The sequence below is a fragment of the Arthrobacter sp. BC5 genome (assembly GCF_056680255.1).
In genome coordinates this window covers 568,636-1,018,278 of sequence record NZ_CM155273.1, presented here as the reverse complement: position 1 = coordinate 1,018,278, position 449,643 = coordinate 568,636, and the positions used below count along the sequence as shown (strand labels likewise).

General features: G+C 68.7%; 402 protein-coding genes, 11 tRNA genes, 6 rRNA genes, 1 other RNA gene, 2 pseudogenes and 4 riboswitches (1 of these 426 only partly in view). Of the genes and pseudogenes, 230 read left to right on the top strand and 192 right to left on the bottom strand.

Annotation, left to right across the window (positions count from 1 at the left end):
- A protein-coding gene (pta, locus tag AC1MFI_RS04540) for a phosphate acetyltransferase (protein ID WP_479819948.1) crosses the window boundary here: on the bottom strand, positions 1 to 1,363 show its 5' portion. It extends 719 nt beyond the left edge of the window; 1,363 of the gene's 2,082 nt are visible here — the first part of the coding sequence; the start codon lies at positions 1,361 to 1,363; its stop codon lies off the left edge, out of view.
- 151 nt (positions 1,364 to 1,514) lie between these two features.
- Positions 1,515 to 2,813, bottom strand: a complete 1,299-nt coding sequence (locus tag AC1MFI_RS04535; protein WP_479819947.1) for an MFS transporter — start codon at positions 2,811 to 2,813, stop codon at positions 1,515 to 1,517.
- A riboswitch (TPP riboswitch) is annotated at positions 2,808 to 2,915 on the bottom strand. It overlaps the preceding gene by 6 nt.
- Before the next feature lie 60 nt (positions 2,916 to 2,975).
- Here AC1MFI_RS04535 and AC1MFI_RS04530 point away from each other — a divergent pair.
- Both AC1MFI_RS04530 and AC1MFI_RS04525 read left to right on the top strand, forming a co-directional pair.
- Positions 2,976 to 3,323, top strand: a complete 348-nt coding sequence (locus tag AC1MFI_RS04530; RefSeq protein WP_479819946.1) for an ArsR/SmtB family transcription factor — start codon at positions 2,976 to 2,978, stop codon at positions 3,321 to 3,323.
- A 12-nt stretch (positions 3,324 to 3,335) separates the two neighbouring features.
- The gene (locus tag AC1MFI_RS04525; RefSeq protein WP_479819945.1) at positions 3,336 to 3,833 is read left to right on the top strand and encodes an SRPBCC family protein; all 498 of its coding nucleotides are present in this window, start codon (positions 3,336 to 3,338) and stop codon (positions 3,831 to 3,833) included.
- Between the two features lie 139 nt (positions 3,834 to 3,972).
- Here the strand turns inward: AC1MFI_RS04525 and AC1MFI_RS04520 are convergent, their stop codons facing one another.
- Together AC1MFI_RS04520 and AC1MFI_RS04515 are read right to left on the bottom strand one after the other, a co-directional pair.
- Positions 3,973 to 5,118, bottom strand: coding sequence for a fatty acid desaturase family protein (locus AC1MFI_RS04520; protein ID WP_479819944.1), 1,146 nt, complete (start codon positions 5,116 to 5,118; stop codon positions 3,973 to 3,975).
- 21 nt (positions 5,119 to 5,139) lie between these two features.
- Positions 5,140 to 6,252 (bottom strand): ferredoxin reductase, encoded by a 1,113-nt coding sequence (locus AC1MFI_RS04515; RefSeq protein ID WP_479819943.1) that lies wholly within the window; start codon positions 6,250 to 6,252, stop codon positions 5,140 to 5,142.
- A gap of 98 nt (positions 6,253 to 6,350) precedes the next feature.
- On the opposite strand from AC1MFI_RS04515, the gene AC1MFI_RS04510 reads away from it, so the two are divergent.
- Entirely contained in the window at positions 6,351 to 7,550 is a 1,200-nt protein-coding gene (locus AC1MFI_RS04510; protein WP_479819942.1) for a PucR family transcriptional regulator, read from the top strand.
- Between the two features lie 6 nt (positions 7,551 to 7,556).
- On the opposite strand, the gene AC1MFI_RS04505 is transcribed toward AC1MFI_RS04510, so the two are convergent.
- On the bottom strand, positions 7,557 to 8,420 hold the full coding sequence (locus AC1MFI_RS04505; protein ID WP_479819941.1) for a DNA-3-methyladenine glycosylase family protein: 864 nt from the start codon (positions 8,418 to 8,420) through the stop codon (positions 7,557 to 7,559).
- Positions 8,417 to 9,211 (bottom strand): SDR family NAD(P)-dependent oxidoreductase, encoded by a 795-nt coding sequence (locus AC1MFI_RS04500; protein ID WP_479820781.1) that lies wholly within the window; start codon positions 9,209 to 9,211, stop codon positions 8,417 to 8,419. Before AC1MFI_RS04500 ends, AC1MFI_RS04505 begins: the two co-directional genes overlap by 4 nt.
- A gap of 318 nt (positions 9,212 to 9,529) precedes the next feature.
- Between AC1MFI_RS04500 and AC1MFI_RS04495 the strand changes: the two genes are divergently transcribed.
- The 4 genes from AC1MFI_RS04495 to AC1MFI_RS04480 all read left to right on the top strand — a co-directional run bounded on the left by AC1MFI_RS04495 (position 9,530) and on the right by AC1MFI_RS04480 (position 12,456).
- Positions 9,530 to 9,835: a DUF4193 domain-containing protein gene (locus AC1MFI_RS04495; RefSeq protein ID WP_479819940.1), complete on the top strand. Its 306-nt coding sequence runs from the start codon at positions 9,530 to 9,532 to the stop codon at positions 9,833 to 9,835.
- 113 nt (positions 9,836 to 9,948) lie between these two features.
- The gene (locus AC1MFI_RS04490; RefSeq protein WP_479819939.1) at positions 9,949 to 10,590 is read left to right on the top strand and encodes an alpha/beta hydrolase; all 642 of its coding nucleotides are present in this window, start codon (positions 9,949 to 9,951) and stop codon (positions 10,588 to 10,590) included.
- Between the two features lie 31 nt (positions 10,591 to 10,621).
- The gene (locus AC1MFI_RS04485; protein ID WP_479819938.1) at positions 10,622 to 11,548 is read left to right on the top strand and encodes an AEC family transporter; all 927 of its coding nucleotides are present in this window, start codon (positions 10,622 to 10,624) and stop codon (positions 11,546 to 11,548) included.
- 98 nt (positions 11,549 to 11,646) lie between these two features.
- A complete protein-coding gene (locus AC1MFI_RS04480) occupies positions 11,647 to 12,456 on the top strand; it encodes a YsnF/AvaK domain-containing protein (protein ID WP_479819937.1) in 810 nt (269 codons plus the stop codon).
- A 3-nt stretch (positions 12,457 to 12,459) separates the two neighbouring features.
- On the opposite strand, the gene AC1MFI_RS04475 is transcribed toward AC1MFI_RS04480, so the two are convergent.
- Positions 12,460 to 12,858 carry a VOC family protein gene (locus AC1MFI_RS04475; RefSeq protein ID WP_479819936.1) on the bottom strand — a complete coding sequence of 133 codons (399 nt, stop codon included), beginning with the start codon at positions 12,856 to 12,858 and terminating at the stop codon, positions 12,460 to 12,462.
- Positions 12,859 to 13,087: 229 nt separating this feature from the next.
- Between AC1MFI_RS04475 and AC1MFI_RS04470 the strand changes: the two genes are divergently transcribed.
- Genes AC1MFI_RS04470 through AC1MFI_RS04455 form a run of 4 tightly spaced genes read left to right on the top strand, consistent with a single transcriptional unit; the run spans position 13,088 to position 17,014 of the window.
- Entirely contained in the window at positions 13,088 to 14,113 is a 1,026-nt protein-coding gene (locus AC1MFI_RS04470) for an iron-siderophore ABC transporter substrate-binding protein (protein WP_479819935.1), read from the top strand.
- Positions 14,113 to 15,156: a FecCD family ABC transporter permease gene (locus tag AC1MFI_RS04465; protein WP_479819934.1), complete on the top strand. Its 1,044-nt coding sequence runs from the start codon at positions 14,113 to 14,115 to the stop codon at positions 15,154 to 15,156. The genes AC1MFI_RS04470 and AC1MFI_RS04465 overlap by 1 nt, the downstream gene beginning before the upstream one ends.
- The gene (locus AC1MFI_RS04460; RefSeq protein ID WP_479819933.1) at positions 15,153 to 16,211 is read left to right on the top strand and encodes a FecCD family ABC transporter permease; all 1,059 of its coding nucleotides are present in this window, start codon (positions 15,153 to 15,155) and stop codon (positions 16,209 to 16,211) included. The genes AC1MFI_RS04465 and AC1MFI_RS04460 overlap by 4 nt, the downstream gene beginning before the upstream one ends.
- A complete protein-coding gene (locus tag AC1MFI_RS04455; RefSeq protein ID WP_479819932.1) occupies positions 16,208 to 17,014 on the top strand; it encodes an ABC transporter ATP-binding protein in 807 nt (268 codons plus the stop codon). The genes AC1MFI_RS04460 and AC1MFI_RS04455 overlap by 4 nt, the downstream gene beginning before the upstream one ends.
- A 199-nt stretch (positions 17,015 to 17,213) precedes the next feature.
- Here the strand turns inward: AC1MFI_RS04455 and atzF are convergent, their stop codons facing one another.
- From atzF to AC1MFI_RS04430, 5 genes are read right to left on the bottom strand one after another with little or no spacing between them, the layout of a single operon-like run.
- On the bottom strand, positions 17,214 to 19,094 hold the full coding sequence (gene atzF / locus AC1MFI_RS04450; RefSeq protein ID WP_479819931.1) for an allophanate hydrolase: 1,881 nt from the start codon (positions 19,092 to 19,094) through the stop codon (positions 17,214 to 17,216).
- Positions 19,091 to 22,816, bottom strand: coding sequence for an urea carboxylase (uca, locus tag AC1MFI_RS04445; RefSeq protein WP_479819930.1), 3,726 nt, complete (start codon positions 22,814 to 22,816; stop codon positions 19,091 to 19,093). Before uca ends, atzF begins: the two co-directional genes overlap by 4 nt.
- A complete protein-coding gene (locus AC1MFI_RS04440) occupies positions 22,813 to 23,478 on the bottom strand; it encodes an urea amidolyase associated protein UAAP2 (protein ID WP_479819929.1) in 666 nt (221 codons plus the stop codon). The genes uca and AC1MFI_RS04440 overlap by 4 nt, the downstream gene beginning before the upstream one ends.
- Positions 23,475 to 24,350 carry an urea amidolyase associated protein UAAP1 gene (locus AC1MFI_RS04435; RefSeq protein WP_479819928.1) on the bottom strand — a complete coding sequence of 292 codons (876 nt, stop codon included), beginning with the start codon at positions 24,348 to 24,350 and terminating at the stop codon, positions 23,475 to 23,477. The genes AC1MFI_RS04440 and AC1MFI_RS04435 overlap by 4 nt, the downstream gene beginning before the upstream one ends.
- A 34-nt stretch (positions 24,351 to 24,384) precedes the next feature.
- Entirely contained in the window at positions 24,385 to 25,881 is a 1,497-nt protein-coding gene (locus AC1MFI_RS04430) for an amino acid permease (RefSeq protein WP_479819927.1), read from the bottom strand.
- Positions 25,882 to 26,093: 212 nt separating this feature from the next.
- On the opposite strand from AC1MFI_RS04430, the gene AC1MFI_RS04425 reads away from it, so the two are divergent.
- Positions 26,094 to 26,816, top strand: coding sequence for a TetR/AcrR family transcriptional regulator (locus AC1MFI_RS04425; protein WP_479819926.1), 723 nt, complete (start codon positions 26,094 to 26,096; stop codon positions 26,814 to 26,816).
- A 20-nt stretch (positions 26,817 to 26,836) separates the two neighbouring features.
- On the opposite strand, the gene AC1MFI_RS04420 is transcribed toward AC1MFI_RS04425, so the two are convergent.
- The 8 genes from AC1MFI_RS04420 to AC1MFI_RS04385 all read right to left on the bottom strand — a co-directional run bounded on the left by AC1MFI_RS04420 (position 26,837) and on the right by AC1MFI_RS04385 (position 34,555).
- Positions 26,837 to 27,016, bottom strand: coding sequence for a hypothetical protein (locus AC1MFI_RS04420; RefSeq protein ID WP_479819925.1), 180 nt, complete (start codon positions 27,014 to 27,016; stop codon positions 26,837 to 26,839).
- Positions 26,971 to 28,383: a DUF6297 family protein gene (locus tag AC1MFI_RS04415; RefSeq protein ID WP_479819924.1), complete on the bottom strand. Its 1,413-nt coding sequence runs from the start codon at positions 28,381 to 28,383 to the stop codon at positions 26,971 to 26,973. Before AC1MFI_RS04415 ends, AC1MFI_RS04420 begins: the two co-directional genes overlap by 46 nt.
- A gap of 1 nt (position 28,384) precedes the next feature.
- Positions 28,385 to 29,071 carry an ABC transporter ATP-binding protein gene (locus tag AC1MFI_RS04410; RefSeq protein ID WP_479819923.1) on the bottom strand — a complete coding sequence of 229 codons (687 nt, stop codon included), beginning with the start codon at positions 29,069 to 29,071 and terminating at the stop codon, positions 28,385 to 28,387.
- 157 nt (positions 29,072 to 29,228) lie between these two features.
- On the bottom strand, positions 29,229 to 30,953 hold the full coding sequence (locus AC1MFI_RS04405; protein ID WP_479819922.1) for an alpha/beta fold hydrolase: 1,725 nt from the start codon (positions 30,951 to 30,953) through the stop codon (positions 29,229 to 29,231).
- A 29-nt stretch (positions 30,954 to 30,982) separates the two neighbouring features.
- Positions 30,983 to 31,873 (bottom strand): diacylglycerol/lipid kinase family protein, encoded by an 891-nt coding sequence (locus AC1MFI_RS04400; RefSeq protein WP_479819921.1) that lies wholly within the window; start codon positions 31,871 to 31,873, stop codon positions 30,983 to 30,985.
- A 105-nt stretch (positions 31,874 to 31,978) separates the two neighbouring features.
- Positions 31,979 to 32,437 (bottom strand): DUF4383 domain-containing protein, encoded by a 459-nt coding sequence (locus AC1MFI_RS04395; protein ID WP_479819920.1) that lies wholly within the window; start codon positions 32,435 to 32,437, stop codon positions 31,979 to 31,981.
- A 230-nt stretch (positions 32,438 to 32,667) separates the two neighbouring features.
- Positions 32,668 to 33,816: a GGDEF domain-containing protein gene (locus AC1MFI_RS04390; protein ID WP_479819919.1), complete on the bottom strand. Its 1,149-nt coding sequence runs from the start codon at positions 33,814 to 33,816 to the stop codon at positions 32,668 to 32,670.
- A gap of 127 nt (positions 33,817 to 33,943) precedes the next feature.
- Positions 33,944 to 34,555 (bottom strand): TetR/AcrR family transcriptional regulator, encoded by a 612-nt coding sequence (locus tag AC1MFI_RS04385; protein ID WP_479819918.1) that lies wholly within the window; start codon positions 34,553 to 34,555, stop codon positions 33,944 to 33,946.
- Between the two features lie 441 nt (positions 34,556 to 34,996).
- Here AC1MFI_RS04385 and AC1MFI_RS04380 point away from each other — a divergent pair, with 441 nt between their 5' ends.
- The 3 genes from AC1MFI_RS04380 to otsB (AC1MFI_RS04370) all read left to right on the top strand — a co-directional run bounded on the left by AC1MFI_RS04380 (position 34,997) and on the right by otsB (AC1MFI_RS04370) (position 36,809).
- Positions 34,997 to 35,329 carry an ArsR/SmtB family transcription factor gene (locus AC1MFI_RS04380; protein ID WP_479819917.1) on the top strand — a complete coding sequence of 111 codons (333 nt, stop codon included), beginning with the start codon at positions 34,997 to 34,999 and terminating at the stop codon, positions 35,327 to 35,329.
- A complete protein-coding gene (locus AC1MFI_RS04375) occupies positions 35,329 to 35,793 on the top strand; it encodes an SRPBCC domain-containing protein (protein ID WP_479819916.1) in 465 nt (154 codons plus the stop codon). Before AC1MFI_RS04380 ends, AC1MFI_RS04375 begins: the two co-directional genes overlap by 1 nt.
- A 239-nt stretch (positions 35,794 to 36,032) precedes the next feature.
- Positions 36,033 to 36,809: a trehalose-phosphatase gene (gene otsB, locus AC1MFI_RS04370; RefSeq protein ID WP_479819915.1), complete on the top strand. Its 777-nt coding sequence runs from the start codon at positions 36,033 to 36,035 to the stop codon at positions 36,807 to 36,809.
- On the opposite strand, the gene AC1MFI_RS04365 is transcribed toward otsB (AC1MFI_RS04370), so the two are convergent.
- The 6 genes from AC1MFI_RS04365 to AC1MFI_RS04340 form a co-directional block, all read right to left on the bottom strand.
- Positions 36,806 to 37,474, bottom strand: coding sequence for a phosphoribosyltransferase (locus AC1MFI_RS04365; protein ID WP_479819914.1), 669 nt, complete (start codon positions 37,472 to 37,474; stop codon positions 36,806 to 36,808). The two genes, otsB (AC1MFI_RS04370) and AC1MFI_RS04365, sit on opposite strands and share 4 nt — an antisense overlap.
- Before the next feature lie 357 nt (positions 37,475 to 37,831).
- Positions 37,832 to 41,017, bottom strand: coding sequence for an RICIN domain-containing protein (locus tag AC1MFI_RS04360; protein WP_479819913.1), 3,186 nt, complete (start codon positions 41,015 to 41,017; stop codon positions 37,832 to 37,834).
- Between the two features lie 36 nt (positions 41,018 to 41,053).
- Complete coding sequence (locus tag AC1MFI_RS04355; protein WP_479819912.1) at positions 41,054 to 43,108, bottom strand: beta-galactosidase; 2,055 nt, start codon at positions 43,106 to 43,108, stop codon at positions 41,054 to 41,056.
- A 197-nt stretch (positions 43,109 to 43,305) separates the two neighbouring features.
- Positions 43,306 to 44,655: an ABC transporter substrate-binding protein gene (locus tag AC1MFI_RS04350; protein ID WP_479819911.1), complete on the bottom strand. Its 1,350-nt coding sequence runs from the start codon at positions 44,653 to 44,655 to the stop codon at positions 43,306 to 43,308.
- 50 nt (positions 44,656 to 44,705) lie between these two features.
- Entirely contained in the window at positions 44,706 to 45,575 is an 870-nt protein-coding gene (locus tag AC1MFI_RS04345) for a carbohydrate ABC transporter permease (RefSeq protein WP_479820780.1), read from the bottom strand.
- A 65-nt stretch (positions 45,576 to 45,640) separates the two neighbouring features.
- Positions 45,641 to 46,579, bottom strand: coding sequence for a carbohydrate ABC transporter permease (locus AC1MFI_RS04340; RefSeq protein WP_479819910.1), 939 nt, complete (start codon positions 46,577 to 46,579; stop codon positions 45,641 to 45,643).
- A 94-nt stretch (positions 46,580 to 46,673) separates the two neighbouring features.
- Here AC1MFI_RS04340 and AC1MFI_RS04335 point away from each other — a divergent pair, with 94 nt between their 5' ends.
- Positions 46,674 to 47,705: a LacI family DNA-binding transcriptional regulator gene (locus tag AC1MFI_RS04335; protein WP_479819909.1), complete on the top strand. Its 1,032-nt coding sequence runs from the start codon at positions 46,674 to 46,676 to the stop codon at positions 47,703 to 47,705.
- Positions 47,706 to 47,829: 124 nt separating this feature from the next.
- On the opposite strand, the gene AC1MFI_RS04330 is transcribed toward AC1MFI_RS04335, so the two are convergent.
- Positions 47,830 to 48,513 (bottom strand): DUF2848 domain-containing protein, encoded by a 684-nt coding sequence (locus AC1MFI_RS04330; protein ID WP_479819908.1) that lies wholly within the window; start codon positions 48,511 to 48,513, stop codon positions 47,830 to 47,832.
- 132 nt (positions 48,514 to 48,645) lie between these two features.
- Between AC1MFI_RS04330 and AC1MFI_RS04325 the strand changes: the two genes are divergently transcribed.
- Positions 48,646 to 50,001, top strand: coding sequence for an MFS transporter (locus AC1MFI_RS04325; protein WP_479819907.1), 1,356 nt, complete (start codon positions 48,646 to 48,648; stop codon positions 49,999 to 50,001).
- Positions 50,002 to 50,042: 41 nt separating this feature from the next.
- Here AC1MFI_RS04325 and AC1MFI_RS04320 read toward each other — a convergent pair whose 3' ends face one another.
- A complete protein-coding gene (locus tag AC1MFI_RS04320; RefSeq protein WP_479819906.1) occupies positions 50,043 to 50,690 on the bottom strand; it encodes a GntR family transcriptional regulator in 648 nt (215 codons plus the stop codon).
- 31 nt (positions 50,691 to 50,721) lie between these two features.
- Between AC1MFI_RS04320 and AC1MFI_RS04315 the strand changes: the two genes are divergently transcribed.
- Both AC1MFI_RS04315 and AC1MFI_RS04310 read left to right on the top strand, forming a co-directional pair.
- Entirely contained in the window at positions 50,722 to 51,516 is a 795-nt protein-coding gene (locus AC1MFI_RS04315; RefSeq protein ID WP_479819905.1) for a carbon-nitrogen hydrolase family protein, read from the top strand.
- 97 nt (positions 51,517 to 51,613) lie between these two features.
- Positions 51,614 to 51,991 (top strand): DUF6221 family protein, encoded by a 378-nt coding sequence (locus AC1MFI_RS04310; protein WP_479819904.1) that lies wholly within the window; start codon positions 51,614 to 51,616, stop codon positions 51,989 to 51,991.
- 312 nt (positions 51,992 to 52,303) lie between these two features.
- Here the strand turns inward: AC1MFI_RS04310 and AC1MFI_RS04305 are convergent, their stop codons facing one another.
- Positions 52,304 to 52,744, bottom strand: a complete 441-nt coding sequence (locus AC1MFI_RS04305) for a hypothetical protein (RefSeq protein WP_479819903.1) — start codon at positions 52,742 to 52,744, stop codon at positions 52,304 to 52,306.
- A gap of 387 nt (positions 52,745 to 53,131) precedes the next feature.
- Here AC1MFI_RS04305 and AC1MFI_RS04300 point away from each other — a divergent pair, with 387 nt between their 5' ends.
- Positions 53,132 to 53,728 carry a recombinase family protein gene (locus tag AC1MFI_RS04300; RefSeq protein WP_479819902.1) on the top strand — a complete coding sequence of 199 codons (597 nt, stop codon included), beginning with the start codon at positions 53,132 to 53,134 and terminating at the stop codon, positions 53,726 to 53,728.
- 275 nt (positions 53,729 to 54,003) lie between these two features.
- Entirely contained in the window at positions 54,004 to 55,344 is a 1,341-nt protein-coding gene (gene gdhA, locus AC1MFI_RS04295) for an NADP-specific glutamate dehydrogenase (RefSeq protein WP_479819901.1), read from the top strand.
- 253 nt (positions 55,345 to 55,597) lie between these two features.
- On the opposite strand, the gene AC1MFI_RS04290 is transcribed toward gdhA, so the two are convergent.
- The 4 genes from AC1MFI_RS04290 to AC1MFI_RS04275 all read right to left on the bottom strand — a co-directional run bounded on the left by AC1MFI_RS04290 (position 55,598) and on the right by AC1MFI_RS04275 (position 58,626).
- Positions 55,598 to 56,074 (bottom strand): pullulanase X25 domain-containing protein, encoded by a 477-nt coding sequence (locus tag AC1MFI_RS04290; protein ID WP_479819900.1) that lies wholly within the window; start codon positions 56,072 to 56,074, stop codon positions 55,598 to 55,600.
- Positions 56,075 to 56,124: 50 nt separating this feature from the next.
- Complete coding sequence (locus tag AC1MFI_RS04285) at positions 56,125 to 56,445, bottom strand: hypothetical protein (protein ID WP_479819899.1); 321 nt, start codon at positions 56,443 to 56,445, stop codon at positions 56,125 to 56,127.
- A 384-nt stretch (positions 56,446 to 56,829) separates the two neighbouring features.
- A protein-coding gene (locus AC1MFI_RS04280; RefSeq protein WP_479817562.1) for an IS3 family transposase occupies positions 56,830 to 57,977 on the bottom strand; the annotation gives its coding sequence in 2 pieces (ribosomal slippage) (positions 56,830 to 57,704 and positions 57,704 to 57,977; 1,149 coding nt in all).
- A 220-nt stretch (positions 57,978 to 58,197) separates the two neighbouring features.
- The gene (locus tag AC1MFI_RS04275) at positions 58,198 to 58,626 is read right to left on the bottom strand and encodes a CBS domain-containing protein (RefSeq protein ID WP_479819898.1); all 429 of its coding nucleotides are present in this window, start codon (positions 58,624 to 58,626) and stop codon (positions 58,198 to 58,200) included.
- Between the two features lie 307 nt (positions 58,627 to 58,933).
- Between AC1MFI_RS04275 and AC1MFI_RS04270 the strand changes: the two genes are divergently transcribed.
- Positions 58,934 to 59,350 (top strand): hypothetical protein, encoded by a 417-nt coding sequence (locus tag AC1MFI_RS04270; RefSeq protein WP_479819897.1) that lies wholly within the window; start codon positions 58,934 to 58,936, stop codon positions 59,348 to 59,350.
- A 310-nt stretch (positions 59,351 to 59,660) separates the two neighbouring features.
- Here the strand turns inward: AC1MFI_RS04270 and AC1MFI_RS04265 are convergent, their stop codons facing one another.
- Complete coding sequence (locus tag AC1MFI_RS04265) at positions 59,661 to 60,407, bottom strand: GAF and ANTAR domain-containing protein (RefSeq protein ID WP_479819896.1); 747 nt, start codon at positions 60,405 to 60,407, stop codon at positions 59,661 to 59,663.
- Between the two features lie 325 nt (positions 60,408 to 60,732).
- Here AC1MFI_RS04265 and AC1MFI_RS04260 point away from each other — a divergent pair, with 325 nt between their 5' ends.
- Together AC1MFI_RS04260 and AC1MFI_RS04255 are read left to right on the top strand one after the other, a co-directional pair.
- Entirely contained in the window at positions 60,733 to 61,485 is a 753-nt protein-coding gene (locus AC1MFI_RS04260) for an ANTAR domain-containing protein (protein WP_479819895.1), read from the top strand.
- A 354-nt stretch (positions 61,486 to 61,839) separates the two neighbouring features.
- Positions 61,840 to 62,677: pseudogene (locus AC1MFI_RS04255) on the top strand (alpha/beta fold hydrolase).
- Positions 62,678 to 62,880: 203 nt separating this feature from the next.
- Here AC1MFI_RS04255 and AC1MFI_RS04250 read toward each other — a convergent pair.
- Together AC1MFI_RS04250 and AC1MFI_RS04245 are read right to left on the bottom strand one after the other, a co-directional pair.
- Positions 62,881 to 63,141, bottom strand: coding sequence for a hypothetical protein (locus AC1MFI_RS04250; protein WP_479819894.1), 261 nt, complete (start codon positions 63,139 to 63,141; stop codon positions 62,881 to 62,883).
- A gap of 36 nt (positions 63,142 to 63,177) precedes the next feature.
- On the bottom strand, positions 63,178 to 64,311 hold the full coding sequence (locus tag AC1MFI_RS04245) for a glutathione-independent formaldehyde dehydrogenase (RefSeq protein WP_479819893.1): 1,134 nt from the start codon (positions 64,309 to 64,311) through the stop codon (positions 63,178 to 63,180).
- Between the two features lie 547 nt (positions 64,312 to 64,858).
- Between AC1MFI_RS04245 and AC1MFI_RS04240 the strand changes: the two genes are divergently transcribed.
- Positions 64,859 to 65,737 (top strand): GAF and ANTAR domain-containing protein, encoded by an 879-nt coding sequence (locus AC1MFI_RS04240; RefSeq protein ID WP_479819892.1) that lies wholly within the window; start codon positions 64,859 to 64,861, stop codon positions 65,735 to 65,737.
- Here AC1MFI_RS04240 and AC1MFI_RS04235 read toward each other — a convergent pair.
- Together AC1MFI_RS04235 and AC1MFI_RS04230 are read right to left on the bottom strand one after the other, a co-directional pair.
- Entirely contained in the window at positions 65,734 to 66,126 is a 393-nt protein-coding gene (locus tag AC1MFI_RS04235; protein ID WP_479819891.1) for a four-helix bundle copper-binding protein, read from the bottom strand. The genes AC1MFI_RS04240 and AC1MFI_RS04235 overlap by 4 nt on opposite strands.
- Positions 66,127 to 66,250: 124 nt before the next feature.
- Positions 66,251 to 66,598: a DUF3040 domain-containing protein gene (locus tag AC1MFI_RS04230; RefSeq protein WP_479819890.1), complete on the bottom strand. Its 348-nt coding sequence runs from the start codon at positions 66,596 to 66,598 to the stop codon at positions 66,251 to 66,253.
- A 677-nt stretch (positions 66,599 to 67,275) separates the two neighbouring features.
- Between AC1MFI_RS04230 and AC1MFI_RS04225 the strand changes: the two genes are divergently transcribed.
- Entirely contained in the window at positions 67,276 to 67,971 is a 696-nt protein-coding gene (locus AC1MFI_RS04225; protein ID WP_479819889.1) for a DsbA family oxidoreductase, read from the top strand.
- Positions 67,972 to 68,288: 317 nt separating this feature from the next.
- On the opposite strand, the gene AC1MFI_RS04220 is transcribed toward AC1MFI_RS04225, so the two are convergent.
- On the bottom strand, positions 68,289 to 69,272 hold the full coding sequence (locus AC1MFI_RS04220) for a cation diffusion facilitator family transporter (RefSeq protein WP_479819888.1): 984 nt from the start codon (positions 69,270 to 69,272) through the stop codon (positions 68,289 to 68,291).
- Positions 69,269 to 69,751: a transporter substrate-binding domain-containing protein gene (locus AC1MFI_RS04215; protein ID WP_479819887.1), complete on the bottom strand. Its 483-nt coding sequence runs from the start codon at positions 69,749 to 69,751 to the stop codon at positions 69,269 to 69,271. The genes AC1MFI_RS04220 and AC1MFI_RS04215 overlap by 4 nt, the downstream gene beginning before the upstream one ends.
- A 712-nt stretch (positions 69,752 to 70,463) precedes the next feature.
- Between AC1MFI_RS04215 and AC1MFI_RS04210 the strand changes: the two genes are divergently transcribed.
- Complete coding sequence (locus tag AC1MFI_RS04210; RefSeq protein ID WP_479819886.1) at positions 70,464 to 71,543, top strand: TerC family protein; 1,080 nt, start codon at positions 70,464 to 70,466, stop codon at positions 71,541 to 71,543.
- A 121-nt stretch (positions 71,544 to 71,664) separates the two neighbouring features.
- On the opposite strand, the gene AC1MFI_RS04205 is transcribed toward AC1MFI_RS04210, so the two are convergent.
- Genes AC1MFI_RS04205 through AC1MFI_RS04195 form a run of 3 tightly spaced genes read right to left on the bottom strand, consistent with a single transcriptional unit; the run spans position 71,665 to position 73,703 of the window.
- Positions 71,665 to 72,432: an SCO1664 family protein gene (locus tag AC1MFI_RS04205; RefSeq protein ID WP_479819885.1), complete on the bottom strand. Its 768-nt coding sequence runs from the start codon at positions 72,430 to 72,432 to the stop codon at positions 71,665 to 71,667.
- Positions 72,432 to 72,986, bottom strand: a complete 555-nt coding sequence (locus AC1MFI_RS04200; protein WP_479819884.1) for a DUF3090 domain-containing protein — start codon at positions 72,984 to 72,986, stop codon at positions 72,432 to 72,434. Before AC1MFI_RS04200 ends, AC1MFI_RS04205 begins: the two co-directional genes overlap by 1 nt.
- Before the next feature lie 15 nt (positions 72,987 to 73,001).
- A complete protein-coding gene (locus AC1MFI_RS04195) occupies positions 73,002 to 73,703 on the bottom strand; it encodes a histidine phosphatase family protein (protein ID WP_479819883.1) in 702 nt (233 codons plus the stop codon).
- 205 nt (positions 73,704 to 73,908) lie between these two features.
- On the opposite strand from AC1MFI_RS04195, the gene AC1MFI_RS04190 reads away from it, so the two are divergent.
- Positions 73,909 to 74,838, top strand: coding sequence for a quinone oxidoreductase family protein (locus AC1MFI_RS04190; protein ID WP_479820779.1), 930 nt, complete (start codon positions 73,909 to 73,911; stop codon positions 74,836 to 74,838).
- An 83-nt stretch (positions 74,839 to 74,921) separates the two neighbouring features.
- Here the strand turns inward: AC1MFI_RS04190 and AC1MFI_RS04185 are convergent, their stop codons facing one another.
- The 3 genes from AC1MFI_RS04185 to AC1MFI_RS04175 form a co-directional block, all read right to left on the bottom strand.
- Entirely contained in the window at positions 74,922 to 75,107 is a 186-nt protein-coding gene (locus AC1MFI_RS04185; protein WP_479819882.1) for a hypothetical protein, read from the bottom strand.
- A 103-nt stretch (positions 75,108 to 75,210) separates the two neighbouring features.
- A complete protein-coding gene (locus AC1MFI_RS04180) occupies positions 75,211 to 76,185 on the bottom strand; it encodes a class I mannose-6-phosphate isomerase (protein ID WP_479819881.1) in 975 nt (324 codons plus the stop codon).
- A gap of 70 nt (positions 76,186 to 76,255) precedes the next feature.
- Positions 76,256 to 77,818 carry a chitinase gene (locus tag AC1MFI_RS04175; protein WP_479819880.1) on the bottom strand — a complete coding sequence of 521 codons (1,563 nt, stop codon included), beginning with the start codon at positions 77,816 to 77,818 and terminating at the stop codon, positions 76,256 to 76,258.
- Positions 77,819 to 78,153: 335 nt separating this feature from the next.
- On the opposite strand from AC1MFI_RS04175, the gene AC1MFI_RS04170 reads away from it, so the two are divergent.
- Positions 78,154 to 80,445 (top strand): glycosyltransferase family 2 protein, encoded by a 2,292-nt coding sequence (locus tag AC1MFI_RS04170; protein ID WP_479820777.1) that lies wholly within the window; start codon positions 78,154 to 78,156, stop codon positions 80,443 to 80,445.
- Positions 80,446 to 80,501: 56 nt separating this feature from the next.
- On the opposite strand, the gene AC1MFI_RS04165 is transcribed toward AC1MFI_RS04170, so the two are convergent.
- A complete protein-coding gene (locus tag AC1MFI_RS04165; protein ID WP_479819879.1) occupies positions 80,502 to 82,835 on the bottom strand; it encodes a coiled-coil domain-containing protein in 2,334 nt (777 codons plus the stop codon).
- Between the two features lie 162 nt (positions 82,836 to 82,997).
- On the bottom strand, positions 82,998 to 84,461 hold the full coding sequence (locus AC1MFI_RS04160) for a protein adenylyltransferase SelO (RefSeq protein ID WP_479819878.1): 1,464 nt from the start codon (positions 84,459 to 84,461) through the stop codon (positions 82,998 to 83,000).
- 130 nt (positions 84,462 to 84,591) lie between these two features.
- Between AC1MFI_RS04160 and AC1MFI_RS04155 the strand changes: the two genes are divergently transcribed.
- Positions 84,592 to 84,783 carry a hypothetical protein gene (locus AC1MFI_RS04155; protein WP_479819877.1) on the top strand — a complete coding sequence of 64 codons (192 nt, stop codon included), beginning with the start codon at positions 84,592 to 84,594 and terminating at the stop codon, positions 84,781 to 84,783.
- A gap of 64 nt (positions 84,784 to 84,847) precedes the next feature.
- A complete protein-coding gene (locus tag AC1MFI_RS04150) occupies positions 84,848 to 85,543 on the top strand; it encodes a DsbA family oxidoreductase (RefSeq protein WP_479819876.1) in 696 nt (231 codons plus the stop codon).
- Positions 85,544 to 85,582: 39 nt separating this feature from the next.
- Here the strand turns inward: AC1MFI_RS04150 and AC1MFI_RS04145 are convergent, their stop codons facing one another.
- Together AC1MFI_RS04145 and AC1MFI_RS04140 are read right to left on the bottom strand one after the other, a co-directional pair.
- Entirely contained in the window at positions 85,583 to 85,768 is a 186-nt protein-coding gene (locus tag AC1MFI_RS04145) for a hypothetical protein (protein WP_479819875.1), read from the bottom strand.
- A 74-nt stretch (positions 85,769 to 85,842) separates the two neighbouring features.
- Positions 85,843 to 86,688, bottom strand: a complete 846-nt coding sequence (locus AC1MFI_RS04140) for a metal-dependent hydrolase (protein WP_479819874.1) — start codon at positions 86,686 to 86,688, stop codon at positions 85,843 to 85,845.
- Between the two features lie 145 nt (positions 86,689 to 86,833).
- Between AC1MFI_RS04140 and AC1MFI_RS04135 the strand changes: the two genes are divergently transcribed.
- The 5 genes from AC1MFI_RS04135 (at position 86,834) to AC1MFI_RS04115 (ending at position 93,291) form a co-directional block, all read left to right on the top strand.
- Complete coding sequence (locus AC1MFI_RS04135; protein ID WP_479819873.1) at positions 86,834 to 87,811, top strand: MsnO8 family LLM class oxidoreductase; 978 nt, start codon at positions 86,834 to 86,836, stop codon at positions 87,809 to 87,811.
- Between the two features lie 141 nt (positions 87,812 to 87,952).
- Positions 87,953 to 88,966 carry a YsnF/AvaK domain-containing protein gene (locus tag AC1MFI_RS04130; RefSeq protein ID WP_479819872.1) on the top strand — a complete coding sequence of 338 codons (1,014 nt, stop codon included), beginning with the start codon at positions 87,953 to 87,955 and terminating at the stop codon, positions 88,964 to 88,966.
- A 156-nt stretch (positions 88,967 to 89,122) separates the two neighbouring features.
- The gene (locus tag AC1MFI_RS04125) at positions 89,123 to 90,097 is read left to right on the top strand and encodes a pyridoxal-phosphate dependent enzyme (protein ID WP_479819871.1); all 975 of its coding nucleotides are present in this window, start codon (positions 89,123 to 89,125) and stop codon (positions 90,095 to 90,097) included.
- A 9-nt stretch (positions 90,098 to 90,106) separates the two neighbouring features.
- Positions 90,107 to 91,234 (top strand): aminotransferase class V-fold PLP-dependent enzyme, encoded by a 1,128-nt coding sequence (locus AC1MFI_RS04120; RefSeq protein ID WP_479819870.1) that lies wholly within the window; start codon positions 90,107 to 90,109, stop codon positions 91,232 to 91,234.
- 224 nt (positions 91,235 to 91,458) lie between these two features.
- Entirely contained in the window at positions 91,459 to 93,291 is a 1,833-nt protein-coding gene (locus AC1MFI_RS04115) for an immune inhibitor A domain-containing protein (RefSeq protein ID WP_479819869.1), read from the top strand.
- Between the two features lie 67 nt (positions 93,292 to 93,358).
- Here AC1MFI_RS04115 and AC1MFI_RS04110 read toward each other — a convergent pair whose 3' ends face one another.
- The 6 genes from AC1MFI_RS04110 to AC1MFI_RS04085 form a co-directional block, all read right to left on the bottom strand.
- Positions 93,359 to 94,102: a hypothetical protein gene (locus AC1MFI_RS04110; RefSeq protein ID WP_479819868.1), complete on the bottom strand. Its 744-nt coding sequence runs from the start codon at positions 94,100 to 94,102 to the stop codon at positions 93,359 to 93,361.
- Between the two features lie 138 nt (positions 94,103 to 94,240).
- Positions 94,241 to 94,696 carry a GtrA family protein gene (locus AC1MFI_RS04105; RefSeq protein WP_479819867.1) on the bottom strand — a complete coding sequence of 152 codons (456 nt, stop codon included), beginning with the start codon at positions 94,694 to 94,696 and terminating at the stop codon, positions 94,241 to 94,243.
- A gap of 175 nt (positions 94,697 to 94,871) precedes the next feature.
- Positions 94,872 to 95,501 (bottom strand): superoxide dismutase, encoded by a 630-nt coding sequence (locus tag AC1MFI_RS04100; RefSeq protein WP_400484116.1) that lies wholly within the window; start codon positions 95,499 to 95,501, stop codon positions 94,872 to 94,874.
- Between the two features lie 27 nt (positions 95,502 to 95,528).
- Positions 95,529 to 96,050 carry a flavin reductase family protein gene (locus tag AC1MFI_RS04095; RefSeq protein WP_479819866.1) on the bottom strand — a complete coding sequence of 174 codons (522 nt, stop codon included), beginning with the start codon at positions 96,048 to 96,050 and terminating at the stop codon, positions 95,529 to 95,531.
- A 47-nt stretch (positions 96,051 to 96,097) separates the two neighbouring features.
- Positions 96,098 to 96,538, bottom strand: coding sequence for a redox-sensitive transcriptional activator SoxR (gene soxR, locus AC1MFI_RS04090; protein WP_479819865.1), 441 nt, complete (start codon positions 96,536 to 96,538; stop codon positions 96,098 to 96,100).
- Between the two features lie 113 nt (positions 96,539 to 96,651).
- Entirely contained in the window at positions 96,652 to 97,509 is an 858-nt protein-coding gene (locus AC1MFI_RS04085; RefSeq protein WP_479819864.1) for an SDR family oxidoreductase, read from the bottom strand.
- Positions 97,510 to 97,695: 186 nt separating this feature from the next.
- Here AC1MFI_RS04085 and AC1MFI_RS04080 point away from each other — a divergent pair, with 186 nt between their 5' ends.
- On the top strand, positions 97,696 to 98,799 hold the full coding sequence (locus tag AC1MFI_RS04080; protein ID WP_479819863.1) for a Gfo/Idh/MocA family protein: 1,104 nt from the start codon (positions 97,696 to 97,698) through the stop codon (positions 98,797 to 98,799).
- Positions 98,799 to 99,551 carry a ThuA domain-containing protein gene (locus tag AC1MFI_RS04075; RefSeq protein ID WP_479819862.1) on the top strand — a complete coding sequence of 251 codons (753 nt, stop codon included), beginning with the start codon at positions 98,799 to 98,801 and terminating at the stop codon, positions 99,549 to 99,551. The genes AC1MFI_RS04080 and AC1MFI_RS04075 overlap by 1 nt, the downstream gene beginning before the upstream one ends.
- Here AC1MFI_RS04075 and AC1MFI_RS04070 read toward each other — a convergent pair.
- Positions 99,548 to 100,192 carry a nucleoside/nucleotide kinase family protein gene (locus tag AC1MFI_RS04070; protein WP_479819861.1) on the bottom strand — a complete coding sequence of 215 codons (645 nt, stop codon included), beginning with the start codon at positions 100,190 to 100,192 and terminating at the stop codon, positions 99,548 to 99,550. The two genes, AC1MFI_RS04075 and AC1MFI_RS04070, sit on opposite strands and share 4 nt — an antisense overlap.
- A gap of 143 nt (positions 100,193 to 100,335) precedes the next feature.
- On the opposite strand from AC1MFI_RS04070, the gene AC1MFI_RS04065 reads away from it, so the two are divergent.
- The gene (locus tag AC1MFI_RS04065) at positions 100,336 to 100,974 is read left to right on the top strand and encodes an SGNH/GDSL hydrolase family protein (RefSeq protein ID WP_479819860.1); all 639 of its coding nucleotides are present in this window, start codon (positions 100,336 to 100,338) and stop codon (positions 100,972 to 100,974) included.
- On the opposite strand, the gene AC1MFI_RS04060 is transcribed toward AC1MFI_RS04065, so the two are convergent.
- Together AC1MFI_RS04060 and AC1MFI_RS04055 are read right to left on the bottom strand one after the other, a co-directional pair.
- On the bottom strand, positions 100,971 to 101,723 hold the full coding sequence (locus tag AC1MFI_RS04060; RefSeq protein ID WP_479819859.1) for a hypothetical protein: 753 nt from the start codon (positions 101,721 to 101,723) through the stop codon (positions 100,971 to 100,973). The genes AC1MFI_RS04065 and AC1MFI_RS04060 overlap by 4 nt on opposite strands.
- A gap of 220 nt (positions 101,724 to 101,943) precedes the next feature.
- Positions 101,944 to 102,786: a helix-turn-helix transcriptional regulator gene (locus AC1MFI_RS04055; RefSeq protein WP_479819858.1), complete on the bottom strand. Its 843-nt coding sequence runs from the start codon at positions 102,784 to 102,786 to the stop codon at positions 101,944 to 101,946.
- 49 nt (positions 102,787 to 102,835) lie between these two features.
- Here AC1MFI_RS04055 and AC1MFI_RS04050 point away from each other — a divergent pair, with 49 nt between their 5' ends.
- From AC1MFI_RS04050 to AC1MFI_RS04035, 4 genes are all read left to right on the top strand, one after another.
- Positions 102,836 to 103,084 (top strand): SDR family NAD(P)-dependent oxidoreductase, encoded by a 249-nt coding sequence (locus tag AC1MFI_RS04050; RefSeq protein WP_479819857.1) that lies wholly within the window; start codon positions 102,836 to 102,838, stop codon positions 103,082 to 103,084.
- The gene (locus AC1MFI_RS04045; protein ID WP_479819856.1) at positions 103,069 to 103,263 is read left to right on the top strand and encodes a hypothetical protein; all 195 of its coding nucleotides are present in this window, start codon (positions 103,069 to 103,071) and stop codon (positions 103,261 to 103,263) included. Before AC1MFI_RS04050 ends, AC1MFI_RS04045 begins: the two co-directional genes overlap by 16 nt.
- A 64-nt stretch (positions 103,264 to 103,327) precedes the next feature.
- Positions 103,328 to 104,581, top strand: a complete 1,254-nt coding sequence (locus AC1MFI_RS04040; protein ID WP_479819855.1) for an amidohydrolase — start codon at positions 103,328 to 103,330, stop codon at positions 104,579 to 104,581.
- 45 nt (positions 104,582 to 104,626) lie between these two features.
- Positions 104,627 to 104,941 carry an MmcQ/YjbR family DNA-binding protein gene (locus AC1MFI_RS04035; protein WP_479819854.1) on the top strand — a complete coding sequence of 105 codons (315 nt, stop codon included), beginning with the start codon at positions 104,627 to 104,629 and terminating at the stop codon, positions 104,939 to 104,941.
- A gap of 34 nt (positions 104,942 to 104,975) precedes the next feature.
- Here AC1MFI_RS04035 and AC1MFI_RS04030 read toward each other — a convergent pair whose 3' ends face one another.
- The 6 genes from AC1MFI_RS04030 to AC1MFI_RS04005 all read right to left on the bottom strand — a co-directional run bounded on the left by AC1MFI_RS04030 (position 104,976) and on the right by AC1MFI_RS04005 (position 111,817).
- Positions 104,976 to 105,971, bottom strand: coding sequence for an acyl-CoA thioesterase (locus AC1MFI_RS04030; RefSeq protein WP_479819853.1), 996 nt, complete (start codon positions 105,969 to 105,971; stop codon positions 104,976 to 104,978).
- 67 nt (positions 105,972 to 106,038) lie between these two features.
- Complete coding sequence (locus AC1MFI_RS04025) at positions 106,039 to 107,085, bottom strand: alcohol dehydrogenase catalytic domain-containing protein (protein ID WP_479819852.1); 1,047 nt, start codon at positions 107,083 to 107,085, stop codon at positions 106,039 to 106,041.
- A 48-nt stretch (positions 107,086 to 107,133) separates the two neighbouring features.
- Entirely contained in the window at positions 107,134 to 108,759 is a 1,626-nt protein-coding gene (locus tag AC1MFI_RS04020) for a BCCT family transporter (RefSeq protein ID WP_479819851.1), read from the bottom strand.
- A 329-nt stretch (positions 108,760 to 109,088) separates the two neighbouring features.
- The gene (locus AC1MFI_RS04015) at positions 109,089 to 110,312 is read right to left on the bottom strand and encodes an MFS transporter (RefSeq protein WP_479819850.1); all 1,224 of its coding nucleotides are present in this window, start codon (positions 110,310 to 110,312) and stop codon (positions 109,089 to 109,091) included.
- 152 nt (positions 110,313 to 110,464) lie between these two features.
- A complete protein-coding gene (locus AC1MFI_RS04010) occupies positions 110,465 to 110,782 on the bottom strand; it encodes a hypothetical protein (RefSeq protein ID WP_479819849.1) in 318 nt (105 codons plus the stop codon).
- Positions 110,783 to 110,896: 114 nt separating this feature from the next.
- Positions 110,897 to 111,817, bottom strand: coding sequence for an AEC family transporter (locus tag AC1MFI_RS04005; protein ID WP_479819848.1), 921 nt, complete (start codon positions 111,815 to 111,817; stop codon positions 110,897 to 110,899).
- Positions 111,818 to 112,082: 265 nt separating this feature from the next.
- Here AC1MFI_RS04005 and AC1MFI_RS04000 point away from each other — a divergent pair, with 265 nt between their 5' ends.
- From AC1MFI_RS04000 to AC1MFI_RS03980, 5 genes are all read left to right on the top strand, one after another.
- A complete protein-coding gene (locus AC1MFI_RS04000; protein ID WP_479819847.1) occupies positions 112,083 to 113,357 on the top strand; it encodes an Nramp family divalent metal transporter in 1,275 nt (424 codons plus the stop codon).
- Positions 113,358 to 113,389: 32 nt separating this feature from the next.
- On the top strand, positions 113,390 to 113,731 hold the full coding sequence (locus tag AC1MFI_RS03995; RefSeq protein WP_479819846.1) for a thiamine-binding protein: 342 nt from the start codon (positions 113,390 to 113,392) through the stop codon (positions 113,729 to 113,731).
- A gap of 45 nt (positions 113,732 to 113,776) precedes the next feature.
- Positions 113,777 to 114,313, top strand: coding sequence for an N-acetyltransferase family protein (locus AC1MFI_RS03990; protein ID WP_479819845.1), 537 nt, complete (start codon positions 113,777 to 113,779; stop codon positions 114,311 to 114,313).
- A 13-nt stretch (positions 114,314 to 114,326) separates the two neighbouring features.
- Positions 114,327 to 115,139: a spermidine synthase gene (locus tag AC1MFI_RS03985; protein WP_479819844.1), complete on the top strand. Its 813-nt coding sequence runs from the start codon at positions 114,327 to 114,329 to the stop codon at positions 115,137 to 115,139.
- 110 nt (positions 115,140 to 115,249) lie between these two features.
- Complete coding sequence (locus AC1MFI_RS03980) at positions 115,250 to 116,980, top strand: cation:proton antiporter (protein WP_479819843.1); 1,731 nt, start codon at positions 115,250 to 115,252, stop codon at positions 116,978 to 116,980.
- Positions 116,981 to 117,011: 31 nt separating this feature from the next.
- On the opposite strand, the gene AC1MFI_RS03975 is transcribed toward AC1MFI_RS03980, so the two are convergent.
- The gene (locus AC1MFI_RS03975; RefSeq protein WP_479819842.1) at positions 117,012 to 118,463 is read right to left on the bottom strand and encodes an NCS2 family permease; all 1,452 of its coding nucleotides are present in this window, start codon (positions 118,461 to 118,463) and stop codon (positions 117,012 to 117,014) included.
- Between the two features lie 151 nt (positions 118,464 to 118,614).
- Between AC1MFI_RS03975 and AC1MFI_RS03970 the strand changes: the two genes are divergently transcribed.
- The gene (locus AC1MFI_RS03970) at positions 118,615 to 119,232 is read left to right on the top strand and encodes a copper resistance CopC family protein (RefSeq protein WP_479819841.1); all 618 of its coding nucleotides are present in this window, start codon (positions 118,615 to 118,617) and stop codon (positions 119,230 to 119,232) included.
- A 13-nt stretch (positions 119,233 to 119,245) separates the two neighbouring features.
- Here the strand turns inward: AC1MFI_RS03970 and AC1MFI_RS03965 are convergent, their stop codons facing one another.
- Positions 119,246 to 119,899 (bottom strand): FAD-dependent monooxygenase, encoded by a 654-nt coding sequence (locus AC1MFI_RS03965; RefSeq protein WP_479819840.1) that lies wholly within the window; start codon positions 119,897 to 119,899, stop codon positions 119,246 to 119,248.
- Positions 119,900 to 120,161: 262 nt separating this feature from the next.
- On the opposite strand from AC1MFI_RS03965, the gene AC1MFI_RS03960 reads away from it, so the two are divergent.
- Positions 120,162 to 121,175, top strand: a complete 1,014-nt coding sequence (locus AC1MFI_RS03960) for a universal stress protein (protein WP_479819839.1) — start codon at positions 120,162 to 120,164, stop codon at positions 121,173 to 121,175.
- Positions 121,176 to 121,687: 512 nt separating this feature from the next.
- Here the strand turns inward: AC1MFI_RS03960 and AC1MFI_RS03955 are convergent.
- Positions 121,688 to 122,059 (bottom strand): metallopeptidase family protein, encoded by a 372-nt coding sequence (locus AC1MFI_RS03955; protein ID WP_479819838.1) that lies wholly within the window; start codon positions 122,057 to 122,059, stop codon positions 121,688 to 121,690.
- Positions 122,060 to 122,258: 199 nt separating this feature from the next.
- On the opposite strand from AC1MFI_RS03955, the gene AC1MFI_RS03950 reads away from it, so the two are divergent.
- The 13 genes from AC1MFI_RS03950 to AC1MFI_RS03890 all read left to right on the top strand — a co-directional run bounded on the left by AC1MFI_RS03950 (position 122,259) and on the right by AC1MFI_RS03890 (position 130,422).
- Positions 122,259 to 122,331, top strand: a tRNA-Glu gene (locus tag AC1MFI_RS03950).
- 85 nt (positions 122,332 to 122,416) lie between these two features.
- Positions 122,417 to 122,490: transfer RNA gene (locus AC1MFI_RS03945), tRNA-Asp, on the top strand.
- 72 nt (positions 122,491 to 122,562) lie between these two features.
- Positions 122,563 to 122,638: transfer RNA gene (locus AC1MFI_RS03940), tRNA-Phe, on the top strand.
- A gap of 236 nt (positions 122,639 to 122,874) precedes the next feature.
- Positions 122,875 to 123,378 carry a hypothetical protein gene (locus tag AC1MFI_RS03935; RefSeq protein WP_479819837.1) on the top strand — a complete coding sequence of 168 codons (504 nt, stop codon included), beginning with the start codon at positions 122,875 to 122,877 and terminating at the stop codon, positions 123,376 to 123,378.
- Between the two features lie 104 nt (positions 123,379 to 123,482).
- A complete protein-coding gene (locus tag AC1MFI_RS03930; RefSeq protein WP_479819836.1) occupies positions 123,483 to 123,947 on the top strand; it encodes an Asp23/Gls24 family envelope stress response protein in 465 nt (154 codons plus the stop codon).
- Positions 123,948 to 123,954: 7 nt separating this feature from the next.
- A complete protein-coding gene (locus AC1MFI_RS03925) occupies positions 123,955 to 124,146 on the top strand; it encodes a DUF2273 domain-containing protein (protein WP_479819835.1) in 192 nt (63 codons plus the stop codon).
- A gap of 35 nt (positions 124,147 to 124,181) precedes the next feature.
- A complete protein-coding gene (locus AC1MFI_RS03920; protein WP_479820775.1) occupies positions 124,182 to 124,562 on the top strand; it encodes a hypothetical protein in 381 nt (126 codons plus the stop codon).
- A complete protein-coding gene (locus AC1MFI_RS03915; RefSeq protein ID WP_479819834.1) occupies positions 124,559 to 125,161 on the top strand; it encodes a DUF6286 domain-containing protein in 603 nt (200 codons plus the stop codon). Before AC1MFI_RS03920 ends, AC1MFI_RS03915 begins: the two co-directional genes overlap by 4 nt.
- Positions 125,158 to 125,802: a hypothetical protein gene (locus tag AC1MFI_RS03910; protein ID WP_479819833.1), complete on the top strand. Its 645-nt coding sequence runs from the start codon at positions 125,158 to 125,160 to the stop codon at positions 125,800 to 125,802. The genes AC1MFI_RS03915 and AC1MFI_RS03910 overlap by 4 nt, the downstream gene beginning before the upstream one ends.
- A 183-nt stretch (positions 125,803 to 125,985) precedes the next feature.
- Positions 125,986 to 127,335, top strand: a complete 1,350-nt coding sequence (locus AC1MFI_RS03905; protein ID WP_479819832.1) for an ABC transporter substrate-binding protein — start codon at positions 125,986 to 125,988, stop codon at positions 127,333 to 127,335.
- A 145-nt stretch (positions 127,336 to 127,480) separates the two neighbouring features.
- Positions 127,481 to 128,446, top strand: a complete 966-nt coding sequence (locus tag AC1MFI_RS03900; RefSeq protein ID WP_479819831.1) for a carbohydrate ABC transporter permease — start codon at positions 127,481 to 127,483, stop codon at positions 128,444 to 128,446.
- On the top strand, positions 128,443 to 129,408 hold the full coding sequence (locus AC1MFI_RS03895; protein WP_479819829.1) for a carbohydrate ABC transporter permease: 966 nt from the start codon (positions 128,443 to 128,445) through the stop codon (positions 129,406 to 129,408). The genes AC1MFI_RS03900 and AC1MFI_RS03895 overlap by 4 nt, the downstream gene beginning before the upstream one ends.
- A gap of 3 nt (positions 129,409 to 129,411) precedes the next feature.
- Positions 129,412 to 130,422 (top strand): LacI family DNA-binding transcriptional regulator, encoded by a 1,011-nt coding sequence (locus tag AC1MFI_RS03890; RefSeq protein WP_479819828.1) that lies wholly within the window; start codon positions 129,412 to 129,414, stop codon positions 130,420 to 130,422.
- An 18-nt stretch (positions 130,423 to 130,440) separates the two neighbouring features.
- Here the strand turns inward: AC1MFI_RS03890 and AC1MFI_RS03885 are convergent, their stop codons facing one another.
- The 12 genes from AC1MFI_RS03885 to AC1MFI_RS03830 all read right to left on the bottom strand — a co-directional run bounded on the left by AC1MFI_RS03885 (position 130,441) and on the right by AC1MFI_RS03830 (position 143,731).
- Positions 130,441 to 131,280 (bottom strand): DUF8083 family protein, encoded by an 840-nt coding sequence (locus AC1MFI_RS03885; RefSeq protein ID WP_479819826.1) that lies wholly within the window; start codon positions 131,278 to 131,280, stop codon positions 130,441 to 130,443.
- 5 nt (positions 131,281 to 131,285) lie between these two features.
- Complete coding sequence (locus AC1MFI_RS03880) at positions 131,286 to 132,095, bottom strand: exodeoxyribonuclease III (protein WP_479819824.1); 810 nt, start codon at positions 132,093 to 132,095, stop codon at positions 131,286 to 131,288.
- A 26-nt stretch (positions 132,096 to 132,121) separates the two neighbouring features.
- On the bottom strand, positions 132,122 to 132,946 hold the full coding sequence (gene nadE / locus AC1MFI_RS03875; protein WP_479819822.1) for an ammonia-dependent NAD(+) synthetase: 825 nt from the start codon (positions 132,944 to 132,946) through the stop codon (positions 132,122 to 132,124).
- 39 nt (positions 132,947 to 132,985) lie between these two features.
- Positions 132,986 to 134,047, bottom strand: a complete 1,062-nt coding sequence (locus tag AC1MFI_RS03870; protein ID WP_479819820.1) for a Gfo/Idh/MocA family protein — start codon at positions 134,045 to 134,047, stop codon at positions 132,986 to 132,988.
- Between the two features lie 116 nt (positions 134,048 to 134,163).
- Positions 134,164 to 135,183 (bottom strand): LacI family DNA-binding transcriptional regulator, encoded by a 1,020-nt coding sequence (locus tag AC1MFI_RS03865; RefSeq protein WP_479820774.1) that lies wholly within the window; start codon positions 135,181 to 135,183, stop codon positions 134,164 to 134,166.
- Positions 135,184 to 135,223: 40 nt separating this feature from the next.
- Positions 135,224 to 136,684 carry a GH1 family beta-glucosidase gene (locus AC1MFI_RS03860; protein WP_479819818.1) on the bottom strand — a complete coding sequence of 487 codons (1,461 nt, stop codon included), beginning with the start codon at positions 136,682 to 136,684 and terminating at the stop codon, positions 135,224 to 135,226.
- Positions 136,684 to 137,583, bottom strand: coding sequence for a carbohydrate ABC transporter permease (locus tag AC1MFI_RS03855; RefSeq protein ID WP_479819816.1), 900 nt, complete (start codon positions 137,581 to 137,583; stop codon positions 136,684 to 136,686). The genes AC1MFI_RS03860 and AC1MFI_RS03855 overlap by 1 nt, the downstream gene beginning before the upstream one ends.
- Entirely contained in the window at positions 137,580 to 138,716 is a 1,137-nt protein-coding gene (locus AC1MFI_RS03850; protein WP_479819814.1) for a carbohydrate ABC transporter permease, read from the bottom strand. Before AC1MFI_RS03850 ends, AC1MFI_RS03855 begins: the two co-directional genes overlap by 4 nt.
- Positions 138,717 to 138,775: 59 nt before the next feature.
- Positions 138,776 to 140,095, bottom strand: a complete 1,320-nt coding sequence (locus AC1MFI_RS03845) for an ABC transporter substrate-binding protein (protein ID WP_479819812.1) — start codon at positions 140,093 to 140,095, stop codon at positions 138,776 to 138,778.
- A 266-nt stretch (positions 140,096 to 140,361) separates the two neighbouring features.
- Positions 140,362 to 141,360: a sugar phosphate isomerase/epimerase family protein gene (locus AC1MFI_RS03840; RefSeq protein ID WP_479819810.1), complete on the bottom strand. Its 999-nt coding sequence runs from the start codon at positions 141,358 to 141,360 to the stop codon at positions 140,362 to 140,364.
- A 78-nt stretch (positions 141,361 to 141,438) separates the two neighbouring features.
- Complete coding sequence (locus tag AC1MFI_RS03835) at positions 141,439 to 142,611, bottom strand: Gfo/Idh/MocA family protein (RefSeq protein WP_479819809.1); 1,173 nt, start codon at positions 142,609 to 142,611, stop codon at positions 141,439 to 141,441.
- Positions 142,612 to 142,687: 76 nt separating this feature from the next.
- Positions 142,688 to 143,731, bottom strand: coding sequence for a substrate-binding domain-containing protein (locus tag AC1MFI_RS03830; protein ID WP_479819808.1), 1,044 nt, complete (start codon positions 143,729 to 143,731; stop codon positions 142,688 to 142,690).
- A 152-nt stretch (positions 143,732 to 143,883) separates the two neighbouring features.
- On the opposite strand from AC1MFI_RS03830, the gene AC1MFI_RS03825 reads away from it, so the two are divergent.
- From AC1MFI_RS03825 to AC1MFI_RS03805, 5 genes are all read left to right on the top strand, one after another.
- Positions 143,884 to 145,404: a sugar ABC transporter ATP-binding protein gene (locus tag AC1MFI_RS03825; RefSeq protein WP_479819806.1), complete on the top strand. Its 1,521-nt coding sequence runs from the start codon at positions 143,884 to 143,886 to the stop codon at positions 145,402 to 145,404.
- Positions 145,401 to 146,468: an ABC transporter permease gene (locus AC1MFI_RS03820; RefSeq protein ID WP_479819805.1), complete on the top strand. Its 1,068-nt coding sequence runs from the start codon at positions 145,401 to 145,403 to the stop codon at positions 146,466 to 146,468. Before AC1MFI_RS03825 ends, AC1MFI_RS03820 begins: the two co-directional genes overlap by 4 nt.
- Positions 146,469 to 146,553: 85 nt before the next feature.
- A complete protein-coding gene (locus tag AC1MFI_RS03815; protein ID WP_479819803.1) occupies positions 146,554 to 147,762 on the top strand; it encodes an ROK family protein in 1,209 nt (402 codons plus the stop codon).
- A 55-nt stretch (positions 147,763 to 147,817) separates the two neighbouring features.
- A complete protein-coding gene (gene pyrE / locus AC1MFI_RS03810; RefSeq protein WP_479819801.1) occupies positions 147,818 to 148,393 on the top strand; it encodes an orotate phosphoribosyltransferase in 576 nt (191 codons plus the stop codon).
- A 38-nt stretch (positions 148,394 to 148,431) separates the two neighbouring features.
- Positions 148,432 to 149,433, top strand: a complete 1,002-nt coding sequence (locus AC1MFI_RS03805) for an alpha/beta fold hydrolase (RefSeq protein ID WP_479819799.1) — start codon at positions 148,432 to 148,434, stop codon at positions 149,431 to 149,433.
- On the opposite strand, the gene AC1MFI_RS03800 is transcribed toward AC1MFI_RS03805, so the two are convergent.
- Positions 149,430 to 150,209 carry an HAD-IIA family hydrolase gene (locus tag AC1MFI_RS03800; protein ID WP_479819797.1) on the bottom strand — a complete coding sequence of 260 codons (780 nt, stop codon included), beginning with the start codon at positions 150,207 to 150,209 and terminating at the stop codon, positions 149,430 to 149,432. The two genes, AC1MFI_RS03805 and AC1MFI_RS03800, sit on opposite strands and share 4 nt — an antisense overlap.
- A gap of 88 nt (positions 150,210 to 150,297) precedes the next feature.
- Between AC1MFI_RS03800 and AC1MFI_RS03795 the strand changes: the two genes are divergently transcribed.
- From AC1MFI_RS03795 to AC1MFI_RS03765, 7 genes are all read left to right on the top strand, one after another.
- Positions 150,298 to 150,957 carry a TrmH family RNA methyltransferase gene (locus AC1MFI_RS03795; protein WP_479820773.1) on the top strand — a complete coding sequence of 220 codons (660 nt, stop codon included), beginning with the start codon at positions 150,298 to 150,300 and terminating at the stop codon, positions 150,955 to 150,957.
- Between the two features lie 81 nt (positions 150,958 to 151,038).
- Entirely contained in the window at positions 151,039 to 152,058 is a 1,020-nt protein-coding gene (gene fbaA / locus AC1MFI_RS03790; protein WP_400484288.1) for a class II fructose-bisphosphate aldolase, read from the top strand.
- Positions 152,058 to 152,477: a DUF3151 domain-containing protein gene (locus AC1MFI_RS03785; RefSeq protein ID WP_479819795.1), complete on the top strand. Its 420-nt coding sequence runs from the start codon at positions 152,058 to 152,060 to the stop codon at positions 152,475 to 152,477. Before fbaA ends, AC1MFI_RS03785 begins: the two co-directional genes overlap by 1 nt.
- Positions 152,478 to 152,707: 230 nt before the next feature.
- Positions 152,708 to 152,911 (top strand): helix-turn-helix domain-containing protein, encoded by a 204-nt coding sequence (locus tag AC1MFI_RS03780; RefSeq protein ID WP_400484286.1) that lies wholly within the window; start codon positions 152,708 to 152,710, stop codon positions 152,909 to 152,911.
- A gap of 112 nt (positions 152,912 to 153,023) precedes the next feature.
- Positions 153,024 to 153,521 (top strand): DUF2975 domain-containing protein, encoded by a 498-nt coding sequence (locus tag AC1MFI_RS03775; RefSeq protein WP_479819793.1) that lies wholly within the window; start codon positions 153,024 to 153,026, stop codon positions 153,519 to 153,521.
- Entirely contained in the window at positions 153,521 to 153,778 is a 258-nt protein-coding gene (locus AC1MFI_RS03770) for a helix-turn-helix domain-containing protein (protein WP_479819791.1), read from the top strand. The genes AC1MFI_RS03775 and AC1MFI_RS03770 overlap by 1 nt, the downstream gene beginning before the upstream one ends.
- Positions 153,775 to 154,656: an oxygenase MpaB family protein gene (locus tag AC1MFI_RS03765; protein WP_479819790.1), complete on the top strand. Its 882-nt coding sequence runs from the start codon at positions 153,775 to 153,777 to the stop codon at positions 154,654 to 154,656. Before AC1MFI_RS03770 ends, AC1MFI_RS03765 begins: the two co-directional genes overlap by 4 nt.
- Positions 154,657 to 154,681: 25 nt before the next feature.
- Here the strand turns inward: AC1MFI_RS03765 and AC1MFI_RS03760 are convergent, their stop codons facing one another.
- Positions 154,682 to 155,284 (bottom strand): hypothetical protein, encoded by a 603-nt coding sequence (locus AC1MFI_RS03760; protein ID WP_479819788.1) that lies wholly within the window; start codon positions 155,282 to 155,284, stop codon positions 154,682 to 154,684.
- Positions 155,285 to 155,495: 211 nt separating this feature from the next.
- On the opposite strand from AC1MFI_RS03760, the gene AC1MFI_RS03755 reads away from it, so the two are divergent.
- Positions 155,496 to 156,785 (top strand): adenylosuccinate synthase, encoded by a 1,290-nt coding sequence (locus AC1MFI_RS03755; protein WP_479819786.1) that lies wholly within the window; start codon positions 155,496 to 155,498, stop codon positions 156,783 to 156,785.
- Between the two features lie 48 nt (positions 156,786 to 156,833).
- On the opposite strand, the gene AC1MFI_RS03750 is transcribed toward AC1MFI_RS03755, so the two are convergent.
- Entirely contained in the window at positions 156,834 to 157,340 is a 507-nt protein-coding gene (locus AC1MFI_RS03750; RefSeq protein WP_479819785.1) for a DUF427 domain-containing protein, read from the bottom strand.
- Positions 157,341 to 157,419: 79 nt separating this feature from the next.
- Here AC1MFI_RS03750 and AC1MFI_RS03745 point away from each other — a divergent pair, with 79 nt between their 5' ends.
- The 10 genes from AC1MFI_RS03745 to AC1MFI_RS03700 all read left to right on the top strand — a co-directional run bounded on the left by AC1MFI_RS03745 (position 157,420) and on the right by AC1MFI_RS03700 (position 169,417).
- On the top strand, positions 157,420 to 158,226 hold the full coding sequence (locus tag AC1MFI_RS03745; RefSeq protein WP_479819783.1) for a carbon-nitrogen hydrolase family protein: 807 nt from the start codon (positions 157,420 to 157,422) through the stop codon (positions 158,224 to 158,226).
- On the top strand, positions 158,210 to 159,304 hold the full coding sequence (locus AC1MFI_RS03740) for a LacI family DNA-binding transcriptional regulator (RefSeq protein WP_479819781.1): 1,095 nt from the start codon (positions 158,210 to 158,212) through the stop codon (positions 159,302 to 159,304). Before AC1MFI_RS03745 ends, AC1MFI_RS03740 begins: the two co-directional genes overlap by 17 nt.
- Positions 159,305 to 159,454: 150 nt before the next feature.
- Complete coding sequence (gene araB / locus AC1MFI_RS03735; RefSeq protein WP_479819779.1) at positions 159,455 to 161,146, top strand: ribulokinase; 1,692 nt, start codon at positions 159,455 to 159,457, stop codon at positions 161,144 to 161,146.
- On the top strand, positions 161,143 to 161,871 hold the full coding sequence (locus AC1MFI_RS03730; protein WP_479819777.1) for an L-ribulose-5-phosphate 4-epimerase: 729 nt from the start codon (positions 161,143 to 161,145) through the stop codon (positions 161,869 to 161,871). The genes araB and AC1MFI_RS03730 overlap by 4 nt, the downstream gene beginning before the upstream one ends.
- Positions 161,868 to 163,382: an L-arabinose isomerase gene (gene araA / locus AC1MFI_RS03725; RefSeq protein WP_479819775.1), complete on the top strand. Its 1,515-nt coding sequence runs from the start codon at positions 161,868 to 161,870 to the stop codon at positions 163,380 to 163,382. The genes AC1MFI_RS03730 and araA overlap by 4 nt, the downstream gene beginning before the upstream one ends.
- Before the next feature lie 58 nt (positions 163,383 to 163,440).
- Positions 163,441 to 164,559 (top strand): multiple monosaccharide ABC transporter substrate-binding protein, encoded by a 1,119-nt coding sequence (gene chvE / locus AC1MFI_RS03720; protein ID WP_479819773.1) that lies wholly within the window; start codon positions 163,441 to 163,443, stop codon positions 164,557 to 164,559.
- Between the two features lie 126 nt (positions 164,560 to 164,685).
- Entirely contained in the window at positions 164,686 to 166,215 is a 1,530-nt protein-coding gene (mmsA, locus tag AC1MFI_RS03715; RefSeq protein ID WP_479819771.1) for a multiple monosaccharide ABC transporter ATP-binding protein, read from the top strand.
- 4 nt (positions 166,216 to 166,219) lie between these two features.
- Entirely contained in the window at positions 166,220 to 167,455 is a 1,236-nt protein-coding gene (gene mmsB / locus AC1MFI_RS03710; RefSeq protein WP_400484272.1) for a multiple monosaccharide ABC transporter permease, read from the top strand.
- 232 nt (positions 167,456 to 167,687) lie between these two features.
- A complete protein-coding gene (locus AC1MFI_RS03705; RefSeq protein ID WP_479819770.1) occupies positions 167,688 to 168,242 on the top strand; it encodes an RNA polymerase sigma factor in 555 nt (184 codons plus the stop codon).
- A complete protein-coding gene (locus AC1MFI_RS03700) occupies positions 168,239 to 169,417 on the top strand; it encodes a hypothetical protein (protein ID WP_479819769.1) in 1,179 nt (392 codons plus the stop codon). The genes AC1MFI_RS03705 and AC1MFI_RS03700 overlap by 4 nt, the downstream gene beginning before the upstream one ends.
- Positions 169,418 to 169,499: 82 nt before the next feature.
- Here AC1MFI_RS03700 and AC1MFI_RS03695 read toward each other — a convergent pair whose 3' ends face one another.
- The 3 genes from AC1MFI_RS03695 to sfnG form a co-directional block, all read right to left on the bottom strand.
- A complete protein-coding gene (locus AC1MFI_RS03695; RefSeq protein WP_479819767.1) occupies positions 169,500 to 170,000 on the bottom strand; it encodes a CoA-binding protein in 501 nt (166 codons plus the stop codon).
- A complete protein-coding gene (locus AC1MFI_RS03690; protein ID WP_479819765.1) occupies positions 169,997 to 171,376 on the bottom strand; it encodes an O-acetylhomoserine aminocarboxypropyltransferase/cysteine synthase family protein in 1,380 nt (459 codons plus the stop codon). Before AC1MFI_RS03690 ends, AC1MFI_RS03695 begins: the two co-directional genes overlap by 4 nt.
- Positions 171,376 to 172,554 carry a dimethylsulfone monooxygenase SfnG gene (gene sfnG / locus AC1MFI_RS03685; protein WP_479819763.1) on the bottom strand — a complete coding sequence of 393 codons (1,179 nt, stop codon included), beginning with the start codon at positions 172,552 to 172,554 and terminating at the stop codon, positions 171,376 to 171,378. The genes AC1MFI_RS03690 and sfnG overlap by 1 nt, the downstream gene beginning before the upstream one ends.
- Positions 172,548 to 172,651: riboswitch (SAM riboswitch) on the bottom strand. It overlaps the preceding gene by 7 nt.
- 228 nt (positions 172,652 to 172,879) lie before the next feature.
- Here sfnG and AC1MFI_RS03680 point away from each other — a divergent pair.
- The 3 genes from AC1MFI_RS03680 (at position 172,880) to AC1MFI_RS03670 (ending at position 175,657) form a co-directional block, all read left to right on the top strand.
- Complete coding sequence (locus AC1MFI_RS03680; protein ID WP_479819762.1) at positions 172,880 to 174,139, top strand: glycoside hydrolase family 6 protein; 1,260 nt, start codon at positions 172,880 to 172,882, stop codon at positions 174,137 to 174,139.
- 62 nt (positions 174,140 to 174,201) lie between these two features.
- Complete coding sequence (locus tag AC1MFI_RS03675) at positions 174,202 to 174,438, top strand: hypothetical protein (protein WP_479819760.1); 237 nt, start codon at positions 174,202 to 174,204, stop codon at positions 174,436 to 174,438.
- A 113-nt stretch (positions 174,439 to 174,551) separates the two neighbouring features.
- Positions 174,552 to 174,733: riboswitch (cyclic di-AMP (ydaO/yuaA leader) on the top strand.
- 3 nt (positions 174,734 to 174,736) lie between these two features.
- Positions 174,737 to 175,657, top strand: coding sequence for a LysM peptidoglycan-binding domain-containing protein (locus AC1MFI_RS03670; RefSeq protein WP_479819758.1), 921 nt, complete (start codon positions 174,737 to 174,739; stop codon positions 175,655 to 175,657).
- A gap of 111 nt (positions 175,658 to 175,768) precedes the next feature.
- On the opposite strand, the gene acs is transcribed toward AC1MFI_RS03670, so the two are convergent.
- The 4 genes from acs to AC1MFI_RS03650 all read right to left on the bottom strand — a co-directional run bounded on the left by acs (position 175,769) and on the right by AC1MFI_RS03650 (position 180,500).
- A complete protein-coding gene (acs, locus tag AC1MFI_RS03665; RefSeq protein ID WP_479819756.1) occupies positions 175,769 to 177,706 on the bottom strand; it encodes an acetate--CoA ligase in 1,938 nt (645 codons plus the stop codon).
- Positions 177,697 to 178,560, bottom strand: a complete 864-nt coding sequence (locus AC1MFI_RS03660; RefSeq protein ID WP_479819754.1) for an ABC transporter permease — start codon at positions 178,558 to 178,560, stop codon at positions 177,697 to 177,699. The genes acs and AC1MFI_RS03660 overlap by 10 nt, the downstream gene beginning before the upstream one ends.
- Positions 178,557 to 179,597 (bottom strand): aliphatic sulfonate ABC transporter substrate-binding protein, encoded by a 1,041-nt coding sequence (locus tag AC1MFI_RS03655; protein ID WP_479819752.1) that lies wholly within the window; start codon positions 179,595 to 179,597, stop codon positions 178,557 to 178,559. The genes AC1MFI_RS03660 and AC1MFI_RS03655 overlap by 4 nt, the downstream gene beginning before the upstream one ends.
- A 90-nt stretch (positions 179,598 to 179,687) precedes the next feature.
- Entirely contained in the window at positions 179,688 to 180,500 is an 813-nt protein-coding gene (locus tag AC1MFI_RS03650; protein WP_479819751.1) for an ABC transporter ATP-binding protein, read from the bottom strand.
- A gap of 255 nt (positions 180,501 to 180,755) precedes the next feature.
- On the opposite strand from AC1MFI_RS03650, the gene AC1MFI_RS03645 reads away from it, so the two are divergent.
- On the top strand, positions 180,756 to 181,172 hold the full coding sequence (locus AC1MFI_RS03645) for a CoA-binding protein (protein WP_479819749.1): 417 nt from the start codon (positions 180,756 to 180,758) through the stop codon (positions 181,170 to 181,172).
- Here the strand turns inward: AC1MFI_RS03645 and AC1MFI_RS03640 are convergent, their stop codons facing one another.
- Positions 181,173 to 182,015: a DUF1206 domain-containing protein gene (locus AC1MFI_RS03640; RefSeq protein ID WP_479819747.1), complete on the bottom strand. Its 843-nt coding sequence runs from the start codon at positions 182,013 to 182,015 to the stop codon at positions 181,173 to 181,175.
- A 196-nt stretch (positions 182,016 to 182,211) separates the two neighbouring features.
- Here AC1MFI_RS03640 and AC1MFI_RS03635 point away from each other — a divergent pair, with 196 nt between their 5' ends.
- From AC1MFI_RS03635 to AC1MFI_RS03600, 8 genes are all read left to right on the top strand, one after another.
- Positions 182,212 to 182,778, top strand: coding sequence for a DUF1990 family protein (locus tag AC1MFI_RS03635; RefSeq protein WP_479819745.1), 567 nt, complete (start codon positions 182,212 to 182,214; stop codon positions 182,776 to 182,778).
- Positions 182,779 to 182,893: 115 nt separating this feature from the next.
- Complete coding sequence (locus AC1MFI_RS03630) at positions 182,894 to 183,073, top strand: hypothetical protein (RefSeq protein ID WP_479819744.1); 180 nt, start codon at positions 182,894 to 182,896, stop codon at positions 183,071 to 183,073.
- A complete protein-coding gene (gene kdpF / locus AC1MFI_RS03625; protein ID WP_479819742.1) occupies positions 183,070 to 183,159 on the top strand; it encodes a K(+)-transporting ATPase subunit F in 90 nt (29 codons plus the stop codon). Before AC1MFI_RS03630 ends, kdpF begins: the two co-directional genes overlap by 4 nt.
- Positions 183,159 to 184,832, top strand: a complete 1,674-nt coding sequence (kdpA, locus tag AC1MFI_RS03620; RefSeq protein ID WP_479819741.1) for a potassium-transporting ATPase subunit KdpA — start codon at positions 183,159 to 183,161, stop codon at positions 184,830 to 184,832. Before kdpF ends, kdpA begins: the two co-directional genes overlap by 1 nt.
- Positions 184,833 to 184,835: 3 nt before the next feature.
- Complete coding sequence (gene kdpB, locus AC1MFI_RS03615; protein ID WP_479819739.1) at positions 184,836 to 186,992, top strand: potassium-transporting ATPase subunit KdpB; 2,157 nt, start codon at positions 184,836 to 184,838, stop codon at positions 186,990 to 186,992.
- A gap of 27 nt (positions 186,993 to 187,019) precedes the next feature.
- Positions 187,020 to 187,628, top strand: a complete 609-nt coding sequence (gene kdpC, locus AC1MFI_RS03610; RefSeq protein WP_479819737.1) for a potassium-transporting ATPase subunit KdpC — start codon at positions 187,020 to 187,022, stop codon at positions 187,626 to 187,628.
- A gap of 3 nt (positions 187,629 to 187,631) precedes the next feature.
- The gene (locus tag AC1MFI_RS03605) at positions 187,632 to 190,187 is read left to right on the top strand and encodes a DUF4118 domain-containing protein (protein ID WP_479819735.1); all 2,556 of its coding nucleotides are present in this window, start codon (positions 187,632 to 187,634) and stop codon (positions 190,185 to 190,187) included.
- Positions 190,184 to 190,864, top strand: a complete 681-nt coding sequence (locus AC1MFI_RS03600; RefSeq protein ID WP_479819734.1) for a response regulator — start codon at positions 190,184 to 190,186, stop codon at positions 190,862 to 190,864. The genes AC1MFI_RS03605 and AC1MFI_RS03600 overlap by 4 nt, the downstream gene beginning before the upstream one ends.
- Positions 190,865 to 190,979: 115 nt before the next feature.
- Here AC1MFI_RS03600 and purL read toward each other — a convergent pair whose 3' ends face one another.
- The 5 genes from purL to AC1MFI_RS03575 form a co-directional block, all read right to left on the bottom strand.
- A complete protein-coding gene (gene purL, locus AC1MFI_RS03595; RefSeq protein WP_479819732.1) occupies positions 190,980 to 193,268 on the bottom strand; it encodes a phosphoribosylformylglycinamidine synthase subunit PurL in 2,289 nt (762 codons plus the stop codon).
- Complete coding sequence (gene purQ, locus AC1MFI_RS03590; protein ID WP_479819730.1) at positions 193,265 to 194,065, bottom strand: phosphoribosylformylglycinamidine synthase subunit PurQ; 801 nt, start codon at positions 194,063 to 194,065, stop codon at positions 193,265 to 193,267. Before purQ ends, purL begins: the two co-directional genes overlap by 4 nt.
- Positions 194,062 to 194,322, bottom strand: coding sequence for a phosphoribosylformylglycinamidine synthase subunit PurS (gene purS, locus AC1MFI_RS03585; protein WP_479819729.1), 261 nt, complete (start codon positions 194,320 to 194,322; stop codon positions 194,062 to 194,064). The genes purQ and purS overlap by 4 nt, the downstream gene beginning before the upstream one ends.
- A 159-nt stretch (positions 194,323 to 194,481) precedes the next feature.
- Positions 194,482 to 195,057, bottom strand: coding sequence for a serine protease inhibitor (locus tag AC1MFI_RS03580; RefSeq protein WP_479819727.1), 576 nt, complete (start codon positions 195,055 to 195,057; stop codon positions 194,482 to 194,484).
- Positions 195,058 to 195,161: 104 nt separating this feature from the next.
- Positions 195,162 to 196,046 carry a 3-methyladenine DNA glycosylase gene (locus tag AC1MFI_RS03575; protein WP_479819725.1) on the bottom strand — a complete coding sequence of 295 codons (885 nt, stop codon included), beginning with the start codon at positions 196,044 to 196,046 and terminating at the stop codon, positions 195,162 to 195,164.
- 216 nt (positions 196,047 to 196,262) lie between these two features.
- Between AC1MFI_RS03575 and AC1MFI_RS03570 the strand changes: the two genes are divergently transcribed.
- Complete coding sequence (locus tag AC1MFI_RS03570) at positions 196,263 to 199,400, top strand: S8 family serine peptidase (RefSeq protein ID WP_479819723.1); 3,138 nt, start codon at positions 196,263 to 196,265, stop codon at positions 199,398 to 199,400.
- 66 nt (positions 199,401 to 199,466) lie between these two features.
- Here the strand turns inward: AC1MFI_RS03570 and AC1MFI_RS03565 are convergent, their stop codons facing one another.
- Positions 199,467 to 200,756, bottom strand: a complete 1,290-nt coding sequence (locus AC1MFI_RS03565) for an aspartate kinase (protein ID WP_479819721.1) — start codon at positions 200,754 to 200,756, stop codon at positions 199,467 to 199,469.
- Between the two features lie 235 nt (positions 200,757 to 200,991).
- Here AC1MFI_RS03565 and AC1MFI_RS03560 point away from each other — a divergent pair, with 235 nt between their 5' ends.
- A complete protein-coding gene (locus AC1MFI_RS03560; RefSeq protein WP_479819719.1) occupies positions 200,992 to 201,924 on the top strand; it encodes an ABC transporter ATP-binding protein in 933 nt (310 codons plus the stop codon).
- The gene (locus AC1MFI_RS03555) at positions 201,921 to 203,066 is read left to right on the top strand and encodes an ABC transporter permease (protein ID WP_479819717.1); all 1,146 of its coding nucleotides are present in this window, start codon (positions 201,921 to 201,923) and stop codon (positions 203,064 to 203,066) included. The genes AC1MFI_RS03560 and AC1MFI_RS03555 overlap by 4 nt, the downstream gene beginning before the upstream one ends.
- Positions 203,067 to 203,069: 3 nt before the next feature.
- Here AC1MFI_RS03555 and recR read toward each other — a convergent pair whose 3' ends face one another.
- From recR to AC1MFI_RS03530, 5 genes are all read right to left on the bottom strand, one after another.
- Positions 203,070 to 203,666, bottom strand: coding sequence for a recombination mediator RecR (gene recR / locus AC1MFI_RS03550; protein ID WP_479819715.1), 597 nt, complete (start codon positions 203,664 to 203,666; stop codon positions 203,070 to 203,072).
- 190 nt (positions 203,667 to 203,856) lie between these two features.
- Positions 203,857 to 207,399: a DNA polymerase III subunit gamma and tau gene (locus AC1MFI_RS03545; protein ID WP_479819713.1), complete on the bottom strand. Its 3,543-nt coding sequence runs from the start codon at positions 207,397 to 207,399 to the stop codon at positions 203,857 to 203,859.
- On the bottom strand, positions 207,396 to 208,349 hold the full coding sequence (gluQRS, locus tag AC1MFI_RS03540) for a tRNA glutamyl-Q(34) synthetase GluQRS (RefSeq protein WP_479819711.1): 954 nt from the start codon (positions 208,347 to 208,349) through the stop codon (positions 207,396 to 207,398). The genes AC1MFI_RS03545 and gluQRS overlap by 4 nt, the downstream gene beginning before the upstream one ends.
- A gap of 29 nt (positions 208,350 to 208,378) precedes the next feature.
- An RNA gene (gene ffs, locus AC1MFI_RS03535) (signal recognition particle sRNA small type) lies at positions 208,379 to 208,474 on the bottom strand.
- A 17-nt stretch (positions 208,475 to 208,491) separates the two neighbouring features.
- Positions 208,492 to 209,997: a glycosyltransferase family 39 protein gene (locus tag AC1MFI_RS03530; RefSeq protein ID WP_479819710.1), complete on the bottom strand. Its 1,506-nt coding sequence runs from the start codon at positions 209,995 to 209,997 to the stop codon at positions 208,492 to 208,494.
- Between the two features lie 140 nt (positions 209,998 to 210,137).
- On the opposite strand from AC1MFI_RS03530, the gene AC1MFI_RS03525 reads away from it, so the two are divergent.
- Positions 210,138 to 210,222 (top strand) — tRNA-Ser (locus tag AC1MFI_RS03525).
- A 52-nt stretch (positions 210,223 to 210,274) separates the two neighbouring features.
- Here AC1MFI_RS03525 and AC1MFI_RS03520 read toward each other — a convergent pair.
- Complete coding sequence (locus tag AC1MFI_RS03520; protein ID WP_479819708.1) at positions 210,275 to 211,192, bottom strand: oxygenase MpaB family protein; 918 nt, start codon at positions 211,190 to 211,192, stop codon at positions 210,275 to 210,277.
- Positions 211,193 to 211,388: 196 nt separating this feature from the next.
- On the opposite strand from AC1MFI_RS03520, the gene AC1MFI_RS03515 reads away from it, so the two are divergent.
- Complete coding sequence (locus AC1MFI_RS03515; RefSeq protein WP_479819706.1) at positions 211,389 to 211,892, top strand: glutathione peroxidase; 504 nt, start codon at positions 211,389 to 211,391, stop codon at positions 211,890 to 211,892.
- Between the two features lie 27 nt (positions 211,893 to 211,919).
- Here the strand turns inward: AC1MFI_RS03515 and AC1MFI_RS03510 are convergent, their stop codons facing one another.
- Entirely contained in the window at positions 211,920 to 212,840 is a 921-nt protein-coding gene (locus AC1MFI_RS03510; RefSeq protein WP_479819704.1) for a hypothetical protein, read from the bottom strand.
- A gap of 77 nt (positions 212,841 to 212,917) precedes the next feature.
- On the opposite strand from AC1MFI_RS03510, the gene AC1MFI_RS03505 reads away from it, so the two are divergent.
- The 3 genes from AC1MFI_RS03505 (at position 212,918) to AC1MFI_RS03495 (ending at position 214,968) form a co-directional block, all read left to right on the top strand.
- A complete protein-coding gene (locus AC1MFI_RS03505) occupies positions 212,918 to 213,856 on the top strand; it encodes a ribokinase (protein ID WP_479819702.1) in 939 nt (312 codons plus the stop codon).
- Between the two features lie 121 nt (positions 213,857 to 213,977).
- Complete coding sequence (locus AC1MFI_RS03500) at positions 213,978 to 214,277, top strand: type II toxin-antitoxin system VapB family antitoxin (RefSeq protein WP_400484238.1); 300 nt, start codon at positions 213,978 to 213,980, stop codon at positions 214,275 to 214,277.
- Entirely contained in the window at positions 214,270 to 214,968 is a 699-nt protein-coding gene (locus AC1MFI_RS03495) for a LytR C-terminal domain-containing protein (RefSeq protein WP_479819700.1), read from the top strand. Before AC1MFI_RS03500 ends, AC1MFI_RS03495 begins: the two co-directional genes overlap by 8 nt.
- Positions 214,969 to 215,022: 54 nt before the next feature.
- Here the strand turns inward: AC1MFI_RS03495 and aceB are convergent, their stop codons facing one another.
- Entirely contained in the window at positions 215,023 to 216,651 is a 1,629-nt protein-coding gene (gene aceB / locus AC1MFI_RS03490) for a malate synthase A (RefSeq protein WP_479819698.1), read from the bottom strand.
- 104 nt (positions 216,652 to 216,755) lie between these two features.
- Positions 216,756 to 218,084 (bottom strand): isocitrate lyase, encoded by a 1,329-nt coding sequence (gene aceA, locus AC1MFI_RS03485; RefSeq protein WP_479819696.1) that lies wholly within the window; start codon positions 218,082 to 218,084, stop codon positions 216,756 to 216,758.
- A 123-nt stretch (positions 218,085 to 218,207) separates the two neighbouring features.
- Here aceA and AC1MFI_RS03480 point away from each other — a divergent pair, with 123 nt between their 5' ends.
- On the top strand, positions 218,208 to 219,692 hold the full coding sequence (locus AC1MFI_RS03480; protein ID WP_479819694.1) for a helix-turn-helix domain-containing protein: 1,485 nt from the start codon (positions 218,208 to 218,210) through the stop codon (positions 219,690 to 219,692).
- Positions 219,693 to 219,755: 63 nt separating this feature from the next.
- On the opposite strand, the gene AC1MFI_RS03475 is transcribed toward AC1MFI_RS03480, so the two are convergent.
- The 9 genes from AC1MFI_RS03475 to AC1MFI_RS03435 form a co-directional block, all read right to left on the bottom strand.
- A complete protein-coding gene (locus AC1MFI_RS03475; protein ID WP_479819692.1) occupies positions 219,756 to 220,286 on the bottom strand; it encodes a DUF6328 family protein in 531 nt (176 codons plus the stop codon).
- 13 nt (positions 220,287 to 220,299) lie between these two features.
- Positions 220,300 to 221,127 carry a bifunctional hydroxymethylpyrimidine kinase/phosphomethylpyrimidine kinase gene (gene thiD / locus AC1MFI_RS03470; RefSeq protein ID WP_479819690.1) on the bottom strand — a complete coding sequence of 276 codons (828 nt, stop codon included), beginning with the start codon at positions 221,125 to 221,127 and terminating at the stop codon, positions 220,300 to 220,302.
- A gap of 4 nt (positions 221,128 to 221,131) precedes the next feature.
- The gene (locus AC1MFI_RS03465; protein ID WP_479819688.1) at positions 221,132 to 222,067 is read right to left on the bottom strand and encodes a TIGR01777 family oxidoreductase; all 936 of its coding nucleotides are present in this window, start codon (positions 222,065 to 222,067) and stop codon (positions 221,132 to 221,134) included.
- The gene (locus AC1MFI_RS03460; RefSeq protein ID WP_479819686.1) at positions 222,064 to 222,390 is read right to left on the bottom strand and encodes a hypothetical protein; all 327 of its coding nucleotides are present in this window, start codon (positions 222,388 to 222,390) and stop codon (positions 222,064 to 222,066) included. Before AC1MFI_RS03460 ends, AC1MFI_RS03465 begins: the two co-directional genes overlap by 4 nt.
- Positions 222,387 to 223,166: a TetR/AcrR family transcriptional regulator gene (locus AC1MFI_RS03455; protein WP_479819684.1), complete on the bottom strand. Its 780-nt coding sequence runs from the start codon at positions 223,164 to 223,166 to the stop codon at positions 222,387 to 222,389. Before AC1MFI_RS03455 ends, AC1MFI_RS03460 begins: the two co-directional genes overlap by 4 nt.
- Positions 223,167 to 223,232: 66 nt before the next feature.
- Positions 223,233 to 224,492, bottom strand: coding sequence for a tRNA guanosine(34) transglycosylase Tgt (gene tgt, locus AC1MFI_RS03450; protein WP_479819683.1), 1,260 nt, complete (start codon positions 224,490 to 224,492; stop codon positions 223,233 to 223,235).
- 54 nt (positions 224,493 to 224,546) lie between these two features.
- A complete protein-coding gene (locus AC1MFI_RS03445) occupies positions 224,547 to 225,413 on the bottom strand; it encodes a DUF6707 family protein (protein ID WP_479819681.1) in 867 nt (288 codons plus the stop codon).
- A 108-nt stretch (positions 225,414 to 225,521) separates the two neighbouring features.
- Positions 225,522 to 226,061, bottom strand: a complete 540-nt coding sequence (locus AC1MFI_RS03440; RefSeq protein ID WP_479819679.1) for an NUDIX hydrolase family protein — start codon at positions 226,059 to 226,061, stop codon at positions 225,522 to 225,524.
- A 134-nt stretch (positions 226,062 to 226,195) separates the two neighbouring features.
- Positions 226,196 to 226,897 (bottom strand): VOC family protein, encoded by a 702-nt coding sequence (locus AC1MFI_RS03435; RefSeq protein ID WP_479819677.1) that lies wholly within the window; start codon positions 226,895 to 226,897, stop codon positions 226,196 to 226,198.
- Positions 226,898 to 227,097: 200 nt separating this feature from the next.
- Here AC1MFI_RS03435 and AC1MFI_RS03430 point away from each other — a divergent pair, with 200 nt between their 5' ends.
- The gene (locus AC1MFI_RS03430) at positions 227,098 to 227,694 is read left to right on the top strand and encodes a YdeI/OmpD-associated family protein (protein ID WP_479819675.1); all 597 of its coding nucleotides are present in this window, start codon (positions 227,098 to 227,100) and stop codon (positions 227,692 to 227,694) included.
- Here the strand turns inward: AC1MFI_RS03430 and AC1MFI_RS03425 are convergent.
- Positions 227,691 to 228,701 (bottom strand): glycoside hydrolase family 76 protein, encoded by a 1,011-nt coding sequence (locus AC1MFI_RS03425; RefSeq protein ID WP_479819673.1) that lies wholly within the window; start codon positions 228,699 to 228,701, stop codon positions 227,691 to 227,693. The genes AC1MFI_RS03430 and AC1MFI_RS03425 overlap by 4 nt on opposite strands.
- 141 nt (positions 228,702 to 228,842) lie before the next feature.
- Here AC1MFI_RS03425 and AC1MFI_RS03420 point away from each other — a divergent pair, with 141 nt between their 5' ends.
- The 4 genes from AC1MFI_RS03420 (at position 228,843) to AC1MFI_RS03405 (ending at position 235,040) form a co-directional block, all read left to right on the top strand.
- A complete protein-coding gene (locus AC1MFI_RS03420; RefSeq protein WP_479819671.1) occupies positions 228,843 to 229,628 on the top strand; it encodes an SDR family NAD(P)-dependent oxidoreductase in 786 nt (261 codons plus the stop codon).
- Positions 229,629 to 229,663: 35 nt separating this feature from the next.
- Positions 229,664 to 230,827 carry an acyl-CoA dehydrogenase family protein gene (locus AC1MFI_RS03415; RefSeq protein ID WP_479819669.1) on the top strand — a complete coding sequence of 388 codons (1,164 nt, stop codon included), beginning with the start codon at positions 229,664 to 229,666 and terminating at the stop codon, positions 230,825 to 230,827.
- A gap of 297 nt (positions 230,828 to 231,124) precedes the next feature.
- Complete coding sequence (gene ppc, locus AC1MFI_RS03410; protein WP_479820772.1) at positions 231,125 to 233,962, top strand: phosphoenolpyruvate carboxylase; 2,838 nt, start codon at positions 231,125 to 231,127, stop codon at positions 233,960 to 233,962.
- 142 nt (positions 233,963 to 234,104) lie between these two features.
- The gene (locus AC1MFI_RS03405) at positions 234,105 to 235,040 is read left to right on the top strand and encodes an NADP-dependent oxidoreductase (protein ID WP_479819668.1); all 936 of its coding nucleotides are present in this window, start codon (positions 234,105 to 234,107) and stop codon (positions 235,038 to 235,040) included.
- 125 nt (positions 235,041 to 235,165) lie between these two features.
- On the opposite strand, the gene AC1MFI_RS03400 is transcribed toward AC1MFI_RS03405, so the two are convergent.
- The 7 genes from AC1MFI_RS03400 to AC1MFI_RS03370 all read right to left on the bottom strand — a co-directional run bounded on the left by AC1MFI_RS03400 (position 235,166) and on the right by AC1MFI_RS03370 (position 245,284).
- Positions 235,166 to 236,545, bottom strand: coding sequence for a tryptophan-rich sensory protein (locus AC1MFI_RS03400; RefSeq protein ID WP_479819667.1), 1,380 nt, complete (start codon positions 236,543 to 236,545; stop codon positions 235,166 to 235,168).
- Complete coding sequence (locus AC1MFI_RS03395) at positions 236,508 to 237,143, bottom strand: DedA family protein (protein ID WP_479819666.1); 636 nt, start codon at positions 237,141 to 237,143, stop codon at positions 236,508 to 236,510. The genes AC1MFI_RS03400 and AC1MFI_RS03395 overlap by 38 nt, the downstream gene beginning before the upstream one ends.
- Positions 237,144 to 237,205: 62 nt before the next feature.
- On the bottom strand, positions 237,206 to 238,114 hold the full coding sequence (locus tag AC1MFI_RS03390; RefSeq protein ID WP_479820771.1) for a pseudouridine synthase: 909 nt from the start codon (positions 238,112 to 238,114) through the stop codon (positions 237,206 to 237,208).
- Between the two features lie 54 nt (positions 238,115 to 238,168).
- Positions 238,169 to 238,972 (bottom strand): DNA-formamidopyrimidine glycosylase family protein, encoded by an 804-nt coding sequence (locus AC1MFI_RS03385; protein WP_479819664.1) that lies wholly within the window; start codon positions 238,970 to 238,972, stop codon positions 238,169 to 238,171.
- On the bottom strand, positions 238,965 to 243,983 hold the full coding sequence (locus tag AC1MFI_RS03380) for an Lhr family helicase (protein WP_479819662.1): 5,019 nt from the start codon (positions 243,981 to 243,983) through the stop codon (positions 238,965 to 238,967). The genes AC1MFI_RS03385 and AC1MFI_RS03380 overlap by 8 nt, the downstream gene beginning before the upstream one ends.
- 66 nt (positions 243,984 to 244,049) lie before the next feature.
- Positions 244,050 to 244,751, bottom strand: a complete 702-nt coding sequence (locus tag AC1MFI_RS03375; RefSeq protein ID WP_479819661.1) for a DUF4232 domain-containing protein — start codon at positions 244,749 to 244,751, stop codon at positions 244,050 to 244,052.
- A 77-nt stretch (positions 244,752 to 244,828) separates the two neighbouring features.
- Entirely contained in the window at positions 244,829 to 245,284 is a 456-nt protein-coding gene (locus AC1MFI_RS03370; RefSeq protein WP_479819660.1) for a 23S rRNA (pseudouridine(1915)-N(3))-methyltransferase RlmH, read from the bottom strand.
- Between the two features lie 197 nt (positions 245,285 to 245,481).
- Here AC1MFI_RS03370 and AC1MFI_RS03365 point away from each other — a divergent pair, with 197 nt between their 5' ends.
- The 7 genes from AC1MFI_RS03365 (at position 245,482) to AC1MFI_RS03335 (ending at position 252,640) form a co-directional block, all read left to right on the top strand.
- Positions 245,482 to 246,945 (top strand): SDR family NAD(P)-dependent oxidoreductase, encoded by a 1,464-nt coding sequence (locus AC1MFI_RS03365; protein ID WP_479819659.1) that lies wholly within the window; start codon positions 245,482 to 245,484, stop codon positions 246,943 to 246,945.
- On the top strand, positions 246,942 to 248,480 hold the full coding sequence (locus tag AC1MFI_RS03360) for a methyltransferase domain-containing protein (protein ID WP_479819658.1): 1,539 nt from the start codon (positions 246,942 to 246,944) through the stop codon (positions 248,478 to 248,480). The genes AC1MFI_RS03365 and AC1MFI_RS03360 overlap by 4 nt, the downstream gene beginning before the upstream one ends.
- Before the next feature lie 26 nt (positions 248,481 to 248,506).
- Positions 248,507 to 248,749 carry a DUF6752 domain-containing protein gene (locus AC1MFI_RS03355; RefSeq protein WP_479819657.1) on the top strand — a complete coding sequence of 81 codons (243 nt, stop codon included), beginning with the start codon at positions 248,507 to 248,509 and terminating at the stop codon, positions 248,747 to 248,749.
- On the top strand, positions 248,746 to 250,077 hold the full coding sequence (locus AC1MFI_RS03350; protein WP_479819655.1) for a family 1 glycosylhydrolase: 1,332 nt from the start codon (positions 248,746 to 248,748) through the stop codon (positions 250,075 to 250,077). The genes AC1MFI_RS03355 and AC1MFI_RS03350 overlap by 4 nt, the downstream gene beginning before the upstream one ends.
- Complete coding sequence (locus AC1MFI_RS03345; protein ID WP_479819654.1) at positions 250,067 to 251,203, top strand: glycosyltransferase; 1,137 nt, start codon at positions 250,067 to 250,069, stop codon at positions 251,201 to 251,203. The genes AC1MFI_RS03350 and AC1MFI_RS03345 overlap by 11 nt, the downstream gene beginning before the upstream one ends.
- A gap of 5 nt (positions 251,204 to 251,208) precedes the next feature.
- The gene (locus AC1MFI_RS03340) at positions 251,209 to 252,129 is read left to right on the top strand and encodes a phosphodiesterase (RefSeq protein ID WP_479819653.1); all 921 of its coding nucleotides are present in this window, start codon (positions 251,209 to 251,211) and stop codon (positions 252,127 to 252,129) included.
- Between the two features lie 313 nt (positions 252,130 to 252,442).
- Positions 252,443 to 252,640 (top strand): hypothetical protein, encoded by a 198-nt coding sequence (locus tag AC1MFI_RS03335; RefSeq protein WP_479819652.1) that lies wholly within the window; start codon positions 252,443 to 252,445, stop codon positions 252,638 to 252,640.
- Between the two features lie 197 nt (positions 252,641 to 252,837).
- Here the strand turns inward: AC1MFI_RS03335 and AC1MFI_RS03330 are convergent.
- The 3 genes from AC1MFI_RS03330 to tadA form a co-directional block, all read right to left on the bottom strand.
- A tRNA-Ser gene (locus AC1MFI_RS03330) sits at positions 252,838 to 252,927 on the bottom strand.
- Between the two features lie 71 nt (positions 252,928 to 252,998).
- Positions 252,999 to 253,487, bottom strand: a complete 489-nt coding sequence (locus AC1MFI_RS03325; protein ID WP_479819651.1) for a pyridoxamine 5'-phosphate oxidase family protein — start codon at positions 253,485 to 253,487, stop codon at positions 252,999 to 253,001.
- 49 nt (positions 253,488 to 253,536) lie between these two features.
- Positions 253,537 to 254,031: a tRNA adenosine(34) deaminase TadA gene (gene tadA, locus AC1MFI_RS03320; RefSeq protein ID WP_479819650.1), complete on the bottom strand. Its 495-nt coding sequence runs from the start codon at positions 254,029 to 254,031 to the stop codon at positions 253,537 to 253,539.
- A gap of 23 nt (positions 254,032 to 254,054) precedes the next feature.
- Between tadA and upp the strand changes: the two genes are divergently transcribed.
- The 4 genes from upp to AC1MFI_RS03300 all read left to right on the top strand — a co-directional run bounded on the left by upp (position 254,055) and on the right by AC1MFI_RS03300 (position 257,897).
- Positions 254,055 to 254,690: a uracil phosphoribosyltransferase gene (gene upp, locus AC1MFI_RS03315; protein WP_479819648.1), complete on the top strand. Its 636-nt coding sequence runs from the start codon at positions 254,055 to 254,057 to the stop codon at positions 254,688 to 254,690.
- A 110-nt stretch (positions 254,691 to 254,800) separates the two neighbouring features.
- Positions 254,801 to 256,138, top strand: coding sequence for an APC family permease (locus AC1MFI_RS03310; RefSeq protein ID WP_479819646.1), 1,338 nt, complete (start codon positions 254,801 to 254,803; stop codon positions 256,136 to 256,138).
- Between the two features lie 366 nt (positions 256,139 to 256,504).
- On the top strand, positions 256,505 to 257,323 hold the full coding sequence (locus tag AC1MFI_RS03305) for a winged helix-turn-helix domain-containing protein (RefSeq protein ID WP_479819645.1): 819 nt from the start codon (positions 256,505 to 256,507) through the stop codon (positions 257,321 to 257,323).
- Between the two features lie 37 nt (positions 257,324 to 257,360).
- Positions 257,361 to 257,897: a SixA phosphatase family protein gene (locus tag AC1MFI_RS03300; RefSeq protein WP_479819643.1), complete on the top strand. Its 537-nt coding sequence runs from the start codon at positions 257,361 to 257,363 to the stop codon at positions 257,895 to 257,897.
- 17 nt (positions 257,898 to 257,914) lie between these two features.
- Here the strand turns inward: AC1MFI_RS03300 and AC1MFI_RS03295 are convergent, their stop codons facing one another.
- The gene (locus AC1MFI_RS03295; protein ID WP_479819641.1) at positions 257,915 to 259,333 is read right to left on the bottom strand and encodes a dihydrolipoyl dehydrogenase family protein; all 1,419 of its coding nucleotides are present in this window, start codon (positions 259,331 to 259,333) and stop codon (positions 257,915 to 257,917) included.
- A 91-nt stretch (positions 259,334 to 259,424) separates the two neighbouring features.
- Positions 259,425 to 259,500: transfer RNA gene (locus AC1MFI_RS03290), tRNA-Arg, on the bottom strand.
- Between the two features lie 293 nt (positions 259,501 to 259,793).
- Here AC1MFI_RS03290 and AC1MFI_RS03285 point away from each other — a divergent pair.
- Positions 259,794 to 261,647, top strand: a complete 1,854-nt coding sequence (locus tag AC1MFI_RS03285; RefSeq protein ID WP_479819639.1) for a phosphoenolpyruvate carboxykinase (GTP) — start codon at positions 259,794 to 259,796, stop codon at positions 261,645 to 261,647.
- Between the two features lie 71 nt (positions 261,648 to 261,718).
- On the opposite strand, the gene AC1MFI_RS03280 is transcribed toward AC1MFI_RS03285, so the two are convergent.
- A complete protein-coding gene (locus AC1MFI_RS03280) occupies positions 261,719 to 263,170 on the bottom strand; it encodes a phosphomannomutase/phosphoglucomutase (RefSeq protein ID WP_479819637.1) in 1,452 nt (483 codons plus the stop codon).
- Between the two features lie 49 nt (positions 263,171 to 263,219).
- Between AC1MFI_RS03280 and AC1MFI_RS03275 the strand changes: the two genes are divergently transcribed.
- Complete coding sequence (locus AC1MFI_RS03275) at positions 263,220 to 265,334, top strand: RecQ family ATP-dependent DNA helicase (RefSeq protein WP_479819636.1); 2,115 nt, start codon at positions 263,220 to 263,222, stop codon at positions 265,332 to 265,334.
- A 115-nt stretch (positions 265,335 to 265,449) separates the two neighbouring features.
- On the opposite strand, the gene AC1MFI_RS03270 is transcribed toward AC1MFI_RS03275, so the two are convergent.
- Both AC1MFI_RS03270 and AC1MFI_RS03265 read right to left on the bottom strand, forming a co-directional pair.
- Positions 265,450 to 265,537, bottom strand: a tRNA-Ser gene (locus AC1MFI_RS03270).
- A 105-nt stretch (positions 265,538 to 265,642) separates the two neighbouring features.
- On the bottom strand, positions 265,643 to 267,730 hold the full coding sequence (locus tag AC1MFI_RS03265; protein ID WP_479819634.1) for a prolyl oligopeptidase family serine peptidase: 2,088 nt from the start codon (positions 267,728 to 267,730) through the stop codon (positions 265,643 to 265,645).
- 92 nt (positions 267,731 to 267,822) lie between these two features.
- Between AC1MFI_RS03265 and AC1MFI_RS03260 the strand changes: the two genes are divergently transcribed.
- Entirely contained in the window at positions 267,823 to 269,781 is a 1,959-nt protein-coding gene (locus tag AC1MFI_RS03260) for an FAD/NAD(P)-binding protein (protein WP_479819632.1), read from the top strand.
- A 149-nt stretch (positions 269,782 to 269,930) separates the two neighbouring features.
- On the opposite strand, the gene AC1MFI_RS03255 is transcribed toward AC1MFI_RS03260, so the two are convergent.
- From AC1MFI_RS03255 to AC1MFI_RS03245, 3 genes are all read right to left on the bottom strand, one after another.
- On the bottom strand, positions 269,931 to 274,475 hold the full coding sequence (locus tag AC1MFI_RS03255; RefSeq protein ID WP_479819630.1) for an ExeM/NucH family extracellular endonuclease: 4,545 nt from the start codon (positions 274,473 to 274,475) through the stop codon (positions 269,931 to 269,933).
- Positions 274,476 to 274,656: 181 nt separating this feature from the next.
- Positions 274,657 to 275,169: a septum formation family protein gene (locus AC1MFI_RS03250; RefSeq protein ID WP_479819628.1), complete on the bottom strand. Its 513-nt coding sequence runs from the start codon at positions 275,167 to 275,169 to the stop codon at positions 274,657 to 274,659.
- Positions 275,170 to 275,316: 147 nt separating this feature from the next.
- Positions 275,317 to 275,404 (bottom strand) — tRNA-Ser (locus AC1MFI_RS03245).
- 60 nt (positions 275,405 to 275,464) lie between these two features.
- On the opposite strand from AC1MFI_RS03245, the gene AC1MFI_RS03240 reads away from it, so the two are divergent.
- Positions 275,465 to 276,439, top strand: a complete 975-nt coding sequence (locus tag AC1MFI_RS03240; RefSeq protein WP_479819626.1) for an NAD(P)H-quinone oxidoreductase — start codon at positions 275,465 to 275,467, stop codon at positions 276,437 to 276,439.
- Here the strand turns inward: AC1MFI_RS03240 and AC1MFI_RS03235 are convergent.
- The gene (locus AC1MFI_RS03235; RefSeq protein WP_479819624.1) at positions 276,436 to 277,467 is read right to left on the bottom strand and encodes an FUSC family protein; all 1,032 of its coding nucleotides are present in this window, start codon (positions 277,465 to 277,467) and stop codon (positions 276,436 to 276,438) included. The genes AC1MFI_RS03240 and AC1MFI_RS03235 overlap by 4 nt on opposite strands.
- A gap of 181 nt (positions 277,468 to 277,648) precedes the next feature.
- Between AC1MFI_RS03235 and AC1MFI_RS03230 the strand changes: the two genes are divergently transcribed.
- The 6 genes from AC1MFI_RS03230 (at position 277,649) to AC1MFI_RS03205 (ending at position 282,685) form a co-directional block, all read left to right on the top strand.
- Complete coding sequence (locus AC1MFI_RS03230) at positions 277,649 to 277,903, top strand: hypothetical protein (RefSeq protein ID WP_479819622.1); 255 nt, start codon at positions 277,649 to 277,651, stop codon at positions 277,901 to 277,903.
- Positions 277,904 to 278,045: 142 nt separating this feature from the next.
- Positions 278,046 to 280,322 (top strand): carbon starvation CstA family protein, encoded by a 2,277-nt coding sequence (locus tag AC1MFI_RS03225; RefSeq protein ID WP_479819621.1) that lies wholly within the window; start codon positions 278,046 to 278,048, stop codon positions 280,320 to 280,322.
- Entirely contained in the window at positions 280,322 to 280,531 is a 210-nt protein-coding gene (locus AC1MFI_RS03220) for a YbdD/YjiX family protein (protein ID WP_479819619.1), read from the top strand. The genes AC1MFI_RS03225 and AC1MFI_RS03220 overlap by 1 nt, the downstream gene beginning before the upstream one ends.
- A gap of 150 nt (positions 280,532 to 280,681) precedes the next feature.
- Positions 280,682 to 281,302, top strand: a complete 621-nt coding sequence (locus AC1MFI_RS03215) for a bacterial proteasome activator family protein (protein WP_479819617.1) — start codon at positions 280,682 to 280,684, stop codon at positions 281,300 to 281,302.
- Positions 281,303 to 281,309: 7 nt separating this feature from the next.
- Positions 281,310 to 281,765 carry a hypothetical protein gene (locus AC1MFI_RS03210; protein WP_479819615.1) on the top strand — a complete coding sequence of 152 codons (456 nt, stop codon included), beginning with the start codon at positions 281,310 to 281,312 and terminating at the stop codon, positions 281,763 to 281,765.
- Between the two features lie 80 nt (positions 281,766 to 281,845).
- A complete protein-coding gene (locus tag AC1MFI_RS03205; protein ID WP_479819613.1) occupies positions 281,846 to 282,685 on the top strand; it encodes an aldo/keto reductase in 840 nt (279 codons plus the stop codon).
- Positions 282,686 to 282,767: 82 nt separating this feature from the next.
- On the opposite strand, the gene AC1MFI_RS03200 is transcribed toward AC1MFI_RS03205, so the two are convergent.
- The 5 genes from AC1MFI_RS03200 to AC1MFI_RS03180 all read right to left on the bottom strand — a co-directional run bounded on the left by AC1MFI_RS03200 (position 282,768) and on the right by AC1MFI_RS03180 (position 288,266).
- Positions 282,768 to 283,139, bottom strand: coding sequence for a flagellar assembly protein FliW (locus tag AC1MFI_RS03200; RefSeq protein WP_479819611.1), 372 nt, complete (start codon positions 283,137 to 283,139; stop codon positions 282,768 to 282,770).
- Positions 283,136 to 284,011 (bottom strand): flagellin N-terminal helical domain-containing protein, encoded by an 876-nt coding sequence (locus AC1MFI_RS03195; protein ID WP_479819609.1) that lies wholly within the window; start codon positions 284,009 to 284,011, stop codon positions 283,136 to 283,138. Before AC1MFI_RS03195 ends, AC1MFI_RS03200 begins: the two co-directional genes overlap by 4 nt.
- A 12-nt stretch (positions 284,012 to 284,023) precedes the next feature.
- Positions 284,024 to 285,409 carry a flagellar hook-associated protein FlgK gene (flgK, locus tag AC1MFI_RS03190; RefSeq protein WP_479819607.1) on the bottom strand — a complete coding sequence of 462 codons (1,386 nt, stop codon included), beginning with the start codon at positions 285,407 to 285,409 and terminating at the stop codon, positions 284,024 to 284,026.
- A gap of 7 nt (positions 285,410 to 285,416) precedes the next feature.
- On the bottom strand, positions 285,417 to 285,902 hold the full coding sequence (locus AC1MFI_RS03185) for a flagellar protein FlgN (RefSeq protein WP_479819605.1): 486 nt from the start codon (positions 285,900 to 285,902) through the stop codon (positions 285,417 to 285,419).
- Between the two features lie 114 nt (positions 285,903 to 286,016).
- On the bottom strand, positions 286,017 to 288,266 hold the full coding sequence (locus tag AC1MFI_RS03180) for a putative bifunctional diguanylate cyclase/phosphodiesterase (RefSeq protein ID WP_479819603.1): 2,250 nt from the start codon (positions 288,264 to 288,266) through the stop codon (positions 286,017 to 286,019).
- A 274-nt stretch (positions 288,267 to 288,540) separates the two neighbouring features.
- Here AC1MFI_RS03180 and AC1MFI_RS03175 point away from each other — a divergent pair, with 274 nt between their 5' ends.
- The 30 genes from AC1MFI_RS03175 (at position 288,541) to AC1MFI_RS03030 (ending at position 313,330) form a co-directional block, all read left to right on the top strand.
- Complete coding sequence (locus tag AC1MFI_RS03175) at positions 288,541 to 289,398, top strand: flagellin N-terminal helical domain-containing protein (RefSeq protein WP_479819601.1); 858 nt, start codon at positions 288,541 to 288,543, stop codon at positions 289,396 to 289,398.
- A gap of 143 nt (positions 289,399 to 289,541) precedes the next feature.
- Positions 289,542 to 290,915 (top strand): flagellar filament capping protein FliD, encoded by a 1,374-nt coding sequence (fliD, locus tag AC1MFI_RS03170; RefSeq protein ID WP_479819600.1) that lies wholly within the window; start codon positions 289,542 to 289,544, stop codon positions 290,913 to 290,915.
- A gap of 5 nt (positions 290,916 to 290,920) precedes the next feature.
- The gene (fliS, locus tag AC1MFI_RS03165; protein WP_479819598.1) at positions 290,921 to 291,370 is read left to right on the top strand and encodes a flagellar export chaperone FliS; all 450 of its coding nucleotides are present in this window, start codon (positions 290,921 to 290,923) and stop codon (positions 291,368 to 291,370) included.
- The gene (locus AC1MFI_RS03160; protein WP_479819597.1) at positions 291,363 to 291,773 is read left to right on the top strand and encodes a hypothetical protein; all 411 of its coding nucleotides are present in this window, start codon (positions 291,363 to 291,365) and stop codon (positions 291,771 to 291,773) included. The genes fliS and AC1MFI_RS03160 overlap by 8 nt, the downstream gene beginning before the upstream one ends.
- A 126-nt stretch (positions 291,774 to 291,899) precedes the next feature.
- Complete coding sequence (locus AC1MFI_RS03155; protein ID WP_479819595.1) at positions 291,900 to 292,241, top strand: flagellar basal body rod protein FlgB; 342 nt, start codon at positions 291,900 to 291,902, stop codon at positions 292,239 to 292,241.
- Complete coding sequence (locus AC1MFI_RS03150; protein WP_400484765.1) at positions 292,241 to 292,633, top strand: flagellar basal body rod protein FlgC; 393 nt, start codon at positions 292,241 to 292,243, stop codon at positions 292,631 to 292,633. Before AC1MFI_RS03155 ends, AC1MFI_RS03150 begins: the two co-directional genes overlap by 1 nt.
- Entirely contained in the window at positions 292,633 to 292,944 is a 312-nt protein-coding gene (gene fliE, locus AC1MFI_RS03145) for a flagellar hook-basal body complex protein FliE (RefSeq protein WP_479819593.1), read from the top strand. Before AC1MFI_RS03150 ends, fliE begins: the two co-directional genes overlap by 1 nt.
- Positions 292,944 to 294,584, top strand: a complete 1,641-nt coding sequence (fliF, locus tag AC1MFI_RS03140; protein WP_479819591.1) for a flagellar basal-body MS-ring/collar protein FliF — start codon at positions 292,944 to 292,946, stop codon at positions 294,582 to 294,584. The genes fliE and fliF overlap by 1 nt, the downstream gene beginning before the upstream one ends.
- Before the next feature lie 5 nt (positions 294,585 to 294,589).
- Positions 294,590 to 295,603: a flagellar motor switch protein FliG gene (gene fliG / locus AC1MFI_RS03135; RefSeq protein ID WP_479819589.1), complete on the top strand. Its 1,014-nt coding sequence runs from the start codon at positions 294,590 to 294,592 to the stop codon at positions 295,601 to 295,603.
- Positions 295,593 to 296,216 (top strand): FliH/SctL family protein, encoded by a 624-nt coding sequence (locus AC1MFI_RS03130; protein WP_479819587.1) that lies wholly within the window; start codon positions 295,593 to 295,595, stop codon positions 296,214 to 296,216. The genes fliG and AC1MFI_RS03130 overlap by 11 nt, the downstream gene beginning before the upstream one ends.
- Positions 296,213 to 297,529 (top strand): FliI/YscN family ATPase, encoded by a 1,317-nt coding sequence (locus AC1MFI_RS03125; RefSeq protein ID WP_479819586.1) that lies wholly within the window; start codon positions 296,213 to 296,215, stop codon positions 297,527 to 297,529. The genes AC1MFI_RS03130 and AC1MFI_RS03125 overlap by 4 nt, the downstream gene beginning before the upstream one ends.
- Entirely contained in the window at positions 297,529 to 297,963 is a 435-nt protein-coding gene (locus AC1MFI_RS03120; RefSeq protein ID WP_479819584.1) for a flagellar export protein FliJ, read from the top strand. Before AC1MFI_RS03125 ends, AC1MFI_RS03120 begins: the two co-directional genes overlap by 1 nt.
- Entirely contained in the window at positions 297,960 to 298,721 is a 762-nt protein-coding gene (locus AC1MFI_RS03115; RefSeq protein ID WP_479819582.1) for a C40 family peptidase, read from the top strand. The genes AC1MFI_RS03120 and AC1MFI_RS03115 overlap by 4 nt, the downstream gene beginning before the upstream one ends.
- Entirely contained in the window at positions 298,718 to 300,229 is a 1,512-nt protein-coding gene (locus tag AC1MFI_RS03110) for a flagellar hook-length control protein FliK (RefSeq protein WP_479819580.1), read from the top strand. The genes AC1MFI_RS03115 and AC1MFI_RS03110 overlap by 4 nt, the downstream gene beginning before the upstream one ends.
- 15 nt (positions 300,230 to 300,244) lie before the next feature.
- The gene (locus tag AC1MFI_RS03105; protein WP_479819578.1) at positions 300,245 to 300,679 is read left to right on the top strand and encodes a flagellar hook assembly protein FlgD; all 435 of its coding nucleotides are present in this window, start codon (positions 300,245 to 300,247) and stop codon (positions 300,677 to 300,679) included.
- Positions 300,680 to 300,727: 48 nt separating this feature from the next.
- Positions 300,728 to 301,900 carry a flagellar hook protein FlgE gene (locus AC1MFI_RS03100; RefSeq protein ID WP_479819577.1) on the top strand — a complete coding sequence of 391 codons (1,173 nt, stop codon included), beginning with the start codon at positions 300,728 to 300,730 and terminating at the stop codon, positions 301,898 to 301,900.
- Between the two features lie 165 nt (positions 301,901 to 302,065).
- Entirely contained in the window at positions 302,066 to 302,422 is a 357-nt protein-coding gene (locus AC1MFI_RS03095) for a flagellar FlbD family protein (protein ID WP_479819575.1), read from the top strand.
- Complete coding sequence (locus tag AC1MFI_RS03090) at positions 302,423 to 303,268, top strand: motility protein A (RefSeq protein WP_479819573.1); 846 nt, start codon at positions 302,423 to 302,425, stop codon at positions 303,266 to 303,268.
- A complete protein-coding gene (locus AC1MFI_RS03085; RefSeq protein ID WP_479819571.1) occupies positions 303,265 to 304,191 on the top strand; it encodes an OmpA/MotB family protein in 927 nt (308 codons plus the stop codon). The genes AC1MFI_RS03090 and AC1MFI_RS03085 overlap by 4 nt, the downstream gene beginning before the upstream one ends.
- Before the next feature lie 51 nt (positions 304,192 to 304,242).
- Entirely contained in the window at positions 304,243 to 305,154 is a 912-nt protein-coding gene (locus AC1MFI_RS03080) for a flagellar motor switch protein FliM (protein ID WP_479819570.1), read from the top strand.
- Positions 305,151 to 305,855 carry a flagellar motor switch protein FliN gene (gene fliN / locus AC1MFI_RS03075; protein WP_479819568.1) on the top strand — a complete coding sequence of 235 codons (705 nt, stop codon included), beginning with the start codon at positions 305,151 to 305,153 and terminating at the stop codon, positions 305,853 to 305,855. The genes AC1MFI_RS03080 and fliN overlap by 4 nt, the downstream gene beginning before the upstream one ends.
- Positions 305,855 to 306,394 (top strand): FliO/MopB family protein, encoded by a 540-nt coding sequence (locus AC1MFI_RS03070; protein ID WP_479819567.1) that lies wholly within the window; start codon positions 305,855 to 305,857, stop codon positions 306,392 to 306,394. Before fliN ends, AC1MFI_RS03070 begins: the two co-directional genes overlap by 1 nt.
- Positions 306,395 to 306,453: 59 nt before the next feature.
- Complete coding sequence (gene fliP / locus AC1MFI_RS03065; protein ID WP_479820770.1) at positions 306,454 to 307,332, top strand: flagellar type III secretion system pore protein FliP; 879 nt, start codon at positions 306,454 to 306,456, stop codon at positions 307,330 to 307,332.
- Between the two features lies 1 nt (position 307,333).
- Positions 307,334 to 307,609, top strand: a complete 276-nt coding sequence (gene fliQ / locus AC1MFI_RS03060) for a flagellar biosynthesis protein FliQ (RefSeq protein ID WP_208739138.1) — start codon at positions 307,334 to 307,336, stop codon at positions 307,607 to 307,609.
- Between the two features lies 1 nt (position 307,610).
- The gene (locus AC1MFI_RS03055; protein ID WP_479819565.1) at positions 307,611 to 308,369 is read left to right on the top strand and encodes a flagellar biosynthetic protein FliR; all 759 of its coding nucleotides are present in this window, start codon (positions 307,611 to 307,613) and stop codon (positions 308,367 to 308,369) included.
- Between the two features lie 49 nt (positions 308,370 to 308,418).
- Entirely contained in the window at positions 308,419 to 309,471 is a 1,053-nt protein-coding gene (locus AC1MFI_RS03050; protein WP_479820769.1) for an EscU/YscU/HrcU family type III secretion system export apparatus switch protein, read from the top strand.
- A gap of 3 nt (positions 309,472 to 309,474) precedes the next feature.
- Positions 309,475 to 311,523 (top strand): flagellar biosynthesis protein FlhA, encoded by a 2,049-nt coding sequence (locus AC1MFI_RS03045; RefSeq protein ID WP_479819563.1) that lies wholly within the window; start codon positions 309,475 to 309,477, stop codon positions 311,521 to 311,523.
- On the top strand, positions 311,498 to 312,691 hold the full coding sequence (locus AC1MFI_RS03040; RefSeq protein ID WP_479819562.1) for a hypothetical protein: 1,194 nt from the start codon (positions 311,498 to 311,500) through the stop codon (positions 312,689 to 312,691). The genes AC1MFI_RS03045 and AC1MFI_RS03040 overlap by 26 nt, the downstream gene beginning before the upstream one ends.
- A 4-nt stretch (positions 312,692 to 312,695) precedes the next feature.
- Positions 312,696 to 312,974, top strand: a complete 279-nt coding sequence (csrA, locus tag AC1MFI_RS03035) for a carbon storage regulator CsrA (RefSeq protein ID WP_479819560.1) — start codon at positions 312,696 to 312,698, stop codon at positions 312,972 to 312,974.
- 113 nt (positions 312,975 to 313,087) lie between these two features.
- Positions 313,088 to 313,330 carry an acyl carrier protein gene (locus AC1MFI_RS03030; RefSeq protein ID WP_400484743.1) on the top strand — a complete coding sequence of 81 codons (243 nt, stop codon included), beginning with the start codon at positions 313,088 to 313,090 and terminating at the stop codon, positions 313,328 to 313,330.
- A 112-nt stretch (positions 313,331 to 313,442) separates the two neighbouring features.
- Here the strand turns inward: AC1MFI_RS03030 and AC1MFI_RS03025 are convergent.
- Positions 313,443 to 313,518, bottom strand: a tRNA-Thr gene (locus AC1MFI_RS03025).
- Between the two features lie 216 nt (positions 313,519 to 313,734).
- On the opposite strand from AC1MFI_RS03025, the gene AC1MFI_RS03020 reads away from it, so the two are divergent.
- Entirely contained in the window at positions 313,735 to 314,475 is a 741-nt protein-coding gene (locus AC1MFI_RS03020) for an HAD family hydrolase (protein ID WP_479819558.1), read from the top strand.
- On the opposite strand, the gene AC1MFI_RS03015 is transcribed toward AC1MFI_RS03020, so the two are convergent.
- The 3 genes from AC1MFI_RS03015 to tmk are packed head-to-tail and all read right to left on the bottom strand — an operon-like array spanning position 314,430 to position 317,865.
- Complete coding sequence (locus tag AC1MFI_RS03015) at positions 314,430 to 316,010, bottom strand: alpha/beta hydrolase (protein WP_479819556.1); 1,581 nt, start codon at positions 316,008 to 316,010, stop codon at positions 314,430 to 314,432. The genes AC1MFI_RS03020 and AC1MFI_RS03015 overlap by 46 nt on opposite strands.
- Complete coding sequence (locus tag AC1MFI_RS03010) at positions 316,007 to 317,191, bottom strand: DNA polymerase III subunit delta' (RefSeq protein WP_479819554.1); 1,185 nt, start codon at positions 317,189 to 317,191, stop codon at positions 316,007 to 316,009. Before AC1MFI_RS03010 ends, AC1MFI_RS03015 begins: the two co-directional genes overlap by 4 nt.
- Positions 317,188 to 317,865, bottom strand: a complete 678-nt coding sequence (gene tmk / locus AC1MFI_RS03005) for a dTMP kinase (protein WP_479819552.1) — start codon at positions 317,863 to 317,865, stop codon at positions 317,188 to 317,190. The genes AC1MFI_RS03010 and tmk overlap by 4 nt, the downstream gene beginning before the upstream one ends.
- Positions 317,866 to 318,019: 154 nt before the next feature.
- Between tmk and AC1MFI_RS03000 the strand changes: the two genes are divergently transcribed.
- From AC1MFI_RS03000 to AC1MFI_RS02990, 3 genes are all read left to right on the top strand, one after another.
- Positions 318,020 to 319,855, top strand: a complete 1,836-nt coding sequence (locus tag AC1MFI_RS03000; protein ID WP_479819551.1) for an HNH endonuclease signature motif containing protein — start codon at positions 318,020 to 318,022, stop codon at positions 319,853 to 319,855.
- Positions 319,856 to 319,947: 92 nt separating this feature from the next.
- Positions 319,948 to 321,147: a trans-sulfuration enzyme family protein gene (locus tag AC1MFI_RS02995; protein ID WP_479819549.1), complete on the top strand. Its 1,200-nt coding sequence runs from the start codon at positions 319,948 to 319,950 to the stop codon at positions 321,145 to 321,147.
- A gap of 111 nt (positions 321,148 to 321,258) precedes the next feature.
- Positions 321,259 to 321,588 (top strand): DUF2516 family protein, encoded by a 330-nt coding sequence (locus AC1MFI_RS02990; RefSeq protein WP_479819547.1) that lies wholly within the window; start codon positions 321,259 to 321,261, stop codon positions 321,586 to 321,588.
- Between the two features lie 6 nt (positions 321,589 to 321,594).
- On the opposite strand, the gene AC1MFI_RS02985 is transcribed toward AC1MFI_RS02990, so the two are convergent.
- Positions 321,595 to 322,395, bottom strand: a complete 801-nt coding sequence (locus AC1MFI_RS02985) for a class I SAM-dependent methyltransferase (protein WP_479819546.1) — start codon at positions 322,393 to 322,395, stop codon at positions 321,595 to 321,597.
- 87 nt (positions 322,396 to 322,482) lie between these two features.
- Here AC1MFI_RS02985 and AC1MFI_RS02980 point away from each other — a divergent pair, with 87 nt between their 5' ends.
- Positions 322,483 to 323,229 (top strand): phosphoglyceromutase, encoded by a 747-nt coding sequence (locus AC1MFI_RS02980; RefSeq protein WP_479819545.1) that lies wholly within the window; start codon positions 322,483 to 322,485, stop codon positions 323,227 to 323,229.
- Between the two features lie 92 nt (positions 323,230 to 323,321).
- Here the strand turns inward: AC1MFI_RS02980 and phoU are convergent, their stop codons facing one another.
- Entirely contained in the window at positions 323,322 to 323,981 is a 660-nt protein-coding gene (gene phoU / locus AC1MFI_RS02975) for a phosphate signaling complex protein PhoU (protein WP_479819543.1), read from the bottom strand.
- 170 nt (positions 323,982 to 324,151) lie between these two features.
- Here phoU and AC1MFI_RS02970 point away from each other — a divergent pair, with 170 nt between their 5' ends.
- Positions 324,152 to 325,405 (top strand): sensor histidine kinase, encoded by a 1,254-nt coding sequence (locus tag AC1MFI_RS02970; RefSeq protein WP_479819542.1) that lies wholly within the window; start codon positions 324,152 to 324,154, stop codon positions 325,403 to 325,405.
- Positions 325,402 to 326,082, top strand: a complete 681-nt coding sequence (locus AC1MFI_RS02965) for a response regulator transcription factor (protein ID WP_105032630.1) — start codon at positions 325,402 to 325,404, stop codon at positions 326,080 to 326,082. Before AC1MFI_RS02970 ends, AC1MFI_RS02965 begins: the two co-directional genes overlap by 4 nt.
- Before the next feature lie 74 nt (positions 326,083 to 326,156).
- Here AC1MFI_RS02965 and AC1MFI_RS02960 read toward each other — a convergent pair whose 3' ends face one another.
- Positions 326,157 to 326,690: a hypothetical protein gene (locus AC1MFI_RS02960; RefSeq protein WP_479819540.1), complete on the bottom strand. Its 534-nt coding sequence runs from the start codon at positions 326,688 to 326,690 to the stop codon at positions 326,157 to 326,159.
- A 256-nt stretch (positions 326,691 to 326,946) separates the two neighbouring features.
- Here AC1MFI_RS02960 and AC1MFI_RS02955 point away from each other — a divergent pair, with 256 nt between their 5' ends.
- The 6 genes from AC1MFI_RS02955 to glgX all read left to right on the top strand — a co-directional run bounded on the left by AC1MFI_RS02955 (position 326,947) and on the right by glgX (position 333,577).
- Positions 326,947 to 327,429, top strand: a complete 483-nt coding sequence (locus tag AC1MFI_RS02955) for a CarD family transcriptional regulator (RefSeq protein WP_028280415.1) — start codon at positions 326,947 to 326,949, stop codon at positions 327,427 to 327,429.
- 71 nt (positions 327,430 to 327,500) lie between these two features.
- Positions 327,501 to 328,280 carry a 2-C-methyl-D-erythritol 4-phosphate cytidylyltransferase gene (ispD, locus tag AC1MFI_RS02950; protein WP_479819538.1) on the top strand — a complete coding sequence of 260 codons (780 nt, stop codon included), beginning with the start codon at positions 327,501 to 327,503 and terminating at the stop codon, positions 328,278 to 328,280.
- Positions 328,281 to 328,338: 58 nt separating this feature from the next.
- Positions 328,339 to 328,872, top strand: coding sequence for a 2-C-methyl-D-erythritol 2,4-cyclodiphosphate synthase (gene ispF / locus AC1MFI_RS02945; RefSeq protein ID WP_479819536.1), 534 nt, complete (start codon positions 328,339 to 328,341; stop codon positions 328,870 to 328,872).
- 26 nt (positions 328,873 to 328,898) lie between these two features.
- Positions 328,899 to 330,362 (top strand): cysteine--tRNA ligase, encoded by a 1,464-nt coding sequence (cysS, locus tag AC1MFI_RS02940; RefSeq protein WP_479819534.1) that lies wholly within the window; start codon positions 328,899 to 328,901, stop codon positions 330,360 to 330,362.
- A gap of 123 nt (positions 330,363 to 330,485) precedes the next feature.
- Positions 330,486 to 331,466, top strand: a complete 981-nt coding sequence (rlmB, locus tag AC1MFI_RS02935; RefSeq protein WP_479819533.1) for a 23S rRNA (guanosine(2251)-2'-O)-methyltransferase RlmB — start codon at positions 330,486 to 330,488, stop codon at positions 331,464 to 331,466.
- Positions 331,467 to 331,474: 8 nt separating this feature from the next.
- Positions 331,475 to 333,577, top strand: a complete 2,103-nt coding sequence (gene glgX / locus AC1MFI_RS02930) for a glycogen debranching protein GlgX (protein WP_479819532.1) — start codon at positions 331,475 to 331,477, stop codon at positions 333,575 to 333,577.
- 78 nt (positions 333,578 to 333,655) lie between these two features.
- Here the strand turns inward: glgX and glgP are convergent, their stop codons facing one another.
- Positions 333,656 to 336,268, bottom strand: a complete 2,613-nt coding sequence (gene glgP / locus AC1MFI_RS02925; protein WP_479819530.1) for an alpha-glucan family phosphorylase — start codon at positions 336,266 to 336,268, stop codon at positions 333,656 to 333,658.
- Between the two features lie 133 nt (positions 336,269 to 336,401).
- On the opposite strand from glgP, the gene AC1MFI_RS02920 reads away from it, so the two are divergent.
- The 12 genes from AC1MFI_RS02920 (at position 336,402) to AC1MFI_RS02865 (ending at position 360,574) form a co-directional block, all read left to right on the top strand.
- Positions 336,402 to 338,441 (top strand): alpha-1,4-glucan--maltose-1-phosphate maltosyltransferase, encoded by a 2,040-nt coding sequence (locus AC1MFI_RS02920; protein ID WP_479819528.1) that lies wholly within the window; start codon positions 336,402 to 336,404, stop codon positions 338,439 to 338,441.
- On the top strand, positions 338,441 to 340,207 hold the full coding sequence (treS, locus tag AC1MFI_RS02915) for a maltose alpha-D-glucosyltransferase (protein ID WP_479819526.1): 1,767 nt from the start codon (positions 338,441 to 338,443) through the stop codon (positions 340,205 to 340,207). The genes AC1MFI_RS02920 and treS overlap by 1 nt, the downstream gene beginning before the upstream one ends.
- Complete coding sequence (gene glgB, locus AC1MFI_RS02910; RefSeq protein ID WP_479819525.1) at positions 340,207 to 344,025, top strand: 1,4-alpha-glucan branching protein GlgB; 3,819 nt, start codon at positions 340,207 to 340,209, stop codon at positions 344,023 to 344,025. Before treS ends, glgB begins: the two co-directional genes overlap by 1 nt.
- Before the next feature lie 458 nt (positions 344,026 to 344,483).
- Positions 344,484 to 346,017 (top strand): 16S ribosomal RNA (locus tag AC1MFI_RS02905).
- A gap of 557 nt (positions 346,018 to 346,574) precedes the next feature.
- Positions 346,575 to 349,731, top strand: a 23S ribosomal RNA gene (locus AC1MFI_RS02900).
- A 226-nt stretch (positions 349,732 to 349,957) separates the two neighbouring features.
- Positions 349,958 to 350,074: ribosomal RNA gene (rrf, locus tag AC1MFI_RS02895) — 5S ribosomal RNA — on the top strand.
- Together the 16S, 23S and 5S rRNA genes form the textbook arrangement of a ribosomal RNA operon.
- 2,206 nt (positions 350,075 to 352,280) lie before the next feature.
- Positions 352,281 to 353,814, top strand: a 16S ribosomal RNA gene (locus AC1MFI_RS02890).
- Positions 353,815 to 354,372: 558 nt separating this feature from the next.
- Positions 354,373 to 357,529, top strand: a 23S ribosomal RNA gene (locus AC1MFI_RS02885).
- 227 nt (positions 357,530 to 357,756) lie between these two features.
- Positions 357,757 to 357,873, top strand: a 5S ribosomal RNA gene (gene rrf, locus AC1MFI_RS02880).
- A gap of 180 nt (positions 357,874 to 358,053) precedes the next feature.
- Positions 358,054 to 358,584, top strand: coding sequence for an SRPBCC family protein (locus AC1MFI_RS02875; RefSeq protein WP_479819523.1), 531 nt, complete (start codon positions 358,054 to 358,056; stop codon positions 358,582 to 358,584).
- Positions 358,584 to 359,951, top strand: coding sequence for an FAD-binding oxidoreductase (locus tag AC1MFI_RS02870; RefSeq protein ID WP_479819522.1), 1,368 nt, complete (start codon positions 358,584 to 358,586; stop codon positions 359,949 to 359,951). The genes AC1MFI_RS02875 and AC1MFI_RS02870 overlap by 1 nt, the downstream gene beginning before the upstream one ends.
- 101 nt (positions 359,952 to 360,052) lie before the next feature.
- Complete coding sequence (locus tag AC1MFI_RS02865) at positions 360,053 to 360,574, top strand: DUF4190 domain-containing protein (RefSeq protein WP_479819520.1); 522 nt, start codon at positions 360,053 to 360,055, stop codon at positions 360,572 to 360,574.
- A gap of 60 nt (positions 360,575 to 360,634) precedes the next feature.
- Here the strand turns inward: AC1MFI_RS02865 and AC1MFI_RS02860 are convergent, their stop codons facing one another.
- From AC1MFI_RS02860 to AC1MFI_RS02845, 4 genes are all read right to left on the bottom strand, one after another.
- A complete protein-coding gene (locus AC1MFI_RS02860; protein WP_479819518.1) occupies positions 360,635 to 361,999 on the bottom strand; it encodes a DUF4032 domain-containing protein in 1,365 nt (454 codons plus the stop codon).
- Positions 362,000 to 362,147: 148 nt separating this feature from the next.
- Positions 362,148 to 363,236: an ABC transporter ATP-binding protein gene (locus AC1MFI_RS02855; RefSeq protein ID WP_479819517.1), complete on the bottom strand. Its 1,089-nt coding sequence runs from the start codon at positions 363,234 to 363,236 to the stop codon at positions 362,148 to 362,150.
- Between the two features lie 107 nt (positions 363,237 to 363,343).
- Complete coding sequence (otsB, locus tag AC1MFI_RS02850) at positions 363,344 to 364,150, bottom strand: trehalose-phosphatase (protein WP_479819515.1); 807 nt, start codon at positions 364,148 to 364,150, stop codon at positions 363,344 to 363,346.
- Positions 364,140 to 365,639, bottom strand: coding sequence for an alpha,alpha-trehalose-phosphate synthase (UDP-forming) (locus tag AC1MFI_RS02845; RefSeq protein WP_479819514.1), 1,500 nt, complete (start codon positions 365,637 to 365,639; stop codon positions 364,140 to 364,142). Before AC1MFI_RS02845 ends, otsB (AC1MFI_RS02850) begins: the two co-directional genes overlap by 11 nt.
- 124 nt (positions 365,640 to 365,763) lie before the next feature.
- Between AC1MFI_RS02845 and AC1MFI_RS02840 the strand changes: the two genes are divergently transcribed.
- Positions 365,764 to 366,624 carry a DsbA family protein gene (locus AC1MFI_RS02840; RefSeq protein WP_479819512.1) on the top strand — a complete coding sequence of 287 codons (861 nt, stop codon included), beginning with the start codon at positions 365,764 to 365,766 and terminating at the stop codon, positions 366,622 to 366,624.
- Between the two features lie 90 nt (positions 366,625 to 366,714).
- Positions 366,715 to 366,791: transfer RNA gene (locus tag AC1MFI_RS02835), tRNA-Thr, on the top strand.
- Between the two features lie 75 nt (positions 366,792 to 366,866).
- Here the strand turns inward: AC1MFI_RS02835 and rsgA are convergent.
- The 3 genes from rsgA to AC1MFI_RS02820 form a co-directional block, all read right to left on the bottom strand.
- Positions 366,867 to 367,913, bottom strand: a complete 1,047-nt coding sequence (gene rsgA, locus AC1MFI_RS02830) for a ribosome small subunit-dependent GTPase A (protein ID WP_479819510.1) — start codon at positions 367,911 to 367,913, stop codon at positions 366,867 to 366,869.
- Between the two features lie 301 nt (positions 367,914 to 368,214).
- Positions 368,215 to 369,543, bottom strand: coding sequence for a multidrug effflux MFS transporter (locus AC1MFI_RS02825; RefSeq protein WP_479819508.1), 1,329 nt, complete (start codon positions 369,541 to 369,543; stop codon positions 368,215 to 368,217).
- A gap of 92 nt (positions 369,544 to 369,635) precedes the next feature.
- On the bottom strand, positions 369,636 to 370,139 hold the full coding sequence (locus tag AC1MFI_RS02820; protein WP_479819506.1) for a metallophosphoesterase family protein: 504 nt from the start codon (positions 370,137 to 370,139) through the stop codon (positions 369,636 to 369,638).
- Between the two features lie 107 nt (positions 370,140 to 370,246).
- Here AC1MFI_RS02820 and AC1MFI_RS02815 point away from each other — a divergent pair, with 107 nt between their 5' ends.
- From AC1MFI_RS02815 to AC1MFI_RS02800, 4 genes are all read left to right on the top strand, one after another.
- Entirely contained in the window at positions 370,247 to 370,438 is a 192-nt protein-coding gene (locus AC1MFI_RS02815) for a hypothetical protein (protein ID WP_479819504.1), read from the top strand.
- Positions 370,439 to 370,493: 55 nt separating this feature from the next.
- The gene (locus AC1MFI_RS02810) at positions 370,494 to 370,874 is read left to right on the top strand and encodes a hypothetical protein (RefSeq protein WP_479819502.1); all 381 of its coding nucleotides are present in this window, start codon (positions 370,494 to 370,496) and stop codon (positions 370,872 to 370,874) included.
- A gap of 239 nt (positions 370,875 to 371,113) precedes the next feature.
- A complete protein-coding gene (locus AC1MFI_RS02805) occupies positions 371,114 to 372,028 on the top strand; it encodes an SDR family NAD(P)-dependent oxidoreductase (protein ID WP_479819501.1) in 915 nt (304 codons plus the stop codon).
- A gap of 97 nt (positions 372,029 to 372,125) precedes the next feature.
- Positions 372,126 to 372,398: a hypothetical protein gene (locus AC1MFI_RS02800; protein ID WP_400482813.1), complete on the top strand. Its 273-nt coding sequence runs from the start codon at positions 372,126 to 372,128 to the stop codon at positions 372,396 to 372,398.
- Positions 372,399 to 372,428: 30 nt separating this feature from the next.
- Here the strand turns inward: AC1MFI_RS02800 and AC1MFI_RS02795 are convergent, their stop codons facing one another.
- The 3 genes from AC1MFI_RS02795 to AC1MFI_RS02785 all read right to left on the bottom strand — a co-directional run bounded on the left by AC1MFI_RS02795 (position 372,429) and on the right by AC1MFI_RS02785 (position 377,185).
- Entirely contained in the window at positions 372,429 to 374,090 is a 1,662-nt protein-coding gene (locus tag AC1MFI_RS02795; RefSeq protein ID WP_479819499.1) for a catalase, read from the bottom strand.
- A 137-nt stretch (positions 374,091 to 374,227) separates the two neighbouring features.
- Positions 374,228 to 376,009, bottom strand: coding sequence for a thiamine pyrophosphate-requiring protein (locus AC1MFI_RS02790; protein WP_479819497.1), 1,782 nt, complete (start codon positions 376,007 to 376,009; stop codon positions 374,228 to 374,230).
- Positions 376,010 to 376,030: 21 nt separating this feature from the next.
- The gene (locus AC1MFI_RS02785; protein WP_479819496.1) at positions 376,031 to 377,185 is read right to left on the bottom strand and encodes a baeRF2 domain-containing protein; all 1,155 of its coding nucleotides are present in this window, start codon (positions 377,183 to 377,185) and stop codon (positions 376,031 to 376,033) included.
- 175 nt (positions 377,186 to 377,360) lie between these two features.
- Between AC1MFI_RS02785 and AC1MFI_RS02780 the strand changes: the two genes are divergently transcribed.
- Positions 377,361 to 377,570 (top strand): hypothetical protein, encoded by a 210-nt coding sequence (locus AC1MFI_RS02780; protein WP_479819494.1) that lies wholly within the window; start codon positions 377,361 to 377,363, stop codon positions 377,568 to 377,570.
- A 115-nt stretch (positions 377,571 to 377,685) separates the two neighbouring features.
- On the opposite strand, the gene AC1MFI_RS02775 is transcribed toward AC1MFI_RS02780, so the two are convergent.
- A complete protein-coding gene (locus AC1MFI_RS02775; RefSeq protein WP_479819493.1) occupies positions 377,686 to 377,835 on the bottom strand; it encodes a hypothetical protein in 150 nt (49 codons plus the stop codon).
- Positions 377,836 to 377,960: 125 nt separating this feature from the next.
- Here AC1MFI_RS02775 and AC1MFI_RS02770 point away from each other — a divergent pair, with 125 nt between their 5' ends.
- Positions 377,961 to 378,479: a hypothetical protein gene (locus AC1MFI_RS02770; RefSeq protein WP_479819492.1), complete on the top strand. Its 519-nt coding sequence runs from the start codon at positions 377,961 to 377,963 to the stop codon at positions 378,477 to 378,479.
- A gap of 38 nt (positions 378,480 to 378,517) precedes the next feature.
- On the opposite strand, the gene AC1MFI_RS02765 is transcribed toward AC1MFI_RS02770, so the two are convergent.
- The 5 genes from AC1MFI_RS02765 to AC1MFI_RS02745 form a co-directional block, all read right to left on the bottom strand.
- A complete protein-coding gene (locus AC1MFI_RS02765) occupies positions 378,518 to 379,609 on the bottom strand; it encodes an alkene reductase (protein ID WP_479819491.1) in 1,092 nt (363 codons plus the stop codon).
- 113 nt (positions 379,610 to 379,722) lie between these two features.
- A complete protein-coding gene (locus AC1MFI_RS02760) occupies positions 379,723 to 381,255 on the bottom strand; it encodes an LTA synthase family protein (RefSeq protein ID WP_479819489.1) in 1,533 nt (510 codons plus the stop codon).
- Positions 381,256 to 381,492: 237 nt separating this feature from the next.
- Positions 381,493 to 381,960 carry a hypothetical protein gene (locus AC1MFI_RS02755; protein WP_479819487.1) on the bottom strand — a complete coding sequence of 156 codons (468 nt, stop codon included), beginning with the start codon at positions 381,958 to 381,960 and terminating at the stop codon, positions 381,493 to 381,495.
- A gap of 103 nt (positions 381,961 to 382,063) precedes the next feature.
- Positions 382,064 to 382,909: an NAD-dependent epimerase/dehydratase family protein gene (locus AC1MFI_RS02750; RefSeq protein WP_479820768.1), complete on the bottom strand. Its 846-nt coding sequence runs from the start codon at positions 382,907 to 382,909 to the stop codon at positions 382,064 to 382,066.
- 17 nt (positions 382,910 to 382,926) lie between these two features.
- Positions 382,927 to 383,931 (bottom strand): aldo/keto reductase family protein, encoded by a 1,005-nt coding sequence (locus tag AC1MFI_RS02745; protein WP_479819485.1) that lies wholly within the window; start codon positions 383,929 to 383,931, stop codon positions 382,927 to 382,929.
- A 113-nt stretch (positions 383,932 to 384,044) separates the two neighbouring features.
- Between AC1MFI_RS02745 and AC1MFI_RS02740 the strand changes: the two genes are divergently transcribed.
- From AC1MFI_RS02740 to AC1MFI_RS02730, 3 genes are read left to right on the top strand one after another with little or no spacing between them, the layout of a single operon-like run.
- Positions 384,045 to 385,085: a lipid II:glycine glycyltransferase FemX gene (locus AC1MFI_RS02740; protein ID WP_479819483.1), complete on the top strand. Its 1,041-nt coding sequence runs from the start codon at positions 384,045 to 384,047 to the stop codon at positions 385,083 to 385,085.
- A 2-nt stretch (positions 385,086 to 385,087) separates the two neighbouring features.
- Entirely contained in the window at positions 385,088 to 386,161 is a 1,074-nt protein-coding gene (locus AC1MFI_RS02735; protein ID WP_479819481.1) for a lipid II:glycine glycyltransferase FemX, read from the top strand.
- 51 nt (positions 386,162 to 386,212) lie between these two features.
- Positions 386,213 to 387,925, top strand: a complete 1,713-nt coding sequence (locus tag AC1MFI_RS02730; RefSeq protein WP_479819479.1) for a threonine/serine exporter family protein — start codon at positions 386,213 to 386,215, stop codon at positions 387,923 to 387,925.
- A gap of 4 nt (positions 387,926 to 387,929) precedes the next feature.
- On the opposite strand, the gene AC1MFI_RS02725 is transcribed toward AC1MFI_RS02730, so the two are convergent.
- Positions 387,930 to 388,754: a uracil-DNA glycosylase gene (locus AC1MFI_RS02725; protein ID WP_479819478.1), complete on the bottom strand. Its 825-nt coding sequence runs from the start codon at positions 388,752 to 388,754 to the stop codon at positions 387,930 to 387,932.
- A 109-nt stretch (positions 388,755 to 388,863) separates the two neighbouring features.
- Between AC1MFI_RS02725 and AC1MFI_RS02720 the strand changes: the two genes are divergently transcribed.
- Positions 388,864 to 389,169 carry a DUF3263 domain-containing protein gene (locus AC1MFI_RS02720; RefSeq protein ID WP_479820767.1) on the top strand — a complete coding sequence of 102 codons (306 nt, stop codon included), beginning with the start codon at positions 388,864 to 388,866 and terminating at the stop codon, positions 389,167 to 389,169.
- Between the two features lie 42 nt (positions 389,170 to 389,211).
- Positions 389,212 to 389,844: a LytR C-terminal domain-containing protein gene (locus tag AC1MFI_RS02715; RefSeq protein ID WP_479819476.1), complete on the top strand. Its 633-nt coding sequence runs from the start codon at positions 389,212 to 389,214 to the stop codon at positions 389,842 to 389,844.
- 136 nt (positions 389,845 to 389,980) lie between these two features.
- On the opposite strand, the gene AC1MFI_RS02710 is transcribed toward AC1MFI_RS02715, so the two are convergent.
- Positions 389,981 to 390,793, bottom strand: coding sequence for a TM2 domain-containing protein (locus AC1MFI_RS02710; RefSeq protein WP_479819475.1), 813 nt, complete (start codon positions 390,791 to 390,793; stop codon positions 389,981 to 389,983).
- Positions 390,794 to 391,129: 336 nt separating this feature from the next.
- On the opposite strand from AC1MFI_RS02710, the gene groL reads away from it, so the two are divergent.
- The gene (groL, locus tag AC1MFI_RS02705) at positions 391,130 to 392,767 is read left to right on the top strand and encodes a chaperonin GroEL (RefSeq protein WP_400482831.1); all 1,638 of its coding nucleotides are present in this window, start codon (positions 391,130 to 391,132) and stop codon (positions 392,765 to 392,767) included.
- Between the two features lie 145 nt (positions 392,768 to 392,912).
- Here the strand turns inward: groL and AC1MFI_RS02700 are convergent, their stop codons facing one another.
- The 6 genes from AC1MFI_RS02700 to AC1MFI_RS02675 form a co-directional block, all read right to left on the bottom strand.
- Positions 392,913 to 393,203 (bottom strand): WXG100 family type VII secretion target, encoded by a 291-nt coding sequence (locus AC1MFI_RS02700; protein ID WP_479819473.1) that lies wholly within the window; start codon positions 393,201 to 393,203, stop codon positions 392,913 to 392,915.
- 63 nt (positions 393,204 to 393,266) lie between these two features.
- A complete protein-coding gene (locus tag AC1MFI_RS02695) occupies positions 393,267 to 394,850 on the bottom strand; it encodes a sensor histidine kinase (RefSeq protein WP_479819472.1) in 1,584 nt (527 codons plus the stop codon).
- 9 nt (positions 394,851 to 394,859) lie between these two features.
- Entirely contained in the window at positions 394,860 to 395,573 is a 714-nt protein-coding gene (locus AC1MFI_RS02690) for a response regulator transcription factor (RefSeq protein ID WP_400482834.1), read from the bottom strand.
- A 59-nt stretch (positions 395,574 to 395,632) separates the two neighbouring features.
- Complete coding sequence (locus AC1MFI_RS02685; protein WP_479819471.1) at positions 395,633 to 397,288, bottom strand: DNA repair helicase XPB; 1,656 nt, start codon at positions 397,286 to 397,288, stop codon at positions 395,633 to 395,635.
- Positions 397,281 to 399,716 carry a helicase-associated domain-containing protein gene (locus AC1MFI_RS02680; protein ID WP_479819470.1) on the bottom strand — a complete coding sequence of 812 codons (2,436 nt, stop codon included), beginning with the start codon at positions 399,714 to 399,716 and terminating at the stop codon, positions 397,281 to 397,283. Before AC1MFI_RS02680 ends, AC1MFI_RS02685 begins: the two co-directional genes overlap by 8 nt.
- 76 nt (positions 399,717 to 399,792) lie before the next feature.
- A complete protein-coding gene (locus AC1MFI_RS02675; RefSeq protein WP_479819468.1) occupies positions 399,793 to 400,071 on the bottom strand; it encodes a hypothetical protein in 279 nt (92 codons plus the stop codon).
- 173 nt (positions 400,072 to 400,244) lie between these two features.
- Here AC1MFI_RS02675 and AC1MFI_RS02670 point away from each other — a divergent pair, with 173 nt between their 5' ends.
- From AC1MFI_RS02670 to AC1MFI_RS02660, 3 genes are read left to right on the top strand one after another with little or no spacing between them, the layout of a single operon-like run.
- Entirely contained in the window at positions 400,245 to 400,628 is a 384-nt protein-coding gene (locus tag AC1MFI_RS02670; protein ID WP_400482838.1) for a cold-shock protein, read from the top strand.
- Positions 400,629 to 400,638: 10 nt separating this feature from the next.
- A complete protein-coding gene (locus AC1MFI_RS02665) occupies positions 400,639 to 401,238 on the top strand; it encodes a DUF3027 domain-containing protein (RefSeq protein WP_479819467.1) in 600 nt (199 codons plus the stop codon).
- A 34-nt stretch (positions 401,239 to 401,272) separates the two neighbouring features.
- Complete coding sequence (locus AC1MFI_RS02660) at positions 401,273 to 402,550, top strand: MFS transporter (RefSeq protein WP_479819466.1); 1,278 nt, start codon at positions 401,273 to 401,275, stop codon at positions 402,548 to 402,550.
- Between the two features lie 35 nt (positions 402,551 to 402,585).
- Here AC1MFI_RS02660 and serC read toward each other — a convergent pair whose 3' ends face one another.
- Complete coding sequence (gene serC / locus AC1MFI_RS02655) at positions 402,586 to 403,710, bottom strand: phosphoserine transaminase (protein WP_479819465.1); 1,125 nt, start codon at positions 403,708 to 403,710, stop codon at positions 402,586 to 402,588.
- A 255-nt stretch (positions 403,711 to 403,965) separates the two neighbouring features.
- On the opposite strand from serC, the gene AC1MFI_RS02650 reads away from it, so the two are divergent.
- From AC1MFI_RS02650 to AC1MFI_RS02620, 7 genes are all read left to right on the top strand, one after another.
- Positions 403,966 to 404,664: an iron-dependent transcriptional repressor DtxR gene (locus tag AC1MFI_RS02650; RefSeq protein WP_479819464.1), complete on the top strand. Its 699-nt coding sequence runs from the start codon at positions 403,966 to 403,968 to the stop codon at positions 404,662 to 404,664.
- A gap of 128 nt (positions 404,665 to 404,792) precedes the next feature.
- Positions 404,793 to 404,977: riboswitch (cyclic di-AMP (ydaO/yuaA leader) on the top strand.
- Positions 404,978 to 404,982: 5 nt separating this feature from the next.
- Complete coding sequence (locus AC1MFI_RS02645; protein ID WP_479819462.1) at positions 404,983 to 405,828, top strand: NlpC/P60 family protein; 846 nt, start codon at positions 404,983 to 404,985, stop codon at positions 405,826 to 405,828.
- 24 nt (positions 405,829 to 405,852) lie between these two features.
- Entirely contained in the window at positions 405,853 to 406,746 is an 894-nt protein-coding gene (locus AC1MFI_RS02640) for an NlpC/P60 family protein (protein WP_479819461.1), read from the top strand.
- Positions 406,747 to 406,964: 218 nt separating this feature from the next.
- Entirely contained in the window at positions 406,965 to 407,462 is a 498-nt protein-coding gene (locus AC1MFI_RS02635) for an HNH endonuclease (protein WP_479819459.1), read from the top strand.
- The gene (gene mobA / locus AC1MFI_RS02630; protein WP_479819458.1) at positions 407,459 to 408,067 is read left to right on the top strand and encodes a molybdenum cofactor guanylyltransferase; all 609 of its coding nucleotides are present in this window, start codon (positions 407,459 to 407,461) and stop codon (positions 408,065 to 408,067) included. The genes AC1MFI_RS02635 and mobA overlap by 4 nt, the downstream gene beginning before the upstream one ends.
- Positions 408,068 to 408,084: 17 nt before the next feature.
- Entirely contained in the window at positions 408,085 to 408,369 is a 285-nt protein-coding gene (locus AC1MFI_RS02625; RefSeq protein WP_479819457.1) for a DUF6457 domain-containing protein, read from the top strand.
- Positions 408,366 to 409,628 (top strand): molybdopterin molybdotransferase MoeA, encoded by a 1,263-nt coding sequence (locus AC1MFI_RS02620; RefSeq protein WP_479819455.1) that lies wholly within the window; start codon positions 408,366 to 408,368, stop codon positions 409,626 to 409,628. The genes AC1MFI_RS02625 and AC1MFI_RS02620 overlap by 4 nt, the downstream gene beginning before the upstream one ends.
- A gap of 61 nt (positions 409,629 to 409,689) precedes the next feature.
- Here AC1MFI_RS02620 and AC1MFI_RS02615 read toward each other — a convergent pair whose 3' ends face one another.
- A complete protein-coding gene (locus AC1MFI_RS02615) occupies positions 409,690 to 412,014 on the bottom strand; it encodes an FdhF/YdeP family oxidoreductase (RefSeq protein ID WP_479819453.1) in 2,325 nt (774 codons plus the stop codon).
- 89 nt (positions 412,015 to 412,103) lie between these two features.
- On the opposite strand from AC1MFI_RS02615, the gene fdhD reads away from it, so the two are divergent.
- Positions 412,104 to 412,931: a formate dehydrogenase accessory sulfurtransferase FdhD gene (gene fdhD / locus AC1MFI_RS02610; RefSeq protein WP_479819452.1), complete on the top strand. Its 828-nt coding sequence runs from the start codon at positions 412,104 to 412,106 to the stop codon at positions 412,929 to 412,931.
- A 103-nt stretch (positions 412,932 to 413,034) separates the two neighbouring features.
- Here the strand turns inward: fdhD and AC1MFI_RS02605 are convergent, their stop codons facing one another.
- From AC1MFI_RS02605 to AC1MFI_RS02595, 3 genes are all read right to left on the bottom strand, one after another.
- Positions 413,035 to 413,826 carry an amino acid ABC transporter ATP-binding protein gene (locus AC1MFI_RS02605; RefSeq protein WP_479819451.1) on the bottom strand — a complete coding sequence of 264 codons (792 nt, stop codon included), beginning with the start codon at positions 413,824 to 413,826 and terminating at the stop codon, positions 413,035 to 413,037.
- On the bottom strand, positions 413,813 to 414,472 hold the full coding sequence (locus AC1MFI_RS02600; protein ID WP_479819450.1) for an amino acid ABC transporter permease: 660 nt from the start codon (positions 414,470 to 414,472) through the stop codon (positions 413,813 to 413,815). Before AC1MFI_RS02600 ends, AC1MFI_RS02605 begins: the two co-directional genes overlap by 14 nt.
- Positions 414,473 to 414,536: 64 nt before the next feature.
- Positions 414,537 to 415,355, bottom strand: a complete 819-nt coding sequence (locus AC1MFI_RS02595) for an amino acid ABC transporter substrate-binding protein (protein ID WP_479819448.1) — start codon at positions 415,353 to 415,355, stop codon at positions 414,537 to 414,539.
- A gap of 223 nt (positions 415,356 to 415,578) precedes the next feature.
- Between AC1MFI_RS02595 and AC1MFI_RS02590 the strand changes: the two genes are divergently transcribed.
- Positions 415,579 to 417,486, top strand: a complete 1,908-nt coding sequence (locus tag AC1MFI_RS02590) for an ABC transporter ATP-binding protein (protein ID WP_479819446.1) — start codon at positions 415,579 to 415,581, stop codon at positions 417,484 to 417,486.
- A 3-nt stretch (positions 417,487 to 417,489) separates the two neighbouring features.
- Here AC1MFI_RS02590 and AC1MFI_RS02585 read toward each other — a convergent pair whose 3' ends face one another.
- From AC1MFI_RS02585 to AC1MFI_RS02560, 6 genes are all read right to left on the bottom strand, one after another.
- Positions 417,490 to 417,903: an NUDIX hydrolase gene (locus tag AC1MFI_RS02585; protein ID WP_479819445.1), complete on the bottom strand. Its 414-nt coding sequence runs from the start codon at positions 417,901 to 417,903 to the stop codon at positions 417,490 to 417,492.
- Positions 417,903 to 418,316 carry a hypothetical protein gene (locus AC1MFI_RS02580; protein ID WP_479819443.1) on the bottom strand — a complete coding sequence of 138 codons (414 nt, stop codon included), beginning with the start codon at positions 418,314 to 418,316 and terminating at the stop codon, positions 417,903 to 417,905. Before AC1MFI_RS02580 ends, AC1MFI_RS02585 begins: the two co-directional genes overlap by 1 nt.
- The gene (locus tag AC1MFI_RS02575; RefSeq protein ID WP_479819442.1) at positions 418,313 to 419,848 is read right to left on the bottom strand and encodes a hypothetical protein; all 1,536 of its coding nucleotides are present in this window, start codon (positions 419,846 to 419,848) and stop codon (positions 418,313 to 418,315) included. The genes AC1MFI_RS02580 and AC1MFI_RS02575 overlap by 4 nt, the downstream gene beginning before the upstream one ends.
- A complete protein-coding gene (locus AC1MFI_RS02570) occupies positions 419,845 to 420,615 on the bottom strand; it encodes a hypothetical protein (RefSeq protein WP_479819441.1) in 771 nt (256 codons plus the stop codon). The genes AC1MFI_RS02575 and AC1MFI_RS02570 overlap by 4 nt, the downstream gene beginning before the upstream one ends.
- 84 nt (positions 420,616 to 420,699) lie before the next feature.
- Positions 420,700 to 420,773, bottom strand: a tRNA-Arg gene (locus AC1MFI_RS02565).
- Between the two features lie 31 nt (positions 420,774 to 420,804).
- Entirely contained in the window at positions 420,805 to 421,440 is a 636-nt protein-coding gene (locus AC1MFI_RS02560; protein WP_479819440.1) for a hypothetical protein, read from the bottom strand.
- Positions 421,441 to 421,581: 141 nt separating this feature from the next.
- On the opposite strand from AC1MFI_RS02560, the gene AC1MFI_RS02555 reads away from it, so the two are divergent.
- The 7 genes from AC1MFI_RS02555 to AC1MFI_RS02525 all read left to right on the top strand — a co-directional run bounded on the left by AC1MFI_RS02555 (position 421,582) and on the right by AC1MFI_RS02525 (position 430,456).
- On the top strand, positions 421,582 to 423,147 hold the full coding sequence (locus AC1MFI_RS02555; RefSeq protein WP_479819439.1) for an alanine/glycine:cation symporter family protein: 1,566 nt from the start codon (positions 421,582 to 421,584) through the stop codon (positions 423,145 to 423,147).
- A gap of 109 nt (positions 423,148 to 423,256) precedes the next feature.
- The gene (gene pcrA / locus AC1MFI_RS02550) at positions 423,257 to 425,722 is read left to right on the top strand and encodes a DNA helicase PcrA (protein ID WP_479819438.1); all 2,466 of its coding nucleotides are present in this window, start codon (positions 423,257 to 423,259) and stop codon (positions 425,720 to 425,722) included.
- A 28-nt stretch (positions 425,723 to 425,750) separates the two neighbouring features.
- A complete protein-coding gene (locus AC1MFI_RS02545) occupies positions 425,751 to 426,452 on the top strand; it encodes a hypothetical protein (RefSeq protein WP_479819437.1) in 702 nt (233 codons plus the stop codon).
- A 146-nt stretch (positions 426,453 to 426,598) separates the two neighbouring features.
- On the top strand, positions 426,599 to 427,765 hold the full coding sequence (gene sucC / locus AC1MFI_RS02540; RefSeq protein ID WP_479819436.1) for an ADP-forming succinate--CoA ligase subunit beta: 1,167 nt from the start codon (positions 426,599 to 426,601) through the stop codon (positions 427,763 to 427,765).
- 11 nt (positions 427,766 to 427,776) lie between these two features.
- A complete protein-coding gene (gene sucD / locus AC1MFI_RS02535) occupies positions 427,777 to 428,679 on the top strand; it encodes a succinate--CoA ligase subunit alpha (protein WP_479819434.1) in 903 nt (300 codons plus the stop codon).
- 172 nt (positions 428,680 to 428,851) lie between these two features.
- The gene (locus AC1MFI_RS02530) at positions 428,852 to 429,907 is read left to right on the top strand and encodes a zinc-dependent alcohol dehydrogenase family protein (RefSeq protein WP_479819433.1); all 1,056 of its coding nucleotides are present in this window, start codon (positions 428,852 to 428,854) and stop codon (positions 429,905 to 429,907) included.
- Positions 429,908 to 429,985: 78 nt separating this feature from the next.
- On the top strand, positions 429,986 to 430,456 hold the full coding sequence (locus tag AC1MFI_RS02525; RefSeq protein WP_479819431.1) for an SRPBCC family protein: 471 nt from the start codon (positions 429,986 to 429,988) through the stop codon (positions 430,454 to 430,456).
- On the opposite strand, the gene AC1MFI_RS02520 is transcribed toward AC1MFI_RS02525, so the two are convergent.
- A complete protein-coding gene (locus tag AC1MFI_RS02520) occupies positions 430,453 to 431,631 on the bottom strand; it encodes a VIT1/CCC1 transporter family protein (RefSeq protein WP_479819430.1) in 1,179 nt (392 codons plus the stop codon). The two genes, AC1MFI_RS02525 and AC1MFI_RS02520, sit on opposite strands and share 4 nt — an antisense overlap.
- A 228-nt stretch (positions 431,632 to 431,859) precedes the next feature.
- Here AC1MFI_RS02520 and AC1MFI_RS02515 point away from each other — a divergent pair, with 228 nt between their 5' ends.
- Positions 431,860 to 433,590: a long-chain-fatty-acid--CoA ligase gene (locus AC1MFI_RS02515; protein WP_479819428.1), complete on the top strand. Its 1,731-nt coding sequence runs from the start codon at positions 431,860 to 431,862 to the stop codon at positions 433,588 to 433,590.
- Positions 433,587 to 434,903: an AI-2E family transporter gene (locus AC1MFI_RS02510; protein ID WP_479819426.1), complete on the top strand. Its 1,317-nt coding sequence runs from the start codon at positions 433,587 to 433,589 to the stop codon at positions 434,901 to 434,903. The genes AC1MFI_RS02515 and AC1MFI_RS02510 overlap by 4 nt, the downstream gene beginning before the upstream one ends.
- Before the next feature lie 149 nt (positions 434,904 to 435,052).
- On the opposite strand, the pseudogene AC1MFI_RS02505 reads toward AC1MFI_RS02510, so the two are convergent.
- Positions 435,053 to 435,175 (bottom strand): annotated as a pseudogene (locus AC1MFI_RS02505) (sodium:solute symporter family transporter); the annotation flags it as partial.
- 177 nt (positions 435,176 to 435,352) lie between these two features.
- Between AC1MFI_RS02505 and AC1MFI_RS02500 the strand changes: the two are divergent.
- Complete coding sequence (locus tag AC1MFI_RS02500) at positions 435,353 to 435,931, top strand: helix-turn-helix domain-containing protein (protein WP_479819424.1); 579 nt, start codon at positions 435,353 to 435,355, stop codon at positions 435,929 to 435,931.
- A 6-nt stretch (positions 435,932 to 435,937) separates the two neighbouring features.
- Here the strand turns inward: AC1MFI_RS02500 and AC1MFI_RS02495 are convergent, their stop codons facing one another.
- Complete coding sequence (locus tag AC1MFI_RS02495) at positions 435,938 to 437,746, bottom strand: amino acid permease (protein ID WP_479820766.1); 1,809 nt, start codon at positions 437,744 to 437,746, stop codon at positions 435,938 to 435,940.
- A gap of 318 nt (positions 437,747 to 438,064) precedes the next feature.
- On the opposite strand from AC1MFI_RS02495, the gene speB reads away from it, so the two are divergent.
- The 3 genes from speB (at position 438,065) to AC1MFI_RS02480 (ending at position 441,022) form a co-directional block, all read left to right on the top strand.
- Entirely contained in the window at positions 438,065 to 439,063 is a 999-nt protein-coding gene (speB, locus tag AC1MFI_RS02490) for an agmatinase (protein ID WP_479820765.1), read from the top strand.
- The gene (locus AC1MFI_RS02485) at positions 439,064 to 440,755 is read left to right on the top strand and encodes a thiamine pyrophosphate-binding protein (protein WP_479819422.1); all 1,692 of its coding nucleotides are present in this window, start codon (positions 439,064 to 439,066) and stop codon (positions 440,753 to 440,755) included.
- Positions 440,756 to 440,818: 63 nt separating this feature from the next.
- Positions 440,819 to 441,022 (top strand): hypervirulence associated TUDOR domain-containing protein, encoded by a 204-nt coding sequence (locus AC1MFI_RS02480; RefSeq protein WP_479819420.1) that lies wholly within the window; start codon positions 440,819 to 440,821, stop codon positions 441,020 to 441,022.
- A 63-nt stretch (positions 441,023 to 441,085) separates the two neighbouring features.
- Here AC1MFI_RS02480 and AC1MFI_RS02475 read toward each other — a convergent pair whose 3' ends face one another.
- Positions 441,086 to 441,430, bottom strand: coding sequence for a DUF3140 domain-containing protein (locus tag AC1MFI_RS02475; RefSeq protein ID WP_479819419.1), 345 nt, complete (start codon positions 441,428 to 441,430; stop codon positions 441,086 to 441,088).
- 136 nt (positions 441,431 to 441,566) lie between these two features.
- Between AC1MFI_RS02475 and AC1MFI_RS02470 the strand changes: the two genes are divergently transcribed.
- Complete coding sequence (locus AC1MFI_RS02470) at positions 441,567 to 442,106, top strand: hypothetical protein (protein WP_479819417.1); 540 nt, start codon at positions 441,567 to 441,569, stop codon at positions 442,104 to 442,106.
- A 96-nt stretch (positions 442,107 to 442,202) separates the two neighbouring features.
- On the opposite strand, the gene AC1MFI_RS02465 is transcribed toward AC1MFI_RS02470, so the two are convergent.
- The 3 genes from AC1MFI_RS02465 to AC1MFI_RS02455 are packed head-to-tail and all read right to left on the bottom strand — an operon-like array spanning position 442,203 to position 445,301.
- Positions 442,203 to 443,339, bottom strand: coding sequence for an FAD-dependent oxidoreductase (locus tag AC1MFI_RS02465; protein WP_479819415.1), 1,137 nt, complete (start codon positions 443,337 to 443,339; stop codon positions 442,203 to 442,205).
- Complete coding sequence (locus tag AC1MFI_RS02460; RefSeq protein WP_479819413.1) at positions 443,332 to 444,063, bottom strand: class I SAM-dependent methyltransferase; 732 nt, start codon at positions 444,061 to 444,063, stop codon at positions 443,332 to 443,334. Before AC1MFI_RS02460 ends, AC1MFI_RS02465 begins: the two co-directional genes overlap by 8 nt.
- Positions 444,060 to 445,301 (bottom strand): type III polyketide synthase, encoded by a 1,242-nt coding sequence (locus tag AC1MFI_RS02455; RefSeq protein WP_479819412.1) that lies wholly within the window; start codon positions 445,299 to 445,301, stop codon positions 444,060 to 444,062. Before AC1MFI_RS02455 ends, AC1MFI_RS02460 begins: the two co-directional genes overlap by 4 nt.
- 35 nt (positions 445,302 to 445,336) lie before the next feature.
- Here AC1MFI_RS02455 and AC1MFI_RS02450 point away from each other — a divergent pair, with 35 nt between their 5' ends.
- Together AC1MFI_RS02450 and AC1MFI_RS02445 are read left to right on the top strand one after the other, a co-directional pair.
- Positions 445,337 to 446,284, top strand: a complete 948-nt coding sequence (locus AC1MFI_RS02450) for an SDR family oxidoreductase (protein WP_479819410.1) — start codon at positions 445,337 to 445,339, stop codon at positions 446,282 to 446,284.
- A gap of 126 nt (positions 446,285 to 446,410) precedes the next feature.
- A complete protein-coding gene (locus AC1MFI_RS02445; RefSeq protein WP_479819408.1) occupies positions 446,411 to 447,085 on the top strand; it encodes a hypothetical protein in 675 nt (224 codons plus the stop codon).
- Between the two features lie 115 nt (positions 447,086 to 447,200).
- Here the strand turns inward: AC1MFI_RS02445 and AC1MFI_RS02440 are convergent, their stop codons facing one another.
- Positions 447,201 to 447,884, bottom strand: a complete 684-nt coding sequence (locus AC1MFI_RS02440) for a transglycosylase family protein (RefSeq protein WP_479819407.1) — start codon at positions 447,882 to 447,884, stop codon at positions 447,201 to 447,203.
- Between the two features lie 463 nt (positions 447,885 to 448,347).
- On the bottom strand, positions 448,348 to 449,565 hold the full coding sequence (gene fdhA / locus AC1MFI_RS02435; protein WP_479819405.1) for a formaldehyde dehydrogenase, glutathione-independent: 1,218 nt from the start codon (positions 449,563 to 449,565) through the stop codon (positions 448,348 to 448,350).
- Positions 449,566 to 449,643 lie beyond the last annotated feature (78 nt).

Here is a 449,643-nt window from a genome sequence, read left to right as displayed (position 1 = left end):
GGGCGCGTACCCGTGCGTACTCCGCGGCGAACTCCTCGCGCAACCCGCTCGTCGCCGGGTCGATCAGCGTGATGCCGGTGAGGTCGATGCCCTGGCCCGTCGCCAGTTCTCGGACGCGAGCCTCGGGTCCCAGGATCGTGAGGTCGCAGACATCGCGGCGGTGCAGGATCTCGGCGGCCTTGAGCACCCGGATGTCCTCGCCCTCGGGGAGCACGATATGCCGCCGCTCGGACCGCGCACGCTGGATGAGCTCGTGCAGGAACCGCAGGGGGGTCATGCTGACGGGGCGGGGGAGTTCGAGCCGCTCCAGCAGTTCGTGCTCGTCCACCTGCCGCGACCAGGCGCCGAGCGCGGCCGCGGCCTTGCGGCGCAGTCCGCTGGCGATCTCACCGCGCACCTCGCTGACGCGCCGAGCCGCCGTGTAGGTGTCGTCGTCGAGCGTGAACACCGGGAACGGCGCCTGCGCGAGGAGGGCGAGGATGTTGGGATCGGGCGCGAGCCCGCCGGTGAGGATCATGCCCGAGGGAACCGGGAACTCGGGGGAGAACGACGACGCCAGCGTTGCCACGAGCACGTCCGCGCGGTCCCCGGGCACGATCACCAGGGCGCCGTCGGTGAGCAGGTGCAGGAAGTTGCCGACGTTCATGGCGGCGACGCGCACGCTCGTGACGTCGCGCTCGAGGTTGGAATTGCCGGCGATCTGACGGGCCCCGAGTTCGGCGGACACCTCGGAGACCGTGGGCTGGGAGATCTCCGACAGTTCCGGGATCACGTAGACGGGACGGCCCGAACGGCCCGGCCGCACGTGCTCGCTGATGGCGGTGACGGCGTCGTCCGCCGCCCTGTTCACCATCATGGCGAGGAGGGACACCTTCGCGGCGTCGAGCTCGCGGCGGGCCACGTCGACGGCGTCGGCCGCCTCCTCGACGGACATGTCCTTCGCACTGACGACGGCGAGGACCATGGCGCCGAGGTTGTTGGCCAGGCGGGCATTGAGATCGAACTCGACGGCGGCGTCGTTCCCGGAGAGGTCGGTGCCCTCCACGATGACGACGTCGCACTCCGCGGCGATCTCGCTGTAGATGGCGACGCAGCGGGCGTCGATCTCGGCGCGGTCGCCGGTGACGAGCAGGGCGCGGGCCTGGGCGCGCGTGAGGCCGCCGCGGGCGCGGCCCTCCGGGAGGTCGAACGCACGTTGCATGAGCCGGACCATGGGGTCGGCAGCAGGATCACTGCCCTCGACGATGGGCCGGAAGAAGCCCACGCGGTCGGCGTGCCGGTGCAGCATGTCGGCCAGGCCCAGGGAGATCAGGGACTTGCCGGAGCCGTTGGTCATGGCGCTCACATATATTCCGCGGGTCATGGGGCCAGTCTTGCAGGGTCCTCAGGTGCCCGCCATAACGGGTGTCACGTCCTCGGGCAGTTCCCTCCGGGCGCCGGGACGGCAGGCAGGACCGGCCGGAGGCGCCGTGCGGAGTGGTTGCTGCCGTCTGGATGGACCACGGCCGCCACCGTCAGCGCAGCGGGGTGCGCGTGTCCGTGTCCGGCCCCCAGCGGCCACCCGCCGCCACCAGCAGTCCGGCGACGACGAGCAGCGCTGCGATGGGGCCGTAGGTGCCGAAGGCCTGCTGGAGCGGCGGCAGGTAGTAGGGGTAGAGCGCCGGGGCCACGATCGACAGGCTGTACCCCAGGCCGTAGCCGCTGGACCTCACGCCGCCGGCGAACCTCTCGGACAGGTAGGCGCCCACCGGCCCGTACACCGAGACGGTCACCACCTGCAGGGCCGCGCAGAGCACGACGACGGACACCGGGCCGTCCACCGCGAAGATCGCCAGGAAGCAGGCAGGGGCCGTCACGGCAGCCAGCACGCCGAAGCCGATGAAGAAGCGCCGTCGTCCGACGAGGGTGGAGACCTGCCCGCAGAGCGCCATGGCGACCGCGGAGACAACCGTGGCGCACAGCAGGGTGAGCGTGACGCCGCGACCGTCGAAGGTGCCGGCCTTCGTCAGTTCGGAGGTGAGGGTCGGGATGGCCATGTAGGTCAGCAGCCACAACCCGGTCATCAGGGTGAAGGTCTGGAGGAAGACGTGCCGGTCGCGTCCTACCAGCACGTCCTTCAGCGGTGAGCGGGGCGCCGGGACCTGTGCGGCGGCGGGCGCGTCCGCGACCTGGCGCCGGTAGTACCGGAGCATGACGAGTGCGAGGATACCGCCGACGACGAACGGCACGCGCCAGCCCCAGGTGGTGTAGGAGGCAGGATCGAGGACGGTCAGCAGGACGAGGACGAGGGCGGCGATGGTCGCGTTGGCCACGGGTGACATCGCCATGATGAGTCCGCTCGCCATGCCTCGCCGCCGGGGTGCCGACCACTCCATGGCCAGCGGGACGGCGGAGGTGTATTCGCCGCCCAGGAACACGCCGCCGAGGAACCTCAGGGCAAGGATCAGTGCCACGGTCCCGCCGCCGAGCACCTCGTGACCCGGGACGGCCGCGATCAGCAGGGTCGTCGCGGCGATGCCTGCGAGGGCGACCTTCGTGGTGGCCGTGCGGCCTACGCGATCGGCGATCGGTCCGAAGATCGCGGCTCCGAGGGGGCGCCCGATCAGGGTCGCCGTGAAGACCAGCCCTGCGGTGGCCGCGACGTTCTCCGCACCGAGGAGGGTGCCCGCGGCCGGTGCGAGGGCGATCACCGGCAGGAAGATGTCGAACTGGTCCACGTAGTTCCCGAGGATTCCGCCGCGGACGGCATGACGGGCCCTCGGATCGTCGCCGATCCGCGCAGCGGTGGGGGACGGCATGGAGGTACCGGGCATCGTATTCTCGCTTCCTTCGCCGGCATGACCCGGAGCAGGTTCGGCGGTCGAAGCTGCAGCAGCTTCCTCTCAGCCCTTGCCAGGGCTCCCGCGGGAATGGGTGACTCCATCCTGCCATGCCGCCCTTGACCCCGTCCGGCCCGGCGCGTAATGTACAACCATATGGTTGTAAAACAGTTGAGTGCGGACGAGGTGGACCGCCTGTTCCAGGCGCTCGCCGACGCGACACGGAGGGACATCGTGGCGCGCGTCCTGGTCGCCGAGTATTCGGTATCGGGCCTGGCCGAGCAGTACGACATGAGTTTCGCCGCCGTGCAGAAACACGTGGCCGTCCTCGAGCGGGCCGCTCTGGTCACGAAGGAGAAGCGCGGACGGGAGCAGATCGTGCGCGGACAGGTCGACGGCGTGCAGAAGGCCCGCCGCCTGCTCGACGAGTACGAGAGGATCTGGCGGCAGCGGGTCGACCGGATCACGGACATCCTCGCCGAGGATGCCGGGGACATGGACTAGGAAGGCAGCATCATGGCGGTCATCAGTACTGAGAAGGACGTCGAGGCACTCCACTTCAGGCTCGTCGCGGAGTTCGATGCCGGAGTGGAACGCGTGTGGCGGATCTGGGCGGATCCGCAGCAGCTCCAGCGGTGGTGGGGACCGCCGACGTGGCCTGCGACGTTCGACGCCTACGAGTTCGAGGAGGGCGGGCGGGCGGCCTACTTCATGACCGGGCCCGACGGCGAGAAGGCGCGGGGATGGTGGCGCATCACCGCCGTCGAGCCTCCGCACCGGTTGAGGTTCGTCGACGGGTTCGCGGACGAGAACGGCGACCCTGTGGCCGACATGGGCGAGACGACGGCGACCGTGACGCTCGAGGACCTCGGCGGTCGTACCCGCATGACCATGACCACGGCCTTCGAGTCCCTTGAACAGCTCAACCAGATGGTGGAGATGGGCATGGAGGAGGGCATCCGGGAGGCCCTCGGCCAGGTCGATGCCCTGCTCGCGGAGGACGCCTCCGTCTGAGCCTGCGCTCGCCCACGCCGCCGGGAGTGCGGAAAGGACCGCCGGAGAGTGCTTTCGGCGGTCCTTTCCGCACTCCCGGCGGTGCAGGTCGGGCGGCGGTCGGCCCGGCCGGGACCGGGACGACCGCGCCACGCGTGCCTTACGCGGTGGCAGCCTTCGGCTTGCGGTTGGGCAGGGCGAGCTTGAAGATCTTCGCCCAGGTGGAGCCGACCTGCTTGGGCAGGGGCCCGGTGGTGTAGGGCAGGTTGTAGCGCCCGCAGATCTCGCGGACCTTCACCGCCACCTCGGCGTACCGGTTGGACGGCAGGTCGGGGAAGCAGTGGTGCTCGATCTGGTGGGACAGGTTCCCGGTCATGAGGTGCATGAACTTCGAGCCGGAGATGTTGGCCGAGCCGATCATCTGGCGGACGTACCAGTCGCCGCGCGTCTCGCCCTCGACCTCCTCCTCCGTGAAGGTGTCGGTTCCTTCGGGGAAGTGGCCGCAGAAGATGACGGCGTGCGCCCAGAAGTTGCGGATGGCGTTGGCGGCGAGCGTCCCGTAGAGGGCCTGCTTCCCCGAACCGGTCAGCATCGCGACGGCGGGGGTGGCGGCGTAGTCCTTGGAGAACTGCTTGAACACCTTGACCCCCACGGCCTTCAGGTCGCGGTTCATGGCCTCCTTGGACTTCAGGCCTTCCTTGTACTCGGGGATCTCGAGGTCGTAGAGGGCGATGCCCCACTCGAAGACCGGCGCCAGGACGGCGTTGTACAGCGGGTTGCCGAGGTTGAAGGGTCGCCATGGCTGGTCGGGATCCATGCGGAGCAGGTTGTATCCGACGTCCCGGTCCTTCCCGATGACGTTGGTCCAGCGGTGGTGCAGGTCGTTGTGGGTGTGCTGCCAGGAGCGCGCCGGGGTGACGAAGTCCCACTCCCAGGTGGTGGAGTGGATGTCGGGATCCCGCATCCAGTCCCACTGGCCGTGGAGCACGTTGTGCCCGATCTCCATGTTCTCGAGGATCTTCGCGATGCTCAGCATCGCCGTGCCGGCGAACCAGGCGGGCTTGTACTTGCTGAACAGGAGCGTGCCGCGCCCCGCGAACTCGAGGCTCCGCTGGACCTTGATGACGCGGCGGATGTAGGCGGCATCCGTTGCGCCGCGCTTGGCGAGGATCTCGTCCCGTACGGCGTCGAGCTCGCGGCCGAGGGCTTCGACCTGCTCGTCCGTCAGGTGTTTGGCGGCGTCCGGGCGGACCAGGGGGTGGCCCGAGGCCGCAAGGGCGCCCGGGCGTGTCAGCGTGGTGGTCATGGAAGCTCCTCTGGTGGGGGATTAAAGGTCGAGGTTCACGGGCCCGGCGGCTGCCGAGACGCAGGTCTGGATGAGTTGGCCGGGCGCGTTGTGCAGTTCGCCGGTGCGGAGGTCGCGGACCTGCCCGGCGCGCAGCGGGATCAGGCAGCTGTGGCAGATGCCCATGCGGCAGCCGCTCGGCATGAGGATGCCGGCGTCCTCGCCGATATCGAGCAGGGGGGTGTCGCCGTCGGCCTGCACCTCGCGGTCGGACTGCTCGAAGGTGACGAGGCCGCCGTCGTGGCCGGCACCGGCCGTGAGGTCCGTGCTGAACCGCTCGATGGTCAGCGTGCCCGTGGTCGAAGCCTGTCCTTCGGTGCCCGCCGGAACGCTCGGGACGGTGCGTGCCGTCTCCAGGGCCGCTTCGCGCTCCCACAACTCCTCGGCGGCGTTGAGGAAGCCCTCCGGCCCGCAGGCATAAGCTGCCCGGGAGCGCCAGTCCGGGCACAGGTCCGCGATGGTCTTCGCCGTGAACTCCAGCCGGCCGCGGGCGCTCGTGAACCAGTGGCGGACCGTGAGGTTGGGGAACTGGTCGGCCAGTTCGTCCAGTTCCTCGCGGAACAGGCTCTTCTCCGGGGTGCTGTTCGAGTTGATGAGCACCACGTTCGCATCCGGTCGGCGGGGGACCAGGGTGCGGATCATGGACATGACCGGGGTGATGCCGCTGCCCGCGGTGAGCATGAGCAGGGACCTCGGGTGCTCGGGGAGCACGAAGTCACCCTGGGGAGGCGCGAGGAACAGGACGTCACCCGGCTTGGTGTCCCGCACCAGGACGTGCGACACGGAGCCGGCGTCCTTCACCGTGATGGCCGGATCATGCCCGGCGGCGTTGCTCAGGGAGTACGAGCGCCAGTGCCGTACGCCGTCGAGTTCCACGCCGATGCGCGCCCACTGGCCGGCCTGGTGTGCATGCCAGCCGTTGCCGGGATGGAAGTAGATGGTGGCCGAGTCCTCGGTCTCGTGCACCACCCGGGTGACGACGCCGCGGAGCTGTCGTGAGGAGTACACGGGATTGAACAGCGCGAGGAAGTCTTCCGGCGTGAGCGGTGTGATGAGCGCGGATGCTGCACGCGCCAGCTTGGTGAACCGGATCATTGAATTAACGATATAGCCTCTCCCGCTAGAAATCTTCACTCCGGGCATACAGTTGGGGGAGGAGAATTATTGCAGCGAAATAGATAAGGGGTGCTCGGATGAGTTCTGACGAGGTATCGGTCGCTCCGCCGGAACCACCGTGGCTTGCCCTTCCGCCGGAGGTGAGCGACCGCCTGAGGCCCCTCACCGCCGATCTGGTGGAGGCGATCATCCAGGCCGTCCCCCAACTGGTCCCGGCCTATGCCCGTCCGATCGAGGGTGGCTTCGGCCGGGGACTGCGCCTCGGCGTGGCGGTCGCCCTGGACCGGTTCCTCGAATTGCCGGGCACGAGGCTGCCCGCCCTGTCCGACCAGAGCCGCCAGCTCGTGGCGGGCCTCGGCCGCGGCGAATTCCAGCAGGGACGCAGTATGGATTCGTTGCTCGGCGCCTACCGGATGGGCGCGCGCGTGACCTTCCGGGAGATGTCGCGCCGCTCGATGGAGGAGGGCCTCGGCTCCGCCGTGGTGGTGGATCTCGGCGAATCGATCATGGCGTACATCGACGAGCTCTCCGCCGTGAGTGCCCAGGCCTACGCCTTCGAGCAGTCGGAACGCGCCGGCGCGGTCGACCGGCGGCGCGCCGAACTGCTGGAACTGCTGCTGCTCGGCCAGGCGGACGAGACCGCGCTGCGCCAGGCGGCCTCGCTCGCCGACTGGACCGTGCCTGCGCAGCTCGCCGTCGTGACGCTTCCGCTGGAGCGGGCCCAGGGGCTCCGGCAGCGGCTCGCACCCGGGGCGATCATCATCGAACGCGAGACCGACGCCGTCGCCCTGGTGCCCGAGCGCGGACCGGCGTCGCGTGCCGAGCTGCACCGGGTCCTTGCCGGCAGGAGCGCGGCGGTCGGTCCCGCAGGCAGCCTCGAGCAGGTCCCGGAGTCGTTGCGCCTGGCGGTCCTGGCGGCATCCATGCTGCCGCAGCGCGAGGGCGACGACGATCCGCCGGTCTGGGCGGACGAGCACCTGACGGAGGTGGTCCTGGCCGCTGAGCCCTCGGCCGTCGGCGAACTGGCCCGGCGGCGGCTCACACCGCTGGCAGGGCTGCCCGACGGCCAGCGGGAGAAGCTCGAGGAGACCCTGCTGGCCTGGCTGCGGCACTGGGGCCAGCGGGCGCCCATCGCCGAGGAGCTCGGCATCCATCCGCAGACCGTCGGCTATCGCGTGCTGCAGTTGCGCGAGCTGTTCGGCGACGACCTGAAGGATCCGAAGGTGCGCTTCGAGCTGGAGATCGCGCTGCGCAGCGGCCGGAGGACCGCTGTCTGAGTACATCTAGGCTCCGCTGTAGGTCGCCGAGGTCCAGAGATGGAACAGGGCGTACGCGCGGTACGGGCGCCAGGCCTCCGAAAGGAGTTCGGCGTCCCTGATGCTCGGGTTGCCCATCGCCCGGCGCGCCACGAGGTCGCCGGGCGTGAAGGCGTCGGGGTCCCGCAGGACCCGCACGGCGAGATAGTCCGCGGACCACGGGCCGATGCCCGGGAGGGCGAGCAGTTCCTTCCGGAGCGCCGCATGGTCCCCGTCGGCGTCGAGGGACAGCCCTCCGGCGACGGCGCGCGCCACGTTCTGCACGGTGGCCGCGCGGGTACGGGTCACCCCGACAGCGGCGCGCAGCTCCTCGTGCGGTGCGTCGGCGATCGCCTCCGGGGTGGGGAACGCGATGAGCCCGGAGGATGACGGAGTGCCGTAGGCCGCGGCGAGCCTGCCGCCGAACGTTCCTCCCGCGGCGACGGACACCTGCTGCCCGAGGACCGTCATGACCGCGGCCTCGAAGGCGTCCGGATAGCCGACGGCGCGCAGCCCGGGGCGCCGTCGCACCAGCGGGCCGAGGAGCGGGTCCTGCCAGAATGCGCGGGCGACGGCGCCGGTGTCCGTATCGAGGTCCAGCCACGCCCGGGTGGTCCGGACGAGCTGCGCGAAGTCACCGCCGTCCTCCGTGTCGGCCGTGAGCTCGACGCCGTCGGCCCGGATGGTGACCGTGATGCGGCAGGGCCCGCCCGGCGTCGCCAGCAGGCGCGTGTGCGTGCGCCCTTCGCGGTCCGTCAGCTCACAGCCGGGGATGGCGTGGTTGGCGAGGATCGCGGCCATCGGGCCGGCGTCGAGCGCGCCGTTCGGCGGAAGGACCGCGGTGAGGCTCACGGGAGGATGGAGTCCACGTACCCGCCGTCCACCCGAACGGCCGCACCCGTGGTCGCCGAGGCGAGCGGCGAGGCGAGGTAGGTGACCATGTTCGCGATCTCCTGGGGCTCGATCAGGCGTTCGAGCAGCGACTGGGGGCGATGGTCCGTCATGAACCGGCGCTGCGCTTCCTCCCACTCGAGGTCCTTGTCCACGAGCTGGTACACGAAGTCCTCGACGCCGCCGGTGTGGGTGGGGCCGGCGATGATCGAGTTCACGGTGACGCCTGTCCCGCTCGCCTCCTTCGCGAAACCACGGGACACGGCGAGCAGTGCCGTCTTCGAGACGCCGTAGTGGATCATCTCGGCGGGAACGGCGACGGCGGAATCGCTGGCGATGTACTGGATGCGTCCCCAGCCGGCACCGATCATGCCGGGCAGGTAGGCGCGTGTGAGCCGGATCGCGGTGAGGACGTTGACGTCGAAGTAGCGGCGCCACTCGGCGTCGTCGATCTCGAGGGCCGGCTGCGCGCCGAAGATCCCGAGGTTGTTGATGAGGACGTCCACGGCGGGCAGGACGGCGAGGGCCTTCGCCACGCCGTCGTCGGTGGTGACATCGGCGGGGACGGCGATGAGCTCGGCGTCGGGTACGTCCTCCCGGATCGCCTCCATGGCACGGGTGACACTGCGGTTGCTGCGACCGTTGACTCCCACGCGGGTGCCCGCGGCGGCCAGGGTGGCCGCGATCGCCAGCCCGATGCCCTGGGTGGATCCCGTGACGAGTGCCGTCTTGCCGCTGAGGTCGATCGCCAATGCCATGGATGCTCCTGGAACGGTGGGGAGGGTCTGGGTCCCACCCTACGACGGCGGCCGTGCCACGGCGGTCGTGCCACGGCGGTCGTGCCACGGCGTGCCTCGCCGGGGGAGTCGAGGCGTCCTGCCGCCCGTCCGCCTAGCATGCCCGGCGCATCGCGTCACAAAGGGGTGCGGATCGGCGTGCCGGGGACGGTTGGAGAAAAATACCAGCCGCACCGGGTATATTGCAGCCGGTATATGGAATACTTCCGCCTCCGCCGAGGTTGAGAGTGGCATCTGGGCGTCATTCCCGCCCACAGAAGGAGATCTACCGCAATGGCAACCGACTACGACGAGCCACGCGTTCGCCCGGAAGACCAGCCGGCCAACGAGTCCCTCGAGGCAATCCAGGCACAGCGCAGCGCGACCACGCAGACTGCGTTGATCGATGTCGAGGACGGCGAAACCGCTGAAGGCATCGACCTCCCCGGGGCCGATCTTTCCCACGAGGAACTCCTGATCCAGGTCATCCCGCAGCAGGAGGACGAATTCACCTGCATGTCCTGCTTCCTGGTGCACCACCGCAGCCAGCTTGCACGCGAGAAGAACGGCGAGAAGTTCTGCTCCGAGTGCGAGGGCTGACAGTCCCTCCGGACGTACGCAGAGCCCCCGGCCCGATGGCCGGGGGCTCTCTTGCTTAACCGGTTCGGCCGGGCCGGGCCCACCGCTCTCCGCCGCCGCAGTACGGTGGGAGCATGAAATCCTCGCACGTCATCGTCCTGCCCGGGGGCGGCTACACCATGCTGTCCGACAACGAGGCCGAGGTGGTCGCCGAGCGCCTGCGCTCGTTCGGCCTCTCCGCCAGCGTGTTCGGCTACCCTGTGCACACCCGGCACCCCGGACCGCTCGCCGCCGTCCGCGCCGAGATCCGCCGTGTCCGCGCCTCCGGCGTCGAACGGCTGGCGCTCCTCGGCTTCTCGGCCGGCGGGCACCTCGCGGGACACGCGGCGCTGGCGCCCCTCGGCGAGCCGGACGAGCGCGTGGACGCCGCCGTCCTCTGCTATCCCGTGGTGTCCATGGAACTCGCGACCCACCGGGGCTCGCAGGACGAACTGCTCGGCCCCGACGCCGGCGGGAGGATCCGCGCCTCCACTTCGCTCGACCGCCTCGTCACACCGGACGCACCGCCGTTCTTCATCTGGCACACCGCTGCGGACGAGGCCGTCCCCGTGGAGCACGCCTACCTGCTCGGGCAGTCGCTCGCGGCACACGCGGTCCCGCACGCCCTGCACGTCTTCGAGCAGGGCGAGCACGGCCTCGGGCTGGCGGAGGGAAGCGGCGCAGCGGAGCAGTGGAGCCGCCTGGCGAGTGAGTGGCTCCTGGCCCGCGGCTGGTGATCGCGAAGGTCCCGTCCGCCGGTACCCGCCCGTGATCGTGCAGACCCTCGTGGCGCTGGGACCGGTGATCGGCCTGATAGCCCTCGGCTACGCCATCCGTGCCCGCGGCTTCCTGGCGCCGGCGTTCTGGCGGCCGGCCGAGCGGCTCTGCTACTTCATCCTCCTGCCGGCGCTGTTCATCCACGGGACGGCGACGGCGGACCTCGCGGGACTGCCGATCGGCCTGATGGCGCCGGTCCTCGCCGGGCCGGTCGTCCTGGCGGCCCTCGGTCTCGTGGCCGCCCAGCGCCGGCTGGACCTCGACGGTCCCGCCTTCACCTCCGTCCTGCAGGGCAGCATCCGGTTCAACAACTACCTCGGCCTGTCGATCGCCCTCGCCCTGTTCGGGTCCGACGGCGTGGCGCTCGCTGCGATCGCGAACACCATCCTCGTGCCGCTCGTGAACGTCATCTGCACGCTCGCCTTCGCGCGCTACGGCTCGGAGAAGCTGACCCTGGGCGGCACGCTCCGGAGCATCGCCACCAATCCGCTGATCCTGGGATGCGCGATCGGCATCCTGCTCAACGTGACGGGCATCGGGTTGCCGCCGGGGATCTCCGATCTGGTGCGGACCCTGGGCAGCGCGTCGCTGCCGCTCGGACTCCTGTGCGTGGGGGCGGCGCTGGAGCTGCGGAGCATGGGCCGCACCGTCGGTGCCGTGGGCCTCGCCACCGCGGTCAAGTTCTCGGTGCTGCCCGGCCTCGGCATCGCAGGATGCCTGCTCGTGGGGCTCACCGGCGAGCCGGCCGCGACGGTGATCCTCTTCCTGTCCCTGCCGACGGCGTCCTCCGCGTACGTCATGGCCCGGGCGCTCGGCGGGGACGCGCGACTCATGGCCTCCACGATCACCCTGCAGACGGTGGCCGGCGTGCTCTACCTGCCGTTCGTGTTCCTCGTGATCCGGGTGCTCACCGGCTGAGTGGCGCCCTCCGGACCCCCTCCGGTAGTAAGCATGCTTGCTATCGCTTCCGGTGGCACCTACGGTGAAGGGGAGCCAACCTCCTCGAAAGGGCCATCATGATCACGCTTGAACAGATGAAGGACTCCATGAACGCCGGCGCCAACGTGCTGAGCGAGGACGGAGCCGTGCTCGGCCCCATGGGCCAGCTCTACGTCGACGACGCCACCGGGGAGCCCAGCTGGGTCACCGTGGCCACCCACACCATGGGGAGTCCCGAGTCCTTCGCGCCGCTGCGCGGGGCCGTGCTCGACGGCCGCGACGTCCGCCTGCCCTATACGCACGGCAAGGTCTACGAATCCCCGAAGATGTCGCAGGACGGGCACCTCAGCCCCGAGGAGGAACAGCACCTCCTGCGCTACTACGGCCTGATGCCCTCCAAGGACGAGGAGCTCGCGACCCGGGAGCAGTCCTCCGCGGCAGTGGCGCGGACGCAGTCCTCCCGCCCGGAGGGCGACTACTCGATGACGCGCTCGGAGGAGCAGCTCCGCGTGGGCACCGAGATCCGGGAGACGGAGCGCGTACGCCTCGTCAAGCGCGTCGTCACCGAGGACGTCACCATGACGGTGCAGATCCGCCGCGAGGAGCTCGTCGTGGAGCGCGTGCCGATCAAGGACGGCACGCCGTTCTACGACGACGGCCAGGGCACCTTCACGGAGGCCGAGCGCGAGCGCCTCTACTCGGCGGTCGAGACCGCGTTCAACGGGGACACGGTCGAGGTGGTCCTGTACGAGGAGAAGCCGCGCGTCGAGGTGGATGTCGTCCCGATCGAGCGCGTCCGGATGCGCCGCGAGGCCCGCACGCATGACGAGAGCGTCGGCGGCCAGGTGCGCAAGGAAGTCATCGAGACGGAACGCATCGAGCTGTAGCGCTCAGTACTCCCGGGAGGACAGCACGCAGAACTCGTTGCCGTCCGGGTCGGCGAGGACATCCCACGAGACATCCGGGCCCTGGCCGACGTCGATCCGCTGCGCGCCGAGAGTGATCAGTCGCTCGATCTCGGCGTCGCGGTCCTGGCCGGTCTGGGGCGCGAGATCGAGATGCAGCCGGTTCTTCCCCTGCTTGCCGTGCGTCACGGGCACGAAGACGAGGCCCGGCGGCACCTGCTCGAACCTGAGCGTGGGCCCGAGTTCGCGGGCCCACGGCGGTACGAGCACGGCCTCGTCGTCGGAGTCGAACAGAACCTCCCATCCGAGGGCTTGGGCCCACCACCGCGCCAGGGCGCGGTGGTCGGTGGACTCGATGACGGTGGAGTACCAGCGCAGTGCCATGCCCTGATTGTGCTCCGGTCAGGGACGGCCCGCGCGGTATTCCGGACAGGGATTGTCCGCATCGCGAAGGAGTGGCAGGGCGATCCGGCAGGCGCCGGGAAGGCAGCGATGAATAACGTCACGAGAGCGTGCGCTAATTGCTGCTAAGGTCATCCTTACCTGACGCACCGAGGTTGGACGAGACCGGTTGTGCTTTGGTACCGCCTGATCGCCTCCCCGGAAGGAACCAATGCTCCGCGCCCCCAGACTCCTCGCCCTCGCCGCCGCGGCGTCCATGACGGTCGCCCTCGGTGGCTGTGCCACTCCGGCCCAGGGGCAGGACGCCGCCGCGTCCGACGCCGGTTCCGGGACGATCACGATCGAGCACGCTTTCGGGACCACCACCCTCCCGGAGAAGCCGGAGCGCGTCGCGACCGTCGCCTGGGCCAACCAGGAAGTGCCGCTGGCACTCGGCGTCGTGCCGGTGGGCATGGCAGCGGCGACGTTCGGGGACGACGACGGCGACGGCGTCCTCCCCTGGGTCTCGGAGAAGCTCGAGGAGCTCGGCGGCGAGACGCCCGTCCTCTTCGACGAGACCGACGGCATCGACTTCGAGGCCGTTGCCGACACCGCCCCCGACGTGATCCTCGCGGCCTACTCGGGGCTGACGCAGGAGGACTACGACACGCTCAGCGAGATCGCTCCCGTCGTCGCGTTCCCGGAGACCGCGTGGGGCGCCCCCTGGCGCGAGATGATCGAACTCAACAGCGCCGGGATGGGCATGGCCGAGGAGGGCGAGGAGCTGATCGCCGACCTGGACCAGCAGATCAGCGACGCCACGGCGAAGTTCCCCGCGATCGCCGGCAAGAAGACCATGTTCATGACGCACGTTGACCCGACCGACCTCAGCGAGGTCAGCTACTACACCACCCACGACACGCGCGCCATGTTCTTCCAGGACCTGGGACTCGCGACCCCCGAGAGCGTCGCCACAGCCTCGGCCGAGACCGATCTCTTCTCCGGAACCCTCAGCACCGAACAGGCCGATGTCCTCGACGACGTCGACATCATCGTCACCTACGGGGACGACGAGCTCGTCTCCACCCTCGAGGCCGACCCGCTCCTCTCGCAGATCCCCGCCGTCGCGAGGAAGGCCATCGTGAACCTGCCCGGCACCACGCCCGTCGGGACCGCGGCGAACCCCACGCCGCTGTCCATCTCCTGGGTGCTCGAGGACTACCTCACGCTCATCTCGGACGCCGCAGACAGGTCGTAGTGGCCGCTCCCGCTCCACAGACCGCCGCAGGTCCCGCTCCCGAGCGGGGCCTGCGGCGGTTGCGGCCGGTGTGGGTCCTCGTCCTGCTGGCAGCCCTGGGCGGCGTCATGGTCGCGTCCGTGATCATCGGGTCCCGCGACGTCGCGATGGCCGACGTCCTGGCGGCGCTCGGCGGATCGACCGACGGCTTCAACGAGGCGGCGGTGGCCAAGCGGATCCCCCGCACCCTGCTGGCCGTACTCGCGGGCGCGGCGCTGGGCCTCTCCGGAGCGGTCATGCAGGGCGTCACGCGCAATCCCCTCGCCGACCCCGGGATCCTCGGCGTCACCACGGGCGCTTCCCTCGCGGTCGTGGTGGGCATCGCCACGGTCGGCCTCGGTTCGGCGACGGGCTACATCTGGTTCGCCATCGCCGGGGCCTCCGTCACCGCGGTGTTCGTCTACGTGATCGGATCCCTCGGCCGTGGAGGAGCGACGCCGCTCAAGCTGGCACTGGCCGGCGCGGCCACCTCCGCAGCACTGACCTCGCTCATCAGCGCCGTGGTCCTGCCGCGCGGGGACATCTCCGGCAGCGTACGGTCCTGGCTCATCGGCGGCGTGGGCGGCGGGACGTTCTCGGGCATCGGCCAGGTCCTCCCCTTCCTCGCCGTCGGCCTCGCCCTGAGCCTCCTCTCCGCGCGGTCCCTGAATTCCCTCGCCCTGGGTGACGAGCTCGCGGCCGGCCTCGGGGAGCGCGTGGCCGTCGCCCGCGGCAGCGCGGCGTTCGGGGCCGTCCTCCTGTGCGGGGCGGTGACCGCGGTGACCGGGCCCATCGGCTTCGTCGGGCTCGTCGTCCCCCACGCGTGCCGCCTGCTGATCGGCGTCGATCATCGCTGGCTCCTGCCGATGTCCGCCGTCCTGGGCGCGGTCCTGCTCACCTCCACGGACGTGCTCGGGCGGATCGTGGCCCGCCCCGAGGAGATCGACGTCGGCATCATCACCGCGCTCGTCGGAGCGCCGTTCTTCATCTACATCGTGCGCCGACAGAAGGTCCGGGAGCTATGACGACACTGCAGGCCCAGCGGCGGATCGGGATCTCCGCCCACGAGATCGCAGGAGGACGGCGCCGGCGCACCCTGCGCCGGCGCGTCGTCGTCGGCGTCCTCGCGGGCCTGATCGTCGTCGCCTTCGCGGTCTCCCTCTCGGTCGGACAGACCTACTATCCGCCGAGGGACGTCCTCGGCGTGATGCTGGGCCAGGACATCGACGGCGCCGGCTTCACCGTCGGCCGCCTGCGGCTGCCCCGGGCGACGCTCGCGGTGATCGCCGGTCTCTGCTTCGGGATCGGTGGCGTGACCTTCCAGACCATGCTCCGCAACCCCCTGGCGAGCCCGGACATCATCGGGATCAGCGCCGGCGCGAGCGCTGCCGCAGCCTTCGCCATCATCACGCTCGGCCTCGGGGCAACCCAGGTGTCGGTCGTCGCGATCGTCGCCGGGCTCGGGATCGCCCTGCTGGTGTACGGGCTGTCCTTCAAGGACGGCGTGGTGGGCACACGGCTGATCCTGATCGGCATCGGCATCGCCGCCATGCTCGACAGCCTCACGGCGTACGTGCTCAGCCGGGCCGCCCAGTGGGACCTGCAGGAGGCATCCCGGTGGCTCACGGGAAGCCTGAACGGGGCGCGGTGGTCGGAGGTGCTGCCCGTGGCGATCGCCTTCGCCGTCCTCGCGCCCGTGCTCCTCACGCAGTCCCGGAACCTCGCCGCCTCGCAGCTCGGTGACGACACCGCCGCCGCCCTCGGCGTCAGGGTGGAGCGGACGCGGATCATCGTGATCATCGCCGCCGTCGGGCTGATCGCCTTCGCGACGGCGGCCGCGGGTCCCATCGCGTTCGTCGCCTTCCTCTCCGGGCCGATCGCGGCCCGGATCGTCGGGCCCGGCGCTTCCCTGCTCATCCCCTCCGCGCTGGTCGGGAGCCTGCTCGTGGTGACCGCGGACTTCCTCGGCCAGTACGCCTTCGACGTCCGGTACCCGGTGGGCGTCATCACGGGTGTCCTCGGGGCGCCCTACCTCGTCTATCTGATCGTGCGGACCAACCGCTCGGGAGGTTCACTATGACCGCAGCCCACACCCTCGACGTCCAGGACCTGAGCGCCGGCTACGGCGCACGGACCGTCATCGAGCACCTGGACCTCCGCGTACCGATGGGCGGCATCTCGGTGATCGTCGGCGCCAACGCGTGCGGCAAGTCCACGCTGCTGCGGTCGATGTCCAGGCTCCTGGCGCCCCGCAGCGGGCAGGTGGTGCTCGACGGGCGTGCGGTGCACCGGATACCGGCGAAGGAGCTCGCCCGGACGCTCGGGCTCCTGCCGCAGTCACCGTCGGCACCCGAGGGCATCACGGTCGCGGACCTGGTAGGGCGGGGGCGGCACCCGCACCAGGGATTGTTCTCCCGCTGGACGCCGGCCGATGACCAGGCCGTCGCCGATGCGCTCACGGCCACGGACACGGCGGCGCTCGCCGAGCGGCCCGTGGACGAGCTCTCCGGCGGGCAGAGGCAGCGCGTCTGGATCGCCATGGCCCTGGCGCAGCAGACCGATGTGCTCCTCCTCGACGAGCCGACGACGTTCCTCGACGTCAGCCATCAGCTCGAGGTCCTCGATCTCCTGACGGACCTCAACCGCTCGCGCGGCACCACGATCGTGATCGTGCTGCACGACCTCAACCTGGCCGCCCGGTACGCCGATCACCTGATCGCGCTCAGGGAGGGCCGGGTCCATGCGCTCGGCACCCCCGCGGAGGTGCTCACCGAGGACACCATCCGCGCCGTGTTCGGCCTGGAGAGCAAGGTGGTCCTCGATCCGACGTCGAACAAGCCCCTCATGCTCCCCCTCGGGCGCCACCACACCATGGCGGGGTGACGCGCGGACGGCATCGCCGCGGCGCCCGTGCCCCGGCCCTCCGCCTAGGGCGTCGTGCGAACGGTCATCGGGCAGGCCGTATCACCCGGGAGGAGCCACGCATAGTGCTCCTCCCCCTCGGCGCTGTCCATCGCCGGCCGCACCTGCAACCGTTCCCCGAGCCTCCGCCACCAACCGGCCCCGGTCGCCTCCGGACGAGTCACCATGGCTGCTGGCGCCCGCTGTCCGCATGGGTGCCCCGCGAGAGAGCCGTCACCAGGAAGTCGCGGACGGCGCCATGGGAACGCCGTCCCGCGGCTTCCTGACCTGGACCGTCCCGTCCGGAGTCGTCCCGCCCGGGCGGGTGCCCGGCCGTCGCGGCGAGCCAGTCGCCGTAGTGCGTGATGTCCCTGCCCGCGGCGGCGGCGACGGCGTCGCACGCGAAACCGACGGCGGCCGTGCCGTCCTCGAGCAGGACGGAGCCGAGCAGCATGGGCTCGGGCAGCGCGGCGAGGAAACGCCCGAGCGCCGCTTCGGAGAGGATCCACCGCTCGGCGACGAGTTCCGCGCCGTCGTCCGAGCGGTACACGCCCGGTTTCGGTGGCTGGGTGTCCAGCGCCACCATGCGGTAGCGGGCCGCCGTCCGGACCGGGCCGTCCCACCACGCGCCGAGGTGCTCGAGTTCCCGTGCGAGTACCTGGCCGCGGCGGTGCGCCCCGACCACGACCAGCGGGACGCCGGAGGCACCGGCAGCGAGGGGCCACGGCCGGGCGGCCTTGGCGCGGCCGGCGGCTCCCGCGGCGAAGAGCGCGGGAGGGGCAGGAGCGGATTCGATGCGGCGGGCGATGTCCGCCACGACGGCGTCGTCGAAGGTGCGCCCGACGACGGTCACGCCGAACTGGGCTCCCTCGACCTCACCCGCCGGCACGGCGACCGCGCACAGGTCGAAGAGGTTGCAGAAATTCGTGTACGTGCCCATGCGCGAGTTGACGCCGACCGGGTCCGCGGCGACGTCGGCGAGGAGGGGGTGCAGGGGGGCCGTGGGCACCAGCAGGGCATCGAAACCCTCGAGCTGCGCGAGCGCGTTCCGCTCGAGGGCGGCCAGCCGGGCGGTGTCCGTCACGTACTGGTGCGCGGACAGCGATCCCGCACGGCCGATGATCCCGGCGACGGTGGGATCGAGGCCCGCGGGGTTGCCGTCCGCCACGGCACCGTCGACGAAGGCACCCACAGCGGCATAGCGCTCCGCGACGAGGGCGCCGTCGTAGAGCAGGCGCGCGGCCTGCAGGAATCCGTCGATCGCCAGGGGCTCGACGTCGACGCCGGACGCCTCGAGCCGGGCGATCTGCCGGCCGAACTCCGCGGCCCACGCGGGGGAGAGCTCGGGCAGCTCGGCGGGGTAGGCGACGCGGGGCCGGGCCGGGGCCGCCAGGCGCACGTCCGAGGGCCAGGCACGCGAGTCTCCCGCCATCACGCCCATCGCGCGTTCCGCCAGGGAGAGGTCCCGCGCCAGGATGGTCACCGCGTCCCAGGAACGGCAGGCCGGCACCACGCCGTCGGTGGAGACGACGTGCAGCGTGGGCTTGATCCCCACGATCCCCTGCAGTCCCGCCGGGATCCGCCCGGAGCCGGCGGTGTCGGTGCCGATGGCGATGTCCGCGAGCCCCAGGGCCACGGCGACGGCCGACCCGGAGCTGGATCCGCCCGAAATGTACTCTGGCCGGCGGGCATCACGCACGGCTCCGTGGGGGCTGCGCGTCCCCACGAGTCCGGTGGCGAACTGGTCCAGGTTGGTGGCACCCAGGACGACGGCGCCCGCCGCCCGCAGGCGGCGTACCGCTTCGGCGTCCTGCCCCGGAAGGTAGGAGAAGCCCGGGCAGGCCGCCGTGGTGGGGATGCCCGCCACATCCACATTGTTCTTCACGGCGAGGAGGAGGCCCGCGAGGGGAAGATCCTCGCCCCCGCCGGCCCGCGCGTCGACGTCGGCGGCATCGGCGAGGAGGTCCTCGGCCGAGCGGAGGGTCACCCAGATCTCGGGGCGGTCGACGGCGTCGATCGCCGCGAGCGCCGCGCGTACGCGGTCGGTTGCCAGGGCGTTCATGCAGCCACCTCTTCTGGTGCTCGTGATGCGGGATCCTGTCCCGGTGCGGGCTCCGTCCCGGAGGAAGCCCCGAGGACCACCAGGGCCTCGCCGGCAACGACCTGCGATCCCGCGAGGGGGAGCACCTGCAGCACCTGGCCGTCGCAGGGAGCGCTGAGGACGGTCTCCATCTTCATGGCCTCGAGGGAGACGAGGGGCTGTCCCTTCACCACTGCGTCCCCCGCAGCCACGTCCACCTTCCACACGCTGGCGGCGAAGGGCGAGGAGACCAGCGTGGCGCCGTCGGGCACCACCAGTTCCTCGGAGTCGGGGACGACGGCGGTGGCGGCATCGGCGCGGTCGAACTCGCCGGCGTCGGCCCAGGCCTGGCGTTCGACGGCGAAGGCTGCGGCCTGCCGGCCGCGGAACTCGGTGATGGATGCGCTGTTCTCGGCGAGGAAGCGCTCGTGCTCGGCGAGCGAGAACGTGCCCTCCTCGATCTCGACGCCGCGCCCCCGGCCCGCCGCCATGTCGGCGCGCAGGTCCAGCAGTTCCTCGGGGCTGACGGGGTACCAGGAGATGCGGTCGAAGAACCGCAGGAGCCACGGGGATCCCGGCTCGAACGGCGCGGTGTCGGCGTAGCGGGACCAGACCTGCGTGGTGCGCCCCACGAACTGGTAGCCGCCGGGGCCCTCCATCCCGTAGATGCACATGTAGGCGCCGCCGATGCCGACGGCGTTCTCCGGCGTCCACGTCCGGGCGGGGTTGTACTTGGTGGTGACGAGGCGGTGCCGCGGGTCGAGGGGTGTGGCGACGGGTGCTCCGAGGTACACGTCGCCCAGGCCGAGGACCAGGTATTCGGCGCCGAACACGGTGTCGAAGACGTCGTTCACCGAGTCCAGCCCGTTGATGCGCCGGATGAACTCGATGTTCCAGGGGCACCACGGGGCGTCGTCGCGCACCCCGGCCATGTACCGCTCGATCGCCTCGCGCGTCGCCGGGTCGTCCCAGGACAGGGGCAGGCGCACGGAGCGGCTGGGCACCACGAGCTCCGAGCTGGCCGGCAGGGCGCCCTCGACGTCCTGCACCACCTCCAGCAGGCGGCGCGTGGACAGCACGGAGGGGTCCACCTTGATCTGCAGGCTGCGGATTCCCGGTGTCAGGTCGACGACGCCAGGAAGGCGCAGCTGCTCGACGGCCTGGTGCAGGGCGTGCACGCGCGCCCGGAGGCCGAGGTCGAGGACCATGTCGCCGTACTCGACGAGGAGGTTGTCGTCGCCCGAGCGACGGTAGGTCACGGTGGGTCTGCCCGGTTCCTCCGCGACGCGGGCCAGTACGCCGTCGTCGCCGTCCCCGCCGCGCAGCAACTGCCGGTGCAGGGACGCGCTGCCGCCGGGCAGCAGTTCCGGGGCGTCCGGCAGGATGAGCTGCCGCCCGGGGCCGAGGTCCCGCAGCGAGGGTGCCTGGACGGCCCGGACCGGGACGAAGCGGACGGTGTCGCCCGGGCGGAGTTGCCCGAGCTTCCAGCGATCCGCCGTCACGACCGTCACCGGGCAGACGAACCCACCGAGGCTGGGCCCGTCCGGCCCAAGGAGGATGGGCGTGTCGCCCGTGAAGTCCAGCGCACCCACCGAGTAGGCGGTGTCGTGGATGTTGGAGGGGTGCAGGCCCGCCTCGCCGCCGTCGTTCCGTCCCCAGCGGGGCTTGGGCCCGATGAGCCGGACGCCGGTGCGGGCGGAGTTGAAGTGCACCTCGTAGTCGGTGGCGAAGAGCTCGTCGATGTCCTCCCGCTGGAAGAACTCCGGCGCGCCGTGCGGGCCCTCCACGACGGTGAGCTCCCAGCGTGAGGTGAGCGCGGGCCGGGCGTCGAGCGCCACCGGGCCTGCGGTGCCCGCGGGCGACGCGGCGCGCACGGTCCTCAGGACGTCGCCCGTGCGCAGGACGCGCCCGGCGTGCCCGCCGAACTGGCCGAGCGTGAACGTGGACGCGCTGCCGAGGTACAGCGGGATGTCGAGACCGCCGGCGAACAGGATGTAGCCGCGGAGGCCCGCACCCTCCGCGGTCCCGACGTCGAGCGTTCCGCCGGCGGGAACCGTGACCGGCTCCCACGCGGCGACGTCGGCGCCGTCCACCGTCACGCGGACGTCCGCGCCGGTCACGCACAGCGTGGTCTCGTGCGAGAAGGTCAGGCTGGGCCCGGTCATCGTGAACTCGAGGCCCGGGGCGCCTTCCGGGTTGCCGAGGGCCTGGTTGCCGAGCCGGAAGGAGAGGTCGTCCATCGGGCCGCTCGGCGGGACGCCCACCTGCCACAGGTTGGTGCGGCCCGGCCAGTCCTGCACGCTCGTCTGAAGTCCGGGCCGTTCGACCGTGATGCGCGGTTCCGGGTCCCCCACGGTGTCGAGCGTGCTGGTCGAGTGGCCTGCCGCGCGGACGACGTCGAGGGTGCTGACGGCACGCAGCATGCCGAGGTTCGTTTCGATGCCGTCGATCCGCGTGCCGGTGAGGGCTCCGGCAAGGCGGTCGAAGGCCTCGTCGCGGGTGCTGCCGGAGGTGATGATCTTCGCCAGGAGGGGATCGTAGTTGGTGGAGACCTCGCTGCCGGTCTCGGCCCAGGTATCCACCCGGATGGAGTCCGCCTCGGGGTAGGCGGCATTGGTGATCGTGCCGGCGCTGGGCTGGAAGCCCCGCGCCGGGTCCTCCGCGTAGACCCGTGCCTCGACGGCGTGGCCGGAGACGGGGACGCTGTCGGGGACACCGGCGAGGACCGCCGCGGCGTCGGGTCCGCCCTGCGCGAGGCGGAGCATCCACGCGACGAGGTCGACGCCGGTGATCGACTCCGTGACGGGGTGTTCGACCTGCAGGCGCGCGTTGACCTCGAGGAAGGAGGCCTCCTGACGCACGGCGTCGTACACGAACTCCACGGTCCCGGCGGAGCGGTAACCGAGCGACGCGCACAGGGCCCTCGAACTGCGGTGCAGTTCCTCGCGGAGGGCGTCCGGCAGGTCCGGCGCGGGCGCTTCCTCGAGGACCTTCTGGTGCCGGCGCTGCAGGGAGCAGTCGCGGTCGCCGAGGCTGACCACGCGGCCCTCGCCGTCGCCGAACACCTGGACCTCCACGTGGCGGGCATTCTCCACGTAGCGCTCGGCGAAGACGCCGGCGGTGCCGAAGCTGGCACCGGCGAGGCGGGCCACCCGGGGGAAGCTCTCGGTGAGTTCCTCCTCGGAGCGGCATACGGTCATGCCGATGCCGCCTCCGCCGCCGGTCGCCTTGAGCATCAGCGGGTAGCCGATGGTCGCCCCGGCCGCGAGGGCCTCCTCGACGCCGTCGAGCAGGCCGGACCCCGCGATCATGGGGACGCCGGCGGCGGATGCGGCATCGCGGGCGGTGTGCTTGGTGCCGAAGGTGCGGAGCTGCTCGGGCGTGGGGCCGACGAACACGAGCCCTGCCGCCTCGACGGCCTCCGCGAAGTCGGCGTCCTCGGACAGGAAGCCGTAGCCGGGGTGGATGGCGCCGGCGCCGGTGGAGGCCGCGGCTGCCAGCAGGGCCTCGACGCGGAGGTAGGACTCCTTGGCCGGTGCCGGGCCGAGGAGCACGGCCTCGTCGGCGAGCCGGACGTGGCGGGCGCCGCGGTCCGCCTCGGAGAAGACGGCGACCGTGCGCAGCCCGAGCTTCCGGGCCGATTCGATGATGCGGCAGGCGATCTCCCCGCGGTTGGCCACGAGCAGGGTGTCGAAGCGGTTCATGCGGCGTCCTCCGGGCGTGTGACGATCATGCGGACGGGCGTGGGGTCGAAGCCGTTGCAGGGGTTGTTGACCTGCGGGCAGTTCGAGACGAGCACGAGGGTGTCCACCTCGGCGCGGAGGGCCACGCGCTTGCCCGGGGAGGAGAGACCGTCCACGATCCCGAGGGCGCCGTCGGGATCCACCGGGACGTTCATGAACCAGTTGATGTTGGAGACGAGGTCCCTCTTGCCGAGCCCCCAGCGGGAGCCCTCGATCAGGAAGTTCTCCACGCAGGCGTGCTGCTCGCGCGTGTGCTGGCCGTACCGCAGGGTGTTCGACTCCTGGGAGCAGGCGCCGCCGATGGTGTCGTGTACGCCCACCTCGTCCGCCACGACCGTCATGAGGGCGAGGCCGGTGTCGGCGCGGAGCACGGACCCGGTGGTGAGGACGATGGAGCGCTGCTGCGCGATGGTCACCGGCGCGGAGTACCGGACGGTGGTGTCCGCGGCGGCGTAGAGCAGGCAGTCGACCGCCTGGTTGCCGTCGAGGTCCACGATGGTGAGGACGTCCCCGGCCGCGACGACGGCGGACCAGGGCCCGCGCGCCTCGACGTACTCGTCCAGGACGACGGCGCCGGGTGCGAGGGCGATGCTGTCCGCAGGCTGCGGGAGGGTGGTGGTCATCGGGTGCTCCTTGCGGCGAGATCGTGCTCGGTGTTGTGCAGCGCCTGCAGGTGTTCGGGTGCCAGCGGCCCGATCAGGCTGCCCTCGGCCAGTGCGGAGAGTTCCTCGGGGGCCCGCCAGGCGGCGATGCCGACGGCGGTGCCCGCGAACTCGGTGCGCGGGTCCAGCGGGTGCGCGGTGTTGGCCAGCACGACGACGGTGTCCACCTGCAGCAGCAGGTCCACGGAGGTGCCGGGGCCGGCGCTGCCGGTGAAGCGGATGCCGCCGTCGGCCTCCACGCGGATGCCCTTGAAGAGCGTGAGGGACGGTGCGACGTCCCTCGGCCCGAGGCCGCTCTTCAGCGCTCCCAGGGTCAGCAGTTCGCGGGCGGCGGACGAGGTGCTGTGCGCCGTCCCGGCCCCGTACCGCGCCGTGTTCCCGGCCAGCGTGGTGGCGCCCGTCAGGGCGTCGTGGCTGCCCGAGGTGTCCGCGACGATCGTGGCCAGGACGCGCCCGGCGTCGGACAGGAGGGGGTGCCCGGTTCCGGGGTAGGCCTGCCATGGGACCTTGACGGTGTCGGCGGCGTTGAAGCGCTCGTGCGGCGCACCGGCCCGGTAGAGGAGGGTGTGCACGCAGGCGTCACCCGTGTCCGTGAGCCGGAGCCGCGTGCCGCGGGCCAACTGCAGGGTGGTGTAGCGGCCGAAGGCCAGTGTCTCCGACCAGACCAGGCGGTCGGCGGCGCCGTCGGGCAGGGTGTCCGTGAGGGAGGAGGGCGCGGTGGACACCGGGATGTGGCGCATGGTGTCCGCCGTCCGGCTGTGCTGGTTGCGGGCGTGGGCCCGGGCTCCGGCCGTGGTGGCCGTGCCGGCCGGGGTGTCGGTGGTCTGTGTCATGTCGGTCCTGTCGGTGGTGCGTGCGGGGGACGTGTCAGGAGGCCTTGGCGGCGATGCTCCGGCGGATCCAGAGGCCTCCGAGCAGCACCACGGCGACCATCAGGGGAGCGGAGTAGAGGAGGATCCCGTTCTCGCCGGCGGGGTCGTACACCTCGGGGCGGGGCCAGGCGAGGTTGACCACCATGACGGCGCCGTACAGGACGGCGAGCACGTTCACGGGCAGGCCCCAGCGGCCCAGGGAGAAGAGGCCGGACGGCATGGTCTGCCCCACGCGGTCCCAGTCGCCGCGCAGCCGGTTGAGAAGCTGCGGGACGGTGACGAGCAGGTACGCGATGTACACCATGACGATGCACACGCTGGTCAGCGTGGTGAAGAGGGCGGCGTTCCCGACGTTGATGGCCAGGACGCCGACGGCGAGGGCGCCGATGGCGATGGACGGCCACATCGGGGTGCCGCGGCGGGGGTGGACGGTGGAGAGCAGGCCGGAGGCGGGAAGCCTGCCGTCCCGGGCCATGGAGAAGACCAGGCGCGAACCGGCGGTCTGGATGGCGAGGGTGCAGACGAAGATCGCGATGGCGACGTCGACCAGCAGCACCTTGCCCCAGAACGTGCCGAGGACCGCGGTCAGGACGTAGGGGAGCCCTTCGGTGGCGAGCCGTCCGTCGTCGAGGCTCGGCGCCGCCATGAGGGCGGTGATGATCATGAGCGCCCCGCCGATCCCGGAGATCACCAGCGCGGAGATGATGGTGCGCGGGGCCGTGCGCCGCGGGTCCCGGGTCTCCTCCGAGAGTTCACCGGCGGAGTTGAAGCCCACCATGACGTAGGCGGCCATGAGGCCGGAGACGAGGAACGCGCCCACGGCGCCGAGGTCCGAGCCCTGCAGTGCGGTGGTGTCCATCACGACGTCGGGTCCGCGCTGCGCCGCCGTGATGAGGGCGAGGACGACGGCGACGACGCCGACGATCTCGCAGGTCACGCCCACCGAGTTCACGTGTGCCATGAGCCGGACGCCCATCGCGTTGATGACGGTGGTGGCCACCAGGAGGACGGCCCCGAGGACGACGGCGTTGGCGGCACCCGTGACGGTGTTGAGGGCGGGGTCGCCGCCCACGAGCTGGAATCCGCTCCACAGCTGCGGCAGCACGACCTGCAGGGCGATGGCCGCGGCGGCCGCCGTGACCACCTGGGCCACGGCCATGAACCAGCCGGCGAACCAGCCCACGGTCTCGCCGCCCACACGCCGAGCCCACTGGTAGACGGCACCCGAGAGCGGGTAGCGGGCGGCGAGCTCTGCGAAGTTCAGTGCCACGAGCAACTGGCCCACGAGGACGATCGGCCACGTCCAGAAGAACGCGGGCCCCGCGAACGAGTAGCCGAAGGCGAAGAGCTGGAAGATCGTGGTGAGGATGGAGACGAAGGAGAAGCCCGCCGCGAAGGACGCGTAGCGGCCCAGCTTGCGGTGCAGGGAGGGCTCATAGCCGAGGGCGGTGAGGTCGGCGTCGTCCGTGGGTGTCGCGGTGGGAACTGTCATCGGAGGTCTCCGTGGTTCGAACGGGTCGGGTACCGGCGCGTGCGGTGGGGTGCACGGCAATACCGGTCACTTGATAGTTTTCCAATCCGAGGTCCCGCCCGGGTTTCACCCAAGTAAAAGGCTCGTGAGGTACGTGTTACGGCCGTGTTTCATGGCCTCCGGCGCGTCAGCGGCCGGTCGGACGCCGCCCTGCCGGGTGCAACAATGAGGGCGTGACCCTCACCGGACCGGGACGTCCCCGCACGCGCCAGTCGACCCGCCCAGGAGCCACCGCCCGCGAGGAGATCCTCGATGCGGCCGCCGAACTGTTCACCACGCAGGGCTACGCCACCACCTCGACGCGCGCCATCGCGGACGCCGTCGGGATCCGCCAGTCCTCGCTCTACCACCACTTCGCCACGAAGGACGACATCCTGGAGGCGCTCCTGGCCGGGACGGTCGCGGAAGGGCTGGCCTTCGCGCGGGCGGCATCCGCTGCTGCGGGCGATGACGATGTCTCTCCCGCCTCGCGGCTCCATGCCGTGGCCCTGTTCGACGGGACGCAGCTGTGCAGCGGGCGGTGGAACATCGGGGTCCTCTACCACCTGCCCGAGGCCCGGGATGAGCGCTTCCACGCGTTCCTCGCCGACCGGGAGGAGTTGCGGGGCCTGTACCGGCGGCTCGGCGCGGCCGTGGTCCCCGCGCCGCTGTGGCACGGCGATCCACGGCACCACGGCGAACTCGCCTTCCGCCTGGTCGAATCCCTCGTGAGCCTCCGGGCCGACGGGCAGGTGACGGTACAATCGCCGCTGCAGGTGGCCGACGCCGCCATGGTGCTCTGCGGTGCAGGGACGGACCTCGAGCTGATCCGGGGACAGAGCAGGGACCTCATCACGCGGCTCGGACGGGAGCTGCCGGACCTGGACGGCGCGGGCCAGGGCCGGGCGCGCTCCTGAGTCCCGGGGGCCTCCTCGGGTCAGGAGGAGGTGGCTGACGCAGAGACGTGCACGGTGACCGCTATCGCGGTCGCGACGCACTGGGCAATGATCAGCCAGGGATGAACCACGCCCAGGTACAGCGAGAGCAGGGCCGGGATCATCGCCAGGACCGTCATGTCCGTGCCGCGCAGGAGGGACGACACCTGGTCCCGCGGCACGGATCCGAAGGGTGTCTCCACGGGCGGCGTGGTCCAGTCCGTCGGGGCCGGGTCGCCGCACGCACGGCTCCGGCACCCATGCCCACACCGGCCAGTGCCCCGAGCAGGACGAGCGAGGGCGGGCCCGCACCGAGGACCGTGAACGCTGCGGTCAGGAGGACCATCCACGTCGCCATGACCAGGGAGGGCATGAGCATCCGGCTCGACCGCACCAGGGCGGGCGCGACCGGCAGGAGTGCGTCGAGCTCCGGGATCACGGCCGTGCGCCGGGCTACGGTGCCGGTCCCCGCCGTCGTGACGCATCCGGCGATGAGGATCACCCCGAGCTGCAGCGGAACAGGAAGGGAGGGGGTGATCAGCGCGACGGCGATACAGATGCCCAGCCAGACCAGCGGAGCCACGGGCGCGGGCTGGAGGCGAAGAAAAGCCGCGACGTCCGCCCGCACGACGGCGGCGGCCGCCCCGCGCGTGGGCCTCGCGTAAAAACGCGAACCCCGTCCGGTCGCGGCGGGACGAGGCCCGGCTGCCAGTGCCCTGCGCATCTCGTTGAGGTCGAGGAAGAAGACGGACGCCCCGACGTGACCCGAGACCGCTCCGCCGCGCTCCAGCTCCTCGCCCGGGACACCGCCGGAACGGGAGAGGACGTACGCGGCGAGAGCTGATGCCCCCGTGAGGGCCAGGACGAGGGACCCTGCAGGCGGTGCGAGGAGCAGGAAGAGGGCGACGGGGATCGACCCGACGAGGAGCGCTGCGCGAAGGGAGCGGGAACGGGCAGGGTTCAGCTGGAGGACCGCCGCGGTGGCGACGGCGAGGACGGCCCCGCCACCGAACGTCGCCGCGACGCCCGCGTGCGCCAGGGGTGGCCGGTCGACGGCGGTCAGGATGCTGAAGGGCAGGTAGGCGATGGACGCCGCGGCACCGACCGCCACGAGGCGGCGGCGGAAGGCGGGCAGCACCATCGGCCGCCGGTCGATCGGCAGTGGCAGCCACCAGGCGCCCTCCGCACGGCTCACCGTGACGGGCCCGAGCCGGCGAGCTACCAGGAGGATCCCGGCCCAGGCCAGATACGTCAGCACCATCCAGAGGACGTCGGCCGGCAGCACCTGCCAGCGCACGTCGGTCAGGCTCCCCGCACGCAGGTTGCGCCCTGCGATCTCCTCACGGAGGGCCAAGACGAGTGACCCCGCCATCATCAGCACGCAGCCCAACGCCAGGACGTTCGAATACACGTCGATGAAGAGGTCGCGGACCGAGGAACGCGCCCTGTTGTACCGGCGGGTCGACCGCCGGGTGTGGCCGACGACGTCCCGGGCGAGGCCGAGCGTGCCGCCGTCGGGCACTTCTGGTCCTGCCGCCGTCCGGGTCACGTCAGGACCCGGCGATGATGTCGGCCGCCCGCTGGGTGCCGACGAGCTCGACGGTCTCGTCGATCACGAGGCACGCTGTCGCGGTCCGCACGAGCAGCCGGGGGTCATGCGTGACCAGTACCACCGCACTGCCGGCGCCGGCCCGCTGCTGGATCCGGTGCGCCAGCGCGTCCCGCATGACCGGGTCCAGGCGCTGCTCCGGCTCGTCGAGGATGAGCAGCGACGACGGCCGGATGAAGCCGGCTGCCAGCAGCAGGCGCCGTCGCTGCCCGGAGGACAGGGCGTCCGGAACCGCGTGGGACCGTTCCGAGAGCCCGAAGAAGTCCAGCTCGGCGTCGACGGCGTCCTCCGGCGAGGTCAGCGAATGGCCCCGGGCCACCAGCAGCAGGTGCTCGCGCACCGTCAACGAGGGAAAGAAGACGTCCTCGTCGAAGATGGCGGCCACCTGGCGGCGGAAGAGGACGGAGTCCGGCATCACCGGCAGCGCATGGACCCGCACCTCCCCGGCCAGCGGTGCCTGGCGTCCGGCCAGCGTCCTGACCACCGTCGATTTGCCTGCGCCGTTGAAACCCACCACGGCGAGGACCTCCCCGGACCGGACGACGCCGGAGAGCTCGCCGCAGACAGGGGCTCCCGCATAGCCCACGAGTAATCGGTCCGCCTCCAGCACTGCCCCCAGCTCAGCCATGCTCCCACCCTATTCGCGACGGCGTTCCGCAGGCGCATCCCGCACGGCGGACCGGTGCCGAGTGCTGGAACGCGGTCCGCCGGACCTCGCGGTGCACGCCCACCAGCCGGCGCGCTGCTCGCTGTGCAGGTCGCCGACTGCGTCGGACGTATGCCGTCTAGGTGATGAAGGCGACGATGCGGGCTGCGACGGCGGAGGGTGAGCGGTGGTGCACGGCGTGCGGCGCTCCCGCGATCGACGCGAGGGCGCCGTCCAGGGAGCCGTCGGCAAGGCTGCGTGACCAGCGGGTTCCCGCGACCAGATCACGGGAACCGCGCAGGATGAGCACCGGTTGCCGGGCAAGGGGCAGGCGCTCCTCCAGGGCGTAGGCCATGGCGACGGCCAGCTGCGCCGCGTACCAGCGAGGACCGCACCGCAGCACATCCAGGAACTGGACGGAGTTCAGCAGCGGTCTCTCGAGGATCGAATTCAGGCCCAGGGTGAGCGCCTGCTCGGGGACGGTACGCCGACGCGCATCCACCGCGGCACCGATGAGGACGAGCCGGGACACGAGGTCTGGCCGCTGGATCGCCAGTTCGGTGGCTGTCTGCGCCCCCATGGAGTGCCCGGCCACGACGCAGGACGAGACCCCGAGATCGTCCAGGAGGGCGGCGAGGATCTCGGCGCCGGCGGGGTTGGTGAGCTTGCGGGCCGGCCGCCGGGTCCAGCCGGATCCCGGGAGGTCGATCACGAGAACCGTCCCATGGCGGGACAGCTGCTCACCGAGCCGCAGGAAGTAGCGGTGGGACATGCCGATCCCGTGCACCAGCACGAAGATCGGCTTCTCCTGCACCGGCGTTCCGCCCGTGGCACCGTGCTGTCCGCGCTGGTACTGCAGAACGTGGGCCCGGCACTGGCGATCGCCCACGGTGATGCTGCGCAGGCGCGGCAGTGCCTCGTCCGCGACCCTGCCGGCCGTCCCGACCGCAGTCCGTCCGGGGACTGCGGGTGGACGTGGCAGGCCCTCGACCAGCTGCAGGACGGCGTCGGCGACGGCGCGTGCGCCCGCCCGGTGTACGGCATGGGCCTGCCCGGACAGCTCGACGACCCGGCCGTCACGGGCAACCTGGGCGAGCCGCCGGCACCACCGGCGCGACGCGATCGGATCCAGGGAGCCGCGGAGGACCAGGACCGGCTGGGTCACGGCGGCAAGCCGGTCGTCCAGGCGGTACTCCAGCATGACGGGCAGCTCCGCGAGGTACCAGCGGAGCCCGCACCGGAGGTAGGCGGCGCCGACCAGCAGGTTCGTGGCCGGCCGCTCCAGGAAGGTGTCCAGGGCGAGGACCGCGGCATTCCGGCGGGCGGACGGATGGGAGGTGTCCGTGACCGGCCCGATCAGCACGACCGCCGCGACGAGCTCCGGATACTCCACGGCGAGCTCGGTGACGAACTGGGCGCCCATCGAGTGCCCGATCACGATGCACGAGGAGAGCCGGGCACCCTGCAGCGCATGGGCGATCACGTCGGCGAAGTCCGCGATGCCGAGCGGTTCGTCGGGCCGGGGCATGCCGCCGAAACCGGGCAGGTCGAGCACGACCGTGTCCCCGAAGGGGATCAGTTCCGCCTGCAATCGGGCGAAGTAGCGGTGCGACATCCCGATCCCGTGCACCAGCACGAAGACGGGCCGGTCCGCGCCACCGGAGGGCGCCCTGCGGGAGGAATGCAGCCGGCAGGACACCTCGAGGGTGCCACCCGTCCGCGAAGGGACGGTCGTCCGCACCGTCGTCGTGTCGCTCCAGGAGACGGGGGCTGTGCCCGCGGCCTGCTCGCTGTCGGTCAGGCGCGGGACGGCGATATCGCGGAGGAAGGACGGCAGGCGTCTGCCCGGGCGAATGGAGGTCACTGCGTGCGGAGTACTTTCGGAAGGGGGGATCAGCCGAGGATGGACAGTGCCCGGGGAACGCTCTCGATGGTGATGTCCGTGGCGGCATCGACGGATCTCACTTCGCCGTCGAGCTGGTAGGGCATGGGCTTGAGGGTCGAGAACCGGTACTCGGCGTAGCTCGGCTGATCGCCCAGTCCCTGGGTGGTGGCGCGCAGTGCGGTGAGCAGGATCCGCCATTTGGCCATGTGCGGAAAGGTGATGACCTCGAACTTCCCGTCGGTGGGCTGGTCACCGGCCTCGCTGAGGGTCGCGTACTTGGCCATCTGGGAGATGTTGGCGAACACCAGGCTGTCGAAGGCGCGGCGCTCGCCGTCGCTCTGGCGGATCTCGAAGGGCTTGAACTTGCGGAAGGTGCGCGCCACGGAGAACATCTCCTTGATGGCGCCCTTGCTGCCCTTCTCCAGGTCGATCGCCATGACCGGCGTCAGCCCGAAGCCGATGTAGGAGTGGGCGTACACCGCGTCCGTGCCCGCCGGGCCGATGCTGATGCGCAGCACGTCGATCCGCCGCACCTGGCCCTCGATGATCGCTTCGGCGAGAGGCTTGCGCCCGGTGACGCGGCTGTGGTCGTTCGCGTTGCCGGCGGCCAGGACCGCGCAGACGGCGTCGTCGCTGCCGCTGGACATGACGCCGTTGACCACCTCGTTGTAGCCACCGTCCCCGCTGACCGACACGATCAGGGCGTTGCCGGCCGACGCCGCGTCGCGCGCCAGGTCGATCGCGTGCCCCGCGTGCTCGGTGGGCTGCAGGACCACGTTCGTGTCCGGCAGGGCCGGTACGAGCTCGGCGGACAGTTCCTCGGCGAGCGTGGGGGCGTCCCCGGTGCTGTTCGGGTTGAAGATGATGGTGATCGTGTCGAACCTGCGCGGTGAATCCATGGTTCTACCTTTCGTGGACGCGATCCGACGTCGGTGGGCCCCGGGCTTCAGAAGTCCGGGGCCCTGCTGACATCGCTCCTGTCCTGCGTGGTGCAGGGGGAGGGGTTAGACGCGTGCGGTGTTCCGCTTGTGGTCGCGGGTGAGCAGCAGTGCCAGGGCGATCATGCCGACTCCGAGGAAGAAGTGGAGCCAGTTGTCCGCACCGTTGAGGGGCACGAAGTTGCCGGCAGAGTTCTGGTCGATGACCAGGCCGTAGATCCACAGGACCAGGTAGATGATGCCTCCGTACAGGAGGTAGGAGCGGGCGCCGCTGATGGTGCGGGCCATGACGACGCCGGCCACACCGAAGAGCAGGTGGACGATGTTGTGCAGGACCGATACCTGGAACAGGCCGAGAAGCAGGGCTCCGGACTCGTGACCGGCGAAGCTGAGCTGGTCGTACTGGCTGGTGATGCCGGGGATGAAACCGAGGAGCCCGACGAGCAGGAACACCGCGCCGACGGCGAGTGCTGCTTTCTGGACGTTGGTGCGGGTGCCCGTGCGGGGCGTGTCTGCGGTGGTCATGACTGTTCTCCCAGTTGTGTGCGCGAGTGATGCATCTGCAGTGCAGCTGCGGTGGACGGTGAGACCTGCTGGAATGACGGCGCGTTCCGTCCTCGTGCGAGCCGTAGCTGATCGACCCCAGCACGGTAAGCCTACTTCGTATTCCCGGCGGCGTGAACTGTGTCGCTCAGGAGGCCGGGTCGAGGCTGATCCGCACCGGGCGCGCTTCTCACGTCATCCGCCTGCCGTCACTAGTGGCGAGCTCGGCTGGCGCGGTCTCGGCCCAGGTTCTTCGCGGCGTAGAGGGCGGTGTCTGCGGCGGCTATTGCGGCACCGATGCGGTCCGCTCCTGCCGGTGCCAAAGGTGCGATTCCGTAGCTGATGGTGGGCAGCGCGAAGTCGAAGGTGGGTTGCATGGAGCGCAGGGTGCGGCTGATGAGGCCGGTCAGCAGTTCTGCGGTGTCCATGTTCGCCCCGGGGAGGAGGAGGACGAACTCCTCCCCGCCGTATCGTCCGACGAGATCGGTGGAACGTGCGGAGCGAGTGCAGGCCGCGGCCACGGCCTGCAGCACCGTGTCACCGGCGGGATGGCCGTGGGTGTCATTGACCTGTTTGAAGTGGTCCATGTCGGCGAGGATCAGGGTGCAGGGGGTGTCGCTGGTCCGCAGGCGCCCGATTTCGGCATGGGCGAGGTCGAGGAAGCCGCGGCGGTTGAGCACCTGGGTCAGCTCATCGTGGCTGGCCTGTGCCCTGAGGTCCCGCAGGGCCTGTTCGGTGCTGAGGGTTGCCATGGTGAAGGAGACCATGATCAGCAGCACCATGGTCAGCAGGGTCGTCGGCACCGTACCGAAGTAGGTGCCGAAGACCTCGGAGTGGGGCCCTGCTGCCAGGAAGGCCAGCCACCTGCCCAGGTAGTAGAGCCCCAGGACGCCCGAGGCTATCGCCAGCGGGCGCTGCGCGGTCGTGATGCCGGGGTCGATCCGCCAGGTCTCGATGGAGGCGAGTCCGATGAAGAACGCCATGCAGCCGAGGAGGGTGCCTCCTGCGGACCAGGTATTGGTCGCCGGGCTGTCGAGGGCGGATGCGATCACCGTGAAGGCGGGTGCCGCAAGGAGTTGCCAGGGTCTGGGTGCTGCCGTGCGCAGGACCCGCGCCCCGGCCCAGACGCACGTGGACCCTGCCACGAGCAGGGCGTTGCCGGCTGGATTCGCCCACACCTGATGGTCGGTTCCATCCAGGAGGTAGAGGCCGGTCCCTGCGAGGAAGCAGGCGATCGCCGCGCACCACCACTTGCTGTAGGTGGAGTGGCTGCGCCGCACGCTGACGCCGTAGAACAACACGAGCAGGGTCAGTGCGATCACACCGAAAGCGACCTGCAGCGTCACGACATCAAGTCTCACAACCCCATCCTCACAACCCCATCCTCACAGGTGACCCAGCAATCCAGCCAGAGGCGCTCCCGGCGACGGGTGAGCCTGACGAGAGGGGAGGTGTTCCGTGCCTTTCACGTCGGGCGGCCCGGGCGGGTCAGGCAGTGGTGGCTGCCGCCGGGGGATCGGCCGGAGTGTGAAGGGTGATGAGGTGTTCACCCAGTTTCCTGATCCTTCGTCCGCTGCCCGGATCTATCCCCGCACCCGAGACGATGGCTCCCTGCAGGAGGACCATCCAGGAGTACGAGAAATCATGGGGGTCGGTCAGGCCCATGACGGTTGCAGCGTCCTCGATGCTGGAACGTGTGTCGTTGAGATAGGCCACGCTCGCTGCGCCGATCGGGTGGTGTGGGCCGACTTCCAGCAGGGCCTGGATGTACGGGCATCCGGTGAAGCCGGGGGCGTGGAACCACTCGTCGAAGATGTCGAAGATCACGAGCAGCTGCTCGCGGGGGGTGCTTGCGCGGCGCTGGGACTCCGCGGCGAGGTAGCCGAGCGTGAACAGATGCCGTCGGCGCTCGAAGAACGCCAGGACCAGATCATTCTTGGACGGGAAATGACTGTAGAAGGTCGCTTTGGCGACGCCTGCAGCGGAGATGATCTCGTTCACGCCGACCACCCGGGTGCCCCGCTCCACGAACAGGTCGTAGGACGCCGCAAGGATCCGCTCTCGGGCATCTTTGACCGGTGTTCTGTTCGCAGTGACCATCGGGGGCTCCTCGGGGGCGGACACGGGTTCCTTGATCCTATGGTAGACAGACCTGTCTGCCTCTGGCATAGACTGGCTGTCCCGGTTGTCCCCCATCAGCCGGGATCGCGGTGAGGTTGAGACCCGTATCCGCGGTGTCGGCGCCGACCGTTCCCTCGGGACCGTCGGCGTCGGCACCACTCACCGTGCAGGGCTCCACGATCCTGGGCGTCGGCGCTGTGCGTCCGCAGGTGAGGCCGCCGACGTCGTTCGACAGGGTGAGCACGTCCCCGTCCCAGGTGCAGGCGAGCGGATCGCCGAGCACGGTATGGGCCGGTCGTCCGTGTGGGCGGTGGTACCCGCGAGATGCCCCCGGCCGCTGCAGCCGGCCCGTCGCGAGCCGATGCAACCACCAACACTTAGGGGTTGTACTCACTGTTAGCGAGAGGCACACTTAGGTTCATGGCTAACAATATTACGGCTGTCGACGAAGTCTTCCGTGCCCTCGCTGACCCGACCCGACGCACCGTGATCCGGCGTCTGGGGAAGGGGCCGGTCAGCGTCAGCGAGCTCGCCGACGACTTCCAGATGGCCCTGCCGTCGTTCCTCCGGCACGTGCGCACCCTCGAGGGCAGCGGCCTCGTTCGTACCCGCAAGACGGGCCGGGTGCGGATGTGCTTTCTGGAGCGAGGCAGATTGGCCGTCGTCCAGGACTGGCTCGAAGAGCAGCGTCAGCTGTGGGAGGGCCGGACCGATCGTCTCGAACAGTTCCTTCACGATGAAAAGGACAGCTGATGAACCCTGAACTCGATCTCGACCTGCAACGCATCCTTCGTGCTCCACGGGAGGCGGTCTGGCGTGCGTGGACCGATCCCGATCAGCTGAGCCGGTGGTTCCTGCCGGCTCCGACAGTCCTGCGCGTGGACCGGCTGGACGTGCAGCCCGGAGGTGGGCTCGTGAGCAGCCTCAGCGACGACGGGGAACACTTCGAGCCCCACCTCGACGCCGTCTTCCTGGTCGTCGAACCCCAGGAACGGCTCGTCTGGACGAATGCGGTGGGAAGCGCGTGGCGCCCGCAACATCCGCAACCCGTGCCGCTGACCGCGGAGATCCTCTTCGGTGACCACGCCGAGGGCACCGACTACCGGGTCGTCGTCCGCCACGGGAACCCCGAAGACCGCGCCAAGCACGCGGAACTCGGGTTCTTCGAGGGCTGGGGAACGGTGACGGATCAGCTCGCGCGGTTCGTCGAACACTGATCAGCGGGCGTGCTCCCTCATCGGCTCGAATCCGGCCGACGAGGGAAACGTCGATCCCCGTCGCCTTCGCACCGGTCAGGTGAGCGCAGGTCCTCACCCGACCGTTGTGTTGCAGGAGCCGGACCCGGATTCCTGCAGGCTGCCCCTTCCCGAGGTCGTGGGCGTCCTCCGGGCGATCCACCACGGACGGCGCTGCCGCTGCCGGACAGTCCGTGACGCCGGCGGTCTAGGGTGGATGGATGGACGCAGCGACCGCAGTACTGCAAGCCCTGGCCACCAGCGAGCACGCTGGGCTGGTCATGGATTTCGACGGGGTTCTCTCGCCCATCACCGATGATCCGGGTGCCAGTGAGCTCTTGCCCGGCACGGACGAGATCCTCGTGCGGTTGGCGGCCAAGCTCCCGGTCGTCGCTCTCCTCTCCGGACGGCCCGTCGCGTTCCTCGCTGAACGAGCCGGCATCCCCGATGTCGAGCTCTACGGTTCCTACGGGCTGGAGCACCTCACGGGGAACCGTGTCGAGGTGGTGCCGGAAGCCCGGCAGTGGATGACGGCGGTCGAGGAGGCCACGCGGGTGCTGCACGGGCACCTGGACGGCCTCGAAGGCATCCATGTCGAGGACAAGTCCCTCGCCGTCGCCGTGCACTGGCGGCGGGCGCCCGACCAGGAGGACGCCCTGAAGCTCGTGGTCCCCCTCATCCGGGAAGTCATGGACACGTACGGGCTGCGCCATGAACCCGGCAAGTTCGTGGAGGAGCTCCGGATGCCGCTGGACCAGGACAAAGGCACCGCACTGCGGAGGATCATCAGCGCGGAGGACCTCCGGACCGTCGCGTATGCGGGCGACGATCTCGGGGACCTGCCGGCCTTCGAAGCGGCCACCGCGGCGGGCGGGTTCACGCTCGTCATCGACGGTCCCGACATGTCCCCGGAGGTGAGCCGGATCGCCGGTGCCCATTTCAGCAGCCCGCAGGACTTCCAGTCCTGGCTGCGCCACCTCGACGATGCCCTGCGCTAGTGCGGCCCGGACGTCCCGGCGAGCAGGGAACGGACCTCCTCATCGGTCGTCTGCCCGAAATGCTCGTACTCGGCACCCACGGCACGGAAGTTCTCCGGCTGCCAGGGGCACACGACGACGTCGGCGAGGCCTTCCAGGCGTCGTACGGCATCCCGCGCACCCACGGGCACCGCGGCAACGATCCGGAGGGGGTCGAGTGCGCGCAGGGCGGCGATCGCCGCGCGCATCGTGGCGCCTGTGGCCAGCCCGTCATCGACCACGATCACCACGCGTCCACGGACTGTGAGTGGGGGACGGCGGCCGCGATACTCCTTCTCGCGCCGCGCCAGTTCGAGGGTTTCCCGCGCCAGGGTCTCGTCGAAGAGCCGCTGCCCGTGCTCGAGCCGGCCGAGTTCCACCAGGAGGTCCTCGTTCCGCACCAGTTCGGTGGACCCGGCCGCCGATGCAAGTGCCGCCATCGCGGTCTCGGGATGTCCGGGGAACCCGAGCTTGCGCACCACCACGACATCCAGCGGAGCCTCGAGCGCCAGCGCTACTTCAGCCGCGACCGGAACGCCTCCGCGCGGAAGACCCAGCACGAGGGGCTTCTCGGACCTCCACTCCCGGAGAAGGCCCGCCAGGACCCTTCCCGCGTCCCTCCGATCGACGTACCGGTGGTGGGTCATGCGCGATCGATAGCTCCCGGTGCAGCCTCTTCCCGGGAACAATTCGCGCAGCAGTAGATGCTGTGCCCCACTTCCACGCCGTGTCCGAGGATCCGACACCCGCAATGAGCGCAGATCGGGGCCATCAGGTGGGCGGCGCACTCCAGGCTGTCGACGGTCCAGGTCTCCGCACCCCTGGTGATCGTGAACGACTTGTCGTAGTCGTTCCCGCACGAATCACAGACGGCCATCTGCACTCCTCACACAACAGGCTTCTGCACCATTGTCAGGGTTATCCGGTGCTTGTGCACGCCCTGCGGAACGACGACGGGGCGCCCGCTGCTGCGGACGCCCCGTCGGGTGGTCGGTGGTGTGCAGCTACTTCGTGAGCTCCACCCGGTAGGTGCTCGTGGCGGAACCGTCCTCGCTGGTCACGGTGATGACGGCGGCGCGGTCGGCGCCCGAGGGCTGCGTCACGGACACCGTCGCGTACGGGTCAGCCGCAAGGGCGGACACGGACGGGACCTTGCCCCGCGACGGCACCGAGTACTCCGTGACCGAGGGATCGAAGCCCGTGATCGGCGTACCGTCGAGGCTGATCGACGCGAGGGTCGCATCCGACGATTCCGCGGGAACGGACCCCAGCACCTCGATCTCGCTGACCACCATGTGCGTCTGCGAGCGGGCCGTCATGACCACACGGACGCTCGACGCCGTGACACCGTCGAGCGGCAGCGTCACCGCGGGAGCAGGAGCACCCCCGCGAACGGCGACCGGGCCACCGGTATTCGTCCACTGCCCGTTCGTGTCCTGCACCTGCAGCTGCAGGGTCTGCGCGTAGCTGTCCGAGGACCCGTCGCGGAAGAAGTGCACCACGACGCCCCCGAGGGCCTGCGCCTCGGGCAGCGTCACGGTCAGGGTGTCGGCCGCGTTCTTGGTGCCGGAGCGCCAGTTGGACCACGCCTTGTCACGGGTGTCGCCGTTGAACAGGCCGGCCGTGCCGTAGCCCGGCTCGGTGAACGTGGCGCTCGCGGTGGTGCCGCCGTCGTCGGCCACGTTGTCCAGCGTGCCGGCGGTGACCTGGATGCGGACGGTCGCCGGGAGCGTGCTACCGTCGCCGGCATCGGCCGCGCCCGTCAGCTCATGGACGCCGGGTGCGGGATAGCCCACCGGGGTGTTCCACGTGACCGGGCGTTCGACCGTGCCGCCCTGGCTGCCGAGAGCAGTGACCGTGGCGGGCAGCTCGGGCAGGCCATTGACCACGGCCTTGGCACGGGCGGGTTCCGTGGAGACGAGGGTGTCCACGGTGACCGTCAGTTCCGCGGGGAACTGCGTCCCGGTGACGTCGGTCGCGGTGCCCCTGACCTTGACGGTGCCGGGCTTCTTCCAGCGGTTGTCGTTCGGGATCTTCCACTCGACGGGGATGGCTCCGCGTGCGCCGTCGCGGTACACCGGGGTCACGGTCTCCGGCAGCACGGGTGCCGCGCCTGGGACGGTGAACGCCGTGGCGTCCTGCACGGAGAGCACGGTCTCGTCGATCAGCGTCCAGCGCTGGTTGGAGCCGGAGTTCGCGAGATAGAGCGTCACGGGTGCGCCGTCGGACGTCTTTCCGCCGCCCACCTCCAGCAGGAGGTCCGTCTCGGCGTTGACGAAGGTATAGGTGCCGTCCCCGGTGGTGGAGGCGATCCACTCGGCCCGCGGGTTCGCGCCCGCGGGGGCGACGACGGCGGCACCGCCCTCGTCGGCGAGCTGCGAGGCGCCGTCGAGCGTGGTGATCGCGTAGCGCTCGCGGTTGGTGTTCTCGCCGCCGAGGCTCGTGAAGCGGAAGAGCTGCTGCGGGTCCGCGGGGTCGGTGGAGCTGATGACGGCGGTCCCGCCCGTGGTCTCGATCGACCTGCCGCTCTGCACACCCTGCAGCCGGTAGACGTGTCCGTCCTGGAGGGCTGCGGCGTCCTCGGCGATGCCCGAGACGCCCTCGACCACGAAGGTGGTCACGGACTCGGCGGGCGCGGTGACGACGGCGGAGCCGCCCTCGATCGCGACCGGCGCACCCTCGACGAGGGCGCCGTCCACGTCGCTGACCACGGGGGTCACCGTGGCGCCCTGGGTGGTCGACCCGAACTTGGAGAAGTCCAGGACGACGGGCTTGTCCTCGGCGTCCTCGTTGATGTGGACCACGGCGGCACCGGTGCCGGTGATGGCGGCGGTGGTGTCGTCGTCGTTGACGGAGACCAGGCGGTCACCCGGCTGGATGTAGTGCGTGTAGTTCCGCACGGTGTTGAACTTGGTGTTCGTGTAGATGGGGCACGTCTCGAGGGTGTCCGCGTCGGTGCAGTCGAACGGCATCTGGATGCTGCCCCAGTTGGCGCCGGCAGCGCTCTCGCCGCCGGGAGCCATGTTGTCGTAGTCCTCCACGGGCTGCCAGAACACCCAGGCACTGGGCTCCAGCTCGCGGAGGTCGTCGGTGATGCGCTTGGCCATCCCGAGGCCCGGTTCCATGCTGGTGAAGCTCTGCCCGTTGCCCCAGGAACCTTCGACCTCGCTCATCCACAGCGGCTTGTCCTCGGCCTTGGCGATGTCCCGCACCGTGGTGCGCTGGCCGGTGCCGTAGGTGTGGACGTTCAGCTGGTCCACGAGGGCGCGGACGTCCTCGGGGTAGGAGTTCCAGTTGGTGGCGAAGGTGCCGGGGTTGGTCTCGTCCATCGCGGAGATGGTGGCGTCGGTATCGGCAGCCTCGAGCTGGTCGGCGAGGTCGCGGAGGACCTGCTGCTGCAGCTGCGGGCCCATGTGGGCGCCCTCCTGGCGGCCGCCGGTCGGTTCGCCGGCGGCGTCGAGCTGCGTGCTCCAGTAGTTGGTGTTCGGCTCGTTGAACGGATCGAGCGTGTCCACCTCGATGCCGTGGGCCTTCTCGAGCTCCTCGGTGACGCGCACCAGGTAGGCGTTGAAGTCGGAGATGCTCTCGGGCTTCAGCTGGTCGGCGGTGGAGCTGAAGCCGCCGGAGGTGTAACCACTGACGGTCTGGAACCACGGCGGGGAGTTGCTGAACGTCTCCCAGTGCGTGATGTCCTGTTTGATGCGGTCGATCCACCAGCGCTGGGTGGCGTCCGCCTCGAGGTTCCAGTCCGCCGGGTCCTCGGGCGACCACCAGTCGGTGTCCTCGCGCGTGGTGCCCTCGGGGGCGTTCCACCAGCCCTCCACGGCGCCGCCCGGCCGCAGGTAGTCCTTCACGTCGGGCGCGTTGCCGCCGCCGATGTTGTAGCGGGCGATGTTCAGGTTCAGGCCGTCGGGTCCGAAGACCAGTTCGGCGAGCCGGTTCCGGATCTCGTCCGGGTAGTCGCCGGTCGCGTTGGCGAACCAGACGAGGCTGGTGCCCCAGCCCTCGAACTCCCCGCCCTGGTAGGAGGGGTCGGGGGTGAGGGTCAGGGCGCCCTCGGGGACCGCGGGCGGTGCGGGTGGGGCCGGGGGTGCGGCCTGTGCCGCACCCCCCATGAGGGAGGCTGCCGCCAGCACGGCGGCAACCCCTGTCGCGGCCGCCTGGGTGGCGCGCCTGGATCGATTCGTCATTGAACGTGTTCCTTCCAGCGAGGGGTGGTGCAGGTCTTACGAGACGGTGGTGCGGGCCTTCCTCGTGAGGACGGCGACGGAGCGGGGATCCAGCTTGGACTCCTCGCCCGTGAGCGTCTCGCCGTCGACGCCGGTGATGTCCACCGGCTCGTCGGTGCGGTTGATGAGGAAGACGTAGTCGGCGTCGTCGCCGGTGCGGATGACCTGTTCCACGGCGCCGCGGAGCTCGGCGGGCAGCTCGCTGGTCAGTCCGGCGCGGGCGGCGAGGTCCGCGAGGACGGGCTCGAGGCCCGCGGCACCGAGGCGCGCGCCCACGTAGGCGGCACTGCCGGACCCCGGGTCCGAGGAGACGGTGCGGCGCGTGACGGCTGCATCGCCGGTGTGCTCACCGGTGGTGTAGCGGGCGAGGACCTCGACGCCGTCGGCGCGGGGCTGCACGCGGTCGGCCCAGAGCGTCGCCGTCGTGCCGTTGTCCAGGGAGACGTCCTCGCCGTCGAGCAGCGGGCCGAACTCGTCGATGCGGATGCCGAGCAGGTCCGCGAGGGCGCCGGGGTAGCCGCCGAGCCAGATGTGGTCGTTCTCGTCGGTGATGCCGCTGAAGTAGCTCGCGACGAGGTGCCCGCCGCCGCTCACGTACTCCTCGAGGCGTGACTTCAGTGCGGCCGGGACAACGTGGAGGACGGGCGCGACGACGAGCCCGTAGCCGGTCAGGTCCGTGGCGGAGGGCACGACGTCGGCGCGGATGCCGAGGGCGAGGAACGCCGAGTACCAGTCCAGGGCCTCCTGCTTGTAGCGCAGGCGGTCGGACGGGTGGGAGTCCTGCTCGGAGGCCCACCAGGAGTCCCAGTCGAAGAGGATGGCGGCTGGCGCCTGGCCGCGGCGGGATCCGACGACGTCGGACAGGGAGGCGAGTTCGCGGCCGAGGTCCACGACGTCGCGGAAGATCGGGCTGTCCTCGCCGGCGTGGGGGACCATCGCGGAGTGGAACTTCTCGGCGCCGGCCTTGGACTGCCGCCACTGGAAGTAGCAGACGGCGTCGGCGCCGTGCGCCACGTGGGTGAGGGAGTCCCGGCGCAGGGCGCCGGACTTCTTCGGGGTGTTGATGGGCTGCCAGTTCACGGCACTGGTGGAGTGCTCCATGAGGAACCACGGATTGCCGCCGGCGATGTTGCCGGTGAGGTTCGCGGAGAAGGAGAGCTCGTCCACGGCCTGCGGGCCGGGGATGAAGTAGTGGTCGTTGGCGACGAAGTCCACCTCGGCGGCCCAGTCGGCGTAGTCCATGCCCTTGGACTCGCCCATGACCATGAAGTTGGTGGTCACCGGGATGTCCGGGGTGATGCGGTTGAGGATGTCGCGTTCGGCGCGCAGGTACTCCTTGAGCGCGTCGGAGGAGAAGCGCTTGAAGTCGAGCTGCTGCGTGGGGTTGGGGTGCGAGGCGGCCTGGCGCGGGGGCAGGATCTGCTCGAACCGCGTGTAGCGCTGGGACCAGAAGTCGGTGCCCCAGGCGTCGTTGAGGGCGTCGATGCTGCCGTACCGGTCGGTGAGCCAGGTGCGGAAGGCTGCGGCGGCGTCGTCGGAGTAGTCGTAGATGTTGTGGCAGCCGAGCTCGTTGGAGACATGCCACGCGCAGACTGCGGGGTGGTCCTTGTAGCGTTCGGCCATCGCCGTGACGAGCTTCAGGGCGTGCTCGCGGAAGACGGGGCTGGTGGGGCGCCAGTGCTGGCGCGCACCGGGCCAGAGGGTGCCGCCGTCCTGCGTGACGGGCAGGATCTCGGGGTGCTCGGTGGCGAGCCATGGTGGCGGGGAGGCGGTGGCGGTGGCGAGGTCGACGGCGATGCCGTTGGCGTGCAGGAGGTCGATGACCTCGTCGAGCCAGGCGAAGTTCCAGGTGTCCCGCTCGGGCTGCAGGCGGGCCCAGGAGAAGATCGCGAGCGACACCACGTTGACGCCGGCTTCACGCATGAGGCGCACGTCCTCGTCCCACGTCTCGCGCGGCCACTGCTCGGGGTTGTAGTCCGCGCCGAAGGCCATGCGCCTGCGGTTCGGCTCGGACGGCCAGCGCAGCCAGCGGTGGGTGATGGGTGTCGACACGGTAGTGCTCCTTGACGGTGATTCTCGCGGCGTTCGGGCGCGGGTCGCGCCTTCCGCCGCCGTCGTGCCCTCCTCCTTGACGGACGGACAGGCGACGACGGCGGGTGCAGCTGGGTAGTTGAACAGGGGTGGAACGGGCCGGGCGGATGCGCGCGAGCTTCCGCCCGGCCCGGGTCTGGTGCAGGTGGGGGTCGGTACTACTCGGAGACGGTGAAGCCCTGCTCCGAGCCGTACTTGATGCTCGCGTCCTGCCAGCTCTTCAGCCCGTCCTTGAGGGGGGTGTCCGAGACGTAGGCCTGGCCCGCGGTGTCATTGAAGATGCTGTTCGCATAGACCTGGAAGGGAAGATAGGACCAGCCGTCCACCACGTTCTCTGCGGATTCCGCGAACAGTTCGTTCGCCTTCTGGCCGCCGAAGTACTCGAACTCCGTATTGAGGAACTCCTCGGAGGCGAGGTCCGCCGTCGTGGACGGGAAGGCGCCGCCGTCGATCCGGGTCTGGACGCCGTCGCCGACGCTCGCGTAGTCGAGGAAGGCGTAGGCGAGCGCAGCGTTCTCCGTGGCGGAGGGGACGGCCAGCGAGCTGCCGCCGTTCTCGGCCGTTGCGGTGCCTCCCTCTTCCCACTGGGGGAGAGGTGCCACGCGCCACTTGCCGGCTCCCGCCTGCACGCCCGACTCGAAGTTGCCGGGCATCCAGGCGCCGGTGTTCAGGGTGGCGATCGTGCCGTCCCCGAGGCCCTGGTACCACTCATCGGTCCACGAGTTGATCGGCGCCACGAGGTCGTCCGCGATGAGCTGCTGCCAGGTCTCGGCGAACCTGGTGGAGCCCTCGTCGGAGAAGTCGACCGTCACGTCGGTGCCGTCCACGGTGTACGGCTTGCCGCCCGCCTGCCAGATGAGGCTCGTGGTCAGGCCGGCATCGCCCGTGTCATTGGTGATGTAGACGTTGGGGTCGGCTTCGTGGATGGTCTTCGCCGCCGTCACGTACTCGTCCCAGGTGGCGGGGATCTCGACGCCGAACTTCTCGAAGACCTCGGTGTTGTAGTACATGACCATGGGTCCGGCGTCCATCGGGAGGCCGTAGATGCCCTCGCCCTGCTGGACGGCGTTCCACGGGCCGGGGCTGAAGGTGCCCTCCAGATCGGAGGCGCCGAGGCCGCTGATGTCCGTGAGGGAATCGGCGAGGGCGAACTGGGGAAGGGCGAAGTACTCGATCTGCGCCACGTCCGGGACACCCGAACCCGCGGCGATCGCGTTCTGGAGTGCCGTGTACTGGTCATTGCCCGTTCCGGCGTTGACCACCTCGACGTCCACGTTGGGGTGCAGTTCCTCGAACTCGGCGGCGACATCCTGGACCGTGAGGTCCCACGCCCAGACGGTGAGCTCGCCGCCTTCCTCCAGTGCCGCTGCCACGTCGTCGGCGGTGGCGCCTTCGGCACTTCCGCCGCCGGCGTCGTTACCGCCACCGCCGCAGGCCGTGAGGGCCAGGGTCGCGGCGAACGCGAGGGCGGACCCGCGCAGTACAGCGGGGGAGATTTTCCTGTTCATGGGTTTCCTTATCACTTCGTTGTTGATGGGAAGGGGAGGGTTCTCGCGGGTCATTCCTTGACGCTTCCGGCACTCAGACCGGACTGCCAGTACCGCTGGAGGAAGAGGAACGCGATGATCAGCGGGAGGATCGTCAGCAGTGCCCCGGTGATCACCAGGTTGTAGATGGCCTCGCCGCCCACGGTGGATGCCTGGTTGTTCCACGCGTTCAGGCCCAGGGTCAGCGGATACCAGTCCGGGTTCTTCAGCATGATCAGCGGCAGGAAGTAGTTGTTCCACGTTGCCACCATGGTGAACAGCAACACGGTGACGATGCCCGGCCCCAGCAGCGGCAGGCAGATCTGGAAGAAGGTGCGGAACTCGCCGGCGCCGTCCATCCGCGCCGACTCCAGCAGTTCGGTGGGGATCGCCTGGGCGGCGAACGTCCACATCAGGTACAGGCCGAAGGGCGAGATGAGCGACGGGATGATGACGGCCCAGGGTGTGTTGGTCAGCCCCATCTCGCTGAACATGAGGAAGGTGGGGACCGCCAGGGCGGTGCCGGGCACCGCCACCGCGCCGATGACGACGGCGAACACTGCCTTCTTGCCCGGGAAGCTGAACTTCGCGAGGGCATAGCCGCCGAGGACGGCGAGGAATGTCGCCCCGCCCGCACCCACCACCACATACAGCACGGTGTTGAGGAACCAGCGGCCGAAGATGCCGTCGTCGTACGCGAGGGTGTCCTGGATGTTCGAGAACAGGGCGAAGTCACCGCTGAACCAGAGGCCGAACGAGGTGAAGAGATCGTCCTGGGTCTTGGAAGCGTTGATGAACAGCCACACCAGCGGTACGAGGCTGTAGATCAGCACGATCCCCGTCAGCGCTGTGAGGAGGACGTTCCGTTTCGGGTTGTCGATGCTGCGGCGAGTGCTCTTCATGCGCACGTAGCCGGGCTTCGCCCTGTGCTTGTCGGTGCGGGCGGGTTCGACGGCGATGCTCATGGTCAGCTCTCCTTCCGCATGCCGCGCAGCTGCACTGCGTAGGCGATGACCATGGTGATGATGCCCATGATGATGGCCACGGTGGCGGAGTAGTTGTACTGCTGGCCGGAGAAGCTCAGCGAGTAGGCGTAGAGGTTGGGGGTGAAGTACGTGGAGATGGAGTTGGGGGCCAGGCCCTGCAGGATGGCGGGTTCGTTGAAGAGCTGGAAGCTGCCGATCACCGAGAAGATGGTGGCCACCACGAGGGCGCCGCGGATGGCGGGCAGCTTGATGGCGGTGACCAGGCGGAACTGGCTGGCGCCGTCGATCTCCGCGGCCTCGTACAGGGATTTCGGGATCACCCGGAGGGCGGAGTAGAAGATCAGCATGTTGTAGCCGATGAACTCCCACGTGACGATGTTGCCGATCGCCGCGAGGATCAGGTCCGGCGAGAGCGGGTTGGGGATGTTCGTGCCCAGGGCGCTGTTGATGTTGCCCACCAGGCCGAACCGCGTGCCGTACATGAAGCCCCACATGAGGCTGGCGACGACGGCGGGCACCGCGTACGGCAGGAAGATCGAGATGCGGAAGAAGGACTTCCCGTAGAGCCGGCCGCTGTCCAGTGCCAGGGCCACCAGCAGGGCGATCAGCAGCATGATCGGCACCTGTACCGCGAGGAACAGCGTGACGCGGAGCAGGGCAGACCAGAACTGCGAATCGGCGAGTGCCTGCTGATAGTTCGCGAGGCCCACGAACCCGTTGCCGCCCACGAGCTGGTTGCGGAAGAAGCTGAGCCAGATCGAGTAGGCGATCGGGGCCAGGAAGACGAGCGCGAAGACGGCCATGAACGGGCCGATGAACAGCCAGCCGGACCATGACCGCTTCTGGCTGCGGGCCTGGGCTCGCTTCGCGGGCTTCGGCTGCGTGCCGAGGATGGCCGGTGAGGGTGACGCCGTCGTCATGGAAAGTCCTTCTGGCTGTTTCGGTGATGTTTACGCAAACATAGCAGCGCCTGAAGAGCGATGTTTACGTAAACATTGTTGTTACGATGGTCACATGCCTTCTCCACCGCGTCAACACCTCACCCGTGAGGACCGGCGCGTCTCGATGTCCGACGTCGCACGCCTGGCCGGCGTCTCGGCGCAGACGGTGTCGAGGGTGTCCAACGGCAGCCCCGGCGTCATCGAGTCGACGCGGCAGCAGGTCATCGCAGCGATGGATGAGTTGGGGTACCGGCCCAACAGTGCCGCGCGGGCCCTGAAGCGGGGGAGTTTCCGGACGCTCGGCGTCATCCTGTTCACGCTGTCCACCACCGGGAACGTCCGCACGCTCGAGGCCATCGCCGCCCGCGCCGCGGAAGAGGATTACGCCATCACGCTGATCCCCGTCTCCACGCCGACACAGGCCGGTGTGCGCGGCGCGTTCTCGCGGCTGAACGAGCTGGCGGTGGACGCCATCATCGTGATCATGGAGGTCCACCTGCTCGACGCCGCCACGGTGTCCCTGCCGCCGGGCGTCCATGCCGTGGTGGTGGACTCCGATGCCAGCGACGGCTACAGCGTGATCGACACGGACCAGGCCGACGGCGCCCAGAAGGCCGTGGAGCATCTGCTGGATCTGGGGCACAGGACGGTGTGGCACGTTGCCGGGCCGTCGGCGTCCTTCGCATCGGAGCGGCGCGTCACTGCGTGGCGTCAGACTCTTGCTGCACGGGGCTGCGCGGAGCCACCACTGCTGCGGGGGGACTGGTCCGCGGACTCGGGCTACCTCGCCGGCCTCACCCTGGCGTCCTCCGACTGCACCGCCGTGTTCGTGGGGAACGACCAGATGGCGCTGGGGGTGCTGCGGGCGTTCCACGAGAAGGGCATCCGGGTGCCGCAGGACGTCTCGATCGTGGGCTTCGACGACATCCCGGACAGCACCTCCTTCAGCCCGCCCCTGACCACGGTGCACCAGGACTTCGCGGAGGTGGGCCGGCGCTGCGTGGACAAGGTGCTCAAGCAGATGCGGGAGAACTCGACGGAGCCGGGGCTGGATCTGGTGCCGACGCGGCTGGTGGTTCGGGAGAGCACCGCGGCGCCGGTCTGACGCGCGAGGGGGGTGCGCGACTTCACTCTGGCGGGGGAGCGTCGGCGAAGGAGGTCCCCATGCCGGAGATGTGCCGTCTGCGCCGTCAGTCACGTAAAGTGAGACTGACGGTGCAGCCGAAAACTCAACCGATGGGTTCAGGCATGGGGACGATGTCGTAACGGGCATCGATCGAGAGTCCCGTGGTTGGGTCTGCCATCTCGACCCGCCAGGTGGGCGCGAACTGGTCGACGCCGTGGATCATTGCGACGGTTCCGGAGATGAGCACAGTGCCGGGCTGATGCATCCCTTTCTCCTTCAGGACGTCGAGCCAATAGTCGGGGGACAGGAGGGCCCCGAGGGTGCTGTCCTGGATCAGTTCTTCTCCTGTATCCGTGCGAACCCATCCCTTGAGCGTGATGTCGTCGAGGTGATCGCGTACGTCGTCGAGCCGCCAGGCCGTCCGCCCCAACACGTCGGGGCCTGCATTCTTGCTCCAGGCCACGCCATGCACCTCGAGAGCGCGATCAGTGTGATCGCAGGCGACAGTGAGGAGCACGTCGTCCTCGGTGATGATCAGGGCCCATTCGGCTTCGCCGGAGGTCTTACCGTGCTGCACGCTGACTTCGTCGGTCTGCTGGGCGAGGTAGGGGGATACGGGATACAGCGCCGGGGTCGTGGTGGGACCCGGAACCCCGAGTTCGGCGAGTTCGGCGATATGGGCCTGCACCTCGTCCTGCTCGCGCCCGGCATAGCCCGCGTTGAGGAGGCGCGTGACCTGCACCTCACGTGTGGTGCCGTCGGTCAGATCGAAAGTGAGAGTAGCCATGGGGCCTTCCTTCTGTTGGGGCGAAAATTTACGTTCCGGAAACCGAAGTGGTCGTAAATCTACAACATGTATGCGTAATGTATACAACTAACGCCGGTGTGGCGGGAATCACTCTCAGACTGGAGAATACCGATGGCACACAGCCCCGGAATTGCAGGAGCCCCTGCATCCACTCAGACCCCTCCGCGACCCCCAGGGCTGTACAAGGCATTTGCGGCGAGCCTCACCGGTACGGCGTTGGAATGGTACGACTTCGCCGTCTACTCGGCCGCGGCCGCGGTCGTCTTCCCGATCATCTTCTTCCCGGCATCGGACCCGCTGACCGGCACCATTCTGGCTTTCTCCACCTACGCGGTGGGGTACATCTCCCGCCCAGTCGGCGGAATCATCTTCGGCCGTCTCGGGGACCGGATTGGCCGGAAGAAGATCCTCGTGATCACGCTGATGATCATCGGCATCGCCACCGTGCTGATCGGGGTGCTGCCGGGGTACGCCTCGATCGGCATCGCCGCCCCGATCATCCTCGTCATGCTGCGCTTCGCGCAGGGTGTCGGGGTCGGAGGTGAGTGGGGCGGTGCGGTGCTGCTGTCCAGCGAATATGGCGACCCGAAGAAGCGGGGTTTTTGGGCTTCGGCTGCTCAGGTCGGCCCGCCCGCAGGTAACCTCCTGGCCAATGGTGCCCTCGCACTCCTTACGGTCCTGCTGTCCGAGGAGCAATTCCTGGACTTCGGCTGGCGCATCGCGTTCCTCGCATCGGCGCTGCTCGTCGGGTTCGGCCTGTGGATCCGCCTCCGCCTTGAAGACACCCCTGTTTTCAAGGCGATCGAAGCGCACGGCGAGAGGCCTGCAGCGCCGATCAAGGAAGTCTTCCGGAATGAGCTCCGTCCCCTCATCGCAGCGATCCTTTCCCGCGTCGGACCGGACGTGCTGTACGCGCTGTTCACCGTCTTCACCCTCACCTACGGCATTCAGGTCCTCGGATTCGAGCGCGGCCAGGTACTCACCGCAGTCCTGATCGGTTCAGCCTTCCAGCTCTTCCTCATCCCCCTCGCCGGGGCTGTCTCGGACCGTGTCAATCGCCGCCTTGTCTACGGGATCGCCGCCGCGCTCGGCGCCTCCTGGACGTTCGTCTTCTTCACGCTGCTCGACGGCGACAACCAGTTCCTGCTCATCACCGGAATCGTCCTCGGACTGGCCTGCCACTCCTTCATGTACGGACCTCAGGCCGCGTTCATCGTCGAGCAGTTCTCCCCACGGCTCCGGGCCACCGGCAGCTCATTGGCCTACACGTTCGCCGGCGTCATCGGCGGAGCGATCGCACCCCTGATGTTCACGGTGTTGCTGAGCAATTTCGACAGCTGGGTACCGGTAGCCCTCTATGTGGGCGTCGCAGCGCTCGTCACCCTCATCGGCCTTGCTCTCGGCCGTAATCCGCATGGCACCGAGGACGAGGAGTACCGCCTGCTGCTCGAGGGTACGAAGGTCTGAAGCCTGCGCTGCACGCCTCGCGCATCCTGCTCTGCGCCCCTTCAGGCGCGGAGCAGGATGCTGCGGGTAACGGCGAGGTGCTCGAGAATTGCCGTTTCCGCGTCACCCGCGGCGAGGGCATCGATGATCGCCTGGTGCTCGGTGCAGACCTGCTGTCGGCGCCCGTCGACCTTGATCATCGCCTCCACGCCTACGAGCACCTGACGTACCTGCAGTTTGCGATACGTCTGCGACATGAGGGAATTCCCTGCTGCGTCGACCAGCTCCTGATGGAACATGGCATCAAGACGGATGAATTCCTTCACGGAGGCCCCGGTCAGTGGATCCGGCAGGCCGGACTGCTGCTCGAGGATCGCCTGCATTCTCTCCACCGGAGGGGTGCCGGCCGCAACGGTCACTCTCGCGGCGTGGCTTTCCAGTACGCCCCGCAGTTCCATCAGGTCGGAGATCTGACGAGCCGTCACGATTGGAATGTAGGCACCACGCTGGGGGATCAACTCGACCAGCCCATCGGCGACCAGGAGAAGGAACGCCTCCCGTACAGGAGTCCGCGATACCCCGATACGCTCCGCCAGCTCCTGCTCGTTGAGGAACTGCCCCTGCATGGACATGTCGCTCAGGACGTTCTCGCGGAGATAGGCGTATGCCTTCTCGCGACCCGACACAGACGCCCCACCCGTTTTTCCCATACTTTAGGTATACAACGAAAAGGAGTGACCGATGCGCGTAGCCATTGCCCAGATGACGAGCGGTTCCGATCCGCATGAGAACCTGCGACAGGTCGAGGACCTCACACGCCGTGCAGCAGAAGCGAAGGCCGATTTGATCGTCTTTCCCGAAGCCACGATGTGCGCTTTCGGCAATGACCTCTCGGCCGTGGTCGAACCACTCGACGGTCCTTGGGCCTCCGCCGTCCGGGACCTCGCCATCGAGCTGGGTGTTGTCATCGTCGTCGGCATGTTCACACCGGGAAGCGAAGGACGCGTGCGCAACACTCTTCTCACCGTTGGGCCTGATGTCGACACGAGCTACGACAAAGTGCACCTCTTCGACGCCTTTGGATACCGGGAGTCGGACAGCGTCCAACCCGGCACGCGTCCTGTGACCTTCCCCGTAGAGGGGGTGACGGTGGGTCTGGCAACCTGCTACGACATCCGGTTCCCGGCTCTCTTTAGCGCCAACGCCAAGCAGGGTGCCCGTATCAACGTCGTCTGTGCCTCGTGGGGGGCGGGCGAAGGAAAGATCGACCAGTGGAGCCTGCTGGCCCGGGCGCGTGCCCTCGACAGCACCACCTTCATCATCGCCTGCGGACAGGCCGACCCCGCCGCCAGCGGACTGGGTGTCACAGGGACAGCACCCACCGGTATCGGGTACAGCACCGTCATCTCACCCCTGGGGAAGGTGCTTGAAGAGCTGGGCGCGGGACCGGCCCTCGTCTTCACTGACATCGACGCGACGGAGACCGATGACGCTCGTACAAAGCTTCCCGTCCTGGCCAATGCGCACGCCTTCTAGCGACGGCCAGGTCGTTGCCCGCTGATTAGCGCTTTGACGCGGAGACGGCACGGGATGCTGGCAGATTGCTTACAGCATCGGATCGTAGGCTCACTGAATGGACGAGCTCGCCGCCTTCATCCTCGCCCGCATCGCGGAGGACCACGACCTCGCTTATCAGGCATTCCACGACCCAGGAGCCGGCGGCATCCTCGGTGCCCATACCCGGAACTGCCACGCGGCCGACGCCGGCCGGTCCGTCGACGTCGCCGGCCACGAGCTGCTGCTGGATCCGCTGGCCTGTCACAACATGAACCAGAGCCCGGAGAGGGTCATCGCCGACTGCATTGCAAAACAGCGCCTGGTCGCGCATGTGCAGACTATGGACTGGAATTACGAACCGGCAGGGGAGCAGGACTACATGCGCACTATCCTCGAACTGCTCACTCTGCCCTGGCGTGAGCACGCCGACTACTTACGGCAGTGGGCTGCGTAAGTCTTACTAAACAAGGGGGTCTGCTGCACCGATAGGTGACATCTGATCTGGCTTGCCGGAAGGCAGGACTGGAAGGATGTTGCTGTGCCTAAGCCCTATCCTGAGGAATTCCGCGACGAGTCCAAGTTCGACCACGGCTCCGTAACCTGCACCCTGCCCTAGAAGCCCCTCCTAGAAAAACTCCTGGGAGGGATGATGCGGATGCCCTGGTGCGGCTGGGGACGCCGGGCATTACGCACGAACCTCACCGTTGAACAAGCTACTCAGCAGATTATTCGACCGAACTATCGGATTCGACTGCCAGGTAGGTCCCTACACGCACTCGAAGCTGCGTTGTTCGAATTGGAACTCGCCGGCGGCGTAGTGCACGTCGATGACTGCTGTGCAGGTACCCAGGTTCGGGTCGACGAGGGTCTCGGTCAATTGGTCGTAATAGACGGCGTTCTGATCGTCCTTTCTCAACAGGTGGGACCGCATGGAGCCTGTTGTCGAGTATGAATAGCCCTCATCGAACGTCGTCGTCGTGTCGTAGCGGGTGCTGCCGCGCATGACCACATGCCCTGAGGGGGTGTTGACTACCGTGATGGTGGAGTGGATCGTCCCACACACCTCGACGTAGCCGTAGTCCACGCACCCAAGCTGCTTGTACACAGAGGCGCCGGTTGAGGCTGCTGCCGATGCTGGAACCGCACCGGTGAAGGTCGCAGCACTGGCCATGGCCAGGGCTGAGGCTCGTTGCCACTTGTTCATCATGATCCTCGATTCACCGTTGAATCCGTTATGGATGACGGCACAGCCCGAGGTGAAGCACAGGGATGACTCGCGTGCCGGTGCTGGTCACACGACGGGAACTGCCACCGTCCCAATAGGATCAACGCACTCTTCCGTCATGTCAACGCACAGCAACAAGGCCGTTACCCTCCGCGAAGAGTGTCCCAGTTACTCCCGTAGCGGTCGATAAATGCTGCCATCGTCACTGCCGATCTCCATTCTCAGCAAAGAATCCTTTAACCAGACGGGCCAGCAAGGTCCGGACCGGTCGAGGCGTACTCAGCGTTGACGCTGACTTTTGTGAGTCGATCTCGTCTCAGCAATGTGTCTCAAGCCGGGTATTCTCATCAAAGGAGAACTAGGCCTTTGATGAGTGTGAGGAGCATGAGGATGGGAAGTGTCGGATATGCCAGGGTCAGTACCTTGGAGCAGAACGCGGATCTGCAGCATGCCGCACTCACCGCAGCGGGCTGTGATCGAATCTTCACCGACCACGGCGTGAGCGGGACTACGGCTAGTCGGCCGGAGCTCGACAAGTTGCTCGATCACCTGCGGAAGGGTGACGAGGTCGTGGTGTGGAAGCTGGACCGGCTGGGACGCAACACCCGCAACCTGCTGGCTCTTATCGATGACCTGGAGCGTAGGGGAGTGCACTTCCGGAGCGTCACCGAAGGAATCAGTACCACCGGGTCGATGGGCAGGGCGATGCTGACCGTCATGTCCGCTTTCGGGCAGCTCGAGCGCGACCAACTCGCCGAACGCACCAGGGCAGGCATGGCCGCGGCCGCCGAACACGGACGGAAGGCCGGTCGGCGGGAAGTGACTACCGATCATGCAAAGGTCAGACGCGCTCAGGAGTTGAAAGCCCAAGGGCTGGCACCGGCTGATATCGGGAAAATCATCGGTGCTAGCCGGGCGACGGTGTATCGCTATCTCAGTATGCCGGGAGTGACTGAGGCGTCCTGAGGCGACCAAGGCGCAGGCATCGGCCGCACCGCGGTCACAGGGAAACCGAAACATAGAAGAACAGAGATGCTGTAATCGTTTGCTCCGTGAACCGTGCGGGTCAGTCAGTAATTGCGCCGCCCTGGGGTAAACCTCTGTGGATTACCCTGAGCGGCCTCTAAGATGTAGGGGCACTCACGGCCTGCTGGCTTGCAGCCTCTCGTCCTGCGGACCGGGCAGGAAGGTGCTTGTCCTTAGTTCTGCAGAGGATTTCGTTTTCAAGATTGGGAAGTTTCATGGATTCAGCGTTGTCTATTGTTCGCGACCAGGTGTTCCGGCGTAATCCGGGTGAGACGGAGTTCCATCAGGCCGTCGTCGAAGTGTTCGACTCGCTGGGTCCGGTGTTGAAGAAACACCCCGAGTTCGTGGACGCGGCCGTCCTGGAGCGGCTGTGCGAACCCGAGCGGCAGACCATCTTCCGGGTTCCCTGGGTCGACGATGCCGGGACGGTGCAGATCAACCGGGGCTTCCGGGTGCAGTTCAATTCGGCGTTGGGGCCCTTCAAGGGCGGCCTGCGGTTCCACCCTTCGGTGTACCTGGGGATCGTGAAGTTCCTCGGCTTCGAACAGGTCTTCAAGAACGCGCTCACCGGGATGCCCATCGGTGGAGGCAAGGGCGGCTCGGACTTCGACCCCAAGGGCAGGTCGGACGCCGAGGTGATGCGGTTCTGCCAGTCCTTCATGACGGAGCTGTACCGGCACATCGGCGAGTACACCGATGTGCCGGCCGGGGACATCGGTGTCGGCGGCCGGGAGATCGGATACCTGTTTGGGCAGTACAAGAGGATCACGAACCGGTATGAATCAGGTGTGCTGACCGGTAAGGGGATCAGCTGGGGCGGGTCCCTGGTCCGCCCGGAAGCGACCGGGTACGGCGCGGTCCTGTTCGCCCAGGAGATGCTCCGGACCAAGGGGCTCGACTTCGAGGGACAGCGCGTCATCGTCTCCGGCGCGGGCAATGTCGCTGTCCACGCCATCGCCAAGGCACAGCACTTCGGTGCGACGGTGGTGGCCTGTTCCGACTCCACCGGCTACGTCGTAGACGAGGCCGGAATTGACGTAGGGCTGCTGCGCGAGGTGAAGGAGCATGAGCGCGGACGGATTTCCGAGTACGCCGACCGGCGGGGTTCGGGTGCCCATTTCGTGGCCGGTGGTTCGATCTGGGATGTAGGGGCAACGGTCGCACTGCCCTGCGCCACGCAGAACGAACTCGACGAAGCCGCTGCCGGGTCGCTCATCCGGTCTGGGGTGCTCGCAGTCGCGGAAGGGGCGAACATGCCCTGCACCCCTGAGGCGGTGGAGGTCTTCCAGCAGGGCGGTGTCCTCTTCGGACCGGGCAAAGCCGCCAACGCCGGCGGTGTCGCGACCTCGGCCCTGGAGATGCAGCAGAACGCCAGCCGTGATTCCTGGTCCTTCGAGCACACCGAACAGCGCCTCGCGGAGATCATGGTGGGTATCCACGACCGGTGTGCCGCGACGGCCGACGAGTACGGGGTGCCGGGCAATTATGTCGCCGGCGCGAACATCAGCGGATTCGTGAAGGTCGCGGACGCCATGCTCGCACTCGGAGTCGTCTAACCACACTGCCCTGAAAGTCGGGTATCCGAGCTGCCTCATCCGTCATCCTGACTCGAAAATCCAGAGAACAGGCACTTCTACAACGAAACACGGCGAGGCTACTTAGCAAGACAGAGTGAAGCCCTTGCTTCCCGGGAAGTGGTTGCGATGCTTGGCCTATTTGGGTGTCTTGTAAAGCTTTAGCTTTTCGAGACGCGCTTGAAGCGGTTTTGAGGTCGGCCACGATGCACGATCGGTCGAGGGTTACTTGGTGTTACTGGTCGATGGGTGCCAGTCGGGGCGTGGTGGGGCTATCGAGTTCTGTGGTTTCAATGATTTTGGTGTCGTAGTCGAAGCGGAAGGTGACTCTCTGAGCGATGGGTAGTTCGAGGCTGATATTCGGGCCGCTGCGCATCCCTCGCACCCCGTAGTTCTCCTCCCAGGACCCGTCGATGGTGACTTTGTAGTCGTACTGCCCCGCTGGTAGGTCGATGGTCAGCCACCAATACCCGTCAGCGGGGTGGTATTCCATGAGGTACTTCGGTTCGGCAGGGTTCCACTGCAGGTTGTCCGAATCGGGTGCGTTAGCTGGAGGCGATGCGGATGAGGTGCGGTGTGAGGGGAAGGTACCAGCGATGTTCACCGTGTGCGGTTGGGCGGCGGCGCGATCGAGAATGACCGACGGGTCTACCGGTGACGGTTGCGAAGCTGGTAGGGGATGGTTGGTGCGGGAAGTGTCAGGGGTGGTCATCAAGTCCTTTTGTCGGTGTGGTGCTGGAGCCCTGGTCAGTGCGTGGCTGGTCAGAGTGCTTTGGACATAAGGGCTGCTGCTGTGCGCATTCCTTCAACGGTGAGGCTGTGTTGCGTCGCGTTGAGGTGCAGGAGCCCTAGAGCGCTAAGGGTTTGCACAAGATCCTCCTGGCGGTGCTGTCCGTGAACAGGGAGTACCTTCCCTGTCGAGATGCTGTTGCCCTCAAAATTTTTGGAGGTGGTGTTGGGCGGTAAGCGCATCATCTGCGCTGCGAGGTTGATGACGAGCTGTGCGCATTCACCTGACACCTGCGTAGGGCTTAGGCGGTAGGTTCTCGCCGACGTCGCCGACGTCTTCTGCAACTCGGTCATCGCTTACCTCCCTTTCTGTGGCTGGCCTGGTCAGCTGAGTTGGGGGTGATGAGGCCAGCAGGGCTGTTCGGTGAGTAACTTGTCCAGCGCCAGGTGCACGAGTGGATGCGGACTGGGTGGTGCGTCCCGGTGTCACCGGTGCCGGTGCGATTGCTACTTACACGCGATCTTCTGCCCCTGTGGCTGCTTCTTGTCGGGAGCAGTGAGCGCAGCAGTAGATGCTCTGACCCGCTTCGATGCCGTGCCCGAGGATCCGGCACCCGCAGTGCTCACACACTGGTGCCACAGCTTGGACCGCGCACTCGAAACTATCAAAGGTCCAAGTCTTCGAACCCCGGGTGACCATGAACGTCTTTGATTGGGTCCCCGTTGGCAGTCCAGTGGCTATGCGATAGCTCGTTGGTTGTCTGCGGTCCAGCGTTTCCAGTATGTCGAGGGTGTCATTCCGTCGAGGGATCCGTGGGGCCGTTCATGATTGTAAATGTCCTTCCATTCCTGGGCGAGGTAGCTGGCTTCGGCCATGGTGTCGATGATTTCTCCGGTGAGTTGTTCCCGTCTGAATTGGGCGTTGAAGGACTCCGCGAACCCGTTCTGCCAGGGTGATCCGGGGTCGATGAACGCGGTGCCCACCCCGGCCGTGTTGCACCAGGCGGTCAGGGCGGCGGCCGTGAATTCGGGTCCGTTGTCCGAGCGCACGTAGGTCGGGGTGATCCCGGTTTCGGCGATGACGTCCTCCAACACGGCGACGACGTCCGTGGCGGTGAAGGACCGGCGCGGGATGATCGCCAAGGCGGTGCGGGTGTATTCGTCGATGACGTTGAAGAACCGGATATGCCGGCCGCAGGAGGTCACGTCGGACTGGAAGTCGAAGCTGACCACATGCATCGGGTACTGAGCTGTGAGGCGTTTGTGTTCCCCGGCGCCGGGCCCTGTCCTGCGTTTCTTCCTCGCCTTGGGCTTGCAGGTCAGCCCCTCGAGGCGCCAGAGTCGGCGGATCCGCTTGGTGTTCAACACCGCCCCGTCCCAGCGTGGCTGGGTGAGCAGGTGCCACCGGGCTTTCCGCCACCCCCACGCCGGATGCTTCACCGCGACCGACCGCAGATCGGCGCGTAACTGGGCTTCCTCGAAGCTGGTCTCCGGGCGGCCCTTGCGCAGCGCGGACCTGTTCTGGCCCAGCACCCTACAGGCGAAGCGTTCGGACGCCCCGAACTTCTCCTGCGCCATGCGCACGGCACGGCGTCGGGGTTCGGGGCTCAGAATTTTCCCTTCGCCACCTCGCTGAGGATGTCGTTGGCGAGGATCTGGTCGGCCAGCAACTTCTTCAGCCGTGCGTTCTCCTTCTCCAACTCCCTGGTCCGCTTCGAGGTCTCGGCGTTCTTCTCGGACCCGTACTGGTTCAGCCACCGGTACCAGGTCGCCTCGGTGACCTGGAGTTCCTTGATGACCTCGACCATCGGCCGGCCGTCATTGAGCATCTTCTGGCCTTGCCGGACCTTCGCGATGACCTGCTCCGGGGTGTGTCTGCGTGCCATGATTCGTGAATCTCCTCCTGCACCCATTATCGGATGCGAAACTCACACAACCACTGGACTCCTACCCGGGGACCCAACCATCTTGTCGTAGTCATTGCCGCAGGTGTCACAGACGGCCATCACATTCCTTTCTCCTGCGCAGACCTCCTGCGCGGTCCTTCTGCGTCATCCACCCCTTCTTCCGGGGATATTGATGTTTGTGCGGGTGCAGGTGCGGGTTCTAGTAGGAGATGAACTCAACCAGTTCCCCGACTCGCTCGTCCGGGAAGTTCCGGGCGATGTCGGCTTGGGTGAGGATGCCGACGAGGTCGTGTCCGTCAATGACCGGAAGCCGTCGTACCTGATGTTCCTGCATGGTCATGATGGCCACGTCGATCTCGTCATCGGCTCCGATGGTCACAGGTTTGCCCTGCCCAAGATCAGCGGCAGTCACCGTTTTCGGGTCACCACCGTCGGCAATGCACCTGACGACGATGTCGCGGTCTGTGATCATTCCCTTGAGGCGCTGGTCCTCACCGCAGATGGGTAGGGACCCGACGTTAAGATCCTTCATCTTTCGGGCTGCCTGTTCCAGGGTTTCCCGTTCCCCGACGCATTCCACGCCGCCGGTCATGATGTCTCTGGCACGAACTGGCATTTCGTCCTCCATATGGTGTTCACGTGATATCGCAGCCTCTGGCCACACTTTGCGGGTGTGACAGGACGGGCCGACATTGCGGGCGAGGTTCCTCGATCGCGAACGTAAGCCTGCATCCCATGGTTGTCTCGACCAGTGCGAGAAGTAAGCCCCTTGTTCCTCTTGTTTTCCTGTTGCACCTCGTAGTGAGCGTCGTGGAACCCGCTGCGACTGACGACCGGAGGATCCATGACGAGACATTCCGCCCGGTCCTGGGGCAGGCTGCAACAGCAAAGCATCAGGAGTAAATGGTTGCGCGGCGGCAGGAGCCCAAGGAACGATGAGCAGCTCAAAAGAAAAGCAGGAGAAAGGCACGAATATGGCGTCGAAATATGATTCCCAGGGTTGGCCCTTCTCTGATGAGGCAGCAGCCCGGGACGCGGGGATCATCCCGCCGGACCCAACCTCTAATCAGGAGCCCGGCATCGATTCGATCGCACCCCCACCGGAAGATTTTGTTTCGGCGATCAAGACCACCGTCGACCAGGACGGTGCTACACAGGACGCTGCTGATGGGGACGCAACTGATCAGGACGGGGGTGACAGCACGGAAATCCACCCCAGCGACCGAGCTACTCGGCCAGATGCTGACCACCCCATCGATAGTGGTGCTTATCCGTCCCAGCCGCACACGGCACGAGCATCGGACGAGCCGGATCGGACGGGGTACCAGAACGACGCGGACCCACCACGCTGACCGCAGGAACGGATATTACAGTCTCGGACCGTTTTGGGGCGCCGGCTACACCTACCCTCCCTTCCCTCACTACTGACGGCATCGCAGGTCTATAGGCCCGGATCAGGTCTGCGCCCTCCATGAGAGAACGCAAGGTGCGGGAGGAAGCAGACGAATATTCGCATAAGCAACGTCACTCCTGAATCTCTGACTCCGAAGACATCGTGGGCCTCTCCTTCAAGTTCAGCAGCGGGGTTGAAGGATGAAGTCGAGGGGGAGATCCGTGGCACGTCGAGGCTGTTGCTCCGCAGGCTTCTGTCGGGCCGCTGACCTATTGGCGGCTTCGGGACGGTTCACCGGCGGTAAGCTCTCCGCTGCTGGCGAGGTGACGGACGACGTCGATGAGTTTGGTGTTGGTGTTCGAGCTGACGGTGGAGATGCGGGTGAAGGCCTGCTGAGCGGAGATTTTGTGCCGTTCCATCAGAATGCCCTTGGCCTGACCGATGAGATCCCGGCTCACGAGAGCCGAGTTCAGTTGCTCAATCTGTCGTGCGTCAGAGAACGCGACCGCCGCGTGGGAGGCTACGAGCAGGCCGATCTGTTCGCTGTCCTCATCGAACACGTTGACGTCGCTGCCATACACGTTCAGGGCGCCGAGGTTGTCGTCTTCGACGAAGAGTTGAAAGGACAGCATGCTGCGGGCGCCCAGGTCCCAGGCCCGCTCGGCGAACTTCGGCCACCGGGACTCTTTGCTCATGTCCGGCACCCGGACGAGGGTCTCCCGGAAGGCTGCATCGATGCACGGCCCTTGTCGTGTTTCGGTCTGCACGGCATCCACATCGCGGGGAAGATCGCTGGAGGCTGCATGCGCTTCCACGGTGCGGCGCGCCATGACGAGGCTGATTGATGCTTCAGCGGCGTGAGGTATCAGCCGAATGGCTGCTTGCACGATGTCATCGAGGATGTGCTCGGTGTCCGACTCTCCCTGAAGATCACGGGCAAGATCACTGAGTTCCTGGGCGATGGCACCTGCTACATCCACCGCATCGGAGCTGCCAAGCGTCGATTCACTGCTCATCACGTGTACCTGAATCCTCTTTGACGTTCGACGGGTGAAGAACCAAACAGGCTTCCAGCCGATCCGCGCTCAACGCTCAGCCTACCGGGTGCACTCCGGGTACCTGGGCTGCGGCAACCACATCCCACGACAGTGGCTGCGCTCCGCTTCGCTGATCATGGGCGCCATACAACCTGTGAGGTGTTCAGGGGTTGAGCGGGGAACCAGCAGGTAGCTAGGTTATCAAGGTATTCGGGCGGGGTGACTGTACTGTAGAGGTCGTTCAGCAGCGGGCGCCTCCACAAGCTTTTGTGGTGTGCTGTCAACCCCAGAAAGCGATACCCGTATGCACGCCCCGCTGACGCCCTCGACCCTTGCCGGCCTTCCGCCGTTCTCCAACGTCCTCCAGGACATCGTCCTGGACAGTGACGACATCAACGCGTTCCTGACCGGTCTCGCCCAGGAAGCAGCACGCCTCTTCTCAGTACCTGGCAATGAGGTACTAGCGGCGGTGACGCTCCTGCGGCCCAGAACCAAAGCGACCGTGGGAAGTAGCAGTGACCGTGCCCGGTTGATGGACGAAGTGCAGTACCGGTTCGACGACGGGCCGTGCCTGCGAGCAGCCCGCAAGAACACGGTGTACGTCGTCACCGACTTTCATGCTGAGACGCGTTTCGGTCAGTACAGCGCCGCGGTCCGTGATCATGGGCTCCGCTCAGCTGTCGCGACACCGATCCCGCTGGACGGAGGAGCTGCCGCGGCCCTGGACCTGTACTCGACTCATGTGGCGGCCTTCGATGACGAAGCAGTCAATGCCGCTGGGGACATGGCGCGCGAAGCATCCAAGTCCCTGCGCATGGCGGTTCGTATCGCCCACCTGTCAGAGGCGAACCGGCACCTCCACACGGCCATGGAATCACGGACCGCGATCCAGGTAGCCGCTGGCATCATCATGGCCCAAAATAGGTGTACCCACGACACGGCCATGACTATCCTCAAAGCGGCCTCCAGTGCCCGGAACCTGAAACTGCGCGACGTCGCAGAAGTCGTCATGCTTAACATCGGCCAGACAGAACCGGACACACACTTCGACCGATAACCACCAGGCGCCCTCAACAACTGCAAACCTTTCGCTACCACTGCCCCACGAACTCAGGGCACCAGTGCATCAGGCGTCGTCGAGTCATATAGCTACGGCATACCGCATAGCCACTACCGGACCTACTGAGAGGCAGCAAGCGGCCTAAGAAGCGCCGCCATCGACTTGTTGACGGCAAGCTGAGGAGTGGCGCAATTGATATACAGCACAGGCGCCCGCCACCGTGGTTCAGCATGAACAGCCCTCTGGCAACCGCACTCATTCAAAGGACAGCATGCTGACGAATATCTAGGGTAGTAACGCGCGGCCATTGCGCATCACCGACAGCACAAAGCATCAGAAGGAGATATCCCTATGACGGAAATCGTCGCTCATCACGGTTTGTTCAAGAACACCAACCTCCACGTCGACGACACCGGTGGAACCGGGCGTCCCGTGGTTCTAATCCACGGATGGCCGCTGTCCGGGGAGGCCTTCAAGAACCAGGTCCCTGCACTGCAGGCTGCCGGGTACCGGGTGATCACTTATGACCGGCGTGGGTTCGGCCGCAGTGACAAGCCGATGACCGGGTACACGTACGACACGCTGACCGAGGATCTTCAGGCCCTGCTCGAGGAGCTCGACCTGCGGGATGTGACCCTGGTCGGGTTCTCCATGGGTGGGGGGAGAAGTGGCCCGCTACTTCTCCAAGTACGGCCCGGAACGCATCCGCAGCGTCGTCTTCGCCTCCGCCGTCCCGCCATTCATGATGCAGGGTGAAGACAACCCGGACGGACCCCTCACCAAGGAAGCCGCCGCCGGCATGACCGCGGATCTGACGAAGGATCAGGAGTCGTTCTACGACGGGTTCACCACCGACTTCTTCTCCGCCAACGGGGAGCTGAAGGTCACCGAGGCCCAGCGTCAGACCGCCCTGGACCTGTGCCGGCAGGCCGACAAGAAGGCAGCCCTGGCATGCATGAAAGCCTTCGGGACAACGGACTTCCGCGATGATCTGCTCAAAGTCACGGTTCCGGCCCTGGTTCTGCACGGCGACGCGGATGCGACCGTGCCGTTCGAAGGTTCCGGGCAGCGCACCCACGCAACCCTGCTGGGCAGCGACCTCCACGTCATCAAAAATGGCCCGCACGGCTGCAACGTCAGCCACCCGGACGAATGGAACCAGGCCCTGATCACCTTCCTCGCCAAATAAGCCCTACCATCTAGCGCGACCGGCCTGAGCGACCGTGCGACGAGAGGTCCTTGCGCACGGCCGCCCGGTAAGGGGCGTCTGACGGCCCCACCTCATCACGAGGACAGGACTCTTCGAGGACCGATCCCGGATCCTCGTCCCGTCGAGCGGTCCCCCTGCCTCTCTCCGTTTTTCCCCGTGGGCCCGTCGTCCTGGCTCGCGTCCTACCCTGCGGCGCTACCCGGGCTGCCGTATCCCCTTCTCGAGGAGGCGTCAGGCTCATCGGCGGGCTCGTCCGAGGAGCCGGTGACGATCTCGTCCATGTCGGATCCGGCGGCTGCCGCATGGGTGGAAGGATCCGGCGGGATCAGCCCCGCGTCACGGGCTGCCTCCTCGTCGGAGAAGGCCCAGCCCGCCGATCCGCCTCCGCCTGGACCAGCACCAGAGTCAGCGGCGTCACCGCCGTTTGAGGGAATGCTGTTCATGGTCGTTTTTCCTCTCACTCGGTGCAGGTGGATGTGTCAGGGGTGGAGGAGGACTTTCGTCCAGCCGTTTTCGCGCTTGTCGAACCGTGAGTAGGCGTCCACGGCGTCGTCGAGGGAGAGTTCGTGGGAGACGATCCAGGACGGGTTCGCCCGTCCGCGGATGATCAGGTCCCGCAGTTCCCGGTTGTACTTCTTCACCGGGCATTGGCCGCCGGCGATGCTGATGCCCTTGGTGAACGCTTCGCCGTAGTTGAAACCGATCCGCCCCTGCTGGGCGTCCTCGTTCGCGGCTTTCGGGTCCTCGGGGACGTAGACACCCACGACGCCGATGTGCCCGGTGGCTCGGACGACCTTGACGAGGTTGTCGAGGACCATTTCGGGGTGTTCCTCGCCGTGGTGGTCGTGGGCCTGGAACCCGACAGCTTCGACACCACAGTCGGCACCGAATCCGTCGGTGCCGTCCATGATCGCCTCTGCAGGGTCGGTGTTAGCGAAGTTGATGGCGGTTGCACCGATCTGCTCGGCCAGGGCGAGCCGGTCCGGTTCCTTGTCGACGACGAAGACCTGGGACGCTCCGCGCAGGAACGCGCTGTGGGCGGCCATGAGGCCGACCGGCCCGGCGCCGAACACGGCCACGGACTTCCCCGGGGTGACCATCGCCATTTCGGTGGCGTGGTATCCGGTGGGGAAGATGTCCGAGAGCATCGTGAAGTCGTTCTCGTTCTCCGTGCCCTCCGGCAGTTTGAGGAGGTTGAAGTCGGCCCAGGGCACACGGAGCAGTTCGGCCTGGCCGCCCCAGTACGGGCCCATCATCGGGTACCCGTATCCGGCGCCGGGCTGCCCGGACGGGTTCGCGCGCAAGCAGGCCGAGGTGTATCCGTTGTTGCAGTTGCGGCAGGTTCCGCAGGCGAGGTTGAAGGGGACGGACACGCGGTCGCCGACGCTGATCCGGTCGACGCCGGCGCCGACGGCTTCCACGACGCCCATGTTCTCGTGCCCGAGGACCATGCCGGCGTCGAGTTCGCTGCGGCCCTCATACGGGTGCAGGTCGGACCCGCAGATGTTCGCTGTCGTGATCCGGATGATCGCGTCCAGGGGGCCCTGGATGGTCGGGTCGTCGACGGTTTCGACGGATAGTTCGTACGGTGCTTTGAAAACTACTGCCTTCATAGGAGTACTCCCTTTACTGGAGATCGGCTTGAACAGCGGCCTGAAGATACGCCCCGATCGCTTGGGTGTCGGAGCGGGCCCTCATTTGCAGGGCCGACTGTGCTTCCTGTCCTGCTCTACCGCTTCGTTGCTGTGTTGGCTGACCCGACGCGACGTACCACCCCTAATTCTCAGAGAAGCAGTACGCCGCGGCGGCCCTGCTCACCAACCAGCCGCTTCTTGACCGTATAGTAAGCCTACTGATGAGTCAATCCCGTGAGGGTGTCAGAGGTCAACGAAAAGGTGCCCTTTGCTGTGCCTTGATCTTCGTTTCAACTGCCTGCGCGGCAAGGAAGGTTGGCGTGCCGAAGGAGGTCTAACAGGTTCGCGCTGATGAGGAGTGAGCATATTGGCATGCCGAATCTCGCCTAGCAGGTGCTCTGGGCCTGTAGCGTCGGGTGATCCGTCGGCGTCCAGTTGACGGTATGAGGACTCTCGTACGCCGGGGTGACCAGGGAAAGTAATCTTCCTGGTGTCCGGTGCGGGGTCCGTGACGTTGGTGAGGCTCATGATGGCGCAGGACCCTTCGACCTCCGGTCATCCACCCCATGATCGCGAGGGAGCAGGCGGTTCGGATCCGTTCGATCGTGACAACGAGCTGCAGGCCCGATTGCATCACCTGGTCGCGGACAGCGGCGACATCGTCGAGTACCTGGACTTCCTCACCCGTACCGCCGTCGAGGTCATCGGCTCTCCTAGTGGGGAGGTGTTCTGCGGGATCACGCTCCTTCGTCCGAAGCGGGCTGCGACGGTCTCGAGCAGTAATGACCTCGCGCAGCGGATGGACGAGGCCCAGTACGGGTTTGATGACGGTCCGTGCCTCACTGCTGCACGTGAGGAACGCGAGGTGTATATCGCGGACGTCGACGACCTTCCCTCGTCGTCCGGGTACCGGCGAGCGATGGAGGACTTCGGTGTCCGCTCCGTGCTCGCCTCTCCGATCCGGCTCCCGGGAGAGGCAGCCAGCGCCCTGAACCTGTACTCCACGACCGCAGACGCCTTCGCGGTACGTGATCGGGGTGTGGCGCGCCGCTTCGCGGAGGAAGCATCGAAGTCCCTTCGGATCGCCGTGCGCATCGCTGAACTGGCCGATACCGGTGCTGATCTGCGTGCCGCGATGGAAGGACGGCACGTCATCGACACCGCGGTCGGCGTCATCATGGCGCAGAACCATTGCAGTCAGGAGGAGGCCTTCTCGATCCTGAGGAAAGCCTCAAGCAGCCGCAACATCAAACTCCGAGACCTCGCGCAATCCATCATCGATGGAATGAGTGATCCCGCCCCCGGAAACCTCAACACACACGCCTGCTGCCCGACCTGTCGGCTGAACGGGATCGTGGTTCAGGTGTCTCAGGCGGTCCTCGTGGGGGTGGTGCTGGGTGGTTAAAGGAGGTCTTTCAGGGCCAGTTCCGCGTTCCTGCAGGTGTCGGCGCAGATCCGGCAGTGGGGGTGGTCGTGTTTGCCGCACTCGATGGCGCAGGCGTTGCACGCTGTGCGGCATGCCAGCAGGAGTTGCTGGATCAGGGTGTCGTTCGGGTCTGTGCGGCGGGTGAGGATGTCTGCGGTGACGCGGCACAGGTCCGCGCAGTCCTGGTTCCTGCGGATGCAGGCGGTCATGTGCGGCAGGTCCTCTTCCGCTAGGCAGGCGTCCGTGCAGCTGGTGCACGTCTGCGCGCATTCGTTCAGGGCGGTGATCGCAGCGAGAACGGGGTGATCCTGTGCCGGCGTCCCTTCGGTGCGGGGGTGTGTGGTCATCATCTGCTGGGTGCGAGTCACAGTGTGTGATCCTTCCGGGATGGGCACGCGCGAAGCGGGTGCGGCGTCGTCGACGCTCCCATTAGTCGGCGCTTTCCTTACGGGTCAAGCTTCAGGTGAGGCGCATGCCGGTCGTCCTCGAGTGTCAGCGTTTGGGGCTGCCAGGACCCTGCTGGGATGCGGGGCCTTTTTCAGGGCGGTGTCGTTGACGGCTCATTGGGCGGTGCATGCGGTCAGCGGCAACGCAAACGACGATCAGTCCTGTCAGGGCCATGGGCAAGAGACTGGCGAGGGCTCCGATGATCAGGAGCCAGGCTCCAGCGGTGAGGACAGTGGAGAGGATCAGGGTGCGGCGGAGCGCCGGCGACAGTAACCCGGTCGACGTCGGGTCTGGCGTGAAGGTGATGTCGTTGGCTGGGGTGTGGGGGAGTTCATCGGCGAGGATCCGCTCAAGCTCGTTCCATGCTCTGCGTTCGTGCTGGGACAGCGTCACAGAAAGTCCTTCCTGGTGATGTGGTGATGCGAGTCTGATGTGGTGCGGGTCGTCATTAGTTCATCGAACACAGCACCCCGATGCATCTTTGGATTCATCCAATGAAAGACTTGACTCCTAAGAGACAGAGTTTCCTCGGTGTCCGGCGATTCACCGACCCTGCCCGAGGTGTGGAATCGGCTCAGCACTGCAGGTCGAAGTGGGGCGAGCTGGCGTCGTCAAGGCCGGCGACAGGCTTTCGGTCGTCAGGGAAATGTGGGTAGAGTGCCTGCCAGTTGCTTAGCAGGGGGCTCAACCGACGTTCTTGACGGAGCCCATCATCAGCCCACGCACCTCACCATCGAGCCCGGACCTACTGCGCCTGCGGGTCGGGGAAGTCACCGGGCAGGCGCGACCGAATTACTTACGCATGTCGATGCGAGAACTGCGGATATACGCGAACCGGCTGTACGAGGCCCTGGACAGTGAGCACCCGAGTCAAGGAGCTGTCTATGAGTACCGGTTAATCAGTGCCATCATCACGATGCGTGCAGACCACGCTCGACACCGCTCACCCTGACGCCCACCGTGAAGCTCAACCATGACGCTCAATCACGTTTCGCCTTGGCAGGAAGTCAAGGAGTAGAAGTCAACGGACTGTCCTTGAGCAGGCGCGGGGGTCAGCTTAGGGTCTGTCCATGTCGGCTCTTGATGTTGCCCCCGGAACAGTCGTCGTGTTCACAGATATCATGTGTGGTTGGTCGACCATCGCACTCCATCGGTTCTATCGCGCCCGGGATGCGGCCGGCCTGACCGGTCGCCTGCAGGTCGACCTGCAACTCTTCCTCCTCGAGGACATCAACCAGATCGCCCTCAACAGCAGGATTATCGAGCCTGAGATACCCGTCGTCGGCGCCCTGGAACCGGAGCTTCGCTTCACCCCGTGGCAACGTCACCCCTCGGAGTGGCCGGTGACAAGCCTTCCGGCGAATGAAGCCGTGCACGCGGCGAAAGCACAGTCCCTTGCAGCCGCCGAAGAACTTGATATGGCGTTGGGGCTGGCGTTCTGGCGCGACAGCCGCTGCATCAGCATGTGCCACGAGATCCTCGCCGTCGCCGGCGAGTGCCCTGGAGTGGATACCGACCAGTTGCGGCAGCTTTTCGATTCTGGTGCTGCCCGCGGAACGATGATGCAGTCCTATCTCGATCATCGGGATGATGTGCAGGGCAGCCCCCACTTCTTCCTCGCCAATGGCACCGACACCCATAACCCCGGCATCACCATGCACCAGGAAGGGTCCCCCGGCGCGGGTTTCCTCGTCGTCGACTCCGACGACCCGAGCGTCTACGACGACCTCGTGTCGAGAGCCGCAGCCGCCGCTGGTGTGGGTTGATCCACTCCAGCGGCGGCACCCCGGCGCCCCGGCTGCGGTTGGCGCACCGGTAGACAACGCTTTCGAATCTTCTGCTGATGCGTGCACACAGCGCCTGCGCTGTACGTGCGTTCTCACGTCACAACGTGCAGGGGCGCTGGTCCTCGAGCGAACGGCTGGTGAGACAGTCCTAGCTCAGTCAGCGAATGCGTTCGGCTGCAGGGGTGCACAATGCTGAGAGAGGTGTTCGGTCGTGGCATTGAACGGATGTCCTCAGCGAGGAACAGCATGTAGTAGGCGGTGATGAGGCCTTCCCTGCCTCCATTTTCGCTGCCAGTCTAGGGATGCTTGGTGCTCATTGGGCGTGTCATGGCGGGGATGGTGTGTACGGGGACGACCACGGCGTCGTTGATTTTCCAGTCCAGGTGCTTCAGTCCGGCCTGGGCTTCCTCGAGCTGATCGATACTGATGGCTTGATCTGATGTTGGAACGATGAATGCCTCGATGTGGAATACCTGCCCTTCGTCCCGCACGCGGGCGCCTGCGTCCTGCGCCCATGTCAGTCCGTTGAGGTAGTCCTCTACCTTGCCCAGGAGGGGATGCGGTTCGGCGTCGTCGTAGGTGGTGGCCCTGGCGTCCAGGAGTCCTTTCACGGCCGCGCGGACGTTCACGAATCCGTCGCGGACGATCGAGAACGCGACGATCAGGGCCGCGGTGGCGTCGGCCCACCAGAGTCCGAAACCGATGCCGGTGACTCCGACGATGACGGCGACGCCGGTCATCCAGTCGGCCTTGTTCATGTCGGCATCGGCGAAGAGGACCTTGTTGTGGAGTGGTTCGGCGAGTTTGAGTTTCATGCGCCCGAGGATCACGGGCGGGATGGAGGTGAGCGCCATGGCTATGATCATCAGCCAGCCCAGCCAGAACGTGTGCCCGAAGACTGTGATACCGCCGATGGTGGGGTGTTCCGCAGTGAGCAGTTTGATCACCGAGTCGATGATGAGGTAGCTGCCCATACCGGCCAGTGCTGTCGCGGCAACGAGGTGCGACACCCCGATGGCGCGGTGGTGTCCGAAGGGCCGGTCAGGTGAGGCCGGCCGGCCTGCGACCCTGATTCCGATCAGGAACGCGATCGGAGGGATGAAGGACAGCATGTCCTCGATCCACGCGGTTTTCATTGCCTGCGAGTTCCCCAGGACGAGGAAGATGATGCTCACTGTCATGACCAGCACACCGATTGTGATCCATTCCAGCCTGATCGCGCGTCGGAGCGTCCGGTGTACCTCCTCGGGCATGCGCGATTCACCCCAGTCGCCTGTCACCGGGCCTCCTCCTTTCGACCCTGAAGGTAGGTATCGAGGTCCAACAGGAAGGCGTTCTCGCCGAGTGGAACTGCCAGGACGTGGCTCTGCCGTGATCCGTAGCGGTCGGTCGACTCCTCATACGGGCGGGTCAGGCCGGCCTTCTTCGTCCAGGGCGTCTTCTCGGTCAGACCACCGATCACCAGGTCCAGCTCACCGTGTTCCAGTCGGTTCATCAGATCCTCCTCACCTCCCCGAACCCACGTGATATCTGCCTCGCGCGTCAGCGCGTAGTCCTGAACGAGGTCCACCTCGCTACCGGCCACCTGCTCTCCGTTGTCCTCGATGAACGGCGGATTCACCGACGCGCCGACCCGCATCGTTCCTCCCGTCACTCCCTCGAGGGTGTTCTCGGGGTCTGCGGGAAAGTGCCCGGCGCAGCCCGCCGTCAGCAGCAACGAGACAGCCAATCCAAGACGTACCACCACGTTTGTCTCCATGCAGGGACCGTAAGCCCCGACGAGTTGTCAGGTCACGTAATCGAGTGGGCGCGAGTATGCCTTCAGCTTCGCGGGCTCTTGTGTACCAAGCGGCAGCGCAGTCGCGGACGAGTGACGTGCTAGGTAGAGCAAAACCAGGACACCGATCGGCGGTGCTCATCGAGTGGAAAGAACATCGGACGGATGATTGCGATTTGGGGCTCGGACGATTGGAACATCAAGTGCCCTACATGCGAAGCATGGTGGTCTGGGGGTAGCACCGTGCTCGACGAGCACGAGCGCCGATAACGAACGTATTCGCTACAGGCATTCGCCTGCTTTGAACCCGCTCCTATGAGCTCAATTGATGTAGCGAAACCCACTTCCACAATCAAAGGTTCGTTTTTCCCGTGAAGTGACGAGTTCCGCTACACCGAACGGGTTGGGACACAACGCCAGCTTGCCGAAAGCTTTGCCACCCGATCGCCCTGCTCCAGGCCGAAGCCCCGACGGGATAGATGCAAAGCCCGACAGCGAATGCGTCGTGCAGCTCGGAGGAACAAGCACTCCACCGGATGCGCTAGCATCGATGTATCAAGGGGAGTACTCCCGACTGCGATGGACCCGTCACTACGGATGCACTGATGCATCCCGGGCCATCGGTACCGGCTCACACCGGGCGGAGGAGACCTTGGCGCCTATGTCCGACGCCTACCCCTTTGGAGTACACCTCATGCAGGTCACCCCCACCATCTGGTTGATCACCATTGCCGTGACGATCCTCTTCTTCGTCTACGAGTTCTTCGCGCACGTGCGCAAACCCCACGAACCGACCATCGGCGAATCCGCCCGCTGGTCCGCCTTCTACATCGGCCTGGCCCTGCTGTTCGGCGTCGGGATCGGCACCGTCTCCGGCTGGACGTTCGGCGGTGAGTACTTCGCCGGCTACCTGACCGAGAAGGCCCTCTCGATCGACAACCTGTTCGTCTTCCTCATCGTGATGACGGGCTTCGCGGTCCCCAAGAAGTACCAGCAGAAGGTGCTGATGATCGGCATCATCATCGCCTTGATCCTCCGCGGCGCATTTATCGCCATCGGCGCCGGCCTGATCGAGAACTTCTCCTGGATCTTCTACATCTTCGGCGCACTGCTGCTCGTCCTCGCCTACAAGCAGGCGTTCGGCAGCCACGACGCCAACCCGGCCAACGGCAGGTTCATGCAGCTGGTCCGCCGCATCCTCCCGGTCACGGACAAATACCACGAGGACAAGCTCACCGTGAAGAAGGGCGGCACGCGCTTCGTCACGCCGATGCTGCTGACCATCATCGCGATCGGCTTTGTGGACCTGATCTTCGCCGTGGACTCCATCCCCGCGATCTACGGCCTCACCAACGAGGCGTACATCGTCTTCACCGCCAACGCCTTCGCGCTCATGGGCCTGCGCCAGCTGTTCTTCCTCATCGGCGGGCTGCTCGAGCGCCTGGTCTACCTGGCGCAGGGCCTCGCCGTGATCCTCGGGTTCATCGGTGTGAAGCTCGTGTTCCACGCCCTGCACGTCAATGAGCTTCCCTTTATCAACGGCGGCGAGCCGCTGCTCTGGGTGCCCGAGATCCCCATCTGGCTCTCGCTCCTCTTCATCGCCGCGACCGTCCTCGTCGCCACCGTCGCGAGCCTCGCGAAGACCCGGGGCGACGGCGCGAAGAAGGACCGCGAGCAGGTCGAGGGCGAGCCTGTCGTCACGGCCGACGCCGGCGGTACGGACATCGAGTCAGGGCTCGACGACGACAGGAGCACCGCGGCCAGCCGGAAGTAACCCGTCCGGCAAAGACGTCCCGGTCTCCTGCTTCAGGAGGCCGGGACGTTCCGCATCGGTTCTGATCAGCAGAAGCACATTCCGACGGTCCCGCCGTTCACCTAGGTGCTTCTGCAAGCCCTCAGAACAGCGGCCACGGCACTGCCGGCATCTCACCGCGCGGCGCCGGGAACTGACGTGCCGAGCGCAGCCTGGCGCAGCGCCGCGCCAGCGCAGCGATCTCAGCGGCGGTGAGCAACTCCGCGAGCTCCCGGCCCAGTTCGCCCTGCAGCCCTTCGCCGACCCGATCGATGCCCTCGAGTTCCTCGCCGGTCAGCGGATCACCCATCCACCCCCACAGCACCGTGCGCAGCTTGTGGTCACCGTGGAAGGTGAGGCCGTGGTCCACGCCGTACCGGTGTCCGTCCGCCACCTCGAGGATGTGATCGCCTTTGCGGTCGGCGTTGTTCACCACGACGTCGAACACCGCCATCCGTCGCAATGCCGGCGAGTCCTCATGGACGAGGGCGACCATGCGCCCCTTCTCGTCCTGACCCTCGAGGACCTGCTTCCATCCCGTCTCCGGCACGTCGTCCGCCGCGACGAGGTCGACGGCGTTCTGGTCGGGGTCAGTCTCCTGCCAGAGCTGCACCATGCCCTCACCGAACGGACCGTCCCGCAGCCAGGTGCGCGGCACGATGTTCCAGCCGAAGGCCTCGGACACGAGGTAGGCGGCCACCTCGCGGTGGGCCAGGAAGCCGTCGGGGAAGTCCCACAGCGGCTTCTCACCCTTGATCGCCTTGTACACCACCGCCGTGTCGCCGATGCTGCCCAGGAACGTCGCGTTCGACGCCGTCGTGATGCGCCCGGTGAGCGTCAGCTCGTCGGTCACCAGGTCGGGCGAGGGCATCAGGCCTCGGGCATGGCGCAGGTGTGCCCGTCGGCGTCGATGGGCTGGCCGCAGATGACGCAGAGCGGGCGGCCGGCGCCCACGACCTCACGGGTGCGCTTGGTGAAAGCACGGGCGGTACCGACAGGCATGCTCACGCGCACCATCTCGGTGGGATCGGCGTCGTCCTCGTCGTCGAGCAGCGCGGCGTCGTCATCGTCCACGTCGGTGAGCGGGTAGGCCTCGATGACGATCTGCGCCGTCGTCGGATCCCACCCCAGGCTCATGACACCGGTACGGAACTGCTCCTCCACGGTGTCGAGCTGATCGTTGTCGACGAGTTCGATCGGCGTGCTCGCGGGAACGCTGAAGGGGTTGCCGTCGAGGGCGCCGAGCTGATCGAGGATCTCGTCGATCTTCTCGGCGAGCTGGGCCGACTGCTGCTTCTCCAGCGCGATGCTGACGAGCTGCTTCCCCGCCCGGACCTGCAGATAGAACGTGCGCTGCCCCGGGACGCCGATGGTGCCGACGACGACGCGGTCAGGCCAGGCGAACTCGTGAACAGTTGTAGGCATGGTCCTATTTTAGGCTCATCGGGCCGGGGTCGCCGTGTGCCCTGCGCCACCGCCCACGGGTGCATCGCCGGAGGGGGCAGCGTTCGCCAGCCATGACAGGTCCCCGGCGTCCGTGTTGGTCGCGAAGACGCTCGGCCGGCTCGCGCCGTAGCGCACGATCGAGACGGACGCAGGGCCCACGGTGATGCGCTGGAACAGGTCGAGGTGCATGCCGAACGCATCGGCGAGGACCGACTTGATGATGTCGCCGTGACTCACCGCGACCCACGCCGCCCCCGGCCCGTGCTCGGCCTCGAAGGCGGCATCCTGGCGTCTGATCGCGGCAACCGACCGGGCCTGCATCGTGGCCATGGACTCGCCGTCGGGGAAGGTGACGGCGGAGGGCTGCGACTGCACCACCGACCACAGGCTCTCCTGGGCGAGCTCGGCGAGCGTGCGGCCCTGCCACTGGCCGTAGTCGCACTCCGTGAGGTCGTCGTCGAGCGTCGACCGGGGCGTGCCGCCCTGCCGGTCGAGGATGAACCGGGCGGTCTCCCGGCACCGCTCGAGGGGGCTCGACACCACGCCGACGAGGGGTACGGCCGCGAGCCGCGCACCGGTCACGGCCGCCTGCTCGCGGCCCGTCTCGTCGAGGCTGACGCCAGGGGTCCGCCCGGCCAGCAGCCCGGTCGCATTCGCTGTGGTGCGGCCATGCCGCACGAGGATCACTGTCGCCATCCACCCAGCCTAGCCACCGACCCGAGGCGGTGTTCAACCACACCTCCGGGCGTGGGAAACCGTGCGGTGGAATCCTTGGCACCCATTCCGTGTTCTACAGCCGACGGGGTTCCACACCCCTAGGGGAGACACCAGGTTTTTCCGTACCTGCCGGACTGCAGTGTCCCCGGCAGGACAGAGCACTAGAAAATGGAGTTGATTCGCTATCAAAGCAATCGGAGTCACCGAGTTCGGCGGTCCTGAAGCACTGACCGTTCAGGATCTTCCCGAGCCGCATCCCGGCGAGAAGGAAGTCCGTATCCGCGTCAGGGCAGCCGCAGTAAGCCCGACCGACACCAATGTCCGCACGGGCGCCTATGACATGACCCAGGTGGAGCCACCGTACATGCCCGGCATGGACGCCGCCGGCGTCATCGACGAGGTCGGGGACGGCAGCGCATGGGAGGTCGGGGATGAGGTGATGGCCATCGCGTTGCCGTTGGGGCAGCATGGGGGCGCATACGTCGAGTACCTTGTTGCTCCCGACGACTCGATCACTCGTATCCCCGCAACGAGCACGCTCGAGGAAGCCTCCACGATCCCGATGAACGGTCTGACCGCCGTGCAGATCCTCGAGCTCGCCGCGCTTCGACCCGGGCAGGTCATCGCCGTCACTGGTGCCGCTGGGACGCTCGGCAACTACACGATCCAGCTCGCCAAGCAGCAGGGCCTGACGGTCGTTGCAGACGCAGCACCGAAAGACCGCGACCTGGTGCAGGGACTCGGGGCCGATCACGTCCTCGATCGAGGTGAGGACCTCGCCGGTCGCATCAGGGAGATCTTCCCCGACGGGGTCGACGCCGTCGCGGACACAGCGCTCCTGCACGACGACGTCGTGCCGGCCCTTCGCGATGGCGGAGTCTTCATCTCCGTTCGGGGCTGGAAGGGGGAGCCGACCCGCAGCATCCGCTTCGAAGCGGTCTGGGTGTTCGACGAATACCACTCGCAGGCCAAGCTCGACGCGCTGCGCCAGGCAGTGGAGGACGGAGTGCTCACCCCCCGGATGGCGCACACCCTGCCCGCCGAGGAAGCACCGGAGGCTCATCGACGCCTGGAGGCGGGCGGCGTCCGTGGTCGGATCGTCCTGACCTTCTAGCGGTCCTGCGGTACGGGCCCCTGGTGGTCGTACCTCGGTACGACCACCAGAGGCCCGTACCAGGAACCTGAGGCCCGGCCCGGCTACGGCTGCGCCGGCTCGTAGCCGATGAGCCAGTGCAGCCCGTGGCGGTCGATCACCTGGCCGTCCGTCCTGGCGAAGTCCCCGTAGCTGAAGAGGGACACTGTCCCACCGAACACCTCCGCGAAGAAGCCGAGGGCTTCCCGCGCGGTCCCCGGAAAGCTGATGTAGACCTGTGGTGCTGGCATCCTGTGCTCCTCATGCCACGGAGTGTGGCGTCGCTCCGACCCTGCGTGTGCCTGACGGAAGGTAGACGACGTCAGTTCACCCAAGTCATCGGCCTGACCGGATTCAGGCGGCCGGCGGCCGCGCCAGCAGCACTTCGCCGGCGCCATCGAGCGTCACGTTGCCGGCGCCGGCCGGCAGCAGCCACGTGCTGCCGCGAGGAGCGGAGCGGCCTTCGATAGTGACAGCGCCCTCGCTGACGACCAGCACGGCGAAGCCGGGATCGAGGGAGACCGTCCCCTCGACGGGGACGCGCTCGAGCCGGAAGAACGGATCGGCGTCGGACGGGAAGACCGATCCCGACGGCGGTGCGGTGCGGACGAGGCCGCGGAGCGACTCCCGGGGGAGCGCGGTCCGCTCGACGGCGGTCAGGGCCAGCTCGAAGCCGAGGCCCAGGTGACCGTCGGCGGTGCCGTCGAGCGCGAAGTCCCGCCACTCCAGCAGGATCGAGAGGTCCTCCGGCTGCTGCAGTTCCAGCAGCAGCACACCGGCGCCGATGGCGTGCAGCACGCCGGGTGGCACGAACACCACGTCGCCCGGTGCCACGTGGACCTCGTGCAGCAGATCCAGGAGCGCGTCGACGTCCTGTGCCTCGACGAGGGACGCCAGCTCAGCCCCGCTCACGTCACGGGTGAGCCCGAGGTGCACGGTGCCGGCCTCGAGGATGTACCAGGCCTCGGCCTTGCCATGGGCGTGCCCGAGATGCCGGGCCGCGAAGGCGTCGTCGGGGTGGGCGTGGACGGGCAGGCGCTGGCCGGCGTCGAGCAGCTTCACCAGCAGCCGGACGTCGCTCCCCCAGCGGGCAACGTGCTCCCCACCGAGCCAATACCCGGGATCCGCAGCGACGGCGTCACGCAGGAGTGAGCCGTCCGCCAGGTGGGTGAGCCCGAGCTCCTCCTCGCCGAAGATCGTGGTCGTGGAGCCGATCCAGTCCTCCGGCTCGAACCCGGCCGCTGCCGGCTCTCCGCGGAAGGCCGAGATGCGTGCCCCGCCGCGGTAGAAGCGCTCCGGCGGTCGGTTCGAGGGCAGGCGTTCGATCATGGCGCTCACTTCCTGTAGGTCGGCGGTGCTCAGCACAGCGTAGCCATGCGACGCCGCGCCGGACAGCAGGTCAGGAGCCCGACTTCTCCTCGACGATCTTCAGCACCGCCGCGTCGTCGAGCTTCTGCCACGGCGAAGCATCCGAACCCTGCACCGCGGCTTCGGGGCTGTCGGCCTGGCTCCACCACTTGGCCTCGTACACGCGGCCGTCCACGAGGATGCGGTCCCCCCGCTCATAGACCGCCTTCGCGTCCCACTCCGGGTACAACCCGGCCGGGGCGGTGACCACGGGGGCAGGCCGCTCGTTCGGCAGCACCGGACCGAGCAGCGTCCACGGGGTCTCCTCCGCCTGCAGCACGGGATCATCGGGCAGGTCGCCCTGCGTCCAGTACTTCGCCGTGTACACGTTGCCGTGCCAGACCACGCGGTCGTCCTCGCGGTACGTGCCGACGTCGGACCAGATGGGGTACGGGCTCGTCTCCGGATCATCCTCGACGAGCTCCTGCGGCTCCTCCGGGACAAGGGGCTCCTCGGCGAGAGTCGCGGCCCGTCCCTCGAAGCCCGCGCCGAGGATGGGCGCGAACAGGAGGCCCTGCTGGTCCACGCCGCTGCAGGCATCGGACACCACGGTGGTGTCGGTGTAGTTCTCGCTGCACGTGGCGTCCCGGTTCAGTGACCACTGGGACATCCGGCCCACGCCGCGCTCGGCGGCGAACGCGTTGAAGGCCTCGGCGTCGTCGAGCGTGAAGATCTCGCCCTTGACGTCGTTCTGCCCGATCATCGGCGTGAGGCCGATCTTCCGCCAGGCGGCCTGCGGACCGAGCTCCATGCCCGCCCGCTGGTACAGCACCTGCACCTGGCGGTGGGTGGCATCGGCGGCGTTCTGGGACGCCGTCAGCATGCTCGTGCCCTCGGGGCGGCTTCCGCCGTAGTCCATGGTCATCACGTTCACCCCGGCGAGGTCGACGCCGGCCTCGAGGAACTGCGCGACGGCGGCCGTCCCCTCGGCGGTCATGCCGGTCGGCGCGACCGGCAGGGTCAGCCACACGTTGAGCGGCGTGTCCGTGCCCGCCCGTTCGGCCTGCAGCGCGGCGAGGGCCTCGGCCCGGCGCTGACCGGCCGCGGTGTCCTTGAGGTTCTCGCCCTCGATGTCGAGGTCCACGGTCGAGAGCGTGTAGCGGTCGACGACGGCGGCGTAGGCGTCCTTCAAGTCCTCGGGATCCTCGCAGGCCGTGGCGAGCTCGTCATTGAGGAGGCCGCCGAAGGACACGATCACCTCGCCGCCGTCCTGCACCGACCGGGCCACGCGCCGGTCGAGGTCGAGCGCGGCTTCTGCCTCGTCCAGCCCGTAGAAGGTTCCCCACGACGGTTCGCAGGGCTCGGTCTTCGATGCCACGATGAAGGACAGCACCACGCTCCCGCCGGTCTCCACCGCCGGATCCTCGAAGGCGTACGACGGCGTGGCGGTGACGTCCACGTACCCCGCGAAGAACGCCCCCGTGCTCTCGGCGACGCGGGCGTCCTCCCAGCGGTTGAACCCGGTGAGGCCACCGACGGTGACACCGCCGACCACGACGGACAGGACGGCCAGGCGGAGGACGGACAGCTTCCGGCCAGGAAAACGTGCAGACACAGGAACCCCAGATCATGAAAGGCGGCAGCGGAGGAACAGCGCGTGAGAAGTGCGCTCAGCTGCTTGAAGCTTAAATGATACTGTTACCCGGGTCACATACGGTTCGCGTGGATGCAGCAATTTGTACGCAGGGCGTAGTGGGCACAATCGGGTCTCACGGGTGGACGCTCACGGGCATCCCCCCGCCAACTGCTGGGGTAGCCATGTCCAAGAACCGCACCACCGTGCCGTCGTCCTCCGACGGCGACCGCTCCGACGTCCTGCCGGCCACGACGGAGACGCCCGCGCTTCCGTCGGCCGCAGGCCCGCACCCGCAGAAGCCCGCCGCACCCGATATGTCACCGGCACGACGACGGCAGTGGGGCGCCGAGCGGCGCTCGGAACCGCTCTCGATCGTGCACCCGACGCCGTCCTCGCGGAAGATCGCCCTCGGCCGGCTCGCCATCGTGACCACGGTGCTCGCGTGGATCACATACATCGTCACGACGATCCTCCGCCAGTTCGCCAACAACCCGAACGCGGGGTTCCGGTTCCAGGTGGAGGCGACGTCGTACCTGATCGTCGTCACGTTCCTGACGTTCTCCGCGCTCATGTACCTGCTGGCTCGCCAGGGTGCGCTGTACCGGTTCCGGGACCACACGCGCGTGCCGCGGGGCGAGCTGGACCGCCATTTCGCCCACCACGACGAGGGCATCACGGTCCTGGTGCCCTCCTACGCTGAGGAGCCGGCGGTGGTCCGCGCGACCCTCTGGTCCGCGGCGCTGCAGGAGTTCCCCAACATCCGGGTGGTGCTGCTGCTCGACGATCCACCGCACCCCACTGATCCGGTCATCCGCGAGCGGCTCGAGGCCACCCGCGCGCTCAGCTTCCAGATCGAGTCGGCGCTGCTGGAACCGTCCACGCGTGCAGCCGCGGCGCTGGCCGCCTTCGAGGGGCACCTGGAGGAGCGCGGTGGCGGCGCGCCGTCGTCGTGCGATGACCTGCCGCCCCTCATCGCGGCGTACGAGTCCGCCGCCGTGTGGCTCGAGGACATGGCCGACGCCGAACGCGTGGACGACCACGTGGACGAGTTCTTCGTGGACCTCGTCATCATGGGGCTCGCGCGCGAGCTGCGCCTGACCATGTACGCGCTGGACGCCGCGCTGGCGCAGGAGCAGTGCCCGGAGCCGGACCGCATCCGCGAGCTGTACGTGCGGCTGGTCCGGATCTTCTCCACGCGGCTCGAGACGTTCGAGCGGAAGGCCTACGCCTCCCTGTCCCACGAGGCGAACAAGGCCATGAACCTCAACGCCTACATCTCGCTCATGGGGCAGCGGTGGCAGAAGGAGCACGTGGCCACCGGCACGGTGCTGCGGCCCCTCGCGCCCGGGCAGGCCGCGGACGGCGACGTCCTCGACGTGCCCGATTCCACCTATCTGCTCACGCTCGACGCCGATTCCCTGCTGCTGCGCGACTACTGCGTGCGGCTCGTGCACCTGCTCGAATCGCCCGGCAACGAGCGGATCGCGGTCACGCAGACGCCCTACTCGTCCTTCCGCGGCGCTCCCACGCGCATCGAGCGGGTAGCCGGCGCGACGACGGACATCCAGCACATCCTGCATCAGGGCATGTCCTACTACGGGGCAACGTTCTGGGTGGGCGCCAATGCCGTGATCCGGAAGCGGGCGGTGGAGGACATCGTCGAGGTCGAGGACGTGGGTGGCTTCGAGATCAAGACCTACATCCAGGACCGCACCGTCATCGAGGACACCGAATCCAGCGTGGACCTCGGCACGCACGGCTGGACGCTCATGAACTACCCCGAGCGCCTGAGCTACAGCGCCACGCCGCCGGACTTCGGCTCGCTCGTGGTGCAGCGGCGGCGCTGGGCGAACGGCGGGCTGCTGATCCTGCCCAAGCTGTGGAACCAATTGCGACGACGGCGCCACCTCCGCGAGCAGGTCCTGTTCCGCGAGGTGCTGCTGCGGGTCAACTACATGGCGTCGATCGCATGGGCGAGCTTCGGGCTGCTGTTCCTCCTCGCCTACCCGTACGACAGCCGGCTCCTGAGCCCCGTGGTGTTCCTCGCCGCGGCGCCGTACTTCCTCGCCATGGGCAGCGACCTCCGCGACTGCGGGCACCGCTTCTCCGACATCTTCCGGATCTACGGCTTCAACCTGGTGCTGCTGCCGGTGAACCTGGCCGGCGTGCTGAAGTCCATCCAGCAGGCGTTCACGGGGGAGAAGATCCCGTTCGTCCGGACGCCGAAGGTCAAGGACAGGACGGCGGCACCGGGCCTCTACGTGGTCATCCCGTACGCGATCGTCGCGTTCTCGCTGCTCACCCTCGCCCGGGACGTGATGGAGCAGAACTGGGGCAACGCCGTGTTCGCGGGGCTCAACGCTCTGCTCGCGGCCGGCGCCATCCGCGCCTACATCGGGATCAAGAACTCGGTGGTGGATATGGGGCTCGGCGTCATGAACTGGCTGTACGTGGCGCCGCGGAAGAAGAAGGTCGAGGAGTCGAAGGTCGTCCCTAAGACCGCGGCCGAGGCGGACTGGGAGTCGATCCTGTACCACGGCGACCGTCGCCTCAACCGGGACCTGCGCTCGGGCAACGACCGCCGTCGTCGCGCCGGGGTGCGGTAGGGCTTCTCCCGTCAGGGGTGTGCAGGGTTGGTGCTGGTCCTCCACACCCCAGGCCGTCAGACCACGCAGCCGCCGAGCAGGATCTGCCCGTCGATGGCCTTGATCTGGCCCTGGACGGCGCCGAGCTTGTCCTGGAGGGCATTCACGGTTGCGCGCTGCGCGGCGACGGCGTCCTTGTTCTGCTTCTTCTGCGCTTCGAGTCCGCGGAGCACTGTCTGTGCATCGGTGACCTGCTTGTCGAGCGTTGTCAGCTGCCCCTGCAGGGTCTTCAGCTTCGCTTCCGTGGCGCTGATCTCACCGTTGAGTGCATCCAGTTGGGTGAGGAGCGGAGCCACCCGGCCCTGAAGTGCGAGTACTTCGGCTTCCTTCGTCGTGATCCGGGTGTTGAGACCGGTCAGTGCCGCGACCAGGTTGTCCATGTCGGCGTTCAGCGTGGCGATCTGCCCCTGCTTGTCCGTCACGGCCATCGCCGCACTGTCGGCCGCGGCCTGGAGTGCGGGCAGCCGATCCTGCAGCCCGGTGAGGTCTGCAGCCTTCGTAGCCACTGCTGCAGTGGCGGACCCCAGTCGGGTTTCGGCGTCCGTCAGGTCCTTGCGCAACACGTCCAGCAGTTCCCTCTGCTCGGCGACATCCGCTTCCGCCGCTTCCGCTCCGTCGACCAGGCCCGGCAGGGCGGCGTCGAGGTCTGCGACGACGCGCTCCTGGGCCGCCACCGCGCCACGGGCGTCATCAGCTGCTGCGACGAGGCCCGGCAGTTCACCACGCAGAATCTCGAGGTCCTTCTGCTGGGCGCCTGCCGCGGCCTTGGCCTCCGCCAGAGCGGTCTGCAGCGCGGGGAGCTGGCCCTGCAGTGTTTTGATCTCCGCTTCCTTGGTCACCACGACGGCGCTCGCCGCGGTCAGGGAGGACTGCAGGGGAGCAGCCTCCTTCTGGAGGTTGCTGCTCTCGGTCTGCCTGGCCAGCAGCTCGGCGTTCAGCGAGTTCACCTGGGCCTGCAGCGTGCTGAGGTCGCCCTGCAGGCCTGAGATCTGCGAGCTCTTGTCCGTGATCTGGCTATTCACGGCCGAGAGCTCGCCCTGCTTGACTCGCAGCTGCTCAATCAGTTCATCTTTTTTCTTTCCATTGCCTTTGGTGTCGTCGATCGCTGCGTTGAGTCTCGCGATTTCCCCTTCGAGCGTCGTCTTCCGGCTCTCCAGCGTGTTCAGTTCGTTCTGCGCGGTCGTCAGGGCAGCTCGCGTGGCGGTGATCTCACCGTTCGTGGCGGCGATGTCCTTCTCAAGCCTCGAGATCTCGGCGCTGACGATGCTGATGAGCGCGCTGTTCGCCGTGACGGCCTCGGCGGCCTTCGTGGCGTCCGCCCGAAGTGTCACGAGGACGCTCTCGGCGGCGTCGACCTCGGCCTGCTGTGCGGTAACTGCATCGCCAGTACGCGAGACAACGGCTTCACGAGCGAGGAGTTCGGCCTCCACTGCCGCGATGGCCACGTTCTTGGCCGTGACGGCGTCGGCGGCCACTGCGGCTTCCACCTGCAGTGCGGTGAGGGTGTCGGTGGCAGCCTCGATCCTCGTCCGCTGGGCATCGAGGGTTTCCTGGGCCGTGACCCCATCCGCGATCAGCCGGGCGAGGTCGGCTTCGGCGGCAGTGACGGCCTCATCAGCTGCACTGACTGCCGTGGCCGCATCCTCCGCCGTCGTGGTGAGGGAGGCGAGCTCACTCTTCGCCGCTGTGATCGCTGCGTTCTGGCTCTCGACCTCGCCCGTAGCCTGCGCTGCGGTGGCCTGGAGGCCGAGGAGATCGTCAGCCGCGAGACGGAGTGCTTCCCGCGTGGCCTCGACCGCGGCGGCCGCGGCGGCCTGCTGCTTCTCGAGCTCCGCTTCGTCAGCCACGGCGGCGTCCAGCTCGGCTTGGAGCGGCGCCAATGCTTCGACGATGGCGCCCTGCTGTGACTGGAGCCTCGCCAGGTGAGACTGCACGTCGGCGACCTCCGCCGTGGTCTTCGCCTGCTGCTCGGTCAGCGCCTGCACCTCCGTGGTGGCTCCCTTGACGGCGGTCTCAAGCCGTACTTCCTCCGCGGTGAGTGCGGCGAGAGCACCGTTCGCGGTGTCGATCTCCGCCTTCAGGTTGGTGGCAGTGGCCAGGAGTGCCGCTCGATCGGCCTGCAGCTTGGCGATGACATCGGCATTCTTCTTCGCCGCGGACTTGAGGAGGTTCTCCTGGACCGTGCCTCGGTGTGCCAGCTGGTTCACGACGCCGTTGCAGACCCCGGACGCGGGCCCGGTGGTTGCTGATGCCTGCGGGGCGAAGACCAGGGCGCCGCCGAGGAGCCCGGGCAGGAGGACCGCGCTTGCAAGGCGGCGCGTGAGAAGGGTTCTTGCGTTGCTGCTGGGCACGGATACTCCTGGGGGCTTGAGAACGGCGGCGTCGCCACCCCAAAGGTAGGGAGATTAGTTTGCAAAGGACATAGTGCTCTTTACGCAACTAATTTCGAGGACTACTCGCCCTCACGGTCCGGACTACGTGGAGGCCTACTCCTGCAGGTCAGGCGGGAGCTCTCAGGTGCCGCAGTACGTGGTGTACTTCCCGAAGTCCTCCGGGGCTCCGGCGGCGTACCGCTCCAGCCCCGGACGCTCCTCGAAGGGTTTGGCCAGGACGTCGACGAGGCGCTCGAGCGGTTCGAGGTCACCGGTGGTCGCGGCGTCGAGGGCCTCCTCCACGAGGTGGTTCCGGGGAATGTAGACGGGATTGACGCGGTCCATCGCGTCGGCGTCCGGGCCGAGCACGAGCCAGCGGGCGGCCCAGGCGTCGAATGCGGCGACGTCGAGCACCGTGTCCCGCGCGGGCCGCGCGTCGCCACGCACCGCGGAGCTGAGCCCCCGGAAGAAGGACGTGTAGTCCACGTGGTTCTCCTGCAGGAGGGTGAGGACGTCGTTGGTGAGCGGAGAGGCGAGCTCGTCGTCGACGTCGTCGGCCAGGCCCAGCCTGGCCTTCATGCCGGCGAGCCAGGCGCCACTGTACTGGGGGCGGAAGGCCTCGAGCGCTGCGACGGCGGTTGTGACGCCCCGCTCCTGGTCCTCGTCGATGAGTGGCAGCAGCGCCTCGGCGAGGCGCGCGAGGTTCCACTCGGCGATCAGCGGCTGGTTGGCGTAGGCGTAGCGGCCGCCGCGGTCGATGGAGCTGTAGACCGTGGCGTAGTCGAAGACATCCATGAACGCGCACGGCCCGTAGTCGATGGTCTCGCCCGAGATGGTCATGTTGTCGGTGTTCATCACGCCGTGGATGAATCCCGCCAGCATCCACTGCGCCACGAGCGCGGCCTGCGCGCTCACGACCGACTCGAACAGCGCCAGGTAGGGGCGCTCGGCCGAAGCGGCGTCCGGGTAGTGGCGGCTGATCGCGTGGTCCGCGAGGCGCTCGAGGAGATCCTGGTTGCCGGCGGCCGCGGCGTACTGGAAGCTGCCCACGCGCAGGTGGCTGCTCGCTGTGCGCGCCAGGACGGCGCCGGGCAGCATCGTCTCGCGGCGCACGTCGCGTCCCGTGGCGACGACGGCGAGCGAGCGCGTGGTCGGGATACCCCGTGCCTGCATGGCCTCGCTCACGATGTACTCGCGGAGCATGGGGCCGACGGCGGCGAGCCCGTCGCCGCCGCGCGCGAAGGGCGTGCGGCCGGAGCCCTTGAGGTGGAGGTCGCGCAGGCGCCCCTCCGTGTCCGTGATCTCGCCGAGCAGCAGGGCACGGCCGTCACCGAGTCGCGGGTTGAAGCTGCCGAACTGGTGGCCGGAGTAGGCCTGCGCCACCGGCGTCGCGCCGTCGGGTACTGAGGTACCGACCAGCAGGGCAAGCCCTTCGGGGGAGCGGAGGAACCCGGGATCGAAGCCGAGCTCGGTCGCCAGGGGCTCGTTGAGGGCCAGGAGTCGGGGCTCGGGGGCCCGTTCCGCCCGCCAGGAGATCGCCATCTCGGGTAGTTCCTGTGCGAAGCGGTGACCGAAGGTGACCCTGGAATCTGTAGGCACGCTCATCCATCCACCGTACGCCCGGGCCGGAAGGGCGTCGTCCTGCTGTTGTTCTGGCCATCGGAGCCGCCCGCACCTAAACTAGTAAGCCACCTGATGTTTCAGGTGCAGAGGCGGACGATCAAAGGAGACTTTCATGGGCATCAGCAACATGGTCAAGAACGCAGCGGGCCGCTACCTCGGCAGGTCCGGCACGGGCACCACGCCGACCACCGGGCGCACCAGGTCCGGCGGACTGGGCGGCGGAGTGACCGGCGGACGCAGGGGCACTCCGGTTCCCTCGGGCAAGACCGGCGGCATTCTCCGCAACCTGCTCAACCGCCGCTAGCACGACGCTCGGGCCCTGTTCCCCGTGGGGAATAGGGCCCGACTTCTGTGCGGTTGCACCAGTCATGCAGATTGAGATTTGGTCCGATGTGAAGTGCCCGTGGTGCTACGTGGGCAAGCGCCGCTTCGAGAAGGCCCTGGCCGGTTTCCCGCACAGGGACAGCGTCGAGGTCACCTGGAAGAGCTACCAGCTCGATCCGAACCTGCCCGACCACTTCGACGGCACGGAGCAGCAGTACCTCGCCGAGCGCAAGGGCATCGCGCCGGAGCAGGTCACCCAGATGTGGCAGCACCTCGCCCAGCAGGCCGAAGGCGAGGGCCTGCACTTCGACTTCGACCGCATCGTGGTGGGCAACAGCTTCACCGCACACCGCTTCCTGCACCTGGCCAAGTCCCAGGGGCGTGGCGACGCCGCCAAGGAGGCCATCATGTCGGCCCACTTCGAGCAGGGCCTGGATACGTCCGACGTCGACGTCCTCGTCTCCCTCGGCACCGGCATCGGCCTCAGCGAGGACGAGATCCGCGACACCGTGACCACTGACCGCTTCACGGCGGACGTGCACCACGACATCGAAGAGGCGCGGACGCTCGGCGTGCAGGGCGTGCCGTTCTTCGTCGTGGACCGCAAGTACGGCATCTCCGGTGCCCAGCCCACGGAGCTCTTCCGGCAGGCACTCGACCAGGCGTGGCAGGAAGCCCACCCGCTGGTCTCGCTCACGCCGTCCGCGGACGGCCCCGCCTGCGGCCCGGACGGCTGCTAGCGCTCCGGCACTCAACGACGGCGGGTGTCACTCCCGCCGTCAGCACCGCGAGGAACCCTGCGCCATCCTCTTCAGCTCGTCCTGGACACGCGCCAACTCCGTGAGGCGCTGGGCCTGGAGCTCCTCCGGGTCCGGCCGTCGGTGCTGCGCGGGCGCGGGATCGGGCAGGATCGGCGCGGCCGCCCCGTCCTGCAGGGGATCGAAGAACAAACCGTCGCGGTGCATGGGACTTCCTCCAGCTGTCGGTATCTACGCCCGACAGTAGCGCTGCCGTGTTTCCGGCTTCTTTCGTGGCGCCATCACCCGAACCCGACGATGCGCGCGACCGCCATTCCGCCGTCGCCGATCCGGGTGATGGCCCAGCCGATGCCGCCCATCGCGTAGAGCGAGACGGGCACCAGGAGGCACCATTCCCGCGCCGACCCCGCATTGCCGAGGACGGGCACCGCGATGTTGCCGTTGGGCCGCCACACCTGCGCGACCACCGGGAGTCTCGCCAGGCTCCGCGGGCGCCGGATGCGGAACGGGTACACGGGGTTGCAGCCACCCGTGGTCAGCATGTCGCCGAGGATGTGGACGACGACGCCGATGCCCACCGCGAGCGGGAACCAGAACTGCTCCTCGGGGGCGAAGGCGGTGACGAACGCGCCCGCAGTCAGGCCGACGGCCCACGGCGACCTCCGCATGCTGTCCGGGATGATCTTCAGGGCCTTCGCCGCGAAGGAGACGAGCAGCACCGTGAGGAGGCCGGCGCCGGGATAGATGGTGCCGAAATCGACCGTCTCCACGGTCCAGAGCCCGGCGACGAACGCGACGGCGACGAACGCGGCGACACCGAGGAGCGAGTGGGTGCCGCGGCGATGGCCGCCGGAGATCGCGCCGACCGCGGCGCAGAACAGGTTGGAGAGCGGCGGCAGGGAATGGGCGATCGTGGCGCTGTGGTGGTCGGCATCGGGAAGGAGCGCTGCACCCGCCGTCACGAGGGCGCCCGTGACGACGCCGACCGGGCTGACGTCCAGCAGTCCGAACCCGAGGGTGACGGACTCCGGGAGGGCTGACAGGAGGAGGCCCGGGTGCACCTCGATCTGCGTGGTGGCGGCAACCCAGGCGGCGGCGCCGCAGGCAGCATGGTGGGCGCCCATCATGGCGGGAAGTCCTTTCGGTGAGACCACGCCGGCTGCGGGGGCGGCCGGCGGCAAAGTCCCATCCTGACGGGCGTCACCCCCATTATCGGAAAACCGCCCGGACGGCCCGGCGGAATCATGCCGGCCCGCCGCCGGTTCCATCGATATGGCCCTTCCCTTCTCCGGCGTGTCCGTCCTCGACCGCGCGCAGTCCCGGCTCGGCTCCTCCGAGGCGGAGACGCTGCAGCACGTGATCGAGCGCGCGCAGCGGGCCGAACGTCTGGGCTACCGGCGCTTCTGGGTGGCCGAGCACCACGGCGTGCCCGGCATCGCGGGGTCCGTGCCGGCGGTACTCGCGGCGGCCGTCGCCTCGCGGACGGCGACCATCCGGGTGGGGACCGGCGGGATCATGCTGCCGAACCACCAGCCCCTCGTGGTCGCCGAGCAGGCGGCCACCCTGGCCGCGCTGTCCGGCGGCCGTTTCGATCTCGGGCTCGGGCGTTCCCTCGGGTTCACGCAGGCCGTGCGGTCGGCGCTGCGGACGGGGACGGAGGAGGCGGACCGGTTCGGTGAGGACATCGCCGAACTGCTCGCCTTCCTGGGCGGCACGGCCCCGATCACTGCCCGGCCACAGGATGCCGGCCGCACACCCGTCTTCATCCTGGCTACGGGCCACGGCGTGGACATCGCTGCGCAGGCCGGCCTCGCCGTCGTGCTCGGCGGGCCCGCCCTGTTCCGGGACCGCAATCCCGCCCTCGAGCGCTACCGCTCGTCCTTCCGCCCCTCACCGTGGTGGGACCGTCCCCACGTCACCGCTTCCCTGAACGTCGCGGTGGCAGAGACGACGGCGGCGGCGCGACAGCTCCTCCTCCCGGAAGCCAGGGCGATGGCCGTCTCGCGGACCAGGGGATATTTCCCGCCGCTCGAGGCGGTGGACGACGGGCCCCTGAGCACCCGGGAGGAGAGCTACGTCGAGGAATCGCTCGCCACCGCCGTCTACGGGACGGCCGCCGACGTCGAGCGGCAGCTCTACGACCTGCAGGTGAGGACGGGTGCCGACGAACTGCTGGTCAGCGGCGGAGCGTTCGACCTCGAGGCGCAGGCCCGCTCTGACGAGCTGCTCGCGGAGCTGGCGGCGTCGTAGCGGTCGCCGGCGGAAGGTTGCCGGGAGCAGCAGCCGATCACTCCGATGGCTAGCGACCCCCGGAATGGTAAGCATGCTTGTTGTTCGGCACGGTATCGCCCTACTGTGACGTCACCCCACTGTTTCCCGTGGGCGGAACCGATGACAGGACTCCCCATGCTCACCATGCACGATCTCGCTCCACTTCTCCGCCGTCGCAGCGCGGTGATCACGGACCAGGGGGACAAGGTGGGGTCGATCGGCGTGGTGTACCTCGATGACGTCACCGAGGAACCGACCTGGGCCACCGTCCACACCGGACTGTTCGGCACCAGGGAGTCCTTCGTCCCGCTCCTGGGCGCGGCGGTCCGGGGCGGGCAGCTCGTCGTGGCCTACTCCCGGGACCTGGTCAGGCATGCTCCGTCGACGGAACGCGACGGCCACCTCGATCCCGAGGAGGAAAGCGGGTTGTACGGCCACTACGGCCTGGCCCGCGCCGCCGCGGTGGTCACCGACGCGGACGCGGTGGTCACCGACACGGTGGCACTCACCGACACGGACGCGGCAGTCACCGACGCGGATGCGGTGGTCACCGACGCGGCGGCGGTCGCCGACACCGATTCGGCGGCGACCCGCGGGCCCGCCGACGGCGAACCCTGGATGATCCGCTCGGAAGAGCGCCTCCGGATCGGGAAGGAGCGGTACGAGGCCGCTCGCGTCCGGTTGCGCAAGTACGTCATCACCGAGGAGGTCACGCAGACAGTGCCCCTCAAGCGCGACGAGCTGCGGATCGAGCGCGAGCCGATCACGACGACGACGCTCGATAGTGCTACACGGGACTCGCTCTTCCAGGAGGAGGTTGTCGAGTTCGTGGGTCACGAGGAGCGCGCGGTGGTGCGGAAGGAAACCGTGCCCGTCGAGCGGGTGCGGTTGGCTACAGCCGCGGTGACCGGGAGGGCGACGGTCACCGAAGAAGTCCGTAAGGAACGTATTGCGACGAACGTCCGGGACATCCCGGATCCCGGCGGAAACGCGACCAGTGCCGGCACGTCCACCGAGGATTCCGGTGCCGGCGGTACGCCGACCGGTCGGGCCCGGAGCGCAGTCGATCGCTCCGGGAACATCAAGCGGAACAGTCCGAACGCGATCATCAAGGGCAGGAACAAGCGGCGCTGACCTCTGGCGTCCCGGGCGCCAGGGCCGTGACGCCGGATCCTGTTCCAGCCCCTGCATGCCCGCTCGGGCTCACCTGCAACACCTTGACTACCCTTGCCAGAAGGTGGCCCGATCAAGGCGTTGCCGAATGCAGGAGTACGAACCATGGAGGATGGCATGACCGGTCCAATGCATCAGTACGCTGGGTCGCCCACCAGGGCGCGCCTGGGGTCGTGGCCCACCCCGCTGGAGCCCGCCCCGCGCCTGTCCCGAGCCCTCGGCCTCGATCCGGACGACCTCTGGATCAAGCATGACGACCTCACGGGGCTCGGCGGTGGCGGGAACAAGGTGCGCAAGCTCGAGTGGACGGCGGGAACAGCGCTGGTCCACGGCGCCGACGTGCTGGTGACCAGTGGCGCAGCCCAGAGCAACCATGCGCGCCTGACCGCGGCCGCCGGAGCCCGGCTCGGGGTCGACGTCGTCCTGGTGCTCACCGGGTCGCCCGCCGCGCTCGGCAACATCGCACTCGATGCCCTGCTCGGCGCCACGATCCACTGGGTCGGCGACGTGCCGGCGGGCGAACTCGCGGAGCGGGTGCAGGAGGTCGCGGACTCGCTCGCCGCGCAGGGCCGTACACCCGGCGTCATTCCCTTCGGGGGTTCCAACGCCCTGGGCGCGAGGGGCTACGAGCAGGCCGGCATGGAGCTCCTCCGGCAGAGTCCGGGCGTCGAGCAGTCCGTCGTGGCCGTGGGATCGGGCGGCACGATGGCCGGCCTCGTCGCGGCCCTCGGCGCGAAGCGGGTCCTCGGCGTCGACACCGGGGCGATGCCCGAGCCGGTCGCGGCCGTCGCCGGTATGGTCGCGGAACTCACCGGCCGGCCCGAGGACGGGACCGCCCTCCGCGTCGACCGGACGCTGGTGGGGCCCGGCTACGGGTCCGTCACCGAGGAGGTTCTCGACGCCATGACCCTCGCGGCCCGCACCGAGGGCCTCGTCCTCGATCCCACCTACACGGCGCGCGCGATGGCCGGACTCCTCGCCGCGGTCCGCGACGGACGGATCGGGCGCGGCAGGCGGGTGGTCTTCTGGCACACGGGGGGTCTTCCCGGGCTCCTGGGGCACCCGGCCGCGCTGGAGAGGATCGTGGGCTAGGTGTCAGGTGTGGAGCACGACGACGCAGCCGCGTTCGCGTCCTACCAGGACGCCTTCTCCGAAGCCCCCGGGTACCTGAACTTCGCCAGCTTCGGGCCGCCGTCGAGCAGGGTCCGTGATCGCGTGGCACACCTCATGCAGGCGGCGGGCGACGCCGCACCCGGTGCGAGCGAGACCCTGCACGCCGAGGACCTCCGCGCACGGGAAGCCTTCTCCCGACTGAGCGGGTTCCCGATCGACCACGTGGGGCTGACTAGCAGCACCTCCCTCGGACTGTTCCAGGTCGCCTTCGGCCTGAGCGCTGGAACCGTCCTCGTCAGCGCCGGTGAGTTCCCCTCGAACACCTACCCGTGGCTGCGCACCCAAGACGTCGGACGGGCCCGCGTCGAGCTCGTCGGAGCGCCCGGCACGCTGGTCACCCCCGACGTCGTCGCCCGCGGGATGACGGAGAACACCGTTGCGGTGAGCGTCAGCGCCGTGGACTTCCGCACCGGCTACCGGGCGGACCTCCCGGGTATCCGCGACGTGATCGGGCCCGATCGCCTTCTCGTGGTGGACGGGATCCAGGGGTTCGGCATCGTGGACCAGGACTGGACCGCCGCCGACGTCCTGATCGCCGGCGCGCAGAAGTGGGTCCGGGGCGGATGGGGCGTCGCGGCGCTCGCGTTCTCGCCGCAGGGCATCGACCGGATCGAGCCGCTGCTCACCGGGTGGACGGGCGTCACGGATTCCCGCCGGTACGACGGCGAGGAGCACCCTCCGCTGCCCGGCGCCGAGCGCTTCTCCATCTCGAACCTCTCGCCCTATGCGAGCGGCGCCTTCGCGGAGGCGCTCGAACTGGTCGAATCGGTCGGGGTCGCGGCGATCGACGGCATCGTCGAGACGCATGCCGCTGCCCTGACCGGGGAGCTCGACGCCGTCGGGGTGCCGGTCCTCTCGCCCCGGGATCGCGAGCGGCGGGCGGGAATCGTGGTGGCGGGACTTCCACAGCGGGCGGCGGAGGCACATGCGGCCTTGACGGCCGCCGACATCTCCGCGACCCTGCACGGTCAGGACCGCATCCGGCTCTCCGTCCACGCGACCACCCGGTCCGACGTGCTGGGGGAAGCCGCGGGAGTGCTGGCGCGGTTCGTGTAGCCGAGCCCGCTCCCGGGTGCCGGGCGCACTATAAGCCTCCTCCCCGGGGTGCGCCAGAGGCCGGGCGAAAGGTGGTTCACAGAACGCAACCACTTCCCCGGGTGTCCGTGGCCAGTGCTAGCGTGCCAGCCAGAACGTGTGACTCAGGCAACATGTTCGTAACCTCAGGCACCTAACCTGAGGGTGCTCTGCATCCGCTGGGATATTTGAACTAAGGAGAACCCTTGAATCTCACTCCACGTACACGGGGGCTGCGGTGCGCGATGGCGCTCGCCGTGACCAGCGCCGTCGTGCTTGCTCCCGTGAGCGCACAGGCCACCACCGGCACCGCGCCTGGCTCGGCCACCGCCGCGCCGTCGTCCTCCACCTCCTCACCCAGCGCCGACGGCGCGGCGGAGAAGCTCGACGACCGCTCCGATCCCGCCGCCGAAGAGCGCCGCGACCTGAACCAGCAGGCCGTGGCCAAGGTCCTCTCGGGCGAGGCGACGGTCGAGGACCGCGGCGGCTCCAAGGCCGTCAAGGTCGCCCCCGGCCAGTGGGCGCAGTACGGCCTGCAGGACAGCGACCAGATCCTGTCCTTCCTCGTGGACTTCGGGGACCAGGTGGACCCGCGGTTCCCGACCTCCACGGCCGGCCCCACCCACAACACCATCAAGGAGCCGAACCGGGCGGTGGACAACTCCACCTACTGGTCGGACACCTTCGACCGCGAGCACTACCTCGATATGTTCTTCAGCGAGGAGGGCGAATCGCTGAAGGGCGTGTACGAGGAGATGTCCAGCGGCCGGTACACGGTCGACGGCGACGTCAGCGACTGGGTCAGGGTCCCCTACAACTCGGCGAGCTACGGCGAGACCGAGAGCCAGGCGGACATGACCCGCTTCGTGCAGGACACGGCGGACGCCTGGTACGACTCGCAGGTCGCCGCGGGCAAGACCGCCGCGGAGATCGACGCGTACCTCGCGAGCTTCGACCAGTGGGACCGCTACGACTTCGACAAGGACGGCGACTTCGACGAGGCCGACGGCTACATCGACCACTTCCAGGCCATCCACGCGGGCGAGGGCGAGGAGGCCGGCGCGGCGTCGTCGGCCATCTGGTCGCACCGCTGGGCCGTCGGTCAGGCCGGGCGCGGTACGTCCGGTCCTGCAACCAACCCCTACGGTGGGATCAGGATCGGTGACTCGGACATCTGGATCCGTGACTACACCACGGAGCCCGAGAACGGCGGCCTCGGCGTGTTCGCGCACGAGTACGGCCACGACCTCGGCCTGCCCGACCTGTACGACACGAGCGGTGGCGAGAACGGCACGGGCTTCTGGACTCTCATGAGCTCCGGGTCATGGCTCGGCCACGGGAACGGCTCCATCGGCACCACCCCGAACCACATGGGCGCCTGGGAGAAGCTTCAGCTCGGCTGGCTGGATTACGACGTCGCCACCGCCGGCGTGAAGTCGACCCACAAGATCGGCCCGTCGTACCACGCCACGAAGGCTCCGCAGGCCGTGGTCGTGAACCTGCCCAAGGACGCCGCCGGCAACGGGCGCTTCTACATCGCGGAGAACCGCGTGTACGGCGGTTACGACGCGACGCTCGCCACCGGCCCGTACAACTTCGGCTGGGGAGTCACCGCACCTGACACCGTGGAGCACTACGCCTACCAGGACGGCCTGAGCATCACCTACTGGAACACCGCGCAGCGCAACAACAACACCCGCCAGCACCCCGGCGCCGGACTGGCCCTGCCCGTGGACGCCCACCCGAAGGCCCTCACCTGGTCCGACGGAACGATGGTCCGCAACCGCATCCAGAGCTTCGACGCCACCTTCGGCAAGCAGGCCACGGATGAGCTCAGCCTCCACCGCGAGACCGCAGCCGGCATGACGACGCTCACCGCGCCGTCGCAGCCCGGCGTCGCAGTCTTCGATGACACGAACCCCAACGCCTACTACGACGCCGCGAACCCGCAGGGCTCCGTCGTCGTCGCCGGCACGGGGACGAAGATCGAGGTCGTGCAGTCCAACTCGACGGGCATGCTGACCCTGCAGGTCCGCTAGCCCAGCACGCCGAAGGAGCCGGGAGGAAACTCCCGGCTCCTTCTGCGTGCCGCTTCCGAAGGCGGGGTCAGTGCGTGCGCCGCCTGCGCCGCGGCTGGGAGACGACGGCGATCGCGAGGGTGAGTGCGACGGCGACCAGGCTCAGGATGCCGGCCGCCACGTAGCGCGCGGAAGGTCCGTCGCTGGTCAGCACCTGGGCTTCCACGATCGCCTCGTCGGCCTGGGGCTGCTCCGTAGCGGTGCCCGTCGGCGCAGTTCGTGCGCCGCGGGAAGGCGGGATGGCCGACGGCGGCACGGGCGCGGGCACCGCGGCACCGCCCATCCTGACGGCACTGTTCCCGGCCGGCACGCCCGAGGGGGCGGCCGGCTCATCCGAGGGCTCCGAGGGCTCCGACGGATCCGACGACGTCGGAGCGGTCCCGGAGGGCGATGCGGTCGGTGAGGGGGTGGGGGAGGCTGTGCCGGGATCGGCGCCCGTAGTGGTCGTCGGCGCTGCCGGGGCCGGATCGGGTGTGACGCCTGCCGTATCGGACGGTGCGGGTTCGGCAGGGAGGGTGCCGGGTCCGGTGGGAGCGTCCGGAGGCAGGGTGCCGGGTTGCGTAGCCGGGCCGGGCTGCTCAGGAGGGGTGACTGGGGTGTCGGGGGTGGTTGAAGGCGAAGCGATCGCTTCTTCCGGCTCGGGCAGGACCGGGGTCACTTGCCCTGCCGTTCGCGTAGCCGGCTGGGGGGAGTTGGCGGTGGCAGGTCCGGACGCGGCAAGCAGGAGTCCGCTGCTGAGGGCCAGGGCTGTGAGGGCGGTGGGGACGCGCATGGCGGAGTCTTTCCGGGGGGACGTGCGGCAGTTCGGAAGCGTGCTGACAATCGGTTTTCATCCTACGCGCCGGACGCGGGCTGCGCCGAGCGCCGGCAGGAGGCCGACGGCTCGTGCGGTGGGCCCGGCGTCCGCCCGTCAGGAGCCGGCGGCGCAGGGTTCGCGGGTCGGTACGGCGGGTGCTGCGGGCGGTGCGGGGCGGAAGACGAAGAACCGGTAGGCGGCGTAGCGGAAGACGTTGCCCAGGAGGACGCCGACCACGTTGGCCGAGATGTTGTTGGCCAGGGGGCTCGTCAGTCCGAGGAGGTAGTGCGACACGGCGAGGCAGGCGGCGGCAATGCCGAGCCCCACGAGGTTCGTGAGGCCGAACAGGACGGCCTCCTCGCGTTTGGGCCGGCCGGCGAACTTCCGGAAGGTGACGTAATGGCTGCCGAGCCAGGAGACGCCGGTGGCCAGCGTCACGGAGGCGACCTTGGAGGTGATGGGGCCGATCCCGAATCCCGAAGCCAGGATGTTGTAGACCGAGATGTCGACGAGAAAGGCGACGGTGCCGACGATCGTGAAGGATCCGAGCCGCTGCAGGGCCTCACGCACGACGTTGCTCCTTCTGACGATGACGATCCATCCTACTCCTTAGGTTGCCTAAGCAACCAATCGGGAGGACGCGGACACGCTGCATTCCGGCTGGTGCTGATGCCCTGGATCGCACGCAGAAGGGCCGCCCCCTGAGGAGGCGGCCCTTCGGGGTCCGGCCCTTCGGGGCCGGGTGTCAGAGGCCGGGGGTGATGAGGGTGGAGGCCCCGGTGCGGGCTGCCTGGAAGCGGGTCTGGACGTCGGCCCAGTTCACCAGGTTCCACCACGCCTTGACGTAATCGGGCTTGACGTTGACGTAGTCCAGGTAGAACGCGTGCTCCCACATGTCCAGCATCAGAAGCGGCACGGTACCCACCGGCACGTTGCCCTGCTGGTCGTAGAGCTGCTCGATCACGATGTTCTTCCCCAGCGGCTCGTACGCCAGCACCGCCCACCCCGACCCCTGCAGGGAGGTCGCAGCAGCGGTGAAGTGGGCGCGGAACGCGTCGAAGGACCCGAACGCGTCGTCCAGGGCCGCGGCGAGCTCACCCTCGGGCTTGTCGCCTCCCTCGGGGGACATGTTCTTCCAGAAGATGCTGTGGTTGATCACGCCGCCGACGTGGAACGCGAGGTCCTTGGAGAGCTTGGGGATGGTCCCGAACTGGCCCGTGGCGCGGGCCTCGGCGAGCTGCGCGAGGGCGTCGTTGGCGCCCTTGACGTAGGTGGCCTGGTGCTTGGAGTGGTGCAGCTCCATGATCCGGCCCGAGATGTGCGGCTCCAGGGCCGCGTAGTCGTAGTCAAGATCCGGCAGTACGTATTCGCTCACGTTTTGCTCCTCGTTGGTGTGGTGGTGTCATCCCAGCAGCGACTGGTCGCCCAGCCGATGGTAGGAACGGTTGTGGTAGACGAGCGGCGCGACGTCGTCGTGCGTTCCCTGTTCGATGGACAGGACCTCGGCGGCGATGATCATGGAACCGCCGACCGGCAGCCGGTGCAGGATGCGGCAGCGCAGCGCCCACGGTGCATCTGTCAGGAGGGGCTCCCCCGAGGGGAGCGGGTGCCAGTCCGCGGCGCCGCCGAAGCGGTCGGCGCCGCGCGTCGCGAACAGCTGGGCGATGCCGAGCTGGTCCGCGCCGAGCAGGTGCACCACGAGTGTGTCCGCCTGGACGAGGGCGGCCGCCGATGGCGACGCCGTCGAGACGGAGAAGGCGAGGACGGGGGGCTCCGCCGAGACCGAGGAGACGGACGACGCCGTCAGGCCGACAGGGCCGTCGGGTCCCCGGGCCGTGATCACGGCGATTCCCGCAGGGTGTGCGCGGAAGGCGTCTTTGAAGAGTTCGGCGGTGGGTGCTGCGTGACCCGTTGGGACTGTCATGCCGTCAACGCTAGAACCTCAACAAAGCTTGAGGTCAAATCGGCCCCTCACGGGTCGAGGAGGGTGGAGGGGATGCCGCGCCGCCCGGCGGCATCGTCCGGATTGACGAAACCGCACGTGGCCAGCGACAGGCATCCGCACCCGATGCAGCCGCCCAGCCTGTCCCGCAGGTGCTCGAGCTGGGCGATGCGTTTCTCGATCTCCTGCTGCCAGGCAGCCGACAGGCGCTGCCAGTCCTCCTGGTCCGGGATGCCGTCCTTCGGTAGCTCCGCGAAGGCCGCGGCCACCGTGGCGAGGGGGATGCCCGCACGCTGGGCGGCCCGGATGACGGCGACGCGGCGCAGGATCGAGCGGTCGTACCGGCGCTGGTTGCCCGATGTCCGGCGGCTGAAGATCAGGCCCTGCCGCTCGTAGAAGTGCAGGGCGGAGACACTCATGCCGCTGCGAGCTGCGAGCTGTCCGACCGAGAGGTCCTGGTCATGCGGCACGGTGCTCCTTCCCTGCGCTTCCGCCGTGGTGATGCCAGCGTAGCTGCGGCCGCACGGCCGCCGGACCGCAGCCCGGCCGCCGCGCTGTGCCGGCCCGGCCCCCGCGCTGGAGGCTACGCGCCGAGCAGCTCGCCGACGTACTGCCGCAGCGGCGTCGTGGGGCGGCCGATGACGCGCGAGAGGGTGCCGTCGCTCTCGGCGAGGAGGCCCTCGGCGATGTTCGCGTCGAGTGCCGCGACGAAACCGGCCGTACCCTCGTCGAGCCCGAAGCCCTTCAGCGCCGCGATGTGCTCCTCGGTGGAGACCTGGTTCACGGTCACGTGGTTTCCCGCGACCTCGGAAACGGTCGCGGCCAGCTCGTCGAAGTCCCAGGGCTCGTCACCGCCGAGTTCGAGGATCTCGCCCGCGTACTCGTCGGAGAGCAGGACGACGGCGGCGGCCTCGGCGTAGTCCCTGCGCGTCGCGCTCGCGACCTTCCCGCTGCCCGCGCTCGTCAGGATGGACCCCGTGGAGGCCGCCTGGCGGATGGTGTCGTCGTAGTTCTCGGTGTACCAGTTGTTCCGCAGCACCGTGTAGGTGAGGCCCGACCCTTCGAGCAGTCCCTCGGTGGCCTTGTGCTCCGGGGCGAGGACGAGGGCCGAGGTCGAAGCCTTGGGCGCGCTCGTGTACACGAGGGAAGCACCTGCCTTGCGGGCCGCGTCGATCACGGCCTTGTGCTGCACGGAGCGCTGTCCCACCTCGTTGCCGGAGATGAGGAGGACCTTCTCGGCGCCGACGAAGGCGTCGTCGAGGGTGGACGGGTCCGCGTAGTCGACGCGCGCCGCCCGGACGCCGTGCCCGGCGAGCTCGGCCAGGGCCTCCTCGTTGCGGCCACCGGCCACGATGGTGGACGGATCCACGCCGCGCGCCAGCAACTGTTCGATGACCTGGCGGCCGAGGTGGCCGGTGGCTCCCGTGATGACGATCGTCATGTGTGTCCTCCTGTTCGGGGCACCCGTGTGGTGCAGCTACAGGCGGTAACCCGGGCCGGGCCGGGATACTTCCCGGCCACGAGGGATCGCGGGGCGGCGGGGATCCCGTGGACAGGGCGTGTCTCCAGACGGTAGGACTGCAGGAGGGGTGCACGCGCCACGGGATCGAGTGGGAGGACACAGGCATTGGTCGAGCAGGGAACGGACGGGCGGGCGGCGCACGGGGAACGGCGCCTCAAAGTAGGTGTGGTGGGGATCGGCTGGGCCGGGCGCCAGCACCTGGACGCCTACGCGAGCAGGGAGGACGTCGAGATCATCGGGGTGGCCGGTATGGAGCCGGGCCTCCTCGCCGAACTCCGCGACGAGTACGGCGTCCCGCACGCGGTAGCCCGCTGGGAGGACCTGATCGCACTCGAGGGGCTCGACGCCGTCAGCGTCGCCGTCCCCACGTTCCTCCATGCCCCGATCACGGTCGCGGCCCTGGCCCGGGGCCTCCACGTCCTCAGCGAGAAGCCGATCGCGCGCAGCGGTGACGAGGCCCAGCTGATGGTCGACGCCGCACGCAGGGCCGGGCGCGTCCTCGAGATCGCCTTCAACCATCGCCGCCGCGGCGATATCACCGCGCTCAAGCGCGTCATCGACGACGGCGGACTCGGCCGACCCTACTACGCCAAGGCCTCCTGGTTGCGCCGCTCCGGCATCCCGTCACTCGGCAGCTGGTTCACCAACCGGGACATGGCCGGCGGGGGCCCGCTCGCGGACATCGGCGTCCACGTGATCGACTACGCGCTGCACCTGCTCGGCGAGCCCAAGGTCCTCTCGGTCTCGGCGTCGGCCTATTCGGAACTCGGGCCTCAGGGCCGGGGCGGCGGGACCTACGGGGCCCAGGCGGCGGGCTCGGCCTTCGAGGTGGAGGACTTCGCCTCCGCGTTCATGCGCCTCGAGGGCGGCGCGACCCTCCTCGTGGAGGCGGGCTGGGCCGCCTACCGGGAACCCGAGGACCTCATGGACTTCCGGGTCTACGGTACCGACGGCGGTGCTGCGCTAAGCCGGGTCGGCGGACCGCAGGACGCCGTCGAGACGCTGCGCGTCTTCACCGAGAAGGGCGACCACGAGCCGGAGGTCGGCCCATCCCTCGGCCACCGTGGCGTCGTCGACGACTTCCTCGCAGCCATCCGCGCGGGCGCGTCGGAGTGGGGCCGGCACGACGGCTCGCTCGCGCTCGACCGGGCCCGCATCATCGACGCCTGTTACGCATCCGCAGCCCAGCACCGGGAGGTCCACCTCTGATGGCATTCGACACCAAGCCCACCATCCACGTCTGGAACGAGGGCGTCCACGAGGCCCGCAACGAACCGGCGACCATCGGGGAGATGTATCCGCGCGGCATCCACGGCGCCGTCGCGGAGGCCCTCGCCGGGTACTTCCCCGGCTCGGACATCACGACGGCGACACTCGCGGATCCCGAGCACGGGCTCACGGAGGAGCGCCTCGCCAGGACGGACGTGCTGCTGTGGTGGGGGCACATCGCCCACGGGGAGGTCTCGGACGACGTGGTCGACCGCGTGCAGCGCCACGTCCTCGGGGGCATGGGGCTCGTGGTGCTGCACTCGGGCCACTTCTCGAAGATCCTCACGCGGCTCCTCGGCACCACGTGTTCCCTCGCATGGCGGAACGACGGCGAACGCGAGCTGGTCTGGACGGTCAAGCCGTCGCACCCGATCGCCGCGGGCATCGAGAGCCCCATCGTCATCCCGGAGCAGGAGATGTACGGGGAACTCTTCGACATCCCCGAGCCGGACGACCTCATCTTCATCAGCTCCTTCGCCGGCGGTGAGGTGTTCCGCTCGGGAGTGACCTTCTCCCGGGGCAAGGGCCGGATCTTCTACTTCAGCCCCGGCGACCAGGAATACCCGGTCTACCACCACCCGCAGATCCAGCGCGTGCTCGCCAACGGGGTGGACTGGGTGGCGCAGCCCGGCATCGCCCGCTCCGCACCCGATGTCGGGAACCCCGCACGGGACTGGTTCCTCGCCGACTAGGGGAGCACCCATGAGGAGCAGTCGAGGATCCGGTCCGCGGCCGGCCTCGTGGCCTCGACGAGGGAGGCGTTCGCCTCGTCGACCCGGAGCACCCACTCCTCGGCGGCAGCGGGTGACTTGCCGAACTCGATGTGCCGCGCCACGAGCCGGCTGCGCCGCAGGGCCGGGTCGACGTCGATGAACCAGACCTCATCGAGCTGCCGGCGTGCAGCGTGCCAACCGGGGGCATCGACGAGCAGGTAGTTCCCCTCCGTGACGACCATCGACACGGAGGGTGGGACGGGCAGCGCGTTCGCGAGTGGCTGCTCCAGGTCGCGGGCGAAGGCCGGCGCGTAGACGGTGTGGTCCGGACGGCTCCGCACCCGGTCCAGCAGCGCCGCATACCCGTGGGCGTCGAACGTGTCGGGAGCGCCTTTCCGCTGCAGGAGGCCCCTGCGCACCAGCTCCTGGTCGGCGAGGTGGAAACCGTCCATGGGCACCTGCGCCCACGCCTCGGGATCGTGCGCAGCGAGCGCCGCCGCGACGGTGGACTTGCCGGAGCCGGGTGTGCCGGTGATCCCGATCAGCCGGCGCCCGTCATGCGGCGGGGGAGGCAGGAGGGAAACGAGGTCCTGCACTCCGGTGACGACGATCGGCCCCACGTGATGTCCTGTCCGTTCCCGCAGGGCCGCTGGTCGCCCTGTCCTTGTACTCCATCCTGCCCTCCCGTGCCACCGGGTGGAGGACTGGCTTCACGGTCGAGCTCCCGGTGACGATGGTGGGGTCGGCCTGACCAGGAGGGTGCATGGGACACGTGGTGCTGCTCGGGGATTCCATCTTCGACAACGGACGGTACGTGGACGGTGGGCCCGACGTCGTCCGGCAGGTGCGCGGGGCCCTGCCGGAGGGCTGGAGGGCCACGCTGCTGGCGGTCGACGGCGACGTCACCTCCGGCGTGGCCCGCCAGCTCCGCTCGCTACCGCCGGACGCCACCCACCTGGTGGTCAGCGTCGGCGGGAACGACGCCCTCGGCTACCAGCATCTGCTGCAGCGGCCGGTGCGCGGCGCCGCCGAAGCGCTGCTCGCCTTCTCCGCCGCGCAGCAGGACTTCGCGCAGGGCTACGCGGCGATGATCGACGGCGTCGCAGCGGCAGGCCTGCCTGTCGCCGTCTGCACGATCTACGACACGCCGTCGTCGGAGCCGGGCCATGCCGTCATCCGCACGGCGCTTTCGTTCTTCAACGACTGCATCACGCGTGCCGCCTTCGCCCGCGGCGTGTCCGTCGTCGACCTCCGGCTGGTGTGCGACGACGACGGCGACTACGCGAACCCGATCGAGCCCTCGGTGCAGGGCGGGGGCAAGATCGCTGCGGCGATCTGCGCGTTCCTTCTGCCCGGTCCCGGCGTGCGGAGATCGTCGGTCATCGCCGGCACCGGTAGTTAGCCGGCGGGTCGCAGCGACGTGATCATCGTCCTGATGTCCTGGTACTCCGCCGTCTCCATGTAGGCATGGGGGGTGTCGACGTGCTGGGGCTTCCCGGGGTAGATCTCGTAGGGGTCGTAGACGCCGCCGAATGCCGCTCCCGACGGCGGCCAGGTGAAGAAGTGCGAGATCGGGCAGGCCGACCCTCCCGTGGGCTCCGGCGCCGACGTGATGCCGTAGGCGAGGGTGGACGCGGCGACCGGATCCGGAACGGCCGGGTCGGTCCGCCCCTCGAAGGTGAACCTCGGTGTGCCCGAGTCCTGGGCCAGTGCCGGAAGTGCCTGGGAGTCGAGGAGCGCGTACGGGAGTTCCGCCGGGCAGACGGCCCCCGTGACGAGGTTCGTCCGGAGGGTCGCCAGCTGCCTGCCGGCGGGGTCCGCGACGACGACGGAGATGCCGCCTGGCGGTGTCTCCGGTGCGTCGGTGACCGTCCAGTCCGCCGGATGGTCGAAGGCCAGCGTCCCGTCCGTCGTCGTGTACGTGGTCCAGGTGCCGTCCGCAGCCGGTGCGGTGGACGGATCCGGGGACTCTGCGGCCGGTGCGGTGGACGGCGCCGGCGGGGCGGCTGATTCCGCCGTTGACGTGGCGGCCGCGGGCTGGGCCTCCGGTGTGCTGGAGCTGCCGCCGTCGGTGCCGGCGCAGGAGGAGAGAAGGACAGCGAGGCACAGTGCCCCTGTCGACACCAACACCGGGGTGGCTGAGGTACCCATGGTTACTCCTTTGTATCGTGGGTTGACCGCTCCATGGTGGCGCCCGCGTGCTGGACTCACCAGCGCCGCAACAGGATCGTTGTAGGTCCCACGGATCGTTGCTGATCCGTGTGCGCACCGTGACCGCGCGGTGATGGGAACGTGATGCTGCGGCCCTGAAGGACCCCCGCGGACGGCAGCAGGCCGGGTTCCCCCCCGCGCTGGGCACCGCCCGCGGTGCCTAGCGCCCCGTGGTCTGCCGGGCCGCGAGGATGCCCAGCAGCTGCAGCTTCTCGTGGCCCTCCGTCCCGTGGGGAGCCGTCAGGACGAGCAGCGACTGCGCCTGGTTCTCCGTGAACAGCACCTGGCAGTCCACCTCGATCTCGCCCAGCTCGGGATGGACGAGCGTCTTGTGGTCGTCGAAGCGGCTCCGCACCTCGTAGTTGCTCCACACCCGGGTGAACTCCGTGCTCTCCGCGAGCAGCGCGTCCACGAGCTCCTGGCCGCGGACCGCCGACGCGACCGTGCCGAGGGCCGCGCGCAGGGCCGCCGCGCGCACGCGCGACTGGTGGGCATGATCGCGCTCCGGATAGGTCCGTCGCTCCACCGGGTCGGTGAACCACCGGTAGTAGGAGCTCCGGGCGAGGCCTTCATGCCGCCGGCCGTCCCCCAGGAGTTCGACCGCCAGCCGGTTCTGCACGAGGGTCTCCGCGAGGCCGGACATCACCAGGGCGGGTGTGTCCTCGAGTCGATCGAACACGCGCATGAGGGCCGGGCTGACATGGCCGGAGGAGTGCAGGCGCCGCGGAGGGCGCTGGCCGGCGAGGAAGAAGAGGTGGTCCCGCTCATCGAGGCTGAGCCGCAGGCCCCTCGTGATGGCCAGCAGCATCTGGTCGGAGGGCTGTGGGCCTCGACGCTGCTCCAGGCGCGTGTAGTAGTCGGTGGACATCCCGCACAGCACGGCCACCTCCTCGCGCCGCAGTCCCGCCGTCCGCCGTCGTGCGCCCGGTATCAGCCCCACGTCGTCGGGTTGCAGTGCCTCACGGCGGGTGCGCAGGAAAGCGGCCAGGCCATCGCGGTTCATGCGTCCATCATCGTCCCTCGGGGAAGGACGGAACAGGGACCGCCGATCCGTGGATAACGGCTCCTCTCCCGGTCCCATCCGGCTGATCAGCGCGTTCCTGCCGCAGCTCGAGGGCCGGGACCGCGCGGCCATCGTGACCGTCACCTCGGGCCTGGCCTACGTGCCCCTGCCCCTGGCGCCCACCTACAGTGCCACGAAGGCTGCCATGCACTCCTTCGCCGACGGCCTCCCCGTGCAGCTCGCAGCCACCCCCGTGCAGGTCAGCGAACTCGCGCCGCCCTGGTGCGTACCACCCTGATGGGCAACCAGGACAACGAACACGGCATGCTCCTCGAGGACTTCCTGGACGAGACCATGGCACTCCTCGGAACCGACCCGGACGCTGAACAGATCCTCGTCGAGCGGGTCAGGCGCCAGCGCTTCGCCGAGGCCACCGGGCAGTACGCACAGGTGCTGGCGAGCCAGAGCGCGCTCTAGGCAGTCCTCTCCGGCGCAGGGACGGCAGGGTGCGCGGCGCAGGGGGTATGCGTAGGGTCGGAGGATGCAGCCCGACCAGATCATCGCCCTCCGCCGCCGCTTCCATGCCCACGCCGAACCCGGGTTCCTCGAGTACCGGACGGCGTCCGTGATCCTCGCGGAACTGGCCCATCGGGGCGTGCGGGCCACCACCGGAGCGGACGCCATGGACGTCGGGCGCATCGCCCTGCCGCCCACGCAGGCCGAGAAGGACGAGTGGGGCCGGAGGGCCGTCGAGGCGGGCGCGGCGCCCGACGACGTCGCCTACTTCCAGGAGCACGGGACCGCCGTCATCGCGGAGCTCGACGGGAACCGGGACGGCCCGACCTGGGGCCTGCGGGTGGACATCGACGCCCTGCCCGTCGACGAGGAGACCGACGGAGGCCACGCGCCGGTGGCCGGCGGCTTCCGCTCCACGACGCCCTTCATGCACGCGTGCGGACACGACGGGCACGCCGCGATCGGGCTGGCGCTCGCGGACCGGCTGCGGGACGGGGACTTCCCCGGCCGCGTGCGCATCATGTTCCAGCCCGCCGAGGAGGGCGTCCGCGGCGCGCAACCGATGATCGACGCCGGAGTCACGCGCGGCATCGACCGCATGCTCGCCGTCCACCTCGGCGGGGACCTGCCCACCGGGACGGTCGTCGGTGGGGTCACGGATGCGATGGCCACCACGAAGTGGACGGCGCGGTTCGAGGGCGAGGCAGCCCACGCGGCGGCCTCCCCGGAGAAGGGACGGCACGCGCTCGCGGCCGCCGCTCAGGCGACCCTCGCGATCCTCGGCCTCACGCGCTTCGCCGCGGCCGACACGCGCGTCAATGTGGGGACCTTCCACGCCGACGGCAGCGCCAACATCATTCCCGCGCTCGCCACGATCACCTACGAGACGCGGTCGACGTCGAACGCGGTCCTCGAGGACCTCAACCGCCGCGCGGAGGCCGCGGTTCAGGGGGCAGCGCAGATGTACGGCGTCGCCGCGGCCACGAAGGCCTACGGTCGGGCCGCGGCGTCCCAGCCCGACGACGCGCTGCTCGACGACGTCGCCCGCGCGGCGGGCGGCATGCAGGCCATCAACGCCTTCACTCCCAAGGGCACCTCCGGGGGCGGTAGCGACGACGCTCACCTGATCATCCGCGACGTGCAGGACGCCGGAGGGCTCGGCACGTACATCTTCGTGGGGGCTTCCAACCCCGCCCCGCACCACCATCGCCGGTTCGACCTCGACGAGGACGCCCTGGTCATCGCCGTCGACCTGCTCGAGCGGCTTTTCCGGGGCTGACCGAAATCGCTGGACGGCCTCCGTGCCCGGTGCGATGGTTGGTTGATGGTCACCGAAGACGACGTACGGTCCGTGTGCCTCGCCCTGCCCGGCGCCTCCGAACGGCTGAGCTGGAACCGGCCCGCCTGGTTCTCGCGGACCCTCTTCGCGCGCATGTGGGACGACACCGTCCTGACGGTCAAGACCACCGAGCGGGAGGCGCTCCTCGCGACGCAGCCCGGCGCCTTCCTGATCCACCCGCACCACGAGCAGTACGGGTCGCTGGTGCTCGTGCGGCTCGGCCGCATCGGCCAGGACGAGCTGACCGAACTCGTCGGGGAGTCCTACCGGATCGCAGGCGAAAGGGCTCGGACGAGATGATCCCGGAGCGGATCCGCCGGGACCCGTACCTGCCTCACCCGGCGTCGGGGACCGCCCTGAGGTGGGTCGGCAGGACGCTCCCGGGAGCGCCGCTGCGGATGAGCTGCAGGGTGCGGGCGTGCTCGTGGAGGCGCTGGTCCTCCTCCGAGCGCGGCACCCAGGACGGCACGGGGACGGCTGTGCCCTCCGCGTCCCGCGCCACCATGACGGTGAGGCACGTGGTGGTGAGCTCCATCTCCCGTGACCTCGGGCTACCGGAGCGCACGTGGACGGCGACGTGCATGCCCTTGTGCCCCGTGTACACGAGGCGCGCTTCCACCTCGACCACGTCGCCGATGCGCAGCGGCTTGATGAACCGGACGCCGCCCGAGAACACGGCGACCGTGTCGAGCCCGCAGTAGCGCGTGGAGCAGACGTACGCGGCCTCGTCTATCCAGTCCATGACCGTACCGCCGTGCACCTTCCCGCCCCAGTTCACGTCGGTGGGGGCGGCGAGGAACCGGAGGACCGTGCGTTCCGCGGTCCCCGCCTCCGTATATTCCTGACGGCGCATCTCCTCGACGATCCGCTTGCGGACGTCGATGCGTGCCACGGCATGGGCGCTCGCCAGCCGTTCGGCGTCGGATCGCGGCTCGAAGGCGGGAACAGGCACGGGTTTGCCGTCAGGCCCGACCGCCACGAAGATCACGAGGCACTCGCTGCGCTTCCCGCCGTCGTTCCCGGACACCGAGCCGGAGGAGACCACGGTGCGGATGTGCATGGAGGACGTGCCGGTGTGGACGATCGTGGCTTCCACCTCCACGAGGTCGCCGACGACCACCGGGTCGGCGAAATGGATGTTCCCCACGTAGGCCGTCACGCAGTAGGTCTTGGCCCAGCCGACCGCCGCGGCATAGGCGGCCTTGTCCACCCATTCGAGGACGGTCCCGGCGTCCACCGAGCCGCTGTGCCCGAGATCCGTCGGGGAGGCGAGGAACCTCAGGGTGACCGAATTGGACGGCGCATCAGCGGGGGAGGAGGAAGCTTCCATGACCCAGTATCACCATGTCGGCGGCACAACCGTCAGTGCGGCCCGGCCCGCGGTTTCGATCCGGCGGTCAGCACGACGCGACGTCGACGACGGTCACCCCGCCCGCCGAGCGGTCCTCGGCCATCGCCAGGAGGGCCTCCGGCACCTCCTCGAGCGGAATCCTCCGTTCGATGAGCTCCTGGGGGCGGAGTTCGCCCGCGGCCACGAGGTCCAGCAGGCCAGGGTAGTCCTGCGCCGGCATGCCGTGGCTGCCGAGGACGACGAGTTCCCTGCCGATGACCGCACCCATGGGGATCACCGGATCCGCCGGGAAGAGCCCGATCTGCACGTGCCGGCCGCGGGGGCGTAGCGACAGGATGCCGACGGCGGCCGTCTCCTCACGCCCGAGGGCATCGACGGATACATCGACGCCCGACGGCGCTGCCTCGCGCACGGCCTCGAGGACCGCGGCCCGGGTCAGACCGGACGAATCGATCGTCTTCGTGGCACCGAAGCGCGCGGCGCGCTGCAGCGCCGTGGTGTCGACGTCGACGGCCACCACCTCCGCGCCCAGGGCGGCGCCGATCATGACGGCGCTCAGCCCCACGCCGCCGCACCCGACCACCACGAGCGACTCCCCGGCAACGAGGCGCGCCTGGTGCACGAGCCCGCGGTAGGACGTGGCGAACCGGCACCCGAGGAGCGCGGCCGCACCCGCATCGAGGGAAGCCGGTACGGAGATGAGGTTGGTGTCGGCGTCATGGAGGGCCACGAGGTCGGCGAACGAGCCCCAGTGGGTGAAGCCGGGCTGCGTCTGGTTGCGGCACACCTGGCCGTTACCCGAGATGCACTCGGGGCAGTGGCCGCACGCGCAGACGAAGGGCGTGGTGACGCGGTCGCCCACACGGAAGCGGTGCACGCCGACACCGAGCGCCGTGATGGTGCCCACGAGTTCGTGGCCGGGCACGTGCGGCAGGGAGATGCCGTCGTCGTGCCCCAGCCACCCGTGCACGTCGCTGCGGCACAGGCCCGTCGCCTCGACGCGGACGACGACGCCGCGGGGTGACGGAACGGGCTCGGGAACGTCCCGGAGGACGGGGCGGGCGGAGAACTCGTCGAACCAGACAGCGCGCATCGCACCATTCTGCCCCGCGGGTTCCCCGCCCGGCACATCCACTCGGGGTCAGGACCTCGGCTGGGCTGCCCTTCGCACCACGCGGGAGCCCGTGCGTCGTGCGCCGGTGATCAGCGGGTCCTTGGAAAGGTCCATCATGAGGGCCACGCAGAGCCCGATCATCACCAGCAGGAACGGGGCTGCGGCGATGATCGTCAGCGTCTGCAGGGCCTCGAGGCTGCCCACGGACAGCAGGATGGCTGCGACGCCACCGGTCAGCGCGCCCCACAGGATGGTGAGCCACTTGCGCGGGACGGCCGCGCCGAAGGAGGACAGCGATCCGAGCACGATCGACGAGGCGTCGGCACCGGAGATGAAGAAGACTGCCACGAGGATGACCACGAGGATCGACGTGACCGAGGCCAGTGGATACTCGGCGAGGAGGGCGAACATCGCCGACTCCTGGCTCTCCGCGTTCGCCGCCGCGATGTCCACTCCGTTGTCCTGCAGGTTGAGGGCAGAACCGCCCCACACCCCGAACCAGAGCACGCTGATGACGCTGGGAACGGCGACGACTCCGATGACGAACTCCCGGATGGTGCGCCCGCGCGAGATCTTCGCGAGGAAGGAACCGACGAAGGGGGTCCATGACACCCACCACGCCCAGTAGAAGATGGTCCACGCCGCGAGCCATGCATGGCCGCCGAAGGCGCCGGTGCGGGAGGACATCTGCGGGAGGCCGATCAGGTAGTTGCCCGCAGAGGCCGGGATGAGTTCGAGGATGAAGACGGTGGGTCCCACGACGAACAGGAAGAACAGCAGGGCCAGGGCCAGGATCATGTTGCCGTTGGAGAGCCACTTGATGCCGCGGCTGAGACCGCTGACGGCGGAGACGATGAAGCAGACGGTGAGGACGGCGATCAGGGTGATCTGCAGGGGCAGGCTGCTGCCCACGCCGAAGACCTCCGTGAGCCCGCCGTTGATCTGCAGGACGCCGAGTCCGAGGGACGTCGCCGAGCCGAAGAGGGTGGCGAAGATCGCGAAGACGTCGATGGCGCGCAGCGCCTTGGGCGCGGGACGGCCGCGGAAGAGGGCGGTGAAGGCCCCGCTGAAGCCGGTGCCGCGACCCTTGCGGAACGCGGAGTAGGCGAGCGCCAGGCCGACGACCGCGTAGATGGCCCACGGGTGGATGGCCCAGTGGAACAGCGTGTAGTTCATGGCCTGCTGCGCCGCTTCCGGGGTACCCGGTCCGACGCCGTCGACCGGGGGCGTCAGGTAGTGGGAGATGGGCTCGGTGACGCCGTAGAACATGAGCCCGATGCCCATGCCGGCGCTGAACATCATCGCGATCCAGGACGCCCTGGAGTACTCCGGCTTCTCGCCGTCCTTGCCGAGGGGGATCCGCCCGTACTTGCTGAAGGCGAGGAAGAGCGCGAAGACCACGAAGCCGGTGGCCGTCAGCACGAAGGCCCAGCCGAAGTTCTTCACGAGGCCGTTCAACAGGGAGGTGGTGATGCTCGAGAAGCCCGTGGGGAAGATGACGGCCACCAGCATCAGCAGGATGACGATCGAGAGTGAGACGAAGAGGACAGGCTTGTCCAGCGCAGCCTTCACGGGCGCCTCTCCTGGAGGGACCTCGAAGGGCGTGTCCTCGCTGGGCGGTGATCCTTGAATGGGCTCGGTGGAATTAGACATAGGGCTTAGGGTACGCGGGGGGTGCCGGACGGGTTCCGGTGACTTCCGGTCCGAGGAGTCCTTGTCGGAGCTCCCGGCAGGTGGATCGCGCTCGCACCCCCGGCGCCGTGAACCCGATGATGCGCAGCCGCGGTGACAACCCCTGTTCGCCGCCCCTACGGCGATCCGGCCCTGGTGCAGCGCGTCCGCACCTCCCCCGCGCGGCGCAGTGCCGGACGTCGGCGAGGGAGCCGCCCCGCGGACCTGCAGGCCACCCGCCAAGCGGTCCGGATGTGACCAATCCCGCACTCCTGGAAGCCGGACGGCGCAGGAATGGCGCCGCCCCGGGGTCAGCCGGCCCTGAGCCGGTGGCGCTCCCGGCGGTCCGTCACGGTATCTGTGGCGAGGCTCAGACCGAGCCCGACGGCGACCAGCAGGATCATCACGAACGGGAGGACGTCGAGGCCTATCCCGTCGAGCAGGAGCCCGCCGAGGAGGGCGCCGCCGCCGATGCCCACATTGAACGCCGTCGTCTGCAGTGCGGCCGAGAGGTCACGCATCCGGAAGGATGCCGTCCGGAGCATGCGGGTCTGCAGCATCGCAGGTATGCCGCCGAAGGCCGCGCCCCACACGATCACGGCGATCAGGACCACGACGGTGTTGGTGGTGGCGAGGGCAAGCGTCAGGACGGCGGCCATGACCACCAGGACCACGCCGACGAACGCCTTGCGGGGGAAGCGGTCGGCGGCGTAGCCGGCTCCGACGAGTCCGATGATGCCTGCGCCGCCGTAGAGGAAGAGGACCAGCGCGATCCCGCCCGGCGCGAAGGACGAGACGTCCGTCAGCCAGGGGGCGATGTAGGTGTAGAACGTGTTCTGGCCGGTGAGGATGATGAGGATCACGGTGCACAGCAGGAGGACGGCCTTCAGGCTCGGATCCCGGTGCAGCGGAACGCGCTCCTCGCCGGCCTTCGCTTCCACGTGGTGGTTGACCGGTGGGAGGAACTTCACGATGACCAGGGCAAGGACGGCGACGACCACCCCGATGATGGTGAAGGCGGCACGCCAGCCGAGCGCGTTGCCGATCGCCGTTCCCACCGGGACTCCGAGCACGAACGCCGCCGTTCCTCCGCCGGCGGTGATGGATACGGCCTTGCCCAGCTGGTGGGCCGGGACGAGGTGCGCGGCGTAGGCGGCGACCACGGCCCAGAACAGGCCGTGCGCGAGTCCGCCGAGGATACGCGCGGCGACGAGCACACCGTAGGTCGGTGCGACGGCCGCGATGATGTTCGCCACCGCGATCACCAGCAGTACGACGACGATCAGGGATTTCCGTGAGAACCGCTGGGTGATGGCGGCGAGCGGGGTGGTCGCGACGACGACGGTGCCCGCGAAGATCGTGACGAGGTAGCCGGCCGTCGAGAGGCCGACGTCGAGGTCCCGGGCCATGGCGGGCAGCAGGCCCGTCGGCAGGAACTCGCTCGTGACGGAGACGAAGATCGCTCCAGCGAGGGACAGGAGTCCGATGTAGGGAAACGGTGCGGCAGTCTTCACCGGCAGGGAGGAAACAGACAAGGGGTACCAATCATGGGGATTCCGGCGGACATAGCCCCGGCTGCACCGTTGGAGTCCGAAAGGGCGTGCTGCGGTCAAGCCTAGTGAAGGCGTCGACTACTGCCTCAACACTGCGGCTCCCCATGACATTCCGGCTGTGCGGATTCCCCGCCTCAGAGACGGGCCTGCCCGTGCCCGCCGACCTGCCGGTCCGACTCCCCGGCGTCGTCCCCGGCAGGGGACTCCTCCGTGTCGTCCCCGCCGTCATCCTGCTGCGGGACGAGCGTGAGGCGGGGCCCGGCGTCGCGGCCGTCGAGTTCGTCGTCGAGTTCGTCCTTGCGGAACGCGGTCTCCGCGTCGACCTCGCCGGTGGTCGCGAACTCGTGGTCGATCTCCCGGTGGACCTTGCTGTTGAGGACCTCGACGTCCTCGTCCCGGAGCCGGCCGAGGTCTGCGGGGAAGGGTTCTTCGGGGGAGATCCTGCTGTTCATGGCCATCCAATCTACGGGCCGTGAACTGCACGGCGACCGTCTGAATGGTAGGGGTCCGCGACGGTGGTGACAAGCAGGGTGCTGACGGCCCTCCGCGCGGGCGGCGGAGGCCGATCAGGTGAGGAGCGCCGCGACCACGATGAGCGCCGGGATGGCGAGGACGGAGGAGAGCAGCACGGTGTCCCGGGCGAGGGTGGTTCCGCGCCCGTATCTGCTGGCGAACATGAAGACGTTCTGTGCCGTGGGCAGGGCGGATACGACGACGGCGCCGAGCAGCCTCTCGCCGTCGAGCCCGAAGAGGAAGCGGGCGATCAGGTAGGTGGCCACCGGCATGAGGGCGGTCTTCAGGGCGGTTGCCGCGAGGACCTGCAGCCGGTCCGGGCTGGGCTGGAGCGGGCGGCTGCCGGGCAGGGACATCCCGAAGGAGATCAGCACCATGGGTACGGCCGCGCCGCCGATGAGCGCCAGGGAGTCCCAGACGGGGGCCGGTGGCCGGAACCCGGTGGCCGAGACCGCGACGCCCAGCAGGGACGCGATGATCATCGGGTTCCGGAAGGGCTGCGTCAGGACGGCGCCCACCGAGGGTCTCCGACTGGACGTGAGATCGAGGACCGTGAGGTAGAGCGGAGCCAGCAGCAGCAGCTGCACCAGGAGTACGGGCGCGATCAGCGTGGCGTCGCCGAGTGCGTAGACGGTGATGGGGATGCCGATGTTGTTCGCGTTCACGTAGGACGACGCCATGGCGCCGATCGCCGTCTCGGCCGCTGCCCTGCGGAACAGGAACCTGCCGATCAGCACGTAGAGCCCGGCGATGGCGAGGGAGGAGAGGAGCGCGATCGGCACGTACTCGGAGAACACCGACGCGAGGTCCGCATCGGCCAGGACGGTGAAGAGCAGGGCCGGGTTGGTCACGAAGAACGCCACCTGGTTGAGTGTGAAGCCGGCCTGTGGCCCCCCGATCACGAGGCGCCCGGCGATGTACCCGACGAGGATCACGGCACCGACGACGGCGAATCCGCCCAGCAGTCCGAGCATCCGTTCCCTCCCCCCGCGGGCGGCCGCCCTGGTGCGCCCCTAAAGAACCTAGTGCGTCCTCCGGCCTGCGGAAGGACGCACCGGGCGTTGCATGCGCCAGGTTACGGCGTGCGGCGCGGCTCCGGAGTGGAAGCCGGCGCAGGCGTCCGACGGAGATCGTGACGTGGACGGGGGACGGAGTGGTCGTGTCCGCCGACCGGCCGGAACTGTTCAGGGCCCTTGCTAAGCTTCCGACGGGATCATTCCGACTTCGAGGGGGCAGACAGTGGCTGAGGGTGCGCGGGCGGACGTCGAGGGTCTCGAGAAACCGAAATGGCGGATCGTCGGGCCCGGACTGCTGGCGGCGGCGACCGGCGTCGGCGCGGGCGACCTCGTCGCCACCCTGATCGCGGGGAGCCAGTACGGGTACGCACTCCTATGGGCGGCGGTGATCGGCTGCGTCCTGAAGATCATCCTCGTCGAGGGCGTCGGCCGCTGGTACCTCGCCACGGGCAAGACCATCTTCCAGGGCTGGCGGACGCTCGGCGTCTGGACCAGCTGGTACTTCGGCCCGTACATCGTCATCTGGGGCTTCGTGTACGGCGCGACGGCGATGAGCTCGACGGCGTTGCCCCTCCAGGCCCTCTTCCCTGCGGTCCCACTCAACGCCTTCGCGGTGGCGTCGGGCCTGATCGGCCTCGCCCTGGTGTGGTTCGGCCGGTACGGCCTCTTCGAGAAGATCATGACGATCATGATCGCCATCATGTTCGTCTCGGTGGTCGGGTCCGCCGTCCTCGCCCTGCCGAACATCCCGTCGATGCTCACCGGGCTGGTGCCCACCCTTCCCGCGGGCTCCGTCTTCTACGTCCTGGGACTCGCCGGCGGCGTCGGAGGGACCATCACCCTCGCGGCCTACGGCTACTGGCTGCGGGAGAAGGGATGGAACAGGCCCAAGTGGATGAACGTCATGCGGGTGGACAACTCCGTGGCGTACACCGTGACCGGCATCTTCGTGATCTGCATGCTCATCCTGGGCGCCGAGCTGCTCTACACCGCCAACATCTCCCTCCAGACGGGTGACCGCGGACTGCTCGACATGGGCGCGGTGCTCGAGGACCGTTACGGCGTCGTCTGGGCGAAGGTCTTCCTGGTCGGTTTCTGGGCGTCGTCGTTCTCCTCGCTGCTGGGCGTCTGGCACGGTGTGAGCCTCATGTTCGCCGACTTCTGGGCGAACTTCCGCAAGAAGGCGGACGACCTCTCCGATGACGACGCCCCCGGCGCCACCAGCAAGCCGGCCCGTGCCTACATGCTGTGGCTGACCATCCCGCCCATGGTCCTGCTGCTCATCGGACGCCCTTTCTTCCTGATCCTGCTCTACGGGGTCCTCGGCTCCCTCTTCATGCCGTTCCTCGCCATCACGCTGCTCGTCCTGCTGAACAGCACCCGCCTCGCGAGCCAGTGGCGGAACAAGTGGGTGTCGAGCGTCTTCCTCGCGATCACGACCATCGTGTTCCTCGTCCTCGGCGCGAACGAGCTCGTCAAGGCGGTCGCCGGAGGCTGACCCGCGGTGGGTGCGCGTGCCAGACTGGGGGCATGCTCGTAGCCTTCAGCGTCGCCCCGTCCGGATCCTCCGATCTGTCCCGCGAGAACCCCGACGGGTCGGTGCACGACGCCGTCGCCGCCGCTGTCGCCGTCGTGCGTGAATCGGGCCTGCCGAACTCCACCGACTCGATGTTCACCACCATCGAGGGTGAGTGGGACGAGGTCATGACTGTCGTGAAGAACGCCACCGAAGCCGTGGGCCGCTACGGGAGCCGCGTCTCCCTCGTGCTCAAGGCGGACATCCGGCCGGGCCGCACGGGCGAGCTGACCGGCAAGGTCGAGCGCCTCGAAGCCGCGCTCGCCGAGCAGGAGCAGTTCGAGGGCCATTCCTGACGCGTTCGGGCGCACTCGGTGGCCTCGGGACACTAAACTGGCGTGGTGACACAGCCCCTGCTGACGCTTCCCTACCTGATCCGGCCGGCCACGGTGGACGACGCCGAGGCGTACGCGCGTACCCACGTGGCGGGGTTGCACGAGACGTACGAGCAGATCATGCCGCAGGAGTACCACGAGTTCTACGACGCCGAGCTGCCCGGCATGATCGAGCGGCGGCGGGCGGCCTTCGAGGAGGCGGAACGGACGCCCGGCAGCGCGCGGAGCTGGCTGGCGTTCGACGAGGATGGTGCGGCCGTTGCCGTCGCGACGTCGGGCCCGGGACGTGACGAGGACCGCCCCGACTTCGAACTGCACCACATCTACACCCTCCGCTCCACGCACGGCACCGGCCTGGGGCAGCGCCTGATGGACATCGCGATCGGCACACGGGCCGCCTACCTCTGGATCCTCAACGACAACCCGCGGGCCGAGCGCTTCTACGTCCGCAACGGCTTCGAACCGGACGGCACCTCGATGCTCTGCGGTCCCACCTGGCACCACAAGCCCATGTTCCGCATGCACCGCCCCGACCAGGGATGAGGGGGCACACCTGATGGCGAAGGCGGCGGGGCCGCGCCCCGAGATCGGCGAGTTCCCCATCGACACCGGGACGTGCGAGCTCGAACCCGACCCGTACAACCCGAACGGCTGGGTGCTTCGCATCAACGGCGTGCCGAGTTCCCACATCGACCTGGCGGATCCGCTGCAGCTCGACTTCGAGTACATGCGCTGGATCGCCTCGCTCGTCGACTCCCGATGGGCGGCGTCGGATCGGCTCCGGGTGCTGCACCTCGGCGGAGGGGCCTGCTCGCTCGCACGCCGCTTCGCCGCGTCCCATCCGCAGTCTCGCCAGGTCGTCGTCGAACTCGACGGGCGGCTGGCCGAGCTGGTGCGGTCATGGTTCGACCTCCCACGGGCGCCGCTCGTCCGGATCCGTGTCGGTGAGGCCCGCGCCGTGACGGAGTCGCTGAGCGAGGACAGCCGCGACCTCGTCATCCGGGATGTCTTCGCGGGCGCGGTGACTCCGGTGCCCCTGACGACGCGGGAGTTCACGCAGGCTGCCAAGCGCGTCCTCGCCGCCGACGGCGTGTACGTGGTCAACTGCGGCGACAGCCCGAATCTCGCGATGGCCAGGCGTGAGGCCGCCACGATAGGGGCGGAGTTCGCCCACACCGCGGTCATCGCCGACCCCGCCATGCTCAAGGGCAGGCGCTACGGCAACGTCATCATCGCCGGGAGTGATGCGCCCCTGGGCCAGGACCCGGGACTGGCCCGCGAACTGCTGGGCGGGGGCGTCCCGGCGCAGCTCTGGCAGGACGCCCGCGTGCGGACGTTTGCGACGGGCGCCCAGGTCCTCACGGACTGACGGCGCCGGGACTGCACCCTTCACCGGCTTGATCAGGTGTCCGCGTCAACCCGCCCGCCGGGTGCGGACAGGTCGCGTCCGGGGCCACGGGCCGCCACTAGGCTTGAAGCGTGGAACTGGGACTGCTGGGCATCATCGGGATCGCGGTCCTCGTGGGCGTTGCCGTGCTCTCCAGGCGGGTCGGGGTCGCGGCCCCGCTGATCCTCGTCGTCGTGGGCATCGGGCTCTCCTTCGTGCCCGGGGTGCCGAGCTTCAGCATCCCGGACGAGTGGATCCTGACGGGCATCCTGCCGCCCTTGCTCTACGCAGCGGCGATCAAGACCCCCGTGACCGACTTCCGCCGGAACTTCACCCCCATCGCGAGCTTGTCCGTTGCGCTCGTGGTCGTCTCCGCCCTCGTCACGGGACTGCTCCTCCATGCCCTGCTGCCCGGTCTCGGCCTCGCGGCGGCGATCGCGCTGGGCGCCGTCATCAGCCCGCCCGACGCCGTCGCGGCCACCTCGATCGGGCGCCGGCTCGGCCTCCCACCGCGGCTGCTCACGGTGCTCGAGGGCGAGGGACTGGTCAACGACGCCACGGCGCTCGTGCTGCTCCGCAGTGCCATCGCGGCGTCGGCCGGAGCCCTGACGGGCTTCGGCTCGGCAGTGGGCGACTTCGCCTTCGCCGTCGCGGGTGCCATGCTCGTCGGCTACGCCGTCGGGGTGGTGACGGTCTTCATCCGCGCCAAGCTCGACGATCCCGTGCTGGACACCGCGCTGTCGCTCGCCGTGCCCTTCATCGCCTTCATCCCTGCGGAGGAGCTGGGCGCCTCGGGGGTGCTGGCCGTGGTGGTGGCGGGCATCTACACCGGCCACCGCAGCGCGAGCCACTTCGACGCACGAGCACGCATCAGCGACAACGTGAACTGGCGGACGGTGCAGTTCCTGCTGGAGAACGGTGTCTTCCTGCTGATCGGACTGGAGCTCCGGGGCTTGCTGCAGAACGTCGACGAGTCGCAGCTGACGATCGGTCGGACGGTGCTGATCGGCCTCCTCGCGACGCTCGCCCTGATCGTGCTGCGTTTCCTGTGGGTGTTCCCCCTCGTGCTGCTCATGCGGCGGCTGCCCAGCAGGGCGGAGCGCCGGTCGCTGCAGCTGCGCCGCGGGCTCGCCCGCCTGAAGCGACTGCGCACCCTCGATGCGCGGCAGGAGCGGCGGCAACGGGCCCTGACGAGGATGTACCAGCTCCGTCAGGCGGACCTCGACCTCGAGCGGCGTGAGGGGTTCGGCTGGAAGGGCGCGACGGTTCTCGGCTGGTCCGGGATGCGCGGCGTGGTGACGCTGGCGGCGGCGCAGTCCCTGCCTGAATCGTTCGCCTACCGTGAGCAGCTGGTGCTGATCGCGTTCACCGTCGCCGTCACCACGCTCCTGGTGCAGGGCAGCACCCTGCCCGCGCTGATCCGGGTCCTCAGGATCGAGGGGGTCGACGTCGACATCGACCGTGAGGAGTCGGCCACGCTGTTCGACGAACTCCGAACCGAAGGGCTGCGCGTGCTCGATGATCCGCAGTCGGTGGTGGGCGAGGACGTCGACGTGGATCAGGACGTGCTGGACCGTGTGCGCACGGACACAGGCATGCGGTCGGAGGTCGAGTGGGAGAAGGCCCGGTTGCCCGAGCAGAAGCTGGTGCGCTCACCGCACCGCCAGTACCGCGACCTCCGCCTGGCCGTCCTCGAGGCCGAGCGGCAGGCACTGCTCGCGGCCCGGGGGCGCGGCACCTACTCCTCGCGCGTGCTGGCGAAGGCGCAGCGCATCCTCGACGTGGAGGAGGCCCGCCTCCGACCGCGGGGCGGCTCGTCCTAGCTTCCGTCGGCCCCCGCGGGCTCCGCCGCGATCAGATCCCGAGGAGCTCCTCGATGGGCCCGATGCCGAAGAAGACCACGAACGCCGCGGCCACGGCCCACATGAGGGGGTGCACTTCACGTCCGCGGCCCTGGATTGCACGGATCAGCACGAAGGCGATGAAGCCGGCGCCGAGGCCGTTGGCGATCGAGTAGGTGAACGGCATGAGCGTGAAGGTGAGGAAGGCCGGGATGGCGACACCCCAGTCGTCGAAGTCGATGCGTCCCACCTGAGCAACCATCATGAAGCCGACCACCACGAGGGCCGGAGCGACGGCTTCGAAGGGTACGAGGCTGATGAGCGGCGTGAAGAACATCGCGAGGAGGAACAGCAGTCCCGTCACCACGTTCGCGAGGCCCGTCCGGGCGCCCTCACCGATGCCCGCGCCCGACTCGACGTAGATCTGGTTGGACGACACCGAGCCTGCGCCACCGGCGACAGCCCCGAGGGCGTCCACCACGAGGACGCGGTTGACGCCGGGGATGTTGCCCTTGGCGTCGACGAGCTTCGCCTCGTTCGCGAGACCCACCATGGTGCCCATGGCGTCGAAGAAGATGCTGAGGAGGATCGTGAAGGTCAGCAGGACGGCGGCCGTCCCACCGAGGTGCCCGAAGGCGCCGAAGAGGCTGACGTTGCCCACGAGGCTGAGGTCGGGAACGCCGATCCAGGAGCCGCTGGGCAGCTCCGGAACCACCAGGGACCAACCCGCGGGGTTCGGTTCCTGGCCCGGGGAGACGCTGGGGCCCACGTTGACGACGGCTTCGAGGATGACGGCGAGCACGGTCGCGGCGAGGACGCCGATGAGGATGGCCCCACGCACCTTGCGGACCACCAGGGCGATGGTCAGGATCAGGCCGAAGACGAAGACCAGGGTGGGCCAGCCGATCAGGACGCCGCCGAAGCCCAGACCCACGGGCACGGTCGTGTTGGCGACATCCGGCACGCGGCGCACGAAGCCCGCGTTGACCAGGCCGATCAGGGCGATGAACAGGCCGATCCCCACGACGATCGCGGTCTTGAGGCTCTCGGGCACGGCATTGAAGACCGCGGTCCGGAAGCCGGTCAGCACCAGCACCAGCATCGTGAGGCCGGCGAGCATGACCAATCCCATGATGTCCGGCCACGTCAGTCCGGGGTTCGTCGCCACGGTGATGGCCACGAAGGCGTTGACACCGAGACCCGTGGCGAGGGCGAAGGGATACCTGGCCCACGCACCCATGACGATGGTCAGGATGCCGGCGACGAGGGCTGTCACGGCGGCGACGCGTTCGAAGCCGAGTTCGGCTCCCGACGAGTCCGCACCGGCCAGGATGAGCGGATTGAGCACCACGATGTAGCTCATGGCGAAGAAGGTCGCGAGGCCGCCGCGGATCTCGCGGGAGAACGTCGACCCCCGTGTCGTGATGTCGAAGTAGCGATCCAGCACGGAACCGGTTTTGAGCATGGGAGGTCCTAGGGCGGAAGGGGCGGGGAGCAGTCGCAGAGATTCTATCCCGGCGGTCCGCGGTGGGCGTTTCGTGACGTTCGTCCGGGCTCCCCGGGGCGGACCGCCCCGTCCCAGCGCCCGGTCAGGGTCTCCGCGTAGGGTTGGGGACATGGCTGCCCTTCCCCTTCCGCCCGCACTGCGCACGTCCACCACGCGCCGACGTCGTCCGGCCCGCCCCGGCGTCGCCGCCCTCACCGCCGTCCTGCTGGCGTTCGCCATGCTCCTCGGCGCAGGTGGTGCCGCGACCGCGCACGATGCCCTCACCGGGACCAATCCGGCAGAGGGCGCCGAGCTCGAGGTGCTGCCGCCGAGCCTCGAGCTCACCTTCACGAACGTGCCCTCCGGGATCGGCGCTCAGGTGCAGGTCCTCGACGAATCAGGCGTGGACTGGGCGGACGGGCCGGTCGGGATCGTCGACCGCACCGCGACCCAACCCCTGCGCGTCGGTGCTCCCGCGGGGGAGTACACCGTCAACTGGCGCGTCGTGAGTTCGGACTCGCATCCCATCGAGGGCACCTTCGCCTTCACCACGCTGCAGGGCTCGACGACGGCCCCCGACTCGGTGAGTACCGCAGGCCCGGTGGATACGCAGGAAGCGCCCTCCAGCGAGACCCAGACGGCCGGGATCAGTGATTTCCCCTGGAGCATCCTGCTGATGATCGCGGCCCTGGTGGCCATCGCCGTCGCACTCGCCTTCACGGCGCGCAAGCGGCTCGCGGGCAAGTAGCGGCCCGCCGCGGTCACGCCCCCAGCGGCGAGACTGCTGCGCGGGGCGGGGCGATGCGGTTGAGGGCGGCAGGCCCCTGGGCGACGATGGCGTCACTGACCAGCTTCGCCTGCCGCACGATCTCGCGCGTGGTGGGAGTGAGCAGCTCCCCGACACCGACGAGGTGCAGGCCGATCGCCCGAAGCGCCGCCTTGAAGTCCCGGCCGATCGCTATGCCCATGGAGCGGAGGAACTTCCGCAGCTCGTTCTGCGGGTACTTCGTGAGGACCACGTGATCGGCCAGGAGAACCCCGTCGGCCGTCTGCACCGCCCACTTCTTGCGCCCCACGGGACCCTTGATGAGCTTGGGGTGTCCGATGATGCTGAGGTGCTCCGCCACGGTGGACTGGCGCACGTCGAGGTGGTGCGCCGCAGCGTACCCGCGGAGGAGCCGCATGAGCTCGGTGCGTTCCGAGAGGGAGACGGAGTCCGTCATGACGGTCCGCATCGCTCCGGAGTCGGAGCACTCGAGGCTCTCGACGACGATCGAGTCGATGCCGCGGCGGCTCAATTCACTGGCGACGGCCAGCCCGGACAGCCCCGAACCGATGACCACGGCGCTCGTATGCTCTGAGGATGCGGGCATCGCGAACGCAGAGCGGGCCGGGTCGAGCGGCAAGGAATCCACCGAGTTACCTCCACACGAAGCATTGGTCCCGTACGGCCCGGCGCCTCTTCCGGGCCGTACGGACTCTTGATTGCGAACGGGTCAACCAAGAGCACTACGCACAGGGGCAGCCCATGAGGCCTGCCCCCGCTACGGGTCATCGAAGCCTATATAACTTTTCAGACCATGGATAGGCCGCGGATGGACCGGGGACCGCCGGTGCGCTACAAATGGTTGACCGGCCGCTTCAGGCGGTTGGACATGCGACCGAGGGAGGCCTGCCGTGGGCAGTGGACACGTAGAGGGTTCGTCGCAGGGGCTGGCGCAGCACGGCATCGTGGTCGGCGTGGACGGGTCCGATCAGAGCACGTGCGCCCTGCTGTGGGCGGCGCGGGAGGCGGAGCGGCGGCGTGCTCCGCTGTACGTCGTGACCGCCTACACCGTGCCGGTCTTCGCGGCGTCGAGCATGGATGCCGGGTACGCCACCGTGGACGACGACGTGATGCGTGAGAGCGCGCAGTCGATCCTGAACGAGTCGCTGGCACGGCTCGAGGGCATGTCGGTGGACGTGCACCCCCGGGTCGAGGCAGGTGACGCAGCCGGCGTGCTCCTCGACTTCTCCGAGGAGGCCGAACTCATGGTCGTGGGCTCACGGGGTCGGGGCGGATTCGTCGGCCGCCTGCTCGGATCGGTGAGCAGTGCCCTGCCCGCACATGCCAAGTGCCCGACGGCGGTCATCCCCGTCTGCACGGGCGCGCGCCTCGGTCATCCGGAACTGGGCAGGAAGCAGGGCAAGGACAGGCCCGCCGCCACGGTCGAACCTGTGGTGGTGGTCGGTGTCGACGGGTCGGAGCAGGCACGGATGGCATCCCTCGCGGCGGCCGAGGAGGCACGCTCCCGCGGGCTGGCCCTCCGCGTCATCTGCTCGGTTGCGCCCTTCAACGGCTCGCTCGCGTGGGTGCCGGCGCCCGTCGACCGCGAGGCGCTCCATGCAGACCTCGCCATGCAGCTCGCAGCCGGTCGTGACTGGCTCCAGAGTCATTTCCCCGATGTGGATATCCGCGTGGACCTCGTCGACGGACCCCCCGCCGAGGTCCTCATCGAGGCGTCGGCGACATCGGAGCTGCTCGTGGTGGGTACGCGCGGCCGCGGCGGGTTCGCCGGGATGCTGATGGGTTCGACCAGCCAGGGCGTCCTGCACCACGCCCGCGGGCCTGTGCTGATCGTGCCCGACAAGGCGGATCCGCGGCTCGAGGACCGGAGCTCGTTCGGTCCGATGATCGCTCCGAACCGCTAGGAGCACGGGCCGCTGCCGGCGGTTCTGCGACCGACCCCTCCCGGAGGTGCCGGGGCGGTCAGGCGTGTCCGGCCGAGGGATTGGGAGGCCCATGCCGCCCATCTGGGCGAGGTCCGTGACAAGGATGCCCTGAGCGGGATCGAGCGCGTTGACTTCCCCGTTGCCGCCCATGGAGATCGCGACGTGCCAGAGGTCGGCACCGCTGCCCCAGGACACCAGGACACTAGGACACCAGGACACCAGGACACCAGGTCGCCCGGCGGGATCTGCGAGAGCGGGATGTGCTGCACCGCGAAGGACTGCTGTGCGGCGGTGGGCCGAAGCGACACTCGGGCAGAGGCGAACGCCTGCTGCGTGAGCCGGAGGTGCAGGGACGGGCCGGACAGGAGCCAGGACAGGCGCGGTCTGCACCGGCGCCGGCTGGACACGCACCGGCAGCGCAGGCACTCGCTGTACAGGAGCGGGGGTCATCGGGACGGGAGGTGCCCGGGCTTCGGGCGCGGCGTGTCGCCTCAGCTCCAGCCGAGCTCATGCAGCCGGTCGTCGTCGATCCCGAAATGGTGAGCGACCTCGTGGACCACCGTCACGAGGATCTCCTCCACCAGTTCGTCGCGGGATCGGCACAGTCGCATGAGGGGGCCGCGGAAGATGCTGATGCGGTCCGGCAGGGAACCGGCGCCCCACCAGGAATCCCGCTCGGTGAGCGGTGTTCCTTCATAGAGCCCCAGCAATTCGGTGTCGGCGGCCTCGCCCGGAGCCGGCTCGTACTCCTCGACCACGAGGATGGCCACATTGTCCATGGCGCGGGCGAGGTCGTCGGGGATCCTGTCGATCGCATCGTCGACGGCTTCCTCGAACTCTTCGCGCGTGATCTCGAATGGCACGCACTGATCGTACCGACCGGTGCCGTGCCCGCCGTCGAGGTGCCTCCCTCCGCTCGTCCGGCGTCCGGACGGAAGCCCGCGCCTACGATTTTGTGTATTCGAGAAACTGCCCCTATAGTTTTATAGGTCCACGCCAGGGAATGATCCACCGGAAATGCTCGCATGCCGGGGGGTCGCAGGAACCCGAACTGTGGTCCGGGCCCCCATCGTCTAGCGGCCTAGGACACCGCCCTTTCACGGCGGCGGCACGGGTTCGAATCCCGTTGGGGGTACGCAGGAGATGCCCTCACGGGCGGTCAACCGGAGTGAAAAGTGCTGGTAGGCTGGAACTCTTGCAAAAGGCAAGGAAGTTAGCAAGGCCCTGTAGCGCAGTTGGTTAGCGCGCCGCCCTGTCACGGCGGAGGTCGCGGGTTCAAGTCCCGTCAGGGTCGCTCAGGCGACTGGATTCCCTCGGGGGATTCCAGTCAGGCTGGATACGGTGATCATCCTCGAGATGGTCGCAAGGCTCTGTAGCTCAGTTGGTAGAGCGTTCGACTGAAAATCGAAAGGTCACCGGATCGACGCCGGTCGGAGCCACCACCGAAAACCCCGCAGTTCCCCACGGAGCGCGGGGTTTTTTCGTGTCCCCTCCGTCGTCCTCACAGACAATGCCGTGGTTCGGCCCGTAGCATCGCGGCAGATGCGGACTCCTCCTGGGGCACGCGCCCCGATCATCGGGTCCTCCGCGGTGCAGGTGCCCCGGGGAACCATGCGGGAGAGTAGTTGTGATTCGAAGCGTTGATCTCCCGGCACCATACCGAGACGAAAGGGCATCAGTGAGACTCCTGCATTCCGCTGCCGGCCTCTGTGCGCTCACGGCCATCCTTGCAGGATGCAGCCAGGGATCCTCCGCCCCCGCGGAGACCATGCTCACCATGCCGGTCAACCCGTCGGTGGAACCGACCAGCCCTGGCGGTCCGTCCGAGGAGTCCCTGCCCGCGGATCCCGAAGGGGACGTCCGGGACGATGAGCAGCCAGGCGACCCACCTGCCGCGGACCCGTCCGAACACTGCGTCATCGTCGCAGGTGGTGTCACCACCTTCATGCTCGCGCCGCTGAGCCTCCGCTCCACCTCCGATCCCGCAGAACTCGTCGCGTTGGAGCAGCAGATCCTGAATCTGCGGGACAGGGTGCCCGCGGACCTCCACGACGACTTCACGACGCTCTCGTATTCCGTCGAAGCACCGCCCAAGGGCTCCGGCACTTTCGACGAGAAGGCCTTCCGGCACGCCATGGTGCCGGTGCAGGAGTGGCTCGCCCGGCACTGCACCCGCTCCTGACACCACGGCAGCGCCGCGCCCACCACGGGCAGCGTCCGCATCTGCCCTGCCGCCCGGTCGCCGCCGAGGTGGCTTAGGCTGGACACAAGCGAAAGGGGACGTCGATGATCGAGCAACCCACGGGGCGGCCGGTGCCCGTCCTCCAGGGCGCACCTGCGGGAAGAACCGTGATCGGGGATCCTGCGGCGGTGAAGATCGCGGCCATCGCCGCCCGGTCCGTGCCCGGCGTTCATGCCTTGGGGCCGGGTGCCGGACGCGCCCTCGGCGCCATCCGTGACGCCGTCGGGGCCAACGATCCGGCCCATGGCGTGAAGGTGGAGGTGGGCCAGACCCAGCTCGCCGTCGATGTCAGCCTCGTCGCGGACTACGGGTTCGCCCTGAATGCCCTCGCCGACTCCGTGCGCGCGGCCGTCTACGACGCCCTCACCCAGCTGGTGGGGCTCGAGGTCATCGAGGTGAACGTCGAGATCCTCGACGTGCACCTGCCGCAGCCGGCCGAGTCGAAGACCGTGGAGCGCATCCGGCCCGTTGCGCCGGGGTCGAGCCAGGTCAGGCAACCCGTCGAATGAGGACCCCGTGACCCCCACCTCCCTCGGCATGGCCACCGGCGCCGTGCTCGCGTTCGCAGCACTGATCTTCGGATTCTGGGGCTTCCTGCTCACCCTCGTACTGGTGCTGTGCGGCGCCGTCGCCGGGCGGGTCGTCGAGGGCAAGCTCGACCTGCGCGGTGTCCTCGACGCCCTGTCCGGCCGACGCTCGTCCTCGTGACCGCCGAGTCCGTCCCGACCGTCCCGACCCGCGCGATGGCTGGCGCATCCGCGACCCCGAGCACCGTCCCCGTCGCGGGGCACAACCGCATCACCACGCAGGCGCTGACCAGTACGGCGCGCGCCGCCGCCGCGGAGATCCTCGGGGTGCAGCCCGCCACGATCCGGGCGACGTTCTCGGACGACCACGGCCTCCTGGCCCTGCTCCTCGCCCTGCCGCTGCCGGTCCCGCCGCTGTCCCGGGTGCTCGACGAACCCGGGATCGTGGCCTCGTTCGGCGGTCCGCTCCTGGACCGCGCGGAGGCCGCACGTACGCCGATCCTCGTGCGGGTGCAGGAGCTCAGCGGGGCGCGGCTGAGCCGGGTCGACATCCGGATCATCGGCAGTACGGTCACCAAGGGGGCGAGGGTGCTGTGAGCGTCGACCTGCGCGACCGTTCCGGCTCGGTCTCGACGGCCCGCCTCGTGCGCCGGGAACTGCACTCGTCGCGAGCCATCGCCTCGGTGGTCACCGGTGTCCTCCTGATCGCAGGGTGCCTGCTCCTGCTGTTCGAAGCCGTCCTGAAGGCCGTGGGGGACCAGCCGTTCCTGCTCGACGTCGAGGCCGCGGCCGCCTGGATCGGAGCCCTCCCCGGCGCGGCTCCCGCTTCCCTGCTCGGCTCCGCCTCCGTCCTGCTGCTGGTTCTCGGCGCGTTGCTCCTCCTCCTCGCGGTCCTGCCCGGGCGGCGAGCCCGCTACACCATCCCGAACGGGCGCGCCGCGGTCGTCGTCGATGCGGAGGTCGTGGCGTCATCGCTGGCGCGGAGGGCGCGGATCGTGGCCGGGGTGGCTCCCGAACAGGTCCTCGTCACGGTGGGCCGTACCTCCGTCACGGTCCAGATCCGGCCTACGTCCGGCATCCCGGTAGACGCCGATGCCGTGCGTGCTGCTGTCGCGGACGATCTCAGGCGCTCCAGCGTGGAACCCGAACCGAGGATCGCCGTCGTGGTCGCCGAGTCGGGGGTGATCGGGCAGTGAACACCACGCCGCGCCTGCTCAACCGGCTCGTCCTGGCCGTCGTCGGTCTCCTCTTGTTCGCCGCGGGGAGCGCGGGACTCGCGCTCCTCCTGCTGCCCGCCGTCGCCTCATGGTGGCGGGCAGCGGCGCCTCGGGCTGCTGATGCCATCGACGGTCTCCGGCGCCGGACCACCCTCGAGGGCCAGGCCGACACCTGGCTGTGGATCGTGCTCGCGGCTGTCCTGCTGCTCCTGATCGTGCTGCTCAGCCTGTGGATCGCCGCCCAGGGGAGGGGCCGCACAGGGCTCTTCGCCGCCGTCGGCGGAGGCGATGGTGGATCGTCCGCGCACAGGGACGACGGCGGCACGGCCCGTGGGACGGTGACGATCACCGCGGCTGCCGCCGAGCAGGCCCTGAAGGCCGCGCTGCTCGAACGCCCCGACCTCGCGGGCGCCTCGGTGAGCACATGGCAGGTCGGCGGCGTACCGGGTCTGCGCGTGCGCGTGTTCCCCCGGAAGGGCGTTCCGCCGTATGCGGTCGCCGACGAGGTCTCGCGCCTCGTCGAAGCCCTCGACGCCGTGACGGGCTACCGTGCGCCGGTGCTGATCAGTATCGGCTCAGGGGCCCGCGTCCGCTTCACCAGGGCCGAACGCGTCAGCTGACGCTGTGAAGCAGGTCACGATTGGGCATCAAAGCACGAAGGTGCGCCGGGTAGGTTGTCGAGCCACGTTGTAAGCGCTTACGCTAACGTCATCATTCAGTGAGGCGGCACGACCCCGGCGAGCGGCTCTCGAAGCTGTGCGTCCGATTCACGGAAGTACCGCAAGACAAAGGAGTCTGTTTCAATGGCGAATATTCGCTCACGCAAGTATCTGCTACCCACTGCAGCGCTCAGCGTTTCCCTCTTCGCCCTCGCCGGTTGTGGTTCCGAAGGATCCGACAGTGCAGGCGGCTCGGGCGACGCCGACTGCGCAGCCTACGAGTCCTACGGGACGTTCGAGGACGCCGAGGTCAGTGTCTACTCGACCATCGTCGACGTCGAGGCCGAGCTGCTGGAGAACTCATGGGCCGATTTCTCGGAGTGCACCGGCATCGAGGTGGCCTACGAGGGGTCCAAGGAGTTCGAGACCCAGATCGGCGTGCGCGCCCAGGGTGGCACGGCTCCCGACCTCGCGATCTTCCCGCAGCCGGGCCTGCTCGCCGCCCAGGCGGAGAATCTGAAGCCGGCGCCGCAGGCCGTCTCGGACCTCGTCGACGAGGGCTGGTCCCCCGACTGGAAGAAGTACGGCACCGTCGACGGCACCTTCTACGCGGCACCGATGCTCGCGAACATCAAGGGCTACGTCTGGTACGTCCCCGCGACCTTCGAGGAGAAGGGCTGGGAGGTTCCGGCCACCTGGGACGAGATGACCGAGCTGACGGAGAGGATCGCCAGCGAGGAAGAGGAGATGAAGCCCTGGTGCGCAGGCTTCGAGTCCGGTGAGGCGACCGGCTGGCCCGGAACCGACTGGGTCGAGGATGCTGTGCTCCGCGAGCACGGCCCGGAGGTCTACGACCAGTGGGTCGCCCACGAGATCCCGTTCAACGACCCGCGCATCGTCGAATCCTTCGACCGCGTCGGCGAGATCCTCAAGAACGACGACTACGTCAACGGCGGCTTCGGCGACTCCCGCTCCATCCTGTCCACGGCCTTCGCCGAAGCCGGGCAGCCCGTGCTCGACGGCCAGTGCGCCATGCACCACCAGGCGTCCTTCCAGGCAGCCAACTGGCCCGAGGGGACGGAGGTCGCCGAGGACGGCGATGTGTGGGCCTTCATGACGCCTCCCGTCGACCCCGCCTCGGGTACGGCTATCACCGGTGGCGGCGAGATGGTCGGTGCCTACTCGGACCGTCCCGAGGTCGTCGCCCTGCAGTCCTTCCTCGCGAGCGCCGAGTTCGCCAACGCCCGCGTGGAGCAGGGTGGTGCCATCAGTGCCAACAAGGGCCTGGACCCGGAGCTCGCCGGCTCGGATCTCGACCGCCAGTCCATCGAACTGCTGCAGGACCCCAACACGGTGTTCCGCTTCGACGGCTCGGACCTGATGCCCGGTGCCGTCGGCGCCAACTCCTTCTGGAGCGGCATCGTGAACTGGATCAACGGCTCCTCCACCGAGGAAGTCACGCAGACCGTCGAGGACAGCTGGCCCGCGTCCTGATGCAGTGACGGCTGGTGCCGGCGCCCCTCCGGGGTGACGGCGCCAGCCGTCGTCGGCCGAGGGGCCACACCGCCCGGTGCGGCGTGGCCCCTCGTGCCGCCCTTCCCCTAGATCACTTCATCACGCGCACCAAGGAGGCTGGGCTGTGGAAGATTTCGCTGACAAAGGTTTACAGGTGGTGGTGGGGCTCGCCATCTTCGCGGCCATCATCGGCCTCATCATGCTGGTCGTGGACCGGGCGCCGAAGTCCGGACGCGAGAAGCTCCAGGTCGCAGGGTTCCTGGCGCCGGCCCTCATCCTGCTGGCGGTCGGGCTGGTCTTCCCGGCACTCCAGACCTCGTACCTCTCCTTCACGGACCGCAACGGCGAGTTCGTCGGTCTGGACAACTTCGTCTGGATGTTCACGCAGCCGGAGGCGCTGGTCACCCTGAGGAACACCCTGATCTGGGTTGTCCTCGTCCCGTTGCTCGCATCCTCGATCGGCCTCGCCTACGCGGTGTTCATCGACCGAGCGCGCGGCGAGAAGGCGCTGAAGGCCCTCGTCTTCATGCCCATGGCCATCTCCTTCGTCGGCGCCGGCGTGATCTGGCGCTTCGTCTACGCCTACAAGGGCGCGGAACAGGACCAGATCGGGCTCCTCAACCAGGTCCTCGTGTGGCTGGGCCAGGAACCCAAGCAGTTCCTGCTCGACGCCCCCGAGAACACCTTCTTCCTGATCGCCGTCATGATCTGGATCCAGACCGGTTTCGCCATGGTGGTCCTCTCGGCCGCCATCAAGGGCATCCCCACGGAGATCGTCGAGGCTGCGAGGCTCGACGGTGCGAGTGCGTGGCAGCAGTTCCGCAATGTCACCATCCCCACGATCCGCGGGTCCCTGATCGTGGTGATCACCACCATCACGATCGGCACGCTCAAGGTCTTCGACATCGTCCGGACCATGACCGCGGGCCAGTACGAGACGTCGGTGGTCGCCAACGAGATGTACACCCAGGCCTTCAGGGCAGGAGAGCCCGGACGGGGTGCCGCCCTGGCCCTGGTCCTGTTCCTGATGGTGCTGCCCGTGGTCGTCTACAACGCCCGGCTGCTCCGCAAGCAGAAGGAAATCCGATGAGCACCGTTCCCCTCGAGAACAACAAGAGCCTCCTGCCGGACGTCGACGACGATGACGCGCAGGCCCGTCCCACCCTGCAGAAGCGGGTGAAGCAGAGGCTGACGTCCCGTACCGCCACGGCTGCCGCCGTCATCATCGCCGTCATCTGGACCATCCCGACGTTCGGCCTCCTGATCTCGTCCTTCCGCCCGGAGGACAACATCAAGGGCAACGGCTGGTGGAACGTCATCACCGATCGCCAGTTCACGCTCGAGAACTACGCCGAGGTGCTGAGCCCGGGCGGGAGCCAGTCGCCCAACCTGCTGTCCTACTTCGTGAACTCCCTGGCGATCGTCATACCCGGCACCATCTTCACGCTGGTACTGGGAGCCATGGCCGCGTACATGTTCGCGTGGGGCCGCTTCAAGGGCAAGGACAACCTCTTCATCTTCGTCTTCGCCCTGCAGATCGTCCCCCTCCAGATGGCACTGATCCCGCTCCTGCAGCTCTTCACGCAGGTGCTCAAGTTCGGTGACTTCCAGGTCCTTCCAAGTGGGACCTACGCCCAGCTGTGGGTGGCACACACCATCTTCGGCCTGCCGCTGGCCATCTTCCTCCTGCACAACTTCATAGCGGAGATCCCCGGTGAGGTCATCGAGGCGGCCCGCGTGGACGGAGCCGGCCACAGCACGATCTTCTGGCGGATCATCGTTCCGCTGGCGACCCCGGCCCTGGCCTCGTTCGGCATCTTCCAGTTCCTGTGGCTCTGGAACGACCTCCTCGTGGCACTCGTGTTCTCGGGCGGGGGCGCCGACGTCGCACCGATCACCCAGCGCCTCGCCGAGATCCAGGGTTCGAGGGGCGGCGAGTGGCAGCGCCTGACTGCAGGCGCCTTCGTCTCCATCATCGTTCCCCTCGCCGTGTTCTTCGGGCTGCAGAGGTACTTCGTCCGCGGGCTGCTGGCGGGCGGCCTGAAGGGCTGACCGATGACGAGCATCGACGACGTCGCCGCTTCCCTCGGGGTGTCCACGGCCACGGTGTCCCGGGCACTGCGCGGACTGCCCGGCGTCGCGGACGAAACACGGGCGCGCGTCACCACGACCGCCAGGGAGCTCGGCTACGTCCCGTCGTCGTCCGCCTCCGGGCTCGCATCCGGTCGCACGATGGCGATGGGCGTCCTCGTCCCGGTGATCGATCGGTGGTACTTCTCCGCGGTGCTCGAGGGCGTCGACCGCCAGCTGCGTTCCGCGGGCTACGACCTCATCGTGTTCAGCCTCGGTGGTGCGGGCGTGAACAGGGACCGCGTCTTCCACCGTTCCATCCTGCGCAAGCGCATCGATGCCCTGCTGGTCATGTGCATGCACCTGACCGCGGAGGAGCGGAAGGCCGTGCAGCAGCTCGAGTATCCCAATATCGTCGTCGGCGGGGCGGTCGAGGGCGTGCGCCATGTCGGGATCGACGACTCCCGGGCCGTCCGCGACGCCGTCGAGCACCTCATCGAGCTCGGCCACACGAAGATCGCGCACATGCGCGGCGGCGGGTCCTTCGACATCGATTTCGAGGTGCCGCGGCTCCGGGAACAGGCGTTCAAGCAGACGATGGCGGACCACGGCCTCCCGGTGCGGGGGGACTGGTCGGCCTTCGGCGATTTCCGGTTCGCCACGTCCCGTGTCTCCGCGCTCGCCCTGCTCGCCGATCCGGGGGACCGGCCGACAGCGGTGTTCTGCTCCGCGGACGAGATGGCGTTCGGGGTGCTCAGGGCCGCCGCGGAGCTCGGCATCGATGTGCCGGGGGACCTGTCGGTGATCGGGATCGACGACCACGAGTTCGCCGAGCCCATGGGCCTGACGACCATCCGCCAGGATCCCGCGGACCAGGGCGCCTATGCGGCGGACCTCCTGCTCGGGGAGCTGCTGCGGAACGAGCCGGCGGATTATCCGCCGTCGCGCCCCCATGTGCTCGTCGAACGGGCTTCGACGGGACGCGTCAGGGACTGAGGAGTGCGGGCCGGCTCGTCAGGAGGCCCGGGCGAGCTGGCGGATCGGGATCCAGCGGGAGGCGAGGCGCCGGTAGGACGCCGCCGCCCCCATCATGTCGGCTTCGGCGAGGCTCTCGATGCCGAGGCGCACGTCCATCGGCGAGTCGTCCGGGAAGACGCGGTCCGCCACCGGGCCGTAGTCGACCTCGACCACGGCGTCCCGGCGGAAGATCTCGAGCCACTCGACGATCTCGGTGAGTTCGTCGAGCAGGTCCATCTCCGGCGCCCCGATCGCGAGCTGGGCGACCGAACGCCGTCCGCGGTCGATGCAGTCCCCGATCCTCGCCGTGATCCGGACGGTGGTGACCCGGCCGTCGTCCTCGACCACCTCGGTGAGATCGTCCTCATGGATCAGGGCGAACCAGGCGAACGGTACCCCCCACGTGGCTGACCGGGTGTACAGCTTGGCGACCGAGTCGGCGAACGTGTCCGGATCCAGCCGTGCCTGGTGCGCCTCGCGGGCCACCTCGGGCACCAGGACGTCGATCAGGGGCCCACGCAGGCTCTGATCGAGGGATTCCGCGGCCAGCGTGGTGCGGACGGCGAGCTGGTTGGGGCAGTAGTAGGGCGCCGTCGTGCCGTTCAGGCTCGGGAAGTGCGTGACGCGGACGAGGTCGGGCTCGTGGTGCGGAAAAGGATCGGACACCGAGCGCAGAACCCGCCGCAGCGACTGTTCGTGCTCGATGCTCTCGGTCAGGCCCCGCTCACGCGCCCGCTGTTCGAGGATCGCCAACTGCTGCGCATCGGAGAACGCCTCGAGGGGCTCGTAGACGCGGAGGTAGGAGACGTAGGGGAACGGCCGGGCGCCACCGCCCATCCGGCTCACGGTCCGCTGAGTTCCACGACGACGGGAGCATGATCCGAGGCGCCCTTGCCCTTGCGTTCCTCGCGGTCCACGAAGGCGTCGGTCGCGCGCGCCGCCAGGGCGGGGGAGCCGAGGACGAAGTCGATCCGCATGCCCTCCTTCTTGGGGAAGCGAAGCTGCTTGTAGTCCCAGTAGGTGTAGAGGCCGGGACCGGGCGTGAACGGGCGCGCGAGGTCGGCGAAGCCGGAGTCGAGGAAGGACTGGAAGGCGGCCCGCTCGGGAGGACTCACGTGCGTGTAGCCACCATTGACGAAGAGCTCGATATCCCAGACGTCCTCGTCCTGCGGAGCGATATTCCAATCACCCATGAGTGCGATCTGCGCCGCGGGGTCGTCGGTGATCCACTGCTCCGCGTGACCGCGCAGGGTTTCGAGCCACTCGATCTTGTAGGGCATGTGCGGATCGTCCAGGGCGCGGCCGTTCGGCACGTACAGGCTCCAGACGCGCACACCCCCACAGGTGGCAGCAATGGCCCGCGCCTCCTGCACCGCCTCGGCCCCGGGCTTGCCGAACGTCGGCTGGTCGGGGAAGGTGCGCTCGACGTCGTCGAGCCCCACGCGGGAGGCGATGGCCACGCCGTTCCACTGGCTGAGGCCGAAGTGTGCCACTTCGAAGCCGCTGTTCTCGAACAGCTCCCACGGGAAGTTGTCGTCCTTGCACTTGGTCTCCTGGATGGCCAGGATGTCGACGTCGGACCTGTTCAGCCAGGCCTCGACGCGGTCGGCTCGGGCACGGAGGGAGTTGACGTTCCAGGTGGCGATCTTCACGGACCCTACGTTACCAACGGCGGTGTTTACTCCCGCCACCAGGAATCGAAGAGAGTCACGGGCACCGTGCGCTTGTGCCGTGTGATCCAGTAGCGGTGCTCGATCGACTTCGCCGCATCGGGATCCACCTCGCGGCCCTCGAGGTAGTCGTCGATCTGCTCGTAGGTGAGGCCCAGTTCCTGCTCGTCGGCCTGGCCTGGGCGGTCATCGAGCAGGTCCGCCGTGGGGATCTTGTCGTAGAGCGCAGCGGGTGCTCCGAGCTCCTTCAGCAGGGCGCGGTTCTGGCGCTTGTTCAAGCCGAAGAGCGGCAGGATGTCGGCGCCGCCGTCGCCGAACTTCGTGAAGAATCCCGTGACCGACTCCGCACCGTGGTCCGTTCCGACGACCAGCAGGTTGTGCTGGCCCGCGATCGCGTACTGGGCCACCATCCGGGCCCGTGCCTTCGTGTTGCCCTTGGTGAAGTCCGAGATGGGCTCGCCCGTGGTGTCCGCGTACTCCTGCTGGATGCCGTCCACGGCAGGAGCCACGTTGAACACCCTGGACGTCCGCGGCTGGATGAAGGCGAGGGCCGCCTGGGCGTCCTCCTCGTCCTTCTGGACGTTGTAGGGCAGGCGCACGGCGATGAAGTCCGCGTCGACGCCCTCGGAGCGGAGCTCGTCGCACGCGAGCTGGGCGAGCTTGCCGGCCAGCGTGGAATCTAGCCCGCCGCTGATGCCCAGCACGAAGCCGCGGGTACCCGAGGACCTCACATAGTCCTTCAGGAAACCGACCCTCCGGCGGATCTCCGCGGCCGGGTCGATGCTCGGCTGGACGCCCATTTCCTCGATGATCTGTGCCTGGAGTTCGCGCATGCCCCTAATTTACTCCGCCCGGGTTTCCGCAGGGTTACATCAGGCCGGTACGGTGCCGGCGTCACTGGAAGAGTGCAGGCCCATCTGGCGGCGTGCCTCGTCGAGCAGTCGCATCATGCCGACGGACTCGGCGGGCGTCATGAAAGGGCTCTCGGTCAGTCCTGCCTGAAGGCAGCGGGTGACCTCGCGCAACTCGTAGCTGAAGCCGTTCCCGCAGACTTCGAAGCGCTCGGTCCGCAGCATCCCCTGCCGGGGCTGAACCACGAGTTCCCCGGGATTGAACAGGGGAGCGGACGAGCGGAGCCAGCCTTCCGAGCCGCTGATCGCGACCACGCTCGGGGAATCCACGCCGATCGAGGTGATCAGCTGGGCATGGGCGCCGCTCCCGTAGGTCAGGGTCAGGGCGTTCTGTACGTCTACGCCCCCGGGAGAGAGGACGCCGCTGGCTGCGACGCTGCTCGGCTCCCCGAGCGCACCGAACGCCCAGGTCAGCGGGTACACGGCGAGGTCCAGCAGGGCACCGCCCCCGGCTGCCGGATCCCATAGCCGTGACGACGGGTCGAAGGGCGCGGCGAAACCGAGGTCGGCCTGAAGCCACCGGACCGGCCCGATCTCCCCGGAGCGAAGGATCGTCATGGCGCGGCGGAAGCTCGGCAGGAAGCGTGTCCAGACCGCCTCCATGAGGAACAGTCCGCGCTCCGCGGCGAGTTCGGCGAGTTCGGTGGCTTCCCGGGCGTTCATGGCCAGGGGCTTCTCGCACAGTACGTGCTTGCCTGCCAGGAGGGCGGCCAGCGCTACGGTGTGGTGCTGCGCGTGCGGGGTCGCGATGTAGACGACGTCGACGGCAGGATCCGCGACGAGCCGTTCGTGACCCGTCACGTCCTCCAGATCCGAATACACGGACTCGAAGCCGAAGCGTAGGGCGAATGCCCGGGCCGACGCCTCGGTGCGGGAGCTGACCGCCTGCAGGAGTACGTCGTCCAGCAGCGCGAGGTCCTGCACCACGCGGGATGCTATCGAGCCCGTGGCGACGACCCCCCAGCGGACGGGGCGGCCGGTGGCGGCCGAAGGAGCGATGGTGCTGAGGGGAGCTGGAAGCATGGACATGGCCTTTCGGGACTGAGGATCCGGGGCGCCCCGAGGGCACGCGGAAGACAGAGGTCACGCGGGAGGAGGAGTGCGCAGGACGATGCCGTGGGCAGGGGAGACGCCCGGGGTCAGACGGAGTCGCGGACCACGAGCGAGGTGGGCATCCTCGTGACGCGCTCCGTGGGTTTCCCCTCGATCAGGTTCACGAGGGTCTCGGCCATCTTCTTGCCGAGTTCGATGATCGGGTGGTGCACCGTGGTCAGCGCCGGCGTCACCGAGGTGGCGAAGGAATCGTCGTCGAACCCGACGACCGCGATGTCCTCCGGGATGCGCAGCCCGCGGCCCTGGATGACCGTGTAGGCCCCGGCCGCCATCTGGTCGTTGCCTGCGAAGACGGCGTCGATGGGAACGCCCCGGTCCAGGAGCCGGTGCATGGCGCGGGCTCCCGAGGCGAGGGTGAAGTCCCCCTCCTCGACGAGTCCCTCCGCCAGGCCCGCCTCCCGCACCGCCGTCCGCCACCCCGCGAGGCGGTCGATGCCCGGAGGCATGTCCTGCGGGCCGGCGATCGTGGCCACGTGCTGCCGCCCGCTGTCGGTCAGCTGCCGCGTGGCGCTGTAGGCCGCCTGCTCGTTGTCCACCTCCACGTAGTAGCTCTCCTTGCCGCCCACGAGGGGACGTCCGGCGAAGACCATCGGCAGCGATCCGGAGAGGTGCGTCCACGAGTGGTCACCGCTGTGGTGGGAGACCACCAGCACACCGTCCACGTTTCCGCCGAGGAGGAAGCTGCGTGTCTTCTCCGGTTTCGATTCCGAGGAGATCACCATGTTGAGCGTGTATTCGGTATCGGCGAGGAAGAGGGCGATCCCCTGCACCACGGAGGCGAAGAAGGGGTCCGCGAAGACCTTCGACGTCGACTCCGGGACGATCAGCGTCACCGCGTTCGCCCGTCGCTTGGCCAGCGACCGTGCGGCGCGGTTCGGCGTGTAGTCGAGCGCGAGGATCGCCTTCTTCACGGACTGCGCGAGTTCCGGGTCGACGCTCGGAGAATCGTTGACGACGCGGGACACGGTTGCCCGCGATACCCCGGCCAGAGCAGCCACCATCTCCAGGGTGGGTACCGGCCGGGGCCCGCCTGCGTCCTGCGTCATCGTCATCTCCGGAGCCTCGAAAGTATGGCTGAAGCCTACTTCAAGCGCCTGTCGGAGCGAGGAGGGGTGCGTTCGTGGCAGCGATGACCCGTGCGTACGCCAGGCCGCTGTCCTTGATGGTCCGCTCGAAGGAGTCGTAGTCCACGCGCACGATCCCGAAGCGCTTCCCGTAGCCCCACGACCACTCGAAGTTGTCGAGGAGGGACCAGACGAAGTACCCGCGCACATCCGCACCCTGGTCGATGGCTTCACCGACCGCCGCGACGTGATCGAGGATGAACCGCGTGCGCTCGGCGTCGTGCACCGCACCGTCACTGCTGACGACGTCGTCGTACGCCGCGCCGTTCTCCGTGATGTAGAGCGGTGGCAGCGAGGGGTATTCCTCGCCGAGACGCACCAGGAGCTTCCGCAGGCCGTCCGGGTTGACCTCCCAGTTCATGGCCGTGCGCGGCAGGCCGCGGCTCGGGAACGCGATGTCCTCGGAGCCGATCCAGCAGGACGACGTCGGGCGTGTCGCTCCGCCCGAGTGACCGTCGCCGCCCTGATCGTCCCGGTGTCCGCTGATGAGGTCGTCGTGGTAGTGGTTCACGCCGAGGAAGTCGATCGGGGCCCCGATGATGTCCAGGTCCCCGGGCCGGATGATGTCCCGGATGCCGAACTGCTCGAGGTCGGCGAGCGTGTCCTCCGGGTACGCGCCGCGGAGGATCGGATCGAGGAAGATCCGGTTCTGCAGCGAGTCGAACCGGCGTGCGGCGTCGAGGTCGATCGGGTCCGCGGGATCGCGCGGGATCGAGTTGCTGAGGTTGAGGGTGATGCCGAGGTGCTGTGCCCCGCGGGTGCGCAGTTCGTTGACCACGAGCCCGTGGGCGAGGTGCTGGTGGTGGATCGCGGCGACGGCCGCGTCCGGTTCCTGGCGCCCGGGGGCGTGCACGCCGGCGGCATAGCCGAGGAGGGACGAGCAGAACGGCTCGTTGAACGTGGTCCAGTGCTGTACGCGGTCACCGAGGGCCGAGTAGACGTCGGTTGCGTACTCCACGAAGCGGTACGCCGTGTCGCGGTCGGCCCAGCCGCCCTTCTCCTCGAGGGCCTGCGGCAGGTCCCAGTGGTACAGGGTCAGCCATGGGAGGATCCCGGCGCCCAGGAGCTCGTCCACGAGGCGCGAGTAGAAGTCGAGGCCCTGCGCGTTGGGTCGCCGGTCCCCGGGGCGGACCCGGGACCAGCTCGTGGAGAACCGGTAGGAACCAAGTCCGAGTTCCTTCATGACCGCGACGTCCTCCGGCATGCGGTGGTAGTGCTGCACCGCATCCTTGAGTGTGTCGCCGTGGGCGATGGCGCCGGGGACGCGTGCGAAAGCATCCCAGACCGAGTCCTCCTTGCCGTCTTCGTGGCTCGCGCCCTCGACCTGCGCAGCGGCGGTGGCCGAGCCCCAGAGGAAGCCTTCCGGCCAGGTCCGGGTGACGGCTGTGTCGTGGGATGGGTGGGTTGTCGCGTCGAGTGGCATTAGCCCTTCACTGCTCCTTGCATGATTCCGGAAATGAGATGACGGCCTGCGATGACGAAGAGCACCAGCAGCGGGAGGGTGGCCAGGACGGCTCCGGCGAGGACGATCGAATAGTCCACGTACCGCGCCGACTGCAGCTGGCTGAGAGCTGTCTGCAGAGTGGGGTTGCCGGGACCGAGCACCAGCAGCGGCCAGAGGAAATCGGTCCAGGCGGTCATGAACGTGAAGAGGCCCAGGATCGCCATGGCAGGCCGTGCGGCGGGAAGAGCGACGTGCCAGAAGGTGGAGATCATCGATGCTCCGTCCATCCGGGCCGACTCGATGAGCTCGTCGGGAATGACGTCCACGAGGTACTGGCGCATGAAGAACACGCCGAACGCCGTGACGAGCGTGGGGATGATGACGGCTCCGATCTCACCGGTCCAGCCCAGTGTGCGCATCATCATGAACAGCGGGATGATGCCGAGCTGGGTCGGAATGGCCATGGTCGCGATCACCGCGACCATCAGCCCGTTGCGCCCACGGAAGCGGAGCTTCGCGAACGAGTATCCGGCCAGGGTGGAGAAGGCCACCACGGACACCGTGATGATCCCCGAGACCAGCACGCTGTTGCCGAGGGCGAGCCAGAACGGGATGGTGTCGAAGACCTCGCCGACGTTCGTCCAGAAGTTGCCGCCCGGGAACAGGGGCGGCCAGGTCTGGCCGAGGGCCTCGTTGGTCCGGCTGCCGATGATCACCGACCACCAGAGGGGGTAGGCGGAGGCGAGGAAGAAGGCGAGCAGCAGTCCGTAGGTCAGGAACCCCGGCCGCCGCCCGTTGCCGAACATGCTCCTTCGGAGGGAACGGCTCCGCTCCTCCGGGACGCGGGTGTGCTGCGGACGGGTCTCGGTGGCGGTCATTGCCCACTCCTCGGTGTCGTGTCTGCTGGTGTCCCGACCGGTCCCGCCGCAAGCTCCGGCGCCGGTTCGGCAGCGGGGGCCGGCGGCTGGGGGCCCACAGCGGGGAGGGCGACGGCAGGCGCGGTGGAGCGTTTGCGTCGGCGGCTGCCGGCGCCCCTGCCCGGTCCACGCCCGTCGCCGGTGGTGGCGATCCTCTGTGAGATCAGGTAGTTCACGAGGCCGAACAGGACGATGATCAGGAACAGGAGCCACGCGATGGTGGCCGCTTTGCCGAAGTTCGACCGGTCGAAGGCCATCTCCCAGAGGTAGAGCACGGTCGTCTGGAACTGTTTCCCCGTTCCCCCTGACGTTCTCGGGTCGAAGAGGCGGGGCTCGGTGAAGATCTGCAGCCCGCCGATCGTCGCGGTGATCACCACGAAGATCATGGTGGGCCGGATGCTCGGCAGTGTGATGCTGAAGAAGCGGCGGAAGACTCCGGCACCGTCGATGGCAGCGGACTCGTAGATGTCGCGGGGTACCGACTGCATGGCTGCCAACAGGATCAGCGCGTTGTAGCCGGTCCAGCGCCAGTTCACCATGGTGGCGATCGCGATGTGGCTCGGCAGGGTCTCGTTCGTCCACAGGACCCGGTCGATCCCCACGCTCTCCAGGATGTTGTTGATCAGACCGTACTGCTCACCGAACAGGTTGCCGAAGATCAGGGCGACGGCGACGGGGGTCACGATGTAGGGAAGCAGGATGCTCATGCGCCAGAACGTCTTGGCACGGAGGTGCTGGTCCAGCACGGCCGCTATGGCAGTAGCGACGACGAGCTGCGGGATGGTCGAGAGCAGGAAGATACTCATCGTGTTGAACAGCGAGTTCCAGAAGAAGCGGTCCTGGAGGACCTCCTGGAAGTTCCGCAGACCCACGAACTCGCCCTGTCCCTTGAGCAGGTGCCAGTCGAAGAGGGAGACGAAGAAGGTGTAGCCGAGGGGGAACAGTCCCACCAGGCCGAAGAGGAGAAAGAACGGGGCGATGTACAGATAGGGCGAGGCCTTCATGTCGAGGACGTTCAGTCGCTGACGGAAGGTGAGGGTGGGCTTCGGAGGGGCAGGACTGCCGGCTGCCGGGCGGTTCAGTGTCGTGGTCATGAGGGTTCCAGACTCCAGGGGGGCCTCCGGTGGTGCCGGAGGCCCCGCGGCCGGTGCTGCTAGTTGTTCACGATGCGGTCGTTGAGGAGCGTCAGGGCTTCGTTCCAGGCCTCATCGGCTGTGCCTTCGCCGGTGTCGAGAATCTTCAGGGCGGGCCTGAAGACGTTCTCCTGGATCTCAGAGTCCTGTGGGCCCTTGAACTGGGCCACGACGCCTTCGGCGCGTGATGCGAAGATCTCGCCGTACGGGGCGTCATTGAAGAGTTCGTTCGGGACGGCTGCTTCGACGATCTCCGCCTGGGCATCCAGGGTGCTGGGGAAGTTGTTGGCGGCTGCGGACTGCTTGACCATCTGTTCGGGGTCCGTCAGCCACGTGGCGAGCTTGGCGGCCTCGGCGGGGTGCTCGGAGCTCTCGGGGACGGAGAGGAAGGCCCCTCCCCAGTTGGAGCTACCACCGGGGAAGACGTCGGCGACGTCCCAGCCGGTCTCGGGTCCGCCACCGGCGGACTCCAGTTGCTCCTTGATGGTGCCCAGCATCCAGGCGGGGCAGACGTGGACCGCGAAGGAGCCGTCCACGAAGGCCTTGCCGTTGCCCCAGTCGAACGGCTCCTGGTTGGCGGACAGGCCGTCGGCGGTGCCTGCGGCGAGCAGGTCGAACTGGGCGCGCATGGCCTCGTTGCCCTCGATGTTGAGCTCGCCGTCAGCGGTGTAGTAGCCCTCCTCCATCTGGTTGACCATGGAGTTCCAGACGAACCCGGACTGGTCGTACCAGGCCTTGCCCGTGGTGTCGTGGTACTGGCGTCCCAGATCGAAGTAGGTCTCCCACGTGGCGTCGTCGCCGCTGAAGAGTGCGGCGACCTCCTCGCGGTCGGTGGGCAGTCCCGCTGCCTCGAAGAGCTCCCGGTTGTAGCACAGCGCCTGGGGCCCGATATCCGTGCCGAGGCCGATCACGCGGCCTTCGGGGTCGGTACCCTGCTCGAACTTCCAGTCCACCCATGTGTCCTTGATGTCCTCGGCGCCGTACTCGTTGAGGTCCACGAACTGGTCGGACACTTCCATGATGGACCCGAGCCAGCCCTCTTCGACGGCGACGACGTCGCTCAGTCCGGAACCTGCTGCAAGTTTGGTGAAGGCGTCTGTGCGGGCATTGGCACTGCCGTCGATGTTGGTCGCCTCGATGGTCACACCGGGGTTCTGCTCTTCGTATTCGGCGTACAGATCGTCGTAGCCGAACTGTCCGAAGGTGGTGACGGTCAGGTTGATGGGGTTGTCGGCACTGGCCGGCTCATCATTCCCGCCTCCGCTGCAGCCCGAGGCCGCGATGGCCAGGGATGCGACGCCGGCGAGGGCTGTGATTTTCCTGAGTCGCGAGAGTTCCACGATCACTCCTTTGTGTGTGTTCGAGCGACGTACGCCGACGGGCGAGAGAGCGCTCTCTGAGGTGTTGAACCACTGTATGTGCGGGAAGTCACACCGTCAAGAGAGCGCTCTCTCACATGTCCTAGAGTGAGAAATACCGAGGATGACGGGGTTTTGAGCGCGGGAATCAGCCCCGGAACAGCTCTGCCCACCCCGGGCGTGCATCGGGGTGGGCAGGGGGCGGGCTGAGGGTCGTCAGAAGCCCGCCCGTTTGTCCGGCGAGGGCCCTACTGGCTGAACGCCGCGTCGAACGAGGTGTCCGACGGCGCGAAGTCGAACTTCTTCAGGAAAGCCAGGGCCTCCGGTGCCCCCTGTAGCCGGTCCATCCCGGCGTCCTCCCATTCGACGGAGATGGGACCGGTATAGCCGATCGCCGTCAGGGCGCGGAAGCTGTCCTCCCAGGGCACGTCGCCGCGGCCCGTCGAGACGAAGTCCCACCCCCGTCGGGGGTCGCCCCACGCCAGGTGCGAGGAGAGGATGCCGTTGCGGCCTCCGCCCATGCGCATCTTGGTGTCCTTGCAGTCCACGTGGTAAATGCGGTCCTTGAAGTCGGAGATGAAGGCCACGGGGTCGATCTGCTGCCACATGAAGTGGCTCGGATCCCAGTTCAGGCCGAAGGCGGGGCGGTGACCGATGGCTTCGAGCGTGCGCTGGGTGGACCAGTAGTCGTAGGCGATCTCGGAGGGGTGGACCTCATGGGCGAAGCGGACCCCGCATTCGTCGAAGACGTCGAGGATCGGGTTCCAACGGTCCGCGAAGTCCTGGTAGCCGGCGTCGATCACTGCGGACGGCACGGGCGGGAACATGGCGACGTACTGCCAGATGGAGGATCCGGTGAAGCCGATGACGGTGTCGACACCCAGCTTCTTCGCGAGGCGTGCGGTCAGCTTCATCTCCTCCGCCGCGCGTTGGCGCACCCCCTCGGGATCGCCGTCGCCCCAGACCCTCGGGCCGACGATCGCCTGGTGGCGGAAGTCGATCGGGTTGTCGCAGACGGCCTGGCCCTTCAGGTGGTTGGAGATGGCCCAGACCTTGAGCCCGTTGCGCTCGAGGATGTCCAGCCGGTCCTGGATGTAGGCATCGTCATCCCACCGCCACGCATCGAGATGGTCGCCGGAGACGGCGATCTCCAGGCCGTCGTAGCCCCACTGGCCGGCGAGCTCGGCGACCTTCTCGAAGGGGAGATCGGCCCACTGGCCGGTGAACAGGGTGAAGTTGCGGGTCATGCGAGCTCCTTGGAGATGCCGGGGATGGGGAGGGCGTGGCGTGCGGTGCGTGCGCACTGCGCACACCGTGGTGTGGGACTAGGCCGTCTTGGTCCAGATGCTGTCTGTGCCCGCACTGCGTTCGACGCCGTCGAGCACCTTCTGGACCTGCAGGCCGTCCGCGAAGGAGGGCTCGGGCTGCCGCTTCTCCGCGATGGCCTCGACGAAGTCCTTCGCCTGATGCACGAAGCCATGCTCGTAGCCGAGCGAGTGGCCGGCGGGCCACCACGCCGAGATATAGGGGTGCGTGGGCTCGGTGACCAGGATGTCGGTGAAGCCCTGGCGCGTGTCCGGTGCAGTCGCGTCGTAGAACCCGAGCGAGTTCATCTTCTCCAGGTCGAAGGAGATGGCCCCGAGGGAGCCGGCGACCTCCAGTCGGAGGGCGTTCTTGCGGCCGGTGGACATGCGAGTCGCCTCGAATGATCCGATGGCTCCGCCGTCGAAACGGCCGGTGAACAGCGCGAGATCGTCCACGGTGACACGGCCCCGCTCCGAGCCGGCGCTACCGGCCAGGCCTGATGCTTCCGCCAGGACCGGGCGCTCATGGACGAACGTGTCCAGGATGCCGCTCACGCCGGTCATTTTCTGGCCGGTGATGAACTGGGCGAGGTCGACGGCGTGGGCGCCCAGGTCGCCGAGTGCGCCGGAACCGGCCAGGTCCTTCTGAAGCCGCCAGGTCAACGGGGCGTCCGGATCGACGAGCCAGTCCTGCAGGTAGTTGGCGCGGACCTGGCGAATCTCGCCGATGGCTCCGGAGGCGACGAGTTCCCGTGCGAATGCCGCCGCCGGTACCCGACGGTAGGTGAAGCCCACCATGGCGTAGACATGCTTGCCGGCGCGTTCCGCCGCTTCTGCCATCGCCTCGGCTTCCTCGAGGGTATTGGCAAGCGGCTTCTCGCACAGCACGTGCTTGCCCGCCTCCAACGCGGCGATCGCGATCTCTGCATGCGAGCCGCCGGGAGTCACGATGTCCACGATGTCGATGTCGTCGCGATCTATGGCGGCCCGCCAGTCGGTCGCGGTCTCCTTCCAACCCCACTTCGCGGCGGAAGCCTCCACCGCGGCCGGGTTGCGGCCGACGAGCAGGGCCATCTCAGGATGCGCCGGCAGGTCGTAGAACCGTGGAGCAACCCGCCATCCCTGGGAATGGGCTGCGCCCATGAATCCATGACCGATCAGGGCAACTTTCAGGGGTGATGCGTCGTTGTGCATATTTCCTCTTGTTCGGAGCGGACTCGTCGATCGGGGCCGGGGTGCCCGTCCAGGACGGGCACCCCGAGCACCTCTCCTAGGACTCGAAAGCGGTAGGCAGGTACTGCTCGACGTTATCGCCCGTCACGACCGGCGCGTTCAGCACGATGCGCTTGGGGACCTCCACCTCGACGAGATCGCTCATCGCCTTGTCCTGGGCGATGAGGCGGGCCAGCCGGATGCCGTCCGCCGCCTGGGTCGACGGGTAGATGACAGTCGCCTGGAGCACGCTCTCGCCGCTCTGGATCTCACGCATCGCGTTGGCCGAGCCGGCACCGCCGACCATGATGAATTCGTCGCGTCCCGCATTGTCGATGGCGGCAAGGACGCCGATGCCCTGATCGTCGTCGTGGTTCCAGAGGGCATCGATCCGGGGCGCAGCCGACAGCAGCTGCGATGCCGCGGCCTCGCCGCCCTGGACGGTGAAGTCGGCTGCCACGCGGTTGTCCACGTCGAGGCCGCAGGCCTCGAGCGCATCGGCGAAGCCCTGGCTGCGATCCTGGGTCAGGGGCAGTGAGTCGATACCCGCGATCTCGGCGACGACCGCGTCGTCGTTACCCGCCAGCTGCTCGCAGATGTACGAACCGGCGCTGACGCCCATCCCGTAGTTGTCACCCAGGATGGTGGCTCGCGCAGCGGCGGGGCTCGAGAACTCGCGGTCCACGTTGATGACCGGTATGCCGGCTTCCATCGCCTGGATGGCCACCGGGGTCAGGGCCGCGCCGTCGGTGGGAAGGAGCACGATGGCGTCCACGCCATCGTTGATGAACTGCTCCACCTGGCTGATCTGGAGGTTCGCGTCGTTGGTGCCCTCGGCGACCCGGAGGTCGACGTCCCCGTACTTCTCTGCCTCGGCGGTCGCCGCCGAGTTGATGGCGCCGAGCCAGCCGTGGTCCGCCGCCGGTCCTGAGAAACCGATGACGACGGTGTCGCCCTCGGCCTGGTTGCCTTCGACCGAGGCGTTGGTGGGTTGGGTGTTGGTACTCTCCGCTTCCGCTGTGCACCCGGTGGTCAGGGCGCCGACAGCAAGGAAGGCGCCGGTGGTGACGAGCATCCTCCGGCCTGTGCGAACTGCAAGCATCGTTGTCTCCTCATTGAGTTGTGCGTCTCCGCCTGATGCAGCTTGCCCTTCTCGTGCCCGCTACGTTGCGTGACTGGCATCACAGTAACAGAAGGTCGCGCAGGATCGACGGGGTAATATCGATGGCCGACGTAATGTGTTACCTTCGTCACATGTTCGATGGAGATCATGCACAGCCGTTGCTCGAGGTCCGAGGAATCACCAAGCACTTCGCCGGCGTGCAGGCGCTGAAGGGAGTCGACCTGCAGGTCCTCCCCGGAGAGGTCCACTGCGTCATGGGACAGAACGGAGCGGGCAAGTCCACCCTGATCAAGACGCTGTCCGGCGTTCACCAACCGGACACGGGTGAGATTCGCTGGGAGGGCAAGGAGATCTCGCTCCCCAGCCCCACCGCAGCCCTGGACCTCGGCATCGCGACCATGTACCAGGAGCTCGACGTCGTCGACGGGCTGTCGGTCGCCGAGAACATCTTCCTCGGTCATGAGCGAGCCCGAGCAGGCGTCCTCCGTGTCAAGAGAACCAATGCGATCGCCCGCACCCTGCTCGAGCGGCTGGGCCACGGTTCTCTTTCGCCGTCCACGGAGGTCGGCACGCTGTCCGCCGCCAACAAGCAGATCGTGAGCATGGCCCGCGCGCTGTCCCGGGACACGAAGATGATCATCATGGACGAGCCGAGCGCCATCCTGGACTCCGGTGAGGTCGCCAACCTGTTCCGTGTGGTCCGCGAACTCACCGCGCAGGGAATCGCCGTCGTCTACATCTCCCACCGTCTCGAGGAGATCCGCCAGATCGGTGACCGCATCTCGGTCCTCAAGGACGGCCGCAGCACGGCGAGCAGCCTCAGCGTCGCGGATACCCCGAAAGCTGAGCTCATCCGTTTGATGACCGGCAGGGACGTTGCGAACGTCTTCCCTGAACGGCAGCCCATCGCCGCCGATGCCCCGGTGGTGCTCGAGGTGGACGGCGTCGAACTTCTCGGACATTTCGACAGGCTCAGCTTCACCGTGCGGGCCGGGGAGGTCCTCGGGTTCGCCGGACTGGTGGGATCAAAGCGTTCCGAGATCCTCGAAACCATCTACGGTGCGCGCAGGGCCTCGTCGGGCAGGGTCTCCGTTCACGGCAAGGTGCTTCGGCCTGGGTCGGTCACCTCTGCGGTGAACGCCGGAATGGGCCTCTCGCCCGAGGAGCGCAAGAGCCAGGGGCTCATCCTGGATGAGCCGCTGTTCAAGAACGTCACGCTCGCGACCTTCGAGCGCTTCGCCCGGGCAGGCTACCTGGACGAACGGGCCGAGCGGAATGCGGCACGGGAGCAGATCTCCGCCCTCGAGTTGCGCCCGGCGGATCCGGACCGGCCCGCGAGGACCCTCTCAGGAGGCAACCAGCAGAAGATCCTCCTCGCCCGCTGGCTGGTGCACGGAACCCCGGTGCTGCTGCTGGACGAACCCACGCGCGGTGTCGATGTCGGGGCGCGCTCCGAGATCTACGCACTCATCCGGAGGCTTGCGGCGGCCGGCACGGCGATCATCGTCGTATCGAGCGAGATCGAGGAAGTCCTGGGACTCGCGGACAACGTGATCGTCATCGATGACGGCAAGGTCCTCGCCCACAGCAAGGCAAGTGAAATGGACGAGCACAAGGTGCTCGACCTCGTCATGAAGGGAAGTGCCGCGTGAGCGAGCAGAAGACCAGGGTGGCTCAGCCGTCTCCGAGCGCACCAGCAGAGCACGGCACCACCAGGGACAATCCCGTGCGGACCTTCCTGAAGGGGTCCGCCGGTCGCAGCCTGGGGCTCGTGATCGCCCTCGCACTGCTCATCGTCGTGGGTGCCGTCACCAGTGGGGACCGGTTCCTGAACCTGGAGAACCTGCTCACCATCCTCCGGTATGCCTCGATCATCGGTGTGCTGAGCATCGGCGTCACCTTCGTGATCACCGCCGGAGGGATCGACCTCTCCGTCGGGTCGGTCCTGGGCCTGGCAACGGTGGTCGCGAGCATGACCAGCGTCCAGTTGGCGGCGACGCAGTCGTCCTGGCTCCTCATGGTCCTCGTCGCACTCGCGGTCGGCGCGGGCGCGGGCCTGATCAACGGGCTGATCATCGCCTACGGCAACGTGGTGTCCTTCATCGCCACCCTGGCCATGCTGGTCGGCGCCCGCGGACTCGCCGAGCTCATCTCCGGGCGCAGCACCCAGATCGTGACCAACCGTGAGTTCCTTCAGGTCATGCGGGGCGAGGTGCTGGGCATCTCCATCCTCATCTGGATCTTCGTCATCGTGGCTGCGGCCGGGTGGTTCCTCCTGAACCGGACCACGTTCGGCCGGCGGACCATCGCGATCGGCGGGAACCTCGAAGCATCGCGGCTGGCCGGCATCAAGGTGAAGCGCCACCTCGTCTACCTGTACGTCCTTGCCGGGCTCACCGCTGGTATCGCTGCCGTCATGATGCTCGGGCGGACCACCGCGGGGACCTCGACGCACGGACTGCTCTTCGAGCTGGAGGTGATTGCCGCGGTGGTCGTCGGAGGAACGCTTCTCGTCGGTGGGCGCGGCACGATCGTGGGCACCGTCCTCGGTGTACTGATCTTCAGCACCCTGATCAACGTCTTCACGCAGAACAACCTCGACACCTCGATCCAGGCGCTCGCCAGGGGCCTGATCATCGTGGTCGCGGTACTGCTGCAGCAGCGCTTCGCCACCCGCAGTGGGCGGAGCGCCACGCGGAAACAGCTGAAGGCCTGATGTGGACACCCTGTCCCCGCCAGGGGCCCGGCCCAGGTGCCCGAAGAGGCCCCACTTCCGTCGATTGCTGTGCTGTACTTGATAAATGAGCGACATAAGTACCTTCAGCGGACTGGGCGGATCGGGTGCCAGTGAGCTGTTCCAGATCCTGCGGGACGGACGTCCACGGACCCGGACCGAACTCGCGGAACTGATGGGTCTGGCCAGGTCCACGGTGACGCTCCGCATCGACGCCCTCATGGAACTGGGGCTCGTGGGCCTGATGGACAGTCCCGCATCCACCGGGGGCCGGCCCTCGTCGAGGATCGCCCTGAAGGCCGGCAGCAAGGTGGTTCTCGGAGTCGATATCGGAGCATCGCACCTGAGGGTCGCGGTCACCGACCTCACCGGCCACGGACTTCATCGGATGACGCGGACCATCGAGGTCACCCAGGGCCCCGAGATCGTCCTGAACGCGGTGGTCGAACTCGGCACCGAGCTCCTGCGGCAATCAGGACGGACGGCAGCGGATCTGCTGGCGATCGGCGTCGGGGTGCCGGGCCCCGTGGAGCACAGGACCGGCAGGCCCATCAACCCGCCGATCATGCCGGGGTGGAACGCCTACGACGTCCCCGGCTTCCTGCAGGAGCACTTCCACGTTCCCGTGCTCGTGGACAACGACGTCAACATCATGGCCCTGGGTGAACGGAATGTCGCATGGCCGGCGGTGGACGACCTCATCTTCGTCAAGGTCGCCACCGGGATCGGCTCGGGAATAGTACTGAACGGCATGCTGCAGCGGGGTGCTGATGGGGCCGCCGGTGATATCGGCCATATCCGTGTCCACGACGGGGCGGGGGTGCCCTGCCACTGCGGAAGCCACGACTGCCTGGAAGCCATCGCCTCGGGGCCGGCGGTCGCGAGCAAACTACGCGGCCTCGGCCTCGATGCGACAGGCAGCGAGGACGTGGTCCGGCTGGTGGGCTCGGGCAACAAGGACGCGCTGCAGGCCGTACGCCAGGCCGGTCGGGATGTGGGTGAGGTCGTGTCCGCATGCGTCAGCCTCATCAACCCCTCCGTGATCGTCATCGGCGGTTCCATGGCGCTCACCGGCGAACACTTCATCGCAGGCATCCGCGAGGTGGTGTACTCGCGCACCATCCCGCTCGCCACGCAACATCTCCAGATCGTCCAGTCCAGTTCAGGTCTCGACGCCGGAGTGCTCGGTGCGAGCATGCTCGCCATCCATCATGCGATGTCGCCGCAGCGCATCGACGCCATGGTCCTCGGGCTGTCCGATCCGGCAGCCGTCTAACCCACACCCCCGTGGCGCGGGCATCCGGCCCCCGCCCGCTCGATAGACTGGCCGCATGACCGCCGAGACCTCCGCGCAGACCACCGACCGCTCCCGGCTCCTCGAGCTCATCAGGGAACTCGCCGTGGTGCACGAGCGCGTCACGCTCTCCAGCGGCGTCGAGGCCGACTACTACATCGACCTCCGGCGCATCACGCTGCACCACGAGGCATCGGTCCTGGTCGGGCGCGTCATGCTCCAGCTGCTCGACGACGCCGGTATCGCCTTCGAGGCGGCCGGCGGGCTCACCATGGGCGCCGATCCCGTCGGAACCGCCGTCCTGCATGCGGCAGCGCAGGCAGGGCGCCCGATCGACGCGTTCGTGGTGCGCAAGACCCAGAAGACGCACGGCATGGGCCGCCAGGTCGAAGGCCCCGACGTGTCCGGCCGTCCCGTCGTCGTCCTCGAGGACACCTCGACCACCGGTGGATCGGCACTGACCGCCGTCGAGGGCGTGCGCCGCGCGGGTGGCGACGTGCAGGCCGTCGCCGTGATCGTGGACCGGAACACGGGGTCCAAGGAGCGCATCGAGTCCGAGGCCGGGGTGCCCTACCTCTTCGCCTTCGGCAAGGACGAGCTGGGCCTCGCCTGACCGGGACCCCTGCGCACGAGCCCGGTCCGGATATCCACATGCAGGACGACGACGGCAGGGCGCTGCAGCAGGCGCGCGACTTCCGCGAGTCCTCGCGCCGCTCGTTCCTGGTCGGTTCCGCCGCGGCCGCCCTGGTGACGACCGACCTCGTCGCCACGCGCCTCATCCAGTCCCAGCGGGACCGGACGCGCATCCTCCCGCTCGACGACGAGGACGCCAGCGCCCGGTTCCCCAACGACCGCTGGGTCCTCTTCCCCGGCTACAAGACGAGCTGGGAGGAGGGCCTCTGGATCCTCAACTCGCTGCGCCCGACCCTGTCCCGGCGGGCGCAGATGGCGGTCATGGGGTACTCCAACCGCGGCCTCGACATCAACAACGTCGTGGCCACCATGAACCGGTACGTGGACAACTTCCGGCTCGAGCGGCTCTACTTCTACGGCCACAGCTTCGGCGGCATGGTGGCGGTCGAGGTCGCGGCGCGGTTGCGTGACCGCGGCATCCCCGTGGAGCTCATCTTCCTCGACTCCTCGCCGTCCAGCCGCTACGACGTCCGCGACCAGCGCATGTTCGACGGCGTGGTGCGGCTCTACGAGGCCGGGGTACGCGTACCGATCAGCCTGCGCGGCACGTACGAGCTCGGCGAGCGGATCGTCCATAAGAACGAGCGGACCTGGAGCCAGATCGTGAACCAGACGCTCGAGCAGCTCTCCCCCCTCGCGCCCAGCAGCGAGCTCATCCAGACCCAGTCCTCGTACATCTACCACTTCGACGTCTCACGGTTCCGGCTCTCGCTCGGCGACACCAAGGTGGTCTTCGCGGGCAACCCGGACGACGGCGTCGTGACCTACCGGACAGCCCGCGCCGGCTGGGCGCGCTCGCTGCCGGACAACGTGGTCTCGGTGGGCCACCGTACCGAGGGCGCCCTGCCCGCGCATGCCAGCCCGCAATGGAATCCACTGATCTACCAGGGCATCCTCGCCACCGTGCAGCGGGAGTACGTCCCGGTGGCGCGCGGAGGCGGCTGGAAGCGCTACACCTAGACCTGGTCGATCAGGTCCGCCACGGACTCGCAGATCTGGGCAGGACGGAACGGGTAGGCGTCGATGTCTTCCCGCTGCGTGATCCCGCTCAGTACCAGGACGGTGTGCAGGCCCGCTTCCATGCCCGCGATGATATCGGTGTCCATGCGGTCGCCGATCATCGCCGTGGTCTCGGAATGCGCGTCGATCTGGTTCATGGCCGAGCGGAACATCATGGGGTTGGGCTTGCCCACGATGTAGGGGTCGCGACTGGTCGCGGCCGTGATCATGGCCGCGATGGCGCCCGTCGCGGGCAGCGGACCCTCCTTCGAGGGCCCTGTGACATCGGGGTTGGTGGCGATGAAGCGGGCGCCGTCGAGGATCAGGCGGACGGCCTTGGTGATCGCCTCGAAGGAGTACGTGCGGGTCTCGCCGAGCACCACGTAGTCGGGGTTCGTGTCGGTGAGGACGAAGCCGGCCTCGTGCAGCGCCGTGGTCAGGCCGGCCTCGCCGATCACGTAGGCCCGGCCTCCGGGGAGCTGGTCGCGCAGGAACTGCGCCGTGGCCAGGGCGGACGTCCAGAGGTTCTCCTCGGGGATCTCGAGCCCGGATGCCTTCAGGCGTGCCGCGAGGTCACGCGGTGTGTAGATGGAGTTGTTCGTCAGGACGAGGAACCGCCTGGAGGTGGCCACCCACCTCTCGATCAGCTCGGCCGCTCCGGGGATGGCCTGGTTCTCGTGCACCAGCACACCGTCCATGTCGGTGAGCCAGCACTCGATGTGTTCGTTCTCGCGCATGGGAATCCTTCCAGCGGTGACGTACGGGACCTGCCGGTGCCAGTCTTCCACCTTTGGCGCCGTCTACGCTTGGACGGTGAAAGAACCCCTGCCGGAGCCCACTGACCCTGCCGACGCCGCGGACGGAACGGCCGGGAGCCCCGCCGTCGGGGTCGGCCCGTGGGAGGGCGAATGGCCCGACGGCGACCACTGGGACCGCGAGCTGCTCTCGGCCGGCGACACCCGGAACGTCGTCGACGCGTACCGCTACTGGACGCACGAGGCGATCGTTGCGGATCTCGACGAGCGCCGTCATGGTTTCCACGTCGCGATCGAGAACTGGCAGCACGACCTCAATATCGGCTCGGTGGTGCGCACGGCGAACGCGTTCCTCGCGAAGGAGGTCCACATCATCGGGCGACGGCGCTGGAACCGTCGCGGTGCCATGGTCACCGACCGCTACCAGCACGTCCGCCACCACCCCACGGTGGCGGATTTCACCGCGTGGGCCGCAGACGAAGGGCTGGCCGTGATCGGGATCGACAACTTCCCCGACTCCGTGCCGCTCGAGACGTACGACCTCCCCGAGCGATGCGTGCTCGTGTTCGGCCAGGAGGGGCCCGGCCTCACCCCCGAGGTCCACCAGGCCGCGGAGGCCACGCTCTCCATCGCCCAGTTCGGCTCCACGCGCTCGATCAACGCCTCCGCGGCTGCGGCGATCGCCATGCACGGCTGGGTACGGCGGCACGTGTTCGGGCAGCACGTCTGACGAAGCCGACATCCCCTGCGACCGGCAGGTGCGATCGCTAGGATGAAGCACAGCACTTCCCACCACTAAGGAGTCTTCAGTATGCCTATTGCAACCCCTGATGTTTACGCCGAGATGATCGACCGCGCGAAGGCGGGCGGCTTCGCATTCCCGGCTGTGAACGTGACCTCCTCCCAGACCCTCAACGCAGCGATGCGAGGGTTTGCCGAGGCGGGATCGGACGGCATCGTGCAGGTCTCCACGGGCGGCGCCGCCTACTGGTCCGGCGCCAGCGTCAAGGACATGGTTGCCGGTTCGCTCGGCTTCGCGGCCTTCGCCAAGGAGGTGGCGAAGAAGTACGACGTCAACATCGCGCTGCACACCGACCACTGCCCCAAGGACAAGCTCGACGACTTCGTGCTGCCCCTGCTCGCCGCGTCGGAGGAGGCCGTGAAGAACGGCCGCGACCCCATCTTCAACTCGCACATGTGGGACGGCTCGGCCGAGACCCTCGAGGAGAACCTCCGGATCGCCCGTGAGATCCTGCCCCGCGCCGCTGCGGCGAAGATCATCCTCGAGGTCGAGATCGGTACTGTCGGCGGCGAGGAGGATGGCGTCGAGAACGCCATCAACGACAAGCTCTACACCACGGTCGAGGACGCCCTGGCGACCATCGACGCGCTCGGTGCCGGCGAGCACGGCCGTTACATCACGGCGCTGACCTTCGGCAACGTGCACGGCGTCTACAAGCCCGGCGGCGTCAAGCTGCGCCCCGAGATCCTCAAGGAGATCCAGGACCAGGTGGGCCAGAAGATCGGCAAGGACAAGCCGTTCGACCTCGTGTTCCACGGCGGGTCCGGTTCCTCCGACCAGGAGATCGCCGACGCCGTCTCCTACGGCGTCATCAAGATGAACATCGACACCGACACCCAGTACGCCTTCACGCGCCCTGTCGTCGACCACATGTTCCGCAACTACGACGGCGTCCTGAAGGTCGACGGCGAGGTCGGCAACAAGAAGACCTACGACCCCCGGGTCTGGGGGGCCTCCGCCGAGGCCGGCCTCTCCGCCCGCGTCGTCGAGGCCGCAGCATCCCTCGGATCCGCCGGGAAGAAGCTCTAGTGTCCGACGAGTTCCGGAAGAACCTGCTGGGTCCGGAGCCCACGCTCCTGCCGGAGGAGCCCGACGTCGTCGGGCGCCTCGCGGCGGGCGACGAGGCCGTGGACCTGGCGGCGAAGCACCCCACGTCGTCGCTCGTCTGGGCCATCCTCGCGGACGAGGCGTACGCCGAAGGCCGCACGATCGAGTCCTACGCCTACGCGCGCACGGGCTACCACCGCGGCCTGGACGCGCTCCGCCGCAGCGGCTGGCGCGGCACCGGTCCCATCCCGTATGCGCACGAGCCGAACCGCGGCTTCCTTCGCTCGCTCTACGCGCTGGGCAGGGCGGCCGCATCCATCGGTGAGATCGAGGAGGCCGAGCGCATCGCGGTCTTCCTCCGGGAGTCGGATCCGGAGGCCAGCGCGCAGCTCGCGGGCTGACGGACGTCCTGCACGGCAGGACGCCGACCACCGGGAAGGGCGGGCCCGCCTCGGCGGGCCCGCCCTTCCCGTCGGGGAACATCTTCCGCCCTCCACGCCGGATGGTGCCTGCGGTACTTGTTGTGGCAGTTGATAAACAAGTAGTCCACTTCCTTGTGCAGTTGTTGCGAACGCGACCAAAGTTAAAAGCTCCACGAATCGTGGTGAGGCGAATGGAAGCGGTGCTCGAAATGTCCACAAGCGTGAGTACGGGTCAGTTGTATACGGTCGCCGAGGTGGCCGCGATGATGCGGGTCTCGAAGATGACGGTGTACCGGCTGGTGCAGTCGGGAAGCATCAACAGCATCAGGTTCGGGAGGTCCTATCGCGTCCCCCAGGGTGCGGTGCGGGAGTACCTCGACGCGACGAACCCCGGGTCCGACTACTCGATCTGATTCCCGGCACGGTCTGCGCAGGCTCCGCGGGGACCACGGCTTCCATCGATACCCTCGCGTTTAGTATCGATTAACGATAGCCTTCTACTGGATACCAGGAGAAGGAGCTGTCATGGGAAGAATCACCGTCCTCGCGCTGAGGGTCGTGCTGTGCATGATGTTCGCGGGCGCCGTGTTCATCCAGGTGGTGATGCTCTCACTCCTGGGCGTCGAGCTCGACCGCGCGGATCCGGACGTCGCCCTGATCAGGACGCCGCTCGTCGTGCTGACCGTGCTCGTCATCCTCGCCCTCCAGGTGGCCGCGGTGTGCGTCTGGGGGCTGTTGACCATGGCCCGGCGCAGGACCGTGTTCTCCCTGGGCGCTTTCCGGCTGGTCAACGTCGTGATCGGCGCCTTCGCGGCCGCGAGTCTGCTCACCGTGGGTCTCGGGATCGCCCTGGCGCCGGGTGAGGCCGTGGCGCCCGGCGTCGTGCTGCTCATCGGGGGAGTGGCCGTGATGATCGCGGCGGTGGCGCTGATCGTGCTCGTGCTGCGCGCACTGCTCCGGCAGGCCGTCGACCGCGACGCCGAGGCGCGCCTGCTGCGCACCGAACTGGACGAGGTGATCTGATGCCGATCATCGTGCGTATCGATGTCGAACTCGCGAAGCGCAAGATGAGCGTGGGGGATTTCGCGGATCGGATCGGCCTGACGCCGGCCAACGTGGCGGTGCTCAAGAACGGACGCGCGAAGGCGGTCCGCTTCAGCACGCTCGAGGCGATGTGCAGGGTGCTCGACTGCCAGCCCGGCGACCTGCTGGAGTGGGTCGCCGGGGACGAGGAGCTGGAGGACGGCGCAGCGGAAGCGCGTGCCGGGGGCGGCGTATGAGGGACCTCGGGAGATTCTTCCCCCCGGCTCCCGGGCCGGGCACTCCGGGGGATCCCGGGATCTTCGGGCCGGGTTCCGCTGCCTGGCGTGTCGGCCGCGAACGGGCCATCCTGGCGGGAGGGCCGGCTGCACTCCTGCTGCAGGTGGCACATCCGCTCGTGGCGGAGGGCGTGAGGGCCCACAGCAACTTCGCGCATGATCCCCTGCAGCGACTGCGGGGAACGCTCGACGCCGTCCTGACGGTCTCCTTCGGGGACCAGGCGCAGGTGCGCGCCGCCGCCGGATACGTGGCACGCAAGCACCGCCCCGTACGGGGCACCCTCCCTGACGCGAGCGCCTCGATACCGGCCGGGACGCCCTACAGTGCCACGGATCCGGGCCTGGACCTCTGGGTGTTCTCGACCCTCGTCTGGGCGGCCCTCGAGGTGAGCGACACCTTCCTCCGGCCCGTCTCCACGGCCGAGCGGGACGAGTACTACCGGGACATGACCCGCATGGCCCATCTCTTCGGCGTCCCGCCCGCACTCCTGCCCGCCGATTACGCGGGACTCACGCGCTACATGGACCAGCAGGTGCGCGGCACGCTCGACGTCGGCGGAGCGGGGCGGCTGATCGCCCGGCAGATCCTCGCCCCGGACCCGCCGATCGTCGCGCGGCCGCTCCGGCCGCTGCCGTCCCTGCTCGCCGCGGGCATCCTCCCGCCGTCGCTGCGCGGGGCCTACGGGCTTCCCTGGCGGCGCCGTGAACGTGTCGCCTTCGCCGTGATCCGGAGGCTCGTGCGCCTTGCCGCGCCGCTCCTGCCGGGGCGCATCAGGTACTGGCCGCACTACGCGGTGGCCCGGCGTCGTGTCCCGGGACGCGCGGGTGCCCTGCGGTAGCGGGCGCCCGACCTCGACCCGGTCTCTACTGCTCGGGGCGTCGGATGGTCGTGGTGACCGAGACCAGCTGCGGGCGCGGTGGTGCGGAGCTGAAACCGAACCGGACGGGCGGGCTCACGGGGGCGAGTGAGCCGAGGTCGGCACCGTGCCAGACCGCCGTCGCGCCGGTGACGGCCCGGGCTGACGTGGCGCCGTAGTACTCGGTGCGGCCATGTCCTGCGGATCCGGCCGTCGCCACGCCCTTCACCAGCAGGGACGCCACCGGGTTGATGAGCGCGAGCCACCGGGGATGGGTGGCCAGGCGCTGCGGTACCAGGCCGAGGAGGCGCCCGAGCGGGGTCACGCCTCCGATCCCGATCCGGACCCGCAGGTCGTCGGCCTCCACCACGAGCCGGTCCATCGTCAGCGTGGAGCTGACGGGCGTGAGGACGACGTCGTCGAACGTGTACGTCGCGCCGACGTACTCCGCGATCTCCTGACCCGGCGCGAGCAGCGTCCGCCGGCCGACCGCATCCTCCATCATGACGTCGGTGAACGCGCCGAAGGGCGAGGTGTCCCACCGGCCGATCACGAGCCGGGTACCCGAAGCGGTCCCGATCCCGGCGATATGTCCTTCGAAGCGGTCCATGCCCCCATTGTCCACGGCGGACTCCCCGGCCGGGACGGACGGGGACCGTCACTCCCGGCCTTTTTCGACGACCCCGGAGCGGCTCCGCTAAACTCGGACGGTAAGAGCCCCAGTGGTCGCGCGCAGCGTTCGGCCGGTTGGGGCGTTCTGATGCACGGCGCACTTTCCGCGGTTGCGCGGGGGGAACCCGTACCGAATGGGGGAGGATCCCATGCCAGCAATCGTCATTGTCGGAGCCCAGTGGGGCGACGAGGGTAAGGGCAAGGCCACTGACCTGCTGGGCGGCCGGGTCGACTTCGTCGTGAAGCCCAACGGTGGCAACAACGCCGGGCACACCGTCGTCGTCGGCGGTGAGAAGTACGAGCTGAAGCTCCTTCCCGCCGGCATCCTCAGCCCCAACGCCGTTCCGATCATCGGCAACGGCTGCGTGATCAACCTCGAGGCCCTCTTCGAGGAGATCGACGGGCTCGAGGCCCGCGGCGCGGATACCTCCAAGCTGCGTGTCTCCGCCAACGCCCACCTCGTGGCTCCCTACCACCAGGTCCTGGACAAGGTCACCGAGCGTTTCCTCGGCAAGCGAGCCATCGGCACCACCGGCCGTGGCATCGGCCCGGCCTACATGGACAAGGTGGCCCGGCTCGGCCTGCGCGTCCAGGACGTCTTCGACGAGTCGATCCTGCGCCAGAAGGTGGAGGGCTCCCTCAAGCAGAAGAACGAACTGCTGGTCAAGGTCTACAACCGGCGCGACGTCGAGGTCGAGGAGGTCGTCTCGTACTTCCTCTCCTTCGCCGAGCGGCTGCGGCCCCTCGTCATCGACTCCACGTTCGTGCTCAACGATGCGCTCGACGCCGGCAAGGTGGTCCTCATGGAGGGCGGCCAGGCGACCTTCCTCGACGTCGACCACGGCACCTACCCGTTCGTGACGTCGTCGAACCCGACGGCCGGCGGCGCATCGGTGGGCTCGGGTATCGGGCCCACACGCATCTCCCGCTCGATCGGCATCATCAAGGCCTACACCACGCGCGTCGGCGCCGGCCCGTTCCCCACGGAGCTCTTCGACGAGATGGGCCTCTACCTGCAGAAGACCGGCGGCGAGTTCGGCGTCAACACCGGGCGCCCGCGCCGGTGCGGCTGGTACGACGCCGTCCTGGCGCGCCACGCTTCCCGCGTCAACGGCTTCACCGACTACTTCGTCACCAAGCTCGACGTCCTGACGGGCATCGAGAGCATCCCCGTGTGCGTGGCGTACGACGTCGACGGCGTGCGACACGACGAGATGCCCATGACCCAGACCGAGTTCCACCACGCCAAGCCGATCTTCGAGTACTTCGACGGCTGGACCGAGGACATCACGGGCGCCCGGACCATCGAGGACCTCCCGGACAACGCGCAGACCTACGTCCGGGCGCTCGAGAAGCTGTCCGGCACCCGGTTCTCCGCCATCGGCGTGGGCCCGGACCGCGACCAGACCATCGTGGTCAACGACCTGATCGGGGCCTGAGACCCGTCCGGCGGCCGGATCCGGTCGCGGCGGCGCGGGAGGCGGGCGCTACCAGCCCCAGGTTCCCGCGCCACCCTTGAACGGGCCGACGATCGCGGCGGTGATCCAGCCCCCGTAGAAGTCGCCCTCCTGGGACCGGACCCGCTCGCCGTCGACGGTGCATTCGTCCATCCGCGAGGGATAGATGGCGACGCGGCCGGCCAGGTCCTCGTACCCGGCCACCGGAGCGGGGTAGGTCCAGGCGCCACGAGGACTGCGCGCGGAGCCGGCGACGACGTCGAAGTAGCTCGCGGTGCCCTTGAACTCGCAGTGCGTGGTGCCCTCGACCGGGCGCAGGACCCCGGGGGTGAAGTCCGGAATCGGCAGGTAGTAGACCGGCGGGTGGCTCGTCTCGAGCACGCGGACCGCCCGGTTCGTCCTCGCGATGAGCTGCCCGCCGAAGCGCACCTCGATCGTCGCCGGGGTGCTCTCCACGCGCGGCGGCCTCGGATAATCCCATACCGACTCCTGGCCGGGGCCGGGCTCCACGCGCCTGCCCTTTCTCGGATTCCTCATGGGGAGAAGGCTACTCCGGCGTGCTGGACGGGAGTCTGTAGGCTTGGAGCAAGGCACGGCACACACGTGAGGTGGCATCATGAAGGTCAGCGTTGGTCAGTTCAGGCCGGGTGGGGACGCCCGGGTGAACCTCGCCGTCATGCGGGAGCTCGCTGCCGAGGCGGCTGCCGAGGGCTCGGAGCTGATCGTCTTCCCCGAGGAGTCGATGTTCGCCATCGGCAAGGTCGAGGGCCCGCTGCAGGAGGCCGTGGAGGCCGGCTGGACCTCCTTCGTGCAGCAGCTGTCGTTCATCGCGGCCGAGCACTCGATCGCGATCGTCGCCGGCGGATACGAGCCCAGCGGCGAGGAGCGGCCCTTCAACACCCTCGTGCTCATCGATGCCACCGGACGCATCGTGGACACGTACCGCAAGCTGCACCTGTACGACGCCTTCAGCTACCAGGAGTCCGCCAACATCAAGCCGGGTGACGGCGGCATCAAGGTGGCCCAGCTCGGAGACGTCCGGGTGGGGCTCATGACCTGCTACGACGTCCGCTTCCCCGAGCAGGCGCGGGCCCTTGCGGATGCGGGGGCGGACCTCATCTGCGTTCCCGCCTCCTGGTTCAAGGGCGAGCACAAGATCGAGCACTGGGAGACACTGCTCAAGGCGCGGGCCATCGAGAACACCCTCTGGGTAGCAGCGGCCGGCACCTCCAGCAGCCACACGATCGGCCATTCCGCCATCATCGACCCCATGGGCGTGCCGCAGGTGCATCTCGAGGACGAGGAGCGGGGTGTCGTCACCACGGAGGTGACGCGCCGGAGGGTCGACGACGTCCGCGAGTTCCTGCCGGTGCTCAGGAACCGGCGCTTCGCGCGGAACGACACCATTGTCGACTCCCACTGACGCCGGGTCCGACCGCGCCTCCCCGCCGGTGGAGCGGCCCCCCGAACCGGGGCGGGCGCCGAACATCCGCGACGTCGCCCGGCGGGCGGGTGTCTCGCACCAGACGGTGTCCCGCGTGCTCAACGGCCATCCGAGCCTGCGGGCCGAGACGCGCGACCGCGTCCTGGCCGCGATGGACGAGCTGAGCTTCCGTCCGAACCGGGCCGCCCGCGCGCTCGTGACGAGCCGGTCCACCATGATCGGCGTGCTCGTCAGCAAGGGCTTCGAGTACGGACCCGCCGCCAGCCTGCAGGCCATCGACAGCGCGGCCCGCGAGGCCGGCTACGCCGTCGACGTCGCGCACCTCGACGACGTGGACGCGGGGTCGATCCGCTCCGCCCTCGATCGCCTGCTGGCCCACGGCGTGGACGGGCTGATCATCCTCGCGCCGCAGACGCAGACGCTCGGGGAGATCGGGCACCTGTCCATCACCCTGCCGTTCGTGACGGTCCACTCCGCACGCGCCCACGACGACCACCGCCTCTCCGTGGACCAGTCGGGCGGGGCGGCACTCGCCACCCGGCACCTGCTCGAGCTGGGGCACCGGAGGATCGTGCACGTCGCGGGCCCGGACGGGTGGTTCGAGACGGAAGCGCGCGTGCGCGGGTACCGCAGCGAGATGGAGGCCTGGGGCCGGGTGCCGGAGAAGCTGCTCTCCGGCGACTGGACGGCGGAGTCGGGGTACCGTGCCGGAGCGCACATCATGGCGGACGCCGGCATCACCGCGGTCTTCTCCTCGAACGACCAGATGGCACTCGGGCTGCTCCATGCCTTCCGCGAGGGCGGCCGCCGCGTCCCGGAGGACATCAGCGTGGTCGGGTTCGACGACGTCCCGGAGGCCGCCTACTACTGGCCGCCGCTGACCACCGTGCGGCAGGATTTCCCCGAGCTCGGCAGGCGCTGCGTGGCGCGGCTGCTCGGGCTCATCGGCGATGCGGGGCCGGGTGTGACGGCGTCGAGCGCGGGTGCGGGGGGCGCGACGCCCGACGTCGTCCCGGAACTCGTCGTCCGCGCCTCGACGGCGGCGCCCGCGGGCTGAGACGCCCTCGTTACCCGCTGCTCATTGACAGCCCCCACCGGCGCACGCCTACACTGGTGATCGCCGATGTGAACGGTCACATGGCTTCCGAACAGCCGATCCACCCGAGCACTGCGCAGCGGTCTCGAGAAGAACAAAGAGGTCCTTCCCTTGAGTGACTCCACCCCGGGCTCATCCGCCTATGTCATCGGCATCGACTACGGCACCCTGTCGGGCCGCGCCGTCGTCGTCCGTGTCTCCGACGGTGCCGAACTCGGCGCCTCGACCCTCGAGTACCCGCACGCCGTCATGGATTCGACGCTCGCGGCCACCGGGGAGCAGCTCCCGCCGGAGTGGGCCCTGCAGGTGCCGTCCGACTACGTCGACGTCCTCCGCACCGCAGTACCGGCGGCCGTGAAGGAGGCGGGGATCGACCCGCAGGACGTCATCGGCATCGCCACCGACTTCACCGCCTGCACCATGGTGCCCACCCTCGCCGACGGCACGCCGCTGAACGAGGTGCCCGGCTACGAAGGCCGCCCGCACGCCTACGTGAAGCTGTGGAAGCACCACGCCGCCCAGGGCCAGGCCAACCGCATCAACGACCTCGCGGCCGAACGCGGCGAGGCCTGGCTGCCCCGGTATGGCGGCCTCATCTCGAGCGAGTGGGAGTTCGCCAAGGGCCTGCAGCTGCTCGAGGAGGACCGCGAGCTCTACGACCTCATGGACCACTGGGTGGAGGCCGCCGACTGGATCGTCTGGCAGCTCACCGGGCAGTACGTGCGCAACGCCTGCACCGCCGGATACAAGGGCATCTACCAGGACGGCGCCTACCCGTCCGACGACTTCCTCGGGGCCCTCAACCCGGACTTCGCCGGGTTCGCCCGCGAGAAGGTGGAGCACACCATCGGTGCCCTCGCTTCGAAGGCGGGCTCGCTCTCCGAGGAGGCAGCCGCCTGGACCGGGTTGCCGGCGGGCATCGCCGTCGCCGTCGGGAACGTGGACGCGCATGTCACAGCCCCCGCAGCCCAGGCCACCGACCCGGGCCAGATGGTGGCCATCATGGGAACCTCGACCTGCCACGTCATGAACTCGGACCGGCTGAGCGAGGTGCCCGGCATGTGCGGCGTCGTGGACGGCGGCATCGTCGAGGGCTTCTACGGCTACGAGGCCGGCCAGTCCGGCGTCGGCGACATCTTCGCGTGGTTCGTCGCCAACCAGGTGCCCGGCGAGATCAAGGACGCCGCCACCGCGCAGGGCCTGAGCGTGCACGAGTACCTGACGGAACAGGCGCAGTCCGAGCCCGTCGGCGCGCACGGCCTGGTGGCCCTCGACTGGCACTCCGGCAACCGCTCGGTCCTCGTGGACCACGAGCTCTCCGGCACCATCGTGGGCCTGACCCTCGCCACGAAGCCCCACGAGGTCTACCGCGCGCTGCTGGAATCGACGGCGTTCGGCACCCGGAAGATCGTCGAGACCTTCAACGCCTCCGGCGTGCCGGTCACGGAGTTCGTGGCCGCCGGCGGACTGATCCGCAACCCGTTCCTCATGCAGGTCTACGCCGACGTGCTGAACATGCCCCTCTCGGTCATCGGGAGTTCCCAGGGGCCCGCCCTCGGCTCGGCGATCCACGCCGCCGTCGCGGCCGGCGCCTACGAGGACATCCACGCAGCGGCCGCTGCCATGGGCCACCTGAACCGGGCCGCCTACACGCCGGACCCGGAGCGCGCCGCCGCCTACGACGCCCTGTACCGCGAGTACACCGAACTGCACGACTACTTCGGGCGCGGCACCAACGACGTCATGCACCGGCTCAAGGCCCTGCGCCGCGCGGCCCGCACCCCGCAGGCGGTGTCGGCATGAGTGCTGCAGCGCCACGCTCCTTCAGCCCCGAGATCGAGGCCGCCATCATCGACGTCCGGAAGGACGTCGCCGCCCTGCACGCCGAACTCGTGCGGTACGGGCTCGTCATCTGGACTGGAGGCAACGTCTCCGGACGCGTGCCCGGAGCGGACCTCTTCGTCATCAAGCCCTCCGGCGTCAGTTACGACGAGCTGACGCCGGAGAACCAGATCCTGTGCGACCTCGACGGCAACGTCATCGAGGGCACGCCTGGATCGGAGCGGTCCCCGTCCAGCGACACCGCGGCGCACGCCTATGTGTACCGCAACATGCCCGACGTCGGCGGCGTGGTGCACACGCACTCCACCTACGCCGTCGCCTGGGCTGCGCGCGGGGAGCCGATCCCGTGCGTCATCACGGCCATGGCCGACGAGTTCGGCGGTGAGATCCCGGTGGGTCCGTTCGCGATCATCGGCGACGACTCGATCGGCCGCGGCATCGTCGAGACGCTGACCGGCCACCGCTCCCGCGGCGTGCTGATGAAGAGCCACGGCCCCTTCACGATCGGCAAGGACGCGAAGGACGCCGTCAAGGCCGCCGTCATGCTCGAGGACGTCGCCCGCACCGTCCACATCTCCCGACAGCTCGGTGCGCCCGCAGGCATCCAGCCCGAGCACATTGACTCACTCTTCGACCGCTACCAGAACGTGTACGGCCAGCCCTCGACCCCAGGAGCCCACGCATGAGCCCCCTCAGCACGACCCTCGACACCTACGAAGTCTGGTTCCTCACCGGCAGCCAGGACCTCTACGGCGAGGAGACGCTCCAGCAGGTCGCCGAGCAGTCCCAGGAGATCGTCCGGATCCTCGGCGACGCCGGCCTGCCCGTGAAGGTGGTCTGGAAGCCCACGCTCAAGGATTCCACCTCGATCCGGCGCATGGCCCTCGAGGCCAACGCCGCGGACAACGCGATCGGCGTGATCGCCTGGATGCACACCTTCAGCCCCGCGAAGATGTGGATCGCCGGCCTCGACGCGCTCCGCAAGCCCCTCCTGCACCTGCACACGCAGATCAACGTGGCGCTGCCGTGGGGCGAGATCGACTTCGACTTCATGAACCTCAACCAGGCCGCCCACGGCGACCGCGAGTTCGGCTACATCCAGTCACGCCTCGGGGTGCCGCGCAAGACCGTGGTGGGGCACGTCTCGAGCCCCGAGGTATGCGCCAAGGTCGCCTCCTGGCAGCGGGCCGCCGCGGGTTGGGCCGCCGTGCACGAACTCAAGGTCGCACGGTTCGGCGACAACATGCGGAACGTCGCCGTCACCGAGGGCGACAAGACGGAGGCCGAGCTGCGCTTCGGCGTCTCGATCAACACCTGGGGCGTCAACGACCTCGTGGCCGCCGTCGAGGCACAGACCGAGAGCGACGTCGACGCGCTCGTGGCCGAGTACGAGGAGACCTACGACGTCGTGCCGGAACTCCGCCGCGGCGGCGAACGGCACGAATCGCTGCGCTACGGCGCCCGCCAGGAACTGGGGCTGCTGTCCTTCCTCGAGGAGGGCGGCTTCGGCGCCTTCACCACCAACTTCGAGGACCTCGGCGCGCTGCGGCAGCTGCCCGGCCTCGCCGTCCAGCGGCTCATGGCCCGTGGCTACGGCTTCGGCGCCGAGGGCGACTGGAAGACTGCCGTCCTGGTCAGGGCCGCCAAGGTGATGGGTGCCGGACTGCCCGGCGGCGCCTCCCTCATGGAGGACTACACGTACCACCTCGTGCCGGGGGAGGAGAAGATCCTCGGGGCTCACATGCTCGAGATTTGCCCCACCCTGACCACGTCGAAGCCCTCCCTGGAGGTGCACCCGCTCGGAATCGGCGGCAAGGAGGACCCCGTGCGCCTCGTCTTCGACACGGACGCCGGCGCAGGCGTCGTCGTCGCGATGTCGGACATGCGGGACCGCTTCCGCCTCACGGCGAACGCCGTCGAGATCGTGCCGCCCGACGCCCCGCTCCCCAACCTGCCGGTCGCGCGCGCAGTGTGGAAGCCGGAGCCCAGCCTCGAGACGTCCGCAGCGGCATGGCTCAGCGCCGGTGCCGCGCACCACACCGTCCTCACCACCGCCGTGGGCCTCGACGTCTTCGAGGACTTCGCGGACATCGCCGAGGTGGAACTGCTGCGGATCGACGCCGATACGAAGCTGCGTGAGTTCCAGCGCGAACTACGATGGAACGCGGCCTACTACCGGCTGGCCCAGAAACTGTAGGACCGCTCCACCCACAGCCGGCAACGCTGCCGGAAACCACTCACAAGAAAGACCCACCATGAATCGGAAATACCTGGCCGGCATCGCGGCCGCCAGCATCCTGACCCTCAGCCTCACCGCTTGCGGTGGAAGCCGTGGCGGCGGCGACGATGCCGCTGCCGAGGGCGGATCTAACGAAGGCGCGAAGATCGGCGTGGCCATGCCCACGCAGCAGTCCGAGCGCTGGATCGCCGACGGCGAGAACGTCAAGAGCCAGCTCGAGGAGCTCGGCTACGAGGTCGACCTCCAGTTCGCCAACGACGACATCCCCACGCAGATCAGCCAGATCGAGAACATGATCAACGGTGGCGTGAAGGCACTCGTGGTCGCCTCGATCGACGGCACCACCCTCACGAGCGTGCTCGACCAGGCCGAGTCGCAGGACATCCCGGTCATCGCGTACGACCGCCTCATCAACGGTTCCGACACCGTGGACTACTACACGACCTTCGACAACCAGGAGGTCGGCGTCCAGCAGGCCACCTCGCTGCTGACCGGCCTCGGCGTCCTCGACGCCGAGGGCAAGGAGACGGGCGAGAAGGGTCCCTTCGACGTGGAGCTCTTCGCGGGAAGCCCCGACGACAACAACGCGACGTTCTTCTGGGAAGGCGCCATGGAGACCCTCCAGCCGTACCTCGACAGCGGCGTCCTGCGCGTACCCAGTGGCCAGACCGAGTTCGAGCAGGCGGCGATCCTCCGCTGGCTGCCCGACACGGCGCAGGACCGCATGGAGGACCTGCTCACCGTCGGTGGCGGCGAGCGCCTCGAGGGTGTTCTCTCCCCGTACGACGGCCTGTCCATCGGCATCATCTCGGCTCTGACCTCCGGCGGCTACTCGGCGGACGAGCTCCCCGTGGTCACGGGTCAGGACGCCGAGGTGGGCTCCGTGAAGTCCATCATCGCCGGCGAGCAGTACTCGACGATCTTCAAGGACGTCCGCGAGCTCGGCAAGCAGGCCGTCACGATGGTCGATGCGCTCATGAAGGGCGAGGAGCCCGAGGTCAACGACACCGAGACGTACGACAACGGCGAGAAGATCGTCCCGTCCTACCTGCTCGAGTCACAGATCGTCACCGTCGACAACTACGAGGCCGCGCTCGTGGAGACCGGGTACTACTCCGAGGACGACCTCAAGTAGCCGTTCCGCAGCACCCCGCAGCACCCCTTTTGCCTGTGGCTCCGTACCGTACCGGTCCGGAGCCACAGGTGCTGTACCTCGCCCGGCCCCTGCCGGGACTTCCACTCAAGTAAGCGAGGCTCGACCATGGCGGAGAACATCCTCCGGATGCGCCGCATCACCAAGACCTTCCCAGGCGTGAAGGCACTGCAGGACGTCAACCTCGACGTCGCGCGTGGAGAAGTCCACGCGATCTGCGGAGAGAACGGGGCCGGGAAATCGACCCTCATGAAAGTGCTGTCGGGCGTCTACCCTCACGGGACGTACGACGGCGACATCGAGTTCGAGGGCTCCGTCGCGGAGTTCAAGGACATCCGCGACAGCGAGCGCGACGGCATCGTCATCATCCACCAGGAGCTCGCCCTCTCCCCCTTCCTGTCCGTCGCCGAGAACATCTTCCTCGGGAACGAGCGCGAGAAGCGCGGCTTCATCAACTGGAACGAGACCAACGTGGAGGCGGCCAGGCTCCTCCGGCGCGTGGGCCTCGACCTCAATCCGGTGGTGCGGGCCGGGGACATCGGGGTGGGCAAGCAGCAACTCGTCGAGATCGCCAAGGCGCTCTCCAAGAACGTGAAGCTGCTGATCCTCGACGAGCCCACTGCGGCGCTGAACGACGAGGACTCGGCGCACCTGCTCGGGCTCGTGAAAGGCCTCCGTGCCGAGGGCATCACCAGCATCATCATCAGCCACAAGCTCAACGAGATCCGGGAGATCGCCGACTCCGTGACGATCCTCCGGGACGGGCGCACCATCGAGACGCTCAGCCTCCACGACGGCTCCGTCACCGAGGAGCGCATCATCAAGGGGATGGTGGGCCGTGACATGGAGAGCCGCTACCCGGACCGCACGCCGGTCATCGGCGAGGAGGTCCTCCGCGTCGAGGACTGGACGGTGCACCACCCGCAGGAGACCTCCCGTGTGGTCGTCGACGCCGCGAACCTCTCGGTGCGCGCCGGCGAGGTGGTCGGTATCGCCGGCCTGATGGGCGCCGGGCGGACGGAGCTCGCCATGAGCATCTTCGGGCGGAGCTACGGTTCGCACATCACCGGCACCCTGTACAAGAACGGTGCCCCGATCACGGCGCGCACAGTGGGCGAGGCGATCCGGCACGGCCTCGCGTACGCCACGGAGGACCGCAAGCGATACGGGCTGAACCTGATCGACGACATCAAGCGGAACATCTCCGGCGCCGCGCTCGGGAAGCTCGCGAAGCGCGGCTGGGTCGACAGCGGCCGTGAGGCCGTCGTCGCGGGCGACTACCGGAAGTCCATGAACATCAAGGCCCCGACCGTCACGGCCATCACCGGCAAGCTCTCCGGCGGCAACCAGCAGAAGGTGGTGCTCTCCAAATGGATGTTCTCGGACCCCGATGTCCTGATCCTCGACGAACCCACCCGCGGGATCGACGTCGGCGCCAAGTACGAGATCTACACGATCATCAACCGCCTCGCGGCCGAGGGGAAGGCCGTCATCGTCATCTCCTCCGAACTGCCCGAGCTGCTCGGCATCTGTGACCGCATCTACACGCTCGCCGAAGGCCGCATCACCGCCGAAGTGCCGATCGACCAGGCGACCCCCGAACTCCTCATGCAGCACATGACCAAGGAAAAGGACTGATTCCATGGCTACCACCGTCAAAGACCCCGCGGTCACCGCACCGCCACCTCCCGTGAAGCACGGGCTCGCCTTCCTCACGAGCAGGCTGCGCCAGATCGGTATCTTCGTGGCGCTCATCGTCATCGTCGCCCTGTTCCAGGTGCTGACCGGCGGCGCTCTGCTGCAGCCGGACAACGTCTCCAACATCATCGTCCAGAACAGCTACATCCTGCTCTTGGCCATCGGTATGGTCATGATCATCGTCGCCGGGCACATCGACCTCTCCGTCGGCTCGGTGGCAGCCTTCGTGGGGGCCATGTCCGGCATCATGATCCAGGACTGGGGGTTCACCTGGTGGGTGGCCTTCCTCGCCTCACTGATCATCGGCGGGCTCGTCGGCGCCTGGCAGGGCTTCTGGGTGGCCTACGTGGGCATCCCCGCGTTCATCGTCACACTCGCCGGCATGCTCGTGTTCCGTGGACTCACCCAGATCGTGCTCGAGAACCAGCGCATCACCGGGTTCCCCGAGGAGTACCGCCAGCTCGGCGGCGGCTTCCTCTTCCCCGGGCTGTTCCCGGCGGAGACCAACCTCCTGGACTGGACCACGGTGGTCCTCGGCTTGGTGGCCGTGGGCCTCCTCACCATCACTCAGCTCCGGGGACGCGCCACCCGTGCACGCCTGAAGCTCGAGGACGAGCCGGCGGCCTGGTTCTTCACCAAGCTCGCTTTCATCGTCGTGATCATCCTCGGCCTCACCTACCTTCTGGCGAGCTCGCGCAGCGGTACGCCGATCGTGCTCGTGGTCCTCGGCATCCTGATCGTGGGCTACAGCGCGGTCATGAGCAACAGCGTCTTCGGCCGCCACATCTACGCCGTCGGAGGCAACCTCCAGGCGGCGCAGCTGTCCGGCATCAACACCAAGCGCATCGACTTCATGCTCTTCGTCAACATGGGTGTGCTGGCCGCACTCGCCGGCCTCATCTTCACGGGCCGCCTGAACTCGGCCGGGCCGGGCGCAGGCAACCTGTTCGAACTCGACGCCATCGCCGCTGCGTTCATCGGTGGCGCTGCCGTGACCGGAGGCGTGGGTACCGTGATCGGGGCCATCACGGGTGGCCTCATCATGGGCGTGCTCAACAACGGCATGTCCCTGCTGGGCGTGGGTATCGACGTCCAGCAGTTCATCAAGGGCATGGTGCTCCTGCTGGCCGTCGGCTTCGACGTCTTCAACAAGCGCCGCGCCTCGAACGCCCTGAAGTAGGGTCTCCGCGAGACCCGGGAAAAAAGTCGGACCGGGCGTAACTTTTCCGAACCGGCCGTCGATTACCTGTTTGTAAGCGCCGCACCGAGGCTTATCCCCCAACGGGCCTCGGTGCGGCCTTTTCTTTGCTGTGACCCCGGTGGGGCCGACGCCTGCGGGCGGGAGGCAGCGGTTACGATGGTGTCGCCGTCCAGCTCGAACATCGCCGTCCAGCTCGAACAAGGAACAGACCGTGGTCACACCCCTGCCTGATGACGTGCTGGCGCGCGCGCGAGCAGGTGATTCTGCGGCGTTCTCCCTCATCTACGAGGCGTTGAGTCCGGCCGTCCTCGGCTATTTCTCCGGCCGCGGGTCGGAGGACCCGGAGGCTCTGACGCAGGAAGTGTTCCTTGCGGTCTTCTCGAAGCTGGAGACGGTCTCGGGCGGGCTGCAGGGTCTGCGCACCTTCACGTTCTCGGTGGCGCACGCGCGGTATGTGGACGAGGTACGCAAGAAGGCGAGGACTCCGGTCCTCGTGGGTTACGAGGCCGACGGCGATACACGTGCCGCGGATTCCGCGGAGAGGGTGGCCCTGGACAATCTCGACGCCGGGGGAGCAGATGGATTGCTGGCCCGGCTGAACACCGAGCAGCGCGATGTCCTCCTGCTGCGGATCGTGGCCGGACTGCCGATCGACGAGGTCGCGGAGATCCTCGGCAGATCGGCGGGGTCGGTGAAGCAGTTGCAGCGGCGAGGACTGCTCAAGCTCAAGGAACTGGTCGGACCCAATGAATCGGAAGCGCTATGACTGGACGTGAGGCCTCGGACCGGGAGCTGCGCATCCTCGAGGAAGCGGGCCTCCCCGAGGACCCGGCACTCCTGCACGCCGTACGCGACCTGCGGGCGCTGGGTGACGGGCCCGCACCGGAAGCGTCCGCGGAACTCGCCCAGTTGATGGCCGACGGCGGGAAGGCGCCCCAGGGCCGCCGGAACAAGCGTCGGATCACCTTCCTGGGAGGCGCGCTCGCCGTGTCGATGGGTGTCGGGATGTCCGGTGTCGCGGCGGGAACCCTCCATCTCCCCTACGGCCTCGGCGACGCCGTCGATTCGATCGCCCGCTTCAGCGTGCATCACGATCCCGACCATCATGATCCCGACCGTCACGAGCCCGCTCCGGCCGTGGTCGCGCCCTCCATCGAGAGCCCTGCCGGGGCCCTCGCGGTGCCGCTCCCGGCGCCGTCCGCCATCGCGGGGGTACCGGCTGTTCCCGTTGCTGGGGACCCGACCGGCCCCGGTGACTCTTCCGGTGCCGGATCCAGGACGGTGACACCCGAGGTACCTTCCACCGGGGGAAGCATCGCACCGGGCGCGCCGCCGACTGTGCCCGCGGTACCTCCGGTCGCCACGGAGAGGCAGGTCGTCGGCCAGGTACCGCCTGTCCCGCCGGTGCAGGACCTGCGACCCGCCACCGTCCCGGACGGCCGCGTCCCGGGCCGTCCGACGGGGGAGACGCCGCCGGGAGACCAGGGCGAGCGCCGGGCCGATCAGGGAAAGCTGCAGGACCGGAACGGGGTCCAGGACAAGAACACGGTCCAGGACAAGAACACGGTCCAGGACAAGAACACGGTCCAGGACGACGGCAGAGGCCAGGACACGCAGGCCGAGAGAGTAGTCACCAGCACCGGTCCGGAGCGGGGGCATCGCGAGGTCCGCAGGTCCTTCGCCGGCCCGGATCCCTCCTGGAGCCTCACGCCCGTCGAGCAGGCCGACGAGCCGATGGTCCTGGCTGCTCCGTTCTCCGACGAGGACGCAGGGATGTCGCTGTTCCTGGCCGATGCCGACGTCGAGCCGGTCATCGAACCCGCCGTCGAGCCGGCGGGCGACCCCTCCGGTGATGCCGCCCCGGCCGATCCCGTCCCCGTTCCGGAACCGCCCGCCGTGGAACCGTCGGCCGTCGAGTCGCCGGCGCCCGAGGACGGATGACGCCGGTTACGAGGTGATCTGCCGCCCGGACGGGATGGCGCCGGTTACGAGGTGATCTGCCGCCCGGACGGGATGGCGCCGGTTACGAGGTGATCTGCCGCTTGGACGAGATGACGCCGGTGTTGAAGCCGGCGAGGTTGAGGCCTCCGTGGAACCGTGCGTGCTCGATCTTGATGCAGCGGTCCATCACGACGTTCAGGCCGGCCTTCTCGGCATCGCGGGCCACGTCCTCGTGCCACGAACCCAGCTGCAGCCACAGGGTCTTCGCGCCGACGTCCAGCGTCTCCTGCAGCACCGAGGGCAGGTCGTCGTGCTTGCGGAACACGTCCACGACGTCGGGAACCTCCGGCAGGTCCCTGAGCGACGCGTAGGCCGGCTGCCCCAGGATCTCCTTGGCCACCGGGTTCACGAAGTACAGGCGGTACGGTGAGGAGGACTGCAGGTAGGTCGCGACGAAGTAGGAGGCCCGGGAGGGCTTGTCCGATGCCCCGACGATCGCCACGGACCTCGCGTTCCTCAGCAGGTTCAGCCGTTCGGGGGCCGAAGGCCCCTCCCAGGTCCGTTCCGGTGCGGTGCTGCTCATGCTCCCACTCCTACTGCCCGTGTTGCCGACGGGTCGTCGTCGTTCTCTCCCGCGGACTCCTGCGGGAGTCCGTCGAAGGCTGCGTCCGGGGACTCCACAGCAGCTTCGAGTGCCTGGTCGAGGTCCCACAGGATGTCGTCGAGGTCCTCCAGTCCCACCGAGATGCGGACGAGGTCCTCGGGCACCCCCGCCGCCACGAGCTGCTCGGCGGAGAGCTGCTGGTGCGTCGTCGAGCCGGGATGGATCACGAGGGTGCGGGAATCGCCGACGTTCGCGAGGTGCGAGGCCAGCTGCAGCGACTCGATGAACTTCTGGCCCGCTTTGCGACCGCCCTTGATGCCGAAGCTGAAGACCGACCCGGGTCCCTGCGGCAGGTAGGTCTTCGCGCGCTCGTGGTGAGCGTGGGTGGGCAGACCCGCATAGTTGACGTACTCCACGCGGGGATCGGCCTGCAGCCATCGCGCCACGGCCGATGCGTTCTCGAGGTGCTCGTCGAGGCGCTGCGCGAGTGTCTCGACGCCCTGCAGGAGCTGGAAGGCCGACGACGGCGAGAGCGAGGGCCCGATGTCGCGCAGCTGCTCGGTGCGGAGCTTGGTGAGGAAGCCGTACTCGCCGAAGTTCGCCCACCACTGGATGTTGCCGTAGGAGGGCACCGGCTCGGTCATCATGGGGAACTTGCCGTTGCCCCAGTCGAAGCGCCCGCTCTCCACGATCACGCCGCCGAGGGTGGTTCCGTGCCCGCCGATGAACTTGGTGGCGGAGTGGATCACGATGTCCGCGCCGTGCTCGATCGGCCGCACGAGGTAGGGCGTGCTCAGCGTCGAGTCGACGATGAACGGGATTCCGGCGTCGTGCGCGACCTTCGCCAGCCCGGCGAGGTCCGCGATCTCACCCGAGGGGTTCGCGATCACCTCGGCGTAGACGGCCTTGGTGTTGTCGCGGATCGCGGCCGCGTAGTCGGCCGGGTCCGTTCCTGGCACGAAGGTGGTCTCGATGCCGAACCGGCGCAGCGTGACGTCCAGCTGGGTCACCGTCCCGCCGTACAGCTGGGAGGCAGCCACGATGTGGTCGCCGGCCTGGCACAGGGCAGCGAAGGTGATGAACTCCGCGCTCATGCCCGACGCCGTCGCGACCGCCCCGATGCCGCCCTCGAGCGACGCGATGCGCTCCTCGAACGCGGCGACCGTCGGGTTGCCGATACGCGAGTAGATGTTGCCGTACTTCTGGAGCGCGAAGAGGTTTGCGGCGTCGTTGGTGTCCTTGAACACGAACGACGTCGTCTGGTAGATCGGCACTGCCCGGGCACCGTGCGTGGCGTCGGGGGTCCCGCCGGCGTGGAGCGCGCGCGTGCGGAAACCGAAGGAACGTTCTGCCATCAGACACCTGCCTTGCTGGATCGGGATACTGCGAGGGTGGATTCGGGATCGAAGTCGACGCCGGCCTTGCGGGCGGCATCGGCCTCGAGCTCGCGCACGATCGGGAGGATGTCCGTGCCGAACGCCGCTACCTCCTCCTGGAAATGGAGGTAGCAGGTGAGGAGGAGGTTCACGCCGATCTTCTTGTACTCCACGATGCGCTCGGCGATCTGCTCGGGCGTGCCGATGAGCTGCGTCTTGAAGCCGTCGTTGTACTGGACGAGGTCCTCGAACGTCGAATCGGCCCACATGCCCTTCCCGTCCTTCGTGGACGGTCCGGCTTCCTGGACGGCGTCGCGGAATCCCTCGACGGCGGGGCGGTGGGCCTTCGCGACGATCTCGCGCAGGGTGTCGCGGGCCTCCTTCTCGGAATCGCGGGCGATCACAAATCCGTTCAGGCCGAAACGGGGACGGCGGCCGGCCTGTTCGGCGGAGGCCTGGACACCGGCGATGTTGTCCTTGAAGCCCTCGAGGTCCTTGCCGTTGGAGAAGTACCAGTCGGCCACGCGGCCCGCGGTCGCCTGGGCCGCTGTCGAGTTCCCCCCGAAGAAGATCTCGGGGTGCGGGCGTCCTGGGACGTCCACGGGGGCCGGGCTCAGGGTGAAGTTGTTGATGTCGTAGTACTTCCCCGACTGGCTGTAGCCCTCTTCGGTCCACAGGCCGCGCAGCACCCGGATGAACTCCTCGGTGCGGACGTAGCGTTCATCGTGCTCGAGCCACTCGAGGCCGAAGTTGACGAACTCGTCCTTGAGCCACCCGGAGACGATGTTGACCGCGGCGCGGCCGTTGGAGATGTGGTCCGCGGTGATGATGTATTTCGCCAGCACGCCCGGGTGCCACATGCCCGGGTGGACTGCGGCGATCACCTTCAGCTTCTCGGTCGCGGCCAGGAGGGCGAGGGAGAAACTCGTCGCCTCGTGCTGCTTGTCGGCGCCGTAGGACGCGGCGTAGCGGGTCTGGGAGAGCGCGTACTCGAAACCGGCGTCCTCGGCGATGCGCGCGAGTTCCCTGTTGTAGTCGAAGTCCCAGCTGGTGCGCTGTTCGATGGTCGAGACCACCAGGCCGCCGCTGACGTTGGGAACCCAGTAGGCGAACTTGAGGGGAGTGGAAAGGTCGGCGACACTCATGGTTTCCTCCATCGGTCTGGCAGTAGCACCCTTCTGTCGCCGTGGAACACGGAGGCCAGGGTTGCTGCGGCGTCAATGAGCCAGATCTCTCAGCCGCTCCGGATGGTCAGGTCGAGTGTGCCACCGAGGTGCTGCAGAACCAAAACAATGTGTCTCCGTATGAGGTCCTGTCTCGAAGCAGTCAGTGCACTGAGGACCTTGACAAAGCCGGGAGCACACCAAAGACTGACCGTGGGAGCGCTTCCACGGGGATGGACCAGCGCTCCGCTACCGGGCGATCACGCCAACCACCACCACATGAGGAGCAATGATGCTCAGCATTTCCAGGACGTGTGCAGTGACCCTTGCAGTAGCAGGGGTTCTGGTCTCCACCGCATTCTCCGCCCTGCCGGCCTCTGCCCAGGGGTCCAAGGACGGTCCGGAACAGGGAGCGGCTTCGTCCGCCACCGAGTTCTATGTCCCGATGAAGAACCACTACCACCAGGCCCAGCGCCAGATCGCAGAGTTGAGGTCTTCCGGTGACCGCGCGACCGCCGACAGCCTCAGTGCCATGGTCTCGGCCCCCCAGGCGGTCTGGGTCACGGGCAGCGATCCCGCCACCGTCACGCAGGAAGTGCGGACCACCACGCATCGCGCGGCAGGCAAGGGTCAGGTGCCCGTGCTCGCCGCATACAACCTGCCCTTCCGCGACTGTTCGCAGTACTCGGCCGGTGGTGCGACCGATGTCGCCGGCTACAAGGCCTGGGTGGACGCGCTCGCCGCGGGCATCGAGGACAGGGCGGCCCTGGTGGTGCTCGAGCCGGACGGGCTCGGCATCATCCCCTGGAACCGCGGGCTCGACGGCAACCTCGAGTGGTGCCAGCCGGCAGAGGCGAACGCCGGGACCGCGGCGGCAGAGCGTTTCGAAATGCTCAACTACGCGGTGGACCAGCTGAAGGCGCTTCCCAACACCAGGGTGTACCTCGACGGGACGCACAGCGCCTGGCTGGGCACCGGTGAGATCTCGAGCAGGCTCGTGAAGGCCGGCGTGCAGAAGGCCGACGGCTTCTTCCTGAACGTCTCCAACTACGAACTCACCGAACGCCAGTTGAAGTTCGGTAGCTGGGTGTCGCAGTGCATCTACTACGCCACCGAGATCGACCCGGGGGCCTACGGGTCCTGTGGCAGCCAGTACTATCCGGCGTCGCCCACCGACTTCTCCACCTGGGGACTGACGGACGCCTGGTACGCGCAGAACGTGGCGGGCGCGGCGAACGCGCCGTCGAACGACGAGCTTGCGCACTTCGTCATCGATACGAGCCGCAACGGCAAGGGCCCCTGGGTCCCCACGGCCGCCTACCCGGACCCCCAGGTCTGGTGCAACCCGCCGAGCCGCGGACTGGGTTACCTGCCCACGTCCGATACAGGCAACCCGCTGGCCGACGCTTTCCTGTGGATCAAGGTGCCCGGTGAGTCCGACGGCGAATGCAGCCGCGGCCTGACGGACAACGGTGGAGTCGATCCCGAGTGGGGCCGGGTGGATCCGGCTGCCGGAGCGTGGTTCCCGGAGCAGGCCATCGACCTGATCAGGAACGCCAGCACGCCCGTCCGGCCATAGCAGGGCTGGGTGTGCGCGGTCCCATCGGGCCGTGCACACCCGTCTGCACCTAGGGTGGTGGCATGGAAACCTGGAAGTCGGCGCAGCGCGTGCAGGAGCGAAGGCTCTGGCATACGCTCTTCTGCGTCGGCGTCGTCCTGACCGTCACCCTGGCAGCGAGCATCGTCGTGGCCGCCGAAAGCGGATCCCCTGCCGTCCGCGCCTGGTTCTACGTCCAGCAGTCCGTGCTGCTCGTCCTCGGCGCGGGTGGGACCGCCGTCGCCTTCCGCCGCTGGCGGTCGTTCCGCGTGCGCGGGTAGGGTACGCGCCGTTATGCGAATGTGACAAACCGGCGGAGCGCTGGTTATCGTCTTCGAGTGCCTCCGTCCATGTGGGGCGCTCCCGGACGGATTGCCGAGCCCTGCCGCCGATCGGGACACGTTCGCAAACACGAAGGCAGGGACGGGGGAACCACAGTTCCAGTGGACGTGCAGGATCACCTGCCATCGTCCTTGGGGTTAAGTCGCACCGCATCGCCTACCCGCTGATGCTCGCGGCCGGGTGACTCCCATCCGAACCCGACAGCTCACCCCGCAGGCATGGGAGAGGTATAGAACCATGTCACGAAAGATTTCTCCGGCGCGCCACCGCGCCGTCACCGACGGCAACCTCGCGCTGCAGGGACTGTCCCGCGCCGCGAAGACCCACGCCACCACCGTGGGCCGCCCCCTTGCCATCGTCGCCGTCACGTCGGGCCTCGCGCTCAGCGCCGTCGGCACCGCGCACGCCGGCTCGTACACCGAGCAGGGCACGACGGCGGCACCCGCCCCCGTCGCAGCTCCTGCCGCTCCCGCAGCTCCCGCAGCCGCTCCCGCAGCTCCCGCAGCCGCTCCCGCAGTCGCGGCTGGTGCAACCCACACCGTCGTCGCGGGTGACACCCTCGGTGGTATCTCCGCTCGCCACGGGGTGGACCTGACCGCCGTCCTCGCGGCGAACGGGCTCTCCCTCGCCTCGATCATCTTCCCGGGCGACAGCATCACCATCCCCACCGGCGGTGCGGCTGCCGTGCAGGCGGCATCGGTATCGGTTCCCGTGGCTGTCACACCGGCCGCGCCGGTCCAGCAGGCAGCGGCCGTCGCCCCGGCACCGGCTGTGTCCGCGGCTCCCGAGTCGGGCGTCTACCTCGCCTCGGCGGCCATCACCCCGGTGGCCTCCTCCAGCGGAGTGGCCGGTACCCTCGTCGCGTCCGCACAGGCCCAGCTGGCAGCCGGATCGATCCAGGACTGCACCGTGCTGGTCGAGAAGGCGCTGCGCGCTGCCGGCATCTCCGTGGGTGACCTCGGTCCGGCACAGTTCTTCCAGTTCGGCGCCACGGTGGCAACCCCTGCACCGGGCGACCTCGTCATCACCGGTGGCCACGTGGCCATCTATGTCGGCGGCGGCCAGGTCATCAGCAGCGGCATGAACGGGTCGAACCTCACCATGCAGCACCCTCTCTCGGACCTCGCGGGAGCATCCTTCGTTCGGGTGGCGGGCTAGCACCGGAACGGACCACACACGGGAAGCGGCAGGTGCTTGGACGGGGCACCTGCCGCTTCCTTCTCCGTTAACCGACCCCCATCCAAGGAGCCTCTTCGGCCGACCGCCTCGTCAGCGCCGCCCGGCCAGGACGTCCTGGATGCCGGGGATGCACCCCTCGTTCTGCAGGGACGTGGTGTCCCCGAGCGCGGAGCCCTCGTAGAGCTGCGTCAGCAGGCGCCGCATGATCTTGCCGGACCGCGTCTTGGGTACATCGGGCACGACGACGACGGCGGAGGGCCGCGCGATCGGCCCGATGGCCTTCGCGACGTGGGCACGCAGCGTGGACTGGACGTCCGCCGTCGGATCCGCGCCCGCGGCGAGCACGACGAAGGCCGCGATGGCGTGACCCGTCAGCGGATCGGTGATCGGGCAGGCCCCGGCCTCGGTCACGAGCGGGTGCGCCACGAGCGCCGACTCGATCTCGATGGTGGACAGGCGGTGTCCCGAGACGTTGATGACGTCGTCGACGCGGCCCAGGATCCAGGTGTCGCCGTCGTCGTCGTAGCGCGCGCCGTCGCCCGCGAGGAACCAGCCCTCGGCGGCGAACTTCCGCCAGTAGGAGTCCAGGTAGCGCTGCGGATCACCCCAGACCGTGCGCGCCATGGCCGGTCCGTGGCGGTCGACGACGATCAGCCCCTGGACGCCGGGAGGAACCGGGCGGCCCTCCTCGTCGACGATCCGGGTACTGACGCCCGGAAGGGACCTGGCGGCGCACCCGGGCTTGAAGTCGGAGTCGGTGGGGCTGGGGGAGAGGACGGTCGCGCCGGTCTCGGATTGCCACCAGGTGTCCACCACAGGCACCTCGTCGCGGCCGAGGTGCCTGCGGAACCAGCGCCACGCCTCGGGATTCACCGCTTCGCCGACCGTGCCGAGCACGCGGATGCTCGAGAGGTCGTACCCGGACGGGACACCGTCCGGGAACCAGCCCATGAGCGAGCGCACCAGGGTCGGGGCCGTGTAGTAGCTCGTGACGCCGTAGCGCTCGATGATCTCGAAGTGGCGTCCCGGGTGCGGCGTGTTCGGGGTGCCCTCGAAGAGGACCTGCGTGGCACCGTTGGACAGTGGCCCGTACAGCTCGTAGGTGTGCGCGGTGACCCAGGCGAGGTCCGCGGTGCACCAGTGGACGTCGCGGTCCCGCAGGGCCGGATCGGGATTGCTGAAGAGGTGCTCGAAGCTCCACGACGCCTGCGTGAGGTAGCCGCCGGACGTGTGCACGAGGCCCTTCGGCTTCCCGGTGGTCCCCGAGGTGTACATGATGAACAGGGGCGTCTCGGCGTCGAACGCCTCCGGTTCGTGGTGCGGTGACGCGGTGTCGACGACGTCGTGCCACCAGACGTCGCGGCCTTCGGTCCAGCTGACGTCGGAACCGGTGCGGCGCACCACGAGCACGTGCTCGATGGCGTTGGTGCCGGACACCGCGGCGTCGGCATTCTCCTTCACGGGCACGGCCGTACCCCGGCGGTACTGCCCGTCGGTGGTGACGAGCAGCTTGGCCCCGGTGTCCTCCACCCGGAAGCGCAGCGCCTCCGCCGAGAACCCGCCGAACACCAGCGAGTGCACGGCGCCGATCCGGGCGCAGGCGAGGGTGACCACGACCGTCTCGACGAGGACCGGGAGATAGATGACCACGCGGTCGCCCTTGCCGATGCCGAGGGCCAGCAGTGCGTTCGCGGCCCGTGAGACCTCGTCCTGCAACTGCGCGTAGGTGACGGTGCGGCGGTCACCCGGTTCGCCCTCGAAGTGCAGGGCCACGCGGTCACCCCGACCGGCCCGCACGTGGCGGTCCACGCAGTTGGCGGCGACGTTGAGCGTGCCACCGGAGAACCACTCGATGACGGGGACGCTGAGCGTCCCGTCCTCCTGGGGGGTCGCCTTCTCGAAGCTGTGCAGGGTGTCCCAGCGGTCCTGCCACTCGAGCCGGGCGGCCTGCTCGGCCCAGAACGCCAGCCGTTCGGCGTCGTCCTGAGGAGCGGCCTGCCCGTCCGGCGTCGTCGTGCCTACGCCCATCGGCGCACCGCCCAGCGCTCGGCGATGCCCAGGAGGGCGTCGGTGGTCTTGCCGATCACGGCGAGCAGGATGATGGCGAGGATGATGCGGTCCACACGGCCGTTCTGCTGCGAGTCCGTCAGCAGGAAGCCGAGTCCCATCGACGAGGCGATGAGTTCGGCCGCGACGAGGAACAGCCAGGACTGCGCGAGTGCGAGCCGCAGGCCGGAGAACAGGGCGGGAACGACGGCGGGGAGCTGCACCGTGGTGAGCAGTCGGATGCCGCCCAGCCCGAAGGCCCGCGCGGCCTCCACGAGGTTGCGGTCCACGTGGCGCAGCCCGAGGTAGAGCGTGGTGAACACGGGGAAGAACGCACCGATGGTGATCAGCGTGACCTTCGAGTCCTCGTTGATGCCGATCCAGAGGACCAGCAGCGGGACCCACGCCAGGGACGGGACCGCGCGGAGCGCCCCGACGGTCGGGGTCAGGAGGACGTCCGCGATGCGGGAGAGGCCCAGCAGTGCGCCGGCCAGGACCCCGAGCAGGGATCCGAGGAGGAACCCGAGGAGGACCCGCTGCGTGGAGATCAGGATGTGGGTGGCGAGCTGGCCGCGCTCGACGAGGTCCACCGCGGCCGCGAGGACCGACGCCGGCGAGGGGAGCTGCGACGGCCGGAAGAAGCCCGAGGCGGTGCTGAGGTGCCAGGCGAGCAGGATCAGCGCCGGGACGATGAGCCCGAGCAGCACGATGACCACGCGCCGTCCGGCCGCCCCGCGAACCCGCTGGTCGCGTGTGAGGGCTCCCTCCCCCGTCACGGACGACCCGATAGCCTCCATGCCCTGCTTGCTGATCGGGGTTGCGTGGTCAGCACTCATGAATCGGAACCGATGGTGGCGGGGTCCGCCTTCTCCACAAGCGAGGCGTCGAAGAGGGTATCGAGGGCCTCGTCGATCTGCTCCTGGCTCTGCACGTCACCGGTCTCCACGAAGACGGGACCGATCTTCTCGAGGACGCTGCGCTGGGCGTCGCCCGGCGCGGGGTCGACGTCGAGGTTGGTGCGCTCGATGATCACGGAGTTGGCCACGGCCTGGTCGATGCCCGCGACCCCCGCGAGGATCGCAGCGGTCTCCTCCGGGTTCTCCTTGGCCCACTCGCGTGCCTTCTCGTAGGCGTCGACCACGGTCTGGGCGACGTCGGGCTTCTCGGCCAGGAAGTCCTCCGTGGCGTTGAGGAAGCCGTAGGAGTTGAAGTCGATGTCCCGGAAGAACAGCTGGGCGCCGTCCTGCTCCGCAGCGGCCATGATCGGATCGAGGCCGGACCAGGCGTCGACCGCGCCGCTGGCCAGGGCCGCGCGGCCGTCCGCGTGCTGCAGGTTCTCGATGGTGACCTCGGACTGCTCCACGCCCGCGGCCTCGAGGGCCTGGAGGAGGAAGAAGTACGGGTCGGTGCCGCGGGTCGCCGCCACGGACTTGCCGCGCAGGTCCTCGACGCTCGTGATGCCGGAGTCCGGAAGCGCCACGAGGGCTGCCCATTCGGGCTGCGAGTAGATGTCGATGGCCTTGATCGGGGAGCCGTTGGAGCGGGCGAGCAGCGCGGCGGACCCGGCGGTGGATCCGACGTCGATCGCACCGGCCCGCAGCGCCTCGTTGGCCTTGTTGGAGCCGGCGGACTGCACCCAATTGACGGTGATGTCCTGGTCGGCGAGCTCGTCCTCGAGCCAGCCCTGCTCCTTGATGATGAGGCTCAGCGGGTTGTAGGTGGCGAAGTCGATGTTGAGCGTGCCGCCCTGGGTGGCTTCACCGGCCGCGACCGCCTCGGTGTCGGAGGCGTTCTCGCCGGCCAGGCAGCCGCTGAGGCTGAGCGAGAGTACGGTGGCGAGGGCGAGGGTGGGCAGGAGGGCGCGGCGGTTCATGGTGGTCCTTCGGTGGATGGTGCGAAAGGGGGAGACAGGATTGCGCCGCGGCGGGGCGACGGCGCCAGGGGGTGCGGTGGGAAGGCCGGGCTAGTGCCCGGTGACGCCGAGCAGGGAGAGCAGTGAACTGCGGAGCCTCCCGAGCTCGGCGGAGTTGCGGTCCCTCGGACGGGCGGCCGGCACCGTGACGAGTTCGGCGATGGTGGATCCCGGCTCGTCACCGTCGCCCCGTCCGAGGACGAGGATGCGGTCGGCGAGCTGGAGCGCCTCGTCGACGTCGTGCGTGACGAGCAGCACCGTGGTGGGCTGGGCGCGGTGGATATCGAGGAGGAGGTCCTGCATCTTGATGCGCGTGAGGGCGTCCAGTGCGCCGAAGGGCTCGTCGAGCAGCAGCACGCCCGGGTTCCGGGCGAGCGCACGGGCGAGCGAGGTGCGCTGGGCCATGCCGCCGGATACTTCGCGCGGTCGGTGCTTGGCGAAGGTGTCCAGGCCCACGAGCTTCAGCAGCTCGAGGACCTTGGCCTTGCCGGCGCTGGCGCTCGAGGACTTCGGCAGTCCGATGGCCACATTGGCCTGCAGCGTGTGCCAGGGGAGCAGCCGGGGTTCCTGGAAGGCGACGGCGCAGCGTTCGTCGATCCCGGAGACCGGGGTCCCGTCGATCAGGACCTTGCCGGCGTCGGGCACGTCGAGACCCGCAGCGGCTCGCAGGAGGGTGGACTTGCCGCATCCGCTGGTCCCGAGGATGGCGAGGATCTCGCCCGGCTCCACCTCCACGGTGACGTCCCGGAGCACGACGCGCCGGTTGTCCGAGGATCCGAAACTGCGCCCGAGGCCGGAGAAGCGAACGCCGAGGGCCTGCTTGTGGTGGGGGTGGGTGCTGCCTGGTGCCAGAACTGCGGTCATGGTGTCTCCATCGGTCCTGGCGGTAGCACCCTACGGAACGAGCCTTCGCCACCGCGTGCGGTGGTTCCCGTGGCTCGAACCTCGATATTGCCCGTGATCAGGGATATACGGACAACCAGGGTTGCTGCGGCTTCATCGATCCAGGTCTCTCGGCCGCTCGGGATGGTCACTCCTATGAAACGCCCGGGGTCCTCGAGGAGCAAAATGGGGCATGTAACAAAGGCTGTAACAATCCGTGGAGGAACAGGAGGCACCGTGGCACACCAGAACGATCCGCAGGTGATTCGGAGGCTCCTGAGCGAGCCGGGGCGGTGGGCGGTGGTGGGGCTGTCCAACAATCCGCGCCGGGTTGCCGTCGGAGTCTCGCGCTATCTCATGGACGGCCTCGGGATGGAGATCGTCCCGGTCAGCCTGAAGGGCGACGACGTCCACGGGCAGAAGGGCTACACGCGCCTCGCGGACATCCCGGGACCCATCGACGTCGTCGACTGCTTCGTCAACTCCTCCCGGGTGGGCGATGTGGTCGACCAGGCGATCGCCGTCGGCGCCAGGGCGGTGTGGCTGCAGCTCGGGGTCATCGACGAGGACGCCGCAGCACGCGCCGCCGCGGCCGGGCTCGACGTCGTCATGGACACCTGCCCCGCCATGGAGGCGCCTGCACTGGGCCTCTAGCTACATCCTCTGGTACTTGGACCGCACCACCATGAAGACGCCGTAGGCCATGAGGCCCAGTGCCACGGCGCCGAGGAGCCAGGGACCGAAGGGCTGGTCGCGCAGGGCCTTGAGGGCGCCGTCGAGCCCTGTCGACTTCTCGGGGTCGTGCGTCACGGTGGCGGCCACGACGAGGATCCCGAGGACCCCGAGGGCGATTCCCTTGGCGACGTACCCCACGGCGCCGAGCACGGCGACGGCGCGGCCCGGCGTGCCGGCGGGGAGGCCCGAGAGCTTCCTGAGGAACCGTCGGGTGGCGCCGCTGTAGACGAAGTAGCCTCCGACCGCCAGGATGCCGAGGCCGACGGCGAGCAGGAGTGCCGCACCGGCCGGGTTGGACATGAGCGAGGCGCTGAGCGAACTCGTGCTGCTGCTGCTGTCACTCGAGCCGCCCATCGCGAACCGCCCGAAGGTCACTCCGATGGCCGCGTAGACCACGGCCTGGCCGCCGCTCTTGAGACGGGCGACGAGCCTGTCCCTGCCCCTGAGCGACGTCGCGCCGAAGAACACGTCGCCGAGTTGGAACAGGGCGAGGGCGAGGCACCCGATGAAGCAGAACCACAGGAGGAAGGTCCCGCCCGGGTTCGCCGCGAGCTGGCCGATCGCTCCGCTCTGGTCCGCGCTCCCGGAGCCGCCGTTCGCCAGTCCGAGCGCGATGACCCCGATGAGGAAGTGCAGGATGCCCGCCGCGATGTACCCCGCACGCGCGGCCAGTTCGAAGCTCTTCGAGTTCACGGCCTCCTCTGCGGCGTCGGAGGCCGTGTCGGCGGCACCCCTGGGGGACTTGCCTGTTCCTGGTGCCATGGTGCTCCCGCTTTCCTGTCGGATCGGCGGGGCGGTCGCCATAGCTGCGTCCATGCCGGTCTGGACCTCCATCCTGCCACTGCTGAGCGCCTTCTGCGCCGGTTCCCGCCCTGCGGTGTTCCAGTAGGTTGGACCGGGGGCTCCCGCGGACGACGGCGGCGTCCCGGTCTCCGCACACCGACGGGAAGGCACACGCATGGAGCAGTTCACGTACGAGGAGCGGGGTGCGACGGACAGGCCCTTCCCGGAGCCGTTCGAGGGCTCCTGGCCTTCCGGGTACACCGTGATGGTCGAGTCCCACGAGATCCCGTGCGGCGATCCCTCGGCCGCCTTCGTGGCCCTCAGCGAGGGCATCCTGGGGTGGGAGCTGCACCGGCGCGCCGGGCTCACGATGCAGTCCGACGCCGAAGGGGCCGTGCCCGGCGCCCGGGTCGTGTCCGGGTTCGGTGTCGGCCCGGCCCGCATCAAGGCGCCCTGTCGGGTGATCTGGGCAAGGCGCCCCCACCTCGACGGCGCGGGCAGGGCGGTTCCCGGCCAGCGCGGGGGCTTCGGCTACGGGACGCTGCCGGGCCATCCCGTGCGCGGCGAGGAGGGCTTCTACGCGGAGCTGACCGCGGACAACCGGCTGCTGTTCATCTGCTCCGCGTACAGCGTGCCGGCCGGCCTGGCGTTCCGGCTCGCTGCACCGGTGACCCGGCTGACGCAGAGGTATGTCCTGTCGCGGTATGTGAAGGCGGCGCGGGAGCTGGCGGGCGGCGCCTGACCGGCGCCGGTCACCGGCCCGGGGCGCCGCCGGCAGCCGGTCGCTGTGCCGATGGTGGCGGCATCAAGAACGCGTAGGGATTCGTGCGCCCGCCGTGAGGAAACCGTAAGGATCGGTGGTCGGGCGGGCTGCGGGGTATGTAATCGAGCTCGTGCCCGAAGGCACCCGCCCGGCAGCAAGCCCGGCGGACCGCACTCCGATGGAGTCCCCTGTGCTTGATGTCGTCTTCCTCCTCGCTATCGCGGCCCTGGTCGGGTCGGTTGCCCTGATCGCCCGGGCGGTGGACGGGCTGTGATCGCCTTCGACCTGATCGCGGCGGCGCTCGGCGTCGCAGCCCTCGGCTACCTCGTCTACGCGCTCGTGCGCCCGGAGCGTTTCTGATGACCCTCACGGCGGCCGTGCTGCCGCTCCTGACCGTCGTCGTCGTGCTCGCGCTGCTGCACCGCCCGCTGGGCGACTACCTGGCGCACACGTTCAGCAGTCCCAAGGACCTGCGGATCGAACGCGGCTTCTACCGCGCGCTCGGCGTGGATCCCGCGTCGCACCAGTCCTGGCGTTCCTACCTCAACGGCATCCTCGCCTTCTCCTTCCTCGGCGTCGTGCTCGTCTACCTGATGCAGCGCTCGCAGGCCGTGCTGCCCTACTCCCTGGGGTTGCCGGCCGTGCCCGAGGGGCTTGCCTTCAACACCGCGGCCTCCTTCGTGACCAACACCAACTGGCAGTCCTACTCGCCGGAGGCCACCATGGGCTACGCCGTGCAGATGGCCGGCCTCGCGCTGCAGAACTTCGTGTCCGCCGCTGTCGGCCTGGCCGTCGCGGTCGCCCTCGTGCGGGGACTGGCCTCCCGTCGAAGCGGCACGTTCGGCAACTTCTGGGTGGACCTGACGCGCGCCTTGCTGAGGGTGCTGCTGCCGGGTGCCGTCCTGGCTGCGATCCTCCTCCTCGCGGGCGGTGTCGTCCAGAACCTCGACGGGTTCACCACGGTCACCACGCTGACGGGTGCCGAACAGACCCTTCCCGGAGGACCTGTCGCGTCCCAGGAAGCGATCAAGATGCTCGGCACCAACGGCGGCGGCTTCTTCAACGCGAACTCCGCCCACCCGTTCGAGAACCCCTCACCCTGGACCAGCGTGCTGCAGGTGATCCTGATGCTCGCCATCCCCTTCAGCCTGCCGCGCACCTTCGGCACGATGGTGGGTCAGCGCCGCCAGGGCTACGTGATCCTCGGAGCGATGGCAGCCCTCTTCCTGCTGTCACTGACCGCCGCGACCCTGGCCGAACTCGCCGCCCACGGAAGTGCGCCGCAGGCCGCGGGAGCGGCGATGGAGGGCAAGGAGCAGCGGTTCGGCGTCGTAGGATCCACCCTGTTCGCCTCCGCCGGCACACTCACCTCGACCGGTGCCGTGAACTCGATGCATGACAGCTACACGGCGATCGGTGGCATGCTCCCGCTGATCAACATGATGCTCGGCGAGGTCGCTCCGGGGGGCGTCGGCTCGGGACTGTACGGCATGCTCGTGCTCGCCGTCGTCACCGTCTTCATCTCCGGGCTCCTGGTAGGACGCACGCCCGAGTACCTCGGCAAGAAGATCGGCGCGCGGGAGATCAAGCTCGCGAGCTTCTACGTCCTCACCATGCCGGTCCTCGTGCTGGCGGGAACGGCACTGAGCTTCCTGGTACCCGCCCTCCGTACGGACATCGAAGGCACCTCGATCCTGAATCCCGGGCTCCACGGCCTCTCCGAAGTGCTCTACGCCTTCACTTCCGCGGCCAACAACAACGGATCGGCCTTCGCCGGGCTCACGGCCAGCACGCCGTGGCTCAGCACGGCACTCGGGGTCGCCATGCTCCTGGGGCGTTTCCTGCCCATGGTCTTCGTCCTCGCGCTCGCGGGTTCCTTCGCGGCGCAGGACGGGGTGCCCGCCACGGCGGGAACGCTGCCCACCGACCGCGTGCAGTCCGTCGCCCTGCTCGTGGGCGTCACCGTCATCGTCACCGCCCTCACCTTCTTCCCCGTGCTCGCACTGGGTCCCCTCGCGGAAGGATTGCTCTAGACCATGTCCACCATCACCCGACCGGCTGCCGGCAGCAGCGACAGTCCCACTCCTCAGCGCCGGGAACCGGCGACGGCTCCCGCCCCGGCGTTCTCCGCCGCCCAACTCCTCGAAGCCCTGCCCGGCGCCTTCCGCAAGCTGGCCCCGCGCCAGATGTTCCGTACCCCCGTCATGTTCATCGTCGAGGTGGGCGCGGTCCTGATCACCGCTGTCGCCGTCGCCGAGCCGTTCCTGGGCGGACCGCAGGCATCGGGTGGAAGCGAGGTCCCGGCGTCGTTCTCCTGGCTCATCGCCGTCTGGCTCTGGCTCACGGTCCTGTTCGCGAACCTGGCGGAGTCGGTGGCCGAGGGGCGCGGCAAGGCACAGGCGTCCAGCCTCCGCCAGGCACGGACGGGAACGACGGCGCGGGTCGTTCGCGACTACACGGACGCCGACGCCGGCGCCTTCGAGGCATCGATCGCCGAGGTGCCCTCCTCGGACCTCACCCTCGGCGACATCGTGATCATCGAGGCCGGCGGCCTCGTGCCGGGTGACGGCGAGATCATCTGGGGGATAGCGTCGGTGGACGAGTCGGCCATCACCGGCGAGTCCGCTCCCGTGGTGCGCGAGTCCGGAGGCGACCGGTCCGCGGTGACGGGCGGCACGCGCGTGCTCTCGGACCGGATCGTCGTGCGGATCACGAGCAGGCCGGGGGACAGCTTCGTGGACCGCATGATCCGGCTCGTGGAGGGAGCCCAACGGCAGAAGACGCCGAACGAGGTGGCCCTCGACATCCTCCTCGCCACCCTTTCGATCGTCTTCACCGTGGTGGTCCTCACCATCAATCCGATCGCCGGTTCCTCGAACGTCTCGGTGAGCGTGCCGGTCCTGGTGGCCCTGCTCGTCTGCCTGATCCCGACCACCATCGGCGCACTGCTCTCCGCCATCGGCATCGCGGGCATGGACCGGCTCGTGCAGCGCAACGTGCTCGCGATGTCGGGGCGCGCCGTCGAGGCTGCCGGTGACGTCACCACGCTGCTGCTCGACAAGACGGGCACCATCACGTACGGCAACCGGCGGGCCAGCGATTTCATCACGGTCGGCGGGGCCGGGCGGCACGAGCTCGTCGCTGCAGCGGCGCAGTCGTCCCTGAGCGACCCGACGCCCGAGGGGACATCGATCGTGGACCTCGCGGTCTCGGAGGGTTTCATCCGCTACGCCGTCGACGGGACCGTGGTGCCGTTCTCCGCGCAGACCCGGATGAGCGGTGTCGACTTCCCGGACGGATCGAGCGTCCGCAAGGGTGCCGGCAGCGCGGTGCGGAACTGGGTCTCCACCGCCCGGGGCGGGGCGACGGCCGAACTGGACGGCGTCGTCGAGCGCATCTCGCAGCTCGGCGGGACGCCTCTGGTGGTTGCCGTCCGCGGCACGGCCGGCACCGCCCGGGTCCTCGGTGTGGTCCACCTCAAGGACGTCGTCAAGCAGGGGCTCCCCGAGCGCTTCGCGGAACTGCGCACCATGGGTATCCGCACGGTCATGATCACCGGTGACAACCCGCTGACTGCCAAGGCCATCGCGGCGGAGGCCGGCGTGGACGACTACCTCGCCGAGGCGACGCCCGAGGACAAGATGCGCCTGATCCGCAAGGAACAGGAAGGAGGTGCCCTCGTCGCCATGACCGGCGACGGTACCAACGACGCGCCGGCCCTCGCACTGGCGGACGTCGGCGTCGCGATGAACACCGGCACTTCGGCCGCGAAGGAGGCCGGGAACATGGTGGATCTGGACTCCGATCCCACGAAGCTCATCGACATCGTCAGGATCGGCAAGCAACTCCTGATCACGCGCGGGGCACTCACCACCTTCTCCATCGCCAACGACGTCGCCAAGTACTTCGCGATCATCCCCGCCATGTTCATCGGGGCGTTCCCCGGCCTCGAAGCCCTCAACGTCATGCACCTGCACTCGCCGTCCTCGGCGATCCTCTCGGCGGTGATCTTCAACGCGCTGATCATCATCGCGTTGATCCCGCTCTCACTGCGCGGCGTGAAGTACCGCGCGGCGTCGGCATCGAGCACGCTCAACCGGAACCTCCTCGTCTACGGGCTCGGCGGGATCGTGGCACCGTTCATCGGCATCAAGGCCATCGACCTCGTGCTCTCCCTCCTCCCGGGTTTCTGACCCCTCCGCCCACCCGCAAAGGCCACCATGTCCTCCTCCCGCAATACCCTCCGCCAACTCGGCACCGCCGTCCGCGCCCTCGTCCTCCTCACGCTCGTCCTCGGAGTCGCGTACCCGCTCGCGGTCACCGGACTCGCGCAGGTCACGGTGAGGGACCGCGCCCACGGGCAACCCCTCGTGCTCGACGGCGTCACCGTCGGATCCGCACTGATCGGCCAGGAATTCACCGACGGAGCCGGTGCGGCCCTGCCCGGATGGTTCCAGTCACGGCCCTCCGCTGCTGGTGAGGGGTACGACGGCGCCGCCTCCGGTGGCAGCAACCTCGGCCCCGAGAACCCCGACCTGGTAGCGGCCATCGAGGAACGGCGCAGCGCGGTCGCCGGACTCGAGGGCGTGGACCCGTCGGAGGTCCCGGCGGACGCGCTCACGGCATCCGCCTCGGGCCTCGATCCGCACATCAGCCCCGAGTACGCACGCCTCCAGGTGCCCCGCGTCGCGGCTGAACGTGGGCTCGTCGAAGCCGAGATCCAGGCGCTGGTCGAGGCGAACACCCAGGGCCCGGACCTCGGCTACCTCGGCGAGCCGTCCGTCAACGTGGTCGAGTTGAACATCGACCTCGCCCGGCTGGACACTTAGGCCATGACGCGAGGCCGGTTGAGGGTGTTCCTGGGAGCAGCCCCCGGCGTGGGGAAGACCTACGCGATGCTCGAGGAGGGCCGGCGGCTGCGCGCGGAAGGGCACGACGTCGTCGTCGCCGTCGTCGAGACGCATGGCCGGGCCGCCACGGAGGCCATGCTCGACGGACTCGAGGTGCTTCCGCGCCGCAGCCAGGACCACCGGGGTGTGCCCCTGACGGACCTCGATCTCGACGCCGTACTGGCCCGCGCACCCGAGGTGGCGCTCGTCGACGAGCTGGCGCACACGAACGCCCCGGGGACGGCGCACCGGAAGCGGTGGCAGGACGTCGAGGCGCTCCTGGATGCCGGGATCGACGTGATGTCCACCGTCAACGTGCAGCACATCGACTCCTTGAACGACGTCGTCGAACGCATCACGGGGGTCCCGCACCGGGAGACCATCCCGGATGAGGTGCTGCGCCGCGCCGAGCAGGTCGAGGTCGTGGATCTGGCCCCGGAGGCGCTGCGGGGCAGGCTCGCCGAGGGCTGCGTGTATCCCTCGGGTCGGATCGACGCAGCGCTCTCCAACTACTTCCGGGTCGGCAACCTCACCGCGCTGCGGGAGCTCACCCTCCTCTGGCTGGCCGACGAGGTGGACAGTGCGCTCCAGCGGTATCGTGCGGAGCAGGGCATCGACGACCCGTGGGAGGCACGCGAGCGGGTCGTCGTCGCGCTCACCGGCGGGCCTGAAGGGCGGACGCTGCTGCGACGCGGCGCGCGCATCGCCTCACGCTCGGCCGGCGGTCAGTTGCTCGCGGTGCACGTCACCGGTCAGGACGGACTTCGCACCGCGGATCCCGCAGAGCTCTCCGCGCAGCGTGTGCTCGTGCAGGAACTCGGCGGGACCTTCCACGAGGTGGTCGGTGAGCAGACGTCGAAGGCGCTGGTCGAGTTCGCCCGGGGAGCCAACGCGAGCCAGCTCGTCATCGGCGTCAGTCGCCGCTCGCGCCTCGCGGCGCTCCTGACCGGCCCGGGCATCGGGGCCACCGTGGTTCGGGAGTCCGGGGAGATCGACGTCCACATCGTCAACCATGCCTCCGCCGGAAGCACGTTCGCACTGCCGCATGCCGGTGGAGCGCTGTCCCGGCGGCGCCGGCTGCTCGGGGCCCTGGTCGCGGTGTTGTGCGGTCCGCTGCTGACAGCGGTGCTCACGGCATTCCGCAGTGAGGACTCCATCACGGGGAACGTCCTCGGCTACCAGCTGCTCGTCATCGTCGTGGCGCTGATCGGCGGCATCTGGCCGGCGCTCTTCGCCGCGGTCCTGTCCGGACTGGCCCTGGACTTCTTCCTCATCGAGCCTGTCCGCACGCTGACCATCGGAGAGCCGGAGCACTTCACCGCGCTGGCCCTCTACATCGTCAATGCCGTCCTCGTCAGCTACGTCGTCGACCAGGCGGCACGGCGTACGCGCGCAGCGTCCCGGTCCGCCGCCGAGTCCGAGCTGCTGGCGACCGTCGCGGGCGGAGTGCTACGCGGCCAGGACACCCTGCAGGCCCTCGTGGCACGCACAAGGGAGGCCTTCGGGCTCGATGCCGCCCGCCTGCTCGCGCCCGACGGATCCCTCCTGCACGAGGAGAGGTCCCTGCCGCCGACAGCAGACCACACCTCTCCGTACGCGGCCCGGTCCACGGTGGAACCCGTCGTCGTGCCGGTGGGGGAGCGGGCCGTCCTGGAGTTCGAGGGACGGACCCTCGCTGCTGCGGATCGTCGCCTGCTCGCCGTCATCACGGCGCAGATCGACGCCGCGCTCGAGTACCGCGAACTGTCCCGCACCGCAGGGGAGGTGGGTCTGCTCGCCGAGGCGGACCGCGTCCGCACCGCCCTGCTCGCCGCCGTCGGTCACGATCTCCGCCGGCCCCTGACCGCCGCGACCACGGCCGTCACCAGCCTCACGTCGGCCGACATCACCTTCACGCCCGCGGAGCAGGGCGCTTTGCTCGAAACCGCCGAGCAAAGCCTCGGCACCCTCTCCGAGCTCGTCACGGACCTGCTCGATGCCAGCCGGATCCAGGCCGGCGTGCTCGGCGTCGTGCTGGAAGCCGTGCGGGCGGAGGACGTCATCCTGCCGGCGCTCGAGGAGCTGGACCTCGGACCCGGGGACGTCGAGCTGGAGCTGCCCGCCGAATCGCCGCTGCTCCTGGCCGACGCTGTCCTGCTGCAGCGCGTACTCGTGAACCTGCTCGCCAACGCGGCTCGCTACGCCGGCCCGGTGCCGCCGGTGCTGTCGGTGAGTGATTTCGGCGGCCGCGCCGAGTTGCGCGTCATCGATCACGGACCCGGCATCCCAGACGACCGCAAGGACCAGGTGCTCCTGCCGTTCCAACGGCTCGGCGACACCGACAACGACACCGGACTCGGGCTCGGGATGGCACTGGCGCACGGGTTCGTGGAGGGCATGGGCGGACGGCTGACCCTCGAGGACACCCCGGGCGGCGGACTCACCTCCGTCGTGTCCCTGCGGCACGCGCCGCGAACGGACTCCGGCGACCCGAGCGCTGCGGGCGTGTCCGCCGCATGAAGGTCCTCATCGCGGACGACGATCCGCAGATCCTGCGTGCCCTCAGCATCACCTTCACGGCCTCGGACTACGACGTCGTCACGGCCGGTGACGGTGCCGCCGCCCTCCGGCGCGCGGCCGAGCACCACCCCGACCTCGTGGTGCTGGATCTCGGCATGCCGAAGCTGGGCGGCATCGACGTGATCCACGGGCTCAGGGGCTGGAGTACGGTACCGATCCTCGTCATCTCCGGCAGGGCGGACTCGGTCGACAAGGTCCAGGCGCTCGATGCCGGTGCGGACGACTACGTCACCAAGCCTTTCCTGACCGACGAACTCCTTGCGCGGGTGCGTGCCCTCACGCGGCGCCGGACCCCTGTCCGGGAGGAGGCGGGCGCGAGCTTCGGTGACGTCCGCGTGGACCTGGTGGCGAAGACCGTGGTCCGGACGGTGGACGGCGCCGACATCCACCTCACCCGCACCGAATGGAGGCTCCTGGAGACGCTCATGCTCAACCCGGGGCGCCTCGTGACCCAGGAGATCCTGCTGACCGAGGTATGGGGCCCGCAGCACGTCAGGGACTCCGGTTACCTCCGCCTGTACATCCGGCAACTCCGCAAGAAACTCGAGCGCGATCCGGGCGCACCCCGGCACCTGCTGACCGAGGCGGGCATGGGCTACCGGTTCGTGCCGGGGTAGCTGCCGGGTAGCTCCGTGGAGCGTGCTGGGACCGGGCGGTGCCCGTGAACGGCGCCGGGACGACAGGAGGCCGCCACCCGATCGGGCGGCGGCCTCCTGTCGGACAGGGCCGGTACTAGCCGAAGTACTTCGGCAGGGTCCCCTCATGCGCCTCACGGAGCTGCTGCAGCGGCAGGGTGAAGTAGCCCTGCACGTCGAGCGCCTGGTTCTCCGTGTCCACCACCCCGATGCGCATGGTGGGGAAGTTCCGCGCGGTGCACATGTCGTTGAAGCGCACTTCCTCCGAGCGGGGAACGCTGACGACGGCGCGCCCCTGGCTCTCGCTGAACAGCGCCGTGAACGCGTCGATGCCGTCGCGCTCGCACAGCTCGTCGAGCCCGATCCGGGCACCCACACCGAAGCGCAGCGCCATCTCGCTCAGGCCGGCTGCGAGGCCGCCCTCGGAGAGGTCGTGCGCGGCGTCGATCATGCCGTCGCGCGAGCAGTTCACCAGGATCGCCCCGAGCGTCTTCTCCACGGTCAGGTCCAGTGCCGGGGGCTGCCCGCCGAGGTGGCCGCGCAGGTTCGCCCACTCGGATCCGTCCAGCTCCGCCGCCGTCGTACCCAGCAGGTAGACGGCCTGGCCGTCCTCCCGCCAGCCGGACGGCGTGCGGCGCGCGACGTCGTCGAACACGCCGAGCACGCCGACCACCGGGGTGGGATGGATGGCGACGCCGCCGGTCTGGTTGTACAGCGAGACGTTGCCGCCGGTGACGGGCACGCCGAGCTCCTGGCACGCGTCGGCGAGGCCGCGCACGGTCTCGGCGAACTGCCACATCACCTCGGGGTCCTCGGGGGAGCCGAAGTTCAGGCAGTCGGTGACGGCGAGGGGATCGGCGCCCGAGGTCGCGACGTTCCGGTACGCCTCGGCGAGGGCCAGGCGCGCGCCCTCGTACGGGTTCAGGTAGGAGTAGCGGCCGTTGGCGTCCGTCGAGATGGCGACGCCGAGGCCGGTCTCCTCGTCGACCCGGACCACGCCGGCGTCGTCGGGCATGGCGAGGGCGGTGTTGCCCTGCACGTAGCGGTCGTACTGGTCGGTCACCCAGTTCTTCGCGCACATGTTCGGCGATGCCATGAGTTCGAGGACGGCCTCACGCAGGTCCGCGGGCTGCTCGGGCCTGAAGATGTCCGCCTGCACGCCGTCGAGCCACTCGGGCCGATGGTACGGGCGTTCGTAGACGGGGCCCTCGTGGGCGACGGTGCGCGGATCGACGTCCACGATCTTCTCGCCGTCCCACTCGATGATGAGGCGTCCGGTGTCGGTGACCTCGCCGAGCCAGGAGTACTCCACGGCCCACTTGTCCATGATCGCCTCGAACGCCTCGACGTTCTCCGGCGTCACGACGGCCATCATGCGCTCCTGCGACTCCGACATCAGGATCTCGCCGGGGGTCAGCGAGGGATCGCGCAGCAGCACGTTGGTGAGTTCCACGTGCATGCCACCGTCGCCGTTGGACGCCAGCTCCGACGTCGCGCAGGAGATGCCTGCGGCCCCGAGGTCCTGGATGCCCTCGACCACGGAGGCCTTGAACAGCTCGAGGCAGCACTCGATGAGCACCTTCTCGGCGAACGGATCGCCCACCTGGACGGCGGGGCGCTTGGACGGCTTCGAGGAATCGAAGGACTCCGAGGCCAGCACTGAGGCGCCGCCGATGCCGTCACCGCCGGTACGTGCGCCGAAGAGGACCACCCTGTTGCCGGCGCCGGAAGCATTGGCGAGGCGGATGTCCTCGTGGCGCAGCACGCCCACCGCGAGGGCGTTGACGAGCGGGTTGCCCTGGTACACGGAGTCGAAGACCACCTCGCCGCCGATGTTCGGCAGGCCGAGGGAGTTGCCGTACCCGCCGATACCCGCGACGATCCCGTGGACGAGGCGCGCGGTGTCGGGGTGGTCGATCGCACCGAAGCGCAGCGGATCCATGACGGCGACCGGGCGGGCGCCCATCGAGATGATGTCGCGGACGATCCCGCCGACGCCGGTGGCCGCACCCTGGTACGGCTCCACGAAGGAGGGGTGGTTGTGGCTCTCCACCTTGAACGTCACGGCCCAGCCGTCGCCGATGTCGACGACGCCGGCGTTCTCGCCGATGCCCACGAGGAGGTGTTCCTTCATGGCCTCGGTGACCTTGTCCCCGAACTGGCGCAGGTGCACCTTCGAGGACTTGTAGGAGCAGTGCTCGCTCCACATCACCGAGTACATGGCGAGCTCCGCGCCCGTGGGGCGGCGGCCGAGGATCTCCTCGACGCGCTGGTACTCGTTCTCCTTGAGGCCGAGCTCGGCCCAGGGGAGCGCCTGGCCGGGGGTGGCCTCGGCGTTCGCGACCGTGTCGATGTTGAACTTCCTGGACATTGTCTCTGCGGTCACGAGCCCACCAGTTTCTTGAGTACCGAAGTGAAGATGCCGAGCCCGTCGGTGCCGCCACGGACCCCGACCTCGCCGCGTGCCGAGGAATCGGGGCCGAAGCCGGCCTCCACGGCGTGCTCGGGGTGCGGCATGAGCCCGACGACGTTGCCCGCCACGTTCGAGATGCCGGCGATGTCGCGGCGCGAGCCGTTGGGGTTGCCGTCGACGTAGCGGAAGACCACGCGGCCTTCCCCTTCCAGCACGTCGAGGGTGTAGTTGTCCGCCACGAACTGGCCGTCCTGGTTCTTCAGCGGGATGACGATCTCCTCGCCGTCCGTGTACTCCGACGTCCAGTACGTGTCCGCGTTCTCGACGCGCAGGCGCTGGTCGCGGCAGAGGAAGTGCAGGGAGTTGTTCTTGATCATCGACCCGGGCAGCAGGTGGGCCTCGGTGAGGACCTGGAAGCCGTTGCAGATGCCGAGCACGGGAAGGGCCTCGGCCCCGCCCGACGCCGCCGCGGTGATCTGCTCCATGAGCGGGGCGAACCGCGAGATGGCGCCCGCGCGGAGGTAGTCGCCGTAGGAGAATCCGCCGGGGATGATCACGGCGTCGACGTCCTGCAGGCTGTGGTCGCCGTGCCACAGCTGGATGGCGCTGCCGCCGGCGAGGCGGACGGCGCGGACGGCGTCGCGGTCGTCGAGCGAGCCGGGGAACGTGACCACGCCGACCTTCACGCCGTCGAGTGGGCTGTCCTCGTTGTTCGAGGCGACCGGCTGGGGGCCGCCGATGAGGGGGGTCTCGATGTTCGAGGTGTTCACTGGCCGTCCTCCTCGAGAACCTCCACGCGCGTGACGTCCTCGATGACGGGATTGGACAGCAGCGTGGTGGCGGCGTGGCGGGCCTGCTCCAGGATCTCCTCGGTGACCTCACCGTCCACGGTCAGCTCGAAACGCTTCCCCTGACGGACGCCGGCAAAGCCGGTGAGGCCGATCCGCGGGAGTGCTCCGGCGATCGCCTTACCCTGCGGGTCCAGGATCTCGGGCTTGGGCATGACGTCGACAACAATCCGGGGCATCCGGCAACTCCTGTGCGTGAGCGGCAAGTGCTGGGGGTTCCAGCATTAAATGCAGTAGCCCGGAAGTGCCGTCTCACGCCGTATCTGGGTTGACACCGGCGCTCCGCGAGCTTGCCCTGCAAGTCTACCGGGGATTAACGGCGCACCCGTCCGGTCGCCCTACTGGCCGCCAGGCGCTCCCAGGATGTCACGGACCCTGTCCCACCGGGAGATCTCGCAGCCGTCGGTCAGGGCGAAAGCAGCCAGGACGGTGGTGCCGTCGATCTCGCCGCTGATGCTCGCCGTCTGCGGGCCGCCGTACTGCTGCGTGCAGATGATGTCCTTGTTGGGCCGCGCCGTGAAGAACTCCGCACCGAGCTTTGCGACGGCGGCACAGGCGGCCTCGGCTCCCGGCAGCGTGGACGCGGGCCCGGGTGCGCCGTCGACACATTCGAGGACGTACTGCACGGGTTCCGCGGCGGCGTCCTGCTTGATGGTGATGCTCAGCGCCGCGCTCGTCGCGGAGGCTGCAGGCGGTGCCGATGCGGTCGGGCTGCCGTCCGCCGTCGGGGTGGGCACGGACGAGGGGTCGGGGGTGGAGGACTGCACGGCGGTCTCCTGCTCTGTCGGTTCGGCGGCCGGTCCGCCCTGCGTGCACGCCGAGAGGGCGAGCGAGAGGACGGCGAGGGGAAGCCCGACGGCCAGGACGGCACGGCGGGATCGGGCTGGTGCTGACGATCGCACGGTGGATGTCATGGTGTCCCCTTCGGCTGGCTTCCCAGCGTAGCGGCTGGTGGAAGGTCAACGAAGGACGGCGGCGGCACGTCCCGTCGCGGGCGGAACGACCTGCGGACGGACCGCTAGGGTGCGCCGAGTGCCCCGTCGAGGAGTCCCAGGAACCGTGCCCTGAGCGCCTGCGACTCCTCCGCGAAGCCGCGCTGCAGGCGGACGTACTCCGCTTTGCCCGCGGCCGTCTCGATGGCGATGGGCGTGTAGCCCCAGGCGCCCAGATCGTAGGGTGAGGCCCGCATGTCCATGGTCCGGATGCGCCAGGAGAGCTCGAAGCAGTCCATCACGATCTCGCTCGGCAGGAGGGGGGTGAGCTTGTACGCCCACTTGTACAGGTCCATGTTGGCGTGCAGGCAGCCCGGCTGCTCGAGGTCCCGCTGGGTCTGGCGCGTGAGGGCGTGCTCATTCAGCGGTACGGCCTCCGGCGTGTAGAAGCGGAAGGCGTCGAAGTGGGTGCAGCGGATGCGCGCCGAGTCGACGACGTCGTCCGTTCCTTCCGCGCCGAGCCGCAGCCGCAGGTACTCGTGGCGCACGCCGTTGGTCGCGGAGCGGTAGGCCATCGCCCACTCGTGGAGGCCGAAGCAGCCGAACTGCGCAGGGCGTGCAGCTGTCCGCGCGAGGATCAGCCGGGCGAAACCGACCGCCTCGGCCCGCTCGGCCGTGAAGCGGGCGACGTCGACGCGGACACCGTCGGTCTCCGCCGCGTAGTACTTCCAGTCCCGGCGGACGTCGGCAGCCTGCCCGGCCAGGACGACGCCGGCTCCCGGGTGCCAGCGCAGGAGCCGGCCGGGCTTCTGGTTGTAGTAGGTGAACAGGAAGTCCTCGACCGGATGCTTCGCGCCGCGCGAGCGCCTGTCCAGGTAGGGCTCCGCGAAGCGGGCCACGCGTTCCCGGTGCTGCCGCTCGCGATCCTGCCACTCCGCCTGCGGAAGACGGGTCAGGAGTTCTGCGGGCACGCGTCCATTATCACCCGGCGCCCTCTTGGTAAATACCCTGAGCACTTTGTGGAATCCCGGCACGAATGCGACTGGTGGGTGAGTGTTGCCTGAGGTAAATTTGTGCCCGTTGTGGTTCTGTGAGCATCATCACAAGCGCGGCCCTCCATGGGAGGCCACAGCACCGGGGGAACGGCGATGGCCGGCCCGCACTTTCACGAGAGGCACTACCTTCCTATGACACAACGGAGAAAAGCCGGGCAGGGCAGCAGTACCCTGCGAGCCGCCGCGGCCATCGTTCTGGGTCTGCCGCTACTGGTGACATCGACGGCCGTGGCGCCTGCCGCCTTCGCCGCCCCTGCCCCGGCCACTGCGGTCACACCCCAGAAGGCGCCGGCCAAGGAGCTGGACCCCGCGCTGTACCCGGCCGGCAAGTACATCGTCGTCCTCGCCGACAAGCCCGTCGCCACCTACGAAGGCGGCGTCGAGGGCATCGCCCCGACCAAGCCGGAGAAGGGCGCGAAGCTCGACGCCGAAGCGGACAACGTCCAGCAGTACTCGCAGTTCCTCGAGACCAGGCAGCAGGAGGTCGCGGCCGAGAAGGACGTCGAGATCAAGCGCACCTACACCGCCGCGATCAACGGCTTCGCCGCGGACCTCAGCGCGGACCAGGCCATCGGACTCGCCAAGAGCGACGAGGTCCTCCTTGTCGCTCCCGACGTCGAGAACGCCCCGGACTACTCGAGCATCGATTTCCTCGGGCTCGATGGTGGCAAGGGCATCTGGAAGAGCCAGTTCGGCGGCAAGAAGAATGCCGGAGCAGGCACCGTCGTCGGCGTGATCGACACCGGGTACTCCCCGGACAACCCCTTCTTCGCGGGCAAGAAGGTCAAGCCGCTCAAGGGCAACCAGCAGCCGGCGGTCGGCGAGCCCTACCTGAATGCGGCAGGCAAGATCGAGATGCTGAAGTCGGACGGCACCACCTTCATCGGTGAGTGCCAGGTCGGCGAGGGCTTCGACGGCAGTCTCTGCAACTCCAAGGTGCTCTCGGCCCGCTACTTCGCCGAGTCCTTCCTCGCGACCGTCCCCGAGGACAAGCGCGCACCGCAGGAAGTCATCTCCCCCGTGGACATCGACAACCACGGCACGCACACCGCGAGCACCGCCGCGGGCAACTCCGACGTCACGCAGACCGTCGACGGCCGTGACTTCGGCGTCTCCTCCGGCGTCGCACCCGCAGCCAAGCTCGCCGTCTACAAGACCTGCTGGGAGGACACCGACCCTGCGACCGGTGGCTGCTACTCCTCCGCGTCGATCGCGGCCATCAACCAGGCCATCCTCGACGGCGTGGACGTGCTGAACTACTCGATCTCGGGCAGCACCACCACGACGACGGACCCCGTGTCCCTCGCCTTCCTGTCGGCGACGTCGGCCGGGATCTTCGTCGCCGCCTCCGCCGGCAACTCGGGCCCCACGGCCAGCACCGTCAACCACGGCGCACCCTGGATGACCACGGTCGCCGCGAGCACGTTCAGCTATGAGCTCCAGGGCACCGCCGAATTCTCCGACGGCACCAAGTACCGCGGAGCGTCGATCATGCGCAGCGGCGTTCCGGCCAGCCCTGTCGTCCTCGCGCTGGATGCTGCTGCAGCAGGCGCGGCCAGCCCGAGCCTCTGCGGCCCCAACACCCTGGACCCCGCAAAGGTCGCGGGCAAGATCGTGGTCTGCGACCGCGGCGTCGTCGACCGCACCGCCAAGAGTGCCGAGGTGGCACGCGGCGGCGGCGTGGGGATGATCCTGGTGAACCTCGTCGACTCCTCGACGGACACCGACCGGCACGCGGTCCCCACGGTGCACGTCAACGCCCCCGAGGCCCTCGAGCTCAAGGCGAAGGTGGCGGCCAACCCGTCACTCACGGTCGCACTGCAGCCCACGGACACCACGGGCAAGCCCCTGCCTCCCGCACCCCAGGTCGCCGGCTTCTCCTCACGCGGTCCGCTCCTCGCGACCGACTCCGATCTCCTGAAGCCCGACGTCACGGCTCCCGGTGTCGCCGTCCTCGCGGGTGTCTCCACCGTCGGCTCGAACGGCGCGCAGTTCGGGTTCCTCTCCGGTACCTCCATGGCATCCCCGCACGTCGCAGGGCTCGCCGCGCTGGTGCTCGGCAAGAACCCGGCGTGGTCCCCGGCAACCGTGAAGTCCGCCATGATGACCACGGCATACCCCCTGAAGACCGCGACCGGCGGCGTCGAGACCGACGCACTGGCCGTGGGAGCGGGCCACATCAACCCGGCGTCCGTCCTGAGCCCGGGCCTGGTCTACGACCAGGACGTCGACGATTACCTGAGCTTCATCCAGGGCACCGGGGTCGACCTCGGCATCGACGGCATCGCACCCGTCGCGGCGAGGGACACCAACGTCCCGTCCTTCGGCCTCGGCAACCTGACCGGCCGCACCGAGGTGACCCGCACGGTCACCGCCGTCACACCGGGCCTCTACCGGGCAACGGCAGCTGTTCCGGGAGTCGACGTCACGGTCACCCCGTCGGTCCTCAACTTCAGCGCCGCGGGGGAGACCCGCACGTTCAAGGTCTCCTTCGAGAACCAGAGTGCGCCGTTCGGCCAGTTCACGTCCGGATCGCTCACCTGGTCCGGACAGGGCATCAACGTCACCTCACCCGTTGCCGTCCGTCCCCAGGCGCTCAACGCGCCGGAGGAGATCGCCTTCAACTCCACCGGCCCCGACGGCAGCGGGACCTTCGAGGTCACGTCCGGCACCAACACCCCGATCCAGATGACGCTCGAAGGCCTGTCCAAGGCCGACTCGACCGCCATCAGCCTCGACGTGGGTGAGAACGCCATCAAGGACGTCACCGTTCCCGAGGGCGCTCCGGTCGCGAAGTTCTCCGTCCTCTCCGATGACCCGCAGGCGGACTTCGACATGCTCGTCCTGACGCCCTCGGGTGCTGTGGAGGAGGTCGCGACGGCCGACGCCAGCGAGACGATCACGATCGAGGATCCGCAGCCGGGCACGTACCGCATCCTCGCGAACCTCTACGCCAGCCCGGACGAGCGGACGACCACCGGGACGATCGACGCCGTCATCCTCGGTGCTGACGAGAACAACGCGACGCTCACCCCGAATCCGCTCGCCCTGGCGAACGGCAGCACGGGCGCTGTGACCCTGGCCTGGACCGGGCTGGAGCCCGGCTCGTACGTGGGTCGCATCTCCTACGCGGGGTCCTCGATCGTCACGTACGCGACGGTCGTCGTCGACGGGGAGGGCGAGGCCCAGGCCCAGCTCCCGACCGTCGACCCGGCGGACAAGCTCCTCACGGGTCCCCGCGAGGCGACCACGCCCACCGGGAACAAGTAGCAGCGGCTGACTGACAGCACACAAAAGGCCGGTGGATCAGCGATCCACCGGCCTTTTCGTGTGCTGTCAGCGTCCGGTGCCGGCGTAGACGGTAGCGGTGGCGTCGCCGTCGAGCTCGAAGGCGGCGTGCACGGCACGGACAGCGGTGTCGAGCAGCTCGGCGCCGGTCACCACGGAGATGCGGATCTCCGACGTCGAGATCATGTCGATGTTCACGCCGGCGTCGGACAGCGCCCGGAAGAAGCGGTAGGAGACCCCCGGATTGGAGCGCATGCCGGCGCCGATCAGGGAGAGCTTGCCGATCTTCTCGTTGTAGTCGACCGTCTCGAAGCCCACGCGGTCCTGGGCCTCGCCGAGCGCGGCGAGGGCCTCGGCGCCGTCCACGATGGGCAGGGTGAAGGAGATGTCCGTGCGGCCCGAACCGTGCGTCGACACGTTCTGCACGATCATGTCGATGTTCGTGTTGGCACCGGCGACGATGCCGAAGATCTCAGCCGCCTTGCCGGGGATGTCGGGCACGCCGACCACCGTGACCTTCGCTTCCGAGCGGTCGTGGGCGACACCGGAGATGATGGGCTGTTCCAAGGGTTCTCCCTCTTGAATCTTGATCTGGTCGTCGGGGCTGGGCAGTACCCAGGTCCCCTCGTTGTGGCTGAAGGAGGAGCGTACGTGGAGGGGGACACCGAAGCGCCGCGCGTACTCCACACAGCGCAGGTGCAGGATCTTGGCACCCGACGCGGCCATCTCGAGCATCTCCTCGCTCGAGATGGTGTCGATCTTCTGCGCGGACGGGACCACGCGGGGATCGGCCGTGTAGACGCCGTCCACATCGGTGTAGATCTCGCAGACGTCGGCGTCCAGCGCTGCTGCGAGCGCGACGGCGGTGGTGTCGGATCCGCCGCGGCCGAGTGTCGTGATGTCGTTGCTGTCGCGGCTCATGCCCTGGAACCCGGCGACGATCGCGATGTCGCCCTTCTCGATGGCCGTCCGGATGCGGTGGGGCGAGACGTCGATGATGCGTGCCTTGCCGTGGATCGCATCGGTGATCATGCCGGCCTGGCTGCCGGTGAAGGACTGGGCGGACGCGCCGATGGCGTGGATCGCCATGGCCAGCAGCGCCATCGAGATGCGCTCGCCGGCGCTCAGCAGCATGTCCATCTCGCGGGCGTCCGACGACGCCGGGCTTACCTGGGCTGCGAGGTCGAGGAGCTCGTCGGTGCTGTCACCCATCGCGGAGACGACCACGACCACCTGATGCCCCTCGGCTTGGGTGTCGACCACGCGCTGCGCTACGCGTTTGATGCCCTCGGCGTCGGACACCGAGGACCCGCCGAATTTCTGGACTATGAGGCTCATGCACTCGCTCACTGGTGAAGGACGACGGCGGTATGACCCGGCCGCGCCGGCTGTATCTCTGGGGGCGGCAGCACTGGCGCCTCGGGAACGCGAATCGGGATCCGACGCCCGTGCCAGTGTAGCGGCGGGGTAATTCCCTGCCCAAAGTCTGGGTCCGAATAAGAACAGGCGCCCCGGCGGAGATTCCCGAGCCACCTTCCGGTCCGGGCGCTCTGGCGTCGCATACCCTCGTAGCATGACCAACGAATTTGGGGGAATCGTTGTCGAGGGAGTTGCGCGGAGCTTCGGTTCCGTGCATGCGATCCGCGACATCGATTTCGAGGCTCCGCCCGGGGAAGTGACCGCTCTGATCGGTCCCAACGGCTCCGGCAAGACAACCCTGCTCTTGATCCTGGCGAGCCTCCTGGCTCCCGATCTCGGCACTGTGCGCGTGGCGGGGTTCGATCCCGTCACGCAGGCCGCCGAGGTGCGGAGCCGGGTCGGCTGGATGCCGGACACCCTCGGTGTGTGGGAATCCCTGACCGCGCTCGAAGTGCTGAAGACCCTCGGCGCCCTCTACGGGATGAGCGCGGCGGACAGTACCCGGCGTGCCGACGAGTTGCTGGTCGCCGTGAACCTCACGGAGTTCGGCAGGCAGCCGGCGCGCGTCCTCTCGCGCGGACAGCAGCAGCGGCTCAGCCTGGCCCGCGCGCTGATCCATGACCCACAGGTGCTGCTTCTGGACGAACCGGCCTCCGGACTCGACCCGGGATCCCGCGTGGAGCTCAGGGCCCTCCTGCGGTCCCTGGCCGCCCAGGGCAAGACCGTCGTCGTCTCGAGCCACGTCCTGTCCGAGCTCGACGAGATCGCGGACCGCGCCGTCTTCGTCAGCCGCGGGCAGTCGGTCAAGAGCCAGACGCTGGACGAGGCGGGCAGCCAGACGCGGCGCTACTACGTCCAGGCAGAACCGATGTCGGCGCTGGCCGCCGCCCTGCAGAGTTACGGAGTCCGGTTCGAGACGCGGGGAGACTCCCGCCGCGAGGAGTTCATCGTCCAGCTCGGCAGTACCGCGGAAGCCTCCTGGCTGCTGCGTACCCTGGTGACGGGCGACGTCGTCATCACCGCGTTCGCACCCGCCGGAGGTGCGCTCGAAGAGACCTACATGAGCCTGGATACGGACCGACTATGAGCACCGCGACAGAACCCTCGACTCCGCATCCCGTCCGGACCGCCACGGAACTGCCCTTCTGGTCCGCCGTCCGCACCGTCTTCGGCCTCGAGATGAAACAACGGCTGCGCGGCAGGGCCTGGTACTGGATGCTCGGCGTCTGGTTCGTGGTGATCGGCGCCATCTTCGTACTCGCCACCGGAGTGCTCGGGGCCACCGACAACGAGGGCGGCATCCTCTTCGACCTGATCGTCGGCTTCGTGCTGTTCTTCGGCCTGCTCGTGGCGCCCGGATTGTCCGCCAACGCCATCAACGGCGACCGCGCCGGCGGCACGCTCGCGATCCTGCAGGTGACGCTCCTGACGCCGGGACAGCTGCTGCTGGGCAAATGGCTCGCATCCTGGGTGGGATCGCTCGCCTTCCTCGTCCTCAGCAGCCCCTTCATCTTCTGGGCGCTGGCCCTCGGCGGAGTGGACGCGCAGGAGGCGCTGGTCTCCCTCCTGATGCTGGCCGTCGAACTGGGTGTCGTCTGCGCTCTCGGGGTCGGTGTCTCCGCGCTCGCCGGCCGGCCGCTGTTCTCGATCGTCAGCACCTACATGCTGGTGGCGCTGCTGGCGGTCGGCACCCTGATCGTCTTCGGGCTGAGCACCACCCTGGTGATGGAGGAGCGGACCACGACGACGTCGTACTACACCTACCCGGAGGGCAGCCTCGATAGCAGCGGCATCCCCGAGGAGGGGGCGGAGATGGAGTGCGTCACGCAGACGAGCCAGAGCATGATCCCGCGTACGGAGTACATCGCGTGGATGCTCGCCGCCAATCCGTTCGTGGTGGTCGCCGACGCCGTTCCCTACAGCGTCGAGGATCTTCCTGAACCCGGGACGACCGCCGACCCCTCCGCGTACGAGCCCAGCGGGCCCTACTACTCACCGGGCATCATGGAGACGATCAGCCAGGGGGTGCGGGCCGCCCAGGCCGGGCCCGACGTCGACCAGACCTGCGAGGAGTACGCGCAGGCCCTCCGGCCGCTCCCGCAGGAGAGTCCGATCTGGCCGCTGGGCCTCGGGGTCCAGGTGGTCCTGGCGGGCGTGCTCCTGCTGATCGGGCGCCGCAGGTTGACGATGCCGGCGAGGCGCCTCGCGCAGGGGACGCGCATCGCCTGAGGATCAGGACATGGCGCGGCGGCCCTCGAACGCGCGTCCGAGGGTCACCTCGTCGGCGTACTCGAGGTCGCCGCCCACCGGAAGACCCGAAGCGAGCCGCGTCACGGGTATGCCGATGGTCTTGAGCATGCGCACCAGGTAGGTGGCCGTCGCTTCGCCCTCGAGGTTGGGGTCTGTGGCGATGATGATCTCCTGGATCTTCTCGTCCGAGAGCCGGGACAGCAGCTCGCGGATGCGCAACTGGTCCGGGCCTATGCCCGCGATCGGATTGATCGCGCCTCCCAGGACGTGGTACCGCCCGCGGAAGGACCGCGTCCGCTCGACCGCGATCACGTCCTTGGATTCCTCGACCACGCAGATCATGGTCGGGTCGCGGCGCGGGTCACGGCAGATGGCGCACTGCTCCTGCTCGGCGACGTTGCCGCAGATGCTGCAGAACTTCACGCGTTCCTTGACGGTGGTGATGGCCGTGACGAGGCGCGACATGTCCTCGCCGTCGGCCTCGAGGATGTGGAACGCGAGGCGTTGGGCCGACTTCGGGCCTACCCCGGGCAGGCGTCCGAGCTCGTCGATCAGCTCCTGCACTGCGCCTTCGTACACGGTGATTCCTTATCTGCTGCTCATGACGGTCCCGGCGAGCTCGTCGCGGGAACCTGCTGTTGGCCCCTTCCTCGGTGGTGCCCGGGGGAGCCTCTTCCATTGTCCGCCCTGCCCGGCGGCGTGGCCCCCACCGGACGGCGCCAGGGTTACGCCCTCAGCGTTGCCGGGAGCGGAGCTTCCACCTGCGGCCCTACTGGCCGTCCACGCTGCGTTCCTCGACAAGGCGTCCGTTGAGGATGCGTTCGATGGCGGTGCGGCCCACGAGGCCGGATTCCTCGATGGTCTCGTCATCCGCACTGGGCTCGTCCTCGACGAAGCGCAGGTCCGCGGTGCCCCGAGCGGCGGCGGCCTCCTCGGCCCGCTTCCGTTCCGCTTCATCGAGCAGCTGCTGGTAACGGCTGACCGGCTTCTGCCGAACGTGCTCCGCGGACGCCGGGCGCTCCTCGGTGTCGGCGGTCCCCTGATCAGCGCCGGATGGCCGCGCGACGGAACCCCGTCCTCTGGTGGCCATGCCGACCGCCCCACCGGCCGTCATCGGACCAGGCGGTGCGGACGCCGGTGACACCTTCGTCGAGGCGGCGGTGCCCGCACCTGACTGTACGGCCGGACTCCAGACCACGGAGCGGGAGGGTGCCGGTTCGGTATCCGGCGTGCCGCTGGGCCGGACGATCGCCGGGCGTGGTGCTCCTGCGCCCTCCGGCGGCGAGGCGGCAGCGACCGGTCCGGGTTTGCGCGACCCATCGCTGTCCGCCTGGCGGGTCTCCTCGGAGGCGCGCGTCGGGGTCGGCGTCGGGGTGCTGCCCGGTCGTCCGGACCGGCTGCCCTGCGGCGCCTGTGCCGGTGCTGGTGCTGGTGCTGGTGCCTGTGCCTGTGCCTGTGCTCTGCGCTCGAAGGGATCCTCGGGCACGGAGCCCCAGCCCGGGCCGGGATCGAAAGCTTCCTCGGGCGGCTCGACGAGGGCCCAGGAGTCGTCGGACATGGACGGGTCCCATGCGCTGACGGCCTCGGACACCGACGGCTCGAGCTGCGCTGATGCGCGCGCCGCACCCCGAGGGGCGGCGGTCGGAGCGTCCCCGCGGGTCCTCCCCGAGCCACTGCCGGCGGTTCCCGGGTCCGGCTGCGCGTCGGTCCGCGCAGGCTGCCCGGCCGCACGGCCGGCGGCGTCGGACTCGAGCGAGGCGGCCGTCGACGAGGCGGGCGAACCAGGGGCAGCATCGGCTGAGCCGGACGCGCGGGGCGCAGTGGCTGATGCCGGTGAACCGGTCGCATCAGAGGTGCTGGGCGCGTTGGGGGTGCGGGCGGTGTCGGGAGTGCCAGGCGCGCGGGGCGGAGTGGCCGACGCCGGCACCCGAGATGCGCCGGGCGCGCTCGCGGCTGCCGCTGCGTTACTGTCCTCACCCGCACGGGGGGCGGGAGCTAGGTTCCTGTCGGCGCCGGAGGCATTCCTGTCCCCGACCTCCGAACCAGCCTCGGCGGCCGGACCGGAGTGCCCACTGCGCATTCCGCCGACGGGAGGCTGAGCGGTCCCGGGCGACGTCTGCCGTGCCCCGCGTGGATCAGCGGATGGCGCGGGGGAAACCGGGCCCGGGTTACTCCCCGTGGCCGCCTGGCCGGCCGGTACTTTTGGGCCCGACTCACCCGACCCGCCGGCGTCATGGACTGCCTCGATGGAACAGGTGAGGCCGAGTACCTTGTGGATGGCCTGCTTCACGTTGTCCATATGGGGCCCACGCTGGAATCCGATGGCGTTTCCCTGGTTCGCGAAAGCGAGGACCAACTGGTTGCCCTCGAAGGAACGGGGCTTCGCGGCGACGTTGACGATCAACCAGGTAGCGCGCTTGATCCGCGCCACCTCGTCCATGATCTCGGGCCACGCACGGCGCACCATCTCGACGTTGCCACCGGACGCGGCGGGCCGTGCCTGATGACCCGATTCGGGTCGGGGAGCATCCTGCCGCGGCTGCTCCGGACTGGCCTGGGCCGGATCGCCTTGGGCCGGACCGCCCTGCCCGCGGGCCGCGCCTGCCTGCGGCCCGGGAGACGCCGCGGGCTGTCCTGCCTGGCGGGAAGACGGCGCTGATTCACCGGTCGCAGCCGGCGAGGCAGCTGCCGGGCCGACCTGCGCCGGGCGGTTGCCGACGGTTTCCCCCTGCGGGTTCACCTGCGCGTCGGCTACGGGCGAGTCCTGTCCTGCGGTCGTGGCGGCATCCGGCCCGGGCTGACCGGTGGCAGGCGCGGGACCGGCCGCTGCCGGGCCTTTCGGCCGCGCGTCGGCTGCGTCGGAGAATGCCGACGTGTTGGACACGCCCCAGCTGCCGCCCCAATCCGGAGACGAATCGGCGGTGGGGGTTCCGGCCGGTCGCTCGACCCGCGCTGCGGCAGGGACTGCGGGCGCGTGGGTGCCGGGGGCAGCACCCTGTGCCGTTGCAGGATCCGCGGGAGCCGCCCTGTCCGCAGCGGGGAGGGACCAGCGGGCGGCTGCTTCCTCGGCGGTCCGGGGAACGCCGTCGAGCCTGGGACGCGCCGGCGGCCTGGGCGCTTCGTCCGCCTCGACCGCAGGTGTGCCGGCGGCGTATTCGAGGCGGCGCTCGATGCGGTCCACCCGCGCGAGGGTGCCGCGTGCAGTCGCGTCGGCCGCCGGGAGCAGGAGCCGGGCACACAGCAGTTCGAGGTGCAGGCGCGGGGATGTCGCCCCGGTCATCTCGGTCAGCGCCGAGTTGGTGACGTCCGCCGCCCGGGACAGCTCCCCGGCACCGAGCTGGCCCGCCTGGGTGCGCATGCGGTTGAGCTGATCGTCCGGGACACCGCGAAGGATCGATGCAGCGCCCTCGGGGACGGCATTGATGACGATCAGGTCCCGGAACCGTTCGAGGAGGTCCTCGACGAAGCGGCGGGGGTCGTGGCCGGTCTGGATCACGCGGTCCACGGCGTTGAAGACGGTTGCGGCATCACCCGCGGCCACGGAGTCGACGACGTCGTCGAGGAGGGTGGCATGCGTGTAGCCGAGGAGTGAGACCGCGAGCTCGTAGTCGAGCCCGTTCTCGCCGGCGCCGGCCATCAGCTGGTCCAGCACGGAGAGCGAATCGCGGACGGAGCCACCGCCGGCCCGGATCACGAGCGAGAGCACACCCGGTGCCACCGGCACGTTCTCCTGGCGGCACAGCAGTTCGAGGTACGCCATCAGCGGTTCCGGCGGAACGAGCCGGAAGGGGTAGTGGTGCGTGCGCGAGCGGATGGTGCCGATGACCTTGTCCGGCTCGGTGGTCGCGAAGATGAAGAGGATATGCTCCGGCGGCTCCTCCACGATCTTCAGGAGCGCGTTGAAGCCCGCGGACGTGACCATGTGGGCCTCGTCGATGATGAAGATCTTGAAGCGGTCCCGGACCGGCGCGAAGGTCGCACGCTCACGGAGGTCGCGCGCGTCGTCCACGCCGCCGTGGCTGGCGGCGTCGATCTCGATGACGTCGAGGCTGCCCGAGCCGTTGCGTGCCAGTTCCACGCAGCTGTCACACGTACCGCAGGGAGTGGACGTGGGGCCCTGCGCGCAGTTGAGGCAGCGGGCGAGGATGCGGGCGGAGGTGGTCTTGCCGCAGCCGCGCGGCCCGGAGAACAGGTAGGCGTGGTTGATGCGGTCCTTGTCGATGGCCGCCATCAGGGGTTCGGTGACATGCTCCTGGCCGATGACGTCCGCGAAGGTCTCAGGACGATAGCGGCGGTAGAGGGCTGTACTCACGGAGAAACCTTATCGGTTGGCGCTGACGGTTTACATGCCGGGGCGGCGGAGGTGGAGAACAGGGCCGGCGGGTCCACGACCCAGGGTTTCCGTGGCAGCGTGCCGGGGTCGAAGGCTGCGAGGGCGGACCCGAGCGGGCCGCCGGGAAGCCCGAGGGAGGCCAGGATGACGTCCAGCACCTCGGCCGGTGTCCGGCCCAGCCGGCCAAGGTCCTCCAGTGTCACAGCGCCGTTCCGTTTTGCCAAGCGGCGCCCCTCGGCCGTCACGGCGAGGGGCACGTGGGCATACGCGGGGACGGGAAGCCCGAGCAGTGTGGCGAGGTAGGCCTGCCGGGGGGCGGAATCGAGCAGATCGGCCCCCCGCACCACCTGGTCGATGCCCTGGGCGGCGTCGTCGAGCACCACCGCGAGGTTGTAGGCGATCACGCCGTCGTTCCTGCGCAGGACGAAGTCGTCGACCGGGGCGGTGAACGGCCCGGCCAGCAGGTCCTCCACGCTCCAGGTGTCCACGGCGGACCTCAGGCGCAGCGCCGGCCGGCGCTCCAGGCGCCGTCGCGCCCGCTCGCCCTCGCTGAGCTCCCGGCACGTGCCGGGGTAGAAGCCGGGCCGGCCGTGGGGCGCGCTCGCGGCGTCGCGGACATCCCGGCGCGTGCAGAAGCACTCGTAGGCCAGCCCGTGTTCGAGCAGCCGTGCGAGCGACTGCTCGTAGCGTCCGGACTGCTCGCTCTGGCGGATGACGGGGGAGTCGGAGGTGATTCCGAGTGCGGCCAGTTCCGCGAGCTGCTCGCCTTCGGCGCCGGCGCGGACGCGGTCCAGGTCCTCGACCCGGATCAGGAAACGCCGTCCGGTGGACCGGGCGAACAGCCAGGCGAGGACGGCGGTGCGGAGGTTGCCGAGGTGCAGCTGCCCGGAGGGGCTGGGAGCAAAGCGTCCGGCGCCCTGAACTGCCACCGTCCGACCTCCCGCTGACTCGCCCTTAAAGTGAAGACCCCCCATGCACCTGCCAGAGCCCGCTTACCCTTGCTACCTTCCGGTCCTGGGGGAGTTCACAGGATGACACCACATGAGGGGCCGGGAAAGAGTCTACAGGCTCTCAATCGAAGTGCTGAAATGCGGGCCAGGTCTCATGCCAGGGCTCGAGGGGATCAGTGCACACCAGGATCGGCTGGTCCTGCTCCTCATTGTCCACGTCCACGCCGTTGTCGAGCGTGCCGGCGAGTCGACAGTCCCTGAACAGGCGGGAGACCCGCTCCGCCTGCCCGCCCACGATGATGGCCGTCGTCGATCCCTCGGGTGGCTGCGCAACGAAGTAGAGCTCGTTGTGCCCGCTGTACGGCTGCGGCAGACCGAGGTCCGGGCCGTACCGTGCCACGGCCCCCGCTTCACCGTAGTTGCTCGTGATGATGACGGTTCCCGGCTTCTCCGCCCTGTGGACCTCCGAGATCTGCTCCACGTAGCGGGGCCAGCCGATCTGGTCCCCGGACAGCTGATTGATGTCCGGTACGGGGCTGTCCCCGAGGGCCCGCTCGGGGAGGACGGGCAGGGCGATCACCGCAGAGATCGCCGCGCTGGCAACGAGACCGAGCACCATCACGCGGCGCCATGCGGTGCGCTTCGCCAGGAACGCCGCGGTCGGGACGCACCCGGCAGCGAAGAGGATCGCCAGCAGACCGAACGGATAGTAGATCTGGGACCCGGCGGCGAAGGACAGCAGGAGGAGCACAGGGAAAGCGGCGGCCAGGAATCGGACGGGGCGCCACGACGGGCGGCGGGCGAGGGACAGCCACCCGGCGATCCATACCGGCACCTGCGGCGGCCCGAGGAGCACCAGGAGGAACAGCCACATGGCCACGCGGACCTCCCCGGCGTTGTTCCCGGACAGGGCCGCACCCATCCCGATCTGCGGCCAGCCGTGCAGGGCCTGGTACAGCAGATTGGGAGCACCGACCAGCAGGGCCAGCCCGGCGGATGCAAGGACTGCCCGTGACCACAGGACCCTGCGTGGACCCAGGATGAGAACGCCCACGGTGAACGACACCAGGAGTCCGGCGATCAGGAGCTTGTTGAACATGCTCAGGCCGACAACCGCGCCTGCCGCATACCACCACCGGTCCTGGTTCCGCAGCAACGCACGCATCACGAACAGGCCGACCGCCGGCCAGACCAGGAGATCCAGGGAAGCGGTGAGCATGACGTGGCCCAGCAGCAGCGGCGTGGATGCCGTCGCGTACGCCCAGGCCGCGAGTGCCTGGGCGTAGCGGTCACCGCCGAGTTCGCGGGTGATGAGTGCGATGACAGGCACGGACCCTGCCGCCGCGAGAACGGCCGGGATACGGATCGCCCATGGCTCGTCCGCGATGGCGCTGATCGCCTGCACCAGCAGGGGAGTCAGGGGCGGCTGATCCACATAGCCCCAGGCGGGATCGAGCAGGCGGAAGTACAGTTCGTCGCGGTGGTAGCCGTACCTTCCGCTGGTCAGCGCGAGGACGACGGCGAGGGCGACCGCGGCGGACAGGACCGCGGCGTAGGCGAACTCCGGTCGTCTCGGCCCCACATCGGCCGCGGCGAGCGCGGCCGGCGAGGGGCTGCTACCCGCCACAGTGCTGCTCGATCATGCTCCGAGTATGGGGGAGGGCCGCGGCCTCACCAAGGTGTCCGGCGAAAGCGTCGGCTCCGGTCGGGAGGGCACGATTCGGCAGGATCCGCTTGTATGGGTATTCTGGTATCTGCTCCAAATAAGGAGGATTCGCCTAGCGGCCTATGGCGCACGCCTGGAACGCGTGTTGGGTTCACGCCCTCGGGGGTTCAAATCCCCCATCCTCCGCCTTGTTGCTCGAAACAGCAGGACCCCGGCCCACCGGCCGGGGTCCTGCTGTTTAAGCCGCCGAGGGGTCGGCCGCCCCGCTGAGGCGGCGGATGCGGTTCTTCGCGGCGGTCTCGGCGGGCCCCTGGGGCCCGAGCCCGAGCCGGATGACTCCGAGGACGAGCCGCACCGCCGTCCGGATGGGCAGGGGGACCGGGCCGAGGGACGGCGTCCGGAGCCCGAGCATCTCGCGGTGCCTCGGCTCGAGGGTGGCTACCGCCCCGGCGAACAGCACCCGGTAGCCGAGGCGCTGGGACCTCGGCAGCGGGGGACGGCGGATGTAGGTCAGCGCCTCCTGCACCTGGTCGCTGTCGGTGAGTTCACCGTCGAACGCTGCGAGCTGCGCCTTCAGCTCGGCTTCGGACCGCGGCGGGTCCTCGAGTCCCATCAGTTCCCCGGCAGCAGCCCACTCGGCGACGTACTGGTCGGCTCCGCCCGGGATGGGGCCGCCATAGGCTGCATGGGCGGCGACGAAGGCGTCCGTGAACGCCAGGTGCACCCAGCGGATCAGGTCCGGATCCGCCGCCGAGTAGGGCCGCTCGGCGCCCCGGCTGTCGATGTACGTGCCGTTGACCCTGGTGTGGAGCCGCTGCACGAACGCGGAGCCCTCCTGGGCGGCGGTCTTCGAGCCGTACGTGACGGTGAAGATCCAGCGGATCGTGTTCGCCAGGCGTCCGAGCGGTTCTTCGCGGAAGCTCGAGTGGGCGTGCACGCCTGCCATGGCTCCCGGATGCAGCGCCTGGAGCAGCAGGGCGCGGATGCCCGCGACGGTGGGCGTGATCGAGCTGTGGACCGTCCACACCGCCGAGCCGACCGGGAAGTAGCCGAGGTCGTCGCCCTTCTCGAACTCGAACTGCCACTGCGGGATGGTGGGATCGCCGTCCGTGAACGTGGTCCGGAGCTGCGTCTTCCACGTGTCGATCAATCCCATGCGACGACCTATCCTGTTGGTGACCTTCGCGGCCGACCCGGGATGTGCCCGGGCGGCCGGTGCGCGGCCTTCCCGGCCGCCGTTCCTTCCAACGCATCCGCGGGCCCGTTTGCTCCTGGCCGCTCCCGGACGTGGAGCCATCCGGGCAGCCACGCAGCACGAAGCAGGAGCAGAACCCATCCACAAAGGAGCAGCCATGTCCTCGCCCAGCCTGTACGGGATCGACCTCACGATGAACGACGGGAGCCGGAAGTCCTTCGGCGACTTCCGCGGCCGGCCCGTCCTGGTGGTGAACGTGGCGTCGAAATGCGGGTTCACGCCCCAGTACGCGGGCCTCGAGAAGCTCTACGGCAGGTACGCCGAGGAGGGCCTCGTGGTCCTCGGGATGCCGTGCAACCAGTTCCTGGGACAGGAACCGGGAAGCGACGGCGAGATCGCCGAGTTCTGCTCCACCACCTTCGGCGTGACCTTCCCGCTCATGTCCAAGGGAGACGTCCGCGGCACGGACCAGCATCCGCTCTACGGGCAGCTGACGCAGTTCAGGAACGGCGTCCTGCCCGGGCTCGTGAAGTGGAATTTCGAGAAGTTCCTCGTGAACCGCGAGGGCGACGTCGTCGCGCGCTTCGCTCCCACCGTGGAGCCGGACGCCCCCGAGGTCGTCGCCGCGATCGAGGATGCCCTGGCGCGTCCCGCAGCCTGAGTGCGGCGACCGCTCCCCGGCCCGACCTCAGCCCAGTGACGCGACGCAGCGTGCGAGGAAGGCGGCTCCTGCCTCCTCGTGGATGAGCGAGCCCTCCGTGATGACCTCGTACGGCTTCGCGGGGACGCCGTCGGCGGGCCGCACGTCGACGTGCGCGACGTCGAAGCCCTGCTCGTGCAGGTAGTCGGCCATGGCGTAGTCCGTCCGGGAGTCCCCCACGGTCCGCCACGTGCGGGGGATCCCCATGAAGGGTGCCACGAGTGTGAGGGCCCGCTCGGCGCCGAGGTCCTTGCCGACACGCACCGATTCGATGTCGGTGGAGATGATGGTCGGGTCCACCCGGTACTCGATGTCCCCCTGGCTGTCCGGTTCCTCGCGGTCGAGCCGGCAGGCACCCATGTCATGGCTGTGCATGATGTCGAGGGCGTCGTTGTCGAAGGAGCGCTGCGCGTCGAGGTAGTCGGCGTTCGTCGCATCGAGGGACTGCTCCACGGAGACCATCGACAGCTTCGTCTCGTCGAAGAACATCACGTCCGAGTACTGCTCCTCCACGAGGTCCCGCACGTCGTCGGCGAAGCTCGCCGGCAGGGCGAGGTCCCGGTCCATGAACACCTCGCCGGCGCCGTCGGCGGTGAACGAGAACCAGGTGGCGCCCTTCTCGCAGACGGCGTGGAACGTGATCCCGGCAGGTAGGCCGGCGGCGATCATCGGCTCCATGACCTGCTGCCGGATGAAGGCGTCCGATCGGCCGGTGTTGAACACCACGGGCCAGCCGGCGGACGCGAGCGTGAGCAGGTCGGCGATGATCCCGGCCGGAACCGAGCGGGTGACAGGGCTCGCGACCGGGCCGTCGACGTCGAGCAGGAGCCCCTGGGCGGGGTTCCCCTGGTGTGTCGCGGGAGCGGCGGGGGCATCGGGCAGGAGGTCGATCGGGGCGTCCGTAGGCATGGTCCCATTATGTTCCCGAGCCGCACGGTCCTTCCATTCGGGAGGTGCCGGGGCGCCGTCCGTGAAACACTCGCGGGATGAATCCAGGGTCGCCGGGCATCGTCGTCGTCGGGTCCATCAACGCGGACCTCGTGGTCACCCTCGAACGGCACCCGCAACCGGGCGAGACCGTACTGGGCCGATCGATGACGGTCCTGCCGGGCGGCAAGGGAGCCAACCAGGCCGTCGCAGCGGCGCTGCTCGGTGCCGAGGTGGCGATGGTCGGTGCCGTGGGCTCCGATGCCCATGCCGACGTCGCGCTCTCCGACCTTGCCGCTGCGGGCGCGGACCTGCGGGCGGTCCGGCGGACCGACGGCGGCACGGGCGTGGCCGTCGTCCAGGTGTCCGACGACGGGGAGAACTCCATCGTGGTGCTGCCGGGCGCGAACGCCGAGGTGTCGGCCGGGCTCGTCGCCGCCTCGGCGGACGTCATCCGGGACGCGGCAGTCGTCGTCGTGCAGGGTGAGCTGCCCGCGGAGGCGACCGAGGCGGCGGTGCGCCTGGCTGCCGGGCGGGTGATCATCAATCTCGCGCCCGTGATCGGCCTCGACCGCGCGATGCTGCTGCGCGCAGACCCGCTCGTCGTCAACGAACACGAGGGCGCCCTGGTCCTCGCGCATCTCGGAGGTGACGCGGTGTCCGGGCACGAGGCCGTCGTCCGGAGCCTCCTCGCGTGTGGATTCGCGTCCGTGGTGATGACCCTCGGCGGCTCCGGCGCCCTGGTGTCCGACGGCGGCCCCGTCCGGGCCGTGCCCGCGCCGCGCGTCCCGACGGTGGACACGACCGGTGCCGGGGATGCCTTCGTCGGTGCGCTCGCCGCGGGACTGTCCGCGGGCACGCCCCTCGACGACGCCGTCCGATTCGCTGTCCGCGTCGGCTCCTACGCGGTCCAGGGCGCCGGCGCCCAGCCCTCCTATCCGTCGCTCGGCGACGAGCTCCCTGCGCTGCCGCCGCACCAGCAGGACGCCGGTACATGAAGCGGATTCCCGGGCCTTCCCGCCCGCGGCAGGGGCAGGAAGGGGTAACCATTGGGCCACGAGATGACGGCCGCGGTGCCGCCACGTTCCATTGGCCCGGGCAATTACCTAGGCTGTACCAGTGATCTTCAAAGCAGTAAGTGACGGCCGGCCGTACCCGGACCACGGACATGTGACCCCCAAGGACTGGGCGGAAGTGGCTCCCCGGCAGGTGCGGCTCGATGAACTGGTGACCACCAAGACCACCCTCGACCTCGAAGCGCTGCTCGCCGAGGACTCGACGTTCTTCGGTGATCTCTTCCCGCACGTGGTGCAGTGGAACGACGTCATGTACCTCGAGGACGGCCTGCACCGTGCGGTCCGGACCGCGCTGCACCAGCGGACGATCCTGCATGCGAGAGTCCTCGTGCTCAATGACTGAGCACGGCTCGTCGCGCGAGCAGCGGGCGCAGGCGAGGCGTGATCCCACCGAGTGGCACGGCCACCGCATCATCACCGAGACGGACCTCGGTGCCGTCTTCGCGGAGGACGACGACACACGCCGGCACCGCGCCTCCCTGCGCAGGATCCGCCACGGGGTGGTTCTCGTCCTGCTCGTCGCGCTCCTGGCCGCCGCCGTGTACGTGGCCCTCGGGATCACGCGCGGCGACATCAGCATCGGAGCCTCCGACGCGGCTCCGGCTCCGGCTCCGGGCCCGACGTCGACCTGTCCGGCCGGCCCGTTCGACTACCAGGACCCGAGCGCCGTCACCGTCAACGTGTACAACAGCACGAGCATCGACGGCCTCGCCGGCATCGCGGCGGAGCAGCTGCGGGGCCGCGCCTTCGCCGTCCGCGACATCGGGAACCGCGAGGTCGGCCCCACCGGTATGACCGCGATCGTCGTCTCCGGGGAGGGCGGACGCGCCAACGCCTTCACGGTGCAGCGCACCATCCCGGACTCGGTCTATGTCGCCGATGAGCGTGAGGACAGGACGGTCGACGTCATCCTCGGGTCCACCTACGCCGGCATCATCCCCCCGGAAGGGGTGGACATCACGCCCGCGGGTCTCAGGTGTGCACCGGAGGAAGGTTCCACGCCGGCACCCACCCCGGCGCCCACCGCCCCCTAGCCCGCCCGCCGGCGGGAGGGACGACCCCGCACGCCGTCCCTCCCGCCGGCTCCGCTACGCCGCGACCGGCGTCCGGCCCTCCCGGAGGTATTTCGAGTAGGCGGTGACGGTCAGGAACGCCGGAAACTCCTCGCCGAGCGCCACCTCCTCGAAGACCTCGCGGGCCTCGTCGAAGAAATCGCCGTCGAACCGGGCGAGCGCGTCGAATTCCTCGTCCAGCAGGGCGGTGACCCACTCGCGCGTGATGACGTCGCCGTCCTCCGTGATGGCGCTCGTGTAGATCCACTGCCAGACCTGCGACCGCGAGATCTCGGCGGTCGCGGCATCCTCCATCAGGTTGTTGATGGCGGCGGCTCCGCTGCCCCGCAGCCAGGACTCGATGTACCGGACGCCGATCTCGAGGTTCTCCCGGACGCCCCGTTCCGTGATGGTGCCGGGTGTCGCCGCGACGTCGAGCAGGGACCTGTCGTCCGGCTGGACGTCGTCGCGCATCCGGTCGAGCTGGTTCGGGCGGTCGCCGAGCGCCGCGTCGAAGACCTCCATCGCCACGGGTACGAGGTCGGGGTGGGCCACCCATGAGCCGTCGAAGCCGTCGCCGGCCTCGCGGGACTTGTCCGCACGGACCTTCTCGAAGGCCAGCGTGTTGGCCTGCTCGTCCCGCCGGTTCGGGATGAATGCCGCCATCCCGCCGATCGCGTGTGCCCCCCGCCGATGGCACGCGCGGACGAGCTGTTCGGTGTAGGCGCGCATGAACGGTGCCGTCATCGTCACGGCGTTGCGGTCGGGCAGGACGAAGCGCGGCCCGCGGGTGCGGAAGTTCTTGATGACCGAGAAGATGTAGTCCCAGCGGCCGGCGTTCAGGCCCGCCGCGTGGTCCCGCAGTTCGTAGAGGATCTCCTCCATCTCGAAGGCCGCCGTGATGGTCTCGATCAGCACCGTGGCGCGGATGGTGCCCTGCGGGATGCCCAGCAGCTGTTGTGCCTGGACGAAGATGTCGTTCCAGAGCCGGGCCTCGAGGTGGTTCTCGATCTTCGGGAGGTAGAAGTACGGGCCCCGGCCCTGCTCCATCAGCGTGCGGGCATTGTGGAAGAAGTAGAGGGCGAAGTCGAACAGGCCGCCCGCGACCGCGACGTCCTGGATGAGCACGTGCTTCTCGGCCAGGTGCCAGCCCCGGGGCCGCACCACGATCGTCGGCAGGTTCTCGGGGGAGCCCGTCACCCTGTACTCCCTGCCCTCCGGCGAGGTGAAGCCGATGCGGCCCGCGAGCGCGTCCTTCAGGTTCAGCTGCCCGTTGATCACGTTGGCCCACGACGGCGTGGACGAATCCTCCATGTCCGCGAGCCAGACCTTCGCTCCCGAGTTGAGCGCGTTGATGGTCATCTTGCGGTCCACCGGGCCGGTGATCTCGACGCGGCGGTCCTCGAGCCCCGGCGCCGTCGGTGCAACCCGCCATGACGCATCCTCCCGGATGTGGCGTGTCTCGGGGAGGAAATGCGGGTCGATGCCCGACGCGACGGACTTCCGCTGGAGGCAACGGTGGCGGAGGAGCTCCTCGCGCCGCTTGTGCGTGGCCTTGTGCAGCGCCTTGACGAAGTCGAGCGCCTCCCGGGTGAGGATCTCGCCCTGTCGCTGCACGGGTGGAGCGTTGAGGGTGATGCGATTCAGGGTGTACGGGTCGTTCATGGTGTGCTCCTGGGGTGTGAGGGCCGCGAGAGGGCAGGGAAGGCCGGCCCGGGCCGGGTCTCGTGGTCGTTCCCGGCGCCTCGCGGGTTGCTGCTCGGGACGTGCTAGTGGAACTGCTGCGACTCGGTGGAGCCGGCGAGCGCGAGGGTGCTTCCGGTGGGGTTCAGTGCCGTGGCCACGGAGTCGAAGTAGCCGGTGCCGACCTCACGCTGGTGCCTGGTCGCGGTGTAGCCGCGGGATTCAGCGGCGAACTCGCGCTCCTGCAGGTCCACGTAGGCGCTCATGCCGTCCCTCGCATAGCCGTGCGCGAGGTCGAACATGGAGTAGTTGAGGGCGTGGAATCCGGCGAGGGTGATGAACTGGAACGTGAAGCCCATGGCGCCGAGCTCGCGCTGGAACCGCGCGATTGTGGCGTCGTCGAGGTGCTTGCGCCAGTTGAACGACGGCGAGCAGTTGTAGGCGAGCATCTGGTCGGGGAACTCGGCCCTGATGCCCTCGGCGAAGCGCCGCGCGAGGTCGAGGTCCGGGGTGCCCGTCTCCATCCAGAGCAGGTCGGCGTAGGGGGCGTAGGCGCGGCCACGGGCGATGCATGCCTCCAGGCCGTTGCGCACGTGGTAGAAACCCTCGGGCGTGCGCTCGCCGGTGACGAACGGCCGGTCCCGCTCGTCGACGTCGGACGTGATGAGGGTCGCGGCCTCGGCGTCGGTGCGGGCGACGATGACCGACGGCGTCCCCGCCACGTCGGCGGCCAGGCGGGCGGCATTGAGGGTCCGCACGTGCTGCTGGGTCGGGATCAGCACCTTTCCGCCGAGGTGCCCGCACTTCTTCTCCGAGGCGAGCTGGTCCTCCCAGTGGATGCCGGCGGCACCGGCCTGGATCATCGACTTCATGAGCTCGTAGGCGTTGAGCGGTCCACCGAAGCCGGCCTCGGCATCGGCGACGATCGGGACGAGCCAGTCCTCGACGGTGGAGGTGCCCTCGGCCCATTCGATCTGGTCGGCGCGGAGGAGGGCGTTGTTGATGCGGCGGACGACCGTGGGCACCGAGTTCGCCGGGTACAGCGACTGGTCGGGGTAGGTGTGCCCCGAGTTGTTCGCATCCGCCGCCACCTGCCACCCGGAGAGGTAGATGGCGCGCAGGCCGGCTTTGACCTGCTGCACCGCCTGGTTGCCGGTGAGCGCCCCGAGCGCGTTGGTGTAGCCACCGGTCCCGGCCTCGGTGGTGAGCTGGTGCCAGAGCTTCTCGGCTCCGCGCCGCGCCAGTGTGTGCTCCTCCTGGACGCTGCCGCAGAGGCGCACGACGTCGGCCGCGGAGTAATCGCGCCGGACACCTTCCCAGCGCGGGTCCACCGACCATGCGAGCTCCAGCGCCTGGGCTGCGGCGTCCTGGACGCGGTCCGTGGAAGGGGTCGAGGGGGTGGGTTCCTGCGTCATTGCGTCTCCTTAGGTGCTGGCCGGGCTGCCCGGCTGGTGTGGAATCAACGATTCGCCACTTCTGCCGGCCTTCCTAGGGGAAAAGTCTGGAAAGAAACGCACTTCTTCGCTTATCGTCAAGAAATGACGACTCCCGCATGGACCAGGCCCGTTCCTGCGACCCAGGTGCGTCCGCAGGGCGCCCCGCTGGACCTGATCAGCCTCGGCCGGCGGGTCCGGCACCTGCGGAAGGCGCAGGGCATGACGCTCGACGATCTGGGGGCCGCCGTCGGGACGGTCGCCTCGCAGCTCTCACTCATTGAGAACGGCAGGCGCGAACCGAAGCTGGGCATGCTGCAGGGACTCGCTGCGGCCCTGGGGGCGACGATCGACGACCTCCTGGGAGCGGAGCCGCCGTCGCGTCGCGCGGCGCTGGAGATCGAACTGGAGCGTGCACAGCGCGGGCCGCTCTACGAGTCGCTGGGCCTGCCGAAGGTCCGCATCTCCTCGAGGCTGCCGCTGGAGGTGCTGGAGTCGCTCGTCGGGCTGCAGCGCGAACTCGAGCGGCGCCTCAACGAGCAGGTGGCCACGCCCGAGGAGGCCCGGCGCGCCAACGCCGAGCTGCGGGCCGTCATGCGGGAACGGAACAACTACTTCCCGGAGATCGAGGCGCAGGCGCGGACGGTGCTCGACGCCGTCGGCTACAGCGCGGGGCCCGTGTCGCAGCACCTGATCGCCGACATCGCCGCGCACCTCGGGTTCACGCTGCACCACGTCGGCGACCTGCCGCATTCCACGCGTTCCGTCACGGACCTGAAGAACCGCCGGATCTACCTGACGCAGTCGCAGCGGACGGATCACGATCCGCGGTCGGTGCTGCTGCAGGCGCTCGGGCACTACGTGCTGGAGCACCGGACACCCGAGAACTACGGCGAGTTCCTCCGGCAGCGGGTCGCCACGAACTACTTCGCTGCCGCGCTCCTGCTCCCGGAGCGGCCCACCGTCGAGTTCCTGGTGCGGGCCAAGGCGGCGAAGGAGATCGCCGTCGAGGACATCCGCGACAACTTCGCGGTGTCCTACGAGACGGCCGCGCACCGCTTCACGAACCTCGCCACCGAGCACCTGGACATCAGGACGCACTTCCAGAAGACCCACAAGAGCGGCATCATCTACAAGGCCTACGAGAACGATGGCGTGACCTTCCCGCAGGACCACACGGGGGCGATCGAGGGCCAGCCCTCCTGCCGCCGCTGGACCTCGCGCGTCGTGTTCGACGTGCAGGACAAGTTCCGGGCCTACAACCAGTACACCGACACCCCGAGCGGCACCTTCTGGTGCACGGCGCGGACCGAGCGTGCCGCCAGCGGCGAATTCTCGCTGAGCATCGGCGTGCCCTATGCGCAGGTCAAGTGGTTCCGCGGACGGGACACGGAGATCCGGGAGAAGTCCTTCTGCCCGGACGAGGCGTGCTGCCGGCAGCCGCCGTCGGACCTCGCACGGGAGTGGGCCGGCCATGCCTGGCCGAGCGCCCGGGCACACTCGCACCTCCTGGCCGCGATGCCTCCCGGCGCCTTCCCGGGCGTGGACGAGACCGAGGTCTACTCGTTCCTCGCCGCACACTCGACCTAGGGCCGCAGGCGCTGCTCCGAAGGCACCCGACCGGAGCCGGCGCGCTACGTCGGCAGGGCGGCGTCAGGTGCGTTCCCGGAGTGCCCGACGGCGGACGGCCAGGGGATAGGCGACCCAGAGGCCTCCCACCGTGAGCAGGAGTGATCCTGCCACGACGAGCCCGGCCGTACGGCTCACCACGAGGTCGAAGATCAGCCAGGCCGTCCCGGCGAGCACCAGGCCCACGAGGGCGATGGTCGTCCGGATGATCGCGGCGGTCTGCTGGACGAGCGACGCCTTCACGCGGAGCCCGAAGAGGACCCGGTGCAGGTTGACCGAGGAGAGCACCAGGGCCGTGATGAGCGCCGAGAGGCACACCAGGCCCAGATAGACGGCCACCTGCACGTCGTCGAGCTCGGTGAACCGCGACTGGAAGGGGAGTGTCAGCAGGAACCCGGTCAGGATCTGGATGCCGGTCTGCATGACGCGGAGCTCCTGCAGCATCTCCTGCCAGTTGCGGTCGAGGCGCTGGTTCGCGCTCTCCCCGCGTCCGTCGTCGGGAGCGGCGCCTCCCCCCGGGCCGTCGTCCTCGGCAGGGTCCACGCGCGCGCTCATCCCGTTCCTGCCGCTACCGGGACGATCGCGCGCCGCCCTGCCAGACGGCGTCGAACGGGGCATTCGACCCCACGCGGTTGCGGATGCCCTCGGTGACGAACTCCTTGGCGGTACGGGCGGCATCCAGGGGCTCCGCCCCCTTCGCGAGTTCTGCTGCGATCGCTGCAGCGAGGGTGCAGCCAGCGCCGCTCACGGCCACCTCGCCCACCTTCGGCGCGGACAGGACCTCGAGAGTCTCCCCGTCGAAGTAGACGTCGACGGCGTCCGGGCCCTCGATGCGCACGCCGCCCTTGGCTAGGACCACGGCGCCGCTCTGGCCGTGGATGATCCGGGCAGCCTCCTTCAGGTCGTCGAGGGACCGGATGGTGATGCCGGAGAGGGACTCCGCCTCGAAGTGGTTCGGCGTGACGAAGGTGGCCAGCGGCAGGATTTTCGCCTTGAGCGCCTGGTCGGTGTCGAGCGCTGCGCCGGGTTCCTGGCCCTTGCAGATCAGCACCGGATCGAGGACCACGTTGTCCCACTCCTGGCTCTTCAGCGCGGTGGCCACGGTGTCGATGGTCGCGGGGGTGCCGAGCATCCCCAGCTTGACCGTTCCGAGGGGGTAGCAGGACTGGATGGCCTCGAGCTGGTCGGCGATCACCTGCCGGTCCACGGGTACGAAGCGGTGCTGCCACTCGTTCTTCGGGTCGAAGGACACGATGCAGGTCAGGGCCACGACGCCGTAGACGCCCAGCTCCTGGAACGTCTTGAGGTCGGCCTGCGCCCCGGCGCCGCCCGTCGCCTCCGATCCGGCGATGGTCAGGGTGACGGCTGGGTTCGCGGAGGTCTGGGTGTCGGGCATTCCCCTAGTCTGCCCGAACCCGCTCGGGAGCGGCCACCCGATCGGGCACCAGGATCTCGTCGAGCGCAGGCCCGAGAGTGGGGTAGGTGAAGGTGAACCCGGCGTCGAGCAGCTTCCGTGGGGACACCCACCGGCTCTTGAGGACCAGCTCGGGCTCCGTACGGATCATTCTGCCGCCGAGTTCCAGGAGCCAGGCAGGGGTGCGCAGGCCCGCGGGCACGTGGAGGCGCTCCCGGACGGCCGACATCAGGTCGGCGTTCGTCACCACACCCGGGGCAGCCACATTGACGGGCCCGCTGAGCGACGGGGTCCGGGCGAGGAAGACGATCGCGCGGAACAGGTCGTCGAGGTGTACCCAGCTGAACTTCTGCGTCCCGGATCCCATCGGGCCTCCGAGGCCGATCCTCGCGAGGTTCACGAGGGGCGTCATCACGCTGCCCGGACCCAGCACGATCGAGATGCGCAGCGCCACCTTGCGGACGCCAGGAGCCTCGGCATCAACCAGTGCCTGCTCCCAGGCCCGCGCCACCGACACCGAGAAACCCGTGCCGAGGTCGCCGTCGTCCTCCGCCTGCGGCCTGTCCGTCGCATGGCGGTAGATCGTGCCCGTGCTCGAGTTCACCCACACCGGCGGCGGCGTTCCGCCCTGCGCCCGGCACAGGGCGACGGCGCGGCCGAGTTCTTCCGTGGTGTCCACGCGGGAGGAGAAGATCTCGTCCGCGTTGCGCTTGTTGTACCGGCAGTTCACGCTCCGCCCGGCGAGGTTGACGAGGAGGTCCGCGCCGTCGAGGGCCTTCGCCAGGGCGGCCGTGTCACCCCAGGCGGCCGGGCCCGACCGGCCGATCGTCCTGACATCGGCCCCCGCCTCGGTGAAGCGGCGGAGGAGGTGGCTCCCGATGAAGCCGGAGGCTCCGGCGATGGCTACGGTGGAGATGTTCATTGCACGCGGACCAGCTTCCAGACACTGGCGCGGGCAAGGGCGCCCGCACCTCCGATGAGAACGGCTGCGGGCAGGGTGTCCCCGAGGGCGGTGGACGGCGACAGCAGCGTGGCGATGGTGAAGGCCGCGGCCGTGAACACGGCGAAGAAGACCCCGACGTGGATCCACTGGCTGCCCAGCGGTCGCAGCAGGAGCCCGAGCACGATGCCGAGCGGCAGTCCCGTGACCAGCCCGATCCCGAGGCCGTACCAGAGGGCCAGGAGGAACACCGCCGGCGCCTCGGCTCCCCAGGTGGAGGCGAAGGCGAGCGCGAGGACCGTCACGCCGACGAGGAATCCGACGACGACGGCGGCGGGTCCGAAGGTGACATGGTGGCGCGACGGCGGTGGTCCGTCGTCGTCCGCCGCGTCCTCCGGACTTCCACCGTCCGTGCTGACTGCCGCGTTCCCCGGATCAGCTGCACGATGTCCTCGACGATCTTCCGCACCACGGGGAGCCGGGAGAGGATCACGAGCCTGGAGATGAGCGGAGCGGCCTGATCGATGAGCCGGCGCGTGCGGACCTGGTCCGTGGAGGAGTCGTAGACCCAGAAGAGGGTCACCCCCATGTAGGCGTACCAGAGGAGCTCCGGCAGGTCGTCCCGGATGGCGAGCGGAGGCTGCGGCCTCGACATCGCGACGGCGTGCCGGAACAGCGCGATGGCCCGGGCGCGGGCGACGGCGGATTCACTGCCGAAGGGGCTCGTCGTCGCGGAGGGCTTGATGGCGATGCTGATGAAGCGGGAGCCGAAGTCGTGGTACGGCGCCATGACGTCGATCCCGGTGTTGAGGACGATGCGCAGGAGTTCGCCGAGGTTCTGGCCTTCGCGCAGCTGCGGCAGTGCGAGGGAGCGGTGTTCCTCCTGCAGGCTGCGGTAGAGCTCGTGGACGAGGTCGTCCTTCGAGGCGAAGTAGTAGTAGGCGCTCCCGGTCGAGACGTCGGCGGCCGAGGCGATGGCCCGCATGGTCGTCTTCTCGTAACCGATCTCGCGGAAGAGCCGGAGCGCCGTGGACACCAGCAGGTCCCTGGTCGCTTCGCTCTTGGCTGTCGGCGTCGGCATGCTCCTCCTGATTCGAACGTGTTCAATTCGAAGTGTAGCCCGTATTTGAACACGTTCGAACCGGTGTCACGCGTAGTACCTGCCCAGCACCTCGGCCTTCAGGTCGTAGAACGTGCCGTCGTCGATGGCCGCGCGCGCGTCGTCGACCATGCGCACCACGAACCGCTCGTTGTGGATGGAGATCAGGGTCGCCGACACCATCTCCTTGGCCTTGAAGAGGTGGTGGATGTAGGCGCGGGTGTAGTGCGTGCAGGTGTAGCAGTCGCAGCCCTCGACGAGCGGGGTGAAATCCCTCTTGAAGCGCGAGTTGGAGAGGTTCCACCGGCCGTCCGGCGTGTAGAAGGCGGAATTCCGGGCAACGCGCGTGGGGGACACGCAGTCGAACGTGTCGGCGCCGTTCTCGATCCCCGTGAAGAGGTCGTCCGGCTCGGAGATGCCCAGCAGGTGGCGCGGCCTGTCCTCGGGCAGTTCGTCGCTGCACCACCCGAGGATGGTGCCGAGGTTCTCCTTCTCCAGCGCGCCGCCGATGCCGAAACCGTCGAAGTTCATGGCCCCGAGGTCGGCGGACGCCTTGCGGCGGAGGTCCTCGTACTGCGCACCCTGGATGACGCCGAACAGGGCCTGGTACGGGCGGTGGCTGCGCTCGGCGGTGAGCCGCTCGTGCTCCGCTACGCAGCGCAGCGCCCAGAGCCGTGTCCGCTCGAGGGACTCCTCCTGGTAGCCGCGCGAGTTCATGAGGGTGGTGAGCTCGTCGAACGCGAACATGATGTCCGCGCCGAGTTGGTGCTGCACCTGCATGGAGATCTCGGGGGTGAAGCGGTGGCGGTCGCCGTTGAGGTGGGACTTGAACCAGACGCCGTCGTCGTCGATGTGCGCGAGGCGTTCCTTGCCGACGGCGACGCGGTCGTCCGCTCCCGCCTTGTCCGCGTCGACGGGCACGTCCATGGTGATGACCTTCTTGAAGCCGGAGCCGAGGCTCATCACCTGGAATCCCCCGGAATCGGTGAAGGTGGGGCCGGGCCAGTTCATGAAGGCACCCAGCCCGCCCGCCTCGTCGAGGATGTCGGCCCCGGGCTGCAGGTAGAGATGGTAGGCGTTCGCGAGGAGGGCCTGCGCGCCGAGCTCGGCCATGGCGCCGGGGAGGACGGCCTTCACCGATGCCTTCGTGCCGACGGGGATGAAGGCCGGCGTGCGGATCTCCCCGTGCGGGGTGGTGATGGTGCCGGTCCGCCCGTGCCGACGCCCGCCGCCCGTGGCGGGCGTGGTGTCCTCGATGCGGCTGGAGACGGAGAAGGCGAACGAGGACTGCTGGGACTGTGGATGCACCACCCCATTTTGCCAGCCCGTCGCGGGTGGGCGGTCCGAGCCGGCGGTGGCCGGCTAGCGGGTGGCGAGCTGCGCGTTCAGGGCGCCCACGGCGGCGAGCTCCGCGGCGATCCGGCGTTCCAGGACCTCGCGGCTCAGGGTCTCCGATCCCCCGTGTGCGCGGAGGTACAGGAGTACGCCGATGCGCAGGACGCGCCAGTCGCGCTCGACGTCGATCTTCCCCGCCGAGGAGGCCCGCAGGATCTCCGGGTCGTACACGTTGGGCTCGTTGAGCTGGCGCTGCCGGTACATCGCCGCCGTCTTCGCACGCAGCGGATCCGTCTCGGCGTCGTCCGCCGCACGGATGGCCGCCGAGTACCGTGCCGAGCGGTCCTCGTCGTGGCGCGTGAGGTACGCGGCGATCGCGAGTCCGCCCTCGATCCACTTCCACCGGCCGAAGTTCCCGTCGAACGGCAGTTCCGCGAGCAGGTCGGCGACGGTCAGGGCGGCCGCGGTGTCCCCCTGATCGACGAACAGCGCGAGGGCCAACTGGTGGAGATCCTGCAGGTTGCTGCCGGCCTTGAGGTTGATGCCGCGCGCCAGCCGCCCTGCCATCTCCTGGATAGGAGCGCTGTCCGCGTGCGCCTGGGCGATCTGCGCGACGAGCGCCTCCGGAGAGCCGTGGTCCGCGGCGACGGCGGACGCGCCGATCTCGGCGTCGGCCGGTTCCACGTAGACCATCGAGCCGGTGGCGATCGAGATGCTCCGTCCTCCCGCGACGGTCGCGCGGACGAGCGCGGGCACCCCGAAGTCGTCGTTCTCGACCACGACGGACGTCACCTCCGCCGGGTCGTCACCGCCCGGAAGCGCCAGTACGTCGCCCACGGCCAGCACCTCTGCCGGAACCGCGCGCAGCCCTGTCCTGTCCAACCTGTTCACCATCATGTACGTCGTGCCAACCTCTGCCAGTAGCCGCTGGATGTGTCCCGGCGCCCCAGCGCGCCCGTATCACGATACGGTAACGCGGCTCCGACGCGCGCCTCGTCCCGGCTACCGGCCCCACCCGGCGTGGGCGAGGGCCTGGCGCAGCAGGTCGGCGCGTCCGCCCGAGAACTCGGCCTGGATGGAAGGGCTCAGGGCTTCGGAGGGGGTCAGCCAGGACAGTTCCAGCGCATCCTGGCGGGGGTTGCACTCGCCCGTGACGGGGATCAGGTAGGCGAGGGCGACGGCGTGCTGGCGGTCGTCGGTCAGGCCCGTCTCCGAGGGGGACGGGAAGTACTCGGCGATCGTGAAGGGCAGCGGCGACGGCGACAGCTGCGGCAGTGCCAGCGGGCCGAGGTCCTTCTCCAGATGGCGCAGGAGCGCCGCCCGGATGGTCTCCCGGTACATCACGCGCCCGGAGACGAACGTGCGCACCATCTCGCCCTGCTCGTTGGCCTGCAGGAGCAGCCCCACCTCGTTGACGTACCCGAGGGCGTCGCACCGCACGGGAATCGCCTCCACGTAGACCATCGGCAGGCGGCGGCGGGCCTCGTACAGGTCATCTTCGGAGAGCCAGCCCGGGTTGGGGTCAGGGGTGCGTACGTTCATACCCCCAGTTTTATAGCAGACCCCCTTCACGGCACGGACGGCGCGCGGTTCTTCGGCCCGTGGCTGAATCGCGGGAGCCGGGCCTCCGAGGCCGGATGCCGTGCTCGCCCGCGGCATCGCCGGTGGTGGATCGTTCATCCGGGGGAGCCCCGCCGCTCCTCGTGGATCCGGATCTCGGCGTCCCAGGGCGCGCGGACACGCAAGGACCGCCCGTACCCCTCGTCGGCCATAACAGCATCGAAACCACCGGCGCCGAGGTTCGCGGCGATGTCCCGGACGTCGCCGTCGTACTCGAAGGCGAGCTCGACGTCCGGGCGCCCGGCGGGCCGGACGCCCACGAGGCCACCGTTCTTCGCCCGGAAGTCGTGCAGGGCGCCCTCGCCAGGGCTGTTCCCGGGTCTGGCTCCCATGTCGCCCAGTACCCGCGCCGCAGGAAGGACGTCGGGCGTGTGCCAGAGGGCGAGGACCGACAACGGGGACGCCGGCGCGCCCGTCTCGCGTGGACCCTCGTCCGCGAAGAAGGACGTACCGTCCGGTGCCGTGATCCGGGCGGAGAGGCCTGGTCCCTCCCCGGACAGCTCGACGGCGGTGCCGGCCTCGGCCGTCCGGCGCGCGAACTCGCGGACGTCACCGACGTCGAACCCGAGGGCGGTGCGGCCGTCCTCTTCCCTGCCCGCCCTGCAGGACTGCAGGGCCACCCTGCCGCTGCCGGCGTCGAACACGGAGGAGGACGCGCCCGGGCCGGGCTCCTGTGCGGGGTGGAGTCCGAGGGCCCGGAGGAAATCGGCAGCCCGGGAGACATCGGCGGTGTGGACAAGGGGGCGCACGCGGAGCATGAGTTCTCCCTGGGATAGGCGCGGAGGGCCTGTTCCACGGACGCGGACAGGCCGGGGGTCTCGCCGATACTGTGGTGCTCCACCTCGCGCACCAGGCCCGGGGGCAGGTCCGCGCCGAAGTGCACCGTCGGTTCGTCGGTCACGGCCAGGATGCTAGCAGGACAGTAGGCGGTCGGAGCGCGTGGTCCTAAGGTGTTGGCATGAAAGCCGAACTCCCCGAGCTCCTCCTGCCCGACGCCCCCGCGTGGCGGGCCTGGCTGGAGGAGAACCACGCCTCCTCGCCCGGCGTCTGGCTGATCGAGCACAAGAAGGGCGGGACGACGACGGCCCTGACCTATGCGGAGGCGCTCGACGAGGCACTCTGCTTCGGCTGGATCGACGGACAGGCGAAAAGCCGCGACGAGGGCAGCTACTTCCAGCGCTTCACGCCCCGCGGGCCCCGGAGCGTCTGGTCGGTCCGTAACAGGACCCACGTGGACAGGCTCCGCGCCGCGGGCCGGATGCGCGAGGCGGGGGAGCGGGCCGTCGCCGCGGCCCAGGCCGACGGCCGGTGGGACCGCGCGTACGCCGGTCCCGCGACCGCCGAGATGCCCCCCGAGCTCATGGCCGCGATCGAGGCCGATGCCGCCGCGCTCGCGACCTACCGCACCCTGACGTCGCAGAACCGGTTCGCCCTGTTCTTCCGCCTGTCCCAGTTGAAGACCGATGCGGCGAAGGAACGGAACATCGCGAAGTTCGTCGCCATGCTGTCCAGGGGCGAGACCTTCTATCCGCAGGGCAAGAAGAACGGCGGCTAGCGGCAGGCCCTCTCGGCCTCGAGGATCATCCAGGCCTGCAGCTGGGTCGACAGGCCGGCGGGTACGTTCTGCGCGGGCGGGAAGAGGAACGCGGCGCTGTCGACACGGGTCCGGCCCCTCCAGATGCGGTCCGCCGTGGCCCGGAGCATGCTGCGCGCCGTGGCCGCGGCCCCGGCCGTGATGCCCGGGGACCACGCCGCCAGGGCGAGGTAGCGGGCGAGGATGCCGGTGAAGAGGCCGGCGTCGCCGTCCGATCCCAGGGGCAGAGCCCCGCGATCATCGGCCACTTCCCGGGCGATGGCCTCCACGAGGTCTGCCGCGTACCCCACGTTCTCGGTCCCGCCGACGCCGACCAGCGCGCCGAGCACGGTGCCCTGGTTGTAGGTGTGCACGGCGCGCTCCACGGTCCCCTCAGTGCTCCCGTCCGCCTTCACGCCGTCGAGGTAGAGCCCCGTGACGGGGTCGTGCAGACGCGAGCGGAGCCAGTCCAGCAGCTCCTGGGCCCGGGCGGTATCCCCGGCCCGTGCGAAGAAGAGGGCAGCGGGCGCGGTGCTGGGGGTGTTCTTGTAGTTCCGCGTGGTGTTCCAGTAGACCCCACCGCCCAGGTCCGGTGTGTGCGCGGAGGCCAGGGCTCCGCCGAGGACGCGCGCGCGGCGCCTCGGCCGCCGTCGTCCCTCCACCGCGTCGAGGCGCTGGAGCGCCAGGGCGAGCCACGCCATGTCGTCGTAGTAGGCGTTGCGCCACCGGCCGCCGTTGCGCAGCCAGATACCGCGGGCCAGCTGCCGGGCCTCGCGCAGTGCCGGACCCGCGGGATCGCGGAGGTGCTCGTCCAGGAGGCAGTCGAGGTAGTGCGCCTGCCACCAGTAATGCCAGTGGTTCCGGGGTCCGGTGGGCGCCGGATACGCGATGGTGCCGAGCCGAGTCCCGGGTACGCGGAGGCTCCGGCGCGCGAACAGGTGCCGGACACTGGTCGCGGCGAGGGAGGCGGCGTCGTCAGGGATGGGCATGTGACCACCCTAGCCACGCCCGCTGGCCCGAGGATTGCGCAGGATGCACAACGCACATCCCTCCGGGTGCGCAGTGGGCCACGTCACAGTACGCTGAGCGCGCGGGCCAAGGAAGGTCCGCGACCGGCGGAAGGACCAGGCATGGACATCAGGGGAGCGGCAGCGCTCGTCACGGGCGGCGCCTCGGGGCTCGGGTTCGCCACGGCGCAGCGGCTGTTCGACGACGGCGCCTCCGTGGTGCTGGTCGACCTCCCGCAGTCTGCAGGAGAAGACGCCGCCGCCCGCCTCGACCCCTCGGGTGCACGTGCCCGCTTCGTGGCTGCCGACGTCGCCGATCCCGGTCAGGTCCAGGCGGCGGTCGCCGCGGCCTCCGCACTCGGTCCGCTGCGGATCGTCGTCAACTGCGCCGGGATCGCCACGCCGGGCAAGGTCCTCGGGCGCGACGGCGTCCTGCCGCTCGAGCAGTTCGCCCGCGTCATCAGCGTCAACCTGATCGGCACCTTCAACGTCATCCGGCTCGCGGCCGAGGCCATCGCTGCCACGCCGACCGTCACCGGACTCGGCGGCTCCGACGAACGCGGCGTCATCATCAACACCGCGTCCGTGGCGGCCTTCGACGGGCAGATCGGGCAGCCGGCCTACTCCGCGTCGAAAGGCGGGGTGGCGTCCATGACCCTTCCCCTCGCGCGGGAACTCGCCCGCTCGCTGATCCGTGTGGTCACCATAGCGCCCGGTATCTTCGAGACGCCCATGATGGCGGGCCTCCCGCAGGAGGCCCAGGACTCCCTCGGAGCGCAGGTCCCGCACCCGTCACGCCTCGGCAAGCCCGTCGAGTACGCGGCGCTCGCCGCGCACATCGTCGAGAACCAGATGCTCAACGGCGAGACCATTCGCCTGGACGGCGCCATCCGCATGGCCCCGAGATAACGTTCGTCACCGGTCTCAACCGAAAGGACGGCTCGATGGAGAGCCAGCTGCCCACCGCCGATTTTCTCGGCTTCGAATCCCTCCTCGCCGGCCACGAGCGGGCGAAACTGCAGGATGTCCGGGACTTCCTCGCGAAGGAGGTCACACCACGCGCGGTCGAGTGGTGGAACCGAGCGGAATTCCCGCACGGGATCCTGCCGAAACTGGCGGGGCTCAACCTCAGCACCCCCGTGCAGCAGGGCTACAGCCACCTGTTCAGCGGCATGGTGATCGCCGAGCTGACCAGGGCCGACACCTCGATCGCCACGTTCTTCATGGTCCATCACGATCTCTTCGTCGAGGCGCTGCACACCTTCGGGAGCGAGGAGCAGAAGGCGAGGCTCCTGCAGGACGCGATGGACCTCACGATCACGGGTGCCTTCGCGCTCACCGAGCCGCTGCACGGATCCGATGTGGCGGGCGGCATGGCCACGACGGCGACGCGCGACGGCGACACCTGGGTCATCAACGGCGCGAAGCGCTGGATCGGCAACGGCACGTTCTGCGACTACATGCTCCTCTGGGCCCGTGACACCGGGACCGGCGCAGTACGCGGCTTCATCCTCGACGCCACGCTGCCGGGTGTCACCCGGACGGCCATCGGCAACAAGACCGCACTCCGGACGGTCCAGAACGCGGACATCACCCTCACGGACGTGCGTATCCCCGAGGCGGACCGCTTCACGGGCATCGATTCCTTCGAGGACACCCGGCAGCTCCTGCTCGGATCACGCATCCTCGTGGGCTGGCAGGCCGTGGGCCAGCAACTCGCCGCGTTCGACGTCGCCCGGCAGTACGCCGTCGAGCGGCACCAGTTCGGGAAGCCGATCGCAGGATTCCAGCTCATCCAGGACCAGCTCGTCACCATGATGGGCAACACGACGGCGAGCCTCGGCGTCATGGCACGCACAGCCCACCTGCAGGAGCTGGGAGGCGCCGACATGCCCAGGGCGGCCTTCGCCAAGTCCTACACGACGGCGCGCATGCGCGAGACGGTGGCCCTCGGGCGCGGCATCCTCGGCGGCAACGGCATCGTGACCGATTACGGGATGGCGAAGATCTTCGCCGACGCCGAGGCCGTGTACACCTACGAGGGCTCCTACGAGATCAACAGCCTCATCGTCGGCAGGGCACTGACCGGCATCTCCGCGTTCGCCTGACCGTCGGCCTCTGCGCCGGCGCAGAGCGGCCCGGCCGCGGCGTCGTGCACGCAGTCTCGGCAGGAAACGCGTGTCGCGCAGCCGTTTCCTACCGCCGTCCGAACCCCTCCGCCGAGGAGAGCCGTGCACGACGCCGCAGGTCCGGCCGGTAGCCGGGCTGCACCCGCCGTTCCGGTTCATATGACGGACACGGTGAGGCCCACGCCACATTACTGGGTAGTATCCCAACAGCAATCCGTCGTATCCAGTGCCGCATACGCCACGTTTTCCGTGCCCTGAAAGCAGGCTGTTGTGACAGTGCCCCTCGAAGTGTCCCCCGCGCAAGCCGCCGACCAGTTCAGCGAGACCGCGGGAGATCTCAGTTCCGATCTCCGCGCCGACGTCCGCCGTGTCAGTACCCTGCTCGGCGAGTCGCTCGTGCGGCAGCACGGGCAGGATCTCCTCGATCTGGTGGAGCGCGTGCGCCTGCTGACCAAGCAGTCCAAGGAGTCCGGCAGCGCCAGCGACGCGGGCGAGCGGGCAGCCCTCGCGGAGCAGGTCCGTGAACTCCTCGCGGCCCTTCCGATCGATCAGGCCACCGAGCTGGTCCGGGCCTTCGCCGCATACTTCCACCTCGCGAACGCCGCCGAGCAGGTGCACCGCGTCCGCGGACTGCGGAGCCGCTCCGAGGAGGACGGCTGGCTCGCGCAGACCGTCTCCCGCATCGCCGCCGACGCCGGCCCGGACGCGCTCGCCGACGTCGTGCAGCAGCTCGACGTCCGCCCGGTCTTCACGGCGCACCCCACCGAGGCCTCGCGCCGGTCCGTGCTGGACAAGCTCCGCCGGCTCTCCGACATCCTCGCCGAGTCGACGGCCGAGGGCTCCCAGCAGCGGCGCCGCCAGGACCGCCGGCTCGCCGAGGTGATCGACCTGATCTGGCAGACGGACGAACTGCGCCAGGTGCGGCCCACGCCGATCGACGAGGCCCGCAACGCCATCTACTACCTCGGCGACATCCTCACCACCGCGATGCCCGAGCTGCTGGAGGATCTCTCGGACCTCCTGGCCGAGCACGGCGTCACGCTGCCCGCCGAGGGAGCCCCGCTGCGGTTCGGCTCGTGGATCGGAGGGGACCGCGACGGCAACCCCAACGTCACCGCCGCCGTGACCCGGGAGATCCTGCAGATCCAGAACCAGCAGGCCGTCCGGATCGCGATCCACTTCGTGGACCGGCTCATCTCGTCGCTGTCCTCGTCGACGGCGATCGTGGGGGCGTCCGAGGAGCTGACCGCCTCCATCGAGCAGGACCTCGCCAACCTGCCGAGGCTCGACAAGCGCGTGCTCGAGCTCAACGCCCAGGAACCGTACCGGCTCAAGCTGACCTGCGTGAAGGCGAAGCTGCTGAACACGGCAGCCCGTGTGCAGAACCACACCGCGCACGAGCCCGGCCGGGACTACAACGGCACGGCCCAGGTCCTGGCGGACCTCCAGCTCGTCGGCGACTCGCTGCGTCGGCATGCCGCCGGTCTCGCGGCCGACGGCGCCCTCGCCACGGCGTCGCGCGTCATCTCCTCCTTCGGGCTGCACCTGGCGACCCTCGACATCCGTGAGCACGCGGACATGCACCACGACGTCGTCGCACAGCTGACCGACCGCCTCGGCGAGCTGAAGGTGCCCTACCTCGAGCTGGACCGCGCGGGCCGCCTGGAGGCACTGTCCCGCGAGCTGGCGTCCCGGCGTCCGCTGGCCACGGTGAACCCGCCGCTCGACGACGGCGCGCGGCGCACGTTCGATGTCTTCCGCGAGATCGCCTCGGCGCTGGAGACCTACGGCCCCGACGTCATCGAGACCTACATCGTCTCCATGACGCGGGGTGCGGACGACGTCCTCGCCCCGGTGGTCCTCGCCCGCGAGGCCGGCCTGGTCGACGTCGTGGGCAACGGTTCGGGCGGCTCCGATTCCGGCGCCTTCGCGAAGATCGGCTTCGCCCCGCTGCTCGAGACCGTGGACGAGCTCCGGGTCTCGGCGGAGATCGTGGACACCCTGCTGTCCGACCCCACCTATCGCGAGGTGGTGCGGCTGCGCGGCGACCTGCAGGAGGTCATGCTCGGCTACTCGGACTCCAACAAGGAATCCGGCGTCCTCACGAGCCTCTGGGAGATCCACAAGACCCAGCGGCGCCTGCGCGACGTCGCGGCCAAGCACGGCGTCCGCCTGCGCCTGTTCCACGGCCGCGGAGGGTCCGTCGGTCGCGGTGGCGGACCGACCTACGACGCCATCCTCGCGCAGCCCAACGGCGTCCTCGAAGGCGAGATCAAGTTCACCGAGCAGGGTGAGGTCATCAGCGACAAGTACTCCCTGCCGGCCCTGGCGCGCGAGAACCTCGAACTGTCCCTGGCCGCCGTGATGCAGGGATCGGCGCTGCACCGCACGCCGCGTACCTCCGACGACGATCGTGACCGCTGGGCCGAGGTCATGGAGACCGTGTCCGACGCCGCCTTCGCGCGGTACCGTTCGCTGATCGACCACGAGGACCTGCCCGCGTACTTCCTCGCGTCGACTCCGGTGGAGCAGCTCGGCTCGCTCAATATCGGCTCGCGCCCGTCCAAGCGGCCCGATTCCGGCAGCGGACTCGGCGGACTCCGCGCCATCCCGTGGGTGTTCGGGTGGACGCAGTCTCGGCAGATCGTGCCGGGCTGGTTCGGTGTCGGGTCCGGGCTCCGGGCCGCGCGCGAGGCAGGCCACGAGGGACTGCTCGAGGAGATGCTGGAGCGCTGGCACTTCTTCCGGACCGTGGTCTCCAATGTGGAGATGACGCTCGCCAAGACCGATCTCGAGATCGCCGCGCACTATGTCGAGGCCCTGGTGCCGGGTGAGCTGCAGCACCTCTTCGGCGTGATCCGGGAGGAGTACGAGCTGACCCTCGCCGAGATCCGCCACCTCACGGGGGAGCGCGAACTGCTGGACAACCAGCCCGTGCTCAAGCGGTCCCTGGCGGTCCGTGACCAGTACCTGGACCCCATCTCCTACCTGCAGGTGGAGCTGCTGCGCCGCGTCCGGGAGGAATCCGGTGGCGGCGGGCCCGACGGGCAGCTGCAGCGGGCCATGCTCATCACCATCAACGGTGTGGCGGCGGGGATGCGCAACACCGGCTGAGCCGGGGCCCCCGGGTGCGGGCCCGCCCGGTGTGATGGAACCGCGCGCGTGGTGTCGGAATAGGGGCCGGGACGCACCGGTTGCCGCCTCTGGAAGCTGAACAGCGCCGGCCCCGGCCGGTTCATCTGCAGGGAGGAACACCATGAAGGCAGTGTTTTACGAGAAGTACGGCGATCCGGACGTCCTCCAGTACGGCGAGCAGCCGGACCCGAAGGTCGGTCCGGATTCCGTGCTCGTCGGCGTGCGCGCATCCTCGGTCAACCCGGTCGACTGGAAGATCACCGCCGGCTACCTCGACGGCGCGTTGCCCACCTACTTCCCGGTGATCCCGGGCTGGGACGTGGCCGGCGTCGTCGTGCAGCCGGGGCCGTCCGTGACGGAGTTCGAAGCCGGTGACGAGGTCATCGGTTATGTGCGCATGGATACCGTGGGGCTGGGGACCTTCGCCGAGCAGGTGGCCGCTCCGGTGCGGGCGCTGGCGCGGAAGCCCCGGAATGTGTCCTGGGCGGAAGCCGCGACGATGCCCCTCGCGGGGCTCACGGCCTACCAGTCGCTCGAAGCGGTCGGTGTGACGGACGGTGACACGGTGCTGGTGCACAACGGGGCAGGGGGTGTTGGGACCTACGCCATCCAGATCGCGAAGGCGTGGGGGGCCCGTGTGCTGGCCACCGCGTCGGAGAAGAACCACGACTTCCTGCGCTCACTCGGCGCCGAACCCCTGACCTACGGCGAGGGCCTCGCCGGCCGCATCGCCGAGGCGGCCCCGGAGGGGCTCGACGCGGTCGTGGATTTCGTCGGCGGTGATGACTGGGTCGCGTCCCTCGAGCACCTCAAGACGCCGGAACGGATCGCCTCCGTGACGGATGCCGAGGTGAAGGAGAAGGGCGGACGCTACATCTTCGTGCGGCCCAACCCGGCCGATCTCCTCGCGCTCACCGAACTCGTCGAGTCCGGCAGCGTGAAGCCGATCCTCGCGGAGAGTTTCCCCCTGGAACGCGCTGCTGATGCCTTCCGCAGCAGCATCGACGGCCACGTGCGCGGCAAGATCGCCGTCACGGTCGGCGACCAGGGCGAATAGCGCCTGTCGGGCACGGCGCCGGACAGCGTTCCGTACCGTGCCCGAACCGTCCCGGTGCGGGCAGGACGGCTGGCCGCCGTTCCTGTCCGCACCCGGCAGCTGCTCGCCAGGGGCGCGCTGAACTCCTAGTAGCGCGAGTCCTGGTAGTCGTCGTCGAACAGATCGACGGGTTCGCGCAGGGCATCCTCCTGCGCGCGGAGCCGGCGCCGGTGGGCATGGTCCACACGGTGGCGGCGGGAACCCGCCGTGATGAGCAGCAGGAAGATCGCGAATGCCGCGACGAATGCGACGTCGACAGCCATCGGCTCGCCCAGGAGCCGTTCGACCGCGATCCACAGCAGTCCCCAGGAGGTCGCCGCGGCGACGGACAGGCGACCGCGGTCGGTCGAGCAGACCACGGCGGCGCTCATCAGGACCACCACGATCCCGACGATCGCCCACGTCGTACCGTCCCAGCCGAAGAGGTCCGTGCCCCGCGCGGTGAGGAACGCCGCACTGTTCGCCGCCGCTGCCACCAGAACCCACCCGAGGTAGAGCCCGAGCGGAGTGTCCACGAGCGCGCCCTCGAGCCGTGACTCGTTGGGGTGGTTGTTCATGGTCCGCACGGCCGCCAGCAGGGCGAAGAAGAGCAGCAGGATGACCGCGAGGCTCAGGGCCAGCCGACCGGACTGCGCGCTCAGGATCCAGGCGAGGTTCAGCAGCATCGTGGCCGCGACGATCCAGCCCAGGCGTCGCTGCCGCTCACTGGTCCGCTGCGACGGCAGCCATTGGAACGCCGTATAGGCCACGAGGCCCACGTAGATGACGCTCCAGATGGAGAACGCCGACGACGACGGCGCGAGCAGCGTCGCGTCCGGAGCGAAGAGACCGCCTGCGGCATCCCGTATCGGCGGGCCGCCGAAAGCACCGACCCCGGCGGCCGAGCCGAGGATGCAGGCGATGGCGCAGGCCGTGACGACGGCCGGCCGGACGAGATCCGGATTCCATGAGCCCATGGAGCGGGCCATCGCGCTGCCGCCACGGGTGAGGGCCCTGCCCGACGCGCCCGCTGCGGCTCTCGCCCTGACTGCCGTCTGGCGGATCTGGTGCGCCGCGTCACTGTCGGCGCGGCCACCCCGACCGCTTCCGCCCGCCGTCGTCGTGCCGATGCCTGACCCGGCAGCGGTTCCGGCGTCCGGCCCCGCGCTCCCGGACCGCGCACGGGGTGCCGGAGTGGGCGTGCCTGAGACCGACTGCGTGCTGCCCGGCGGTTGCGCGGGGCTCCCCGGCTCCGCGGACGCGCCGGGCGTCCTGTCCGCTCGGCCGCCTTCGACGTCACCGGCCGTCGAGGCGGCGCGCGGTTTCGCTGCCTTCAGGCGTTCGAGGATGCTTCCCGTGTCGGAGGGAACCGCAGTAGCCGGAGCCTCCGTAGCCGGAACCTCTGGTGCCGGAACCTGCCGGGCGATCGTCGGAGGCCTGACCGGCCTGTCAGGGAGCCTCGGTCCCGGGTTCTTCGGGGTGCTCATGCGCTTTTGTGGCCTTCCGGTGTTTCTTCAGGGCGAGGACTGCCGCCGTGATGGCTCCCACCAGCGTACCCACCGCCATCCCGAGCAACGCGCTGACGCCTGCCGGCAGCCCAGTGGAGGCCCCCGCGACGAAGCCGAGACCCACGAGCCACGCCGTCCACAGCACGCCGCCCGCCGCTGCCGCGAGCATGAACGGACGGAGTGGCAGTTCGGCGATGCCGGCGACGGCCACGCTCGCGGTACGACCTCCGGGAAGGAAGCGGACGGCGACGACGGCAGCGTAGGTGGGTGAGGTGCCGGCCTTGTCGATGGCGTCCCGCAACCCTCCGTGGATGGCGCGCCCCCACCGGAAGCGGTCGAGGAAGTGGGTGAGCCGGCGCCGGAACAGCAGGAACAGCGCGATGTCGCCCAGCCAGCTGCCCGCGAACGCGGCGATGATCGCGAGGGGAAGCAGGATCATGCCGTGGGCGGACATGGTGCCGGAGCCGATCACGAGGAGTTCCGAGGGCACCACGGGAATCGCCACGTCGACGAAGATGACCGCGAACATGACGAGGAGGTAGAGCGGTGCTGGGATGTCCGTGCCGGGCAGGTCCACCCCGCAAATGTACCGTCAGAAGGCTTGCGGTACGGCGGAACGTGTCGGGAATCGAAGGGTGGTCAGGCGAACTCGGCGAGGGTGAGGCCCGATTCGAAGCGCCGGTCGGTGCCGTCCAGGGGGTCGGTGAACGCGATGCTGTGCGCCAGGAGCTGCAGCGGTTTGCCGTGGTCGTCCGGTGCCTGCGGATGGAGGACCGGGTAGAACGGGTCGTTGATGATGCCGAGGCCGAGCGATGCCATGTGCAGCCGGAGTTGGTGCGTCTTGCCCGTGTGCGGCTGGAGGCGGTAGAGGCCCCGGTCCTCGCGCCGGTCGAGCAGGCTGACCGTGGTGTGTGTGTTGGCCGGCCCCTCCACCTCCTGGGCCAGCAGGTAGGTGCGGGACTTCACGATCCGGCTCCGGACGTCGAGCGGTTCGGTGTCCAGGCGCAGATCGGGCCGCACCGGCGCGACGGCACGGTACTCCTTGGTGATGCGTCGGTTCTCGAAGAGGAGCTGGTAGGCGCCCCGGGTCTCCGGGTCGACGGAGAACATCAGGATCCCGGCGGTCATGCGGTCGAGCCGGTGCATGGGGATGAGGTCGGGGACGCCGAGTTCCACCCGCAGCCGGACGAGTGCCGACTCCGCGACATACATCCCGCCGGGGGTGGTGGGCAGGAAGTGCGGCTTGTCGACGACGACGAGGTGTTCGTCCCGGTGCAGGATCGAGATCTCGACCGGCAGCCGCTTCTCGACCGGCAGCTCCCGGTAGTACCAGACGAACGTGTGCTCGCCGAGGGGAGTGGACCGCGTCAGGGCCTCGCCGCCCAGGGCGACCACCTCGCCGCGGTCGAAGCGCTCGCCGATACCCTCCGGGTCCACATGGTCGAACCGGTCGAGGATGTACTCGAGGGCCGTCTCCCACGGCCCCTCCGGGGGCAGGCGCAGCCGTGTGGCGTTCACGCCGTTGCGTACGGGCAGGGGCGATCGCATCGCCATCAGCGCGTTCTCCGTCGGTTTTCGTCCACGTGGTCAGGGTAGTGCCGCTCAGGCCGGGGCTTCCAATCGCGGCTGGCAGTGCGGGCAGTAGTACAGCTCGCGCAGTTCGGTCTCCTTGTCCCCGAGCTGCTCCAGGGCCACGGGTGTGCCGCAGCGCAGGCAGCCACGCCGGGACCGACCGTAGACCCAGAGCGTGTTGCCCCGCAGCTGCCCCGTCGTGGCCCTGGTGCTGCGCGCCTTGTTCGCCTCGAGGAGCTTCTTCGACAGCTCGACCATGCGCGGCAGGTTCGGTACCTCGCCCACCGGGGTGAGCGGGTGGACTCCGGCGAGGAAGCAGAGCTCGCACCGGTACACGTTCCCGATCCCCGCGAGGTTCCGCTGGTCGAGCAGCGCCAGCCCGATGGGGCGTTCGGGTTGTTCGAGCATGCGGCGCAGCGCCTCGTCCGGGTCCCAGTCGGGACCGAGGAGATCCGGCCCGAGGTATCCCACGGCCTCCTCCTCCTCGGCGCGTGGGATCACCCGGAGGAACCCCAACTCGAATCCCACGACGACGGCGTCCGCCGTCTCGAGGATGCACCGGGCCTTGAAGGCAGGCCTGCGCCATTTCTCCCCGTGCGCGTAGACGTGCCACAGGCCTTCCATCTTGAGGTGCGAGTGGATGTCCCAGCCGTCGTTACCGCCGCCGCGGATGAGCAGGTGCTTGCCGCGGGAGACCGCCTCCTGCACGGTGTCACCCGTGAAGTCGACGGTGGCGAAGCGCGGGACCCGGATGTCACAGCGCGTGAGCACCTTGCCCGCGAGGGCGCGGTCCAGCTCGCGTGCGGCCCGCCAGACGGTATCGCCTTCAGGCACGGATCCTCAACCCTCTCGGCGTGGTGTAGAAGCCGGCGTCAGCGAGGGCACGGCCGACCTCCGTGTCCAGGATCTCGCCACCGTTCACCTTCTCGAGGGCCATCTTGTCGGCCGCACCGCGACGGATGATCATGACCAGAGCAAGGGCGGCTGCCCGCAGTACGTCGGCGTCCTCGGTGAACGTCAGCAGGGTCTTGCCGCCACGCTCCACGTAGAGGGCGAGGGCGCCGTCGACCAGCACCACCAGGGCGCCGGCTTTTCGTCCCGCGCGGTGGCCGCCGTCGGCCTGCGGCCAGCTGAGGGCGGCGCCATAGGGGTTGGCGGGATCCGTGGCCGCGAGGGCCACCGCCTTCAGGGGTGGAGCCTCGCCGCCGAGGACGTCCTGCGCCGTCGGCAGCTGATTGTCGGCGCTGAACGAGCGCAGCCGGTCCACGGTCGCGGGGACCGCGAACTGGGCGGCACCGAGGTGCTCGATGAAGTAGCCGCGCCGGCACCTGCCCATCTCCTCGAGCCGTGCCAGCACCTTGTACATGAGGCCGAAGCCACCGGGGATGCCCTCGTTGCCGACAGCCCCGCGCGTGACCACTCCGTACCGGTCGAGCAGCAGCTCGGCCGTGGCGTGCGCGTGCAGCGTCGTCTCGGCCTCCACCATGGGCAGCATGTTCCACCGGCCGGCCGCCAGCGGAGGGGTGGCGCGCTGGTAGCCGCCGCTGCCGCCGTCGTCCGCTGCCGCGTTCAGGCGCATCGAGGCACCCGTGAGGGACTTGCCCGGGGCCCGCCCCAGGCGTCCGGCACGCGACGTCCGAGCGCGGGCCGGCACCGGCCGCTGCTTGTGCGCCGTCTTGCCGTTGGCCAGGAGTGCACGCACCGGCGTGAACGTGTCGTTGCTGATCCGGCCCGCCCACACGAGGTCCCACAGCGCGGTCACGACGGCGGTGTCCGACGTCGCCTCCTGCACATCCAGGAGGTTGGCGAGCTGTCGCAGGAAGTAGCCTCCGCCGCCGGCCAGCAGCTCGAGCAGCGCCGTGTGGAGGGAGGTCGGCTCGAAGGCCGGGTCCGGCCGCAGTGTCAGGGGTGCGTTCTCCGCCAGGTGCAGGGCGATCCACCCGTCGTTGCCGGCGAGGGAGCCGGCACCGGACCACAGGACCTCGCCCGTCGCGGTGAGCTCGTCGAGCATCGCCGGGGTGTAGTTGGCCACGCGCTGTGCGAGGATCAACGGCTCCCATGCGGAGGCGGGAATCAGTACTCCGGAGAGCTGGTCGATCACGGTGACCACGCCGTCGAGTCCGCGCAGTCCCGAGCCGATGTGCTGCCAGGCGGGCAGAAAGCGGCCGTACGCCGTCGGATCGACAGGCTCCACCTCCTGGCGGAGCGCGGCGAGGGAGCGGCGACGCAGCCGGCGGAGCACCTCGGCGTCGCACCACTCGCTGGCCGCGGGCGCGTGCACCGTGATGGTCCCGGGAGCCGCCCCCGAGGCCGCCGAGATGTCCAGGACGGGCACGGACTCCGCGGGGCGGAACTCGCCCTCCACCACCCGCCCGGCACCCGCGAGCCGCTGCAGGGACCCGGCGACGACGGCGACGCCGAGGCCCAGGCGGGATGCCGCTTCGGCGGCGGTGAAGGGACCGTGCGTGCGGGCGTAGCGCCCGATGAGATCGCCGAGCGGATCGGCGACGGGCTCGATGAACGCCAGCGGGATGCCCATGGGCAGCGGGACGCCGAGGGCGTCGCGGAGGCGGGCCGCGTCCTCGACGGCCGCGATCCGTTCGATCCCGGCGACGTGCACGGTCAGCGCGCGGTTCGCCTTCACCAGTGCCGTGACGTGCCGGCGGACCACCTCGACGGAGGCCCGCCCGGGTACCGGGGTGGCGGCGACGGCCATGAGCGCCTCGTCCGAGGGGTCCTCGTCGGAGGGCGCGTCCGGGGACCCCTCCGGCAGTGCGTCGGATCCGGCGCGGGCGTCGACGGAGTCCCGCCCGCCCCGGGATGCCGCGGAATCCGCGACGACCGGCGCGAGGGCGGCCTGTTCGTCCGCCGGTGCCTCGAGCCGCTCGGCGATCTCGTCCACGGTGAGCGGCCCGAGGAGCCGCAGCAGGTCCGCGACGCCCTCGAGCCCCCGGGCCAGCCGGTCCGGTTTGAGGCGTTGCAACTCCAGCTCGGTCTCGGCGATGACCCTGGCGTCCAGCAGCTCCCGCAGCTCCGCCCGGCCGAGCAGTTCGTTGAGCAGCGTCGGGTCCAGCGAGAGCGCCGCCGCACGGCGCTCGGCCAGGGGGGAGTCGCCCTCGTAGAGGAAGGACGCGACATAGCCGAACAGCATGGACCGCGCAAAGGGCGAGGGCTGCTGCGTGGTGACCTCGACGATGCGCAGTTCCCGGCGCTCGAGCGACGCCGCCAGGTCCTTCAGCGCGGGCAGGTCGTAGACGTCCTGGAGGCACTCGCGGACGGTCTCGAGGACGATCGGGAACGTCGGGTACTTCTTGGCGACATCGAGCAGCTGCGCCGACCGTTGCCGCTGCTGCCACAGTGGCGTGCGCTTGCTGGGGTTCTGGCGCGGCAGCAGGAGCGCGCGGGCCGCGCACTCCCGGAAGCGGGAGGCGAAGAGCGCCGATCCGCCGACCTCCGCGGTGACGATGCCGTCGAGCTCCTCGGCGTCGAACAGGAAGAGGTCCGCGCCCGGGGGCTCGTCGTCCATGAGCGGCACCCGCAGCACGATGCCGTCGTCGGAGGCCATCGCCGAGCCGTCCAGGCCGTAGCGCTGTTCGAGCCTGGCGCCGACCGCGAGCGCCCAGGGGGCGTGCACGGGCATGCCGAACGGGCTGTGCAGGACCACCCGCCAGTCACCGAGTTCGTCGTGGAACCGCTCGACGACGAGTGTCCTGTCGCTCGGGACCACCTCGGTGGCCTCGCGCTGTTCGGTCAGGTAGGTGATGAGGTTCCCGGATGCCCAGGCGTCGAGGCCTATCCGCTCACACCGTTCCTGTGCCTTTTCCGGTGTGGACCCGGACATCTCGCGTTGGAAGGCACCGAGGGCCCTGCCCAGCTCGACGGGCCGGCCGAGGGAGTCGCCCTTCCAGAACGGGAGCTTGCCGGGTTGCCCGAACGCGGGGGAGACCAGCACGCGGTCGTGGGTGATCTCCTCGATCCGCCAGCTCGTCGCCCCGAGCGCGAAGACGTCGCCCACCCGCGACTCGTACACCATCTCCTCGTCGAGTTCACCGACCCGGCGGCCGCCTGCGCGCGCTCCCTCGCCCTCGGAACCGACGAGGAACACCCCGAACAGCCCGCGGTCGGGGATGGTGCCGCCGGAGGTCACGGCGAGGCGCTGCGCTCCGGGCCTGCCCGTGATGGTGCCCTCGACGCGGTCCCAGATGATGCGCGGGCGCAGTTCGGCGAACTCGTCCGACGGGTACCGGCCCGCGAGGAGGTCGAGCGTGGCCTCGAAGGCGGACCGCGGCAGGGTGGCGAACGGCGCGGACGTGCGGACGACGTCGAACCACTCCTCGACGTCGATGGTGCCGAGTGCCGCGGCCGCGACGGTCTGCTGCGCCAGGATGTCGAGCGGGTTGGTGGGGATGTACAGCGGCTCGATCTGTCCGGCGAGCATGCGCTCCACGGTCACGGTGGTGTTGACGAGGTCGCCGCGATGCTTGGGGAAGAGGACGCCCTGCGAGACCTCGCCCACCTGGTGCCCGGCCCGGCCCACGCGCTGCAGCCCGCTGGCCACGGAGTGCGGGGACTCGACCTGCACCACGAGGTCCACGGCCCCCATGTCGATGCCGAGTTCCAGTGAACTCGTCGCGACGACGCAGCGCAGGCGCCCCGACTTGAGGTCGTCCTCGATGAGGGCGCGCTGGTCCTTCGAGACGGACCCGTGGTGGGCGCGCGCGAGCAGCGGTTCGGCACCGCTGGTCTGGCCCGCCTGGGCCATCATCTGCGCGGGGGTGGCGGTGGTGTGCGCGAACGACGGCGCTGCCGGTGCTGCCTCCAGGGCCGCCGGTTCGCCGCCGGCAGCCCACACCGCGTCGCGTTCGGATCGCTCGGCGTGGATCTCGTTCAACCGGGCGGTCAGGCGCTCGGCGAGCCGTCGCGAGTTGGCGAACACGATCGTGGACCGGTTCTGCTCGATGAGGTCGACGATCTTCTCCTCGACATGCGGCCAGATGCTCGCCTGGGGCGCGGCGTCGCCGTCGTCCGTCCCGGCGGCTCCGCCCAGTTCCGTCATGTCCTCCACGGGCACGGTGACGGTGAGGTCCCACTGCTTCTTCGACGGCGGCGCCACGATCTCCACCGGGGCGTTCCCCGAGAGGAAACGGGCCACGGTCTCCTTCGGCTCCACCGTGGCGGAGAGTCCGATGCGCTGCACGGGCCTCTCGAGCAGCGCGTCGAGGCGGGCGAGCGACACCGCCAGGTGCGCCCCGCGCTTGGTCCCGGCGACGGCGTGGACCTCGTCGATGATGACGGTGTCCACCTCGAGGAGCGTCTCGCGTGCCTTCGAGGTGAGCATGAGGAACAGGGACTCGGGCGTGGTGATGAGGATGTCCGGTGGCCGGGTCAGCATGGCACGGCGTTCGGCCTGCGGGGTGTCGCCGGACCGGACGCCCACCGTGATGCTCGGGGCGGGCAGGCCGAGGCGCTTGGCGGTCTGGGTGATGCCGATGAGCGGGGCGCGCAGGTTCCGCTCCACATCGACGCCGAGCGCCTTCAGCGGCGAGATGTAGAGCACCCGGGTGCTGCGCTTCGGCTTCCTCGCGGCTGCCGTGCCGCCCTTCGTCACCGACGACGTCGTTGGCACATCGGCGTCCTCGTTGTCCTCGCCCGAGGCGATCAGGCGGTCGAGGGCCCAGAGGAAGGCGGCGAGGGTCTTGCCCGATCCGGTGGGCGCCACCACGAGCGCATTCGACCCGGCGGAGATCGCGGACCAGGCGCCCTCCTGCGCAGGAGTGGGCTCGGAGAAGGCCCCGGCGAACCACTCATGGGTTGCGGGGGTGAACCTCGTCAGCACCTGCGTCACGTCATCATCATGCCCCAGCGCACCGACACTTCACGGAGGTGCCGCCGCACCGGCCGAGCCGCGGAGCTAGGACGCGGGCTGCAGGGTCCCGACGGTCATCAGGACGATCGAGGCGGCGGAGCAGGCCGGGATCTCCTGCGGCAGGACGAGCGAATCGGTGGCACCGGGGGGATAGACGCGAAGCCCGGCCGAGGGGGTGAGCTCGCAGTCAGCGCCGTAGTTCTGGGCGTTGACCTGCTGCAGGGTGGCTGCGGCCGATGCCCCCGGGGCGAGCGTCACGAGGGCCGCCGCCGAGCCGTCGCGGTCCGCCGGGGCGCCGACCTGGGTGCCGGACGCATCGACGAAGGACACGCCGGGGAATCCCTGGAGGGTGCACTCCCGGTCGGAGGCGTTGGTCAGCACGAGGCTCCGGTACACGCTGCCGGCAGCACCGCCGCCGAGCTGGTCCGCGACGGCACCCGTCAGTTGTGCGGCCGTGCAGGGGCCACGTGGCGCGGGCGTCGACGGCGGTGCGGCGGACTCCGACGGCGATGCGCTGGGTGCGGGTGCGGACGACGGCGTCGCCGAGGCCGACGGCGCGGAGGCCTCCGAAGCGCTCGGCTCGGCCGTCGGCGCCGCTGCCTCGCTGGTGGCGCTGGTGGCGCTCGCAGCGGGCGCCACGGCCGCGCCGTCGTCCGGTTCGGACGCGGCACAGCCGCTCATCGCGATCAATACTCCGGTGGCGGCCATAGCCGTGATCCAACGCTTGCTCCCCAGCAGACTAGTCATGCCCTCACCCTACGTCCGGTGCCCCGGACGGCCGGCAGGCGTGCCATGACGTGCCTCGATTGTTACCCGGTAGTGGCCTACTCGTGATGATAGGAGCGGCCGCCCGCGATCTCCTGGGCGCGGTACACCTGTTCGGCGAGGATGAGGCGGACGAGCTGGTGGGGGAACACCAGCGGGGAGAGGGACCAGACGAAGTCGGCCCGCTGGTGCACCTGCTGGTCGACACCGTAGGCACCGCCGATGATCACCGTGACACTGCGCGAGGCTTCGAGCGGTCCCAGCAGGGTCCGGGAGAGTGCCGGGGAATCGATGGCCTTGCCGCGCTCGTCGAGCAGCACCACGAAATCGCCACCGAGTCTGGCGAGGAGCCGCTCCGACTCCTCCCGGCGCGCGGCGTCGTTCTCCCGCGCGGAGTGGGCGATGAGTTGCCATGAGAGGTCAAAGGGCTTCTTCAGCCGCTTCGAGTACCGCTCGATACCCTCCGAGACCCAGCTCTCGTGCTTGCGGCCTACTGCGAGCACCCGGATTGCCATGTCCTCAGGCTATCGCCCGGGGAAGGTCCTCCTGGGTCGATGGCGGACCCTCGTAAGTGAACGCCCGGCGAACGCAAGGCAAAGAACAAGCGCTTGCACAAGGAATTGATTCGCGCATATTTCGCTGCCCAGTGACGCGTGTCGTCAGTACGCTGGCTGAATTCGCCGAAAACCACGAAACTGACGAAGGGGCGGCAATGTCCACCATCACCGACGAGATGGACGCACCAGGCACAGCGGACAGCGAGGCACGCCCCCGACGGCGAACCGTCGGCGTGGTCCTCGCCGGAGGTGTCGGGACCCGCATGGGGCTGGAGATCCCCAAGCAGCTGGTACCCGTCGCGGGGCGGACGAGCCTCGAGCACACCGTCGACATCTTCCAGCAGTGCCCCTTCATCGACGAGATCATCGTCATGATGGACCCGGGGTCGATGGACCGCGCTGAGAAGCTCGTGACGAAGGACCGCTTCCCCAAGCTCACCGGCCTCCTCCCCGGCGGACGCGACCGCAACGAGACCTCCTACCTGGCGCTGCGCGAGATCGCTGCCCCGGGCGCCAAGGTGGTCTTCCATGACGCCGTCCGCCCGCTCGTGGATCCGGCCATCATCCGCGCCTGTGTCGATGCGCTCGACACCTACGATGCCGTCGACACCGGCATTCCCTCCGCGGACACCATCATCGAGGTCGATGAGCACGACATCATCCGCGCAGTCCCGCCACGCGCCTCCCTGCGCCGCGGCCAGACCCCCCAGGCCTTCCGGTGGGACACCCTGATGGAGGCCTACGGACGGGCCCGGACGGACGCGGACTTCGCGGCGACGGACGACTGCTCCGTGGTCCTGAAGTACTGCCCGGACGTCCCGATCATCGTGGTCCCCGGACACGAGGCCAACATCAAGATCACGCACCCCATCGACATCCACCTGGCCGACAAGCTCTTCCAGCTCAAGCACCAGCACGTGGAGCCGGTGCCGCTCCCGGCCGCCTCGCTGCGCGACGCCGTCGTCGTGGTGTTCGGCGGCAGTTCCGGCATCGGCGGCGAACTCGGCCGGCAGCTCCAGGAGGAGGGCGCCCACGTCGTATGCCACAGCAGGACGGGCAGCGGGACCTTCGTCGAGGACCGCTCATCCGTCTCCCGGGCCCTCGCCGATGCCGCCGCCCGGCACGGGCGGATCGACCACGTGGTGCTCACCGCGGGAGTGCTCACCATCGGCGACCTCGTGGGCCTCTCGGACGAGCAGCTCCAGCACGACGTCGGGGTGAACCTCATGGCGGCGTTCGTCGTCGCCCAGGAAGCCCACTCCTACCTCGTCGAGTCGCAGGGGTCCCTGCTGCTCTTCTCCTCCAGCTCCTACACGCGCGGCCGCGCCAAATACACGGTGTACTCGGCGACGAAGGCGGCGCTCGTGAACCTGACGCAGGCGCTCGCGGACGAGTGGAGCGGGGACTCGATCCGCGTCAACTGCATCAGCCCGAGCCGCACCGCGACGCCGATGCGGGAGAAGGCATTCGGCCACGAGGACGAGACCACGCTCGTGCAGGCGGTGGACGTCGCCCGTGTCAGTGCCCAGGTCCTCGCATCCGACATCACGGGGCAGGTGTTCGATGTCCGCCTGCAGCAGGTCGATCCGCTACCGACACAGCTCGAAAGTGTCCGGTGAGCGCGGCCGCCCTGACAGCCGACCCCGAGCGGCTGGTGATCACCGGCGCGCGCATACCCTCGGGTGACGCCCTGTCCGTCCTGCTGGACGGACGTCGAATCTGGACGGTCCGCGCGCCGGAGCCGGGTGATGACGGCGCACTCGCCGTCGTGTGGCCCCCGGCGCTGTCCGAGCGGTTCACCGGACGTGCCCGGCTCGCGGTGGAGCATGCGGGCCGCGAGGTCGCGGCGGGTACGGTTGCGTTCGACGACCACGGGTCCGACTTCGACCTGAGTGAGCCCGGTACGGGCATCCCCCAGGTCGTCAACAAGTGGGGGCGTATCGCGCGGTCCTTCGAGGGCCGCGACGCCACGCTGATCGAGCAGGTCCTCGACGAGGCGGAGCGGCTCGTCCAGGTGCTGCACGGGACACTCGGCATCGAGCTGTTCGTCACGGGGGGCACGCTGCTCGGGCCCGTCCGCAACGGCCGGATCATGGCGCATGACGACGACGCCGATCTCGCCTACCTGAGCGAGCACACCAATCCGTCGGACGTCGTGCTGGAGAGCTTCCGCATCGAGCGGACACTCGTGGAGCAGGGCTACGAGGTGGTGCGGCACTCCGGCGGACACCTGCAGCTCATGTTCCCGGGCGGAACCGTGACGGACCGCTTCTACCTCGACATCTTCACGTACTTCGCGTGCGACGGGTGGTTCTACGGGACCTTCCACGCCCGGGAGCGCGCCGAGTCGGTCACCATCCATCCGCTGAAGGCGTTGCCCGTCAACGGGCGGATGCTTCCCGGTCCGGCGGAGCCCGCCCAGCTGCTCGCGGCCATCTACGGACCGTCCTGGGAGGTGCCGGACCCGACGTTCAGGTTCATCACTCCGCCCGCAGCGTTCCGCCGGTACTACTGGTGGCTCAACCACTTCGACGTCGATCGCGAGAACTGGGAGGATCACCACCGCGCCGAGATAGAGGCCGGTCCGGTCCTGACGCCGTCCCGCCTCGCGGTCGCCACGGCGGAACAGCTGCCGCCGTCGTCGACCGTGCTGGACCTCGGGTGCGGGCTCGGCGCGGACGCTCGCTACCTGGCCGACCGCGGACACCGCGTGCTCGCCGTCGATTTCAGCCGGCCGGCTCTCGCCTGGGCGCAGGACAACCTCGTGCACGGCGAGGGTTCCCCCCGGTTCGAGCGCGTCAACCTGACCATGGCCCGCCACGCGCTGCGCCTGCGGAAGCGGTGCGCCGAGTTGGGCGGGACGGTGCACGTCCATGCGAACCACGTGTTCAACGCCCTCAGCCCGCTCGGGTGGGACACCACGCTGATGCTCGTCAAGCACCTGCTGGCCGTCCCCGGAAGCAGCGGGTTCCTCGAGGTCGGGGTGTCGGAGGGCGAGGGTTCGGCGAGCTGGGACAACTACCGGCCCGTGGAGTGGGAGAGGTTCCAGGAACAGCTTCGCCGGTACTCGCTGAGTGCGGAGGAGCAGTACGACGACGGCGGAGCGGTCGCGGCCTCGAGCCGGCGCGTGCTCGTGAGAAGGGAGATGGGATGACGAATTCAAGGGCAAGGAAAGCAGCGGTGAGCGTCGTACGGCGCAGCGGCCTCGCGGAGCCGTTCTTCGCGCTTCGGGCGGAGGTGGAGAAGCTGCGGTCGGACACGGAGCGCCTGCGCACGGACTCGGAGCAGCTGCGGGCCGAGGTGGTCCGGCTCGACGCGGACCTCGACGAGTCGCGGCGGCTCAACCTGAGGGCAGCCGAGCTGCTCGACGTCGTCTACGAGGAACTGGGCGCACGGCGCACCATCCTGGAGGAGGCACCGTGAGCCGGCAGGGACCGCCGCTGGAGATCATCGGGGGGTTCGAGAGCACCTACATGCCGGCGCACGATCGCGACATCTTCGAGACCACGGAGCACGATCTCCGGTGGCGCGAGGATCTCGGCCTGCTTGCGAAGTCGGGGATCACGCGGTTGCGATACCCGATCCGGTGGCACCGTATCGAGGAGACCGAAGGCACCTACGACTGGTCCTCCACCGATGAGGTGATGGGTCACCTCAGGGAGTACGGCTTCCGGCCCATCGTCGACCTCGTCCACCACACGAGCTACCCGAAGTGGCTCACCGACGGCTTCGCCGACGAGCGCTTCGGCCCCGCCTACCTCCGGTATGCCGAGGCCTTCGCCCGCCGCTATCCCTGGGTCGAGGAGTACACGCTCTTCAACGAGCCGTTCTCCACGCTGTTCCTCTGCGGGCACGAGGCCATCTGGCCGCCGTACCACTCGGGGCTGCAGGGCTTCGTGGACCTGCTCGTGAACGTGCTGCCGGCCGTCGCCGAGGCCAGCCACCTGTACCGCGAGCTGCTGCCGGACGCCCGGCACGTCTGGGTGGACACCTGCGAGTTCCATACGGGTTCCGACGCATCGGGCCGGCGGTACGCGGACATGGCCAATGACCGCCGCTTCCTGGCCATCGACGTCTTCCTCGGCAGGGGGTACGACGTCGACAGCCAGCTCGGGCGCGACCTCGCGCCCGTCGGCGGCGAGCGCCTGCTGTCCCTCCCCACGGGCAGCATCGACGTGCTCGGCCTCGACTACTACGCGCACTGCCAATGGAACTTCTCGGAGGCCGGCGGTACCGCCCCGACGCCCACCCCGCTGCCGCTGGTCGATCAGGTCCAGCAGTACTGGGAGCGCTACGGGCTGCCGTGCATGCTCACCGAGACCAATGTCCGCGGCTCCACCTCGGATCGCGCCACCTGGCTCAAGTACGTGCTCGAGCAGTGCGAGGAGGCCCAGGCGCGTGGCGTGGTGATGGACGGCGTCTGCTGGTTCCCCGTGGTCGACTCCACCGACTGGAATTCGCTGCTCTTCCGCTGCGAGGGCCACGTGGACCCCGTGGGTGTGTACTGGCTCGACGAGGACCTCGAGCGGCGGGCGTCCGTGATGTCGACGTCGTACGCGCTCGCCGCCGGAGGTGCGCATTCCGGCGACCTCCCTGCGTACGTGCTCGGCGAGCCCGTGGCCACCTGGCTGCAGGGCTATCGATCCCAGATGGCCCATTGGGACTGGCAACAGCCTCCCGGAACCGATCTCGGTTCGAGTCTTCCCCGTACAACCACCCGAATGGAATTGAGGATCGTCGATGCAAAGTGAACTCATAGTTTTGTCGCACCTGCGGTGGGATTGGGTCTGGCAGCGGCCTCAACAACTCGTGTCGCGCCTGAACAGGGCGCCCGGGCGAAAGACCTGGTTCGTCGAGGAGCCCCTCACGCCGCAGGGTGCCGAGGTCACGGAGAACCGTCTGGGCACCCTCGAGGCGGACGGCCTGACGCGCGTGTTCCTGGAGATCCCGGAGCAGGGCAGGCACGTCGGTTTCTTCGACGAGGTCATGCCCGACTACGTCGAGCAGCTGCCCAAGCTCATCGGCCCGTCCTCCGGCGATCGCGTGGTGTGGATCTACACGCCGCTGGCACTCGAGGCGGCCCTGGCCCTGGAGCCGACGACGCTGGTGTTCGATGTCATGGACGACCTGGCCGCGTTCAAGAACGCGGCTCCCGAACTGCTCGTGCGGCAACGCCAGGCGCTGCGGAAAGCCGACGTCGTCTTCGCCGGCGGCCGGTCCCTGCACCGGTCCGTGGTGAAGCAGGGGAGGGAGGACGCACACCTCGTTCCCAGCGGTGTGTCCGTCGGCCATTACGCGGCGGCCGCCCAAACGGCGGACCCCGACCGCAGCAAGCCCGTGGCCGGCTACGTCGGGGTGCTCGACGAGCGTCTCGACCTCGACCTGATCGCGGGCCTCGCCGAGCGGCTGCCCGAGTGGGAGATCCGCATGGTCGGTCCCATCTGCAAGATCGAGGAATCGGACCTGCCGCAGGCGCCGAACATCACCTACCTCGGACAGCAGGCCTACGAGGACCTGCCGGGTCACATGGCGCAGTTCGACGTCGCCCTCATGCCGTTCGCGCTCAACGAGGCGACGAAGTCGATCAGCCCCACCAAGACGCTCGAGTACCTGGCGTCGGCGCTGCCGGTCGTGTCCACACGCGTCGCGGACGTCGTCGCGGACTTCCCAGGGGTCGTGGACCTGCAGGACGACGCCGAGGGGTTCGCCGCCGCGTGCGAGGAGCTGCGGGGCCGGGCCGGCAAGGCGCCGTCACCCGAGCTGCGCCGGCTGCTCAGACGCCACGACTGGAGCAGGATCGCGGAACTGATGGACAAGCTGATCTTCGACCAGGAGCGGTCGACGCCGGAACGCGCCACGGCCGAGGCGACCGCCTAGCGCCCATGCCGACTCCCAGCGGGCGGGAGGATGCGGCCCTCTCCAGGGAACATCCTCCCGCCGACCACCTCCTCCTCCATTTCAGCGACACGCATTTCGTCGCCGACGGCCTGCTCTACGGCGGCGTCGACGGCCGGGAGCGGCTCACCCAGCTGCTCGCGGCGATCGGCCGGTCGGGAGTCCGGCCGGACGCGCTCGTCTTCACGGGCGACCTCACGGACGCCGGTGACGCCGAGGCCTACTCGTCGCTCCGCGACGTGGTCGAGCCCTTCGCCGAGCAGTTGCATGCACCGGTGATCTGGCTCATGGGCAACCATGACAAGCGGGCAGCGTTGCGCTCGGCACTCCTGGGTGAGCCGCCCGAGGAGGCCCCGCTGTACCGCAGCTACCGAATCGGCGGGCTCCGCGTCATCACACTCGACACCTCCGTGCCCGGGCACCACCACGGGGAGCTCGACGACGTCCAGTTGGCCTGGCTCGAGGCCGAGCTGTCCCGGCCCGCACCCGAGGGCAGCATCCTGGCACTGCACCATCCGCCGATTCCGATGGTCCAGGACCTCGCCGTCCTGACGGAGCTGCGCCGCCAGGACCGGCTCGCGGAGATCGTGCAGGGCAAGGACATCCGCCTGATCCTGGCCGGGCACGTGCACTTCCCGTCGTCGTCCCTGTTCGCGGGCGTGCCCGTGTCCGTCGCGTCCTCCACGTGCTACACACAGGACCTCAATGTTCCGGTGGGCGGCATCCGGGGCATGGACGGCGCGCAGGGCTTCAACCTCGTGCACGTCCATCCGCACACGATCGTCACGTCCTTCGCGACACTCGGTTCCTTCGCGACGGTGGGGGAGTACGTCCCGCCGGAGGAGGTACGACGGCGCCTGATGGCGGCGGGCGCCGACCTCGCGTCGGGCAGCCGGCCGCGGCGCTGAGCAGCAGAAGACGCTGCGCAGTCCTGAGGAACTGCGCGGGATACCCCGTCCTGATGGCTGGAGGACCCTGACGACTCATCAGTCAGACTCGCCCTCGACGCGCTTCCTGTGGTCGGGCAGGATGCTTCCATGGGGGATCGATCGATATCTGTGGCCGGAATCATGGGCTGCACAGCACTTCTCGCCGGCTGCGCCATCGCGCCGTCCTTCTCCGAGGACGAGAAGCTCGACATGCGGGACGGCACCAGTGAGTACCAGCGGGCTGTCCTGGAAGACCTGATCGTGACCGAGACCGAGTACCGTGACGCGGTGGATGCGACACCTCTGCCTCCAGGACAAGGGGTGGGGCGTCGGGCCCCTCGAGCCGCAGGACGGCGACCAACTGGGATTCACCTCCTCCTACAGCGGTGAGAGTGGCCCTTCCGACGAGGACATGCAGGCGTGCAACGAGGAGTTTATGACCCAGGTCGCTCCTATCTGGGTTTCCCAGCGCACGCCGCTGACACGGTAGCTGTCGTGTGCCCGCCTGCCTCGGGGTCCCGGCAGTCGCCGTGTTCGTTGCACGGGGATCATCTCGACGCGCCGGGACGATCATGCCGACCCCGTCGCCCCGGGCTCCCGACCTCGCTGCCTTGCCGCTGGTGCTTCTCGAGCAACGCAGAAGGCCTCGCATCCCTGTCTTCACAGGGGCTGCGAGGCCTTCTCAAATGGCGGTGACGGTGGGATTTGAACCCACGTTGGCTTTTACACCAAACAACATTTCGAGTGTTGCACCTTCGGCCGCTCGGACACGTCACCAACGCCGCTACTTTACCGGGTTCGGGGCGTCAGACCCAAAACGGGGAGCAGCGGCCACCTCGGTGGAGGCGCTAGGGCAGCTCGATGACCTCGTTCTTGCCGGAGTCCGGCTTGCTGCCCGTCACGAGGCCCTTGACCATCTTCACGGCCGAGACGACGCGCGGCGCATCCATCGACCAGTACTCGGCGGTATCGGCGTCGACATGGATGAGGGCGACGGCGGGATCGTCGCGGCCGTTCTCGAACCATGCGGACACCGATGGCCCCCACAGCTCGTCGATCTTCGCCTGGTCCTTCGTCAGCGTGGCCGTGCCGGCGATCGAGACGTAGCCCTTGCCGGTGCTCGCCGAGACGTTGACCTGGGGGTTGGCGCGGATCTCGTCCGCCTTGGGGGAGGGGTCCTCGGTGAAGAACCAGAGGTCGCCGTCGAAATCCTTGCCGTGCAGCGCGAGCGGCCTGCTCACGAGCCGGCCGTCGAGGCTCACGGTGGTGAGGATCGCGATGTCGGCCTTGCCGAGGATGTCCTGTACTTCCTTCAAACCGTCCTGCTGATCTGCCACGTCTACTCCTTCGAGGGGGATGCTGCGGATTTCATCAGCCTACGCAGTATCACCGGGAGCCGGAACCGGACCTCCGGGTGGCGAAGAACACCTTGAGGAGGGCGGCGCACTCTTCCTCGCGGACACCGGCGAACACCTCGGTCCAGTGGTTCAGCCGGCGCTCGCGGAGGACGTCGAACACCGAGCCCGAGGCCCCTGCCTTCTCGTCCCACGCCCCGAACACCACGCGGGGAATACGGGCCAGGACGGACGCCCCGGCGCACATCGCACACGGCTCGAGGGTCACCACCAGGGTGCACTCCTCCAGTCTCCATGCGCCGAGCTGCCCGGCGGCAGCTCGGATCGCCAGCACCTCGGCGTGCGCCGTCGGGTCGCCGAGTTCCTCGCGCTGGTTCCAGCCGGTGCCGAGCACGGCGCCGTCAGGCCCGACGACGACGGCTCCGATCGGCACGTCGGCGCTCGCACGGGTGAGCGCGGCCGCGTCCAGGGCCAATCCCATCCACGCCCAGTGATCCGGATCCACGGGAGGAAGGGAGGGGTTCATGGGCACAATGGTACTTTTGAGCCATGCGTGTACTGGTAGTCGATCACCCCCTGGTAGCCCACAAACTCACGGTTCTCCGGGACAAGGACACGTCGTCGCCGGTGTTCCGCCTCCTGACCGAGGAGCTCGTCACCCTGCTGGCCTATGAGGCCACCCGTGACGTCCGCGTGGAGGCCGTATCCATCGAGACCCCTGTCACCACCACCCAGGGCACCGGCCTCGTGAAGCCCACGCCGCTCGTGGTCCCCATCCTCCGGGCAGGCCTGGGAATGCTCGAGGGCATGACGCGCCTCGTTCCGACGGCGGAGGTCGGCTTCCTCGGCATGGCCCGCAACGAGGAGACCCTCGAGGCCATCACCTACGCCGAGCGCCTGCCGGACGACCTCACGGGGCGGCAGGTCTTCGTGCTCGACCCCATGCTCGCGACCGGAGGCACGCTCCGGGAAGCGATCAAGTTCCTCTTCGCGCGCGGAGCCGCCGACATCACCTGCATCTGCCTGCTCGCGGCTCCCGAGGGCCTCGCGACCCTGCAGGAGGAGCTGGAGGGCCGCAACGTCACGATCGTCCTGGCTTCGATCGACGAGAAGCTCAACGAGAAGTCCTACATCGTTCCGGGCCTCGGGGATGCGGGAGACCGCCTCTACGGCGTCGTCGGCTAGGCCGGACCCTGCCCGTTCCCGGCCGTCAAGCGATGGCCGGGAATGAGCAACAGCTAGCAGGACAGCGCCGAGGGGTTGTGCCGGCGACGGCCCCGGGGTCGAATGGTGCGATGACGAAGGACATCAGCGCGACCGAGCCGGCCACCGAGGGCGGTCTGAAGCGTGCGATCGGTACGCCGTTGCTGTTCGCGTTCATCGTCGGCGACACGCTCGGGGCGGGCATCTACACGCTCGTCGGTACCATGGCCGACGACGTCGGGGGCGTGATCTGGCTGCCACTGCTCATCGCGCTGGTCCTGGCCCTCCTCACAGCAGGAACCTATGCGGAGCTCATCACGAAGTACCCGCACGCCGGCGGTGCGGCACGGTACGTCGACCGGGCCTTCAGCATCCCGTACCTCTCGTTCCTGGTCGGGTTCCTGATGATGGCGTCCGGCATCACCACGGCGGCGGCCCTGGCGAATGCCTTCGCCGGTGACTACCTGGCCGCTCTCATCGATGTGCCGGCTGCTCCGACAGCAGTGGTCTTCATCATCCTCCTGACGCTGATCAACCTCCGCGGTGTCCGGGAGTCCCTTACCGCGAACCTCGTCGCGTCCGTCATCGAAGTGACCGGCCTCGTGTTGGTGATCGTGCTTGCGGCCGTCGTACTGGGCAGTGGCAACGGCGAGCCGGCCCGGCTCCTCGAGTTCGCCCCGGAGGTGCCGCCCCTGCAGGGTGCCTTCGCGGCATCCGTCATCGCCTTCTTCTCCTTCCTCGGCTTCGAGGCGGCGGCGAACATGGCCGAGGAGGTGCACAACCCGTCCAGGGCGTACCCCCGTGCCCTCTTCGGCGCGATCGGGACGGCTGCGGTGGTCTACCTCCTGATCGCTGTCGGAGCCGTCATCGTCCTTCCCCCGGCCGAACTCGCGGAGTCCACCGGACCGCTGCTCGCCGTCGTGACAGCGAGTGGTGTCGGGATACCGCCCTGGCTCTTCAGCCTGATCGCGCTGGTCGCCATCGCCAACGGCGCGCTGTTGTTCATGGTCATGGCCAGCCGGGTCGGGTATGGCCTCGCGGAAGCCGAACTCCTGCCGCGGGCCTTCGCCCGTGTGCTCCCCGCGCGGCGCACACCCTGGGTGTCGATCGTCGTCGTCGCCGGACTGACCATCGTGCTGTCACTCATAGGAGACGTCGGCACACTGGCCGAGACCACCGTGCTCCTGCTTCTCCTGGTGTTCCTGTCGGCCAATGTCAGCGTCCTCGTCCTCAAGAAGGACAGGGTGGACCACGCCCACTTCGCGGTGCCGCGGATCGTACCGGTGCTCGCGATCATCGCCAGCATCGCGCTGCTGGCCCAGCAGGCCGGCGTCGTCTGGCTCGGCGCTGTCGCGTATGTGGTAGTCGGGTCGGGGCTGTTCCTCGCGGCCCGGGCCGGTCGCAGGCGCGAGGAGCGCGTCTCCCGCTAGTACGTGGCGGGGCGGGGCCTCCGTACTGCGCGCCGGCTCCCGGATCTACTCCACCCGGTCAGCCGAACGCCTGCGTGGCCCTACTGTTCGCATGCTGGACATTCCGCATTGTTACTTGCGCGTAGCCGATTGTTACATGCAATAATTCGTCACGTGGACACCAACTCACCCGCATCTGCAGCCGCAGTTCCCTCCCTGGACATCGTGTCCGGAGCGGACCTCCGCTGTTATCGAATGCACGCGTAACGGTTATACCCAAACCTTTTCTACGCACTTCAAGCCCAACGGCGGGCATCATTCTTCATCCCGACCGGGCACACCCCGCATTCGAGCCGTGATGACGGCATACTTCACGAGGTTGTATTCATGTCAGTAAATCCGGGCTACGTCCATATCTCCCAACGCTCCCCCCAGAACCGCCAGGCACGCCAGCAGGTGGCGTCGTCCTTCAACGCCCACGCGCCGCAGGTGCCCCACCAGCCCTCCCGCCTGCAGGCCGTACCCGGGGGAGACGCTGCTCCCATGAGTGCTCCCGTTCCCGTCGTCGCCCCCAACGGCATACCGGGGCCCCAGGCTGTCACCGGCGACACGACGGCGCGCGGCTTCGTGCTCTACGTCGCGCTCGACGAGGCGACCGCCGCTGCGGCAGGCACCACCTTCTCGAAGCTCGCGCAGGACGTCCGGGCGTACGTCCGGACCCTCGTGCCGACGGCGGAGAGCCACGCGGCAGTCGCCCTGGCCCCGGCAGACGCCCCCGGCTCCGACATCGACGTCGTCCGTGCCGCGCTCGGCGACCCCACCGTCGCCCGACGCCCCCGGCCCGATGCCGCCCCCGCTCCGTCGCAGACGCAGCCGGCCCGCCCGACAGGCGTGCTCATCGACCTGTCACGGCGCGAGGTACACCTTGACGGCGAGACGCTGAACCTCACGTTCAAGGAGTTCGAACTGCTGAACTACCTCGTCGAGAACGCTGCCCGCACCGTCGGCCGCGAGGAGCTGCTGAGCGGGTTGTGGCGGAACGCCGACGAGGTACCGAACGAACGCACCATCGACGTGCACATCCGCCGCCTGCGGTCCAAGCTCGGGCGCCTCGCGAACACCGTCCGGACCGTGCGCGGCCAGGGCTACCGCTTCTACGACCACCCCGAAGTGGTCGTCTGGGCTGCTCCCGAGTACTCCATCTAGCCCTCTGCGCGCGGACGGGAGGCCATAGACTTCGGACATGGCCTCCCACCACCTGAAGAAGCTCCTGTTGCTGCGCCATGCCAAGGCCGAGTTCCAGGAGGGCGTGCCGGACCACGAGCGCTCGCTCAGTTCACGGGGCCACGCAGATGCCCCGCTCGCGGGGCGCTGGATGCTGGAGCACGAGGCCGTCCCCGACTTCATCCTCGTGTCCACGGCACTCCGCACGCGCCAGACCTGCACCTGGGTCTGCAAGGAACTCGGGGACAAGGCGCCCACGCCGAAGCTGGAGGACGAGCTCTACGCGGCACGGCCCACGGAGATCCTCGCGCTCATCAACCATGTGCCGCCGACCGTCACGAGCCTGCTCGTCATAGCGCACAACCCCGGGATCCAGGAACTGGCCATGCGTCTCGCCTCGGTCCGCTCGAGCGAGCGGGCGGTGATGGACCTCGCCACCGACTACCCGACCGCGGGCCTCACGGTGCTGTCCTACGCCGGCGAGTGGGCCGAGCTCGACGGGCGCGACGCCGACGTCACCGATTTCGTGGTGCGCAGGGCGTCGAGCCTGCGCTGAACTGCCCGGAACGGGAGTTACAGCCCGTACTTCTCCAGCAGGCGCAACCAGACCTCGCTGACGGTGGGGTAGGCGGGCACGGCGTGCCACAGGCGGTCCAGCGGCACCTCGCCCACAATGGCTACGGTGGCGGCGTGCAGCATCTCGGACACCTCAGGTCCGGCGAACGTGACGCCGATGAGCACCTTGCGATCCTCGTCCACGACCATCTGCGCCCAACCCTTGTAGCCGTCCGAATGGAGGGACGAGCCGGCGACGGCGATCGGCAGTGATGTCTCGGAGGCATTGACTCCGTCCTTCCGTGCCTGCTCCAGGGTGCGCCCCACCATCGCGATCTCCGGATCGGTGAAGACGACCTGCGGGACGGCACCGCGGTCCGCCGTGGCAGCGGAGGCGCTCCACGCCGCCGCGGAATCGCCCAGGGTGCCCCGGGCCCGCGCAGCGATGGCTTCTCCGGTCATGCGAGCCTCGTACTTGCCCTGGTGCGTCAACTGCACCCTGCCGCCGGCGTCGCCCACCGCGTAGAGCCAGCCGCCGGCGTCCGGCACGCGCCCGGTGTCATCGCTCCTGATCTTCTTCGGATCCAGTCCGAGGTCCTCGAGGCCGAGGCCGATGGTGTGCGGATGGCGCCCCGTCGACACGAGGAGCTTCTCGGCCGTGACGGTACGGCCGTCCCCGACGTCGAGAACGAACATGCCGCCGTCCTTGCGGACCGCGTTCGTGGCCGTGTCCGTCAGGATGGTGAGTCCCTCGCCCTCGAGCGCTTCGAGGACGAGGTCCGACGCCTCTTTCGGATAGTTGCCGAGGATCCCGCTGCGCGCGATGACCGTGACTTCCGCGCCGAGCCGCGCGTAGGCCTGCGCCAGTTCGACGCCGGCCACGCCGCCGCCCAGGACGGCGAGGCTGCTGGGGACCTCCTTCGCGGAGGTGGCCTCCCGCGTGGTCCAGTAGTCCAGCTCCGCGAGCCCGTCGACGGGCGGGACGGTCGGCGTGGATCCGGTCGCCAGGACGACGGCGTGGTTGGCCCGGTATCGGGTCTCGGAGCCGTCCTTGCGGCTGATGGTCACCTCGCGCTCACCGGACAGCTTCGCCCAGCCCCGTTCGAGCGTGATTCCTGCGGAGGCAACCCACTCCTCCTGGGAGGAGTCGTCCCAGTTCGAGGTGAAGGACGTGCGGCGGTCGAGGACCTGACGGGTGTCGAGGGTGCCGGTCACTGCTTCACGCGCGCCTGCGACGCCACGTGCCGCAGCGAGGACGGTTCCGGGCCGCAGGAGTGCCTTGGACGGCATGCATGCCCAGTAGGAGCACTCGCCGCCGACCAGATCGGCTTCGACGAGTACCGCCGAGAGGCCCTTCTGCACCACCCGGCCTGCAACGTTCTCGCCGACGGCGCCTGCGCCGATCACAATGACATCGGTGGTCTGGGGTTCGCTCATAGGCAGAGCCTTCCATCCACCCGGCAGGGGGGCAACCCAACGCGAAAGGCCCCGACCGGAATCGGGGCCTTTCAGTGGTTCTGGTGAACCGTGGTGCGCGCGAAGGGATTCGAACCCCCAACCTTCTGATCCGTAGTCAGATGCTCTATCCGTTGAGCTACGCACGCATCCGTAGTCCGTCGATCCGCAGTGCGAATCAGTCCTACAAGCGGGCCGTTTGGCCGTAGATAACTCTAGCGTGGATTCGCCGGGACGCCTAATCAGTACTTCGCTGCGTCAGATTCCAGACCGGTCTAGGTGACGTTTATCACACAGCTCTCCGGTGTAAGCGCTCGACAAGCCCGGGATGGCGCGGATCACCGGCATGCCGCAGCCAGTGTTTCGTCCATCCTGCCCTGGCCCGAAATATCGCGCCCCTAGCATCGATGAACACCGAGTCCCCCCAACGAAGGGAAGAGTAATGGGCGATCCCGTACGAGAGTCTGCGGCTGGCACCACCACTGATCCTGGCAGTCCCGCGCCGACGACGCATGCGGGCCTGCTGGCCTGGGTGCGGGAGGTGCAGGAGCTGACGCAGCCCGCCGACGTCGTGTGGGTGGACGGCTCCGAGGAGGAGAACCAGCGCCTCGCGGACGGCCTGGTCGAGTCCGGGACCTTCGTGCGGCTGAACCCCGAGACCTTCCCCAACTCCTTCGCTGCCTTCTCCGACCCGAAGGACGTCGCCCGGGTCGAGGAGCAGACGTTCATCTGCTCGGAGGACGAGAGGGAAGCGGGCTTCACGAACAACTGGATGGATCCGGCGGTGATGAAGGCCAAGCTCAAGGGCCTGTTCGCCGGTTCCATGCGCGGCCGCACCATGTACGTCATCCCGTTCGTCATGGGCCACCTCGACGCCGAGGACCCCAAGTTCGGCGTCGAGGTCACCGACAGCGCCTACGTGGTCACGTCCATGCGGATCATGGCGACGATCGGCACCGCCGTCCTGGACCGCATGACCGAACTCGACGCCGCGTTCGTCCCCGCGCTCCACTCGCTCGGCGCACCCCTCGCCGCCGGGGAGGCCGACGTCCCCTGGCCCTGCAACGAGGAGAAGTGGATCGTCCACTTCCCGGAGGAGCGCTCCATCTGGTCCTACGGCTCGGGCTACGGCGGCAACGCATTGCTCGGCAAGAAGTGCTATGCGCTGCGGATCGCGTCCGTGATGGCACGCGACGAGGGTTGGCTCGCCGAGCACATGCTGATCCTCAAGCTCACCTCCCCGCAGCACAGGACCTACTACCTCTCCGCAGCGTTCCCCTCCGCGTGCGGCAAGACCAACCTGGCACTGCTCGATCCCACGATCGAGGGCTGGAAGGTCGAGACCCTCGGCGATGACATCACCTGGATGCGCTTCGGCAAGGAAGGCGAGCTCCGCGCGGTGAATCCCGAGGCGGGGCTGTTCGGCGTCGCCCCCGGTACCGGCTGGCACACCAACCCCAACGCGATGCGGGCCATCGCCAAGGGCAACTCGGTGTTCACGAACGTCGCCCTCACCGATGACGGCGGCGTCTGGTGGGAGGGCATGACCGAGGAGGTGCCCGCGCACCTGACCGACTGGCAGGGCCGGGACTGGACGCCCGACATGGACCATCCTGCCGCACACCCGAACGCGCGGTTCTGCACGCCCATCGACCAGATCGACATGCTCGCCGAGGAATTCAACCGGCCGGACGGCGTCGAGCTCTCCGCGATCCTCTTCGGCGGCCGCCGGAAGACGACCGTCCCGCTCGTCACACAGTCCCGGAACTGGGCCAACGGCATCTTCATGGGCTCCACGCTGTCCTCCGAGACCACGGCTGCCGCGGCAGGGGAAGTGGGCAGGGTCCGCCGCGACCCGATGGCGATGCTGCCCTTCATCGGATACGACGCCGGCGACTACCTGCGCCACTGGCTCACCCTCAGCGCCGCAGCAGACCAGTCCCGCCTGCCGAAGATCTTCCTCGTGAACTGGTTCCGCCGGACAGCGGCCGGCGGATTCGCCTGGCCCGGGTTCGGCGACAACTCCCGGGTGCTCAAGTGGGTCATCGAACGGCTCGAGGGCACGGCCGACGCCGTCGAGACACCCATCGGGTACGTCCCCACCGGGGACGCCCTGGACCTGACAGGCCTGGACATGACCCCGGCCGAGGTGGAGGCCGCCGTGCATGTCGACGCCGTCGAATGGGCCGAGGAACTCGAGGGTATCGAGCAGTGGTACGCCCGCTTCGGCGCGTCCCTGCCCGAAGAGCTCAGGGACCAGCTCCACGAGCTCAAGGAACGCTTCAGCAACGCCTGACCGCCTGCGCTCATGTCAGAGGCCCCTTTCCTTCAGGAAGGGGCCTCTGTCCGTCTTCGGTGCTCTCCGCGCTAGTCGCGGATGACGGCGAGCACGCGCTGGACGAGGTCCTGGAGCGTTGCCGGGTCCACGGCCTCCGCGTTCAGCCGGAGGTACGGCTCCGTGTTGGAGGGGCGCAGGTTGAACCACCAGTTACCGTGGTCCGGCGTGAACGTGAGGCCGTCGAGGTCGTCGACCACCACGCCCTCCTGCTCGAACTCGGCACGCGCCCGGGCGATGGACGCAGGGAGGTCAGCCACTTTCGAGTTGACCTCACCCGAGGAGAAGTAGGGCTCGTACTCGCGGCCGAGCTCCGACAGCGGGCCGTCCTGCTCACCGAGGGCGGCCAGGACGTGCATGGCCGCGAGCATGCCGGTGTCCGCGTTCCAGAAGTCACGGAAGTAGTAGTGTGCCGAGTGCTCCCCGCCGAACACCGCGCCTTCCTCGGCCATGACGGCCTTGATGAAGGAGTGGCCCACGCGCGTGCGGACCGGGCGGCCGCCGTCGTGCCTGATCAGTTCGGGCACCGCACGCGAGGTGATGAGGTTATGGATGATCACGGGCTCGGGTTCGCCGGCGGCCTGCGCGCGGGCGATCTCGCGGCGTGCCACCATCGCGGTGATGGCGCTCGGCGAGACGGGCGCGCCCAACTCGTCGATGATGAAGCAGCGGTCGGCGTCACCGTCGAACGCGATGCCGATGTCGGCTCCGTGCTCGACCACGGCGGCCTGGAGGTCGCGGAGGTTCTCCGGCTCCAGCGGGTTGGCCGGGTGGTTGGGGAACGAGCCGTCGAGCTCGAAGTAGAGGGGGACGATCTCGAACGGCAGGGCCGGGAGGAGCCGGTTGCCGAGGACCGCGGGAGTCGTGAGGCCCGCCATGCCGTTGCCGGCGTCCACCACGATCTTCAGCGGGCGCGACGACGAGAGGTCCACCTGAGTGCGGAGGAACCGCGAGTACTCCTCGAGGATGTCCCGCACGCTCGTGCTGCCCTGCGCCTCGACGGCGGGGATCGTGCCGTCCGCGAGGTACTTCTCGGCACGCTCCTGCACGTCCTTGAGGCCCGTCTCCGAGGACACCGGCACGGCGCCGGGACGCGTCATCTTCATGCCGTTGTACTGGGCGGGATTGTGGCTGGCGGTGAAGGTCACGCCGGCCGCATCGAGGGTGCCGCTCGCGTAGTACAGCTCATCGGTCGAGATGAGGTCCAGGAAGAGCACGTCGGCGCCGCGGCGCGTGGCTCCCTCGGCGAAGGCCTTCGAGAATTCGGGGGAGGACGGGCGCATGTCACCGCCGACCAGGATGGTCTCGCCCGCCAGTCCCAGCGAGTCGACGAAGGCCGCTCCGACCGCCCGGACCGAGTCCACCGTGATGGTCTCACCGACGATGCCACGGACGTCGTACGCCTTGAAGGATGCAGAAAGATCGATGGTTGTAGTCACGTCTCGAAGTGTATCGGGTGGGGTCGCGGCGCCCGTTGTGCACATAGCGCTCCTGCCCGCTTCGAGTGGGGGAGGCGGCTGGGATACTGGGGAAATGTCGTCGACCACCACGCTGAACGAGCAAGCATCCGCCATCCTGCACACCCTCGTCGGGTCGCCCGACGCACAGTTCCACGAGGGGCAGTTCGAGGCCATCGAGGCCCTCGTCGAAGGTGGGCGGCGCGCGCTCGTAGTGCAGCGGACCGGTTGGGGCAAGTCCGCCGTGTACTTCGTGGCGAGCCTGCTCCTCCGGGCCCGCGGCGCCGGCCCCACGCTGATCGTCTCGCCCCTGCTCGCGCTGATGCGGGACCAGGTGGCCGCTGCCGCGCGAGCCGGCGTCCGGGCCGAGGCCATCAACTCGGCGAACCAGACCGAATGGCAGGACATCACCGCCAAACTGCAGGCCGACGAGGTGGATGTCCTCCTCGTCTCGCCGGAGAGGTTGAACAACCCCTCCTTCCGCGAGCTGTACCTGCCCGAGCTCATCCGGCGCACCGGCCTGCTCGTGATCGACGAGGCGCACTGCATCTCCGACTGGGGGCACGACTTCCGCCCCGACTACCGGCGCCTGCGCGACCTCATCATGGGGCTGCCGCAGGGCGTCCCGGTGCTGGCAACCACGGCGACGGCGAACTCCCGTGTGGTCGAGGACGTCGAGGAGCAGCTCGGTGCCGGCGGCACCGAGGTGTTCACCCTGCGCGGCGAACTGGCACGGAAGTCGCTGCGCCTCGGCGTGCTGCGCCTGCCCAGCCCGCGGTCCCGCCTCGCCTGGCTCCTCACGCATCTCTCCGACCTGCCCGGCAGCGGGATCATCTACGCCCTCACGGTGTCCGCGGCGGAGGACACGGCACGGCTGCTGCGCGAGAACGGGCATGCCGTCCGGGCCTACACCGGTCGCACCGACCCCTCAGACCGGGAAGCCGCGGAGGCCGCCCTGAAGAACAATGAGGTGAAGGCCCTCGTGGCCACGAGCGCGCTCGGCATGGGCTTCGACAAGCCCGACCTCGGCTTCGTGGTGCACCTCGGAGCGCCGTCCTCGCCGGTCGCCTACTACCAGCAGGTCGGGCGGGCAGGGCGCGGCACGCCGAACGCCGACGTCCTGCTGCTGCCCGGCGCCGAGGACCGTGACATCTGGGAGTACTTCGCCACCGCGTCCATGCCGTCGCAGGACGCGGCCCTCCGCGTGCTCGAGGCCCTCGAAGCCGGCGTCGTCCTGCCCACGCCGGCTCTCGAGACGCGTGTGAACCTGAAGCGGTCACCCCTGGAGCTGCTGCTCAAGGTGCTCGATGTCGACGGTGCTGTCCGTAAGGTCACCGGAGGCTGGGAGAGCACGGGGAAGCCGTGGACGTACGACGCCGAGCGGTACGGGCGTATCAGCGAGGCGCGTGTCGTCGAGCAGCGGGCGATGCTCGACTACGAGAACACATCGGGTTGCCGCATGGAGTTCCTGTCCCGGTCACTCGATGATCCGGCGGCGTCCCCGTGCGGCCGCTGCGACACCTGCGCCGGCCCCTGGTACTCGGACGACGTGGCGCATGAGGCCTCGGACTCTGCCGACCAGGCTTTGAGCCGTGTGGGCGTGGAACTCGAGCCGCGGGGCCAGTGGCCCAGTGGTATGGACAAGCTGGGTGTGCCACTGAAGGGGAAGCTGAAGCCGGGCGAGGTGAGCCTGCCCGGCCGTGCGCTGGCACGCCTCACGGACCTCGGATGGGGGAACCGGCTGCGCGAACTGATGTCCGATGCGACCCCGGATGCGCCGCTCGACCCGTCCGTCGTCGAAGCCGTCGTGCGCGTCCTCGCCCAGTGGGGCTGGGACGAGCGGCCCGTCGCCGTGGTCAGCGTCCCGTCGCGGCGTCGTCCTGAGCTCATCGGTTCCCTCGCACAGGCGCTCGCCCGCGTCGGCCGCATTCCCTACCTTGGCCAGTTGACCACTCCGCACGGTTTTCCGCAGGGCCAGCCGGGCGGTAACAGCGCGTTCCGGCTCGCCTCGGTCTGGGACCACTTCGCCGTTCCCGAGGAGGGCGCCGCCTGGTTCGCCGCGAATCCGGGCCCGGTGCTGCTCGTGGACGACTTCGCCGACAGCCGGTGGACCATCACGGAGGCCGGGCGGGCGTTGCGTGCCGCGGGGGCGTCCGGCGTCCTTCCCTTCGCCCTTGCGCTGAAGGCTTAGGGAAGACCCGCCCGGAAACCCACAGGCTGTCCTGCCGGTCGGTTCCTCGGGTACGGGTCGGCGCTCAGAAGTTACGCCCGACGAAAAGGGCCCCTATTTCTAGGGGCCCTACACGCGGAGACGGGGGGATTTGAACCCCCGGTAGGCTTTAGGCCCACACTTCATTAGCAGTGAAGCCCATTCGGCCGCTCTGGCACGTCTCCATCGGCTATCTCTAGCTTCCCAAGGTTACCCAGAAGGAGAGGGCAAGAGCAAAACCGTCGCCCTCGCCCCCTGCCGGTGCTGCGCCCGGGGCGCGGCTGAAGGCTTCAGAGCGATCCCGTGAGGGCCCGCCACAGGAACTCGAAGCTCATCGCATGCATCCTCGCGGCCTGGCGATTGTCGGACGCCCCAGCATGGCCACCCTCCAGTGCTTCGTGGAACCAGACGTTCTGCATCCCGAGATCCTTCATCTTCGCCGCCATCTTCCGTGCCTGCACGGGGCCCACGCGATCGTCGCTCGTCGCCGTCCAGATGAGCGTCTTCGGATAGGCCACGTCCTCGCGGAGGAGGTGGTACGGCGAGAACGTCTGGACGTACTCCCATTCCTCGGGCTTGTCCGGATCCCCGTATTCGGCGATCCAGGAGAAACCGGCAGACAGCTTCGTGTAGCGGCGCATATCCAGGAGCGGTACGCCGCACGAGATCGCACCGAACAGGTGCGGGTACGTGGTGAGCATGTTGCCGACGAGCAGACCGCCGTTGCTCCTGCCGGTGCAGCCCAGGAGTGCCGGTGCGGTGACGCCCCGCTGCACCAGGTCCCCGGCGATGGCTGCGAAGTCCTCGTACGCACGATGACGATCGGCATGGAGGGCGGCGTGGTGCCACCGGGGCCCGTACTCGCCTCCGCCACGGATATTGGCCAGCACGTACACGCCGTGGCGGCCGTCGGCCGTGGTGCGCTCCAGCCACCCCCGTCCTGTCACGCCGCTGTACGCGGGCGTCATCGAGTGCTCGAAGCCGCCGTATCCCGACAGCAGGGTCGGGTTGCCGCCGTCGAGCTGCAGGTCCTTCGCGGCGATCTGGAAATACGGGACCCGCGTGCCATCGGCCGACACCGCGAAGTGCTGCTCCACGGCATAGCGGTCCTCGTCGAAGTAGGACGGCGAGGACTTGACGGCGGAGTAGGTGCCGCCGATCGTGCCGCGGTAGAGCGTCGACGGCGTGAGGAATCCGGTCGCGACGAGCCAGTAGTCGTTGCCCGCGTCGTCGTCCTCGTCGTCCACCGCGTACGCGTCGACAGAATGGAGCGGCGGGCACGCGTCGAGGAGGTCCGCGGCCCAATCCCGTGCGGGATCGAGGATGCGGATCTCGGAGGACACGTCGTGCAGAAGGTTCAGCAGGAGGAAGTCCCGGGTCCAGCTCCAGGACTGGAGGGACGTCGCGGCGTCCGGCGTGAAGACTGTCGCGAACGCTCGCCCGCCGGTGAGGAAAGCCTCCAGTTCGATGACGAGCAGTGACCCGGCCGCATGCGTGGTCCCCTCGGCGGTCCAGTCCGTGCGGGGTCGGATGACCAGCCACTCCCGGTGCAGGGAGATACTCGCGTCCTCCGGGATGTCGAACAGGCGCCAGTCGCCTCCCTGCCGCAGATAGGTCCGGCGGGTGTAGAAGTCGATCGTGTCGACGGCGATGTCCCGCTCGAAACCCGGAGTGGGATCATGCAGCACGAGGGCCATCATGTGGTCCTCGTCCACCTCGAAGTACTGCTCGGCCGAAGCGAGGTCGCCTCCGCGCCGGAGGATGCGTACCGTCCGCGGGTAGGAGCTCGACGTCATCGAGCCGGGACCGAAATCGGTACCGACGTAGAGTGCATCCGGCCCGCACCAGGTGATACGGCTCTTCGCCGTCGGGATATCGAAACCGCCCTCGACGAAGGTCCGCGAACCGAGGTCGAATTCGCGGTAGCGGGCCGCGTCGCCGCCATCGGGGGAGAGCACCACGAGCACCCGCTGGTGGGGCTCGCCCTCTGCCGGGCGCAGGAAGAGCGCCCCGCCCCAGACCCATTCCGTTCCTTCGGCTGCACTCAGCTCGTCGAGGTCGAGCAGGAGTTCCCAGGCCGGGTCCGCCGAGGCGTAGCTGTCCCACGTCGTGCGACGCCAGATACCCCGGCGGTGCTCGGCGTCGCGCCAGAAGTTGTAGTAGAGATCACCGTGCTTGCCGGCCATGGGGATGCGATCGGTGGAGTCGAGCACCTCGAGGGTGCTCCGTTCACGCGCTTCGAAATCGGGAGTCACGAGAGCGTCCTCGGTCAGCGAGTTCTCCGCACGCACCCACTCGAGCTGCTTCTCGCCGTAGATGTCCTCGAGCCAGAGGAAAGGGTCGTCCGTAGGGGCGGTGGTCTCCGTCGAGTGCGTCATCCGCCCATCCTATGCAGGGCTCCGGCGGCGCAGCCATTGCCCTGTACACCATGCCGGGCGAGGGTGGTGGCGGCGTTGGATACTCTGGACGGGTGGAGAACAGGGAGTCGTGGCAGGTGGCCGTCATCGGAGGCGGGCCCCGCGGCACCTCCGTCGTGGAGCGCCTGATCGCCCGGCATCGGGCGCTCGGCGAGGGTGCTCCCGATCTCGTCATCCACGTCGTCGAGCCCCACGAACCCGGACCGGGACACATCTGGCGGACCGATCAGTCGCGGCTCTTCCTCATGAACACACCCTGCCTCTACCCCACAGTGGTCCCGGTGGGAGCCGCGGCCGCCCGTCTCGCGGCTGCACCTGTCGCCTGGTCCTTCGACGCGTGGCGCAGGCGCGTGAACGAAGGGCTCATAGTGGACCTCGACGTCGCGGATGCCGTGGAGAGCTCCACGTTGACGGCGGGCGGATTCCCGAGCAGGGCCCTGTACGGCCGGTACCTCACCTGGATGTTCTCGGAGGTGGCGCGCCAGGCCGGGCGTGGCGTGAGCGTACTGCACTGTCCCAAGGAAGCCGTCAGGATCACGGAAGCCGCCGGCGATGCCACTGGAAGCTCCGCCCGCCGGTGGCGTATCGAGCTCGACGACGGTTCGGGTCTCGACGCCGACGACGTCGTGCTGGCCGTCGGCCACCTGCCCGCGACGCTTACTCCCGAGCAGGAGGGGCTGCAGGATGCCGCCGCGCGCCACGGTCTGCAGTACTGGCCGCCCGCTGTCCCGGCCGACGTCTCCTGGAACCGGCTCCCCGCCCGGAAGACGGTCCTGATCCGCGGCCTCGGTCTCAACTTCTTCGACGCCATGATCCAGCTGACGGAGGGCCGCGGCGGGCGGTTCTCGGCCGCCACGGACGGCCGGCTGCGGTACGAGCCCTCAGGCAAGGAGCCGCGGCTGGTCGCGGCCTCCCGGCGGGGCGTACCCTACAGGGCCAAGGCGGCGCTCGATTCCTACATCCCGCGCAGTGTCACACTGCGCTTCTGCGTACCCGCGCGCGTCCTCGCCTTCCGGCAGGCGGGGGTCCAGCCGGGCTTCGACCACGACATCTGGCCCCTTCTGCACCGCGATGTGCTCTGGGCCTATTACTCGACGCTCTGCAGGACGAACGCCGACGTGCCCGCACGGGCGGCGCCCGAATTCCTCGAGGAACTGGACACCGCCCTGGCGATGGAGGGACCTGCGTGGGAGCTGGAAGCCGGGGCCGCCGTCGCCCGTGCAGTGCCGGAGGGACTCCGCCTCGACGTCGAAGCCCTCGCGCACCCGTTCGCCGGTCGGCGCTTCGCCGATGGCGAGGACTTCACGGCGGCCGTGCTCGCCTACCTCGATGCGGACGCTGCCGGTTCGGCGAAGGGCGAGGACGACGCCCTCAAGATGGCTGTCGGCGCCATGAATGCAGGGCGATCGGTCATCAAGCAGGCCGTCGCGGACGGCGGTATCTCCGATTCGTCCTGGGACGCGGAACTGCGGGGGTGGTTCGAGCCACTCGTCGAGGGCCTGGCCAGCGGACCGCCACCGGTGCGGATCGCGCAGCTCGCCGCACTCGTCCGGGCGGGTGTCGTCCGCTTCGTCGGCCCCAACCCGAGCTTCGGCTTCGATCCGGACGAGGAGCTGTTCCGCGCGAGTTCGCCGTGGGTGCAGAAGGACTCGTTCACCGCGCGCTATCTGGTCGAGGCGATGATGCCCGCGAACCGGGTGTCCACGAGCCTGTCTCCGCTGATGCGCACCCTCCTCGAGCAGGGCACCGTACGCCCGAGGACCTTCATGGCCGAGGACGGCGTTCCGGTGACGTCACCCGGGTTGGACGTCACGGCGCCTCCCTACCGCGCGGTCGACCGGACCGGCAGGGAACAGGAGTCGCTCTACGTGATCGGCCTCCAGCTCGCCTCGGTCCAGTGGGGAACGGCGATCGCCGCGGAGGCGGGCGCGCCGCTCGAGGCCGGCGGCAGGACACTGCTCGACGCCGACGCCATCGCGGGCGCGATCCTGGGGAGGGCTGGAGCCGTCTAGGACCCTCGGGCCGAACCAGGGCTCGGGAGGCTGCCGAGCGCCCTGGACCCGGTGCGTCCACGAGCGGGCTCACCGGATAGACGAAGGGGGACCTCCACCATGCTGGTGAAGGTCCCCCTGATCATGCGGGCCGGAGCCCGGCGACCTGCCTAGCGCTCGAGGCAGCGCTGGTAGTTCGCCAGGTGCGCACGGTAGCTGGCCCAGCTGCCGTTGTTCGCGCCTTCAGCCGGGACCTCAGGCTCGGAGCAGGCGGGCTTGCCCGGCTTCACCGGCTTACCGGGCTTCACCGGCTTGCCCGGCGTGGGCGGGTCGGTCGGCGTGACCGCTTCGACGGTGATCGGGAGGGTCACCGTGGTCGCGCTCGGTGTCGCCGTCAGGACGATGCGTCCCTGCCCGCTGGCCGTCGTCGGGACGGTGAGGTTCACCGTGGCGCTTCCTCCGGTGACAGGCACGCTTCCCAGCGTCGTCGCCGTGCCGTCCGCGGCGACGAAGCTCGCGTCCAGCGAGGTGTTCGCCGGGCTGCCGAGCGAGGTGAGGTCCAGTTTCGACACCGTGAAGGAAACGGCGTCACCGGCCTTCACCGTGGTCGGAGCACCCTGCACCTGCACGGTGCGACGATCGAAGGACGGTGACAGCGGGCTGTTGGCCCGGATGTAGTCGATCCACGCGTCGCGGTCCACCAGCCCTGAATCGCGGGTGTCGGTCCCTTCACGGAAGGCCGTGAAGTTGTCACCACCCTGCGCCAGGAAACTGAAGGTGCCGATCCGGTAGTCCTTCGCGGGGTCGAGGGGCGCACCGTCGATCAGGACGGAGGTGATCCTCGAACCCCGAGCCAGCGCCGGGTCGTAGGTCACGCTCACGTTGTCCGACAGTCCGAGGGCCAGGAAGGACCTCGAGCTGCCGTCCGGCTGCCACTGCTGCTCCAGCATCGCCTTGAACTGCGCACCGGTGAGGGTGGTGGTCCACAGGTTGTTGACGAAAGGGAGCACCGCATTCGCTTCGGCGAAGGTCACGACGCCGTCCGGTGCGTAATACAGCTCGTTGCGAAGACCACCCGGGTTGACGACGCCGATCTGCGCTCCACCGCGGTCAGGGGATGCGAGGCTGGCCCGCAGCGAATCGGCGACCAGGTTGCCGAGCGTGGACTCGTTGGCACGGTCGTCACGCGTGGTCCCGGTGAAGGCCGAGGTGATGTCCTGCGTGACCGAGCCGACCGGCTGGCTGCCGATGACCGTGGCCTGCGCGAGGGCTGCGTCGACGATCGTCTTGACCTCGGCGACGCGGGGGTAGGCGCTCACGAGGGCGGCGTCCGCCTCCGTGGTGCGGGCGACGTTGCGGGCCGTGTAGGACTCGACATCACCGGTGGCGGTATCGACGGTCAACGTGATCTGTCCGACGAACTCGCCGTAGGACCCGGTCTGCAGGATCGGCCGGGTCTCGCCCGCGGCACCCGGGACGGGAGCGTCCCACGCGTACTGCTTGTGCGTGTGCCCGGTGAAGATGGCATCCACGAGCGGACTGGTCTCCGTGACGATGCTCGCGAACGAACCACCCGCGGCGATCTCCTGCTCGATCGTGGCACCCTCGACGACGCCGTCACCGGCTCCGTCGTGGTACTCCGCGACGATGACATCCGCGAGGTCCTGCTCCTCGATCTCCGTGGCGACGCGGTTGACCGCTTCCACGGGATCACCGAAGTCGACGTTCGCGATGCCACCGGGGCTGACGAGGGTGGCCGTCTCCTCGGTGACGACGCCGATCACCGCGACGTCGACGCCGTCGACCGTGATGATCGAGTACTCATCGAGCGCAGGCTCCGTGGTGCCCTTGGTGTAGACGTTCGCGCCGAGGTACGGGAAGGCTGCCGCGTCGGCGACGCGTCCGGTCAGGTCTCCGAAGCCCTTGTCGAACTCGTGGTTGCCCACGGCGGACGCCTCGAGCTCGAGGGCGTTGAGGACGTCGATCGTCGGCTTGTCGTCCTGCAGGGCAGAGGCGAACAGCGACGCACCGATGTTGTCACCGGCCGAGAGGAAGGCGGTCTTGTCCTCACCGAACTCGGCCCGCAGCTTCTCGACGGTTCCGGCGAAGCGCACCGTGTTGGCGTCGATCCGTCCATGGAAGTCGTTGATGTTGAGCAGGCTGAGCTCGGCGGTGGGGTCGGCAGGCACGAGGTCGAGCCCCACGATCACCGGGTCGTGGTCGCTGGCCCGGTAGGGATCGGCGGCGTAGTAGTCGGTGACGTTGTTGTTGAACCGGCTGTACTCGAGCGCCACGGACTCGACGGAGTTGATGTTCCACGTATCCACGCCGGACACCGTGGCGTCTGCTGCGGGTGACGCGAGGATGTGGTCGAGCGAGCCACTCAGCCCCGAGAACACGTAGGAGTAGCTGTCGTCCTTCTCACCCTGGTTGACGTACCCGGCGTCGTAGAGGACCTGCATGGGATCCTCGTGCGTGTAGGAGTTGAAGTCACCGGTCAGGAAGACCTTGTCCGTCCTGGCCGAGGCCTTCACGGAATCGGCGAAGGCTACCAGGGCCTTCGCCTGGGTGACGCGCGCGGCGTTCCAGGCACCCTGGCCGTCGCCGTTGTCGGCGTTCGTCCCGGAGCTCGGGGCGGAGCCCTTCGACTTGAAGTGGTTGACGATCGCGAGGAAGGTCTCGGCTTCGGTCCCGCCGACGGGCTTGAAGGCCTGGGCGAGGGGCTTGCGGGCATTCGAGAAGGCGACGGTGTCATTCAGGATGACGGACTCGCCCACGGGCTCGGCGACGGCCTTCTTGTAGATCATCGCCGTGCGGATGACGTCCTCCTCGGCCGGGGCGGGAACTGCCGCCGGGGAGCGCACGTAGTCCCAGGTCCCGGGCGCTGCCTCATTGAGGGCTGCGACGAGCGTTGCGAGGGCGGAATCGCGTTCCTTGCCGAACTTGACCGAGTTCTCGATCTCCATCAGGGTCACGACGTCGGCGCCGAGCGTGTTGATCGCGGCGACGATCTTCGCTTCCTGGCGCTCGAAGTTCTCCTTGTTCGCAGCGCCGCGGGCATCGCAGCCCCTGTTGATGGTGATCGGGTTGCCCGCGCGGTCGGTGTAGTAGGTGCACCCCGCAAGGTCCTCACCGGTGGTGGGGAAGTAGTTGAGCACGTTGAAGGACGCGATCTTCAGGTTGCCGCCGACAGGCTGGGGCGCCGCAGGGCGCTCACCGGCGAACTGCACGGGCTGCACTCCCGATGGGTTCGCGCCGTCGAGCTCGGCGAGCGGCTGGAACTTCCAGGCGCTGTTCCGGTAGTCGAGGACCACCGGGGAGGTGAAGTCCGCGCTGTAGCCGACGCGGACGGGCTGGGCCGTCGTGAGGTACGGAAGCACCTTGCCGCGGTTCGCCTGGTTGAGGAAGTTGGTCGAGGCGCCGTCGTCGAGGCGGACGCTGCGCGCCGCATTGTCGGCGATGACCGCCGCATTCTCCGGGGTCCCTGGACGCGCGACGTCGGTCGGCTGGAGCAGGCGCTCGGTGCCGGTTGCCAGAGTGACCTCGCCGTACTGGTTCAGCGTGTAGTTGTCGGCGACCGTGAAGGACTCGGAGGGGTGGAAGAGCATGCCCTCGACCGCCTCACGGGCGGCTTCCGTGCCGGGCAGCGCGATGACGGATGCCTTCGGTTCCTCGGCGGCCTCGGTGAGCTTGACGGTTCCACCCGCCGCGACGGTGACCTGCGTCAGGCCGCTGAACTCACCGGCGGTGCCGGTGACCTCGACGTAGTCGCCGACGGCGACGGATCCGACAGTCGCGGGGGAGTAGACGAAGACAGCATCCGATGCGGGCTGGTCGGCCGCGGCCGTGGTGCCCGGTGTCTGGAGGTAGAAGCCCGCGAAGCCGCCCGTGGGGTAGGCAGCGGTGACCTTGCCACGCGTGGTGACGGTCTGGCCGGCCAGGGGAGTGGTGCTGCCGGTGCCCTGGATGTCACGGATGGCGGTGACGATCCCGGGAACCGGCGGTGCCGGAGGTGTCGGGGTGGGTGTGGGCGTCGGGACCGGTCCGCCGGGGGTCGCGCCGCTGTTCGTGGGCGTCGTGTCCTGGAGGGTGAAGTCCGCGCCGTTGTTGTCCGTGTCGGCGAAACCGGTGCGACTGGCGGATTTGGTGCTGCCGCTGCCGGGGGCGGTGGCTGCCGTCCCTTCGAAAGCGGTGGCGGCACCATAGCCGAGGAGGTCGACGACGCCGGGCGCGCCGGCTGCATTGCCTGCAGGCAGTGCTCCGACGGTGGTGGCCTGGTTCGCCAGGACGATGACTCCGCCCGGGGCGCCCGGCGCGAAGCCCGTCACCAGGTCCGGGGTGGGCAGTGGTGCGCTCGCGGTGCCGTTGGAGTTGCCCTGCACCAGGAAGTATCCCTTCGCGGGGATGGTTCCACGGAGCGCTGTGGGACTCGGCGCCGTGGCGGTGGACCCCGCGCCCCGGTACTGCAGCGACCAGCCGTCGAGGGCCACCGGCGCATCGGTGGGGTTGTAGAGCTCCACGTACTTGTTGGTGAACGGGGTTCCTGCGGAACCGCCCGAGACGAACGCCTCGTTGATGATGACGCCGTCTCCTGCGACGGACGCCGTGCCAGGTGGTGTCTCCACCGCGTTGGCAGGCAGTGCGATCATCGGTGAGGCGATCAGCCCCACCGACAGCGCCGCACCGAGCGCTCCCTTCCATGACGAATTAACCATTCGTTCTGTCTTCTCCTTGACGATGGCCGCGAAGCAGCCGCGAGTGAAGCCCGCCCACCCTCGAGGGGTGACGCGTTGGCATGAGCACCATATGTGACGTGAGTGACATTTGTATCCCCGGGGGAAGCCAACCAGAAGATCGTTAACAACGGGTTACCAAAAAGCAGGACCAGGGCGGAGGCTACCTGCCGGCACCTTCGAGTGTTCCGGTGACGGGGGTCTCGCCCTGCTCGGCGACGAAGCAGAGGATCTCCCGGTCGCCTGCCGACGTCCAGCTCTCCTCCACGGGATAGAAGTAGAGCATCTCGAGGACGGAGGCGTCGTACTCGACCCCGATGTACGCGGCGAACTCCCCGCCGCAGAAGTCACTGGCGGCGGTGTTGGCGGCCGGTACGCCCGGGTAGTCGCCGTCGGGCATCTCCGTGCTGGCGAACGCCTCGAAATGATGCGGGTCCTCGCACGGCAGGACCGTGATGTCCGAGACACTCTCCGTGCCGGGATCGTCGATGCAGTCTCCCACCTCGATCGAGAAGGCGTCCGTCTCGGCCTCGGCGGTGACGGCGCCGTCGACATCCCGCTCCGGACCCGCCGAGGGGAAGAGGGTGCATCCTGTCACCAGCGCCAGGGCGATGGTCGACGCCGCTGCCACGCCGACGCGGCGCAGCGGTGAGACCCTGTGAGAACCAGTACGCATCGAGACCCCGTCCTCGGCCACGGACGCGTGGCACGGCTGTTGCTCCTCGGGACAGTACCGCACCACGGCGTGGGGCACCATGGCCCGAGGAGACGCCGGTGTGACACGAAAAAAGAAGGCCCCGCGATGCGGGGCCTTCTTCAGGAGCGGAAGGTAAGGGATTCGAACCCTTGAGACGGGGTAACCGCCCACTGGTTTTCAAGACCAGCTCCTTCGGCCGCTCGGACAACCTTCCGCCGCTAGTGTTTCACGAAGGGCGGGTGACGCCCAAATACCCGAACGAGTGGAGGCCGGCATGCGCGCAGTGGTGATCGAGGGGGCGGGCGGGCCCGAGGTCCTGTCGGTGCAGGAGGTTCCCGATCCCGTGCCCGCGGCCGGGGAAGTCCTCATCGATGTCGTCGCGGCCGGCCTGAACCGCGCCGATGTGCAGCAGCGGCGCGGGCTGTACCCGCCGCCCGAGGGTGCGTCCGCCGTGCCCGGCCTCGAGGTGTCCGGCTACATCGCCGAAGCGGGAGGATCGGGGTTCGCGGCCGGGGACGCCGTCGTCGCACTGCTGGCCGGCGGCGGCTACGCGGAGAGGGTGGCCGTGCCGGCCGGGCAGGTGGTCGCGGCCCCCGGCGGCGTCGACCTGGTGCAGGCCGCGGGTCTTCCCGAGACGGCCGCGACGGTGTGGTCGAACCTCGTGCTGCAGGCGGGCCTCGGCCGGGGGGACGACGTCCTGATCCACGGAGCATCCGGCGGCATCGGGGTGATGGCCGTCCAGGTGAGCCTCGCCCTCGGCGCCGTGCCCCACGTGACGGCCGGTTCCGCGGCGAAGCTCGACGTCGCACGGTCACTCGGTGTCCGGACGCTCATCGACTACCGCGAGCAGGACTTCGTGCAGGAGCTCCTCGCCGCCACGGACGGCCGGGGAGCGGATGTGATCCTCGACGTGGTCGGGGCGGCGTACCTCGCCCGGAACGTCGAGTCCCTCGCGTCGGGCGGTCGGCTCGTGGTCATCGGGCTGCAGGGTGGCGCCAGGGCGGAACTCGACCTCGCCGCGCTGATGCGCAAGCGCGCGAGTGTCGCCGGGACCACGCTGAGGGCGCGTCCGGTGGACGAGAAGGCAGCGATCATGGCGGAGGTCCGGGACAGTGTGTGGCCGCTGGTCGCCTCCGGCGCCGTCCGTCCGTTCGTGGACCGGACCTTCCCGCTCGCGCAGGTGGCGGAGGCCCACACCTACTTCGACTCCGGAGAGCACACCGGGAAGATCCTGCTGGTGATGGGCTAGGTACCGCGGGTACCGTGGTGTGCCGCCTGTTGGCGCACGTGCAGCGCGAGCACCAGGGCGATCCCCACGGACGCGCCGATCAGCGTCTCGACGGCGCGGTCCGTGAGCAGGCCCGCCGGGTCGGCCGGATGGGCCAGTTGCGTGGAGACGAGGGCGAGCGGCGTGACGAACGCCTGCGCCAGGGCGTACTGCCGCAGGATGAACATCTCGGCCGCGAACTGCGCGACGGCGATGACGAGGACGAGCTGCCAGGCGGCGAGGCCCGGGAGGAGGATCAGCGCGGTCAGGGCCAGCCCCGCGAACGTGCCGAGGATCCGCTGGAGGCCTCGTGTGGCGCGCGCCCGTGCGGACTGACCGACGAGCGGGACGGTCGCGGCGACCATCGCCCAGTAGGTGTGGCCGAGGTTGAGGGCCGTGGCCGCACTGCCGGCCAGCAGCGCGGCCACGACGTACAGCGCCGCTTCCCGGCCCAGGGCCGTCACGTGCGGGGTGCTGAGGCGGTCCGCTGCCGGCCGGAGCCACTGCGTGCGGTGCCGTGGCCAGAGGTTCCCCGCCTGGCCGAGGAGTAGCGCGAAGGCCACGGTGGCGACCGCCGTGGTGAGCCCCTGCCAGAGCGGAGGCTGCCCGGGCACGGAGGCGATGGCGGCGAAGGCGAAGATGTGGAAGAGCGAGCCGCCCGGACGGAGGCGGAAGATGCCCGCGCCGAAGGTGCCGAGCCCGGCGACCGCGCTGGTGAGGAGGACGAGGCCCCACGGCCCGACGTCGGCCCGTGCGGTCAGTGTTGCCGCGAGGATCACCGCGAGCATGAGGCCGCCGCCGCGCAGCTGCGTGGCGAGGCGTCGGCGGTGTGGTTCGTTCCGCCCGTAGATGCCGGCGAAGGCGCCGAAGGTCGCGAACACCGCCAGGTCGAGCCGGCCCAGGAGCAGGACCACCAGCAGCGGGATCCCGACCCCCACAGCGCAGCGCAGCGCGGGGTGGTGGTCGCCGGCGGACGGGTGGATGTGCACGAGGTCACGGAGGAGGGACACGGGCTGCGGGCTTTCAGGCGAAGGGATCGACGGCGCCGCTGGCATCGGATGGCGGAATGCCACCGGTCAACACTACGCTCCACCGGCACCCGTGTGCCCACCGGCCGGGATCATCAGCATGCTTCCGATCGGCGTACGGCTGTGCGAGGCTGGCAGGACAGCAACCGGAAGGAGCAGGACAGTGGAGACCACCGATCACGGCCGCGACGACGGCAAGGGCGGCCTGTCACAGGCGGCGGACAGCTTCGCGGAGAACCTCGGCGACCAGGTGCCGGACGGCGTCGACAACGGGCCGACCGACGATGCGGACGAGCCCGCCGACGGGCGCACCAGGACTCACGCGAGCATCAGCGAGGGCCTGAACGCGAACGACGACGACGAGCCCCCGGCGGTCCTCGACGACGGCCTCGACGGGGGCAGGCGCAGCTCCTCCTGACAGGGTGCCGGAAGCGCCGGTCGCTCGCCGCACGAGCGGGTGCGTTCGGCGCTTCCCACCGGCTCCCGGGCTTGCCCTGTGACGCAGGCCTCACTAGGTTGCTACCTTCGTGTGCATCACACTCTCGCACTCGAGGAGCATCATGAGTAAGAAGCAGAGCGGATCCCACCGGCACGCCGACGTGCTGGTGACGGATCCGGACCTGCCCGCGGTCGCCGTCGACCCGCAGCAGGCCGAAGCAGAAGACCGCCGGTGGACGCCGGCGAAGATCGCACTCTGGGTGGGCATCGCACTCCTGGGCGGCATCGCCTGGACCATGCTCGCCATCGTCCGCGGTGAGACCGTCAACGCCATCTGGTTCGTCTTCGCCGCCGTGTGTACCTACCTGATCGCCTACCGGTTCTACTCGAAGTTCATCGAGCGGCACCTCCTGAAGCCCGATGACCGGCGGGCGACCCCGGCGGAGTACAAGGCGGACGGCAAGGACTACGCAGCAACCGACCGCCGGGTGCTCTACGGCCACCACTTCGCAGCGATCGCCGGAGCCGGCCCCCTGGTGGGCCCCGTGCTCGCAGCGCAGATGGGCTACCTCCCCGGCACCCTCTGGATCATCATCGGCGTCATCTTCGCCGGAGCGGTCCAGGACTACCTCGTCATGTTCTTCTCGATGCGCCGCGGGGGCCGTTCCCTCGGGCAGATGGCGCGCGAGGAGCTCGGCGTCATCGGCGGGACCGCCGCCCTCATCGCCACGCTGACCATCATGATCATCATCGTCGCCATCCTGGCGCTCGTCGTCGTGAACGCACTCGGAGAGAGCCCGTGGGGCGTCTTCTCCGTCTCCATGACCATCCCGATCGCACTCTTCATGGGCGTCTACCTGCGCTTCCTGCGGCCCGGCAGGGTCACGGAGGTGTCCCTCATCGGCTTCGCGCTGCTGCTGCTCGCCATCATCGGTGGCGGCTGGATCTCCGAGACGGCCTGGGGTGTCGAGATCTTCACCCTCGACCGCATCACCATCGCCTGGGGCATCATCATCTACGGCTTCATCGCCGCCGTCCTGCCCGTCTGGCTCCTCCTGGCACCCCGCGACTACCTCTCCACCTTCATGAAGATCGGCACGATCGTCATGCTCGCGGTCGCCATCGTCATCACCCGCCCCGAGATCAGCGTCCCCGCCATCACGCCCTATGCGAGCTCCGGCACGGGGCCGGTCGTCGCGGGCACGCTGTTCCCGTTCCTGTTCGTCACGATCGCCTGCGGCGCACTCTCCGGGTTCCACGCGCTGATCTCCTCGGGCACCACCCCGAAGATGATCGAGAAGGAACGCCAGACGCGCTTCATCGGCTACGGCGGCATGCTGATGGAGTCCTTCGTGGCCATCATGGCGCTCGTCGCAGCCCTCTCGATCGACCGCGGCATCTACTTCGCCATGAACTCCTCCGCGGCAGCCACCGGCGGCACCATCGAGGGCGCCGTGGCCTTCGTCAACGGCCTCGGTCTCACCGGCGTGAACCTCACGCAGGAGGCGCTCAGCACGATGGCCTCGAACGTCGGCGAGGAATCGATCGTCTCCCGCACGGGTGGCGCGCCGACCCTCGCCGTCGGTATCGCCCAGATCATGCAGGGGGTCTTCGGGGACGCGGGCATGATGGCGTTCTGGTACCACTTCGCGATCATGTTCGAGGCGCTGTTCATCCTCACGGCGGTCGACGCCGGAACCAGGGTCGCCCGTTTCATGCTGCAGGACAGCATCGGCAACTTCGTCCCCCGCTTCCGCGACACCTCCTGGCGTGCCGGGGCATGGATCTGCACCGCGATCATGGTGGCCGGGTGGGGAGCGATCCTCATCATGGGCGTCACCGACCCCCTCGGCGGCATCAACACGCTCTTCCCGCTGTTCGGTATCGCCAACCAGCTGCTTGCGGCCATCGCGCTCGCGGTGTGCATGGCGATCTGCGCCAAGCGGGGCCTGTTCCGGTTCCTGTGGATCCCGGCGCTGCCGCTCGCCTTCGCGGCAGTGGTGACCATCACGGCGTCGTTCCTGAAGATCTTCTCGCCGGTCCCGGCCATCGGCTACTGGGCGCAGCACACCGCCTTCAAGAACGCCCTGGCGGCCGGTGAGGAGAGCTTCGGCACCGCCAGGACCGTGGCCGCGATGGAGGCGGTGGTACGCAACACCTTCATCCAGGGCACGCTGTCGATCTTTTTCGTGGTGCTGTCGATCATCGTCATCGTGACGGCGATCCTCGCCACCATCCGGGCCTACCGGCACGGCGGTGGCAAGGAGAACGAGGACGCTCCGGTGGCGTCGCGCATCTTCGCACCGGCGGGCCTGATCGCGTCGCCGGCCGAGAAGGAGCTCGAGGCGCAGTGGTCGGCCCTCGAGCCCGGCAAGCGTCCCGTGAGGACGGGCCACTGATGGCCGTGCCGCAGGTCCTCCACCGGGCGCGGGACACGGCGCGCGAGCTGGCCTGGCTGTTCAAGGGCGTCATGGGGGAGAACGCCTACCAGGCCTACCTCGACCACCACGAGCGCAGCCATGCCGGTGGGCAGCCCATGACCGAGCGTGAGTTCTGGCGGGACAAGGCCGATCGCCAGGACGCCAACCCGGAGGGCCGCTGCTGCTAGCGGGTCCTCCACCACACGAAGCCCGGCGCCTCCACCAGGGAGCCCGGGCTTCGTGCTGTCCGCCGCCCTGCGCGTCTCCGCCGCAGCCACCGCCGGGAGCAAGGGTGGATCCGACGTGCCCGGTCCCAGCCGTTGTGGGAGCATTGCGTCATGACTGAACAGCAGCCAGCCAGTCCCTTCGATCCCGCCCCCGGGATCGTCCCCGGCGCGCCGGACGTTCACTCCAACGGAACCCAACCGGGTCCTTCCGGTCCCGCCGCCCAGTCCGACGGACGCCCCGCAACACTCGCGGAGCTCGTCGACGAACCGGCGAAGGTCATGCGTATCGGCACAATGCTCAAGCAACTGCTGGAGGAGGTCCGGACCGCTCCGCTCGACGACGCCGGACGCACCCGGCTGGCGTCCATCCACGAGCGGTCGGTGAAGGAGCTCGAGGACGGCCTCGCCCCGGAACTGGTCGAGGAGCTGCACCGCATCAACCTGCCGTTCGACAAGGATTCGACACCCACGGACGCGGAACTGCGTGTTGCCCAGGCACAGCTCGTGGGGTGGCTCGAGGGGCTCTTCCACGGCATCCAGGCCGCGATGGCCGCGCAGCAGATGGCCAACCAGCAGCTGGCAGCGCGTCTCCAGATGCGCCAGCTGCCGCCCGGCACGGTGATCGCCCCGGGCGTCGTCGTCGGGGAGGACGGCGAACCACGGCGCACGCCACCCGTGCGCCAGGCGCAGGACGCCCCGGCGGACACGCATGGCCCCGGCCAGTACCTGTAACGCGTAGGTGGCATTCTTCGCAGCGGCGCGCCAGGGGCGGAAGGACGACGCCGAACTGGGCACCGGGGTATGGCGGCGCGCGCACGACCGCTTCCGCCGCGGCCTCGACCGCTACCACCAGATCCTCGAGGGCATCGAGGACGACGACGTCTACAACGAGCTCGTGGTCGTCGCCAACGAGCTCGGCGCGATGTTGCCCCGCGTCCGTGCGATCTGCGTGGGAGCGCAGGCCTCCTCGCCGAGCACGGGGCTGGACATCCCCGGTGCGTTCCTGCAGGTGCACCGGGCGCTCTCCCGTGCGGGCAACACACTCGCGACGACGGCCGAGGCCGCCGCGATGGCCAGGCTCGACGGCGAGCGGTGGGGCGTCGCGTCCTCCGGGCTCGACAACGTACGACGCCGGGCCCGGTTGGTGGCGGACGACGTCGACGAGGCGGAGCGCGCGATGCCGGGTACCCGGTAGGGCCCGGATCGATACCTCGCTGGCTGATAGTTGTCGGTGGAAACAGAAATAAAAGCGCAGCGCCGTTGGTTCCCGCCTGTATGACTACATCACCAAACCTCACTTTCAACGACGGTTCCACCATCCCCCAGCTCGGGTACGGAGTGTGGCAGGTCGAGGACGACGTCGCCGAGGACGTGGTGGGCAGGGCCTTCAAGGCCGGTTACCGCCACATCGACACCGCCAAGATCTACGGGAACGAAGCGGGCGTGGGACGCGCCATCGCGGCGTCGGGCCTCCGCCCCGACGAGATGTTCATCACCACGAAGCTGTGGAACGCGGACCAGGGCTACGACGCCACGCTGAAGGCGTTCGACGCGTCGATGGAGCGGCTGGGCCTGGAGACGCTCGACCTCTACCTCATCCACTGGCTGCAGCCGAAGCAGGGCAAGTACCTGGACACCTGGAAGGCCTTCATCGAACTGCAGAAGCAGGGTCGCGTGAAGAGCATCGGCGTCTCGAACTTCACCGTCGAGGCGCTCAATGAGATCATCGACGCGACCGGCGTGGTTCCTGCGATCAACCAGGTGGAGACCCACCCGTACCTCAACCAGTCCGAGCTGCGCGCGTTCGAGGCCGAGAAGGGCATCCTCCACGAGTCGTGGTCGCCTCTCGGCTCCGGCAAGGGCCTGCTCGACGACGCCGTGCTGCAGGACATCGCGCAGAAGCGCAACGCCACGCCCGCGCAGGTCGTCCTCGCCTGGCACCTCGCGCTCGGCATCGTGGTCATCCCCAAGTCGGTGACCGAGTCGCGCATCATCGAGAACTGGGAATCCCTCGGCGTGAAGCTCGAGGACGAGGACATCGAGGCCATCAACGGGCTCGACAAGGGATCGGCGGGCCGCATCGGCGCCGATCCTGCGACGTCCGACTTCGCCTAGGAGACCGCCGGCAGGTACACCCTGCAGGATGACGAAGAGCCGCCCGGCGCTGCCGGGCGGCTCTTCGTCGTTCGGATCCGCGTCAGGCGGCCTGGGCCAGGGCCGCCCGGAGCGGGTAGCCCTGCCCCTCGAGGATCAGTTGCGCGCAGCGTCCGGTCTCCGGGTCCAGGACGATCGGCGCCGCCAGGTTGACTGTGGTGCCGCCGGGGCCAGGGTTGGCGACGACGAACAGGTGGGCTTCCGGGACGTCCGCCCCGAGCGCGTCGCGCTGCACTGCTGAGAAATGCGGACTGTAGTCGGGCACGTAGGTTGCCGCGTCGAGGAGGAACAGGCGCACGGCCGGTTCCTCGGCCGCCGTGAGCGTGAAGAGACCGTCGGCGCCCGGAACCGGCTCGAAGTGGAAGTCGGTCAGCGGTGCAAGGCCGGGGGGAGGGGTGACGAACGCGGCCCTCATCGCAGGAAGTCCATCAGCGAGGGCTGCAGGACCCGCGCCGAGACGGCGAGTGCGCTCTGGTAGGCGGTCTCCTGCAGCTTGAGGTCCAGGATGACGGAGGCGAGATCGATGTCTTCCACGGCGGCGCGTTCTCCTTCGAGTGCCAGCGAGGCGTCGGCGACGACGTCCTTGGCTTCGAGCAGCCGCGCGTGACGTGCGCCGATCTCGCTGTGCTGGGCGGTGAGGTCCTGGATGCGCTGCTGGAGCGGCGCGAGGTGTACGGAGACGTCCTTGCCGGCACGGAGGTCCGCCGCGATGGTGTCCAGCAGGGCGAAGGCCGAGCTGCTGCCGCTTCCGAACACGGCGGCGCCGTCGGCATCGACGCGCAGGGTCTGGCCCGGTCCGACGCGCCGCTCGACCGCCCCTCCTGCCTCGAAGTCCAGGCCGGCCGTGAGTGCGGCGGGGGCATCGGCATTGCCTGCGAAGAGGAAACGCCCGGCGTACGTGGCGTTCGCCTGGGCGACGAGGCCTCCGCGCAGGGACTCGATGTCCAGTGCGAGGGCCTCACGGGCTGCAGGCGGAAGCGCCGAGTTGGACCCCTGCAGCGTCAGGTCGTTGACGCGGTCGAGCGCGCGCTTCGACGTCGTCATGGCGTTCTCGAGTTGCCCCAGCCAGCCCTCGCCGTCGGAGATGTTCCGGCCGTACTGCTCGTTCGCGCGGATCTCGGCACGGACGCGGAGAGCTTCGCCCGCAGCGGCCGGATTGTCCGAGGGCCGGCTGATGGCCTTCTGGCTGGAGGCCTTCTCCTGCAGGTCGGCAAGGCGTGCAAGATTGACCTGCAGCGAGCGCTGGGCTCCCTGCAGCATGGTCTGGTTGGTGACGCGCGTGATCATGATGGCCTTCCCCTAGCGTCCGACGATTCCCATGCGGTTGATGAGGACATCGAGCATCTCGTCGACGGCCGTCATCACGCGCGCGGCGCCCTGGTAGGCGTGCTGGTACTGCAGCAGGTTGACCTGTTCCTCGTCCATGCTCACGGAGGTGGCGCCGAGCTGGTGCTGCAGCGCCGACGTGGCTGACACCTCCGCCAGGGCGTTGCCCTGGAGTTCGACGCGCGCGGCGGAACCGAGGGCGACGACGAAGGCAGACCAGGCGGCGTCGGGCGAGCCCGTTCCGGTGCCGACGCGGGAGATCGCGGCGGCCACGGATCCGTCGAAGCCGCCCGCTCCTGGAGCGCCCGCGGCGAGGTCCTCGCGGCGGGTGGGCAGAACGGCGAGCGATGCTGCGGCGCGCTCCGGCTGGTAGGCGAAGAAAGCTCCCTTGCCGGAGCCGGTATGGAGGGCGTTGACCTGGTCTGCGAGCTGCCGCGCGAAATCGTCGTACCCGGCGGCGGCCTGCGCGAGCGCCCCGCCGGCGTCGGCGGGTGCGAGGAGCGAGACGGTGGCAGCGAGTTCTCCGCTCTCCATGCCGGCAGACGCCCCGGGGCGATGCGTCCACTCGACCTGCACCGTCCCGGCGCCGTCGAGCTGTATCGGCCCCGTGACCTGCAGCGCCCTCGCAGTGGTCCCCGAGACCAGCGGGTTACCCGCCAGCAGGACGTCGGCGGTGCCGTCGGCGTTGTCGCGCACCGTTGCTCCGGTCAGGCCCGCGAGCGTCGCGGCGAGCGTGGTCCGGCGGTCGACGAGTTCGTTCGCGGAGGCGCCGGAGGCGACGGCGGAACGGATCTGCCGGTTCAGGTCCGCCACCTGCGCGGCGGCGTCGTTCACCTCGACGACGAGGCCCGCCGCGGACGAGCGGACCGATGCCCACTGCTCCTCCACGTCCCGGTACCCCGAGGCGATGCGGGAGGTGAGCTGCCCTGCGGTCGAGAGGAGGGCCGAGGCGGGGGCGTCCTTGTCGGGGTGGTTGGAGAGTTCCTGCCAGCCCGACCAGAAGTCCTGCAGCGGCTTCGAGACGCCGTTCGTGCCCGGTTCCCCGAGGCCGCCCTCGAGCGCCGAGAATGCCTGGGCGCGGACGGCGGTGTAGCCGGCGGCGCCCGCCGTGATGCGCACGCGTGCCTCGAGGTGGGCATCACGCAGCCGGGCCATGCCCTCGGCGAGCACGCCTTCGCCGGTGCGTGTCCCGGCCGCGAAGAGGGTTGGCCTCACGGGGGCTGCCGCCGACGTCTCGAGACGCTGCCGCGTGTACCCCGGGGTTGTTGCGTTGGCGATGTTCTGCCCGGTGACATCGAGGCCCGCCCGTGCGGCGGCGAGGCCGGAATAGGCAGTGTTGAGTCCGCTGAATGTGCTCATGGTCCCGCTACAGATCCTTGTCGAGGAGGGTTGGCAGGCCGTGGCCCTGGGTCGAGGCGCCGTCGGCGGCGTACGTTCCCGCGCCGGTGCCGATGCCGGCCAGGGTCTCCTGGGTGGAACGGCTGGCCGCTTTGAGGAAGTGCTGGTTGCTGTCGCGCAGGGCGGAGATCTGTGCCACGAGTGCGGTCATGGCCTGGAGGTGTGCGGACAGCAGTTCTTGCCACGGCCCGTCCGGGGCGGCGGCGGAGATCTCCCGGAGGCTCGCGCCGTCGTCGATGCCCCACGCCGTGGCCACTCCTGCAGCATGCACGGCCCGGGCCAGTCCGACCTCGCGGAGCCGTTCGAGCACCTGCTCCACCTCGCGCGTGGCGTGGTGGAGCCATCGGGTCTTGCCCGAGGTGAGGAGGAGCTGCTCTTCCTCGAGTTTGAAGACGAGGAGCTCGAGCAGCTCGCGCTCCTGCCAGAGCAGGGCTGAAAGATCCTGTGCGGTCACGGTGCCACCTCCTCTTCGGGACCACGGACGGGTGGAACCGTAAGAACTATCGGCGTTGCCTGCCGCGATGTAAGGAACGTGGCCAGGCGTCACCGACAACTTACCAGCAGGGGCTCATCCGGAGCCGCTGGTGGCGGCTGCGACCGGAGTGTGCCCGGAGATCCAGGGCACCACCATGGCGGCCGGCAGCGGCTTCGCGAAGTGGAAGCCCTGCGCGAGATCGCACCCGAGCGCGCGCAGCTCCATCAGGGTCTCCTCGTTGTCCACTCCTTCGGCGACCACCCGCAGATCGAGGCTGTGGGCCAGGTCGATGATCGAGCCCACGAGCCCGCCGGCCCGTCGATCCGTGCGCATGGCGGTGATGAAGGACCGGTCCAGCTTCAGTTCGTCGGCGGGAAGATCACGCAGGTACGCCAGGGAGCTGTAACCGGTTCCGAAGTCGTCGATCGAGATCTGGATGCCGTCGGCGCGAAGCTGCGCGAGGATCTTCACCGAGCTGACCGGGTCCGCCATCAGCATGTCCTCGGTGATCTCGAGCATGAGGCACTCCGGCGGCATGTGGTGCTGCGTGAGGAGGGCGCGGACCTGCCGGGGCAGTCCGCGCTGGATGCAGGATCCGGACAGGTTCACGGCGACGCTGATCATCAGTCCGTCGGCACGCCAGCGCGAGACCTGGCCGACGGCTGCCTCGAGCACGAGCGTGGAGAGCTCGGGCATCAGTCCTGCTTCCTCGGCGAGGGGCAGGAACGACGTCGGTGGCAGTTGCCCGAGCACGGGGTGGTTCCAGCGGATGAGGGCCTCGACACTCGTGACGGCGTTGTCGGGCAGGTGCACCTTGGGCTGGTAGTGCAGCTCGAACTGGCCCTCGACCAGCGCCGCGCGGAGCTCCTGCAGCATCCGCAGCTTCCGCGCGCCGCCGTCGTCGTCCATCGAGCTGTAGAGATGGTGTCCGCTGCGGTTGGATTTGGCCCAGAACATGGCGATGTCCGCTTTGCGCATCAGCAGGTGGATGTCGGTGCCGTTCTCCGGCGTGAGGGCTATGCCGATGCTGACGCTGATCGTCAGGGAGGCCGTACCGATCTGGATCGGTTCTGCGAGTTCCGCTTCCAGCCGCCGTGCCATCCTGAGGGCCTCCTCACGGGGGACGCCGTCGAGGAAGACCGCGAATTCGTCTCCGCCGAGGCGTGCCAGCAGGTCGTTCGACGCCAGCGGCCGGGCGAAGCGCTGACCGACCTGCACGAGGAGGGCGTCCCCGACGTCGTGGCCCAGGGCATCGTTGACGTCCTTGAAGCGGTCGAGGTCCAAGAAGAACAGGGCACCGGAGCGCCGTCCGCCCAGCCGGCCGAGGAGATCCCTGACGAGGCCCCGGCGGTTCGGGAGTCCCGTCAGGTCGTCCGTGGTCGCGAGGGCGACCAGCATGCGGTTCCGGAACAGGAGGGGTACCGCGGCCAGGAGGAGGGTGAGGGCGGCGAGGCCCTGGGCGACGGGCGCGATGGGCACCTGGCACCCGATGAGCAGGACGGAGACGGCGGAGCCGGTGGACACCATGAGCATGGTGGCGGCGGGAAGGCCGCGTCCGTGGCGGCGGACGACCGCGCCGGCTCGTGCGACGCCGTCGATCCACAGGGCGATGGCCACGACCCCCAGGATCCAGCCGGCGTCGATCATGGATCCGATGACGTAATCGCGCATGCCCAGCGCGTAGGCGATGTCCGCAGCGGTGAAGAGCATCAGTCCGGCCACGAGCAGCGGCCAGCGCGGCCCGAGATCGAGGCCTCGGGAGGTCATCAGGCCGCCGACGGCACTGATCAGCAGGAGATCGAGAACGGGGTAGATGACCACCACCACCATCTCGAACGTGGTACTGCTGCCGGTTCCGGCCTGCATGACCGGCGCGAGGACCATGGCCATGACCGAGGCGGCGGCCAGGGCACCCACAAGGCTGTCCAGCAGCAGGGGCCAGGTGAGGCCCCTCAGCTTCCGCACCGTCACCACGAGGGTGCCGAGCATCAACGGGTAGAAGGTGAAGTACAGGATGTCCGCGGCCGATACGACCGTGAGTGAATGCTGCCCGTTCAACGCCGAGAGATAGTAGGCGTCGCCCGCGGTGTAGACCGTCACGGCGGTGGCACCGAGCACCACCTGCCACTGGGACCGGCGCGTCCGCAGGACCGCGAAGATGCACACGGCGACGGCGGAGAGTTCCGCGGTGATGCCGAGCCATACGTCGGCGGCGTCGACGCCGACCAGGTCCCCGAGCAGGAGGCAGACGACGTACAGGGCCGCCACGGTGACCAGGGCGATCACCGGGATCCTGGAGATGCTCCTGCGCGGCGTGCCATCTTCGTGCGCTTCCGTGAGCACCGCACTCCCTTTCGATCAGCATGATCAGGAATCTGACCGAAGAGCGAGCCTACGGCCGGGACTCCGACCGTCCGCGCAATCCGGCTCGATCGGGCCCAACCCACGGTGAAAACTGGGCCTACCTTGCGTCTGGACTGGCTGCGCGGCCCACCTTCCGGCACGTCCGGAAAAAACTTCGACGGATTCCTAACGCCCCCCGGGGCGCTTCCGATAGCTACCGTTGCAGGCCCATGGATGGGCCCGCGAACGCAGCCCTTTCACGGAGGAATACATCATGGGTTTCCAGATCAACACCAACACCGCGGCCAACACCGCATACCGCAACCTCTCCAGCACCCAGGGCGATATGTCCAAGTCGCTCGAGAAGCTCTCCAGTGGTCTCCGCATCAACCGTGCAGCCGACGACGCCGCCGGCCTGGCGATCTCCGAGGGCCTGCGCTCGCAGATCGGTGGCCTGGGAGTTGCAGCCCGCAACGCCCAGGACGGCATCAGCGTGGTCCAGACCGCTGAAGGTGCGCTGACCGAGGTCCACAGCATCCTGCAGCGCGTCCGTGACCTCGCGGTCCAGTCGGGCAACGACTCGAACAACGCTGATGCCCGGAAGGCGATTCAAACTGAGGTCACCGCGCTGTCCAAAGAGCTGACGCGGATCAGCGACTCCACGAACTTCAATGGGATTGAGCTGCTTAAGGGTGGCGACGATCTCACCTTCCAGGTCGGTGCAGGTTCAACGGCAACTACCGATCAGATCACTGTGAAGCGCGCGAATGTCGCGGATGTTGCGATCGCGATCGCCGGTGGTACAGATTCCGCCGGTGCTACGAAGACAGCACTCAGCTTCGCAGACCCGGCTGGGGCGTTGCTTGCGATCGCTGAAATCGATGCTCAGATCAAGGCAGTCTCCACGTCGCGCTCCGAGCTCGGTGCCGTGCAGAACCGCTTCGAGTCCGCCATCAACAGCATCAACGTCTCGCAGGAGAACCTCTCCGCGGCCAAGTCCCGCATCACGGACACCGACATGGCGAAGGAGATGGCGGACTTCACCCGTTCGAACATCCTCTCGCAGGCCGGTACCGCGATGCTCGCGCAGGCCAACCAGATGAACCAGGGTGTCCTTCAGCTCCTCCGCTAAGCGGTGAGTATGTAGGCGAACAGTGCACGGTGGCGGGACTGATCCTGGACCGAGAGGTCCCGCCACCGCGCATTCGCCTTCTGAACACTGACAGCAGGACCCCGTAGAACCACGCACCGTTCCAGCCCCCGAGAGGTAGACCCATGGCGTTCTCCATCGACGGCATCGCCAGTGGGCTGGACACCACGAACATGATCAACCAGCTCATGCAGCTGGAAGCACGTCCGCAGACGCTCCTCAAGGCCAAGGCCACCTCGACGCAGGGCTTCGTCACTGCCCTGCAGCAGCTGAACACGCGCCTGAGCTCCCTCACCGAGCTCGCCACCAGGACCGCTAGACCTGAGGCTCTGGACCTCTACAAGGCGGCCAGCAGCTCCGACGCCGCCACGGCCACCGCGACCTCGTCCGCCGGCGCCGGTACGCTCGACTTCACCGTCCGGCAGCTCGCCTCCTCACAGTCCTCCGTCACGGGCGCCATGACGTCCTTCTCGCCGGCGGCCTCCACGCTCACGGTGCGAGCGAAGGATGGCACCACCACCGAGATCGCCACTACCGGCACGCTCGACGACGTCGTCGCCTCCGTCAACAAGGCCGGCGTCGGCATCACCGCCACGAAGGTCAGCGCCGGGGCCGACCCCGCCGGTGTCCCCCAGTATCGCCTCCAGTTCACCGCGCAGGAGCCCGGCGCCGAGCACGGCTTCGCGGTGTTCCGCGGCACCGCGGCGGACGTCACCGCGGGCACCGCGCCCGATCTCTTCGCCGAAACCGGTGCAGCCACCGTCCGCACCGCCAAGGACGCCGAAGTGGTCCTCTGGGGCGGGACAGCCGCGGAGCAAGTAGTGACGTCGTCGTCGAACACCTTCACCGACATCCTGCCCGGCGTCTCCGTCACCGTCGCGAAAACGACCACCGAACCGGTGTCCGTCACCGTGTCGCGCGATGCCGAGGCCACCACCACGAAGGCGAAGGACCTTGTGGAGGCCCTGCGGGGCGTCTTCTCCTTCGTCGAGACCAACACCAAGGTCACGCCCGGCGCGACGGCCAGTGCCGCACCGACGTCAGGCCGGTTCACGGGCGACAGCGCCGTGCGGGGGATCGCGCAGTCGGTCCTCACGGCGGCGACGGCGCCCATCAACGGCAGGTCGACGTCGGAGCTCGGGATCACGCTCACCCGCTCCGGGACCGTCGAGTTCGACGCGGAGAAGTTCGCCGCCGCACTCGCGAAGGACCCGGCCGCCGTGAAGGATGCGCTCACACAGCTCGCGGGACGCGTCGCGGAGGCCGGCAAGGCCGCCTCGGACAAGTACGACGGCGAGCTCACGCGCCGGATCACGAGCCAGGAATCGACGGTCCGCAGCCTCAACGACCAGGTGTCCGGCTGGGACACGCGGCTCGAGAAGCGCCGTGCAACGCTCGAGCGCACGTACTCGGCGCTCGAGGTCCAGCTCTCACAACTCCAATCACAGGGGGACTGGCTGTCGTCCCAGCTGGCCGGCCTGCCCACCAACGGAAGCTAGCCCAGATGCTGCAGAGAAACGGATACCAGGCCAAGCGCTCGCAGTACGTGCAGGACGCCGTCCTCTCGGCGACTCCTGCCGGTCTGCTGACCATGCTCTACGACCGCCTCCTGCTCGATCTCGCGCGGGCCGGCGCCGCCCAGGAGGCGGGGGACTGGGCCGTGGCGAGCGAGAACCTGCTGCACGCCCAGGACATCGTCGGTGAACTCATGTCCTCACTGCGCACGGACATCTGGGACGGCGCTGCCGGGCTCATGTCGCTGTACACGTATGTGCGGCAGGCCCTCGTCGAAGCCAACACCACGCGGAACCGGGTCAAGACAGCAGAGTGCGCCGAGATCCTGGAGCCGCTGCGCCAGGCGTGGCACGAGGCAGCCCGCACGGGCCAGGCGGCTCCCGCAGCCGTATCCGACCAGGCTGTACCGCGGTCCCTCGGAGTCCTCGGCATTGGCTGACGTGCAGCTCCCGGCCACCGTGCAGCTCCCGGCGGACGAGCGACAGCCCGGCCCGGCCCCGGCCCAGGCTGCAGACAGCACCGATGCGGCGGTCACCGCCTGGACCTCCGTTCTCGACGCCCTCGAAGCTGCTGTCAGGGAGGCAGAGGCCGGCGAGGTCACGCCCGCGACCCTCATGCATCAGGCGGCCGCGCTCAGCAGCTGGACGCCTCCGCGTATGGACGGTCCCATCCCCGACGCCCTCGTGGCCCGTGCCCGGGGCATCAACGGCCGCCAGCGACACGCGCTGGCGCGTCTCGGCGCCGAGCTCGGATCCCTGCGGCGGCACCGCTCGGCACTCGGGTCGGTGCAGGCGGCAACAGCACGGCAACTGCCCGCCGTCTACGTGGACGTGGCCGGCTGAAAGTTCCTGCCGAAAGCACCTAACAACCCGTCGGGCCACATCCGATAGTCGCCGGTGAGCATGGATCGCTCACCTTCCTGGCCATGGATCGGCCGTTCAGCCTTGCAAGAAGAGGTTCTGCCGCCCGTGCTCGATTCCGTGTCCTCGCTCGCCCTGCGCAGCGCCCTCGACGGGCTCGCCCTGCGCCAGCGCGTCACCGCGAACAACATCGCCAACGTCAACACGCCCGGTTTCCAGGCCCAGCGCGTGAGCTTCGAGGAGGCCCTGGCGCGCTCGGTGTCGACGGGCAGCGGAAGCGTCCAGGCGATTACGGACACCTCGCTGGAGCCGACACGGCTGAACGGCAGCAACGTCAACCTGGACACCGAGACCCTTTCCAACATCGATACCGTGCTGCGCTTCCAGTTCGCTGCACGCGCCGTGGAGGGCCCCTTCACCAGCATCCGCACGGCTCTGAGGACCAACTGATGACCTTCGACGCAATCGGCATCTCCGGCACGGGCCTCACCCTGCACCGCAAGTGGCTCGACGCCGTCGCGGACAACATGGCCAACGCCAACACGGTCACCGCCACGGACGGCGCCGCGTTCCAGCAGCGCTACATCACGGCACGCGCCGACGGGAACGGGCAGGGCGCCTACGTCGCCGGTGCCGAGTTCGGCAGCGCCGAGGGACGCCTGGTCCATGAACCGAACCATCCCCTCGCCGACGCGGACGGCTACGTCCGCTACCCCGACATCGACATGAGCGCCCAGATGGGCCAGCTCATCATGGCCCAGCGCGGCTACCAGGCCAACGCCGCCGTCGTCGACCGCGCGAAGGCCACCTACGAGGCCGCCCTCCAGATCGGACGTAACTGATGCCCATGCCCGCGATCCCCGCGATCGGTGCTGTCCAGCCCGTCGCCACCTCCTACCTGCCGTCCGCAGGCGCGGTCTCCGGTGCCGGTGGCGAAGGGTTCGCCACCTCCCTCACCTCGGCCGTGGACAACCTGCAGTCCCTGCAGTCGGCGTCGAACGAGCTCGCCGTGCAGGCCGTCACCGGCGACCTGACGGACATCCACAATGCGACGCTCGCCTCGACGCGTGCGCAGGTGACGCTCGAACTCGTCGCGGCCGTGCGGAACAAGGGCGTTGACGCCTTCAACGAGATCATGAGGATGCAGGCCTGATGCCCACGCCCCTGTCCTCCGCGGCGACCCGCCTCGGGGACGCCGCGAAGAGCTTCACCATCGCCCAGCGCACCATCGCCATCATCGGCGTCGCCGTCCTCGTGCTCGGCGGGATCGCCCTCACGTCCTGGCTGTCCAAGCCCTCCTACACGCCGCTGTTCTCCGGGCTCAGCGGCGAGGATGCCAGCACCATCGTGGACCAGCTCCAGACCGACGGTGTGCCGTACGAACTGACGAACGGAGGCGGTACCATCCTCGTACCCGAGGGCGCCGTGTACGACCAGCGGATCAAGGCAGCCTCCGCGGGCCTGCCCTCCTCGTCCACCGGCGGGTATTCGCTCCTCGACGACATGGGCGTGACGTCCTCCGAATTCCAGCAGTCCACCACCTACAAGCGGGCGCTCGAGGGCGAGCTCGCGGCGACGGTCTCCGCGATCGACGGCGTGAAGACGGCGACCGTGCGCCTCGCCATTCCCGAGGACACGGTCTTCGTGGCGGAGCAGGGCAAGCCGACGGCGTCCGTCTTCGTGGAGACCGACCCGGGCGCCGCCCTGTCGAGCGACCAGGTGCAGGCGATCACGCACCTCACATCCGCCTCGATCGACCGCATGGACTCCGCCGACGTCGCCGTGATCGACGCCGAGGGCCGGGTCCTCTCGGCGGTCGGCGTCGGCGCCACCGGCGGCAGCGACCAGCAGGCCTCCGACTACGAGAAGCGCATCGGCGCTTCCGTGCAGGCGATGCTCGACCGCGTGGTCGGTGCAGGCAACGCCACCGTCGCGGTGGCCGCGGACATGAACCGGGAGACGGCCGAGCGCGTCGAGGAGACCTTCACGACGCCGGAGAACGCGCCCGCGCTCAACGAATCGACCACCACCGAGGCCTACGAGGGCGCCGGCGGCGGCAACGCCGGAGTGCTGGGCCCGGACAACATCGCCGTGCCGGAAGGCGGCGCGAACGGCGACGGCACGTTCAACTCGGAGTCGAGCACGCGGAACAACGCCGTGAACAAGACCACCGAGTCCACGACGGCGCCGGCGGGCGGCATCAACCGACAGACCATCTCCGTCGCCGTCAACCAGCGCGCGACGGCGAACATGGACGTGGCGGCGCTCACGGCGCTCGTCTCCAGCGCAGCGGGCATCGACGCAGCACGCGGCGACGTGGTGACGGTCGAGGAACTGCCGTTCAACGACGCCGGCGGCAAGGATGCAGCGGATGCCCTCGCCGAGGCGGAGGCGGCTCAGGCCGAGCAGCAGCGTGCGGAACTCATCCGGACGCTTTCCATCGTCGCGGCCATCCTGTTCGTCGCCATCGTGGCACTCATCGTCTACGCCCGCCGGTCCCGCCGGCAGCGGCGCGAACCCCTCGACCTCGGCGAGCTGCAGGGCGTCTACCCCGCGATCCCCGGCCCCGCGTCGCCCGCGATCGATCCCGCCGTCGGGCTCATCAGCGCCGTCGAGCCTGCTCCCAGCACCACCACGATCGACGTCGCCGCCGTACAGAGCGCCCTGCAGGCGGCATCGGCTGAGTCCGAGCTGGAGCGTATGCGCTCCGAGGTCGATGCCCTCGCCTCCCAGGACCCGGCGAAGACCGCCGAGTTCCTGCGCAGCATGATGGATGACAGGCAGAGCGTGTGAACGCCATGGCGATCATAAATCCCACGGGTACGCAGAAGGCCGCCATGGTCCTCATGCAGCTGGAGCAGCAGCACGCCGCATCGGTCCTGAAGCAGATGTCGGAGGCCGAGGCAGAGGAGATCGTCGCCGAGATCGTGCGGCTGCAGCGGGTCGAGCCGACGCTCGCCGAAGAGGCGCTGGCAGAGTTCCACGAACTGGCGACCAGCGGCAGGCGCCGCACGCGCGGCGGCATGGACGTCGCGATCGGCCTGCTCGAATCCTCCTTCGGAGCCGAACGGGCCGCCGGCGTGGTGGGCCGTCTGGCCTCGACGGCCGCCGGGCAGTCCTTCGAGTTCCTCGACTCCGTGGATCCCGGCCAGATCCAGACGGTGCTGGAGGGCGAACTGCCGCAGACCATTGCGCTGGTGCTCGCCCACCTGAAGCCCGAACGCGCGTCGACCGTCCTGGCCGGGCTCGACCCTGCCGGCCGCACGGATGTCGCCCAGTGCATCGCGACCATGGGCTCGGCGACGCCCGAAGCCGTCTCCGTGGTGGCGGAATCCATCAAGGCCCGGGCAGGCGCGGTTGCCGCTCCGCACCAGGGAGCCTCGACGATCGGCGGGATCCAGCCCCTCGTCGACATCATCAACCGGGCCGATCTCAGCACCGAGCGTGAACTGCTCGAAGGCCTCGAGGGCCGCGATCCGGTGCTCGCCGAGGAGGTGCGCGCGCGCATGCTGACCTTCGCGGACATCGTCAACCTCGAGCGCCGCGACGTCCAGCAGGTGCTGCGCGGCATCGACTCCGCCGTGCTCGCGCTCGCGATGAAGGGCGCGGCCGAGGCCGTCGTGACCGTGATCCGCGGGAACGTCTCCGAGCGGAACAGGGAGATCCTCGACGACGAGATCCGCGCCGTCGGACCGGTCCGGGTGTCGCAGGTGGAGGAGGCCCGGGCAGAGGTGGTCCGCGCCATCCGCGACCTCGAGGCCCAGGGCGTCATCACCATCCAGCGCGGGGACGAGGACGAGTATGTCAACTGACGCCCTCGTACCCGTCACGTTCCCCCGTCTCGGGCCCGCCTCCGGGCAGGCCGTCGACGACATCGCATTCGCGCGCGGACATGCCGCCGGCTACGCGTACGGACTGTCCCTGGCCCGCGTCGAACTCGCCGAACGCAAGGCGGCGGCGGATGCCGAAGCCGAGGAGGCCCGCTTCCAGGCGGAGGCTGCCGCGGGCCGGCGCCTGCGCGTCCTCGACGCGGCGACGCGTGCGCTCGACGCGCGGACGGCTCCCGTCCTCGCCGAGGCCACCGGCCAGATCCTCGACATCGCGTTCAGCATCGCCGAGGAGCTGGTCGGGTACTCGCTGGAGGACGGCCCGTCGTCCGCCCGGGCCGCCGTCGTGCGCGCCCTCCAGGGGGCGGCGATCGAGGAGGTGCGGGCCGTGCGGCTCCACCCCGCGGATCTTGCACTGCTGGAGGCCGACGAGGTGGTCCGTCCCGGGCTCGTCCTGGTCGCCGATGCCTCCCTCGGCCGGGGAGATGCGGTCACCGATCTTCCCCAGGGGACCATCGATGCCCGGCTCAGCACGGCTCTCGCCCGGGTACGTGCCGTGCTCCGTGATTCCGGCGCGGGTGGAGGCAGCGCGCCATGACCCTGCTCATCGATGAGGTGGTCCGGCGTGCCCGCACCGCGGCCGCCCCGCAGCGCGTGGGCCGCGTCTCGTCCGTCGTCGGCCTCGGCGTCGACGTCGTGGGCCTCGACTGCGCGATCGGGGATCTCGTGACCATCGGCGACGCCACACCCGTGGACGCGGAAGTGGTCGCAGCCTCACTCACCGGCCTGCGCTGCATGCCGTACGCCCACCTCGCCGGCATCCAGGCGGGAGCACCTGTCCGTGCCCAGGGGACACCGCTGCTGGTACCCGCCGGTCCCGGGCTGCTCGGACGCGTGCTCGACGGCGTCGGCCGGCCCATCGACGGACGCGGGCCGCTCACCGACGTCGTCTGGTTGCCCCTGGACAACACACCACCGGCGGCACTCGACCGCAGCCGCATCACCGAGCCGCTCCAGCTCGGCGTGCGCGTCCTGGACACACTCACCACCGTGGGACGCGGCCAGCGCATGGGGCTCTTCGCCGGATCCGGCGTCGGCAAGTCCTCCCTGCTGTCGATGATCGCCCGCGGTACGGACGCCGCCGTCTCGGTGATCGCCCTCGTGGGGGAGCGCGGCCGTGAAGTCCGCGACTTCCTCGAGGACGACCTCGGGCCGGAGGGCCTCGCCCGGTCGATCGTGGTGGTCTCGACGTCCGACGAACCCGCGCTCCTGCGCCTGCGTGCAGCATTCGTGGCCACCCGGATCGCCGAGGCGTTCCGCGACGACGGCGCCGACGTCATGCTCATGATGGATTCGCTGACGCGCGTGGCCATGGCGCAGCGCGAGATCGGCCTCAGCGTCGGCGAGCCTCCCGCGACGCGCGGGTATCCGCCGTCCACCTTCTCCCTGCTCGCCCAGCTCCTCGAACGCGCCGGCACCGGAGCCACGGGATCCGTGACCGGCATGTACACCGTGCTGGTGGACGGAGACGACCACAACGAGCCCGTGGCCGACGCAGCCCGGTCCATCCTCGACGGTCACGTGGTGCTCGACCGCAAGCTGGCCGTCGCCGGGCACTTCCCGTCGATCGATCCGCTGGCGTCGATCTCGCGCGTCGCGTCCCGCGTCACCACACGCGAGCAGGCGGGCACGGCCGGCGTGCTCCGCCGGGTGCTCGCCGCACGCAGGGCGGCACAGGACCTCATCGACGTCGGGGCGTATTCCCGCGGATCCAATCCTCTGGTCGACGCCGCGGTGGACCACGAGGGCGCCGTGAACGCCTTCCTGCAGCAGCGCATGGACGAACAGACGCCGTACCACGAGGCCTGGAACCGCCTGGCCCACCTCACCGGATCGATGGGAATCGCCTGATGGCACGACACTTTCCCCTGGCAGGCCTGCTACGGCTGCGGCAGTTGCGCGAGGACGAGGCCGCAGGCTCCCTCGCGGCAGCGAACCAGCGCCTTCGCGCGTCCCGCAGCCGCGTGGACGGCGTCAGCGAGGCCCTCGGCGGCACGGACATCAGCCCTGCCGGTTCCGCGTCGCTGTACGCGGTGGCCGCAGCCCGGTCATCGGCGCGCGGCATGCTCGCCGACCTGCACGCGCTCGAGGCGCAGCTGCAGTCCCAGCAGGACACCGCGCAGGACCAGTACCGTGCCGCACGGGCGGCGACCGTGGGCCTCGAGAAACTCGCAGACCGCCACCGGGACACGGAGGCGACGGCGCTGATCGGCGCCGAGCAGCGTGTCCTCGACGAACTCGCATCGACCAGCTGGGCCCGGCGCAGCGGCAAGGACAGGACATGACACTCACCGACGCGGTAGGCCGCATCCAGCAGATCCAGTCCACCCTGACCATGCTCGCCGCTCCGGCGGCGAGGGCGCAGGCCACGCCACCGGTCACGACGACGACCGTCGGTTCCTCGGCAGCCTCCGCGCAGGCCGGGGCTGCGGACCGCTTCGCCGAGGCGCTCGCGGAGGCCGTCGTGCCTGCGGACATCCCCGGTGCCGGCGGTGTGGCGGAGGTCCCGGGTGCGCCCGTCCCCGTCCCCGTCCCCGGCCCCGGTCCCGTCCCCGTCCCGGCCTCTGCCGACGCCGCGCGGCTCATCGAGGCCGCCCGGGCGTATGAGGGGGTGCCCTACGTCTGGGGCGGCACCGACCCGGCCACGGGCCTCGACTGCTCCGGATTCGTGCAGCGCGCCTACGCCGATATCGGCATCCAGCTGCCGCGCGTGACGTGGGACCAGATGAATGCCGGCACGCGCGTGCCGTCCCTGGCGGAGGCCCAGCCGGGCGATCTCCTGTTCAGCCATGACGGCGGACACGTCTCCATGTATCTCGGCGGGGGCAAGGCGATCGATGCCCCGCAGCCGGGCCAGACCGTCTCCGTGCGCGACATGTGGGAGACCGACGCGAACCTCACCACCATCCGGCGCGTCCTGCCGGAAGCACCCGCAGGAGCAGCGTCCGTCGCCCCCGCGGCCCCGACGGCGGTGCCCGGCGCTCCGGGCGCCGCGGACGCGTATGCGGCCCAGGCCGCGTTCCTCGCGAGCATGGCACGATGAGCCCGCTCCAGGTACCTTCCGCCGCGGCCCCCGCCCGCGATGCCGTGCGCACGGCGCGTCCGGCTCCTGGCGCCCGGGGCGGAGCACGCGAGGCCTCCTTCCAGGATCTGTACAGCAGGCACTCGGCACAGCGACAGGGCCGATCGCCCGCGGATTCCGCGCCCCGCGCCGAGGTGACGACCGCCGTGCACGCGGTCACCCGATCGGCGTCCGCGGTCTCCCAGGCCCCGGTCTCCCAGGCTTCGGCCGCACGGACCCCGGTTTCCCAGGCCCCGGCGGCCGTCGTGCCGGATGCCGTACCTGATGCCGTATCCGGTGCCGGTGTGTCCACCGGTATGTCTGCTGATGGCGGTGCCGGCACGGCCGCGGGGTCGTCGGGCGATCCGGCACCCGGGGTGGCGGTGGACAGCGCTGCCGTCCAGGGCGCTGGAAGCCCCGCGCTGAGTGCCGTGCTTCCCGGCACCGCGGGGTCGGACACCGCCACACCCGGCACAACGAGCGGCCCGACCACCCGCCCGTCCCCGGCCGAGCCGGAGCCCGCCGGCACGGATGACCCGATTCCCGGCACGGCCCCGGCGTCGCCACCTGCCGGGGCACTCGTCCCGGCCGCCCCACCCGCACCTACGAGCATCGGTTCCGGGGCGGCCGCTGCCGGCTCCGGCGACCAGGTGGTTCCGGAGTCTCCCGTCACCTCGACCCCCGTCACCCTGATGCCGGCGCTGCCGGCGGCAGCTTCGACGCAGGCTCCGGCAGCGGCTGCGGGCGGGGCACCTGCGGAGGGCGGGACGAGCGGGGGAGCAGCGGAGGGCACACTCCCCGCTGCAACGCCCGCCAGTACGGGCAGTGCGGGCTCGCCCCTCCTGTCCACGGCGCAGGATCCCACCGCGGACGCCGCGTCCGGCACCACCCCGGCAGCACCGGGGAGCAGCTCGGCCGGCCAGGCCGCGTCCGTTCCCGTGCAGTCCCCCGAGCGCGTGGACGCGGCCCAGCTCCCTGCCGCTCTCCGGGCGGAGGGATCCGTGCCCATGCAGCAGCCACCGGCCGTCGTCGTCGAGACTTCTCCTGGCATCAACCTGCCGGTCCGGACACCCGCCGTGCCGCTGCCCCAGCAGCTCGGTGCACCCGCATTCGCGCTCGCACGGACCGCGGCCGATGCCCCCGGCGGAACGAGCACCATCACGGTCACGCTCGCGCCGGACGACCTCGGTCCCATCAGCATCCGCGCGAGCTTCTCTCCGGACGGCACGAGGATCGAATTCTTCTCGGCCACCGACACGGGACGCGAAGCGCTGAAGCAGGCGCTTCCGGAGCTGCGGCGCGAGGCGTCGTCGTCGGGCCTGTCCGCCTCCCTGGATCTCGGCACCGGCACCCCGGACGATGACCAGGGCCCGGCGCGCAGGGAAGCTCCGGAGCGTGCCCCCTCGCCGGAACACCGGCCCGCTGCCGCCCCGACGCCCTGGACCAGCCGCCCCGGTCCGGGCTCCGCCACCCTCGATCTCTTCGCCTGACCCGGAAGGACTGCCATGCCCATAGACCCGGTCGCCGCCGCGACCTTCGCCCCCACCGAGACACCTGCTGCCGGGACCCGCAAGCAGGCCATGGACTCCGAGGTCTTCATGTCGCTGCTCGTGAGCCAGCTGCGCAACCAGGACCCGAGCGCGCCCATGGACACCAACCAGATGATCTCCCAGACCACGCAGCTGGCCATGATGGAGAAGATCACGCAGATGACCGGGATCAACGAGGAGAACTTCCACCTCCAGATGCGCTCGTCGGCTGCCGCGCTCCTCGGCACCGAGGTCTCCTACACGGGCGCCGACGGCATCATGACGCGTGGCCTCGCGACCGCCGTCTCCTACAGCGGCCCCGTCCCCACCGTCACCATCGGCGGCAGGAGCATCGCCCTCGACCTCGTGTCCGGGGTCGGCACCGTACCGACCACCCCACCGGCTTCATGACCCCGCACCAGAGATCCTGATCAGCCCTCCGCACCGAAAGGCACCACCATGCTTCGCTCGCTCTACTCCGGCATCTCGGGGCTCCGCTCCCACCAGACCATGCTCGACGTCACCGGCAACAACATCGCCAACGTCAACACCACCGGCTTCAAGGCCTCCGCCACCCAGTTCCAGGACACGCTGTCCCAGCTGACCCAGGGCGCAGGCGCACCGCAGGAAGCGCTCGGCGGCACCAACCCAGCCCAGGTGGGCCTCGGTGTGCAGGTGGCCGGTGTCGTCACCAACTTCTCCCAGGGCTCGGCGCAGGCGACCGGCCGCGCCACCGACATGATGATCAACGGTGACGGCTTCTTCATCACGCGCCTCGGCGGCGAGACCCTGTACACGAGGGCCGGCGCGTTCACCCCCGACGCCGAGGGCCGGCTCGTCACACCCGACGGTTCACTCGTCCAGGGCTGGCCCGCCGTCAACGGCGTCGTCCAGCAGGGCGGGGCTGTCGGCGACCTGCGGATGCCGAAGGGCACGGTCTCCCCGGCGCAGGCTACGACGACGGCGCGGGTCACGGGCAACCTCCCCTCCGACGCCGCCGTCGGCACCCAGATCCTGCAGGAGAAGGAGGTGTACGGTGCGGACGGCACCCCGCGCAACGTCACCCTGACCTTCACGCGATCGGCAACCGGCTGGAACGTCGCGGGCCAGGACGCGAACGGTGCCGCGGGCACCACCGAACTCCTGCTCCCCAACGGCCAGGCCGCGGCCGGTTCCTCCGTCACGGTGGGCGGCATCGCCGTCGACCTCTCGGCCGTCACGGGGTTCGCCGAACTCAAGACCGTGTCCATCTCCGAGCGCAACGGCCGGACGGCGGGCACCCTCGAGTCCTTCTCCGTCGGCGCTGACGGCACCCTGGTCGGAGCCTTCAGCAACGGCAGCCGCCAGCCCCTGGGCCGCGTGGCGCTCGCCGGGTTCGTGAACCCTGCGGGCCTGGAGAAGGCGGGCGGCTCGTCCTACCGCGCAACGGCCAACTCGGGCGCGGCTGAGATCGGTGCCGGCGGGGCCAACGGCCTCGGGTCCCTCGACGCCGGCAGCCTCGAGATGTCGAACGTGGACCTCTCGCAGGAGTTCACGAACCTGATCGTCGCCCAGCGGGGTTTCCAGGCGAACGCCCGCATCATCACGACCTCGGACGAGGTACTCCAGGAACTCGCGAACCTCAAGCGCTAGGATTCCCGGCGGGTGCCGTGGCCGGGCAGGCCACGGCACCCGGCACGGAACCTCGCCCGGACGAGGGATCGGCCCGGCACCGGTCGGCGCTCTTACGAAACCGTCATGCCTGCCGACAGTGGTGGGAAGAGGCCCCGCCGGGGCGTCCCGACCCCAGGATGTCCGATGATCGTGGTGACCAGGCTCAACGAGAGCCAGTTCGCGGTGAACCCTGACCTCATCGAGCGCATCCACGAGAGCCCCGACACGACCCTCGTGATGGTGGACGGCGCCAAGTACATCGTCACCGAATCCCTCGACGAGGTGATCGACCTCATCACCTCCTACCGTGCGCGCATCATCTCCCTCGCCCGGTTCCTGACACTGGAGCCCGCGGATCCGGCTGACGGCGGAGGGCCGGCGGGCCCGCCCGGGCACCGTCCGCTCGGACTGGTCCGGGAGCACGACACAGAACCCGGCGGACACCCAGATCACACTCCGGACGCAGGCATGCCCGTCCAGCTCCGACCAAGGAACACGTAAATGGATCCCGCAACAATCGTCGGCATTCTCATCGCCTTCGGTGCGCTGTACGCGATGATCACCCTGGAACACGCGAGCGTCGAGGCGCTCCTGCTGCCCGCCCCGATGATCCTCGTGTTCGGCGCCACCCTCGCCATCGGTATCGCCGGCGGCACGCTCAAGGACTTCCTGGTGGCCGTGAAGGCCGTGCCCCCGGCGTTGATGGGCAGGAGCACGCCTCCCCAGGACACGATCGACAGCGTCGTGGTCCTCGCGGAGAAGGCGCGGAGCGAGGGACTGCTGGCGCTCGAGGAGGAAGCCAACACCGTCAAGGACCCCTTCCTGCGCGGAGCGCTGCAGAACATCGCGGACGGCACGGACGGCGAGGAACTGCGCGAGATGCTCGAGGACGAGATCGACTCCGCCTCCCAGACCCACCGCACGGCCTCGAAGTTCTTCGCGGGGCTCGGCGGGTACGCCCCGACCGTGGGGATCATCGGGACCGTCGTCTCGCTGACCCACGTGCTCGAGAACCTCTCCAGCCCCGACAAGCTGGGGCCGATGATCGCCGCGGCCTTCGTCGCGACGCTGTGGGGGCTGCTCTCGGCGAACTTCCTCTGGCTTCCCATCGGCACCCGGATCAAGCGCCTCGGTGAGATGGAGACGGCCCGCATGACACTCCTGATGGAGGGTGTCCTCGCGGTGCAGGCCGGGAGCCAGCCCCGCCTGCTGGGCGAGCGGCTGAAGGCCATGGTGCCGCAGCACGCCCAGGGCAAGGGCGGCAAGGACGCAGCCAAGGGCAAGGGAGCGAAGGGCGCGAAGGGCGACGCCGGCCCCTCCTCGGCGCAGGGCAAGGCCGCCGCGTGAGCAAGCGCCCGCACCGCAAGCGGCGCGGCGAGGACCACGGCGAGGAACACCCGGACGAGCGGTGGATGGCGTCCTACATGGACATGGTCACCGTGCTGATGTGCATGTTCATCGTCCTCTACGCCATGTCCTCCGTGGACCAGCAGAAGTTCGAGCAGCTGCGCGCCTCCCTCGCCACAGGCTTCGGATCCGTGGAGACGGCCACGGTCGACACGGCCGAGGGCACCGTGGTCCCGGCAGAGCACGCCAACGACGAGGGTGAGTCCTTCGCCGGGGGAGCGGCGGTCGCGGACGCGTCTCCCGAGACCCCGGAGGAAGAGCCGGCGTCAGCTGCTGTCGCGGCACCCACGCCGTCGCCGTCGCCGTCGGCGGGAGGGGATGCCGCCGAACCGACGACGGACCGGGAGCGGGCCGTCCAGGAGGTCGAGAACCTCCGCGCCCTGCAGGAGCGCATCGACGCCGGCCTCCGCGAACGCGACCTCGCCGAGGCCGTCCGCTACGTGATCGACGAGCGCGGCCTGACCATCCGGCTCGTCGGTTCCGAGACCTTCTTCCTGCCGGACAGCTCCCAGCTGACCGAGCAGACGCTGCGCGTGCTCGAGAGCGTGGGACCGGTCCTGGCGTCCGTCCCGAACGAGGTGGCTGTCGAGGGCCATACCGCGCGCCTGCCCCAATCCGTTCCTCGGCCGCTCGACTGGGAGCTGTCCACCGAGCGGGCCGTCAACGTGGTGCGCAACCTCATCGACACCGGAGGCGTACCCGCGCCGCGGCTTTCCGCCATCGGCTACGGCGAGTCCCGGCCCCTCGCACCCGGCACCAGCGAGGCTGAGCTCGAGTTGAACAGACGCGTGGACATCGTGGTGCACTCCGACGAACCCGAAGGCGTGCGCGCCCTGATCCCGGAGATCGCCACGGGCTCCTGACCCGCGCGCAAACCGCTAACACTCCGCCATCGGCGTCCGATAGTCGCTGGCGTGACGGTCCAGGAACAACTCTCCTTTGGCGTGCCCTCGGCATCCGCCAGGGCGGTGGATGTCTATGACTTCCGCCGGCCCACCACGCTCGCGCGTGAACACTCGCGCGTGCTCGAACTCGCCTTCGAGACGTTCGCCCGCCAATGGGGTACGCAGCTCACCGCGAAGGTCCGCGTGATCTCGCAGGTCACGAGCGAGCAGGTCCTGATGCAGACGTACAACGAGTACGCCGCATCCCTGCCCCCCACGACGGCGATGGTCCTGTGCGCGATCCCCGACCACCCGAGCAAGGCCGTCATCCAGTTCCCCGCGTCCGCGGGACTCCACTGGGTGGACTCTATGCTCGGCGGCCACGGAACCGTTCCACCCGGCGAGCGGAAGTTCACGCAGATCGAGCAGGCACTCATCCGGCGCCTCATGGACGACGCCCTCGAGGGACTGCACTACTCGCTGGGTTCGGTGCTGACCCACCAGCTCGGGATCGACTCCATCCAGTACAACTCGCAGTTCGCGCAGGCGGCGTCGACCACGGAGCTGATGATCGTGGGCACGTTCGAGATCCGCGTCGGCGAGCGCTCCTGCCCGGCGACGGTCGCCATCCCCGCGCAGCTCCTGCTCGCGCAGCTGGGCGATGCGAACCCCACGGCCACGGGTGAGGACGCGCGCGAGCGGATCGAGCAGCAGGTCGCGCGCGTCCCGGTGGAAGTCGCCGTACAGCTCACCGCGCTGCCGGTCCTGCCGTCCCGCATCCTCGACCTCGCCGTCGGGGACGTCCTGAAACTGGCGCATTCCCAGCACCGGCCCTTCGAGCTCGCCGTCGACGGCAGGCGGCTCGGCGAAGCGGCCCTGGGCCAGAACGGCTCCCGCCTTGCCTGCGTAGTAGTGACCACCGAGGAGAACACCGCACCATGAACACCACCACCGCCGAACACGAGGCCGCTGCATCCCTCGCCGTCCGCCTTCCCCTGCCGGGACCCCTCACCGCCGATCTGTGCGCGGCCTCCGAGGTCCCTGCCGCGAGCGCCTCGACCGCCGTCGTGGCGTCCTTCGTGGGAACCGCTTCCGCGGACCTCGCCGTCGTACTGCTCGACACCAAGCCGCTGATCGCGGCCGCCGGGACCCTCTCGCCGCTGGTCTCGCCGGCGGACGTCATGGCATCGGCGCTGGACGCCGCGTCGTCGTCCCTCGGGGACGGCGTCCTCGGGGCCCCCGCCGTCCAGGATGCGCTGCCGCTGTTCACCGACACCGAGACATCCGTCTTCCGCCTCACCGGTCCTTCCGGTACCGTCGGCTGGTTCGCCGTGCGCCTGCGGGGTGCCAAGCCCGGCGCGGCGCCCCGCCGATCCTCGGCTCTGGCCAGCGGTATCAACCTCGGCCGCATCAGCAACGTGGAGATGGCGATGACCGTCGAGATCGGCCGCACCCGCATGTCGGTGCGCGACGTCCTGGACCTCGAACCCGGCGCGGTGATCGAGCTCGACCGCTCCGCCGGCGCTCCGGCGGACGTGCTGCTCAACGGCCGCCTCGTCGCACACGGCGAAGTGGTCGTCGTCGACCAGGACTACGCCGTGCGCATCACCCAGATCCTCGACGTCACAGACGGCGCCCTCTAGTGGACGTCGTGGTCCTCGCCCTGAGGGTGCTGCTGTCCCTCGGCGTGGTGCTCGCACTGCTCTTCGTGCTGCACCGGAAGGTCTCGACGATCAACGGCAACCGCGCCGGAGCGGGGCTCGTCTCCGTGGTGGCGCGGCAGGGGATCGGCCCGAAGGCCTCGATGGTGGTGGTCGACGCCGAGGGCACCCGGTTCTACCTCGGCGTGACCGAGCAGTCGGTGTCGGTCCTGCACTCTGCGTCCGCTCCGCGTGCGTTGCAGGCGGTACCCGCGTCGGAGGACGCCGTGGCCGCGGCGTCCGGGCACGCCGTGCCGGCGGCTCCCCCTGGCCTGCCGGCCGAGAGCGCCGATGCGCGCTTCGCTGCGTCGCTGCGCCTGGCCGCGATGGCACCGCCGGCCGAGCCGTCGACGCGCCGTGCCGCGCGCGCCGCCCGGTCGGCCGTGCCCGCCCCGCGCGCCGCCCCCCTCCAGGGGTCCATCCTCTCGCCCGCCACCTGGAAGCAGACCACTGCGTTCCTGCGCCAGGGACGGGCGGGGTGACGACGGCGGCCCTGTCCTCCGCGCGTCCGTCCTGTTCCGCCCGCGCCGCTCGTGCCGCCGTGTCGGAGGGCACATGCTCGCGGGTGTCCGCCCTGCCTCCGCTCGTGGGGTCGGCACTCCTGGCCGCCTCTGCCGTCCTGCTCGCCGTCGTGGTCATCCTCCTCGGAGCCGCCGCCGGTCATGCGGGGGAGCTGGACCCGGGCGTCCCCGGCCCGGGTGCGCCGTCGGCACCCGCGGACCCCACGGCCCCCACCGCTCCGGGCACCGACAACGGCCTCTCGGTCGAGATCAACGGGATCAACGGCGAGCCGAACTCCGCCGTCCTCACGCTCATCGGCATCACGCTGCTCTCGGTGGCGCCGGCGCTGCTGCTGATGATGACGTCCTTCACCAAGATCTTCGTGGTGCTCGCGATGACGCGCAACGCACTCTCACTGCCGTCCATCCCGCCCAACCAGGTGCTCGCGGGACTGGCCCTGTTCCTGTCGCTGTTCATCATGGCGCCGGTGCTCACCGAGATCAACGAGCTCGCGGTGCAGCCCTACCTCAGCGGCTCGACGACGTTCACCGAGGCCCTCACGGACGGGGCCGGCCCGCTGCAGGCCTTCATGATGGCGCACACCCGCGAAGAGGACCTGGCGCTCATGACGCGCGCCGCCGGGCAGCCGAATCCGCAGGACGCCGCGAGCGTCCCGCTGACCACCCTGATCCCGGCCTTCATGATCTCCGAACTGCGGGCCGCGTTCATCATCGGATTCGTGATCTTCGTGCCGTTCCTCGTGATCGACCTCGTGGTCTCCGCAGCGCTGATGTCCATGGGCATGATGATGCTCCCGCCCGTCATGATCTCGCTCCCGTTCAAGATCCTGCTGTTCGTCCTCGTCGACGGCTGGGGCCTCATCATCACCTCCCTCATCAACAGCTACCAGGGCGGTTGACGTGGATACCAACGCCGTCCTCGACATCGGGCTCGCCGGGATCTGGGCCGCAGCGAAGCTGTCCGCACCCGTCCTCCTGACCGCCCTGGTGGTCGGGTTCGCCATCTCCCTGCTGCAGTCCATCACCCAGATCCAGGAGGTCACCCTCTCCTTCGTCCCGAAAGCCGCCGCCGTGTGCCTGGCCCTGCTCGTCTGCGGCCACTGGATGATCTCCGAGATGATCTCCTTCACCCACGAGATGTTCGAGCGCATCCCCGGCCTGCTCGGGGGCGGGTGACATGGAGATCGAGCTGGACCAGTCCCGGATCGAGGCCGTCATGCTCGCCGGCGTGCGGATCGTCGCCTTCCTCGTGATCGCCCCGCCCTTCTCCTACAAGGGGATCCCGGCACGCGTGAAGGCGATGCTCGCCGTCGGGCTCGCCCTCGCGGTCTCTCCGCAGGTCACCGGCAGCTACGAGACGGGCGGTACCGGCCGGTACATCGGCGCGCTGGTGCTGGAACTCGTGGTCGGTGCCGCACTGGGCTTCCTGGTACTGGTGGTCTTCTCCGCCATCCAGTCCGCGGGAAGCCTCATCGACCTCTTCGGCGGCTTCTCCCTGGCCCAGGGCTTCGATCCGCAGTCCATGGTCAACGGCGCCCAGTTCGCACGCCTCTTCCAGCTGACCGCTCTGACGCTGCTCTTCACGTCCGACGGCTACCAGCTGATCATCGCCGGGCTGGTCCGCACCTTCAGCGCGCTGCCCCTCGGCGGCGGACTCGACCTCGCGGAGCCCGCCGAAGCCCTCACCGGCGCCGTCACCGGGCTCTTCCTCGCCTCGGTCCAGATCGCCGGGCCGCTCATCGTGGTCCTCTTCCTGGCCGACGTCGGCCTCGGGCTCCTGACGCGGGTCGCGCCGGCCCTCAACGCCTTCGCCCTCGGCTTCCCGCTCAAGATCTTCATCACGCTCAGTCTCGGTGGCGTGGTGTTCGTGGCGCTGCCGCGCGTCGTCTCGACCCTCGCGGACGACGCCGCCTCGCTCCTGATGGGGGTGGGCTGACGTGGCCGAGGATTCCGGCGAGCGGACCGAGCAGGCCACCGACAAGCGGATGAAGGACGTCCGCTCCAAGGGCCAGCTCGCCAAGTCCGAGGATTTCACGGCGTGGGTGGGCGTCGGTGCCGCCGGGCTGCTGCTGCCCTCCCTCATCTCCCGTTCGTCCGACGCGGCGACCGAACAGCTCGTCCGCGTCACGGACACCATCGCGAGCCCCGACCCGGCGGCGGCCCTCGATGCGCTGGCCGACGGCGGTGCATCCCTGGCCGGGATCCTCGGCCCGTTCCTCGGTGTGCTGCTCGTGGCCGTGATCGGCACCGCCGCACTGCAGGGCGGCATCCACGTCAAGAAGTTCTCCGGGAAGTTCGAGCAGTTCAACGTGGTGGCAGGCCTCAAGCGGATCCTCGGCGGGCAGGCCCTGTGGCAGGGCGCGAAAGCCCTCCTGAAGACCGCCGTCGTCGCGCTGGTGCTCGTCGTCGTGGTGCAGAACCTCATGCCCGTGCTGATGGCGGCCGGCGGACTCTCGGTCGCCTCGCTCCTGAACACCGCCGGGGACGGCACCGCCGCGCTCCTGCGGGCCGCCGTCGTCGCGGGTCTCGCGCTCGCGGCGATGGATGTCCTCGTGGTCATGCGCCGCAACCGCAAGAAGACGCGCATGACGAAGAAGGAGGTCAAGGACGAGAACAAGAACTCCGACGGCGACCCCCTCATCAAGTCCCAGCGGCGCTCACGCCAGCTCGCGATGAGCCGCAACCGGATGATCGCCGCGGTGGGCGGGGCCGACGTCGTCCTCGTCAACCCGACGCACGTGGCAGTGGCGCTGAAGTACGAGCCGGGGCGGTCCGCGCCGCGTGTCGTCGCGAAGGGTGCCGGGGTGATCGCCGCGAGGATCCGCGAGGAAGCGGAGAAGAAGCACGTGCCGATGGTCTCCGACGTCCCGCTCGCCCGTGCGCTGCATGCGGCGTGCGAGCTCGGCGAGGAGATCCCCTTCGAGAACTACGACCAGGTGGCCCGCATCCTGGCGTTCGTCATGTCCCTCAGGACCAGGGGGGCCGCCCGCGGCCTGCACACCCTGCCCGTCCGACCCGCAGCCGCCGGAGGCTTCTAGACCATGCGCTCCTCCCTCCCGAAATTCCTGGTGCCCGTAGGCGTCGTCGGCATCGTCCTGCTCCTCGTGGTGCCGGTGCCGTCCGTGCTGCTCGACGTGCTCATCATCATCAACATCCTGCTGGCACTCGTGATCCTGCTGAACACCATGTTCGTGCGCAAGCCGCTGGACTTCTCGGTGTTCCCGTCCCTGCTGCTGGTCGCCACGCTGTTCCGCCTCGGCCTGAATGTCGCCTCGACCCGCCTCGTCCTCGGCGAGGGCTACGCGGGCGAGGTCATCGAGGCCTTCGGGCACGTCGCCGTCGGCGGCTCGATCATCATCGGCGCGGTGGTCTTCCTGATCCTCGTGGTGATCCAGTTCGTCGTGGTCACCAAGGGTGCCGAGCGCGTGGCGGAGGTCGGGGCACGCTTCACGCTGGATGCCATGCCGGGCAAGCAGATGGCCATCGACGCCGACCTCAACGCCGGGCTGATCACGGACACGCAGGCCCGCGAGCGGCGTGCCGAGGTCTCCGCGGAGGCGGACTTCTACGGGGCGATGGACGGTGCCTCCAAGTTCGTGAAGGGTGACGCGATCGCCGGCATCATCATCATCATCATCAACCTCGTGGGTGGTATCGCGATCGGCATGCTGCAGGACGGCCTGCCCATCACCGAAGCGTTGACCACCTACGGGCTGCTGACCATCGGCGACGGACTCGTCACCCAGATCCCGGCGCTGCTCATGGCGGTGTCCACCGGCATGATCGTGACCCGCTCCAACGCCGAGGCGGACATGGGCTCGACGGCCGCGCAGCAGCTCGGGCAGTCGCAGAACGCGCTCCGCATCGCGGGGGCGGCGGCGATCGTCATGGCGCTCATCCCCGGCATGCCCAAGCTGCCGTTCATCGTGATCGGTGCCGGCCTGATCGTGATCGCCCAGCGGCTCAAGAGATCCGACGACGATGCCCGCACGGCCGCTGCGGCACTCGAGGCCCAGTCCGCCGCGCCGACGACGGACACCACGGACGACCTGCTGGAGCAGATGCGGATCCACGCCCTCGAGGTGCTGCTCGCGCCGGACCTCGTGGACGTGGTCACCGGTGCCCCCGATGACCTCCTCGGACGCGTCCGCGCCCTGCGCCGCAAGATCGCCCTGGAACTGGGCGTCGTCGTGCCACCGGTCCGCACGCGGGACAGCATCGACCTGCCGCCCGCCACCTACGTCATCAAGATCGCGGGCGTCGAGGCAGGCAGGGGTGAGGCACCCCGCGGAAAGGTCCTCGCCCTCGGCGACAACCTGGCGCACCTGCCCGGGACCGCCGTCGTCGAGCCCGTGTTCGGACTCGCGGGGAAGTGGGTGCCGTCGGAGCTGCGGTACAACGCCGAGCTCGCCGGCGCCACGGTGATCGACCGCGTATCGGTCCTCGTGACGCACCTGTCCTCGGTCATCACGGCGAACGCCGCACGCCTCCTCACGCGCGAGGACGTCCGCGTCCTGACCGACGGCGTCCGGCAGGTCAGCCCGTCCGCCGTCGAGGAGCTGGTCCCCGGGCTGCTGTCCCTCGCCGAGGTGCAGCGCGTGCTGCAGGGCCTGCTGTCCGAGCAGGTGCCGATCAACGACCTCGCCCGCATCTACGAGGCGCTGACCCTGAAGGCGAAGTCCTCGTCCGATCCGGAGGGACTGGTCGAGTCCGCACGCCTCGCGCTCGGGCCGGCAGTGACCCAGCAGTACCTCGACGGCGCACTGCTGCGCGTCATCATGATCGACCCCTTGCTCGAGCAGTCCATGCTCGAAGGGCTGCGCCCGTCCGACCAGGGCACGCAGATCCTCCTCGACCCGGCCCGGACGGAAGCCGTCCTCGCCTCGGTGCGCTCCACGGTGGCCGACATCGAGTCGGCAGGGCACACCGCGGTGCTCGTCTGTGCACCCGCGCTGCGGCCTGCCCTCCGGCGCCTCGTCGGACCGCAGGCGGCGGGACTTCCCGTGTTGTCCTACCAGGAGGTCACCAGTGCCGACGTCGCCATCGAGACGATAGGAGTGGTGCGTGGCTCCGCAGCTGTTTCATCTTGAGGGTCCGTCGCTCGAGGAGCTGAAGACTCGAGCGGCGGCCCTGTACGGTCCGCGGGCGCTCATCGTCTCCGCGGAACTCGTCACGGTGGGCGGCATCCGTGGCGTCCTCGCGCGGAAGCACTACGAGATCGTCGTGGAGGTGCCGGAGGACGGCGGCGAACCCGTCCCCGCCGCCCGTCCCCGTGGCCGACGGAGCACCGAGCCCAGCCCCTCGGGTCTGGATGCCCTGCTCCAGCAGGCCGAACTGGACGAGGTGCGCCTCGCGGGCGGTCCCGGCGTCGTCCCGCCCGCCACGCGACGATCCGGAGCGGCGGATCCGGCGCCGGCCGGTGTCTCCACCGACTCGGGCCTTTTTGCGGCGCTCATGGACAACCTGACGTTCGCGACGGAACCGGCGGAGCCCGCCGGCGAAGGATCCTCCCGTCCCGGCGACGCGCCCCGGCCCGCAGGCCCGGCGGCGTCGGTCCCGATCACGCAGGAACCGGCGGCCGGGCCGCCCTCCGTGATCCCGCACCTCGCCCCGGATTCCGCCGACCCCGCGGAACTGCCGGACCTGGCAGGCCTCGTCCTGGGATCCGCGGAGGCCTCCCCGCCCGTCCCCACCGTTCTCAGGGCGCCCGGAGACCTCGTGGTCGTCGTCGGTGCGCCGGTCCCGGGCTGGGAGATCGTCCTGTCCATGGCCGCCGCCTTCGCCGGCGGACTACCGGCCGCGGCCGCGATCGCAGGCCCTACCGGCTGGTTCACCCCTGACGCCCGGAGGATCCATGACCGGCTCGACGCCAACACCGCCCGCGCCGCGGGCGTGGACGGCGGGCACGCGGTGTTCCTCGCACTGTCCTCCGAGGACGTCGTGAGGGACGGGAGCCTTTTGCTCGCCCTGCGCCCCGACCAGGTGTGGGTCGCCGTCGATGCCGGACGCAAGGAGGCGGACACGGCCGCGTGGGTCGGCGGGCTGACGAGGAGCATGGAGCGTGCCGGTCTCGAAGCGGCCGGGCTCGCCGTGGTGGGGTCGTCGACGACCGCGACGCCGGACACGGTCCTCGCACTGGGCCTGCCCGTCGGCTGGCAGGACGGCCGCGCCGCGGGCGCCGCGGGCGCCGTGGCACCCCGGCGCCGGCGCAACGCGCCCCGTGGTCGACGCCGGGCCGAGCAACCCGGGATAGGGTGAAACCGTGCTTGTACTAACGCGGAAGGTCGGGGAGCAGATCCTGATCGGGGACGACATCGTCATCACGGTGCTCGATTCCCGCGGCGACGGCATACGCATCGGCATCGACGCCCCTCGAGGAGTGAAGATCCAGCGCGAGGAGGTCCTGCGCGCCGTCACCGAAGCGAACCTGGCTGCGGCGGCGGCCGATGCGGAGGGGGCCGACGCCCTGAAGGCCCTGCTGCAGTCGGGTGCCGTGGTCGCACTCCGGCCCACGGATCCGGGCACGGCCGACGGCGCCTAACAGACTCCCGGCACGGGGGCGAGCAATCCCGATGGTCCGATTCCGCGTTGCCGCGCAGAATCGGCCGGTCCTAGCCTGACACCACCTGTTCATACCAAGCATGGAGGTGCCTCATGGCTACTGGCGAAACCGGATTCGACGACGTCTCGTTCGACCTCATCTCACTGCAGTACCACTCGCTGAAGGCCGGTCACGACTACGGCCAGTACGTGCGTGATGCCCGGAATGCAGGCCGCGACGACATCGCGGACTTCTTCGAGCAGGTCATGGCCCAGGATTCGGAGCGTGCGGCCAGGTGCCACGCATTCCTCGGCGAACTGACGGGATCCGCCGAGTCGGGGCCGGCCCTCAGCTGAGCCGTTCCGTCCAGATCCGAAGAGCCCGCGGCGGTGTCTCCAGCGCCGCGGGCTCTTCGCACCCTGGCCTGCGCACAAAAAAGCCCCGGCGGCGAACCGTCCGGGGTTTTGATGGAGCCTCCTGCCAGAGTCGAACTGGCGACCTTCTCATTACGAGTGAGACGCTCTACCGACTGAGCTAAGGAGGCAATGCTTCTCGGTCCGGGCGTTGCCCGGGTCCAATCCACAAGCCACAACTTTATAGGAGGTTCCGGCCCGGGGTCAAAATGGGTGCAGTGATGTGGAATTCGCGCCCGGTTCACCCGGCTGCCGCCTGGTGGTCGTCTGAGGGACGGAGCGGTGCTGCAGGCTGGGGGTACCCGTGCACCGGACGGAGCGGGACCGGCTGGCAAAGGGGATGCCGCATGGCGCAGGACCGCTCATTCTCGCTCGCCGTCATCGACATGGCGGGGACCACGGTGGACGAGGGCGCCCTGCAGGAGGAGGCCTTCAGCCGTGCGCTGGCCGCCCACGGCGTGCGGGAGGGGTCCCATGCCTTCGCGGCGATGACGGCTCACGCCCGACGGACGATGGGCACGTCCAAGGAACTCGTGTTCCGTTCCCTGTTCGAGGACGCCCGTACTGCTGCCGACGTCAACCGATCCTTCGAAGCGGCGTACGACAACCTGCTGGCCCGGCACGGTGTCGAGCCGATCCCCGGCGCGGAGGAAGCGATCCTGGCGCTGCGCGGAGCCGGGCTGAAGATCTGCCTGGCCACCGGATTCGGCCGCCACACGCAGAACATGATCCTGGAGTCCCTCGGCTGGATGGGGCTGGCAGACCTGAGCCTCTGCCCCTCGGACGCCGGGCGGGGCCGTCCGTTCCCCGACATCATCCTGACCGCGGTCCTAGCGCTCGACATCGAGGACGTGCGGTCCGTCCTGGTCGCGGGGGACACGACCTCGGACGTCCTCGCGGGGCAGCGCGCGGGGGCCGGCGCCGTCATCGGGGTCCTGACCGGGGCGCACTCGGAGGCCGAGCTGCGGCTGGCCGGGGCCGACGTCGTCCTGCCGTCGATGTGCCACCTTCCGCAGTGGCTCGGGCCGGCGCCGGGTAGGACTCAGCAGCGCGTCCCGTCGGCGGGCACGGTCCCCTCGATGAAGTAGGCGTCCACGAGGTCCAGGATGCAGTCGTTGGACCGGCCGTAGGCGGTGTGGCCTTCGCCCTGCCAGGCGACGTGCACACCGGACTCGAGCTGTTCCGCCAGCGCGGTGGACCACTCGTACGGGGTGGCGGGATCACCGGTGGTGCCGATGACGACGATCGGATCCGCACCTTCCGCGCGCAGGGGAGCCGGTTCGAGCACCGGAGGGTACTTCCACGGAGCGCAGGTGATGCCGCCGTAGGCGAGGAACCGGCCGAAGGTGGGTGAGGCGGCGACGAGTTCCTGCTCGTCGGCGCGCATCTGTGCCGGATCGCTCGTCATCGGGTAGTCGAGGCAGTTCACGGCCAGGAAGGCCGCCGTCGAATTGCCCGCGTACGTCCCGTCCGGCTGGCGCTCGGCGGAAAGGTCCGCCAGATAGAGGATGCTCGACGGGTCTCCCGCCAGGGCGGCGGTGACCGCCTGCGTGAGCGTGGGCCAGTTGCCGTTGTCGTAGAGCGGCAGGATGAAGCCCTGGACGAAGGTGGACACCGGCACGAGGCGGCCGTCCTCTGCGGTCATCGGCTCGCGCTCGACGTCGGCGAACAGTTCCTGGATCCGGCGCACGCCGTCGTCCACCGTCCCCGGGTAGGGGCACTCCGGCCCCTGCTGGCAATCGGCGACGTATGCGCGCACCGCCCGCTCGAAGCCTCCCGCCTGGCCGAGGGTGATGTCCTCGTTGCTCAGCGAGGGATCGAGGGCCCCGTCGAGGACGAGGCGCCCCACGCGCTCGGGGAACAGGTCGGCGTAGGTCGCGCCGAGCTGGGTGCCGTAGGAGAAGCCGAGGTAGTTGAGCTTCTCGTCGCTGACGACCGCCCTCAGGATGTCCATGTCGCGTGCAGCGGACTCGGTGTCCACGAAGCCGAGCAGCTCCCCGGTGCGTTCGGCACAGCGGTCGGCGTACTCCTGCGCGTCGGCGGTCATGAGTGTCAGGAGCTCCTCCTCGGGCACGTCCACCGGGTATGACTCCTGCCGGGCGGCATCCTGCTCCGCGTCGGTGAAGCACTCCACCCCATTGGAGCGGTTGACCCCGCGGGGATCGAAGCCGAGGATGTCGTAGTCCTCCCGCAGCCGGTCGCTGGTGACGTAGTCGAGCGAGTCCTTGACGATGTTGAAGCCGGAGCCGCCGGGGCCACCCGGGTTGACGAGGACGGTTCCGCGCGCCTCTCCCGTCGCACCGGACCGGATGGCCGCGATGTCGACGCTGCTGCGGCCCGGGTCGCTGTAGTCGAGGGGTACCTCGATCGTGGCGCAGGAGAAGGATCCCTCGCACGACTCCCACTGCACCTCCTGGGTGTAGAAGCCGCGAAGGTCCTCGTCCACCTCCCCGACCGCGGCGGGATCAGCGGTCTCGATCCCCGTGGCGGGGGCGTCCCCCCGGTCACCGGGGGAGAGAGTGCACCCGGCCAGGCCGAGCACGACGGCGGCGGCCGCCACGAGGGGTCCCAGGGACCGACGGCGGGATGGCCGGCCGGAGGTGTGCGGCGTTCCAGGGGTCATCGATCGAGGTCCTTCCGGGACAGGAGACTCACCGTCATCGCTTCGATCGCGAGGAGGGGGGACACATTGGTGCTGACGAGCCGCGTGCGGACCTCGTTGATCGCTTCGAGCCGCAGGAGGGTGTCCTCCGCGCTCTCCCGGTGGGCGAACTCCTCGAGTTCGGGCCGCAGCGGTTCGTTGACGAGCGACTGCCCGCTGGAGACCTGCAGCATCAGCACGTCCCGGTAGAAGGAGATGAGATCCGTGAGCGCCCGATCGAAGTAGTCGTTCTTGGACCGCTTGGCCCGCCGTGTCTGGTCCTCCTCCAGGCGCTTGATCTGCGCTCGCATGGAAGGTGGCAGGGTGCCCGTCTCCGGGGCACCGAGGGTCGCCAGCAGGGCTGCCCTCTCCTCGGCGTCCCGCTGCTCGAAGGAGCTCTGGGCCTCCGCCTCGGCGAGCTTCACGAGGTCCGACGCGGCGCGCATGGCGCCGGCCACCGAACGCAGTGTCAGGGGGAGCCGCACGATCTGGTTGCGGCGCTCCCGCGCGCCGTCGTCGGTCGCCAGCCGCTTCGCGACCCCGATGTGGCTCTGGGCGGCGCGCGCGGCTGCTTCCGCCGTCGCGGGGTCTATGCCGTCCCGCGCCACGAGCAACGAGGCGACGTCCTGCACGGGCGGCAGGCGGAGGCCCACGGATCGGCACCGCGAGCGGATGGTGACCAGGACGTCGCCCGGGCTGGGTGCACAGAGCAGCCAGATGGTGCGGGGCGGCGGTTCCTCGATGGCCTTGAGCAGCACGTTGGTGCTGCGTTCCTGCATGCGGTCGGCGTCCTCGACGATGATGATGCGCCAGCGGCCCGTCGACGGCTTGTCCTGCGCCTTCCGCACGAGTTCGCGTGCCTCGTTGATGCTGATGGTCACCTTCTCCGTGGTGACGTTGGTGAGGTCGGCATGCGCTCCGGAGAGGACGGTGCGGCACGCCTTGCACATGCCGCAGCCGCGTTCGTCCAGGGCCTCGCGCTCGCACAGCAGCGCGGCCGCGAAGGCGCGGGCTGCATTGGAGCGCCCGGAGCCGGGCGGACCGGTGAAGAGCCAGGCGTGGGTCGGCGCCCCGGACTGGGCGGCGCGGCGCAACTGCTCCACGACCTGCTCCTGGCCCCGCAGCTCCGCCCACACGCCCGTGGTCGGCAGGCTGGTGCTCATGCGGCCACCCGCGGCAGGGCCCCGAGGATGGCCCGGTGGAGTTCCTCGGGCGTATCGGACGCCGCCAGCACGAGGTACCGCCCGGGCTCCTGCCGGGCGAGGTCGAGGAAGGCGGACCGGATGCTGGCATGGAAGCCGTCGGGCTCGGACTCGAGGCGGTCCTCCTGGGCGGCACCCGCGGTGCGGCGGCTGCGACCCTGCGTCGGGTCGACGTCGAGCAGCACTGTGAGGTCGGGGCGGAGCCCCTCGGTGGCCCAGAGGTTCACGTCGAGGACGGCCGCCGTGCCGAGCCCGCGCCCCGCTCCCTGGTAGGCCACGGAGGAATCGATGTAGCGGTCGCAGACGACGACGTCGCCACGCCGCAGCGCCGGCACGATCACCTGGTGGACGTGGGCCGCGCGCGAAGCCGCGAACATCAGGGCTTCGGTGCGGGCATCGATCTCTCCGTGCCCGTGCTCGAGGACCAGGGACCGCAGCTTCTCCCCGATGGGCGTGCCGCCGGGCTCACGCGTGCGCACCACGGTGCGGCCGCTGTCCTCGAGGGCCCGGCAGAGCAGCGCTGCCTGTGTGGACTTGCCGGCGCCGTCGCCACCCTCGAGCGCTATGAAGAGCCCGGGAAGCCCGTGCGGGAGGGGATAGGTCACGCGCTCAAGACTACCGAGTGTCGATGACATCCAAGCCACCGCATCAGGGCCGGACGCCGCCCGCCCCATCGGGCATGGCGGGAAGTGCGTGGTCCGTTCGCCGGCCGGCACGGACACTCGGCGAGTTGTCCACATAGCAGCCGGTTCACAATCATTCGGAGATGCGTATTAATAGGCTCGGCTCATGGCACTCGCGTTCACGGAGGAACTCGTTACAACGGCACAGGCCCTCGGGCAGATGCGGTCTCAGGTGTCGAGCCTCGGCAGACTGTTCGAGGCGGAGGCAGGCTTCACCGCCACCGCAGATCTCGCCGAGCCGCTGGATGCGCTCGAGCACCTTGCGCGGGTGGTCTCTTACCTGCAGGTCGTAGGGGCGGCCGCAGCAGATCGGCAGGACGTCGCGACCGTCGGTGAACATCGGGAGGCCCTGGGCCGGCTCGCCTCTCCGATCGGTCCCGACAGCACCCGGGAGTTCAAGGACACCGCCGAGTATCTCCGTGCCAGGATCGGGATCACCAGGGCCGAGGCGCGAAGGCGCATCCCACTGGGCGCATCGGTGCTACCACGGCGGACTCCGACCGGCGAGGCACAGCCCGCCGCCCTCGCATCCGTTGCGGCTGCTTTCAGCGACGGAATGATCAGCTCGTACGCCGCAACCCAGATCACGGACGCCGTCGAACGGGTCAGGCCGTGTGCAATGCCCGAGCCGCTGCAGGCGATGGAGGTCGGGCTGACCGCTCAGGCCGTCGAATCCGACGAGGACCTGCTCAACGTGGTCATCCGGCGGTGGGAGTCGGCGCTGGACCCGGACGGCGCCGAGCCGACGGACGAGCTGCTCAGGAAGCAGCAGGGTGTGTTCCTCCGCGGAAAGCGCCGGGGCCTGCACCGGCTCGACATCGCCGCCGACGATGAACAGTTCGAATTCCTGCTCACCGTCATGAATACCGACACCAACCCGCGGAGCGCACAGGACCGGGAGGTGTCCGATGCTGCAGCGTCCAGGGGAGCGGATCGTGCTGCCGGGTCTTCCGGTGGCGTCGACTTCGACTCTCGTGGCAACAACGGCAGCGACGGCAGCGGCATCGGCGGCGAGGGGGATGGCAATACGCCGCCGTGGGAGGGCCGCTCCCGCCCCCAGCGCCTGCTCGACGGGCTGGTCGGCGCCTGTCAGGTGGCATTGGCCACCGATACACTTCCCGCCACCGGCGGGCATCGGCCCCAGGTGATGGTCACGATCGACTACCAGGCCCTGACGTCGGACCTGCAGGAACGTGGAGTGGTCCGCAGGGACGTCCAACCCGCGTCCGAGCGTGGGGCAGCCACGACTCATCGGCCCGGCCGTGCATGGCCACCGGGGCCGGCGGGCCAAGGTCCGGGCCGCCTGCACCCGAGCGATCGGGGGTGCGGGGACCGGAGCCACGGGTCGCTGCAGCGCACCCCTGGACGGAGCGACCAGGGGAGCCGCGGGAAGAAGGACGAGTCGATCACCGGTCCCGGGTGTACCCCCGAGCCTCCGGGGCGGGGGTACACCGTGTTCGGCGGCCCGGTCAGCGCGCGGACCGTGCGGAAGATCGCATGCGACGCCGATATCATCCCGGTGGTGCTGGGAGGCCACGGGGAAGTGCTCGACGTCGGCCGTGCACGCAGGCTTTTCGGCGTAGCGCAGCGGCGCGCCCTTGTCGCGCGGGACAGGGGCTGCTCGTTCCCCGACTGCACCGTTCCGGCGGTCTGGACCGAGGCGCACCACATCACCCCGTGGGTCGGCGGTGGGCGGACGAACGTCTCCAACGGATGCCTTCTGTGCTCGTTCCACCACCGGCTCATCGAGCGGGGTAACTGGACGATCGAGGTCGAGCACGGCATCCCGTGGTTCACGCCGCCGCGCTACATCGACCCCGATCGCACCCCGAGGCGGAACCGGCACCGGGAACTGGCCCTCCCCTGTCCGGATGGCGAGGAACGTCCGCGAGCCGCGCCTCGAAGCCTCCTGTCGTCCGAGGAGGTGCCTGATGGGCGGTGAGGCGGACGGGGAGTCGGGCGGGCGAGGGCTGGGTGCAGTCGATTGTGAAGCCCACTTTTTGGCCGTACCTGATCCCGACCTACGCTGGCACCATGATGAAATCTCGCGAGGACCCGTTGCACCCCGACCTCGCCCCCGATACCCTCACCGTTGCGGCAGGTCGTCCTCCCCGCCAACATGACTCGCCCGTCAACGTGCCGATCGTCCTCTCGACGACCTACCACGAGACGCGCGCGCCCGAGGCGGGTGACCGCATCTATGCCCGCGGCTCCAACCCGACCTGGGACCCGTTCGAGGAAGCCCTCGGCGCACTCGAGGGCGCCGAGCTGCCGGCCCTCGTCTTCGGTTCCGGCCTCGGTGCTGCCGCCGCGGCGCTGTCCCTCGTCCCCACCGGGGGAGCTGTGGTCATGCCACGCCACGCCTATGCCGGCTCGATCAGCCTCGCCGCTGACCTTGCCGCGCAGGGCCGCTTCGAGCTGCGTACCGTCGACATCGCCGACACCGCAGCCGTGCTCGCGGACCTGGATGCGCTCGCGGCACGCTTCGATGCCGGCCAGGTGATGCTGTGGCTCGAGAGCCCCACGAACCCGATGCTCGAGGTCGCCGAGCTGTCCGTCCTGACCGACGCCGCGCACGCCGCCGGGGCCGTGGTCGTCGCGGACAACACCTTCAACACACCTATGGTGCACCGGCCGCTCGAGGCGGGTGTGGACATCGTCCTGCACTCCGTCACCAAGTGGCTCGCCGGCCACTCCGACGTCGTCCTGGGCGCGCTCGTCACCTCCGACCCGGCCCTCCGTGCGCAGCTCCTGGCGCACCGTACCCTGCACGGAGCCATCGCGGGGCCGTTCGAGGTGTGGCTCGCACTGCGCGGACTCCGGACACTCGCCCTGCGCATGGAGCGGAGCCAGTCCACAGCGGCATTCCTCGCACACCGGCTCGCAGACCACCCCGCAGTGCGCCATGTGCGGTACCCGGGCCTGCCCACGGATCCCGGGCACGAGCGCGCGGCCGCACAGTTCAACGGCTTCGGCGGCATCGTCAGCATCGAGCTCGACGACGTCGCCACCGCCGATGCCCTCGTCGCTGCGGTCCGGCTCTGGCTTCCCGCGACCTCCCTCGGCGGCGTCGAGTCGCTCGTCGAGCGACGGCGGCGCCAGCCGGCCGAGCCGCTCACCGTCCCCGAGGCACTCGTGCGCCTCTCGGTCGGCATCGAGAACCCAGAGGACCTGTGGGCGGACCTCGAGCAGGCCCTGCGGCAGGCTGCGGGTGGGCGCGACGGCGGACTCTGAGCCGGTCCGTCCCATGAGCGGTTCCCTCGTGATCGGCGGCGGACCATAGCAGCATCGACCACCGTCGACCGCCCGCTGTGTCCACCGGAGCGGGCCAGCTAAGCTGAACCTGTGGCTCTCGTCTTCGCAATCCAGTACTACCTGTACCTCGCGCTCGGCCTCGTGGCCCTGGGCATCGAGGTGTGGGCCTTCTCCGACTGCGTGCGGCGTCCCGGCACGGCCTTCGAAGCCGCATTCAAGCGGACCAAGGGATTCTGGCTCGCCCTCACGGGTGGCGCCGTCGTGGTCGGCCTGCTGTCCGCCCTGGGCAGCCGCGGAGGCTTCAACCTCTTCCAGCTCGTCGCCATCGTCGCCGCCTGCGTCTACCTCGCGGATGTGAAGCCCGCTGTCAGCCAGACCTCGGGGCGCGGCGGCAACTACGGTCCCTACGGCCCCTGGTAGACGCCCCTAGCCCGGACGCACGGCGTCCCACGCCACGCTGACCTCACCGAGCCGCCAACGGGACGATCCGCCCAGGATCGGCCAGCCGTCCGCCCTCAGCGCCGCGCACATCGTCGTCCACCGCTGCTGGTTGCCGAACGACGCCTGAGCTGCGGCGTCGAGCCACGCCCGGTCCAGCGCCCGCAGGTAGCCGTGCACCCGTTCGCCCTCGACGTTGCGGTGGATGAGCGCCTTGGGGAGCCGCTCCGCGACGTCGGAGGGGAGGGTGAACGCCCCGAACCGCAGCGAGATGCTCAGCGACACCGGGCCGGACGCGTCGACCGCGGCCCACGTGGACCTGCGGCCGATCTCGTCGCACGTCCCGTCCACGAACAGCCCGCCGGGTGCCAGACGTGCACGGACCTCGTCCCAGAACATCCCGTACTCGTCCTCGCCGTACTGCCGCAGCACGTTGAAGGCCCGCACCAGCACGGGCTTCCTGCCGTCCAGCGGGAGTTCGAAACCGCCCTGCCGGAAGCTGAGGCCGGGCCGCGCCAGGGGTTCCGCCGCTGCCACACGCGCCGGGTCGATCTCTATCCCGACCACCTCCACGTCGTCGCGCACCGACCGCAGGCGCGTGAACAGTTCGACGGCGGTGACCGGCGCCGCTCCGTACCCGAGATCGACCACGAGAGGGTCGGCCACACGGCGGAGACGGTACCCCTGCGGCCCGGTCAGCCAGCGGTCCACCCGCCGCAGACGGTTCGGGTTGGTGGTGCCACGCGTGATGGTCCCGAGGGGCTTCGGGGAGCGGGAACGCGGGGGCATCCGTCCAGCCTAGGACACCCGCTTAACACTGGCGGAACAGGACGCCGCCGGCATGACCGGCGCAGTCCGATACGGCAGACTAGGACCATGACCTACACACTGATCCTGCTGCGCCATGGGCAGAGCGAATGGAACGAGAAGAACCTCTTCACCGGCTGGGTGGATGTCGCCCTCACCGAGAAGGGCCGCGAGGAAGCAACGCGCGGCGGGCATCTCCTGACGGAGGCCGGCATCCTTCCCGACATCGTCTACACCTCACGCCAGAAGCGCGCGATCATCACCGCCAACCTCGCCCTCGAGGCCGCCGACCGCAGCTGGATCGACGTCAAGCGCAACTGGCGCCTGAACGAACGCCACTACGGTGCGCTGCAGGGCAAGGACAAGGCGCAGACCCTCGCGGAGTTCGGCGAGGAGCAGTTCATGGAGTGGCGGCGGTCCTACGACACCCCGCCACCCGCGCTCGACGACGCCAGCGAGTACTCGCAGGTCGGCGATCCGCGGTACGCGGACCTCGGTGACGACGTCCCGCGCACCGAATGCCTGAAGGACGTCCTGAACCGCTTCCTGCCGTACTGGGAGTCCGACATCACGGTGGACATCAGGGCCGGCAAGACCGTCCTCATCGCCGCCCACGGCAACTCGCTCCGGGCCCTCGTGAAGCACCTCGACGGCATCAGCGACAGGGACATCGCTGCACTGAACATCCCCACGGGTATCCCGCTGGTGTACGAGCTCGACGACGACCTCAAGCCCGTCAAGGCCGGTGGCACGTACCTCGACGCCGACGCCGCGGCCGCTGCGATCGAAGCAGTCGCGAACCAGGGCAAGCACTAGTACCCGCGAGAACGGACAGGTTCGACGGCGGTCCCCCCAGCGGGCCGCCGTCGAGCCTGTCCGAACCTGGTGCGCCGATCCCGCCGGACGCGTCAGCTCAGCGGTGCGCTGGGCTGCCACTCACCGGTGACGAGGTAGGCGACCTTCCGGGCGACGGAGACGCCGTGGTCGGCGAAGCGTTCGTAGTAGCGGCTCGCGAGCGTGACGTCGACGGTCGTCGGAGCGCTCTCGTTCCAGTCCTCCGCCGCGACTGCCTTGAAGACGCCGGCGTGCAGTTCGTTCACGCGGGCATTCGCCGTGCTGATCTCGTTGCTCAGTTCGAGGTTCCGCGTCTCCAGGAGCTCCGTGACCTTGGCCGCGATCTGCACGTCGAGTTCGGCCAGTTCGTCGAAGGTCGGCCTGATGCTCTCCGGGATGACGTTCGCGGGGAAGCGCAGGCGCGCGAGCTGCGCGACGTGGCGGGCCAGGTCCCCCATCCGCTCGAGGGATGCGCTCATCCGCAGCGCACCCACGATCATGCGGAGGTCGGAGGCCACGGGTCCCTGCAGGGCGAGGATGTCGATCGCCCGCTCGTCGAGGCTGTTCTGCAGGAAGTCGATGCGCGCGTCGGCGGCGATGACCTCCTGCGCGAGCTCGGTGTCGGCACCCTGGAAAGCGCTGTTGGCCTTCTGGATGGCCTCGGACACCAGTTGCGAGATCTCGATCAGCTCCTCGCCGATCTGGTGGAGCTCGGCCTGAAAAACCTTGCGCACGTGGGCGTCCTTCCCTGGAAGTTTCGAATCAACCGTTGTCACAGTTCTGCCGACGAGCCTTCCAGCCAGCGGTGAACTGTTTCCCCGCTTTATGTGAACGTTAGTTGAACCCCTTACCTATTGCCACCGGATGGGCCGGGGCCGGAAATCGCAGAGCATAAGCTATGTCCGTGGATCCCCTTCTCCTGACGCTCGTGGCCGGGCTGGTAGGCCTGGCGCTCGGCGTGAGCGGCATGGCGGCTTTCCGTGCGAGCGAGGCCCAGCGGCTCCGTCTGCTCTACGAGGACGAGCCCTCGCTGCCCGACGGCGCGGCGGAGGTCCTCTCCATCATCGGGCGGGCCTACGTCATCGTGGACGCGATCGACGGCGTCGTCAGGGCCAGCCCGGCCGCCTACGCCTTCGGGCTCGTGCGAGGGCACACCGTGGTCCACTCCGAACTGCTCGATCTCACGGCCCGTGTCCGGCGTGACGGCGTGATCGAGCAGCAGCAGCTCGAGCTCCCACGCGGGCCGCTCGGGCAGGGCACCATCGTGGTGCAGGTCCGCGTCGCGGCGCTGGGCGCCGAGTACATCCTGATCCTCGCGGACGACCGCACGGAGATCACGCGGAGCGAGGAGATCCGGAACGACTTCGTGGCGAACGTGTCGCACGAACTCAAGACACCGGTGGGTGCGATCTCCCTCCTCGCCGAGGCCATCGACGACGCCGCCGAGGACGAGGTGGCGGTGCGGCGTTTCGCCCAGCGCATGCACAAGGAATCCGGCCGCCTCTCCGCCCTCGTGCAGGACATCATCGAGCTCTCCCGTCTGCAGGGCGCCGACGTCGTCCGTCGCGGCAAGGCGGTGGACATCAACTCGGTGATAGCCGAGGCAGTGGACCGCAACAAGCTGCCGGCGGAGAGCAAGCAGATCGACATCGTGGTCGGCGGGTCCGTCTCCACCCCCGTCTACGGCGACCGCGACCTCCTCATGACCGCCTTCCGCAACCTGATCGACAACGCCATCCGCTATTCGCCGGAAGGCACGCGGGTGGGCGTAGGAGTGCGATCACGGGACGGCCTGGTGCAGATCTCGGTGACCGACCAGGGGGCAGGCATCACGCCCGAGGAGCAGGAGCGCATCTTCGAGCGGTTCTACCGGATCGACGCCGCGCGTTCCCGGCAGACCGGCGGTACCGGACTCGGCCTCAGCATCGTCAAGCACGTGGTGTCGAACCACGGCGGCGAGGTCACGGTATGGTCGCAGGCCGGTCAGGGCAGCACGTTCACCGTCCGCCTCCCGGAGATGGAGGGGGCCACGGACGACGACGACGCCGCCGACGGCTCGGCCGGCCCCGGTGCCGGTGCGGCCACGATGCACAGTGCCGACAAGAAGTCGGCGAAGAAGGGCAGCACGGCTGTCCACGAGCAGGGAGTCAAGGCTTGAGCCGAATTCTGATCGTCGAGGACGAGGAGTCGTTCAGCGACCCGTTGTCCTACCTCCTCGGGAAGGAAGGCTTCGAGGTGTCCGTCGTGGACAACGGCCTCGACGCCATCACCGAGTTCGACCGCTCGGGAGCGGACCTGGTGCTGCTGGACCTCCAGTTGCCGGGCCTGTCGGGCACGGAGGTGTGCCGGCAGCTGCGCCAGCGCTCCAGCGTCCCCGTCATCATGCTCACGGCGAAGGACGCCGAGATCGACAAGGTGGTGGGCCTGGAACTGGGAGCCGACGACTACGTCACCAAGCCGTACTCGTCCCGGGAACTGGTGGCTCGCGTGCGAGCCGTTCTGCGCCGCCAGGGCGAGCCGGAGGAACTGATCTCGAACACCATCCAGGCCGGGCCGGTTCGGATGGACATCGAACGGCACGTGGTGAGTGTCGACGGCGAACAGGTCGCCCTGCCGCTGAAGGAGTTCGAGCTGCTGGAGATGCTGCTCCGGAACTCAGGGCGGGTGCTGACCCGCGGGCAGCTGATCGACCGCGTGTGGGGGTCGGACTATGTGGGGGACACCAAGACCCTCGATGTCCATGTGAAGCGCCTCCGCGGGAAGGTGGAGCCCGATCCCTCGAACCCGCGCTACCTCATCACGGTGCGCGGCCTCGGCTACAAGTACGAGCCGTAGGCCGGCGGAGGACGACACGGAACTGCCCGCCATCGAGGATGAGGATCCTCGATGGCGGGCAGTCCCCGTTGCGGCTAGTGGCCCCCGGCCTCGGCTTCCTCGGTGGCTGCGGGTTCGCTCGGCTGCGGCGTGTAGCCACCGGGTACGAACTCGCGGTATTCCTCGAGCGTCCCGTCGAGAACCGGCACCTCGAAGGTCGCGTCCTCGCCCTCGACCTGGAAATCGACGTCGATCAGGGAGCCGGGTGCGTCCTCGAGTCCTTCGAGGGTCGCGTCGTCCTCGCTCTCGTCCTCGAACCTGAACTCGCCCTGTCCCTCGACCGTGACGGTCGTGGAGGCACCTCCGGCGCGGATGGAGAGGTCCACGGGCTCGTCACTCGTGTTGAACACGGTGCCCACGAGACGGCCGGCGCTCTCGTCGTCGCGGCCGACGATCAGGATGTTGCGCAGCAGCACCGGCCCGAGGTCCTTCACGATGCCGTCCGAGGCGGCGTACGGAGCGGTCGTCGACTGATCCACGGTGAAGCTGCAGCCGGAGACGCCCAGCATCAGCAACACGGCGCCGGCAGCAACGGCCTGCTGCGCGCGGTTCTTCGGTGCACAATTCACAGCACAAACTCCTGGGGTTCAACAGGTGGGACAGGTGGGTAATCCGGGGCGGACCTACGCAACAGACTATCGGCAACGTGCCCAAACCGTGGTGTCGGTTTCGGTGCACCCGAAGGCCGGGAAGCACTAAAAGCACTGCCCGTCAAGGGGCGAATCATAGATCTTTCCGCTTGTTCCGGCCGCCTGACCTGCGAAAACACGGGATCGGCGTGTCGTTGCCGTGATAAACTGATCCCCGGGAAAGGGGAAAGTCCACATGGTTTTTGAGGTCGGCGAAACAGTTGTTTACCCTCACCACGGCGCAGCGAAGATCGAAGAGATCAAGATGCGCGTCATCAAGGGCGAAGAGAAGATGTATCTCAAGCTCAAGGTGGCACAGGGTGATCTGACGATAGAAGTACCAGCAGAGAACGTTGACCTCGTAGGGGTCCGCGACGTGGTGGGCAAGGAAGGCCTCGAGCACGTGTTCGACGTCCTGCGAGCCGAATTCACGGAAGAGCCCACCAACTGGTCGCGCCGCTACAAGGCGAACCTCGAGAAGCTCGCTTCGGGTGACGTGATCAAGGTGGCCGAAGTCGTGCGCGACCTCTGGCGCCGCGACCACGACCGCGGACTGTCGGCCGGCGAGAAGAGGATGCTCGCGAAAGCGCGGCAGATCCTCATCTCCGAACTCGCGCTGGCGGAGAAGACCGACGAAGAGAAGGCGGCAAGCGTTCTCGACGAGGTCCTCGCCTCCTAGGAGACGCCGACAGACATGAAAGAGGGACCTCCGGGTCCCTCTTTTTTGCTGCCCTGTCATAGGGTGACGGAGTGTCCGACAAGAATCCGCAGTATTCGTCCCGAGCCGTGGTCGGCGTCGTCGTGGTCGCCGCGGGAACGGGCCAGCGCCTCGGACAGGGCATCCCGAAGGCCCGTGTCCTCTGCGGCGGCCGCACCCTCCTCGACCACGCGCTCCAGACCGTGCTCGCGTCGGGTATCGCCACGGCCGTCGTCGTGGTCCTTCCCTCGGGGGACGCCGTGCTGTCCTCCGTCGTCGCGCGCGCAGCCGCGCAGGCGGACGCCCGCAGTGCGGAGGGTGCCGCGGGAGCGGTCGTGGAGATCATGGAGGTCACCGGTGGCGTGACGCGGACGGCCTCGGTCCGCGCGGGCCTCGATGCCCTCCCTCCGGCGGTCGACGTCGTCCTGGTCCACGACGCCGCCCGGGCGCTCACACCGCCGGCGGTGTTCCAGCGGGTGGCCGCCGCCGTGGCCGCGGGCGCGCCGGCCGTCATCCCGGTGCTCCCGGTCGTGGACACGGTCAAGGTGGTGGTGGACGACGTCGTGACGGCGACGCCGGACAGGGCCTCGCTGCGCGCGGTGCAGACGCCGCAGGGCTTCGACGCCGACGCCCTGCGTGCGGTGCATGCGAGCAGCCACGCGGATGATCCCGCCGTCACGGACGACGCCCGGCTCATGGAGGTGCATGGACACGCCGTACACGTCGTCGAGGGGGACGCCCTCGCCTTCAAGGTCACCACGCCGCTCGACCTCGTCATCGCGGAGGCGGTGCTGGCCCGGGCGCCCGTCCTCGGCGGATCCCTGTCCACCTGATCCCGAACGGTATTAGCACCGACACCGAACCACACCTGAAACCGACAGCAGGAGCACCGTGTACCTCAGCGAGCACAGCCACCTTCCCCGCACCGGCATCGGAGTGGACGTCCATGCGTACGCGCCTGATGACGCCCCGGCCGCACTGTGGCTCGCGGGCCTGCTGTGGGAGGGGGAGAGGGGGCTGTCGGGGCATTCGGACGGCGACGTCGTCGCGCATGCGGCGGCCGATGCCCTCTTCTCCGCAGCCGGCATCGGCGACCTCGGGACGCACTTCGGCACGGATCGCCCCGAGTACGCAGGCGCTTCCGGACACACCCTGCTCTCGGCGGCCGCGAGGATCGTCCGTGAGGCCGGGTTCGACGTCGGCAACATCGCGGTCCAGCTGATCGGCAACCGGCCGAAGTTCGCGCCGCGCCGGGCCGAGGCCGAGGCCGTCCTGTCCGACGCCGCGCAGGCGCCGGTCAGCATCTCGGCCACGACCACCGACGGGCTGGGCCTGACCGGAAGGGGTGAGGGCATCGCGGCCATGGCGACCGCCGTCGTCGTGCGCTCCGGTGCGCACGCACCGTCCGCCGCGCCGGAGGCCTGAGACCGCCTGCCGGGTAATCTGGACCGGTGAGCCTGCGATTCTATGACACCGCCCGCGCCGAGGTGCGCCCCTTCGAACCCCTCCAGCAGGGCAGGGCGAGCCTCTACTACTGTGGTGCCACCGTGCAGGGCATGCCGCACGTCGGCCATGTCCGCTCGGCGATCGCCTTCGATCAGCTGACCCGGTGGCTCGAGGCGCGCGGCCTGCGCGTCACGGTGGTCCGCAACGTGACGGACATCGACGACAAGATCCTCGCGAAATCCTCCGACTCGTTCCGTGACGGCGCCGCCGACGAGGACCCGAGCGTCATACCCCAGGAGCCGTGGTGGGCCCTCGCCTACCGCTTCGAACAGGAGTTCCACCGCGCCTACGCCGCCCTCGGCGTCCGGCCCCCGACGTACGAGCCGCGCGCGACCGGGCACATCCCGGAGATGCACGCTCTCATCCAGCTCCTGATCGACCGCGGCCACGCCTATCCTGCGCCGGACGGCTCCGGTGACGTCTACTTCGACGTCCGGTCCTGGCCCGCCTACGGCAGCCTGACGCGGCAGGACATCGACGACATGCAGGCCGCGCCCGACGCCGATCCCCGCGGCAAGAAGGATCCGCGCGACTTCGCGCTGTGGAAGGGCTCGAAGGACACAGATCCTCCGACGGCGTCCTGGCACAGCCCATGGGGTGCCGGCCGGCCCGGATGGCACCTCGAATGCTCGAGCATGGTCACCCGCTACCTCGGTACCGAGTTCGACATCCACGGCGGAGGCCTGGACCTGCGCTTCCCCCACCACGAGAACGAGATGGCGCAGTCGCAGGCCGCCGGCCACGCGTTCGCGCGGTTCTGGATGCACAACGGCATGGTCACGTACGGCGGCGAGAAGATGTCCAAGTCGATCGGCAACACCGTGAGCCCCCAGGAGATGATCGACGCCGCAGGCCCCCGCGTGGTCCGGTACTACCTCGGCCAGGCCCACTACCGCTCCGTCCTCGACTACCGCGAGACCTCCCTGCAGGAAGCCGCCGCTGCCGTCGGGCGCATCGACGGATTCATCGCGAAGGCCTCCGGACGCGTGGGGCTGCCCACCCGCGGCGCCGTCAGGGCGGCGGACCTGCCGACGGCCTTCGCCGAGGCGATGGATGACGACCTCAACGTGCCGCAGGCCCTCGCCGTGCTCCACACGAGCGTGCGCAGCGGCAATACGGCTCTCGCTGCGGGGGACGACGACGCCACGCGGGCGAGCCTGGCCGCCGTCGTCGCGATGACCGCCGTCCTCGGTCTCGACGATGCCGGGCAGCCGGGCGCCTCCGCTCAGGACTCCTCGACGGCGACAGCCCTCGCGGCCCTCGTCGGGGATCGGATCGCTGAACGCGGTGAGGCCAGAGAGGCGCGGGACTGGGCCCGGGCCGATGCCATCCGCGATGCGCTGGCCGCCGCCGGCATCACTCTCGAGGACTCGGCCGACGGCGTCACCTGGTCGGTGTCGGGGAGCTAGGCTACCGGGCGCCGGAGGGCGTGCGGCCTCCTCCACACGCCCTCCGGAAGGACGGTGCCGCGGTACCGCACCGGCTCCGCGTAAACTGGAGGCGATTCTTCTTCTATATAAAGGTGTTCTCCCATGGCCAGTCACGGACGTCCAGGCGCGGTTCGCAAAACGAAAAAGGGCCCCACCATCGGCACCGGCGGACACGGACGCAAGTCGCTCGAGGGCAAGGGCCCCACTCCCAAGGCGGAGGACCGCCCGTACCACAAGGCCTACAAGACCAAGGAGCTGGCCGAGCGCTCCGCGGCCAAGCGCGAGGGCAAGGGCGCAGGTACCGGCCGCACCAAGGGCAAGGCCGCCGAAGAGGTCGTCACGGGCCGCAACTCGGTCGTCGAGGCCCTTCGAGCGGGCATTCCTGCCAAAGCGCTCCACGTCGCCATCCGCGTCGAGATGGACGACCGCGTCCGCGAGTCGCTGAAGATGGCCGCCGAGCGTGGCATCCCCGTGATGGAGACCGGGAAGCCGGAGCTGGACCGCATGACGGACGGTGCCGTGCACCAGGGGCTCATGCTGCAGATCCCGCCCTACGAGTACGCCGACGCTCTCGATCTCGTGGACGAGACGATCGAGCGCTACCGTCGCGGCCACATCGGCAACGCCCCGCTCTTCGTGGCGCTCGACGGCATCACCGATCCCCGTAACCTGGGAGCGATCATCCGATCGGCGTCCGCATTCAGCAGCCACGGGGTCATCGTGCCCGAGCGCCGCTCCGTCGGAGTGACGGCGTCGGCCTGGAAGACCAGTGCAGGTGCCGCCGTCCGGGTCCCCGTGGCCAGGGTCGGCAACCTCAACTCCGCGCTGAAGTCCTTCAAGCAGAAGGGCATCTTCGTCCTCGGGCTCGACGGCGACGGGGACGTCTCGCTGCCCGAGCTGTCCCTCAGCAAGGACCCCATCTGCATCGTCGTCGGTTCCGAGGGCAAGGGCCTGTCCCGGCTGGTCCGCGAGAACTGCGACCAGATCGTCTCCATCCCCATCCACTCCGCGATGGAGTCGCTCAATGCGTCGATGGCGGTGGGAATCACGCTGTACGAGATCTCCCGCCAGCGCTCGGTCTGACAACGGGCATGCTGAACCCCGCACCCCTGCCGCGAGCCTCCCGCGAGTTCCCTCTCGGACTCCACTCCATCAAGGGGGCATGGGGCCAGGACACGCATGCCAACGCCGCGGTGTGGGCACCGGCCGTCGCCTCGATGGACGTGCACTGGCGTCGCGCGGACGGCACCTGGACGTCGGAGACGCTGGTGGGGCTCGACGGCGGCGTCCACCACGGCGTCGTGGGCCCGGTGGCGCCCGGTGCGCTCTACGCGTTCTGGCCCACCGGCCGGGACCTGCCGGGGACCATCGGCGAGGCGCAACTGCTCCTCGATCCGTACGCGCGCGCGGTGGAGGTCATCGAGACCGGGTCCGGGACGGACGAGCCGGCCATGCTCTCCTACTATTCCGTATTCCTCGAGCATGCCTTCGACTGGGGGGCCGGCGAGCGACCCCGCACCCCCTGGCGGGACACCGTCATCTACGAAGCCCACGTCAAGGGCCTCACCAAGCTGCACCCCGGCGTGCCCGAGGAGCTCCGCGGCACGTACGCGGGCCTGGGCCATCCCACGATGGTCACGTACCTGCGCGACCTCGGCGTCACGGCGGTCGAGCTCCTGCCGATCCACTTCCACATCGACGAGCCACACTTGGAGCCGCTCGGCCTCAGCAACTACTGGGGCTACAACACGCTCGGCTTCTTCTCGGCCCACACCGAGTACGCCACCGCCGCTGCACGCGCGGCGGGCCCGGGTGCGGTGCTCGACGAGTTCAAGGGCATGGTCCGTGCGCTCCACGACGCCGGCCTCGAGGTCATCCTCGATGTGGTCTACAACCACACCGCCGAGGGCGAGCAGCACCGCCCCGCACTGTGCTGGCGCGGACTGGGCGACCTCGACCACTACCGGCACGACGACGCCGGCCGGTATGTCGAGACCACGGGCTGCGGCAACAGCCTGGACTTCTCCCAGCCCCGGATCGTGGAGTTCGCACTCGACTCGCTGCGCTACTGGGTGGAGGAATGCCAGATCGACGGCTTCCGGTTCGACCTGGCCGTCACCCTCGCACGGGACGAACACAACGTGTTCACGCCACGGCACCCCTTCCTGGTCGCCGCCGGTGCATCCAAGGCCCTGCGCGGGACCAAACTCATCGCCGAGCCCTGGGACATCGGAGCGGGCGGCTGGCAGACCGGGCGGTTCCCGGTCGGCTGGGCGGACTGGAACGACGGCTTCCGGGACACGGTGCGGGATTTCTGGCTGCGCGACGTCGCCTCGATCACAGGGGGAGGCACGGGCTCCTCGCCTGCGCGACTGGCCGGCTGCCTCGCGGGCTCGGCCGAGACCTTCGCGGCGTCCGGCCGCAGCCCGCTGGCCTCGGTCAACCTGGTCACGGCGCACGACGGATTCACGCTCGCCGACCTGACGGCCTACGAGCGCAAGCACAACGAGGCCAACGGGGAAGGTAACCGCGACGGGCACAACGACAACCGCAGCTACAACCACGGCGCCGAGGGCCGGACGGAGGACGAGGGGATCCTCGCCGCCCGTGAGCAGAGCGCGCGCAACCTCATGGCCTCGCTGCTCATCTCGCTCGGTGTGCCGATGCTGACGGCGGGCGACGAGCTCGGTCGGACGCAGAACGGCAACAACAACGCGTACTGCCAGGACAACGAGCTCGCCTGGGTGCACTGGCCCGACGACGCCTCGTCCCGGCGGATGCTGGACGCGACCCGCGCCCTCTTGTCCATCCGCAGGGACTTCCTGGCCGGGCAGCCGTCCACCTTCCCGTCGCGCGGCGATCAGTCCACCCTCCTGTGGTTCAGCGCAGCGGGCCTGCCGATGACCGCGCACGAGTGGGAGGATCCGCGGACCAGGACGGTCCAGCTGCTCCTCGGGTCCACGGGCGGCACCATCAACGGGCTCGTCGTGATCAACGGTTCGTTGCAGGACGCCCGCATCCACCTGCCGTCGGCCTGGATCCTGCAGGGCCAGGGCATCGAGGGTGAGCAGCCACGGTGGTTCAGTCCGACGTTCGACTCGGCGGCCCGTGCACCCCTGTCCGGGGAAGAGCGCCTGCGCTCCGGCGAGGCCGATACCGTCGCCGCAGACTCGGTCCGCATCTACCGCTGTTGATCGGTCCGGCAGCGGCATGGGGAAGGCCCGGGACCGCGACGGTCCCGGGCCTTCCCCATGGGGCGTGGAGCCGGACGATCAGGCGTTGACGACGAGCCCCAGCTCGGCCTTCGTCGCCAGGGTGGTGTGCTTCGGGAGCACGCGCACCGTGTAGCCGAAGGACCCGGAGTGGTCGATCCGGATGCTGCCGGTGAAGAGGTAGCGCCCACTGCCGAGGTTCTCGGAGACAGCGAGGTCCTCCACGGTGACCTCGCTCAGTTCGTCGCTCTCCAGGGCACGGCCGTAGGCCACCTCGACCGCGACGTCCTCCGGGTCCAGGCCGCCGAGCGAGACGTAGGCGTTGACCGTCAGCGAGTCGCCGATCTGTGGATTCTCGGAGACGCCGGTGGAGTCCACATGTTCCACCTGGACGGCGGGCCAGTTGCCCTGGACGCGCGAGCGCCAGGCGGCGGTCCGCTTCGCGAGCGAGAAGGAGTCGGCAGAGGCCTCCTGGCCGGCGCGCCAGGCCGGCCGGTACAGCTTCTCGACGTAGTCCTGCAGCATGCGCTCGGCCGAGACGGCGGGGCCCAGGGTAGCCATCGTGTGCTTGATCATGGCGATCCACTGGTGCGGGACGCCGTCCCGCGAAGGCTCGGACGGTCCGGCGGCGCCGGCACCCTCGGCGGGCACCAGTGAGTAGAAGCGCGGCCCCACCTGGGTCTCGAGGAGGTCGTAGAGTGCGGACGCCTCGATGTCGTCGCGCTCGTCCGCCGACGCGCCGTTGTTCGCGGTCGGGATCGCCCAGCCGTTGTCGCCGTCGAACATCTCGTCCCACCAGCCGTCCAGGACGGACAGGTTGAGGCCACCGTTGATGGCGGCCTTCATGCCGGAGGTGCCGCAGGCCTCGAGCGGGCGCAGCGGGTTGTTCAGCCAGACGTCGCAGCCCGGGAAGAGCGTGCGGGCCATGGCGATGTCGTAGTTCGGCAGGAAGACGATCCGGTGGCGGACCTCGGGATCGTCGGTGAAGCGGACCAGGTCCTGGATCATGCGCTTGCCCTGCTCGTCCGCGGGGTGGGACTTGCCGGCGATCACCAGCTGGATCGGGTGCTCCGGGTGCAGGAGCAACGCCTTGAGGCGGGCCGGGTTGCGGAGCATGAGCGTGAGCCGCTTGTAGGTGGGCACGCGACGGGCGAACCCGATGGTGAGGACGTCCGGGTCCAGCACGGAGTCCGTCCAGGACAGTTCGGCGTCCGCGGCACCGCGCTTCTTCCAGGAGGCGCGCAGGCGGTGGCGCACGTCGTCGACCAGGTTCGAGCGCAGGCTGCGGCGCAGGGCCCAGATGTCGGTGTCCGGTACGTCGTAGACCTTGCTCCACTGCGGGTCGAGGATCGACTCCGCGCCGAAGTTGGCCCGGGCGAAGTCGGCGATCTCCGGGTCGACCCAGCTCGGTACGTGTACGCCGTTCGTCACGGACGTGATGGGCACTTCACGGGGATCGAATCCCGGCCAGAGGCCGGAGAACATGCCGCGCGAGACCTCGCCGTGGAGCTTGGCAACCCCGTTGGCGCGCTGCGCGAGCCGCAATCCCATGACGGCCATGTTGAACTTCGTGTGGTCGCCGTCCACGTAGTTCTCGGCGCCGAGCGCCAGGACACGGTCCGTGGGGACGGCCGGAGCGAGGCCGGCGTGGAAGAAGTGCTCGATCTGGGAGCGGTCGAAGCGGTCGATCCCGGCGGGCACGGGTGTGTGAGTGGTGAACACCGTCGATGCGCGGCCGGCGGTGAGGGCCTCCTCCCAGCTCATCGGCGACTCGTTGGACGGATCCATGAGCTCGCGGATGCGCTCGATCCCGAGGAAGCCGGCGTGGCCCTCGTTCGTGTGGAACACCTCGGGAGCGGGTGTCCCGGTGAGGCGCTCGAAGATGCGCAGCGCCTTGACGCCGCCCATGCCGAGCAGCAGTTCCTGCTGGAGGCGCTGGTCCCCACCACCGCCGTAGAGGCGGTCCGTGACGTTGCGTGCGGCGTCGTCGTTCTCGGCGACGTTGGAGTCCAGGAGCAGCAAGGGGACGCGGCCGACGTCGGCGCGCCAGATGTGTGCGGACAGCTGGCGACCGTTGGGCAGGGGCAGCACCACCTTGGCGGCGGAGCCGTCCTGCTCGCGGAGCAGCGTCAGCGGCAGGCCGTCGGGATCGAGGACGGGGTAGGTCTCCTGCTGCCATGCGTCACGGGAGAGGGACTGCTTGAAGTAGCCGGCCTGGTAGAGCAGGCCGACGCCGATCAGGGGGACGCCGAGGTCGGACGCCGACTTCAGGTGGTCGCCGGCCAGGATGCCGAGGCCACCGGAGTACTGCGGGAGGACGGCGCTGATGCCGTACTCGGGGGAGAAGTAGGCGATGCTGCGGGGAGCGTCGTCACCGAGCCCCTGGTACCAGCGCGGTTCGGTCAGGTAGCTCTCGAGGTCGGCGCCGAGTGCCTGGATGCGCTGCACCAGCGACTCGTCGTCGGAGAGCTGCTGCAGCTTCTCCCGTGTCACGGAGCCGAGGAAGGACACCGGATCGTGCCCGCTCTCCTCCCACGCGGCGCGGTCGATGTCCTCGAACAGGCGCGAGGTCGGAAGGTGCCACGACCAGCGCAGGTTGCCCGCGAGCCTGCCGAGCGGCGCGATGTTCTCGGGGAGGACGGTTCGGACGGTAAATCTGCGGATAGCCTTCACCTCGGTTACGCTAGCGCACTTGCCCAGCGGTGGGGAGGGCTTCTGCGTAAACGCTTGCGTAATACGGAGCAGGCGCTGACGCTACGCGAAGCTCCCTTAGCATTTCGGCCCATTACTCGCTAACGTCGTACGGGTGACCACTCCTACCGAGCAGAACCGAAATGCCCAGTACCCCGAAGGACTGCGCTTTGGCCGCATCCCCATCACTGCGGTCAGTCCCGTCATCGAGGACGGACGCTTTCCTGCGAAGGGGATTCCCGGCTCTGACATCGCCGTGGGCGCGACCGTCTTCAGGGAGGGCCACGACCAGTTGGGCGTCTCGGCAGTCCTCTACGACCCGAGGGGCAGGGAGGTGCAGCGCGTCCGCATGACGCCGGTGGGCTCGGGGCTGGACCGCTGGGCGGGAACCCTCACCCCTCGTGCAAAGGGTCTGCACACCTTCACCATCGAGGGCTGGTCCGATGTGTTCGGTACCTGGGAGCACGACGCGACGATCAAGATCGCCGCCGGGGTCGACGTCGAACTGATGCTGGCCGAGGGCGCCGCGCTGTTCGCCCGGGCGGCGGGCGAGCGCACCGGCCGCGACGCGACACTGTTCCGCCGGGCAGCGGACACCCTTGCCGATCCGTCCCAGAGCGTCGAGGCCCGCCTCGCCGCCGGCCTGTCGCCCCAGATCCACGATGCGATCGCGCGTCAGCCGATCCGCTCCCTCGTCACCGCCTCCCAGGCCTACCCGATCAACGTGGAGCGCGAGCTGGCCGGTCGTGCGGCCTGGTACGAATTCTTCCCGCGCTCCGAGGGCGCCACCTACGATCCCGAGACCGCCCAGTGGACCTCCGGCACGTTCCGTGAAGCCACGAAGCGCCTTGATGCCGTCGCTGCCATGAACTTCGACGTCGTGTACCTGCCTCCGATCCACCCGATCGGCCGCACGCACCGCAAGGGCCCCAACAACACACTGACCGCCGGTCCCGGGGACCCGGGATCGCCGTGGGCCATCGGCTCGGAGGACGGCGGACACGATGCCATCCACCCCGACCTCGGCACGTTCGAGGATTTCGACGCCTTCGTGGCGCGGGCCACCGAACTGAACCTCGAGGTCGCCCTGGACCTCGCCCTGCAGGCGTCACCGGACCACCCCTGGGTCCAGACCCACCCGGAGTGGTTCACCACGCGCGTCGACGGGTCCATCGCCTACGCGGAGAACCCCCCGAAGAAGTACCAGGACATCTACCCCATCAACTTCGACAACGATCCGAAGGGCCTGTCGAAGGAGGTCCTGCGGATCGTCCTGATGTGGATCCAGCACGGCGTGAAGATCTTCCGGGTGGACAACCCGCACACCAAGCCGGTGCAGTTCTGGGAGTGGCTGATCGCGCGGGTGAACAAGAAGCACCCCGACGTCATCTTCCTCGCCGAGGCCTTCACCCGGCCGCCGATGATGCACGCGCTCGGTCGGGCAGGCTTCCAGCAGTCCTACTCCTATTTCACGTGGCGCAACACGAAGACAGAGCTCGAGGAGTACTTCACCGAGATCAGCCAGGTCTCCCCGGCGTACTTCCGGCCCAACTTCTTCGTGAACACCCCGGACATCCTCACCGAGTACCTGCAGTACGGCGGGCCTGCGGCCTTCAAGATCCGCGCGGTACTCGCATCCATGGCGAGTCCGCTGTGGGGGGTGTACTCCGGCTATGAACTGTTCGAGCACGTGGCCCGGCCGGGAGCCGAGGAGTACATCGACAACGAGAAGTTCCAGTACCGCCCGCGGGACTACGCTGCCGCCGAGGCGGGAGGCCGGTCGCTCGCGCCCTTCATCACCCGCCTGAACGCTATCCGCAGGTCCCATCCCGCGCTCGGGGACCTGGAGAACCTGAGTGTCCACGGCAGCACCGACCCGGCCACGGTGGTGTTCGTGAAGCACAAGCAGACGGCGGAGGGCAAGGACACGGTGATCGTCGTCGTCAATGTGGATCCGCACAGCACCAGGGAGAGCACCGTGTCGCTCGACCTCGCGCACCTGGGCCTCGACGCCGGCGATCTGGACGAGAACGGTACGTTCCTGGTGGACGATCTCCTCACGGGACAGACCTTCACCTGGGGTGAGCATAATTACGTCCGGCTCGACCCCCACGTGGAGCCCGCCCACATTCTTTCAATCAGGAGGCAGCGCTAGTGCCCAACCCCTTCCAGCTCAACGCACCTGGACTGGCCCACGACCCCCACTGGTACCGCAAGGCGGTGTTCTACGAGGCCCTGGTCCGCGGATTCGCCGATGCGAACGGGGACGGCTCCGGTGACCTCTCGGGTCTGATCGAGAAGCTGGACTACCTCCAGTGGCTCGGCGTCGACTGCCTGTGGCTGCCGCCCTTCTTCAAGTCCCCGCTGCGCGACGGCGGCTACGACATCTCGGACTACTACGACGTGCTCGACGAGTTCGGGTCGCTCGGCGACTTCAAGCGGCTCGTCGCCGAGGCACACGCCCGTGGTGTCAGGGTCATCATCGACCTGCCCATGAACCACACCTCCGACCAGCACCACTGGTTCCAGGAGTCCCGCCGGGATCCCGAAGGCCCGTACGGAGATTTCTACGTGTGGAGCGACACGGACGAGAAGTACCAGGACGCCCGCATCATCTTCGTGGACACCGAGGAATCGAACTGGACGTTCGACCCGGTGCGCCGCCAGTTCTTCTGGCACCGGTTCTTCAGCCACCAGCCGGACCTCAACTTCGAGAACCCCAAGGTGCAGGAGGCCATCTTCGACGTCGTGAAGTTCTGGCTCGACCAGGGCATCGACGGCTTCCGTGCCGACGCCATCCCCTACCTGTTCGAGGAGGAGGGCACCAACTGCGAGAACCTGCCGAAGACGCACGAGTTCCTCAAGCGGCTCCGCGCGATGGTGGACGAGAAGTACCCGGGCCGCGTCATCATCGCCGAGGCGAACCAGATGCCGGACGAGGTCGTCGAGTACTTCGGTGACGAGGACGGCCCCGAGTGCCACATGTCCTTCCACTTCCCGATCATGCCGCGGCTCTTCTATGCGCTGCGTGACCAGAAGGCCGCCCCCATCATCGAGACCATGGACGAGACTCCGGACATCCCGGCCGGCGCCCAGTGGGGCACGTTCCTCCGCAACCACGACGAGCTCACCCTCGAGATGGTCACCAGCGAAGAACGGGAAGCGATGCTCGGGTGGTATGCACCGGACCCCCGGATGCGAGCGAACGTCGGCATCCGTCGCCGGTTGTCCCCGCTGCTCGACAATTCACGGGCGGAAGTCGAACTGATCCACGCCCTCCTGCTGTCCCTGCCCGGCAGCCCGTTCCTGTACTACGGCGACGAGATCGGCATGGGGGACAACATCTGGCTCGAGGACCGCGATGCCTCGCGGACCCCGATGCAATGGAACCCGGACCGCAACGCAGGCTTCTCCCCGGTGGATCCGGGCAAGCTGTACCTCCCGGTCGTCCAGTCGCTCGTCTACCACTACAACCACGTGAACGTCGAAGCGCAGATGGCCACGTCGAGTTCGCTGCTCCACTGGGTCCGCCAGATGCTCGCGGTCCGCAAGGCCCACCCGGCCTTCGGGCTGGGTGCCTACCGCAACGTCCCGGTCGAGTCCGAGCACGTGCTCGCCTTCCTCCGGGAGGTCGAGGAGCCCAATGCCGAAGGCGAGCCCGCCGAGTCGGTGCTCTGTGTCTTCAACCTGTCGCAGCACCCGGTCGCCGCGAGGATGCGCCTCGCGGAGTTCGCGGGCCGCGGGCTCCGGGACCTGTTCGGAGGGTCGATCTTCCCGGCGTTCGCGGAGGACGGCGATATCACCCTGACGCTCGGCAGCCACGACTTCTTCTGGCTGCGGGTCCGCTCCGCGAACTCCAACACCTCGTCGCCGCACACCCAGGCCATGCCCGTCATTCCCCTCTCGGAGGTAATCAGATAATGGCGACCCACATACCCTTCATCCCGGAGATCCTCACCGAATGGCTTCCATCCCAGCGGTGGTTCCCGGCGAAGGAGCGGTCGGTGGACCTGACGGTCGTCGGCGGCACTGTGCTGGAGGACCCGGCCGGCGCGGCGGGCTTCGAGGTGCACTTCCTGGCGGTCGATTCCGGCCGGCGGACCGACGTCGTCAGCGTGCCGATCAGCTACCGCAGCGAACCACTCGAGGACGCCGCTGCGGGACTCATCGGCCAGGTGGAACACCCCGAGCTCGGTGCCCGGTGGGCGTACGACGCCACGCACGACGCCGACTTCGTGCGGCTGTGGGTCGACTTCATCCTCAGCGGCGGCAGGACGCCCGACGGGCGGCTCACGGGTGTCGTCATCAAGGCTCCGGCCCATCAGGAGCCGGGCGTCGCCCAGCCGGTCAAGGTTCTCCAGGGGGAGCAGTCGAACACCTCGGTGGTCTACGGCTCCGGTGCGGGATCCATGATCGTGAAGTTCTTCCGCGTGCTGGCGGCCGGCGAAAGCCCCGATGTGCAGATCAGCGCAGAACTCACCGCCGGCGGGTCGACGGACACCCCCGATACCTTCGGCTGGGTCACGGGCACCTGGCAGGAAGCCCATGGCGAGCCGGGCCACCACGTGACGGGCCACGTCAGCGTGCTGCGCGACTTCGTCGAGGGAAGCACCGACGCCTGGCGCACCGCGTCATCCGCGGCAACGACCGCCGGTGACTTCACGGCCGAGGCCCGAAGTCTCGGCCGGGCCGTCGCCAGGATCCACCGGCAGCTCGACGGCGCCTTCGGGAGCCGCAAGGCCACCGACGACGAGGAGAGGGACTTCAAGGACGCCCTCGTGCGGCGCATCCGGTGGGCCTGGGAGGAAGCGGGTGACGCCGTCGGTACCCTGGATGCCGAGGTGGATCGCATCATCGCCGACATCGAGACCCTCGCGGACATCCCGCCGCTGCAGCGGATCCACGCCGACCTCCACCTCGGCCAGGTGCTCCAGTCGCCCGACGGCACATGGCTCATCATCGATTTCGAGGGCGAACCACTCCGCCCCACGGCCGAGCGAAGCGTTCCCGATGTGCCTGTGCGCGACGTCGTCGGCATGGTTCGCTCGCTCGAGTACGCGGCAGCTTCCCGCGGTGCGGCGCCGGTCGGATCGTCCGAGGCGGCCGTGACGGAACAGTGGTCCGACGCCGCTCGGGAGGCATTCCTCGAGGGCTACGCGGAGGAGTCCGGAGCGCCTGTGGACACCGACGGGCCGCTCTTCCGTGCCCTCTGGCTCGACAAGGCCCTGTACGAAGTCGTCTACGAGATCCGCAACAGGCCGGACTGGGTGGAGATGCCCGTCCGGGACGTCCGACGCGCCCTGGGTGCACAGCCCGGTGCGGACGCAACGAAAGCAGCTGACATGAATTCTCCGAAGAACGCCGGTCCGGACGAGGGCGCAGGCGAGGAAAGCCTCGCGGCAAAGGCAGCCAAAGCAGTCGCCGGGACAGCGAAGGCAGTGGTAGGGAAAGCGAAGAACGCGACGACGGCGGTGGCCGACGCGGCCTCCGACGGCGGCTCGGGGACGGGGCGGGGTGCCGACGACGCGCAGGCCGGCGATCACGTCGCGCCGGATCTTACTCCCGCCGCAGTGGAGCAGTCCGTCCTCCAGCAGGTCTCGGACGGCGTCTATCACCAGCCCCATGCGGTGTTGGGCGCACACCTGGACAGCAACGACGTCGTGACCATCCGGACCCTGCGCCGACTGGCCCGGTCCGTCGTCGTCATCACCGGTTCCGGCCGCACCGAACTGAGCCACGAGCACAACGGCATCTGGGCCGGCGCACTGCCGGCGGAGAATCCCGGACACGTACCCGACTACCGGCTCGAAGTGACGTACGACGGCGACCCGGTGACGGTCGATGACCCGTACCGGTTCCTGCCGACCCTGGGCGAGATCGACATGCACCTGATCGGGGAGGGCCGGCACGAGACGCTGTGGACCGCGCTCGGCGCCCACGTCCGCCACTACTCGTCGGTGCTCGGCGACATCGAGGGCGTCTCCTTCGCTGTCTGGGCCCCCAACGCCCGGGCCGTGCAGGTGATGGGTGATTTCAACGGCTGGGACGGAAGCACCAATGCCATGCGCGCTCTCGGCAGCTCGGGCATCTGGGAGATCTTCATCCCCGGAGCGGGGGCCGGGACGTGCTACAAGTTCCGCATCCTCGGAAGCGACGGCCAGTGGCGAGAGAAGGCCGACCCGATGGCACGGGGCACCGAGGTGCCGCCGCTCACCGGCTCCAAGGTCGTCGAGTCGACCTACGTCTTCGGCGACGAGGAGTGGATGGAGGCCCGGGCGGCCGGTGATCCCCACAACGGCCCGATGAGCGTGTACGAGGTGCACCTCGGTTCCTGGCGCCAGGGGCTCGGCTACCGGGAGCTCGCGGAGCAGCTCGCGGAGTACGTCTCCTGGCAGGGCTTCACGCACGTCGAGCTCATGCCGGTCGCCGAGCACCCGTTCGGCGGGTCGTGGGGGTATCAGGTCACGTCCTACTTCGCCCCGACGTCCCGCTTCGGTTCACCCGACGACTTCAGGTACCTCGTCGACACGCTCCACCAGGCCGGGATCGGCGTCATCATGGACTGGGTCCCCGCCCATTTCCCGAAGGACGCGTGGGCTCTGGCGAACTTCGACGGCGGCACGCTGTACGAGCACGGTGACCCGTTCCTCGGCGAGCACCGGGACTGGGGCACCCTCATCTTCGACTTCGGCCGCAGGGAGGTCCGCAACTTCCTCGTCGCGAACGCCCTGTACTGGCTCGAGGAGTTCCACATCGACGGACTGCGTGTCGACGCCGTCGCCTCCATGCTCTACCTGAACTACTCGAGGGAGGAAGGCCAGTGGCGGCCGAACAAGTTCGGCGGCCAGGAGAACCTCGAGGCCATCTCCTTCCTGCAGGAGGTCAATGCGACCGCCTACAAGCGGGCACCGGGAATCGTCATGGTGGCCGAGGAGTCCACCGCGTTCGACGGCGTCACCAGGCCCACGAGTGCCGGCGGCCTCGGGTTCGGGATCAAGTGGAACATGGGCTGGATGCACGACACCCTCGAGTACATCTCCGAGGACCCGATCAACCGCGTCCACCACCACGGCAAGGCGACGTTCTCGATGGTGTACGCGTACACCGAGAACTTCATGCTCCCCATCAGCCACGACGAGGTAGTGCACGGCAAGGGCTCGCTCCTGCGCAAGATGCCGGGCGATCGATGGCAGCAGCTCGCCAACGTCCGGGCGTACCTCGCGTTCCAGTGGGCACACCCAGGCAAGCAGCTCATCTTCATGGGCACCGAGTTCGCGCAGGAATCCGAGTGGGCCGAGCAGCACAGCCTCGACTGGTGGCTCACCGACACTCCGTCCCACAAGGGGGTGCAGCAGCTCGTCAGGTCGCTGAACACGATCTACAAGGAGACGCCCGCGCTGTACGCGCGGGACAACGAGCCCGCCGGCTTCCAGTGGATCGACGAGAACGACGGCGAGCACAACACGCTCTCGTTCATCCGGTGGGACCACCAGGGCAATCCGCTCGTCTGCATCGCGAACTTCGCAGGCGGTCCGCACGAGGGCTTCCGGGTCGGTCTGCCATGGGCGGGGGAGTGGACCGAGGTCCTCAACACCGACTCCGAGGAGTTCGGAGGCTCGGGCGTCGGGAACTCGGGTCGGATCACTGCACACGAGGGTGCGCACAACGGCCAGCCCGCTTTCGGCGACGTGCGTGTCCCCCCGCTGGGAGTGCTCTATCTGAAGCCCGCCGCTTCCTGATCATCGGCTGCCCGATACCATTGCGGACCCCCTCCCAGGAGGGGGTCCGCAGTCGTTTTACTTTCCGGCGCGAGCGGTGCTAGTGTTAGTACCCGCGCTGATGAAGTCATCTGATCGGCCGACAACCACACATTCGAAGCATCGCTCCTGTCCGTATTGGCGGGAACCGGCCGAGAAAGAGTGGGAACCGGCCGATTTGGAGAAACGGAGACAGCCGGGTAAGCTTGTAAAGTTGCTTCGGAGCGAGGACACAGCGGTTTGGTTGTGTTTGGTGCCGGTAGCTCCTGTTGTTTGAGAACTCAATAGTGTGCCAAGTTTGTTGATACCGATTGTTTTTTGATTGGTTGAATTTGCTGGTTGCCGCACCCCGTGTGGTGGCTGGTTTTTTTGGCTGGTTTCGAATTTTGTGCAATGGTGTCACCCGTTTTCCCGGGTGGTGTTGTTGTGTCTGTAATGCATTTACGGAGAGTTTGATCCTGGCTCAGGATGAACGCTGGCGGCGTGCTTAACACATGCAAGTCGAACGATGAACCTCACTTGTGGGGGGATTAGTGGCGAACGGGTGAGTAACACGTGAGTAACCTGCCCTTGACTCTGGGATAAGCCTGGGAAACCGGGTCTAATACTGGATACGACCTTCTGGCGCATGCCATGTTGGTGGAAAGCTTTTGTGGTTTTGGATGGACTCGCGGCCTATCAGCTTGTTGGTGGGGTAATGGCCTACCAAGGCGACGACGGGTAGCCGGCCTGAGAGGGTGACCGGCCACACTGGGACTGAGACACGGCCCAGACTCCTACGGGAGGCAGCAGTGGGGAATATTGCACAATGGGCGCAAGCCTGATGCAGCGACGCCGCGTGAGGGATGAAGGCCTTCGGGTTGTAAACCTCTTTCAGTAGGGAAGAAGCCGGCTCTTTGGGTTGGTGACGGTACCTGCAGAAGAAGCGCCGGCTAACTACGTGCCAGCAGCCGCGGTAATACGTAGGGCGCAAGCGTTATCCGGAATTATTGGGCGTAAAGAGCTCGTAGGCGGTTTGTCGCGTCTGCCGTGAAAGTCCGGGGCTTAACCCCGGATCTGCGGTGGGTACGGGCAGACTAGAGTGCAGTAGGGGAGACTGGAATTCCTGGTGTAGCGGTGAAATGCGCAGATATCAGGAGGAACACCGATGGCGAAGGCAGGTCTCTGGGCTGTAACTGACGCTGAGGAGCGAAAGCATGGGGAGCGAACAGGATTAGATACCCTGGTAGTCCATGCCGTAAACGTTGGGCACTAGGTGTGGGGGACATTCCACGTTTTCCGCGCCGTAGCTAACGCATTAAGTGCCCCGCCTGGGGAGTACGGCCGCAAGGCTAAAACTCAAAGGAATTGACGGGGGCCCGCACAAGCGGCGGAGCATGCGGATTAATTCGATGCAACGCGAAGAACCTTACCAAGGCTTGACATGAACCGGAATGATGCAGAGATGTGTCAGCCACTTGTGGCCGGTTTACAGGTGGTGCATGGTTGTCGTCAGCTCGTGTCGTGAGATGTTGGGTTAAGTCCCGCAACGAGCGCAACCCTCGTTCCATGTTGCCAGCGGGTTATGCCGGGGACTCATGGGAGACTGCCGGGGTCAACTCGGAGGAAGGTGGGGACGACGTCAAATCATCATGCCCCTTATGTCTTGGGCTTCACGCATGCTACAATGGCCGGTACAAAGGGTTGCGATACTGTGAGGTGGAGCTAATCCCAAAAAGCCGGTCTCAGTTCGGATTGAGGTCTGCAACTCGACCTCATGAAGTTGGAGTCGCTAGTAATCGCAGATCAGCAACGCTGCGGTGAATACGTTCCCGGGCCTTGTACACACCGCCCGTCAAGTCACGAAAGTTGGTAACACCCGAAGCCGGTGGCCTAACCCCTTGTGGGAGGGAGCCGTCGAAGGTGGGACCGGCGATTGGGACTAAGTCGTAACAAGGTAGCCGTACCGGAAGGTGCGGCTGGATCACCTCCTTTCTAAGGAGCGCCTCATGTTCATGTGCCCGTCCAGTGTGTCGGGTGTGTGGCGTGCAGGAGTTAGCCCATAGCGCGGGCGTTTGTTCCGCGGTGGGTGCTCATGGGTGGAATATCAATGAATAGGTGCCTGGTGGCTCCTGGCGGTTCGTGAGTACGTCTCATCGTCTGTGTCCGTGTTCCTTCCTTTCGGGGTGGGGTGCGGTTCGGTGGTGGTTCTGGAAAGCGGGTTGCCGGTGTGGTTGCCGGGTGGTGTTTGGCACACTGTTGGGTCCTGAGATAACAGGGCCTTCCTGCGTGGTTCGTGGTGGTGCGGGTGTCCGGTGTTTGCCGGGTGTCTGTGTCGGTGCGAGGTGGTGGGGGGGTTGGGTTGTTTCTGGTTTTCCTGCGCATGCTGGTCGCCGGTCCCCTTGGTTGGGGTGGTGTCCGGGTGTGTTGGGGTTGTTGGTTGAGAACTGCATAGTGGACGCGAGCATCTTAAAAAGAAGCAATTTCTAAGATAAATCTGGTTTCGGACGTATGTCCGGGCCTGGTTTTCTCGATATGTTTTTGATCTTAGTGGTCAAGTTTTTAAGGGCACACGGTGGATGCCTTGGCATCAGGAGCCGAAGAAGGACGTGGGAATCTGCGATAAGCCTGGGGGAGTTGATAACCGAACTTTGATCCCAGGATGTCCGAATGGGGAAACCCCGCCCGGCGCGCGAGTGACCGGGTGACCCGTATCTGAACACATAGGGTACGTGGAGGGAACGTGGGGAAGTGAAACATCTCAGTACCCACAGGAAGAGAAAACAATAGTGATTCCGTTAGTAGTGGCGAGCGAACGCGGAACAGGCTAAACCAGTGGTGTGTGATAGCCGGCGGGCGTTGCATCACTGGGGTTGTGGGACTTTCCGTTCCAGTTCTGCCGGACTGGTGAAATGAGTGCGTGCGTATAGGTGAACGGGTTTGAAAGCCCGGCCGGAGAGGGTGTTAGTCCCGTAACCGTAATGCGTGACGCCGTTTGGAGAGGATCCCAAGTAGCACGGGGCCCGAGAAATCCCGTGCGAATCTGCCAGGACCACCTGGTAAGCCTAAATACTCCCTGATGACCGATAGCGGACCAGTACCGTGAGGGAAAGGTGAAAAGTACCCCGGGAGGGGAGTGAAATAGTACCTGAAACCGTGTGCCTACAAACCGTCGGAGCAACCTTAGTAGTTGTGACGGCGTGCCTTTTGAAGAATGAGCCTGCGAGTTAGTGTTACGTCGCGAGGTTAACCCGTGTGGGGAAGCCGTAGCGAAAGCGAGTCTGAATAGGGCGACCAGAGTGGCGTGATCTAGACCCGAAGCGAAGTGATCTACCCATGGCCAGGTTGAAGCGACGGTAAGACGTCGTGGAGGACCGAACCCACTTCAGTTGAAAATGGAGGGGATGAGCTGTGGGTAGGGGTGAAAGGCCAATCAAACTTCGTGATAGCTGGTTCTCCCCGAAATGCATTTAGGTGCAGCGTTGCGTGTTTCTTATCGGAGGTAGAGCTACTGGATGGCTAATGGGCCCTACAAGGTTACTGACGTCAGCCAAACTCCGAATGCCGGTAAGTGAGAGCGCAGCAGTGAGACTGTGGGGGATAAGCTTCATAGTCGAGAGGGAAACAGCCCAGACCACCAACTAAGGCCCCTAAGCGTGTGCTAAGTGGGAAAGGATGTGGAGTTGCCCAGACAACCAGGAGGTTGGCTTAGAAGCAGCCACCCTTGAAAGAGTGCGTAATAGCTCACTGGTCAAGTGATTCCGCGCCGACAATGTAGCGGGGCTCAAGTACACCGCCGAAGTTGTGGCATTCACATATATCCCAAGCCGGAGACTTGTTCTCCTGGTTCAAGGGTGTGGATGGGTAGGGGAGCGTCGTGTGGGCAGTGAAGTCGCGGTGTAAACCAGCGGTGGAGCCTACACGAGTGAGAATGCAGGCATGAGTAGCGAAAGACGGGTGAGAAACCCGTCCGCCGAATGATCAAGGGTTCCAGGGTCAAGCTAATCTGCCCTGGGTAAGTCGGGACCTAAGGCGAGGCCGACAGGCGTAGTCGATGGACAACGGGTTGATATTCCCGTACCGGCGAAAAACCGGCAATACTGATCGAGGGATACTAACCGCCAGAAGCATGACCGGCCACCCTTGTGGTGACGTGGTTTTTTGTGGATCGCGGGACCTGATCTCGGGAGGTAAGCGTATTAACAGGTGTGACGCAGGAAGGTAGCCGAGCCGGGCGATGGTTGTCCCGGTCTAAGGATGTAGGGCAGAACGTAGGCAAATCCGCGTTCTTGTGTTCGATCACGAGCCTGAGATCTGATGGGACCCCCGTATGGGGGAATTCGGTGATCCTATGCTGCCGAGAAAAGCATCGGCGCGAGGTTTTAGCCGCCCGTACCCCAAACCGACACAGGTGATCAGGTAGAGAATACTAAGGCGATCGAGAGAATTATGGTTAAGGAACTCGGCAAAATGCCCCCGTAACTTCGGGAGAAGGGGGGCCCCAACTGTGATGGTGACTTGCTCACCGGAGCGGATCAGGGCCGCAGAGACCAGGGGGAAGCGACTGTTTACTAAAAACACAGGTCCGTGCGAAGTCGCAAGACGATGTATACGGACTGACTCCTGCCCGGTGCTGGAAGGTTAAGAGGACCGGTTAGTTTCACGCTTGCGTGGGACGAAGCTGGGAATTTAAGCCCCAGTAAACGGCGGTGGTAACTATAACCATCCTAAGGTAGCGAAATTCCTTGTCGGGTAAGTTCCGACCTGCACGAATGGAGTAACGACTTCCCCGCTGTCTCAACCATAAACTCGGCGAAATTGCAGTACGAGTAAAGATGCTCGTTACGCGCAGCAGGACGGAAAGACCCCGAGACCTTCACTATAGTTTGGTATTGGTGTTCGGTGTGGCTTGTGTAGGATAGGTGGGAGACTGTGAAGCGTGGACGCCAGTTCATGTGGAGTCATCGTTGAAATACCACTCTGGTCACTCTGGATATCTAACTTCGGCCCGTAATCCGGGTCAGGGACAGTGCCTGATGGGTAGTTTAACTGGGGCGGTTGCCTCCTAAAAAGTAACGGAGGCGCCCAAAGGTTCCCTCAGCCTGGTTGGCAATCAGGTGGCGAGTGTAAGTGCACAAGGGAGCTTGACTGTGAGAGAGACATCTCAAGCAGGGACGAAAGTCGGGACTAGTGATCCGGCGGCACATTGTGGAATGGCCGTCGCTCAACGGATAAAAGGTACCTCGGGGATAACAGGCTGATCTTGCCCAAGAGTCCATATCGACGGCATGGTTTGGCACCTCGATGTCGGCTCGTCGCATCCTGGGGCTGGAGTAGGTCCCAAGGGTTGGGCTGTTCGCCCATTAAAGCGGTACGCGAGCTGGGTTTAGAACGTCGTGAGACAGTTCGGTCCCTATCCGCTGCGCGCGCAGGAAATTTGAGAAGGGCTGTCCTTAGTACGAGAGGACCGGGACGGACGAACCTCTGGTGTGTCAGTTGTACTGCCAAGTGCACCGCTGATTAGCTACGTTCGGATGGGATAACCGCTGAAAGCATCTAAGCGGGAAGCCTGCTTCAAGATGAGATTTCCATACACCTCGAGTGTGAGAGGCCCCCAGCCAGACCACTGGGTTGATAGGCCGGATGTGGAAGCAGGGACGAAAGACCTGTGAAGCTGACCGGTACTAATAAGCCGATAACTTACACCACAGACCACCCCCCACCGGGACCCCTGGGCAACCAGGACACCAGTGACCACGGGGGACGGTGAAGATCACATGCTACGCGTCCACTATGCGGTTCCCAACCAACAACCGGAGAACCACAACTGAATATGAGTACATCCAGCACGACGGATGTAACCCCACAGATTTACCGGCACCCACACCCCGCACCACCAGGTACGGGACGAAACGGTGCGTCAGGTAGCAAGGGTTACGGCGGTCATAGCGTGGGGGAAACGCCCGGTCCCATTCCGAACCCGGAAGCTAAGACCCACAGCGCCGATGGTACTGCACCCGAGAGAGTGTGGGAGAGTAGGACACCGCCGGACAACACTTAACACAGGGAAGGCCCCACACCACCAGGTGCGGGGCCTTCCCCCCTTTAACCCACACCCCGACCACCACCCGGGGATGGTGCCCGTAAGGCCGGGCGCGCGCCACCACGGAACCCGGGCGCCCCAACCACGAAACGCCACCTGCCCGACTCCGGCCACCACGCCGCCCAACCCGGCCGGTCGAGACCGAACGGCTGGATCTGGTCCGGCTGCGGGAGTGGCTGATGTGGCCAACGGGTCATCCACTGTACGTATCTCGTCGTGGGTGCGGTGGCCATCGTGCCCGTTGTGGTCTGCTCCCTGATCCATGCTCAGCGTCAGGAGGTGGAGCTGTGTGCGCACGGCGTTGCAGGAGGATCTGATGAGCGTGAAGGACGACCGCGGACCCTTAGCCGGGGATGCTCTGCCGGCGAAGGCCTAAGGGGTCCTCACTTTCCTTCGGAGCAAGCATGCAGGCCTCGCCGTTCAGGGCGAGCCTGGACAAAGGCACGTGGTTTGAGAATCGCCTCGGGTCATGGCGTCCTTCCCACAAGCCGACCGTGGGAGACCCGGGAGTCGGAAGATGTGCCTGAGGATTTCGACCGGTGCACGTGTGTGGTCGACGTTCGCTACTCATCACCGGTGCCTGATCGCTGGCAGTCACCCGACGGGCGGAAGCCTGGCTCGCTTGTCGGTGGCGGCACTCGTGATCGGTGATCGCGTAGCAGCGCTTCCTGGTCCGGAAGGTTTCCCAGACGAGCCTGCGTCCGGGCTCGCCCCTCCCGCCTACAGGAACCCGGCCTGGGGTAGAACGGATCGCTCCAGGTCCCACCGGAGCAGTACCTCAGCCCGCCGTGTACTGAGCGAGGGTGCGGCCGAGCAGTTGGTGCCCGTGCCAGACCCGGTACTGGCTCTGTCCAGTGTCATCGGGTCCGCGGGGTCAGTCCGGAGTTGTGGCCGGCGAGAGCTGCCGTCCAACCGGTGCTCCGTCGCGTGGCCGGCCGCAGCCCTGGTCCCTGCTCCTGGCAGCGGCAGGTTCCATCGAGCGGCGCTGGCTCGGACTGGAGACGTATCGTTCCTCCCATTCACCATGAGCACCAGGACGGCGAGCGGAGCGACGGTCGGGGCTGCGCCCTCCCATCCGGGGTATCGCGTGGTGATCGCTGCACACCTGGCTGCCTACCGGTGTGCTTCGACCACGACGACGCGTGGTCGGGGTACCCGGATGAGGCATGCATATCGGTGGGCTCGAACGAGTCATGAGTGTTCAGGAACCGAGGGGCAAGCCACCTCGGGTCGTACTGCCACACACCGTGCGGTACTGCTGCCCCTATCCGTGGAGTGACAGCCGTCATGTCCCGATCGCATCGCCCGTATAGAGCCGGAGCTATCCCGCATTGTTCGCCTAACCATGCTCCTTTTCATCCACTACGCCGGCTACTCGAGGGGCACAGGCGACTCGACGGGCGCCGACCCGCCACGTGCCGCTCGGGGATCGCACCATCCCGGCCTTCAGGGCAAGCCTGGCCGGCGGTGGCGGGGCGAGCTGTTCCGTCCGTGCGAGCCGTATAGCGATCGGTCGGCCTACGACAAAGCCGCGCAGGTGGTGCTGGACACTCCGCCGATCTACGGAAACTGCACCACCAGGTCGCCATCCCGGGGCTTCCTGTGGCGCCCGGTCTCCTCCGAAGAGCCGGCCGGGGCCAGGACCGAACAGCGTCGGGAGGTCGACGGGTACACGTGACGGAGGCAACGTCCCGTCGGTTTGCTCCCATCCAGTACGGCGTGTAATGTCTTATGAGTTGCCCCGGTGAGGGCAGCCAACCCCCTTCAAATCCAGCGGTCACTTCGTGCGCTCTGAAGCGAAAACGAAATTGACCTCTATTTGTCATGGGATTGTCTTGTTGTATTCCGAAATGCAGGCCCTAGGCCAAAGCAGAGGATTTGACAAGAGAAAAGAGAATGAAATAAGCTGTAAACATAACGGCGAAGGAAAACAAGCCCGATAGAACGTGAAAGCGTTGGGATTGCAAGTAGTCGAACGTTTCTGTTGTTTGAGAACTCAATAGTGTGCCAAGTTTGTTGATACCGATTGTTTTTTGATTGGTTGAATTTGCTGGTTGCCGCACCCCGTGTGGTGGCTGGTTTTTTTGGCTGGTTTCGAATTTTGTGCAATGGTGTCACCCGTTTTCCCGGGTGGTGTTGTTGTGTCTGTAATGCATTTACGGAGAGTTTGATCCTGGCTCAGGATGAACGCTGGCGGCGTGCTTAACACATGCAAGTCGAACGATGAACCTCACTTGTGGGGGGATTAGTGGCGAACGGGTGAGTAACACGTGAGTAACCTGCCCTTGACTCTGGGATAAGCCTGGGAAACCGGGTCTAATACTGGATACGACCTTCTGGCGCATGCCATGTTGGTGGAAAGCTTTTGTGGTTTTGGATGGACTCGCGGCCTATCAGCTTGTTGGTGGGGTAATGGCCTACCAAGGCGACGACGGGTAGCCGGCCTGAGAGGGTGACCGGCCACACTGGGACTGAGACACGGCCCAGACTCCTACGGGAGGCAGCAGTGGGGAATATTGCACAATGGGCGCAAGCCTGATGCAGCGACGCCGCGTGAGGGATGAAGGCCTTCGGGTTGTAAACCTCTTTCAGTAGGGAAGAAGCCGGCTCTTTGGGTTGGTGACGGTACCTGCAGAAGAAGCGCCGGCTAACTACGTGCCAGCAGCCGCGGTAATACGTAGGGCGCAAGCGTTATCCGGAATTATTGGGCGTAAAGAGCTCGTAGGCGGTTTGTCGCGTCTGCCGTGAAAGTCCGGGGCTTAACCCCGGATCTGCGGTGGGTACGGGCAGACTAGAGTGCAGTAGGGGAGACTGGAATTCCTGGTGTAGCGGTGAAATGCGCAGATATCAGGAGGAACACCGATGGCGAAGGCAGGTCTCTGGGCTGTAACTGACGCTGAGGAGCGAAAGCATGGGGAGCGAACAGGATTAGATACCCTGGTAGTCCATGCCGTAAACGTTGGGCACTAGGTGTGGGGGACATTCCACGTTTTCCGCGCCGTAGCTAACGCATTAAGTGCCCCGCCTGGGGAGTACGGCCGCAAGGCTAAAACTCAAAGGAATTGACGGGGGCCCGCACAAGCGGCGGAGCATGCGGATTAATTCGATGCAACGCGAAGAACCTTACCAAGGCTTGACATGAACCGGAATGATGCAGAGATGTGTCAGCCACTTGTGGCCGGTTTACAGGTGGTGCATGGTTGTCGTCAGCTCGTGTCGTGAGATGTTGGGTTAAGTCCCGCAACGAGCGCAACCCTCGTTCCATGTTGCCAGCGGGTTATGCCGGGGACTCATGGGAGACTGCCGGGGTCAACTCGGAGGAAGGTGGGGACGACGTCAAATCATCATGCCCCTTATGTCTTGGGCTTCACGCATGCTACAATGGCCGGTACAAAGGGTTGCGATACTGTGAGGTGGAGCTAATCCCAAAAAGCCGGTCTCAGTTCGGATTGAGGTCTGCAACTCGACCTCATGAAGTTGGAGTCGCTAGTAATCGCAGATCAGCAACGCTGCGGTGAATACGTTCCCGGGCCTTGTACACACCGCCCGTCAAGTCACGAAAGTTGGTAACACCCGAAGCCGGTGGCCTAACCCCTTGTGGGAGGGAGCCGTCGAAGGTGGGACCGGCGATTGGGACTAAGTCGTAACAAGGTAGCCGTACCGGAAGGTGCGGCTGGATCACCTCCTTTCTAAGGAGCGCCTCATGTTCATGTGCCCGTCCAGTGTGTCGGGTGTGTGGCGTGCAGGAGTTAGCCCATAGCGCGGGCGTTTGTTCCGCGGTGGGTGCTCATGGGTGGAATATCAATGAATAGGTGCCTGGTGGCTCCTGGCGGTTCGTGAGTACGTCTCATCGTCTGTGTCCGTGTTCCTTCCTTTCGGGGTGGGGTGCGGTTCGGTGGTGGTTCTGGAAAGCGGGTTGCCGGTGTGGTTGCCGGGTGGTGTTTGGCACACTGTTGGGTCCTGAGATAACAGGGCCTTCCTGCGTGGTTCGTGGTGGTGCGGGTGTCCGGTGTTTGCCGGGTGTCTGTGTCGGTGCGAGGTGGTGGGGGGGGTTGGGTTGTTTCTGGTTTTCCTGCGCATGCTGGTCGCCGGTCCCCTTGGTTGGGGTGGTGTCCGGGTGTGTTGGGGTTGTTGGTTGAGAACTGCATAGTGGACGCGAGCATCTTAAAAAGAAGCAATTTCTAAGATAAATCTGGTTTCGGACGTATGTCCGGGCCTGGTTTTCTCGATATGTTTTTGATCTTAGTGGTCAAGTTTTTAAGGGCACACGGTGGATGCCTTGGCATCAGGAGCCGAAGAAGGACGTGGGAATCTGCGATAAGCCTGGGGGAGTTGATAACCGAACTTTGATCCCAGGATGTCCGAATGGGGAAACCCCGCCCGGCGCGCGAGTGACCGGGTGACCCGTATCTGAACACATAGGGTACGTGGAGGGAACGTGGGGAAGTGAAACATCTCAGTACCCACAGGAAGAGAAAACAATAGTGATTCCGTTAGTAGTGGCGAGCGAACGCGGAACAGGCTAAACCAGTGGTGTGTGATAGCCGGCGGGCGTTGCATCACTGGGGTTGTGGGACTTTCCGTTCCAGTTCTGCCGGACTGGTGAAATGAGTGCGTGCGTATAGGTGAACGGGTTTGAAAGCCCGGCCGGAGAGGGTGTTAGTCCCGTAACCGTAATGCGTGACGCCGTTTGGAGAGGATCCCAAGTAGCACGGGGCCCGAGAAATCCCGTGCGAATCTGCCAGGACCACCTGGTAAGCCTAAATACTCCCTGATGACCGATAGCGGACCAGTACCGTGAGGGAAAGGTGAAAAGTACCCCGGGAGGGGAGTGAAATAGTACCTGAAACCGTGTGCCTACAAACCGTCGGAGCAACCTTAGTAGTTGTGACGGCGTGCCTTTTGAAGAATGAGCCTGCGAGTTAGTGTTACGTCGCGAGGTTAACCCGTGTGGGGAAGCCGTAGCGAAAGCGAGTCTGAATAGGGCGACCAGAGTGGCGTGATCTAGACCCGAAGCGAAGTGATCTACCCATGGCCAGGTTGAAGCGACGGTAAGACGTCGTGGAGGACCGAACCCACTTCAGTTGAAAATGGAGGGGATGAGCTGTGGGTAGGGGTGAAAGGCCAATCAAACTTCGTGATAGCTGGTTCTCCCCGAAATGCATTTAGGTGCAGCGTTGCGTGTTTCTTATCGGAGGTAGAGCTACTGGATGGCTAATGGGCCCTACAAGGTTACTGACGTCAGCCAAACTCCGAATGCCGGTAAGTGAGAGCGCAGCAGTGAGACTGTGGGGGATAAGCTTCATAGTCGAGAGGGAAACAGCCCAGACCACCAACTAAGGCCCCTAAGCGTGTGCTAAGTGGGAAAGGATGTGGAGTTGCCCAGACAACCAGGAGGTTGGCTTAGAAGCAGCCACCCTTGAAAGAGTGCGTAATAGCTCACTGGTCAAGTGATTCCGCGCCGACAATGTAGCGGGGCTCAAGTACACCGCCGAAGTTGTGGCATTCACATATATCCCAAGCCGGAGACTTGTTCTCCTGGTTCAAGGGTGTGGATGGGTAGGGGAGCGTCGTGTGGGCAGTGAAGTCGCGGTGTAAACCAGCGGTGGAGCCTACACGAGTGAGAATGCAGGCATGAGTAGCGAAAGACGGGTGAGAAACCCGTCCGCCGAATGATCAAGGGTTCCAGGGTCAAGCTAATCTGCCCTGGGTAAGTCGGGACCTAAGGCGAGGCCGACAGGCGTAGTCGATGGACAACGGGTTGATATTCCCGTACCGGCGAAAAACCGCCAATACTGATCGAGGGATACTAACCGCCAGAAGCATGACCGGCCACCCTTGTGGTGACGTGGTTTTTTGTGGATCGCGGGACCTGATCTCGGGAGGTAAGCGTATTAACAGGTGTGACGCAGGAAGGTAGCCGAGCCGGGCGATGGTTGTCCCGGTCTAAGGATGTAGGGCAGAACGTAGGCAAATCCGCGTTCTTGTGTTCGATCACGAGCCTGAGATCTGATGGGACCCCCGTATGGGGGAATTCGGTGATCCTATGCTGCCGAGAAAAGCATCGGCGCGAGGTTTTAGCCGCCCGTACCCCAAACCGACACAGGTGATCAGGTAGAGAATACTAAGGCGATCGAGAGAATTATGGTTAAGGAACTCGGCAAAATGCCCCCGTAACTTCGGGAGAAGGGGGGCCCCAACTGTGATGGTGACTTGCTCACCGGAGCGGATCAGGGCCGCAGAGACCAGGGGGAAGCGACTGTTTACTAAAAACACAGGTCCGTGCGAAGTCGCAAGACGATGTATACGGACTGACTCCTGCCCGGTGCTGGAAGGTTAAGAGGACCGGTTAGTTTCACGCTTGCGTGGGACGAAGCTGGGAATTTAAGCCCCAGTAAACGGCGGTGGTAACTATAACCATCCTAAGGTAGCGAAATTCCTTGTCGGGTAAGTTCCGACCTGCACGAATGGAGTAACGACTTCCCCGCTGTCTCAACCATAAACTCGGCGAAATTGCAGTACGAGTAAAGATGCTCGTTACGCGCAGCAGGACGGAAAGACCCCGAGACCTTCACTATAGTTTGGTATTGGTGTTCGGTGTGGCTTGTGTAGGATAGGTGGGAGACTGTGAAGCGTGGACGCCAGTTCATGTGGAGTCATCGTTGAAATACCACTCTGGTCACTCTGGATATCTAACTTCGGCCCGTAATCCGGGTCAGGGACAGTGCCTGATGGGTAGTTTAACTGGGGCGGTTGCCTCCTAAAAAGTAACGGAGGCGCCCAAAGGTTCCCTCAGCCTGGTTGGCAATCAGGTGGCGAGTGTAAGTGCACAAGGGAGCTTGACTGTGAGAGAGACATCTCAAGCAGGGACGAAAGTCGGGACTAGTGATCCGGCGGCACATTGTGGAATGGCCGTCGCTCAACGGATAAAAGGTACCTCGGGGATAACAGGCTGATCTTGCCCAAGAGTCCATATCGACGGCATGGTTTGGCACCTCGATGTCGGCTCGTCGCATCCTGGGGCTGGAGTAGGTCCCAAGGGTTGGGCTGTTCGCCCATTAAAGCGGTACGCGAGCTGGGTTTAGAACGTCGTGAGACAGTTCGGTCCCTATCCGCTGCGCGCGCAGGAAATTTGAGAAGGGCTGTCCTTAGTACGAGAGGACCGGGACGGACGAACCTCTGGTGTGTCAGTTGTACTGCCAAGTGCACCGCTGATTAGCTACGTTCGGATGGGATAACCGCTGAAAGCATCTAAGCGGGAAGCCTGCTTCAAGATGAGATTTCCATACACCTCGAGTGTGAGAGGCCCCCAGCCAGACCACTGGGTTGATAGGCCGGATGTGGAAGCAGGGACGAAAGACCTGTGAAGCTGACCGGTACTAATAAGCCGATAACTTACACCACACACCACCCCCCACCGGGACCCCTGGGCAACCAGGACACCAGTGACCACGGGGGACGGTGAAGATCACATGCTACGCGTCCACTATGCGGTTCCCAACCAACAACCGGAGAACCACAACTGAATATGAGTACATCCAGCACGACGGATGTAACCCCACAGATTTACCGGCACCCCACACCCCGCACCACCAGGTACGGGACGAAACGGTGCGTCAGGTAGCAAGGGTTACGGCGGTCATAGCGTGGGGGAAACGCCCGGTCCCATTCCGAACCCGGAAGCTAAGACCCACAGCGCCGATGGTACTGCACCCGAGAGAGTGTGGGAGAGTAGGACACCGCCGGACAACACTTAACACAGGGAAGGCCCCACACCACCAGGTGCGGGGCCTTCCCCCCTTTAACCCACCCCCCACCCGATCAAGACCGAACGGCCGGGCGAGACCGAACGGCTGGATCTGGTCGGGAGACAGCAGTGGTTCGCTGACCCGTGCGGCGGCTCTCCGCGCTGGCGGTAGGGTCGGACCATGAGTGGATTGTTCTCGCACGCTCCTGCAGCAGCCGGCGATTCGAGCGGGCGTCCCGAACTTCGGGTGACCGTAACCGTCCCGGCCCCTGCGGATCACGCCTGGGCGGGCTTGACCGAGCACCTGCACCTTTGGTGGCCGGCGGGTGAGCTGAGCCGTTGGGGGGAGGACAGCTTCTTCGACCTCGAAGACAAGGCGCTGGTGGAGACGTCAGCCCAGGACGACGAAAATGTGTGGGGCGAGGTGACGGACGGCCGGCCAGGGCAGTGGCTGGAGTTGCGCTGGACGCATCTCGGGTCGAGCGCCACGACGCAGGTACGGCTGGAGATGGCGGAGAGCTCCGGGGCATCCGACGTGCAGCCTCTGGCGGAGCCGTCGGGGGATCGTTCCTCGCGAGCGGAAATCCGCACCACCCTGACGCTCACTCATGGCGGCTGGACGGCCGCTGATCCTCAGGACGTGTACGAGTTCTACCAGGCGTTCTGGCCTGGCGCTCTTGCCCGCTATCGACGTTTCATGGGCGGTGCCTGATGGGGCCCGAAGTCCTCGAGGAGCTGGCCCTGGCCCTGCCGGGATGCGTCTCCACCGCGGCTGACGACCTGAGGCTGTACTCCCGCGACAAGGGCCCTGTGATCCAGCCGATGCTGCCGACCGCCGTCGTCCGCGTACGAACCGTCCCCGACGTGCAGACGCTCCTTCGCTGGGCCACACGTCATGGTGTGCCTGTCGTCAGCCGGGGTGCCGGATCCGGTGTTTCCGGAGGCGCCCACGCGACCACCGGCAGTGTCATCCTGTCGCTCGAACTGATGAACACGATCCTGGCAATCAACGCCGATGACGAGACCGCCGTCGTCGAGCCAGGTGTCATCAATGCCGACCTCAACGCTGCTGTCGCCGAACACGGCCTCATGTACGCTCCGGATCCCGCGAGCTACCGGTGGTCGACGATCGGCGGAAACGTCGCCACCAACGCCGGCGGGCTACGCTGCGCGAAGTACGGTGTGACGCGCGATTCGGTGCTCGCCCTCGACGTCGTGCTCGCCGACGGGACTCTCGTCTCGACGGGCCACCGGACCTTCAAGGGCGTGGCGGGCTACGATCTGACGGCCCTGATGACCGGTTCGGAGGGGACGCTCGGCGTCATCGTGGGCATCACTGTCCGCCTCCGGTACCTCCCCCGCGCGGTCCATACCCTGGCGGCCTTCTTCGACGACTTCCCGCAGGCCGCAGCAGGCGTCCTGGCCATCGGCCGTGCCCGTGTCCAGCCTGCCATCCTCGAGCTCCTCGACGGTCGGACGCTCGAAGCGCTCGACGGCGCCCATGGTTCGGATCTGCGCCGCCGAGGCGGCTCGCTCCTGCTGGCACGGACCGACGGATTCGGAGCCGCCGCGGAGGCGGACGCGATCCGGGGAGTGCTGGTGGAACTCGGTGCGAGCGTCAGCGAGGAGGGCTCGGAGGAAGCGGACCTGCTGGTGGACCTGAGGCGGCACAGCCGGGGCGACGAGGTGGACGACCTCTTCCGGGTGGGTGAGGACGTCGCCGTACCGAAGTCACAACTGGTGCACTACGTCGCCGCGCTCGAGTCGATGGCCGCGCGTCACGACGTCCGGTTGAAAGTCGTGGCCCACGCCGGTGACGGCAACCTGCACCCGACCTTCTGGGTCGAGCGTAGCGAGGGTATCGAGGCGCAGGCGCGGCTCGAGGATGCACTGGACGAATCAGTGCGCTGCGCGCTCGACCTCGGTGGGACGATCACCGGAGAACACGGCGTGGGCCAGTACAAGCGCCGGTGGCTCGCGTGGGAGCAATCGCCGGAGGTCCTGGAGCTGCAGGCGCGCATCAAGCAGGTCTTCGACCCGTCGGGCATCCTCAATCCCGGCAAGGCGATCGTCTCCTGATCGTTGCCCCTCCGCTCCTGATCCAGGCAGGCGCCCAGTGATAATGTTCAGGAAACGGCCGGTATTCACCGTCACTTTCCATCACTTCCTTTGGGGGCAGCATGTCTGACAACACTCCGGGATCGCAGGGCAATTCGCCCTACGGCCAGAACCAGCCGCAGTACGGCCAGGACCAGCCGCAGTACGGCCAGAACCAGCCGCAGTACGGCCAGCAGAGCTCGTCGCCCTACGGCCAGCAGAGCACCGCGCCCTACGGCCAGCAGGGCCAATACGGTTCGGGTGCCGGCAACTACCCGGGGCAGCAGGGCTACCAGGGCCAGCCGGCCGAGAACCCTGGCCGGACCCTCGGGATCATCGGTCTCATCCTCGCCATCTTCCTCGCACCGATCGGCCTCATCGTCAGCATCGTCGCGCTCGTGAAGTCACGGAAAGCCGGGATGGGCAACGGACTGGCCCTCGCCGGCATCATCGTCGGGGCACTCCTGACGATTCTCTGGACGGTCCTGATCATCGTGATCGCCAGCTTCGCGGCCGATCTCGCCCAGCAGATCATCCAAGCGTGCGAGGGTCAGCCGACCGGCACGCCGGTCACTGTGCAGGGCCAGCCCGTCGAGTGCCCGTAGCAGGATCTTCTGAGAAGGACCGGCAGCCGCCTGGCTGCCGGTCCTTTTCGGTAAGTTCTCCTAGTTGTCCCCGTACTCGGAGTCCTCGTCGAGGCCGATGGTCCGGGAATCGGCCGTGAGCATGATCTCCGCCTCGTCACGGCGGTGCCGGAGCTCGTCGTCGAGGTAGGACTGCACGGCTTCCGCCAGCGGGACGTTCCTGTCCTCGCGCTCGGACATGTACCACCGGTGCTCCAGCACCTCGTGGACCACCTCCGCGGGCTCGAGCTTGCCGCCGAGTTCGCGCGGCACGGCACGGACGATGGGCTCGAACACCTCGTTCACCCAGAGGTGGGCGCTGAACTCCTCGTCGAGCGTCGGGTTGTTGTCGGCGCGGTAGGCATCCATGTCGTTCAGGAGCCGCCGGGCCTGGTTCTCCTGGGCGTCGAGGCCGGTGAGACGGAGGAGGCGGCGGCTGTGGTGCCCCGCGTCGACCACCTTGGGCTGCAGCTGGATCTGCGTGCCGTTGGCGGCCGTCTTGATGGCGTACTCCTCGACGTCGAAGCCGAGTTCGTTGAGGCGGCGGATACGTGCTCCCACCCGCCACCGTTCGCCGAGTTCGAAGGACTCCTTCTCGGTGAGCTCGCTCCAGAGACGGCGGTAGCTGTCCATGATCAGTTCACTTGTCGCGAGGGGGTCCACCTTCTCCTCGATGAGGCCGCCCTCTGCGAGGTCCATCAGCTCGCCGGCGATGTTCACGCGGGCGATCTCGAGGTCGTACTCCCGCTGGCCGGTCGACAACTCCGGGTAGAGCTCGCCCGTCTCCGCGTCGACGAGGTACGCGGCGAAGGAACCCGCATCACGGCGGAACAGGGTGTTCGACAGCGAGACGTCACCCCAGTAGAAACCGATGAGGTGGAGCCGCACGAGGAGGAGCGCCTGCGCGTCGATGAGGCGCGTCAGCGTGTCGCGGCGAAGGGTCTGCGAGAACAGGGCGCGGTACGGGAGCGAGAACTTGAGATGGCGCGTGACGAGGACCGGGTCCAGCTCCTCGCCCTCCGGTGTGGTGCGGCCGGAGATGACGGCGACGGGCTCGACGCACGGCACGTCCAGCCGCTGGAGCTTCCGGAGCATGTGGTACTCGTGGCGGGCGATGTGCTCGCTCGTCTCCTTGACGGCGATGACGGATCCGCCGAGGTGCGCGAAGCGCACGATGTGCCGCGAGATCCCTCGGGGGAGGGCTGCGAGCGCACTGGCCGGCCACTGCTCGAGGGCGATGTGCCAGGGCAGGTCGAGCAGCTCGGGGTCCGTTGCGGCTGCGGTGATATTGAGCGATCCCAGCGTCTCCGGGCTCGCAGCCGACGCCGGCCGCACGCGCGGCAGCTTGCCGGTCTGGTCGTAGTCCGTCGGCTCGTCGTGCCACTGGGCGTTCGAGGTCTCTGTCATGGTGCTGCCTTCGTGTCAGGGCGGGAGATGGGCCTGTATCAAGCGTAGTGGCCGTTAAACGAAGCGGTGGCGTCCACCGGGCACCCAGTGGGATGCCCGGCGGACGCCACCGCCGTCGTCGTTCGTGGTGCGCAGCCTGTGAAGGTGCTTAGACCGTCTCTGCCAGGCGGAGACCGCTCGTGGTGTCGAACAGGTGGACGTGGCCCTGCTCCGGGCGGACGTACACGCTGTCGCCCTTCATCGGCGGGCGGCGACCGTCGACGCGGACCACCATGTCGTGGTCCTTGCCGTCGAGGGTGGTGTGGCCGTAGATGTAGGCGTCGGCGCCGAGCTCCTCGACGACGTCGACCTCCACCTGGAGGCCTTCACCGGTGGCCGAGAGGACCAGGTCCTCGGGCCGCACGCCCAGCGTGACGGTGTTGCCGGCGGCCGCGTCCAGGACGTTCCTCGGGACAGGGTAGACGATGCCGCCGAAGAGGACACCGCCGTCGGCGACGGGAAGTTCGAGGAGGTTCATCGCGGGTGAGCCGATGAAGCCCGCCACGAAGACGTTCTTGGGGCGCTCGTACAGGTTGCGAGGGGTGTCCACCTGCTGGAGGATGCCGTCCTTGAGGACCGCGACGCGGTCACCCATCGTCATGGCCTCGACCTGGTCATGCGTGACGTAGACCGTGGTGACGCCGAGGCGGCGGGTCAGCGAAGCGATCTGCGTACGCGTTTGCACACGGAGCTTGGCATCCAGGTTCGAGAGGGGCTCGTCCATCAGGAAGACCTGGGGGTTACGCACGATGGCGCGACCCATCGCGACGCGCTGGCGCTGACCGCCGGAGAGTGCCTTCGGCTTGCGGTCCAGGTAGTCCTCGAGGTCGAGGAGCTTCGCTGCTTCGCGCACGCGCTCTGCTCGCTCTTCCTTGGAGACGCCGGCGATCTTGAGCGCGAAGCCCATGTTGTCGGCGACCGACATGTGCGGGTAGAGGGCATAGTTCTGGAAGACCATCGCGATGTCGCGATCCTTCGGGGGTACATCGGTGACGTCGCGGTCGCCGATGAGGATGCGTCCGGAGTTGACGTCTTCGAGACCTGCGAGCATGCGCAGGGAGGTGGACTTTCCGCAACCGGAGGGGCCCACGAGGACGAGGAATTCGCCGTCGGCGATGTCGATGTTCAGCTTGTCGACAGCGGGCTTCTCGGTGCCCGGGTACAGGCGGGTGGCCTGGTCAAACGTTACCGTTGCCATGGTTTTCGTTCCTTTTCACGGGCAGGTACGTGCCCGACGATCCGTAGTGAATGGAAGAGATATTCAGTTGTGGGTGCGCGACCCGCCAGCAGTACCGGTGACGTTGGTCACGCTCCCGTAGTATGACACGTTCCTGGGCTGGGCGCACTTGCCGTGCGCAAGGCCACGAGTTCGTGCAGGACGGCCGCGAAATCCTCGGGCGTGGCGACGGTGAAGGGGGCGGCGGTCTCACCAGGGCCGATCCGGATCCCGACGTCCTCCGGCCCGAGGGTGCGCTGGGCGTCCTCGTCCGTGACGTCATCGCCCGCGAACAGGACCGCCGTCGCTCCCGTCGCCTCCCTCAGCACTGCCAGGCCCTGCCCCTTGTCGGCCTTGACCACCGAGATCTCCAGCACGCGCTTGCCGTCCGTGACGCTCAGGTCATCGAGGTGGTCCAGCCCCGACCGTGTGGCCGCCACCGCCGCGTCCGCGACGGAGTCGGCCGCCGACCGCGTGTGGAGCACGACGCCGGCGGGCTTGAACTCGGTCCACGTCCCCTCGTGCGCGTCGACGGTCCGCTCGACGACGTCGACGGCCCGTGCCAGCAGATCCGCCTGCCCGGGTGTCAGTGCGAGCGGGGCGCCGTCGGGCCCGGTCCAGGTCTCCGCGCCGTGGCTGCCGATGAGCATGGTGTCCGGGGCGGGGTCAGCGACGGCGCGCAGGCTGTCCAGGGCGCGTCCCGAGATCAGCGCCGTCGTCGTGGCCGGCAGTGCGGCCAGCGCCCGGACCGCCGCGGCCGACACGGGGAGGGCCCGCGCGTCCTCTGCCCGTTCGACGAGCGGCGCCAGCGTGCCGTCGAAGTCGAGCGCCACCAGCAGCCGAGGCGTCGAGGCGAGGGCGGCCAGCGCGGCGTGGAGACCCGGCTCAAGCACCATCGTCGGGGTTCCCGGCATGCAGGGCGTTGAGGAAGGCCTGCGACCAGCGCTCGACGTCGTTGTGGACCACCTGCCGGCGCATGAGCCTCATGCGCCGCATGGCCTCCGTCCTGGGCATCGTGATGGCCGAGACGATGGCGCTCTTCAGGCCGTCGATGTCATGGGGGTTGACGAGGATCGCCTGGCGCAGCGTGTCCGCCGCTCCCGCGAACTCGCTGAGGACGAGCATCCCGGTGTTGGCCGTGCGGGCCGCGACGTACTCCTTGGCAACGAGGTTCATGCCGTCCCGGAGCGCCGTGACGAGCATGACGTCGGCGGCCAGGTAGAGCGCCACCATCTCCTCGACCGGGTAGCTGTGGTGGAGGTATCGGATGGCCGTGTTCTTCATGGTGTCGTGCGTGCCGTTGATGCGGCCCACGGCGCCTTCGATGTCCTCACGGAGGAGGCGGTACTGCTCCACGCGCTCGCGGCTGGGGCTGGCCACCTGGATGAGGGCGGCGTCCTCGACCGTGATGGCGCCGTCCTCGAGCAGTTCACCGTAGGCCTTGAGCCGGTGCCCGATGCCCTTGGTGTAGTCGAGGCGGTCCACGCCGAGGAGGATGTGCTGGGGATCGCCGAGCTCGCGACGGATCTCCCTCGACCGCTCGATGACGTCGGCCCGCTGTGCCAGCTCCGTGATCGATGCGGTGTCGATGGAGATGGGGAACGCCTCGGCGCGTGAGACGTAAGCGGGCGTTCCGTCATCTCCCTCCGGGATCTGCACCTGCTGGGCCTTGATCGTGTAGCCCTTGAAGCGGCGCACGCAGCGCAGGAAGTTGCTGGCGTCACTCGGTCGCTGGAAGCCGATGAGGTCGGCGCCGAGGAGCCCCTCGATGACCTGCCGGCGCCAGGGGAGCTGCGCGTAGATCTCGAGCGGGGGGAAGGGGATGTGGTTGAAGAAGCCGATCTTCAGGTCGGGCCGTGCCTGCCGCAGCAGCTTCGGTACGAGCTGCAGCTGATAGTCCTGTACCCACACCGTTGCACCCTCGGCCGCCACCGATGCCGTCGCCTCCGCGAAGCGCTCGTTCACCCTGCGGTAGGAGTCCCACCAGGTGCGGTGGAACTCGGGCGAGGCGATGACGTCGTGATAGAGCGGCCAGAGGGTCGCATTGGAGAAGCCCTCGTAGTAGAGCTCCACCTCCTCCTCGCTGAGCGGCACGGGGACAAGGCGCATGTTGGCCTCGTCGAAGGGCTCGAGCGTCTCGTCCGGGGCGCCGTGCCAGCCGACCCAGGCGCCGTCGGCCTTGGCCATCACCGGCGCGAGCGCGGTGACGAGTCCGCCGGGGGAGCGTCGCCACGAGCTCTCACCGTGCTCGTCGACGACGCGGTCCACCGCCAAGCGGTTGGAGACGACGATGAAATCGAAGTCCCCGAACCTGCCGTCCGTGGAGTACGAGGCTGTGACGCCTGGTGTGGTCGAAGGTCGTGCTGCGCTCAAAACTGGCTCCATCGCAGTAGTTTGGTCTCGTCGACGACTCTATCGTCATGCTCGTGCGCGGTTCGGCACGCGGTGGCACGGGAAGCTCCACGAAGCGGTCGCTAAACTGGCCCCCGACGACCGACGAAGAGGACTGATGGCGCCCGCACCCGCACGCAAACCGACCAAAGCCGAACGCACCGCCGCAGCCCGGGAACGGGAGCGCCTGGCGCGCGAGGAGCAGCAGCGGAGGGAGCGGCGGAACGGCCTCCTGGCGAAGTGGGGCGTGGTGGTGGGCGCGTTCGTCATCGTCGTGATCATCGCCGTGGTCGTGGTCGGCACTGTGCGCGGCCGGATTCCCGATGCAGGGCCGGCGCCCCGGGCGGGCAACGCGCAGGGCGGCATCACTCTCGTGTCCGCGACCGAGGTGGAACCGACGCAGACGCAGCAGGTGGACGCCTCGACCCTGCCGTCCGAGCCTGCGGCGGAAGGCTCCGTTCCCGAGGGCATCCGGGCCTCCGCCGAGGGGCCGCTCCAGGTCGTCGCCTATGTGGACATCACGTGCGTCCACTGTGCGGACTTCGAGGCTCGGCACTCCGAGAAGATCCGATCCTGGCTCGACCGCGGAGACATCACCCTCGAATACCGCACCGTCGCCTACCTCGACCGGAACAGCAGAACGGACTACTCGTCACGGGGAGCGAATGCCGCGGCATGCGTCGCCGACGCCGCTCCGGCCGCCTACTTCGACTTCACCCAGCGCCTCTTCGACCATTTCGAGGAGGGAGAGCTCGACGACGACGGCCTCGTGGCACTCGCAGAGGAATCCGGGGCCGGCGACATCTCGACCTGCGTCGAGGACGGCACCTTCAGGCCCTGGGTGAAGTACACGACCGAGGCGGCACAGGCAGCCGCCGTCGGCGGGACACCCACGGTATATGTGAACGGGAAGGTCGTCGCCAACGCGGTGTCCGATTTCGAGACGGCCGTTCAGGAGGAGCTGGACGGCAGGGGCTGATTTCCCGCGGTGCCGGGGCTGGGCTACCCTTATTGAGCGCTCGGCGTCTCCTTCCGGAAGGGCGACGGCGCCGGCTGGCCCGGCCAGCACGCCTCCTTAGCTCAGTTGGCCAGAGCACCGCTCTTGTAAAGCGGGGGTCGTCGGTTCGAATCCGACAGGGGGCTCCACCACCTCGACGTCCGGTGGGCCGAGGTGAAGAAGACCGCCTGCTGGTCCCCGGGCCGACCCGGCAGCGGACAGACTCACTCCTCCCCGAACCTGTTCCGGTAGTCCTTCGCCGTCGCGGCGCCGCGAGCCGCCTGACGGAAGGACTTCGCGTGGCGCCGCTGGTCGGCGACGCTCTGGCGGCGGTGGAGGCTCGCGAGCTCGCGGTCCATCTTGAGATAGCTCAGCCAACGGCGTTCGGCGAGTGCCCCCGATTCGATGGCCGCCCGGACCGCGCAGCCCGGCTCGCGGTCGTGGGCGCAGTCGCGGAACCGGCAACCGCCGAAGAGCTCCTCCACATCCGCGAAGACCTGCGACAGTCCATCCTCGGCGTCCCACAACGCGAAGCCCCGCAATCCCGGCGTGTCCATCATGACGGCACCGTCACCCAGCGGGATCAGCTCCCGGGCCGTCGTCGTGTGCCTGCCCTTTCCGTCTCCCGCACGCACATGGCCCGTATCCTGCCGGTGCCCACCCGTGAGGGCGTTGATCAGACTCGATTTACCCGCGCCGGAGGGCCCGAGCAGGGCGAGCGTCCGGCCCGTCCCGATCCTCGCGCGCAGGGCCTCGAGGCCGTCCTGATCCTGGGCCGACGTGGTGAATACCTCCACCCCGCGGGAGCGTTCGACCGTCTCGGCCACCACGTCGTCGAACCGTGTGCTGAGGTCGGCCTTCGTCAGGATGACGATCGGAACGGCCCCGGAGTCCCGGGCGGCCACCAGGGTGCGTTCGAGTCGATTGGTCGAGAGCGGCCGGTCCAGGGGGACGACGACGCCCACCAGGTCCATGTTCGCGCCCAGAGCCTGTGCCTCGGACAGGGGGTCGTGGGCTCTCTTGCGCTGCAGGAGGGACGAACGGGGCAGGGATCCGATGACAGTGCGGTCGTCGTGGTCCTGCATCGCGACCCAGTCACCGGTGACGAACCCGCCGCCGTCGTCAAGGTGCAGCAGTCCGTGCTGTGAGGCGAGCAGGATGCGGCAGCGGTCGGCGCGGACGACCCGCGCGGGTTCCGCACCGAACGGGAAATGGAACGAGAAGAGACCGCTGATGCGGTCGGTGAAGCCGTACTGAGTGAGAGCGTTCAACGGGTTCCTCCGTGGAAGGCCTCCCGGGGGGCGCGGCTAGCGCACTGCAGCAGGGGAGGCGGGGTTCATGGGGCCGGCGGCGCATTGCGCGACGACAGTGACCTGCTTCATGACTCCACCTCCTCCTGGGACTCGCTCGCGGCTCTAACGACCCGCGGTCATACATGATAGGCACGACGACGCGGTTGCGAACAGGCCTGGTGACGGTCCTGCGCGCAGCGAGCCGGACGCGTGCTGATCAACGACCTCCGCGTGGGCCTCGACCGGCCATTCCGTGAGGGGCGGACCAGCTGTGCCGGTATCAGCTCCGCTGGTCCGGGCCCTGTGCTTCCACCTGCTCCGCCTCGCGCTCCTCCGTCTCGACGGCGCTCGACGTCGGGCCTGGTTCCAGGCCGTCGCGTTCGCGCCAACCACCCTTGCGATAGGCGGGTGTCGCGGCGGCGAGGATGAGCAGAGTGAGCGACACCGCGGCGAGCATCACGCACACCATGGCAACCGAACCGCCCCCGAGGAGGCCGACGAACGGGCTGACCAGCCCTGCGACACCGGACTGGAGGGATCCGATGACGGCAGCCGCAGTGCCTGCCATGTGCCCGTAGTTGTGCAGTGCCAGCACCGAGGCGTTGGCGGGGATCATGCCCTGCGTCCCGAGCACGAGCCACAGGCCGGCGACGAGCCCGACGATCCCGCCGAAACCCGTGAGCACGATGGCGAGGAGGATGAGGGCGCAACCCATCTGGACTATCACCGCGATGCGGAGCACGCGGATCGGCGCTGCGCGGCGCACGAGTGCCGCGTTGAGCTGTGCCGAACCGACGATCGCCGCACCGTTCAGCGCGAACACCGCTGCGAACTGTCCCTGGCTCAGGCCGTACTCGTCCTGGAAGACGAACGGGGAACCCACGACATAGCTCATGATCACCGCGAGCCCGAGGCCGGGAATCACTGCGAGGGCCATGAAGTGCCGGTCGCGGAGCAGAGCGGCGTAGCCGCCGGCGACCTGCCGCGGATTGCCCGGGCGCCGCTGGTCCTTCGGCAACGATTCCGGCATGAAGCGCCACACGATGAGCACGAGGAAGAGCCCGATGAGCGCCAGCGCGTAGAACACGGCCCGCCATTGCCAGGCGCCCGCGATGGCCTGACCGACGGTCGGCGCGAAGAGCGGTGCAACCCCGATGACGAGCATCAGCCGCGACAGCAGCCTCGCAGCGTCCGATCCGACGAAACGGTCCCTGATGACGGCGATGGACACCACCGACGCGGCCGCGTTGAAGAAGCCCTGGCAGACACGGAGCCCGATCAGCGTCTCGATGTCCGGGGTGATCGAGCAGAGGATCGAGGTCACGACATGGAGTGAGATGCCGATCAGCAGTGGTAGCCGCCGGCCGAACCGGTCCGAGAACGGTCCGATGACGAGCTGGCCCACTCCGGCGCCGATGAGCATACCGGACATGGTGAACTGCGCTGCCGCCTGCGTCGTCTCGAGATCCTCCGCCACCACGGGGAGGGACGGCAGGTACATGTCGGTGGTGATGGCCGGCAGCGCAGCGAGGGCGCCGAGCATCAGGATCCATTTGATGCTCGAACGCCTGCCGGACGAGGCGGCGACGGAGGTCTTCGCGGTACTCACCCTGAAACCCTAGCCAGATCGTTGACCGACCGAACAGGTGCGGTGGGAAGAGTTGCCTTCACCGTACTTGTGGACAGCCGGTGGATCCGGGGCTAGCGCGGCGGGAGTCGGTGCAGTTCGGCGGTGACCACGCCCGCGTCGATGGTCGCCGTCATGTAGGTGCAGTGCGGCTGCCGCCGGCGGTCGGTGGGGGATCCCGGGTTGAGGAGCCTCAGTCCGGACTCGGTGCGCGTGTCCCAGGGGATGTGGCTGTGACCGAACACCAGCACGTCGGTGTCGGGGTAGAGCGCGGCCGCGCGCGCCTCCCTGCCCTGCTTCTGGCCTGTCTCGTGGACGACGGCGAGGCGAACGCCGTCGAGCTCCGCCCTGCCCACCAACGGCAGGCGGGCCCGGAGGTCGGCGCCGTCGTTGTTCCCGTAGCAGGCGACCAGCCGGGCGGCGCGGGCCTCCAGCTCATCGAGCAGGAACGGCTCGGTCCAGTCCCCGGCGTGCACGACGACGTCCGAGGACTCGACGGCGGCCCACACCTCGCCGGGCAGGTGCCTGGCGCGTTTCGGCAGGTGCGTGTCGGCCAGGAGCGTCAGGGTGAGGGGCATGGGGCAATTGTCCGCGAAACACCGGGGCCCGTGACAACTGGGAGGCCCTGTGCCATGCTTTCATAAGCTCGCTTACTAATAGCGGTTCGACACCAGAGGAGGCAGTCATGCGCATCGACAAGTCGCAGATCATCGACCTGCTGAAAAGCCAGGGCAAGAACGATCACGCCGACCAGGCCCAATCCGAGCTCCCCGACCAGGTGGATCCGGAGCAGCACGCGGACCTGCTGGCCAAGTTCGGCATCAACCCCAAGGACCTGCTGGGCAAGATCCCCGGCCTGGGGGGCTTCGGAGGCTGAGCGGTTCCGTCGGGTCGTCGCAGCACGTCGCCATCAACGAGTGAGGGAGTCAGCAATGGATACAAGTCAAGTGGTGTGGATCATCGTGGGGATCGTCGTCCTCCTGGCCATCCTCGCGGTGGTGGCGCTCCTGGCCCGGAAGCGCGGTGCTGCCCACCGCAAGCGCCAGCAGGAACAGGACAGGCATCGCGCTGCCGAGATGCGCGAGAAGGCGCAGGCTACGGAACTCGAGGCGCGCGAGCGCGAAGCCAAGGCGTCGATGGCGGAGGCCGAGGCGCAGCGGGCGGAGGTCGAGGCCGAACGCCTCCGGCGGCAGGCACAGGAGCGGCAGGACGACGCCCACGGATTGCGTGAGAAGGTGACGCACCACGTCCAGGAAGCCGACAAGGTCGATCCGGACGTCACGCAGGACAAGGACGGGCGCCGGGGCCACTGACCGGCCCGGGACCGGGCTGCAGGAAGGGAGCCCTCCCCGGCGGGAGGGCTCCCTTCTGCATGAGCCATGGAGGCGGCGGCGGCCGTCCCGGCAGAGGCTCGGCTGCAGGCAGGTCCGACGGCTCGACCCGGCAGGGCGCGGGCGGCACGAGAAAGTACGTGACATGACCCGGGCGGGCCCGAAGACTCGGAGGGAAGCCTGCGCGGGACCGCGCGGGACGTCGATCGGAGGGCAGCCCCATGGGTGAGGCGAGGACCGTGGTCATCACGGGAGCATCGAGCGGGATCGGGCGGGCCACGGCGCGCCTGTTCGCCGAGGAGGGTGCCGGGCTCGTCCTGTCAGGACGGGACGCCGGCACACTCGAGGCCGTCGCCGCGGAATGCCGCGAGAGGGGGGCGGAGGTGATCACCGTGCCCACGGACGTCTCCTCCGAGACCGAGGTCGGCCACCTCGCCGATGCCGCGGTGCAGCGCTTCGGCGGCATCGACGTGTGGGTGGGCAACGCCTCCGTGTACAGCTTCGGCACCTTCGAACAGACTCCGCCGGAGGTCTTCGACCGGCTGATCAGGGTGAACCTGCTCGGCCAGGTCTACGGAGCACGTGCCGCCCTTCGCGTCTTCCGCCGCCAGGGCCGCGGTGTCCTGGTGTCCGTGGCCTCGGTCTACTCGCGGATCACCTCACCCCTCGTGGGCCCCTACGTGACCAGCAAATTCGGTCTGCTCGGTTTCCTCGAGGTGCTGCGGATGGAGTTGCGGGAGGCGCCGGGGATCCACGTCTGCGCAGTCCTCCCGGCGACCATCGACACCCCCATCCATCAGCACGCAGCCAACTACACGGGCAGGCCTGTCCGCCCGCTGCCGCCGGTCACGGACCCTCTCCGGGTGGCGCGGGCCATCGTCCGCGTCTCCCGGAGGCCGCGCAGGCTGACGCAGGTCGGCCGAGTCCAGTCCCTGTTCGTCTACGCCCGGGCCCTTGCGCCGGCCGTGTACGAGCCGGTGGTGGCGCGGGCATACACGGCGCTGGCGCTCCAGAAGGGATCAGTGCCAGCGGCACCCGGCAATGTCTTCGAGGCGGACCGGGAGGTCACGGGCGTCACCGGGGGATGGCGGGTCATGCCACGGTTGCGGCGGATGCCCTGGGGCCGGGCGGGGTGACGTGTCCCACCCAGCACCGGCTCGCGGCGCTGTCAATGTGACGGACACGATAACCGGCGCCGGCAGCGCTCCTGTGGCGCCCGGCCATAGTTGAGGTATGGATCAATGGCAGGGCCTCCTCGCGCAGTGCGCCCGGAGTATGGGGTTCGACCGCGGGCGGAAGCGTGCCGCCTGTGCGCTCGCAGGTGTGGGGATCTTCTGGGCCGTGGGGCTGCTCGGCGGGCTGCGGATCCTGCACAGCGCTTCTTCGCCGATGACCACCCTGGTCCTCCTCTATGTGATGCTGGCCGTCGTCGCGCTCTCCCTCGTGATCGCAGCAGCCGCCGTGGCGGAGCTCGGCCGGCAGGCAGCGGAGAGGCGCCGGCGCTAGGCGCCGGCGCCCCCATCGGCGCTCTGCGTCCTACCGGGTCACGACAACGTGCTCGTTGGGCACGCAGTGCGTCATTGTCAGGCCCTGGACCTCACGCGGCCCGTTGTTGCCCAGGTTCTTCAATCGGGTCAGCTCGTCCTCCGAGAGGGTCTGGCTCGCGAGCGGGGGCAGGTCCTTCACCTCGGCGAGCCCGATGCCGAGTCCGTCGCCGACGCGTGCGCCCAGCTCGTCGTCGACCAGGTAGAAGTGCCACACCATGCGTTCCTGCACGGCGCGCGCGGCCTGCCCGATCAGTGTGACGAAGTTGCCCACGAGGTCGTCCTTCTCCCACTGCTCGAGCAGCTGGTACCGCTGGCCCGCCTGCAGGTAGTCCTGGGTGAGCGGAATCCGCTTGCGGGTCAGACGTCCGGAGATCTCCGGACCCTGCTCGTCATGCGTGGGGTACTGGCCCTCGCGGAGCCCGCCCGTGATGGAGGGCTCGTAGTTGACGTGGGGATTCTGCCCGGGCGCGAGATCCGTCCCGAAGGACATCTGCCCGCCGCGCTGGTTCGTGTGCACCGGAGCATTCTTCGCCGCGTTCACGGGCAGCTGCAGGTAGTTGGGGCCCACCCGGTAGCGCTGCGTGTCGCTGTAGCTGAAGGTACGGCCCACCAGCATCTTGTCGTCGGAGAAGTCCAGTCCGTCGACCAGGACGCCGGTGCCGAAGGAGATCTGCTCGTTCTCGTTGTGGTGGTCCGAGACGTTGCGGTTCAGCGTCATGGTGCCGACGAGCTTGGGCTCGAAATCCTGCTCGGGCCAGGTCTTGGTGTCGTCGAGCGGGTCGAAGTCGAGTTCCGGGTGATCCTTGTCGTCCATGAGCTGCACGTACAGGTCCCACTTGGGGTACTCGCCGCGCTCGATGGCCTCATGCAGGTCCTTCGAGGCATGGCCGAGGTCCGTGGCCTGGATGTTCGCGGCATCCTGTTCGGTCAGGCTCTTCACGCCCTGGTGCGGCTGCCACGTGTACTTGACCAGCTTGGTGTCGCCGTCCGCATTGACCCACTTGTAGGTGTTGACCCCGAAGCCCTGCATGTGGCGGTAATCGGCCGGGATCCCACGGGGGCTGAAGAGGTTCACGAGCATGTGCATGGACTCGGGTGTCTGCGACATGAAGTCGAAGATGCGGGCCGGCTCCTGCCGGAAGGTGATGGGATCCGGCTTCAGGGAGTGGATGACGTCGGGGAATTTGATGGCATCGCGGATGAAGAAGACGGCGAGGTTGTTGCCCACGAGGTCCCAGTTGCCGTCCTCGGTGTAGAACTTGACGGCGAAGCCGCGCGGGTCGCGGGCGGCCTCGGACGAGTCTCGGCCACCGATGACGGTCGAGAAGCGGATGGCGACATCGGTCTTCTTGCCCGGTTCGGAGAAGAGCTTCGCGCGGGTGTAACGAGCGATGGGCTCGTCGCCCCACATGCCGGTCGCCTCGAAGTCACCGAAGGCGACGGCGCCGCGGGCATGCACGACACGCTCCGGGATGCGCTCGCGGTCGAAGTGGCTGATCTTCTCGAGGAACTGGTAATTCTCCAGGGTGGCCGGACCGCGGGCACCGACGGTTCGCGAGTTCTGGTTGTCGTAGACCTGGTGGCCCTGGCGGTTCGTCAGGACGGCGCGGTCGTCCCCTTCGGCGGGTGGCTGGCTGGCGACGTCGGTCATGGAGTTCTCCTCACAGCGGGCTCTGGTCATTGAGGCCACGGGGCAACGCTCCCGCGTCCGCATTCGACGCTACCCAAGGCCGGGGTGGACAGCAACCTTCGTAGTGCGCGGGCAGGCCCGTTGTCCGCCTGCGCGTATCAGGAGTGGGAGCCTGTACCTTCCTCGATCTCCGCGTACCGCTCCAGCAGGCCGGAAGCACTACTGGCGGGCTCCCCGTCGAGGGCGGCACGCATGGGCTCCAGCTTCGCCGCACCTGCCGGGAAGGGAGGCAGCAGCGGTACGTTCGGGTCCGTCACCACGTCGAGGACGAACGGCCGGTCCGCAGCGAACGCCCGCCGCCAGGCATCGGCGAGGTCGTCCGGATCCTCCACCCGCACGCCGTCGAGCCCGAGCAGGCGGGCGTGGGCCGCGCAGTCGACGTCGGGTAGCGACTGGCTGTCCTCGAAGCGGGGCTCGCCCTCCATCTCGCGCTGTTCCCAGGACACCTCCGCGAGGTCGCGGTTCGAGAAGACGCACACCACGAAGCGGGGATCCGCCCAGCTCCGCCACAGCTTGGCGACGGTGACGAGCTCGGCGAGCCCCGCCATCTGCATAGCTCCGTCACCTGCCAGGACGACGACGGGGCGGCCGGGGTGGGCGAGCTTGGCGGCGATGCCGTACGGCACCCCTGCGCCCATGCAGCCCAGCGTGCTCGAGAGGTGCGCGGGCACTCCCCGTGGCAGGTGGAGCTGGCGGGCGTACCAGTACACGCAACTCCCGACGTCGACGGCGACCTGCGCGTCGTGCGGCAGGACGGCGTCGAGCTCATGCACCACCCGCTCCGGATTGACGGGGTCCGCCGGGGTCATGGCCCGTTCGGCGGCGACGCGGTGCCACTGCCGCACCTGCTCCTCGACCTCCCGGCGCCATGAACGGTCCTGCTGCCCGTGCAGGAGGACCAGCAGCGCCGCGAGGGTCTCCGCGGCGTCCCCGTGCAGGGGCACCTCCACGGGGTACCGGTTCCCGATGGCCTTCGGGTCGATGTCGATCTGCACGGCACGCGCCTGCCCCGGCGCAGGGTAGTACTCGCTCCAGGGATCGTTCGAGCCGATGATGAGCAGGGTGTCGCACGAGGCCATCAGGTAAGCGCTCGCCGTGGTGCCGAGGTGTCCCATGGTCCCGGTGGCATGGGGGAGCGATTCGTCGACGAAGGGCTTGCCCAGCAGGCTCGTCGTGATTCCTGCACCCAGCCGGTCCGCGATGGCGACGACCTCCTGTTGCGCGTGCGCCGCGCCCTGCCCGACCAGCAGCGCGACCTTCCGGCCGGCGTTGAGGACGGCTGCGGCGTCGTGCAGGTCCGTCTCGCGCGGCGAGACACACCCGAGGGACCACACGGGCGACGACAGCACCACGCCGTGCTCGTGGGGGGTCTGCGGGGCAGGAGCCTGCTGCACATCGTGCGGGAGGATCACGACGGCGGGCGACCTCGTGGCGAGCGCGGCCTTGAAGGCGCGGTCGAGGACCATCGGCAACTGCTCGGGGCTCGACACCTGCTGGCGGAACTCCGACGCCACGTCCTTGAACAGGCTGAGGAGGTCGATCTCCTGCTGATACGCCGAGCCGAGCACCGTCTGGCTCTGCTGCCCGATGACGGCGACCACGGGCACGCTGTCCATCCGGGCGTCGTACAGGCCGTTGAGCAGGTGGACGGCACCGGGCCCCTGGGTCGCGGTCACCACGCCCACCGTGCCGGTGTACTTCGCGTGTGCCACGGCCATGAAGGCGGCGGCTTCCTCGTGGCGCGCCTGCACGAACGAAGGGGCCCCCGCCCGACGAAGCGCGCCGAGCAGGGGGTTGATGCCGTCTCCGCTGTAGCCGAAGATCCGATCCACCCGCCATGCGGCGAGGCGCCGGACCACGAAGTCCGCGACGGTGTCCACGGCCGCGTCCTCCGCCACCGGTCAGACCGCTGCCGGGACGTCAGGGCCGGTGGGCCAACGCAGGAGCGCGGCGATGGGCTTCTTCTCGAGCGCCCCCGCCGGGTACATGGACACCTGTGCGTCCGTGAGGGCCGCGGCGCGCAGCAGGGCCGCGACGGCAGGTACCTCGCCGAGCACGCCTGCACCGGCGGTGTCTGCTTCCGACGCCGCCACCCACGGCGCCGCATCGAGTGCGAGCAGCGTCTCGTCGTCCCATGCCGTGGCCTCGAGGAGGAGGGACTCGACCTGGGCCTGCTGCAGTGCGGCGATGACAGCGCCGCGCCCGATCGCGGACGTCCGGGTGCCCTGGCCCTCCTTCTCGGCCAGGCGCTCCAGAAGTGCGTGCTGACGATCCGCCATCGTGCGTGCCACCAGTTGCTGGACCTCCTCGACGAAGGTCTCCTCGTCGGCGCCGTCAGCGCGCGTGTTCGACTCGATGATGGCGAGCTTGCCGCGCGATTCCTGGGACACCTCGTCGTGGACCATCTGCCGGGCACGGATGTCACCGGCGACGACGATCAACTGGGCCTCGTTCTCCGCCGAGAGACGGTCGATCTCGGATGCCACCTCACGGGAGTTCATTTTCCAGACCTTCTCGGCGTGCTGCTGCATACGCTTGTGGGCCCAACCGCCGCTGCCGAGCTTGCGGGTGTGGTCGGTGTCTCCTTCGATCACGGAGTCAGCATCACCCGACGTCACGTGCGCCTCGTCGCCGTCGGCGAAGCGCAGGTAGACCTCCCCGCCGTGGTGTCCCACTTCGGCCACGAGGTAGGCGAAGTCCTCGGGGGCGTGCCGGACGAGGGGTGTGAGGTCCGGGATGGGGCCGGTTGCCGTCACCGCGAGGCCGACCAGGTTGCCGGGCAGGAACTCGTTGACGACGGCCTGGCCGTTGTTCACGAGCAGGTAGCGGGTCACGGGGTCGGGCAGGCCCTTCGCCGTGGTGCCGAGTGCCGCGACCGCGGCTTCGATGTCCTGCTCCGGGGCACCGGCCTCCTTCATCTCCTGGGCGACGCTGCGGGGAAGGATCTCGTCGTTCGCCAGGCCGTCCACGGTGCCGGTACTGCCCTCGACGTAGATGGTGGTCCATGGGCCGGGCAGCTCGAACAGATGGGCATGGTCTTTGAGTACGTGCGTCACGAAGATCCCCTGTCAGGTCAGTGGTGGTGATTCCCGGCAGGAAGGACCACGCCGGAAATACTAAGGACGCTTATTGTCTATCACCCCGTGCAGGTGGGTGAGAAGGGCCGGATGGTCCGTTCTCGGGCTTGAAAAACGCTCGGCAGGCGTGGGCGAGACCGGTAGCGTGGAGGGCATGCTCACAGTTCCCGAGAACTTCCCGCCCGCGTACATCAGCTTCCTCGAGGCCCAGGACGAAGGCTTCGCCGAGACGGTGCTGATGGTCATGAAGCAGTCCGTCGCAGAGGGGAAGTACGGCGTGCTCGTCAGCAGCCACGCCCTGGATCGGCAGGCGGAGCTCTCGCAGGAGGTCCCGTTCGGCGAGGTCGTCGAAGGTACCCGCTGAGTCATGGCCTGTGGGCGGGGCCGCCAGGACGAACAGAAGCGCCGGCCCGTCGGGCCGGCGCTTCTTCGATCTCCGGAAGGCGGGTTCCGCCGCCCACCTGCGGTGGTCCGGTGCGCTACGAGCCGTCGCTGTACTGGTCCTCGGAGTCCGCGCCCTCCGCGGGATCCTCCGGATGCACCCTGATGTCCTCGGTGTCGGCGTCCGTGTCGCCCTCGGCGGGCGCCTCGTTGTGGATGCGGTCGTCGTCGCTCGGATTCTCTGACATGCACTCGTCCTTTCGGTTCGAGGGAAAGTAAGCTCCCTTATCGTCAGTCTACGGATCCGGCGTCGCGAACATAACCCGCAGTGCGCGAGGTGACGCCGGCTCATCAGCGTGCTTACCATCAGGACATGGAAGACCGAGGGAAGTCAGCATCCCGGCCCGGCGATCGCCCGTGGGCGATCCTCCGGTCAGCCCTGGTGGGGCTGGCGTCACTCACCCTCGGACTGGTAGCACACGCCCTTTCCGGCGGCGTCGCCCCGAGCGCACCGGTACTCTGCGGGCTCGCGGCACTCGCCGTCCTCGGTGCCACGCTCCTGGCGCAGGTCCGGCTGCCGGGCTGGGCCGTCATGCTCCTGCTCGGCGTGGCCCAGCAAGTGCTCCATTGGCTCCTCGGCGGCCTGGGGGGAGCGGCGTCGGACACCACGCCCGGAACGGGAGTGCATCACGGCGGTGCCGTGCCGGTGGGCTCGGGTGCGGCCCAGGGGCACTCCCCGGAGGTGATGCTGATGCTTCACTCCCACCTGGCCGTGGCGCTCCTGATCGGCTGGGCCGTGAGCCGGTATCCGGGCATGGAGCGGTGGCTGTCCCGTCATGCCCGGCGCCGGGAACACCTCGTGCGGACCGAAGAAGGCGCCCCCGTCGTGTGACGGGAGCGCCTTCCGGCCGTACTGCTGGTTGCGGTGTCCTAGTTCGCGTTGGCCGAGCCGTCGTAGAACGGGTAGTCGGTGTAGCCTTCCGGACCCGTCGAGTAGAACGTCGAGGGGTTCGGCTCGTTCTCCGGCAGGTTCTCGCGCCAGCGACGGGCGAGGTCAGGATTCGCGATGGCCGGACGGCCGACGACGACCGCATCGCCCACGCCGTCCTCGAGGATGGCGATGGCTTCCTCGCGGTTCGTGATGACACCGAATCCGCTGTTGATGAGGAAGGGGCCGCCGAATCGCTTCCGGAGATCCTGGATGAGGTCCCCGGTCGGTTCTGCGTGCAGGACGCTGAGGTACGCGAGCTGCAGGGGCGCGATGGCGTCCACGAGTGTGGCGTAGGTGGCGTGGACGTCGGCGGCGTCCGTCTCCAGGGCGTCCTGGATGTTGTGTGCCGGTGAGATGCGAAGGCCCACCTTCTCTGCTCCGACTTCCGCGGCGACGGCGGTGACGAGTTCGATCACGAACTGCGCGCGCTTCTCCGCTGATCCGCCGTAGGCGTCATCGCGCTGGTTGGACTCGGGGGAGAGGAACTCGTGCAGCAGGTATCCGTTGGCGCCGTGGAGTTCCACGCCGTCGAAGCCCCCGATGTCGATCGCCTTCCGTGAGGCGGTGACGAATTCCTCGATGATCCCCGGAAGCTCGTCCGTGCTCAGCGCGTGGGGCACGGGGTAGGGCTGCTTCCCGGTGCTGGTCCTCGTGGTGCCGTCGATGGCGATGGCGCTCGGTGCCACGACCTCGTAGCCTCCGTTGGTGTCCGGGTGGGTCACGCGTCCCGCGTGCATCACCTGCGCGACGATCCGACCGCCGTCCGCGTGCACGGCGTCGGTGACGCGCCTCCAGCCGGCGAGCTGCTCGTCCTCCACCAGGCCGGGCTGGCCCGGGAAGCCCTGGCCGGCGTGGCTGGGGTACGTCCCCTCGCTGACGATCAGCCCGAGGGAGGCGCGCTGGCGGTAGTGCTCGACGACGATGTCGCCCGGGATGCCCGCGTCACCCGAGCGGACTCGCGTGAGCGGCGCCATCACGACACGGTTGGGGAGTTCGAGCGTGCCGAGGGTGAGGGGGGAGAACAGCTTCATGCGTTCCTACTTTCCGGGTCGATGTCCTACCCGTCGGCAACAGGGGGCAACCGGGCGCTATTCCGGATGTGGCGGGCGTCACGCAGGCCGCGTCGGGGCGTTGTCCCGCAGTCCTACGGGGTGGCGTCCTCGCCCGCCCAGGCTTTCCCGTAGAACGCCGGGGAGAGCGCGTCCAGCAGTTCGGCATAGGAGTCCGGCTCCATCGCCTGCGCCGAATCGGCAGGGACGTCCGGCGCGAAGGCGGACACGCCGAGTCCGGCCTCGCGGTCCTGCAGGGTCAGGCCGGCGGCCTCCAGGATGGTGGGGTACATGTTCAGCTGGTCCACACCGGGGCGCAGCCCGCTGTCGCCGCCCGCGCCCGGGATCCAGATCCGGTTGAAGATGGTGCGGTTGCCGTGATCGTCCAGCTGTTCGTGGAACGCATCGCCGGCGCTCATGTGCTTGAGATGGTCGCCCATGATCACCACGGAGGTGTCGTCGAGGTAGCCCCTCTCCTTCATGTGCTCGACGAATCCTGCCACCAGGGCCATGGAGCAGGCATACACGGAGGTGACCTCGCTCCGCGTGTCCACGGCGCAGTAGTCGAAGACGTGCACCGGCTCGTGGGTGTCCAGCGTCAGCAGGGTGAGGTTGAACGGCCGGCCGGTCCCCTCCGCCTCGGCATGCAGCTCGTCGATCTCGTCCTTCGCATGGGAGAGGAGCCGTTCATCGCTCAGTCCCCAGTCGCTGCGGAAGTTCTCCTCCGGTTCCCCGGCAACGCGCCAGTCGGCGAGGCCCTTCACCTCGGAGTAGCCGTGGCTGCCGAGGAAGGTGTTCTTCGCGGCGAAGGAGGAGTTGGCGCCGCCGAGGAAGACGTTGGTGTAGCCGTGCTCGTCCAGGACGTCGCCGAGGCAGGTGATCCCTCCGAGGTAGGTGTCGACGTCATCGCCGGGCGCGCTCGAGCCGCTGCTGCCGGTGGTGGAGCCCGAGCCCTTCAGGGGGATACCGCACTGCGTCGAGGTGAGGCCGGCCATGGTCCAGCCTCCGCCCCTGTACTGCTGGAGGTCGTCCACGCTCTGCCAGCCGTCCGAGGCCGGGGTCGCATTCTTGAGGGCGACGAAGGCGTCCTTCTCGAAGAGCTGGTCGTCCTCGAGGGTGGCCTCGCCGGACTCGAGGTAGATCAGCACCAGGTTGCGCTTGTGCTCGTCCCCGGTGACGGTCGGCTCGACATAGCGGGAGCCGAGGTCGTACTCCGATCGTGCCGCATCGAGGTAGTCCTTCATGCCCACCGAACTGGCGAAGGCCGTGGTGCCGCCGACGACCACCACTGCGACCAGGGCGGTGGAGAGGGTGCGCAGGATCCACAGCGGGCGGCGAGGATGCGGGCCGGCGCCGGCGCTGCGGTGCTTGCGGCGGCGGAAGAACTGCCAGGCGGCGATGCCGAGGGTGACGAGCAGGGGAGCGACGCCGACACCCAGGACACCGATCCAGACGAGGCCACCGCCGCCGTCGGTCTCCACGGAGACCAGGTTCAGGAGCATCTGGCCCACCGAGATCTCGCCCCAGTAGTACCGGATGCCGGCAGCGGCGACGAGCAGCGTGAGTCCTGCCCAGAGCAGGACGTAGACCAGGATGCGGCCCACGACGACGCCGACCCGTCGGGTCACGTGCAGAATCCGGCCGTACATGGCAACACCTCGCGTTCGACGATGCCCGCGTGTTCGCCGAACACCCCTGACATCCAGCCCGGTCCCGGGCCACTAGAGCCTAATACCGTTACGCTACCTGTTCAACCGGAGTTCATCGGCTGTCCATGGCTCGTCCACGCGAGCGGACATCCGCTGCCCATGACGAAGCCCCGGGCAGCAGCCCGGGGCTTCGATGCATCTCGTAGGGGCGGGGCGCTACTTGACGTCCTGCTCGTCCATCGCGCTCAGGGGCGATCCGCCACGGTTCGCGGGGTCGTCGCTGGCGTCGACCTCGTCGTCCTCCATCATGCCGAAGTCCACATCCGCCGCGGCCTCGCCGAGCATGGGCTCCTCGGGCGGATACTGCTCGTCGCCGTGCTCGTAGCGGGCCTCGGCGGTCTCCTCGCGGAGGGTCTGGTCGCTGAGGTAGCCCTCCTCGCCGACCCCGGAGACGCCGTTCTCGTCGAAGTCGTTCTCGTCGTCGCCGCTCTCGGTCACGCCGGGTTCGTCCTGCAGAAGGGGATCCTCCTGCCAGCGGTCCGGGTTGCTCTCCGCCGCACCCTCGTAGGCGTCGGGCCGGCCCTCGAGGACCGGGTCGAAGGCTTCGGGAGCAAGCGCGTCGTTCGGCACCTCGGGCTCCTCGCCCACGATGGTCAGTTCCTCGTCGGGAAGGTTCTCGGTCATCTTCTCTGCCTTTCGTCGGTGCTGTGCTTCCTTCGATCATCAGCCTACTGATGAATCGGCCCGGGCGACAGTTTCCCCCGCCGCCCGGGCGGAACCGTCCCCGTCAGGCGTGGTCGCGCCAGCTGTGCCGGGGTTCGTAGCCCAGCACCCGGCGGGCCTTGTCGATCGAGAGCAGGGTCTCGTGCTCGCCCACCTCCCGCGTGACCTCGACGCCGGGGAACACCTCTGCAGCGAGATCCGCGCTCGCACGGCTCATGACGGTGTCCGCCGCCGCGATGATGAAGCGATCGAAACCAGGGGTCGCGTTCTCCAGGGCCTTCGCCACCGCCTGCGCGCCGTCACGGCCGTCGATGTACCCCCACAGGTTCCACTTGCGCGCGGTGGCATCGGCGTCGAAGGACGGGAACTCGGCGTAGTCCTCCGGATCCATGACGTTCGAGAACCGCAGCGCCGTGATGCTCAGCTGCGGATCCCAGCGCGTCAGCTCGATGGCCATCTGCTCCTCGAGATGCTTGACCAGGGAGTAGGTGCTCTCGGGGCGCGCAGGGTAGTCCTCGTCGACCGGGATGTACGGGGGAGGGGTGTCGAAGGGCAGGCCGAGGACGGTCTCGCTGGACGCATAGACGACGCGCCTGATCCCGGCCCTCCTACATGCCTGGAAGACGTTGTAGGTGGCTGCCATGTTGTTGTGGAAGGTCGCCGCATCCGCCTGCAGCCCCGGCGCCGGGATGGCTCCGAGGTGCACGACGGCGTCGATCCCGCGGTGGCGGTCGTCCACTCCGAGGAGGACGTCGAGCACCTGCCCGTAGTCCCGCAGGTCGACGCGGAGGAACGTGGGGGACCGCTCGCCGTGCTGGTCGAGTTCGAGGACGGTGTGGCCTGCCTGGCGCAGCCCCCGGACGACGCTGCGCCCCAGCTTGCCGCTCGATCCGGTGACCGCGACGTTCAAGGGTGTCGGCTCCGTCATCAGACCGGCCGCGTCTCGGGGGCGACGGTCCGCGCGACGTCCGTCTCGGCGAGGCCGCCGATCGCGTCGTCGATCGCCTTCAGGACGTCGTCCTCGAGCGTCACGCCGGCCGCTGCGGCGTTGGACTCCACCTGCTCGGGCCGTGAGGCGCCGATGATCGCCGAGGCGACGTTCTTGTTCTGCAGCACCCAGGCGATGGCCAGTTGCGCCATCGTCAGCCCTACGCCGTCGGCGATGGGCGCGAGCTTCTGGACGCCCGTGAGGACGTCGTCGTCCATCCAGCGCTTGATCATGTCCGCGCCGCCCTTGCTGTCCGAGGCGCGCGTGCCCTGCTCGGGCTGCTGGCCAGGCTTGTACTTACCGGTCAGCACGCCCTGGGCCACCGGGGACCAGACGATCTGGGACAGCCCGAGCTCCTCGGACGTGGGGACGACGTCGCCCTCGATGACGCGCCACAGCATCGAGTACTGGGGCTGGTTGGAGATCAGCTGGACGCCGAGTTCCTTCGCGAGGGCGTGGCCGTCGCGGATCTGCTGTGCCGTCCACTCGCTGACTCCGATGTAGAGGGCCTTGCCCTGGCGCACGATATCGGCGAACGCCTGCATCGTCTCCTCGAGGGGCGTCTCGTGGTCGTACCGGTGCGCCTGGTAGAGGTCGACGTAGTCCGTCTGCAGCCGCTGGAGCGAGCCGTCGATCGACTCCATGATGTGCTTCCGTGAGAGCCCGACGTCGTTGTGGCCCTTGGGACCGGTGGGCCAGTAGACCTTCGTGAAGATCTCGAGCGACTGGCGGCGCTCACCCTTCAGCGCCTCGCCGAGAACGGTCTCCGCCGCCGTGTTCGCGTAGGCGTCCGCCGTGTCGAAGGTGGTGATGCCGACGTCGAGCGCCGCACGCACGCACTGTGTCGCGACGTCGTTCTCGACCTGGGAGCCGTGGGTCAGCCAGTTGCCGTAGGTGATTTCCGAAATCTTGAAGCCGCTGTTTCCGAGGTATCTGAAGTCCATATCGCGATGCTAGCCGTGATCGGTGCCACAGCGACAGGTCCCTCAGGCAACTACCGGGGGGCTGGTGCTGCTGCTTTGGAGGGGGTTCCTGGCCTGCCGTAGACTCGATCATCATGACTACCCGCTTCGCAACGCCCGACGAGATCGCCCGTTGGAACAGCATCATCAGCGAGAATCCGGACGGCGGGAACGTGATGCAGGGGCGGGAATTCGCCGAGCAGAAGCGGGCCACGGGGTGGACCCCGGTGTACCTGGTGGTCGACGGCGTCGCGCTCACGGTGCTGCAGAAGACCGTGCTCCCGCTGGGCCGCTACTGGTACGTCCCCAAGGGCCCGGGCGTGAAGGATGCCGCCGACCTCATCGCGCTGATGCCAGGGTTGAAGGCCTTCGCCGCCGGACGGGGCATCTTCGGCGTCAAGATCGATCCCGAGCTCCCCTCCGACCCGACCGTGGCCGAGGCGCTCGAGGCGGCGGGGCTGGTCCGAGTGGCCAACGTCCAGCCCAACGTGTCGACGGTGATCCTCGACATCTCGGCCGAGTCGGACGCCATCGAGGCGTCGTTCGGCTCGAAGACCCGGTACAACATCCGCGCGGCGCGCAAGGCCGGTGTCGAGACTCGGGCGGTGGAGGTCGACGACGAGAACTGCGCGATCTTCTACCGACTCCTCGCCGAGACGGCGGAGGGCAGCTTCTCCATCCGCAGCGAGGAGTACTACACCGGCTTCTGGAAGCGGCATGCGCGCGCCCAGGCCGGTGCCTTCCTGTTCGCGTACGTCGACGGCGACGTGGTGTCGGCGGACTTCATCATGGTCCTGGGAGCCAAGGCCAGCCGCAAGGACGCCGCGAGCACCCGCAAGCGCACGGTACGCGGCGCCAGTGCACTCCTCGAGGTGGCCGCCATCGAATGGCTCAAGGCCCGCGGCGTCACGGAGTACGACCTCTGCGGAGCGCCTCCGTCCGGCGAGGCGAAGAACAAGGACCACGAGCACTACGGCATCGGCATGTTCAAGACGGGCTTCAACCCGACGATCACGGACTTCGCGGGCACGTTCGACCTCCCCGTCAGGCCGTTGCAGCACAGGGCATGGCTCCGGATCGGGGAGCGCGCCGCGCTGAAGATCCACCGCATGCGTGCCCACGAGAGCTGGTACTGAGAATGGCGCCCTTCACTGCACGCGCAGCCACCGCCGACGAGGTGGCCCGCTGGGACGAGCTCGTCACGGCCAATCCGCTCGGCGGCAACGTGCTCCAGTCCGGTCCCTTCAGCCGCGTGAAGCAGCGCCAGGGCTGGACGCCGATCCACCTCGCGGTCGAGTCGGCCGACTACACGAGCTATGTGATCGCCTACCAGCGCACCATCCCGGCGCTCGGTGCGCTGTGGTACCTGATCAAGGGACCCGACACCGCGACCCCCGAGGACGTGCCCCCCTTCGTCGAGGCGGTCGTCGCCCACGCCCGGCGGCGACCGGGCCGCGTCTTCGCCGTGAAGATCGAGCCGGACTTCCCCGATACCGAGGAACTGCGAGCCCTCTTCGCCGGAGCGGGCCTCGTGAAGACCTTCAACATCCAGGCCAATGACAGCACGGCGATCCTCGATCTCACGCCGGACGAGGGCCAGCTCCTGAGGAACCTCTCCTCCCGCGGGCGCAACGCCGTACGGCGCGCCCTCCGCGACGGCGTCCAGGCGCAGCGTGTCGAGCCCGGCGAGGACACCTACCGCACCATGTACGCCCTGATCGGTCAGGCGCAGCAGGGCCGGCTCTCCGCCGTACCCCGACCGTACGAGTACTACCGCGGGTTCTGGCAGGAGTTCGTCGACGCCGGGATGGGCCGCTTCTACTTCGTGTACGAGGACGGCACGCCGTCCGTGGGCGCCTTCGTGATCCTGTACGGCCAGAAGGCGACATACAAGGACGGCGGTTCCCTCCCGAAGCGCAACCAGTACGGCGATTCGCACCTGGTCCAGTGGGAGGCGATCCTGGACATGAAGCGCCTGGGCGCCCGTGAGTACGACTTCTGCGGCACACCGCCGGCGGACCGGCTGAAGGACAAGGAGCACCCGCAGTACGGCCTCGGGATGTTCAAGACGAGCTTCACCAGGACTGTGACGGACTTCGCGGGCTGCTACGACGCCGTCGTCCGGCCCCGCACGTATCGTGTGTGGCACGCGCTGGGTGAGCGCGTGGCGCGCCAGATCCACTGGCGCCGTCACCGGCAGCCTTTCTACTAGGCCTTTTCCAGGCCGCCCGAACTTCCGAAGGGACGATTGCGAGGTGCTCGCATGACAGACGGCAACCGTGACGACGCCGTGGACGGCCGCTCGCCCACCACCAATCCATCGCCGGTGGCCGAGGCGCTGCCCGTCATCCAGAGGCCCTTCGATCCGAGCGACGACGAGAAGAGCAGGCTCGCCACCGGCACGGGCGGCGGGGGCCGGAAAGCGCCGAGGGGTGGCGGAATGCCCGCCCGGCGACCCGTGTCCGATCCGAAGTCCCCTCGCCAGGGCCGCCAGCGGCAGTCCGCCACGAGACCGGGTACCAAGCCCGCCGACGCCCTGCCCACCACGCCGCAGAGCCTGCCGTCGTCGAGCCGTCCCAACGCAGCGGCGCGCAGCATGCTCCGTCGCCTCGTGCAGGGCGAGGCCCCGCCCACCCAGGCCATGAGCATCGTGGAGCGGCTTGCGGGAAGCCCCTACGCCAATCCGATGATCCAGGTCGGAGGACCTGATGCCAGCGCCCGGAAGGCCCTGGACTTCGCACTCAACCTGGCCGAGACCATGTTCCGGTACGGCGCGGGCGCCCTCGAGGTGGAGACCAGCATCATCGCGGTCACCGCAGCCTTCGGCCTCGACTCCATCGAGGTGGACATCACCAACCAGTCGGTGGTCATCAACTACTCCGCCAAGGACCAGACACCGACGACGGTCCTGCGCGTGGTCCGCTCCTGGACGAACAACTACGCGGGACTCACGGCCATCCACCAACTCGTCTCCGACATCGCGGACGGGGGCGTCTCGCGGACCGAGGCGGCACACCGCCTCGACGAGATCACCCACCGGCCCAAGCCCTTCCCGCGCTGGATGGTCACGGCGGCCTTCGGGATCTTCTCGGCGGCCATCGTTGCCTTCGTCGGAGGCTCCGCGCTGGGATCGCTCATCGGCTTCGTCAGCTGCATCCTGGTCGACCTGGTGAGCCGCAAGCTGGGCGAATGGCGTGTCCCCGAGTTCTTCTCCGTCGCCACGTCCGCGGCGCTCGTCACACTGATCGCGATGCTGCTCTGGTGGCTCCAGGTCCCGATCGCCCCGGCACTCGTGGTGGTGGGAGGGATCCTCCTGCTCCTGCCGACGGGGCGGCTCGTCTCCGCGACCCAGGACGCGATCAACGGCTTCCCGGTCACGGCCGCGGGGCGGTTCCTCTCCGCGGTGCTCGTCTTCGCGGCGCTCGTCGCAGGGATCGCCGTCGCGCTCGTCGCAGGGACGGCCCTCGGGATCCCCGAACTCGAGGTGCTCGAATCGGCGGGGAGCCAGTACCCGTGGCCGGTGGTCGCGGTGCTGGTGTTCGTCGCCGTCGCCATGATCTGCATCGCAGAGCAGACGGACGTGAAACTGGTGATCCCGACGTCACTCGTCGCCGTCGCAGGCTACCTGCTGCTCATCAGCGCGATGGCGGCGGGTGTCGGCTACCGGCTCGCCCCGGCCCTGGCGGCCATCCTGATCGGAGCCCTCTCGCGCGTCGTCGCCCTCCGGCTCGGCGCCCCGCAGCTCGTCGTCGCGGTACCCGCAGTGCTGTTCCTCTATCCCGGACTCACCATCTTCCGCTCGATGTACATGCTCACCATCGAATCCGAGGTGGTGTCCGGCGGCGCGCTCGGCCTCTTCAACGCCCTGACCGTCGTGCTGGCGATCGCCGCGGGCGTCGTGCTCGGAGACAACCTGGCGAGGCCGTTCACGAGGAAGCTCGGCTCCAACGAGCGGCAACGGAACCGCCGGCGGTAGCGCCTCAGCCGGCCCTGCCACCGGTGCACGACCAGTCGATCGGTTCGGCGCCCTGCTGTGCAAGGAGTTCGTTCGCGCGGCTGAAGGGGCGCGAACCGAAGAACCCGCGAGAGGCCGAGAGCGGACTGGGGTGGACGGATTCGACCGTGGGCGTCCGGCCGAGCAGCGGTTTGAGCCGGAGGGCGTCCTTGCCCCACAGGATGGCTACGAGCGGACCGCCCCGTGCCGCCAGCGCCCGGATGGCCGCGTCGGTGACCTGCTCCCAGCCGAGTCCGCGGTGCGAGGCGGCTTCGCCGGCGCGGACCGTCAGGACCCGGTTGAGCAGGAGGACGCCCTGCTCGGCCCAGCCGGAGAGGTCTCCCGTCACGGGCGGCGCGACGCCGGTATCGGAGGCCAGCTCGCGGTAGATGTTCGCGAGGCTGCGCGGGATGGGCCGCGTGGAAGGATCGACGGCGAAACTCAGGCCGACTGCGTGTCCGATCGTCGGGTACGGGTCCTGGCCCACGATGACCACCCGCACGCGCTCCAGCGGTGTGGTGAACGCCCGGAGGATGTGCGGCGCATCGGGCAGCACCCGCAGCCCCTCGTCGAGGTCCGCCGCGAGGGACGCGGCGAGCTGGTGGAGGACCGGCTGCACCGGCCTGAGCGCAGTCGCCCAGTCAGGAGGAACCATGTCCTCGATGCGGGCAGGAGCCGCGAAGGGAAACAGGGCCTCGTTCGGTGACTGCCGCCCGGCCGGACGCGGCTCTGCGGCGCCCGTCCTGCCCGTCCCGCCACTGCTGCTCATGCTGTCGGGTAGGTCGAAGAGCGTGCCGTCGTCGTGCATCATGCTTCCATTCTCGCGTGCGTCTCCGCGGCGGTCGCCCGAATGACAGGGGTGTAATTCCCCACTACCATGGGGTGACAGTTGTGCCAGCGGAAGGAAGGCGGTAGTGGACATGGCCGAACTCCAGCGGCATCCACAGGACGCTTCCTCCGGACAGGACGAGAAGCTGAGCCTGGGCGACCGCGAGCAGCGCATGCTCGCCCTCGAACGCGAGTGGTGGAAGTATTCCGGCGCGAAGGAGCAGGCGATCCGCGACCTGTTCAACATGTCCGCCACGCATTACTACCAGCTGCTCAACGCGCTCATCGACACGGAAGCCGCTCTGGCGCACGACCCCATGCTCGTCAAGCGGCTGCGGCGCCTGAGGTCCACCCGCCAGAAGGCACGCTCCGCCCGCCGGCTCGGCGCGGACATCTAGCACTGCCCGCCAGACCCGACGAGCGAAGGACCATCCTCACCCATGACTGACTACGCGCGGGACGAATTCGACAAGGTCCCGGAGTCTTCCGCGCGCCAGGGCGCCCACCGTGAGCGGCTCATCCCCGCACGGTCCAGCGGCCTCGGACTCAAGATCACGGTGGGCGTACTCGCCCTCCTGATCGGCCTCGGCGCCTACTTCCTCCTTCCCCGCCTGGGCATCGCCGGGGGAGGGGGCGAATCCGCTGTGGCGCCGTCGGACATCGCGTCGAGCGCCGCCCCGTCCCAGGACGAGCAGGCGTCACCAGCTTCGACCGCCACGTCCGAAGCAACGGATGAGGCAGGCGACGACGAGTCGGCGGGCCCGGACGCGACGTCGTCGACCGACCGGGCGGAGGCGCTCGACCGGACACAGACCGTCAACGTACTCAACGGCACCGGCGCCCCGGGCCTCGCGTCCGTGGCAGCAGGGCGGCTGGCCTCAGCCGGATGGTCGTCCGCGCTTCCGGGCAACTGGGCCGGGACCCCACTGGACGCCTCCGTGGTCTTCTACAACGGCGAGGCACAGCGCGCCGCTGCCGAGGCGGTGGCCGAGGACCTCGGCATCCCGAACCTCATCGACAGCCCCGACGTCTCCCAGGACATCTCGGTGGTCCTCGGGCCGGAGTTCCAATAACCGACGCCGTGCTGTCCTGGGGGTGAAGCATCCGCGTCCGGTGCGGGCGCCCGGCCGGCCCGCAGCCCGATCGCGGGTGGCTGCCCTCCCGGCACGGTCCGCGGGTGCTGCCGAACGGCTCCACCCGCTGCTGACCTCAATCCTTGAGCGGGATGCCCTGCGCGTCCTTCCGGAACGGCTCGGAGCCCACCAGGATCATGATGCCCTCGATGAGGCCCCAGATCCCGGCCGCGATGGCGCTGAGTCCGAAGGTGAAGACAGCCCCCACCGTGGACATCAGGATCTGGATGATCCCGATGGTGGTGAAGCCGAGGTAGAACCTGTGGATCCCCAGGGAACCGAGCAGGATTCCGAGGACGCCGGCGATCACCCGGGACTTCTGCGGTGCATACGGCTGGCCGAAAGGACCCTGGTTGTACCCGCCCTGGTTGTACCCGCCCTGGTTGTACCCGCCCTGGTGGTAGCCGGGCTGCTGGTACCCGCCCTGCTGGTACCCACCCTGCTGGTACCCACCCTGCTGGTACCCACCCTGCTGGTACCCACCCTGCTGGTACCCGCCCTGGTTGTAGCCGGGCTGCTGGTACCCGCCCTGCTGGTAACCACCCTGCTGGTACCCGCCCTGTGGGGCGGGGGTCGATCCAGCAGGGTCCTGGCCGTACCCGCTCTGCACCCGTCCGGTCCGGGGATCCTGTCCCGGCGCATACGGCTCCTGGGGCACCGGCGGCTGGTGCTCGTGCTGAACCGGCGCGTAAGGCAGGTCCGACGCCGGATGCGCCTGAGCGGCTTCCCCGCCGAGGCCCGGGCTGCCGGGAGTCCCGGGAGGGCCATCGCCGGTGCCGTGATGGTCGGACGCGGTATCGCGATCGTGGGACCCGATGCCGGAGGCACCTTCCCCGCTGCCCTGCTCGTCGGAGTCCCCGTTACCAGGACCGGTTGCTGACGTGGACACTGTGCCTCCCTCGGCTCGTTGTCCGCCAAACCTATGCCCTCCGAGGAATCTGCGCTACGCCGGTCCGCGGGTCCTGCACGACCACGTCGTTCACGAGCCGGAGGGTCCCGGGCAGGTTGCACTCGCGAGGTGTGAGTGCTAATTATTGAGTTAGCACTCACGCGCGCAGACTGCTAAAGCTGCGCGCGGTGGGTGAAGCAGGCAAACCTCTGTGGTGGGGGTGGAGCTCGGGACGTGAAAGAGATCGTCCAGGCCCTGCCCGGCCGTCGCGGGCACCACACGCAGGCAAGCATTGATGTGCTGAAATGCAACCGTCCCGAAAGGACCTAAGCCGTTATGGCCAAGATCATTTCTTTTGATGAAGAGGCCCGCCGCGGCCTCGAGCGGGGTCTCAATATCCTCGCTGACGCCGTCAAGGTGACGCTCGGCCCCCGTGGCCGCAACGTCGTGCTCGAGAAGAAGTGGGGCGCACCCACCATCACGAACGACGGCGTGTCCATCGCCAAGGAGATCGAACTCGACGACCCGTTCGAGAAGATCGGCGCCGAGCTCGTCAAGGAAGTTGCCAAGAAGACGGACGACGTCGCGGGCGACGGAACAACCACCGCCACCGTGCTCGCCCAGGCCCTCGTCAAGGAAGGCCTGCGCAACGTCGCGGCCGGCGCTGACCCCCTGAGCCTCAAGCGCGGCATCGAGAAGGCCGTCAAGGCCGTCACCGATGAGCTGCTCGCGTCGGCCAAGGAGATCGAGACCAAGGAGCAGATCGCTGCCACGGCATCCATCTCCGCGGGTGACAAGCAGATCGGTGACCTGATCGCCGAGGCCCTCGACAAGGTGGGCAAGGAAGGCGTCATCACCGTCGAGGAGTCCAACACCTTCGGCCTCGAGCTCGAGCTCACCGAGGGTATGCGCTTCGACAAGGGCTACATCTCGGGTTACTTCGTCACCGACGCCGAGCGCCAGGAGACGGTCCTCGAGGATCCCTACATCCTGATCGTCAACTCGAAGATCAGCAACGTGAAGGACCTCGTCGCCGTCCTCGAGAAGGTCATGCAGTCCGGCAAGCCGCTGCTGATCATCGCCGAAGACATCGAAGGCGAAGCCCTCGCGACCCTCGTGGTCAACAAGATCCGCGGCACCTTCAAGTCCGTCGCCGTCAAGGCTCCGGGCTTCGGTGACCGTCGCAAGGCCCAGCTCGCCGACATCGCCATCCTCACCGGTGGCCAGGTCATCGCCGAGGAGGTCGGCCTCAAGCTCGAGACCGCCACCCTCGACCTGCTCGGCACCGCGCGCAAGGTCGTCGTGACCAAGGACGAGACCACCATCGTCGAAGGAGCCGGCGACGCCGACGCCATCGCCGGTCGCGTGGCCCAGATCCGCGCCGAGATCGAGAACTCCGATTCGGACTACGACCGCGAGAAGCTGCAGGAGCGCCTGGCCAAGCTGGCCGGCGGTGTTGCAGTCATCAAGGCCGGTGCCGCTACGGAGGTCGAGCTCAAGGAGCGCAAGCACCGCATCGAGGACGCTGTCCGCAACGCGAAGGCTGCCGTCGAAGAGGGAATCGTAGCCGGTGGCGGCGTAGCCCTCATCCAGGCCGGCGCGAAGGCCTTCGCCAACCTCGAGCTCACGGGTGACGAGGCGACGGGCGCGAACATCGTCCGCGTCGCCATCGACGCACCGCTCAAGCAGATCGCCTTCAACGCCGGCCTCGAGCCGGGCGTCGTCGTCGACAAGGTCCGCGGCCTGCCCGCCGGCCACGGCCTGAACGCTGCTACCGGCGTGTACGAGGACCTCCTCGCCGCAGGCGTCAACGACCCCGTGAAGGTCACCCGCTCGGCTCTGCAGAACGCAGCATCGATCGCCGGACTGTTCCTCACCACGGAGGCCGTCGTGGCCGACAAGCCGGAGAAGGCAGCTCCTGCCGGCGGCGGCGGCGACGACATGGGCGGCATGGGCGGCATGGGCGGCTTCTAGTCCCCACACCGCTGACGCCCCACTGCTCAGCCAGCACGAGAAGGGCGGCACTCCCGAGGGGGGTGCCGCCCTTCTCGTCGTCTGCGGCATGGACGGATGCCGCAGACGGATCCGGTGGCCCGGCGCCGGCCCGCTCGGCGCCGCGTCAGCTCATGAACATGCGGGCGTTGCTCAGCTCGGCGTCCGCGTACTGCTGCGTTGCCACGTTGAGGGCCTCGTTGATGCCGGCGAGGGACTCCTCGACCTGCTGCTGGGTGGCGCGCCACTGCAGGATCAGCTGCTGGAAGTTGGTGGCGGCCTGACCGGTCCAGAGGCCTTCGAGTTCACGCAGGCCGGCCTGCATCGAGTTCACCTCCGCCTGGAGCCGGCCGATGGTGCCCTGCACCTGGCTGCTCTTGGCGGCCAGGCTGTCGGTGTCCACGTTGAAGAATGCCATGCTGTGCTCCCATGTGCTCGCGCTTCCTTGACGTTCCCGACGCTAGGGCAGGGCGGGGCGATGTCAGCGGTCGTCGCCGCCTTTGTGGATAACCGGCTTCGACGAGGGGGCCTGTGGAGGGTTGATGCCGTTCGAGAAGGCGTGCTCCTGGCCCGGTCCGGGCTGCGGTGCAGCAGCACCGTCGTCGTCCGCGCCGTCGTGCACACCGTCGCCGGCGCCGTCGTCCGACACGTGCGGCAGACGGATCGACAAGGTTGCCCCGCCGCCCGGGGTCTCCTCCAGCCGTACCGTGCCGTCGTGCTGGGCGACGAGCGCGGCCACGATGGCGAGGCCGAGGCCCGTGCCGCCGGTCTCCCGATGCCGCGAGGTGTCCGCACGGTAGAAGCGCTCGAACACCTTCGCGGCGTCGTCCTCCGAGATCCCCGGACCGTGGTCGCGTACCTCGAGAACGGAATCGCTGTGACCGTGCAGCACGGGTGCGACTCCGACGGCGATCTCGATCGGCGAGCCCTCGGGCGTGTAGCGCAGCGCGTTGGTCATGAGGTTGGCGACCACCTGGCGAAGACGGGCCTCGTCCCCCCTCGTGGGGGCGGCACGAGGCTTGCCGCCGTCGAGGCCTATGACGGTGATGGACCGGTCAGGGGCGGTCGCACGTGCGTCGAAGGCGGCGTCGTGACCGAGCGCCATGAGGTCCACGGGCTTCATCTCGAGGGGCCGCTGCTCGTCGATCCTCGCGAGGGTCAGCAGGTCTTCGACCAGCTGGCCCATGCGGATGGCCTCGCTCTCGATCCGGCCCATCGCCGCGGCGACGTCCTCGTCCTTCTGGAGTGCCCCGTGCCGGTACAGCTCGGAGTACCCGCGGATGGTGACAAGGGGCGTCCTCAGCTCGTGGGAGGCGTCGGCCACGAAGCGCCGCATCTTCGTCTCCGATGCAGTCCGCGCGGCGAACGCCCGCTCGATGTGCGCGAGCATGGCGTTCAGGGACCGCGACAGCCTGCCGATCTCCGTGGCGGGACGCTCGACGGCGACGCGGCGGGAGAGGTCGCCCGCGGCGATGGCGGCCGCGGTCCGTTCCACGCGGGCGAGTGGCGCGAACTGGCGGGTCACCGTGACGAAGGCGATGAGCGAGGCCAGGGCTGTGGTCACGAGGCCCGAGGTGAAGATGACCTCGGTGGCTTCCTGCAGCGATTCGTTGACGGTGTCGAGCCGGGTGGCTATGACCAGGTAGCCGTCACCGCTGGTGAAGGTCAGCGTCTTCGCCCGCCAGTCCTCCGTACTCGAATGCTCACCCGGGAGGTTGAAGCCTGCGCCGTCGAGCTCGTCGATCCGCTCGACCGTCAGTCCCGAGAGATCCGGGACATCGGTCGTGTCGGCGGCCTGATTGGCTGCATAGGGTCTGCCGCTCGTGTCGAGGACCGCGGCGTAGTAGCGCAGGGCCACACCGTCCGCTGCGGGCTCCTCCAGGAAGAGGGTCTTCGCCACGGCCTGCGCGTTGTTCTGGAGATCGGCGTCGACCCGGTCGATCAGCCCGTCCCGCAGGAGGGACACGGTGGCCAGCCCGGTGATGCCCACCGTGACGATCATGAGCAGCATGATGATCGCGACGAGCTGCGAGCGGAGCGACGCCGCGTTCCAACGCGTGACCAAGGGAGCGCGCTACCGCTTGTCGGCGGTCCGGAGCAGGTAACCGACGCCGCGCTTCGTCTGGATCAGGGCCACGGCATCCGGGTTCCTGTCGATCTTCCGCCGCAGGTACGAGATGTAGGACTCCACGATGGACGCGTCCCCGTTGAAGTCGTATTCCCAGACGTGGTCGAGGATCTGCGCCTTCGAGAGGACACGGTTCGGGTTCATCATGAGGTAGCGCAGCAGCTTGAACTCCGTGGGGGAGAGATCGATGACCTCTCCGCCGCGCCTGACCTCGTGCGCGTCGTCGTCGAGTTCGAGGTCGTCGACGCGGATCACGGCATCGTCGTCGTCCCCGAGGGGGTGGGTGCGGCGCAGGACCGCGCGGATGCGGGCCACCACCTCGTCCAGGCTGAACGGCTTCGTGACGTAGTCGTCGCCACCGACGGTCAGGCCGGTGACCTTGTCATCGGTGTCATCGCGCGCGGTCAGGAAGACGACGGGGAAGTGCCGCCCGGCAGCACGCAGCCGGCGCGTGACGGTGAATCCGTCCATGTCCGGCAGCATGACATCGAGGACGGCGAGATCGGGATTGTGCGTCTCGGCGGCAGCGAGGGCGTCGCGGCCGTTTCCGGCGGAGACGACGTCGAAGCCGGCGAACCGCAACGAGGTCGAGAGGAGCTCGCGGATGTTCGGTTCGTCGTCGACGACCAGCAGTTTCGCTTCAGGACCAGTTTTCTTCACTGCACCAGTATCCGCAGATTGTCTGTGAGGAGGCTGAACGCCGGCTGTAGGGTCACTCGCTAGTCCCTGGGCTCTCTGTCCCCGATCCCCGAGGCGTCGAGGATGCGGTAGGCGTAGCCCTGCTCCGCGAGGAAGCGCTGGCGCTTGGCGGCGAAATCCTGGTCCAGCGTGTCCCGGGCGACGACGGTGTAGAAGCGGGCGGCACGGCCGTCGGTCTTCGGACGGAGCAGGCGGCCGAGGCGCTGGGCCTCCTCCTGGCGCGACCCGAACGAGCCGGAGACCTGGATCGCCACCGATGCCTCCGGCAGGTCGATCGAGAAGTTCGCGACCTTGGAGACCACGAGCACATGGAGGTCACCGGCGCGGAAGGCGTCGAAGAGGCGCTGGCGTTCCTTCACCGACGTCTCGCCCTTGATCACGGGGGCATCGAGCCGTTCCGCGAGGTCGTCGAGCTGGTCGATGTACTGGCCGATCACCAGCAGCTGCTCGCCCTTGTGCTCGGCGACGAGCTTCTCCACCACGTCCGACTTCGTGTCCGACGTCGCGCACAGGCGGTACTTGTCGGCGTCGTCGGCCATCGCATAGGCGACGCGCTCGTCGCGCGGCAGGTCCACACGGACCTCCACGCAGTCGGCGGGAGCGATGTACCCCTGCGCCTCGATGTCCTTCCACGGGGCGTCGTACCGTTTCGGGCCGATGAGCGAGAAGACCTCGCCCTCGCGGCCGTCCTCGCGCACGAGGGTCGCCGTGAGCCCGAGCCGGCGGCGCGCCTGGAGATCCGCGGTCATCTTGAAGATGGGCGCCGGGAGGAGATGGACCTCGTCGTACACGATCAGGCCCCAGTCGTTCGCGTCGAGCAGTTCGAGGTGCGGGTACAGCCCGCCGCGCTTGGTGGTGAGGACCTGGTACGTCGCGATGGTCACGGGCCGCACCTCTTTCACGGCACCGGAGTACTCCCCGATCTCCTCCTCCGTCAGCGACGTGCGTTTGAGCAGCTCGTCCTTCCATTGCCGCGCAGAGACGGTGTTGGTGACGAGGATCAGCGTGGTGGTCTGGCTCGTCGCCATCGCCGCGGCCCCCACCAGGGTCTTCCCCGCTCCACACGGGAGCACGACCACGCCCGAGCCTCCGGACCAGAAGTTCTCGACCGCGAGCTGCTGGTAGGGCCGCAGCGTCCAGCCGTCCTCGTCGAGCGCGATCGGGTGCGGCGTGCCGTCGACGTAGCCCGCGAAGTCCTCGGCGGGCCAGCCGAGCTTGAGCAGCAGCTGCTTGAGCTGCCCGCGCTGGGAGGAGTGGACGACGACGGTCTCGCCGTCGATCCTCGGCCCGAGCAGGGGCTGGATCTTCTTGGCGTGCAGGACCTCCTCGAGCACGGGGTAGTCGGTGGTGCGGAGCACGAGGCCGTGCTGGGGATCCTTCTCGAGGCGGAGGCGCCCGTACCGGGACATGGTGTCCTCGATATCGATGAGCAGGGCATGCGGCACGGGGAAGCGCGAGTACTTCAGGAGCGTGTCGAGGACGCGCTCGGCGTCGAGCCCCGCGGCCCTGGCGTTCCAGAGCCCCAGCGGCGTGAGCCGGTAGCTGTGTACGTGCTCGGGAGCCCGCTCCAGCTCGGCGAAGGCGGCGATCGCATGACGCGCCTCCGTGGCCTGCTCGTGGTCCACCTCGAGCAGGATGGTCTTGTCGCTCTGGACGATCAATGGCCCGTCAACCATCTGCGGGGCTCCCTTCGAGGATCTCAACGTCCATGACACGGTGTACTGACACGACTCTCTCCACCTGCTTCTCCGGATCGAACACCCTCAGGCGCCCTCCCGACACCGAGAGTGGAACAAGCACCTGGCGCACGTGATTCCCCTCGCTGTCGGCGGTACCGAGGCGGATCCGGCTGCGCGTCCGGATGGCGGCCCTCAGCGTCTCCAGACCGAGGAGCGTCTCGCTGTCCGAGCCCGTCGCGAGGTCCGCGGGGCCCGGCCCGGCGGAACGGAGGGTGGCGAGCTGCGCGCTGACCTCCTCCTCGGCAACGGACCAGGGATTGAGGCGGGACCTGAGCTGCTCCGGTGGGACCCGGGCGGGGCCGGCAGGCTCCGGGCCGTCCGCGGCCGCGGTTCCGGTGGCACCGAGGGCGCCGACGGCGTCCGACGCGGGGGAGAAGCCGAGGTCGCGCAGGAGCGCGGTCAGTTCCTGCGCCGAGGCCGGCGAGACCAGGACCGTCGGAGCCAGCTGCACGATCCCGAGCACCGACGCCCGCGGGTCCGCGAGGACCGTGGCTGCGACGGTGTCGTCCTCCGTGCGCACATAGCTGCCGGCCCGACCCACCCGCAGCCTCCCATGGCGGGATGCGGTGTCCTCGACGAGGTACTCCAGCGCCTGGGGGACCTCGGTCGCCGAGTGGGACCGCAGGAAGGCGAGGATCGACGGGGCATCCTCGCCGGCGTCGAGGGCGGCGCGGATGGAATCCGCGGAGAACCGGTAGATGGTGGCGGGGCCCTGGCCCTCGGGCGCGGACATGCGCAGGAGCCCTCGCGCCACCTCGGGTTGGAGGTACCCGGGCGCGACGGCGGTGAGGTCGGCCTGCAGGACGACGTGGGACACCGGATCCGGCAGGGCCCGCCGGACGGCGAGGGCGGCATCCTCGAAGCGACCCTCCGCGACCAGGCGTCCGGCCCCCGTGAGCGCTCCGCCGCCCGTCAGCCCGAGGGCGGCCGCCTCTGCGAGCATGCCCGGCAGGAGACGCGCGAAACGCCGGTTCAGGCGCGGCTGGTGCCAGGTTGCGAGCGCGAGGACCGACTGCTCGGTGAGCACCGGTACGGCAGCGGATCCGACGACGCCGCCGTCGGGCGAGCTGTCGCCACCCGGGCCCGGGCCGGCGAGGTCCAGGGCGACGGCCAGGAGCCGCTGGCGCACCATCGGCGCATCGGGCCGCGACGCCTCCGCGGCGAGGGCGTTGATCGCGGTGCCGTCCGGGAGCCGTGAGCCGATCAGGGCCGGAGCGCGGTCCACCGCGAGCCACCCCTCGACGAGGAGGAGCCACTGGGCATCCCGCTCCAGGGCCTCCCAGGCGTCGAGACGCGAGACCTTCCAGCGGGAGTCGTCGGGGTCGAGGGTCAGGAGCCCCACCGCGGCCGCCAGTTCCAGGAGCCAGGCGGTCTCGCCGTCGCTGCTCAGCAGCGACTCGCGGACACGCCTCAGTTCCCGCACGCCCACTCCACCGGAGCGGAGAGTGGCGACCGGGGTCGTGGCGACGGAGCCGAGCAGGGCGGTCATCAGCCGGAGGGTCTCCGCGATCGCGCCGAAGGCGGCGTTGTCCCGCAGCGACGGGCGGGTGGTCCCGCCGGTGGCTCCCGGTGGATCCAGCTCGAGGGACTTGTGCACGGCATGTCCACGCACGGCCAGCCCGACGCCGCGCGGCAGCTCGACGTGCAGGGAGTCCAGCGGCGCGAGCAGGCACCGGTCGAGCAGCCAGCGCACGGCGGGCGAGGCACCGCCGTCGCCACCTGTCGCCGTCGAGCCGACCGGGGTGTCCCGCAGCCGTGAGAGCAGGGTCACCGCGTCCTCGGGAGCCTCGTCGATGAGCCGGTTCCAGGCCGACGGGTCCGCTGCCACCGCGTCCAGGACCTGCGCGGCGGCCGCCGACGTCATCGCGCCGACGTCGGCCTCCGGGTCCACGAGGGCCACGGCGTGGATCAGGAACGGTCCATAGCGGGGGATGGAGCGCGCCAGCGTGCGGAAGGGCCTCCCGAGGCCTGCGGGGTAGGGGCCGAGCGCCTCGGCCAGCGCGCCGACCGGCAGGAGACCCTCCGCCGCCGTGCCGACGACGAGCGCCCGCTCGACGAGCCCCGCGACGATCCGGTCGAGTGCCTCGCCCTGCGCGGTCGAGACGGCGGCTGCGAGGATCTCGGGTGGGACCGCGGCGCCGTGGTCCTCGGTGAGGACGACGAGCGCCTCGAGGACCTGCAACTGGGGGCGGGTGACATTGTCGAGGGCCCGCTGCAGGCTGACGCGCGTGGAGGCGCGTGCCGCGAGCGCGGCGAAGTCCGGCACCGGGGGAAGGATGAGGTCGGGCCGGACGGCGAGGAGGCGGCGCAGTTCGTCATCGCTCCGGAGTGCCAGCTGTTCGGCCAGTGCTCGGATTGCGGACATCGCTCCAAGGTTACCCGGCACCTCCGACACGGCGGCCGGAAACGTACCCGCCGGTCACGGGACCACGCCGGGACGCTCAGGAGCGGCGGCGGGAGATGGCGGACCAGATGACGAGCGAGGCCATCAGTAGGAAGCCGATCGGCAGGCAGAAGTAGGTGGCGAGCACGAAGCCGGGCCAGACGGTTCCCTGGAGGAAGGCTGTGACGAGGATGGCGGCCAGTGAGAGCAGCCCGATGGCTGCGAACGCCACGGCGAGCACCATCACGGCGGATCGGCCGGGGGAGGACCGCTCGGCTCCGGAGCCGGGCTCGGGCTGGTCGGTCGAGGGGCTCGCTGCCGGTTCGTCTGGGATCATAGCCGTCCCAGACTACAAGAACCACGGCGGGGCGGCCGCCCGAAAAGCGATATCCTAGGAGACACAGACTTCCCCTGCGGCGGCAGTACGCCCGGGCACCAGGCGGTGCCGCGTGGCCGGGATCCGGACCGCAGGCGCCCGCCGCCCGGTACAGCTAAGAAGAGGTAGACGACGTGCCCATCGGCAAAGTTAAGTGGTTCGATACGGACAAGGGCTTCGGCTTCCTGACGACGGACGACGGCAAGGAAGTGTTCCTGCATGCCTCGGCACTTCCCGCCGGGGTGAGCGAGGTCAAGGTCGGGACCAAGCTCGAGTTCGGCGTGGCAGACGGACGACGCGGACTCCAGGCGCTGTCCGCCCGCATCCTCGAGCAGGCCCCCTCCGTGGTCAAGGCCACGCGCAAGAGCGCGGATGACATGGCCGTCATCACCGAGGACCTCATCAAGCTCCTCGACGCCGTGTCGAACGGCCTCCGCAAGGGGCGCTACCCGGAGAAGGCACACGCTACGAAGGTCGCGGCCGTCCTGAGGGCGGTTGCCGACGACCTCGACGCGTAGGCTTTCCGCTATGACCTCGAGCAACCTGGAGACAGCCGAAGGCACTGCCCCGACCCACGGAGACGCGCGTGGCGCGGACGAACCAGCAGTCCCTGCCGCGTCGCCGCGCAGACCCCGCGCAGCGCGCCGTATCCCCAAGACGGACGCGGTGCTCGAGGCCGCCGTGGACCGCGCCCGCCTCGGCGTCCTCGAGATAGCACCCGAGGCGCAGGTCGGCCGGCACGTCTCCGCGGTCGTCGAGGGCGAGCGACTGGTCACGCACCGGTTCGAAGCCTTCGTTCCCGGGTACGGAGGCTGGCAGTGGTATGCGAGCGTGGCCCGCGTGGCGCGGAGCAAGGACGTCACGGTGTGCGAGGTGGGACTGCTGCCGTCCGCGGCATCGCTGCTGGCGCCCGAATGGCTCCCCTGGTCCGAGCGGGTGCGTCCCGAGGACTCGCAGGCCGAGGACGCTGCTCCCGCCGAGGACGCTGCTCCCGCCGAGGAGGCTGCTCCCGCCGAGGAGGCTGCTCCCGCCGAGGAGGTTGCTCCCGCCGAGGAGGCGCCGGCACCGCCGGCCGGCGACGACGCCGGGCCGATCGACGACGTGCTGGACCAGCCCGACGCCGAGTGATGAAGCAGTGGCGTCGGAGCGGGAGGGGAGGGGCTTGACCACCTTCCGATCGCTCGGCATCCACAACTACAGGCTCTGGTTCATCGGGGCACTGATCTCCAACATCGGTACCTGGATGCAGCGCACCGCCCAGGACTGGCTGGTGTACGACATCCTCACGCCGCAGAATGCCTCCGCCCTCGGTATCGTGATGGCCCTCCAGTTGGGACCGCAGCTGGTGATCGCCCCGTGGGCCGGACTCATCGCCGACACCGTGGACCGGCGGCGGCTCCTCGCCACCACGCAGGTGGCGATGGCGCTCCTGGGCGTGGGCCTCGGCCTGATGGTCCTCCTCGACATCGCCGTCCTGTGGCATGTCTACGCCTTCGCCCTCGCGCTCGGTGTCGTCTCGGCCTTCGACGCCCCGGCGCGGCAGGCCTTCGTGTCCGAGCTGGTCCGTGACGAGTACCTTCCGAACGCCGTGGCGCTCAACAGCGCATCCTTCAACGGCGCCCGGCTGGTCGGCCCCGCGATCGCCGGCCTGCTCACGGCGGGAGTCGGCCCGGGCTGGGTGTTCATGATCAACGCCCTCACCTTCGGTGCCATGGTGTACGTGCTGCTCGCGATGCGCAGCACCGAACTCAACAAGCAGCCGCGGCAGGCCCCGGGCAAGGGCCGGATCCGCGCCGGCTTCCGCTACGTGCGGCACCGGCCGGACCTCCTGGTGGTCATGCTCGCGATCTTCATCGTCGGCACCTTCGGGCTGAACTTCGCCGTCTTCATCGCCGCCATGGCCCGTACCGAGTTCGGCCAGGACGCCGGTGTGTTCGGGGTCCTGTCCTCGGTGATGGCCGTGGGGTCGGTCGCGGGCGCCCTGCTGTCCGCCCGACGGGACCGGCCGCGCCTGCGGTTCGTCTTCGGGGCATCGGCCGCCTTCGGGCTCGCCTGCATCCTGGCAGCCCTGGCACCGAACCTCTGGCTCTTCGGGCTGGCCCTCGTGCCGGTGGGGCTGTTCGCGCTGACCCTCATGACCAGCGCCAATGCCTATGTGCAGACGACGACCGATCCGGCGATGCGGGGACGCGTCATGGCCCTGTACTTCGCCATCTTCCTCGGGGGGACGCCGCTGGGCGCGCCGGTGGTGGGCTGGGTCTCCGACGTGTTCGGTCCGAGGTGGAGCCTCGGCGTCGCCGCCGCTTCAGGGCTGATCGCTGCCGCCGTCGGTATCTTCTGGGCCTGGCGGTACCACGAGGTCCGGCTGCGCTACGACCGCACGGCGCCCCGCCGCCTCCGGCTCGACCACGAGGCAGGCGCAGCCGAGGGGGCGCCGTAGCGCCCGGGTGACCCCTCGACGGCGGTTCCCGGCCCCTACAGGAGGTTCTCGACCACGTGGTCGATGCAGGCGATGAGGGCCGAGACGTCGTCGGGCTCGATCGCCACGAAGGTCGCGATTCGCAGCTGGTTACGGCCGAGCTTGCGGTAGGGCTCCACGTCGACGATCCCGTTGGACCGCAGGATGGCGGCGATGCGGGCGGCGTCGACGTCGTCATCGAAGTCCACCGTGACGATCACGTTCGAGCGGTCCTCGGCCCGGGTCACGTACGGCCGTGCGATGGGGGAGGCCTCCGCCCACGAGTACAGCCGTCCGGCGGAGTCGGCCGTGCGTGCCGCGGCGAAGGGAAGCCCGCCCTGGGCGTTGAGCCACTGCACCTGCGCATCGAGCGTCACGAGGGTGGACAGCGACGGCGTGTTGTAAGTCTGGTTCAGACGTGAGTTGTCGATCGCCGTCTGCAGGTCGAGGAAGTCGGGGATCCAGCGCTCACCGGCGGCGATCCGTCCCGCGCGTTCGAGCGCTGCGGGGGAGAAGAGCCCGAGCCACAGCCCGCCGTCGGAGGCGAAGTTCTTCTGCGGCGCGAAGTAGTAGACGTCGGCCTGCGACACGTCCACATCGAGGCCGCCCGCGGCGGACGTCGCATCCACGAGGACCAGCGTGCCGTCGTCCGCACCCTCGATCCTGCGGACGGGAGCCGCGACGCCGGTCGAGGTCTCGTTCTGCGGCCAGGCGTACGTATCCACCCCGGCTTCGGCGACGGCCGACGGGCGCGAGCCGGGCTCGGACGTGATGATGCTGGAGGCCTCGAGGAACGGCGCCCTGTCGGTGGCGGAGGCGAACTTGGAGCCGAATTCGCCGAACGAGAGGTGCTGCGCCTTCCGTTCCACGAGTCCGAACGTCGCGACGTCCCAGAATGCCGTCGAGCCGCCTACGCCGAGCACCACCTCATAGCCGGCGGGTGCTCCGAAGAAGGTGGCGAGCCCTTCCCGTACACGGCCCACCAGGCTGCGCACGGGGGCCTGCCGGTGGGAGGTCCCGAGCAGGGTCCGGCCGGCCGACACGAGGGCGTCGATCTGCCCGCTCCGGACCTTGGAGGGGCCTGCGCCGAACCGGCCGTCCGCAGGCAGCAGGTGTTCGGGGATGCGGGGCGTTTCGGTCATGGCTGCTCCAGCTGTCTCGGCGTCGGGTCTCGCCCTCATTCTGCCCCAGCTCGAGCGGTGCCTCCATTTGTGAACGCTGCCCCGGACGACGCCCGGACCGCCACCGCCGTGCTCCCGCCGGGATTGCCGGGCCTGTTGCGCCATGCGTTAACCTTGGGAAGCGTGGGGCGGAACAGGCCGTGGCGGCTGTGGCCCCCCTCGCCGGCGTGAGGCATTCCAGCCGGGCACCCGCACCGCACCAAGGAGCTGAACCGCATGACGGATCTCATCGACACCACCGAGATGTACCTGCGGACCATCCTTGAGCTCGAGGAAGAGAACATCGTGGCGCTCCGTGCGCGCATCGCCGAGAGGCTGCGCCACTCCGGGCCCACCGTGTCCCAGACCATCGGTCGCATGGAGCGTGACGGACTCGTGGTGGTCTCCGGCGACAGGCACCTGGAACTGACCGAGGTGGGCCGCCGGCGTGCTACCGAGGTCATGAGGAAGCACCGCCTCGCCGAGCGGCTGCTGAGCGACGTCATCGGGCTCGACTGGGCGTACGTACACGACGAGGCCTGCCGCTGGGAGCACGTCATGAGCGAGCGCGTCGAGCGCAGGCTCTACGAACTGCTCGGGAAGCCCTCCGAATCCCCCTACGGCAACCCCATCCCCGGCCTCGAGGCGATCGGCGGCGTCCAGTCGGAGCTGTTCACGGACGGCGTGGTGACCCTGCTCTCCGCGATGGGCACCTACTCACCCGAGAAGCAGGTCACGCTGGTCCGCCTGGCCGAGCCGATCCAGGTGGATCCGGAACTCCTCACGCAGCTCGACGAGGGCGGCCTGCGCCCCGGCGCGCACCTCAACCTGGAGTCCGTGGGCGGTTACGTCTCCGTGCGCGTCCCCGGCGTCGAGGGTGCACTCGAACTGCCGCCCGAAGTCGCGTCGCACGTGTTCGTCTCCGTCGCGGCCTGAACGGCCAGGCAGGGTACACGGAGCACCGTCGTCACCAAGAACACACCGTTTCGTGACCGGAATGTGACATAACGCGAATTCTGCTGTAGCCTTCATCTCGTGCCAAATTCGCTCTAGATCCGGCACCCTCTTGCAAATCGCCTAGCTCTGCCATTGCCAGAGGTCCGTCCGCACCATCGCATGGCAGAGGCGGGGGAACCAATTTTCGGGTTTCGTAACTGAAATCCTTGGGGTTAAGTCGCTGTTCACGCAGCGGCCGGGTGACTCCCATCCGAATCCGACAGCTCACCTCGCAGGCGTTGGGAGAGGCAATCCAACGTGTCCAACAGCTTTTCGGGCCGCCACCGCGCGCCCCAGACCGTGAGCCCGCTGACGGCTCTTTCCGCCGCAGTAGCGTCCAACGCCGGATCGGTCGGCCGCCAGGCAGCCGTCATCGTCGCCGCATCGGGCCTGGTGCTCACCGCGGGCCTGCCGGCCCAGGGAGCCACCACCGCAGAGCGCGAGGTCCAGTCCTCCGCAGCACTGGCCGTGAGCCGGGTCGTCTCGGCCGAGGTCACGGTCCCCGCCACCGCCGAGGTCTCCTTCGACCGCGTGGCCGTCGAGGTCACTCCCGCTCCGGAGCCCGTCGTCGAGGCGCCGGCCCCCGTCGTCCAGGCCGCCCCCGCTCCAGCCGCCGTGCAGGTCGCCGCGCCTGTCGCTCCCGCAGTGGCTGTTGCTCCCGCCGTGGCTCCCGCTCCCGCAGCGGCCGCCGTGCCTGCAGCGCCGGTTGCCAGGCCCGCCGCGCCCGTCGCTGCCGCACCGGCGGCTCCTGCCGCCGCCCCCGTGGTGCAGCAGGCTCCCGCGCCCGTCCAGTCCTCCGGCGTCGCTGCCGGGCTGGTCGGCTCGGCCTACGCCCAGATCGGCGTCGCCCAGGACTGCACCGCCATGGTCGAGAAGGCCCTGCGCTCGGTCGGCAAGTCCGTCGGCGACCTCGCTCCCGGCCAGTTCTACCAGTTCGGCGATGTCGTCGGCAGCCCCGCTCCGGGCGACCTCGTGATCACCGGCGGCCACGTCGCGATCTACGTCGGCAACGGCCAGGTCATCAGCGGTGGCCTGAACGGTATGAACACCGGCCTCCACAACCTGTCAGACCTCCCCGGCGCCAGCTTCGTCCGCGTCCGCTAGAAACCACACACGGAGAAACCCCCCATGTCTTCACGCGCCACACTTGCACGCCACCGGGGAGAAGCGCAGAACGCTGCGAGCTTCTCGGCCCTCGCCAAGGCCGTCACCACCAACGCAGGCGGGATGGGCCGCCAGGCCGCCGTCATCGCCGCGGCTTCGGGCCTCGTCCTGACCAGCGGCGTCGCGGCCAATGCCGCAGACCTGCAGCCCCAGCGCGACGTCGCCGCCTCCAACGTCACCGTGACCTCGGACCGTGCGGTTGTCGTCGCGTCCACCGGCACGGCGGTGTCCTTCAACATGACGCCGGTGAAGGTCAACGCCAAGCCGGTCGTCGCCGAGAAGGCCCCGGTCGTGGAGGCTCCGGTCGTGGAGGCCCCGGTCGTCCAGGCTCCCGCCCCCGCCGCTCCCGCCCCCGCTGCTCCCGCACCTGCTGCAGCTCCCGTCGCTGCCCCTGCGCCTGTCGCAGCCCCCGTCGCAGCGGCCGCTGTTGCCGCTCCGGCACCTGCCCGCGCCGTGACTCCGGCACCCGCACCGGTGCCTGCCCCGGCTCCGGCCCCCGCACCGGCTGCTGCGCCCGCGGTCTCGTCCGGCGTCGCCGCCACGATCGCGGCAGCCGCGCAGGGCCAGCTCGGTGTGATGCAGGACTGCACGCGTCTCGTGAGCAACTCGCTCGCGGCGGCGGGCATCAACTTCCACGGCTGGCCGGCAGGCTACCTCTCCCTCGGCCGCACGGTGAGCGCCGGCCAGGCCATCCCGGGTGACCTCATCTACTACGCCAACGGCGGCATGGGTATGGCCCACATCGCGGTATACATCGGCGGCGGCAAGGCCGTCCACGGTGGATTCAACGGCAACACCACGGTGATCGCACCGGCCGAGCTCGGCTCGGGCGGCGTGTACATCCGCGTCGGCGGCTGATCCAGCACCGACGCCACTGCAGGAGGACCGGCACACCGTGCCGGTCCTCCTGCAGTTAACCCGCACCGGAACCAGGGAGGTACGTCAACCCGGTGCCGCACGGATTAGCGGCGGACGGGCCTCCGGCTTACCCTTGCAGTGTCCAATCCGAAGCACTTCTCCCGTACCCCGGGATGGCAACCGGTTGAGGGGAACAGGTCAGCAATGAGGCTTGCTCCATGCGCACTCTTGTTCTGAATGCAGGGTATGAACCACTGGCGGTCATCACGTTCCGCCGGGCACTGGTGCTTGTGCTCACGGGGAAGGCGAGTGTCATCGCGGAGGACGACGAACCCATCGTCGGCCCCACGGAGATCCTGGGCAGGCCGTCCGTGATCCTCCTGAACCGGTACGTGAAGGTCCCGTACCGGCACGACGTCACGGCCACGCGGCGGGGTGTGCTGCGGCGCGACAACCATCTGTGCGCCTACTGCGGGAAGACGGCCTCGACCATCGACCACGTTCTGCCGCGGTCCAGAGGAGGCGCGGACACCTGGGAGAATCTCGTCGCCTGCTGCCTGAAGTGCAACAACGCGAAGGGCGACAAGACGCTGGCCAGCCTCGGCTGGAAGCTGCGGATCGTGCCGCTTCCTCCCCGTGGCCCCCAGTGGCAGATCCGGGAACTCGAGAGGCCCGCCCCGCAGTGGAGCGCCTTCCTCGAGGAGAACGCCGCATGATCCCGGACACCCCCGCGTTCGACGCCGTCGTCCTGGCCGGCGGCCGGTCCTCCCGCCTGGGCGGGGTACCGAAGGCCGGTCTCGTGCTGGCGGGCCAGACGCTGCTGCAACGCACGTGCGCGGCCCTCGGGCGTGCCGGGCAGCTGACGGTCGTGGGGCCGCAGCCCTACGCCGGAGGGGCCTCCGCGCCCGAAGGGGCACGCTTCGTCCGGGAGGAACCCGCCTTCGCCGGACCGGCGGCCGCCGTCGTCGCCGGCTTCACCGCCCAGTCGGCACGCAGGGCGCCCTGGTGTGCGGTCCTGGCCTGCGACATGCCCCGCGCGGACGAACTCGTGAAGGTGCTGCTCGCCGAAGCGGCACGGGGCGGGCAGGTCTCGCTGGTCGCGGTCGACGGCGGCCGGGACCAGCCGCTGGCGGCGCTCTACCGCAGCGCCGATCTCGCTGCTGCCATCGACGCCGTGCTGGCGCTCGGGCCGGCGGACAACCTGTCGATGCGCAGCCTCCTTGCTACTGTGAAGACCAGACCAGTCCCGGTTCCGCCGGGCACGACGCACGACGTCGACACCTGGGATGATGCGCGAACGCTCGGAGTCGTCGTCCCCTAGAACCACACGGAGGGCCCATGGACGATCGCCAGAAGCTGCTGCACGACTGGACCGAGAAGCTGCTCGCCGCCTTCGAGATCGACGGGACGGAGGTGGACATCGACGCCGTCCTCGGGCTCGCGGGCAAGGCCGCCCACGGCGTGGTCCGTCCGGCCGCTCCCCTCACGACGTTCGTCGTCGGGTACGCTGCGGGGCTCGCCGTCGGCAGTGGCCAGGCCGACGAGCAGCTGGCCATGCGCTCCGCGATGGCGGTAGCCGATGCCCTCTGCTCAGGGGCCGCAGCGGAAGGCGCCTCCGAATGAACGAGGCCACGGAAGCCCGCGATGTCGACTGGACGACCGCCCGCACCCTGGCGCATGACGCGGGACGCCCCCTGCCGTTCCAGACCGTCACCCTGGCGGACGCCCTCGGCCAGACCCTCGCGGAGCCCGTGCACGCCCTGCAGTCCATCCCGCACTACGCCTCCTCGGCCATGGACGGCTGGGCCGTCAACGGAGAGCCACCGTGGACACTGGTGAGCCACACCGCGCCGGAGGAGCATCCCAGGGGGCGGCCGGCGCCGCATGCGGATTCCGGCGAGGTCTCGCTCGCTCCCGGACAGGCGACGTTCATCCTGACCGGCGGCGTCGTCCCGCGGAATGCCGTCGGGATCCTGCGGACGGAGCACGGCGCCGTCCGCGGGGACGTCCTGGACCGCAACGAGTCGGCGCGGCCCGACGAGCCGGTGCTGCACGAGCACGTGAGGCCTGCGGGGGAGGAGGCGGAGGAGGGCTCGGAGGCGATCCCGGCCGGCGTCGTGCTGAACCCCGCGCAGATAGCCCTTGCCGCGGTGTGCGGACACGATACGCTCGCCGTCCTCAGAGCTCCCCGCGTGTCGCTGCTCATGACCGGCGACGAGGTGATCGACCACGGCCTGCCGCACCCCGGACAGGTCCGCGACACCTTCGGCCCGCAGCTGCCCGGATTCGTCGCGATGCTGGGCGGGCACGTCGATGGTGCGGCCCGCGCGAAGGACGACCTCGACGACGTCGTGGCCGCCATCAGCGCGGAGCCGACCGACGAGTTCTCCCTCGCGCGGGCGTCCGGCGACGTGCTCATCACCACGGGCGGAACCGGTAGCTCCTCCGCGGACCACATCCGGCGAGCGCTCACGGTGCTCGGCGCGGAGTTGATCATCGACGGGATCGCCATGCGCCCCGGGCATCCGACACTGCTGGCGCGGCTTCCCGACGGACGGTTCCTGGTGGGGCTCCCCGGGAATCCGCTCGCGGCGATGATGGCCATGCTGACGGTGGCCGCACCCCTGCTCGCTGGCCTGCGCGGATCGCCCCTCGAGGAGCCCGCCATGGTCGTGAGCGCCGACGCCTTCGAGCCACTGCGCGGTAGGAGCCGCCTGGTGCCCTACCGCACCGAGTCCGGACGCGCCGTGCCCAGCACCCACCAGCGCTCCGGGATGCTGCGCGGGCTCGCTTCCGCCGACGGAGTCATGGTCGTTCCGGCCGAAGGGTGTGCTGCCGGCGAGGACGTCCCGGCCCTGTCCCTGCCCTGGGTGACGGGCTGACGGGACACCGACCGGGGCGCCGAGACGACGGGAGCGCCCTCCGAGCCGGCGCTCCCGCGTCTCAGAGGGCTTTCTCGAGGCGCACGATGACCGACTTGGACGTCGGGGTCCCGCTGATGTCCGCCGTGGAATCCAGCGGCACCAGGACGTTCGTCTCCGGGTAGTAGGCTGCCGCACACCCCTTCGGCGTGGAGTAGGCGACCACGCGGAAGTCCTCTGCGCGGCGTTCGACGCCGTCGGCCCACTCCGAGACCAGGTGGACCATGTCGCCGTCGTCGAGGCCCGCCTCCGTGATGTCCTGTGGGCTCACGAAGACGACACGGCGGCCGTTGGAGATGCCGCGGTAGCGGTCGTCCTTGCCGTAGATCGTGGTGTTGTACTGGTCGTGGGACCTCAGGGTCTGGAGGATCAGCCTGCCCGCCGGCACGTGCGGGTACTCGAGGGTGTTGGCGGTGAAGTTCGCCCTGCCCGTCGCCGTGGTGAACGTGCGGCTGTCCCGAGGACCGTTCGGCAGCACGAACCCGCCCGGCTTGTCGATGCGGTCCTCGAAGTCACCGAAGCCGGGGATGACGGCGCTGATGTGCTCGCGGACGACACGGTAGTCCGCCTGCGCGGCCTTCCAGTCCAGCTGCGGGGCGTTCGTGCGGTAGGGGCTGTCCTCCCGCCCGAAGAGGCGGTCCCCGAGCTCGCAGACGATGGCGATCTCCGAGCGCATCTCCGAGCTCGCGGGCTTCAGCCGGCCGGTCGAGGCGTGCACGGCGCTCATCGAGTCCTCGACGGTGACGCGCTGGTCGCCGCCGGCCTGGGTGTCCCGGTCCGTCCGGCCGAGCGCCGGGAGGATCAGCGCACGCGTGCCGGTCACGAGGTGCGAGCGGTTCAGCTTGGTGGAGACCTGCACGGTCAGCCGGGTGTTGCGCAGCGCCTGCTCGGTGACGTTGGTGTCCGGCGTCGCGCGGACGAAGTTGCCTCCCATGCCCATGAAGACCCGCGCCTTGCCGTCACGCATGGCGCGGATGGCCGCCACCGTGTCGAAGCCGTGCCTGCGCGGGGACTCGAAGCGGAAGCGCTTGTCGAGTGCGTCGTGGAACGCCGCCGGCATCCGTTCGAAGATGCCCATCGTGCGGTCGCCCTGGACGTTCGAGTGTCCGCGGACGGGGCAGACTCCCGCGCCGGGCTTGCCGACGTTGCCCTGCAGCAGGAGGACGTTGACGACGTCGCGCAGCGTGGCGACGGAGTGCTTGTGCTGCGTCAGCCCCATGGCCCAGCAGACGATCGTACCGGGGGAGGCGATCATGCGGTCGCCCACCTTCGTGATCTCGGCCTGCGGGATACCGCTCGCCGCCGTGATCTCCTCCCAGCTGGTCTCCCGGAGGCTCGCGAGGTAGTCCTCGAGGCCCAGGGTGTGCTCGGCGATGAAGGCGTGGTCGAACACGGTGCCCGTGGCCTCCTCCCGCTCGAGCAGGTGCTTGCCGAGCCCGCGGAACAGGGCCTGGTCCCCGCCGATCCGGATCTGCAGGAAGTCGTCGGCCAGGGCGGTGCCGCCGCCGAACCGGGTACCGAGCAGTCCCAGGGGGTTCTGCGGGTTCTCGAACCGCATCAGGCCCGCCTCGGGCAGCGGGTTGATGGCCACGATCGCCCCGCCGTTCTTCTTCGCCTTCTCCAGCGAGGTCAGCATGCGGGGGTGGTTGGTGCCCGGATTCTGCCCGGCGATGATGATCAGCGGCGCGGTATCGAGATCGAGCAGCGACACCGTGCCCTTGCCGACGCCGAGGGTCTCGTTGAGCGCGGATCCGGAGGACTCGTGGCACATGTTGGAGCAGTCGGGCAGGTTGTTCGTCCCGATGCCGCGCACCATGAGCTGGTAGAGGAAGGCGGCTTCGTTGGAGGTGCGCCCGGAGGTGTAGAAGACGGCCTCGTCCGGGCTGTCGAGCATCGCGAGTTCGTCGACGATCACCTGGTACGCCTCCTCCCAGGACACGGCCCGGTAGTGGGTACCGCCGTCGTCGAGCAGCATCGGGTGGGTGAGGCGTCCCTGCTGGCCGAGCCAGTAGTCGTCGCGGGTCAGGAGGTCCTGGACCGAGTGGTCGGCGAAGAACGACGGCGGGACGGTGCGCCGGGTGGCCTCCTCGGCGACGGCCTTCGCGCCGTTCTCGCAGAACTCGGCGGTGTGGCGCTTGTCGCCCTCCGGCCAGGCGCAGCCCATGCAGTCGAAGCCCTTGACCTGGTTGACGGCGAGGAGGGTCTGCGCGCTCCGGACGGGGCCCATCTGGTCCATCGAGATCTTGAGCGAGTTCAGGACGGCCGGCAGGCCCACGGCCTTCGTCTTGCGGGCCCCTACCCTCAGCCGGGACTCGTCGATGTTGTCTTTCGGCGCCTTCGTTGCCACGCTATCCACATCCTCGTGTCGAAGTCGACGCACCAAGTGGTGTCTGGGGTCAACTAACCTCATCATAGGGCCGAGGTAAGGAGTGCCGAATGAACAGGGTCACGCAGCGCCGTCGCATCACCAAATTCCGCATCGGGGCGCAGACCGGACGCCGTGAGGACGTCCTCGCGGGGGAGGAGCCCCTGGAGATCCGGCTCGGCGGCAGCGCCTTCACGGTGACCATGCGCACCCCCGGCGACGATTTCGACCTCGTGGCAGGCTTCCTCGTCTCGGAGGGTGTGGTCTGGGAGCCGGGCCAGCTGCCGAGCCTGCGGTACTGCGCGGGCGTTGACGAGAACGGCCAGCAGACCTTCAACGTGGTGGAGGCGCAACTCCGGCCGGGAGTCGAACTGCCGGACACCGCGATGGAGCGCCACGTCTACACCTCGAGTTCGTGCGGAATCTGCGGCACCGCCTCGATCGACGCGGTGCGGAAGTCCTCCCGTTTCGACCTGCACGCCGATACGTCGCCCGTCGACCTCGGGATCCTGGCCTCCCTGCCGGACCGCCTGCGCGAGAGCCAGAAGCTGTTCGACCGCACCGGTGGCGTCCATGCCGCAGGCCTCTTCACGGCCGAGGGGGAGCTCCTGTGCCTCCGGGAGGACGTCGGACGCCACAACGCCGTGGACAAGGTGGTGGGCTGGGCGCTGCGGAACGGCATGCTGCCGCTCCGGGGAACGATCCTGCAGGTCTCCGGCAGGGCGTCCTTCGAACTGGTGCAGAAGGCGCAGCTCGCGGGCATCCCGGTCCTCGCCGCCGTCAGCGCGCCGTCCTCGCTCGCAGCGGACCTCGCGGACGACGCCGGGCTCACGCTCGTCGGCTTCAGCCGCGGATCCTCCCTGAACTGCTACTCGCACCCGGACCGCATCCTGGCCTGAGCGCTTCCAGCGGGCCGGCCTGCCGGCGGGGGCTGCGGGCCCGGTCTGCAGGGATCGGCGCCGGGTGGCGCGGCTTCCTGCGCGTGTCCCGGCGCGAAGCCGATCAGAACGGGTTGAGCAGGCGCTGCACGAAGCGGCGCGTGCGCTCCTCGCGGGGATTGCGCAGCACCTGGTCGGGGTGCCCGTGCTCGACGACGACTCCGCCGTCCATGAAGACCACCTCGTCCGCGACCTCGCGGGCGAAGGCCAGCTCGTGCGTCACGATCACCATGGTCCACTTCTCCTCGGCGAGCTCCTTGATGACGGTGAGCACCTCGCCCACCAGTTCGGGGTCCAGGGCTGACGTCGGCTCGTCGAAGAGGAGAAGGTCCGGCTGGAGGGCCAGGGCGCGGACGATCCCGACACGCTGCTGCTGCCCCCCGGACAGGTTGAACGGGTAGTCGTCCCGCTTCTCCGCGAGGCCGACGCGCGCGAGGAGCCGCTCCGCGTCCGCCACAGCCTCCTTCCGGGGCCGTCTCTGGACCTGGACAGGACCCTCGATGATGTTCTCGAGCACCGTCCTGTGCGGGAACAGGTTGTAGTTCTGGAAGACCATGGCACTGCGGTCGCGGAGTGAGAGGGCTTCCTTCTTCGTGACCTTGCCACCGAAATCGACCGATGGGCCGCCCCTGAAGGCGACAGTGCCGCCATCGGGCGTCTCCAGGCCGTTGAGGCAGCGCAGCACGGTGGTCTTGCCGGAGCCCGAGGGGCCGACCAGCGCGATCACCTGGCCGCTCTCGATATGCAGGTCGATGGACGTCAGCACCCGGTTCTCGCCGAAGGACTTCTGCAAACCGGTGACGTTCAGCAGCGGGCCCTCGGCGGTGCGGGGGCGCAGGGGATCAACGGGCGACATAGCGGTCCAACCTCTTCTCCAGTGCGGACTGGCCGCTGGACAGGACGAGACAGAACACCCAGTAGATCGCGGCGGCCTCGAGGTACAGCAGCATGAACTGCTGGGAGTAGGCCGCGATCTGCTGCGCCTCGCGGAACAGCTCCGTCACGAGGATCAGCGACGCCAGGGACGTGTCCTTGACGAGGCTGATGAACGTGTTGGACAGCGGCGGCACGGAGACGCGCGCCGCCTGGGGGAGGATGACGCGGCGCAGGGTCAGGGTACGGGACATGCCGATGGTGTGTCCCGCCTCCCACTGGCCCTTCGGCACCGACAGGATGGCCGCGCGCAGGATCTCCGCGGCGTAGCCTGCCACGTTGAGTGAGAAGGCGATGATCGCGCTCGGCCAGGGATCGATGGTCAGGCCGATCGAGGGCAGGCCGTAGAAGATGACGAACAGCTGGACCAGCAGCGGGGTGCCGCGGATGACCGACACGTAGGCGCGCGCGATGGCCGCGAGCACCGGCTGCCCGCTGATGCGCATGAGCGCGATGACGAGGGCCAGCGCGAGGCCGAGCACGAAGGACGCGAGCGACAGCGGGATGGTGCCGGTCAGGCCGCCCGAGAGCATGGGCCAGAAGGAGGTGCGCACCAACTCCCAGTCCATCAGTCAGCTCCTCCGGCCGTCTGCCGGTGTTTCACCGTGTGCCGGTCCGGCCCTGGTACCGGCTTCACTCGCTGACGTCGGAGCCGAAGTACTTCTCGGAGATCTCGGCGAGGGTGCCGTCGGCGCGCAGTTCGCCGAGGGCCGTGTTGATGGCGTCCACGAGTTCGGTGCTGCCCTTGCGGACGGCGACGGCGCTCTGCGAGGTCTCGTCGGTCGTCGCGGCGATCTTGATACCCGCGTTGTTGTTCGTCTTCTGGTAGTCGAGGTACGTCAGCTCGTCGTTGATCGTCGCATCCACGCGGCCCTGCTCGAGAAGTGTGACGGACTGCGCCCAGCCCTCGACGGGCTCGACGTTCGCACCGGCCTCCGTGGCGAGCTCGTACCAGTTGCTGGTCAGCGACTGCGCGGTCGTCTTGCCGGACAGGTCCTCGAAGGAGGAGATGTCGTCGTTGTCCGCGGTCGTCACGATCACGCCCGAACTGACGGTGTAGGGATCGGAGAAGTCGTACGCCTCCTTGCGCTCGTCCGTGATGGACACCTGGTTGGCGATGACGTCGAACCGGCCTGCTTCCAGTCCGGCGAAGATCGCGTCCCACTGCGTCTCCTGGAACTCCGCCTCGACACCCATCTTCTCCGCGACGGCGGTGATCACCTCGACGTCGTACCCGGTGAGCTCGCCGCTGCCTTCCTCGTGGTAGCTGAAGGGCTTGTACGTGCCCTCCGTGCCCACGGTCAGGACGCCGGCATCCTGGATCTCCTGCAGGCCCGTCGGCGCCGCGGACTCGGAGCCGCCGCCCTCGGTGGCCGGGGTCGACGTCGCGCAGCCCGCGAGTGCGAGGGTGAGGGCTGCGGCTGCACCAAGGACGGACAAGCGGTGGGTCATGGAATTTCCTTCGGTCTGGGATGGGCGGGCACGGCGGGTGGGGGAAATAGAAGGAGCCGTGGACGGCTTGAATCCTAGGTACGTCCGCTCCACCCGAGCGGGGCCGGAGTTGAACACTACTGAGGTGAACGCCGGAGTATCCACTTATTGTTCCGGAGTATTGCGGCGGGGCCCAGGGACCGGGGACCTAAGCTGGATCTGGCGTCCACGGAAGGAAATCGCTATGAGCATGGAAGGCGCGGCCTGGAGCTCGCTGTACAAGATCTCGACGGCCAAGGACGGCAAGCACGGCTTCTCGAGGGAATCGGTGCGCCGCATCCTCACCTTCTCCGTACCGTACCGGTCCAAGCTGGTGCTGTTCATCATCCTCTCGGTGGCGGGTGCTTTCCTCGCCGTGGCCACTCCGGTGCTCGCCGGGCAGGTGATCGACGTGATCGTCGCCCGCGGGGAGGTCCGCACCGTCGTGTGGCTCGCCGTCGTCATCGCCCTGGTGGCCGTGGCGGATGCCGCCGTGTCCCTCGTGACGCGCTGGTACTCGGCGCGCATCGGGGAGGGTGTCATCCTCGATCTCCGCACCGCCGTCTTCAACCACGTGCAGAAGATGCCCATCGCCTTCTTCACGCGAACGCGCACGGGGGCGCTGGTGAGCCGGCTGAACAACGACGTCATCGGTGCGCAGCAGGCGTTCAGCGGCACGCTCTCCGGGGTGGTCACCAACCTCGTGGCCCTGGTCCTCACGCTCGCGGTCATGCTGAGCACCTCCTGGCTGGTCACGGTGCTCGCCGTCGTCATGCTGCCGATCTTCCTGGTCCCCGCGCGCCGCATGGGCAGCCGCCTCGCCGCGCTGCGCCGTGAGGCAGCCGACCACAACTCGGCCATGAGCACGCAGATGACGGAGCGGTTCTCGGCCCCCGGCGCCACGCTGGTCAAGCTCTTCGGGCGGCCCGACGAGGAGGCCGAGGAGTTCCGCGTCCGCGCGGCGCGCGTACGGGACATCGGCGTGCGGACGGCGATGCTGCAGTTCGTGTTCTTCACCGCGCTGATGCTCGTGTCCGCGCTGGCGCTGGCGCTGGTGTACGGCCTCGGCGGTTTCCTCGCGCTCGCGGGTCAGCTCGACACCGGCGAGGTGGTCACCCTCGCGCTCCTGCTCACGCGCCTGTATGCGCCCCTGACGAGCCTCGCGAATGCCCGGGTCGAGATCATGAGCGCGATCGTCAGCTTCGAGCGCGTCTTCGAGGTGCTGGACCTAGAGCCGCTCATCCAGGAGAAGCCCGACGCCGTGCAGGTGCCGACCGGCCCCGTGGCAGTGGAGTTCGACGACGTCCGGTTCGCCTACCCTTCGGCGGACAAGGTCTCGCTCGCCTCGCTCGAGGAGGTCTCCACGCTCGACACGCGCGGCGGCGAGGAGGTGCTGCACGGGGTGTCCTTCCGGATCGAGCCCGGCCAGACGGTCGCCCTGGTGGGTACCTCGGGCGCCGGCAAGTCGACCATCGCCCAGCTCCTCGCGCGCCTCTACGACGTCGACAGCGGGGCCGTACGCCTCGCAGGCACCGACGTGCGTGACGTCACCTTCGCCTCGATGCGGCACACCCTGGGCATGGTCACCCAGGACGGTCACCTGTTCCATGAGACGATCCTCTCCAATCTCCGGCTCGCGAGGCCGGATGCCACGGAGGAGGAGGTGTGGGACGCCGTCCGGCGCGCGCGGCTGGAGCCCCTCGTCCGGTCGCTGCCGGACCAGCTGGACACCATGGTGGGCGAGCGCGGCTACCGGCTCTCCGGAGGCGAGCGCCAGCGCATGACCATCGCGAGGCTCCTGCTCGCCCAGCCGCGCGTCGTCATCCTCGACGAGGCGACGGCGGCGCTCGACTCGACGTCGGAGGCGGCCGTGCAGGCCGCACTGAGCGAGGCGCTGGAGGGCCGGACGGCGATGGTCATCGCCCACCGCCTGTCCACGATCCGCAGCGCCGACATGATCCTCGTGGTCGAGGACGGCGCGATCGTGGAGCGGGGGACCCATGACGAGCTGCTGTCCGTCGGCGGCCGCTACGAGGAACTGCACCGTACGCAGTTCGCGGTGCAGAAGAACGTCGCGGTGGACGAGGAGCCCGAGGCGCTCACCGGCGTCTAGCGTTCAGCCGCGCAGCGACAGCAGTGCGGGGATCACGTAGTCGGTCAGCAGCGGGGCGAGGTCCGAGCGATGGTGCGCCCGGTCGAGGTCGAGCCAGTCGAATTCCTCGATCTCGGCTGCAGGGGATGGCTCGGCGGTCAGCGGGCACAGGAAGACGGTGGCCACCAGCCGGGTATCGGCCTCGTTGGCGGCGGGCCCTTCCCAGACGCCGAGCAGGGTGAGGTCCGGTGCCCCGACCGCGAGGCCCAGTTCCTCGGACAGCTCCCGCACGCCGGTCTCGGCGGGGGTCTCGCCCGGGTCCGGTTTGCCTCCGGGCTGCATGAAGAGCGCCGTCCCGCGCTTGCGCACCAGGAGCAGGCGGCCGTTGCTGTCCAGCAGGCACAGGGCGGTGACCGTGATCGTGGACGAGCCTGCCATCAGCCGCCCGGCTCGACGGCGACATCGTCGCGCAGGAACCCGATCGTGCCGCTGTTCCACCCGATGCCTTCCGGATGGAGCGCTCGCGTCTCATCCGCGTTCAGCACCATGTAGTCGAGACCGAAGGTGTCCATGTCGGCCGTCACCTCGACGAAGACCCCGACGGACTCGCGGAGTATCCGCTCGAGTTCTGCAGAGTCATCGGTGTCGGTCATCACAGTCACATCCGCGAAATGGCCCGGACCCGACCTGCTGAACCCGACGTCCGCGGACGTGACCCCCGGCACGTCCTCCAGTGCCGATGCCCACGCCTCGGGGTCCGCTCTCGCCCCGTCGGAACACGCGGGAAGCACCAGCAGTACCGCTGCGACGATCCCCGCAGTCCGAACGCGCTTGATGCTCTGCCTGATCACGGCCTCCTCCTGACTGGAACGACGACGCCCGAGACGTCCGCGGGGTCGGACGTGAGGAACCGTCCGAACGACGATCGCCCACGGTAGTCGCCCGCGGGCCCGTCCATCGACTCGGCCGCGGCGATGGATTCCGCATAGGCGTTCGGCTCGTGGTTCCCCGTCACGTCGAACCAGGAGTTCCCCTCAGGGTCGGGAAGGGTGATGACCTCCGCTCCGTTCGGCCTCTCCGGCGACGTCCGGTCGACGAGCAGGCCACCGAGGTCGAGGCGGGGCACGAGATCGGAGGAGTGCTGGAAGGCGACGACGTCGACGTGATCGGGGACGGCGGTGATGTCGACGGGAGAGCCGAAGGTCATCACGTTGGTGACGTCGAACTGCTCACGGAACGCCGGGTCCCCGGCCAGCTCCATGGCGATCATCCCGCCCTGCGAGTGACCGGACAGCAGGACAGGTGCATCGGACGGGACACCGGCCTCGACCATGGCGAGCCTGACCGCTTCCGAGGCCGTCGACGACTGGCCCGAGGCGACCTCCAGGTTTCCTGTCAGGTCGGCGGGTGTATCGCCGCTCGGTGCCCAGGCCTGTGTGCCGGGGATCGAGACGATGTACGAGGAGCCGTCGGGCCCGTCAACCGTGGTGATGCGCACGGCGCCGTTGTCACTGCCGTGCCGGCCCGCGTCGTCGTAGGCGGAGGCCGTCGACAGCGCGATGGCCGAGAGCGAGTCCGGCAGGACGACACGGCCGTTACGATCCTGCACGCCGCCCGTCGGCAGATCCTCCGAGGTGGGGCCCCGCAGAGGGATCGCAGCCCCGACCTCCGCCCGGCCGTCGTCGAGCAAGTGCGGATCCTCCTCGCCGACGGTGCCGATCCGGTAGGCGAGGTTCCCGGCGCTTCCCGCGAGAAGCACGCCCCCGGCCACGACCTCCGTGACCGAGGGCGGCTCGGTTCCCAGGAAGAGCCCGCCGAAGTGCAGCAGGTCCTCCGTGACGTCGGGTGTCGAGCCGGCCACCTCGCCAGGGACCTCCCTCACGCCGGCAGCGATGAAGCCGCCCGCGTCCGACAGCAGGCCGATGCCCCAGTCGAGGCCGTACGCCGCCCAGTCCCCGCCCCTGGTGGCGCCGTCGCCGATCGTGTCGACCGCGCTGCCCACGCCGTCGACCGCGTCATCCCACAGATCCGTGAAGGGGTTGCCCGCACCTTCGTCGCCGCCTCGGGCCGGGGATCCGTTCCCGGCACTCTGCGGTCCGCGGCCTCCGATTGTCGTCAGGGAGCTCGCGTCCTCCTGCTGGATCGCGTCGGCGAGGGCTGTGCGGGACGTCTGGTGCAGAGCGGCCCCGACCTGGCGCAGGACGGGCGCATGCCGGCTGAACCAGGCATGACGGAACTGTTCGGCGTCGCCCCCGCCCCAGGACGTTCCCCGGATCGCGGTGCCGACCAGGGACGCCATGTCATCGAGCGAGCGCGAGGACCCGTCGAGCATGCAGGCGAGGTCCCGGACCTGGCCCGGGTCCATACCCACCAGGCCCGTCATGCTGCACCGCCTCGCACCGCGGAACCAGCCAGCGCCCCGGCGAGCGCGAAACCGATCTCCCGCGCGATGTGGCCGGCCTGCACGGGCACGACGACGGCGGCCGGTCGTCCGTCCACGCGCCGCGTCCTGATGGAGTAGAGCTGGTGGTCGCGCAGTGCCCACATGCCGGCCCACACCGTCGGCGTCCCTCCGGCGTGCCGGGCCAGTTCGGCCGTCACCTGGGAGGTGGAGCTCCTGGCGACGTCGAGCGCCTCCGAGTCATCGACCCCGGAATCCGCGTCCAGGACGGAGCCCGCCTCCGCCGCACCGGCACGGAGCTGGGGGAGGGGCGGGAGGACGCGTCGCACGCCATGCCAGAAATGGTCCGTGGAGAAAAGGCTGACCTCGACCGCCGGCTCCGTGTCCGTGATGCGGACGCCGCCGTCGGCCGTCGGCTCGAAGGCACGACGTCGGTGCTCGCAGACGATGCGCGCTCCGGCAACGCTGAGGGTGCTCTGCCCCGAGATGCCGTTGTAGGTGGCGGTCAGGCGGACGACGATCTGCGGCTCGGCGACGACGGCCAGGGCCTGCTTCCAGGTGTCGGTCAATCCGTCCTCGGAGGCGATGCCTGCGACGCCCAGTTCCTGCCGCGCAGCGCGGCCGGCATCAGGGTGGCCGCCTGCCCCGTGCCCCTCGTCTCCGGGCTGTCCTGCCATCGCCTGCGCCGCCTGCCAGGCGGCTGCCGATATCCTGACGAGCCGCGCCGGCGCCTCCATGTAGTCCCCCATGGGGTCCAACCTACCGGGCACCCACGAAAAGGAGGATGGGCAGACGTGCCCATCCTCCTGCTTCGCCACCCCTCGGCGGCACTGTGCCCCTGGCCGGAATCGAACCGACGACCTTCCCTTTAGGAGAGGGACGCTCTATCCTACTGAGCTACAGAGGCTCGGACCCGGTGGTGCTCCCGATCCGCGGTCCTAGCTTACCCGTTCTTCGTCCCGGTTCCCGCGCTCGCCCGCAGGGCCGCGCATGCGCCGCGGCAGGAAGACCGACGCCGCTCCGGCGAGCAGGCCCGCCCCCAGCAGCACCCAGCGCAGGACCGTCAGCGTCGAGGCGAGTGCCACGGCCCCGGCCTCGGGTGAGGACTGGGCGAGCAGGGTGTCGATGGCGATGTTCTCCCACAGGTCGACGACGACGAACAGGATCACGGGCGACCACAGCAGCCAGCGCAGCCGGCGTCGTCCCACGTTGAGCTGCACCAGGAGGAGCCAGGCGAATGCGAAGATGAGCGGGAACAGCGTGCCGGCGGTCCTGTGCAGGTAGCTCAACTGGCCGCGCGCGTCGTCGTCCATGGCTTCGCGCAGGCGCTGCGCGTACCCGACGTCGTACCCTCCCACCATCATGTCCGGCATGGTGAGCCCGTCGGACAACTGGGTCATCTGGCCCAGCGTCAGCAGGTGGAAGTACCAGAAGAGGAACAGGGAGGCGACGGCGGCTGCGATCAGGATGAGTCCCGCATCGGTCTTCCGGCTCCTCACGGGCACGGCGGAGGGCGGAGGCGCCCCTGTGCCGGACCGGTGCTTGCGTGCGATCTGCGCCCTCGTCTTTGCCACCGTCCCAGTATGGTCGACCCCCCGCGTGCCCGGCAGCGGGCGCTGCCACCGCCGTCCGAACCGGATTGCGATGAGGTGACATTGACCGGTCTGGGCGAGGTTGTGATTGCCTTCACAGTCGAAGCAGGGTTTTCTAATGGGATGGCAATCTACTCCGCACTACCCATGGCCCCTGTGGCAGAGGACGTCGGATGGCTCGCGGCCATCGACGAGGCGATCAACAACGCCTTCGCGAAACCCACCGAGATCTTCTCGAGCATCGTCTTCTTCCCGATCACCATCGGGGACGTCAGTTTCCCCGCCGTCGTCGCCTGGCTCATCCTGGCCGGCATCATCTGCACGATCTACTTCGGGGTTCCCCAGTTCCGTGGCCTCAAGGTCGGCTACGAAGTGGTCCGGGGGCGCTACTCCTCCAAGGACGATCCGGGCGAGGTCCCCCACTTCCAGGCCCTCACCTCCGCACTCTCGGGCACCGTCGGCCTGGGGAACATCGCCGGTGTCGGTGCCGCCATGGCCCTCGGTGGGCCCGGAGCGACGTTCTGGATGATCTGCGCGGGACTGATCGGCATGGCCACGAAGTTCGCCGAATGCACCCTCGGCGTGAAGTACCGCGAGGTCCACGAGGACGGGAGCATCAGCGGCGGGCCGTTCAAGTACCTGCCGATCGCCTTCCAGAAGCTCGGCCGTATCCCCGCGAAGATCCTGACCGGCATCTTCGCTGTCGCCATCCTGATCTTCGGCGTCGCCGGCGGCAACATGTTCCAGGCGAACCAGACGTTCGCCCAGGTGCAGAACGTGACCGGTGGCGAGGACGGATTCCTCGGCAGCGCCGGAGCCGCCCTCATCTTCGGCGTCGTCCTCGCCTTTTTGGTCGCCGTCGTCATCCTCGGCGGCATCAAGTCGATCGGCGCCACGACATCCCGCCTCGTCCCGGCCATGGGCGGCGTCTATGTCCTGGCGTGCCTGTTCGTCATCATCGTGAACATCGGGCAGGTGCCCGCTGCCTTCGGCGCGATCATCAGTGGCGCCTTCAACCCTCAGGGCATCGCGGGGGGCATCCTCGGCGTGCTGATCGTCGGCTTCCAGCGGGCGTCCTTCTCCAACGAGGCCGGCGTGGGCTCGGCAGCCATCGCCCACTCCGCCGTCCGTACCCGCCGCCCCGTCAGCGAGGGCTTCGTGGCCCTCTACGAGCCGCTCGTGGACACCGTCCTGATCTGCACCATGACGGCCCTCGCCATCGTGATCGCCGGAGCACCGAGCCTTCAGGCGGGCATCGACCAGGTCCAGGGCGGAGGGGACACGCCCGACGGCGTCATCCTTACGTCCGACGCCTTCGCGACGGTCATCCCATGGTTCCCGGTGGTGCTCGCGATCGCCGTCGTCCTGTTCGCGTACTCCACGCTGATCACCTGGTCCTACTACGGGCTCAAGGCCTGGGAGTTCCTGTTCGGCCGCGGCAAGGCAGCGGAGGTGACCTACAAGGTCATCTTCCTGTTCTTCACCGTCGCCGGGTGCGTGCTGACCTTCAGCCAGGTCATCAGCTTCGCCGATGCGGCGCTGTTCGTCTGCGCGTTCATCAACCTGCTCGGCGTGTACTTCCTGCTCCCCGTGATCAAGCGGGAGATGCGCGAGTACCTCGCGGACCGCAAGAGCGGCAAGCTGCTGATCCTCGGTATCGAGGAGGACGAGCTGCAGACCGGGAAGTAGTACCGTCCGCTGCATGGACTGCCCCTGCCGGCGTGCCGGCGGGGGCAGTGCCATGCCCGGTCCCGCCCGGGGGGTGAGTGTCGGGGGCACGGCCTAGACTTGACGGATCATGGACATGCTTTTCGATCCCTACGTCACCCCGTCCACGCCCGCCGAGAAGAAGCGTGCGCGGGAGGCGGCGATGGCGGCGGCCGCCGAGCCTACGGATCCCGCGACCGGCCACGTGCCCTCGAACGTCGGCGTGGACGCGCACCGCGCCCAGGAACTCCTGATGGGCCTGAACCCCCAGCAGGAAGAAGCCGTGAAGCACGGCGGCTCCCCGCTGCTGATCGTCGCCGGTGCGGGCTCCGGCAAGACCCGCGTGCTGAGCCACCGGATCGCGTACCTGCTGGCCACCGGCCGCTCCCACCCCGGCCAGATCCTGGCCATCACGTTCACCAACAAGGCCGCGGCGGAGATGCGGGAGCGCATCGAGGCCCTGATCGGTGACGTCGCGAAGCGCATGTGGATCTCGACGTTCCACTCTTCCTGCGTGCGGATCCTCCGGCGTGAAGCCGCGTCCGTCGGCCTCAACTCGAACTTCTCCATCTACGACTCCGCGGACACGCTGCGCCTCATCACGCTGGTCGCCAAGGGGCTCGACCTCGACCCCAAGAAGTTCGCGCCCAAGGCGATCCAGCACAAGATCAGCGCGCTCAAGAACGAGCTGATCGACGAGGAGACGTTCGCCTCGGGCGTGAACCTCTCCGATCCCTTCGAGCAGGCGGTGGCCGAGGTCTACACCGGGTACGCCCAGCGCATGCGCCAGGCCAACGCCATGGACTTCGACGACCTGATCGCCCAGACGGTCTACATGTTCCGGGCCTTCCCCGGAGTAGCCGACTACTACCGGCGTCGCTTCCGCCATGTCCTCGTCGACGAGTACCAGGACACCAACCACGCCCAGTACGCCCTGGTCCGGGAAATCGTCGGCGTGCCGGGCGAGTCCACCGAGGACCCGGCGGAGCTCACCGTGGTCGGCGACTCCGACCAGTCCATCTACGCCTTCCGCGGCGCGGACGTGCGCAACATCGTCGAGTTCGAGAACGACTACCCGAGCGCCCGGACCATCCTGCTCGAGCAGAACTACCGCTCCACCCAGAACATCCTCAGCGCAGCGAACGCCGTCATCTCACGCAACCCGAACCGGCCGGAGAAGCGGCTGTGGACCGCCGAGGGCAGCGGCGAGAAGATCGTCGGCTACGTGGGCGAGAACGAGCACGAGGAAGCCCGCTTCATCGCGGAGGAGATCGACCGGCTCCAGGACGAGGAGAACCTCCGCCCCGGTGATGTCGCGATCTTCTACCGCACCAACGCGCAGTCGCGGTCCATCGAGGAGATCCTGCTACGCGTGGGCCTGCCCTACAAGGTGGTCGGGGGAACGCGCTTCTACGAGCGCAAGGAGATCAAGGACGCGCTCGCCTACCTGCGCGTCCTGGTCAATTCCGACGACGTCGTCAACCTGCGCCGTGTCCTGAACGAACCCAAGCGCGGGATCGGTGATCGCGCCGAGTACGCCATCGCGGCCCTGAGCGAACGTGAGCGGGTCAGCTTCATGGAGGCGCTGCGACGGGCCGACCAGGCCCCCGGCATGGCCACGCGTTCGGTCAATGCCGTGGCCGGCTTCGTGAAGCTGATCGACGACCTCGCGGAGGTGGCGAGCGGCTCGGGCGCATCCGCCGCCCTGGAGGCCGTGCTGGAGCAGACCGGCTACCTCGAACAGCTCCGCACCAGCAACGATCCCCAGGACGAGTCCCGCGTGGAGAACCTCGCCGAACTCGTCGCCGTCGTGCGTGAATTCGAGCGGGACAATCCCGAGGGGACGCTGGGCGATTTCCTCGAACAGGTGTCCCTCGTGGCGGACGCGGACCAGATCCCGGATGCACCCGACGGCTCCCCGGCCGAGGTGCAGCGTGCCGTCGAGGAGGCGCACCGGCAGGGCGTGGTCACACTGATGACGCTGCATACCGCCAAGGGCCTCGAATTCCCCGTGGTCTTCCTGACCGGCATGGAACAGGGGATCTTCCCGCACCAGCGCTCCGCCACCGATCCGAAGGAGCTCGCGGAGGAGCGGCGGCTGGCCTATGTGGGCCTGACCCGCGCGCGGCAGCGGCTCTACATCAGCCGGTCCGAGGTGCGCAGCATGTGGGGCCAGAGCCAGTACAACCCGGCGAGCCAGTTCGTCAGCGAGATTCCCGAGGAACTGATCTCCTGGAAACGCGAAGGCGCGGCCAAGTCCGCCTGGACCTCCAGTGGCAGCATCAGCGGGCCACGCTTCAGCGGGTCCTACTGGGGCGCCAGTGGCGGCGGCTTCAACGGCAGCGCGCCGGTGGCCTCGAAGAGCGTGGGACGCGTGCAGCCCCAGAAGGAAGTCGTCTCGGTGGCGGTCGGAGACCATGTCAACCACGCGAGTTTCGGGAACGGCACGGTACTGTCCGTCGAGGGGGCAGGCGACAAGACCGTGGCCAAGGTCCGGTTCGATGTCGGGGAGAAGCGGCTGCTGTTGCGCTACGCACCGCTGACCAAGGTGGCCTGACCGGTTCGACGCAGTGGGGGAGACGACGATGGGGAAGACCTCGATGGGGAGAACCCGGACGAGGCTGCGGCAGGACAGGCGGAGGGCAGCCACCCCTGCCGCGATCCTCGCGGGATTGCTCCTGGCCGGCTGCGTGCAGTTGCCGGCGTCCGCCCCGGCGGTGGACCCCACTCCCTCCGACCTCGGACCCCTCGAGGAACTCACCGCCATGGACGCCCTCTCACCCGAGGGTCTCGGACTCGCGCCCGACGCCGCCTCCGTCGCGGTGCTCGGCGCGGACCGGAACGCCTACTGCGCCATCAGCACCAAGCAGGGGAGCGTGTTCGGGAACCCGGTGGACCCGCAGATGGCAGGTGGCGAGAAGGACGACAGGGAACTCGAGGTGGACGCCGCCTACTGTGAACTCGCCGCGTACCCCGCACCGGGGGAGGCCACGGACGACTGCAACGGGACGAACCTCGGGTTCAAGGGGGGCACCCTCATGCTCACCGCCGATACCTTCGCCTACGGAGGCTGCCGCATCGGGATGACGCCCATGGAGGCGGAGTTCGCGGCCGGCGTCGAGGACGGGGCCGGCCCGATCTCACGGCTTCCCATCCTCGAACGGGGGCAAGCCGTGGAACTGCGCGGTTTCCGCTGCGGATCCGGGCGGGACGGCATGATCTGCGGCAACCTGGAGAGCGGAAAAGGCTTCACCGCGAACCGCGAATCGGTCACCGAATTCGGGTGAAAAAGCCCAACGAACGAGGGCTGATTTTCTACGCAGGATAGAAGTGTGGCCTTACTCACTAAACCGGTAGTCTGGAAAAGGCCTCAGGCCCGAGGGGCTAAAGTTCCCTCTTGTAAACCTACTTCGACGTAGAAGGACTCTAGCCCGTGGACCTGTTTGAATATCAGGCGCGCGATCTCTTTGAGGCACACGGAGTTCCCGTGCTCGCCGGCATCGTGGCGCACACCCCAGAAGAAGCAAAGGCAGCAGCCGAGAAGATCGGCGGCGTCGTCGTCGTCAAGGCACAGGTCAAGGTGGGCGGTCGCGGCAAGGCCGGCGGCGTCAAGGTCGCCAAGACCCCCGATGAGGCCTTCTCCTACGCTTCGGACATCCTCGGGATGGACATCAAGGGGCACACGGTCCACACGGTGATGATCGCGCAGGGCGCCGACATCGCCGAGGAGTACTACTTCTCCGTCCTGCTCGACCGCTCCAACCGCAACTACCTGGCCATGTGCTCGGTGGAGGGCGGCATGGAGATCGAGCAGCTCGCCGTCGAACGTCCCGAGGCGCTGGCGCGTATCGCGGTCGACGCCGGTACGGGGATCGACCAGGCCAAGGCCGAGGAGATCGTCGACGCCGCAGGTTTCGCCCCCGAGCTCCGTGAGGGCGTGGCCAACGCCATCCTCAAGCTGTGGGACGTCTTCGTGAAGGAGGACGCCACGCTCGTGGAGGTCAACCCGCTCGTGAAGACCGGCGCCGGCGACATCATCGCCCTCGACGGCAAGGTCACCATCGACGAGAACGCAGGCTTCCGCCACGCGGATCACGCCGCCCTCGAGGACAAGGACGCCGCGGACCCGTTGGAGGCCAAGGCCAAGGCGAACGACCTCAACTACGTCAAGCTCGACGGCGAGGTCGGCATCATCGGCAACGGCGCGGGGCTGGTCATGTCGACCCTCGACGTCGTGGCGTACGCCGGCGAGGCGCACGGCAACGTGAAGCCCGCCAACTTCCTGGACATCGGAGGTGGAGCGTCCGCCGAGGTGATGGCCGCCGGCCTCGACGTCATCCTCAACGACAGCCAGGTCAAGAGCGTCTTCGTGAACGTGTTCGGCGGGATCACCGCATGCGATGCCGTCGCCAACGGCATCGTCAAGGCCCTCGAGATCCTCGGCGACGAGGCCAACAAGCCCCTCGTGGTGCGCCTGGACGGCAACAACGTCGAAGAGGGCCGTCGCATCCTCGCCGAGGCCAACCACCCGCTGGTGACCATCGCCGACACCATGGACGAAGGCGCCGACAAGGCCGCCGCGCTGGCCTACGGAAAGTAAAGGGTTCCCCTATGTCTATCTACCTCAACAAGGACTCGAAGGTCATCGTCCAGGGCATCACGGGCGGCGAGGGCACCAAGCACACCGCCCTCATGCTGAAGGCCGGGACCCAGGTGGTCGGCGGCGTCAACGCACGCAAGGCCGGCACCACCGTCACCCACGGTGACGTCACCCTCCCCGTGTACGGCACCGTCGAGGAAGCCATCAAGGAGACCGGTGCTGACGTATCGATCGTCTTCGTTCCGCCGGCGTTCACCAAGGACGCCGTCATCGAAGCGATCGAGGCCGGGATCGGGCTCGTCGTCGTGATCACCGAAGGCGTCCCCGTGCAGGACTCGGCCCAGTTCTGGGCCCTCGCCCAGTCGAAGGTCGACGCGGACGGCCAGCAGGTCACCCGCATCATCGGCCCGAACTGCCCCGGCATCATCACGCCCGGGGAGTCGCTCGTGGGCATCACCCCGGCGAACATCACCGGCAAGGGCGGTGTGGGCCTCGTCTCGAAGTCCGGCACGCTGACCTACCAGATGATGTACGAACTGCGTGACCTCGGCTTCTCCACGGCGATCGGCATCGGCGGGGACCCGGTCATCGGCACCACGCACATCGACGCCCTGGCGGCGTTCGAGGCCGATCCCGAGACCAAGGCGATCGTCATGATCGGCGAGATCGGCGGCGACGCCGAAGAGCGTGCCGCGGAGTTCATCAAGGCCCACGTCACGAAGCCCGTGGTCGGTTACGTCGCAGGCTTCACGGCCCCCGAGGGCAAGACGATGGGCCACGCAGGAGCCATCGTGTCCGGTTCCGCCGGGACCGCCCAGGCCAAGAAGGAAGCCCTCGAGGCCGCCGGCGTGAAGGTCGGCAAGACGCCCTCCGAGACCGCGAAGCTCCTCCGCGAGGTCTACGCGACCCTCTGACAGCGCGCCGTTCCCGAACAGCCTCCCCCGCACTCCTGCGGGGGAGGCTGTTCGTCGATCGGCGTCGTCTCACTGCCGGTGCCCGAAGGCACGGGAAGACCGTAGGCGGGGCCCGGCGGTAGGGTGGCCAGGGGGATCATCGATTGCTTTCGGCAAGCTTCTAGGAGACACCATGCGCGCCACCATCATCCACGGACCCGGCGATATCCGCGTCGAGGACCGTGAGTACCCGAGTATCGTCCGGTCCACCGATGCGGTCGTGAGGGTCACCGCGTCCTGCGTCTGCGGATCCGACCTGTGGCCCTACCGCGGTGTGAGGCCCACCAAGGAGCCCAAGGCCATCGGGCACGAATTCGTGGGTGTCGTGGAGTCGGTGGGCGGCGACGTCCGCGACCTCGCGGTCGGCGACTTCGTGATCGCGCCGTTCGTGGACAGCTGCGGTACGTGCCCGCAGTGCCTGAACGGCGTCACGGTGGCCTGCGACCACCTGGTCGGCTGGGGCAGTACGGACGAGCACGGCGATTACGTGCAGGGCGCACAGGGCGAAGCCGTGCGCGTCCCGCAGGCGGACGGCACGCTGCGCAGGGTCGACGGCGTGACCGACCCCGACGCCGCCCTGACGGCCAGCCTGCTGACCCTCTCCGACGTCATGTCCACCGGCCACCACGCCGCCGTCTCGGCGAACGTCGGCCCGGGAAGCACCGTCGTCGTCGTGGGTGACGGCGCCGTGGGCCTGTGCGGGGTCCTCGCCGCGAAGCGCCTCGGAGCGGAGCGCATCATCGCCATGTCCCGCCACGAGGACCGGCAGGCACTCGCCCGCGAATTCGGCGCCACCGACGTCGTCGCCGAGCGCGGTGACGAGGGCGTGGAGAAGGTGCGCGCACTGCTCGGGGGAGTCCTGGCCGATTCCGTCCTCGAGTGCGTGGGCACCAAGGAGTCCATGGACCAGGCGCTGCGCAGCACCCGGCCCGGCGGGCACCTGGGCTTCGTCGGCGTCCCCGCGGGCGGACCGGAACTGCCCATCGGCGTGCTCTTCGCCAAGAACATCACGGTGGGCGGCGGCATGGCACCCGCCCACACCTACATCCCGGAACTGCTGAAGGACGTCCTCGACGGGACGATCAACCCGGGCCGGGTGTTCGACGTCGAGATGCCCCTGGAAGAGGTGGCCGAGGCATACAGGGCCATGGACGAACGCCGGGCCATCAAGGTGCTGCTCAAGCCCTGACGGTGCACGATCGAAGGGTCCCTCCCGCCGGAGGGGCCCTTTGTCCGCAGGCCTGCGGAAACCGGGCAGAATCAGGGGATGACACCAACACCCGCTGCGGACTCCGCCTACCTCATCTCCCGTGAACGGCTCATCCCCGCCCCGGCCGACCGCATCTTCGAGATCCTCGCGACCCCTGCCCTCCACAGCGTGATCGACGGCTCCGGCACCGTGCGCGGAGAGCAGCCCAACGGCCCTGGGCGACTGTCGCTGGGCGCGCGGTTCGGCATGGACATGAGGATCGGGGCGCCCTACAAGATCCTCAACCGGGTCGTCGAGTTCGAGGAGGGCCGGCGCATCGCCTGGCGCCACTTCTCGGCCCACGTCTGGCGGTACACGCTCGAGCCCCGGGGGGATACCACCCTCGTCCGTGAGGAGTGGGACGGCCGCGCGGTGCCCTGGCGGGTCGTCTTCAGGCTCCTGGGGTTCACCCGCAGCCACCCGGCCAGCATCGAGGCGACACTCCGCAAGCTCGAGGAGCACGTCCTGCAGGGGCGCGGCGGGTCCTAGGCGACCGACGTGCCGAAGAGCATGCCGAGAAGGTAGGTCACGGCGGCCGCGCCGAGCCCGATGGCGAGCTGCCGCAGCGCCAGCCGCAGCGGCGAGGCTCCAGAGAGCAGTGCGACGACGGCGCCGGTGGCCAGCAGCGCCAGGCCCACCAGCACGCAGGCGACGACGACGGCGGTCACCCCGCTCAGCCCCATCAGGTACGGGAGCACCGGGATGATGGCGCCGGAGGCGAAGAAGCAGAAGCTCGAGGCCGCGGCCCCCAGGCCGGTGCCGACCGCCTCGTGCTCGTCGACGGCGTCGTTTTCCTCCGGCTGCAGGGAGAAGCTCGGGTCGCAATCGCAGCCGTACAGCCCGAGCCGCTCGGCCGCCCGGTGCTCCGCGGCCGCCGGGGTCATGCCCCGTGCCCTGTAGACGAGCACCAGCTCGTTGGCCGCGATGTCGAGCTCCTTCGCCGCGGTGAGGGTGATCTGCGTGGGGCGCGTCGCGGACAGGAGTTCACGCTGGGACCGCACGGACACGTACTCGCCGGCGCCCATCGACAGGGCGCCCGCCAGGAGGCCGGCCAGTCCGCTGAACAGGATGAAGGATGTGGAGACTCCCGTGGCTCCGATACCCATGACCAGTGCGAGGTTGCTGACGAGGCCGTCGTTCGCACCGAACACCGCGGCCCTGAAGTTGCCGGACAGCCTGTTGCGTCCGCGGGTCGCGAGGCCGCGCACCACTTCCTCGTGGATCTGTTCGTCCGCCACCATCGCGCTGGTGGCGGAGGGATCGGACGCGTAGGGGGAGCGTCCCTCGGCACGCTGCGCGAGCGCGAGGACGAAGACCGAGCCGAAGCGCCGGGCGAGTACCCCGAGGATCCGGTTCCGTACGGAGGGCCGGAGCGGTCGTCCGACGTCGTTGCCGAGCAGCGCGAGCCAGTGCGCCTCGTGGCGGCCCTCGGCCTCGGCGAGTCCGAGCAGGATCTCTCGCTCCTCGCCGGTCCTCCGGCGGGCGAGGTCCCGGTAGGTCGCGGCCTCACCGCGCTCGTCGGCGAGGTACTGGCGCCAGCGCTTGATGTCGTTCCGGGAAGGGGACTGTTCAGGGGGTGTCACAGGGATGCTCCGGTTGCTCGGGTGCAGGTACGCATCCCGGACCGGAGCGGGAGCTCCGGCCGGGAAACGCAGCTGCGTCATGTCGGCCGAAGGTCTCGCTCGCCGGATCTACCGGTGGATTGCCGGGCACCTTCGGTGCCAGTATGTCGACAGGCCGCACATCCCGTGGATGCGGAGCTACTCCCCTTCGGCCCACCATGCTACCGGACGGCGGACGGACCGGTCCGCCGGGAGCGGCGTCGGACGGGACCCTGGTACCGTGACCGGCCGACCCGCGATACAGTCGAACGGATAACAGAAAGCAGGCTTATGGATTTGGCAGCCCGACCATGGGTGGAGAGCTACGCGCCCGGAGTGCCCCGGTCCTTCGAGGTGCCCGAGGGGACGCTGTCGGACCTGCTCGAGGCGTCGGTACGGACGTACGCGAAGGGAACTGCGCTCGAATTCTTCGGCGCCCGGACCAGCTACCGGGAGCTGGGGGACGCGGTGGCGTGCGCGGCTGCGGGCCTCCGGGCGCTCGGCGTGGGCGCAGGGGACCGCGTGGCGCTCGTGCTGCCGAACTGTCCTCAGCACATCATCGCCTTCTACGCCGTGCTCCGCCTCGGAGCGATTGTCGTCGAGCACAATCCGCTCTACACCGACCGCGAGTTGCGGCACCAGTTCGAGGACCACGGAGCCAAGGTGGCGATCGTGTGGGACCGGGTGGCCCCGCGCGTCCAGCGGCTGCCCGCCGACATCCCGGTCACCTCCGTGGTGACCGTCGACCTCGTCGCTGCGATGCCGGCATCGCAGCGGCTGGCCCTGAAGCTCCCCGTCCGTCGAGCCCGTGAGGCGAAGGCGGCGCTCACGACCACGGAGAAGCTCACGGGGCCGCGGAAGGTCATCGCGTGGCGGGACCTGCTCCGCCATCGGCCGCTGCCGTCCCGCCACCCGCGTCCGGCCGCCGGGGACACCGCGGTCCTGCAGTACACGAGCGGCACCACCGGCATCCCCAAGGGTGCCATCCTCACGCACCGGAACCTACTGGCGAACGCAGCCCAGGGCCGGGCGTGGGTACCGGGACTGGAGGCGGGGCAGGAGACCGTCTACGCCGTCCTGCCCATGTTCCACGCCTACGGACTGACCCTGTGCCTGACCTTCGCGATGAGCATCGGTGCCCGGCTCGTCCTGTTCCCGCGCTTCGACGTCGGGCTGGTGCTCGATGCCGTGAAGAAGAGCCCGCCCACTTTCCTGCCCGCCGTCCCTCCCATTTACGAGCGGCTCGCCGCCGGGGCGGCCGAGCGCGGCGTGGACCTCCGCAGCATCCGGTTCGCGATCTCCGGCGCCATGAACCTGCCGCAGTCCACGGTCGAGACCTGGGAAGCGGTGACGGGCGGCTACCTCATCGAGGGCTACGGCCTGACGGAGACCTCGCCCGTCGCAGCCGGCAACCCCATCGGCCCGACGCGGCGCCCCGGCACCGTCGGAGTGCCGTTCCCCGGCACCGACGTCCGCATCGTCGACCCCGACGACCCCGCGGAGGACCGCGCACCGGGTGAGCCGGGTGAGCTGCTGATCCGCGGGCCCCAGGTGTTCCAGGGCTACTGGCGGAAGCCGGACGAGACCCATGCCGCGCTGCTCGACGGCGGCTGGTTCCGCACCGGGGACATCGTCCGGATGGACGGCGACGGTTTCCTGACGATCGTGGACCGCATCAAGGAACTCATCATCACCGGCGGCTTCAACGTGGCGCCCAGCGAGGTCGAGGACGCGCTGCGGGTGCATCCGAGCGTCACGGACGCCGCCGTCGTCGGGCTTCCGCGGGCCGGCGGCGGCGAGGACGTCGTCGCCGTCGTCGTCCTCGCCGAGGGGGCGGGCCTCGACGTCGAGGCCCTGCGCTCCTCCTGCCGCGACCTGCTCGCCGCCTACAAGGTCCCGCGCACCATCGTTCAGGCGGAGGAGCTCCCGCGATCCCTGATCGGCAAGGTCCTCCGGCGCGAGGTTCGCACGCAATTGCTCAACGATGGCCTCAGTGCCGAAGGAAAAGGTGACGATCGATGACCTCCACGCAAGCGCGGGTGGAAACGCCCGATTCGAGGGGCCCCTGGCGGGACAGCCTCGGCAATGCCAGCACCCGTGCCGCGCAGGTGCTCCTGCTCCTGGTGCTGGCCGTGGTGGCCGTGTACGCGCTGATCCAGGTGCGGCTCGTGGTGATCCCGATGCTCCTGGCGCTGATCCTGGCGTCGGCGATCGTCCCCTTCGTCAACTGGCTGCGGCGGAAGGGCTGGGGTGCGTCGACGGCCACCACGGTCTCCTTCCTGCTTCTCCTGCTCGTCTTCGGCGGCCTGATCACGGGCATCGTGTTCGCCGTCATGGGGCAGGCCGGTGAACTCGTGTCCTCGGCGACCGAGGGGTTCGACAAGCTCTACGAATTCGCGCAGAACGGCCCCATCCCGATCGATGACGGGCAGATCCAGCAGGCCCGCGACTGGGCCGTCGACTTCGCCACGAGCAGCACGGTCGGCGCGGGTGCCATCTCCGGCCTCAGCGCGGCGGGCAACTTCTTCGCCGGTGCGCTGCTCATGGTGGTCATCCTGTTCTTCTTCCTCAAGGACGGCGAGAAGATCTGGGCGTTCGTGCTGCGGGCCTTCAAGGGCAAGCGCCTCGTGAAGGCCCGCCGCGTCGGCTACAGCAGCATGGCGGTCCTCGGTGGCTACGTGCGCGGCACGGCGATCGTGGCCCTCGTGGACTCCGTGTTCATCGGCCTCGCGCTGCTGTTCCTCGGGGTGCCCCTCGCGCTGCCGCTGGCCGCGATCGTGTTCATCGGCGCCTTCATCCCGCTCGTCGGCGCGACGCTGGCCGGAGTGCTCGCCGCGCTGATCGCCCTCGTCGCCAACGGCCCGTTCGTGGCGCTCATGGTCGTCGTCGCGGTCATCGTGGTCAATCAGCTCGAGGGCAACTTCCTGCAGCCGGTGGTCATGGGCCGCACGCTGCAGGTGCACGCCCTCGTGATCCTGCTGGCCCTGACGGCGGGCACCATCCTCGCCGGCATCATCGGGGCCATCCTGTCCGTTCCCGTGGCCGCGGTCGGCTGGGCTGCGATCAAGGCGTGGAACCAGGAGAGGGATGACGAGATCACCGACGCCGAAGTGGATGCGGCCGAGAAGCAGACGGCCCTCGACGAGAGCGGCCACGGCCTGAGCTCGACACCCCAGGAGGAGCAGGGCACGAAGGTCGCCGCCGCCGCGGTGGCGGCCGAGGAAGCCGACGACCGGCCGGGCACGCAGGAGCGCAGGGTCGAACACCCCGACGACGGCCGCCCCGCCGGCGAGACCGATGGCGGCCGGGGCGGATCCTCGGCCGCGGGTCGCTGAGGGACGCTTCGGGGCATCCACTCCAGGAGGCAGCACGAAGGAGGCTACCGGCAACCGCCGGTAGCCTCCTTCGTCCCGGGCCTCCACCACGTCGGGCTCGGTGGGCCTGGTGAGGAGGGAGGCGGCGCCGTACACGACGGCGGAGACCGCGAGAAGGGCGGCATCAGCGCGCAGACGCCGATGGCGTTGATGACGAACTGCGCCATGCCCGCCGGCGTGATGGACCACATGCCGCCGATCGTCGAGTACACGAGGACGATGGCCCCGCAGACGGTCACCTGGACGAGACGCTCGATCGTGTCGCCCGTCGGATGCCCGCCGGGCAACTATTGTTGACCGGTAAGCTACGCGTGACGCCGCTCACGCGTCAGTCATGGCAAGCTCGTGGAACGCCCACGTCATCACCGGATGACGGATACGCTTCCCGAGTGCCGTAGGAGAGGACACGCATGAAGGCCCTGCCTGTTGAGCCCACCAATGCTCCGGTCGCCATCGGGTCACGCATCCGAGCCGCGCGGCAGGCCCAGCGCATGACGATCGAGCAGGTCGCCGACTCCACGGGGCTGACCAAGGGCTTCCTCAGCAGGATCGAGCGGGACCTCACGTCGCCGTCCGTCGCGTCGCTCGTGACGCTCTGCCAGGTGCTGTCCATCTCCATCGGGGACCTGTTCCTCGTGCCGGAGACACACCTGACGAGGCTGGCGGACGCGCCCCGGATCAGCCTGGGCGGGCAGGGCATCAACGAGCGCCTCGTCACGGCGCGGTCCGAACGCAGGCTCCAGATGATCCGCGCCGTCGTCGAACCCCATGGGCGGGGCGAGGACGAGCTCTACTCGGTGGACTGCGAGGTGGAGACCCTGCACGTGCTCCAGGGGCGCTTCGTGCTGATCTTCCCCAACGATCGCTACGAGCTGGACACCGGGGACACCGTGACCTTCCCGGGCCGGGAGCCGCACACCTGGCTCAACCCGGACGACCGCGAAGCCGTCGTGCTGTGGACGCTCGTCCCCGCGGCCTCGGGGAAGTAGTCCGCCTCAGCCCACGTGCACCCAGGGGCGCCTGGTCACGTCCGGCTCCGCGGCCCGCAGCACCTCGCGCGTGACCGGGGCTATCTCGCCCTCGCCCGTGAAGAGGAACTTGAAGAGGTTCGCCACCGGATCGCCCTCCGTCCAGCGGAAGTAGACGTGCGGCATGAGGCCCGTGATGTCCCGGATGTGCAGCATGACGGCGGCGATGGTGTTGGGCACGTTGGAACTGTGGACCTCGAGGATGCGGAAGCCGTGGCGTACCACGCCGCGCACGAGCAGCTCGGTCTCGAAGTCGGAGGAATCGTCCACGGTCACCTCGATGAACAGGGGCCTCGCGGTGTCCGGGAAGTGCGAGACGGCGCAGGCGTGCTGGAGCTTGTGCCGGTAGGCCGAGCCGCTCAGCCGCTTCGGCTCGTGGGCGATCAGCAGGATGTCGCCGTCGTCCTGTGCGCTGACGAAGGAGAGCGCCGCCTCGTCCATCCGGATGCTCGTGGCCCGCAGCTCGAAGGCGCGCCGGGAACGGGAGATGAAGGAGATCACGATGATCCCGAGGATGAAGCAGGTGGCGATCTTCAGCCCGTCCGGCCGCTCGACCATGTTCACCGCCGTGGTCAGCACGAAGACGGCCGTCGCGATGCCGAAGCCGACGGTCCTGCCGCGCTGGTGCTTGCGGTGGGCCGAGAGGGTCACCGCGACGGAGGCGGAGGTGATGAGGGCGAGGACGCCCGTGGCGTACGCGCCGCCCTGCGCCTCGACGTCGGCCTTGAAGAAGAAGGTGACCAGGATGGCGATGAGCGTGATGACCAGGACGAGCGGCCGCACGGCCTTGGCCCAGGCCGGAGCCATGCCATAGCGCGGCAGGTACCTCGGTACGAGGTTGAGCAGTCCCGTCATGGCGGAGGCGCCGGCGAACCAGAGGATGCTGATCGTCGAGATGTCGTAGACGGTGCCGAAGCCGTCGCCGAGGTAGAGGTGTGCGAGGTAGGCCAGGGCACGGCCGTTGGCGGGCCCGCCCTCCTCGAAGGCCTCCGCGGGGATGAGCAGCGTCGTCACGAAGCTCGAGGCGATGAGGAACCCGCTCATGATCAGCGCGGCCGAGGTGAGGAGCTTGTGCGCGCCGGCGATGCGGCCGGTCGGGTTCTCCTCCGTGTCGCCGGGCTTGCCGTCGATCTGCGGCATGACGACGACGCCGGTCTCGAAACCCGAGAGGCCGAGGGCCAGGCGCGGGAAGATGAGGACGGCGAGACCGACCATGACCAGCGGGTTGCCGTGCTGCGTGGTGAGCGCCGTCCACCAGTCGGTCACGATGCCGTCCTGCGCCATGATCTGCCCGACGGCGACGACGACGACCACCAGGTTGAGCACGAGGAACACCGCCACGATGGCGACGGCGATCCCGATGGCCTCGCGGAAGCCGCGGAGGAACACCACGGAGAGGAGCGCGAGGAAGATGACGGTGATGAGGATCTCCTGGCCGTGCAGCCAGGTGGGCGCGAACGGGTTCTCGACCAGGTGCGCGCTCGCATCGGCCGCCGAGAGCGTCATGGTGATGAGGAAGCTCGTCGCGGCGAAGCCGAGCAGTACCAGCACGAAGACCTTCCCGCGCCACTTCGGCAGCAGTTTCTCGAGCATCGCGATGGACCCTTCACCCCGGGGACTCTCCGAAGCCACCCGCTTGTACACGGGGAGCGCCCCGAAGAGGGTCACGGCCACCAGGATCAGCGTGGCGAGGGGGGAGAGGACTCCGGCCGCCGCTGCTGCGATGGCAGGCTGGTAGCCCAGGGTCGAGAAGTAGTCCACGCCGGTCAGGCACATGACCTTCCACCACGGCTGCGTCCGCTCCGTGGCGGGCTGGTGGGTGGTGGGCTCGCCGGACTCGTTGAGCAGCCAGCGCTCGAGGCGCTTGCTGCTCTGGACCTGGGCGGGGGTTCGGGTGCGTACTGAGGAACTCACTCGATCACAGTAGGTCCGCCGCGCGTGCCGTCCGCCGGTCTTAACACTTCCTTAACGGGCGTCCTCCAGGGGCGTACACAGCACATCCTTGACCATGCCGACGGGCACCAATAGCCTTATGCAAAACCTTTGATGCATATTGGGCAACTCTGCTGGGTCGTCCCGGATCGGATGGAAGCTGTGGAAGAACTGCGCGTCACGGGAGGCGGCCACCTCGGGCCCATCGATTCCTCCCGCATCCCCCGGTACGCAGGGGCGGCCACCTTCGCGCGCCTGCCGCGCCTGGACCAGGTGCACCGCGCGGACATCGCCGTCGTCGGCGTCCCCTTCGATTCGGGCGTGTCCTACCGCCCCGGGGCGCGCTTCGGCGGCAACCACATCCGCGAGGCCTCGCGCCTCCTGCGCCCGTACAACCCCGCCCTGGACGTCTCGCCGTTCGAGCGCGTCCAGGTGGCCGACGCCGGGGACATGGCTGTCAACCCGTTCAACATCAACGAGGCCATCGAGACCGTGCAGCAGAATGCACTCGACCTCACGGCCGACGGCGCACGGCTCGTCACCCTCGGCGGTGACCACACCATCGCCCTGCCCCTCCTGCGGGCCGCGGCCGAACGCGCGGGAAGCCCGGTCGCCATGCTGCACTTCGATGCGCACCTGGACACATGGGACACCTATTTCGGCGCCGAGTACACCCACGGCACCCCCTTCCGGCGGGCCGTGGAGGAGGGCATCCTCGACACCGAGGCCATCTCGCACGTCGGTACGCGCGGGCCCCTGTACGGCGTGCGGGACCTCGAGGACGATCGCCGCTTCGGCTTCGGGATCGTCACCTCATCCGACGTCTACCGCCAAGGCGTGGACGAGATCGTGGACAAGCTCAGGGCCCGCATCGGAAATCGCCCCCTCTACGTCTCCGTGGACATCGACGTCCTCGACCCGGCCCACGCCCCCGGCACAGGGACGCCCGAGGCCGGCGGCATCACGAGCCGTGAGCTGCTCGAGATCCTGCGCGGACTGCGCGGGCTGAACCTCGTCGGCGCCGACGTCGTCGAGGTGGCCCCGGCCTACGACCACGCCGAGCTCACCGGCGTCGCGGCCTCCCACGTCGCCTACGACCTCGTGACGCTCATGGCCGACACCCTGACGCCCGCCGGCGCCACGACCCCCGAGGACACGTAGATGGACATCACCGACGGCGCCGCATCCGCGCCTCCCACTCCCGTCACCGGCCAGCGGAACGGCGGGGACCTCGTCGTGGAGACGCTGTCCGCCCTCGGCGCGACGACGGTCTTCGGTATTCCCGGGCAGCACGCGCTCGGCCTCTTCGATGCCCTCTCCCGCTCCGACCTGCGCTTCGTCTCGTCACGGGTGGAGAACAACTCGGCGTTCGCCGCCGACGGCTTCTCCCGGGCCACGGGTGACGTCGGCGTCCTGTTCCTCTCCACCGGGCCCGGTGCGCTGACCTCGCTGGCGGGACTCCAGGAGGCGTATGCCACCGGCGTCCCGATGGTGGTCGTCGCGAGCCAGATCCCGCTCGAAGGGCTCGGCGCGCGGCGCAAGGGCATGCTGCACCAGCTCGATGACCAGAAGGCGTCGGCGGCGAACGTCACGAAGAGCCAGCGCCTGATCCAGCATGCCTCCGGCATCCCCTCCGCCATCCAGGATGCGTGGACGGAGGCCGTGTCCTCGCCGCAGGGGCCCGTCTGGGTCGAGGTGCCGCAGAACGTGCTGCTGGACCCCGTGATGGTCCCCAGGGTGGAGGACGCGCTGGCCGAGCCCTTCGACAATCCGCCGCGGATCGAGCTGGTGCGTGAGGCCGTGGCCTGGCTGAAGGATTCGACGCGGCCTGCGATCGTCGCCGGCGGAGGCACGCGGCGCGGCAGGGCGGAGAAGTGGCTGCTCTCGATCGCGGAGAAACTCGGGGCCCCCGTGGTCTGCTCGCCGGGCGGCAATGGGGCCTTCCCCTGGACGCACGAACTCTCCCTGCAGTCGTGGGTGGAGGACCGGCACGTGACCGAGGTGCTCGAGGACGCCGACGTCCTCCTCGTCGTCGGCTCCTCGCTGGGCGAGGTCACCTCCAACTACTTCAGCATGGAGCCGCGCGGGCGCATCATCCAGATCGACGCGGAACCGCGTGTGCTCGAGTCGAACCGCCCCGCGCTCGGCATCCGTGCCGACGCAGGGCAGGCGCTCGCAGCCCTCGACGAGGCGCTGGAGCCCCTCGACCGGAACCGCCTGCCAGGGTACGACGCCGCAGCCCTCGTGGCCGAGACGCTCGCCAAGGTCGGAGCGCGGCTCGACGCCCAGGACCTCGGCAGGGAGCGCGCCTTCCTGCAGGACATCCGCGACGCGGTCCCGGCCGGGATGCAGACGTTCTGGGACATGACCATCTCGGCGTACTGGGCCTGGAGCTGCTGGGACGCGCGCGAAGGCCAGTTCCACTCGGCCCAGGGCGCCGGCGGCCTCGGCTTCGGATTCCCGGGTGCCATCGGCGGTGCCGTGGGGCTCGAATCGCAGGGGCTGCCCGCTCGGGTCCTCGCCGTGTCCGGGGACGGCTCCGCGATGTACTCCATCGCGGAGCTCGCGACGGCGCGGCAGCACGACATCCCCGTCACCTGGCTGATCGTCGACGACGGCGGCTACGGGATCCTCCGCGAGTACATGGAGGGCGCCTTCGGCAAGGCGACGGCGACCGAACTCGCCCGGCCCGACTTCGTGGCACTGGCCGAGTCGTTCGGCGTGCCCGCCCGGCGCGTCGCGCCGGAGGACGTCGGCCAGGCGCTCCGGGAGAGCCTCGCGGCGGACGGCCCGAACGTCGTCGTGGTGGAGGCGCTCATCCGGCTGTTCGCACCCACCCACCTCGATCAGTAGCCTTCCTTTCTCCCCGCGGGGGTGAGAGTGTCGGAAGCATCACCGCTTCGAGGAAGGAACGCAATGTCATTCAGCAAGGGCGACAAGGTCACCTGGAACACGTCGCAGGGCACGACCGAGGGCAAGGTCGTGGAGAAGCACGACAAGGAGTTCACCTTCGACGACCAGAAGTTCAACGCGTCGAAGGACGAGCCCTACTACACGGTCGAGAGTGCGAAGTCGGGCAAGAAGGCCGCGCACAAGGAAAGCGCGCTCTCGAAGAAGTAGGTAGGACCTACGGCGAAGGGCGCCCCCGTGGACGGGGGCCCTTCGCCCTCCTTGGCCCGGCCGCTACTTGAGGGGGTCGTGGCCCCAGTTCATGAGCGAGTAGCGCCACTTCGAGGACTCGATGTCCTCCTTGGACGGTTGCTGGGCAAGGTGGCGGTGCACATACCCCACCACCTTGTGCATGTGCTTGACGTCGTCGTCCTCCAGGTCGTCGCGCTTCGTGCCCAGGATCTCGATGATCCGCTTGCCGGACCTGTGGCCGACGGACTCGCCGGAGCCGGACTCCTTCTGGCCGACGGACTGCGACTCCTCCGTGTCGAGCCATTCCTCGAGCTGGGAAGCGCTCATGTTGACGGCTTCCTTCCACTGGGGCCATATCTCGTCGAGATCGTTCGAGTTCTGCGCCATGCGTTGCCGGCCTTCCATAGCAGTTCCATCCGCAGGATCACACCTGACCGGATTCCGAGACTTGCAATAGCTTAATCCTAAGCACACTGATAAACGTAGAGGGTAGGTCGAACCAACGTCTAAGGAGCTCTACATCATGGCAGGAAACCTTTTGGCACGATCCGCCCACGATCTCGGCGCCGCAGCCTGGTTCGGCGGCACCTTGATGGGCGCCGTCGGTCTCAATGGCGCAACCGGCAAGGCCAAGGACCCGAAGGAGCGCACGCGTCTGTCCGCTCTCGGCTGGGCCAAGTGGACCCCCGTCCAGATCGCGGCGTTCGCTGTCCACGCCGTCGGCGGCATCGGCCTGATCCTCGGTAACAAGGGCCGCGTCGCGGCCCAGGATTCGGTCGGCTCCAACACCGTGTGGAAGTCGCTCGTCACCGTCCTCGGCATGGCGCTCTCGCTGTACTCGGGCATGCTCGGCAAGAAGGTCGGCGAGCTCGCGGAGCAGGGCGGCGAGGGCGCGACCGAGCCCCGTCCGGGAGCCAGCGACGAACTGGCCAAGGCCCAGTCGCAGCTCAAGACCACCCAGTGGCTCCTGCCGGTCATCAGCGGCATCGTCGTGGTGATGGGTGCGAAGCAGGGCGAGATGCAGCGTCCCGAGAACGTCAAGAAGGGCCTGCTCAAGAAGTAGCCTTTCCCGCTCCGGGCCGTACAGACCCCGCAGTGCCCCCGCCGACGCCATCCTGTGTCGACGGCGGCCGCTGCGGGGTTCTGCCGTTAACGGCTTCTACTGCATGGTGAAGGCGCGTGCTACTCCGCCATGGACGGCCTCGTTCCGGATGAGCGCCGCGAGCACCGCGTTGCGCGGGCGCAGGAGAGGTGCCGGCAGCGGGCGCCCCAGCGCCATGTTGATGTGGGCCTTGCGTCGGGCCAGGGCCGCCTGCGAGCGGCGTTCCTTTTCATACAGTGCGAGCCGCGCGGCGACGTCCTGCCCGTCCCGGACCGAGGCCGCGATGATCGGGACCAGCCGCTCGGCGTCCAGCCAGCCCAGATTCATGCCCTGCCCGCCGATGGGGGAGACCTCGTGCGCGGCGTCGCCGACCAGCACGGTGCGGCCGGCGACGAAGCGTTGCGCGAGACGGGACTGGACCTCGAAGGCGCTCAGCATCGAACTGGTGCGGGGATCGACGTCGACCCCGGTGCGTTCGCGGATGAGCCGCGTGAGGCCCTCCGCGGTCGGGCGTTCCTGCGGGCACCCGACCCGGACGACCCAGCGGCGGATGCCCCCGGGAAGGGGGAAGGACTCGACGATGCCGCCGGCTTCGAGGTAGAGGACGGCGTCGTCGCCGTCGTCGGTGGTGTCGTGGAAGTCGCCCATCACGTAGCAGTCCGGATAGCGGCGCGAGGGGGCGCGGATGCCGGCGTCGTCCCGCACCGAACTCCGGGCGCCGTCGGCCGCGACCAGGAGCCTCGCCTCGACGACGGCGTCCCCGTCCGGGCTCCTCGTTCCAACCAGGACCCGGCTGCCGGTGTCGCGCGTCGTGGTGACCGCGACACCGCGCCGCAGGGTACCGGGGAATTCCTCCCCGAGGCGGCGCTCGAGCACTTCCTCGGTGGTGGCCTGCGGTACGGCGAGGACGTACTTCTCGGCGCCGGGAAGCCTCGCGAAGGACACGGTGCCCACGTGCCGCCCGGCACTGCGGGCTCTGCCTTCCCGGATCCGTACCCCACGGGTGCGCAGCTCGGATGCTATGCCACCGGCCTCCAGAGCGCGCAGCGCAGGGGGGTGGATGCCGATCGCCCGCGAGTGCGTGCTGCGCTCCGTGCGGCGTTCCAGCACGACGGCGTCGAGCCCCGCCTGGCGCAGGAGCAGCGCCGTGTAGAGGCCTACCGGCCCGCCCCCGACGACGATCACGTCATGCACGGCTGCCGTCCTCCGGGCGGGCCCGGCGATCCAGCACGAGCTGGTTGATGAAGGGCATCGCTGTGCGCACCCGCCAGCCCTGCCGCCCGGAGACCGCCGTCCGCAGCTCGTCCGGCGTGTAGCTGCGGCGGATGGAGGTCAGCCCGTCCTGGCGGATGTAGGAGCCGGGAAGCGGCAGGGTGCCGGCCGAGAACAGGGTGTAGCCGAGCGGGTGGCGGGCGATGTCGCTGTGGACCGCGACGCGCGCGGCGAGCCGCTCGGAATCGTCGAGGAGGCCGGTGAACTCGTTCCGGTCGAGGTGATGCAGGACATGGTTGGAGACCACGGCGTCGAACACGGCACCTTCCGCGACGAGTTCCGAGCTCAGGGCACGGCGGAAGGACAGTCCCGGCAGCGGTGGGCGCGACGTCGCGAAGGCATGCGCCCGCTCGTCGGGGTCGATGGCCGTCACCTCCAGCGGGAAGCCGTCGAGGCGTGCCCAGCGCACGAGCACGCGGGGCACGTCACCTCCGCCCGACCCGATGTCCAGGAGGGTGTTGGTGCGGTCCGGCGAGAAGGCCGGCCGGAGGAGGGAGGTGTAGGTGCGGCGCCAGCCCGAGACGACGGCGTTGACGACGCCGAACTGGGCGTAGGTGCGCTCGAGCTTCCCGGGGTCGCAGTCGGGCCGGTCCATCTCCTCGATGGCGTCCAGGTCCCGCTGTGCGAGGAACCCTCGTCTGCTCATGCGCCCGCTTTGGTGAGGATGGGCTCGAGGTCCGCGGGGACGCCGACCTCGCGGGCATTCTCGAGGGGCGCATCCGTGTCCGAGGCCGAGGCCGCGCCGGGCGCGGCGGAGGCGCCGATCCTGGTCAGGAGCGCGGTCTCCACCGTGAGCCCGGGACCGAAGGCCATGGAGCAGATGCGGTTGTTCCCCTCGGACGCCGGCTGGTCCAGGATGTGCTTGAGCACGAACAGGACGGTGGCGCTGCTCATGTTGCCGTAGTCGCGCAGGGTCTCGCGCGCCGGCACGAGCTGTTCCTCCGTCAGCCCGAGCTTGGCCTCGACCTTGTCCAAAATGCTCCGGCCGCCCGGATGGATGGCCCAGTGCTCGATCTCGGAGTAATCCAGTCCCTCCAGGGATGCGTCACGCGCGAGCAGCGGTTCGAGCGCGCCGACGATGTGGTCGTCGATGATGTGGGGTACGTACGTGCCGAGAACCATCTCGAAGCCCTCGTCGCCGATGTTCCAGGCCATGGCTTCCTCGCCGACCGGCGTGAGGACCGTCTCGAAATGATCGAGGCTGAGGGCAGGACCGTCCAGGGGGATGTCCCGGGCGGAGACGATGGCGGCCGCGGCGCCGTCGGCGAACAGCGACGACCCCACGATGGTGTCGGGATTGTTCGAGGAGCGCACGTGGAGCGAGCACAGTTCGGCGGCGATCACCAGGACGACGGCGTCCGGATCCGCGTCGCAGAACGCCTTGGCCGACCGGAGGGCCGGGAAGGCCGCGTAGCAGCCCATGAAGCCGAGGTGGTAGCGCTGCACGGAGGGATCGAGGTCCAGGGCGCGCACCACCTTGTAGTCGGGGCCCGGCGCGAAGAACCCGGTGCACGAGGCCGTGACGACGTGCGTGATGTCCGACGCCTCGATGCCTGGCGCCGCATCCAGCGCCTTGCGCGCGGCCTCGACGAAGAGCTTGGTCCCCGCCTCCGCGTAGACCTCGTTGCGGGCCTTGGTGCTCGGGGACAGGATCCTCAGTTCCTTCTGGTCGAAGAAGAGGGGATCGTCGAACGAGCGGTCCAGCGTCAGTTCCTCGAGGACCGTATAGCGGGTCTCGATCCCGGAGGAATCGAAGGCCGCCCCGACCAGTCGCTGTCCGAGCCTCGTGAGGCCCGGCTGGGCTGCGAAGACGTCGCGGACCTGGGGCTGCACCATGATCGTGCTGGGTACGGCTGTTTCGAGGGACCTCAGGATCACTGTCATACGTCCATTACTAGAGGACTAACGCGACAAACACAATGACAGTAGGCTTAGTGTTCACCCCGGCCACCATCGTCAGGAGCACCATGGGCAACGATCCGTCAGGCACGCTCGACCAGGAGGACCCGCGAGGCCCCGCAGTGGACGCGTCCCCGGAACTGCAGGAGTATCCAGGCTTCACCGAGCGCATGGATCCGCGCCCGGACCACGGCGAGGACAGCTACACCGGGCACGGGCGGTTGACGGGACGCCGCGCCTTCATCACCGGCGGCGACTCCGGGATCGGCCGCGCCGTAGCCCTCGCATTCGCCCGCGAGGGTGCCGATGTGGCCATCGGCTACCTGCCGGCGGAGGAGGAGGATGGCGCCAGCTGCCTCGAGCTGATAAGGGCCGAGGGGCGCACGGCGCTGGCGGTGCCCGGCGACCTCCGGGACGAGGCCTATGCATCCTCCGCGGTCCAGCAGGTGGTGGAGGGCCTCGGCGGCATCGACATCCTCGTGAACAACGCCGGGTTCCACATCGCGCAGCCCAACGGGCTTCCGGACATCGATGCGGACCAGCTGCGGCGCACCTTCGAGACGAACGTGTACGGCACCATCTGGCTCACGCAGGCGGCCCTGCCGCACCTCTCGGAGGGGTCCTCGATCATCAACACCACCTCTGTGCAGGGGTACCACCCGTCGACGAGCCTCATGGACTACGCGGCCACGAAGGCGGCGCTGAACAACCTCACGTTCAGCCTCGCCCAACTGCTGGGGGAACGCGGCATCCGCGTGAACGCTGTGGCGCCCGGGCCCATCTGGACGCCACTGCAGCCCGCGACGACGACCAGCGAGAAGCTGGAATCCTTCGGGGAAGGCACCCCGCTGGGGCGGATGGGTCAGCCGGCCGAGCTGGCGGGAGCCTACGTCTTCCTGGCCTCCAACGACGCACGGTACGTCTCGGGGGAGATCCTGGGCGTGACCGGCGGCAAGCCCCTGGCCTGAGCCTGGTCCGGCCCGTGGTGCGTGTTCCCCGGGCCGGACCAAGCCGAGTACGTTCCTGCGACGAATCCCAGCTATCAGCGCCGGAGGTTCGCAATCCGGCGGCCGGCTCATACGGACGGGTTGATCGTGGAACTTCGAACTGCACTGTTACCGGGGCATCGACGCGCCCTGCCCGCCCTCGTCCTCGCCGCCTCCCTGGCGCTCGCCGGGTGCGGCGCGGCCGAGGAGAACCCGTTGGGTGTGAACACGGCGGCAGGGGCGGAGGCCCGGGCCGCGGGCCCCGAGACGGCCGACGACGGCGGCGACGCGGCGCCCGTGGGGAACACGCTGGGCGAGGACCCCCTCAACGTTGGCCTCGATGGTGCCGAGCTCTGCGGAGTGCAGCCCGACGACAGTCGCCTGCGGTACACCGTGATGCTCCACAACCCCACCCTCGAGACGTTCACGTTCGGCGAGATGGCGCTGGGCGATCCCCAGGGTCTGGACATCCTCTCGTCCATGGTGCAGACCGCCAACCGCGAGGGGCACCACCACCCGGGGGCCGAGGCGGGCGCCCACGAGGCGCACACCCCCGCACCTGCGCCGACGGCCACGCAGGAGCCCATCGGCCCTCCCGTGCCTGCAGCCGGATACCGGTTCGAGCCCGACGCCCACGTCAACATCATCGTCACCGTCGAACTCGCGGAGGGCGCCACGCACGGCAGCGCCGACAACATCCTCGTGGCCTTCTCCTCGAAGGAGCGGGACTACTCGGTGGCGCACAACCTGAAGATCGACGTCGACGCGACCTCCTGCAGCTGATGCTCCGTCCCGCAGACGAAGAAGCCCCCGGCTCCTGAGGAGACGGGGGCTTCTTCGTGCGACCTGTGCCGGACAGCGACCGCGGAGCGGACGTGGGCGGCGACGGCCTGCCGGACTATGCCGGGAGCTGCAGGACGTGACCGGTGAAGATCAGGTCGGCGTGGATGACGGTGTCGGCATTGGCGGCGAAGAGTGCCTGCCATCCGCCGTTGACGCCGAGCTTCTCGGCGATGGAGCTGAGGGTGTCACCCGACTGGATGGTGTAGGTCTGGCCGCTCAGGGAGACAGGAGCAACGACCGGCGCCTGGACCTGCACGGGAGCCTGGACCTGAACCGGCGCCTGGACCTGGACGGGTGCCTGGACCTGGACGGGTGCCTGGACCTGGACGGGTGCCTGGACCTGGACGGGTGCCTGCTGGACCTGGACCGGTGCGGGCTGGGCCTGCACGGAGCTGGTCGAGGGTGCGCCGCTCAGGCCGAGCTTCGCCGAGCATGCGGGCCATGCGCCCCAGCCCTGCATCTGCTGGAGGTTCGTGGCGACGCGCTTCTGCTCTGCGGGGCTCGCCTGGGCGGGGGAGCCCGATCCGCCGGCGGCGTTCCAGCTCGACTGCGAGAACTGCAGTCCGCCGAGGTAGCCGTTGCCGGTGTTGATGCTCCAGTTCCCGCCGCTCTCGCACTGCGCGAGCTGGTCCCACGTGTCCGCGTTCGCTGCGCCGGCTGCTGCGCCCAGGCCGAGGCCGGTGAGTGCTACTGCTGCGAGTCCGCGACGGGCGCTGGTGCTGAATTTGTGTGTATTCATGGGGTTACGATGCTCCGAAAGGCCACCCGCACTAGGTCCGTCCCCGGACTTCTTCGCGCCGCTGCTCACCTTGACGGTATAGAGGTCATGGTTCGGCAGCCACCTGTTGAGCAACGAGCGGTGGAGGGCGGTGCCGGGCATACATCGCTGCTCGATTGTCGGCAGCTTCTTCGCTTCCCCGGACGGGGAACTACCTCCCACCGTAGGCCATTTCTCATTCGTTGCCAAACCGGTACGGCGCGGTGCTTGACTTTGGTAAAAATTGAGGGAAGAAAAAGTGGCTGTCGTGAGGATCCTCTGGCACACTAGCGCCCCGCAGTTCGAGCGGGCGCAGGAAAGGCCCGGACACCTCGTGCCCGGGCCCTCGCCGCTCCGTCGATACCGGCGTCGCCGCCGCCTCGACGCCCGCGTCACAGCGGGGTTTCCTACCGCCTCGACGTCCCCTTCATGCCGGACGCGTCGATCAGGCCGCCACGTAGCCGTGCGGATCGAGTACGTACTTCGTCGCAGCGCCGGCGTCGAACTCCTCGTAGCCGCGTGGCGCCTCCTCGAGCCCGATCGGTTTCGCATTGACGGCCTTGGCGATCGACACCTTGTCATGCAGGATCGCCATCATGAGCCCCCGGTTGTACCTCATGACCGGGCACTGGCCCGTGGTGAAGGACAGCGACTTCGCCCACCCGGTGCCGAGGCTGATGGACAGGGAACCCACCTTCGCGGCGTCGTCACCCGCTCCCGGGTCGCTCGTGACGTAGAGCCCGGGAATGCCCAGGGCACCGCCGGCCGCGGTGACCTCCATGAGGGAGTTGAGCACCGTGGCAGGGGCCTCGGTGGCGGAGCCCTTCCCGTGTCCGCGCGCCTCGAATCCGACGGCGTCAACGCCGCAGTCGACCTCGGGGACGCCGAGCAGTTGCTCGATCTGGTCACGGGGATCGCCCTTGGAGACGTCCACTGTTTCGCAGCCGAAGCTCCGCGCCTGCGCCAGCCGGCCCTCGTTGAGATCGCCGACGATGACCACGGCGGCACCGAGCAGCTGTGCCGAGACGGCGGCCGCGAGGCCCACCGGGCCGGCACCCGCGATGTAGACCGTCGAGCCGACCCCCACCCCGGCTGTCACGGCACCGTGGAAACCGGTGGGGAAGATGTCCGAGAGCATCGTCAGGTCGAGGATCTTCTCGAGGGCCTGGTCACGGTCCGGGAACTTCAGCAGGTTCCAGTCGGCGTAGGGAACCAGGACGTATTCGGCCTGGCCGCCGACCCAGCCTCCCATGTCCACATAGCCGTAGGCGCTGCCCGGCCGGTCGGGGTTCACGTTGAGGCAGATACCGGTCTTGCGCTCCTTGCAGTTGCGGCACCGGCCGCACGCGATGTTGAAGGGGACGGAGCAGATGTCGCCCTTCTTGATGAATTCGACGTCTCGTCCCACCTCCACGACCTCTCCGGTGATCTCGTGGCCGAGCACGAGGTCGGCTGGTGCCGAGGTGCGGCCACGCACCATGTGCTGGTCCGAGCCGCAGATATTGGTGGTGACGGTCTTGAGGATCACCCCGTGGTGAACGGGCCGGCCGACATTGGCCGGGTTCACCCCCGGTCCGTCCTTGAGTTCGAAGGTGGGATAGTCGATGTCGATGACCTCGACCTTCCCTGGTCCCTTGTACGCAACAGCCCTGTTACCGCTCATGGAACTTCCTCTCGTGCCTGCTTCTATGCGCCCGGAGCTTGGGCGCCGGGGTGCCGGCGTGCGGGTGTCGATGCCCGC

What these genes read in the sequence shown, in the direction of transcription:
- AC1MFI_RS04195 (WP_479819883.1), bottom strand. Translation starts at nt 73,703, where the DNA reads ATGGCGACAGTGATCCTCGTGCGGCATGGCCGCACCACAGCGAATGCG.
- AC1MFI_RS04490 (WP_479819939.1), top strand. Translation starts at nt 9,949, where the DNA reads ATGAAATCCTCGCACGTCATCGTCCTGCCCGGGGGCGGCTACACCATG.
- AC1MFI_RS02860 (WP_479819518.1), bottom strand. Translation starts at nt 361,999, where the DNA reads ATGACAGAGACCTCGAACGCCCAGTGGCACGACGAGCCGACGGACTAC.
- fliE (WP_479819593.1), top strand. Translation starts at nt 292,633, where the DNA reads ATGCCCATGCCCGCGATCCCCGCGATCGGTGCTGTCCAGCCCGTCGCC.
- AC1MFI_RS04160 (WP_479819878.1), bottom strand. Translation starts at nt 84,461, where the DNA reads ATGAGCGTGCCTACAGATTCCAGGGTCACCTTCGGTCACCGCTTCGCA.
- AC1MFI_RS02735 (WP_479819481.1), top strand. Translation starts at nt 385,088, where the DNA reads ATGGCGCCCTTCACTGCACGCGCAGCCACCGCCGACGAGGTGGCCCGC.
- groL (WP_400482831.1), top strand. Translation starts at nt 391,130, where the DNA reads ATGGCCAAGATCATTTCTTTTGATGAAGAGGCCCGCCGCGGCCTCGAG.
- AC1MFI_RS04410 (WP_479819923.1), bottom strand. Translation starts at nt 29,071, where the DNA reads ATGGCTGAGCTGGGGGCAGTGCTGGAGGCGGACCGATTACTCGTGGGC.
- AC1MFI_RS02525 (WP_479819431.1), top strand. Translation starts at nt 429,986, where the DNA reads ATGACACCAACACCCGCTGCGGACTCCGCCTACCTCATCTCCCGTGAA.
- AC1MFI_RS03635 (WP_479819745.1), top strand. Translation starts at nt 182,212, where the DNA reads ATGGAGCAGTTCACGTACGAGGAGCGGGGTGCGACGGACAGGCCCTTC.
- AC1MFI_RS03475 (WP_479819692.1), bottom strand. Translation starts at nt 220,286, where the DNA reads ATGAGCGCGCGCGTGGACCCTGCCGAGGACGACGGCCCGGGGGGAGGC.
- AC1MFI_RS02765 (WP_479819491.1), bottom strand. Translation starts at nt 379,609, where the DNA reads ATGAAGCTGTTCTCCCCCCTCACCCTCGGCACGCTCGAACTCCCCAAC.
- AC1MFI_RS04085 (WP_479819864.1), bottom strand. Translation starts at nt 97,509, where the DNA reads ATGACGATCGTCATCACGGGAGCCACCGGCCACCTCGGCCGCCAGGTC.
- AC1MFI_RS02520 (WP_479819430.1), bottom strand. Translation starts at nt 431,631, where the DNA reads ATGACGCAGCTGCGTTTCCCGGCCGGAGCTCCCGCTCCGGTCCGGGAT.
- AC1MFI_RS03440 (WP_479819679.1), bottom strand. Translation starts at nt 226,061, where the DNA reads ATGAACGTACGCACCCCTGACCCCAACCCGGGCTGGCTCTCCGAAGAT.
- AC1MFI_RS04510 (WP_479819942.1), top strand. Translation starts at nt 6,351, where the DNA reads ATGAGTTCTGACGAGGTATCGGTCGCTCCGCCGGAACCACCGTGGCTT.
- AC1MFI_RS02455 (WP_479819412.1), bottom strand. Translation starts at nt 445,301, where the DNA reads ATGACAGTGATCCTGAGGTCCCTCGAAACAGCCGTACCCAGCACGATC.
- AC1MFI_RS02460 (WP_479819413.1), bottom strand. Translation starts at nt 444,063, where the DNA reads ATGAGCAGACGAGGGTTCCTCGCACAGCGGGACCTGGACGCCATCGAG.
- fliF (WP_479819591.1), top strand. Translation starts at nt 292,944, where the DNA reads ATGCCCACGCCCCTGTCCTCCGCGGCGACCCGCCTCGGGGACGCCGCG.
- AC1MFI_RS03600 (WP_479819734.1), top strand. Translation starts at nt 190,184, where the DNA reads ATGAAGGTCCTCATCGCGGACGACGATCCGCAGATCCTGCGTGCCCTC.
- aceA (WP_479819696.1), bottom strand. Translation starts at nt 218,084, where the DNA reads ATGACGCAGGAACCCACCCCCTCGACCCCTTCCACGGACCGCGTCCAG.
- AC1MFI_RS02865 (WP_479819520.1), top strand. Translation starts at nt 360,053, where the DNA reads ATGTCTGACAACACTCCGGGATCGCAGGGCAATTCGCCCTACGGCCAG.
- AC1MFI_RS02475 (WP_479819419.1), bottom strand. Translation starts at nt 441,430, where the DNA reads ATGGCGCAGAACTCGAACGATCTCGACGAGATATGGCCCCAGTGGAAG.
- AC1MFI_RS04210 (WP_479819886.1), top strand. Translation starts at nt 70,464, where the DNA reads ATGCAGGTCACCCCCACCATCTGGTTGATCACCATTGCCGTGACGATC.
- AC1MFI_RS04520 (WP_479819944.1), bottom strand. Translation starts at nt 5,118, where the DNA reads ATGACCACCACGCTGACACGCCCGGGCGCCCTTGCGGCCTCGGGCCAC.
- AC1MFI_RS02840 (WP_479819512.1), top strand. Translation starts at nt 365,764, where the DNA reads ATGGCGCCCGCACCCGCACGCAAACCGACCAAAGCCGAACGCACCGCC.
- AC1MFI_RS02720 (WP_479820767.1), top strand. Translation starts at nt 388,864, where the DNA reads ATGGCCGAACTCCAGCGGCATCCACAGGACGCTTCCTCCGGACAGGAC.
- AC1MFI_RS04150 (WP_479819876.1), top strand. Translation starts at nt 84,848, where the DNA reads ATGCAGATTGAGATTTGGTCCGATGTGAAGTGCCCGTGGTGCTACGTG.
- AC1MFI_RS03605 (WP_479819735.1), top strand. Translation starts at nt 187,632, where the DNA reads ATGACGCGAGGCCGGTTGAGGGTGTTCCTGGGAGCAGCCCCCGGCGTG.
- AC1MFI_RS04525 (WP_479819945.1), top strand. Translation starts at nt 3,336, where the DNA reads ATGGCGGTCATCAGTACTGAGAAGGACGTCGAGGCACTCCACTTCAGG.
- AC1MFI_RS03090 (WP_479819573.1), top strand. Translation starts at nt 302,423, where the DNA reads ATGGATCCCGCAACAATCGTCGGCATTCTCATCGCCTTCGGTGCGCTG.
- AC1MFI_RS04135 (WP_479819873.1), top strand. Translation starts at nt 86,834, where the DNA reads ATGGCCCTTCCCTTCTCCGGCGTGTCCGTCCTCGACCGCGCGCAGTCC.
- AC1MFI_RS03775 (WP_479819793.1), top strand. Translation starts at nt 153,024, where the DNA reads ATGGGAAGAATCACCGTCCTCGCGCTGAGGGTCGTGCTGTGCATGATG.
- AC1MFI_RS03120 (WP_479819584.1), top strand. Translation starts at nt 297,529, where the DNA reads ATGGCACGACACTTTCCCCTGGCAGGCCTGCTACGGCTGCGGCAGTTG.
- AC1MFI_RS02875 (WP_479819523.1), top strand. Translation starts at nt 358,054, where the DNA reads ATGAGTGGATTGTTCTCGCACGCTCCTGCAGCAGCCGGCGATTCGAGC.
- sucD (WP_479819434.1), top strand. Translation starts at nt 427,777, where the DNA reads ATGTCTATCTACCTCAACAAGGACTCGAAGGTCATCGTCCAGGGCATC.
- AC1MFI_RS04495 (WP_479819940.1), top strand. Translation starts at nt 9,530, where the DNA reads ATGGCAACCGACTACGACGAGCCACGCGTTCGCCCGGAAGACCAGCCG.
- AC1MFI_RS04475 (WP_479819936.1), bottom strand. Translation starts at nt 12,858, where the DNA reads ATGGCACTGCGCTGGTACTCCACCGTCATCGAGTCCACCGACCACCGC.
- AC1MFI_RS02555 (WP_479819439.1), top strand. Translation starts at nt 421,582, where the DNA reads ATGGCAATCTACTCCGCACTACCCATGGCCCCTGTGGCAGAGGACGTC.
- kdpC (WP_479819737.1), top strand. Translation starts at nt 187,020, where the DNA reads ATGTCCTCCTCCCGCAATACCCTCCGCCAACTCGGCACCGCCGTCCGC.
- AC1MFI_RS03690 (WP_479819765.1), bottom strand. Translation starts at nt 171,376, where the DNA reads ATGGCAGAACGTTCCTTCGGTTTCCGCACGCGCGCGCTCCACGCCGGC.
- AC1MFI_RS03445 (WP_479819681.1), bottom strand. Translation starts at nt 225,413, where the DNA reads ATGGTGAACAGGTTGGACAGGACAGGGCTGCGCGCGGTTCCGGCAGAG.
- AC1MFI_RS03275 (WP_479819636.1), top strand. Translation starts at nt 263,220, where the DNA reads ATGTCGTCGACCACCACGCTGAACGAGCAAGCATCCGCCATCCTGCAC.
- AC1MFI_RS03890 (WP_479819828.1), top strand. Translation starts at nt 129,412, where the DNA reads ATGACGAGCATCGACGACGTCGCCGCTTCCCTCGGGGTGTCCACGGCC.
- AC1MFI_RS04315 (WP_479819905.1), top strand. Translation starts at nt 50,722, where the DNA reads ATGCGCGTAGCCATTGCCCAGATGACGAGCGGTTCCGATCCGCATGAG.
- fdhA (WP_479819405.1), bottom strand. Translation starts at nt 449,565, where the DNA reads ATGAGCGGTAACAGGGCTGTTGCGTACAAGGGACCAGGGAAGGTCGAG.
- AC1MFI_RS02870 (WP_479819522.1), top strand. Translation starts at nt 358,584, where the DNA reads ATGGGGCCCGAAGTCCTCGAGGAGCTGGCCCTGGCCCTGCCGGGATGC.
- AC1MFI_RS03975 (WP_479819842.1), bottom strand. Translation starts at nt 118,463, where the DNA reads ATGCTCAAAACCGGTTCCGTGCTGGATCGCTACTTCGACATCACGACA.
- AC1MFI_RS04360 (WP_479819913.1), bottom strand. Translation starts at nt 41,017, where the DNA reads ATGACGAATCGATCCAGGCGCGCCACCCAGGCGGCCGCGACAGGGGTT.
- AC1MFI_RS02665 (WP_479819467.1), top strand. Translation starts at nt 400,639, where the DNA reads ATGACCTCGAGCAACCTGGAGACAGCCGAAGGCACTGCCCCGACCCAC.
- AC1MFI_RS03365 (WP_479819659.1), top strand. Translation starts at nt 245,482, where the DNA reads ATGTCCACCATCACCGACGAGATGGACGCACCAGGCACAGCGGACAGC.
- AC1MFI_RS03340 (WP_479819653.1), top strand. Translation starts at nt 251,209, where the DNA reads ATGCCGACTCCCAGCGGGCGGGAGGATGCGGCCCTCTCCAGGGAACAT.
- AC1MFI_RS02585 (WP_479819445.1), bottom strand. Translation starts at nt 417,903, where the DNA reads ATGGCAGGCTCGTCCACGATCACGGTCACCGCCCTGTGCCTGCTGGAC.
- AC1MFI_RS02675 (WP_479819468.1), bottom strand. Translation starts at nt 400,071, where the DNA reads ATGATCCCAGACGAACCGGCAGCGAGCCCCTCGACCGACCAGCCCGAG.
- AC1MFI_RS02530 (WP_479819433.1), top strand. Translation starts at nt 428,852, where the DNA reads ATGCGCGCCACCATCATCCACGGACCCGGCGATATCCGCGTCGAGGAC.
- AC1MFI_RS03000 (WP_479819551.1), top strand. Translation starts at nt 318,020, where the DNA reads ATGGCACTCGCGTTCACGGAGGAACTCGTTACAACGGCACAGGCCCTC.
- AC1MFI_RS04245 (WP_479819893.1), bottom strand. Translation starts at nt 64,311, where the DNA reads ATGAAGGCAGTAGTTTTCAAAGCACCGTACGAACTATCCGTCGAAACC.
- AC1MFI_RS03150 (WP_400484765.1), top strand. Translation starts at nt 292,241, where the DNA reads ATGACCTTCGACGCAATCGGCATCTCCGGCACGGGCCTCACCCTGCAC.
- AC1MFI_RS04020 (WP_479819851.1), bottom strand. Translation starts at nt 108,759, where the DNA reads ATGTCTAATTCCACCGAGCCCATTCAAGGATCACCGCCCAGCGAGGAC.
- AC1MFI_RS03730 (WP_479819777.1), top strand. Translation starts at nt 161,143, where the DNA reads ATGAGTGCTGCAGCGCCACGCTCCTTCAGCCCCGAGATCGAGGCCGCC.
- chvE (WP_479819773.1), top strand. Translation starts at nt 163,441, where the DNA reads ATGAATCGGAAATACCTGGCCGGCATCGCGGCCGCCAGCATCCTGACC.
- AC1MFI_RS04060 (WP_479819859.1), bottom strand. Translation starts at nt 101,723, where the DNA reads ATGGGTACCTCAGCCACCCCGGTGTTGGTGTCGACAGGGGCACTGTGC.
- mobA (WP_479819458.1), top strand. Translation starts at nt 407,459, where the DNA reads ATGATCCCGGACACCCCCGCGTTCGACGCCGTCGTCCTGGCCGGCGGC.
- AC1MFI_RS04225 (WP_479819889.1), top strand. Translation starts at nt 67,276, where the DNA reads ATGTCGGCTCTTGATGTTGCCCCCGGAACAGTCGTCGTGTTCACAGAT.
- AC1MFI_RS02700 (WP_479819473.1), bottom strand. Translation starts at nt 393,203, where the DNA reads ATGGCATTCTTCAACGTGGACACCGACAGCCTGGCCGCCAAGAGCAGC.
- AC1MFI_RS04250 (WP_479819894.1), bottom strand. Translation starts at nt 63,141, where the DNA reads ATGAACAGCATTCCCTCAAACGGCGGTGACGCCGCTGACTCTGGTGCT.
- AC1MFI_RS02480 (WP_479819420.1), top strand. Translation starts at nt 440,819, where the DNA reads ATGTCATTCAGCAAGGGCGACAAGGTCACCTGGAACACGTCGCAGGGC.
- fliG (WP_479819589.1), top strand. Translation starts at nt 294,590, where the DNA reads ATGGCGATCATAAATCCCACGGGTACGCAGAAGGCCGCCATGGTCCTC.
- acs (WP_479819756.1), bottom strand. Translation starts at nt 177,706, where the DNA reads ATGGGCGTAGGCACGACGACGCCGGACGGGCAGGCCGCTCCTCAGGAC.
- AC1MFI_RS04340 (WP_479819910.1), bottom strand. Translation starts at nt 46,579, where the DNA reads ATGACGACGGCGTCACCCTCACCGGCCATCCTCGGCACGCAGCCGAAG.
- AC1MFI_RS03750 (WP_479819785.1), bottom strand. Translation starts at nt 157,340, where the DNA reads ATGAGGAATCCGAGAAAGGGCAGGCGCGTGGAGCCCGGCCCCGGCCAG.
- fliD (WP_479819600.1), top strand. Translation starts at nt 289,542, where the DNA reads ATGGCGTTCTCCATCGACGGCATCGCCAGTGGGCTGGACACCACGAAC.
- AC1MFI_RS02775 (WP_479819493.1), bottom strand. Translation starts at nt 377,835, where the DNA reads ATGTCAGAGAATCCGAGCGACGACGACCGCATCCACAACGAGGCGCCC.
- serC (WP_479819465.1), bottom strand. Translation starts at nt 403,710, where the DNA reads ATGACCGAAACGCCCCGCATCCCCGAACACCTGCTGCCTGCGGACGGC.
- AC1MFI_RS03895 (WP_479819829.1), top strand. Translation starts at nt 128,443, where the DNA reads ATGAGCACCGTTCCCCTCGAGAACAACAAGAGCCTCCTGCCGGACGTC.
- AC1MFI_RS04350 (WP_479819911.1), bottom strand. Translation starts at nt 44,655, where the DNA reads ATGAACAGGAAAATCTCCCCCGCTGTACTGCGCGGGTCCGCCCTCGCG.
- AC1MFI_RS03655 (WP_479819752.1), bottom strand. Translation starts at nt 179,597, where the DNA reads ATGAACCGCCGCGCCCTCCTGCCCACCCTCGCCCTCGCCACCGTACTC.
- AC1MFI_RS04010 (WP_479819849.1), bottom strand. Translation starts at nt 110,782, where the DNA reads ATGAACAGCAGGATCTCCCCCGAAGAACCCTTCCCCGCAGACCTCGGC.
- AC1MFI_RS03510 (WP_479819704.1), bottom strand. Translation starts at nt 212,840, where the DNA reads ATGCCTACGGACGCCCCGATCGACCTCCTGCCCGATGCCCCCGCCGCT.
- AC1MFI_RS04170 (WP_479820777.1), top strand. Translation starts at nt 78,154, where the DNA reads ATGTCACCGGCACGACGACGGCAGTGGGGCGCCGAGCGGCGCTCGGAA.
- AC1MFI_RS03045 (WP_479819563.1), top strand. Translation starts at nt 309,475, where the DNA reads ATGCGCTCCTCCCTCCCGAAATTCCTGGTGCCCGTAGGCGTCGTCGGC.
- AC1MFI_RS03660 (WP_479819754.1), bottom strand. Translation starts at nt 178,560, where the DNA reads ATGAGTGCTGACCACGCAACCCCGATCAGCAAGCAGGGCATGGAGGCT.
- AC1MFI_RS02845 (WP_479819514.1), bottom strand. Translation starts at nt 365,639, where the DNA reads ATGGAGCCAGTTTTGAGCGCAGCACGACCTTCGACCACACCAGGCGTC.
- purS (WP_479819729.1), bottom strand. Translation starts at nt 194,322, where the DNA reads ATGCCCCGGATTGTTGTCGACGTCATGCCCAAGCCCGAGATCCTGGAC.
- AC1MFI_RS04310 (WP_479819904.1), top strand. Translation starts at nt 51,614, where the DNA reads ATGGACGAGCTCGCCGCCTTCATCCTCGCCCGCATCGCGGAGGACCAC.
- AC1MFI_RS04365 (WP_479819914.1), bottom strand. Translation starts at nt 37,474, where the DNA reads ATGACCCACCACCGGTACGTCGATCGGAGGGACGCGGGAAGGGTCCTG.
- AC1MFI_RS04480 (WP_479819937.1), top strand. Translation starts at nt 11,647, where the DNA reads ATGATCACGCTTGAACAGATGAAGGACTCCATGAACGCCGGCGCCAAC.
- AC1MFI_RS04075 (WP_479819862.1), top strand. Translation starts at nt 98,799, where the DNA reads ATGGCATTCGACACCAAGCCCACCATCCACGTCTGGAACGAGGGCGTC.
- AC1MFI_RS04145 (WP_479819875.1), bottom strand. Translation starts at nt 85,768, where the DNA reads ATGCACCGCGACGGTTTGTTCTTCGATCCCCTGCAGGACGGGGCGGCC.
- AC1MFI_RS03200 (WP_479819611.1), bottom strand. Translation starts at nt 283,139, where the DNA reads ATGAGGGCCGCGTTCGTCACCCCTCCCCCCGGCCTTGCACCGCTGACC.
- AC1MFI_RS03700 (WP_479819769.1), top strand. Translation starts at nt 168,239, where the DNA reads ATGACTGGACGTGAGGCCTCGGACCGGGAGCTGCGCATCCTCGAGGAA.
- AC1MFI_RS04110 (WP_479819868.1), bottom strand. Translation starts at nt 94,102, where the DNA reads ATGCGCGTCCCCACCGCCCTCACAGCCCTGGCCCTCAGCAGCGGACTC.
- AC1MFI_RS04200 (WP_479819884.1), bottom strand. Translation starts at nt 72,986, where the DNA reads ATGCCTACAACTGTTCACGAGTTCGCCTGGCCTGACCGCGTCGTCGTC.
- fdhD (WP_479819452.1), top strand. Translation starts at nt 412,104, where the DNA reads ATGAACAGGGTCACGCAGCGCCGTCGCATCACCAAATTCCGCATCGGG.
- AC1MFI_RS03110 (WP_479819580.1), top strand. Translation starts at nt 298,718, where the DNA reads ATGAGCCCGCTCCAGGTACCTTCCGCCGCGGCCCCCGCCCGCGATGCC.
- AC1MFI_RS02450 (WP_479819410.1), top strand. Translation starts at nt 445,337, where the DNA reads ATGACAGTAGGCTTAGTGTTCACCCCGGCCACCATCGTCAGGAGCACC.
- AC1MFI_RS03370 (WP_479819660.1), bottom strand. Translation starts at nt 245,284, where the DNA reads ATGGCAATCCGGGTGCTCGCAGTAGGCCGCAAGCACGAGAGCTGGGTC.
- AC1MFI_RS03800 (WP_479819797.1), bottom strand. Translation starts at nt 150,209, where the DNA reads ATGCGCGAGAACGAACACATCGAGTGCTGGCTCACCGACATGGACGGT.
- AC1MFI_RS02995 (WP_479819549.1), top strand. Translation starts at nt 319,948, where the DNA reads ATGATGAAATCTCGCGAGGACCCGTTGCACCCCGACCTCGCCCCCGAT.
- AC1MFI_RS04270 (WP_479819897.1), top strand. Translation starts at nt 58,934, where the DNA reads ATGAGCAGCTCAAAAGAAAAGCAGGAGAAAGGCACGAATATGGCGTCG.
- AC1MFI_RS03830 (WP_479819808.1), bottom strand. Translation starts at nt 143,731, where the DNA reads ATGCTTGCAGTTCGCACAGGCCGGAGGATGCTCGTCACCACCGGCGCC.
- AC1MFI_RS03345 (WP_479819654.1), top strand. Translation starts at nt 250,067, where the DNA reads ATGCAAAGTGAACTCATAGTTTTGTCGCACCTGCGGTGGGATTGGGTC.
- AC1MFI_RS02745 (WP_479819485.1), bottom strand. Translation starts at nt 383,931, where the DNA reads ATGGACTTCAGATACCTCGGAAACAGCGGCTTCAAGATTTCGGAAATC.
- fliN (WP_479819568.1), top strand. Translation starts at nt 305,151, where the DNA reads ATGAACACCACCACCGCCGAACACGAGGCCGCTGCATCCCTCGCCGTC.
- AC1MFI_RS02625 (WP_479819457.1), top strand. Translation starts at nt 408,085, where the DNA reads ATGGACGATCGCCAGAAGCTGCTGCACGACTGGACCGAGAAGCTGCTC.
- AC1MFI_RS03670 (WP_479819758.1), top strand. Translation starts at nt 174,737, where the DNA reads ATGTCACGAAAGATTTCTCCGGCGCGCCACCGCGCCGTCACCGACGGC.
- AC1MFI_RS03970 (WP_479819841.1), top strand. Translation starts at nt 118,615, where the DNA reads ATGGCTGCCCTTCCCCTTCCGCCCGCACTGCGCACGTCCACCACGCGC.
- AC1MFI_RS04130 (WP_479819872.1), top strand. Translation starts at nt 87,953, where the DNA reads ATGACAGGACTCCCCATGCTCACCATGCACGATCTCGCTCCACTTCTC.
- AC1MFI_RS03285 (WP_479819639.1), top strand. Translation starts at nt 259,794, where the DNA reads ATGGGCGATCCCGTACGAGAGTCTGCGGCTGGCACCACCACTGATCCT.
- AC1MFI_RS04335 (WP_479819909.1), top strand. Translation starts at nt 46,674, where the DNA reads ATGCCTTCTCCACCGCGTCAACACCTCACCCGTGAGGACCGGCGCGTC.
- araA (WP_479819775.1), top strand. Translation starts at nt 161,868, where the DNA reads ATGAGCCCCCTCAGCACGACCCTCGACACCTACGAAGTCTGGTTCCTC.
- AC1MFI_RS03930 (WP_479819836.1), top strand. Translation starts at nt 123,483, where the DNA reads ATGATCGAGCAACCCACGGGGCGGCCGGTGCCCGTCCTCCAGGGCGCA.
- AC1MFI_RS03130 (WP_479819587.1), top strand. Translation starts at nt 295,593, where the DNA reads ATGTCAACTGACGCCCTCGTACCCGTCACGTTCCCCCGTCTCGGGCCC.
- AC1MFI_RS04005 (WP_479819848.1), bottom strand. Translation starts at nt 111,817, where the DNA reads ATGCTCGGACTGCTGGGCGGATTCGCCGTCGTCGGTGCCGTGATCCTC.
- AC1MFI_RS04140 (WP_479819874.1), bottom strand. Translation starts at nt 86,688, where the DNA reads ATGATGGGCGCCCACCATGCTGCCTGCGGCGCCGCCGCCTGGGTTGCC.
- AC1MFI_RS03105 (WP_479819578.1), top strand. Translation starts at nt 300,245, where the DNA reads ATGCCCATAGACCCGGTCGCCGCCGCGACCTTCGCCCCCACCGAGACA.
- AC1MFI_RS04215 (WP_479819887.1), bottom strand. Translation starts at nt 69,751, where the DNA reads ATGGAGACAAACGTGGTGGTACGTCTTGGATTGGCTGTCTCGTTGCTG.
- AC1MFI_RS02820 (WP_479819506.1), bottom strand. Translation starts at nt 370,139, where the DNA reads ATGCCCCTCACCCTGACGCTCCTGGCCGACACGCACCTGCCGAAACGC.
- AC1MFI_RS04535 (WP_479819947.1), bottom strand. Translation starts at nt 2,813, where the DNA reads ATGCCCGGTACCTCCATGCCGTCCCCCACCGCTGCGCGGATCGGCGAC.
- AC1MFI_RS02605 (WP_479819451.1), bottom strand. Translation starts at nt 413,826, where the DNA reads ATGTCGCCCGTTGATCCCCTGCGCCCCCGCACCGCCGAGGGCCCGCTG.
- AC1MFI_RS04185 (WP_479819882.1), bottom strand. Translation starts at nt 75,107, where the DNA reads ATGCCAGCACCACAGGTCTACATCAGCTTTCCGGGGACCGCGCGGGAA.
- AC1MFI_RS03055 (WP_479819565.1), top strand. Translation starts at nt 307,611, where the DNA reads ATGGAGATCGAGCTGGACCAGTCCCGGATCGAGGCCGTCATGCTCGCC.
- AC1MFI_RS02805 (WP_479819501.1), top strand. Translation starts at nt 371,114, where the DNA reads ATGGGTGAGGCGAGGACCGTGGTCATCACGGGAGCATCGAGCGGGATC.
- AC1MFI_RS03770 (WP_479819791.1), top strand. Translation starts at nt 153,521, where the DNA reads ATGCCGATCATCGTGCGTATCGATGTCGAACTCGCGAAGCGCAAGATG.
- AC1MFI_RS03225 (WP_479819621.1), top strand. Translation starts at nt 278,046, where the DNA reads ATGAGTAAGAAGCAGAGCGGATCCCACCGGCACGCCGACGTGCTGGTG.
- sfnG (WP_479819763.1), bottom strand. Translation starts at nt 172,554, where the DNA reads ATGGAGGAAACCATGAGTGTCGCCGACCTTTCCACTCCCCTCAAGTTC.
- rlmB (WP_479819533.1), top strand. Translation starts at nt 330,486, where the DNA reads ATGGCCAGTCACGGACGTCCAGGCGCGGTTCGCAAAACGAAAAAGGGC.
- AC1MFI_RS04515 (WP_479819943.1), bottom strand. Translation starts at nt 6,252, where the DNA reads ATGATCCGGTTCACCAAGCTGGCGCGTGCAGCATCCGCGCTCATCACA.
- thiD (WP_479819690.1), bottom strand. Translation starts at nt 221,127, where the DNA reads ATGCCCGACACCCAGACCTCCGCGAACCCAGCCGTCACCCTGACCATC.
- AC1MFI_RS03095 (WP_479819575.1), top strand. Translation starts at nt 302,066, where the DNA reads ATGATCGTGGTGACCAGGCTCAACGAGAGCCAGTTCGCGGTGAACCCT.
- gdhA (WP_479819901.1), top strand. Translation starts at nt 54,004, where the DNA reads ATGGATTCAGCGTTGTCTATTGTTCGCGACCAGGTGTTCCGGCGTAAT.
- AC1MFI_RS02545 (WP_479819437.1), top strand. Translation starts at nt 425,751, where the DNA reads ATGGGGAAGACCTCGATGGGGAGAACCCGGACGAGGCTGCGGCAGGAC.
- AC1MFI_RS02510 (WP_479819426.1), top strand. Translation starts at nt 433,587, where the DNA reads ATGACCTCCACGCAAGCGCGGGTGGAAACGCCCGATTCGAGGGGCCCC.
- AC1MFI_RS02815 (WP_479819504.1), top strand. Translation starts at nt 370,247, where the DNA reads ATGCGCATCGACAAGTCGCAGATCATCGACCTGCTGAAAAGCCAGGGC.
- AC1MFI_RS03570 (WP_479819723.1), top strand. Translation starts at nt 196,263, where the DNA reads ATGACACAACGGAGAAAAGCCGGGCAGGGCAGCAGTACCCTGCGAGCC.
- AC1MFI_RS02755 (WP_479819487.1), bottom strand. Translation starts at nt 381,960, where the DNA reads ATGACCGAGAACCTTCCCGACGAGGAACTGACCATCGTGGGCGAGGAG.
- AC1MFI_RS03850 (WP_479819814.1), bottom strand. Translation starts at nt 138,716, where the DNA reads ATGACCACGACACTGAACCGCCCGGCAGCCGGCAGTCCTGCCCCTCCG.
- AC1MFI_RS03240 (WP_479819626.1), top strand. Translation starts at nt 275,465, where the DNA reads ATGCGCGCAGTGGTGATCGAGGGGGCGGGCGGGCCCGAGGTCCTGTCG.
- AC1MFI_RS03985 (WP_479819844.1), top strand. Translation starts at nt 114,327, where the DNA reads ATGGCGAAGGCGGCGGGGCCGCGCCCCGAGATCGGCGAGTTCCCCATC.
- AC1MFI_RS03695 (WP_479819767.1), bottom strand. Translation starts at nt 170,000, where the DNA reads ATGAGCAGCACCGCACCGGAACGGACCTGGGAGGGGCCTTCGGCCCCC.
- AC1MFI_RS04285 (WP_479819899.1), bottom strand. Translation starts at nt 56,445, where the DNA reads ATGACCGAGTTGCAGAAGACGTCGGCGACGTCGGCGAGAACCTACCGC.
- AC1MFI_RS04305 (WP_479819903.1), bottom strand. Translation starts at nt 52,744, where the DNA reads ATGATGAACAAGTGGCAACGAGCCTCAGCCCTGGCCATGGCCAGTGCT.
- AC1MFI_RS02725 (WP_479819478.1), bottom strand. Translation starts at nt 388,754, where the DNA reads ATGATGCACGACGACGGCACGCTCTTCGACCTACCCGACAGCATGAGC.
- AC1MFI_RS03050 (WP_479820769.1), top strand. Translation starts at nt 308,419, where the DNA reads ATGAAGGACGTCCGCTCCAAGGGCCAGCTCGCCAAGTCCGAGGATTTC.
- AC1MFI_RS03100 (WP_479819577.1), top strand. Translation starts at nt 300,728, where the DNA reads ATGCTTCGCTCGCTCTACTCCGGCATCTCGGGGCTCCGCTCCCACCAG.
- AC1MFI_RS02515 (WP_479819428.1), top strand. Translation starts at nt 431,860, where the DNA reads ATGGATTTGGCAGCCCGACCATGGGTGGAGAGCTACGCGCCCGGAGTG.
- AC1MFI_RS04260 (WP_479819895.1), top strand. Translation starts at nt 60,733, where the DNA reads ATGCACGCCCCGCTGACGCCCTCGACCCTTGCCGGCCTTCCGCCGTTC.
- AC1MFI_RS03115 (WP_479819582.1), top strand. Translation starts at nt 297,960, where the DNA reads ATGACACTCACCGACGCGGTAGGCCGCATCCAGCAGATCCAGTCCACC.
- AC1MFI_RS04375 (WP_479819916.1), top strand. Translation starts at nt 35,329, where the DNA reads ATGAACCCTGAACTCGATCTCGACCTGCAACGCATCCTTCGTGCTCCA.
- AC1MFI_RS03560 (WP_479819719.1), top strand. Translation starts at nt 200,992, where the DNA reads ATGACCAACGAATTTGGGGGAATCGTTGTCGAGGGAGTTGCGCGGAGC.
- AC1MFI_RS03805 (WP_479819799.1), top strand. Translation starts at nt 148,432, where the DNA reads ATGCAGGACGACGACGGCAGGGCGCTGCAGCAGGCGCGCGACTTCCGC.
- AC1MFI_RS04440 (WP_479819929.1), bottom strand. Translation starts at nt 23,478, where the DNA reads ATGACCACCACCCTCCCGCAGCCTGCGGACAGCATCGCCCTCGCACCC.
- AC1MFI_RS02680 (WP_479819470.1), bottom strand. Translation starts at nt 399,716, where the DNA reads ATGTCCGCAATCCGAGCACTGGCCGAACAGCTGGCACTCCGGAGCGAT.
- tmk (WP_479819552.1), bottom strand. Translation starts at nt 317,865, where the DNA reads ATGTCATCGACACTCGGTAGTCTTGAGCGCGTGACCTATCCCCTCCCG.
- AC1MFI_RS03215 (WP_479819617.1), top strand. Translation starts at nt 280,682, where the DNA reads ATGACTGAACAGCAGCCAGCCAGTCCCTTCGATCCCGCCCCCGGGATC.
- AC1MFI_RS02640 (WP_479819461.1), top strand. Translation starts at nt 405,853, where the DNA reads ATGTCTTCACGCGCCACACTTGCACGCCACCGGGGAGAAGCGCAGAAC.
- AC1MFI_RS03250 (WP_479819628.1), bottom strand. Translation starts at nt 275,169, where the DNA reads ATGCGTACTGGTTCTCACAGGGTCTCACCGCTGCGCCGCGTCGGCGTG.
- AC1MFI_RS03255 (WP_479819630.1), bottom strand. Translation starts at nt 274,475, where the DNA reads ATGGTTAATTCGTCATGGAAGGGAGCGCTCGGTGCGGCGCTGTCGGTG.
- AC1MFI_RS04240 (WP_479819892.1), top strand. Translation starts at nt 64,859, where the DNA reads ATGATGGCGCAGGACCCTTCGACCTCCGGTCATCCACCCCATGATCGC.
- AC1MFI_RS02855 (WP_479819517.1), bottom strand. Translation starts at nt 363,236, where the DNA reads ATGGCAACGGTAACGTTTGACCAGGCCACCCGCCTGTACCCGGGCACC.
- AC1MFI_RS04400 (WP_479819921.1), bottom strand. Translation starts at nt 31,873, where the DNA reads ATGGATTCACCGCGCAGGTTCGACACGATCACCATCATCTTCAACCCG.
- AC1MFI_RS03520 (WP_479819708.1), bottom strand. Translation starts at nt 211,192, where the DNA reads ATGGGATTGATCGACACGTGGAAGACGCAGCTCCGGACCACGTTCACG.
- fliS (WP_479819598.1), top strand. Translation starts at nt 290,921, where the DNA reads ATGCTGCAGAGAAACGGATACCAGGCCAAGCGCTCGCAGTACGTGCAG.
- AC1MFI_RS03840 (WP_479819810.1), bottom strand. Translation starts at nt 141,360, where the DNA reads ATGACCCGCAACTTCACCCTGTTCACCGGCCAGTGGGCCGATCTCCCC.
- atzF (WP_479819931.1), bottom strand. Translation starts at nt 19,094, where the DNA reads ATGAACGCCCTGGCAACCGACCGCGTACGCGCGGCGCTCGCGGCGATC.
- AC1MFI_RS02810 (WP_479819502.1), top strand. Translation starts at nt 370,494, where the DNA reads ATGGATACAAGTCAAGTGGTGTGGATCATCGTGGGGATCGTCGTCCTC.
- upp (WP_479819648.1), top strand. Translation starts at nt 254,055, where the DNA reads ATGCGTGTACTGGTAGTCGATCACCCCCTGGTAGCCCACAAACTCACG.
- AC1MFI_RS03455 (WP_479819684.1), bottom strand. Translation starts at nt 223,166, where the DNA reads ATGCCGACGCCGACAGCCAAGAGCGAAGCGACCAGGGACCTGCTGGTG.
- AC1MFI_RS02955 (WP_028280415.1), top strand. Translation starts at nt 326,947, where the DNA reads ATGGTTTTTGAGGTCGGCGAAACAGTTGTTTACCCTCACCACGGCGCA.
- AC1MFI_RS02500 (WP_479819424.1), top strand. Translation starts at nt 435,353, where the DNA reads ATGAAGGCCCTGCCTGTTGAGCCCACCAATGCTCCGGTCGCCATCGGG.
- AC1MFI_RS03390 (WP_479820771.1), bottom strand. Translation starts at nt 238,114, where the DNA reads ATGCGATCGCCCCTGCCCGTACGCAACGGCGTGAACGCCACACGGCTG.
- AC1MFI_RS02600 (WP_479819450.1), bottom strand. Translation starts at nt 414,472, where the DNA reads ATGGACTGGGAGTTGGTGCGCACCTCCTTCTGGCCCATGCTCTCGGGC.
- otsB (WP_479819915.1), top strand. Translation starts at nt 36,033, where the DNA reads ATGGACGCAGCGACCGCAGTACTGCAAGCCCTGGCCACCAGCGAGCAC.
- flgK (WP_479819607.1), bottom strand. Translation starts at nt 285,409, where the DNA reads ATGAGCACATTCAGCGGACTCAACACTGCCTATTCCGGCCTCGCCGCC.
- pyrE (WP_479819801.1), top strand. Translation starts at nt 147,818, where the DNA reads ATGACCGCCGAGACCTCCGCGCAGACCACCGACCGCTCCCGGCTCCTC.
- AC1MFI_RS04530 (WP_479819946.1), top strand. Translation starts at nt 2,976, where the DNA reads ATGGTTGTAAAACAGTTGAGTGCGGACGAGGTGGACCGCCTGTTCCAG.
- AC1MFI_RS03760 (WP_479819788.1), bottom strand. Translation starts at nt 155,284, where the DNA reads ATGGACCGCTTCGAAGGACATATCGCCGGGATCGGGACCGCTTCGGGT.
- AC1MFI_RS02595 (WP_479819448.1), bottom strand. Translation starts at nt 415,355, where the DNA reads ATGACCCACCGCTTGTCCGTCCTTGGTGCAGCCGCAGCCCTCACCCTC.
- AC1MFI_RS03220 (WP_479819619.1), top strand. Translation starts at nt 280,322, where the DNA reads ATGGCCGTGCCGCAGGTCCTCCACCGGGCGCGGGACACGGCGCGCGAG.
- kdpA (WP_479819741.1), top strand. Translation starts at nt 183,159, where the DNA reads ATGACCCTCACGGCGGCCGTGCTGCCGCTCCTGACCGTCGTCGTCGTG.
- AC1MFI_RS02980 (WP_479819545.1), top strand. Translation starts at nt 322,483, where the DNA reads ATGACCTACACACTGATCCTGCTGCGCCATGGGCAGAGCGAATGGAAC.
- AC1MFI_RS04300 (WP_479819902.1), top strand. Translation starts at nt 53,132, where the DNA reads ATGAGTGTGAGGAGCATGAGGATGGGAAGTGTCGGATATGCCAGGGTC.
- AC1MFI_RS04265 (WP_479819896.1), bottom strand. Translation starts at nt 60,407, where the DNA reads ATGAGCAGTGAATCGACGCTTGGCAGCTCCGATGCGGTGGATGTAGCA.
- AC1MFI_RS04025 (WP_479819852.1), bottom strand. Translation starts at nt 107,085, where the DNA reads ATGCGCGCTGTCTGGTTCGACGAGTTCTCCGCCCGCCCCGTCCTCCGG.
- AC1MFI_RS02590 (WP_479819446.1), top strand. Translation starts at nt 415,579, where the DNA reads ATGAGCATGGAAGGCGCGGCCTGGAGCTCGCTGTACAAGATCTCGACG.
- AC1MFI_RS03175 (WP_479819601.1), top strand. Translation starts at nt 288,541, where the DNA reads ATGGGTTTCCAGATCAACACCAACACCGCGGCCAACACCGCATACCGC.
- AC1MFI_RS02730 (WP_479819479.1), top strand. Translation starts at nt 386,213, where the DNA reads ATGACAGACGGCAACCGTGACGACGCCGTGGACGGCCGCTCGCCCACC.
- AC1MFI_RS03825 (WP_479819806.1), top strand. Translation starts at nt 143,884, where the DNA reads ATGTTCGATGGAGATCATGCACAGCCGTTGCTCGAGGTCCGAGGAATC.
- AC1MFI_RS03640 (WP_479819747.1), bottom strand. Translation starts at nt 182,015, where the DNA reads ATGGCACCAGGAACAGGCAAGTCCCCCAGGGGTGCCGCCGACACGGCC.
- AC1MFI_RS03580 (WP_479819727.1), bottom strand. Translation starts at nt 195,057, where the DNA reads ATGACATCCACCGTGCGATCGTCAGCACCAGCCCGATCCCGCCGTGCC.
- AC1MFI_RS04345 (WP_479820780.1), bottom strand. Translation starts at nt 45,575, where the DNA reads ATGAAGAGCACTCGCCGCAGCATCGACAACCCGAAACGGAACGTCCTC.
- AC1MFI_RS02485 (WP_479819422.1), top strand. Translation starts at nt 439,064, where the DNA reads ATGGACATCACCGACGGCGCCGCATCCGCGCCTCCCACTCCCGTCACC.
- AC1MFI_RS04460 (WP_479819933.1), top strand. Translation starts at nt 15,153, where the DNA reads ATGACGACACTGCAGGCCCAGCGGCGGATCGGGATCTCCGCCCACGAG.
- AC1MFI_RS04180 (WP_479819881.1), bottom strand. Translation starts at nt 76,185, where the DNA reads ATGATCGAACGCCTGCCCTCGAACCGACCGCCGGAGCGCTTCTACCGC.
- fbaA (WP_400484288.1), top strand. Translation starts at nt 151,039, where the DNA reads ATGCCTATTGCAACCCCTGATGTTTACGCCGAGATGATCGACCGCGCG.
- pcrA (WP_479819438.1), top strand. Translation starts at nt 423,257, where the DNA reads ATGGACATGCTTTTCGATCCCTACGTCACCCCGTCCACGCCCGCCGAG.
- AC1MFI_RS03855 (WP_479819816.1), bottom strand. Translation starts at nt 137,583, where the DNA reads ATGACCGCCACCGAGACCCGTCCGCAGCACACCCGCGTCCCGGAGGAG.
- AC1MFI_RS04095 (WP_479819866.1), bottom strand. Translation starts at nt 96,050, where the DNA reads ATGACAGTCCCAACGGGTCACGCAGCACCCACCGCCGAACTCTTCAAA.
- AC1MFI_RS03020 (WP_479819558.1), top strand. Translation starts at nt 313,735, where the DNA reads ATGGCGCAGGACCGCTCATTCTCGCTCGCCGTCATCGACATGGCGGGG.
- AC1MFI_RS03435 (WP_479819677.1), bottom strand. Translation starts at nt 226,897, where the DNA reads ATGCTCCGCGTGCGCCCCCTTGTCCACACCGCCGATGTCTCCCGGGCT.
- AC1MFI_RS03205 (WP_479819613.1), top strand. Translation starts at nt 281,846, where the DNA reads ATGACTACATCACCAAACCTCACTTTCAACGACGGTTCCACCATCCCC.
- AC1MFI_RS03415 (WP_479819669.1), top strand. Translation starts at nt 229,664, where the DNA reads ATGGAGAGCCAGCTGCCCACCGCCGATTTTCTCGGCTTCGAATCCCTC.
- AC1MFI_RS03835 (WP_479819809.1), bottom strand. Translation starts at nt 142,611, where the DNA reads ATGCACAACGACGCATCACCCCTGAAAGTTGCCCTGATCGGTCATGGA.
- AC1MFI_RS04470 (WP_479819935.1), top strand. Translation starts at nt 13,088, where the DNA reads ATGCTCCGCGCCCCCAGACTCCTCGCCCTCGCCGCCGCGGCGTCCATG.
- AC1MFI_RS04065 (WP_479819860.1), top strand. Translation starts at nt 100,336, where the DNA reads ATGGGACACGTGGTGCTGCTCGGGGATTCCATCTTCGACAACGGACGG.
- AC1MFI_RS02575 (WP_479819442.1), bottom strand. Translation starts at nt 419,848, where the DNA reads ATGACGGGCCTGGTGGGTATGGACCCGGGCCAGGTCCGGGACCTCGCC.
- tadA (WP_479819650.1), bottom strand. Translation starts at nt 254,031, where the DNA reads ATGAACCCCTCCCTTCCTCCCGTGGATCCGGATCACTGGGCGTGGATG.
- AC1MFI_RS04155 (WP_479819877.1), top strand. Translation starts at nt 84,592, where the DNA reads ATGGGCATCAGCAACATGGTCAAGAACGCAGCGGGCCGCTACCTCGGC.
- mmsB (WP_400484272.1), top strand. Translation starts at nt 166,220, where the DNA reads ATGGCTACCACCGTCAAAGACCCCGCGGTCACCGCACCGCCACCTCCC.
- AC1MFI_RS04430 (WP_479819927.1), bottom strand. Translation starts at nt 25,881, where the DNA reads ATGACAGTTCCCACCGCGACACCCACGGACGACGCCGACCTCACCGCC.
- AC1MFI_RS04055 (WP_479819858.1), bottom strand. Translation starts at nt 102,786, where the DNA reads ATGAACCGCGATGGCCTGGCCGCTTTCCTGCGCACCCGCCGTGAGGCA.
- AC1MFI_RS02985 (WP_479819546.1), bottom strand. Translation starts at nt 322,395, where the DNA reads ATGCCCCCGCGTTCCCGCTCCCCGAAGCCCCTCGGGACCATCACGCGT.
- AC1MFI_RS03870 (WP_479819820.1), bottom strand. Translation starts at nt 134,047, where the DNA reads ATGCTTCCAGCTCCCCTCAGCACCATCGCTCCTTCGGCCGCCACCGGC.
- otsB (WP_479819515.1), bottom strand. Translation starts at nt 364,150, where the DNA reads ATGGTGCTTGAGCCGGGTCTCCACGCCGCGCTGGCCGCCCTCGCCTCG.
- AC1MFI_RS03125 (WP_479819586.1), top strand. Translation starts at nt 296,213, where the DNA reads ATGACCCTGCTCATCGATGAGGTGGTCCGGCGTGCCCGCACCGCGGCC.
- AC1MFI_RS02570 (WP_479819441.1), bottom strand. Translation starts at nt 420,615, where the DNA reads ATGGGGGACTACATGGAGGCGCCGGCGCGGCTCGTCAGGATATCGGCA.
- AC1MFI_RS02635 (WP_479819459.1), top strand. Translation starts at nt 406,965, where the DNA reads ATGCGCACTCTTGTTCTGAATGCAGGGTATGAACCACTGGCGGTCATC.
- AC1MFI_RS03030 (WP_400484743.1), top strand. Translation starts at nt 313,088, where the DNA reads ATGGCTACTGGCGAAACCGGATTCGACGACGTCTCGTTCGACCTCATC.
- AC1MFI_RS04030 (WP_479819853.1), bottom strand. Translation starts at nt 105,971, where the DNA reads ATGGAAGCTTCCTCCTCCCCCGCTGATGCGCCGTCCAATTCGGTCACC.
- AC1MFI_RS02770 (WP_479819492.1), top strand. Translation starts at nt 377,961, where the DNA reads ATGGAAGACCGAGGGAAGTCAGCATCCCGGCCCGGCGATCGCCCGTGG.
- AC1MFI_RS03495 (WP_479819700.1), top strand. Translation starts at nt 214,270, where the DNA reads ATGACTGAGCACGGCTCGTCGCGCGAGCAGCGGGCGCAGGCGAGGCGT.
- AC1MFI_RS03280 (WP_479819637.1), bottom strand. Translation starts at nt 263,170, where the DNA reads ATGTGCACAACGGGCGCCGCGACCCCACCCGATACACTTCGAGACGTG.
- AC1MFI_RS03765 (WP_479819790.1), top strand. Translation starts at nt 153,775, where the DNA reads ATGAGGGACCTCGGGAGATTCTTCCCCCCGGCTCCCGGGCCGGGCACT.
- AC1MFI_RS03905 (WP_479819832.1), top strand. Translation starts at nt 125,986, where the DNA reads ATGGCGAATATTCGCTCACGCAAGTATCTGCTACCCACTGCAGCGCTC.
- AC1MFI_RS03780 (WP_400484286.1), top strand. Translation starts at nt 152,708, where the DNA reads ATGTCCACAAGCGTGAGTACGGGTCAGTTGTATACGGTCGCCGAGGTG.
- AC1MFI_RS03650 (WP_479819751.1), bottom strand. Translation starts at nt 180,500, where the DNA reads ATGACCGCAGTTCTGGCACCAGGCAGCACCCACCCCCACCACAAGCAG.
- nadE (WP_479819822.1), bottom strand. Translation starts at nt 132,946, where the DNA reads ATGCGCGAACTCCAGGCACAGATCATCGAGGAAATGGGCGTCCAGCCG.
- AC1MFI_RS03010 (WP_479819554.1), bottom strand. Translation starts at nt 317,191, where the DNA reads ATGAGCACCAGCCTGCCGACCACGGGCGTGTGGGCGGAGCTGCGGGGC.
- AC1MFI_RS03745 (WP_479819783.1), top strand. Translation starts at nt 157,420, where the DNA reads ATGAAGGTCAGCGTTGGTCAGTTCAGGCCGGGTGGGGACGCCCGGGTG.
- AC1MFI_RS04040 (WP_479819855.1), top strand. Translation starts at nt 103,328, where the DNA reads ATGCAGCCCGACCAGATCATCGCCCTCCGCCGCCGCTTCCATGCCCAC.
- AC1MFI_RS03815 (WP_479819803.1), top strand. Translation starts at nt 146,554, where the DNA reads ATGAGCGACATAAGTACCTTCAGCGGACTGGGCGGATCGGGTGCCAGT.
- AC1MFI_RS04385 (WP_479819918.1), bottom strand. Translation starts at nt 34,555, where the DNA reads ATGGTCACTGCGAACAGAACACCGGTCAAAGATGCCCGAGAGCGGATC.
- AC1MFI_RS03335 (WP_479819652.1), top strand. Translation starts at nt 252,443, where the DNA reads ATGCGACACCTCTGCCTCCAGGACAAGGGGTGGGGCGTCGGGCCCCTC.
- AC1MFI_RS04035 (WP_479819854.1), top strand. Translation starts at nt 104,627, where the DNA reads ATGGTCACCGAAGACGACGTACGGTCCGTGTGCCTCGCCCTGCCCGGC.
- AC1MFI_RS03430 (WP_479819675.1), top strand. Translation starts at nt 227,098, where the DNA reads ATGAAAGCCGAACTCCCCGAGCTCCTCCTGCCCGACGCCCCCGCGTGG.
- AC1MFI_RS04455 (WP_479819932.1), top strand. Translation starts at nt 16,208, where the DNA reads ATGACCGCAGCCCACACCCTCGACGTCCAGGACCTGAGCGCCGGCTAC.
- AC1MFI_RS04395 (WP_479819920.1), bottom strand. Translation starts at nt 32,437, where the DNA reads ATGACCACCGCAGACACGCCCCGCACGGGCACCCGCACCAACGTCCAG.
- aceB (WP_479819698.1), bottom strand. Translation starts at nt 216,651, where the DNA reads ATGAACGACCCGTACACCCTGAATCGCATCACCCTCAACGCTCCACCC.
- AC1MFI_RS03425 (WP_479819673.1), bottom strand. Translation starts at nt 228,701, where the DNA reads ATGCCCATCCCTGACGACGCCGCCTCCCTCGCCGCGACCAGTGTCCGG.
- AC1MFI_RS02780 (WP_479819494.1), top strand. Translation starts at nt 377,361, where the DNA reads ATGCTCACAGTTCCCGAGAACTTCCCGCCCGCGTACATCAGCTTCCTC.
- AC1MFI_RS04275 (WP_479819898.1), bottom strand. Translation starts at nt 58,626, where the DNA reads ATGGAGGACGAAATGCCAGTTCGTGCCAGAGACATCATGACCGGCGGC.
- AC1MFI_RS03515 (WP_479819706.1), top strand. Translation starts at nt 211,389, where the DNA reads ATGTCCTCGCCCAGCCTGTACGGGATCGACCTCACGATGAACGACGGG.
- AC1MFI_RS03555 (WP_479819717.1), top strand. Translation starts at nt 201,921, where the DNA reads ATGAGCACCGCGACAGAACCCTCGACTCCGCATCCCGTCCGGACCGCC.
- AC1MFI_RS04125 (WP_479819871.1), top strand. Translation starts at nt 89,123, where the DNA reads ATGACCGGTCCAATGCATCAGTACGCTGGGTCGCCCACCAGGGCGCGC.
- AC1MFI_RS03675 (WP_479819760.1), top strand. Translation starts at nt 174,202, where the DNA reads ATGGAAACCTGGAAGTCGGCGCAGCGCGTGCAGGAGCGAAGGCTCTGG.
- AC1MFI_RS02495 (WP_479820766.1), bottom strand. Translation starts at nt 437,746, where the DNA reads ATGTGCCTGACCGGCGTGGACTACTTCTCGACCCTGGGCTACCAGCCT.
- AC1MFI_RS03465 (WP_479819688.1), bottom strand. Translation starts at nt 222,067, where the DNA reads ATGAACATCTCCACCGTAGCCATCGCCGGAGCCTCCGGCTTCATCGGG.
- AC1MFI_RS03885 (WP_479819826.1), bottom strand. Translation starts at nt 131,280, where the DNA reads ATGGGCGGTGGCGCCCGGCCGTTCCCCTACGTCTCCTACCTCCGCGTC.
- AC1MFI_RS03420 (WP_479819671.1), top strand. Translation starts at nt 228,843, where the DNA reads ATGGACATCAGGGGAGCGGCAGCGCTCGTCACGGGCGGCGCCTCGGGG.
- AC1MFI_RS03300 (WP_479819643.1), top strand. Translation starts at nt 257,361, where the DNA reads ATGGCCTCCCACCACCTGAAGAAGCTCCTGTTGCTGCGCCATGCCAAG.
- AC1MFI_RS04325 (WP_479819907.1), top strand. Translation starts at nt 48,646, where the DNA reads ATGGCACACAGCCCCGGAATTGCAGGAGCCCCTGCATCCACTCAGACC.
- AC1MFI_RS03505 (WP_479819702.1), top strand. Translation starts at nt 212,918, where the DNA reads ATGAATCCAGGGTCGCCGGGCATCGTCGTCGTCGGGTCCATCAACGCG.
- AC1MFI_RS04435 (WP_479819928.1), bottom strand. Translation starts at nt 24,350, where the DNA reads ATGACACAGACCACCGACACCCCGGCCGGCACGGCCACCACGGCCGGA.
- AC1MFI_RS02440 (WP_479819407.1), bottom strand. Translation starts at nt 447,884, where the DNA reads ATGAATACACACAAATTCAGCACCAGCGCCCGTCGCGGACTCGCAGCA.
- AC1MFI_RS03015 (WP_479819556.1), bottom strand. Translation starts at nt 316,010, where the DNA reads ATGACCCCTGGAACGCCGCACACCTCCGGCCGGCCATCCCGCCGTCGG.
- AC1MFI_RS03375 (WP_479819661.1), bottom strand. Translation starts at nt 244,751, where the DNA reads ATGACTAGTCTGCTGGGGAGCAAGCGTTGGATCACGGCTATGGCCGCC.
- AC1MFI_RS03265 (WP_479819634.1), bottom strand. Translation starts at nt 267,730, where the DNA reads ATGACGCACTCGACGGAGACCACCGCCCCTACGGACGACCCTTTCCTC.
- AC1MFI_RS03865 (WP_479820774.1), bottom strand. Translation starts at nt 135,183, where the DNA reads ATGACGCAGGACGCAGGCGGGCCCCGGCCGGTACCCACCCTGGAGATG.
- glgX (WP_479819532.1), top strand. Translation starts at nt 331,475, where the DNA reads ATGCTGAACCCCGCACCCCTGCCGCGAGCCTCCCGCGAGTTCCCTCTC.
- AC1MFI_RS03480 (WP_479819694.1), top strand. Translation starts at nt 218,208, where the DNA reads ATGACGACTCCCGCATGGACCAGGCCCGTTCCTGCGACCCAGGTGCGT.
- AC1MFI_RS03305 (WP_479819645.1), top strand. Translation starts at nt 256,505, where the DNA reads ATGTCAGTAAATCCGGGCTACGTCCATATCTCCCAACGCTCCCCCCAG.
- AC1MFI_RS02685 (WP_479819471.1), bottom strand. Translation starts at nt 397,288, where the DNA reads ATGGTTGACGGGCCATTGATCGTCCAGAGCGACAAGACCATCCTGCTC.
- uca (WP_479819930.1), bottom strand. Translation starts at nt 22,816, where the DNA reads ATGAACCGCTTCGACACCCTGCTCGTGGCCAACCGCGGGGAGATCGCC.
- AC1MFI_RS02740 (WP_479819483.1), top strand. Translation starts at nt 384,045, where the DNA reads ATGACTACCCGCTTCGCAACGCCCGACGAGATCGCCCGTTGGAACAGC.
- AC1MFI_RS02795 (WP_479819499.1), bottom strand. Translation starts at nt 374,090, where the DNA reads ATGACCGACGTCGCCAGCCAGCCACCCGCCGAAGGGGACGACCGCGCC.
- AC1MFI_RS03995 (WP_479819846.1), top strand. Translation starts at nt 113,390, where the DNA reads ATGCTCGTAGCCTTCAGCGTCGCCCCGTCCGGATCCTCCGATCTGTCC.
- AC1MFI_RS02650 (WP_479819464.1), top strand. Translation starts at nt 403,966, where the DNA reads ATGACGGATCTCATCGACACCACCGAGATGTACCTGCGGACCATCCTT.
- AC1MFI_RS04320 (WP_479819906.1), bottom strand. Translation starts at nt 50,690, where the DNA reads ATGGGAAAAACGGGTGGGGCGTCTGTGTCGGGTCGCGAGAAGGCATAC.
- AC1MFI_RS04205 (WP_479819885.1), bottom strand. Translation starts at nt 72,432, where the DNA reads ATGCCCTCGCCCGACCTGGTGACCGACGAGCTGACGCTCACCGGGCGC.
- AC1MFI_RS03400 (WP_479819667.1), bottom strand. Translation starts at nt 236,545, where the DNA reads ATGAGCACCCCGAAGAACCCGGGACCGAGGCTCCCTGACAGGCCGGTC.
- AC1MFI_RS02620 (WP_479819455.1), top strand. Translation starts at nt 408,366, where the DNA reads ATGAACGAGGCCACGGAAGCCCGCGATGTCGACTGGACGACCGCCCGC.
- AC1MFI_RS03295 (WP_479819641.1), bottom strand. Translation starts at nt 259,333, where the DNA reads ATGAGCGAACCCCAGACCACCGATGTCATTGTGATCGGCGCAGGCGCC.
- AC1MFI_RS02470 (WP_479819417.1), top strand. Translation starts at nt 441,567, where the DNA reads ATGGCAGGAAACCTTTTGGCACGATCCGCCCACGATCTCGGCGCCGCA.
- AC1MFI_RS04380 (WP_479819917.1), top strand. Translation starts at nt 34,997, where the DNA reads ATGGCTAACAATATTACGGCTGTCGACGAAGTCTTCCGTGCCCTCGCT.
- AC1MFI_RS03565 (WP_479819721.1), bottom strand. Translation starts at nt 200,756, where the DNA reads ATGAGCCTCATAGTCCAGAAATTCGGCGGGTCCTCGGTGTCCGACGCC.
- AC1MFI_RS04290 (WP_479819900.1), bottom strand. Translation starts at nt 56,074, where the DNA reads ATGACCACCCCTGACACTTCCCGCACCAACCATCCCCTACCAGCTTCG.
- AC1MFI_RS03920 (WP_479820775.1), top strand. Translation starts at nt 124,182, where the DNA reads ATGGCTGGCGCATCCGCGACCCCGAGCACCGTCCCCGTCGCGGGGCAC.
- AC1MFI_RS02715 (WP_479819476.1), top strand. Translation starts at nt 389,212, where the DNA reads ATGACTGACTACGCGCGGGACGAATTCGACAAGGTCCCGGAGTCTTCC.
- AC1MFI_RS04330 (WP_479819908.1), bottom strand. Translation starts at nt 48,513, where the DNA reads ATGGCTACTCTCACTTTCGATCTGACCGACGGCACCACACGTGAGGTG.
- AC1MFI_RS03860 (WP_479819818.1), bottom strand. Translation starts at nt 136,684, where the DNA reads ATGCCACTCGACGCGACAACCCACCCATCCCACGACACAGCCGTCACC.
- AC1MFI_RS02800 (WP_400482813.1), top strand. Translation starts at nt 372,126, where the DNA reads ATGGATCAATGGCAGGGCCTCCTCGCGCAGTGCGCCCGGAGTATGGGG.
- AC1MFI_RS03310 (WP_479819646.1), top strand. Translation starts at nt 254,801, where the DNA reads ATGACGAAGGACATCAGCGCGACCGAGCCGGCCACCGAGGGCGGTCTG.
- kdpB (WP_479819739.1), top strand. Translation starts at nt 184,836, where the DNA reads ATGTCCACCATCACCCGACCGGCTGCCGGCAGCAGCGACAGTCCCACT.
- glgB (WP_479819525.1), top strand. Translation starts at nt 340,207, where the DNA reads ATGGCGACCCACATACCCTTCATCCCGGAGATCCTCACCGAATGGCTT.
- AC1MFI_RS03195 (WP_479819609.1), bottom strand. Translation starts at nt 284,011, where the DNA reads ATGATCACGCGCGTCACCAACCAGACCATGCTGCAGGGAGCCCAGCGC.
- AC1MFI_RS03405 (WP_479819668.1), top strand. Translation starts at nt 234,105, where the DNA reads ATGAAGGCAGTGTTTTACGAGAAGTACGGCGATCCGGACGTCCTCCAG.
- mmsA (WP_479819771.1), top strand. Translation starts at nt 164,686, where the DNA reads ATGGCGGAGAACATCCTCCGGATGCGCCGCATCACCAAGACCTTCCCA.
- AC1MFI_RS03755 (WP_479819786.1), top strand. Translation starts at nt 155,496, where the DNA reads ATGCCAGCAATCGTCATTGTCGGAGCCCAGTGGGGCGACGAGGGTAAG.